General features: G+C 61.7%; 433 protein-coding genes, 7 tRNA genes, 15 pseudogenes and 1 riboswitch (2 of these 456 cut by a window edge). Of the genes and pseudogenes, 217 read left to right on the forward strand and 238 right to left on the reverse strand.

Translation table 11 applies throughout. From position 1 onward, the window contains the following. A protein-coding gene (groL, locus tag F2982_RS05585) for a chaperonin GroEL (protein ID WP_025555501.1) crosses the window boundary here: on the forward strand, positions 1-11 show its end. It extends 1630 nt beyond the left edge of the window; only the last 11 of its 1641 coding nucleotides appear in the window; its start codon lies off the left edge, out of view; the stop codon is at positions 9-11. 282 nt (positions 12-293) lie between these two features. On the opposite strand, the gene F2982_RS05590 is transcribed toward groL, so the two are convergent. Next, positions 294-536 (reverse strand): hypothetical protein, encoded by a 243-nt coding sequence (locus tag F2982_RS05590; protein WP_203429510.1) that lies wholly within the window; start codon positions 534-536, stop codon positions 294-296. 130 nt (positions 537-666) lie between these two features. Here F2982_RS05590 and F2982_RS05595 point away from each other — a divergent pair, with 130 nt between their 5' ends. Next, positions 667-1113 carry a hypothetical protein gene (locus F2982_RS05595; RefSeq protein WP_112713039.1) on the forward strand — a complete coding sequence of 149 codons (447 nt, stop codon included), beginning with the start codon at positions 667-669 and terminating at the stop codon, positions 1111-1113. A gap of 64 nt (positions 1114-1177) precedes the next feature. Here the strand turns inward: F2982_RS05595 and F2982_RS05600 are convergent, their stop codons facing one another. Then, on the reverse strand, positions 1178-1888 hold the full coding sequence (locus tag F2982_RS05600) for a glutathione binding-like protein (RefSeq protein WP_112713041.1): 711 nt from the start codon (positions 1886-1888) through the stop codon (positions 1178-1180). Positions 1889-2086: 198 nt separating this feature from the next. Between F2982_RS05600 and F2982_RS05605 the strand changes: the two genes are divergently transcribed. Continuing rightward, positions 2087-2512, forward strand: a complete 426-nt coding sequence (locus tag F2982_RS05605) for a DoxX family protein (protein WP_130278972.1) — start codon at positions 2087-2089, stop codon at positions 2510-2512. A 76-nt stretch (positions 2513-2588) separates the two neighbouring features. Here the strand turns inward: F2982_RS05605 and hisG are convergent, their stop codons facing one another. The 3 genes from hisG to hisS all read right to left on the reverse strand — a co-directional run bounded on the left by hisG (position 2589) and on the right by hisS (position 6067). Beyond that, positions 2589-3284 carry an ATP phosphoribosyltransferase gene (gene hisG / locus F2982_RS05610; RefSeq protein ID WP_203429511.1) on the reverse strand — a complete coding sequence of 232 codons (696 nt, stop codon included), beginning with the start codon at positions 3282-3284 and terminating at the stop codon, positions 2589-2591. Beyond that, positions 3281-4396, reverse strand: coding sequence for an ATP phosphoribosyltransferase regulatory subunit (locus F2982_RS05615; RefSeq protein ID WP_199626253.1), 1116 nt, complete (start codon positions 4394-4396; stop codon positions 3281-3283). Before F2982_RS05615 ends, hisG begins: the two co-directional genes overlap by 4 nt. A 150-nt stretch (positions 4397-4546) precedes the next feature. After that, positions 4547-6067 carry a histidine--tRNA ligase gene (hisS, locus tag F2982_RS05620; RefSeq protein WP_203429512.1) on the reverse strand — a complete coding sequence of 507 codons (1521 nt, stop codon included), beginning with the start codon at positions 6065-6067 and terminating at the stop codon, positions 4547-4549. Positions 6068-6201: 134 nt separating this feature from the next. Here hisS and F2982_RS05625 point away from each other — a divergent pair, with 134 nt between their 5' ends. The 9 genes from F2982_RS05625 to F2982_RS05665 all read left to right on the forward strand — a co-directional run bounded on the left by F2982_RS05625 (position 6202) and on the right by F2982_RS05665 (position 11228). Then, the gene (locus F2982_RS05625; RefSeq protein WP_025555534.1) at positions 6202-6435 is read left to right on the forward strand and encodes a hypothetical protein; all 234 of its coding nucleotides are present in this window, start codon (positions 6202-6204) and stop codon (positions 6433-6435) included. Positions 6436-6490: 55 nt separating this feature from the next. After that, positions 6491-7252 carry a hypothetical protein gene (locus F2982_RS05630; protein ID WP_203429513.1) on the forward strand — a complete coding sequence of 254 codons (762 nt, stop codon included), beginning with the start codon at positions 6491-6493 and terminating at the stop codon, positions 7250-7252. A 66-nt stretch (positions 7253-7318) separates the two neighbouring features. Then, positions 7319-7597, forward strand: a complete 279-nt coding sequence (locus tag F2982_RS05635; RefSeq protein WP_203429514.1) for a BrnT family toxin — start codon at positions 7319-7321, stop codon at positions 7595-7597. Then, positions 7560-7871: a BrnA antitoxin family protein gene (locus tag F2982_RS05640; RefSeq protein ID WP_203429515.1), complete on the forward strand. Its 312-nt coding sequence runs from the start codon at positions 7560-7562 to the stop codon at positions 7869-7871. Before F2982_RS05635 ends, F2982_RS05640 begins: the two co-directional genes overlap by 38 nt. Positions 7872-8001: 130 nt before the next feature. Further along, complete coding sequence (locus F2982_RS05645; RefSeq protein WP_348652515.1) at positions 8002-8277, forward strand: hypothetical protein; 276 nt, start codon at positions 8002-8004, stop codon at positions 8275-8277. Positions 8278-8344: 67 nt separating this feature from the next. Next, the gene (locus F2982_RS05650; RefSeq protein WP_203429517.1) at positions 8345-8701 is read left to right on the forward strand and encodes a DUF305 domain-containing protein; all 357 of its coding nucleotides are present in this window, start codon (positions 8345-8347) and stop codon (positions 8699-8701) included. A 183-nt stretch (positions 8702-8884) separates the two neighbouring features. Beyond that, a complete protein-coding gene (locus tag F2982_RS05655; protein WP_203429518.1) occupies positions 8885-10189 on the forward strand; it encodes a TadE/TadG family type IV pilus assembly protein in 1305 nt (434 codons plus the stop codon). Next, the gene (locus F2982_RS05660) at positions 10186-10704 is read left to right on the forward strand and encodes a TadE/TadG family type IV pilus assembly protein (protein WP_203429519.1); all 519 of its coding nucleotides are present in this window, start codon (positions 10186-10188) and stop codon (positions 10702-10704) included. Before F2982_RS05655 ends, F2982_RS05660 begins: the two co-directional genes overlap by 4 nt. Then, on the forward strand, positions 10704-11228 hold the full coding sequence (locus F2982_RS05665; RefSeq protein ID WP_203429520.1) for a hypothetical protein: 525 nt from the start codon (positions 10704-10706) through the stop codon (positions 11226-11228). Before F2982_RS05660 ends, F2982_RS05665 begins: the two co-directional genes overlap by 1 nt. Positions 11229-11259: 31 nt before the next feature. On the opposite strand, the gene F2982_RS05670 is transcribed toward F2982_RS05665, so the two are convergent. After that, positions 11260-12309, reverse strand: coding sequence for an aldo/keto reductase (locus F2982_RS05670; protein WP_203429521.1), 1050 nt, complete (start codon positions 12307-12309; stop codon positions 11260-11262). Between the two features lie 241 nt (positions 12310-12550). Between F2982_RS05670 and F2982_RS05675 the strand changes: the two genes are divergently transcribed. Beyond that, positions 12551-13255 (forward strand): HAD family hydrolase, encoded by a 705-nt coding sequence (locus F2982_RS05675; RefSeq protein WP_203429522.1) that lies wholly within the window; start codon positions 12551-12553, stop codon positions 13253-13255. A gap of 3 nt (positions 13256-13258) precedes the next feature. On the opposite strand, the gene F2982_RS05680 is transcribed toward F2982_RS05675, so the two are convergent. Both F2982_RS05680 and F2982_RS05685 read right to left on the reverse strand, forming a co-directional pair. Then, a complete protein-coding gene (locus tag F2982_RS05680) occupies positions 13259-13762 on the reverse strand; it encodes a hypothetical protein (RefSeq protein WP_112713067.1) in 504 nt (167 codons plus the stop codon). Continuing rightward, the gene (locus F2982_RS05685) at positions 13759-14388 is read right to left on the reverse strand and encodes a DNA-3-methyladenine glycosylase I (RefSeq protein WP_203429523.1); all 630 of its coding nucleotides are present in this window, start codon (positions 14386-14388) and stop codon (positions 13759-13761) included. The genes F2982_RS05680 and F2982_RS05685 overlap by 4 nt, the downstream gene beginning before the upstream one ends. A 211-nt stretch (positions 14389-14599) precedes the next feature. Here F2982_RS05685 and F2982_RS05690 point away from each other — a divergent pair, with 211 nt between their 5' ends. From F2982_RS05690 to F2982_RS05700, 3 genes are all read left to right on the forward strand, one after another. Then, a complete protein-coding gene (locus F2982_RS05690) occupies positions 14600-15355 on the forward strand; it encodes a L,D-transpeptidase (RefSeq protein ID WP_203429524.1) in 756 nt (251 codons plus the stop codon). A gap of 136 nt (positions 15356-15491) precedes the next feature. Further along, positions 15492-16163: a L,D-transpeptidase gene (locus F2982_RS05695; protein ID WP_112713073.1), complete on the forward strand. Its 672-nt coding sequence runs from the start codon at positions 15492-15494 to the stop codon at positions 16161-16163. Positions 16164-16453: 290 nt separating this feature from the next. Continuing rightward, positions 16454-17113 carry an outer membrane beta-barrel protein gene (locus F2982_RS05700; protein WP_203429525.1) on the forward strand — a complete coding sequence of 220 codons (660 nt, stop codon included), beginning with the start codon at positions 16454-16456 and terminating at the stop codon, positions 17111-17113. Between the two features lie 8 nt (positions 17114-17121). Here the strand turns inward: F2982_RS05700 and F2982_RS05705 are convergent, their stop codons facing one another. From F2982_RS05705 to F2982_RS05720, 4 genes are all read right to left on the reverse strand, one after another. Continuing rightward, positions 17122-17553 (reverse strand): hypothetical protein, encoded by a 432-nt coding sequence (locus tag F2982_RS05705; protein WP_112713077.1) that lies wholly within the window; start codon positions 17551-17553, stop codon positions 17122-17124. Positions 17554-17591: 38 nt separating this feature from the next. Continuing rightward, positions 17592-18902 carry a glycolate oxidase subunit GlcF gene (gene glcF, locus F2982_RS05710; protein WP_203429526.1) on the reverse strand — a complete coding sequence of 437 codons (1311 nt, stop codon included), beginning with the start codon at positions 18900-18902 and terminating at the stop codon, positions 17592-17594. Between the two features lie 94 nt (positions 18903-18996). Next, the gene (glcE, locus tag F2982_RS05715) at positions 18997-20199 is read right to left on the reverse strand and encodes a glycolate oxidase subunit GlcE (RefSeq protein ID WP_203429527.1); all 1203 of its coding nucleotides are present in this window, start codon (positions 20197-20199) and stop codon (positions 18997-18999) included. Next, positions 20196-21635: an FAD-linked oxidase C-terminal domain-containing protein gene (locus F2982_RS05720; protein ID WP_203429528.1), complete on the reverse strand. Its 1440-nt coding sequence runs from the start codon at positions 21633-21635 to the stop codon at positions 20196-20198. Before F2982_RS05720 ends, glcE begins: the two co-directional genes overlap by 4 nt. A 133-nt stretch (positions 21636-21768) precedes the next feature. Here F2982_RS05720 and F2982_RS05725 point away from each other — a divergent pair, with 133 nt between their 5' ends. Together F2982_RS05725 and F2982_RS05730 are read left to right on the forward strand one after the other, a co-directional pair. Further along, complete coding sequence (locus F2982_RS05725; RefSeq protein ID WP_203429529.1) at positions 21769-22665, forward strand: LysR family transcriptional regulator; 897 nt, start codon at positions 21769-21771, stop codon at positions 22663-22665. A gap of 45 nt (positions 22666-22710) precedes the next feature. Then, a complete protein-coding gene (locus F2982_RS05730; RefSeq protein ID WP_203429530.1) occupies positions 22711-23622 on the forward strand; it encodes an agmatinase in 912 nt (303 codons plus the stop codon). Between the two features lie 9 nt (positions 23623-23631). On the opposite strand, the gene F2982_RS05735 is transcribed toward F2982_RS05730, so the two are convergent. Together F2982_RS05735 and F2982_RS05740 are read right to left on the reverse strand one after the other, a co-directional pair. Beyond that, complete coding sequence (locus F2982_RS05735; protein WP_203429531.1) at positions 23632-24789, reverse strand: adenosylhomocysteinase; 1158 nt, start codon at positions 24787-24789, stop codon at positions 23632-23634. A gap of 89 nt (positions 24790-24878) precedes the next feature. Then, positions 24879-25760, reverse strand: a complete 882-nt coding sequence (locus F2982_RS05740; RefSeq protein ID WP_203429532.1) for a LysR substrate-binding domain-containing protein — start codon at positions 25758-25760, stop codon at positions 24879-24881. 260 nt (positions 25761-26020) lie between these two features. Between F2982_RS05740 and F2982_RS05745 the strand changes: the two genes are divergently transcribed. The 5 genes from F2982_RS05745 to F2982_RS05765 all read left to right on the forward strand — a co-directional run bounded on the left by F2982_RS05745 (position 26021) and on the right by F2982_RS05765 (position 31305). Continuing rightward, the gene (locus F2982_RS05745; RefSeq protein WP_112713094.1) at positions 26021-26533 is read left to right on the forward strand and encodes an NUDIX hydrolase; all 513 of its coding nucleotides are present in this window, start codon (positions 26021-26023) and stop codon (positions 26531-26533) included. 63 nt (positions 26534-26596) lie between these two features. Further along, the gene (locus F2982_RS05750; RefSeq protein ID WP_203429533.1) at positions 26597-28096 is read left to right on the forward strand and encodes an inorganic phosphate transporter; all 1500 of its coding nucleotides are present in this window, start codon (positions 26597-26599) and stop codon (positions 28094-28096) included. 14 nt (positions 28097-28110) lie between these two features. Beyond that, a complete protein-coding gene (locus tag F2982_RS05755) occupies positions 28111-28848 on the forward strand; it encodes a 16S rRNA (uracil(1498)-N(3))-methyltransferase (RefSeq protein ID WP_203429534.1) in 738 nt (245 codons plus the stop codon). Positions 28849-28999: 151 nt separating this feature from the next. Then, positions 29000-30373 (forward strand): glutamate--cysteine ligase, encoded by a 1374-nt coding sequence (locus F2982_RS05760; protein WP_203429535.1) that lies wholly within the window; start codon positions 29000-29002, stop codon positions 30371-30373. A gap of 71 nt (positions 30374-30444) precedes the next feature. After that, positions 30445-31305 (forward strand): DUF937 domain-containing protein, encoded by an 861-nt coding sequence (locus tag F2982_RS05765; protein WP_203429536.1) that lies wholly within the window; start codon positions 30445-30447, stop codon positions 31303-31305. Between the two features lie 86 nt (positions 31306-31391). Here F2982_RS05765 and F2982_RS05770 read toward each other — a convergent pair whose 3' ends face one another. Next, on the reverse strand, positions 31392-31688 hold the full coding sequence (locus F2982_RS05770) for a DUF1127 domain-containing protein (RefSeq protein WP_112713106.1): 297 nt from the start codon (positions 31686-31688) through the stop codon (positions 31392-31394). 203 nt (positions 31689-31891) lie between these two features. On the opposite strand from F2982_RS05770, the gene F2982_RS05775 reads away from it, so the two are divergent. After that, the gene (locus F2982_RS05775; protein WP_112713108.1) at positions 31892-32848 is read left to right on the forward strand and encodes a LysR substrate-binding domain-containing protein; all 957 of its coding nucleotides are present in this window, start codon (positions 31892-31894) and stop codon (positions 32846-32848) included. 3 nt (positions 32849-32851) lie between these two features. On the opposite strand, the gene F2982_RS05780 is transcribed toward F2982_RS05775, so the two are convergent. The 4 genes and pseudogenes from F2982_RS05780 to F2982_RS05795 form a co-directional block, all read right to left on the reverse strand. Then, positions 32852-33481 (reverse strand): TetR/AcrR family transcriptional regulator, encoded by a 630-nt coding sequence (locus F2982_RS05780; protein WP_203429537.1) that lies wholly within the window; start codon positions 33479-33481, stop codon positions 32852-32854. A 196-nt stretch (positions 33482-33677) separates the two neighbouring features. Then, a pseudogene (locus tag F2982_RS05785) lies at positions 33678-34551 on the reverse strand (dienelactone hydrolase family protein). An 81-nt stretch (positions 34552-34632) separates the two neighbouring features. After that, positions 34633-35052 carry an MAPEG family protein gene (locus F2982_RS05790; protein WP_112713114.1) on the reverse strand — a complete coding sequence of 140 codons (420 nt, stop codon included), beginning with the start codon at positions 35050-35052 and terminating at the stop codon, positions 34633-34635. A gap of 108 nt (positions 35053-35160) precedes the next feature. Further along, positions 35161-35916, reverse strand: a complete 756-nt coding sequence (locus F2982_RS05795; RefSeq protein WP_203429538.1) for an SDR family oxidoreductase — start codon at positions 35914-35916, stop codon at positions 35161-35163. 98 nt (positions 35917-36014) lie between these two features. On the opposite strand from F2982_RS05795, the gene F2982_RS05800 reads away from it, so the two are divergent. Then, entirely contained in the window at positions 36015-36929 is a 915-nt protein-coding gene (locus F2982_RS05800; RefSeq protein ID WP_112713118.1) for a LysR family transcriptional regulator, read from the forward strand. On the opposite strand, the gene F2982_RS05805 is transcribed toward F2982_RS05800, so the two are convergent. Both F2982_RS05805 and guaB read right to left on the reverse strand, forming a co-directional pair. Further along, positions 36930-37481 carry a hypothetical protein gene (locus F2982_RS05805; RefSeq protein WP_203429539.1) on the reverse strand — a complete coding sequence of 184 codons (552 nt, stop codon included), beginning with the start codon at positions 37479-37481 and terminating at the stop codon, positions 36930-36932. Positions 37482-37483: 2 nt separating this feature from the next. Further along, positions 37484-38968, reverse strand: a complete 1485-nt coding sequence (guaB, locus tag F2982_RS05810; protein WP_112713122.1) for an IMP dehydrogenase — start codon at positions 38966-38968, stop codon at positions 37484-37486. Between the two features lie 292 nt (positions 38969-39260). On the opposite strand from guaB, the gene F2982_RS05815 reads away from it, so the two are divergent. Then, entirely contained in the window at positions 39261-39872 is a 612-nt protein-coding gene (locus tag F2982_RS05815; RefSeq protein ID WP_203429540.1) for an SAM-dependent methyltransferase, read from the forward strand. 39 nt (positions 39873-39911) lie between these two features. On the opposite strand, the gene F2982_RS05820 is transcribed toward F2982_RS05815, so the two are convergent. Continuing rightward, a complete protein-coding gene (locus tag F2982_RS05820) occupies positions 39912-40901 on the reverse strand; it encodes an MBL fold metallo-hydrolase (protein ID WP_199626224.1) in 990 nt (329 codons plus the stop codon). Positions 40902-41137: 236 nt separating this feature from the next. Between F2982_RS05820 and F2982_RS05825 the strand changes: the two genes are divergently transcribed. Next, a complete protein-coding gene (locus F2982_RS05825; protein ID WP_203429541.1) occupies positions 41138-42562 on the forward strand; it encodes a DHA2 family efflux MFS transporter permease subunit in 1425 nt (474 codons plus the stop codon). Between the two features lies 1 nt (position 42563). Here F2982_RS05825 and F2982_RS05830 read toward each other — a convergent pair whose 3' ends face one another. Genes F2982_RS05830 through F2982_RS05840 form a run of 3 tightly spaced genes read right to left on the reverse strand, consistent with a single transcriptional unit; the run spans position 42564 to position 45276 of the window. Then, positions 42564-42947, reverse strand: coding sequence for a VOC family protein (locus F2982_RS05830; RefSeq protein WP_203429542.1), 384 nt, complete (start codon positions 42945-42947; stop codon positions 42564-42566). 57 nt (positions 42948-43004) lie between these two features. Then, positions 43005-43724: an RlmE family RNA methyltransferase gene (locus F2982_RS05835; protein WP_112713132.1), complete on the reverse strand. Its 720-nt coding sequence runs from the start codon at positions 43722-43724 to the stop codon at positions 43005-43007. 7 nt (positions 43725-43731) lie between these two features. Beyond that, entirely contained in the window at positions 43732-45276 is a 1545-nt protein-coding gene (locus tag F2982_RS05840) for a Ppx/GppA phosphatase family protein (protein ID WP_203429543.1), read from the reverse strand. 247 nt (positions 45277-45523) lie between these two features. Between F2982_RS05840 and F2982_RS05845 the strand changes: the two genes are divergently transcribed. The 4 genes from F2982_RS05845 to F2982_RS05860 all read left to right on the forward strand — a co-directional run bounded on the left by F2982_RS05845 (position 45524) and on the right by F2982_RS05860 (position 47736). Then, positions 45524-45597 (forward strand) — tRNA-Gln (locus F2982_RS05845). A 461-nt stretch (positions 45598-46058) separates the two neighbouring features. Next, positions 46059-46400 (forward strand): hypothetical protein, encoded by a 342-nt coding sequence (locus F2982_RS05850; protein WP_203429544.1) that lies wholly within the window; start codon positions 46059-46061, stop codon positions 46398-46400. Between the two features lie 109 nt (positions 46401-46509). Next, positions 46510-47004, forward strand: a complete 495-nt coding sequence (locus F2982_RS05855) for a hypothetical protein (protein WP_203429545.1) — start codon at positions 46510-46512, stop codon at positions 47002-47004. Between the two features lie 60 nt (positions 47005-47064). Further along, positions 47065-47736, forward strand: a complete 672-nt coding sequence (locus tag F2982_RS05860; RefSeq protein WP_203429546.1) for a DUF4852 domain-containing protein — start codon at positions 47065-47067, stop codon at positions 47734-47736. A gap of 168 nt (positions 47737-47904) precedes the next feature. On the opposite strand, the gene F2982_RS05865 is transcribed toward F2982_RS05860, so the two are convergent. The 6 genes from F2982_RS05865 to F2982_RS05890 form a co-directional block, all read right to left on the reverse strand. Beyond that, positions 47905-48957: a GH25 family lysozyme gene (locus tag F2982_RS05865; RefSeq protein ID WP_203429547.1), complete on the reverse strand. Its 1053-nt coding sequence runs from the start codon at positions 48955-48957 to the stop codon at positions 47905-47907. Positions 48958-49175: 218 nt separating this feature from the next. Continuing rightward, a complete protein-coding gene (locus tag F2982_RS05870) occupies positions 49176-49337 on the reverse strand; it encodes a DUF1328 domain-containing protein (RefSeq protein WP_112387679.1) in 162 nt (53 codons plus the stop codon). Positions 49338-49430: 93 nt separating this feature from the next. Continuing rightward, the gene (locus F2982_RS05875) at positions 49431-49970 is read right to left on the reverse strand and encodes a hypothetical protein (RefSeq protein ID WP_203429548.1); all 540 of its coding nucleotides are present in this window, start codon (positions 49968-49970) and stop codon (positions 49431-49433) included. A gap of 55 nt (positions 49971-50025) precedes the next feature. Beyond that, positions 50026-50823, reverse strand: coding sequence for an anti-sigma factor (locus F2982_RS05880; protein ID WP_203429549.1), 798 nt, complete (start codon positions 50821-50823; stop codon positions 50026-50028). Then, positions 50820-51425, reverse strand: a complete 606-nt coding sequence (locus F2982_RS05885) for an RNA polymerase sigma factor (protein WP_203429550.1) — start codon at positions 51423-51425, stop codon at positions 50820-50822. Before F2982_RS05885 ends, F2982_RS05880 begins: the two co-directional genes overlap by 4 nt. A gap of 42 nt (positions 51426-51467) precedes the next feature. Beyond that, positions 51468-52004, reverse strand: coding sequence for a tetratricopeptide repeat protein (locus tag F2982_RS05890; RefSeq protein ID WP_112713146.1), 537 nt, complete (start codon positions 52002-52004; stop codon positions 51468-51470). Between the two features lie 167 nt (positions 52005-52171). On the opposite strand from F2982_RS05890, the gene F2982_RS05895 reads away from it, so the two are divergent. The 4 genes from F2982_RS05895 to F2982_RS05910 all read left to right on the forward strand — a co-directional run bounded on the left by F2982_RS05895 (position 52172) and on the right by F2982_RS05910 (position 56393). Further along, complete coding sequence (locus tag F2982_RS05895) at positions 52172-53224, forward strand: type III polyketide synthase (protein WP_203429551.1); 1053 nt, start codon at positions 52172-52174, stop codon at positions 53222-53224. Beyond that, complete coding sequence (locus F2982_RS05900; protein WP_203429552.1) at positions 53221-53712, forward strand: isoprenylcysteine carboxylmethyltransferase family protein; 492 nt, start codon at positions 53221-53223, stop codon at positions 53710-53712. Before F2982_RS05895 ends, F2982_RS05900 begins: the two co-directional genes overlap by 4 nt. 88 nt (positions 53713-53800) lie before the next feature. Further along, the gene (locus F2982_RS05905) at positions 53801-55048 is read left to right on the forward strand and encodes an FAD-binding oxidoreductase (protein WP_203429553.1); all 1248 of its coding nucleotides are present in this window, start codon (positions 53801-53803) and stop codon (positions 55046-55048) included. Positions 55049-55172: 124 nt separating this feature from the next. Next, positions 55173-56393: a YeeE/YedE family protein gene (locus F2982_RS05910; RefSeq protein WP_203429554.1), complete on the forward strand. Its 1221-nt coding sequence runs from the start codon at positions 55173-55175 to the stop codon at positions 56391-56393. Here the strand turns inward: F2982_RS05910 and F2982_RS05915 are convergent. The 8 genes from F2982_RS05915 to F2982_RS05950 form a co-directional block, all read right to left on the reverse strand. Next, complete coding sequence (locus F2982_RS05915) at positions 56390-56923, reverse strand: gluconokinase (protein WP_203429555.1); 534 nt, start codon at positions 56921-56923, stop codon at positions 56390-56392. The genes F2982_RS05910 and F2982_RS05915 overlap by 4 nt on opposite strands. 30 nt (positions 56924-56953) lie before the next feature. Then, positions 56954-57787: a dipeptide ABC transporter ATP-binding protein gene (locus tag F2982_RS05920; RefSeq protein ID WP_112713156.1), complete on the reverse strand. Its 834-nt coding sequence runs from the start codon at positions 57785-57787 to the stop codon at positions 56954-56956. Beyond that, positions 57784-58623: an ABC transporter ATP-binding protein gene (locus F2982_RS05925; RefSeq protein WP_203429556.1), complete on the reverse strand. Its 840-nt coding sequence runs from the start codon at positions 58621-58623 to the stop codon at positions 57784-57786. Before F2982_RS05925 ends, F2982_RS05920 begins: the two co-directional genes overlap by 4 nt. A 1-nt stretch (position 58624) precedes the next feature. Further along, entirely contained in the window at positions 58625-59515 is an 891-nt protein-coding gene (locus tag F2982_RS05930; RefSeq protein WP_112713160.1) for an ABC transporter permease subunit, read from the reverse strand. A gap of 9 nt (positions 59516-59524) precedes the next feature. After that, entirely contained in the window at positions 59525-60529 is a 1005-nt protein-coding gene (locus F2982_RS05935; RefSeq protein ID WP_112713162.1) for an ABC transporter permease subunit, read from the reverse strand. Between the two features lie 87 nt (positions 60530-60616). Next, complete coding sequence (locus tag F2982_RS05940; protein ID WP_112713164.1) at positions 60617-62212, reverse strand: ABC transporter substrate-binding protein; 1596 nt, start codon at positions 62210-62212, stop codon at positions 60617-60619. Between the two features lie 347 nt (positions 62213-62559). Then, positions 62560-63039, reverse strand: coding sequence for an iron-responsive transcriptional regulator RirA (gene rirA, locus F2982_RS05945; protein WP_112713166.1), 480 nt, complete (start codon positions 63037-63039; stop codon positions 62560-62562). 173 nt (positions 63040-63212) lie between these two features. Continuing rightward, positions 63213-64709, reverse strand: coding sequence for a CoA-acylating methylmalonate-semialdehyde dehydrogenase (locus F2982_RS05950; protein WP_112713168.1), 1497 nt, complete (start codon positions 64707-64709; stop codon positions 63213-63215). 170 nt (positions 64710-64879) lie between these two features. Here F2982_RS05950 and F2982_RS05955 point away from each other — a divergent pair, with 170 nt between their 5' ends. Both F2982_RS05955 and F2982_RS05960 read left to right on the forward strand, forming a co-directional pair. Next, positions 64880-65194 carry an antibiotic biosynthesis monooxygenase gene (locus F2982_RS05955; protein WP_130279026.1) on the forward strand — a complete coding sequence of 105 codons (315 nt, stop codon included), beginning with the start codon at positions 64880-64882 and terminating at the stop codon, positions 65192-65194. Continuing rightward, positions 65191-66072, forward strand: a complete 882-nt coding sequence (locus F2982_RS05960; RefSeq protein WP_203429557.1) for a LysR family transcriptional regulator — start codon at positions 65191-65193, stop codon at positions 66070-66072. Before F2982_RS05955 ends, F2982_RS05960 begins: the two co-directional genes overlap by 4 nt. On the opposite strand, the gene F2982_RS05965 is transcribed toward F2982_RS05960, so the two are convergent. The 5 genes from F2982_RS05965 to F2982_RS05985 form a co-directional block, all read right to left on the reverse strand. Beyond that, positions 66067-66228, reverse strand: a complete 162-nt coding sequence (locus F2982_RS05965; RefSeq protein WP_165402627.1) for a hypothetical protein — start codon at positions 66226-66228, stop codon at positions 66067-66069. The two genes, F2982_RS05960 and F2982_RS05965, sit on opposite strands and share 6 nt — an antisense overlap. 29 nt (positions 66229-66257) lie before the next feature. Next, positions 66258-66695, reverse strand: coding sequence for a DUF4174 domain-containing protein (locus F2982_RS05970; RefSeq protein ID WP_203429558.1), 438 nt, complete (start codon positions 66693-66695; stop codon positions 66258-66260). 128 nt (positions 66696-66823) lie between these two features. Then, positions 66824-67069, reverse strand: a complete 246-nt coding sequence (locus tag F2982_RS05975) for a helix-turn-helix transcriptional regulator (protein ID WP_112713176.1) — start codon at positions 67067-67069, stop codon at positions 66824-66826. Between the two features lie 200 nt (positions 67070-67269). Continuing rightward, positions 67270-67345, reverse strand: a tRNA-His gene (locus F2982_RS05980). Between the two features lie 129 nt (positions 67346-67474). Then, complete coding sequence (locus F2982_RS05985) at positions 67475-67924, reverse strand: phasin (RefSeq protein ID WP_112713178.1); 450 nt, start codon at positions 67922-67924, stop codon at positions 67475-67477. A 212-nt stretch (positions 67925-68136) separates the two neighbouring features. Between F2982_RS05985 and F2982_RS05990 the strand changes: the two genes are divergently transcribed. After that, the gene (locus tag F2982_RS05990; RefSeq protein ID WP_203429559.1) at positions 68137-71742 is read left to right on the forward strand and encodes a PAS domain-containing sensor histidine kinase; all 3606 of its coding nucleotides are present in this window, start codon (positions 68137-68139) and stop codon (positions 71740-71742) included. 226 nt (positions 71743-71968) lie between these two features. Here the strand turns inward: F2982_RS05990 and F2982_RS05995 are convergent, their stop codons facing one another. Next, entirely contained in the window at positions 71969-73921 is a 1953-nt protein-coding gene (locus F2982_RS05995; protein ID WP_203429560.1) for an acetoacetate--CoA ligase, read from the reverse strand. Between the two features lie 163 nt (positions 73922-74084). On the opposite strand from F2982_RS05995, the gene F2982_RS06000 reads away from it, so the two are divergent. Further along, on the forward strand, positions 74085-75974 hold the full coding sequence (locus F2982_RS06000; protein WP_203429561.1) for an AsmA family protein: 1890 nt from the start codon (positions 74085-74087) through the stop codon (positions 75972-75974). Here the strand turns inward: F2982_RS06000 and F2982_RS06005 are convergent, their stop codons facing one another. The 5 genes from F2982_RS06005 to F2982_RS06025 all read right to left on the reverse strand — a co-directional run bounded on the left by F2982_RS06005 (position 75975) and on the right by F2982_RS06025 (position 81591). Continuing rightward, positions 75975-76793, reverse strand: coding sequence for an ABC transporter permease subunit (locus F2982_RS06005; protein ID WP_112713186.1), 819 nt, complete (start codon positions 76791-76793; stop codon positions 75975-75977). 3 nt (positions 76794-76796) lie between these two features. Beyond that, the gene (locus tag F2982_RS06010) at positions 76797-77708 is read right to left on the reverse strand and encodes an ABC transporter permease subunit (RefSeq protein ID WP_112713188.1); all 912 of its coding nucleotides are present in this window, start codon (positions 77706-77708) and stop codon (positions 76797-76799) included. Positions 77709-77710: 2 nt separating this feature from the next. After that, complete coding sequence (locus tag F2982_RS06015; RefSeq protein ID WP_199626206.1) at positions 77711-78853, reverse strand: ABC transporter ATP-binding protein; 1143 nt, start codon at positions 78851-78853, stop codon at positions 77711-77713. Positions 78854-78950: 97 nt separating this feature from the next. Further along, complete coding sequence (locus tag F2982_RS06020; RefSeq protein WP_112713192.1) at positions 78951-80048, reverse strand: polyamine ABC transporter substrate-binding protein; 1098 nt, start codon at positions 80046-80048, stop codon at positions 78951-78953. A 133-nt stretch (positions 80049-80181) separates the two neighbouring features. Next, complete coding sequence (locus F2982_RS06025; RefSeq protein ID WP_203429562.1) at positions 80182-81591, reverse strand: short-chain fatty acyl-CoA regulator family protein; 1410 nt, start codon at positions 81589-81591, stop codon at positions 80182-80184. Between the two features lie 159 nt (positions 81592-81750). Here F2982_RS06025 and aceA point away from each other — a divergent pair, with 159 nt between their 5' ends. The 3 genes from aceA (at position 81751) to F2982_RS06040 (ending at position 84483) form a co-directional block, all read left to right on the forward strand. Next, the gene (gene aceA, locus F2982_RS06030) at positions 81751-83040 is read left to right on the forward strand and encodes an isocitrate lyase (RefSeq protein ID WP_203429563.1); all 1290 of its coding nucleotides are present in this window, start codon (positions 81751-81753) and stop codon (positions 83038-83040) included. Positions 83041-83063: 23 nt separating this feature from the next. Further along, on the forward strand, positions 83064-83300 hold the full coding sequence (locus F2982_RS06035; protein ID WP_112713198.1) for a hypothetical protein: 237 nt from the start codon (positions 83064-83066) through the stop codon (positions 83298-83300). A 106-nt stretch (positions 83301-83406) separates the two neighbouring features. Then, positions 83407-84483 carry a helix-turn-helix transcriptional regulator gene (locus F2982_RS06040; RefSeq protein ID WP_203429564.1) on the forward strand — a complete coding sequence of 359 codons (1077 nt, stop codon included), beginning with the start codon at positions 83407-83409 and terminating at the stop codon, positions 84481-84483. Position 84484: 1 nt separating this feature from the next. On the opposite strand, the gene F2982_RS06045 is transcribed toward F2982_RS06040, so the two are convergent. Further along, on the reverse strand, positions 84485-85354 hold the full coding sequence (locus tag F2982_RS06045) for a LysR family transcriptional regulator (protein ID WP_203429565.1): 870 nt from the start codon (positions 85352-85354) through the stop codon (positions 84485-84487). Between the two features lie 89 nt (positions 85355-85443). Between F2982_RS06045 and F2982_RS06050 the strand changes: the two genes are divergently transcribed. After that, on the forward strand, positions 85444-85677 hold the full coding sequence (locus F2982_RS06050) for a hypothetical protein (RefSeq protein WP_203429566.1): 234 nt from the start codon (positions 85444-85446) through the stop codon (positions 85675-85677). Here F2982_RS06050 and F2982_RS06055 read toward each other — a convergent pair. The 4 genes from F2982_RS06055 to F2982_RS06070 all read right to left on the reverse strand — a co-directional run bounded on the left by F2982_RS06055 (position 85650) and on the right by F2982_RS06070 (position 91989). Next, the gene (locus F2982_RS06055; protein ID WP_203429567.1) at positions 85650-87494 is read right to left on the reverse strand and encodes a methyl-accepting chemotaxis protein; all 1845 of its coding nucleotides are present in this window, start codon (positions 87492-87494) and stop codon (positions 85650-85652) included. The genes F2982_RS06050 and F2982_RS06055 overlap by 28 nt on opposite strands. Positions 87495-87745: 251 nt before the next feature. Next, positions 87746-90274, reverse strand: coding sequence for a HAMP domain-containing methyl-accepting chemotaxis protein (locus F2982_RS06060; RefSeq protein ID WP_203429568.1), 2529 nt, complete (start codon positions 90272-90274; stop codon positions 87746-87748). A 285-nt stretch (positions 90275-90559) separates the two neighbouring features. Then, positions 90560-90703, reverse strand: coding sequence for a hypothetical protein (locus F2982_RS06065; protein WP_199626200.1), 144 nt, complete (start codon positions 90701-90703; stop codon positions 90560-90562). 152 nt (positions 90704-90855) lie between these two features. Continuing rightward, positions 90856-91989: an NAD(P)/FAD-dependent oxidoreductase gene (locus tag F2982_RS06070; RefSeq protein ID WP_246777542.1), complete on the reverse strand. Its 1134-nt coding sequence runs from the start codon at positions 91987-91989 to the stop codon at positions 90856-90858. A 174-nt stretch (positions 91990-92163) separates the two neighbouring features. Here F2982_RS06070 and F2982_RS06075 point away from each other — a divergent pair, with 174 nt between their 5' ends. The 5 genes from F2982_RS06075 (at position 92164) to edd (ending at position 99119) form a co-directional block, all read left to right on the forward strand. Further along, on the forward strand, positions 92164-93600 hold the full coding sequence (locus F2982_RS06075) for a glutamine synthetase family protein (RefSeq protein WP_112713212.1): 1437 nt from the start codon (positions 92164-92166) through the stop codon (positions 93598-93600). A gap of 13 nt (positions 93601-93613) precedes the next feature. Further along, positions 93614-94912, forward strand: coding sequence for an FAD-binding oxidoreductase (locus tag F2982_RS06080; protein ID WP_203429570.1), 1299 nt, complete (start codon positions 93614-93616; stop codon positions 94910-94912). 135 nt (positions 94913-95047) lie between these two features. After that, complete coding sequence (gene zwf, locus F2982_RS06085) at positions 95048-96523, forward strand: glucose-6-phosphate dehydrogenase (RefSeq protein ID WP_199626196.1); 1476 nt, start codon at positions 95048-95050, stop codon at positions 96521-96523. Between the two features lie 11 nt (positions 96524-96534). After that, positions 96535-97233 carry a 6-phosphogluconolactonase gene (gene pgl / locus F2982_RS06090; RefSeq protein WP_203429571.1) on the forward strand — a complete coding sequence of 233 codons (699 nt, stop codon included), beginning with the start codon at positions 96535-96537 and terminating at the stop codon, positions 97231-97233. Between the two features lie 65 nt (positions 97234-97298). Then, positions 97299-99119: a phosphogluconate dehydratase gene (gene edd / locus F2982_RS06095; RefSeq protein ID WP_203429572.1), complete on the forward strand. Its 1821-nt coding sequence runs from the start codon at positions 97299-97301 to the stop codon at positions 99117-99119. 56 nt (positions 99120-99175) lie between these two features. On the opposite strand, the gene F2982_RS06100 is transcribed toward edd, so the two are convergent. The 6 genes from F2982_RS06100 to F2982_RS06125 all read right to left on the reverse strand — a co-directional run bounded on the left by F2982_RS06100 (position 99176) and on the right by F2982_RS06125 (position 106205). After that, complete coding sequence (locus F2982_RS06100; protein ID WP_112713222.1) at positions 99176-99529, reverse strand: hypothetical protein; 354 nt, start codon at positions 99527-99529, stop codon at positions 99176-99178. A gap of 175 nt (positions 99530-99704) precedes the next feature. Continuing rightward, positions 99705-100793: a sn-glycerol-3-phosphate ABC transporter ATP-binding protein UgpC gene (ugpC, locus tag F2982_RS06105; RefSeq protein WP_112713224.1), complete on the reverse strand. Its 1089-nt coding sequence runs from the start codon at positions 100791-100793 to the stop codon at positions 99705-99707. A 20-nt stretch (positions 100794-100813) separates the two neighbouring features. Next, a complete protein-coding gene (locus F2982_RS06110) occupies positions 100814-102466 on the reverse strand; it encodes an alpha-glucosidase (protein ID WP_130279043.1) in 1653 nt (550 codons plus the stop codon). 35 nt (positions 102467-102501) lie between these two features. Then, positions 102502-103665, reverse strand: a complete 1164-nt coding sequence (locus F2982_RS06115; RefSeq protein ID WP_112713228.1) for a carbohydrate ABC transporter permease — start codon at positions 103663-103665, stop codon at positions 102502-102504. A 1-nt stretch (position 103666) separates the two neighbouring features. After that, a complete protein-coding gene (locus F2982_RS06120; RefSeq protein WP_130279045.1) occupies positions 103667-104680 on the reverse strand; it encodes a sugar ABC transporter permease in 1014 nt (337 codons plus the stop codon). A gap of 163 nt (positions 104681-104843) precedes the next feature. Next, the gene (locus F2982_RS06125; protein WP_112713232.1) at positions 104844-106205 is read right to left on the reverse strand and encodes an ABC transporter substrate-binding protein; all 1362 of its coding nucleotides are present in this window, start codon (positions 106203-106205) and stop codon (positions 104844-104846) included. Between the two features lie 284 nt (positions 106206-106489). On the opposite strand from F2982_RS06125, the gene F2982_RS06130 reads away from it, so the two are divergent. Next, positions 106490-107515: a substrate-binding domain-containing protein gene (locus F2982_RS06130; protein WP_203429573.1), complete on the forward strand. Its 1026-nt coding sequence runs from the start codon at positions 106490-106492 to the stop codon at positions 107513-107515. Here the strand turns inward: F2982_RS06130 and folD are convergent, their stop codons facing one another. From folD to F2982_RS06260, 26 genes are all read right to left on the reverse strand, one after another. Then, the gene (gene folD / locus F2982_RS06135) at positions 107516-108415 is read right to left on the reverse strand and encodes a bifunctional methylenetetrahydrofolate dehydrogenase/methenyltetrahydrofolate cyclohydrolase FolD (protein ID WP_203429574.1); all 900 of its coding nucleotides are present in this window, start codon (positions 108413-108415) and stop codon (positions 107516-107518) included. Positions 108416-108550: 135 nt separating this feature from the next. Next, positions 108551-110281 carry a succinoglycan biosynthesis protein exop gene (locus tag F2982_RS06140; protein WP_203429575.1) on the reverse strand — a complete coding sequence of 577 codons (1731 nt, stop codon included), beginning with the start codon at positions 110279-110281 and terminating at the stop codon, positions 108551-108553. Between the two features lie 114 nt (positions 110282-110395). Further along, a complete protein-coding gene (locus tag F2982_RS06145; RefSeq protein WP_199626193.1) occupies positions 110396-111235 on the reverse strand; it encodes a WecB/TagA/CpsF family glycosyltransferase in 840 nt (279 codons plus the stop codon). A 289-nt stretch (positions 111236-111524) separates the two neighbouring features. Further along, a complete protein-coding gene (locus F2982_RS06150; RefSeq protein WP_130279049.1) occupies positions 111525-112067 on the reverse strand; it encodes a hypothetical protein in 543 nt (180 codons plus the stop codon). Beyond that, on the reverse strand, positions 112067-112432 hold the full coding sequence (locus tag F2982_RS06155) for a hypothetical protein (protein ID WP_112713244.1): 366 nt from the start codon (positions 112430-112432) through the stop codon (positions 112067-112069). The genes F2982_RS06150 and F2982_RS06155 overlap by 1 nt, the downstream gene beginning before the upstream one ends. 12 nt (positions 112433-112444) lie before the next feature. Beyond that, positions 112445-113005 carry a rod-binding protein gene (locus F2982_RS06160; RefSeq protein WP_112713246.1) on the reverse strand — a complete coding sequence of 187 codons (561 nt, stop codon included), beginning with the start codon at positions 113003-113005 and terminating at the stop codon, positions 112445-112447. Positions 113006-113040: 35 nt separating this feature from the next. Then, a complete protein-coding gene (locus F2982_RS06165) occupies positions 113041-113451 on the reverse strand; it encodes a hypothetical protein (RefSeq protein ID WP_112713248.1) in 411 nt (136 codons plus the stop codon). 4 nt (positions 113452-113455) lie between these two features. After that, the gene (fliR, locus tag F2982_RS06170; protein ID WP_112713250.1) at positions 113456-114208 is read right to left on the reverse strand and encodes a flagellar biosynthetic protein FliR; all 753 of its coding nucleotides are present in this window, start codon (positions 114206-114208) and stop codon (positions 113456-113458) included. Continuing rightward, positions 114205-116292 carry a flagellar biosynthesis protein FlhA gene (flhA, locus tag F2982_RS06175; protein ID WP_112713252.1) on the reverse strand — a complete coding sequence of 696 codons (2088 nt, stop codon included), beginning with the start codon at positions 116290-116292 and terminating at the stop codon, positions 114205-114207. The genes fliR and flhA overlap by 4 nt, the downstream gene beginning before the upstream one ends. Before the next feature lie 92 nt (positions 116293-116384). Next, positions 116385-116651: a flagellar biosynthesis protein FliQ gene (gene fliQ, locus F2982_RS06180; protein WP_112713254.1), complete on the reverse strand. Its 267-nt coding sequence runs from the start codon at positions 116649-116651 to the stop codon at positions 116385-116387. Positions 116652-116699: 48 nt separating this feature from the next. Continuing rightward, entirely contained in the window at positions 116700-117167 is a 468-nt protein-coding gene (gene flgD / locus F2982_RS06185; protein WP_203429576.1) for a flagellar hook assembly protein FlgD, read from the reverse strand. Then, the gene (gene flbT, locus F2982_RS06190; RefSeq protein ID WP_112713258.1) at positions 117158-117607 is read right to left on the reverse strand and encodes a flagellar biosynthesis repressor FlbT; all 450 of its coding nucleotides are present in this window, start codon (positions 117605-117607) and stop codon (positions 117158-117160) included. The genes flgD and flbT overlap by 10 nt, the downstream gene beginning before the upstream one ends. Continuing rightward, the gene (gene flaF, locus F2982_RS06195) at positions 117604-117951 is read right to left on the reverse strand and encodes a flagellar biosynthesis regulator FlaF (protein WP_112713260.1); all 348 of its coding nucleotides are present in this window, start codon (positions 117949-117951) and stop codon (positions 117604-117606) included. Before flaF ends, flbT begins: the two co-directional genes overlap by 4 nt. A gap of 29 nt (positions 117952-117980) precedes the next feature. Continuing rightward, positions 117981-119105 (reverse strand): flagellar hook-associated family protein, encoded by a 1125-nt coding sequence (locus F2982_RS06200; RefSeq protein ID WP_199626190.1) that lies wholly within the window; start codon positions 119103-119105, stop codon positions 117981-117983. Positions 119106-119107: 2 nt separating this feature from the next. Next, positions 119108-120652: a flagellar hook-associated protein FlgK gene (gene flgK, locus F2982_RS06205; protein WP_203429577.1), complete on the reverse strand. Its 1545-nt coding sequence runs from the start codon at positions 120650-120652 to the stop codon at positions 119108-119110. Between the two features lie 20 nt (positions 120653-120672). Further along, on the reverse strand, positions 120673-121998 hold the full coding sequence (locus F2982_RS06210; protein WP_199626188.1) for a flagellar hook protein FlgE: 1326 nt from the start codon (positions 121996-121998) through the stop codon (positions 120673-120675). Between the two features lie 126 nt (positions 121999-122124). Continuing rightward, on the reverse strand, positions 122125-122796 hold the full coding sequence (locus F2982_RS06215) for a winged helix-turn-helix domain-containing protein (protein ID WP_112713268.1): 672 nt from the start codon (positions 122794-122796) through the stop codon (positions 122125-122127). Between the two features lie 281 nt (positions 122797-123077). Beyond that, positions 123078-123662 (reverse strand): transglycosylase SLT domain-containing protein, encoded by a 585-nt coding sequence (locus tag F2982_RS06220; RefSeq protein WP_203429578.1) that lies wholly within the window; start codon positions 123660-123662, stop codon positions 123078-123080. Then, positions 123583-124992 carry a flagellar hook-length control protein FliK gene (locus tag F2982_RS06225; protein WP_203430017.1) on the reverse strand — a complete coding sequence of 470 codons (1410 nt, stop codon included), beginning with the start codon at positions 124990-124992 and terminating at the stop codon, positions 123583-123585. The genes F2982_RS06220 and F2982_RS06225 overlap by 80 nt, the downstream gene beginning before the upstream one ends. Before the next feature lies 1 nt (position 124993). After that, positions 124994-126307, reverse strand: a complete 1314-nt coding sequence (gene motC, locus F2982_RS06230) for a chemotaxis protein MotC (RefSeq protein ID WP_112713272.1) — start codon at positions 126305-126307, stop codon at positions 124994-124996. Between the two features lie 3 nt (positions 126308-126310). After that, complete coding sequence (locus F2982_RS06235) at positions 126311-127609, reverse strand: MotB family protein (RefSeq protein WP_130279052.1); 1299 nt, start codon at positions 127607-127609, stop codon at positions 126311-126313. Further along, the gene (locus tag F2982_RS06240) at positions 127606-128244 is read right to left on the reverse strand and encodes a hypothetical protein (protein ID WP_130279053.1); all 639 of its coding nucleotides are present in this window, start codon (positions 128242-128244) and stop codon (positions 127606-127608) included. The genes F2982_RS06235 and F2982_RS06240 overlap by 4 nt, the downstream gene beginning before the upstream one ends. A 167-nt stretch (positions 128245-128411) precedes the next feature. Continuing rightward, complete coding sequence (locus F2982_RS06245) at positions 128412-129359, reverse strand: flagellin (RefSeq protein ID WP_112713278.1); 948 nt, start codon at positions 129357-129359, stop codon at positions 128412-128414. A 300-nt stretch (positions 129360-129659) separates the two neighbouring features. Then, entirely contained in the window at positions 129660-130565 is a 906-nt protein-coding gene (locus F2982_RS06250) for a flagellin (RefSeq protein ID WP_112713280.1), read from the reverse strand. A 246-nt stretch (positions 130566-130811) separates the two neighbouring features. Continuing rightward, positions 130812-131711, reverse strand: coding sequence for a flagellin (locus F2982_RS06255; RefSeq protein ID WP_203429579.1), 900 nt, complete (start codon positions 131709-131711; stop codon positions 130812-130814). Between the two features lie 269 nt (positions 131712-131980). Next, complete coding sequence (locus F2982_RS06260; protein ID WP_203429580.1) at positions 131981-132877, reverse strand: flagellin; 897 nt, start codon at positions 132875-132877, stop codon at positions 131981-131983. 392 nt (positions 132878-133269) lie between these two features. Here F2982_RS06260 and F2982_RS06265 point away from each other — a divergent pair, with 392 nt between their 5' ends. Continuing rightward, positions 133270-135186: a glycosyl transferase gene (locus F2982_RS06265; protein WP_112713286.1), complete on the forward strand. Its 1917-nt coding sequence runs from the start codon at positions 133270-133272 to the stop codon at positions 135184-135186. A 104-nt stretch (positions 135187-135290) separates the two neighbouring features. On the opposite strand, the gene fliP is transcribed toward F2982_RS06265, so the two are convergent. From fliP to flgF, 13 genes are all read right to left on the reverse strand, one after another. Then, a complete protein-coding gene (fliP, locus tag F2982_RS06270) occupies positions 135291-136028 on the reverse strand; it encodes a flagellar type III secretion system pore protein FliP (RefSeq protein ID WP_112713288.1) in 738 nt (245 codons plus the stop codon). Continuing rightward, entirely contained in the window at positions 136025-136543 is a 519-nt protein-coding gene (locus F2982_RS06275; RefSeq protein WP_112713290.1) for a flagellar basal body-associated FliL family protein, read from the reverse strand. The genes fliP and F2982_RS06275 overlap by 4 nt, the downstream gene beginning before the upstream one ends. Before the next feature lie 12 nt (positions 136544-136555). Next, positions 136556-137272 carry a flagellar basal body L-ring protein FlgH gene (gene flgH, locus F2982_RS06280; protein WP_203429581.1) on the reverse strand — a complete coding sequence of 239 codons (717 nt, stop codon included), beginning with the start codon at positions 137270-137272 and terminating at the stop codon, positions 136556-136558. Further along, positions 137269-137811, reverse strand: a complete 543-nt coding sequence (locus F2982_RS06285; RefSeq protein ID WP_203429582.1) for a MotE family protein — start codon at positions 137809-137811, stop codon at positions 137269-137271. The genes flgH and F2982_RS06285 overlap by 4 nt, the downstream gene beginning before the upstream one ends. Beyond that, positions 137808-138932 carry a flagellar basal body P-ring protein FlgI gene (locus F2982_RS06290; RefSeq protein ID WP_112713296.1) on the reverse strand — a complete coding sequence of 375 codons (1125 nt, stop codon included), beginning with the start codon at positions 138930-138932 and terminating at the stop codon, positions 137808-137810. The genes F2982_RS06285 and F2982_RS06290 overlap by 4 nt, the downstream gene beginning before the upstream one ends. After that, on the reverse strand, positions 138929-139411 hold the full coding sequence (flgA, locus tag F2982_RS06295) for a flagellar basal body P-ring formation chaperone FlgA (RefSeq protein ID WP_112713298.1): 483 nt from the start codon (positions 139409-139411) through the stop codon (positions 138929-138931). Before flgA ends, F2982_RS06290 begins: the two co-directional genes overlap by 4 nt. Before the next feature lie 18 nt (positions 139412-139429). Then, complete coding sequence (gene flgG, locus F2982_RS06300) at positions 139430-140218, reverse strand: flagellar basal-body rod protein FlgG (RefSeq protein WP_112713300.1); 789 nt, start codon at positions 140216-140218, stop codon at positions 139430-139432. 18 nt (positions 140219-140236) lie between these two features. Then, the gene (locus F2982_RS06305) at positions 140237-140569 is read right to left on the reverse strand and encodes a flagellar hook-basal body complex protein FliE (protein WP_112713302.1); all 333 of its coding nucleotides are present in this window, start codon (positions 140567-140569) and stop codon (positions 140237-140239) included. Beyond that, on the reverse strand, positions 140569-140985 hold the full coding sequence (gene flgC / locus F2982_RS06310; protein ID WP_112713304.1) for a flagellar basal body rod protein FlgC: 417 nt from the start codon (positions 140983-140985) through the stop codon (positions 140569-140571). The genes F2982_RS06305 and flgC overlap by 1 nt, the downstream gene beginning before the upstream one ends. A gap of 4 nt (positions 140986-140989) precedes the next feature. Then, positions 140990-141382 (reverse strand): flagellar basal body rod protein FlgB, encoded by a 393-nt coding sequence (gene flgB / locus F2982_RS06315; RefSeq protein WP_112713306.1) that lies wholly within the window; start codon positions 141380-141382, stop codon positions 140990-140992. 164 nt (positions 141383-141546) lie between these two features. Next, positions 141547-142098 (reverse strand): flagellar protein, encoded by a 552-nt coding sequence (locus F2982_RS06320; RefSeq protein ID WP_199626183.1) that lies wholly within the window; start codon positions 142096-142098, stop codon positions 141547-141549. Positions 142099-142100: 2 nt separating this feature from the next. After that, the gene (gene fliI / locus F2982_RS06325; protein WP_112713310.1) at positions 142101-143495 is read right to left on the reverse strand and encodes a flagellar protein export ATPase FliI; all 1395 of its coding nucleotides are present in this window, start codon (positions 143493-143495) and stop codon (positions 142101-142103) included. A 17-nt stretch (positions 143496-143512) separates the two neighbouring features. Next, positions 143513-144247, reverse strand: coding sequence for a flagellar basal-body rod protein FlgF (gene flgF / locus F2982_RS06330; protein ID WP_112714354.1), 735 nt, complete (start codon positions 144245-144247; stop codon positions 143513-143515). Between the two features lie 248 nt (positions 144248-144495). On the opposite strand from flgF, the gene motA reads away from it, so the two are divergent. The 6 genes from motA (at position 144496) to F2982_RS06360 (ending at position 149675) form a co-directional block, all read left to right on the forward strand. Continuing rightward, complete coding sequence (gene motA / locus F2982_RS06335; protein WP_112713312.1) at positions 144496-145368, forward strand: flagellar motor stator protein MotA; 873 nt, start codon at positions 144496-144498, stop codon at positions 145366-145368. 6 nt (positions 145369-145374) lie between these two features. Further along, entirely contained in the window at positions 145375-146316 is a 942-nt protein-coding gene (locus F2982_RS06340) for a FliM/FliN family flagellar motor switch protein (RefSeq protein WP_112713314.1), read from the forward strand. A gap of 63 nt (positions 146317-146379) precedes the next feature. Beyond that, complete coding sequence (gene fliN, locus F2982_RS06345) at positions 146380-146946, forward strand: flagellar motor switch protein FliN (RefSeq protein ID WP_112713316.1); 567 nt, start codon at positions 146380-146382, stop codon at positions 146944-146946. Positions 146947-146976: 30 nt separating this feature from the next. Then, a complete protein-coding gene (fliG, locus tag F2982_RS06350) occupies positions 146977-148017 on the forward strand; it encodes a flagellar motor switch protein FliG (protein ID WP_112713318.1) in 1041 nt (346 codons plus the stop codon). A 129-nt stretch (positions 148018-148146) separates the two neighbouring features. Continuing rightward, positions 148147-149226, forward strand: coding sequence for a flagellar biosynthesis protein FlhB (flhB, locus tag F2982_RS06355; protein WP_112713320.1), 1080 nt, complete (start codon positions 148147-148149; stop codon positions 149224-149226). Positions 149227-149231: 5 nt separating this feature from the next. Next, positions 149232-149675: a hypothetical protein gene (locus F2982_RS06360; protein WP_112713322.1), complete on the forward strand. Its 444-nt coding sequence runs from the start codon at positions 149232-149234 to the stop codon at positions 149673-149675. Between the two features lie 57 nt (positions 149676-149732). Here F2982_RS06360 and F2982_RS06365 read toward each other — a convergent pair whose 3' ends face one another. The 13 genes from F2982_RS06365 to F2982_RS06425 all read right to left on the reverse strand — a co-directional run bounded on the left by F2982_RS06365 (position 149733) and on the right by F2982_RS06425 (position 162057). Continuing rightward, positions 149733-150473, reverse strand: coding sequence for a helix-turn-helix transcriptional regulator (locus F2982_RS06365; protein ID WP_112713324.1), 741 nt, complete (start codon positions 150471-150473; stop codon positions 149733-149735). A gap of 10 nt (positions 150474-150483) precedes the next feature. Beyond that, positions 150484-151230, reverse strand: a complete 747-nt coding sequence (locus F2982_RS06370) for a helix-turn-helix transcriptional regulator (RefSeq protein WP_112713326.1) — start codon at positions 151228-151230, stop codon at positions 150484-150486. Positions 151231-151815: 585 nt separating this feature from the next. Continuing rightward, a complete protein-coding gene (gene fliF, locus F2982_RS06375) occupies positions 151816-153516 on the reverse strand; it encodes a flagellar basal-body MS-ring/collar protein FliF (RefSeq protein WP_112713328.1) in 1701 nt (566 codons plus the stop codon). Positions 153517-153625: 109 nt separating this feature from the next. Next, positions 153626-154015, reverse strand: coding sequence for a hypothetical protein (locus F2982_RS06380; protein WP_112713330.1), 390 nt, complete (start codon positions 154013-154015; stop codon positions 153626-153628). 16 nt (positions 154016-154031) lie between these two features. After that, a complete protein-coding gene (cheD, locus tag F2982_RS06385; protein WP_112713332.1) occupies positions 154032-154586 on the reverse strand; it encodes a chemoreceptor glutamine deamidase CheD in 555 nt (184 codons plus the stop codon). Then, positions 154583-154972 carry a response regulator gene (locus F2982_RS06390; RefSeq protein ID WP_112713334.1) on the reverse strand — a complete coding sequence of 130 codons (390 nt, stop codon included), beginning with the start codon at positions 154970-154972 and terminating at the stop codon, positions 154583-154585. The genes cheD and F2982_RS06390 overlap by 4 nt, the downstream gene beginning before the upstream one ends. Next, entirely contained in the window at positions 154972-156018 is a 1047-nt protein-coding gene (gene cheB / locus F2982_RS06395; RefSeq protein WP_112713336.1) for a protein-glutamate O-methylesterase CheB, read from the reverse strand. The genes F2982_RS06390 and cheB overlap by 1 nt, the downstream gene beginning before the upstream one ends. Beyond that, complete coding sequence (gene cheR / locus F2982_RS06400) at positions 156015-156926, reverse strand: protein-glutamate O-methyltransferase CheR (protein WP_112713338.1); 912 nt, start codon at positions 156924-156926, stop codon at positions 156015-156017. The genes cheB and cheR overlap by 4 nt, the downstream gene beginning before the upstream one ends. After that, a complete protein-coding gene (locus F2982_RS06405) occupies positions 156923-157390 on the reverse strand; it encodes a chemotaxis protein CheW (protein ID WP_112713340.1) in 468 nt (155 codons plus the stop codon). The genes cheR and F2982_RS06405 overlap by 4 nt, the downstream gene beginning before the upstream one ends. A 4-nt stretch (positions 157391-157394) precedes the next feature. Continuing rightward, complete coding sequence (locus F2982_RS06410) at positions 157395-159689, reverse strand: chemotaxis protein CheA (RefSeq protein ID WP_203429583.1); 2295 nt, start codon at positions 159687-159689, stop codon at positions 157395-157397. Positions 159690-159706: 17 nt separating this feature from the next. Continuing rightward, positions 159707-160072: a chemotaxis response regulator CheY1 gene (cheY1, locus tag F2982_RS06415; RefSeq protein ID WP_003570362.1), complete on the reverse strand. Its 366-nt coding sequence runs from the start codon at positions 160070-160072 to the stop codon at positions 159707-159709. Further along, the gene (locus F2982_RS06420) at positions 160069-160365 is read right to left on the reverse strand and encodes an STAS domain-containing protein (protein WP_112713344.1); all 297 of its coding nucleotides are present in this window, start codon (positions 160363-160365) and stop codon (positions 160069-160071) included. The genes cheY1 and F2982_RS06420 overlap by 4 nt, the downstream gene beginning before the upstream one ends. Before the next feature lie 63 nt (positions 160366-160428). Then, a complete protein-coding gene (locus F2982_RS06425) occupies positions 160429-162057 on the reverse strand; it encodes a globin-coupled sensor protein (RefSeq protein ID WP_203429584.1) in 1629 nt (542 codons plus the stop codon). A gap of 646 nt (positions 162058-162703) precedes the next feature. Here F2982_RS06425 and F2982_RS06430 point away from each other — a divergent pair. Then, positions 162704-164131: a glycosyltransferase family 39 protein gene (locus F2982_RS06430; protein ID WP_203429585.1), complete on the forward strand. Its 1428-nt coding sequence runs from the start codon at positions 162704-162706 to the stop codon at positions 164129-164131. Here F2982_RS06430 and F2982_RS06435 read toward each other — a convergent pair. After that, positions 164128-164391 carry a helix-turn-helix transcriptional regulator gene (locus F2982_RS06435; protein WP_112713350.1) on the reverse strand — a complete coding sequence of 88 codons (264 nt, stop codon included), beginning with the start codon at positions 164389-164391 and terminating at the stop codon, positions 164128-164130. The two genes, F2982_RS06430 and F2982_RS06435, sit on opposite strands and share 4 nt — an antisense overlap. A gap of 79 nt (positions 164392-164470) precedes the next feature. On the opposite strand from F2982_RS06435, the gene ybaL reads away from it, so the two are divergent. From ybaL to F2982_RS06455, 4 genes are all read left to right on the forward strand, one after another. Beyond that, positions 164471-166282, forward strand: coding sequence for a YbaL family putative K(+) efflux transporter (gene ybaL / locus F2982_RS06440; RefSeq protein ID WP_203429586.1), 1812 nt, complete (start codon positions 164471-164473; stop codon positions 166280-166282). 57 nt (positions 166283-166339) lie between these two features. Next, positions 166340-166717: a hypothetical protein gene (locus F2982_RS06445; protein WP_203429587.1), complete on the forward strand. Its 378-nt coding sequence runs from the start codon at positions 166340-166342 to the stop codon at positions 166715-166717. Positions 166718-166806: 89 nt separating this feature from the next. Beyond that, a complete protein-coding gene (secD, locus tag F2982_RS06450) occupies positions 166807-169362 on the forward strand; it encodes a protein translocase subunit SecD (RefSeq protein ID WP_130279064.1) in 2556 nt (851 codons plus the stop codon). Between the two features lie 94 nt (positions 169363-169456). After that, positions 169457-170158: an ATP-binding protein gene (locus F2982_RS06455; protein ID WP_203429588.1), complete on the forward strand. Its 702-nt coding sequence runs from the start codon at positions 169457-169459 to the stop codon at positions 170156-170158. A 5-nt stretch (positions 170159-170163) separates the two neighbouring features. Here the strand turns inward: F2982_RS06455 and F2982_RS06460 are convergent, their stop codons facing one another. From F2982_RS06460 to F2982_RS06470, 3 genes are all read right to left on the reverse strand, one after another. Continuing rightward, positions 170164-170601, reverse strand: coding sequence for a response regulator (locus F2982_RS06460; protein WP_112713360.1), 438 nt, complete (start codon positions 170599-170601; stop codon positions 170164-170166). Positions 170602-170615: 14 nt separating this feature from the next. Further along, the gene (locus tag F2982_RS06465) at positions 170616-171320 is read right to left on the reverse strand and encodes a helix-turn-helix transcriptional regulator (protein ID WP_203429589.1); all 705 of its coding nucleotides are present in this window, start codon (positions 171318-171320) and stop codon (positions 170616-170618) included. 468 nt (positions 171321-171788) lie between these two features. After that, positions 171789-172157, reverse strand: coding sequence for a response regulator (locus F2982_RS06470; RefSeq protein WP_203429590.1), 369 nt, complete (start codon positions 172155-172157; stop codon positions 171789-171791). Positions 172158-172344: 187 nt separating this feature from the next. Between F2982_RS06470 and F2982_RS06475 the strand changes: the two genes are divergently transcribed. The 8 genes from F2982_RS06475 (at position 172345) to F2982_RS06505 (ending at position 182200) form a co-directional block, all read left to right on the forward strand. Beyond that, entirely contained in the window at positions 172345-174492 is a 2148-nt protein-coding gene (locus F2982_RS06475) for a PAS domain S-box protein (RefSeq protein ID WP_246777516.1), read from the forward strand. Then, on the forward strand, positions 174479-174904 hold the full coding sequence (locus tag F2982_RS06480; RefSeq protein WP_112713368.1) for a response regulator: 426 nt from the start codon (positions 174479-174481) through the stop codon (positions 174902-174904). Before F2982_RS06475 ends, F2982_RS06480 begins: the two co-directional genes overlap by 14 nt. Positions 174905-174906: 2 nt before the next feature. Continuing rightward, positions 174907-176529, forward strand: a complete 1623-nt coding sequence (locus F2982_RS06485; protein WP_130279067.1) for a response regulator — start codon at positions 174907-174909, stop codon at positions 176527-176529. Between the two features lie 62 nt (positions 176530-176591). Further along, positions 176592-178151 carry a VOC family protein gene (locus F2982_RS06490; protein WP_246777517.1) on the forward strand — a complete coding sequence of 520 codons (1560 nt, stop codon included), beginning with the start codon at positions 176592-176594 and terminating at the stop codon, positions 178149-178151. Between the two features lie 577 nt (positions 178152-178728). After that, the gene (locus tag F2982_RS06495; RefSeq protein ID WP_246777518.1) at positions 178729-179595 is read left to right on the forward strand and encodes a glycosyltransferase family A protein; all 867 of its coding nucleotides are present in this window, start codon (positions 178729-178731) and stop codon (positions 179593-179595) included. A gap of 49 nt (positions 179596-179644) precedes the next feature. Next, positions 179645-181135, forward strand: coding sequence for a lipopolysaccharide biosynthesis protein (locus F2982_RS06500; protein WP_203429593.1), 1491 nt, complete (start codon positions 179645-179647; stop codon positions 181133-181135). 40 nt (positions 181136-181175) lie between these two features. Next, complete coding sequence (locus F2982_RS31505) at positions 181176-181367, forward strand: hypothetical protein (RefSeq protein WP_246777519.1); 192 nt, start codon at positions 181176-181178, stop codon at positions 181365-181367. Next, positions 181364-182200, forward strand: coding sequence for a polysaccharide pyruvyl transferase family protein (locus tag F2982_RS06505; protein ID WP_246777520.1), 837 nt, complete (start codon positions 181364-181366; stop codon positions 182198-182200). Before F2982_RS31505 ends, F2982_RS06505 begins: the two co-directional genes overlap by 4 nt. 3 nt (positions 182201-182203) lie before the next feature. On the opposite strand, the gene F2982_RS06510 is transcribed toward F2982_RS06505, so the two are convergent. Both F2982_RS06510 and F2982_RS06515 read right to left on the reverse strand, forming a co-directional pair. Continuing rightward, positions 182204-183097 (reverse strand): DMT family transporter, encoded by an 894-nt coding sequence (locus F2982_RS06510; protein WP_203429594.1) that lies wholly within the window; start codon positions 183095-183097, stop codon positions 182204-182206. 109 nt (positions 183098-183206) lie between these two features. Beyond that, complete coding sequence (locus F2982_RS06515; RefSeq protein WP_203429595.1) at positions 183207-183635, reverse strand: OsmC family protein; 429 nt, start codon at positions 183633-183635, stop codon at positions 183207-183209. A gap of 116 nt (positions 183636-183751) precedes the next feature. Between F2982_RS06515 and F2982_RS06520 the strand changes: the two are divergent. Beyond that, positions 183752-184965: pseudogene (locus F2982_RS06520) on the forward strand (TIGR03862 family flavoprotein). On the opposite strand, the gene F2982_RS06525 reads toward F2982_RS06520, so the two are convergent. The 11 genes from F2982_RS06525 to F2982_RS06575 all read right to left on the reverse strand — a co-directional run bounded on the left by F2982_RS06525 (position 184962) and on the right by F2982_RS06575 (position 191437). Next, positions 184962-185318 carry a VanZ family protein gene (locus F2982_RS06525; protein ID WP_310293019.1) on the reverse strand — a complete coding sequence of 119 codons (357 nt, stop codon included), beginning with the start codon at positions 185316-185318 and terminating at the stop codon, positions 184962-184964. The pseudogene F2982_RS06520 and the gene F2982_RS06525 sit on opposite strands and share 4 nt — an antisense overlap. 126 nt (positions 185319-185444) lie before the next feature. Beyond that, positions 185445-185520: transfer RNA gene (locus tag F2982_RS06530), tRNA-Phe, on the reverse strand. A gap of 183 nt (positions 185521-185703) precedes the next feature. Further along, positions 185704-185916 (reverse strand): DNA gyrase inhibitor YacG, encoded by a 213-nt coding sequence (gene yacG / locus F2982_RS06535; RefSeq protein WP_112713388.1) that lies wholly within the window; start codon positions 185914-185916, stop codon positions 185704-185706. A 19-nt stretch (positions 185917-185935) separates the two neighbouring features. Beyond that, complete coding sequence (locus F2982_RS06540) at positions 185936-186556, reverse strand: Maf-like protein (RefSeq protein WP_112713390.1); 621 nt, start codon at positions 186554-186556, stop codon at positions 185936-185938. A gap of 45 nt (positions 186557-186601) precedes the next feature. Next, entirely contained in the window at positions 186602-186820 is a 219-nt protein-coding gene (infA, locus tag F2982_RS06545) for a translation initiation factor IF-1 (RefSeq protein ID WP_112713392.1), read from the reverse strand. Positions 186821-186939: 119 nt separating this feature from the next. Beyond that, complete coding sequence (locus tag F2982_RS06550) at positions 186940-187416, reverse strand: low molecular weight phosphatase family protein (protein WP_203429596.1); 477 nt, start codon at positions 187414-187416, stop codon at positions 186940-186942. Between the two features lie 5 nt (positions 187417-187421). Then, positions 187422-187895 (reverse strand): UPF0262 family protein, encoded by a 474-nt coding sequence (locus tag F2982_RS06555; protein ID WP_203429597.1) that lies wholly within the window; start codon positions 187893-187895, stop codon positions 187422-187424. Positions 187896-187898: 3 nt separating this feature from the next. Continuing rightward, positions 187899-189197 (reverse strand): histidinol dehydrogenase, encoded by a 1299-nt coding sequence (gene hisD, locus F2982_RS06560; protein WP_203429598.1) that lies wholly within the window; start codon positions 189195-189197, stop codon positions 187899-187901. Between the two features lie 53 nt (positions 189198-189250). After that, positions 189251-189688 (reverse strand): DUF2948 family protein, encoded by a 438-nt coding sequence (locus F2982_RS06565; protein WP_203429599.1) that lies wholly within the window; start codon positions 189686-189688, stop codon positions 189251-189253. A gap of 155 nt (positions 189689-189843) precedes the next feature. Further along, on the reverse strand, positions 189844-191136 hold the full coding sequence (gene murA / locus F2982_RS06570) for a UDP-N-acetylglucosamine 1-carboxyvinyltransferase (RefSeq protein ID WP_130279079.1): 1293 nt from the start codon (positions 191134-191136) through the stop codon (positions 189844-189846). A 106-nt stretch (positions 191137-191242) separates the two neighbouring features. Then, the gene (locus F2982_RS06575) at positions 191243-191437 is read right to left on the reverse strand and encodes a hypothetical protein (protein WP_203429600.1); all 195 of its coding nucleotides are present in this window, start codon (positions 191435-191437) and stop codon (positions 191243-191245) included. A gap of 154 nt (positions 191438-191591) precedes the next feature. On the opposite strand from F2982_RS06575, the gene F2982_RS06580 reads away from it, so the two are divergent. Further along, positions 191592-191666: transfer RNA gene (locus F2982_RS06580), tRNA-Thr, on the forward strand. 88 nt (positions 191667-191754) lie between these two features. Here the strand turns inward: F2982_RS06580 and F2982_RS06585 are convergent. Then, a complete protein-coding gene (locus F2982_RS06585) occupies positions 191755-192369 on the reverse strand; it encodes a hypothetical protein (protein ID WP_203429601.1) in 615 nt (204 codons plus the stop codon). 270 nt (positions 192370-192639) lie between these two features. On the opposite strand from F2982_RS06585, the gene F2982_RS06590 reads away from it, so the two are divergent. Further along, a complete protein-coding gene (locus F2982_RS06590; protein WP_199626167.1) occupies positions 192640-192882 on the forward strand; it encodes a DUF982 domain-containing protein in 243 nt (80 codons plus the stop codon). Between the two features lie 319 nt (positions 192883-193201). Here the strand turns inward: F2982_RS06590 and F2982_RS06595 are convergent, their stop codons facing one another. Next, complete coding sequence (locus tag F2982_RS06595) at positions 193202-193468, reverse strand: hypothetical protein (protein WP_203429602.1); 267 nt, start codon at positions 193466-193468, stop codon at positions 193202-193204. A gap of 162 nt (positions 193469-193630) precedes the next feature. Between F2982_RS06595 and F2982_RS06600 the strand changes: the two genes are divergently transcribed. The 3 genes from F2982_RS06600 to F2982_RS06610 all read left to right on the forward strand — a co-directional run bounded on the left by F2982_RS06600 (position 193631) and on the right by F2982_RS06610 (position 196286). Next, positions 193631-193768 (forward strand): hypothetical protein, encoded by a 138-nt coding sequence (locus tag F2982_RS06600; protein WP_162708636.1) that lies wholly within the window; start codon positions 193631-193633, stop codon positions 193766-193768. 136 nt (positions 193769-193904) lie between these two features. Further along, positions 193905-194135 (forward strand): hypothetical protein, encoded by a 231-nt coding sequence (locus F2982_RS06605; protein WP_246777543.1) that lies wholly within the window; start codon positions 193905-193907, stop codon positions 194133-194135. Between the two features lie 90 nt (positions 194136-194225). After that, positions 194226-196286, forward strand: coding sequence for an ATP-dependent helicase (locus F2982_RS06610; protein WP_203429603.1), 2061 nt, complete (start codon positions 194226-194228; stop codon positions 196284-196286). A 6-nt stretch (positions 196287-196292) separates the two neighbouring features. Here F2982_RS06610 and F2982_RS06615 read toward each other — a convergent pair whose 3' ends face one another. The 5 genes from F2982_RS06615 to mscL form a co-directional block, all read right to left on the reverse strand. After that, a complete protein-coding gene (locus tag F2982_RS06615; protein ID WP_203429604.1) occupies positions 196293-197351 on the reverse strand; it encodes an enoyl-CoA hydratase/isomerase family protein in 1059 nt (352 codons plus the stop codon). 64 nt (positions 197352-197415) lie between these two features. Beyond that, positions 197416-199389 (reverse strand): EAL domain-containing protein, encoded by a 1974-nt coding sequence (locus tag F2982_RS06620; protein ID WP_203429605.1) that lies wholly within the window; start codon positions 199387-199389, stop codon positions 197416-197418. Between the two features lie 111 nt (positions 199390-199500). Beyond that, the gene (gene galE / locus F2982_RS06625; RefSeq protein WP_203429606.1) at positions 199501-200535 is read right to left on the reverse strand and encodes a UDP-glucose 4-epimerase GalE; all 1035 of its coding nucleotides are present in this window, start codon (positions 200533-200535) and stop codon (positions 199501-199503) included. 202 nt (positions 200536-200737) lie between these two features. Then, complete coding sequence (locus tag F2982_RS06630; protein ID WP_203429607.1) at positions 200738-201904, reverse strand: pyridoxal phosphate-dependent aminotransferase; 1167 nt, start codon at positions 201902-201904, stop codon at positions 200738-200740. 127 nt (positions 201905-202031) lie between these two features. Beyond that, entirely contained in the window at positions 202032-202463 is a 432-nt protein-coding gene (gene mscL / locus F2982_RS06635) for a large conductance mechanosensitive channel protein MscL (RefSeq protein ID WP_112713422.1), read from the reverse strand. Positions 202464-202677: 214 nt separating this feature from the next. On the opposite strand from mscL, the gene F2982_RS06640 reads away from it, so the two are divergent. Further along, positions 202678-206175 (forward strand): PAS domain-containing hybrid sensor histidine kinase/response regulator, encoded by a 3498-nt coding sequence (locus tag F2982_RS06640; RefSeq protein WP_203429608.1) that lies wholly within the window; start codon positions 202678-202680, stop codon positions 206173-206175. Between the two features lie 6 nt (positions 206176-206181). Here the strand turns inward: F2982_RS06640 and F2982_RS06645 are convergent, their stop codons facing one another. Continuing rightward, positions 206182-206721 carry a TetR/AcrR family transcriptional regulator gene (locus F2982_RS06645; protein ID WP_203429609.1) on the reverse strand — a complete coding sequence of 180 codons (540 nt, stop codon included), beginning with the start codon at positions 206719-206721 and terminating at the stop codon, positions 206182-206184. Between the two features lie 139 nt (positions 206722-206860). Here F2982_RS06645 and F2982_RS06650 point away from each other — a divergent pair, with 139 nt between their 5' ends. The 6 genes from F2982_RS06650 to greA all read left to right on the forward strand — a co-directional run bounded on the left by F2982_RS06650 (position 206861) and on the right by greA (position 214244). After that, positions 206861-208066, forward strand: coding sequence for an MFS transporter (locus tag F2982_RS06650; RefSeq protein ID WP_203429610.1), 1206 nt, complete (start codon positions 206861-206863; stop codon positions 208064-208066). 152 nt (positions 208067-208218) lie between these two features. Then, positions 208219-209430 carry a glycosyltransferase family 4 protein gene (locus F2982_RS06655; protein WP_203429611.1) on the forward strand — a complete coding sequence of 404 codons (1212 nt, stop codon included), beginning with the start codon at positions 208219-208221 and terminating at the stop codon, positions 209428-209430. An 8-nt stretch (positions 209431-209438) separates the two neighbouring features. Further along, positions 209439-210416 carry an NAD-dependent epimerase/dehydratase family protein gene (locus F2982_RS06660; RefSeq protein WP_203429612.1) on the forward strand — a complete coding sequence of 326 codons (978 nt, stop codon included), beginning with the start codon at positions 209439-209441 and terminating at the stop codon, positions 210414-210416. A 666-nt stretch (positions 210417-211082) separates the two neighbouring features. Next, complete coding sequence (locus F2982_RS06665) at positions 211083-212216, forward strand: hypothetical protein (protein WP_203429613.1); 1134 nt, start codon at positions 211083-211085, stop codon at positions 212214-212216. A 126-nt stretch (positions 212217-212342) separates the two neighbouring features. Beyond that, complete coding sequence (locus tag F2982_RS06670) at positions 212343-213692, forward strand: DUF882 domain-containing protein (RefSeq protein ID WP_203429614.1); 1350 nt, start codon at positions 212343-212345, stop codon at positions 213690-213692. Between the two features lie 69 nt (positions 213693-213761). Continuing rightward, the gene (gene greA / locus F2982_RS06675; protein ID WP_203429615.1) at positions 213762-214244 is read left to right on the forward strand and encodes a transcription elongation factor GreA; all 483 of its coding nucleotides are present in this window, start codon (positions 213762-213764) and stop codon (positions 214242-214244) included. 147 nt (positions 214245-214391) lie between these two features. Here the strand turns inward: greA and F2982_RS06680 are convergent, their stop codons facing one another. The 5 genes and pseudogenes from F2982_RS06680 to F2982_RS06700 all read right to left on the reverse strand — a co-directional run bounded on the left by F2982_RS06680 (position 214392) and on the right by F2982_RS06700 (position 220365). Then, complete coding sequence (locus F2982_RS06680) at positions 214392-216605, reverse strand: FAD-dependent oxidoreductase (protein ID WP_203429616.1); 2214 nt, start codon at positions 216603-216605, stop codon at positions 214392-214394. Positions 216606-216618: 13 nt separating this feature from the next. Continuing rightward, positions 216619-217825 (reverse strand): annotated as a pseudogene (locus tag F2982_RS06685) (acetyl-CoA C-acetyltransferase). 37 nt (positions 217826-217862) lie between these two features. Next, positions 217863-219658 (reverse strand): annotated as a pseudogene (locus tag F2982_RS06690) (acyl-CoA dehydrogenase C-terminal domain-containing protein). A gap of 155 nt (positions 219659-219813) precedes the next feature. Continuing rightward, positions 219814-220116, reverse strand: a complete 303-nt coding sequence (locus F2982_RS06695; RefSeq protein ID WP_112713450.1) for a hypothetical protein — start codon at positions 220114-220116, stop codon at positions 219814-219816. A 60-nt stretch (positions 220117-220176) separates the two neighbouring features. Next, complete coding sequence (locus F2982_RS06700; RefSeq protein WP_203429617.1) at positions 220177-220365, reverse strand: hypothetical protein; 189 nt, start codon at positions 220363-220365, stop codon at positions 220177-220179. A 189-nt stretch (positions 220366-220554) separates the two neighbouring features. On the opposite strand from F2982_RS06700, the gene F2982_RS06705 reads away from it, so the two are divergent. After that, on the forward strand, positions 220555-221031 hold the full coding sequence (locus F2982_RS06705) for a VOC family protein (RefSeq protein ID WP_203429618.1): 477 nt from the start codon (positions 220555-220557) through the stop codon (positions 221029-221031). On the opposite strand, the gene F2982_RS06710 is transcribed toward F2982_RS06705, so the two are convergent. Continuing rightward, a complete protein-coding gene (locus tag F2982_RS06710) occupies positions 221021-221920 on the reverse strand; it encodes a DMT family transporter (RefSeq protein WP_203429619.1) in 900 nt (299 codons plus the stop codon). The genes F2982_RS06705 and F2982_RS06710 overlap by 11 nt on opposite strands. Before the next feature lie 106 nt (positions 221921-222026). Between F2982_RS06710 and F2982_RS06715 the strand changes: the two genes are divergently transcribed. After that, the gene (locus F2982_RS06715; RefSeq protein WP_203429620.1) at positions 222027-223451 is read left to right on the forward strand and encodes a PLP-dependent aminotransferase family protein; all 1425 of its coding nucleotides are present in this window, start codon (positions 222027-222029) and stop codon (positions 223449-223451) included. Here F2982_RS06715 and F2982_RS06720 read toward each other — a convergent pair. Beyond that, positions 223430-224458: pseudogene (locus F2982_RS06720) on the reverse strand (sensor domain-containing diguanylate cyclase). The gene F2982_RS06715 and the pseudogene F2982_RS06720 overlap by 22 nt on opposite strands. A 171-nt stretch (positions 224459-224629) precedes the next feature. On the opposite strand from F2982_RS06720, the gene F2982_RS06725 reads away from it, so the two are divergent. Further along, positions 224630-225049, forward strand: a complete 420-nt coding sequence (locus F2982_RS06725) for a hypothetical protein (RefSeq protein WP_112713460.1) — start codon at positions 224630-224632, stop codon at positions 225047-225049. An 83-nt stretch (positions 225050-225132) separates the two neighbouring features. Beyond that, a complete protein-coding gene (locus F2982_RS06730) occupies positions 225133-225495 on the forward strand; it encodes a hypothetical protein (RefSeq protein ID WP_025555261.1) in 363 nt (120 codons plus the stop codon). A 12-nt stretch (positions 225496-225507) separates the two neighbouring features. Here the strand turns inward: F2982_RS06730 and F2982_RS06735 are convergent, their stop codons facing one another. Then, complete coding sequence (locus tag F2982_RS06735) at positions 225508-226791, reverse strand: cystathionine gamma-synthase family protein (protein ID WP_203429621.1); 1284 nt, start codon at positions 226789-226791, stop codon at positions 225508-225510. Positions 226792-226917: 126 nt separating this feature from the next. On the opposite strand from F2982_RS06735, the gene F2982_RS06740 reads away from it, so the two are divergent. The 6 genes from F2982_RS06740 (at position 226918) to F2982_RS06765 (ending at position 235181) form a co-directional block, all read left to right on the forward strand. Beyond that, positions 226918-227376: an Lrp/AsnC family transcriptional regulator gene (locus F2982_RS06740; protein WP_025555263.1), complete on the forward strand. Its 459-nt coding sequence runs from the start codon at positions 226918-226920 to the stop codon at positions 227374-227376. A 257-nt stretch (positions 227377-227633) separates the two neighbouring features. Then, positions 227634-231374 carry a peptidoglycan-binding protein gene (locus F2982_RS06745; protein WP_203429622.1) on the forward strand — a complete coding sequence of 1247 codons (3741 nt, stop codon included), beginning with the start codon at positions 227634-227636 and terminating at the stop codon, positions 231372-231374. A 121-nt stretch (positions 231375-231495) separates the two neighbouring features. Further along, on the forward strand, positions 231496-232110 hold the full coding sequence (locus F2982_RS06750) for a C39 family peptidase (protein WP_203430019.1): 615 nt from the start codon (positions 231496-231498) through the stop codon (positions 232108-232110). Positions 232111-232146: 36 nt separating this feature from the next. Further along, on the forward strand, positions 232147-233214 hold the full coding sequence (locus tag F2982_RS06755; protein ID WP_203429623.1) for a D-alanine--D-alanine ligase family protein: 1068 nt from the start codon (positions 232147-232149) through the stop codon (positions 233212-233214). Positions 233215-233454: 240 nt separating this feature from the next. Then, the gene (locus F2982_RS06760) at positions 233455-234375 is read left to right on the forward strand and encodes a sulfite exporter TauE/SafE family protein (RefSeq protein ID WP_203429624.1); all 921 of its coding nucleotides are present in this window, start codon (positions 233455-233457) and stop codon (positions 234373-234375) included. Further along, the gene (locus tag F2982_RS06765; RefSeq protein ID WP_203429625.1) at positions 234375-235181 is read left to right on the forward strand and encodes a TIGR02186 family protein; all 807 of its coding nucleotides are present in this window, start codon (positions 234375-234377) and stop codon (positions 235179-235181) included. Before F2982_RS06760 ends, F2982_RS06765 begins: the two co-directional genes overlap by 1 nt. Here the strand turns inward: F2982_RS06765 and F2982_RS06770 are convergent, their stop codons facing one another. Both F2982_RS06770 and F2982_RS06775 read right to left on the reverse strand, forming a co-directional pair. Beyond that, positions 235182-235685, reverse strand: coding sequence for a helix-turn-helix domain-containing protein (locus F2982_RS06770; RefSeq protein ID WP_203429626.1), 504 nt, complete (start codon positions 235683-235685; stop codon positions 235182-235184). It lies immediately after the preceding gene. 53 nt (positions 235686-235738) lie between these two features. Then, entirely contained in the window at positions 235739-236317 is a 579-nt protein-coding gene (locus F2982_RS06775) for a TetR/AcrR family transcriptional regulator (RefSeq protein WP_203429627.1), read from the reverse strand. Positions 236318-236404: 87 nt separating this feature from the next. Here F2982_RS06775 and F2982_RS06780 point away from each other — a divergent pair, with 87 nt between their 5' ends. Further along, on the forward strand, positions 236405-237328 hold the full coding sequence (locus F2982_RS06780) for an alpha/beta fold hydrolase (RefSeq protein WP_246777521.1): 924 nt from the start codon (positions 236405-236407) through the stop codon (positions 237326-237328). 80 nt (positions 237329-237408) lie between these two features. Then, positions 237409-237990, forward strand: coding sequence for a transglycosylase SLT domain-containing protein (locus F2982_RS06785; protein ID WP_112713478.1), 582 nt, complete (start codon positions 237409-237411; stop codon positions 237988-237990). Between the two features lie 28 nt (positions 237991-238018). Here the strand turns inward: F2982_RS06785 and pdeM are convergent, their stop codons facing one another. From pdeM to F2982_RS06800, 3 genes and pseudogenes are all read right to left on the reverse strand, one after another. Then, positions 238019-238744: a ligase-associated DNA damage response endonuclease PdeM gene (gene pdeM, locus F2982_RS06790; protein WP_203429628.1), complete on the reverse strand. Its 726-nt coding sequence runs from the start codon at positions 238742-238744 to the stop codon at positions 238019-238021. Positions 238745-238766: 22 nt separating this feature from the next. Next, positions 238767-241276 (reverse strand): annotated as a pseudogene (locus F2982_RS06795) (ligase-associated DNA damage response DEXH box helicase). Between the two features lie 44 nt (positions 241277-241320). Continuing rightward, on the reverse strand, positions 241321-241956 hold the full coding sequence (locus tag F2982_RS06800; RefSeq protein ID WP_025555275.1) for a YitT family protein: 636 nt from the start codon (positions 241954-241956) through the stop codon (positions 241321-241323). A gap of 162 nt (positions 241957-242118) precedes the next feature. On the opposite strand from F2982_RS06800, the gene F2982_RS06805 reads away from it, so the two are divergent. From F2982_RS06805 to F2982_RS06815, 3 genes are all read left to right on the forward strand, one after another. Further along, entirely contained in the window at positions 242119-243048 is a 930-nt protein-coding gene (locus tag F2982_RS06805; RefSeq protein WP_203429630.1) for an alpha/beta hydrolase, read from the forward strand. Positions 243049-243129: 81 nt separating this feature from the next. Then, positions 243130-243633 carry an Rrf2 family transcriptional regulator gene (locus F2982_RS06810; protein ID WP_112714362.1) on the forward strand — a complete coding sequence of 168 codons (504 nt, stop codon included), beginning with the start codon at positions 243130-243132 and terminating at the stop codon, positions 243631-243633. A 25-nt stretch (positions 243634-243658) separates the two neighbouring features. After that, complete coding sequence (locus tag F2982_RS06815) at positions 243659-244120, forward strand: carboxymuconolactone decarboxylase family protein (protein WP_203429631.1); 462 nt, start codon at positions 243659-243661, stop codon at positions 244118-244120. Positions 244121-244163: 43 nt separating this feature from the next. On the opposite strand, the gene F2982_RS06820 is transcribed toward F2982_RS06815, so the two are convergent. From F2982_RS06820 to F2982_RS06830, 3 genes are all read right to left on the reverse strand, one after another. After that, positions 244164-244319: a hypothetical protein gene (locus tag F2982_RS06820; RefSeq protein WP_165402628.1), complete on the reverse strand. Its 156-nt coding sequence runs from the start codon at positions 244317-244319 to the stop codon at positions 244164-244166. An 82-nt stretch (positions 244320-244401) separates the two neighbouring features. Next, positions 244402-245037, reverse strand: coding sequence for a YitT family protein (locus F2982_RS06825; protein ID WP_199626133.1), 636 nt, complete (start codon positions 245035-245037; stop codon positions 244402-244404). A gap of 205 nt (positions 245038-245242) precedes the next feature. Next, positions 245243-246175: a methyltransferase gene (locus F2982_RS06830; protein ID WP_203429632.1), complete on the reverse strand. Its 933-nt coding sequence runs from the start codon at positions 246173-246175 to the stop codon at positions 245243-245245. 142 nt (positions 246176-246317) lie between these two features. Between F2982_RS06830 and F2982_RS06835 the strand changes: the two genes are divergently transcribed. Genes F2982_RS06835 through F2982_RS06845 form a run of 3 tightly spaced genes read left to right on the forward strand, consistent with a single transcriptional unit; the run spans position 246318 to position 248461 of the window. Next, entirely contained in the window at positions 246318-246584 is a 267-nt protein-coding gene (locus F2982_RS06835) for a DUF6460 domain-containing protein (RefSeq protein ID WP_025555281.1), read from the forward strand. A gap of 2 nt (positions 246585-246586) precedes the next feature. Beyond that, on the forward strand, positions 246587-247084 hold the full coding sequence (locus F2982_RS06840; protein ID WP_130279118.1) for a CAP domain-containing protein: 498 nt from the start codon (positions 246587-246589) through the stop codon (positions 247082-247084). A gap of 30 nt (positions 247085-247114) precedes the next feature. After that, complete coding sequence (locus F2982_RS06845) at positions 247115-248461, forward strand: MATE family efflux transporter (protein WP_203429633.1); 1347 nt, start codon at positions 247115-247117, stop codon at positions 248459-248461. Here F2982_RS06845 and F2982_RS06850 read toward each other — a convergent pair. Together F2982_RS06850 and F2982_RS06855 are read right to left on the reverse strand one after the other, a co-directional pair. After that, positions 248437-249525 (reverse strand): quinone-dependent dihydroorotate dehydrogenase, encoded by a 1089-nt coding sequence (locus tag F2982_RS06850; RefSeq protein ID WP_203429634.1) that lies wholly within the window; start codon positions 249523-249525, stop codon positions 248437-248439. The two genes, F2982_RS06845 and F2982_RS06850, sit on opposite strands and share 25 nt — an antisense overlap. Continuing rightward, on the reverse strand, positions 249525-249875 hold the full coding sequence (locus F2982_RS06855) for a DUF952 domain-containing protein (protein ID WP_203429635.1): 351 nt from the start codon (positions 249873-249875) through the stop codon (positions 249525-249527). Before F2982_RS06855 ends, F2982_RS06850 begins: the two co-directional genes overlap by 1 nt. 116 nt (positions 249876-249991) lie before the next feature. Here F2982_RS06855 and F2982_RS06860 point away from each other — a divergent pair, with 116 nt between their 5' ends. The 5 genes from F2982_RS06860 to F2982_RS06880 all read left to right on the forward strand — a co-directional run bounded on the left by F2982_RS06860 (position 249992) and on the right by F2982_RS06880 (position 253120). Next, the gene (locus tag F2982_RS06860) at positions 249992-250390 is read left to right on the forward strand and encodes a hypothetical protein (protein ID WP_203429636.1); all 399 of its coding nucleotides are present in this window, start codon (positions 249992-249994) and stop codon (positions 250388-250390) included. A gap of 90 nt (positions 250391-250480) precedes the next feature. Further along, complete coding sequence (locus F2982_RS06865; RefSeq protein ID WP_203429637.1) at positions 250481-251128, forward strand: response regulator transcription factor; 648 nt, start codon at positions 250481-250483, stop codon at positions 251126-251128. A gap of 104 nt (positions 251129-251232) precedes the next feature. After that, the gene (locus F2982_RS06870; protein ID WP_112713502.1) at positions 251233-251898 is read left to right on the forward strand and encodes a helix-turn-helix transcriptional regulator; all 666 of its coding nucleotides are present in this window, start codon (positions 251233-251235) and stop codon (positions 251896-251898) included. Between the two features lie 11 nt (positions 251899-251909). After that, a complete protein-coding gene (locus F2982_RS06875; protein WP_203429638.1) occupies positions 251910-252644 on the forward strand; it encodes a thermonuclease family protein in 735 nt (244 codons plus the stop codon). 62 nt (positions 252645-252706) lie between these two features. Then, the gene (locus tag F2982_RS06880) at positions 252707-253120 is read left to right on the forward strand and encodes a tellurite resistance TerB family protein (RefSeq protein WP_112714368.1); all 414 of its coding nucleotides are present in this window, start codon (positions 252707-252709) and stop codon (positions 253118-253120) included. Here F2982_RS06880 and F2982_RS06885 read toward each other — a convergent pair. Beyond that, positions 253117-253989, reverse strand: a complete 873-nt coding sequence (locus tag F2982_RS06885) for a transporter substrate-binding domain-containing protein (RefSeq protein WP_112713506.1) — start codon at positions 253987-253989, stop codon at positions 253117-253119. The two genes, F2982_RS06880 and F2982_RS06885, sit on opposite strands and share 4 nt — an antisense overlap. A 61-nt stretch (positions 253990-254050) precedes the next feature. Between F2982_RS06885 and F2982_RS06890 the strand changes: the two genes are divergently transcribed. From F2982_RS06890 to F2982_RS06915, 6 genes are all read left to right on the forward strand, one after another. Then, positions 254051-255955: a glycosyltransferase family 2 protein gene (locus F2982_RS06890; protein ID WP_203429639.1), complete on the forward strand. Its 1905-nt coding sequence runs from the start codon at positions 254051-254053 to the stop codon at positions 255953-255955. A gap of 275 nt (positions 255956-256230) precedes the next feature. Beyond that, entirely contained in the window at positions 256231-258255 is a 2025-nt protein-coding gene (locus tag F2982_RS06895) for a methyl-accepting chemotaxis protein (RefSeq protein ID WP_203429640.1), read from the forward strand. A 167-nt stretch (positions 258256-258422) separates the two neighbouring features. Then, positions 258423-259211, forward strand: coding sequence for an ABC transporter permease (locus F2982_RS06900; RefSeq protein WP_246777522.1), 789 nt, complete (start codon positions 258423-258425; stop codon positions 259209-259211). A gap of 180 nt (positions 259212-259391) precedes the next feature. Beyond that, positions 259392-259868 carry a hypothetical protein gene (locus F2982_RS06905; RefSeq protein ID WP_203429641.1) on the forward strand — a complete coding sequence of 159 codons (477 nt, stop codon included), beginning with the start codon at positions 259392-259394 and terminating at the stop codon, positions 259866-259868. Positions 259869-259985: 117 nt separating this feature from the next. Continuing rightward, complete coding sequence (locus tag F2982_RS06910) at positions 259986-262193, forward strand: capsular biosynthesis protein (RefSeq protein ID WP_203429642.1); 2208 nt, start codon at positions 259986-259988, stop codon at positions 262191-262193. 129 nt (positions 262194-262322) lie between these two features. Beyond that, entirely contained in the window at positions 262323-263030 is a 708-nt protein-coding gene (locus tag F2982_RS06915) for a CatB-related O-acetyltransferase (protein ID WP_246777523.1), read from the forward strand. Between the two features lie 21 nt (positions 263031-263051). Here F2982_RS06915 and F2982_RS06920 read toward each other — a convergent pair. Then, a tRNA-Gly gene (locus tag F2982_RS06920) sits at positions 263052-263125 on the reverse strand. Positions 263126-263168: 43 nt separating this feature from the next. Then, positions 263169-264263: a 2'-deoxycytidine 5'-triphosphate deaminase gene (locus tag F2982_RS06925; RefSeq protein ID WP_162708642.1), complete on the reverse strand. Its 1095-nt coding sequence runs from the start codon at positions 264261-264263 to the stop codon at positions 263169-263171. Between the two features lie 73 nt (positions 264264-264336). Next, positions 264337-264415: riboswitch (SAM riboswitch) on the forward strand. A gap of 41 nt (positions 264416-264456) precedes the next feature. Here F2982_RS06925 and F2982_RS06930 point away from each other — a divergent pair. After that, on the forward strand, positions 264457-265641 hold the full coding sequence (locus F2982_RS06930; RefSeq protein ID WP_203429643.1) for an O-succinylhomoserine sulfhydrylase: 1185 nt from the start codon (positions 264457-264459) through the stop codon (positions 265639-265641). A gap of 10 nt (positions 265642-265651) precedes the next feature. Here the strand turns inward: F2982_RS06930 and F2982_RS32160 are convergent, their stop codons facing one another. After that, complete coding sequence (locus tag F2982_RS32160) at positions 265652-266029, reverse strand: GNAT family N-acetyltransferase (protein ID WP_348652516.1); 378 nt, start codon at positions 266027-266029, stop codon at positions 265652-265654. A gap of 406 nt (positions 266030-266435) precedes the next feature. On the opposite strand from F2982_RS32160, the gene apaG reads away from it, so the two are divergent. Continuing rightward, complete coding sequence (gene apaG, locus F2982_RS06940; RefSeq protein ID WP_199626117.1) at positions 266436-266828, forward strand: Co2+/Mg2+ efflux protein ApaG; 393 nt, start codon at positions 266436-266438, stop codon at positions 266826-266828. A gap of 3 nt (positions 266829-266831) precedes the next feature. Here apaG and F2982_RS06945 read toward each other — a convergent pair whose 3' ends face one another. From F2982_RS06945 to F2982_RS06955, 3 genes are all read right to left on the reverse strand, one after another. Continuing rightward, positions 266832-267824 carry an Hsp33 family molecular chaperone gene (locus F2982_RS06945; protein WP_112713526.1) on the reverse strand — a complete coding sequence of 331 codons (993 nt, stop codon included), beginning with the start codon at positions 267822-267824 and terminating at the stop codon, positions 266832-266834. 94 nt (positions 267825-267918) lie between these two features. Beyond that, the gene (argF, locus tag F2982_RS06950; protein ID WP_112713528.1) at positions 267919-268836 is read right to left on the reverse strand and encodes an ornithine carbamoyltransferase; all 918 of its coding nucleotides are present in this window, start codon (positions 268834-268836) and stop codon (positions 267919-267921) included. 39 nt (positions 268837-268875) lie between these two features. Next, positions 268876-270075: an aspartate aminotransferase family protein gene (locus F2982_RS06955; protein ID WP_203429645.1), complete on the reverse strand. Its 1200-nt coding sequence runs from the start codon at positions 270073-270075 to the stop codon at positions 268876-268878. 426 nt (positions 270076-270501) lie between these two features. On the opposite strand from F2982_RS06955, the gene F2982_RS06960 reads away from it, so the two are divergent. Further along, entirely contained in the window at positions 270502-271035 is a 534-nt protein-coding gene (locus F2982_RS06960) for a GcrA family cell cycle regulator (RefSeq protein ID WP_112713532.1), read from the forward strand. Between the two features lie 84 nt (positions 271036-271119). Here the strand turns inward: F2982_RS06960 and phoB are convergent, their stop codons facing one another. From phoB to phoR, 7 genes are all read right to left on the reverse strand, one after another. Next, entirely contained in the window at positions 271120-271803 is a 684-nt protein-coding gene (gene phoB, locus F2982_RS06965) for a phosphate regulon transcriptional regulator PhoB (RefSeq protein WP_112713534.1), read from the reverse strand. A 33-nt stretch (positions 271804-271836) separates the two neighbouring features. Continuing rightward, positions 271837-272550, reverse strand: a complete 714-nt coding sequence (phoU, locus tag F2982_RS06970; protein WP_112713536.1) for a phosphate signaling complex protein PhoU — start codon at positions 272548-272550, stop codon at positions 271837-271839. Between the two features lie 44 nt (positions 272551-272594). Next, positions 272595-273410 (reverse strand): phosphate ABC transporter ATP-binding protein PstB, encoded by an 816-nt coding sequence (gene pstB / locus F2982_RS06975; protein WP_112713538.1) that lies wholly within the window; start codon positions 273408-273410, stop codon positions 272595-272597. Between the two features lie 15 nt (positions 273411-273425). Then, a complete protein-coding gene (gene pstA, locus F2982_RS06980; RefSeq protein WP_203429646.1) occupies positions 273426-274748 on the reverse strand; it encodes a phosphate ABC transporter permease PstA in 1323 nt (440 codons plus the stop codon). Next, positions 274745-276226, reverse strand: a complete 1482-nt coding sequence (gene pstC / locus F2982_RS06985) for a phosphate ABC transporter permease subunit PstC (RefSeq protein WP_203429647.1) — start codon at positions 276224-276226, stop codon at positions 274745-274747. The genes pstA and pstC overlap by 4 nt, the downstream gene beginning before the upstream one ends. Before the next feature lie 159 nt (positions 276227-276385). Then, the gene (locus tag F2982_RS06990) at positions 276386-277420 is read right to left on the reverse strand and encodes a substrate-binding domain-containing protein (RefSeq protein WP_112713544.1); all 1035 of its coding nucleotides are present in this window, start codon (positions 277418-277420) and stop codon (positions 276386-276388) included. A 199-nt stretch (positions 277421-277619) separates the two neighbouring features. Beyond that, positions 277620-278840 carry a phosphate regulon sensor histidine kinase PhoR gene (gene phoR, locus F2982_RS06995; protein ID WP_203430022.1) on the reverse strand — a complete coding sequence of 407 codons (1221 nt, stop codon included), beginning with the start codon at positions 278838-278840 and terminating at the stop codon, positions 277620-277622. 238 nt (positions 278841-279078) lie between these two features. On the opposite strand from phoR, the gene ppk2 reads away from it, so the two are divergent. Further along, a complete protein-coding gene (gene ppk2, locus F2982_RS07000; RefSeq protein ID WP_203430023.1) occupies positions 279079-279960 on the forward strand; it encodes a polyphosphate kinase 2 in 882 nt (293 codons plus the stop codon). Between the two features lie 8 nt (positions 279961-279968). Then, positions 279969-280391, forward strand: coding sequence for a hypothetical protein (locus F2982_RS07005; RefSeq protein ID WP_148194478.1), 423 nt, complete (start codon positions 279969-279971; stop codon positions 280389-280391). Positions 280392-280400: 9 nt separating this feature from the next. On the opposite strand, the gene F2982_RS07010 is transcribed toward F2982_RS07005, so the two are convergent. Next, positions 280401-281609, reverse strand: a complete 1209-nt coding sequence (locus F2982_RS07010; protein ID WP_112713552.1) for a regulator — start codon at positions 281607-281609, stop codon at positions 280401-280403. A gap of 254 nt (positions 281610-281863) precedes the next feature. On the opposite strand from F2982_RS07010, the gene F2982_RS07015 reads away from it, so the two are divergent. The 4 genes from F2982_RS07015 to F2982_RS07030 all read left to right on the forward strand — a co-directional run bounded on the left by F2982_RS07015 (position 281864) and on the right by F2982_RS07030 (position 285719). Further along, positions 281864-282823 carry a nitronate monooxygenase family protein gene (locus tag F2982_RS07015; RefSeq protein WP_203429648.1) on the forward strand — a complete coding sequence of 320 codons (960 nt, stop codon included), beginning with the start codon at positions 281864-281866 and terminating at the stop codon, positions 282821-282823. A gap of 120 nt (positions 282824-282943) precedes the next feature. After that, positions 282944-283019, forward strand: a tRNA-Thr gene (locus F2982_RS07020). A 169-nt stretch (positions 283020-283188) separates the two neighbouring features. Continuing rightward, positions 283189-284034 carry a hypothetical protein gene (locus F2982_RS07025; protein ID WP_199626109.1) on the forward strand — a complete coding sequence of 282 codons (846 nt, stop codon included), beginning with the start codon at positions 283189-283191 and terminating at the stop codon, positions 284032-284034. A 194-nt stretch (positions 284035-284228) separates the two neighbouring features. Then, entirely contained in the window at positions 284229-285719 is a 1491-nt protein-coding gene (locus F2982_RS07030; RefSeq protein WP_203429649.1) for an MDR family MFS transporter, read from the forward strand. A 3-nt stretch (positions 285720-285722) separates the two neighbouring features. Here the strand turns inward: F2982_RS07030 and F2982_RS07035 are convergent, their stop codons facing one another. Further along, positions 285723-286619, reverse strand: a complete 897-nt coding sequence (locus F2982_RS07035; protein ID WP_199626107.1) for a GntR family transcriptional regulator — start codon at positions 286617-286619, stop codon at positions 285723-285725. 228 nt (positions 286620-286847) lie between these two features. Between F2982_RS07035 and F2982_RS07040 the strand changes: the two genes are divergently transcribed. The 7 genes and pseudogenes from F2982_RS07040 to F2982_RS07070 all read left to right on the forward strand — a co-directional run bounded on the left by F2982_RS07040 (position 286848) and on the right by F2982_RS07070 (position 294813). Next, entirely contained in the window at positions 286848-288350 is a 1503-nt protein-coding gene (locus F2982_RS07040; protein WP_203429650.1) for an altronate dehydratase family protein, read from the forward strand. Between the two features lie 33 nt (positions 288351-288383). After that, positions 288384-289403, forward strand: coding sequence for an aldo/keto reductase (locus tag F2982_RS07045; RefSeq protein ID WP_203429651.1), 1020 nt, complete (start codon positions 288384-288386; stop codon positions 289401-289403). 9 nt (positions 289404-289412) lie between these two features. Continuing rightward, a complete protein-coding gene (locus tag F2982_RS07050; protein ID WP_130279144.1) occupies positions 289413-289859 on the forward strand; it encodes an RbsD/FucU domain-containing protein in 447 nt (148 codons plus the stop codon). A gap of 210 nt (positions 289860-290069) precedes the next feature. Beyond that, complete coding sequence (locus F2982_RS07055) at positions 290070-291056, forward strand: ABC transporter substrate-binding protein (RefSeq protein ID WP_203429652.1); 987 nt, start codon at positions 290070-290072, stop codon at positions 291054-291056. 121 nt (positions 291057-291177) lie between these two features. Beyond that, positions 291178-292730: pseudogene (locus F2982_RS07060) on the forward strand (sugar ABC transporter ATP-binding protein). Positions 292731-292758: 28 nt separating this feature from the next. Next, positions 292759-293733: an ABC transporter permease gene (locus F2982_RS07065; protein ID WP_203429653.1), complete on the forward strand. Its 975-nt coding sequence runs from the start codon at positions 292759-292761 to the stop codon at positions 293731-293733. A gap of 60 nt (positions 293734-293793) precedes the next feature. Continuing rightward, entirely contained in the window at positions 293794-294813 is a 1020-nt protein-coding gene (locus F2982_RS07070) for a zinc-binding alcohol dehydrogenase family protein (protein WP_203429654.1), read from the forward strand. A 6-nt stretch (positions 294814-294819) separates the two neighbouring features. On the opposite strand, the gene F2982_RS07075 is transcribed toward F2982_RS07070, so the two are convergent. Together F2982_RS07075 and F2982_RS07080 are read right to left on the reverse strand one after the other, a co-directional pair. Further along, positions 294820-295542 (reverse strand): copper homeostasis protein CutC, encoded by a 723-nt coding sequence (locus F2982_RS07075; protein ID WP_203429655.1) that lies wholly within the window; start codon positions 295540-295542, stop codon positions 294820-294822. 34 nt (positions 295543-295576) lie between these two features. Next, positions 295577-296788 (reverse strand): LysR family transcriptional regulator, encoded by a 1212-nt coding sequence (locus F2982_RS07080; RefSeq protein WP_203429656.1) that lies wholly within the window; start codon positions 296786-296788, stop codon positions 295577-295579. 419 nt (positions 296789-297207) lie between these two features. Between F2982_RS07080 and F2982_RS07085 the strand changes: the two genes are divergently transcribed. The 6 genes and pseudogenes from F2982_RS07085 (at position 297208) to F2982_RS07110 (ending at position 303921) form a co-directional block, all read left to right on the forward strand. Then, on the forward strand, positions 297208-298116 hold the full coding sequence (locus F2982_RS07085) for an ABC transporter substrate-binding protein (RefSeq protein ID WP_203429657.1): 909 nt from the start codon (positions 297208-297210) through the stop codon (positions 298114-298116). Positions 298117-298174: 58 nt separating this feature from the next. Continuing rightward, the gene (locus F2982_RS07090; protein WP_203429658.1) at positions 298175-299341 is read left to right on the forward strand and encodes an ABC transporter permease; all 1167 of its coding nucleotides are present in this window, start codon (positions 298175-298177) and stop codon (positions 299339-299341) included. After that, positions 299338-300282, forward strand: coding sequence for an ABC transporter ATP-binding protein (locus F2982_RS07095; RefSeq protein WP_203429659.1), 945 nt, complete (start codon positions 299338-299340; stop codon positions 300280-300282). Before F2982_RS07090 ends, F2982_RS07095 begins: the two co-directional genes overlap by 4 nt. Continuing rightward, on the forward strand, positions 300279-301028 hold the full coding sequence (locus F2982_RS07100) for an ABC transporter permease (RefSeq protein WP_112713587.1): 750 nt from the start codon (positions 300279-300281) through the stop codon (positions 301026-301028). Before F2982_RS07095 ends, F2982_RS07100 begins: the two co-directional genes overlap by 4 nt. 46 nt (positions 301029-301074) lie before the next feature. Next, on the forward strand, positions 301075-301470 hold the full coding sequence (locus F2982_RS07105) for a VOC family protein (protein ID WP_203429660.1): 396 nt from the start codon (positions 301075-301077) through the stop codon (positions 301468-301470). A gap of 10 nt (positions 301471-301480) precedes the next feature. Next, a pseudogene (locus F2982_RS07110) lies at positions 301481-303921 on the forward strand (glycoside hydrolase family 2 protein). A 58-nt stretch (positions 303922-303979) separates the two neighbouring features. Here F2982_RS07110 and F2982_RS07115 read toward each other — a convergent pair. After that, on the reverse strand, positions 303980-304372 hold the full coding sequence (locus F2982_RS07115; protein ID WP_112714372.1) for a PRC-barrel domain-containing protein: 393 nt from the start codon (positions 304370-304372) through the stop codon (positions 303980-303982). A gap of 232 nt (positions 304373-304604) precedes the next feature. On the opposite strand from F2982_RS07115, the gene F2982_RS07120 reads away from it, so the two are divergent. From F2982_RS07120 to F2982_RS07130, 3 genes are all read left to right on the forward strand, one after another. Beyond that, the gene (locus tag F2982_RS07120; protein ID WP_203429661.1) at positions 304605-306305 is read left to right on the forward strand and encodes a long-chain fatty acid--CoA ligase; all 1701 of its coding nucleotides are present in this window, start codon (positions 304605-304607) and stop codon (positions 306303-306305) included. A gap of 422 nt (positions 306306-306727) precedes the next feature. After that, complete coding sequence (gene pgi / locus F2982_RS07125) at positions 306728-308353, forward strand: glucose-6-phosphate isomerase (RefSeq protein WP_203429662.1); 1626 nt, start codon at positions 306728-306730, stop codon at positions 308351-308353. Between the two features lie 118 nt (positions 308354-308471). Further along, positions 308472-309269 (forward strand): alpha/beta hydrolase, encoded by a 798-nt coding sequence (locus F2982_RS07130; RefSeq protein ID WP_203429663.1) that lies wholly within the window; start codon positions 308472-308474, stop codon positions 309267-309269. 8 nt (positions 309270-309277) lie between these two features. On the opposite strand, the gene F2982_RS07135 is transcribed toward F2982_RS07130, so the two are convergent. Both F2982_RS07135 and F2982_RS07140 read right to left on the reverse strand, forming a co-directional pair. Then, positions 309278-310204: a carbohydrate kinase gene (locus tag F2982_RS07135; protein WP_112713599.1), complete on the reverse strand. Its 927-nt coding sequence runs from the start codon at positions 310202-310204 to the stop codon at positions 309278-309280. Between the two features lie 61 nt (positions 310205-310265). Further along, the gene (locus tag F2982_RS07140; RefSeq protein ID WP_112713601.1) at positions 310266-310961 is read right to left on the reverse strand and encodes an orotate phosphoribosyltransferase; all 696 of its coding nucleotides are present in this window, start codon (positions 310959-310961) and stop codon (positions 310266-310268) included. A gap of 332 nt (positions 310962-311293) precedes the next feature. Here F2982_RS07140 and F2982_RS07145 point away from each other — a divergent pair, with 332 nt between their 5' ends. Beyond that, positions 311294-312196 carry a GGDEF domain-containing protein gene (locus tag F2982_RS07145; protein WP_203429664.1) on the forward strand — a complete coding sequence of 301 codons (903 nt, stop codon included), beginning with the start codon at positions 311294-311296 and terminating at the stop codon, positions 312194-312196. Here F2982_RS07145 and F2982_RS07150 read toward each other — a convergent pair. Beyond that, positions 312193-312843 carry a TetR/AcrR family transcriptional regulator gene (locus F2982_RS07150; RefSeq protein WP_203429665.1) on the reverse strand — a complete coding sequence of 217 codons (651 nt, stop codon included), beginning with the start codon at positions 312841-312843 and terminating at the stop codon, positions 312193-312195. The two genes, F2982_RS07145 and F2982_RS07150, sit on opposite strands and share 4 nt — an antisense overlap. Positions 312844-312935: 92 nt before the next feature. On the opposite strand from F2982_RS07150, the pseudogene F2982_RS07155 reads away from it, so the two are divergent. Further along, positions 312936-313417 (forward strand): annotated as a pseudogene (locus F2982_RS07155) (anthrone oxygenase family protein). 33 nt (positions 313418-313450) lie between these two features. Here the strand turns inward: F2982_RS07155 and F2982_RS07160 are convergent. From F2982_RS07160 to F2982_RS07195, 8 genes are all read right to left on the reverse strand, one after another. Then, a complete protein-coding gene (locus F2982_RS07160; protein WP_203429666.1) occupies positions 313451-313987 on the reverse strand; it encodes a glyoxalase superfamily protein in 537 nt (178 codons plus the stop codon). Between the two features lie 186 nt (positions 313988-314173). Beyond that, positions 314174-315355 (reverse strand): GGDEF domain-containing protein, encoded by a 1182-nt coding sequence (locus F2982_RS07165; protein WP_203429667.1) that lies wholly within the window; start codon positions 315353-315355, stop codon positions 314174-314176. Between the two features lie 188 nt (positions 315356-315543). Further along, positions 315544-316584 carry a dihydroorotase gene (pyrC, locus tag F2982_RS07170; RefSeq protein WP_112713613.1) on the reverse strand — a complete coding sequence of 347 codons (1041 nt, stop codon included), beginning with the start codon at positions 316582-316584 and terminating at the stop codon, positions 315544-315546. 80 nt (positions 316585-316664) lie between these two features. Continuing rightward, positions 316665-318005, reverse strand: coding sequence for an MFS transporter (locus F2982_RS07175; RefSeq protein WP_203429668.1), 1341 nt, complete (start codon positions 318003-318005; stop codon positions 316665-316667). A 9-nt stretch (positions 318006-318014) separates the two neighbouring features. Beyond that, the gene (locus tag F2982_RS07180) at positions 318015-318644 is read right to left on the reverse strand and encodes a nucleoside triphosphate hydrolase (protein WP_203429669.1); all 630 of its coding nucleotides are present in this window, start codon (positions 318642-318644) and stop codon (positions 318015-318017) included. Continuing rightward, positions 318641-319423, reverse strand: coding sequence for an ATP-binding cassette domain-containing protein (locus F2982_RS07185; protein ID WP_112713619.1), 783 nt, complete (start codon positions 319421-319423; stop codon positions 318641-318643). Before F2982_RS07185 ends, F2982_RS07180 begins: the two co-directional genes overlap by 4 nt. Then, positions 319423-320502 carry an ABC transporter permease gene (locus F2982_RS07190; protein WP_130279164.1) on the reverse strand — a complete coding sequence of 360 codons (1080 nt, stop codon included), beginning with the start codon at positions 320500-320502 and terminating at the stop codon, positions 319423-319425. Before F2982_RS07190 ends, F2982_RS07185 begins: the two co-directional genes overlap by 1 nt. Positions 320503-320659: 157 nt before the next feature. Next, positions 320660-321679: a sugar ABC transporter substrate-binding protein gene (locus tag F2982_RS07195; RefSeq protein WP_112713623.1), complete on the reverse strand. Its 1020-nt coding sequence runs from the start codon at positions 321677-321679 to the stop codon at positions 320660-320662. A gap of 239 nt (positions 321680-321918) precedes the next feature. On the opposite strand from F2982_RS07195, the gene F2982_RS07200 reads away from it, so the two are divergent. Genes F2982_RS07200 through F2982_RS07215 form a run of 4 tightly spaced genes read left to right on the forward strand, consistent with a single transcriptional unit; the run spans position 321919 to position 324251 of the window. Then, positions 321919-323166 (forward strand): ROK family transcriptional regulator, encoded by a 1248-nt coding sequence (locus F2982_RS07200; RefSeq protein ID WP_199626081.1) that lies wholly within the window; start codon positions 321919-321921, stop codon positions 323164-323166. Then, positions 323150-323632, forward strand: coding sequence for an RbsD/FucU domain-containing protein (locus F2982_RS07205; protein ID WP_025555520.1), 483 nt, complete (start codon positions 323150-323152; stop codon positions 323630-323632). The genes F2982_RS07200 and F2982_RS07205 overlap by 17 nt, the downstream gene beginning before the upstream one ends. Positions 323633-323682: 50 nt before the next feature. Next, complete coding sequence (locus tag F2982_RS07210; RefSeq protein ID WP_199626080.1) at positions 323683-323958, forward strand: BrnT family toxin; 276 nt, start codon at positions 323683-323685, stop codon at positions 323956-323958. Beyond that, positions 323943-324251, forward strand: coding sequence for a BrnA antitoxin family protein (locus F2982_RS07215; protein ID WP_025555372.1), 309 nt, complete (start codon positions 323943-323945; stop codon positions 324249-324251). The genes F2982_RS07210 and F2982_RS07215 overlap by 16 nt, the downstream gene beginning before the upstream one ends. A 15-nt stretch (positions 324252-324266) precedes the next feature. On the opposite strand, the gene F2982_RS07220 is transcribed toward F2982_RS07215, so the two are convergent. From F2982_RS07220 to F2982_RS07230, 3 genes are all read right to left on the reverse strand, one after another. After that, positions 324267-325304 carry a proline racemase family protein gene (locus F2982_RS07220; RefSeq protein ID WP_199626079.1) on the reverse strand — a complete coding sequence of 346 codons (1038 nt, stop codon included), beginning with the start codon at positions 325302-325304 and terminating at the stop codon, positions 324267-324269. A gap of 42 nt (positions 325305-325346) precedes the next feature. Further along, on the reverse strand, positions 325347-326597 hold the full coding sequence (locus F2982_RS07225) for an FAD-binding oxidoreductase (RefSeq protein WP_203429670.1): 1251 nt from the start codon (positions 326595-326597) through the stop codon (positions 325347-325349). An 85-nt stretch (positions 326598-326682) separates the two neighbouring features. After that, positions 326683-327957 carry an alpha/beta hydrolase gene (locus tag F2982_RS07230; protein WP_112713629.1) on the reverse strand — a complete coding sequence of 425 codons (1275 nt, stop codon included), beginning with the start codon at positions 327955-327957 and terminating at the stop codon, positions 326683-326685. A 156-nt stretch (positions 327958-328113) separates the two neighbouring features. Between F2982_RS07230 and F2982_RS07235 the strand changes: the two genes are divergently transcribed. Continuing rightward, positions 328114-328497, forward strand: coding sequence for a hypothetical protein (locus F2982_RS07235; protein ID WP_025555417.1), 384 nt, complete (start codon positions 328114-328116; stop codon positions 328495-328497). Between the two features lie 336 nt (positions 328498-328833). Here F2982_RS07235 and F2982_RS07240 read toward each other — a convergent pair. Beyond that, a pseudogene (locus tag F2982_RS07240) lies at positions 328834-329714 on the reverse strand (aldo/keto reductase). 218 nt (positions 329715-329932) lie between these two features. After that, positions 329933-330247: a hypothetical protein gene (locus F2982_RS07245; RefSeq protein WP_112713633.1), complete on the reverse strand. Its 315-nt coding sequence runs from the start codon at positions 330245-330247 to the stop codon at positions 329933-329935. 283 nt (positions 330248-330530) lie between these two features. Here F2982_RS07245 and F2982_RS07250 point away from each other — a divergent pair, with 283 nt between their 5' ends. Continuing rightward, positions 330531-330713: a Flp family type IVb pilin gene (locus F2982_RS07250; RefSeq protein ID WP_130279169.1), complete on the forward strand. Its 183-nt coding sequence runs from the start codon at positions 330531-330533 to the stop codon at positions 330711-330713. 167 nt (positions 330714-330880) lie between these two features. On the opposite strand, the gene F2982_RS07255 is transcribed toward F2982_RS07250, so the two are convergent. The 3 genes from F2982_RS07255 to F2982_RS07265 form a co-directional block, all read right to left on the reverse strand. Further along, positions 330881-330957: transfer RNA gene (locus tag F2982_RS07255), tRNA-Arg, on the reverse strand. A 120-nt stretch (positions 330958-331077) separates the two neighbouring features. Beyond that, complete coding sequence (locus tag F2982_RS07260; RefSeq protein ID WP_203429671.1) at positions 331078-332583, reverse strand: HAMP domain-containing sensor histidine kinase; 1506 nt, start codon at positions 332581-332583, stop codon at positions 331078-331080. Between the two features lie 153 nt (positions 332584-332736). Next, positions 332737-334734 carry a methyl-accepting chemotaxis protein gene (locus F2982_RS07265; RefSeq protein ID WP_203429672.1) on the reverse strand — a complete coding sequence of 666 codons (1998 nt, stop codon included), beginning with the start codon at positions 334732-334734 and terminating at the stop codon, positions 332737-332739. Positions 334735-335200: 466 nt separating this feature from the next. Between F2982_RS07265 and rpmH the strand changes: the two genes are divergently transcribed. From rpmH to yihA, 4 genes are all read left to right on the forward strand, one after another. Continuing rightward, a complete protein-coding gene (rpmH, locus tag F2982_RS07270) occupies positions 335201-335335 on the forward strand; it encodes a 50S ribosomal protein L34 (protein ID WP_025555461.1) in 135 nt (44 codons plus the stop codon). Positions 335336-335357: 22 nt separating this feature from the next. Further along, a complete protein-coding gene (gene rnpA / locus F2982_RS07275) occupies positions 335358-335765 on the forward strand; it encodes a ribonuclease P protein component (protein WP_130279171.1) in 408 nt (135 codons plus the stop codon). After that, positions 335765-337555: a membrane protein insertase YidC gene (gene yidC, locus F2982_RS07280; RefSeq protein WP_203430024.1), complete on the forward strand. Its 1791-nt coding sequence runs from the start codon at positions 335765-335767 to the stop codon at positions 337553-337555. The genes rnpA and yidC overlap by 1 nt, the downstream gene beginning before the upstream one ends. Before the next feature lie 130 nt (positions 337556-337685). Continuing rightward, complete coding sequence (gene yihA / locus F2982_RS07285; protein ID WP_025555361.1) at positions 337686-338342, forward strand: ribosome biogenesis GTP-binding protein YihA/YsxC; 657 nt, start codon at positions 337686-337688, stop codon at positions 338340-338342. 49 nt (positions 338343-338391) lie between these two features. Here yihA and F2982_RS07290 read toward each other — a convergent pair whose 3' ends face one another. The 3 genes from F2982_RS07290 to F2982_RS07300 all read right to left on the reverse strand — a co-directional run bounded on the left by F2982_RS07290 (position 338392) and on the right by F2982_RS07300 (position 340314). Next, positions 338392-338949, reverse strand: a complete 558-nt coding sequence (locus F2982_RS07290; RefSeq protein ID WP_112713641.1) for a fasciclin domain-containing protein — start codon at positions 338947-338949, stop codon at positions 338392-338394. A 109-nt stretch (positions 338950-339058) separates the two neighbouring features. Further along, a complete protein-coding gene (locus tag F2982_RS07295; protein ID WP_203429673.1) occupies positions 339059-339778 on the reverse strand; it encodes an anti-sigma factor in 720 nt (239 codons plus the stop codon). Next, positions 339775-340314 carry a sigma-70 family RNA polymerase sigma factor gene (locus F2982_RS07300; protein WP_130279461.1) on the reverse strand — a complete coding sequence of 180 codons (540 nt, stop codon included), beginning with the start codon at positions 340312-340314 and terminating at the stop codon, positions 339775-339777. The genes F2982_RS07295 and F2982_RS07300 overlap by 4 nt, the downstream gene beginning before the upstream one ends. Positions 340315-340458: 144 nt before the next feature. Here F2982_RS07300 and argB point away from each other — a divergent pair, with 144 nt between their 5' ends. Next, complete coding sequence (gene argB / locus F2982_RS07305) at positions 340459-341346, forward strand: acetylglutamate kinase (RefSeq protein ID WP_025555365.1); 888 nt, start codon at positions 340459-340461, stop codon at positions 341344-341346. A 7-nt stretch (positions 341347-341353) separates the two neighbouring features. Here the strand turns inward: argB and F2982_RS07310 are convergent, their stop codons facing one another. The 3 genes from F2982_RS07310 to bchE are packed head-to-tail and all read right to left on the reverse strand — an operon-like array spanning position 341354 to position 344782. After that, positions 341354-342127, reverse strand: a complete 774-nt coding sequence (locus tag F2982_RS07310; RefSeq protein ID WP_203429674.1) for an isocitrate lyase/phosphoenolpyruvate mutase family protein — start codon at positions 342125-342127, stop codon at positions 341354-341356. Continuing rightward, complete coding sequence (locus tag F2982_RS07315) at positions 342124-343203, reverse strand: trifunctional transcriptional activator/DNA repair protein Ada/methylated-DNA--[protein]-cysteine S-methyltransferase (protein WP_203429675.1); 1080 nt, start codon at positions 343201-343203, stop codon at positions 342124-342126. Before F2982_RS07315 ends, F2982_RS07310 begins: the two co-directional genes overlap by 4 nt. A 55-nt stretch (positions 343204-343258) precedes the next feature. Beyond that, entirely contained in the window at positions 343259-344782 is a 1524-nt protein-coding gene (gene bchE / locus F2982_RS07320) for a magnesium-protoporphyrin IX monomethyl ester anaerobic oxidative cyclase (protein WP_203429676.1), read from the reverse strand. A 174-nt stretch (positions 344783-344956) separates the two neighbouring features. Between bchE and F2982_RS07325 the strand changes: the two genes are divergently transcribed. Beyond that, entirely contained in the window at positions 344957-345664 is a 708-nt protein-coding gene (locus F2982_RS07325; protein ID WP_025555369.1) for a pyrimidine 5'-nucleotidase, read from the forward strand. A 101-nt stretch (positions 345665-345765) separates the two neighbouring features. Beyond that, positions 345766-346377, forward strand: a complete 612-nt coding sequence (locus F2982_RS07330) for a calcium-binding protein (protein ID WP_130279176.1) — start codon at positions 345766-345768, stop codon at positions 346375-346377. A 48-nt stretch (positions 346378-346425) separates the two neighbouring features. Here the strand turns inward: F2982_RS07330 and F2982_RS07335 are convergent, their stop codons facing one another. After that, complete coding sequence (locus tag F2982_RS07335; RefSeq protein WP_199626066.1) at positions 346426-347292, reverse strand: LOG family protein; 867 nt, start codon at positions 347290-347292, stop codon at positions 346426-346428. 181 nt (positions 347293-347473) lie between these two features. Between F2982_RS07335 and dapD the strand changes: the two genes are divergently transcribed. The 3 genes from dapD to F2982_RS07350 all read left to right on the forward strand — a co-directional run bounded on the left by dapD (position 347474) and on the right by F2982_RS07350 (position 350221). Then, positions 347474-348334 carry a 2,3,4,5-tetrahydropyridine-2,6-dicarboxylate N-succinyltransferase gene (gene dapD, locus F2982_RS07340; RefSeq protein WP_130279177.1) on the forward strand — a complete coding sequence of 287 codons (861 nt, stop codon included), beginning with the start codon at positions 347474-347476 and terminating at the stop codon, positions 348332-348334. Between the two features lie 110 nt (positions 348335-348444). Beyond that, a complete protein-coding gene (gene dapE, locus F2982_RS07345) occupies positions 348445-349638 on the forward strand; it encodes a succinyl-diaminopimelate desuccinylase (protein ID WP_203429677.1) in 1194 nt (397 codons plus the stop codon). After that, positions 349625-350221: a hypothetical protein gene (locus tag F2982_RS07350; RefSeq protein ID WP_025555447.1), complete on the forward strand. Its 597-nt coding sequence runs from the start codon at positions 349625-349627 to the stop codon at positions 350219-350221. Before dapE ends, F2982_RS07350 begins: the two co-directional genes overlap by 14 nt. Here F2982_RS07350 and arsC read toward each other — a convergent pair. The 7 genes and pseudogenes from arsC to F2982_RS07385 all read right to left on the reverse strand — a co-directional run bounded on the left by arsC (position 350209) and on the right by F2982_RS07385 (position 355238). Next, a complete protein-coding gene (arsC, locus tag F2982_RS07355) occupies positions 350209-350625 on the reverse strand; it encodes an arsenate reductase (glutaredoxin) (RefSeq protein WP_203429678.1) in 417 nt (138 codons plus the stop codon). The genes F2982_RS07350 and arsC overlap by 13 nt on opposite strands. Then, positions 350603-351409: a tRNA pseudouridine(38-40) synthase TruA gene (truA, locus tag F2982_RS07360; RefSeq protein WP_203429679.1), complete on the reverse strand. Its 807-nt coding sequence runs from the start codon at positions 351407-351409 to the stop codon at positions 350603-350605. The genes arsC and truA overlap by 23 nt, the downstream gene beginning before the upstream one ends. After that, positions 351409-352344: a methionyl-tRNA formyltransferase gene (gene fmt, locus F2982_RS07365; RefSeq protein ID WP_203429680.1), complete on the reverse strand. Its 936-nt coding sequence runs from the start codon at positions 352342-352344 to the stop codon at positions 351409-351411. Before fmt ends, truA begins: the two co-directional genes overlap by 1 nt. Before the next feature lie 19 nt (positions 352345-352363). Continuing rightward, positions 352364-352783 (reverse strand): type II toxin-antitoxin system VapC family toxin, encoded by a 420-nt coding sequence (locus F2982_RS07370; protein WP_203429681.1) that lies wholly within the window; start codon positions 352781-352783, stop codon positions 352364-352366. After that, entirely contained in the window at positions 352780-353067 is a 288-nt protein-coding gene (locus tag F2982_RS07375; RefSeq protein WP_203429682.1) for a plasmid stabilization protein, read from the reverse strand. Before F2982_RS07375 ends, F2982_RS07370 begins: the two co-directional genes overlap by 4 nt. A 65-nt stretch (positions 353068-353132) precedes the next feature. Further along, the gene (def, locus tag F2982_RS07380) at positions 353133-353648 is read right to left on the reverse strand and encodes a peptide deformylase (RefSeq protein ID WP_025555441.1); all 516 of its coding nucleotides are present in this window, start codon (positions 353646-353648) and stop codon (positions 353133-353135) included. Between the two features lie 97 nt (positions 353649-353745). Next, positions 353746-355238 (reverse strand): annotated as a pseudogene (locus F2982_RS07385) (globin-coupled sensor protein). A 204-nt stretch (positions 355239-355442) separates the two neighbouring features. Between F2982_RS07385 and F2982_RS07390 the strand changes: the two are divergent. From F2982_RS07390 to F2982_RS07400, 3 genes are all read left to right on the forward strand, one after another. Then, positions 355443-356669 carry a DNA recombination protein RmuC gene (locus tag F2982_RS07390; RefSeq protein WP_112713669.1) on the forward strand — a complete coding sequence of 409 codons (1227 nt, stop codon included), beginning with the start codon at positions 355443-355445 and terminating at the stop codon, positions 356667-356669. 46 nt (positions 356670-356715) lie between these two features. Continuing rightward, a complete protein-coding gene (locus tag F2982_RS07395) occupies positions 356716-357615 on the forward strand; it encodes a ribokinase (RefSeq protein WP_203429683.1) in 900 nt (299 codons plus the stop codon). 229 nt (positions 357616-357844) lie between these two features. After that, positions 357845-360172, forward strand: a complete 2328-nt coding sequence (locus F2982_RS07400) for a methyl-accepting chemotaxis protein (RefSeq protein WP_203429684.1) — start codon at positions 357845-357847, stop codon at positions 360170-360172. Positions 360173-360245: 73 nt separating this feature from the next. Here the strand turns inward: F2982_RS07400 and ptsN are convergent, their stop codons facing one another. From ptsN to lptC, 6 genes and pseudogenes are all read right to left on the reverse strand, one after another. Then, positions 360246-360710 (reverse strand): PTS IIA-like nitrogen regulatory protein PtsN, encoded by a 465-nt coding sequence (ptsN, locus tag F2982_RS07405; RefSeq protein WP_130279189.1) that lies wholly within the window; start codon positions 360708-360710, stop codon positions 360246-360248. A gap of 70 nt (positions 360711-360780) precedes the next feature. Continuing rightward, positions 360781-361356 carry a ribosome-associated translation inhibitor RaiA gene (gene raiA, locus F2982_RS07410; protein WP_112713677.1) on the reverse strand — a complete coding sequence of 192 codons (576 nt, stop codon included), beginning with the start codon at positions 361354-361356 and terminating at the stop codon, positions 360781-360783. A 215-nt stretch (positions 361357-361571) separates the two neighbouring features. Next, positions 361572-363107: an RNA polymerase factor sigma-54 gene (gene rpoN, locus F2982_RS07415; protein WP_203430025.1), complete on the reverse strand. Its 1536-nt coding sequence runs from the start codon at positions 363105-363107 to the stop codon at positions 361572-361574. A 157-nt stretch (positions 363108-363264) separates the two neighbouring features. Beyond that, positions 363265-364047: an LPS export ABC transporter ATP-binding protein gene (gene lptB / locus F2982_RS07420; protein WP_112713681.1), complete on the reverse strand. Its 783-nt coding sequence runs from the start codon at positions 364045-364047 to the stop codon at positions 363265-363267. 36 nt (positions 364048-364083) lie between these two features. Further along, a complete protein-coding gene (locus F2982_RS07425) occupies positions 364084-364698 on the reverse strand; it encodes an LptA/OstA family protein (protein ID WP_112713683.1) in 615 nt (204 codons plus the stop codon). Between the two features lie 15 nt (positions 364699-364713). Next, a pseudogene (gene lptC / locus F2982_RS07430) lies at positions 364714-365378 on the reverse strand (LPS export ABC transporter periplasmic protein LptC). A gap of 217 nt (positions 365379-365595) precedes the next feature. Between lptC and sppA the strand changes: the two are divergent. From sppA to F2982_RS07445, 3 genes are all read left to right on the forward strand, one after another. Then, positions 365596-366546: a signal peptide peptidase SppA gene (gene sppA / locus F2982_RS07435; RefSeq protein ID WP_203429685.1), complete on the forward strand. Its 951-nt coding sequence runs from the start codon at positions 365596-365598 to the stop codon at positions 366544-366546. A gap of 29 nt (positions 366547-366575) precedes the next feature. Then, positions 366576-366875, forward strand: a complete 300-nt coding sequence (locus tag F2982_RS07440) for an integration host factor subunit beta (protein WP_018898213.1) — start codon at positions 366576-366578, stop codon at positions 366873-366875. 112 nt (positions 366876-366987) lie between these two features. Further along, entirely contained in the window at positions 366988-367320 is a 333-nt protein-coding gene (locus F2982_RS07445) for a LapA family protein (RefSeq protein ID WP_112713689.1), read from the forward strand. On the opposite strand, the gene F2982_RS07450 is transcribed toward F2982_RS07445, so the two are convergent. Further along, positions 367312-367758 carry a GNAT family N-acetyltransferase gene (locus tag F2982_RS07450; RefSeq protein WP_203429686.1) on the reverse strand — a complete coding sequence of 149 codons (447 nt, stop codon included), beginning with the start codon at positions 367756-367758 and terminating at the stop codon, positions 367312-367314. The two genes, F2982_RS07445 and F2982_RS07450, sit on opposite strands and share 9 nt — an antisense overlap. Before the next feature lie 44 nt (positions 367759-367802). Next, positions 367803-368254 (reverse strand): annotated as a pseudogene (locus F2982_RS07455) (carbon monoxide dehydrogenase subunit G). Between the two features lie 116 nt (positions 368255-368370). Here F2982_RS07455 and F2982_RS07460 point away from each other — a divergent pair. The 5 genes from F2982_RS07460 (at position 368371) to F2982_RS07480 (ending at position 374095) form a co-directional block, all read left to right on the forward strand. Continuing rightward, positions 368371-369459: a class I SAM-dependent methyltransferase gene (locus F2982_RS07460; protein WP_203429687.1), complete on the forward strand. Its 1089-nt coding sequence runs from the start codon at positions 368371-368373 to the stop codon at positions 369457-369459. Beyond that, positions 369456-370313 (forward strand): RNA methyltransferase, encoded by an 858-nt coding sequence (locus F2982_RS07465; RefSeq protein ID WP_199626053.1) that lies wholly within the window; start codon positions 369456-369458, stop codon positions 370311-370313. Before F2982_RS07460 ends, F2982_RS07465 begins: the two co-directional genes overlap by 4 nt. Then, complete coding sequence (gene lspA, locus F2982_RS07470) at positions 370310-370813, forward strand: signal peptidase II (protein ID WP_130279197.1); 504 nt, start codon at positions 370310-370312, stop codon at positions 370811-370813. Before F2982_RS07465 ends, lspA begins: the two co-directional genes overlap by 4 nt. A gap of 55 nt (positions 370814-370868) precedes the next feature. Next, on the forward strand, positions 370869-373115 hold the full coding sequence (locus tag F2982_RS07475; RefSeq protein WP_203429688.1) for an ATP-binding protein: 2247 nt from the start codon (positions 370869-370871) through the stop codon (positions 373113-373115). A 104-nt stretch (positions 373116-373219) separates the two neighbouring features. Then, a complete protein-coding gene (locus F2982_RS07480) occupies positions 373220-374095 on the forward strand; it encodes a GNAT family N-acetyltransferase (RefSeq protein ID WP_112713703.1) in 876 nt (291 codons plus the stop codon). 58 nt (positions 374096-374153) lie between these two features. Here F2982_RS07480 and F2982_RS07485 read toward each other — a convergent pair. Continuing rightward, positions 374154-376438, reverse strand: a pseudogene (locus F2982_RS07485) (NADP-dependent malic enzyme). 293 nt (positions 376439-376731) lie between these two features. Here F2982_RS07485 and mutS point away from each other — a divergent pair. From mutS to murJ, 4 genes are all read left to right on the forward strand, one after another. Beyond that, positions 376732-379458, forward strand: a complete 2727-nt coding sequence (mutS, locus tag F2982_RS07490) for a DNA mismatch repair protein MutS (RefSeq protein ID WP_203429689.1) — start codon at positions 376732-376734, stop codon at positions 379456-379458. A gap of 10 nt (positions 379459-379468) precedes the next feature. Continuing rightward, positions 379469-379741, forward strand: coding sequence for a hypothetical protein (locus F2982_RS07495; RefSeq protein WP_112713713.1), 273 nt, complete (start codon positions 379469-379471; stop codon positions 379739-379741). A 127-nt stretch (positions 379742-379868) separates the two neighbouring features. After that, positions 379869-382763, forward strand: a complete 2895-nt coding sequence (locus F2982_RS07500) for a [protein-PII] uridylyltransferase (RefSeq protein ID WP_203429690.1) — start codon at positions 379869-379871, stop codon at positions 382761-382763. Further along, positions 382760-384340: a murein biosynthesis integral membrane protein MurJ gene (murJ, locus tag F2982_RS07505; RefSeq protein ID WP_112713717.1), complete on the forward strand. Its 1581-nt coding sequence runs from the start codon at positions 382760-382762 to the stop codon at positions 384338-384340. Before F2982_RS07500 ends, murJ begins: the two co-directional genes overlap by 4 nt. Before the next feature lie 3 nt (positions 384341-384343). On the opposite strand, the gene F2982_RS07510 is transcribed toward murJ, so the two are convergent. Continuing rightward, positions 384344-384772: a D-Ala-D-Ala carboxypeptidase family metallohydrolase gene (locus tag F2982_RS07510; RefSeq protein ID WP_203429691.1), complete on the reverse strand. Its 429-nt coding sequence runs from the start codon at positions 384770-384772 to the stop codon at positions 384344-384346. Between the two features lie 332 nt (positions 384773-385104). Between F2982_RS07510 and F2982_RS07515 the strand changes: the two genes are divergently transcribed. The 17 genes and pseudogenes from F2982_RS07515 to trmB all read left to right on the forward strand — a co-directional run bounded on the left by F2982_RS07515 (position 385105) and on the right by trmB (position 400092). Further along, complete coding sequence (locus tag F2982_RS07515) at positions 385105-385506, forward strand: VOC family protein (protein WP_203429692.1); 402 nt, start codon at positions 385105-385107, stop codon at positions 385504-385506. A 91-nt stretch (positions 385507-385597) separates the two neighbouring features. Further along, on the forward strand, positions 385598-386662 hold the full coding sequence (trpS, locus tag F2982_RS07520) for a tryptophan--tRNA ligase (protein ID WP_203429693.1): 1065 nt from the start codon (positions 385598-385600) through the stop codon (positions 386660-386662). 477 nt (positions 386663-387139) lie between these two features. Further along, the gene (locus F2982_RS07525; RefSeq protein ID WP_203429694.1) at positions 387140-387736 is read left to right on the forward strand and encodes a hypothetical protein; all 597 of its coding nucleotides are present in this window, start codon (positions 387140-387142) and stop codon (positions 387734-387736) included. A gap of 60 nt (positions 387737-387796) precedes the next feature. Then, positions 387797-388288 carry a universal stress protein gene (locus F2982_RS07530; protein WP_112713727.1) on the forward strand — a complete coding sequence of 164 codons (492 nt, stop codon included), beginning with the start codon at positions 387797-387799 and terminating at the stop codon, positions 388286-388288. A gap of 113 nt (positions 388289-388401) precedes the next feature. Beyond that, positions 388402-388967: pseudogene (locus F2982_RS07535) on the forward strand (NifU family protein). Positions 388968-389066: 99 nt separating this feature from the next. Continuing rightward, positions 389067-389726 carry a tRNA (adenosine(37)-N6)-threonylcarbamoyltransferase complex dimerization subunit type 1 TsaB gene (gene tsaB, locus F2982_RS07540; protein ID WP_112713731.1) on the forward strand — a complete coding sequence of 220 codons (660 nt, stop codon included), beginning with the start codon at positions 389067-389069 and terminating at the stop codon, positions 389724-389726. Further along, a complete protein-coding gene (locus F2982_RS07545; protein ID WP_246777525.1) occupies positions 389723-390223 on the forward strand; it encodes an N-acetyltransferase in 501 nt (166 codons plus the stop codon). The genes tsaB and F2982_RS07545 overlap by 4 nt, the downstream gene beginning before the upstream one ends. A gap of 38 nt (positions 390224-390261) precedes the next feature. Beyond that, positions 390262-390690 carry a Fur family transcriptional regulator gene (locus F2982_RS07550; protein ID WP_112713735.1) on the forward strand — a complete coding sequence of 143 codons (429 nt, stop codon included), beginning with the start codon at positions 390262-390264 and terminating at the stop codon, positions 390688-390690. 27 nt (positions 390691-390717) lie between these two features. After that, on the forward strand, positions 390718-391515 hold the full coding sequence (locus F2982_RS07555) for a lysophospholipid acyltransferase family protein (protein ID WP_203430026.1): 798 nt from the start codon (positions 390718-390720) through the stop codon (positions 391513-391515). Between the two features lie 49 nt (positions 391516-391564). After that, the gene (gene miaB / locus F2982_RS07560) at positions 391565-392980 is read left to right on the forward strand and encodes a tRNA (N6-isopentenyl adenosine(37)-C2)-methylthiotransferase MiaB (protein WP_199626045.1); all 1416 of its coding nucleotides are present in this window, start codon (positions 391565-391567) and stop codon (positions 392978-392980) included. Between the two features lie 23 nt (positions 392981-393003). After that, the gene (locus F2982_RS07565; protein ID WP_112713741.1) at positions 393004-394056 is read left to right on the forward strand and encodes a PhoH family protein; all 1053 of its coding nucleotides are present in this window, start codon (positions 393004-393006) and stop codon (positions 394054-394056) included. Next, positions 394056-394571 (forward strand): rRNA maturation RNase YbeY, encoded by a 516-nt coding sequence (ybeY, locus tag F2982_RS07570; RefSeq protein ID WP_203429695.1) that lies wholly within the window; start codon positions 394056-394058, stop codon positions 394569-394571. The genes F2982_RS07565 and ybeY overlap by 1 nt, the downstream gene beginning before the upstream one ends. Further along, on the forward strand, positions 394568-395707 hold the full coding sequence (locus tag F2982_RS07575) for a hemolysin family protein (protein WP_199626043.1): 1140 nt from the start codon (positions 394568-394570) through the stop codon (positions 395705-395707). Before ybeY ends, F2982_RS07575 begins: the two co-directional genes overlap by 4 nt. An 80-nt stretch (positions 395708-395787) precedes the next feature. Beyond that, on the forward strand, positions 395788-397389 hold the full coding sequence (gene lnt, locus F2982_RS07580; protein WP_203429696.1) for an apolipoprotein N-acyltransferase: 1602 nt from the start codon (positions 395788-395790) through the stop codon (positions 397387-397389). 150 nt (positions 397390-397539) lie between these two features. Further along, the gene (locus F2982_RS07585) at positions 397540-397959 is read left to right on the forward strand and encodes a helix-turn-helix domain-containing protein (RefSeq protein WP_112713749.1); all 420 of its coding nucleotides are present in this window, start codon (positions 397540-397542) and stop codon (positions 397957-397959) included. A 181-nt stretch (positions 397960-398140) separates the two neighbouring features. After that, the gene (gene metK / locus F2982_RS07590; RefSeq protein WP_112713751.1) at positions 398141-399394 is read left to right on the forward strand and encodes a methionine adenosyltransferase; all 1254 of its coding nucleotides are present in this window, start codon (positions 398141-398143) and stop codon (positions 399392-399394) included. Further along, on the forward strand, positions 399391-400092 hold the full coding sequence (trmB, locus tag F2982_RS07595) for a tRNA (guanosine(46)-N7)-methyltransferase TrmB (protein ID WP_130279211.1): 702 nt from the start codon (positions 399391-399393) through the stop codon (positions 400090-400092). The genes metK and trmB overlap by 4 nt, the downstream gene beginning before the upstream one ends. Before the next feature lie 31 nt (positions 400093-400123). Here the strand turns inward: trmB and F2982_RS07600 are convergent, their stop codons facing one another. After that, positions 400124-400381, reverse strand: coding sequence for a DUF1150 family protein (locus F2982_RS07600; protein ID WP_112713755.1), 258 nt, complete (start codon positions 400379-400381; stop codon positions 400124-400126). Between the two features lie 48 nt (positions 400382-400429). Further along, on the reverse strand, positions 400430-400855 hold the full coding sequence (locus tag F2982_RS07605) for an Hsp20 family protein (protein WP_203429697.1): 426 nt from the start codon (positions 400853-400855) through the stop codon (positions 400430-400432). Between the two features lie 274 nt (positions 400856-401129). Here F2982_RS07605 and F2982_RS07610 point away from each other — a divergent pair, with 274 nt between their 5' ends. Further along, positions 401130-402074 (forward strand): nucleoside hydrolase, encoded by a 945-nt coding sequence (locus F2982_RS07610; RefSeq protein ID WP_112713759.1) that lies wholly within the window; start codon positions 401130-401132, stop codon positions 402072-402074. 51 nt (positions 402075-402125) lie between these two features. Here the strand turns inward: F2982_RS07610 and grpE are convergent, their stop codons facing one another. Together grpE and hrcA are read right to left on the reverse strand one after the other, a co-directional pair. Then, the gene (gene grpE, locus F2982_RS07615; RefSeq protein ID WP_112713761.1) at positions 402126-402758 is read right to left on the reverse strand and encodes a nucleotide exchange factor GrpE; all 633 of its coding nucleotides are present in this window, start codon (positions 402756-402758) and stop codon (positions 402126-402128) included. A 101-nt stretch (positions 402759-402859) separates the two neighbouring features. After that, on the reverse strand, positions 402860-403951 hold the full coding sequence (gene hrcA, locus F2982_RS07620; protein ID WP_203429698.1) for a heat-inducible transcriptional repressor HrcA: 1092 nt from the start codon (positions 403949-403951) through the stop codon (positions 402860-402862). A gap of 180 nt (positions 403952-404131) precedes the next feature. Here hrcA and rph point away from each other — a divergent pair, with 180 nt between their 5' ends. Genes rph through hemW form a run of 4 tightly spaced genes read left to right on the forward strand, consistent with a single transcriptional unit; the run spans position 404132 to position 407130 of the window. Next, entirely contained in the window at positions 404132-404851 is a 720-nt protein-coding gene (gene rph / locus F2982_RS07625) for a ribonuclease PH (protein WP_112713765.1), read from the forward strand. Then, the gene (locus tag F2982_RS07630) at positions 404848-405264 is read left to right on the forward strand and encodes a VOC family protein (protein ID WP_203429699.1); all 417 of its coding nucleotides are present in this window, start codon (positions 404848-404850) and stop codon (positions 405262-405264) included. Before rph ends, F2982_RS07630 begins: the two co-directional genes overlap by 4 nt. Positions 405265-405273: 9 nt before the next feature. Continuing rightward, positions 405274-405918: an RdgB/HAM1 family non-canonical purine NTP pyrophosphatase gene (rdgB, locus tag F2982_RS07635; RefSeq protein ID WP_203429700.1), complete on the forward strand. Its 645-nt coding sequence runs from the start codon at positions 405274-405276 to the stop codon at positions 405916-405918. 9 nt (positions 405919-405927) lie between these two features. Further along, positions 405928-407130 (forward strand): radical SAM family heme chaperone HemW, encoded by a 1203-nt coding sequence (hemW, locus tag F2982_RS07640; protein ID WP_203429701.1) that lies wholly within the window; start codon positions 405928-405930, stop codon positions 407128-407130. A 3-nt stretch (positions 407131-407133) separates the two neighbouring features. Here hemW and F2982_RS07645 read toward each other — a convergent pair whose 3' ends face one another. Then, positions 407134-408054 (reverse strand): DMT family transporter, encoded by a 921-nt coding sequence (locus F2982_RS07645; RefSeq protein ID WP_199626039.1) that lies wholly within the window; start codon positions 408052-408054, stop codon positions 407134-407136. Between the two features lie 198 nt (positions 408055-408252). On the opposite strand from F2982_RS07645, the gene gcvA reads away from it, so the two are divergent. Together gcvA and fhuF are read left to right on the forward strand one after the other, a co-directional pair. Next, positions 408253-409140: a transcriptional regulator GcvA gene (gcvA, locus tag F2982_RS07650; protein WP_112713775.1), complete on the forward strand. Its 888-nt coding sequence runs from the start codon at positions 408253-408255 to the stop codon at positions 409138-409140. A gap of 193 nt (positions 409141-409333) precedes the next feature. Next, a complete protein-coding gene (fhuF, locus tag F2982_RS07655) occupies positions 409334-410092 on the forward strand; it encodes a siderophore-iron reductase FhuF (protein WP_246777545.1) in 759 nt (252 codons plus the stop codon). 101 nt (positions 410093-410193) lie between these two features. Here fhuF and dnaA read toward each other — a convergent pair whose 3' ends face one another. From dnaA to mutM, 4 genes are all read right to left on the reverse strand, one after another. After that, a complete protein-coding gene (dnaA, locus tag F2982_RS07660) occupies positions 410194-411750 on the reverse strand; it encodes a chromosomal replication initiator protein DnaA (protein ID WP_112714384.1) in 1557 nt (518 codons plus the stop codon). Positions 411751-412626: 876 nt separating this feature from the next. Beyond that, the gene (gene rpsT / locus F2982_RS07665) at positions 412627-412905 is read right to left on the reverse strand and encodes a 30S ribosomal protein S20 (protein ID WP_112713777.1); all 279 of its coding nucleotides are present in this window, start codon (positions 412903-412905) and stop codon (positions 412627-412629) included. Between the two features lie 193 nt (positions 412906-413098). Next, positions 413099-413872: an enoyl-CoA hydratase gene (locus F2982_RS07670; RefSeq protein ID WP_112713779.1), complete on the reverse strand. Its 774-nt coding sequence runs from the start codon at positions 413870-413872 to the stop codon at positions 413099-413101. Positions 413873-413882: 10 nt separating this feature from the next. Continuing rightward, complete coding sequence (gene mutM, locus F2982_RS07675; protein ID WP_203429702.1) at positions 413883-414773, reverse strand: bifunctional DNA-formamidopyrimidine glycosylase/DNA-(apurinic or apyrimidinic site) lyase; 891 nt, start codon at positions 414771-414773, stop codon at positions 413883-413885. Between the two features lie 152 nt (positions 414774-414925). Between mutM and ubiE the strand changes: the two genes are divergently transcribed. The 7 genes from ubiE (at position 414926) to F2982_RS07710 (ending at position 424568) form a co-directional block, all read left to right on the forward strand. Next, on the forward strand, positions 414926-415702 hold the full coding sequence (gene ubiE, locus F2982_RS07680) for a bifunctional demethylmenaquinone methyltransferase/2-methoxy-6-polyprenyl-1,4-benzoquinol methylase UbiE (protein WP_130279222.1): 777 nt from the start codon (positions 414926-414928) through the stop codon (positions 415700-415702). Between the two features lie 5 nt (positions 415703-415707). Beyond that, positions 415708-417282 carry a 2-polyprenylphenol 6-hydroxylase gene (gene ubiB, locus F2982_RS07685; RefSeq protein WP_203429703.1) on the forward strand — a complete coding sequence of 525 codons (1575 nt, stop codon included), beginning with the start codon at positions 415708-415710 and terminating at the stop codon, positions 417280-417282. Between the two features lie 92 nt (positions 417283-417374). Continuing rightward, on the forward strand, positions 417375-418958 hold the full coding sequence (locus F2982_RS07690) for an aromatic amino acid lyase (protein WP_203429704.1): 1584 nt from the start codon (positions 417375-417377) through the stop codon (positions 418956-418958). 25 nt (positions 418959-418983) lie between these two features. Beyond that, a complete protein-coding gene (locus F2982_RS07695) occupies positions 418984-420366 on the forward strand; it encodes an amidohydrolase family protein (RefSeq protein WP_203429705.1) in 1383 nt (460 codons plus the stop codon). Next, positions 420363-421625, forward strand: coding sequence for a Zn-dependent hydrolase (locus tag F2982_RS07700; protein ID WP_130279226.1), 1263 nt, complete (start codon positions 420363-420365; stop codon positions 421623-421625). The genes F2982_RS07695 and F2982_RS07700 overlap by 4 nt, the downstream gene beginning before the upstream one ends. Then, positions 421625-422722 carry a DUF917 family protein gene (locus tag F2982_RS07705; RefSeq protein ID WP_203429706.1) on the forward strand — a complete coding sequence of 366 codons (1098 nt, stop codon included), beginning with the start codon at positions 421625-421627 and terminating at the stop codon, positions 422720-422722. Before F2982_RS07700 ends, F2982_RS07705 begins: the two co-directional genes overlap by 1 nt. A gap of 184 nt (positions 422723-422906) precedes the next feature. Further along, positions 422907-424568 carry a urocanate hydratase gene (locus F2982_RS07710; RefSeq protein ID WP_203429707.1) on the forward strand — a complete coding sequence of 554 codons (1662 nt, stop codon included), beginning with the start codon at positions 422907-422909 and terminating at the stop codon, positions 424566-424568. 15 nt (positions 424569-424583) lie between these two features. Here the strand turns inward: F2982_RS07710 and F2982_RS07715 are convergent, their stop codons facing one another. From F2982_RS07715 to F2982_RS07730, 4 genes are all read right to left on the reverse strand, one after another. After that, complete coding sequence (locus F2982_RS07715; RefSeq protein WP_203429708.1) at positions 424584-424985, reverse strand: GFA family protein; 402 nt, start codon at positions 424983-424985, stop codon at positions 424584-424586. Next, the gene (locus F2982_RS07720; RefSeq protein WP_203429709.1) at positions 424982-425464 is read right to left on the reverse strand and encodes an SRPBCC domain-containing protein; all 483 of its coding nucleotides are present in this window, start codon (positions 425462-425464) and stop codon (positions 424982-424984) included. The genes F2982_RS07715 and F2982_RS07720 overlap by 4 nt, the downstream gene beginning before the upstream one ends. Then, entirely contained in the window at positions 425454-425789 is a 336-nt protein-coding gene (locus F2982_RS07725) for a metalloregulator ArsR/SmtB family transcription factor (protein WP_203429710.1), read from the reverse strand. Before F2982_RS07725 ends, F2982_RS07720 begins: the two co-directional genes overlap by 11 nt. A gap of 85 nt (positions 425790-425874) precedes the next feature. Continuing rightward, positions 425875-427116, reverse strand: coding sequence for an MFS transporter (locus F2982_RS07730; RefSeq protein WP_203429711.1), 1242 nt, complete (start codon positions 427114-427116; stop codon positions 425875-425877). Positions 427117-427230: 114 nt separating this feature from the next. On the opposite strand from F2982_RS07730, the gene F2982_RS07735 reads away from it, so the two are divergent. Then, positions 427231-428103 (forward strand): LysR family transcriptional regulator, encoded by an 873-nt coding sequence (locus F2982_RS07735; protein ID WP_130279233.1) that lies wholly within the window; start codon positions 427231-427233, stop codon positions 428101-428103. On the opposite strand, the gene F2982_RS07740 is transcribed toward F2982_RS07735, so the two are convergent. Then, positions 428100-429002, reverse strand: coding sequence for a LysR family transcriptional regulator (locus tag F2982_RS07740; protein ID WP_203429712.1), 903 nt, complete (start codon positions 429000-429002; stop codon positions 428100-428102). The two genes, F2982_RS07735 and F2982_RS07740, sit on opposite strands and share 4 nt — an antisense overlap. Positions 429003-429117: 115 nt before the next feature. Here F2982_RS07740 and F2982_RS07745 point away from each other — a divergent pair, with 115 nt between their 5' ends. Together F2982_RS07745 and F2982_RS07750 are read left to right on the forward strand one after the other, a co-directional pair. Next, entirely contained in the window at positions 429118-429882 is a 765-nt protein-coding gene (locus tag F2982_RS07745; RefSeq protein ID WP_203429713.1) for an SDR family oxidoreductase, read from the forward strand. 104 nt (positions 429883-429986) lie between these two features. Next, positions 429987-430736, forward strand: a complete 750-nt coding sequence (locus F2982_RS07750) for an SDR family oxidoreductase (RefSeq protein ID WP_203429714.1) — start codon at positions 429987-429989, stop codon at positions 430734-430736. A gap of 42 nt (positions 430737-430778) precedes the next feature. On the opposite strand, the gene F2982_RS07755 is transcribed toward F2982_RS07750, so the two are convergent. Next, positions 430779-431639, reverse strand: a complete 861-nt coding sequence (locus F2982_RS07755) for an NmrA family NAD(P)-binding protein (RefSeq protein WP_203429715.1) — start codon at positions 431637-431639, stop codon at positions 430779-430781. Between the two features lie 118 nt (positions 431640-431757). Here F2982_RS07755 and F2982_RS07760 point away from each other — a divergent pair, with 118 nt between their 5' ends. The 3 genes from F2982_RS07760 to coaBC all read left to right on the forward strand — a co-directional run bounded on the left by F2982_RS07760 (position 431758) and on the right by coaBC (position 434960). Then, complete coding sequence (locus F2982_RS07760) at positions 431758-432657, forward strand: LysR family transcriptional regulator (RefSeq protein WP_203430028.1); 900 nt, start codon at positions 431758-431760, stop codon at positions 432655-432657. A 94-nt stretch (positions 432658-432751) separates the two neighbouring features. Further along, on the forward strand, positions 432752-433675 hold the full coding sequence (locus tag F2982_RS07765) for a DMT family transporter (protein WP_203429716.1): 924 nt from the start codon (positions 432752-432754) through the stop codon (positions 433673-433675). Between the two features lie 73 nt (positions 433676-433748). Beyond that, complete coding sequence (coaBC, locus tag F2982_RS07770; protein WP_203429717.1) at positions 433749-434960, forward strand: bifunctional phosphopantothenoylcysteine decarboxylase/phosphopantothenate--cysteine ligase CoaBC; 1212 nt, start codon at positions 433749-433751, stop codon at positions 434958-434960. On the opposite strand, the gene F2982_RS07775 is transcribed toward coaBC, so the two are convergent. Then, entirely contained in the window at positions 434947-435756 is an 810-nt protein-coding gene (locus F2982_RS07775; RefSeq protein ID WP_203429718.1) for a class II glutamine amidotransferase, read from the reverse strand. The two genes, coaBC and F2982_RS07775, sit on opposite strands and share 14 nt — an antisense overlap. A 590-nt stretch (positions 435757-436346) precedes the next feature. Between F2982_RS07775 and F2982_RS07780 the strand changes: the two genes are divergently transcribed. The 5 genes from F2982_RS07780 to otsA all read left to right on the forward strand — a co-directional run bounded on the left by F2982_RS07780 (position 436347) and on the right by otsA (position 442214). Further along, positions 436347-437024 (forward strand): FadR/GntR family transcriptional regulator, encoded by a 678-nt coding sequence (locus tag F2982_RS07780; protein WP_203429719.1) that lies wholly within the window; start codon positions 436347-436349, stop codon positions 437022-437024. Between the two features lie 7 nt (positions 437025-437031). Continuing rightward, positions 437032-438309: an MFS transporter gene (locus F2982_RS07785; RefSeq protein WP_203430029.1), complete on the forward strand. Its 1278-nt coding sequence runs from the start codon at positions 437032-437034 to the stop codon at positions 438307-438309. Between the two features lie 139 nt (positions 438310-438448). Continuing rightward, positions 438449-439942, forward strand: coding sequence for a carboxypeptidase (locus F2982_RS07790; RefSeq protein WP_203429720.1), 1494 nt, complete (start codon positions 438449-438451; stop codon positions 439940-439942). Positions 439943-439999: 57 nt separating this feature from the next. Beyond that, complete coding sequence (otsB, locus tag F2982_RS07795; protein ID WP_203429721.1) at positions 440000-440797, forward strand: trehalose-phosphatase; 798 nt, start codon at positions 440000-440002, stop codon at positions 440795-440797. Between the two features lie 43 nt (positions 440798-440840). Beyond that, complete coding sequence (gene otsA / locus F2982_RS07800; RefSeq protein ID WP_203429722.1) at positions 440841-442214, forward strand: alpha,alpha-trehalose-phosphate synthase (UDP-forming); 1374 nt, start codon at positions 440841-440843, stop codon at positions 442212-442214. Between the two features lie 4 nt (positions 442215-442218). On the opposite strand, the gene F2982_RS07805 is transcribed toward otsA, so the two are convergent. Further along, positions 442219-443118: a LysR substrate-binding domain-containing protein gene (locus F2982_RS07805; RefSeq protein ID WP_203429723.1), complete on the reverse strand. Its 900-nt coding sequence runs from the start codon at positions 443116-443118 to the stop codon at positions 442219-442221. Positions 443119-443242: 124 nt separating this feature from the next. Here F2982_RS07805 and betC point away from each other — a divergent pair, with 124 nt between their 5' ends. Continuing rightward, positions 443243-444757: a choline-sulfatase gene (gene betC, locus F2982_RS07810; protein ID WP_203429724.1), complete on the forward strand. Its 1515-nt coding sequence runs from the start codon at positions 443243-443245 to the stop codon at positions 444755-444757. Between the two features lie 15 nt (positions 444758-444772). On the opposite strand, the gene F2982_RS07815 is transcribed toward betC, so the two are convergent. Next, a complete protein-coding gene (locus F2982_RS07815; RefSeq protein ID WP_203430030.1) occupies positions 444773-446356 on the reverse strand; it encodes a peptide chain release factor 3 in 1584 nt (527 codons plus the stop codon). Between the two features lie 91 nt (positions 446357-446447). On the opposite strand from F2982_RS07815, the gene dut reads away from it, so the two are divergent. Both dut and F2982_RS07825 read left to right on the forward strand, forming a co-directional pair. Further along, positions 446448-446918 carry a dUTP diphosphatase gene (dut, locus tag F2982_RS07820; RefSeq protein ID WP_203429725.1) on the forward strand — a complete coding sequence of 157 codons (471 nt, stop codon included), beginning with the start codon at positions 446448-446450 and terminating at the stop codon, positions 446916-446918. After that, positions 446915-447811, forward strand: a complete 897-nt coding sequence (locus F2982_RS07825) for a GNAT family N-acetyltransferase (protein WP_203429726.1) — start codon at positions 446915-446917, stop codon at positions 447809-447811. The genes dut and F2982_RS07825 overlap by 4 nt, the downstream gene beginning before the upstream one ends. Here the strand turns inward: F2982_RS07825 and F2982_RS07830 are convergent, their stop codons facing one another. Then, positions 447812-448261, reverse strand: a complete 450-nt coding sequence (locus F2982_RS07830; protein ID WP_203429727.1) for an Lrp/AsnC family transcriptional regulator — start codon at positions 448259-448261, stop codon at positions 447812-447814. 112 nt (positions 448262-448373) lie between these two features. Between F2982_RS07830 and F2982_RS07835 the strand changes: the two genes are divergently transcribed. Continuing rightward, positions 448374-449270, forward strand: a complete 897-nt coding sequence (locus tag F2982_RS07835) for a DMT family transporter (RefSeq protein ID WP_203429728.1) — start codon at positions 448374-448376, stop codon at positions 449268-449270. Here F2982_RS07835 and F2982_RS07840 read toward each other — a convergent pair. Next, positions 449260-449817, reverse strand: a complete 558-nt coding sequence (locus F2982_RS07840; RefSeq protein ID WP_203429729.1) for a cysteine hydrolase family protein — start codon at positions 449815-449817, stop codon at positions 449260-449262. The genes F2982_RS07835 and F2982_RS07840 overlap by 11 nt on opposite strands. Before the next feature lie 83 nt (positions 449818-449900). Here F2982_RS07840 and F2982_RS07845 point away from each other — a divergent pair, with 83 nt between their 5' ends. Both F2982_RS07845 and cysK read left to right on the forward strand, forming a co-directional pair. After that, on the forward strand, positions 449901-450518 hold the full coding sequence (locus F2982_RS07845; protein WP_203429730.1) for a LysE family translocator: 618 nt from the start codon (positions 449901-449903) through the stop codon (positions 450516-450518). Between the two features lie 132 nt (positions 450519-450650). Further along, positions 450651-450934 carry the 5' end (the start) of a cysteine synthase A gene (gene cysK, locus F2982_RS07850; RefSeq protein WP_112713846.1) on the forward strand. The gene runs 679 nt beyond the window's last position, so the window shows 284 of its 963 coding nt (coding positions 1-284); its start codon is at positions 450651-450653; its stop codon lies beyond the right edge, outside the window.

Here is a 450934-nt window from a genome sequence, read left to right on the forward strand (position 1 = left end):
ACATGATGTAAGACCTTCGGGTCTAACATCTGGGCCAACCGGTTCAGTTACGGAAGGGCGGTCTTCGGGCCGCCCTTTTTGTTTGCGGAGAACCGATTCGGCCTTACCAATTTTCGAGGCCACAGGAATCGAACTGGTAAAACGTTTAAGCGTCTATTTTGTGCGAAAATCGGACGCCGAAGCTTTCGCGAGACTTACCAAGCGGCGTTTTTTGTCATCAGGTGAAATACTCTCAGTGAAATTGGTTTCACCGCTGCAATGTGAAATTTTTGCGAAGCGTAACCGTTTACATCTCACAAAACGGGCAACTTTTTACTTTGATTTCTTCTACCTTTTATAGAAGCATGCAATATATCGCATCCTTCGCGTTGCGGATTACCCCCGAAAAAGCATTTGCCGCCTTTCAAAAACTGCCTATAAATCCGCGCTGCAAATTGCAGTGCATGACGATATTTTTCCGCCCGCCAGCGGAAGACCGTATTTTGCAAATGACGCCGGCTGCAGAGCATTCCGCGCCAGAATTTTGAAAAGAGCATGAGAAGGGTTCCGCATCGGCGGCGCCGTATTTTGCTCACGCCCGGACATGATGACCGGTGTCGCATGAAGATGTTTTCGTCACACCGCACGAGCGCTGCATAGAACTGCGCACGACACGGGGAACCCCATTTGTTCAAGATCGCCAAAGCCAATGTTGCAGCCCCTCTTACGCCTGGCTCCTTTGATCTGACCCATCACAACCAGGAAATGCTCGCGCAGTTTTCCGTCTCTGAAGCGTGGAACGGCGATTTCTCCAGCGGCGTCATCCAGCTTGGCGAATGGAGCTCGATGCTCCATGGTCTCGCCGGCCGGGAATGCGGGCTGCTCAGCCTGATGCGCTGTTACGACGTGAAGGATCGCGCCCATATCCTGGCGCTCTTCGAGCAGGCCGCGACGCTCTCCTCGTCCTTCTGCTTCTCCACGACCATCGTCATGCCGAACGGCTTCCGCCAGCCGCTGTTCTGCATGGGCGAGTCTGCCGGACTGGAAGAGAAGTATAGCGGCAGCATGGTCGGCGTCTTCATCTTCCCGCGCTTCAAGCTCGACAGCGCGAACCAGATGGCGAGCCGCCAGTAATCGTCACTGCGCAGGCACAGAATTGAAAAAAGGCCGGTCCTGCGACCGGCCTTTGCTGTTTGGCTTACACCGGCTTGACCGGGATGTTCAGCCCCTTGGCGCTTGCCGGGCGGGCGATGCAGCGCTCCAGCCAGGCCATCACGGCCGGGAACTTCGCGTATTCCAGCACCTCGCGGCCGCCATAGAAGATGTCGGCGCCACGGATCCACGGGAAGGTGGTGATGTCGGCGATGGTGTATTCGTCGCCCATGATCCACTGGCGGCCCTGCAGGCGGCTCTCCAGCACGCTCAGCAGGCGCTTGGCCTCATCGCGGTAGCGCTCCATCGGATAGCTGTTGTTGGCGACCTTATCGGCTGCCGCCTTGTAGAAATGGCCGAACTGCCCAAACATCGGGCCGATGCCGGCCATCTGGAAGAAGACCCACTGGATGGTCTCGTAGCGGCCGGCGGCATCGGCAGGGATCAGCTTGCCGGTCTTCTCCGCGAGATAGAGCAGGATGGCGCCGGATTCGAAGAGGCCGATGGGCTTGCCGTCCGGACCATTGGGATCGATGATCGAGGGTATGCGGCCGTTCGGATTGAGCGAGACGAATTCCGCGGATTTCTGGTCGTTCTGAGCGAAGCCGACATAATGCGGCTCATAGGGCAGACCGAGCTCTTCCAGCGCAATCGAGATCTTCACGCCATTCGGCGTCTGCAGCGAATAGAGCTGGATGACATCCGGGTTCTTTGCCGGCCAGCGCTCGGTGATCGGGAAGCTTGAAAGGTCTGCCATTGAAATCTCCGTGGGGGTTGGTGGCCGACCATAAGAGAGCGACCGCCGGGAAGACAAGCCGCCTTCAAGAGGCGATCGTTTCAAAATACTGAACGAACCGTCCCCGTTCGTTTATCTTTCCAGCTGCGACAAAATGCGCGACAAGTGTGGCCAACGAGATCAGCGGATCTCACAGTCATTCAAACGGAGATTACGTCCATGTCGAATACCTCTAGCCTTCTTCTCGTGCTTGCCCGCATCCTGCTGTCGTTCATGTTCATTCTCGCCGGCTTCGGCAAGATCACCGACCCGGCTGGCACTGCCGGCATGATCGCTGGCGCTGGCCTTCCGGCCGCAACCGCTCTGACCTATCTCGCAGGCCTCTTCGAACTGCTGACCGGCCTTGCCGTTCTCGTCGGCTTCCAGGTTCGCATCGTCGGCTGGCTGCTCGCTGCCTTCTGTGTGTTCACCGCCGTCGTCTTCCACCTGCCCTATGCAAGCGGTGCTGAACTCGTGAACATCCTGAACCAGATCATGGTCATGAAGAACTTCACGCTGGCTGGTGCCTACATCCTGCTCGCAACGGTCGGTGCCGGTGCCTACTCGATCGACGCCCGCCGCGGTGTATCGGCTCTTACGGCCTAAGCCGAAGCCTCCCAAGCATAAAGAAACCCGCCGTCGCGAGACGGCGGGTTTTTTCGTTTCCGGTATCGGAAGAGGATCAGAGTGCGCCGCGGACGGCGGTAACGATCTTCGCCACGACGGGTTCTGCGGCATGGCTTTCCTTGCGGGCGCGCACCAGGCAAGCCTCCGAGCGCAGGATGACGCCGTCGTTCAGGACGCGCAGGTGGTTTGCCCGCAGCGTCGAGCCGGTGGAGGTGATATCGACGATGATATCCGCCGAGCCGGATGCAGGCGCGCCCTCGGTGGCGCCCAGGCTCTCGACGATGCGATAGAGTTGGATGCCGTGCTGGCTGGAGAAGAACTGCTGCGTCAGGCGCCAGTATTTGGTGGCGATGGTCAGGCGGCGGCCGTGGCGGGCGCGGAAGTCGGCGGCGACATCGCCGAGATCGGCCATCGTATCAACATCGAGCCAGATTTCCGGAACGGCGACGACGACATCGGCATGGCCGAAGCCGAGGCGGGCGCAGAATTCGACACGCTTGTCAGTCTCTGCGAGGCCCTCGCGCACCAGATCCTCGCCGGTGACGCCGAAATCGATCGAGCCGTTGCCGAGCTCGCGGGAGATTTCCGAAGCCGACAGGAAGGCGACCTCGACATCATCCCAGCCTTCCACGCGGCCGCGATAGGAGCGGTCGTTGCCGACGGCAGTGATCCTCATGCCGGCGCGCTCGAAGATCGCCGAGGCATCGTCCTTCATCCGGCCCTTGGACGGCAGTGCGATGGTAACGGTCATGCCGCTGCCCTTTCCGTTTCGATGCGGTCAAGCCAGAGCGAGAAGCCGACGGCCGGGATGCGTTCGCGGGCGCCGAGGAAGTTCAACAGCCTGTCGAAGCGGCCGCCACCGGCGAGAACCGCCGACGAGCCCTCGACGCTGACCTCGAAGACGAGGCCGGTATAGTAATCCAGCGGGCGACCGAAGGCGGCGCGGTAATCCATCGATGACAGATCGAGACCGGCATTCGAGAGCGCAGCCAGGCGGCTGTCGAAATGCGAGAGCGCGGTGCCGATCTTCAGCCCGGCGGCATCGGCAAAGCCTGCGAGCGCCGAGGATGCATCGGCCAACGGCACGTTCAGCGACAGGAATTCCTCGAGCACGCGGAAGGCGTCGTCATCGAGCCGGGTTTCGGAGAGCACCAGCTTCTCCTTGAGGCGGCGGGCGATATCGGCGGGCGAACGGCTGGCATTGGTGGAATAGCCGGTCGCTTCCATCGTCTGGTCGATATGGGCGATCAGCGCCTGGTCGTCGCCTGCTGCCACGAGCCTGGCGATCTCATCGTCGAGACCGGTGACGAATTGCGGGCTGACGAGGCTCGCAAGCAGCGCCTCGATCTGCGTCATGTTGCCGAAGGCGTGGATCAGCCGCTTCTGCCAGCCGAGCGGCAGGCCGAGCGCCTGGACGACGGCTTCGAAGACCGCCTGATCGCCGAGAACGGTCGAGAAGGTCTTGCCGGGGATCAGCCGCTGCAGGATGGCGACGGCATCGCCGATGGCACGCGCATCGGCGCTCGCCGTATCGGTCTCGCCGAGATCTTCAATCCCCGCCTGATAGAACTCGTTGCCGCCATCACGGCGCTGACGGAAGACTTCACCGAGATAGGAATAGCGCTTCGGCGTGCCGGTCGCGGTCTCGATGTGGCGCAGGCAGACAGGAATGGTGAATTCCGGGCGCAGGCAGAGGCTGGCGCCAGTCTCGCTCTCCGTCATGAAGATACGGCGGCGGAGGTCCTCGCCGGCGATATCGAGAAAGGGTTCGGCCGGCTGGATGACCGGCGTATCGATGCGCTCGGTCTTGCGGGTGGCGAACTCGGTGAGGAGGTCGGTGGCGAAGTTGGGTAGATTGATCAAAGTCCCCTCCCCAACCCCTCCCCACGAGGGGGAGTGACTAACCCGCGGCACTCGCCGAGCGAGGCCGGAAATCTCTCAGTTGCGGCATTGCGCGAGACAGCGCCGCGTGAAGCCCCTCCCCCTTGTGGGGAGGGGTTGGGGAGGGGAAGGTCACGCATTCGACGCCCGCTTCCGGTCTTCCGCCTGCGCCGCCAGGATTTCCTTCACCTTGGCGACGAGGTCGGCTTCCGGCACGGTTTCCTGCGCGACGCGCGCTTCGCGCCAGCTGGCATTGTCCTCGATCTCGCCGGAGAGGCGCTTGCCCTCGATGAGGTCCTTGATCTGCACGACGCCCTGCGCCCGCTCGTCACCACCCTGGATGATGGCGACGGGGCAGCCGCGGCGGTCGGCATATTTCAGCTGGTTGCCGAACTTTTTCCAGTTGCCCTGGAACATCTCGGCGCGGATGCCGGCGGCGCGCAGCTCCTGCGTCAGGCGCTGGTAGCGGCCCATCGCCTCGACATCGCCATCCATGACGGTGACGAGAACGGGCTCGATGACTTCGCTCTGGCCGAGCTTGCCGAGGTTCTTCAGCGCCGTCATCAGGCGCGAGACGCCGATCGAGAAGCCGGTCGCGGGAACAGGCTGACCCATGAAACGGGAGACGAGACCATCGTAACGCCCACCGCCGCCGACCGAACCGAAGACGACCTTTTCGCCCTTCTCGTTGGTGACGTCGAAGAGGAGCTCGGCTTCGTAGACCGGGCCGGTGTAATATTCGAGGCCGCGGACGACCGAGGGGTCGATCTTGATGCGGGTGCTGTCATAGCCGGCGCTGGTGACGAGGCTGCCGATGAAATTCAGTTCCTCGACGCCTTCGCCGCCCTTGGACGTGCCGGCCACCAGCTCGGCGAGCTTATCAGCGCTTTCGGCATAGTCCTTGATGCCGACGAAGAAGAGGACCTTGTCGATCTGGCTCTGGTCGAGACCTGCACCCTTGGTGAAGTCGCCGGACTCATCCTTGCGGCCGGGGCCGAGCAGCAGGGCGACGCCCTCGGGGCCGAACTTGTCGAGCTTGTCGATGGCGCGCAGCACGTTGAGGCGCTGGGCGGCCTTGTCGTCACCGCCGAGGCCGATCGCTTCGAGAACGCCGTCGAGAACCTTGCGGTTATTGACGCGGATGACGTAATCGCCGCGCTTGATGCCGAGGGCTTCGAGCGTATCGGCCATCATCATGCACATTTCGGCATCGGCCTGGACGCCGGGCGCGCCGACCGTATCGGCATCGAACTGCATGAACTGGCGGAAGCGGCCGGGGCCTGGCTTCTCGTTGCGGAACACGTAGCCGGCGCGATAGGTGCGGTACGGCAGCTGGATATCGTTGAAATTCTCGGCGACATGACGGGCGAGCGGCGCCGTCAGGTCGTAGCGCAGGCTCATCCACTGCTCGTCATCATCCTGAAGCGAGAAGACGCCCTCGTTCGGACGGTCGGCATCCGGCAGGAACTTGCCGAGCGCATCCGTATATTCGAAGAGCGGCGTTTCGACAGGATCGAAACCATAATGCTCATAGACCTCGCGGATCTTCGCGGTCATTTCGTTGACGGCGCGGATATCGGCAGCCGAGCGATCAACGAAGCCACGCGGCAGGCGGGCCTTGAGCTTTTGCGGTTTCTTCTGCTTGTCGTTCATAGGGTTACTGGCCAGATTTTCCAAACTGCTGAATGAAGGGTTCTCTTAGAGGAACGAGCCGGGGGCGGCAAGGGCAACGGCTGGCGAACAGCGCCGCCCGCTGCTATAGATTTGCCGCGAAAAGGAGCCCGGCGATGACCAAGATCATGACCATCGAAATGCCCGATGAAATGCACGCAATCATCGCCGAGCACGCCGCCGAGGCTGAGATGTCTGTCGAGGATTATGTCTTCCAGGTCATCCAGCAATATGTCGAGGACGCGCAGGACCTTGAGGAGGCAGAAGCCGAGCTGGATAGTATCGAAAGCGGGGAATCGGCCGATACCATCGACGATTTCTTGCGGCGGCGCCTCGGCCTGACCGATTAGCCACTGTCAGCAACGCACACAGTTTATATTGCCGGGAATGTGCAAGTAGAATCCCATGATCGCCGAAATCCTCCAGTATGCCGCCACAGTTCCCGTGACGACCAGGGCCCACCGCGGCTATATCCGCTATTCCGTCAATCTCTGGTCGCGCGCCCGGCGCTGCAGCAGTTCATGGGCGGTGCATGAGGAGAAGAGCCGGGCGGCGATGCTAACGGCGGCTGCCGCTCTTCGGCAGAAGCGGACGGTTGTCGTGCTCGGGTCTGGACTGCTGCGTGACGTGCCGATCGAGGCGCTGGCGAAGACCTTCGATACGGTCGTGCTGGTCGATCTCGTGCATCTCGTCTCTGTGCGGCTGTGGCTGAGGGCGAAGGGGTACCGGAACGTCCGGCTGATCGAGCGTGATCTCTCCGGCTATGACGTTTTGCGACAGACGGGCAATGCGGAGCCGCTCGGCTTTCTGCGCGGCGTGCCCTATCTCGATCTGGTGATCTCGGCGAACCTGCTGTCGCAGATCGGCCGCGGGGTGAAGCGGCGTTTCGAGGCGGAGCAAGGCAGCGCAATGCCTGATGATACCGTGCAGCGATTGATCGCCGCACATATCGAGGGGCTGCGGGCGCTGCCCTGCGCCAACTGCCTCGTCACCGATATCTCCTATGCCGTCATCGACCGGACGGGAAAGACGCACGAGACGGCCGACCTGCTGCAGGGCGTGTCGGTGCCGCAGGACATAAAGGCATCCTGGAGCTGGCCGGTGGCGCCGCTCGGCGAGGAAAGCCGCGACTACCAGATCGTCCATCAGGTGATTGCCGACTATTGAGATGCATATTATTCTGGTTGCAATCCAGAATTTATTGTATCACTTTTAATATCGGATATCATTGCGGTGAAGATCGTTTGGGATGAGCCGAAGCGGTTTAGAAATCTGGCAAAGCACGGCCTCGACTTTCGCGAGCTCGATCTCGAATTCTTTGCGGATGCTGTGATCATCGACGCGCGGGACAGACGGCTGAAGGCGATCGGCTTTGCCATCGGAGATATTCTTGCCGTGGCCTTCGCGACCTTGGGGAGCGAGGGCATTTCGATCATCTCGATGCGGCCCGCGAGCCGGAAAGAGAGGAAACTCTATGAGCAAATCCAGGCGGATCATTCCCGCCCTCACTGACGAAGAAGAGGCGCGGATTCAGCGTGGCATCGCTGAAGACCCCGACAATCCCGAATGGACCGAGGAAGACTTCAAGAATGCCCGGCCCTTCGCAGAGGTCTTTCCGGAGCTGGCCGAGAGCATTCGCCGGGCGCGAGGCAGGCCGGCGGTCGAGAAGCCGAAGCGGCAGATTTCGCTGCGGCTCGATCCTGACGTAATCGATGCCTTCAAGGCGACCGGCAAGGGTTGGCAGGGGCGGATCAACGAAGTCCTGAGAAAAGCTGCCAAGCTCTGATCCGCCTCTTGGCGAACCAGGCGCCCTCACCTATCTTCGGCTCATGCGTCTCGTTGCGATCATGGCGATGATATTGGGGTGGCTGACGTTCAGCGCGTCCGCCTGGGCGGGCTGTCCGATGTGCGCGTCGATGAGCCAGCCGACCGCTTCCGTCATGCATGACATGCCCGGAATGGGCGCATCCGACCATATGGCGATGGATCATGGGCAGGACGCGGCGAAGGACCCGTGTTCGCCCGGCAATCCCGGCCATATGACGACCTGCTCCTATTGTCTGGTGACACCGGCTGCTGTGGTGATCGCCGATGGCGGAAAGCACGTCTTCGCCTATCCGGCACCGGCTGCCGGCAGGGTGCTTGCCGATCTGCGCCCGGCACCGCAGGCCCCTCCTCCCCGCCTCGTCTGACACCTCGATTACGCCTGCACGACACCGATCGTGCATTTTCTTTTGTCAGACAGAGGAAGGACCTCGCATGTCTATGAAAATCATCGTCCTCATTTCCACCCTCGCTTTCGCTGCCCCGGCATTTGCCGAGGACATGCAGATGGATATGAGCAAACCGATGGGCGACCACGGCCCGTCCAGCCATGCCTTTGCCGAAGCCAATGCCAAGATGCACAAGGACATGATGGTCAAGATGACCGGCAATGCCGATGTCGATTTCGTTCGCGGCATGATCCCGCATCACCAGGGCGCGATCGACATGGCGAAGATCGAGCTCAAATACGGCAAGGATCCCGAGATCCGCAAACTCGCCGAAGCCGTGATCAAGGCTCAGGAAGCGGAAATTGCCGAGATGAACGCATGGTTGAGTAAGAACGCCAAGTAATCAATCATGACTGGAGGCGCCGGTGAAAAGCTGGCGCTTCCTCATCTCAGATTGCTCGTATTTCGATACTTGATAAATTAGAGCTCTATTTTTGCGTTTTATTTACAACGACTTAGTAATGTTTTGATTACGAAATTCTAATTTCTCTAAAATACAAACGGTCTCATCAACTTAGGAAAAGCGATGAGACATCTTCTTTCGAAAGCGCGAATGCTTGCCGGCGAAACCAAGGGCAATGTCGCCATGGTTTTTGCGCTGCTGCTGGTGCCGCTGATTGCAGCGGGCGGCGCGGGGATCGATCTGGCGCGCTATGAGGCGATCCGTGTCGAACTGCAGGATGGTCTCGACCGCGGCGTGCTGGCTGCCGCGTCGCTTTCCCAGAAGGAGAAGCCCGAGGATACGCTCCGCAGCTTCATGAAGAACCTCTCCTATGCTCAGGATGTGGCCGTCAACTTCACCGAGACGAAGGGGCTGAATTCGAGGAAGATCAGCGCCAGCGCCGCCTATGTGATGGATACGACCTTCATCCATCTCGTCGGCGTGCGCCAGCTCAGCGTCGCCGCCGTCTCGACGGCGGAGGAAGCCAAGCAGAATATCGAGATGTCGCTGATGCTCGACATGTCGGGCTCGATGAACGGCAACCGCATCAAGAACCTGAAGAAGGCCGCCCAGCAGTTCATCGATCAGGTTCTGACCGACGAGACCAAGGATTACACGACAATCACCATCGTGCCCTATGCCGGCCATGTGAATGTCGGCTCGGCCATTTTCGACAGGCTCGGCGCCAAGCGCGATCACTCCAATTCGTCCTGCATCGAGCTCAGCACGTCGGGCTTCGGCGGCAGCGTGCCGAGTTTCAAGGATGCGGCGCAGGTTCCGCATTTCACGCAGTGGAACTATGGGCGCACCGATCTGAAGCCCTGGTGGTGCCCGGTGGAATCGACGGCGATCACCTATTTCTCCAACGATGCTACCTACCTGAAGAACCGCATCACGCAGCTCGAACTGCATGACGGCACCGGCACGCAGAATGCGATGCAATGGGGCTACATGCTGCTGAACCCGGCCGCGAAGACCATCGTCAACGCGGCGGTCGATGCCAAGCTGATGGATGCGAAATTCGCCAACCGTCCGGCGGCCTTCGGCGATCCCGATACGATGAAGGTCATCGTGCTCATGACCGACGGCGCGATCACCGAACAGTACCGGCCGAAGGATTACAGCCGCCCGGTCAGCCAAGCGCCTGACAACAAGCAGATCATCAACTCCACCGACACGGCCAAGATGCTCTCCTCGGTCTGCACGGCTGCCAAGTCGAGCGGCATCACCGTCTTCACCATCGGCTTCGAGGTGAGCGGCAATGCGACGACGCAGATGACCAACTGCGCAACCAGCCCCGGCCATTACTATCCGGCTTCGGGATCGGGCATCGGCGATGCCTTCAAGTCGATCTCGACATCCATCAAGAAGCTGAGGCTGACGCAATGACCGGCATTCTCAAGCGCCTCAGGCGAGACCGCGCCGGGGCTGCGGGTATCGAATTCGCCATCCTCGCGCCGATCGTCTTCTCGCTTGTCTTTTCCACCTTCGAGGCAGGGTGGATCATGACGCAATCGATCATGCTCGATCGCGCCGTTAGCCGCGGGTCGCGTGCGCTGCAGGTGGCCGGCTCGAACTTCACCTATGACGATTTCAAGAAGAAGGTTTGCGACGAGGCGATCATCCTGACGAACTGCATCAAGTCGATCCGCATCGAATTCACGCCGATCAGCAAGTCGACCGACTTTCCGACATCGGAAACCTCCTGTGTCGATCGCAGCGTCAATATCGATCCGGTGACGACCTATACCGGCGGCCAGCGCTCGCAGATCGTCTTTGCCCGCGCCTGCTATGTGGTCGATCCGCTGGTGCCGGGGCTGGGTTACGGGCTGGCGCTGCCCAAAGACAGTACCGGCGGCGTGCGCCTGACCTCACGCTTTGCCTTCGTGAACGAGCCAGGCTGATGATCCGCATTCTGAAAGAGTTTCTGAAAAGCCGCTCGGGCGCCTCGGCGATCGAGTTTTCCTTCGTCGCGCCCGTGATGATCTTCTTCTTCATCGCCAGCGTCGCCGTCTTCGACATGTTCCGCACCTACCAGAACATCGTCGAAGCCAATGGTGTGGTGGCGGATGTGATCTCCAGGCAGACGTCGATCGACGCCACCTTCGTTTCCAACATCTACGGCGTCTTCACCAATCTGCAGCAAAACAGCACCGCGCCGAGCGCGCTCAGGATCTCGAGCATCAAGAAAACTGGTGGGATCTACAAGCTCGACTGGAAAAAGGAGAGCGGCACGGTCAGCCTGCTGAAGGCGCAGGTGCTCGACAGTTCGACGCTGCCGCAAATCACCGATGGCGATTCCGTCATCTATGTCGAGGGCGCCACGACCTACACGATGCTCTCCAGCATCCTCGGCTTCGGCCAGATGACATTCGCCGAGCGCGCCTTCACGCGGCCGCGCTTCATCAGCGCGGTCGCGTTCAACTGAGGCGCCGGGCGGGCCGGCGCCTTGTCTGTTCTCAGGCCTTCGGTTCAAAGGGTTCCGGGCGGCGCGCGGCACCTTGGCGGGCAAGCATCCAGCCAGGATATTCCGGCGCCAAGGCGCTGACGTCATCCAGCTTCTTCATATCGTCGGCATCGAGCTTCAGCTGCGTGGCAGCGAGGTTCTGGTCGAGTTGCTCGATGCGCTTGGCGCCGATGATGACCGACGTGACGAAGGGCTTGGCGAGCACATAGGCGAGCGCCACGGTCGCGACACTCGATCCATGCTTTTCGGCGACTTCGCGCATCACCGCGACGCATTCCCATGCCTTGTCCTTGTCGACGGGCGGGAAGTCGAAATTGGCGCGGCGTCCCTCGCCATTGCCGGGTGCGCCCGGGCCATACTTGCCGGAGAGCAGACCGCCGGCCAGAGGCGACCAGACCATCAGGCCGAGCTTTTCCTCGTTCATCAGCGGCACGATCTCGCGCTCGAGATCACGCCCGGCGATCGAATAGTAAGCCTGGATGGTTTCGAAGCGGGCGAAGCCGCGGCGTTCGGAGACGCCGAGAGCCTTGGCGACGCGCCAGGCCTGCCAGTTGGAGACGCCGACGTAGCGCACCTTGCCCTGGGAAACGAGATCGTCGAAGGCGCGCAGCGTTTCGTCGATCGGCGTCACTGTATCGGTCGCATGGATCTGGTAGAGATCGATATGATCGGTCTGCAGACGCTTCAGGCTGGCTTCGACCGAATCCATGATGTGACCGCGCGAGGCGCCGCGATCATTCGGCTTGTCGCCCATGACGCTGTAGACCTTGGTGGCGATGACCACGTCCTTGCGGGGAACGTTGAGGTTCTTCAACGCCTGCCCGAGAAGCCTTTCGGATTCGCCGAAGGAATAGACGTCGGCCGTGTCGATGAAGTTGACACCGGCTGCCAGCGAGCGCTCGACGATCTTGTCGGCGGCGGCCTGATCGACATCGGCGATGGCGCCCCAGAAGTTGCCATCATGCGCTTCGCCGAAGGTCATCGTGCCCAGGCAGATCTCCGAGACGAAGAGGCCCGTATTTCCAAGCTGATTGTATTTCATGAGGAAATTTCCTTGTGACTGCCACAGGCGGGGGTGCCTGCGGGCTGCGGAATGCAATGTTTTTGATTATTGGCCTGCGGAACAGGCACAGCCGGGGCTGGCTGCTGATGAGGCATGATGTACGTAAGTGCGTGTTTCGGCTTTTCAACGGCATGCGGCAACCTGACCGGCAAAAAACAAAGCCCTTGTCTCGGCGGCCGGCGCCGATAGATTCGCCTTGAGGGAATTGCAGGAGCATCCGATGAGCAAGCACGCGCTGACGACGATCGGCTTCGATGCTGATGACACGCTCTGGCAGAACGAGCAATATTACCGGCTGACCGAAGCGCAGTTCACCGAGCTGCTCTCCGATTTCGCCGAGGGGCCGAAGATATCCGAGCGGCTGCTGGAGGCCGAGAAGCGCAACCTTGCGCATTACGGCTTCGGCATCAAAGGCTTCACGCTGTCGATGATCGAGACGGCAATCGAGATCACCGAGGGCAAGGTGCCGGCGAGCGTGATCGCGCAGATCCTCGATACCGGCCGCGATCTGCTCTCGCATCCGGTCGAGACCATGCCGCATGTGCAGGAAACGCTGGAGATGCTGGCCGGCAACTATCTGCTGGTGCTGATCACCAAGGGCGATCTCTTCGACCAGGAGCGCAAGCTGGCGCAATCGGGGCTCGGGGATTTCTTCGACGCCGTGGAAATCGTCTCCGACAAAACGGCGGTCACCTACCGGCGGATCTTTTCCAAGGTCGGCGATGGGCCGGAGCGGGCGATGATGGTCGGCAATTCGCTGAAATCGGATATCGTGCCGGCGATTGCCGCCGGCAGCTACGGCGTCTTCGTGCCGCACGAGCTCACCTGGGTGCTGGAGCATATTGACGAGCCATCCGATGCACCCCGTTTCCGCAAGATCCCGCATCTCGGCGAGTTGCGGGACCTGCTGGATGGGCTCGGCTAAGCCTTACTCTTCTTCGCCCGCGTCGGATTTCGGCGGGAACAGCGTCGGACGCTGCGGCGTCTCCGGCTTTGCGGCGGGCGGCGCCGTGCCCGGAGCCTGCGGCTCGATCATCAGCGTATAGGGGGCGCCGAGACCGCGGCGCGGCGAGACCTTGGAATAATAGGGCCTGAGCAGCCAGGTCGTATCGTCCTTGACGACGGTATCGAGCGCCGATCCATCCTCATCCGTGCCGAAGAAGGCCTCGTCATCGGCTTTCGACAGATCGAAGATGGCGAGAAAGGCGAATTGGCTGCGGGTCTCGAAGCTGATCTTCACGTGCTGGCCGGCCTTGACCGGCAGCGTGAAGACGTGGCTGTTGCCGAACTTCGTCCAGCCCTTGATCTGCATGGTCACGGCGGGGAACTGAAGCTTTTCCAGCTTCTCGCCGGGATCGAGCTGCGGCGCCTGCGCCAGGGCAGGCGCTGCGGCAAAGGCGATCAGAACGGCTGTCGCAAGCAATTTCCTCATGGACGTACCAGTGCTTTCCGCATGGATTCAACTTCGGAGCGGCAGAAGCAGCCCTCGACGTGATCATTAACAAGACCCATGGCCTGCATGAAGGCATAAACTGTCGTCGGGCCGACAAAGGTCCAGCCGCGCTTCTTCAAATCCTTGGAGATACGCACCGAAACCGGCGTCGTCGGATTGGCGGCGATATAGGCGCGGTTGACTGCGCCGGGGCGGTCGGCAGCACCCGGCTCGAAGCTCCAGAAATAGCGGGCGAGCGAGCCGAATTCCTTTTTGAGCTCGATGGCGCGTTTCGCATTGTTGATCGTTGAGACGATCTTGCCGCGATGGCGGATGATGCCGGCATCGGCGACGCAGTGCTCGATATCCGCATCGTCGAACAGCGCGACCTTTTCGAAATCGAAGCCGGCGAAGGCAGCGCGAAAATTCTCGCGCTTGCGCAGGATCGTCAGCCAGGACAGACCGGACTGGAAACCTTCGAGGCAGATCTTTTCGAAGAGGCGGATATCATCGGTGACGGGCCGCCCCCACTCCTCGTCGTGGTAGCGCATGTAGTCGGGAAGGTTGGCATGCCAGTGGCACCGGCTCTTTCCGTCATCGCCGGTAATCGTGCCCGTATCGCTCATGCTTCCCCACTGATTTTACGCTTCAATTGCGGCTTTACCATTTAGAAACCCCGTTTCCAAACCGGATAGTAACCCTGACGAAAAGTTTATCCGGTGCTTCGCAGTTTAATGAATCGATCTTTACCATTCGCTGGCCGGAGCGGTGGCAGCATCCCGGCAGGCGGAAATGCCCGCCCCAGCATTTTCGGTCATTTGTAGAGAGTTCCGTCCGATGATGAAATCCGTTTTGATTACAGCCGGCCTGATCGGCCTGCTGACCTCGCCCGCGCTTGGCGACGACCGCTATGCGAGCCGCCCGCCCGTCGTTCTCAGCCCCGACCTGACGGCGCCCTGGATCAACCAGCTCGGCGGCCCCAACGTGCGCCCGGTCGTCTATCAGCGCCCGGTCATCCGCCAGCAGCCGCGCGGGCTGTTCCAGTATCAGCCGCGCGTGATGCGCCAGGCTCCGGCCACCGTGCAGCAGGCTGCCGTCGTGCGCCCGGATGGAATTCCGGTGATCCGCGAGCGGTTCGACCCGCAGTTCCTGCCGCAGATGGTCGACTACGACACCAAGGAACGGCCGGGTACGATCGTCATCGATACCAACAACCGCTTCCTCTACCTCGTCATGGCAAACGGCAAGGCGCGCCGCTACGGCGTGGGCGTCGGCAAGCCCGGCTTCGAATGGGCCGGCGAGCACAAGATCACCCGCAAGGCCGAGTGGCCGGACTGGACGCCGCCTTCCGAAATGGTCAGCCGCGAAGCCGCCAAGGGCCATTACCTGCCCGCCCGCATGGATGGCGGCCCGGAAAATCCGCTCGGCGCCCGCGCCATGTATCTCGGCTCGACGCTTTACCGCATCCACGGCACCAATGCGCCCTGGACGATCGGCAGCGCCGTCTCCTCCGGCTGCATCCGGATGCGCAACGAGGACGTGACTGACCTTTACGAGCGCGTCAACGTCGGCACCCGCGTCATTGTGATCTGAAGCCCGCAAGGCTGCGGCGGGCCGTTGCAAGAACGGCGCGCCGCAGCACAAAAAACCGGCGCAAACCCCTCTCAAGCTTGAAATCCAGGGCAAATTGGCTAGCTTGGCCGTGATCCTGAATAGAGGGGAATAGAGAATGAAGCATATTGTCCGGCTTGCGGCTGCCTGTGCGATCGCATTCGCCAGCACGTTGAGCCTTGCCCATGCCGAGCCTCAGCTGACCGCAACCGACGCCGTGCGCGGCGTCAAGCAGGTTAAGACGGTCAAGCCGCAGTTCAAGAAGCGCGTCGTACGCCTCGTCACCGATGAAGCCCCCGGCACCGTCATCGTCGATACGACGAACAAGTATCTTTACCTCGTCGAAGGCAACAACCGCGCCACCCGCTACGGCATCGGCGTCGGCCGCGAAGGCTTCGGCTGGTCCGGCGTCGTGAAGGTCGGCCGCAAGGCTGAATGGCCGGGCTGGACCCCGCCTCCGGAGATGCGCGCTCGCGAAGCCAAGGCCGGCCACAAGCTGCCCGCCTTCCAGCCCGGCGGCCCGGACAATCCGCTCGGCGCCCGCGCCATGTATCTCTACCAGGGCGGCCGCGACACGGCTTTCCGCATCCACGGCACCAACCAGCCCTGGACGATCGGCCTGAACCTGTCTTCCGGCTGCATCCGCATGGTCAATAACGACGTGCAGGATCTTTACGAGCGCGTGCCCGTCGGCACCAAGGTCATCGTCGTCGGCCCCGGCAACAAGCAGGGCAACGTCGCCTTCCAGGACCGCGGCATCGACGTGCTCAGGACGCTGTTTGGCGGTTGAGATTTGTTAGGTCGATGGAATTGAAGAGGGCGCTTTCGGGGCGCCCTTTTTGTTTCGTTGGTGCTGCGGCGTGGAGCCCCCTCACCCTACCCTCTCCCCGAGGGGAGAGGGTATGTTTGCGCCAGAGGTTGCCGGAGTTCCCTTCTCCCCAGCGGGGAGAAGGTGCCTGAAGGGCGGATGAGGGGGCCGCTTGCGCAGACGCCCCAGAAATCTCACACCACACCACAACTGCAATAAGCCTGTTACACAACGCGGGATAGATGGGCGGCATTGCCATCCGGGGATCCCTCATGCATCGCGCCTTCCTGCCAGCCTTGGGGCTTGCCGCCCTTGCCTGTCTCGCCTCGCCTGCCCTTGCCGAAGACCTGCAGTTTTCCGTTTATGGCGGTTACCAGACGGCGCCGCATAGCGGGGTCGATGTCTCCGACGGGACGCATTTTACCGCGGGGTGGGAGGGCAAGTCCTTTGCTTCGCCGCCTTACTACGGCGCGCGCGTGACATGGTGGCTGGAGGATCTCGGGCATCCCAATCTCGGCCTGTCGATCGACTATACGCATGACAAGGTCTATGCCGACAGCAAGACGCTTGCGACTTCGGGCTGGTCGCATTTCGAGTTCACCGACGGGCTGAACCTCGTGACCGCCAATGCGCTCTACCGCTTTCCGCAGGATGGTGGGCGCTGGACGCCCTATCTCGGCGCCGGTGTCGGCGTCAACATTCCGCATGTCGAGGTGACCAGGCCATCCGGCAAGACCTTCGGCTACGAATTCGGCGGCGTGACGCTGCAGGCGCAGGCCGGTGTCGATTTCCGCATCACCGAGCGCTGGTCGACCTTTGTCGAATACAAGGGCACCTATTCGAAGGTGGATGTGCCGATCGACAGCGGCGACCGGCTGAAGACCGATATCTTCACCAATGCCGTCAATCTCGGCGTTTCATTTCACTGGTAGGAAGCGGCTCACTTGGAGCCGCAGCTGACCTTGCCGCTGGCGGTGAAGGGCTTGGCCCCGCCCGTCACGGTCATGCCGTAGGTGCCGCTGAAGGCCTTGCCCTTGGCTTCGGCCATGACCACCATGTTGAGCGCCTGGCCCGAGGTGTCGTCGCCGTTGTCGTCGTAGATTTCCATGCGCAGCTCGCCGCCGCTCGACCAGCGGTTGGTCAGGCGGCTGGAATCGAAGACGCGCTTCTTGAACTGGTCGGGAACCGAGGCATCCTTGATCATCAGGCCGCCGCGGAAATGGTTCAGCACATGGCCGCCGTCATCCTTGAAGCCGATCTCCACGGTGAAGCGGGCGGCGGCATCATCGGCGGAACAGAAGTAACGGCTATCGGCATGCGCAGTGCCTGCGGCACCGAAAAAGACAGAAAGCAAAACAAGTGTACGCCGCATAGCGCTCAATCCTGTGACCGGCCGACAACCGGCCGAATTCAGGCTATATGCAAATCTATTAATTTTTGAGGTACAGAACCACCGTAAGCCCAATCGAGCAATTCTACGGTATGGACAATTGGAATTGCCGTGCCTGAGGCGATCTGGGTGATGCAGCCGATATTGCCGGTTGCGATCACATCCGCCTTTGTCGCCTCGATATTCTTCACCTTACGGGCCTTCAGCGCCGCCGAGATATCCGGCTGCATGATGTTATAGGTGCCGGCCGAACCGCAGCAGAGGTGGCCTTCCGCTGGGTCGCGCACCGTGAAACCCGCCGCCTTCAGGAGCTGCTTTGGCGCCATGGTGATCTTCTGGCCATGCTGCATCGAGCAGGCTGAATGATAGGCGACGGTGATGCCCTTCGGCATATGCGAGGGGAGATCGAGGGTCGCCAGATATTCTGTGATGTCCTTCGCCAGGCCCGAGACGATTGCCGCCTTCTCGGCATAGGCGGGGTCGAGGCGGAGCATGTGGCCGTAGTCCTTGATCGTCGTGCCACAGCCGGAGGCGGTGATGATGATCGCATCGAGCCCGCCCTTTTCGATCTCGCGCATCCAGACATCGACATTGGCCCGGGCGCTGGCGAGCGCCTGTTCCTCGCGGCCCATATGATGCACCAGTGAACCGCAGCAGACCTCGCCTGATGGTGCCACGACCTCGACGCCGAGGCGGGTGAGCAGCCGGATCGTCGCCTCGTTGATGCCGGGGTCGAGGACGGGCTGGGCGCAGCCGGTGAGGATCGCGACACGCGCCTGTTTCTTGCCTTCAGCGGGATGGTTGCCGGGGCGGGAGTAGACGGAGGGTGCCGGGACCGAGCGCGGAGCGAGCGCCAGCATCGCGGCGAAGGGCTTGAGCGCCGGTGCACTCATCAGGCCGCGGAACGGGCGGCCGAGACGGGCGAGCTGCAGCACCATGCGAAAGCGGCCGGGATAGGGAAGCACGGCGGCGAGGATGCCGCGCGTCAGCCGGTTCATGAACGGGCGCTTGTAGGTCTTCTCGATATGGGCGCGGGCGTGATCGACCAGATGCATGTAATCGACGCCGGAAGGACAGGTGGTGACGCAGGCAAGGCAGGAGAGACAGCGGTCGATATGGGTGACCACCTCTGTGTCGGCCGGGCGGCCGTTTTCCAGCATGTCCTTGATCAGATAGATGCGCCCGCGCGGGCTATCGAGCTCGTTGCCGAGCGTCACGTAGGTCGGACAGGTGGCAGTGCAGAAGCCGCAATGCACGCATTTGCGCAGGATCTTCTCGGATTCGGCGACATGAGGATCGGCGAGCTGCTCGGCGGTGAAATTGGTTTGCATCAGTGGTGTCCCGTCGAGGCCTGGTGGGTGGGGTTACTCCCCTCTGCCCTGCCGGACAGAGGGGGGTGCGCCACATGTTCAAAGCGAACCATCATCACCACCCCATCTTCCCCGGATTGAATATCCCGGCCGGATCGAACTTTTCCTTCACCCGCGCCGACAACATCGCAACCGCTTCCGGCTGCGGCTGAAAGGCGGCGACGTCGGCACGCATCGTCTCCGAAGCACGGATCAGCGTCGCATGGCCGCCGCCGAGCGCCTTGATGAAGCGGCGCAGCAGGCTGGCTTCGTGATCGGCTTCCATGCGCATCCAGATGAGCCCGCCCTGCCAGTCGTAATAGGCATCGACCCCGGCTTCGAGGCGGAGTGCGGCAACGAGCTGGTGCCCGGCGGAGGGCGCGACCGAGACGCGCCAGACGGGGCGCATGGTGCCATCGGCATAGGGATGGACATCGCGGATTTCGCGCCAGAGGGTGCGGCTCATCTCCTCACCGATCCGGGCGACGGGGCCGAAGGCGGACATGGCCTTGGAGAGTTTTTCGGCGCGCGCCTCGACGGAGCCCGGCAGGCCCTCAAGGCGCAGGACCGTCGCCTCGCTCTCCGGCAGCTTGCCGCCCGCGAAACGCCAGGTGACCGTCATCGGCAGGTGCGCTGCGCCGGAGACCTCGACCGGCTGTGCCATCGCCGCGGCCATCGCATTGGCAGCCTCGGCATCGTTCAGGCCGGAGATGACGATTGTCTCCTCCGCCTTCGGGCGCGGGGGGACGCGGAAGGTGACTTCGGTGAGGAAGCCGAGCGTGCCGTGCGAACCCGCCAGCAGCTTCACCAGATCGAGGCCGGTGACATTCTTCATGACGCGACCGCCATTCCTGACGATCTCGCCGCGGCCGTTGACGAAGCGAATACCGAGCAGGCTGTCGCGCGCCGCACCGGAGATGAAGCGGCGGGGGCCGGAGACATTGGCGGCAAAGACGCCGCCGATCGTCGGCTCGCCCGAGGTGCCCATGACGCCGCGGTGGTCCATCGGCTCGAAAGCCATCATCTGGCCATTGGCGGCAAGGGCGGCTTCGATTTCGGCAACCGGTGTACCGGCGCGCGCCGTCATGACCATCTCGCCGGGATTATAGGCGACGATGCCGGAAAGGCGTGTGGAGCGGAGCGTATCTTCGGCCTCGACCATGTTGCCGAAACCAGCGCGCGTGCCGCCGCCCGATATGGCGAGTGGCCGGCCTGCGGCGGCGTGGTCGCGGATCAGCGCCGCGGCTTCATCTTCGCTTTCGGGAAGGAATTCGCTCATGCGGCCGGCCGTCCATCGAGCGGGAAGACTTTCGACGGGTTGAGGATCCAGCCGGGATCGAAGGCGGCGCGCGCGGACATCTGCTGTACCAGATCGGTCTCGGAATATTGATGGCGCATCAGGTCTCGCTTCTCGATGCCGACGCCGTGCTCGCCGGTCAGGCAGCCGCCAGCATCGACGCAGAGCTTGAGGATGTCGTTGCCTGCCGCCTCGGCGCGGGCAGCATCTTCCGGGTCGTTGGCATTGAAGAGGATCAGCGGATGCATGTTGCCATCGCCGGCATGGAAGACGTTGGCGACGCGCAGGCCGTAGTGATCGACGATCTCCGAGGTCTTCTTCAGCACGTAAGACAGCTGGCTGAGCGGCACGGTGCCATCCATGCAGATGTAATCGGCGATGCGGCCGGTGGCGCCGAAGGCCGACTTGCGGCCTTTCCAGATGAGCGCAGCTTCCGTTGCCGACTGGCATTCGCGCACCGTCTTGACCCGATGCTTGCGGGCGATCTCGACGATGCTCTTCAGCATGTCGTCCATCTCGGCTTCCGAACCCTCAACTTCGACGATCAGCAAGGCGCCGACATCCAGCGGATAACCGGCATGGGCGAAGGCTTCACAAATCTCGATCGCCGGCTTGTCCATGAACTCGATGGCGACGGGGATGATGCCGGATGCGATGACATCGGCAACGCAGGAACCGGCATCCTCAGACGTATCGAAGCCGAAGAGCACGGGGCGGGCGCCCTCCGGCTTGGCGATCAGGCGGACGGTCGCTTCGGTGACGATGCCGAGCTGGCCCTCGTGACCGCAGACGAGGCCGAGCAGGTCATAGCCGCCGGCATCCAGCGCCTTGCCGCCGAGCTCGATCACCGTTCCGTCGGTCAGCACCATCCTGACGCCGAGCAGGTTGTTGGTCGTCACGCCATATTTCAGACAGTGGGCGCCGCCGGAATTCATGCCGATATTGCCGCCGATGGTGCAGGCGAGCTGCGAGCTCGGATCAGGCGCATAGAAGAAACCGTCTGCAGAGACGGATTCAGAGATATTGAGATTGGTCACACCCGCCTGGACGACGGCGACGCGATTGGCGAGGTCGATCTCGAGGATGCTGTTCATCTTCGAGAGGCCGATGACGACGGCATCTTCCTGCGGAATGGCGCCGCCCGAGAGCGATGTGCCGGCGCCGCGCGGCACGACCGGGATGCCATAGCGATGGCAGTATTTCATCACGGCGGCGACTTCGTCCGTCGAGCGCGGCAGGGCGACGGCGAGCGGCAGGCGGCGGTAGGAGACGAAGGCGTCGGTCTCGAAAGGCACCAGTTCGCGCGGCTCATGCACCAGGCATTCCGGCGGCAGGAGATCGATCAGGTCGCCGACGATCTGGCTGCGGCGGGCGAGCACGTCGGCGCGCGGAGCAAGAAACGAAATGGCGTCGGACATGGCGCGCTTCCTCCCGATATGGCAGCGGGACCAGCCTGTCCTCCATGGCAGCCGGTTTAGCCCGGCTTAGCACTTTCCCGAAACCGGCGCAAATGCTAAGCACTTATGTCAAAAGGGGAAATAGTACCGCATAATGACCAATCTGGGTGATCTCGAGATTTTTGCCAAGGTCGTTTCGACCGGCAGCATGTCGCTGGCCGGACGGGCGCTCGGCTTTTCCCCGGCCGTCGTTTCCAAGCGCATCAAGCGGCTGGAAGACCGGCTCGGCACGCGGCTGCTGCAGCGCACGACGCGACAGATTTCGCTGACTGAGGCGGGCCAAGGTTTCTACGACCGGGTGCTCGGCATTCTCGCCGGGCTGGAAGAGGCCGAATATTACATTTCCGGCCGTTCGGCGCAGATGCATGGCACGCTGAAGATTTCGGCGCCGACCTCGTTCGGGCGCATGCATATCGCTCCGCATCTCAAGCGCTTCATGGAGGCGCATCCGGAGCTGGCGATCAATCTCGTGCTGACCGACGAGTTCAGCGACATCGTCGGTGCCGGCTTCGATCTGGCGATCCGCATTGCCGAACTGACCGATTCCAGCCTTGTCGCCCGGCGGCTGGCGCCGGTGCGGCGTCTGCTCTGCGCCGCCCCTTCCTATCTCGACAGCCATGGCATGCCCACTGGCATCGAGGACCTCAGGAACCATCGCTGCCTGCCTGCGCATAACAATGACGTCTGGCGGCTCGAAGGGCCTGATGGCGCGATGACGCTACGGCCGGAGGGCATGCTGATCACCAATTCCAGCGAGGTGATCCGCGAGACGGTGATATCAGGGCTCGGCATCGCGCTTCGCTCGACCTGGGATATCGGCGAGGAGCTGAAGAGCGGCAAGCTGGTGCAGGTGCTGCCCGCCTATGAGGGGTCGCGCAGCGTCGCGCTTTCGGCCGTCTATCCGAGCCGCCAGTTCCTGCCCGCCAAGGTGCGGCTGTTCATCGACTATCTGGCGGAGCTTTATGGGCCGGTTCCCTATTGGGAGCTGTAGTCGCCCTTCCGCCGGACCCCGTAGACCATTCTCTGGAGCCTCGACATGACTGCTTCGCCTTCCTTTCTCGGCCTTCCCGACCGCCTCGATGACGGCCGCGCGCCGCGCATGGTGATCTTCGGCGCCGGTCACGGCACCACCTATCCCGGCAAGGACAGCAGCGGCTATGCCGGTGCGGCAAACGCCATTCGTGCCGCAAGCCAGGAAGATGCAGGGCTTATCGAGCATTGGGATTTCGATCTCGGCGGGCCGCTCTTCAATGGAGGGCCGGTGTGCTGCATCGATAGCGGCGATCTGCCGACGGCGATGCATGACAATGCCGGGAACCGGGCACTGATCGAGGCGAAGACGCGCGACATCCTGGCGGGCGGGGTCGTGCCGATCCTGCTTGGCGGAGACGATTCCGTGCCGATTCCGTTTTTCGCTGGTTTTGCCGATCGCGGGCCGGTCTGGATCCTGCAGATCGACGCGCATATCGACTGGCGCGATGAACTGCATGGAGAGCGCTACGGCTATTCCAACCCGATGCGCCGGGCGAGCGAGATGAGCCACATTGCCGGGATGGTGCAGGTCGGCATGCGCGGCGTCGGCAGCGCCCGTATCTCGGAGATCGAGGCGGCGCGCTCCTATGGCAGCCATCTCGTGACGGCGCGCGAGGTTCATGCCCAGGGCGTCGAGGCAGCACTACGGCATATTCCGGAGGGCGCGCAGGTGGTGATCACGCTCGATTGCGACGGGCTCGATCCCGGCATCATGCCCGGCGTCGCGGCCCGCACGCCGGGCGGCCTCAGCTATACGCAGGTGATCGACCTGACTGCAGGCGCCGGCCGCCGCGGCAGGATCGCCGGCTTCGATCTCGTCGAGCTCTATCCGCCCGCCGATATCGACGGCATCTCGGCCCTGACGGCTGCTCGTCTCCTCGTCAACGCGATCGGGACGATCGTCCGGCAGGGCTGAGTTTTCAGGTTACCGCGCCAGGTCGAGATAGGCGCTTGCGACCATGGCGTCGATATCCGCGGGCACCGGCACGATGCAGGATTCGGCGCCGACGCCGCGCTTGGCAACGCGCTCCAGGCAGCGGGCCTGCAGGGTGAAGCCGAGATCCATGGATTCGACGGAATTGCCGAGCGGGCGCGGGCCGGCGAGGTTCGCCATGTGGCCGCCGCCGAGGATATGGATCGAGCGGCCATCCTTCAGATACAGCGTTTCCATGACATCGGCAGCATAGCGATCGATCGAGACGACATCGGGATGGGCACGGAAGCCTGATACGTCGATCTCCAGCGGGAAGTGGCCGCCATTCATCAGGATTGCGCCGTCCTTGATCAGCGGCAGATCGGCGACGGTGACGATGCCGGGGAAGCCGGTGACCGTGACGATGACGTCTGCGGCGCGGATCGCGTCTGCGCGCAGCGGCGTCACGAAGCCGTCGAGATGGGCTTCGAGCGCCGTGACCGGATCGATATCGACGACGCTGACGGTCGAGAAGGCGTTGCGGAAGCTCGCCGCCGTGCCCTTGCCGCAGGCGCCATAGCCGAAGACGGTGACGCGCTTGCCGTTGGTGGAGCGGTTGGTGAAGCGCATGTAGCTTTCGAAAAGGCTCTGGCCGACGGCATGCTTGTTTTCGGCGAATTGCTTGATCGGACTGTCGTTGATCACAAGGATCGGCATATTCAGTCTGTCGCGCATCGGCAGCAGACGGGTGCGGCCCGACGTCGTCTCCTCGGTGCCGCCGAGGAGACTGGCATAGGGACGTTCGGCCGCGATGGCGAAGAGGTCACCGCCGTTATCGAGCAGCAGGTCGGGCTTGGCATCGACCACGGCTTCGAGGCTGTGGTGATGCTCGGCGGGATCGGTCGTCTGCGTGGCGAAGACGGTGACGCCCTGGGAGCGCAGGTAATCGACCGTTGCGGGCTGGGTGCTATTCAGATTGCCGGTGCAGACGAGATCTGCGCCACCGGCGCGCAGCGTCGTCAGCAGGGCGACCGTCTTCGGCTCCAGGTGGATGCCGGTGCCGATCGTCAGTCCTTCAAAGGGACGGGTGCGCTCGAATTCAGCGGCGGTTGCCTTGAGCAGGCGGCAGCTGTTTCCGATCCAGTCGATGCGGGTGGCAGTGTTTTCCATGATGGTCTCCTGTCGCGATAGGTCGTCATAACGCTCATGAAGACTGCGCGGCATGGATATTCCGCTGCCAATACGGCAGAAAATCTGCCCTATTCGATCCCCTCGCCTGCCTTGACCAGCCAGTCGCGCAGCGCGGTGAAATTCGGCTTTCGGAGATCGGTGGTGCGGCAGCAGAGGCTGTAGCCTGCCGGGCGGCGGATGAAGCCGAAGGGAGCCGTTAGGATATTGCGCGCCAGGTCGTCCTCGATCGAGGCGCGGGGCGCGAGTGCGACGCCGAGGCCGGAACGGGCAGCGCCGAGCGCCAGCAAGAGGTCTTCGAACTCCTGACGGCGGCCGAAGCTGACGGGGGGCGTGCCGCTTTCGGCGAACCACTCGTCCCAGAGCTTCGGCACACTGCGGCTGACAAGCATGGCCGCCGAGGACAGGCCGGCGGGATCGGTGCCGAAAGTGGCGGCAAGCTGAGGAGCGGCCACCGGGCCGAACTCGTCTTCCATGAAGCGGATCGCGTCGACACCGGCCGAGGGGCGGTATTCGCCACCTATGATGACGGCATCGAGTTCCGGGTGCTGCAACAGCGGCTCGGCCACCGCCATCGGCACGATATCGATCTCGCTATCGCCAAGCGCCCGCTGCAGGCTGCGGATGCGCGGCATCAGCCACCAGATGCCGAAGGCAGAGGGAACGCCGAGGCGCAGCTTGCGGCTGTCGTCTTTCTGGAGGTCGCCGGCGGCATGCTGCAGCAAGGAGAAAGCGGCCGTCGCCGCTTCCGCAAAGGCCTTGGCCCGGTCAGTCGGCACGAGGCGTCGGCCCTCACGGGTGAAGAGCTTCTCGCCGAAGTAATTCTCCAGTGCCGCGATCTGCAGGCGCACCGCGCCGCGCACGACGCCGAGCTCCTGGGCAGCCCGCAGAACACTACCCTGGCGGCAGACGGCTTCGAAAGCTCTGATTGCATTGAGTGGCGGAAGGCGCATGGCGGTCATCAACAGGAAACGATACCCCCAGATTGATATGGGCATTGAACGAAAGGCAAGAAGGCCCCATATTGAACACCTGTGCAAAGACGGAAACGGAACAGGATTTGACGGAATTGCGACCCGCCGCGGCGTGATATTTCCGTATTAAAAACCAAAGCCGCGTTATGCACCGTTAAATGGCGCATGGATCGCGCAAGCTTTCCAGCACATGCTAATATTAGTGATTCCTTGGAACGACTCAAAAGGTGACCCGACCGTTGACGCTTCTCGCCCGTTTAGCCTCTGATGTGCAGCTGATGTTCCGGCGCCCGCCGCGACAGCAGTATGCAGCGCTCTGCTACCGGGTGAAGAAGAAGGGCAACGAGGTCGAGGTTCTCCTGATGACGAGCCGCGATACCGGCCGCTGGGTAATCCCCAAGGGCTGGCCGATGAACGGCAAGTGTTCCTATGAGGTCGCCGCCCGCGAGGCCTACGAGGAAGCGGGCGTGCGCGGCGCCGTCGAGCACGAGACGCTCGGCGCCTACAGCTATCCGAAGGTCCTGAAAGACGGGCTGAAGGTGACCTGCAAGGTGCAGGTCTACGCTCTCGAGGTCACCGATCTCGCCAAGAACTTCAAGGAAAAGGGCGAACGCACGATCGAGTGGGTTTCCTGCGACGAGGCCTGCAAGCGGGTTCGCGAGCCGGAGCTTCGCGATCTCTTCCTGCAGTTCAAGCGCCGTATCAACGAACATCTTCAGGCAAGCCGCGCCAAGCAGATTCCGGCTGAATGATTCCTGCCATCTTGCGCTGTTAGGAATGACAGCGTTAAAGCGGGATTCTTTCCAGGAAAGAGAATGGCCGAGAAGACACCCGTCCTTACAAAACGAACGCTCGACAAGGACCTCGACAAATATAGCCATGTCGAGGATGCCTCGAAGTTCGTCGCGCGAAAACTGATCGCACCCGGCATCGGCCTGGTGTTCCTCGGCCTCGCGATGCTGTTTGCAGGTGTCTACGTCTTCGACCGGCCGGGCGCCGTGCTCGTCATCGCGGCTGCCGCACTTGCCGCCTACATGGCGATGAACATCGGCGCGAACGACGTGACCAACAATGTCGGCGCTGCGGTCGGCGCGCGTGCGATGACGATGGCGCAGGCGCTGGTGATCGCCGCGATCTTCGAAGTGCTGGGGGCGACGATCGCCGGTGGCGAAGTGGTGAAGACCATCTCGTCGAGCATCGTCGATGCCGTGAGCGTTCCCGAGGGACTGCTGGCCTGGATCATGATGGCGGCGCTGATGGCAGCCGCTCTCTGGATCAATCTCGCGACATGGCTGAATGCGCCTGTTTCCACCACGCACGCGATCGTCGGCGCCGTGATCGGCGCGGGCATTGCTGCTGTCGGGCCGGAGCCGGTGAACTGGCGGGTGATGGTGGAGATCTCGTCGAGTTGGGTAACGTCGCCGCTGATCGGCGGGATAATCGCCGCCGGGCTGCTGTTTCTCGTCAAGACATTCGTCATCTACCGCGATGACAAGATTGCAGCCGCCAGGCGCTGGGTCCCGGTGCTGATCGCGATCATGACTGGTGGCTTTACCGCCTACATGATCCTGCAGCTGACGACACCCGATCGCTTCCCGGCCATGACGGTTCTCGCTTACGGCCTGGCGGCGACGGTGGTCTCCTGGCTGATCGCCCGCCCGATCGTCCGGCGTCAGGCGGAAGGGCTGGAAAACCGCAACAGTTCGCTGCGCATCCTCTTCAAATATCCGCTGATCGGCTCGGCCGCCCTGCTCTCCTTCGCCCACGGCGCCAACGATGTCTCGAATGCCGTCGGGCCGCTCTCGGCAATCGTCCGCTCGACGACGGTTCTGCCCGTGCATGGCGACATCGCGCCGCCGCTCTGGGTCATGCTGATCGGTGCCTTCGGCATTTCGATCGGTCTGCTGCTGTTCGGGCCGCGCCTGATCCGCCTCGTCGGCGAGCAGATCACCAAGCTCAATCCGATGCGCGCCTATTGCGTGGCGCTGTCGACGGCCTTCACCGTCATCGTCGCCTCCTGGTTCGGACTGCCGGTCAGCACGACGCATATCGCCGTCGGCTCCGTCTTCGGCGTCGGCTTCTTCCGCGAATGGTACACCCGCAACTCGAAGCGCCGCATCGCCTATATGCGCCACAAGGCCGAGAGCTGGGCGATCGACGAGCCCATCGATCCGAACGTCCATGAAACCCGCCGCCGCTATCTGGTGCGCCGCTCGCATTTCATGACGATCATTGCCGCCTGGGTGATCACCGTGCCGGCATCGGGCGCGCTTGCGGCGCTTCTCTATTGGGTTATGTTCGCCCTCTTCGTTTGACCGGGAAAGATCGAATGCGCGCCAATTTCCGCATGCAGCGGCTGTTCATCGATGCACCGCTTTCAGCCAATGCAGCCGTCGAAGCCGATTCCGACCAGTATAATTACCTGGCCAACGTGCTGCGCATGAGCGACGGCGCGGAGATCCTCGTTTTCAACGGCCGGGATGGCGAATGGAAAGCCACGCTCGCCTTTCCGACCCGCAAGCGCATCCTGCTGACACCGGTCGAACAGACGCGGCCGCAGCCTGCCCCCTCGGACCTTCACTATCTCTTCGCGCCGCTGAAAGTCGGACGGCTCGATTATCTGGTGCAGAAAGCGGTGGAGATGGGTGCCGGTCTTCTGCAGCCGGTCATGACCCAGCATGTGCAGGGCAAGATTACCAATCTCGACAAACTGAAGGCGAACGTCATCGAGGCGGCCGAGCAGTGCGGCATTCTCGGCATTCCCGATGTTGCCGAACCGGTGAAGCTTTTCGATCTCCTGGACGGCTGGTCCAGCGATCGGCGGATCATCTATTGCGACGAGGGCGATGCCGGGCAGAACCCGCTGCCGCTGCTTTCCGCGATTGGCGAGAAAAAGCTCGCGCTTCTGGTCGGCCCGGAAGGCGGCTTTTCGGAAGAAGAGCGCGCCCGGCTGCGCAGCCTCGATTTCGTCACCGCCATCCCGCTCGGCCCGAGAATCCTGCGTGCGGATACGGCTGCAGTCGCGGCGATGGCCGTGATCCAGGCGGCGATCGGCGACTGGAATTAACCTTCGCCATATCCACTCAAGAAACAGCATGCTATTTTTTTGAACCGGCGTTGAAAGAATTTCACTTGCAACATACCTGAGAGCGGTCCTAATCACCCTTCCAATTGCCGCGCCCCACAAGGCGTTCCCCCAGAATACAGGTTAGATTTGCATGGCTCGCGACACCACCGACCAGACCCCGCTCTCTTCGGTTCAGGAGCTGACCGATTATCTCGCTGCGGGGAACAAGCCGGCCGAGAAATTCCGTATCGGCACCGAGCATGAGAAGTTCGCCTTCTTCCGCGCCGACAACAGCCCCGTTCCCTACGCCGGCGACGCCAGCATTTCCGCGCTCCTGAAGGGGCTGCAGGAGCGTTCCGGCTGGGAGCCGATCATGGACGGTGAGAACATCATCGGCCTTGGCGAGCAGCATGGCATGGGCGCGATCTCCATCGAGCCGGGCGGCCAGTTCGAGCTGTCGGGCGCGCCGCTCGAGACGATCCACGAGACCTGCAAGGAATCCAACCAGCACCTCGCCGTTCTGCGCGAGATCGCCGAGCCGATGGGCATCCGCTTCCTCGGCATCGGCGGCAGCCCGAAATGGACGCTGGCGGAAACGCCGCGCATGCCGAAATCCCGCTACGACATCATGACCCGCTACATGCCGAAGGTCGGCTCCAAGGGGCTGGACATGATGTACCGCACCTGCACGATCCAGGTGAACCTCGACTTCTCCTCGGAAGCCGACATGCGCAAGAAGATGCGCGTCTCGATGAAGCTGCAGTCGCTGGCGACCGCGCTCTTTGCCTCCTCGCCCTTTACCGAAGGCAAGCCGAACGGCCTGCTCTCCTGGCGCGGCGACATCTGGACCGATACCGACAACCGCCGCTCCGGACCGCTCGACTTCAGCTTCCGCGACGATTTCGGCTTCAAGGACTATGCCGAATGGGCGCTCGACGTGCCGATGTACTTCATCGTGCGCGACGGCCGCTACAAGGACTGTACCCACGTCACCTTCCGCCAGTTCATGAACGGCGCGCTGAAGAGCGAGATCAAGGACTGGGAACCGACGATGGGCGACTGGACCAACCATCTCTCGACGCTCTTCCCGGACGTTCGCCTGAAGCGCTTCCTCGAAATGCGCGGCGCCGATGGCGGTCCGTGGCGCCGCATCTGCGCCCTGCCCGCCTTCTGGGTCGGCCTGCTCTATGATGAAGCCGCGCTCGAGGCTGCCGACCAGTTCACCAAGGACTGGAGCTTCGACGAGGTCGTCGCGCTGCGCAATGCCGTGCCGGCCGAGGGCCTGAAGGCCGATTTCCGCGGTCATCAGCTGTTCGACACGGCAAAGGACGTGCTCGCCATTTCCAAGGCGGGTCTCAAGTCGCGCAACCGGCTGAACAAGGAAGGCCAGGACGAGACGATCTTCCTGTCGCCGCTCGACGAAGTCATGGCCAAGAAGGCGACGCTTGCAGAAGATCTGCTTGCCCGCTTCAACGGTCGCTGGAACGGCTCCGTCGAACCTGTCTTCGAAGAATATCAGTACTAAAAGCCGTTTGCGCATTCCCATTTCCGTTTATAGTAGCGATTCAAACGCACTAGAGAGCGGAAGGACTGCCCATGCTGCCACTCTTCGACATGATGATGCAGGCGCAGAATGGCGCGGCGATGGATGCCATCGCCAAGCAGTTCAACCTCGCGCAGGAACAGGCGACCAAGGCGATGGCGGCGCTGATGCCCGCCTTCTCCGCCGGGCTGAAGCGCAGCACCGCCAATCCCTATGACTTCATGGGGCTGATGCAATCGGTGGCATCCGGCAATTACGGCAAGTATTTCGAGGATATGAGCAAGGCCTTCACGCCGCAGGGCATCAATGACGGCAATAATATCCTGTCCCAGCTCTTCGGCTCCAAGGAAGTCTCCCGCGCCGTTGCCGCGCAGGCCGCCCAGATGACCGGCATCGGCCAGGAAATCTACAAGCAGATGCTGCCCGTCATGGCCGGCACGCTGATGGGCGGGCTGTTCAAGCAGTCGACCGGGCAGATGTCGTCGCCGGTCAATCCCTTCGTCAACACGGCGATGGGCGAAACCATCCAGGCCTGGCTCGAAAGCACCGGCTTTGCGCCGAAGCAGAAGGCCGCGCCCGAGCCCAGCATCTTCGACAATCCCTTCACGCAGGCCATGCAGCTGATGTTCAGCGTGCCGAAGCCCGAGCCGGAAAAGACGGCGGCCAACCCGTTCCTCGACAATCCCTTCGCCAAGGCCTTCCAGGAAATGATGGCCGGCATGAGCCAGCCGCAGCAGGCCGCCAAGGCCCCGGAGCCACCTAAGGAAGAGGTCAAAGAGCCGTCCGAAAGTTACATGGACATGCTCAACACCATGTTCGACAGCGGCCTCGAAGTGCAGAAGAGTTATCAGAAGAGCCTGGAAACCATCTTCGACGCCTATCGTCCGAAGAGCCCGCCCTCCGCCAAGCCATAAAAAAACCCGGAGACGGCTGGGAAAGCCGGTCACCGGGTTAAGAGGCAGGGCTATTGGCTATCACCCTGCGGGGAAACGGTCCGCTCCTAGTCTATGTAGGAGCGGAAGATCGACAGGCGCCAGCGGCGGCGGGCCGAGGTCGTCAGGTGGGCCGACGGATCCTCGAAGAACGACGACGTCAGAAGGGCGGCGGCGATATCGGCGCGGGTGAGGCCGATATCCCTCAACTGATAATCGTCCAGTTCATGGAGACCGTTGATCGCTCTGCGATTGCGGTAGGCGCGAAAGAGAGCGGCCAGCGGAGCCATGATGCCCACGAGACGTGTGGACGTTGCCGGCTGCTTGGCACAGTCGAGTTCTAAAGTCTGGTCAATCATGCGCATCGAACTCTCCTTTCTTTCGGGCGCAACGATCCACCCGTCCCGCGAGGTCGAGCGGGACGGTGTGTGGATCGAAACTCAAGTCGGACAGAGCGGTCTCTGTCCTTCACTTTGCTTGATTTGCAGCCAGAAGATGCCAAAGCCCTATTGATCAGTCCAACGAATGTTTCTAATGGTTATTATCAGAGATCGTTATAGGTGAGCCCATGTCCGCGCCTCTTGATATTGACCAGTTGCAGACTTTCATCGCCATCGTCGACTCCGGCAGCTTCACCAAGGCCGCCGATCGCGTCTACAAGACGCAGTCTGCCGTCTCGATGCAGATGCGGCGTCTGGAAGAGCGGATCGGCAAGCAGCTTTTCATCAAGGACGGTCGCGGCAACCGCCTGACGGTCGAGGGCGAGAAGCTCCTGAACTACGCGCGCCGCATCATCCGCCTGAACAACGAAGCGATCGCGGCCTTCGACGACAACCGTCTCGAGGGCACGCTGCGCATCGGCACGCCCGACGACTATGCCGACCGCTACATGCCGGAGATCATCGGCCGCTTTGCCAAGACGCATCCGAATGTCGAGCTCTACATCGTCTGCGAACCCTCGGTGGATCTCGCCGAGCGGATGCACAAGGGCGAGCTCGATATCGCGCTGGTGACGCATAACCCGCGCGAGCGCATGTCGGATGTGGTCAGAACCGAGCCGCTCTGCTGGGTGGGCTCTGCCAACCATCCGATCCGCGACGATGCGCCGGTTCCGCTTGCTGTCGGCCGCCGTGATTGCCAGTGGCGCCAGCTTGCCTGCTCGGCGCTCGATGCCGTCGGCCGCGAGCATCAGATCCTGTTCACCAGCTGGTCCTGCACCGTGGTTGCGGCCGCCGTGCTTGCCGGCATGGCCGTCTCCGTCATGCCGGAATCGGCGCTACGCACGGGCATGAAGGTGCTGAGCCAGGCAGACGGCTTCCCCGCCCTGCCCCCGGTGCAGATCGGCATCATGAAGCGTCCCGGCGTTTCGATCTCGCTGATGAATGCGATCACGGCGCATATCACCGCCTGCCTCGACAACATCACGCCTGCCGTCGTCGACGACAATCTCGAGGCCGATGTGAAGAGTGCTTACGCGCGGAACTTCCCGCGCCTGAAGGCCGCCAACATGGTGCCGAGCTGGTAAGCCTCAGCTTAGCTCTACGAACAGGCAAGCGCGGATGACGCGCTTCCATTCTCCCAGCATGCGCTCGGCGAGCGCTTCCTCGCTCTTGACCGCGAGGCGGATCGAGGCGCCGATCAGGTGGCTGAAGAGATAGGTGCGCGCCTGCATGTCGATCTCATCCAGTTCGGGCGCGACGCGCCTGACGGCATCGAGAAAGATATCGGCGACGCGGTTGCTGTGTTCGATATTGAGGCGCAGCAGATCCTGGTCGGTTTCGGTGCCCATCCAGACACCGAGATAGGTCGGGTTGTTGCGATAGGCATGGTAATACCAGTCGATCATTCCCTCGATCAGGGTCAGCGACTCCTCGAGCGACTGGACGCCGGCAAACATCTTCGCGGTTTTGGCCTGCACCTCGCTCGCATGACGATCGAAGAGCGCTTTGACGATCGCCGCCTTTTCCGGGAAATACTGGTAGACCGAGCCGATCGGCACCTTGGCGGCGACCGCAAGCTCGGTCATGCGCATGGCGCTGACGCCCTTTTCGGCGATGATCTCGGCAGCGGCTGACAGGATGAGATCGAAACGCTGAATGCTGCGTTCCTGCTTGGGCTTTCGGCGAAGGCCGATGCGATCCACACTGTCTACGCTCATTTCACCCCCGCATTTTTATGAATGAGCGGCGGTGTCTGTTTCAAACCGGCGCATGCGAGCGATATGGCATGCAGCCCTTCATGCGCCGTAAATGGAAAGCATCGCATTTTAACGAACTGTCAAACTCCACAAAAATCGGGGCGCGCGGCCCCGATTTTCCATGTTTATCCCTGTGGATTTCCAGTCGATCGCAAGATTAGGCGAGGTTCTTCTTCAGGAATTCGACCGTACGACTCCAGGCCAGATCAGCGGCCTTCTTGTCATATCGCGCCGAGGACGTATCGTTGTTGAACGCGTGATTGACGCCGTCATAGACGAAGATCTGGAAATTCTTGCCGTTCGCCTCAAGCGCCTTCTTGTAGTCGTCGATGCCGGCATTGATGCGATCGTCGAGGCCGGCATAGTGCAGCATCAGTGCCGCCTTGATGGCGGGCACCTGATCGGCTTTCGGCTGGGCGCCGTAATAGGCGACACCGGCCTTGAGCTCCGGTGACTTGGTAGCGAAGTTGTTGACGGTGCCGCCGCCCCAGCAGAAGCCGATGGCGCCGACATTGCCGTTGGCGTCGGGCAGGCCCTGCAGATATTTGAGGCTGGCTTCGGCATTGGCCGCAGTGGCGGTTGCATCCAGCTTGCCGAACATCTCGCGGGCCTGATCCTCATTTTCCGGCGTGCCGCCGAGCGGCGAGAGGAAATCCGGGGCGAGCGCGATGAAGCCTTCCAGCGCCATGCGGCGGGCGACGTCGCGGATATGCGGATTGAGGCCACGGTTCTCGTGAATGACGATGACGCTGCCGAGCTTGCCGGAGGCGGCTGTGGGCTGGACGAGATAGCCCTTCATTTCCCGGCGCCGCCGGGATAGGTGACATCGGCGGCCTTCAGCCTGGCGTCATCGGCGGAGATAACTTCGGCGGCCGCCTTGTTGGCGGCCAGCATCGGAGCGATCACGGCTGCGGCCCCGCCGAGCCTGCGAGCTTCGACAGCTTGTCCATGAAGCCGCGCCGATCCAGCGTCAGATGCGTGTATTCGTCATAGGCGTTGATCATCGCCTGGGTGATTTCCGGCTTGTCCATGTGGTTCTCCTCTTCCCTACCCGGGGCTTTGCCCGCTGAGGAAGATAGGTCACCGCACAGCGCGCGGAGAACACATGTGCGTTACCCGCTGAAGGCCATCCAGCCGACCAGCCATCCCCACATGCCGATCAGCACGACGAAGCCGGCAGCGAACAGCGGGCTGCGGATGCGCAGGCGGTTGCTGGTGACGTGGACATAGGCATGCGCATAGCGCAGCGCGACGAAGACCCAGGCGGCGACATCCGCCGGGATGTTGTCGGCTTCGGTGATATAGAGAAGGATGCAGCAGACATAGAAGAGGATCGGCAGCTCGAACTGGTTGGCGATGCAGTTCTTGACGAACAGGCTTTCCTGCGGCTCGACCCGGTTTTCGCGGTATTCGGATATCCTGACCTTGCCCTGCTTCACCATCTGGCGGCGGCGATAGCCGAGCAAACCGTAGAGGATGAAGACCAGCGCGACATGGGCGACGATGGGCCAGAACATCTCGAAACCGGTCATGTGGGCATTTCCTTTCCGCTTCTTCCAAATTTTTCAAAGCAGTAAAGGAAAACATCCGGTGTTGCCAGACGAATGCCCGCCGCGAAAGGCCGCAGCGGGCAAACGACGTCAGACCTGGGCGATGCCGCCATCGGCGAAGAGTTCCGCGCCGGTGACGAAGCTGGAATCGTCGGAGGCGAGGAAGAGTGCTGCGGCGGCGATCTCATCCGCATGACCGACGCGGCCCATCGGGACCTGCGAGCTCAGGTAGTCGAGCAGGCCCTGCTGTTCGGCCTTGCCGGGACCGGCAAGCTCGACGAGGCCGGTGGTTTCGGTCGGGCCTGGGCTCAGCGTGTTGATGCGGATGCCGCGGCCCTTCAGATCGAGGATCCAGTTGCGCGAGAAGTTGCGGATTGCGGCCTTCGAGGCGGCATAGACGCTGAAGGCCGCAGTGCCCGTCGAGCCTGCAGTCGAGCCGGTGAGGATGACCGAGGATCCGTTGGCGAGCAGCGGCAGCGCCTTCTGCACGGTAAACAGCACGCCCTTCACGTTGCGGCCGAAGGTATCATCATACTGCTCCTCGGTGATCTCGCCGATTGGCGCGAAGGAACCGCCACCAGCATTGACGAAGAGTACGTCGATGCGGCCGGCCTTTTCCTTCACCTCGGCATAGAGGCGGTCGAGGTCGGCGAGCTTCGAGGAATCGGCCTGGATGCCGGCGACATCGCCGCCGATCTCGGCAACGGCCTTCTCCAGAACATCGGCGCGGCGGCCGGTGATGAAGAGGCGCGCGCCTTCCGCGGCAAACCGCTTGGCGGTGGCAAGGCCGATGCCCGAGGTGGCGCCGGTGATGACTGCGATCTTTCCATTCAGTCTCTGTGTCATGGTGTGTCGTCTCCTTTGTGCGACTGAACAGAAGATATGGACGGCAAGATCGTTTCGGAATAGAAAGAAAAGCAATCCATCATTGCAGAAATGAAACGATGAAACTGCCAGACTTTGAAGGCTTTGCGATGTTCGCCAAGGTGGCCGAGGAGCGCTCCTTTGCGCGGGCCGCCAAGGCGCTCGGCGTCTCCACGGCGACAGTGTCGCGCGGCGTCAGCCGGCTGGAGGAGCGGCTGGGAGCGCGGCTCTTCAACCGGACATCGCGGCAGCTGTCGCTGACCGAATTCGGCTCGCGCCTTGCCGACCGGGCGTCGCGGATCTTCTCCGAGGCAGAGGAGATCGAGAATGCGGCGCGCGAGCTCTCGAGCCGCCCGCGCGGGCTGATCCGGCTGGCGGCGCCGATGTCCTTCGGCGTGCGCTGGCTGGCGCCGATCCTGCCGGATTTCTTCGAGCAATATCCCGATATCAGCATCGATCTGCATATGAGCGATGCGAGCACGGATCTCGTCGGCGAAGGCTTCGATGCGGCGCTGCGGATTGCCGTGCTTCCGGATTCCTCGCTGGTGGCGCGGCGGCTGGCGCCGGTTGCGCCCTTCATCGTCGCCGCACCCTCCTATCTCGAGAGATACGGCTGCCCGCAGCATCCGCGCGATCTCGAGGCGCATCATCTGATGGGCTATGCCTATCGTCCGCGCCAGGACATCTGGCGGCTGAAGAGCCGGGAGGGAGAAGAGATTTCCATCACCCCGAACGGGCCGTTGCGGGCGACGAATTCCGAAGCGCTCATTCCGATGGCGCTGCGCGGTCTCGGCATCTGCGAGCTTCCCGAGTTCATGGTGAGCGAATATCTGGCGGACGGCCGGTTGAAGGCGATCCTGACCGACTGGACGCTGCCGAGCGGCGCGCTCTATTTCGTCACGCCCTCGGCGCGGTCGCGGCCGGCGAAGATCGAGGTACTGGCGGAATTCTGCGCGGCGCGGCTGACAAACCCGCCCTGGCGCTGGCCGCGCTGACTATTCGGCCTTCGGGCCGATGCGGATCAGCACGAAGCGGACAATGGCGATCAGCGTGACGGCGAGTGCCGCGAATTTGAGCTTGGTGAGCCAGGGAAGTGCTGCTGCGGCGATGGCGGCCGATGCGCTGTCGCTGAAGGCCGTCAGGCTTGCGAAGTTCTCGCTGTAGTCGGCCAGCGCATAGAGGATCGGCAAGGCGCAGACAGCCTTGACCAGGGCCGGATGAACCGGACGGCCGAAATAGCGGCTGCCGGTGTCGAGCTTGAGGATGACGGTGAGGAGCAGCATCGCGAGCAACGCCGGAAGCACCAGTTCCGGGCCGAGATACATGGCGCGAAGCATATCGTGCGCCACCGGATTGCCGTTGAGCAGAACCTGCATGGCGGCAACCGTCGCCTCGTCATAACCCGCGACATAGGTGTCGAGCATGGCGCGGCCGGTTTCATGCTGGAATGGCACCACGAAACCGAAGACAGCCCAGCCGAAGGCGGCAAGGCTGAGGATGGCGAGCAGCCAGATGATCCAGGCGGGTATCCGGCTGCCTGCTTCCATGATCAGACGCCGGAGCCCGGATAGTTCGGGCTTTCGCGGGTGATCGTCACGTCATGCGGATGGCTTTCGCGAAGACCGGCACCGGAGATGCGCACGAAGGTGGCACGCTCCTGGAACTCCTTGATGTCCTTGCCGCCGACATAGCCCATGGCTGCCTTCAGGCCGCCTGCGAGCTGGTGGACGACGCCGGAAACCGGGCCCTTGTAGGGAACCTGTCCCTCGATGCCTTCAGGAACGAGCTTCAGCGTGTCGCGCACTTCGGCCTGGAAGTAGCGGTCTGCCGAGCCGCGCGCCATGGCGCCGACGGAACCCATGCCGCGATAGGCTTTGAACGAACGGCCCTGGTAGAGATAGACTTCGCCCGGGCTTTCATCGGTACCTGCAAGCAGCGAGCCGATCATGACGGCGGAGGCGCCGGAGGCAATCGCCTTGGCAACGTCGCCGGAGAACTTGATGCCGCCATCGGCGATAACCGGGATGTTCTGCGCCTGCGCGGCTTCGACGGCCAGCATGATCGCCGCGAGCTGCGGAACGCCAACGCCGGCAACGACGCGCGTGGTGCAGATCGAGCCCGGGCCGATACCGACCTTGACGGCGTCCGCACCGGCATCGATCAGCGCCTTGGTGCCTTCCGATGTCGCGACGTTACCCGCCATGACGCGGACCGAATTGGAGAGCTTCTTGACGCGGCCGACGGCTTCGAGGACGCGGGCCGAGTGGCCGTGGGCGGTATCGACGACCAGCAGGTCGACACCGGCATCGATCAGGCGCTCGGCGCGCTCGAAACCATCTTCACCAACGCCGACGGCAGCGGCAGCACGAAGACGGCCCTGTGCATCCTTGGCGGCGTTCGGGTTGAGCTGTGCCTTTTCGATGTCCTTGACGGTGATCAGACCGACGCAGCGGCCTTCGCCGTCGACGACCAGCAGCTTCTCGATGCGGTGTGCGTGCAGCAGGCGCTTGGCTTCCTGCTGATCGACGCTTTCCTTGACCGTCACGAGGTTCTCGCGGGTCATCAGTTCGTAGATCTTCTGTGAGGGGTCGGAGGCGAAGCGGACGTCGCGGTTGGTGAGGATGCCAACAAGGCGGCCGGACTTTTCGACAACCGGGATGCCGGAGATCGAGTACATCTTCATCAACGCCAGCGCATCGGCCAGCGTCGCATCGGGGCCGATCGTCACCGGATTGACGACCATGCCGCTTTCGAACTTCTTGACCTGGCGGACCTGCTCGGCCTGCTCGGCCGGGGTCAGGTTCTTGTGGATGACGCCGAGACCGCCGGCCTGGGCCATGGCGATTGCCAGGCGGGCTTCGGTGACCGTATCCATGGCGGCGGAGATGATCGGGATGTTGAGTTCGAAGTCGGGAGCGAGGCGGGTGGCAACGCTGGTCTGGCCCGGCAGAACCTCGGAATGACCGGGCTGCAGCAGCACGTCATCGAAGGTGAGTGCGTCCAGTCCGGTTGGCGTTTCAATGATGCGAGCCATGGCCAATTTCCTTCAATTAAGAAAAAATGCGACCCCACCCGGAACGAATCGTCCGCACCGGCGGTGTGCAAGGGTTGCTTTGGAAGTTGGCGAGGGCTGGTAACACGTCTATGACAGGATGGGAATAGCAAAACGCGAATGCCAGCCGCGCGTCCAGGGAATAGGACGGGATGGCGCATTCTTGCGGCTGACGGCCTTGTTTGGCTCATTCACGGCTCCCATGTGTCCACGGGCTGGACTGCATTTTCTTCAAGACGTCATACTTCCCACCCTTCAACGGAGCCTGCACGCCGTGAACACCACCTGCACCTGCACATCGTCAGATACGTTCGTCTTCCTGCGCGCCTGGCTGCGCAATCCGCTGCGGGTTGCCTCCGCCATTCCCTCGGGACGCTCGCTCGGCCAGTTGATCACCCAGGAGATCGATCCGGCATGCGGCCGGGTGATCGAGCTCGGACCCGGCACCGGCGTCTTCACCCGCGCCCTCATCGGCCGCGGCGTTGCCGAGAGCGATCTGGTGCTGATCGAGAAAGGCCGGGAATTTACCGGCATGCTGGCAGAGCGGTTCCCGCAGGCAGCGATCGTGGAAAGCGATGCGGCGAAGATTGGCCAGCTTGAACTTGGCGGTCCGGCAGGCGCCGTCGTCAGCGGACTGCCGCTACTCTCGATGCCGCCGCGCCAGGTGATGAGCATTCTTGCCGGCGCCTTCAGGCATCTCAGCAATCAGGGCAAGTTCTACCAGTTCACCTATGGCCCGCGATGCCCAGTGCCGCGGCCGATCCTCGACCGTCTGGGCCTGAAGGCGGTGCTCGTCGGGCGAACGATCCAGAACTTTCCGCCGGCTGCGGTCTACCGCATCTCCCGGCGCAATCCCCTCGCCTTCTGGCAGCGCAACGCGGATTGAAGCGGGCGGGAGCGGTGAGAGCCGCTCCCGCTTTCGTCATCAGATATCGAACTGATAGCTCTTCGGCACGAAGCGGTAGCCCGCCCCCTGCTTCTCGACGAAACCGACAGCCGGGAAAGGCATGTGATAGCCGAGGAAGGCGATCTTGTCGGTGGCGATCAGGTCGAACACCTTCTTGCGCGATGCTGCGGCTTCCGCCTTGTTCATGTCGAAGCGCACTTCCCATTCCGGGTGCAGCAGCGACAGGATGTAGTGGTTTGCGGTATCGCCGGTGAAAACCATCTGCTTGTTGTCGGACTGCGCATGGAAGACCATGTGGCCGGGCGTGTGACCAGGCGCCAGCATGGCGGTGATGCCGCTGACGACGGAATCGCCTTCTTTGATGAAGGTGGTCTTTTCGGCAAACGGGACGACATTGGCGAGAACCGCCTTGTGGCCGCCTTCGGCCGGCGTGCCTTCGCGGGCCTTGTCCGTCCAGAAGTCGTATTCCGCCTGTCCCGCGACGTAGCGGGCATTCTTGAAGGCGGGAGCACCGTTCTCCATCATACCGCCGATATGGTCGCCGTGCATATGCGTGAGCGCCACGACGGTGACGTCATCGGCGGAGTAGCCGGCGGCCTTCAGGCCATCCTGCAGCTTGCCCATGCCGCGCTCGCGGGCGCCGGCGCCAAAGCCGGTATCGACGAGGATCACATCCGATCCGGTGTCGATGATGGCGGGCGAATAACTGTTTACGAACTTGTCGCCCGGAAGGAAATTGTCGGTCAGCAGCTTCTTGACCGTTTCCGGATCCTGATTGGTGCCGAAGGTCTCGAAGGGCTTTTCCAGCACGTTGCTGCCATCGCGGATGGCGGTGATCTTGAACGAGCCGAGCTTGAATTGATTGATCTCTGGCAATGCCGTCGTCATCTTACCTGTATCTCCAGTCGCGGCCGCCTGGGCCGTCGTTCTTAAAATGGCCGGCGCTGCCAGCAGGCCAAGGCCTGCGGCAAAAAGTGTGCGCCGCTTCATCCCCAATGAAACTGCCATATATGGATCCTCCGGCAATGTGCGATCTTTTCGCACCCATCCCTTGTGAATTCGCCGGGATTTCTAGCCCCGGCGGCGTAAGCATATGTCAATCTTGAAAGGAGAAGTTGCCGAACAAGCCGTCTCACGCAGACGTGAAGCAGATGTGTAAACTTCGGCGTTTCCGGGATTGGCAGAGACCTAGACCAGGACTAAACAGCACCCGCCCCCAAGACCACCATTCAAGGCTTTCGCCTATGAACCGCATTGTTCCGCTGATCCTCGCCGTCGCTCTGTTCATGGAGCAGATGGACTCGACCGTCATCGCCACCGCCCTCCCAGCGATCGCCAATGACCTCCACGTCAACCCCATTACCCTGAAGCTGGCGCTGACATCCTACATGGTGTCGCTCGCCGTCTTCATTCCGATCAGCGGCTGGATGGCCGACAGGTTCGGCGCCAAGAACATCTTCCGCCTGGCGATCTGCGTTTTCGTCGTCGGCTCGATCTTCTGCGCCTTCTCTTCGAACCTCGTCGAATTCGTCTTCGCCCGCTTCCTGCAGGGCATGGGCGGCTCGATGATGACGCCGGTCGGGCGCCTCGTTCTCGTCAGGACGACGCAGCGAAGCGATCTCGTATCGGCCATGGCGCTGCTGACGATCCCGGCGCTGGTGGGGCCGCTTGCCGGACCGCCACTCGGCGGCTTCATCACCACCTATTTCAGCTGGCACTGGATCTTCCTGATCAATGTTCCCGTCGGCGTTGTCGGCGTCTGGCTGGCGACGATCTTCCTGCCGCATGTGGAGGCGACGAGGCCACCGAAACTCGATTTCATAGGCTTCATCCTGACTTCGGTTTCGGCCGCCGGCGTGGTCTTCGGCCTGTCGGTCGTCAGCCTGCCGGCATTGCCGCCGATCATCGGCATTGCCGCCACCGTCGTCGGCCTCATCTGCGGCTGGCTCTACGTCCGCCATGCCAGGAGCCATCCGGCGCCGATCCTCAATCTCGATCTGTTCAAGAACGCAACGTTCCGCGCCTCGACGACGGGTGGCACGCTATTTCGCATCTGCGTCGGCGCCATGCCCTTCCTGACGCCGCTGATGCTGCAGCTCGGCTTCGGCCTGACGCCGTTCCAGTCCGGTCTCATCACCTTCTCGGGCGCGATCGGCGCGATCACCACCAAGTTCATGGCCCGGCGCGTCTTTGCCGCCGTCGGCTTCCGCTCGACGCTCCTGACTGCCGCCTGCGTCACCACGGTCGTGACCGCCGCCACCGGCTTCTTCACGCCCGAGACCCCACATCTGGCGATCGTCATGCTCCTGCTGATCGGCGGCTTCTCGCGCTCCTTCATCTTCACCGGCATAAATGCGCTGGCTTTCGCCGACATCAAAGACTCGGAAGCCAGCCAGGCGACCTCGATGAGCTCGGTGCTGCAGCAGATCAGCCTGGCGCTCGGCGTTTCCGTCGCCGCCATGATCCTGGAAACCTGCATCTATTTCCGCGGCGAGGCGCTGCAGGTGGCGGATTTCCATATGGCCTTCTACGTGATCGCCGCGCTGACGATCATCGCCATGATCCCGTTCATCCGCATGGACAAGAATGCTGGCGCGCTGGTCTCCGGCCATCGCGGCAAGCGCGTGGCACCCGCCGTCATGGAAGCCGAGCAGCCGGCGGTGAAATAGCTCACTCCGGCTGTTCGCAGACGGCGCTCAGCTTGTTGCCGTCCTGATCGCGGACATAGGCGGCGTAGAAATCGGCATGGAACGGGCGAAGGCCCGGCTTGCCCTCGTCGACACCGCCGGCGGCGATCGCCGCGGCATAGAAGGCATCGACATCGGCCCTCGATGCCGCAGACAACGCCACCATGGTGCCATTGCCTGCCGAGCCACGGCGGCGGTTGAAGGGCGTGACGATCCACAGGCGGCAGCGGATATCGCCATCCGCCGAATAGCCGATTTCTTCTTCCGAATAGCGCTGGCAGCGATAGCCGAGCAGCGGCAGCACGGCGTCATAGAAACGCCTGGCCCGCTCGACGTCATTGGTTCCGAGGGTCACATAGAGAAGCATAGGTCGATGGCAGTCCTGTCTTGGGACTGTCATAATCGCCCGAGATCCCTGGAAAGATCAAGCTTCCGTAACGTCAGTTTGCGCCTGGCGGCCCTTGAAGCTCTTGGCGAGCAGGAACATCTCGACGGATTCCGCCCGCGAGGAGGCCGGCTTGACGTGCACGACCTGCTTGAAATGCTGTTTCAGCATGGTCAGGAGTTCGCGCTCGGTGCCGCCCTGGAAGGTCTTGGCCAGGAAATGACCGCCCTCGCCCAGCACTTCGATCGCAAAATGCGCCGCGACCTCGCAGAGATGCATGGTGCGCAGGTGATCGGTGCGGTGATGGCCGGTCGTCGGCGCCGCCATATCGGAAATGACGAGATCGGGCGTGCCGCCGACGGCTTCGATCAGCCTGGCAGGCGCTTCCGGATCGAGGAAGTCGAGCTGCAGGATCTTGACGCCGGGGAGCGGCGCCATTTCCAGGAAGTCGATCGCGGCGACGCGGATATCCTCATCGGTGGAATCGGTCACCTTGGCGGCGATCTGCGACCAGCTGCCCGGGGCAGCGCCGAGATCGATGATGCGGCGCGCACCCTTGAGGATGCCGTGCTTCTCGTCGATCTCCAGCAGCTTGAAGGCGGCGCGGGCGCGATAGCCTTCCAGCTGCGCGCGCTGCACATAGGGATCGTTGATATGGCGGTTCAGCCACTGGCGCGAGGACGCCTTCATCTTCTTGTTCTTGACGCGCTGGCCGAGCTTGCGGCCGGTGCGGTTGCCCGCGATGGGTGCCTTGGTCATTCTTCCCCTACCTTCCACGCTGGCCGCGGCGATTGCGATGGCGGCGCCAGACGCCGTCATCCGCCATCATGTCCGTCAGCAGGCCTTCTCTCAAGCCGCGATCGGCAACGCGCATGCGCGGGCTCGGCCAGCGGCGTCGGATCGCCTCCAGAATGGCGCAGCCCGCCAGAACCAGATCGGCCCGATCAGGCCCGATGCACGGATTGGCGGCGCGGCTTGCAAAATCCCATGAGAGCAGCTTTGCCTGCATGGCCGAAACTTCGTCATCCGACAGCCAGATGCCATCCACCTTGCGGCGATCGTAACGCGGCAGGTCGAGATGCACGCCGGCCAGCGTCGTGACCGTACCCGAAGTGCCGATCAGATGGAAATCGGTCGATTCCACCACCTCGATCTCCGGGCAGATGAAACTCGACAGCATGCCGGCCACTTCGGAGACCATGCCCTCGAAAACATCAGGCGTCACATCGCGCCCGCCATGCCGCTCCGAGAGCGTGACCACGCCGACGGGCAGCGAGGTCCAGTGGGTGATGTGATTGGCAAGCCGGCTGAAGCGGTTTTCGCCGATGCGGATGACGGCGATTTCCGACGAGCCGCCGCCGATATCGAAGAGCACGACCGAGCGCGTCTCGCGCCCGACCAGCGACGAGCAGCCGGAGACGGCAAGGCGCGCTTCGGTTTCGCGGTCGATGATCTCGAGCTCGAGGCCGGTTTCGGCAACGACGCGCTTCAGGAAGTCTTCGCCATTCGACGCCTGGCGGCAGGCTTCGGTGGCGATCAGCCGCATGCGGCGGATCTCGCGGTTCTTCAACTTGCCGGCGCAGACGCGCAGCGCATCGACGGCGCGGTCCATCGCCTCGTCGGAGAGACGGCCGCTTGCCGCCAACCCCTCTCCAAGCCTGACAATGCGCGAAAAGGCATCGACGACGCGGAACTGGCCGGGACGGGTCGGCTGGGCGATCAGCAAACGGCAATTGTTGGTGCCGAGATCGAGCGCGGCATAGAGCTCGTCCGGCCAGGGATGCTCGTGGGCGTGATGTTCGCGCTCGGGAAGCCGCGGCGGACGCTGCAGCTCGTTGCCGCGCGGCTCGGCGGCACCATTGGCGCGCGCCGAAGCGGGTGTAGCAACTGCAGAGGGCTGGACGGCCGCCTTGCCCGGCGTCAGCGGACGGCCCTGCAGGCCGCGCTTGCCGCGATGCTTGCGCCGGTTGCGGCGCGAGGGATGCTCCGAATCCCCAGCGCTCGATGCTGCTGCTTCGGGCGCCTTTTGCGGATGATTGTGTGCGGGAGCCCCGGAATCGGCCTGTCCTGCGGCATGACCACCGCCACGGCGGCGGCGCTTGCGTTTGCGGGACGGATTCCCTGCTGCGTTTTCCGTCGGGCGCGCAGCGTCTCCGGGGGTGCCGGAGGCGGTCTGCGAAGCGGCCTGGGGCGCGTTGCGGGATTGCCCGCCACGTTTCCCCTTGCGGCGCCGGGACTTTTTACCGTCCTTGCGTCCTGCCGCTGGCGCCCCGTCAAATTGCGGCTTGGCGCCGCCTTCGGGGTCTTCCACGTTCTTGTTCCACGCGCCGCGCAAGGCCTGACCGGTATGCTGCTGGCGCTCATTAGATTTTTGCGTTGCCGCAAGAATACCAGCGCATGCGAAAATCACCAAATTCTTTTTGAAATCAGTTTTAGAAGGCCCTGAAACGCACCTTCCACAGCTCTCTCGATTTTTTTCAAAACAGGTATTTGCATTCCGCCGTCTTTTGGTTATAAGCCCCGCACGACAGCGAAGCGGCACACAGCGCCGCTCCTGCTGGGGAATAGTTCAATGGTAGAACGACGGACTCTGACTCCGTTAATCTTGGTTCGAGTCCAGGTTCCCCAGCCAATTCTCCCACAAGCTTAGAATAGTTTAATGTCGTCGACGGGATCGTGACTGTGATCGCCGCAGCATATCACAACGATCAATCGTCAGCATGTGATTTGGCATTCATTGCGGACGCTGCCGCCCGTGCGTCTTTTTTCGTTTAAGAATAAACGCCTTGCCGATTCTTGATTGCGGGGGCGTCGTCAAATTTTCGCGTTGAGATTCATTCTTTATTTGCGATGAACTTGATGTTTGGGCGCCTACCCTAGGTCGAGGGTAAAACTACCCTCGCGGTTTTGGGGTCGTTTAAATTTTTTGACCGAGTTTTGCTTCTGTGAGCAACCGATGGGTCGGGTCTCGCTGCCGCCGCAGACATTGCGACGGTAACGTGGGGGTTGGCAATGCCATGAAAAAGAACCTGCCGATGATGGGCGTACCACTTCGACCAAACGACACGTCTACTCTCAGAGGCAACGCCATAAATGACCGACGCATCCACCATGACCAGCGCTTCATCCGACAGCAAAGCCCTTGGCTATGCCGCCGGTATCTTGATGATCGCATTCGCGCCTGCCGGCCTTCTTCTCAGCTACATTGACCGTGGCAAGGCCAGTCCGCTTGTCGCCTCCCATTACAACTATCTCATTTCGACGTTTTGGAAGGGCTTGCTGTTCATGGTGATCAGCCTGGTGCTGACATTCGTCCTCATCGGTGTCTTCGCCTATGCGATTACATCCATCTGGTATTTGTTCCGGTGCATCAAGAGCATAGTTTACCTGCATCGCGGCGATGCCATCGCCAATCCGTCGACGTGGCTTGTGTGATGCAACGCCGCTGAGCCCCAAGCCCGTACGGTCTTTGAATAGACGCGCCGCGCCCGCTGCCGCGCGGCAGATCGCGCACGACAAACACTCCCTTCGTAGAGATATCGACATGAATAATGAAACCACTCCGTCCACACAGCAAATTCTGCCCGCAACCTTTGCCACCGCGAAGATCCGGATCGCTCTCGCCGCGCTCGGATTTGCCAGCGTCCTATTTCCGGCTGTTACGGTGACCGCAATGGGCGCCTTCAGCCAAGGCGTCGGTCTGGCCGCATTGGCCGGCGGCACTGCCTATCTGATCCCGCTCGTGTTCGTTCTCGCGCTCGCAGCACCCTTCAATGCTCAATTGCAGCCTTACTCACGTTTGATTGACATTGCGGCTGCAGCGACCTGCGTGCTGTTCGTGGCCTGGGGGCTTTGGTCTCTGTTTGACCTGCACAACACGATGGCCCAGCAAGACAATGCTCTCGCAGCGCTGGCCGGTGGTGCACCAGGATTTCGCGCCCCGCGTGTCAGCGATTTCGGCTCCGTCACGCCTTCGATCGGCGCCGTCGCGCTCCTCGCCACAACAGCCCTCTCTGTCTGGAAAGCCGCCAAGGCTTAAGCTCTCAAGATCGAAATTTCGTCGAACTCCACGACATCAAAATCAGGAAACAACTAGACCATGATCAAGACCGTTCGCACTGCCATCGCTGCCGCATGCCTGTTCGCTGCTTCTGCGGCAGGATCTGTTGCCGCAGATTTCAGCTACAATGCGCTGTTACCAGTTTATCTCAAGCTCGACAAAACACTGATGCCTGAAGACATCGTCGACGGGTATATGGAGACCTATAGGCCGGAAGTATGGTCGCGCTATCGCAACGATGAGTTCGAACTCGAAGAAAAGCGGGCGGAAACGCTTCAGATCATGAAGGACGCTATCGCTGCGGCCGATGCGAACGAAGTCTTCACGATCCAGACCCGCTTTGAATTTGGCGACTATAACTTTGGCAGCCAGAAATTCGATTTTCGTCCTCTGACCGACGATATCTATTTCAATGTCAACTACTGCTGCAACTCACTACCGCGAGATCTCAAGGTATTCTTCAGCAATGCAACCACGATCGATGGCATCCCGATGGAAAAGGCAAAAGCGAAGGAATTCCTCAACGCCCGCAAGTCTTCATATGGCAGTGTCGATCGGGAAGTGCTTGCAAAGATGAGCATCCGCATCAAGGAAGTGCGTTCGCGCGGCGAGCTGGTGGCCGAAATTCAGGAGATGAAACTCTATGACAGGGAGGGGCGCAATCTGATCACGACCATCAATGGCGGCCAGCCTGTTGCGGCCTCCCAATAACTCTCTCGGCTCCCGGTTCTCCGGGAGCCACCACTCAAGGAAATCGAGCCTTCCACAGCCGCTAGCGATCTCGATGTCTAGCGCAGTAGATTTCAAGTTCGACCTTACCGACACGGCCAGATTCAGTATTAACTTCCCAATTGAACAGCACGTTTACCGGCGCCCCCCTCACCCCGCCGTTGGCGAGGCAAACTCATGCCATTCCGCTTCCGACCCATGGAACACGTTCAGATCGATCTTTCCTTCCACGCCCTGGGAAAGCCCCGAGCCCGAATATTGCCAGAGCATCCAGCGGCGGCCGGGATAGACCGTGGCGGGGTGGGCGGCGACGGAGCGGAGCCAGAAGGGGTGATTCTGGAACTGGCCGCGCAGGTTGTCGCGGTAGAAATCGGGCGCGGTGTAGATGATCGGGCGCTTGCCGTAGTGGCGCTCCAGCTTGTCCATGAAGACCTGCATCTTTTCGACGACGCGCTCGGGTGACGGGCGGCGCTTGCAGCTGGATTCGCCGTTCCACTCGACGTCGATCACCGGCGGCAGGGCGTCCGGGTCGCGCGGGACGTTGCGGATGAACCAGTCGGCCTGTTCGCCGGCGGTGCGGCACCAGTAGAAGAAGTGATAGGCGCCGCGCTTCATGCCGGCGGCCTTGGCGCGCTGCCAGTTGGTGCGGAACATCGGGTCGAGATGGTCGCCGCCGTCGGTCGACTTGATATAGGCGAAGTTGGCGCCCTGGCTGCGCAGCGTCACCCAATCGATATCGCCCTGCCAGCGCGAGACGTCGACGCCGTGGACGGCGAGCTTGCGCGGCGAGGCGCGGCCGAAATTGATCGGCTTGGCATCGCGGAAGCGGTGGGCATAGATGCGCGAGCGGGTGCGCGGGGAGAAGGCGGGTTCGGCAACGGGCGGCGGCGCTGCCATCAGCGCTTCGGGGCGCTCGGCAGGAACGGGGGCGCCGACCATGCGATCAACCGGCTCGAAGGCCTGCGGCTGAGGCACGCGGCCTGCCCAGGCGAGCTCTTCCTGATGCGGAACGGCGGCGGGCGGAGCGACTTCGGCCATGACGGGGGCTGCCGGAACGGCGGCAGGCGGCGGTGAAGCGGAAACCGAGCTCGTCGTTTCCTTCGACACGACGCCTGATACCAGGCCCTCCGGGGTCGTGCTGGATGCGCAGCCCGAAATGGTCAGGCAGGCAAGAAAGATCGCGGGTACAGCCGAAAAACGCATGGAACTCGTACACAACACAGAAAACGACACTGACGCATCCAGCCTGAACGAGGCCGGACGAATGGCTAACGGCAGTTTACTGGGAAATGTTGAATCCAATCTTTACGCCGGAATTTTCCGGACGAGCGTGTCATTTCCGCACGAGATCGGCTGATCCAGACACAGAAAACCCGGCGTTTCACCGCCGGGTCCGGATGCGATCCTGTTCATTCGTGCCGTCAGCGGCGCATCAAGCGCATGACAAGCGATACGACGAAGAGAACCAGGAATATGAAGAAAAGAACCTGCGCTATGGACGCCGAAGCGCCTGCAATGCCGCCGAAGCCGAGCACGCCGGCAATCAGTGCCACGACGAGGAATACCAGAGCGTAATACAGCATGGCGATCTCCTATGCGTTGGACTGACATAATAACGGCCGCCCAAGGACTTAGTTCCATGGGCGGCCGGATCCGGCACAGATTGGCGGTAAAGCTCAGCCGAAGTTGAAAACGGCGCGCTCGGCGCGGTCGCCCTGATCGGGTGCGGGCGGCTCGGCGGCATCCAAATAGAACTTCACGGGTGCGGTCAGCACGAACCAGACGCAGGCGCCCGCCATGAAGGCGTGACCGACGGGATCGTCGCTGCCGGCCAGAAACGGCAGGCCGCCCGAGACCGAAAGCACCGTCATGCGCAGCGACCATTCGGCCTCACGCTTGGAGACGGCGCGGGCGCGGGCCGACTTGTATTGGCGGGCATCGTAGGCATTGGATTTCTTCAGCCGCAGCAGCTTGCGCAGCGACGGCAGAGCGAGCGCCACAAGAGCGGCGATGCTGAGCGCCAGCGGCATGCCCGCGAGACCATACCAGCAGCCTGCCGTCAGCAGCGAGATGACGGTGAGATTCCAGACCGGCTCCAGCCGCTCCGGAGCCTGGCCGGTGCGGATATGCCATGCCTTGAGCACGCTCGCCGCGCCGTCAAGCAACGGCTCGTCGATATAACGATTGATCCAGTTCACGCTGATGCGCCCCTTCATTAGGAGAGGCTCAGGCAAAACCACGCAAAATCGGCATGAAGATGGCGAGAGCGCCTCAAGCCGTCAGTTTTGGCCTGACGGCATCGGCAATTTCGCGCATGCGATCGACCGGCGCATGGCCGATCAGCATGAAGGCATGGGTGGCTGTCGACCAGTAGATGACGTTCATGCCCTTGCGCCCCTCGATGTCGGGCTCCTTGGCGCCCTTCTCCGAGCGGACGATGCAGAGCGCCATCGGCCCGGTCTCGGGATCGAGATAGGCGATCTGCGCCAGGGGGTGGTCGTCATATTCGAGCAGCTGGGCGCGCTTGAAATCGACGCCCGGCAGGGCGACGGCTTCCGGCGAAAGGTTGAGGCCGAGCTTGCTATCGACGCGGGCGAGCTGGGCGGTCTGGACATCGGCGGGGGGAACCGGGCCTGCCAGCGTATCCGGCGTATAGAGCGCGATATATTCGGCAACGACGCTGCGCCATTCGCTGCCCTCGTCGCGGCCGAGATTGCGGCCAATCCCGAGATAGGCGCGGTCCGCGATGATGCCGACGGCAAGCGATGCGGCGAGCGCGCCGAAGAGGCCGCGGCGGGTGATGGCGGAGCGCTCCGTTTTGGCAGCGGCAGCGGGCGCCGGGATCGCGGCGAGCATGGCCTCGAGCTTCTGCTGCGGCGCTTCATCGAGAAGCGGCGCGAAAGCCTCGCGGAACGGCATGCTGCCATTTGCCAGAAACTCGATACGGGCGGCGACTTCCTCGTCTTCATTGGCAAGCGCTTCGATGCGCGCCATCTCCTGCTGCGGCAGTTCGCCGTCGAGGAAGGCGGTTAGCTGTTCGTCGGAAGGCATGCGGATATCGCTGGTCATGGGCGCCCTCCTTCGGCTGTTTCGGCGGAGAGCCTGGCGCGGGCGGCGGCAAGGCGGCTCATCACGGTTCCGATCGGTATGTTCAAGATTTCTGCGACCTCACGATAGGCGAGCCCTTCGACATAGGCCAGGAATACGGCGCTGCGCTGGGCCTCCGGCAGGGCATCGACCTTGCGCAGCAGCTGGGTGGCGGCGACATGCGTTTCGGTCGCCCCTGCCCCATCGAAAACCAGGGCTTCCTCGGCATCGGCGAAGCCTTGGCCCTGCCGCACCTTGCTGGCCCTGATCTCGTTCAGCCAGATGGAATGGAGAATGGAAAACAGCCAGCGGTCCAGCCGGGTGCCCGGCTCGAACTGCGCGGCGCGTTCCAGCGCCCGCACGCAAGTCTGCTGCACGAGATCTTCGGCGACATCCCGCTTGCGCGACAGCACGAGGCCGTAGCGCCAGAGCCGGGAGAGGTGCTCCGTCAGGCCCGTCCTGATATCCGCTTCGCTCGCGATGGCCGCCTCCGCGCCTGCTGTTTTCGGCAGTGCCGCCGGTTTGACCGGCGACTCCGATTTCGCGCGACTATAGGCAAGAAACGGGGCGTGTGCGACCGCCATCAGAGCAATCCTTTGCAGCCGGCTTCGCCCATTTCCTGGCCCTCAGATCTTCGAGGGATCGATGATCGCGGCGTTCAGATCCTGATATTCCTCGCAGCCGGTGCCGCAGATCGTCTTGATCGTTGCCAGCTGGTCCTTGGCCATGTCGAGCTGGCCCTTGATGACATAGGCTTCGCCGAGATATTCGCGAACCTTGGCATATTGCGGATCGAGCTTCACGGACTGCAGGTAGTAGGAAATGCCTTCATCGGTGCGGCCGAGCTTGCGGGTGGCATAGCCGCGGTAGTTCAGCACCTCGGCGTTGTTCTGGTCCTTCACCGTGTCGAGCATGGCGAGCGCTTCGTCATAGCGGGCGGCCTTTGCCAGCGAATAGGCATAGTCAGTGCGGTTCTCGTCGGTGATGTTGGCGCTGCTCTGCTTCACGCACTTCTTGGCCTTCTTGTCGTAGACCTCGCCCTTCTTGCAGACCGGCATGGTCTCGCTGTCGTCGCCTGCGGCGAATACCGGGACGGAGAATGCCGATGCGGCAATCAGGCCGCCGAGGACGAGAGAAGCGATACGGACAGTCGTGGTCGTCATGGGAAAATCTCCAGGGAAAATGACGTTGCACGCCGAGAACACCGCTCGCCGGGATTTTATTCGGCGGGGCTGACGATTTTCTCCGATCACCTTTTTGTGAGGGGCGCGCGCCGAATAAAGCCGGTGCCCGGGTGTTCTCCGCCCGCCGGCAGAACAAGGAGAACTCCGTGAACCCAACGGTGAAATTGCTCAGTCTCGCGACCGCCGTTCCGACTGATATCATTACGCAGGAGGAGGCCGCAGCTGCCTCCGCGCGGCTGTTTGCGCATCGCTTCAAGGATTTCCGGCATCTTGCCGGCGTGTTCGAGAATGCCGGGATCAGCAAGCGGCATGCAGCACGGCCGCTCGAATGGTTCGAGGCGCATCACGGCTGGCAGGACCGGATGGAGGCCTATGCTGAGGTCGCCAGCCAGCTCTTTGCCGAGGCGGCGGAAAAGGCGCTGGCGCAGGCCGGTATCTCCGGAAGCGATATCGACTGCGTGGTGACGGTCTCCTCGACAGGGATCGTGACGCCGAGCCTCGACGCGCGCCTTTCCCGGCAGCTGGGGTTCAGGGCGGATATCGAACGTGTGCCCGTTTTCGGGCTCGGCTGTGCGGCCGGTGTTTCCGGTCTCGGCATCGCGTCTCGGATGGCGGCGGTGCGGCCGGGCAAGACGGTGCTTTTCGTGGCGCTTGAGCTCTGCACGCTCGCCTTCCGGCTGGACGAGCTGACGCGGCCGAACATTATCGCGACCGCGCTGTTTGCCGATGGCGCGGCGGCCTGTGTGCTGCAGAATGGCGAGCGCGGGATCGCCGAGGTGGAGTCCTCGGGCGAGCATCTCTTTCCGGATACGCTCGATATCATGGGCTGGAAGATCGACGATACCGGCTTCGGCATCCTCCTGGCGCAATCGTTGCCGCCCTTTGCCGAGCGTGAACTCGGACCGGCGATCGATGGCATTCTTTCGCGCAGCGGGCTCGCCCGCCGGGATATCGGCCGCTTCATCTGCCATCCGGGTGGCGCGAAGGTGATCGGCGCCATGGAGACGACGCTCGGGCTGGAGCCGCAAAGTCTCGATCACGAGCGCGCCGTGCTCGCCGAATTCGGCAACATGTCTTCGCCGACAGTGCTCTTCGTGCTGGAGCGCGCCATCCGCGCGGGCCTGCCGGAGCGCGCCGCCGTCATCGCCATGGGACCCGGCTTTTCGGCAAGCTGCGTGACGCTGAAGAGGATCGGATGATGATGCCTTCCCTCCTTCTTCTCGGCTTCGTGACACTGCAGCGGCTGGCCGAATTGCTGATTGCGAGACGCAACACGCGGGCGCTCATGGCCCGCGGTGCACGAGAGGCGGGGGCGGCGCATTATCCTGTCATGGTCGCGCTGCACGCGGCCTGGCTCGGCGGTCTGTGGCTGCTGGCGCTTGGGCATCAGGTGCAGGTTGGCTGGCTGGCGGTGTTTCTGCTGCTGCAGGCGCTGCGGGTCTGGGTGCTGATGACATTGAAAGGGCGATGGACGACGCGGGTGATCGTGCTGCCCGGCGAGCAGCTGGTGACAGCGGGCCCCTACAGGCTCTTCAGGCATCCGAACTATGTGATCGTGGCAGGCGAGATCGCGGCGCTGCCACTTGCCTTTGGCCTGCCCCTCTACGCCCTGCTTTTCTCCATTCTCAACGCGGCGATGCTGTGGGTGCGCATCCGCGTTGAAAATGCCGCACTGAGCGGGCAATGAAATTGAAATGAAAGGCGATTTTTCGTTTGCACCGCGGCCAGCCTAAGGGCATTTTCGGGTCTTGGAACTCAGTGGGCTGCAAGAAAAAATGACCAAGACTGCGATCGTTCTCGGTGCCGGCATCATCGGCGTTTCGACTGCCATTCATCTGCAACGCCGCGGGCGGCAGGTGGTGCTGGTCGATCGCAAGGCACCGGGCAACGAAACGTCGTTCGGCAATGCCGGCCTCATCCAGCGCGAGGGCGTGGTGCCCTACGGCTTCCCTCAGCAGCTCGGCCTGTTGCTGCGTTATGCGCTGAACAACCGCATCGACGCCCATTATCACCTGAAGACGCTGCCGAAGCAGGTGGCGTTCCTCGCCCGCTACTGGTGGAACTCCAATGCGCGCCGCCACGAGGCGATCACCCGCGCCTATGCGCCGCTGATCGAGAACTCGGTTTCCGAACACCGCGACCTGATCGAATCCTCAAATGCCGAGGCGCTGATCCGCAAGGACGGCTGGATGCGGGTGTTCCGCACCCAGGAGAAGTTCGACGAGGCGATTGCCGAAGCCGCACTCTGGGAGCGCGAATTCGGCGTCACCTATGACAAGCTCGGTTCCGCCGATGTTGCCGGCATCGAGCCGGGGCTGACGCAGACCTTCAAGGGCGGCCTGCGCTGGCGCGATCCGTGGTCCGTGCTGGATCCGCATGCGCTGACGGCGGCCTATTGCGCCTATTTCGAAAGCATCGGCGGCCGCTTCGTCAGCGGCGATGCGAACTCGCTGGGACAGGCCGGTTCCGGCTGGCGGATCGCGACCGTCGAAGGGCCGGTCGATGCCGATGACGCGGTGCTGGCGCTCGGCCCCTGGGCGGCGGTGGCGACGAAGCGGCTCGGCTACTCCTTCCCGCTCGGCGTCAAGCGCGGCTATCACATGCATTACGCCGCGCAGGGCAATACCGTGCTCAACAACTGGACGCTCGATGCCGAGCGCGGCTATTTCCTGGCACCGATGAACAAGGGCATCCGCCTGACGACCGGAGCGGAATTCGCAACGCTCGATGCGCCGAAGACCCCGGTGCAGCTCGATCGCGCCGAGAAGGTGGCCCGCACCATCTTCCCTCTCGGCGAGCGCCTCGACCCCGAACCGTGGATGGGCGCCCGCCCCTGCACGCCGGATATGATGCCCATCATCGGAAAGGCGCCGCGCCATAACGGCCTGTGGTTCGCCTTCGGCCATGCCCATCACGGGCTGACGCTCGGGCCGGTGACCGGCCGGGTGCTGGCGGAGCTGATCACCGGCGAGACGCCGTTCATCGATATCTCGGCCTATTCGCCGCAGCGCTTCAATGCCTAAGCGCTTGCGTAATTTAGCTTTTCGGCGCCAGATGAATCCGCATCGCGCCGCTTCAAGGAAATAGGATTCCTCCAAATGTGGAGACTGAAGTTCTAGTATTGCGCTAGAATTTCAGGAGAATCCCATGTCCATCGCTTCACCCAGCCTTCCCGGGCTGAAAGAACCATCGCTCGGAACGCCGGGCCTCGGCTCGCTTGCCGTCCTCGTTCTCGGCACGCTGCTGCTCGGCTATTACTACGGACCGGCGCAGGGCGCGCTCTTCCTCGTCGGCGGGGCGCTCGGTATGGCGCTCTATCATGCCGCCTTCGGCTTCACTTCTGCCTGGCGCGTTCTCATTCTCGACGGCCGCGGCCGCGGCTTGCGGGTGCAGATGATCCTGCTTGCGATCGCCGTGGTGCTGTTCTTCCCGTTCCTCGCAAGCGGCACGCTGTTCGGCCATGAGGTGAAGGGCTCGGTTTCGCCTGCGGGCCTCGGCGTCATCGCCGGATCCTTCATGTTCGGCATCGGCATGCAGCTTGGCGGCGGGTGCGCTTCGGGCACGCTGTTTACCGCCGGTGGCGGCAATGCGCGCATGCTGATCACGCTCTTGTTCTTCGTCATCGGCTCTGTGCTCGGCACCGTGAATTTCGACTGGTGGGTGAGCCTGCCGTCGCTGCCGCCGACCTCGCTCGTGCAGAGCTTCGGCGCCGTGGGCGGTATCGCGGTTTCGCTTCTGATCTTCGCCGCCGTCGCCTGGATCAGCGTCATCGTCGAAAAGCGCTGGCATGGCTCGCTTGAGCAGCCGGCCCCCTCGCCGCGCCAGGGCCTCTCGCGCTTCCTGCGCGGTCCCTGGCCGCTGGTGCTCGGTGCCGTGGCGCTTGCGCTTCTCAACTTCGTGACGCTCGCGATCGCCGGCCGCCCCTGGGGCATCACTTCGGCCTTCGCGCTCTGGGGTGCGAAGGGCGCGCTGCTGCTCGGCATCGACCCGACCGCCTGGGCCTACTGGCAGACGCCGGCCAATGCCAAGGCGCTTTCCGATAGCGTCTTTGCCGATATCACCTCGGTCATGGATTTCGGCATCATTGCCGGTGCGATGCTCGCATCGTCGCTTGCCGGACGTTTCTCGCCGAGCTGGGATATTCCGCTGCGCTCGGTCGTTGCTGCCGTCGTCGGCGGCCTGCTGCTCGGCTATGGCGCGCGCATCGCCTATGGCTGCAATATCGGCGCCTATTTCTCCGGCATCGCATCAGGCAGCCTGCATGGCTACCTCTGGGCGCTCTCGGCCTTTGCGGGGAATATCGTCGGCGTGAAGTTCCGTCCGTTCTTCTTCCTGGAGAAGAAGAACCTCCGCCGGATCGACGGCTAGGAAATACCGAGCGGCGCGAGCTTCTTTCGCGCCGCTTCCGCAATTCCCTCGATCGTATCGTCGATATCGACGGTAACGACGCCGGGTTCGCCGGTCGGAACTTCGAGGGTTGCGAGCTGGCTTTCGAGCAGCGAGGCCGGCATGAAATGGCCGGTGCGGTGACCCATGCGGTCGGTCAGCAGCTCCTTCGAGCCGTCAAGATAGACAAAGAAGAGATTGCCGCCGGCGGCACTGCGCAGCCGCTCGCGGTAGATGCGCTTCAGCGCGGAGCAGGAGACGATGACGCCCTCGCCCCTGGCGAGCGCGGCCTTGATCGTCTCGCCGATGAGATCGAGCCAAGGCATCCGGTCGTCGTCTGTCAAAGGGATACCCTTGGACATCTTCTCGACATTGGCGCGTGGATGAAGCTGGTCGCCTTCGACGAAGCGGAGGCTGAGCGCCTCCGCCAGTTTCTCGCCGATCGAGGATTTGCCGGAGCCGCTGACGCCCATGACGATGATGGCATGGGGCTTGCGGTTGATCTCCGGCATTTCTGATCCTCGTTCTCGGGCTATCGTCCCTTAGGAAGCAACAGCCGCCTTGCGGGCCAGACGTGCCCGGATGGTATCGACATCGGCCCGCGGCGTGGCCGCAAACAGCGTCTTGGTATAGCTGTGCTGCGGATCGCTGAAAACCTGATCGCGGCTACCGTATTCGACTGCTTCGCCGAAATACATCACCATGACGTCGTCTGCCATGTAGCGAACGACCGAGAGGTCGTGGCTGATGAAGACGTAGGTGAGGTTCAGCTCGTCCTGCAGGTCGGCGAGCAGGTTCAGCACCTGTGCCTGCACCGAGAGGTCGAGCGCCGAGACCGGCTCGTCGAGGACGAGAAGGCGCGGCTTCAGCATCAGGGCGCGCGCAATGGCGATGCGCTGGCGCTGACCGCCGGAGAACATGTGCGGATAGCGATTGAAGTGGATCTCCTGGAGACCAACCTTCTTGAGCATCGCCATCGCCAGTTCGCGCCGTTCGGCAGCGGGCGTATTGGTGTTGATGATCAGCGGCTCCATCAGGATATCGCCGATCTTCTTGCGCGGGTTCAGCGAACCATAGGGGTTCTGGAAGACGATCTGCACCTTGCGGCGGATCTCCGGCGTCAGGTCGCCGGCGGCGATATCCACCTTCTTGCCGTCGATCATCAGTTCGCCCGCCGTGGCAGGGTCGATCATGGTGACGATACGGGCAAGCGTGGACTTGCCGCAGCCGCTTTCGCCGACGATTGCCAGCGTCTTGCCCTGCTCGACCTTGAAGCTCACGCCCTTGACGGCGTGAACGGTCTTTGCCTGCTTGAACAGGCCGCCCGGCAGATAGTAGTCGCGGACGATATTCTTGGCTTCGAGGACTGGCGTCATTGAGCCGCTCCCTGATTGAAAAGCTCGCCGATGGTCGGCAGGCGATCACCGGTGGCGTTGTCGGGAAGAGCGGCGAGCAGAGCGCGCGTGTAATCGCTCTTCGGCGCTTCGAAGAGCGACAGGACGTCGGCCTCTTCCATCTTCTTGCCCTTGTACTGAACGATCACGCGATCGGCGGTTTCCGCGACCACGCCCATGTTGTGGGTGATCATGATCAGGCCCATGCGATGTTCCGTCTGCAAGCGCATCAGCAGATCGAGGATCTGCTTCTGGATCGTCACATCAAGCGCGGTGGTCGGCTCGTCGGCGATCAGCAGCTTCGGATTGCAGGCAATCGCGATGGCGATCATCACGCGCTGGCACTGACCGCCCGACATCTGGTGCGGGAAGTGGTTGAGCCGCTCGGCCGGGTTCGGAATACCGACCGCCTCGAAGAGTTCGATCGCACGCTTGCGGCGCGCGGCCTTGTCGAGGCCGAGATGGATCTTCAAGACTTCCTCGATCTGGAAGCCGACCGTGAAGCACGGATTGAGGCTGGCGATCGGTTCCTGGAAGATCATCGACATGTCCTTGCCGATGATCTGGCGGCGCTGAGCACCGGACATGCCGAGCAGGTTCTGGCCGTCGAAGACCATCTTGTCGGCGGTGACCTTGGCGGTCCAGGGCAGAAGGCCCATGGCGGCCAGCATCGAGACCGACTTGCCGGAACCGGATTCACCGACGATGGCGAGAACTTCGCCCGGATCGACCTTCAGGGAGACGCCGTCCACGGCACGGAAGGCACCGGTCGACGTCTGAAACTCGACGACGAGATTTTCGATTTCGAGAAGTGCCATATCAGGACCTCTTCAGCTTGGGATCGAGCGCATCACGCAGGCCGTCACCCATCAGGTTGATGGCAACGACGGTGATGAGGATCGCGAGACCCGGGAAAGTGACCACCCACCAGGCGCGCTGGATGAACTCGCGCGCTTCGGCAAGCATCGTGCCCCATTCGGGTGTCGGCGGCTGTGCGCCCATGCCGAGGAAGCCGAGGGCGGCTGCATCGAGGATCGCCGCCGAGAAGGCGAGCGTTGCCTGAACGATCAGCGAGGCCAGGCAGTTCGGCAGGATGGTCTTGAACATCAGCCGCAGCGTGCCGGCACCGGCAACGCGGGAAGCGACGACATATTCCTTCTCGCGTTCGCTCATGACGGCAGCGCGCGTCAGGCGGACGAAGTGCGGCTGGTTGACGATCGAGATGGCGATCATCGCGTTGGTCAGGCCCGGGCCGAGAACCGCGACCAGCACCAGGGCGAGCAGCAGCGACGGGAAGGCCAGGATGATGTCCATCAGGCGCATGATGACGATGTCGACGCGGCCGCGGAAATAACCGGCAACGAGACCGATCAAAACGCCGGCAACGACCGAGAGCGTGACGACGACGACGCCGATGAACAGCGAGAAGCGCGCGCCATAGATCAGACGCGACAGGATATCGCGGCCGACGGCATCGGTGCCGAGCGGATAGGAGAAGCTGCCGCCGTCCATCCAGAACGGCACCGACAGCAGAAGCTGGCGGTTCTGCTCGTCAGGCGCATGCGGGGCGACAATTGGCGCGCCGATGGCGATGACGAGGATCAGCAGGAAGATGAAGAGGCCGATGACGGCGCCCTTGTTTCGCGAGAAATAGTACCAGAACTCCGCGAGGGCGGATGGCTGGCCGGTTTTGGTAGATACCGTGCTCATGGGCCGCTCCTAGTGACGAATACGCGGGTTGATAAGGCCATAGGTGACGTCGACAAGCAGATTGACCAGCATGATGATGCCGGCGATCAGCAGAAGACCACCCTGGACGACCGCATAGTCACGCTTGAAGACCGCATCGACCATCCACTTGCCGATACCCGGCCAGGAGAAGATCGTCTCGGTCAGGATCGCGCCTGCGAGCAGCACGCCGACCTGAAGACCGATGGTCGTGATGACCGGGATCATGGCATTGCGCAGCGCGTGGACGCCGACGACACGCAGGGGCTTCAGACCCTTGGAGCGGGCGGTGCGCACATAGTCCTCACCCAGCACTTCGAGCATCGCCGAGCGCGTCTGGCGCGCGATGACGGCCAGCGGAATGGTGGCGAGAACGATGGTCGGCAGGATGAGATAGCTGACGGCGGACTTGAAGGCGCCGGCCTGGCCGGACAGCAGACTGTCGATCAGCATGAAGCCGGTGACCGGCTTGAAGAAATACATCAGCGAGATGCGGCCCGAAACGGGCGTCCAGCCGAGATAGCCGGAGAAGAAGATGACGAGCAGCAGGCCCCACCAGAAGATCGGCATCGAATAGCCGATAAGGGCAACGCCCATCACACTCTGGTCGAACCAGGTCCCTCGCTTGACCGCTGCAAAGACGCCGGCGGGAATGCCGAGCAGAGCCGCCAGGATGATGGCGCAGAGCGACAGTTCCAGCGTAGCCGGGAAGAGCGTGAAGAATTCGCCGAGAACCGGGCGCTTGGTGACGATCGAGGTTCCGAGATCGCCGTGCAAGACCTTACCCAGGTAATCGAAATACTGCACATACATCGGCCTGTCGAAGCCGAGATCATGCATGATCTGGGCGTGACGTTCAGGCGCCATGACTCGTTCGCCCGACAACAACATGACGGGGTCGCCCGGAAGCAGGCGGATGAACGAAAAGGCGATGAGCGAAACGCCGAGGAACGTTGGGATCAGCACCGCGAGGCGGCCGATGAAAAAACGTAACATGGCAGGTGTCCAATAGTTTCCGGCGGTCAGGATGATCCTGACCGCCGGCCAAGCCCGGCTCTCGCCGGACAGTTTACAGATTTTCTATTATTCGGAAATGTCCACGCCGTCGAAGCGGTGGATACCGAGCGGGTCCATGTGGAAGCCCGTGACCTTCTTGCTCATCGGAACGAAGACGACCGAGTGGTCGATCGTTGCCCAAGGAGCTTCCTTCTTGAAGATCAGCTGAGCCTGCTCATAGAGCTTGGTGCGTTCTGCGACGTCGGCCGTCTGCTTGGCCTTCTTCATCAGATCGTCATAGTCCTTGTTGCACCACTGAGCGCGGTTGTTACCGCCAACAGCCGTGCAGCCGAGCAGCGTGTCCATGAAGTTATCCGGGTCGCCGTTGTCGCCGGTCCAGCCGAGGATGACGGCGCCATCGCGCTTCACGTCGGAGGAGAGCTTCAGGTATTCGGCCCATTCATGGGTAACGATTTCGACCTTGACGCCAACCTTGGCGAAGTCGGCCTGCATCAGTTCAGCTGCGCGGCGTGCGTTCAGCATGTACGGACGCGAAACCGGCATTGCCCAGATCTTCATCGAAAGATCCTTGATGCCTGCAGCTTCAAGAGCCTTCTTCGAGCCTTCCGGATCGTACTTGTCGTCAACGACGGCATCATTGTACGACCACATTGTCGGCGGGATCGGGTTCTTGGCAACGGTGGCGGCGCCCTGGAAGACGGCGTCAACGATAGCCTGCTTGTTGATCGCCATGTTCAGCGCGCGGCGGACTTCCGGCTTGTCGAAGGGAGCCATCTGCGTGTTGTAGGCGAGGAAGCCGATGTTGAGGCCCGGCTGTTCGGCAACGGTGAGATTCTCGTCCTTCTTCAGCTCGGAAACGTCAGCAGCGTTCGGATAAGGAACGATGTGGCATTCGCCAGCCTTCAGCTTCTGGGCGCGGACCGAAGCGTCCGTGGTGATCGCGAATACGAGATCGTCGATCTTTTCCTTGCCCTTGAAGTAGGTTTCGTTGGCCTTGTAGCGGATGACGGCATCCGGCTGGTAGGCAACGAAGGTGAACGGACCGGTGCCGAGCGGCTGCTGGTTAAGCTGAGCCATCTTGCCGTCAGCTGCGAGCTTGTCGGCATATTCCTTGGAAACGATCGATGCAAAGTCCATGGCGAGGTCGGCCAGGAACGGAGCTTCCGGACGGTTCAGCGTGAACTTGACCGTCAGGTCGTCAACCTTTTCGATCGACTTGACGAGATCCGGGAAGCCCATGCCGGCAGCGTATTCGTAAGAACCGCCTTCAACATACTTGTTCCACGGATTGTCGGCGCGCAGCTGGCGCTCGAACGAGAAAACGACGTCATCGGCCGTCAGGTCACGCGTCGGCGTGAAGAAGTCGGTCGTCTGGAACTTTACGCCCGGATGCAGCTTGAAAGTGTATTCCTTGCCGTCGTCCGAAACGGTCCAGCTGTCGGCAACGCCGGGCTCGATCTCCGTACCGCCGTGCTTGAATTCGACGAGGCGGCTGTAAACCGTACGCGAGGAAGCGTCAAAGGTCGTGCCTGCGGTGTAGAGGCTCGGATCGAAGCCTTCCGGCGATCCCTCAGAGCAGTAGACAAGCGTCTTGGAGTAGGCGGCGGTGGCCATGACCGAAGCCAGGGCTGTCGCTGCCAGCAGGACAGAGAACTTTTTCATGATGTTGTTTCCCAGGTTTGTTCTTTTTGATCTTTGGAGATCGGCGCTAGTTATCCCGATCGGCGGGCCGATGGAACGACATTTATTTGCTGAAAGCAACGCCATCCGCAGAAAATTTTTCCGTAAAAGCAACTTTAGAAATTTTCGGTCAAAAATAGGCCCAAATTTGCAAGATTGAGGCACATTCGCCCGCGATTCTGTCGCATTTGGTATAATTTCGCGTCTCTCGACGGCATTGAAAGCGGTTTCAAGAGGCTGTGATATATCAACAAGACGTGACCGGAAACGAGAAACCGCAGCTACCGGGAGTAGCTGCGGTTTCATGACGATTTTCGACTATTCCAATATTAGGCAGCCGGAGCGGGTATCGCAGGCTTGCGAAAAGCCTGGTCGCCGGTGAGGCCGAGCAGGAAGTTGATCTGCGGGCGGGCCTTCACGAGGTCGTCGATGGAATATTCGGTCAGCACATCGAAGAAGGCGTTCAGCGCCTTGCGCAGTGCCGAGTTCAGACCGCAGCTATCGACGAGCGGGCACTCGACCGCGCCATCTTCAAAGCACTCGGCCATTGCGAAGCTGTCTTCGGTAACGCGCACGACATCGAACAGGCTGATATCGGTTGCCGGCTTGCCAAGGCGCACGCCGCCATTGCGGCCACGAACGGTTTCGACGAGACCCGCCTTGTTCAGCGGCTGCAGGATCTTGAAAAGGAAAAGCTCGGAAACACCATATGCCTTGGCGATTTCGGGGATCCGGCTCAGATGTCCTTCATTGGCAGCGCAATACATCAACATGCGAACCGCATAGTTGGTCTGCTTCGTCAATCGCATGCCGTTCTCCTGACTCGATAGGGGCTGAAGCCTATATAGTGGCTTTGATAGTTTTGAACAATTCCAAAATATGAAAATCGGAGTCACGTTTATGCGGCCCCTCGCCGCATAGCGTCAAACGAAAAACGGGCCCCGCCGGGAGCCCGTTTTCCTGATCCTATAATGAAGATCGCTTACTTCATCGTCGGCATGACGAACTCGGCGCCATCCTTGATGCCCGACGGCCAGCGGCTGGTCACGGTCTTGGTGCGGGTCCAGAACTTGATCGAGTCGGTGCCGTGCTGGTTGAGATCGCCGAAGGACGAAGACTTCCAGCCGCCGAAGGAGTGGTAGGCGAGCGGAACCGGGATCGGAACGTTGACGCCGACCATGCCGATATTGATGCGCGAGGCGAAGTCGCGGGCCGCATCGCCGTCACGGGTATAGATCGCGACGCCGTTGCCATATTCATGCTTCATCGGCAGTTCGAGGGCTTCCTCGTAGTTCTTGGCACGGACGACCGAAAGGACCGGTCCGAAGATTTCGGTCTTGTAGATGTCCATATCGGGCGTGACGTTGTCGAACAGGCAGCCGCCGACGAAATAGCCGTCTTCATAGCCCTGGAGCTTGAAGTCGCGACCGTCGACGACGAGCTTTGCGCCTTCATCGACACCCTTGTTGATCAGGCCCATGATGCGCGCCTGGGCTTCCTTGGTGACAACCGGGCCCATGTCCGCCTTGTCGTCGGTATAGGGACCGATGCGCAGCGACTCGACCATCGGGGTCAGCTTGGCGATCAGGCGGTTGGCGGTTTCCTCGCCGACCGGAACGGCAACCGAGATCGCCATGCAGCGCTCGCCGGCAGAGCCGTAGCCCGCGCCCATCAGCGCGTTGGCAGCCTGATCGAGATCGGCATCCGGCATGATGATCATGTGGTTCTTGGCGCCGCCGAAGCACTGGGCGCGCTTGCCGTTCTGGGCAGCTGTACCATAGACGTAACGGGCGATCGGCGTGGAGCCGACGAAGGAGACGGCCGAGATATCCGGATGCGTCAGGATCGCGTCGACCGCGCCCTTGTCGCCGTTGACGACGTTCAGGATGCCGGCAGGCAGGCCTGCTTCGATCATCAGTTCGGCAAGACGGATCGGAACGGACGGATCGCGCTCGGAGGGCTTCAGGATGAAGGCGTTGCCGCAGGCGATCGCCGGGGCGAACATCCACATCGGGATCATGGCCGGGAAGTTGAAGGGCGTGATGCCGGCGCCGATGCCGACGGCCTGGCGGATCGAATACATGTCGATATTCGGACCTGCGCCTTCGGTGAATTCGCTCTTGGCGAGATGCGGAATGCCGATGACGAATTCGCAGACTTCGAGGCCGCGAATGATATCGCCCTTGGAGTCTTCGATGGTCTTGCCATGTTCCTTGGAGAGCAGTTCGGCAAGCTCGTTCATGTTGTCATTGAGCAGCTGAACGAACTTCATGAACACGCGGGCGCGGCGCTGCGGGTTGGTGGCAGCCCACTTCGGCTGAGCAGCCTTGGCGCTCTGTACCGCTGCATCCATCTCGGCATCGCTGGCGAGCGCGACCGTTGCCTGAACTTCGCCGGTTGCCGGGTTATAGACGTTGCTCGTGCGGCCGCTGGTGCCTGCGACCTGCTTGCCGCCGATGAAATGTCCGATCTGACGCATGAGAAGTGCTCCTCCTATTTTTTGGATGGCGAACAATCGCACTTCAATTTGCACAAATCAATGAGCTAAGATAAGCAACCGTTGTGCATAAATTATAGCGCGATGCGAAATACGGCCGAAGCGCCCGATGATCGGGCAAGCGGGCAAACTCAAGATAAGGCGATCCATCGATGAGTGAAGACCGTGTCGTCAGAATGGCGGAAATCGAGATCGATATCAGGCATCTCGACGCCTACCGCGCGCTGCTTGCCGAGGAGATTTCGGCATCGGTCGCCTTCGAAGACGGCGTGCTGTCACTCAGTGCGGTCGCCGTCGTCGGTTCTCCGGAGAAGATCCGCATTCTGGAGGTCTATGCCAACCGGGAGGCCTATGAAGCGCATCTGCAGACGCCGCACTTCCTGAAATACAAGACCGGCACGGCCGGCATGGTCACATCGCTGACGCTTCTCGATGTCGAACCGATCATCATGTGCAGCAAGCCATGAACTGGGACGACGTTCGCATCTTCCTCGCCGTTGCCCGCACCGGGCAGATCCTTGCCGCCTCGAAGCGGCTGGGGCTGAACCATGCGACGCTGTCGCGGCGGTTGACTTCGCTGGAGGAAGCGCTGAAGACGCGCCTCTTCGTGCGCCGGACGAATGGCTGCGAGCTGACCGCCGAGGGCGAGATCTTCCTGGCTTCGGCGGAGCGGATGGAAACGGAGATGCTGGCGGCACAGGCCAACCTCGGCCGCACCGACACGGCGATCGCTGGCACGGTGCGGATCGGCGCTCCCGATGGTTTCGGCGTCTCGTTCCTGGCGCCGCGCATGGGACGGCTGATCGAGCGCCATCCCGAACTGAAGATCCAGCTGGTGCCGGTGCCCCGCTCCTTCTCGCTGTCGCAACGCGAGGCGGATATCGCCATCACACTGGAGCGGCCGGAACAAGGGCGGCTGGTTTCCGCCAAGCTCACCGATTACACGCTCGGTCTTTACGCCTCTCAGAGCTATGCCGACGCCAACGGCCTTCCTGCCGATGCCGAAGCGCTGAAGCAGCACCGCCGCATCGGCTATGTCGAAGACCTGCTCTTTTCGCAATCGCTGAACTTCACCGGCGAAGTGATGCGCAACTGGGATGCCGCCTTCGAGATTTCATCCGCCACCGGGCAGACGGAAGCCGTGCTTTCCGGCGCCGGCATCGGCATCCTGCATGATTACATCGCGCGCCAGCACGACAAGCTGATCCGCATCCTGCCGGAAATCTCGATCCGGCGGGCCTACTGGACGACGTTCCACGAGAGTGCGCGCGAACTGGTGCGCGTGCGCACCGTTTCCGATTTCCTGCAGGAGCTCGTCGCCGCCGACCGGCACATCTTTCTATAGAAGGTGCTTGGGCGGCTCCTCGTTTTCATCGGGATTGGGGTTCGGAGCCTCATCCGGAAGCCTGTCGGGCTCCGGCTCCTTGATCGGCGGCTCCGGCTTCCAGCCGGGTCCCGGCATCGGCGGCTGATCGGGGATAGGTTCGTTCGGTACGGACATATCCTGCTCCTTCCGTCTTGTTGGATTGTTCAGTTGTCCGGCTTCAGGGCCTCGGCGGCGCGCATCGGCATGCTGTCGATGATGGCGAACAGCTCGCCATTGCTGACGGGTTCGCTGACTTTCAGCTTCACCGTGCCGTCCTTGCCGATCAGCACGGCATGGAAATCTCCGGCATCGGGTGCGTCGAGTTCGGTGCGCAGTGCCTCCGCCGCGATCGGTTCGGCGGAACCGAAGACCGGCTTGACGCTGTTGCCCGCGACTTTCAGGACGATCATGTCGCGCTCGTCGAGTGCCGGCCGGTCGGCCAGCAACTGGTTCTCCTGACGCGCGGCGCGACTGTTATCCCTGTCGGAGAAAATCACGAAGACGCGGTTCTTCCACTGGAACTGCTCGAGGCTGGCGATTGCCGCATAGGCGACATTCGTCTCGTCCACCTTGGTCGCACCGTATAGAAGCGTCTTCGACATTCCCGTTCTCCTGTCCACGGATAGAACGGCTGGAGGGAACCGGGAGTTCCATGATTACCGGGAACGAGGTCCTGAAACGAAAAAAGCCGGTCAGATCGACCGGCTCTTTTGGTTCGCCCTGAAGGCAATTACATCGGGACGAAAGCAGAAACCGGAACCTGCAAGGCAGCGGCGATGCGCTTCAGCTTTGCCGGGTCGGCATGTTCCCCATTTTCAATTTCAGTAATTTCCGCAGCCACCAGGCCACAGGTTACCGCCAGATCATCAACACTGTACCCAACAGCTTCGCGGGCCTTCTTGACCTCAGCGGCGACATTGATGGCTGAAATGGCGGTGGCTTTGGATTGATCCAGATTCTTGAGAGAAATGGACATTAAAGTCTCCTTCTAAAAGCACTCAAGTAACCCCCGGCACAAAATGGCACTCCCGCTCACATTTTGCAACGCAATATAAGAGAAAGTTTACTTGTGCCGCAGCCGGTAGATAGGCGGGCGGCGCCACAGGGCAATAGCCGGGGGATTCGTCATGCGGATCGGGCGATCACGCACCATTCACTTCGATGTTTTGAGAGGAATGGTACGGTTGGGGGTCTCGAACCTCCGACCTCAGGTGCCACAAACCTGCGCTCTAACCAACTGAGCTACAACCGCACAATGCCGCGCTCGGCGCGACGGGGGTCACATACGAGGACTTGAAAATTAATTCAAGCCCTATCTCCCCTCAATATACAAAAAGGCTGGACGAGGGGGCCAGCCTTTCTTTGATTTTCGATCAGCGGATCAGGCGACCTTGAAGGAGGCCATGACCTTTTCAGCGGCTTCCTTGGAAGGCTTTGCCAGCTTTTCGGCAACCTGCTTGGAGGTTTCCTGCATCGACTTTGCCTGCTCGACGGTCAGCTCGGCCTGCTTGCGGACGAACGCCGTCTGCAGCTCGACGAATTCGGCAATGGACTTGACGCCGAGCAGCGCTTCCATGTGCGACAGGGAGTTTTCTGCGTTGGTGCGCAGGGCGTCGATCGCCTTGAGGCCGATCTCGACAGAACCGGCCTGAGCCGTCTGAACGGTGGCTTCCAGGGTCTTGCCAGCTTCTTCGCCGGCAGACTTCATCTTGGAATAGGCATCACGGGACTGCTGTGCGCCCTTTTCAGCAAAATCGCGGAAGGATTCTGCGAACTTGGACGGATCGAATGCAGCCATTGAAAAAACGTCGTCTGTCTTTATGGTAGCCATGGATGCGAGCTCCTTGAGTCCGGGCGTTTGACGCCCTTTAGTTTGGATATAGCTTATATAGACGATCTTATTGTGCATTGCAACATAATTGTGCGACGCACAACGCATTAACCTTTCCGCCCGAAAAGGCGGCCTCAAGCTGGACCCCTTTCCGGCGCATCGTTATTAATAGACCGTTAATTTAAATGAGGCCGAAGGTAGCAAGGTTTCCCATGCCCGCTGTCCAGTACCCGTTCATCGATATTGCCGTGCATCAGCGGGTGCGGGAGCGCTTTTCGCGCGGGGAAGCCATGGTGCTGTTCTCCGCCGATCTGACCCGCCTGCTCTGGGCAAACGGCACCGGCGCCGAGCTTTTCGGCCACTCAGCCGTCTATGACCTGCTCGATCAGGGCGTCGGCAATGGCGACATCACCTTCCGCCAGCTGGAGACGACGGCGCGGCAGCTGACATCGACCGGCGACAGCCGCAATCTGATGATCCGCATCGTCAAGGGCTTTCAGCGCGTGCCCGTTCAGGCCGTGGTCGAGCGTATCGCGCTTTCGACCGGCGAGCGGGCGATCCTGTTTTCGGTTCCCGTTGCGGGCAAGGCCTTGCCGGCCAGCGCTTCGGCAGCGCAGATGATCCAGGGTCTCGACGATCCCGATACGCATATGGCGGTGATCGGCGCAGAGGGCGAAGTGATCGCCTCCTCGCCCGGCTATGCCTCGCTTGGAATCACCCAGCAGACTGCAAAGAGCCTGACGGGCCTTGCCGCCGCCCATCCGGACCGGCTGGTGAAGCGCCCTGTTGCGACCGGCAAGGGCTACCTGCCGGCCGCCGTCGGCAAGCTCAGCGACGAACCGGTCCTCAACCTGCTTTTCGCCGTCGAAACCGTGCTCGGCCACCTCGACCCGATCGATGCTGCGGTGCCGGAACCAGCCTTATCCACAGCCGCCGTTAACCATATCGAGCCACCGAAGTTCGACGAGGCGCTCAATGCGGTCGCCGGCATCGAGGATGTCGAAGAGGTTCTGGAGAGCGTCGCCGAGGCTGAGGAGCCTGTTGCCGAAGAGCCCGAAGTCGAAGAACTCGTTGCCGACGTAGAGGCGCAGGCGGATCTGGCGGAAGGCGCTGTCGAGGAAGAAGAGACGCTTCCCGAGGCTGCCGAGCTGGAGGCAACCGCCGCCGAAGACGACGGCCCCATCGCGATCGAGCCGGAACCGAATGTCGTGCTGGATGCGGAGCCTCTGGACGCCCCTGCCGAGGATGTTGCGGAAGAAGAGCCGGTAAGCGCGGTTTCGGAAGAGCCCGAACAAGAGAGCGTTCCCGAAGTTGCTCCGGTTGAAGCCGTTGCTGCAGAGCCCTCCTCCGGCTTCAAGTTCCAGCCGAACAGCCGCGCCACGCGCTTTGTCTGGAAGATCGATTCGGCTGGCTGTTTCAGCGAAGTGTCGAACGAGTTTGCCGAGGCGGTCGGCCCGAATGCGGCGAATGTCATCGGCGTTGCCTTCAGCGATATTTCCGCCCTCTTCAATCTCGACCCCGAAGGCAAGATCGCCGAGGCGCTGGAGCGCCGCGACACCTGGTCGGGCAAGACCATCCATTGGCCGATCGAAGGCACCAGCCTCGTCGTGCCCGTCGATCTCGCGGCCCTGCCAACCTATACGCGCCAGCGCGAATTCGACGGCTTCCGCGGCTTCGGCGTCGTGCGCCTGTCGGATGCGGCGGAAGATCCGCTCGCCCTTGGCCTGACGCTCGGCCCTGATGGCATCGGCCGGGATGCTGCCAGCCTTGACCAGCCGGTCGACGTGCCGGAGGAACCGATTGCCGAAGAGCCGGCGACTGTAGAAGCCGAAGCTCCCGCACCTGTCGAAATCCCGTTGCCGCGCGAAGAGCCGCCGGTGCTGCGCATGGCGGAAACGCCGAGCCGCCGCCTGACCGACAAGATCGTGCAGCTGCACAATGCCGGACCGGGGCTCAGCGCTGCCGAGCAGGCAAATTTCCGCGAGATCGCCAAGCGCCTCGAGGCTTTTGGCGTACGCGATACCGAAGATGAAGCCGGCGAACCGGTACAGCCGGAAACGCCGGCTGCTGCCAACGATGCGGCTCCGGTGGAGATCGAGACGGCTGCTCCTGCTGAGGAGATTTCAGGCACCGAAGACGTTGCGAGCTTCGAGGCTGCCAACGAAAACGATGATGTTTCTGCAGAAGCCGCAGAAGACGAGGCCGTTGCCGACGATAGCGATGACGATGCCACCGAGGGATTGCCGGAAACGTCGGTGAGCCCGCTCGACATGCTGAGCAGCGTCATCCCGCCCCGCGTGAAGATGACGGACGGGCTGTCTTCCGCCACCGTCGATCAGCTGCCGGTCGCGGTGCTGATCCATGCCGGTGACGAGCTGATGCATGCCAATCCGGAATTCATGCGCCTGACCGGCTATGCCTCGCTCGAGGCGCTCGACGAGGTCGGCGGTCTCGATGCGCTGCTACAGCGCCGGGAGCTGGAAGAAAATACCGGCCGTCCGGGCGCGATGATGCTTGTTACCGCCGATGACAGCCTGGTGCCGGTGACGGCACGGCTGCAGTCGGTTCGTTGGGAAGATGCGAGCGCGCTGATGCTGGCGCTGATGCCGGTCGAGGCAAAGGACGTGCCGCCCGCGAAGGTGGAAGAAGAGCCGCGCCAGGAAAACCGCTCCGACCGCATGGTCGAGAAGGTCGCTAAGCTGCAGGTCGAAGTCGAGGAACTGCGCTCGATCCTGGAGACGGCCACCGATGGCGTCGTGGTGATCGGCGCCGAGGGCGATATCCGCTCGATGAACCGCTCGGCAAGCGCGCTCTTCAACTACGACGAAGAGGAAACGCGCGGCAAACCCTTCGTCATGCTCTTCGCTCATGAAAGCCAGAAGGCGGTGCTCGACTATCTGAACGGCCTCTCGGGCCACGGCGTTGCCAGCGTGCTGAACGATGGGCGCGAAGTGATCGGCCGCGAAGCGTCCGGCGGTTTCGTGCCGCTGTTCATGACGATGGGCCGCCTCACCTCCTCCAGCGGCTATTGCGCCGTCATCCGCGACATTACCCAGTGGAAGCGAACGGAAGACGAGCTGCGCAGCGCCAAGGGCGCGGCCGAAACCGCCAATGCCCACAAGACCGATTTCCTGGCGCGCATCAGCCACGAAATCCGCACGCCGCTGAATGCCATCATCGGCTTCTCCGACATGATGGCGAGCGAGCGTTTCGGACCGATCGGCCACCCGCGCTATATCGAATATGCCAACGACATCGGCCGCTCCGGGCGCCATGTGCTGGATATCGTCAACGACTTGCTCGACATCTCGAAGATCGAGGCGGGCGAGATGGATCTCGATTTCGCGTCGGTCGGTCTGAACGATGCTGTCTCGGAAGCCGTTGCGCTGGTGCAGCCGCAGGCGAACGGCCAGCGGGTGATCATCCGCACGGCGCTGTCGCAATCGGTTCCGAATGTCGTTGCCGACCTGCGCTCCGTCAAACAGATCGCGCTCAACATCCTGTCGAATGCGATCCGCTTCACGCCGTCGGGCGGCCAGATCGTCGTCTCGACCTCTTATGAGAGCAATGGCAGCGTCGTGCTTCGCGTCCGCGATACCGGCATCGGCATGACGCGCAGCGAGCTCGACCAGGCGATGAAGCCGTTCCGGCAAGTCTCGGCGCAATCGCGCCACCGCGGTGACGGCACCGGTCTCGGCCTGCCGCTGACCAAGGCGATGGTCGATGCCAACCGGGCGATCTTCGCGATCAACTCGGCGCCGAACGAAGGCACGCTTGTGGAGATCACCTTCCCGTCGCAGCGGGTTCTGGCCGGCTGAAACGAAAAAAGGCAGCCTGGGGTTTAGGCTGCCTGGAGTTTGGTGCTGTTCAACAAGGGGCTCAGTCGCTCAACGTCATGTCACGGGAGCCAAGTGCTCCTAGCTGCCTATCATTCACAGCTCCAAGTGCCATCACCTTTGACGGACCTCCGTTAACGAATGGTTGCCGGAACCGGGAAGCTCTGAAGGGTGGAAGCTTGTAGTTTCGGGCGCATTTTACGCGACTTTAAACGTTTAACTCGGCCAATCCCGCAAATAGCTCAAGCGCTTCGGGATTTGCGAGCGCCTCCTTGTTCTTAACGGGACGGCCGTGAACCACCTCGCGGACGGCGAGTTCGACGATCTTTCCCGACTTGGTACGCGGGATATCTGCGACGGCGATGATCTTTGCCGGAACGTGGCGCGGCGAGGCGCCGGTGCGGATGCGGTTCTTGATCGCCTTCGAAAGATCCTCACTGAGCGTGACGCCGGGCGCCAGGCGGACGAAGAGCACAACGCGGACGTCGTCATCCCAGTCCTGGCCGATGCAGAGCGCCTCGGCGACCTCTTCCATCTGCTCCACCTGATTGTAGATCTCCGCGGTGCCAATGCGGACACCGCCCGGGTTCAGTGTCGCATCCGAGCGGCCGTGGATGACGAGGCCACCATGCTCCGTCCATTCGGCGAAATCGCCGTGGCACCAGATATTGTCGAAGCGCTCGAAATAGGCGGCGCGATACTTGGCGCCATCGGCATCGTTCCAGAAGCCGACGGGCATGGAGGGAAATGCCTTGGTGCAGACGAGCTCGCCCTTTTCCTGGCGCACCGGCTTTGCGTCATCGTTCCAGACATCGACCGCAAGGCCGAGACCGGCGCCCTGGATCTCGCCGCGCCAGACCGGCTGCAGCGGATTGCCGAGCACGAAGCAGGAGACGATATCCGTGCCGCCGGAAATCGAGGCGAGCTGGATGTCCTCTTTGATACCCTCATAGACGAAGGTGAAGCCTTCCGGCGAGAGCGGCGATCCAGTCGAGGTCATCAGACGCAGGCTCGAAAGGTCATGGCTGCTGCGCGGCGTCAGGCCGCTCTTGCGGACGGCGTCGATATATTTGGCCGAGGTGCCGAAGACCGCGAATTTTTCCGCCTCGGCATAGTCGAACAGCACATTGCCATCAGGCGCGAAGGGCGAGCCATCGAACAGGCAGAGCGTGGCGCCCGCGGCAAGGCCGCTCGCCAGCCAGTTCCACATCATCCAGCCGCAGGTGGTGAAGTAGAAAAGCTTGTCGCCCGGCTCGATGCCGCAATGCAGGCGGTGTTCCTTGAGGTGCTGCAGCAGCGTGCCGCCGGCCGAATGGACAATGCATTTCGGCACGCCTGTCGTGCCGGAGGAAAAGAGGATGTAGAGCGGGTGCGCGAAAGGCAGCTGGGCGAATTCGACCGACTTTGCCTGATAGGCCGCGATCATTGCCGCGAAGGTCTTGGCGCCCGGTGTAGCGGCGGCCACGGCATCGGCATCGCCGGCATAATGGACGATCATCGCCGGCGCCTGCAATTTTCCGGCGACGGTCGCGACCTTGGCGGAGACATCCTGCAGCTTGCCGTTATACCAATAGGCATCGCAGGCGATGAACAGCTTCGGGCCGATCTGGCCGAAGCGGTCGAGCACGCCCTGTTCGCCGAAATCAGGAGAACAGGAGGACCAGATCGCGCCGATCGAGGCCGCGGCCAGCATGCAGGCGATGGTCTCCGGCATATTCGGCATCATCGCGGCGATACGATCGCCCTCGCCGATGCCGAGCGCCCGGTAGGCCTGCTGCAGCTTCGAGACCGTTTCGTGCAGGCGGTTCCAGGACCAGCGATCCTGCACCTTGTCCTCGTTGCGGAAGATCAGCGCATCGCCCTCGCCGCTATTGCGCAGCAGGTTTTCGGCGAAGTTCAGCCGGGCATCGGGGAAAAAACGCGCCTTCAGCATGAGATCGCCATCGGCCAGCACCCGCTCGCCGCGTTCGCCGCGCACGCCGCAGAAATCCCAGAGGGTGGACCAGAAATGCTCGCGCTCGGCGATCGACCAGGCATGCAGGCCGGCATAGTCTTGAAGCGACAGGCCGAACGCCTCGTTGCAGCGCTGCATGAAGGCATGCATCGGGCTCTTCTCGATGAACTCCCGCGACGGCGTCCAGAGCGGCACTGTGTCGTTCATTCCCATTTCCTCCCGTTTATTCGCTATATAACATGCTGCACTGCATTATAAAGTGTGCATGGCGCTCTGCGATCGGCCGTCCGAATTGCATATGGCGCGTATTTCATATATCCGGCAAGATCAGCGCCTAACGGGTAAGCGACTGAAAATACTGGCAGAGCTCATGAGTACGTCAAGACAACCGAAGTGGCGTAAAAAGATGGCCCCCGTTTCCCGCTGGCTTCCGGGTATTACACGTCTCGCAACCCTGCTCTTGCTTATTTCCGCCGTGATCTTTGTCGCCCTGCGCGTTGCCGCACCTTTCGTGGTTTCGACTGGCATGGTGCGCTCCGGCATCGAGGATGCGCTGTCGCGCTGGACGGGCTACAAGGCCGAGATCAAGGGCAGCCCGGAACTCGAATTCTGGCCGACGCCGCGCATCACGCTGCACCAGATCGCCATCCGCCAGCCGCCGAATGCCGGCAACAAGCTGCTCGGCACGATCGACAGCCTCTCGGCCGATTTCAGCCTGATCGAGGCGCTGCGCGGCCATGCCAGCTTCCATGAATTCCATCTGCTGCGGCCCAACCTGTCGCTCACGCGTGATCAGCAGGGCCTGATCGACTGGACCTATGCCGGCCAGCTCGCCAAGGCGATCGACGGCGCGCACCAGGATGGCAATGCGCAGGTACTCGACCGCAAGCTTGATGCCGAAGTCGGCGCCATTACCGTCGAGGACGGGACGCTCAATGTTACCGATCTCGCGACATCCAAGACCTATCACTTCGAGGGTGTGACGGCCGATATCAACTGGCCGCGGCTTTCGAGCGGCATGTCGGCCGTGCTGATTGCGCGGACCGCCGGTCAGGACCTGAAGCTCGACTTCTCCTCGCGCAATCCGCTGCTGGTCTTCGGCGGCAAGACCACCGAGCTGAAGGCATCGCTTGCCTCGAACCTCGTCACCGCCTCTTTCTCGGGGCTCGGCAGCATCACCAACCTGACCGGTCTCTCCGGCAATATCAGCGCCACGATCGGCGACATGCCGGCCCTGCTTGCATGGTCGGGCAAGTCGATCCCGGGGATCGAGAGCCTCAAGTCGTTCTCGATCAGTAGCGACGTGCTCTCGGCCGCCAATGGCCTGCGCTTCAACAATGTGACACTCGGGCTGAACGGCGCGACGGCAACCGGCGTGATGGACATTTCCAGCGTGCGCAACAACCGGGCAAAGCTCGGCGGGACGCTCGCCTTCGACACCATGAACCTCAAGCCGTTCTTCGACGCCTTCGCACTGCGCCTTGCGGCCGGTGAAGAAACGGCAACGCCGGACGGTGGGCCGTTGCAGCGTCTCGATCTCGATCTGCGCTTCTCCGCCAAGGAGATGCAGCTTGCGCCCTTCAACCTCTCGGATGTCGGCGCCAGTGTCATTGTCTCCAGCAACGAGGCCAAGTTCGATATCGGCGACAGCCAGTTCGAGGGCGGCACGATGCTGGCGCATCTGGAAGCAACGCGCGGCGATTTCGATGGTGGCGGCAAGTTGCAGATGTCGATCCGCGGTGCGGATTTCGGTGCTCTGGTCGAACGGCTGCAGCTCAAAGGGCCCTTGCCGCTGACGACCGGCTCACTCGACCTGAACCTGAAGACGGCAAAGCCGCTTTGGACGGCTGGACTCGGCGACGTGACCGGTCAGCTCACCTTCCATGCGGGAACCGGTTCGATCGCCAATCTCGATGTCGAGGCGATCCGCAATCAGTCGGCGCAGCAGAAGTTCTTCCCGCTGAGTGCCGCGGGCGATCATTCGTTCCCGTTCACCGAGGCGCAGCTGACGGCGAATTTCTCGGCTGGTTCGGCAGAGCTTGAAGACGTCAGCATCAAGGGCGCCGTTGAGACGCTGACGCTCTCCGGCATCATCCCCTACGAATCCAACGGGCTGGCACTTTCCGGCTCACTGCAGGCTACCGACGATACGCGGGCGGCCGAACTGCCGCTCCTGCCCTTCTTCATCGGCGGCTCCTGGCCCAATCCGGTGATATCGCCGGTGCCGGTGCTGACGCAGCCGGCACCCAGCGCTCAGTAATCAGGGCGCGTTGGCGGCAGCGCGTTCATCGCGTTCACGCTGGACTTCGCGGCGCTTGGTGATCACCGATGCCGCGATGACGCCGACGGCAACGACGGCGATCAGGATGGTGCAGACCGCATTGATCTCCGGCGTCACGCCCAATCGCACCTGGCTATAGATCCTCATCGGCAGCGTCGTGGCGCCCGGTCCGGAGGTGAAGCTCGCAATAACCAGATCGTCCAGCGACAGAGTGAAGGCCAGGATCCAGCCGGAGAAGACGGCCGGTGCGATGATCGGCAGCGTCACCTCGAAGAAGGTGCGCACCGGCGGCGCGCCGAGATCCTGCGCCGCTTCCTCGATCGACTGATCGAAGCTCATCAGGCGCGACTGCACGACGACGGCGACGAAGCACATGGTCAGCGTCGTATGCGCCAGCGTGATCGTCCAGAAACCGCGGTCGAGGCCGATCGCTACGAAGAGCAGCAGCAGCGACAGGCCGGTGATGACTTCAGGCATGACGAGCGGTGCATAGACCATGCCAGAAAACAGCATGCGGCCGCGGAAGCGCGTGTGGCGCACTAGCGTGATCGCCGCCAGCGTGCCGAGAATGGTTGCCGCCGTTGCCGACAGGACGCCAACGCGGACCGTGACCCAGGCCGCATCCAGCAGGGCGTCATTGTGCATCAACGACACGTACCACTTGGTCGAGAAGCCACCCCAGACGGTGACGAGTTTCGACTCGTTGAAGGAGAAGATCACCAGGAGCACGATCGGCAGATAGAGAAAGGCGAAGCCGAGCGTGACCGAGATGATGTTGAAGCGTGTCCAGCGTAGCATCGCTTATCTCCCCTGCTCGTCGGCTTTGGCCTGGGCGTTCTGGAAGAACACGATCGGCACTACGAGGATCAAGAGAAGGATGGTCGCCACGGCCGAAGACACCGGCCAGTCGCGGTTGGAATTGAACTCGTTCCACAGCGTCTTGCCAATCATCAGCGTCTGCGACCCGCCGAGCAGGTCGGGGATGACGAATTCGCCGACGGCGGGGATGAAGACCAGCATGCAGCCGGCGACGACGCCGGGCAGCGACAGCGGGAACGTCACCCGCCAGAAGGCACGGATCGGCGTGCAGCCGAGATCCTGCGCCGCCTCGATCAGCGTGCCGTCCATCTTCTCGAGCGAGGAATAGAGCGGCAGCACCATGAACGGCAGGTAGGAATAGACGATGCCGATATAGACCGCGACATTGGTGTTCAGGATGATCAGCGGCGTATCGATGATACCCGTTCCGATCAGCAGCTGGTTCAGCAGTCCTTCCGGCTTGAGGATCGCGATCCAGGCATAGACGCGGATGAGGAAGCTCGTCCAGAACGGCAGGATGACCAGCATAAGCAGTGTCGGGCGGATGCTGCGCGGCGCCTGCGCCATGCCATAGGCGATCGGATAGGCGATCAGCAGCGTCAGGAAGGTCGAGACACCGGCGATGACGAGGCTCGAGATATAGGCGTTGAAATAGAGCGGGTCGTCGATCAGGTAGCTGTAATTGTCGAAGGAGAAGGTCGAAATCTTCTCCATGAAACCGGCCCAGCCATCGCTGAACGAGAAGGCCGGTTCATAGGGCGGCATGGCGATCGCGGTCGTCGACAGCGAGATGCGGAAGACGATGAAGAACGGCGCCAGGAAGAAGATCAGCAGCCAGGCATAGGGAACGATAATGACCAGGCGGCTGTAGATGGCTGAACCGAGCTTGCCCATGATCAATCCTTCAAGAGCACGCCGGCGTCTTCGGCGAAGGTGACCCAGACTTCCTGGTCGTAGGTGAAGGGATCGTCGACGGCGCGCTGGGCATTGAGCAGCGAGGCCTTGACCACCTGGCCGCTCTTCAGCTTGACGTGGAAGACGGTCATGTCGCCGAGATAGGCGATGTCCCAGAGCTCGCCCGAGGAGGCGTTGACATTGGGATTGGCCGGTGGCTGGCGGGTGACCTTCAGCTTTTCCGGGCGGATCGCGAAACCGGCAGTGCTGCCCTTGGCGGGCATGTCTGATGTCGCGACCTTGACGCTGAAGCCGGCATCGATGGCGAGCTCGACACTCGTGCCATCGGCGGAGACCACCTTGCCGTCGAAAATGTTCACGTCACCGATGAAGTCGGCGACGAAGCGGCAGTTCGGTGCTTCGTAGATTTCGGCGGGCGTTGCGACCTGCACAACCTTGCCATGGCTCATGACGGCGATGCGGTCTGCCATCGTCATCGCTTCTTCCTGGTCGTGGGTGACGACGACGAAGGTGAGGCCGAGATTCTGCTGCAGGTCCATCAGTTCGAACTGGGTTTCCTCGCGCAGCTTCTTGTCGAGCGCACCGAGCGGCTCGTCGAGCAGCAGCACCTTCGGGCGCTTGGCAAGCGAGCGGGCGAGTGCGACGCGTTGGCGCTGGCCACCGGAAAGCTGGTTGGGCTTGCGCGAGGCGAACTGCTCGAGCTTGACCATCTTCAGCATCTGCGACACGCGCTCGGCGATCTCGTCCTTGCCCATGCCATCCTGGCGCAGGCCGAAGGCGATGTTCTTCTCGACGGTCATATGCGGGAAGAGCGCGTAGCTCTGGAACATCATGTTGACGGGACGCTTGTAGGGCGGCGTGCCGGCCATGTCGGTGCCGTCGAGGATGACCTCGCCCGCGGTCGGCTGCTCGAAGCCGGCCAGCATGCGCAGCAGCGTGGACTTGCCGCAGCCGGAAGCGCCGAGAAGGGCGAAGAATTCGCGGTGGTAAATGTTGAGGCTGAGATCGTTGACGGCGGTGAAATCGCCGAAGCGCTTCGTGACGTTCTTGAATGAGATAAAAGGCTTGGAGGCAGGATCGGCCCAGGGCGCGAAGGAGCGGCGAATATTGCCAAGAGACTTCATGGTTTTCCCCGAAATTATGAATTTGAAACCGGCGCTCCCCCGACGGCCGGCACGTCAATAAAAGGCCCGGGCGTTGCCGTCCGGGCCGAAGTCTCGATTACTGGCCGGTGACGACCTTTGTCCAGATTCGTGTCACGAGGCGCTGCGTTTTTGGATCGAGCGGCGGCACCGTGAAGAGCTTGGCCATGACCTCGGGCGTCGGATAGATCGCCGTATCGCCGATGACTTCCTTGTCCAGGAACTCCTGCGAGGCCTTGTTGCCGTTGGCGTAGAAGACGAAGTTCGATGCCTTGGCGGCGACTTCGGGCTTCATCATGTAATTGATGAATTCATGCGCTTCCTCGACATGCGGAGCATCCTTCGGGATACCGAAGACATCGAAGAAGATCTGCGCGCCCTGGCTCGGAACCGAGTAGTCGATCGTCACGCCGGCCTTGGCTTCGGCAGCGCGGTCGCGGGCCTGGAACATGTCGCCGGAATAGCCGAGCGCGATGCAGATATCGCCGTTGGCGAGCGCGCTGATATATTCGGACGAGTGGAACTTGCGCACGAAGGGACGAACCTTGAGCAGGACTTCCTGCGCCTTGTCGAGATCGGCCTGCTTCTTGCTGTTCGGGTCGAGGCCGAGATAGGCGAGAACCGACGGGATGACGTCGGTCGGCGAATCCAGCATGTAGATGCCGCAATCCTTGAGCTTCTCGGCCTTTGCCGGGTCGAATAGCGCATCCCAGTTGGGCTTCTCGTCGGTGCCGAGCGCGGCCTTGACCTTGTCGACATTGTAGCCAATGCCGGTGGTGCCCCACATGTAGTCGACGCTGTATTCATTGCCGGGGTCGAAGGTCGCGACGCCCTTCATGACGACGTCCCACATGTTCTTCAGGTTCGGCAGCTTCGACTTGTCGAGCTTCTGATAGACACCGGCAGCGATCTGGCGCTGCATGAAGGAAACGGTCGGAACAACGACGTCATAGCCGGTGCCGCCCGCGAGCAGCTTGGTCTCCAGCGTCTCGTTGGAATCGAAGGTGTCGTAGACGACCTTGATGCCGGTTTCCTTGGTGAAGTCCTCAAGGATCGAGCTGTCGATATAATCGGACCAGTTGTAGACATTGACGACGCGTTCCTGGGCGTAGGACGGCGCGGCGGCAAGAATGGCCACGGCAACAGTTGCCGCGAGCTTTGCAATGACTGACCTCATAATCTCTCCTGTGGCTTATAATTATTAGGTATCACGCCCCCGGACACCCATTCCCTCTGGATTTTTAGCTAGACTAAGAAGGATTTTGAGAGCCGACAAGCGCAAAATCCTGCGCTCTCAATGATTTCAACTATCACTGAAAATCAAAGGCGCTGAGACCGGCCACCATCTCGTCTAGCCCAAGCGGGCGAGTGACCGGCGGCTCGGCACGGGCAAGACAGCCCTTTCGCTCACAAAGGCGGCAGACAGGGCCAATTGCAACTGCATGTGGCGAAGATGACGCCGCCTGAGCGTAGACGGTCGCATCCCTGAACTGGGCGTCGCAGGCAATGAGCAGCGCAGTGCGCCTGACCCTCTCGCCGAAGGGGGCTGCCGGGCCTTCCAGCGTTCGTGCGATCGTCAGAAAGGCGCTGCCATCCGGCGTCTCTACGGTTTCCGCCAGGATCTGGCCGGGCTGCAGGAAGGCGGCGTGAATATTGAGCTTGGGACAGCCGCCGCCGAAGCGGGCCTGCGGGAAGCCCGACGCCCCTGCCCGGCGCAGACGGTTTCCGGCCGCATCGATCTCCATCAGGAAGAATGGCACGGCGCTGTTCGACGGCCGCTGCAGCATGGTGAGCCGGGCCGCCGCCTGGCCGAAGGAACAGCCGAAGCGACTGCGCAGGAGATCGATGTCGTAGCGCACGGATTTCGCCGCCGTCAGGAAGGCCTCGTAAGGCATCATCAGCGCCAGTGCGGCAGCGCGGGCGAGCTCGAAGCGGGCGATGCGCTGGGCTTCCGGCGTCGACAGAGCGAGCCCTTCCAGCTCCTTGCCGATCGCCGCCTTCAGGGCGAGCGTTGCGGCCTCGATGGCGATCTCCTGCAGCTGGTCCTGCGGCGACAGGCGCTCGGAGAGGAAAAGCCGCATGGAGTGGCGATCGAAGCGGCGTCGCAGATCCGGCATGACATGGACAGGCAGGACGCGCACGGTAATGCCGCGCTCCTTCTGTAGCCAATCCCTCAACACCTGTTGCAGATCGCCAGAGGGAAGCGTCATGAAGAACTGTTCGGCGGCATCCTCGATGACGGCGAAATAGGCCGGGCGCCGCTCCAGCGCGTCGCGCACCTCGTCGGCCGGAAGGCGCGCACCGGCAGCGGGGACTTGCGCACCGTCAGCCATCAGCGCGCCGAGATCCGAAAGCCGGGCAGCCTGTTCGCGGTAGGCGCGGTAGAGCTTCACCATGCCGCTCGCCGCATTGGGCGCAGCGTCCGATATCTCCACCAGCTCCTGATCGCCGGGAAGCTCACCCGACAGCAGCGGGTCGGCAAAGACTTCGCGCAGTTCGGCGAGATTATTGCCCGGCTCGCTCTGGAGCTCATCGAGGTCGACCTTGTAGACCGAGGCGAGCTTCAACAGCAGCTGAACGGTAAGCGGCCGTTGGTTGCGTTCGATCAGGTTCAGATAGGACGGCGAGATGCCGAGGGCTTCGGCCATCGCCGTCTGCGTGACGCCGAGGCCATTGCGGATGCGCCTGACTTTCGGTCCGGCAAAGATCTTCCGTTCCATATCGATGCCTTTTACAAAATTTTACAAATTGACAAAGCCAGCTTGTAAATCTTGCGCCAATATAACCTCTTTCTCAGGCACTTAAGCAAGTCTTTTCTGGCTTTTGACGGCGATCTTGTAAATTCTGTCACACAAGCAATCGAGCTGAAGGAGGATATTGTGACTGAGTTTGACAAGCTGATCCGCAACGCACCGGCTGGCCGTTTCGACGGCATCGAGCGCCCCTATTCCGCCGAGGACGTCAGGCGGCTGCGCGGTTCCGTGGAGATCAGCCACTCGCTGGCGGAAATGGGTGCTGCGAGGCTCTGGGAACTCTTGCGCCGGGACGATTTCGTCAATGCGCTCGGCGCTCTCTCCGGCAATCAGGCCATGCAGATGGTCCGCGCCGGCCTGAAGGCGATCTATCTCTCCGGCTGGCAGGTCGCGGCAGACGCCAATACCGCCTCGGCGATGTATCCGGACCAGTCGCTCTATCCCGCCAATGCCGGGCCGGAGCTTGCCAAGCGCATCAACCGCACACTGCAGCGCGCCGACCAGATCGAGACGTCGGAAGGCAAGGGCCTTTCGGTCGAGAACTGGTTTGCGCCAATCGTTGCCGATGCCGAGGCCGGTTTCGGCGGGCCGCTCAACGCCTTCGAGATCATGAAGGCCTATATCGAGGCGGGCGTTGCCGGCGTCCACTTCGAGGACCAACTGGCATCGGAAAAGAAATGCGGCCATCTCGGCGGCAAGGTCCTGATCCCGACGGCGGCGCATATCCGCAACCTCAACGCCGCGCGTCTGGCAGCCGATGTCATGGGTGTCTCGACGCTGGTGATTGCGCGCACGGATGCCGAGGCGGCAAAGCTTCTGACTTCCGATATCGACGAGCGCGACCAGCCCTTCGTCGATTACGATGCCGGGCGCACCGTCGAGGGCTTCTATCAGGTCCGCAACGGGCTAGAGCCCTGCATTGCCCGCGCGGTCGCCTATGCGCCCTATTGCGATCTGATCTGGTGCGAGACGTCGAAGCCCGATCTCGATCAGGCGCGGCGCTTTGCCGAAGGCGTGCACAAGGTGCATCCGGGCAAGCTGCTGGCCTATAACTGCTCGCCGTCCTTCAACTGGCGCAAGAACCTGGACGAGGCGACGATCGCCAGGTTCCAGCGCGAACTCGGCGCCATGGGCTACAAGTTCCAGTTCATCACGCTTGCCGGCTTCCATCAGCTGAACTTCGGCATGTTCGAGCTGGCGCGCGGCTACAAGAGCCGGCAGATGGCCGCCTATTCCGAGCTGCAACAGGCGGAGTTTGCCGCCGAGGTCAACGGCTACACCGCGACCAAGCACCAGCGCGAAGTCGGCACCGGCTATTTCGATGCCGTATCGCTTGCCATCACCGGCGGCCTGTCCTCGACGACCGCGATGAGGGAATCGACCGAACACACACAGTTCAAACCCGCAGCGGAATGACCGCGCAACAGGAGGAGAAGACCATGGCTTCCATCTCACGTGTCCGCGAACGCGCGGAAGAGCAGTCATCGACGATGACGCCGGACCAGCAGAGCATGATCCGCATGCTCGCCAACGATCTGCACCGGCTCAATCAGTCTGTCATGAAGGCGGTTGAATCCGGTATTTCGGTAGAGCTTGTCCGGTCCGCCCGCCATCACGGCGGCGACGGCAACTGGGGCGATCTGATGATCCCGGTTGTCGTTGCCAACCGCACCTAAAGAGTGAGAAGGCGCCGGGAAAACCGGCGCCTTCTGCGTCATTTGACGCAATTGTCAGTCCCCGCAAAGGCGAGCATAATATGATCAAGACCTAATGGGACATCATATGCCTGCAACAATACGCGCGGACGTGCACTCCCTGACCGATATGGTCTATGGGGCACTGCTCGGGGAAACCAGCTGGCAGGATTTTCTGGATACGCTGAACACGCGCATGCCGGATGGCAAGTCGACGCTCTTTTTTCATGATGCGGTTCTCGGCTCCGGCGGGCTGTCGCTTTCATCCGGCCTCGAAGACGCTGCCGCGAAAGCCTACAACACCCATTTCAGCACCGTGAACCCATGGATGGCGAAAGCTGCCGTCCGACCCGTCGGGCTCGGCGTCATCGCCGATCAGATGCTGCCACACGAAGAGCTGCTGAAAACCGAATTCTATCACGACTACCTGCGCAGCATCGGCTGCCGCAGCAGCATCGGTGTGACGATCATGCGGGAGAAGGGGCGGTCCTTCAATCTCTCGACGCTGACATCGAGCACCGACGCCGGCTATAACCGCGCCAACGCCCAGGTGCTGACCGAACTCGCCCCGCATCTGCGGCGTGCCTTCGATTACCTGCGCCGCGAGCGAAGCAACGAGGCCGGCGGCAAGCCGCTGCTCGATGCGATCGGCGTCGGGCTGATCTATCTCGGCGAGGAGCGCAAGGTCCGGTCGATGAACACCGCGGCGCAGATGATGCTGACGGAGGGATGCGGCATCAGCGTGACCCCGACCGGGCGGCTGAACGTCAACGACGCCAATGTCAACGAGCAGCTGCGCGCCACCGGCCGCTCCGGCGAGCCGCTGCAGCCGGTTTGCAGCGGGCGCATCGGCAACATCAAATACACGCTGGTACGGCTGCAGTCCGATTTCATGAGCGAGTTCCTGCAGGAGCCGACCTCGGCGCTGATCATCGAGCGCTCCGGCGGCATCTGCGCCCATCTGAACGACAGGCTGAGCGGCAACGAGCACCTGACCGCCGCCGAACTGCGCATCGCCTCGTCGATCGCCAGCGGCCTGTCGCTGCGCGATACCGCCAAGCTGAACGACATCAGCTACGAGACGGCGCGCTCGCACCTGAAGAACATCTTCTCCAAGCTCGGCGTCAACAGCCAGGTGGCCTTGGTACGAAGACTGATACCGTGAGCTAGCTGCGGCTGGCGCGCTTGCCGGCGAAAAGATCGGAATAGCTTTTCAGCAATTTGGTCATCCGATCGGCAACGGCGCGGATTTCCGGCCGGTGGCGGTCTTCGTTGTTCATGACGATCCACTGGCGATGCTTGAGCTCGGGAATTTCGCCGCCGAGACGCTGAAGCTCCGGATCGAGATCGCCGACGAAGCAGGGGAGCACCGCCCTGCCCGCCCCAGCGCGCACCAGATCCGGCAGCGACCGCGGCCGGTTGACGGTGGCGGCGATCGGGCCGGATGCGTTGCGATAGGGCCAGCGCAGATAGCCGGAGATCGCCTCGTCCTCGGCAACGGCCACCCATTGCTCCGCAGCCTCGGCAGCATTGCGCCTGACATAGACGGCATAGGCGACCTCGCCGAGCAGACGCGCGGCAAGGTTTGCCTCGTCGGGTTCGAAGGCGCGGATGCCGATATCGCTCTCCCGGTAGGAAAGATTGGCGCGGGTTTCGCCGATCGTCAGTGAGAGGGCAAAGCCATCGCCGGGCATGCGGATCGCCGAGAAGTTCTCGGTCAGCAGCCAGGCAACCCAGGTTCCCGCCGCAACCCTTACCGTCACTCCGCCCTCGCCCGACTGGCGCCAGGCATCGACCTTGCGGGCAGCGGCCTCCATCTCCTGCAGGTGGTCGAGGAGAGCCTGACCATCCGGCGTCAGGCGGTAACCGGTCTGGCTGCGGACGAAGAGCGTGCGGCCGGTGTCCTGCTCCAGCTCCAGCATGCGGCGACCGACTGTCGCCGGGCTGAGGCCACTGGTGCCGCTCGCGCCGGTGAGGCCGCCGAGACGGGCGACCTGCAGGAAAAGCTGATAGGAATCCCAAGCGGTGTTTTTCATCGGTGAAAATCGTATGCCGATTTCAGCTGTTTAAGAAGCGATTTTTGATGTGTATCTGAGGTGATGTCTTTGAAACGGAGGACATCATCATGATCGATCAGATCGCCATTGCCAGCATGCTCGGCCTCTCACGGGGCGGCCGGATTGGCCGCCGGACATCCGAAGACGAATTCTATGAGCAATATGGCGGCTCGCGCATCATCCGCGCCGTCGCCTGGCTGACCGACATAGGCCTGAAAAGCAAAGGCCGCGCTGTCGAGGCGCGGCCCAAGGATACTCGTGTAAAGCGCTTGGATCAGGCAGCCTGCCTTGCCGGGCGGTGAGCGGCCGCACCGTTGCCGATGCGGAACTGCTGAAGCAGGCCCATCAAGGCATCGGCCTCGTCGGCAAGCTGGCGGCTTGCCTGCGTCGTCTCCTCGACCATCGAGGCATTCTTCTGGGTCATCTGGTCCATCGCGTTGACGGAGCCGTTGACTTCCTGAAGAGCCGCCGACTGATCCTGGCTTGCCGTCGCGATCGTATCGACATGCTTGCTAATGACGATGATTTCCTGGCTGATCGAGGCGAGAACATTGCCGGTTTTCTGCACCAGCTCGGAACCGGCGGTGACTTCTCGGCTCGACTTTTCGATCAGGCCCTTGATCTCGCGGGCGGCATCGGCGGAGCGCTGGGCCAGTTCGCGGACTTCCTGCGCGACGACGGCAAAGCCCTTGCCGGCTTCACCGGCGCGCGCCGCTTCGATGCCGGCATTCAGTGCCAGAAGGTTGGTCTGGAAGGCGATGTCGTCGATGACCTCGATGATCTGCTCGATCTGCTGCGAGGCTTCCTCGATGCGGCCCATGGCGGCAACAGCATCGCCGACGACGGCGCCGGAGCTGTCGGCGGTCTTCTTGGTCAGTGCCACCGTATTGTTGGCTTCGCGGGCGCGATCGGCGGATGAGCGCACGGTGACCGTGATCTCCTCGACGGCGGCGGCGGTTTCTTCAAGGCTGGCGGCCTGTGCTTCCGTGCGCTTCGAGAGCTCACCGGCAGAAGCCAACATTGCACCACTGTTGCGCTGGATGGCGTTGGCATTGTCACGGATGCGGGTCAGCGTGTCCTGCAGGCGCAGCAGCGAACTGTTGAAATCGACGCGCAGCTGTTCGAGGCGGCCGACGAAGGGCGTCTCGATGGTTTCGGACACATCGCCCTGTGCCAGACGGCCGAGACCGGCGGCGAGCTGGTTGACGGCAAAATCGATCTGGCCGTCGAGCGTGCGCTTTTCGGCATCGTTGCGGGTGCGTTCAGCCTCTGTCAGAGCACGCTGCTCTGCGGCCTGCGTTTCGAGATCCAGGCGCGCCTTGGCGCTATCGCGGAATGCCGACAGCGCCCGGCCGATCTCGCCGAATTCGTTCGGCTTGTCGACGCAGGGGATCGCGCCGGAGAGATTGCCGGCAGAGATCGAATGCACCGTCTTGGTCAGCGCCTGGAGCGGGCTGACGGTACGGCGGATCGCGAAGAAGGCGAGCAGGCTGACGACCAGCATGACGGCGGCACCGGCGCCGATCACGAGGATCTGCAGATGCTGGAGACGGGCAAAATAGACTTCCATCGGAATGCCGATGAAGAGGATGCCCGTATTGGCGCCAGCGGCATTCTTCACCGGGAAATAGCCGGTCATGTAGTTCTTTCCGAACAGCACTGCAGGGCCGTAATAGGCGTCGCCCTTGGCGAGCGCGGTCTGCGCCGGATGATCAGCGGCGAGGTTGGTGCCGACGGCGCGGCTACCGTCTTCCTTCTTCACATTGGTGGAGACGCGGACGTAATCGCTGCCCTGCTTGTCGAAGATCGTCGCGACACCGGCAATGGATTCGGCCGTGCGATCGACCAGCGAGTGATCGGTGAATGCGGGGATCTTTTCTTCGGTGACCGTAGAGAGCTGCGCATCCTTGACGGCGATCTTCGCGCTGTCATCGGCCGCGCCGTAGAGGATCGCCATCGTGCGGCTGGCATCCTTGGCGTCGGCCACCGCATTGTCCATGACATAGCGGCTCAGATCATAATAGGTCACGGCAACGATCGCGCCGGTGCTGACCACAAGCAAACCGAGTGTGATGGCAACCGCCTGGCGGACGATGGATGTCGAGAAAAAGCGCAGCATAGCAATCCTCTGCAATACGAATTGCAGCTATTCTATGCGTTAAACGTTAAGGAAAATTATCCGCTAATTATCTGAAAACACTGTAATAACTTGTATAAATATGACTATTCGTCAGCATCTTTTCGAACATCGGTAGAAAATCAGTGGCGTCGCGATCGAAACACAACCTTTGCGTCCATATTTCAGGCATTCCGCACAAACAAAAACGGCGCCTTGCGGCGCCGTTCTCATAGTCTGAATTTTCGCTGATCTCAGGCGGCGCGATAGTAGGTCGCGTGCGTTTCGCCGTCGATCTTGAACTGCTGTACGAGGGCCAACAGGCTGTCTGCCTGCGAGGCAAGCTCGCGGCTGGCGGCGGTCGTTTCTTCCACCATCGCGGCGTTCTGCTGGGTCATCTGGTCCATCGAGTTGACAGTTGAGTTGACTTCCTGCAGGGCGCCCGACTGATCGTGGCTGGCGCGGGCGATCATCTCGACATGCTGGCTGATGGTGACGATCTGGGCGCTGATCTTCGCGAGCACCGTGCCGGTTTCCTGGACGGACTGCGAACCGGAGCTGACTTCGGTGGTCGACTTGTTGATCAGGCCCTTGATCTCCTGCGCGGCAGCGGCGGAGCGCTGGGCGAGTTCACGGACTTCCATGGCGACGACGGCAAAGCCCTTGCCCGCTTCACCGGCACGCGCGGCTTCGATACCGGCGTTGAGGGCGAGCAGGTTGGTCTGGAAGGCGATCTCGTCGATCACGCCGATGATCTGCTCGATCTGGCGCGACGCATCCTCGATGCGGCCCATGGCGTCGATCGCCTTGCCGACGACGGTCGCCGAGTCATCGGCGCTGCGCTTGGCCTGGCGAACGATCTGGTCGGCATCCTTGGCGCGTTCGGCAGACGAACGGACGGTGACGGTGATCTCGTCGACGGCCGCAGCGGTTTCTTCGAGCGAAGCGGCCTGCTGTTCCGTACGCTTGGCGAGATCCTCGGCCGACTGGGCCATCTGGTTGCCGTTGCCCTGGATCATCTGCACGTTATCGCGGATCTGGCTCATGGTCGCCTGGAGGCGGAGCATCGAGCCGTTGAAGTCTTCACGCAGCTGCTCGAGGCGGCCGATGAACGGCGTGTCGATAGTCGTGGAGATATCGCCCTGCGACATGCGCTCAAGACCGGCAGCGAGCTCGTTGACCGCGAATTCGATCTGGCGGTCCATCTCGCGCTTTTCGGCATCGTTGCGCTGGCGCTCGTGTTCGGCGGCCTGACGCTCCTCGTCGCTCTGCTCCTCGATACGGATCTTGGAGATTGCGTTTTCCTTGAAGATGCCCAGTGCACGGGCCATGTCGCCGATTTCGTCGAAGCGCTGCTCACCGGAAATGCTGGTGTCGAGCGCGCCGTCTGCGATGCGGCGCATTGCGGCGGTGATCTGGCCGATCGGGCGCTGCAGGGTCAGAACCAGGGCGATACCGCCGATGATCGAGACCAGGATGCCGAGGCCGGTGGTGCCGACGGAGATGCTGTTGGCCTGATCGCGCTCGGCGCCGGCCGTCTGCTTCTGCAGTTCGGCGAAGCTCGTCAGCTGACCCCAGACACTATCGAGCTCCTGGCGGGCAGCGGCATAGTCGGCAACGCGCTGGTTGATGACGTCAACGAGGCTCTGTGCGTCCTTGTCCATCGAGACCAGTGCCGGATTGATTGCAGCGATGATGTCGCTGGCGAAATCCATGCCCTTGGCGCTGGCCTGCAGGGTGTTCAGCATGGTGTTGAGGGTCGCGATTTCCTGGTTCAGGCGAACGCGGTTTTCCTTGCTCGGCTTGGCGCTGAAATCGGCCAGAACGAGCTGGAGCGAATAGATCGAGGTCTCGAGACGGCGGGTGTCTTCCAGAACCGAATTGGTCTGGGCGATGCGGCTGTCGAGCTGGACGAAGGTGGTCGTGGCTTCGCGCATCATCTGCGTTGCCGTCAGCTGCGTGTAGGTGGACATCTGGCGGAATCGGGAAACGAGACGGCCGAGATTGGCGACGCCATCATCGGTGCCAGCATCGAGTGCGGCGGCCTGCGTCTTCAGATCGCTGATGGTCTGGGCCATCGACTGCGTCATGCTCTTCTGATTCTGCGGAACCGAGATTTCGATCATCCGCTGCGCCTTGATGATCGTCGGCAGCGCCGTCGTCACGACCTTCAGCTTGTCGGCAGGAAGCTGCGCCTTGTTGAAATCGTTCATCGCGGTCGCCAGCGTGTCGCCGCCCTTGAGCAGACGGTCGGCGGCGCGCAGCGTCGCAGTCGCATTGCCCTCGTCGGTGCGCACGCTCTCTTCGAGCTGGCGCGCATCATAGCTGACATTGAAGCGGTTGGTGATCATCACCTTCTGGGCGTCGTCGATCTGCTTGCGCAGCGCGACTTCCTGGTCATGCAGCGTCCACAGCTTGCCGACGGTGCCTGAAATGGCGCTGGTGCCGTCTATCGCAGCCTGCAGATTGTCGCGGCCGCCATTCTCGCCGATCTGAGACAGGGTGGCGTTCAGAGTTTCGCCCTGCGTCTTGATATCCGCGTAGAGCTTATCGCGAGCCTGCTCGTTGGTGTTCTGCAGGAAGTCATCCATGGAGCCGTAGAGATCCTTGAAGCCGCTCAGCGACTGCAGGATGCTGTTCGAAATTTCCATGCGCCCTTGCAGCATGCCGGAGGCATAAAGGCCGGTGAGGCCGACCGCCGAAATAGCGACGACGAAAGGCAGAACGAAGATCAGGACCTTCGTCTTGATCTTGAAGCGCGACAGGATCTTATCAATGAACATGGCTATACCGGCCTTCCATACACCACTCCTCCCACCGGCTGCTGTTGCGGCGCCGGCCGAGTGCATCGAGCTGACTTTTCTGGATAATGGGAAACCCGAGGGCTCAGGCGGCAGTCATTGCCAAGTCATCGCCGCGCGAACGGGATGCCCATAGTTTCAGCAAGTGTGACAGAAGAGATATTAATATTCGGATAAGCCAAATCGTTTGAAATCGTACTTATGGCCGCCCGTAAGCGGCTGGCACGAAAGGGCTAACCGCTATTTATATGACAATTGCGGGAATGGTCAGATCGTGTGGGCGATCAGAAGTGCGATAATCGCGGCAGTTGCACCGGTGGCCAACATGAGAAAGCGGAGCGTCGCAAGCTTGGTGTCAGGCTTTGCCTGGGCGATTGCGATGGCGCGGGCGCGGCGTGTGTTCCTATTCATGTAAAGGACCTCACTTTTCTCAATACTGTAACAATCCATCAAAATGGCTGTGCGGTAAAGCTTTAAATGGGAAGCTTGTTCCATCGTTGCCATTGGGACACGATGGCGCACCCGGCTTAAGAAGTCTTGAATCTATTTGCCCGGATTCGACCCTATAAGGATTCACCTGCCGCAAAGCCCGAGGCCCAAGCCCACTGGAAGTTATAGCCGCCGAGCCAGCCTGTGACATCGACGCATTCGCCGATGAAATAGAGGCCCGCAACCGTCTTGGCTTCCATCGTCTTCGAGTCCAGCGCTGATGTATCGATGCCGCCGAGCGTGACTTCCGCCGTGCGGTATCCTTCGGAGCCGGACGGCTTGACGGACCAGTTCTGCGCGGCATCGGCAAGCCTTGAGAGCGCCTTGTCGGAGAGGTCGGCCATGTTGCCGGAGATGCCTTCGCGCTCGGTCAGATACTGCGCCAGCCGCTTCGGCAGGATTTCCGCCAGCGCCGTCTGCGCCGACTGGCGGCCGTTCGTCTGTTTGGCTCTCTTCAGATGCTGGAGCAGATCGACATCGGGTTCGATATCGACGGTAATCCCCTCGCCTTCGCGCCAGTAAGACGAAATCTGCAGGATGGCCGGACCGCTGAGGCCGCGATGGGTGAAAAGCAGCGCTTCCCGGAATGCCGTCTTGCCGTGACGGATTTCTGCCGGGGCGGCGATACCCGAGAGCGGTGCGATCGCTTCAAGCAGGACGGGATCGAGCGTCAGCGGCACGAGGCCCGGGCGGGTTTCGGTCATGGCGAGACCGAACTGCTCGGCGATGCGATAGGCAAAGCCGGTGGCGCCCATCTTCGGGATCGACTTGCCGCCGGTGGCGATGACAAGCGAGGCGCAATCGTAGGCGCCTTCCGATGTGCTGACGCGAAAGCCGCCATCGGTCTTCTCGATGCCGGCAATCTCGGTGCGCAGCTGCCATTCGGCACCGGCCGACCGCATCTCGTCGAGCAGCATATGGATGATGTCCTTGGCGCTGTCGTCACAGAACAGCTGACCGAGGGTCTTCTCGTGCCAGGCGATCTTGTGGCGATCGACCATGGCAACGAAATCGGCGGGGGTGAAGCGGGCGAGCGCCGACTTGCAGAAATGCGGATTGGCAGAGAGGAAATTCTTCGGGCCGGCATGGATATTGGTGAAGTTGCAGCGGCCGCCGCCGGAGATGCGGATCTTCTCGCCAGGGCTTTTGGCGTGATCGAGGACGAGCACGGAGCGGCCGCGCTGACCGGCGCGAATGGCGCACATCATGCCGGCGGCGCCCGCGCCGATGACGATCACATCGCTTTTTTCTGCCACGCCCCGATCCTTCTCTGAACGGCGTCTTCTTTTTCTATCAAATGGCGAAAGTCAACGTCTCTACCCCCCTCGCCAATTGCCAAACTCTGGTTATGATGGCCTTCCGATCAACGTAACCGGTGTGTCATGTCTCCAAAAAAGACGACGCTTAAGCCTGCCAAGAACGTCCGCCCCACCATCAAGACTCCCCCTGACCCTGGGTCGTCGCGCGGCGTAGCGAATTGGAAGGAAGCGGCACAGTGGCTACGGGCACGCGGCATCGAAGACATCGAATGCATCACCCCCGACCTTGCCGGTGTTCCGCGCGGCAAGATGATGCCGACATCGAAATTCACCTCCAACACCTCGCTCGCGCTGCCTTCGGCGATCTACCGCCACACGATCTCCGGCGCCTATCCCGAGGAGACCGAAAGCTTCCGCTACGAGCCGCGCGACAGCGACCTGAAGCTGGTGCCCGACCTTTCGACACTATCGGTGGTGCCGTGGGAAACCGATCCGACGGCGCAGGTGATCTGCGATATCGTCAATTCCGACGGCGCCGAGGTATCCTATACTCCGCGCAACGTGCTGAAGCGCATCATGGGGCTCTACAGCGCCCGCGGCTGGAAGCCGGTCGTCGCGCCTGAAATCGAGTTCTATCTGGTCGCCACCAATGACGACCCGGACTATCCGCTGCATCCGCCGAAAGGCCGCTCCGGCCGTTCGATCCTCGGTGGTCAGGGCTATTCGATCGCCGGGATCAACGAGTTCGACGAACTGATCGACGACATCTATCACTTCTCGGAAAAGCAGGGTCTCGAGATCGACACGCTGATCCATGAAGAGGGCCCGGCGCAGCTGGAAATCAACCTGCGCCACGGCAATCCGATCGAACTTGCCGACCAGGTTTTCATGTTCAAGCGCACGATCCGCGAGGCAGCGCTGAAGCACGGCATCTACGCCACCTTCATGGCCAAGCCGATGCAGGGCCAGCCGGGTTCGGCGATGCATATCCACCAGTCGGTGGTGCATGAAGGCACGGGCAAGAACATCTTCTCCAATCCGGACGGTTCGCCCTCCAAGGAGTTCTTCCACTTCATCGGCGGCATGCAAAAATACGTGCCGAGCGCGCTGGCGATGCTGGCGCCTTACGTGAATTCCTACCGCCGCCTGGCACCTAACATGTCCTGCCCTGTCAACAACGCCTGGGGCTACGACAACCGCACGACCGCCTTCCGCGTTCCGGTTTCGGATCCGCAGGCGCGGCGCGTCGAGAACCGGTTGCCGAGCTCGGATGCCAATCCGTATCTGGCGCTCGCCGCATCGCTGGCATCTGGCCTGCTCGGGATCACCAAGCAGATCGAGCCGACCGCGCCGACCGAGGATTCTGCCAACGAGGGGTCGATCGACCTGCCGCGCGGCCTGCTGGAAGCGATCGCGCTGATGGAAGACGAGCCGGCCTTCGAAGAAGTGTTCGGCGAGGAGTTCATCGGCCTCTATGCCGGCGTCAAGCGCGGCGAGTTCGAGACCTTCATGGAAGTGATTAGCCCTTGGGAGCGTGAGTTCCTGTTGCTCAACGTGTGAGGAGGCGTTCCTCATGGCTGTGAAGCAAGACTGGCAGAGCCCCATCGCGCCCGGCGTTTCCTGGTATCAGGCGACGGCGGGCGAGCGGGCGACCTATCCGGAACTTGACGGATCGAAGACATGTGACGTCGCCGTTGTCGGCGGCGGCTATACAGGGCTGCAGGCGGCGTACAATCTCGCCAAGGCGGGCGTCTCGGTCGTATTGATCGACGCCAACCGCTTCGGCGACGGCGCATCCGGCCGCAATGGCGGCCAGCTCGGTACCGGCCAGCGCTGGTGGCCGGAAGAACTCGAAGAGAAGATCGGCTACGAGCGCTCCAGGGCGCTGTTCGATCTGGCGGAAGGGGCAAAGAAGCACCTCCTCGATTTCGCCAGCGAACACCAGATCGACATCGAGTTCATGCCCGGACAGATCAACGTCGCTCACAAGGAGAGCTACAAGCGCTCCTATATCGAAAACGCCGAGATCGCTGCCTCACGCTACGGCTATCCGCATGTCCAGTTCATGGACAGGCAGGAGACGCAGGAACGGCTGGGTTCGAAGCGTTATCACTGCGGCGTGCGCGACACCGGCACCGGGCATATCCACCCGCTGAAGCTGCTGATCGGGCTTGCCCGGGTAGCGGCCAACGCGGGCGCCCAGATCTTCGAGATGACGCCGGCAACTGCTGTTCGCAACGACGGCGGCAAGGTGAGGATCGATACGCCGAAAGGGACGATCACCGCGGACAAGGCGCTGATTGCCTGCAACGGCTATATCGGCAACCTGGAACCGGTGACGGCGAGCCACGTGATGCCGATCCGCTCCTTCATCGGCGCCACCGCGCCGCTGAAGGATTTCCCGGCCGTGCTGCCGGGCGGGGAGGCTGTGGCCGACTCCCGCTTCGTGGTGCGCTACTTCCGCAAGTCGAAAGACGGGCGGCTGCTGTTTGGCGGACGCGAGGCCTATACGTCGGACAATCCGCGCGACATCACCGAGCATATCCGCAGGCAGATCACCGAGATCTATCCGGCTCTCAAGGATGTCGAGATCACCCATGCCTGGGGCGGCTCCGTCGGGATCACGATGCCGCGGCAGCCGTTCGTGCGCGAAGTGATGCCAAATGTCACATCGATCGGCGGTTATTCCGGCCACGGCGTCATGCTGTCAAATTACTGCGGCAAACTTTATGCAGAAACAGTGCTTGGAAAATCCGCCGATCTCGATCTCTTCAAGGCGCTCGATATCCCGGCTTTTCCAGGCGGTGCGGCCATGCGTGCCCCACTGCTGTTTCTAGCCTTGTCCTGGTTCGCGCTGCGCGACAAGTTTTAGGGCGATTGCGGGATTTCCTCTCGGGTCAATTCGCTTTAAAACCGGGACCCGAGAGATTCATTGCATCGCACACTGGCTTTTTTAAATCGATTAGATTAAAACGGCCGCCAACCAGACTGATTGAGAGAAAAGCTCATGAGCAGCCAAATCATTCCCGTTGAACCCTTTGACTATGTCGTCTTCGGCGGCAGTGGCGATCTCGCCGAGCGCAAGCTTTTGCCGGCGCTCTATCACCGCCAGATCGAGGGCCAGTTCACCGAGCCGACCCGCATCATCGGCGCTTCGCGCAGCCCGCTGACCGACGAGGAATACCGCAAATTCGCCCAGGAAGCTCTCAAGGAGCACCTGAAGAAGGGCGAGTATGACGAGGCCGAAGTCGAGAAGTTCTGCAAGCGCCTGCACTATGTATCGGTCGACGCCCGCTCCGACGGCGGCTGGGACAAGCTGAAGAAGCTGCTCGACGACGGCAAGGATCGCGTTCGCGCCTTCTATCTCGCCGTTGCCCCGGGCATTTTCGGCGACATCTCGCAGAAGATCCACGAGCACAAGCTGATCACCAAGTCGACGCGCATCGTCGTCGAGAAGCCGATCGGCCGCGACCTCGCTTCCGCCCTGCAGCTGAACGACACGATCGGCAAGGTCTTCAAGGAAGAGCAGATCTTCCGCATCGACCACTATCTCGGCAAGGAAACCGTGCAGAACCTGATGGCGCTGCGCTTTGCCAACGCCCTCTACGAGCCGCTGTGGAACGCCAACTATATCGACCACGTGCAGATCACCGTCGCTGAAGCCGTCGGCCTCGAAGGCCGTGCCGGCTACTACGACACGGCTGGCGCGCTGCGCGACATGGTGCAGAACCACATCCTGCAGCTGCTCTGCCTGACGGCGATGGAAGTTCCCTCCTCGATGGATTCCGAAGCCGTCCGCGACGAAAAGCTCAAGGTGCTGCGCGCCCTGAAGCCGATCGACGCATCGAATGTCGAGCAGTTCACCGTTCGCGGCCAGTACCGCGCCGGCGCTTCCGGCACCGGTCCGGTCAAGGGCTATCTCGAAGAGCTCGAAGGCGGCGTTTCCAATACCGAAACCTTCGTCGCCATCAAGGCCGAGATCAACAACTGGCGTTGGGCAGGCGTTCCCTTCTTCATCCGCACCGGCAAGCGTCTTGCCGGCCGCATGTCGGAAATCGTCATCACCTTCAAGTCGATCCCGCACTCGGTCTTCGACCAGTCTGCCGGCCGCATCAGCCAGAACCAGCTGATCATCCGCCTGCAGCCGGACGAAGGCGTCAAGCAGTCGCTGATGATCAAGGACCCGGGTCCGGGCGGCATGCGCCTGCGCAACGTTTCGCTCGACATGAGCTTTGCGGAAGCGTTCCATGTCCGTAACCCGGATGCCTACGAGCGCCTGCTGATGGACGTCATCCGCTCCAACCAGACGCTGTTCATGCGCCGCGACGAAGTCGAGGCGGCATGGGACTGGGTTGACCCGATCCTGAAGGGCTGGGAATCCACCGGCCAGCTGGTTCAAGGTTACACCGCAGGCACCTGGGGCCCGAGCCAGGCTATCGCGCTGATCGAGCGCGACGGCCGCACCTGGCACGACAACATCTAGGATCAACAGCGATGGCAGCGACCATGCATGCTTTTGCCAATGCCGCGGAACTGGCCGCCAACCTTGCAGACAAGGTAGCGGACACGCTTTCCAAGGCGATCGCAGCGAAGGGAACGGCCACTATCGCCGTTTCCGGCGGCTCCACGCCGAAGGCCTTCTTCCAGGCGCTTTCGACGCGGGACCTCGACTGGCCGAAGGTGACGATCACGCTCGTCGACGAGCGTTTCGTGCCTGCGACCAGCGACCGCTCCAACCATCTGCTGGTTGCCAGCAACCTGCTGCAGAACAAGGCAAAAGCGGCGCGGTTTCTGCCGCTCTTCCACGACACGGGCTCCGCGGAAACGGCCGCGAAGCTTGCCGCCGCGGAGACGGCATCGATCGGCAACCCGTTCGATATCGTTATCCTCGGCATGGGCGGCGACGGTCATACCGCCTCGTTCTTCCCGGGCGGCAACAACCTGGCCGTTGCGCTGGATCCGAAGACGCCGCGCGGCATCATCACCATGGAAGCGCAGGATGCGGGCGAACCGCGCCTGACCTTCACTTTCTCCAGCCTTCAGGACGCCAAGCTCCTGGTGCTTCATATCGAAGGCCAGGGCAAGAAGGACGTGCTGACGAAGGCTGAAGGCGCCGGAGACGAGGCAGACATGCCGATCCGGGCCGTGCTGCGGCGGGCGGCAACGCCTGTCGATATCTACTGGGCTCCGTAACACCAAGCCTTCGGGCCGAGCCGCGAACATACAATTTGAACAGCAACCAAGGCAGGATAACTCCCATGTCCGCTAACGCACGCATTTCTGCGATCACGTCCCGCATTGTCGAGAGATCAAAACCGACGCGCGAGCGATATCTGGAGCGCCTGCGCGGCGCGGCATCGAAGGGTGCCGTCCGGTCCATCCTCGGCTGCGCCAACCTTGCGCATGGCTTTGCGGTCTGTTCCCCCGCCGAAAAGGATGCGCTCGCCGGCGACCGCGTTCCGAACCTCGGCATCATCACCGCCTATAACGACATGCTCTCGGCCCACCAGCCGTTCGAGACCTATCCGGCGATCATTCGCGAAGCAGCGGCCGAAGCCGGCGGTATCGCCCAGGTCGCGGGCGGCGTGCCTGCCATGTGCGATGGTGTTACCCAGGGACAGCCGGGCATGGAGCTCTCGCTCTTCTCGCGCGACCTGATCGCCATGTCGGCGGGCGTCGGCCTGTCGCACAACATGTTCGATGCGGCGCTGTTCCTCGGCGTTTGCGACAAGATCGTTCCGGGCCTGGTCATCGCCGCCCTCTCCTTCGGTCACCTGCCGTCGATCTTCGTGCCCGCAGGCCCGATGACGACGGGCTTGCCGAACGACGAGAAGTCGCGCGTGCGCCAGCTCTATGCCGAAGGCAAGGTCGGCCGCGCCGAGCTGCTGGAAGCTGAATCCAAGTCCTATCATGGCCCAGGCACCTGCACCTTCTACGGCACCGCCAATTCCAACCAGATGCTGATGGAAATCATGGGCTTCCATCTGCCGGGTTCGTCCTTCATCAATCCCGGCACGCCGCTGCGCGAAGCGCTGACCCGCGAGGCCGCCAAGCGGGCGTTGGCGATCACCGCGCTCGGCAACGAGTTCACGCCAGCCGGCGAGATGATCGACGAACGCTCTGTCGTCAACGGCGTCGTCGGCCTGCATGCGACGGGTGGCTCGACGAACCATACGCTGCATCTCGTGGCGATGGCGCGTGCGGCTGGTATCCAGCTGACCTGGCAGGATATCGCCGAGCTGTCCGAAGAGATCCCGCTGCTGGCCCGCGTCTATCCGAATGGTCTTGCCGACGTGAACCACTTCCATGCGGCAGGTGGCATGGGCTTCCTGATCAAGGAGCTGCTGAAGCAGGGCATGCTGCATGACGACGTGCGCACCGTCGCCGGTCAGGGTCTCGAGGCCTATACGATCGACGCCCGGCTCGGCGAGAACAACACTGTCGTGCGCGAGCCCTCCCCCGAGAAGAGCCACGATCCGAAGGTGCTCGCCAGCATCGAGACGCCGTTCCAGGCGAATGGCGGCCTGAAGATGCTGCGCGGCAATCTCGGCAAGGCGGTCATCAAGATCTCCGCCGTCAAGCCGGAGCGCCACATCATCGAGGCACCGGCGATCGTCTTCCACAGCCAGCAGGAACTGCAAGACGCCTTCAAGGAAGGCAAGCTCAACCGCGATTTCGTCGCCGTCGTGCGCTTCCAGGGTCCGAAGGCAAACGGCATGCCTGAGCTGCACAAGCTGACGCCGCCGCTCGGCGTGCTGCAGGACCGCGGCTTCCGCGTGGCGCTGCTGACCGACGGGCGCATGTCCGGCGCGTCGGGCAAGGTTCCGGCCGCCATCCACGTCACCCCCGAGGCTGTCGAGGGCGGCCCGATCGCGCGCATCAAGGATGGCGACATCATCCGCCTCGACGCGATCCGCGGCACGCTGGAAGTGCTCGTCGACGCCGCGACCATGGCCGAGCGCGAGCCGGTGACGGCCGATCTCTCCGAAAACGAATACGGCATGGGCCGCGAGCTCTTCGCGCCCTTCCGCCGGGCGGTCGGTGCTTCCGACCACGGGGCGAGCGTCCTCTTCCACTGAAACGAAAAAAGCCCGCGAGACGATCGCGGGCTTTTTCTTTCGTGCCTTGCAGCCGATCAGCCGCGAACGTCGAGGACGTAGTCGCGATGAGCGGGATGCGTGCTGTAGACGAAGATCTTGTTCAGCTCCTTCTGCGTCAGCAGGCGCAGGAAGCGGACTTCGACCGTGTTGTTGGCATTCACCCGCATCAGCATGCAGCCGACCTTGGTGATGCGCGCATCCGGAATGTCGAGATAGAACTGCTTCGGCAGATTGAACTGCGTCAGGATAGCAAGAACAGCCGAGCTCATCGAGATGCGGATGATATCGCAACGGCGCGAGGCCATGTGCATGACGCCCTTCTCGGTATATTCGAGACGCGCCGCGTTCATCGTGTCCTCCATTTTGAACCGCTGTTCGCGGTCGTACATGAAGGATTCTTCCTTATTCAAAAAATGCCCAGATGGCGATGGATTGGCAATACCCAAGACCGTAACCCCACTCAATACAATGGGGGAATGCTAGCAGCCGGGACTTAACAGAAGGTATTGCAGAGACACGTTTGGGGGCTTGTTTTCAAAGCCCCCAAATTTGGCCGCGACATCCTCAGCGGCGATAGGTGCGGCCTTCGGCATCGAAGAGATGCAGCTTCTGGCGATCGGCTGAGAACCGCATCTTCTGACCCTTCTTGATGTCGATGGTGCCGGGCAGCTTGACGATGATCGGTTCGCCCTGAACGAGGCCTTCGATATAAAGCAGCGTCACTTCGCCGAGCGCTTCGACGATCGAGACTTCGCCCTCGAACAGGTAGTCGTCGCCCGAGGCGATAATCAAATCCTCGGGGCGCACGCCGAAGCTTGCCGACTTGCCCTTCTCCGATGCCGCCGTTGCGATATCGAGCGTGACCGACTTGCCGCCGGTGAGCGTCACCGTCGTGGCGCTACCGGCCTCGGCAACGACAGCCGGGATAATATTCATGGCCGGCGAGCCGATGAACTTGGCGACGAAGAGGTTTGCCGGACGCTCGTAGAGTTCGAGCGGGGCGCCGACCTGTTCGATATGGCCAGCTGAGAGAACGACGATGCGGTCCGCCAGCGTCATCGCCTCGACCTGGTCGTGGGTGACGTAGATCATCGTCGTATCGGCCATCTGCTCGTTCAGACGGGCGATCTCGATACGGGTTGCGACGCGAAGGGCCGCGTCGAGGTTCGACAGCGGTTCGTCGAAGAGGAAGACCTTCGGGTTGCGGCAGATGGCACGGCCGATGGCGACGCGCTGGCGCTGACCGCCGGAGAGCGCCTTCGGGAGGCGGTCGAGATATTTGGTGAGCTGCAGGCTTTCGGCGGCGGCACGTACGCGGCGGTCGATCTCCTGCTTGCTCTCACCGGCGATCTTCATGCCAAAGGCCATATTATCGAAGACAGTCATGTGCGGGTAGAGCGCGTAGGACTGGAAGACCATGGCAATGCCGCGCTTCGACGGCGGCACGTCATTGACGTGCTGGCCGTCGATATACATGTCGCCGCCGGTGATATTTTCGAGGCCGGCAATCATGCGCAGCAGCGTAGACTTGCCGCAGCCGGAAGGACCGACGAAAACGATGAACTCGCCCTGATTGATCTCAAGGTCGATGCCGTGGAGCACGTCCACGGAACCGTATGACTTGCGAATTTCCTTAAGCGACAGTCCTGTCATCAGTGCCTCCCTCTGATTTCTTAGGCGAGCCGGGCGAAATATGCGCCCCACGCCGGAATATCGATCTTCCCACCGTAGTTATTGCTGGTGAAGCCGTGACCCGTCAACGCCTGCCAGTTGCCCTCGGGCAGCGCCACGGCGGTTTCGGCAGCGCCCATATTGAAAACGCAAAGCAGCTTCTCGTTTCCATACTCGCGCATAAAGATCAGCGCGTCACCCTGCGGATCGGCAAAGGCGATCTCGCCCTTGGCAAAGGCCGGGAACTGCTTGCGGAAGGCGAGGAAGCGGCGGTAGTGCTCCAGCACCGAGTTCTCGTCGCCCTGCTGAACGCTGACGGCGCGCAGGATGTGCTCGACCGGAACCGGCAGCCACGGCTTGACCGTGGAGAAACCGCCCTGAGCGACCTGGCTATCCCAGACCATCGGCGTCCGGCAGCCGTCGCGACCCTTGAATTCCGGCCAGAACTGGATGCCGTAGGGATCCTGCAGATCCTGATAGGCGAGGTCGGCTTCGGTCAGCCCGAGTTCTTCGCCCTGATAGAGGCAGACAGAACCGCGCAGCGTCATCAACAGCGAGGCATATTGCTTGGCGAAGGCATCGTGATCGGATACCAGCGAGCCCCAGCGGCTGACATGGCGCATGACGTCATGGTTGGAGAAGGCCCAGCAGGCCCAGCCATCGGGCGCCGCACGGCCGAAATCCTTCATCACCTCTTCGACGCGGTCGGGCGACAGCGGATCGGGCGCCAGGAACTCGAAGGCATAGCACATATGCATCTTGTCGTTTCCGGACGTATATTCGCCGACGATCTCCAGGCCGCGCTGGCTGTCGCCGACTTCGCCGACGGCGGCGATCGCCGGAAACTCTTCGAGCACGGCGCGGAAGCGCTTCAGGAACTCGAGATTTTCAGGGCGGTTCTTGTCGTAGATATGCTCCTGGAAATTATAGGGGTTCACGGCCGGCGCAGTGGAAGCGTTGCGGCGCTCAGGCGCCAGCGCCGGGTTGTCGCGCAACTGCTTGTCGTGGAAGTAGAAGTTGATCGTATCCAGGCGGAAGCCATCGACGCCGCGCTTCAGCCAGAAGCGCACGACATCGAGCAGGCGGTTCTGCACCTCCGGATTATGAAGGTTCATGTCCGGCTGCGAGGTCAGGAAGTTGTGCATGTAATACTGCATGCGCGTCGGATCCCACGCCCATGCGGAGCCGCCGAAGATCGACAGCCAGTTGTTCGGCGGCGTGCCATCCGGCTTCGCATCCGCCCAGACATACCAGTCGGCCTTGGCATTGGTGCGGCTCGATCTGCTCTCGACGAACCAGGGATGCTGGTCCGACGAGTGCGAGATGACCAGATCGATCATGACCTTGATGCCGAGGCGATGGGCCTCGGCGATCAGCGTGTCGAAATCGACGAGCGTGCCGAAGATCGCATCGACATTCTCGTAATCCGACACGTCGTAACCGAAGTCGCGCATCGGCGATGTGAAGAAGGGCGAGATCCAGATGGCGTCGGCGCCGAGGCTTGCGACATGCGGCAACCGGGCGGTGATGCCCTTGAGGTCGCCGATGCCGTCGCCGTTGGAGTCCTGGTAGGAGCGCGGATAGATCTGATAGATCACCGCGCCACGCCACCAGTCCTTGTCGTCAGCCAGTTGGGGTTGAGATGCCACGCTCATGTGCTTTCCTATGCGAAGTCAGGTCTTGGGATTGATCAACCGCCCTTGACCGAGCCCGCCAGCAGGCCGCGCACCAGATACCGTTGCAGCGCGAAGAAGACGCAGAGCGGCACGATGATGGTGACGAAGGCCGAGGCCGTCAGGATTTCCCAGTTGCCGCCGCGCGAACCGAGGAGCGCATTGAGCGCACCTGTAAGCACGAGGTGTTGCCTGTCGGTGCCGAGGAAGACCATGGCGACGAGCAGGTCGTTCCACACCCACAGGAACTGGAAGATCGCGAAGGACGCGAGCGCGGGGAAGGACAAGGGCAAAACGATTTTCACGAAAATCTCGAAATCGCTGGCGCCATCGACGCGGGCGGACTCGATGATCTCCTTCGGCAGCCCCGCGATATAGGCGCGGAGCAGATAGATGGCGAGCGGCATACCGAAGGCGGTATGCGCCAGCCAGATGCCGGGATAGGTCTTGGACGGCGCGTCGAGCAGCATGCCGACCTGATTGTAGAGCCGCAGAAGCGGGATCAGCGACATCTGCAGCGGCACGACGATGAGGCCGACGACGAGCGCGATCAGCAGCGCGCGGCCGGGGAATTCCATCCAGCTCAGCGCATAGGCCGCGAAAGCCGCAATCAGGATCGGGATGATCGTTGCCGGGATGGTCACCGTCAGCGAGTTGATGAAGGACTGGCCGATCCCCTCGCCCGTCAAAACGGTGCGGTAATTGTCGAGGGTGAATTCCGGCGGCGTCGAGACCGCGACATAGACGCGGCGGCCGGCATCATCATCGGTAAAGGCAGCCGGCTTGGAATAGCGGTAGCTACCATCGGCATTGACCTGCAGCGACAGGCCCTCGCCGAGATCGGCGGTTTCGCCGGCCTTGTAGGCGGAGGGCTGCTGGACGCGGGTGCCGAAGGCGGTCAGCGAATGACCTTCCTGGCCCTGCAACAGGTTGCCCGCGATCACATAGGTCGCGCCTTCCTGTTTCTGCTGGTCGACGCCGCCGACGCGGGCGGCGACCGTGCGGGTCGAGCCGGCAAAGGAGGTCCACCAGCCGGAGACGACGATCTGGTCCTTGTCGCGCAGCGCGCTGACGAAGATGCCGAGCGTCGGGATCAGCCAGATGATTACGATCAGGAGAACGCAGGCGTGAACGAACAGACGGGCGGGGCCGATCTTGAAGAAGCTTGCAGTCGCAGTCATCTCAGTGGCCTCCGAGTTCGCGGTTGGCGCGGCGGACGTTCCAGACCATGATCGGCGTCACGGCCAGCATGATGATCAGCGCGATGACGGCGCTTCGGCCGGAATCCCCGCCTCCGCGGAACATCCAGTCGAACATCAGGTTGGCGAGCACCATGGTCTGCCACTGGCCGTTGGTCATCGTCAGAACGATGTCGAAGACCTTGAGGACGAGAATGGTGATGGTCGTCCAGACGACGGCGATCGTGCCCCAGACCTGCGGCACCATGATGCGCCAGAAGATCTGCCAGCCATTGGCACCGTCGATAACGGCGGCCTCGATCGTCTCCTCGGGAATGCCGCGAAGGGCAGCCGAGAGGATGACCATGGCGAAGCCGGTCTGGATCCAGATGAGGATGACCATCAGGAAGAAATTGTTCCAGAAGGGAACCGAGATCCAGACTTCGGGCGTGCCGCCGAAGAGCTGGACGATAGCGTTCAGCAGGCCGATCTGGACGTCGTTGCCGCCGCGATATTCGTAGATGAACTTCCAGATGACGGAGGCGCCGACGAAGGAAATCGCCATCGGCATGAAGACGATGCTCTTGGCGATATTGCCCCACCAGATGCGGTCGGTCATCACGGCGATGACGAGCCCGAAGAAGGTGCAGGCGGCGGGTACGACGGCAAGCCAGAGGATGTTGTTGAAGATCGACTGGCGGAATTCGCGATCGCCCAGCGCCCACTGATAGTTGGCGAAGCCGACGAAATTGACGCCCGAGCGATCATAGAACGACAGGATCAGCGTCGCGACGACGGGATAGACGAGATAGACGACGAGCAGAAGCAGCGCCGGGCCGATGAACAGCCAGGGGCGGATCAAGCCGCGGCGATTGAGATTGCGCGATGCGGCGCGGATGTCGCCATCCTTCACCGGCAGCGCCAGATCCAAGATCTTGTTCGAGAAATAAAAGTAGGCCGAGCAGGCGAAAACCGCCACGACCACCACGCCCAAAGCGGAAACTATCTGCGATAGCATTCGTCCCTCCCCTGCTACCCCTGTCTATCTGAAGGGCTTACGCCGGCCTGCGTCAACTTCTCTACGCGTTTGACCACAGTGCTGGCGCCGGCCGAACCCCTTTGAGGATCCGGCCCTGCATGCAGCGATGCCGCGGCCGAGCCGCGGCATCTGACAACGATGATTACTTGATGGCGTCCCAGGCAGCCTGGATTTCCTTGCCGGTATCTTCGGCAGACTTGCCGCCGACGAAATCGACCATGCCGGTCCAGAAGGCGCCGGCGCCGATCTTGCCCGGCATCAGGTCCGAACCGTCGAAGCGGAAGGTCGTGGCAGTGGTCAGGATTTCGCCTTCGCGCTTCATCTGCTCGTTGGCGTAAGCCGCGGTGCTGACACCCTTGTAAGGCGTCAGGAAGCTCGACTGAGCCATCCAGACTTCATGAGCGATCGGGGTCTTCAGGAAGTCGACGAAGGCGCGGGCCGTCTTCGAGTCCTTGGCGATAGAGACCAGCGTGCCTGCACCGAGAACCGGCTTGCCGAGATCGGCATGCGAGGCATAGGTCGGCATGTAGAAGAAGTCGGCGTCCTGGCCGAGCTTCGTGCCTTCCGGGAAGAAGGACGGGATGAACGAGGCCTGATGATGCAGGTAGCACTTCGGCGGAACGGCGAAGAGGCCCTTCGGGCTGTCGCGGAAGTCGGTCGAAGCCACGGCTGCAACGCCGCCATCGACATACTTCTCGTTCTTGGCGAACTTGCCGAATTCCTCGATCGCAGCAACGACGGCCGGATCGGTGAACTTCACTTCGTTCGTCGTCCACTTGTCGTAGACGTCAGGCTTCTGCGTGCGCAGCATGATGTCTTCGATCCAGTCGGTCGCCGGCCAGCCGGTCGCGCCGCCAGAACCGAGACCGATGCACCACGGAACGCCGCCGTCCTTGACGATCTGATCGGTGAGCGCGAAGAGCTCTTCCATGGTCGTCGGGACCTTGTAGCCCGCTTCCTTGAAGTTTTCAGGCACATACCAGACCAGCGACTTCACGTCGGCCTTGTAAGGGAATGCGTAGAAGCCTTCCTTGCCGTCCTTGCCCTTGTAGGTGCCGTAGCCGACCCAGCTGTCGCCGGCGCCGTAGTTGTCCTTGACCCACTTCGAGGTATCGTCGCCGAGCGGCGTCAGGAAGCCCTTGCTGGCGAGGTCAGCAAGAAGGCCCGGTTGCGGCAGGATCGCGACGTTCGGCGGCGAACCGGCCTGGGTGTCGATGACGATCTGCTGCTCGTAGTTTTCCGAGGACGAGTAGGTGGCTTCGATGCCGGTCGCTTCGGTGAAATAAGCAAGAATGCTGCGGAAGAAGGCTTCATCTTCGCCGCGCCACGGTCCGAAGATCGTCAGCGGCTGACCCTTGAGGTCGGCATGCGATGCCTTGAATTCGTCGTAGCTCTTCCAGTTGAACTTGGCGTCCTGCCCCGGAGGAAACTTGAGATCGGCAGCAGAGACGCTACCTGCAAAAAGCGCCGCCGCAGCGACGCCCATCAGAAAAATCTTTTTCATGTGATCAACCTCCCATCACAATCCCAACCGCACTTTCAGCCTCTCACCGGAGCCTTTCAAAGCGCTTTGACAACAAAGTCATTCCACTTTCCTCCGAACGGAGTCAAGCTAATTCGCGAATACCGCGCAAACACTGGCAAATTTCGCGTTGCAGCAACGCTTACACGGGAATATGGAGCGATTTTTCTTGAGTCAAGCGGACCAAATGCTACATAATTTAAAAGCGCTTTGAACGGTCCGGGAGAAACCGTTGCGTGCAGAAACCGGCGGAGGAAGCATAGCACGTGAATCTCAAACAGCTATCGGAATTGCTCGGTCTTTCCCAAACGACCATCAGCCGCGCCCTCAATGGCTACCCCGAAGTCAATGAGGCGACGCGCGAGCGTGTGCTCCAGGCTGTCAAGGAAACCGGCTATCGCCCGAACAAGGCGGCCCAGCGTCTGGCGACCGGCAAGGCCGGCTCGATCGGCCTCGTCATGCCGACCGCTCCCGGCCATCAGTCCGACGTGCATTTCGGCGAATTCCTGGCGGGGCTAGGCGAGGAAGCGCTGCGTCACGACTTTCATTTCGTGATCATGCCATCGGACCCCGATGACGAGGTCGGCGCGCTGCGGCGGCTGGCGATCAGCGGCAATGTGGATGCGCTGTTCGTCGCCTATATGCGCGGCCACGATCCCCGGCTTGCGATGCTGAAATCGCTTTCGACGCCCTTTGTCGTCCATGGCCGGTCGCATGGAACGGAGCCCGACTATCCCTATCTCGACATCGACAACGAAGCCGCCTTCTACGATGCGACGAAGCTCCTGCTGCAGCTCGGGCATACGCGCTTCGGGCTGATGAACGGCCCGGCGCATCTGGATTTCGCGATCCGGCGGAGAGAAGGCGTCGAGGCGGCACTTGGCGAGCGCGGGCTGCATCTCAGCGAGGACTGCATGAGCCATTCGCTGATGACGGACGAACAGGGGATGGTGGCGATGGAACAGTTCCTGCAGTTGCCGGAGCGGCCGACGGCGATCCTCTGTTCAAGTACGGTGCTGGCGCTCGGCGCCATCCGCGCCGTAAACCAGGCGGGACTGAAGCTCGGCGAAGACATCTCGCTGATCGCCCATGACGACGTGCTGCCGCTTCTGAAGCCTGAGAATTTCTCGGTGCCGCTGACGACGACGCGCTCGTCGCTGCGCGCCGCGGGCGCCCGCATCGCGCAGCGCCTGATCGGAACGGTCAAGCAGACTGCCGCCTTCCCCGAGCAGGAGCTCTGGAAGGCGGAACTGATCGTCAGGGGATCGACAGGCCCTGCCCCGCGCAGCTGATCAGAACTGCGGCGGCTTCTGGCCGGCGGTGCGGTGAGCGGCAATCACGGTATTGGCCATCAGCATGGCGATCGTCATCGGGCCGACGCCACCCGGAACCGGGGTGATGACCGAGGCGACCTGTTCAGCTTCCGCAAAGGCGACGTCGCCGACGAGGCGGGTCTTGCCCTCACCCTTTTCCGGTGCCGGGACGCGGTTGATGCCGACATCGATGACGGTTGCGCCGGGCTTCACCCAATCGGCCTTGACCATCTCGGGACGGCCGACGGCTGCAACCAGAATATCGGCATTGCGGCAGACGGCCGGCAGATCCTTGGTGCGCGAGTGCGCGATGGTGACGGTTGCATTGGCGTTCAGCAGCAGCTGCGCCATCGGCTTTCCGAAGAGGTTCGAGCGGCCGATCACGACGGCGTTCAGACCGGAGAGGTCTTCACCATGCGTGCGGCGAACGAAGACCATGGCGCCGGCCGGCGTGCAGGAGACGAGACCGGTTTCGAGATCGCCGGTGGCGAGCTTGCCGGCGTTGACAACGTGCAGGCCGTCGACATCCTTTTCCGGCAGGATCGACTGGATGATCGGCTCGCTGTTCAGCGGCTTCGGCAGCGGCAGCTGCACGAGAATGCCGTGGATCGAGGCGTCATCGTTCAGCGATGCGACGAGAGCGGCAAGCTCTTCCTGCTTCGTTGCGGCCGGCAGCGTGTACTGCACAGACTTGAAGCCGCATTCCTTCGCCATCTTGCTCTTGGAATTGACATAGGCATGGCTTGCCGGATCATCGCCGACGATCACCACTGCAAGACCCGCCTTCACGCCGCTCTGCTTTTCGAGCGATGCCGTCGCCGCCTTCACGGTTTCGATCACCGAAGCGGCTACCTGCTTGCCATCGATCACTGTCGTCACGCGTCTCTCCCGCCTGTGCCATCGCGTGCGAAGCTAGGCCTTCGCCCGCCACGCCGTTTGCCTCAGAACGCCCTATCCTGTTTAAAAGCGGCAAATGCAAGGGCAATGATGCCGCCGCGTGAGGAGAAATCGCGGTTAGCGGCCAGTTGCCGCATAGCTCTGGAAGCGGCTGCGCAACTCTGCCAGTTCGGCCCGCAGCGCCGTGAGATCGTCCGGCTGCTCCGGCTCGGGCTCCGGCTGCTGGACGGCGGGCGGCTCGACGATCACCGGGATATCCAGGAGATCGAGCGGGTCTTCCTGTCGCTTGCGAAACAGGCCTGACAGCATCGAGGCGGCAAGACCGAGGATCAGGCCGATGCCGCCGCCGATCGCGGAGCGAAGGGGCGTGCTGTAGCCGGTCGCGATCGCGAAGACCTGCGGAGCAGCCTGCATGGAGATATTGCCGTCGCCCATGCCAGCCTGAGGCAGGGTCGTATCGAGCCGCGACTTGGCTGCATCCGCCTTGTCGCGCAATTCGGTCAGCTTGGCGAGATCGACGCCGGTATCGCGGCTCTGGGCGATCAGGCCGTTGCGTTCGTCGCTGAGCTTGCGGCGTGCGTCGACGGCGGATTTGGCGTCGACGGCGGCGTCTTTCGCCTGCACCGAGAGTTCGCGGGAGAGCTTGTCGCGGAGACCATCGACGATCCCCTGCTGGGCAAGAAGCTTCGGGTGACGCGGGCCGAGATCGATCGAGAGCTGCGAAAGCGTTGCCTTCTCGGCGGCATATCTGTCACGCGCGTCCAGCAGCACTGGCGACATCATATCGGTGGGCAGCACGCCATCGACGACATCGGCCGGTTTGGCCGCCTTCAGGCGATCGGCGCGCTCCTTCGAGAGGGTAATACGCTGTTCGGCAACCTTGAGATCGGCATCCAGCTGGTTGATCCGCTGCTGAAGGTCGATGGCAACCTTGACGTTGCCTTCACCGGTCTTGGCCGTGAAGGCGTCAAGTTCGGCGCGGGCCTGCTCATAGGCCTTCTTCAACGTGCCGTCCGATCCGGCAGCGCTGCCTGCCGGCGACGCGAGCAGCATGCCTGACAGGCGCGCGGCGATCTGGCGGGATTTCTCGGCGCTTGCGGTGGAGACATTGAGCCTGACGAGCCCGGTGCCGCCATCCGGCACGGCTTCGACGGCTGCTGCCAGAGACGCCTCGGCGCGGGACGCGGCGTCTGCTGCCGCCCCGTTGCCGGACAAAAGATCGAGGGCGATACCGACGGCGTTGGGCTTCTCGCCAGCGAATTCAGGATCGCGGTCGAGCTTCAGCGACGCCACGGCCGTGGCGATCATCGGGGCGGAGACCAGCTTCTTCGCGGCCGCCTGCGTCAGCGCCGGACGGGTCGCCGTATCGCCGCCGACATGCAGCACGGTGGCGGCGGCATAGCGGACGGGCGCCTGCGGCATCATGAGCGGAAAGGCCGCGCCGAGCATCAGGCCAACAAGCGCAAACGCAATCGGCTTCAAGGGAAGATGGAGCGGCTCGTCATCGACGGCTGCGGGGATGTCATTGGTATTGGCGGGGACGAATACCGGTTCCGGCAGCTGCGGGACGGCGGCAGGCTGGACCGGGGGCTTTTCTGCTTTCGCCGGCTGCGATGGCGCGTCATTGGCGGGCACGAACTGCGGAGCGAGAATGGCTTCGATACGGCTTGCCAGCGGAGCCTCTGCCCTCGCCCGCGCCTGGCGTTGCTCTTCGAGCGCCTTTTCGATGACACGCAGCAATTCGGCTTCGGAGGGACGAACCGCAGGCGCATGATCGCCGCGCGATGCTTCCCGCGCGCCGAGCGGGGCGCCTGTCCGTCTGCCGTTCAATGCCTTATTGTCATACATGGATGCCACTTCTCACGCACGTGATGGTCCGGCCATTACCCGCGGCTCAGCGAGTATTAATCAAGCCTAAACAATCATGGCAAAGAAATGGTTAATGAACGGTTCAGGAGGCCGCTATTGATGCGTGCCGCTGCGCTTCTGCGGCGGCAGAGAATTGCCGCGATCACCATCGAGTTTCAACATCCGCTCGCGCCGGCTGAACCGGTATTGCAGAACATGAAACAGGAAGACCGGAATGCCGACGACATAACGGCGCCAGAGGCGGGACGGCTCCTGGACCAATCGGTAGGCCCATTCGAGCCGCATCATGCGCACCGTTTCCGGCGCGCGCGGGATCTCGCCCGAGACGAAATCGAAGAGCGCGCCGACCGTCAGCACGAGACGGGCATGCTCCGGGCGGACATGGCGATGCGCCCACTTTTCCTGCAGCGGCGTGCCCATGCCGATGATCAGCATGTCGACCTTCTGGGCGTCGAGCTCGGCGATGACATCGACGGGATTGTCCTTGTCGAAATAACCATCGGAAATGACGACGAATTCGTGCCACGGCGCATGCTTGGCGAAATTCGCCGCAGCGCGCTCGACGACGGCGCGCTTGCCGCCGATCAGGCCGACGCGGCGCGGCGTTTCCATGAAGGTCAGAAGTGCGGGGACGAAATCCGTGCCGTTGAGGTTGGCCGGGAACGGACCGCCATGCGACACCTGCGAGGCGATGTTGAGGCCGATACCATCGGGCAGGACCAGGTTCTGTTCGAGGATGTCGCGATACTCCGGATCGCGCAGCGTCATCAGCATGTTGTGGGCATTGACGAAGGAGATGACCGTCTGGCCGACCGGCAGTGACGCCAGCTCATTGATGAAGACGAGCGCGTCGTCCCATCCGAGATCGCAGACCGGCACGTCGAAAATCGTGCGGCGCGAGGCCATAACCGCGAAATTCGCGATCAGATTCATCCCAACCTCCTGCAGGGGGTGCTTCATGCGCCGAGCATCCCGGAAAACAAGCGACAGACGGCACTCCTGCCGGTGATGGCGGGGAGCGTGGCTGGCAGAGCCTGCAGCCGCTATCCCGGATGCAGAGCCATGACTGGCCTGAACCAAGGGTATATCAGCTCAATTTCAAACAACCTTTAGGAAAACCCGTCGCATTGCGGGAACCGGGGAAAGGAACGGTTAACCATCGCCGCCCCAAAAACGCGGATGGCGCCCGTGGGCGCCATCTCGATCTGGACCATGAATACGATCAGTGCGCGGCCGGCGCCGCTGCCGCATCCTCTGCAGGTGCCGCTTCGACGATCTTGACCGGCTTGCCCATCTTCGGCTGCTGGCCGGAGGTGGCGGCCTTCTGATCTTCCTTCGAGAGATAATCGAGCTGCTGCAGCATGACGTCGGCGATGTAGTCGCCGCCCAGCCGCTCGTTCATGCCCTTCTTGACCGCATCGCGGAATGCCTGCGGATCGAAGGATTTCACCTTGCTGATATCGACCATCTTGTTGCCGACGAGCAGCGTGAACAGCTGATCCGTCGTCATTTCCGTCAGCGGCAGCGTGGCGCCCTTCACGACATCCTTGTTCATCATGAAGTTCAGCTGGCCGATGAAATAGCCGGTTACCGCGCCATCGCCGATGATCGGAATGGTGACGGTCTCGCCTTTGACAAGCTCGAGCTGCGCCTGCTTGGAATCGTCCGGCGGCGGCGCTGGCGCGGTGGCCATCTTCACCGAGAAATAGACCGAAGCCAGCGTGATCACGCAGACCCAGATGCCTGTAAAGACGAGTTTAAGCATCAGTTATCACGCGCGACGAATTGTTCCTGGGAATAGGTACCGTCGGCATCCGCATCCTGCACGGCGCTCTTCAGGAGATCGGCCACGGCACGGACGGCTTCGAGGTGAGCCTCGACGCGGCGCGCGTTGAGCGTCAGCTTCTTCTTCAGACCATGCAGCTGGTCGAGATGCGAAGCGGCAAGTTCAGCCGGATCGGTATCGCGGAACAGCATCGACAGCTCATACAGGCAACGGCTCTTGTGCGCGTTCGATACCTTGAGGTCGAACTGCGGATCGGCACCGATACGCGTATTCTCGTTATCGATGATCATTTCCAGGCGGCCGAGGACCGATTTGATACGATATTCGTTCGAGATTATTTCCATTTTTATCCTCGGCTATGCTTCTTTACTGGACTTGGTCTCCGCCGTCGGCGTGCCAAATGTCTTGCGCTGGAATTCGTCGATCATGCTGAAGGCGACCTTGCGGTCATCCTGGTCGGCAGTGGCGTTGACGATGCCGCCTTCCTTCTTGCGAAGGGCATCGTGATAGAGCTGCTTGGCGATGCCGATGCCGTCACCCTTGGAGATGACGTTACCGAGCTGCTCGGCCATCATGCCCTTCCAGATGTCGCCGGTGGCGCCCTTGCCGTAGACCTGCTCGCTATCGCTCGGCAGCATGTTCTTGATGAAGTTCTGCAGAACCATCGATTCGAACTTCCGGTAGGTTTCCGGAATCTGCTCGGTCTTTTCGCGGTTCTTGACGTCGTCGAGGCCGGTTTTCGCCGTGCTTTCGAGACCTTCGATCTTCGAGGAGAAGCCATTGCCGTTCTCGGCAAGGCTGGTTGCCCGGAACGCAGCACGGGCTGCCTTCAGTTTCTCCTGGGCGGCCGCGACCTCTGTCGGGTCGGCAGCTTTGACAACGTCCAGGACAAGATCACTGGGGGGCGAGATAGCCAACGTCACAATCCTCTAATGTAAGGTTGTGGCGATTATTATTTTTGAAGCTTGCTGGAGGCTGGCGTTGCAAATTTCTGGTCGATGATATCGTAGACCGCATTGTCATCGGCCTCGCGGCGCTCGGATTCCAGGGCTTCTTTCATCCCCTCCTCCAGCCTGTCGCCCTTTGCACGCTCGCGCTGCAGGCGCATTTCGTGCAGCTGCTGGATGCCCGTCAGCTGTTTGTCCTTGGTGCTGAGTCGCTCGAAGCGGTCGGCATAGCTCTGCGAGAAGGCGCGGTGAATCGGATCGACGGAGCCCAACGCGTCGATGACATTGTCCATCGACTGGTTGACCTCAACGCGCTGGCGCGCCGTTTCGGCCAGGTCGTATTCGGCCATCTGCTCGAGATGACGCTGCACCGCGACCAGGCGCTTCAGCTTCTGAGACCGGGTCTGTTCCGCCATTGCTCTAGAGCCCTATGAAGACGGTGGGGAAGGATTGCGCAAACTGGCTGATCAGCGCCGCGACCGAGAAATAGAACAGGAAAAGCCCGCCGAGCAGCAGATATGGCGTCGAGATGAAGTAGACCGGGATCTGCGGCGCCAGCTTATTGATGAAGCCGATCGAGACATTGAACATCATACTGTAGATCAGGAACGGGCTCGAGAGCCGGAGCATGATGTAGGTGGTCGAGACCAGCGTATCGGTGAGCGAGATCAGGTTGGCGCGCATGTCGCCGGGGCCGCCGAAGGGCATGGTCGTGTAGGAATCGACCAGCGCCTTGAAGACGATGTGATGGAAATCCATCAGGAAGAGAACCATGATGCCGGCGAAGGTGATGAAACCGGACAGGCTGGTTTCCTGCGAATCTTCGACGACGTCGTTGCCGGCCGGCGAGGTGTAGCCGACCATCATGGCGATGATCGTCGCCGCGAACTGGAAGCCCATCGTGTAGACGCGGGCGAGCAGGCCGTACATGACGCCGATCAGCGATTCGGTGAAGATCAGGCCGATATAGGTGGCGCTGGTGCCGCTGACGGAGGGATAGACCGTATCCCACATCATCGGCAGCAGGGCGAGAGAGAGGCCGGCGGCAACGAAAACCCGCAGGATTTCAGGCACGCGTGCCGAGGAAAACCCCGGCATCGCCAAGACGCAACCACCAACCCTGCAAAAGATCAGAAAGAGCGCAAGGATGGTGCCCTGCGGGTCTGTTATCATGAAACCGAGCCCAAAATCTTTATCTCGATGCCCTTCGCCAACTCGACGTGGGACAGAACCGGAAGCGTCGCGAACAAGCGTTCGATGATCATGCGCACATAGGAGCGCGTTTCCGGCGACGTGACAAGGCAGAAAGGCAGGCCGCGATCCATGAATTCACGGATAACCTTCGTCGCCTGCTCGCTGAACTCTTCGAGAGCACGCGGATCGATGTCGAATTCGACAACTTCGCCCTTGTTGTCGCGCTTCAGAGCCTGGTGGAAGGCGAGATCCCACTTGCTGCCGAGTCGCAGGACGCGGAGCACACCGTTATCGGCAAGGTCGCCGCAGATCTGCTGCGCCATGCGGATGCGGACGTGTTCGACGATCTGCTCGGTCTTGCGAACATGCGGCGCGAGTTCGGCGACGGCTTCGAGTATCAGATGCAGGTTGCGGATCGAGACGCGCTCGGCGAGCAGCAGCTTCAGCACCGCCTGCAGGCCCGAATAGGACATGTGCGAGGTGCAGATTTCGTCCGCCAGCTTCTTGTATTCCGGATCGAGCCGGTCGATCAGCACCTTGACGTCCTTATAGGACAGGAGCTGCGGCAAGTTGTTGCGGATGACTTCGCTCATATGCGTCAGGACGACGGAGACGTTGTCGATCGGCTGGAAGCCTTCGCGCTTCAGATCTTCGGTAAAGGCTTCGAGAACCGAAACCGCAGGCATGCCGAAAGCGGGTTCGCGGATTTCGTCTCCCGGAATACGCGGCTTGCGGCCCGAGCCGGTGACGACCAGCACTTCGCCGACACGCAGCTGGTTCGAGGCGACGGTCGTGCCATGGATGCGGATCTGGTAGGACTTTTCGGCGATCGCGATATCGTCGGTGACCTTGATCTCGGGAACGACGAAACCGTATTGCGTCGCGAACTTCTTACGCATCTTGCCGACGCGGAAGGCGAGTTCCTGATGCGCGCCGAGCAGGCGGGTCGAGACCATCTTGCCCAGTGCGAGCTCGATTTCCGAGGTGCGCAGGACAGACTTGACCGAGTCCTTCTCGAGCTCCTTGCTCTGGACGACCTTCTTTTCTTCCTGTTCGCGGCGGATCTTGTTCTCAGCCTCGATCTGGCGCGGGATGAACCAGGCGCCGAAAGCCATCAGGCCGCCGAGCAGCATGAAGGGGACGGTCGGCAGACCGGGCATCAGGCCGAGGATCGCCATGAGGGCGGCCGAGACCGAGAGCGCGCGCGGATAGCCGGAGAGCTGACCGATAACCGCTTCGTCGGTGGAGCCGACATTGCCGCCGCGCGAAACCAGGAGGCCTGCAGCGAGCGAAACGATAAGAGCCGGCATCTGCGACACAAGACCGTCGCCGACCGACAGCTTGACGAAGACGTCGGCCGCTTCGCCGATCGGCATGCCGTGGCGGAAATAGCCGATGATGATGCCGCCGAAGACGTTGATGCCGGTGATCAGAAGGCCGGCGACAGCATCACCGCGCACGAACTTGGACGCACCGTCCATGGCACCGAAGAAGGAGCTTTCTTCTTCGAGTTCCTTACGGCGGCGCTGTGCTTCCTTCTCGTCGATGATGCCGGCAGAAAGGTCGGCGTCGATCGACATCTGCTTACCGGGAATGGCGTCCAAGGTGAAACGCGCGCCGACTTCCGCGATACGCGTCGCACCCTTGGTGATGACGATGAAGTTGATGGTGATCAGGATCAAGAAGACGATCAGACCGATCACGAAGTCGCCGGACATGACGAGGCTTGCGAAGCCGGCGATAACGCCACCGGCCGCATCATGACCTTCGTTGCCGTGCGAAAGGATGACGCGCGTCGTGGCGATGTTCAGCGCCAGTCGCGTCATGGTCGCGATCAGCAGAATGGTCGGGAAGGACGAGAATTCCAGCGGCTTCTTGATCCACAGCGCGACCATGAGGATCAGCACCGAGAAAGCGATCGAGAATGCCAGGCCGAGGTCGATCAGAAATGGCGGAATCGGCAGGAAGAGAATGCAGATGATAACGATGATGCCGAAGGCAAAGCCGATATCGCGCAAACTCGGTGCGGATTTGGGAAGCGGTAGTGCAGGTGGTTGCGCCATAACTGGTTCCGTCTCTTCATGAGAGGGGGCGGATACCGGGACCCGCCCTATTCGGATCGACAGTTAAATGGCGAAGCTTGCGCGAAGATGGCTCAGAAGCCGGACTGGATGCGCGAAAAAACCATGTCCGTGAAGATCGAAATCTGCGAGCCGACGAAGGGCGCCGAGATGCCGACGGTGATCAGGACGGCGACGATCTTCGGAACGAAGGTCAGCGTCGCTTCCTGGATCTGCGTGAGGGCCTGAATGAGCGCGATGATCAGACCGACGACCATGGCCGCAGCAACCGCGGGGCCCGCCGCGACAAGCACGGTCCAGATGGCTGCCTGGAACAGATCGAGTGCATCAGCTTCATTCATCAGGCAACCTCATATCGCCTTGGGAGAAAAGTCCGGCGCGAGCCGGACTTAGGTGTTGGACGAGCTGCCAGAGCTGCCGCTATCGCCTGTCGGGGTCGTTGCCGGCGCCGAATCAGAGATCGTGACGCCAGTCTGGACGAGAATTTTACCGCCATCCTTCGTCGTTGCAATGATGCCGTCGGAATAAACCTTGACCGAGGAGATGACGCCTTTGACGCTACCGTCCGCGCTTTCCATGTACTTGCCGATATAGCTGCCGGCCTGAGTGAGGCTGGAGCTGGAAAGCAGCGTGTCGAGCTTGGTATTCGTCTGGATCGTCTGTTCGACCTGCGAGAAGCTGGCGAGCTGAGACATCTGCTCGCTAGCGTCCACGGGATCGGTCGGATCCTGGTTCTTCATCTGCGCGATCAGCAGCTGAAGGAAGTTATCGTAGTTCAGCGTCGCCTTCTGCTGCGCAGAAGACGTGCTGCTCGACGAGGACGAAGTGTCCGTCGCTCCGACGCCGCTTACCGCCATGGTGCGATCTCCTTGCGGATCTGTTCGACCATCGCCGGCGCCATTTCCTGCGTGTTGAGGATGTTGTCCTCAATGGCGTAGAGCGAGCGGATCGCCTTGAGAGCATCAAAGGCGCGGCCGGTCGAAACCAGACCGTCGATGCGCTTCAGTTCGGCCAGAACTTCCTCGTTGCGGAAGCAGGTCAGCAGCATGGTGATCGACTTGCGGAACATCGCCGTCGACTGTTCCTTGCCTTCCGGGTTGATGAGGATCATCTGCGCGATGAAGTAAAGCTGGCGCAAAGGCGTCGTGGCATCTTCCGGCTGCAAGACGTGATTTTCGAGAAGGAAGGTCACATCATTCAGGAATTCCAGCGCGACCTTGCGGTCAACGCGCAAAACCGCGCCGTTGATGAAGATTCTTTCCCCGGCTTTAAGCGAAATGCGAAGTGTACTTTTCATTTAAGTCCATCCCTGATGATGGTGGTAATGTCGATAATGCCCTGGTAGTTGTCCGATTGCCGCCGTCTGATCCTGTCGCATTCCTTCAAAATCCAGATTGCGATCGAAATCAGATTGGCGCGGAGCTCAATCTCAAGCTGATTGTCCGGGTGCTTCAAGTCCTCCACGAAGCTGACCCAAACGCGGCGGGTGTAAAACAGCGCCTCGATGGCTTCCCGGCCGTATTTTCCCTTGTCGCGCGCCGCGGCAAGCATTTCGATAGACCGATCGAGAACTTGTCGTTCCCTTTCTTTTGCATCGGCCACCGAGTCTTGCATGACCTCGGCATAAGAGAACTGATACATTCATGCATCCTTCTAGGTACCTTTGATCATCAAAGGTAGTTTACGAGGCTCAACTGCTGGATCTTCGAGATGATCGTGTAAGAGGTCTGAAGCTGGGTTTCCATGTTCTTGACGATCGTGGTCGCCTCGACCGGATCCACGCCCGTGAGATCGATGAGTTTGCCCTGCAGAATAGTCGACTGCGCATCCAGTGCGTCGTTGGACTTCGTCACACGCTCCTGCGAGAGACCGAGCTGGCTCTGCTGGCCCGTCAGACCGTCAACGGCCCGGCCTGCATAGTCAATTGCACCATCCGACAGACCTGCCATGCCGGCCGTTCCGAGACCCTGGCCAGCCAGGGCCTGCGTCATGATCGTCGCCATGGCGAAATAGCGCATGCCGTCCGAATTGGCATTGGTCGAAGACGTGACGACTTCCGAATTGCTGATGCGGCTGGTCATGTTCTGGTTTGATGCAGAAGACCAATCGCCCCAGGCCGGCGGGTTCGTGACGTAAGCGCCTGACGTCGGCACCGGTGCGCCGACCGGATAGCCTGCCGGCAACGTGTCACCGGTAAACATCGGCTCGACGAACGTCGTCATGAAATTCTTCATGTCGGTTTCATCGAGATCGGCAACCGTCTTGGGATTGCCGGTGACGGGATTGGTCAGGCCGCTGGCATAGGCCTGCAGATTGGTCTGCATGGCGCTGATTGCTGCGGAGCTCTGATCTGTCAGCGGCGGCACATCGGTGTTGACGCCGGAGAAGAGGTATTCGCCGTTGGCAGACGAGTTCGCAGTCCCCATCAGCGTCGAGAACGCGCTGGATGCCTGCTGCAGTGTAACGCTGATCGTCGTCGCGCTTTCGCTGCCCTTAAGCGCCGTCAGCTTGGCCATCAGATCGTCGGCAGAGCTGTTCAGGTCACCGAGACCGTTCTGCGACATTTCCAGGCGAAGGTTGACGACGGAATTGCTGTCCTTGATCGACTTGATACGATCGATTTCGCGATTGAAGTCGATGCTCTTTGCCGTGTTCACACCGAGCGCTACGCCGACGTCGGCGTACATCTTGGTGCTGGCCTCGACTGCCGACTGAACCATCTGGTTCTGCGACTGACGGATCGTCAACCGCATGGCGTTCTGAATGGCTGAACTAGAAATGAATGAGCTTTTCATCGTTAACTCGCAATATCCAGCAATGACTTCAGCATTTCATCGACGGCGTTCAAAATCTTCGTCGCCGCCTTGTAGGACTGCTCGATATCGAGCATCAGCGTCAGCTCCTCGTCGAGGTTGACGCCAGTCTCATTTGAATAGGCCTGGTCCGAGCGCGACAGAGCAGCCGACGTGTTCTCAGAGGCATCGCTGGCGCTGCTGCGGTACTGTTCGAGCCAACCGACAGAGTTGGCGGCAAAGTCCATGATGCTGACGTTGGAATCGATGCCGGAGCCGGTGTTGAAACCGACTACGCCGGTACCCGGGTCGAAATCGACCTTCGCGCTCATGGCATTGTAGTATTTGTCGAGCTGCGCCGTGTAACCGCCATTGCCCGTAGGATTCGTATTGAAATAGGGCGGCGTCGTCGGGGCAGGTACCGGATCGTTGATCGAACCGTCACGAAGCTTCATGGGGTCACCACCTTGCGAGGTGATGACCGCGGAGCTTACCTTGATCGAACCTGCCAAGCCTGAGATGATCGGGCTGGTTGCCGGGTTCGTGCTCGTATCGATCGGCGGCATTCCTCCGACAGCGCCGGTCGAATCCGTCCATGTGAACAAGCCTGGCTTCGTCGAACTGCCATCGGAGTTGGTCTCCGCGAACATGTTGATGAGGCCCTTGGCGATTTCGTCCAGCTGGTTCTGGAACTTCGGCGCGACATCATCGCGAATCTGCAGAAGCGCCTGAAGGCTTCCCTGGCCGGAGGTCGTGCCGCCCTGCCCCATGGCGAGAGCCACGCCGTCAATATAGACACCGTTGCCCTTGTCGCTCGCCTGGTAGGTCGGCGTCGGCGTGAATTGAACCGAGCGCGGAACGGTGTCGAAGAGTACGACGCCATCGGCGGTGTAAAGCGCCATGTCGTTGCCGCTGCGCGACACCGGATTGACGCTGACGATGCTGGAGATCTGCTTCAGCAGCTTGTCGCGCTGATCCAATGCATCCGACGGGTCGGAGTTGGTGTTGACTGCGTTCTTGACAGCGTTGTTGGCCGTCTCGAACTGCGAGAGCAACGAGTTCAGCGTGTCAACCTGGGTCGCGATCGACTTGTCTGCGGCCGCTCGGGTATTCTGAACCGATGCCGTAGCGTTGTTCAGCGAGTTTGCAAGGTCTTGCGCTGCGCTGATCGCGCCCTGTGCGGCGACGGCGTTGTTCGGGGACGTCTGGAATGCGCCGAGCTTTTGCTGGAAGGCGGCGAGGTATGAGGACGGGGACGTCTCATAATCGTTGCCGCCGAGAACGCTCTTTACATCTTCCAGACCGTTCAACAGCGTCTGCTGTGCACTGTCCTGCGAGTTGCTTGCAAGGTACTGGCGCAGGAGAGCATCCTCCTGCGCACGGTCGATCTTGACTACCGATGCGCCATCCAGCGACGTGCTGATCATCGCCTGCCGGCGCACATAGTCCTTGTTGCCGGCATTGGCGATATTCCCCGACACGATCGCGCTCTGCGTGCCCGTGTTGTTGAAGATGCTTTGAGCCGTATTAAGTGCTGACGTGAGCGACATGGCTTACCGGTTACCCTAGATTATCGCTTGAGGTTGACGAGGACGTCCATGATGTCCGAACCCGTCTGGAAGACCTTGGAATTGGCGGTGTAGCTGCGCTGAGATTCGATCATCTCGGTCAGCTCACCTGCGAGGTCGACGTTCGAGCCTTCGAGGGCGCCGGCCTGGATGGAGCCGAAACCATTGGTCTGCGGGTAGCCGGTGACCGTAACGCCCGATCGGCCGTTTGCCTGATAGACGTTGCCGCTGAGAAGCGTCAGCTCGTCCGGGCTGGCAACAGTCGCCAGAGGAATGCGGAAGACCGGCTTCGGATCGCCTTCCTTGTAGTTGGCGTAAACCGTGCCATCCTTGTCGATGGTGACGCCGGTAACTTCGCTGGCCGGCTGACCGTTCGGCGAACCCGTACCGCTGTTTGCAGAGGCTTTCTGCGTGTACTTCGAAAGATCGAGATCGATGCTGAGATCGCTCGTCGTATCTGCAATGGTGACGTTTCCGGTAATCGAACCGGCGTCCGCATCGGCCGGGTCGGTAATCAGATTGCCGCTCTTGTCGAAGACCATCGTGCCGCTGGCAACCGGAGTAGCCGGGGTATACGGGAACGAGCTCGTGCCTGACGTTGCCGCCGCGTCCTTGCGGTAGATCGCCACGTCCCATTCACCGGACGTCGTCGCAGTGGCTGCGGCTGACTTCGTGAAGTAGAAATCGTACTGAACCTTGCCACCAAGCTTGTCGAAGACAACCATCGACGTCTTGTAGGTGTTGGGCGTACCGGCCGCGCTGACGCCCGGGTCGACGTTTGCGCTCGGCAAGTCGGCAGCCGGCACAACGGGCATGTCGGAGTTCAAGTTGCCGGAGAAGGTGGCGCTCGTCGATTCGATCGCGGTCAGGCCGGACTGGTTGACGTTGACGGGAACGAGGCCATCGAAACCGTTGACGACGACTGCCGGCGGGCCTGCCGTGTAGGGATAGCCCATGAGCGTGAAGCCGGCGGCGTTGACCAGGTTGCCGTTCTTGTCCTTGGTGAAATCGCCGGCGCGGGTCAGAACCGAGGTTCCGTCCGGGCTCTGGACGATGAAGAAGCCATCGCCCGAAATGGCGAGGTCGGTGCCCGAGGTCGTGTAGGAGAGATCACCCTGGGAAGTCACGGACTGGCGGACGGACGTCTGAACACCACCGGAGTTGTAGTTGCCGGCCGAGGACGGCAGGACGAGCGACGAAAATGCCGTCGATACCGACTTGTAGCCCGTGGTGTTTGCGTTCGCGATGTTGTCGGCGACGGTGCTCAGGCGGTTTGCCTGGGCATTCATGCCGGACACTGCCGTCTTCATGCTGCCAAAAATGCTCATCTGAAAACCTCGTTTTCCTTGATAGCTTGGAGAGTATTTGGCGGGCCTTGCGTGAAGCTGTCTGGTGGCGAGCGGACCGTTCGAAATGTTGAACGGGCGCCCGCGCAGCAGGGCCCAACACTGAAATCAGTTCCAGTCGATGCAGTAGCCAAGGAAACGCTTCGAATCGACCGGGTCGAAACCGAGCTTCTTGCGCAGCTTCTTGCGCAGCTTGGAGATATGGCTTTCGACGACGTTCTCTTCGACTTCCTCGTCGAAGATGCCGTAGATGGCGTTGAAGATCTGGGTCTTCGTGACGCGGCGTCCACGGTTGGCAATCAAATATTCGAGGATGCGGCGCTCGCGGCGCGGCAGCGCGAAAACTTCGCCGTGGATCTCGGGATCGCGGCCGTCCGAGAAGACGCGGATGGCGCCGATATCGGTGTGGCTTGCAATCGCTTTCAGGCGGCGGCGGATCGCCGCAGCGCGAGCGAGGATTTCACGGGGGTGGACCGGCTTGCGGACCACGTCGTCGACACCGCAATCAAAAAGTGCAAGCGTCGTTTCGAGCGAGGGCTGATCGCTGACCGCGATAACAGGTGCCTGGGAGCGATCGCGGATTGCCCGCGGCAGCTCGAAGGTCTGCTGGCCCTGGCCGATCAGGAATGCTTCAACAGCAGCGATATCCGAGTCCGCCGCCGTCTGCACCCATTCGCCAAATTCGTTTGGATCAAAGCCTGTCGAAGGAATGCCTTCCCGGCCAAATAGAGATGTATATCCATCCTTAACGAGCTCGCGCTCATCAACCACGACGATCATTCGTCCGCCTCCGAATCAGTGTGGCACTTCGATGATCTATGGGTACGAATCGTACGAATCTGGAACAAGGTGTTGGAAGTTAATGGCAGGAATTAATAGTTGCTTAACCTTTGCGTCCCGATTTGCTCTACATATAGTAGGTCTCCGGACTTATGCACACAAAAATTTCGTGGAAAAGTTAACACCTGGTAAATTAGGCCTTGCGTGGCCAGATTCTGGCGGATTCCTGCCACATTTCGACACGATTCCGCTTTGTTCTCTTTTTGCCATCTTTGATTGCATCAATTCTGACAGAAGTTACTCGCATTAGGAGTCCACTTGCCGTAGCCGGTGGCGACCAGATTGGCGATCACCCGGCAGACATACTGCTTCTGCGCGGGGTCGTTGTTGGGTCCTGCGTGGTATCTCGCTACCGCCATCGTCCAGGTTTCGTGACGGTCGTGGAGGTTGCGCAGGAACTTCGCCGCATATTCCACATTGGTGTGCGGGTCAAACATCTCCTCGGCGGAGCGGAAGTTCTCGCCATGAAAGTAATGGTTGATCTGCATGCAGCCGATGTCGATCAGTTTCGCGCCGGCGCGGGTCGCCGTATCGAACTGGCGCATCGCATCTGCTTCGGAGGGTGGAAAGACCGCCTTTCCCTCGATGTTGAGCGCGAAGGGATATAACGATCCCTTGCGTCCCGTCTCCGTCAAACCGACCGAATAGAGGATACCTTCGGGGATGCCGTACTTGGCAGCGGCCGACTGGATTTCCTTCTCGCAGGCACCGTTGGAGGCGGCTGCCTCAGAGGTAAACGCCGCCAGAACCGCTGCTGCGATCGGAGCCAGAAGCAGCGCCTTCCACGCCGGTCTCAGCTGCGCCATCAAAGCCTCCATTCCCTCGCTGTGCGGTCTGCGACTGGCGCTCACGCGCCTCCCCGCCCTGTCCCTGCTGCAGGGATTGCTGGCCGGACTGGCCCTGTGCGTTCGCCTGCGCGCTGGTGTCGGTCTTTTCGACCGGCGCCATGCTGATGGTGACGTTGTCGACCGTGTAGCCCTGGCTGCGCAGCGATTCGAGGATCTTGCTGTGATCTTCCTTGAGCTGACGGTAGGCCGCGCCCGTCTCGACCTTCAGATCGACGTTGAGGGCATCGCCGGACAGGCGCATCGTCGCCGTGACGAGACCGAGATCGATCGGCGTCATCTGGATCTTCAGCGTATTGACGACCTTGCCGGTGCTCGTCCACTCGGCGGCGTTCGACAGCGCCGAGCCAGGCTGCATGGCCTGCGCCCATTCCTTGTCGCCGCTGATGGCAGCGGTGACCGAAGCGGAGTTCTGAGCGAGGCCGATATAGCGGCGCGATTCGAGCACGGTGACGTTCTCGATATCCGTCTTGGCCTTGGCGCCGGTCTCTCCGGCATTTTCGGTGCCGATATGAATATCCATCGATTCACCGCGGCCATCGGCGCGGCTCAAACGGAAGATCTTGCCATCGGCAGCCTCGGAGCCCTCAGCGCCGGGCACGGGAACCTCGGCAGCCTTCGGGCCGCTGATCGCCGCCAGCGCGTCCGTGGCATGCGTTTCCGCCTTGCCGGTTGCCTCGACCTTATCGTCCTTCTTGTCCTTGCCAGGCGCGGTGTCGTCCTTCGCCTTCACGGCGGTGCCCTGCATGACCGTGGTGATCACGGCAGGCTGCTGCGGGACGTCTTTCTTCAGGAGATCGAGCGCATCGCTTGCGGCATCCTCGGTCTCGCCCTTGGAAGACTTCTTGGTTTCTTCGCCCTTTGCCGGCTTGGCGCCCTTGGCCGCCTGCGGCAGGGTGTCTTCGTCGAGCTTGTCGGACTTGTCCTTGGTATTCTTTTCCTTCGGCAGCGCAGCGGCTTCCTGCAACTGTTCCTTCAGCGTCTTGCCGACCGAGACCGTTTCCGGCTTGGTTTCGGCCTGCTGCTTCAGCGAGGTGTCGCTGAGATCAATGATCGGCTTCGGATGCTGGCGCGACCGGGCGATGACGCTGGCATCGGCCTGGGTGTCAGCGGGCTGCGAGCCGTCAGCGGTCTGAGCGTCGTTGGCGCCCTGGCCGTTATCGCCGGCTTTCTGCAGGACGTCCGAAAAGCCGCCCTTGCCGCCATCATCGTCCTTGCCGACAGGGCGATTGGATTTCGCTGACGGCGCCTCAACCGGTGCCGTTCCCCCCGAAACGCTGATATCCATGATCTCAATTGCCCTCTTCGCCCAGCAGCTTGTCGATATCGTCAAGCTTGGACCGGTTCGCAGCCATAAAGGATTTGTAGGCAGGATCAGCATTCTGCTGGTCCTGGCTGCTGTCTGCCGGGAGCGCCGGTGCCGCTCCGTCGTCAACCGGTTCCGATGGGGGAGCGGTGGGCGATTGCGATTCGGCGTCCGTAGTAACAGCGGCCTGTTCTGAAGTATTCTCTTCATTAGAAGAAGTAGAATCGCTTGCTTGCGTCAAGCTTGCAGGGTCAGGCGCTTTCAATACTTGTTCTGCCACGGAGCGGGCAGCGGCCCGCAGCGCCTTGTCGCGATCCGAGAGATCGCCATCGGCGACCTTGCCGATATGCTGGGCCGCCGAATCGACGTCCGGCGTCGAGACCGAGGCCATATTGCCATAGAAGCTCGCCAGCGCGCCGAGCGGATCGGTTTCGCCGCCCGACAGGGCCTGGGCGTGTTCCGCGGCCGTCTTGGAGAGCTCGACCTTGCCGGCAATGCCTGCCGCGCGCGCGATGCGGAGATAGACTTCGCGCTGACGCGCATCATCCATGAAACTCAGGATGCTGACGACGTCCTCGGTCTTCACGTCATGCTCATGATCGACGATCAGCTTGACGAAGAGATCGGCGAACTGGCTGGCATAGGGGGAGTGCAGGAAGCGGCGAACATAGCGCTGCGAATAGGCCATGCCCTTGTCGACAAGCCCGGCCTCGACGCTGATCGCCACGGAGCGGCGCAGCGCCGCTTCCTCGACGATGGTGCCGGGCGCCGACAGGCGCGCTTGATCGTAGAGCTTCAGCGCCTCGAGCGGGCTGCGGGCAACCATGACGTTGCCGCCGACCAGCGAGAGATAGGGGCCGATCTTCTTGTCGCGATATTCGTTTGCGGTCTCGACAAGCGTCTTGGCGACGAGCAGGCCCTTGCCGCTCAGATACTTGCGCAGCACATCGGTGACGCGATTGTCGAAATAGCCGTTGACGTCGCGGGAGACGAGATATTCGAGCGTGGCGGGGTTACCGCCGCTCATCGCATAGACAAGCGCCGCATCGACGTTGCGATCGTCATCAAAGACGGCTGGATCGACGGTGCGTAGGCGCTGATCGATCGTGCCCAGCATGAAGCGCTGCATTTCCGCGGCGGAGTGATCGCCTGAGACAACGGAATCCTGCACGAACTGCAGCGAGCGCAGCATCTTGTAAGGCGCCAGATCTTCCTGCTCGTCGGCGCGCGCGGCCGCGGGCGCTGCAAGCGCCAGCCCGAGTGCGATCGACAGAAGACGATGGTGCTTGCGGCGCGCCATGGCTTACCCCTGATCCCCCTGGACGAGGATTTCGATACGGCGGTTTGCGGCATTGAGCGGATCATCGGGCAGCTTCAGCTTGCGATCGGCAAAGCCGGAGACCTGCGAGACACGCCCCTCTCCGAGACCGCCGCGAACCAGCATGTAGTAGGCAGCCTGGGCGCGGTCCATGGACAGGCGCCAGTTCTCGTTATCGGCGCCCTTGTACTGGCGCGCGTCGGTATGGCCGCGGATGACGACCGCACCCTGGCGGGCCTTCAGCACTTCGCCGATCTTCTCCATCGCCAGAACCATTTCCTTGCGGGGAACGGCCGAGCCGACATTGAACATGGAGTCGTTCGCCTGGTCCGACAGACTGACCAGCAACCCGCCTTCCGCCGGAACGACGGTGAGACCCTCGGCAAGCTTGCCGGCGACGCCGGTGATTTGCTTGGCGATCTCCTGCTTCAGTTCGTCGGCCTTCTTCTCTTCCTCGGCCTGCTTGACCGGATCGGACTTTTCTTCTTCGGTCTTTGCGGCATCGTCAGGCTTCTGATCGTCCGCCTTGCCGTCTGCGGTCTTGTCGTGCTGCTTGTCGGCCGGCTTTGCGTGCTGGTCGGCAGGCTTGACGTCCGCGGTGTCGGTGTCCGGCTTCTCGGCTTCGAGCTTTGCCAGCTCGGTCGCGTCAGGCTGTTCCTTGGCGTCCTTGGTCGCCGGCGTCTTGCCAGGATTGTCGGCGCGCGTCACCTCGACCTGCTTCGTCCAGAAATCCGGATCGAAGGGATCGCGATAGGCTTGACCGCCGTCGGCGCCGGTCGCGGGGCCGGAATCGGCTGCACCGCCCTCGCCCTTGGCACTGACATTGGCCTGCTGCCCGACTTCCTGGGCGATCTCGGCCAGAACGGAGTATGGGTTCTCGAAGAAGTCGGCTTCGGAATAGTTGGTCTGGTCGCCAGAGGTCGATGTCTGGTCGTCGCCGCTTGCAGCCGATGCGCCCTGCGTCTGCTGCTCTTCCTTCTGCTTGGACTTGTCCTTAGTCTCCTCGCCGTCAGCCGTATCGACAGGCTTCTTCAGGCCCTTTTCGGTCGGCTTTTCATCGGCGAGCTTGATCGGATTGAAGTAGGTCGCGACCGAGGCCTTGGTTTCCTCGTTGGCGGCATTGACCAGCCACATGACGAGAAAGAAGGCCATCAGTGCCGTCATGAAGTCGGCATAGGCAATCTTCCAGGCGCCACCATGGGCGCCATCGTGGTCGCCACCGCCATGTTTCTTGACGATGATGACTTCGTTCTTGCCGTGGTGGTGATTTTCGCTCTCGCTCATTCCAGAACTTTCTTCAGGCTGGCCGACCAGGCCGAGATGCGCGTCACGAGAACGGAACCATCAACCTCAACTGCAAGATCCACGTCATCCGTTTCGAGATGACGCAGCAGACCGGGCTTTTCGCCGAGTGCCTTTTCCAGCAGGGCAAAGAGTTTCGCCGGTCCCTTGACGACAACAGGGCCGGCAGCGCCATCCAGGATCGCCTCGCGCAACAGGGCAGCGAGACTTTTGACGGCATCCTCGGCGACTGCCTCAGTCACGACAGGCGCAACGGCCTTGACGGCTGCGGCGCTGACGAGATCGGCGACATCGAATGCGATATTGGAAAGACGTGCGGCAATCAGCGCCGCCAGCTCTTCCTCATACTTGGCCTTCAACTCCTCGAATTCACGCTGGTGAATGAGTTCGAGGGTCTGCATTTCGACGGCATGCTTTTCGCTGAGCTCCGCCGTCGCGGCCGCATGGCCCTCGGCATAGGCGCCGCGCTTCTCGGCTTCCAGATCGACAACCGGCTCTTCGGCGATATCGGCGAAGCCGCCAAAGGTGTCGTCGGCAAACTCCATCGGCTCCGGAGCCGGGGCGACGGGCTTGATGTCACTGAAATCCTTGAGATAGCGGGAAAGCATCGCGCTCATCGTGTCGACCCGTTATCTGCGAAAAGATGCGGCATGCCTGCGCCCCGTTCAAACCAACTCCGACGGCCGCCCAAAACCTGATGCGCCATCCTTGCCTGAAACCTAGAAAGCCAAACTTGCGCGAGGATGAATGGCGGGCGCAAACGCCCGCCATCTAGACGGGAATGCTACTCGAGAAGGATCAGGATGTTGCCGGCCGACGTGTTGAGGATGTTCATCGCTTCCGTGGCAACGTTGAGCTGCGTCCCGATCGCCGTCTGGCGCGTGGAGGCTTCGTCCATGTCGGTGTCGACGAGCGCACCAACCGTGGTGTCCAGCGAATCCATCATCTTGCTGATGTAATCGGAGCGCGCGTCGATCTGGTTCTGCATGATGCCGAGACCGGATGCCGTCGTGTTCAGACTCGAGAGGATCTTCTCGACCGCGGACTGCATGTCGGCAAGGTCCTGGCTCGACGTGCTGTCCGAAAGCGCAATCTCGGTGCCGCCTGCCGGCGTGCTGGAGTTGGCGTTGAGCAGGTAAAACTGGCTACCGGTGCCGTTGCCGGGATCGATCGCCTTCGTCAGCAGGCCCTTCGACGCGTCGCGGGAATCGATCATCACCAGGTTCGACGAGGGAATGCTGATGTTCTCGGGGTAGAACTGGCCGTTCGGACCGCGCGTATAGCCACCGATCACCGAGCGGGTGTCGGGCATGGCGGAGCTGTTGTTGTAGAGCCAGTTTTCGCCGGAGAAGCTGGTGCCGGTGACGGCGGACTGAAGCTGGCCCTTCAGCTGCTGAAGCGTCGTGTTCAGCTTGTCGCGATCGTTTGCCGGGTCGGCAGCCGAGACGAGCGTCGACTTGATGTTGGTGACGAGGTCGATCAGCGAGTTCATCGACGTGTAGGTCGTATCGACCTTGGCGGCGCCGAGGCCGAGAGCGTCGTCGATGGTCTTCAGCGAATTGCCGTCGGTGCGCAGCGTCTGGGCGTAGGACCAGTAGGTGGCGTCATCGGCCGCGGACTGGATGCGCAGCTCGGACGAGATCTGCTGCTGGATCTTGTCGTTGTCCTTGCCGAGGCCGCGCATAACGTTCAGTGCGGTCAGCGCAGCAGGGTCCTGAATGGAATAAGCCATCTGTCGATCTCTTGTATGAATGGAAAGGGACAGACCGGAAACCGGTAGCGACAGATTATGGCCTCATGCCCCCGGCAATCGGCCGGTGCGTCGCTGTAAAACAAATCAACTCGCCGGTGAAATTAACCCGAACTTAAGCATGCTTTCAAGGCTTGGAGCGGTCCGGCGGGCGGAAACTTCACGATCGCTGTAACAAATTGTTTTTAAATGAGAAATCGCGCCTTTTGAGCGCGATTTCGAGATCTTTTCTGCTGGTTGAAAATCGCGACGCAAGATTCGATCCAGCTTCAATTTTCCGGCTTAGCGCTGGAAGAGCGTGAGAACGTTCTGTGCGCTCGAATTTGCGATCGACAGCGACTGGATGGCGAGCTGCTGCTGTGTCTGCAACGCCGTCAGTTTGGACGATTCTTCTTCCATGTTCGCGTCGACGAGACGGCCAACACCGGAGTCGATCGAGTCGCTCAATGACGAGACGAAATTCTCCTGCAGCTGAATTCGCGTCGAGATCGAGCCGAGCTGCGAGGCAGCCTTGGTCATCGATTCCAGACCCTGCTCGACGACGTTCAATGCGAGTGTGATATCGCCGTCCGACATGTTGGAGATGTCGAGCGAGAAGATCGAGCCGACGGTGCCGTTGGTTGAGCCGATGATACCGGTGGAAGTATCGATCGCGCCATTGCTGGTGCCGAACAGGACGTTGCCGTTAGAGGCCGAATTGAGGACGTATTCGGTGGTCGTAACCGAGGTCTCGCCGTTGCCGTCGCGGACGAAGGAGGAGACGACGCTCTTCGTTTCGTTGCCTGCGACCCAGTTTTCGCCGGAGAAGGATGCCGATTGGGCAATGCTGAGGAGCTGCGACTGCAGCTGCTTCACTTCTTCCTGGATCTTGGTGCGATCGACACCCTTTTCGGTTGCGGCGACGATCTTGGCCTTGATTTCGGTGACGACGTCGATGGCGTTGTCCATCGCAGAATAGGCGGTGTCTACCTTTGCGGCGCCAAGACCCAGTGCGTCGGAGACTGCGGACAGGGCCTTGTTGTCGGAGCGCATCGTGGTCGCAATCGACCAGTAGGCTGCGTTATCTGCAGCCTTGGAGACACGGTAACCCGAGGAAACATGGTTCTGTGTCGTTTCAAGATTATTATTAATGCTACGAAGTGTCTGAAGTGCAGCCATGGCTGCGACGTTCGTCAAAATGCTCGTCATGAAAAATGTGCCCCTTATTGGCAAAAACGTCGAGAAGGGACATTCCGGCCTACCGGGAACGGGAAGCAGCGCTCATGCCTGTTAACCTGCGATTAATCTCGGTTAACTCACCGTTACGTTGAGCGCAGAAGACGGCAAAATGGTTAACAAATCGTTAACGCCAACGACAAAAAGCCGCACCTGTTAAGGCGCGGCTTCTTTTCAGTGCCCGCCGGACTAAGCCGGCGGGTATGTTTTCTGGACTTATTAGCCGCGGAAGAGCGACAGGATGTTCTGCGAAGAGGAGTTAGCGATCGAGAGCGACTGGATCGCGAGCTGCTGCTGCGTCTGCAGAGCGGTCAGCTTGGAGGACTCTTCTTCCATGTCGGCGTCAACGAGGCGGCCAACACCCGAGTCGATTGCGTCGCTGAGCGACGAAACGAAGTTGGACTGCATGTCGATGCGCGAGGAGATCGAACCGAACTTCGAACCGAGCGAAGTCATGTCCTTCAGAGCGGTTTCAACGTCGGTCAGCAGGTTGTCGATGTCGCCCTTGGTCGTGGAAGCGCCGATCGTGAACGAGGTGATCGAGAAGCCCGACGAAGCGCCGGTCGTGCCGAGGATACCGCCGGTGCCAGCCGTTGCGTCGGTGTAGAGCAGGTCGGTTTCGGCAGCCGTGTATTCGGTCGTGGTGACCGAAACGCCGCCGGAGCTGCTGCGGACGAAGGACGAGACAACGCTCATCGTTTCGCCGGCGGTGTTGGCAACCCAGTTTTCGCCGTTGAACGAAGCGGAAGAAGCAATGCTCTTCAGCTGAGCCTGGAGCTGGGTGATTTCGTCCTGAACCTTGGACTTGTCAACGCCGTCTTCAGTTGCAGCAACCAGCTTCGACTTGATTTCGGAAACGACGTCGATCGAGCTTTCAACGGCGGTGTAAGCCGTGTCGACCTTGGCAGCGCCCATGCCGAGAGCGTCAGAAACAGCGCCGAGGGCCTTGTTGTCCGACTTCATCGTCGTGGCAATCGACCAGTAAGCTGCGTTGTCGGCAGCCTTGCCAACGCGCAGGCCCGACGAAACGTGGTTCTGGGTGTCGGACAGGTTCTGGTTGACGTTGCGCAGCGTCTGCAGTGCGGACATTGCGGAATTGTTGGTAAGAATGCTGGTCATTTTAAATGTGCCCCTAATTGGCTACGTGATGAAGGGCATTCCGGTCTCACCGGGAACGGCGCTCAGCGTCATGCCTGCCGATCGTCTGTTGATCGACCGCCGTTTCGATGTCCCTAGGAAACAGCATCATAGTTAAAACAACCTAAACACGACCAAAAAAAATCGTTAAAAATCGGTAACTTATGCCATTTTAACATTAAGGGCTTGTTAACGAAAAATGGCCGGTGAAACACCGGCCATTTCCATTTTTGCGATGCGCTGTTCCGGTCTTAGCGGAAGAGCGACAGAATGTTCTGCGAAGAGGAGTTAGCGATCGAGAGCGACTGGATCGCGAGCTGCTGCTGCGTCTGCAGAGCGGTCAGCTTGGAGGACTCTTCTTCCATGTCCGCGTCAACGAGGCGGCCAACACCCGATTCGATCGAGTCGCTGAGCGACGAGACGAAGTTCGACTGCATGTCGATGCGCGAGGAGATCGAGCCGAACTTGGAGCCGAGCGAGGTCATGCTCTTCAGTGCGGTTTCAACGTCCGAAAGCAGGTTGTCGATGCCGCCCTTGGTCGTGGAGGAGTCGATCGTGAACTCGGTGATCGACTTGCCCGACGAAGCGCCAGCCGTGCCGAGGATACCGCCGGTGCCGGCAGTTGCGTCGGTGTAGAGCAGGTCGGTATCGGCAGCCGTGTATTCCGAAGTCGTGACCGAAACGGCACCCGAGCTGCTGCGGACGAAGGACGAGACAACGCTCATCGTTTCGCCGGCGGTGTTGGCAACCCAGTTTTCGCCGTTGAACGAAGCGGAAGAAGCAATGCTCTTCAGCTGAGCCTGGAGCTGGGTGATTTCGTCCTGAACCTTGGACTTGTCAACGCCGTCTTCAGTTGCAGCAACCAGCTTCGACTTGATTTCGGAAACGACGTCGATCGAGCTTTCAACGGCGGTGTAAGCCGTGTCGACCTTGGCAGCGCCCATGCCGAGAGCGTCAGAAACAGCGCCGAGGGCCTTGTTGTCCGACTTCATCGTCGTGGCAATCGACCAGTAAGCTGCGTTGTCGGCAGCCTTGCCAACGCGCAGGCCCGACGAAACGTGGCTCTGCGTGGAGGAGAGGTTCTGGTTGACGTTACGCAGCGTCTGGAGAGCTGCCATTGCGGAAGTGTTGGTGTTAATGCTTGTCATAATCTGTCCCCTAGAAAACTAGATACAAAAAGGAGGACATTACCGGACTGCTATTACCGGCGATGACGGACCTGCTTCATGCAACTCGGCGCCTTCTTTTTTGGCCCCAAACCCGTCATGTCCAGGGCAATCTCGCAGCCAATACTTGCCAACTTCTTAAAAGTGGCAGGGGGCGCCAAACCCCTGCAGTCTATAGTTAAACAATCCGGAACAGGGGGTCGGAGACAGTTAAATTCCGCCCGTTCCAAAGCAATACACCGGCTTCGTGCAAGCTTCGGATGCAAATGTGCCATGGCCAGAAACAGCACAGCTCGCCTCGTCCAGACGCGGCGGCTCGCTGCGTGCGGCAGCATCGATGTTTTGATCAGCGCATTTCCTAACGGAGTTCGGTTTTGAACAGCAAAGTTTCGTTTTCGGTGGCATCCCGGGAATTTCAGGCAGGCCGCTATACGCAGTCCCTCGCAACACTGAATCAGCTGATTGACACCCAGAAGGATGCCAAGACCTACGCCCTGCTCGCAAAGAATCTGCTGCAGCTCGGCTTCAAGTCCGACGCGGCGAAGTCCTACGGGCTTGCGGCCAAGGCCGGCGGTGCGAACGCCTACGAATATTACAAGCTTGCCGCGCGCCTGCACTACGATTGCGGCGAACACGATGAAGCGCTGGTCATCTGCATGCGCAACTTCGAGAAGGCGCAGAAGGATCCCGACCTGGCATTCATCCTGGTCTCGGTCTTCTACGCGCGCCAGCAGCGCGATCTGATCCAGCCGCTGAAGAACGTGCTGTCCAAGAGCAGCAACCGCGAACATCTCCAGGCCGCCGCGACGCTGGTCTCCAACGATCTCAGCGATCCGTCCAACGAGCAGCTCGCCCGCAACATCTTCAAGCGCTTCCCGAAGGATTTCTCGGCGCGCTTCCTGTATCTGATCTTCCTGCGCGAATTCAACGACTACGAGGAAAGCCTCAGGCACCAGAAGGTCGTGGACGACGCGGTCCTCGACGGCCGGCCGGAAGTGCTGCGCAAGGACCATCCTTTCTATCACCTGCACTGGTGCGGCAACGAAGATCTCAACCGCCTGCCGATGGTCGGCGTGCCGAAGCTCGATCCCGACAAGGTCGCGGCGCGCCGGGCGCAGCCGCATGCATGGTCGGACAAGATCCGCATCGGCTACATGTCCGCCGACTTCTGGGACAACCACGCAACCATGAAGCTGATGCAGCGGGTTCTCGAACTCCACGATCGCGACAAGTTCGAGATCGTGCTGTTCGACCACAGTGGCCCCTATGCCCTGCTGAACAACAAGACCGACCGCAGCAAGTGGGGCACGATCGTCGACATCCACGGCGTCTCCGACCAGGAAGTGCTGCGCCTGGTGCGCGAGCACAATATCGACATCATGGTCGACCTGAAGGGTCATACCGCAGATAGCCGCGCCAACAGCTTCAACATCCCGCTGGCGCCCGTGCACGTCGCATGGCTCGGCTTCCCGGGCAGCACGCTGGGGATCGACCTCGACTACGTCATCGGCGACCAGTTCGTCCTGCCTGACGTCGCCAAGCCGTTCTACCACGAGAAGTTCTGCCGCATGCCGGAGAGCTACCAGCCGAACGACCCGTCGAACCGTCCCCAGCCGAAGCCGGTGACGCGCGAGCAGTACGGCCTGGCGGACGATGCCTTCGTATTCGCCTCGTTCAACGGTAACCGCAAGATCACGCCGGAAGCCATTGCGAGCTGGACGCGGATCCTGAAGCGGGCGCCGAACAGCGTCCTGTGGCTGATGAGCAATTCTCCGCGCAACGAGGAGAACCTGCGCAAGGCGTTCCGGGCATCCGGTATCGCGGCGAACAGGATCATCTTCTGCGCCCGTACCGGCTACCAGGAGCATATCGACCGTATCCAGGCCGCCGATCTCGGTATCGACACTTTCCCGGTCAACGGTCACACGACCACATCGGAACAGCTGTGGGGCGGTCTGCCGGTTCTGACGATGAAGGGCACCAACTTCGCCTCGCGCGTCAGCGAGAGCCTGCTGAACGCCATCGGCCTGCCGGAGCTGGTCGGCAAGGATCTGCAGGATTACGAGGATATGGCTGTCGAGCTCGCCAACAATCGCGAGAAGGTCACGGCCTACAAGGCGCATCTCGCCGAGCAGCGCTATATCGCTCCGCTCTTCGATGCCGAGCGCTTCTGCAAGCATCTCGAGCAGGCCTTCGTGACGATGGCCGACCGCGCCAAGCGCGGCGAGGCTCCCGACCACTTCGACGTCCCTGCCCTGCCGGCCCGCACGCAGCCGTTCTGGACCGCATAAGGTTCGAGAGACCGACAAACACAAAACCCGCCGGAGAGATCCAGGCGGGTTTTTTGTTGTCTGCTGTGGCGGCCGAAGACCCGGCCAGGGAAAACTGCCGTGGCTTAGCTGAACGAGCGAACCAGGCTGCCGACCAGGAGGTTCCAGCCGTCGATGAGCACGAAGAAGAGGATCTTGAAGGGCAGCGAGATCGACGTCGGCGGCAGCATCATCATACCCATGGCCATGGTGATGGTGGCGACGATCAGGTCGATGACGAGGAACGGCAAAACCACGAGGAAGCCGATTTCGAAGCCGCGGCGGATTTCCGAGATCATGAAGGCCGGGATCAGCACGCGGTAATCGATCTGGGCGCCGGTCTGGACGTTCTGGCCACGCTCACGCGCAAGATCGACGAACAGCGCCAGATCCTTGTCGCGGGTATTGGCGGCCATGAAGGTGCGGAACGGCTCGGCGATGCGCTGGATGGCTTCCTGTTCCTGGATCTGGTTGGAAAGCAGCGGCTGCACCCCATCCTGCCACGCTTTGTCGAAGGTCGGCGTCATGACGTAGAAGGTCATGAACAGCGACAGCGACAAGAGGATCATGTTGGATGGCGTAGAGGAGAGGCCGAGGCCGGTGCGCAGGATCGAGAAGGCGATGATGAAGCGCGGAAAGCTCGTCACCATGATCAGGATGCCCGGCGCGACCGAAAGAACGGTCAGAAGGCCGAATGTACGGATGATCCAGGCAGCGACCGAACCATCGACAGGGATATTCAACAGATTTGTCGGCAGCTGCTGAGCCACCGCCAATTCCGGTACCGCCATCATGGCGGCCAAGAAAATTATGAATCGAATCATTCGACGACAAAGGTCCTGAACATGACCTTGGATACGCGCCCCTGAGAGCGCAGGTCAACACGTTCCTGGATGTCATCCCGTAGATATTGGAAGCCGCGCGGACCTTCGATCTGCTGCAGCGAAACAGTGCGGATGTAAGCCATTATATCCTGATGGATATCCTCCGCGACCTTCACGTCGGGGGGGCCATTGAAGAGAAGTGCGACCTCTAGCCTCACCCAGTTTTCGGAGGGGTAAGCGAGGTTCGAGGTGATCGGCTCGAGCTGGACGACGTTGTTGGCCTCGGTCGAGATATGCGGAAGGCCGGTTTCGCCTTCCTTCTTCTCGCCACCGGCGGCCTTCGGGTCGGCCGGCTTTTCGGCCTGCTCAGCGCTCTTGACGTTCGGGGCGAGCATCGAGCCGACAGCCCAGCCACCGCCGGCGCCGAGAAGGGTCAATACCGCGACGCCGACGATCGTCATCATCGCCCCGGATTTCTTCTTCGGTTTGGCTTCGCCTGTTTCTTCGTCTGCCATGGTTTCCTGGCCTTAGAGCGGTGAGAAGAGATCGACGGCCTGCTGGCCGCGCGGCGGCTGCTGCACTTCCATCAGGCGGCCGCGGCCACCGTAGGAGATGCGGGCTTCGGCGATCTTTTCATACGAGATCTGGTTTTCGGCGTTGACGTCCTGCGGGCGAACGATACCGGCGACATTCAGGATACGGATTTCCTGGTTGACGCGGACTTCCTGCGAGCCGCTGATGACCAGGTTGCCATTTTCCAGGATGCCGGTGACCACCGCGGCGACGAGCAGCGTCAGCTTTTCGGAGCGGTCGATCTTGCCCTTGCCGTCTGTGCTCGTGTCGGAACCGTAGGTCAGGTCGGTCTTCGAGGCCGGGTTCCAGCCGAGGATATTGGCCTGAACGTCCCAGTTCATGCCGCTGGAATTGGTGCGGCTGCGGCTGGTATCGTTCTCGAACGACGCCTTGTCGTTGATCTGGATGTTGACCGTCAGGATATCGCCGACGTTCAGAGCGCGGGCATCCTTGAAGAGCGCGGCCTGGCTATCGCTCCAGAGCGAATAGCCCTGTGCGACCTGGCGCGGCTGCTTCGGATAAAGCGCCATCTGCGGCGTCTGGCCATAGGCCAGGCCGCTGCCGATCGGGCTCATGGCGGGCGCCCTGCCGATCTCTCTCACGGACTGCGGCGACTGGCAGCCGGCGAGAAGGGCAACGGCGGCGATGGCAGCCGGGAAACGCTTATTCATGAGGGATCCTTCGACGTATTGGGATCGGATGCACTTGCAATGATGTTGGCGATGACGGCTGCCTTTTCAGGATCCATCTCGGCAAGGATCAGGCTCGACTGACGCGCACCGAGCCGCATGATCACGGCCGCCGCGATCCCGGTATTGGCCTTCTCAAGCTGCAGCGCCGCCGCGTCCGGCTTCATGTTCTTGTAGATGTCGGTGAGGCCCGCTTCCGCCTGCTTTAGGAAATCGTTGCGGCGCTTCAGCCAATCCTGATACTCGGCCTTGCGCTTGTCCATCTCGGCCATGCGGGTATCGATATCGGCGCGGAGCTTTTCCAGATCCTGCTTCTGCAGCAGATAGCGCTGGTCGCGAGCGGGATCGGCAATGTTGGTGCAGAACTGCTTGATCTCGTCCTCGGAGGTGATGTCGCCCTCAGGCTTCGGTGCTTCCTGGGCAAAGGCGCCCGGGATCGTCAGCAGCATGACGGCGGCGGCCGGCAATGCCAGGCGCCGCACGAGTTCCGAGACGGTCATGTTCTTGTTGAGCTTGATCATTGCAGTACGAGCTCCGCCTGCAGAGCGCCTGCAGATTTGATGCCCTGAAGGATGGCGATGATGCCGTCAGGCTTGACGCCGATATTGTTCAGGCCGGCGACGAGCGTTCTGAGATCGGGCCCCTGCAATATCGCGACACGGCCACCGGTTTTCTGCGCGGCGATATCCGTCTGCGGCTGGACCGCCGTCTGCCCCTTGGAGAAGGGCAATGGCTGGATGACCTGCGGCGTCTCGGTGACCTGCACGGTCAGCGTTCCGTAGCTGACGGCCACAGGCGAGACGCGGACATCCGCGCCGATGACGATGGTGCCGGTGCGCTCGTTGACGACGACCTTGGCCGGCGTGTCGGTCTCGACGATGAGATTTTCGATATCGGCCATCAGGCGCGTGAGATCGGCTTCGCGCGGCTTCTGGACGATGACTTCCTGGGCGTCCTTGGCTTCGGCAACCGGGCCGCCGAACCGCGAGGATGCATAGCCGTTGACGACGTCGGCGATGCGCACGGCCGTCGAGAAGTCGGGGTTGCGCAGCTGCAGCACGAGATTGACGGAATCCTTGAAGCGCGAGGGAAGCTCGCGCTCGATGATCGCGCCGCCGGGCACGCGGCCGGCGGTGGTCACACCTTCGGTCACGCTTGCGGCCGCACCCTGCGCCTGGAAGCCCGATACGACGACCGAGCCCTGAGCGACGGCGTAGATCTGGCCATCGGCGCCGGACAGCGAGGTCATGACCAGCGTACCGCCACGGAGCGACGTGGCATCGCCAAGCGAGCTGACATTGACGTCGATGCGGCTGCCGGGGCTGGCGAACGGCGGCAGGTTGGCGGTGACCATGACGGCCGCCGTGTTCTTGGCGTTCGATTCACCGCCCTGCGTCGAGATGCCGAGGTTCTGCAGCATGGCGCGCATTGACTGCTCGGTGAAGGGCGAGGCGCGGAAACCGTCACCGCTTCCCTGCAGACCGACGATCAAGCCGTAGCCGATCAGCTGGTTGTCGCGGCCGGCCTGCAGCGAGGCGATATCCTTGATGCGCGAGGCCATCTGCGCCGAGGCGGGCGTCACGCTTCCCATGCACATGGAAAGAGCCGCAAACGCGGCGATGATGCGAGAGACGATCTTCATTTTGCCGCCACGTGAATGGTGCCGTCAGCGAGGACTGTACCGCTGATGATGACGCCCGAATCCATGTTGCGGGCGCGGATGACCTGACCGGTCGAGCCGTCTTCCAGCGGCGAACCGGCCGCCGAGATGGTCATGTTACCGATGTTGAAGACCAGCCGGATCTGCGAGCCGCGCGTCACCGTGTAGGGTTCGCGCAGCGCCGAGACGCTGATCGTGCGGCCTGGAAGCAGGGTGCGCTTCGAAATCATCCCCTGCACCTCGTCGATCGACTTTGCATAGCCGCCGGAGAGGTTCGGGTTGGTGACTTCGACTTCCTGGAGCTGGCCGGCAGCGATGGTTTCGCCGGGATAGATGATCGCGGTCGGAACGACTGCGTAACCCATGCTGGCGTTCGCCGCCGGGGTCACGAGGATCCCGGCATAAGCGATCGCAGCGAATGCCGTCAGAGCGACGGTATTTCTCGCCCGGCGAAACATCATGTTCGGCCCTTTCCTAGATTACTTCAGGTTCTTGCTGACGATGGAGGCCATTTCGTCGGCAGTGGTGATGACCTTCGAGTTCATTTCATAGGCGCGCTGGGCAGAGATCAGGTCGGTGATTTCCTTCACCGGGTCGACGTTCGACGATTCCAGGTAGCCCTGCTTCATGTAGCCATAGCCCTGCTCGTCGGGCGTGCCGACGACAGCTTCGCCGGATGCCGGCGTCTGCTGGAACAGGTTGTCGCCGATCGGCTGGAGACCGGCTTCGTTGACGAAGTCTGCGAGCGTCAGCTGGCCGAGCGTGGTCGGATCGGTCTGGCCGGCGAGAACGGCGGTCACTTCGCCGGAGCGGCTGACCGTCAGCTGCGTCGAGCCGGTCGGGATGGTGATGCCGGGAACGACGGTGTAGCCGTCGGCGGTAACCAGCTGGCCGGTCTCGTTCTTGTTGAAGGCGCCGGCGCGGGAATAGAGCGTCGTGCCGTCGGGCGCCTGGACCTGGAAGAAGCCGCGGCCGACGAGCGCGACGTCGAGGTCGTTGCCGGTCTGGCTGAGTTCGCCCTGGATGTGCAGGTTACGCACGGCCGAGGTCTGAACGCCGAGACCGATATTCGCGCCTTCCGGCACGATCGCCTGGTTGGCGCGGTTGGCAACGCCCTTGGCGCGCTCGGTCTGGTACAGAAGGTCGGTGAACTCGGCGCGGGCGCGCTTGAAACCGGTGGTGTTGATGTTCGCGATGTTGTTCGCGATGACTTCGAGGTTGGTCTGCTGGGCATCCATGCCCGTGGCCGCAATGGCAAGCGCTCTCATCGGTCCGTCCTTATCCGGTTACATCTGCATCTTGGTGACGTCGAGGAAGGCCGAAACGACCTTGTCACGGATGGCAATTGCGGTTTGCAGCGTCTGTTCCGCCTGCAGCATGGAGTCGACGACCTCGCGGGTCGTCGCGGTGCCCTTGAGGCCGGCGAAGGACATGGATTCCGCGCCCTTTACCGAGTCTATGGCCTGGGTGGCCATGTTGCCCATAACGGAGGCGAAGCTCTGGTCTGCCTTTGCACTTTCGGCCGCCGAAGTGACCGAAGAGGAAGAATTCTCGCCAACGACGCTGCCGAGGCCGCGTGTGGAGGAAAGAGAACCGATGTTCTGTACGTTGCTGATCATTACTGGCTCTTCAGGAGGTCGATGGTGGAGGAGATCAAGTCGCGGGTCTGCTTGATGGTCTGCAGATTGGCGTCATAGGATCGGTTGGCTTCGCGCATGTCGGCCATTTCGACCAGCATGTTGACGTTCGGCAGCTTCACCACGCCGCGCTCATCCGCTGCCGGATTGCTGGGGTCGTATTCAGTGGTGAATTCCGATTCGTCGACGCCGAGCTTCTTGACGTTGACGGTGGTCAAGCCGGCTGCACGGTCAACCTGTTCGCCGAAGGTAACGGTCTTGCGGCGGTAGGGATCGGCACCAGGCGTGTCGCCGGTCGAACGGGCGTTCGCGATGTTTTCCGAGACAATGCGCAGGCGAGTCGATTGAGCCTCAAGCCCCGACCCAGCAATCTTCATGGCTGCTGATAAAGGATCCACGATTTTACTTCCTTACGGTCATCAACATCATTCGATTAAAGGAGCCGACCAGCGAGGTGTTCAGCTCGTATTGGCGTTTGATTTCGCCGGACTTGGAGAGTTCCTCGGCGAGACCGACGGTGTTGCCGGATTCCTGCACGCCGATCTCCTGATCGAGTGCGGCTTCCTTGACGTCGATGTCGCCGCTGGTGCTGAAGTCATTGCCGCTGAAATGCGCAGGATTGGTGCGCGCCATGGCAACATCAGACTTGTCGAGAACCGATTGAAAGGGCGTGATGTCCTTCGCACGGTACTTCGGCGTGTTCGCATTCGCGATGTTGCCGGCCACAACCTCCTGACGGATCGTCAGCCATTCCGCCTGCCGCGAGGCCAAGTCGAAAAGTTGAATCGGTTGCATGGGAACTCTCCGTTTTTACTGAGACGACCCTAGGGCGGTAATCTTGCGTCAGACTTACGGAGAATTCGGCTTTTGCGGCCTGTTGCCGATCAGGCGCAGCACAAACGGAAAGGCCCGGAAAACCGGGGCCGTGAAGCATTCCATTCAGCTCGAGAGGCTGGCGTTTACTGGTAGATGTCGCCCTTGGAGGTGACGATCACCCATTTGCCGTCGCGCTGCTCGATCGTCGCCAGGCGGCTTTCGTCGGGAAGCACCGAACCGACGCGCACGACATACATGCCCGAGGGGTCTTCGATCAGCGCCCGGCCGTTTGCGACATGCAGGAGCTTGAAGCCGGAGCTCGCCGGGAATGGCTGGTCTTCCGGGACCAGGCCCTTGTCGATTTCCTTGCCGACGCTCGAGACCGTTGCTGTCGTCAGCGGGTCGATCGGCGGTTCCGGCTTGTTCTTGACTTCGTTCTTGTTGACCATCGCCAGCGGCGACACGCTGAAGACATTGCGGGCCGGCCAGTCCGGCAGGTCGCGGGTGCGGTCGCCCTGGGCGATATTGAGGCTGAACTTGTCCTCGTTGAAGAAGACGTACCAAGGGAAGATCGCGGCAGCGCCGGCGAGCGCGAGACCGGTCACGGTCAGCACGCGGTCGAGCATCAGCGACTTGCGCTTCTCATCGGATTTCAGCGGAGCAATGCGCTCGTCGTCGTCTTCAAACCCGGTCACGTCTAACCTCTTTTGGGTGCAGGCTGGTTGGGCGGGGCTGCCCCAGCCTTGAGCGCAGCCGCGAGATCAGCAAAGGCATCTGCCGACGCCGATTCGCCCGGCGACTGTTTCAAAACATCGTAAATAATTGGTACCTGCTTGACCGCCATGTCCAAATCCGGGTCAGCACCCGGGCGGTAACCGCCGATCAGGCGAAGGTCGCGCGTCTCTTCAAAACGGTGGATCAGCGACTTCAGGCGCGAGACCAGCTTCTCCTGATCCGGCGTCCAGGCCTTGCGGGCGAGACGCGAGATCGAGGCCAGCGGATCGATCGGCGGATAGCGCCCCTCTTCCGCCAGGCTGCGCTGCAGAACGAGGTGGCCGTCGAGAATACCGCGGGTGGAGTCGGCGATCGGATCGTTGTGATTGTCGCCATCGACGAGGATGGAGATGATCGCGGTGATCGTGCCCGTGCCTTCGGGGCCCGGACCGGCGCGCTCCAGAAGACGCGGCAATTCGGTGAAGACCGAGGCCGGATAGCCGCGGGCGATCGGCGGCTCACCGGACGCCGTCGCGACCTCGCGGATGGCGTGGGCGAAGCGGGTGACGCTGTCGACGATCAGCAGGACGTTCTGGCCCTGGTCGCGGAAATATTCGGCGATCGTTACCGCCGTCAGCGGCGCCATCTTGCGCAGCATCGGGCTTTCATCGCTGGTGGCGACGACGGCGATCGACTTTTTCATGTTTTCACCGAGCGTATCCTCGATGAATTCGCGCACTTCACGGCCGCGTTCGCCGACCAGCGCAATCACCACCTTGTCGAAGGCATCGGCCATGGCGAGCATCGACAAGAGCGTCGACTTGCCGACGCCGGAGCCGGCGAAGATGCCGAGGCGCTGGCCGTGGCAGAGCGGCGAGAAGATATCGACGGCGCGAACGCCCGTCTTGAAGCCCTTGTCGACGCGGCGGCGTGTCATCGACGGCGGGGCGGTATTGGAGATCGAACGGCGATCGAGACCTTCGACAACCGGGCCTAGGCCATCGATCGGCTCGCAGAGCGAGTTGATCGTGCGGCCGCACCAGCTTTCGGAGGGCGAAATGCGGAAGGCGCCCTTGCGAATAACCGTGTCGTGGATGCCGATCGGCTCACCGGGCTCGATGGGGCAGACATAGGCGAGATCCGGCTCGACGCGAACGACTTCGCCGAGATGGATACCTGTTGCCGACTTGTGGGCGACGAATTCGCCGAGGCGGACATGCCGGGAAAGGCCTGTCACGGTGTAGTGGCCCGCCGCGATCGTCTGCACATGACCGCCATGGGCGACGGAGAATTCCGGCTTGCTGTAGCGGTCGACGAGCGATGCGAGGTGGCCAAGCTTCGGCGAAAGCGCGCCTTCGGTGAGCGGTGTCTGGCTCATGTCTCAGACCCTTCCGCTTAGCGGCTGCCGCCCAGCGTCTTGATCGCTTCGCCGAAGGAGTTTTCGCTATCCGTCGTCAGCGAGGCGATGCTTTCGAAGGCGCGGTTGACTTCGATCAGCTGGGTGATTTCGCGCATGGCGTTGACGTTGGAGTTTTCGAGATAACCCTGCTCGACGCCGATATTGAAGCGGTCGGTGACGGTGCGCGGCGTTTCCGTGGTCATGACGCCGCTGTTTTCGTAGCGGAGATAGCCCTTGGAGATATCGGCTTCGAAGAGGCCGATGGAGCCAACCTGGCGACCGCCCTGATAGATATTGCCGTCAGCGCCGACCTTCGGCTCGCCGCCAGCCGTGTTGAGAATGATCGGCGCGCCGCCGGCGTCGAGGACCGGATAGCCGCGAACCGACACGAGCTCGCCCGTATCCTTCATAGTGAAGCGGCCGTCCTTGGTGAGGACCTGACCGGCCGGAGTATCGAGCGAGAACCAGGCGTCGCCCTTGATCGCGAAATCCAGCATGTTGCCGGTGTGCTGCAGTTCGCCCGTCTCGTTGGAGAGATAGTCGTTGCCCTGCGAAACGAAGGCGACCTTGGCGTTCAGCTTGTTGTCGGTATTGCTGAGGATCTGGTTGAACTTCACTTCCGTGCCGCGGAAGCCCGTCGTGTTCACGTTTGCCATGTTGTCCGCGATGGTCGTCAAACGCTTTTCAAGTGCCATCTGTGACGACAGAGAAACATAAAGACCGGACTGCATCGGGGTAAGCTCCTGGCATTGGCGATGAACGGGACGAAAGCCGGGTTCCTTGTCGTTCGACGACGGCTTCCGCTGAGGCGGCATCTCAGAAACGGGCGAGATTCGCCCATTCGTCATCTCCAATTTGACGGCAATTCCTTGTGCGAAGCTGGCACGCAGAAAACCGGTTTCTGCGGCCTGCCGTCAGCCTGACGCAAGCCAGCAACCCTATCCCTTCCGGTGAAAATAACGATCAGGTGTGACTGACGATGAATATCATTATCGGATTTGTGATTACGCTCGGCTGCATCATCGGCAGCTTCATGGCCATGGGTGGCCATCTCGAGGCACTATTTCAGCCGTTCGAGCTCGTTATCATCGGCGGCGCCGGTCTCGGCAGCTTCATCATGGGTAACCCGATGAAGGTGGTGAAGGACTCGGGCAAGGCGCTCGGCGAAGCCTTCAAGCACACCGTTCCGAAGGAGCGCAACTATCTCGACACGCTCGGCGTTCTCTATTCGCTGATGCGCGACCTGCGCACCAAGTCGCGCAACGAGATCGAAGCGCATATCGACAATCCGGCCGAATCCTCGATCTTCCAGACCGCTCCGACGGTTCTGAAGAACAAGGAACTGACGGCCTTCATCTGCGACTACGTTCGCCTGATCATCATCGGCAATGCCCGCTCCCACGAGATCGAGGCGCTGATGGACGAAGAAATCAACACCATCCTGCACGACAAGCTGAAGCCCTACCACGCCATCCAGACCATGGGTGACGCCTTCCCGGCTATCGGTATCGTCGCGGCCGTTCTCGGCGTTATCAAGGCCATGGCGCACATCAACGACTCGCCTGAAGTCCTCGGTCACCTGATCGGCTCGGCTCTCGTCGGCACCTTCCTCGGTATTCTTCTCTCTTACTGCGTCTGCTCGCCGATCTGCTCGCAGATCAAGATCGTTCGCTCCAAGCAGCACCGCCTCTACGTCATCGTGAAGCAGACGCTGCTGGCCTACATGAACGGCTCGGTACCGCAGGTTGCTCTCGAATACGGCCGCAAGACGATCTCCGCTTACGAGCGTCCGTCGATCGACGCGGTCGAACAGGAAATGATGAACCCGGGTGGCGAGAACAAGGCGGCCTAAGCGACCATGAACAACGTTGCACTAGAGAATCCGGCAATGAATGCCGCACTGCTGGCCAAGCTTACTGGCCGTCTCGGCGACAAGGCTACAATCGAAAAACTCTGTGCCGCATTCGCGGACGTCTACATCGAATTCATGCCGGACATGTTCAAGAGCGAGACCGGCCTCGACGTGACGATCGCCTATCTCGGCTGCGATTCCGGATACAAGAACGACCTGATTGCCGATCTCGGCGCCAACTCGACGCTGGTCGATGCGACGCTGCGCAACTGGTCCCAGGATATCACGCTTGCCTGCGGCAACGGCTTCGTCATCACGCTGATGGAAAGCCTGCTGGGTGCGGCACCCGAAACGATCGAGCCGCCGGCCGACCGCCTGCTTTCGGCGATCGAACTCGAACTTGCGGTCATGGTGTTCGACAAGATTGCCGGCGTGCTGCGCTCTGCGGTCAACGCGCCTGGTGGCTTCGAGCCTGCACTCGAACTGCCGCACGCGCTGGAGAACCGCCCGAAGCCTGCCGACGACAAGGCGGATGAATTTGGCGCGGCGATCAACATGTCGATCACGCTTGCCGGCATCACCTCGGAATTCTCGCTGATCGTGCTGCAGCAGGCCCTGCTGAAGACGCAGATTTCGGCGCCGAAGGCGAAGAGCCAGGCCTCGAAGTCGGCCGCCTGGACGGAGCAGATCAGCGAGCAGGTTCGCCGCTCGCAGGTGACGCTCGAAGCCAAGATCCGCCTGCAGGACCTGACGCTGCGCACGATCTCCAAGCTTGCCGCCGGCGATGTCATCCCTTTCCGCGATTCCGGCGATGTCCGGGTCGAGGTCAGCGCCAACAGCAAGGAATTGTATGTGTGCGAGTTTGGGCGTTCCGGCGAGAATTACACGGTCCGGGTCAAGGATACGATGAGCTCGGACGACGAGCTGATCCGCCACTTAATGAATTAATCGGTTCCCGCCATTTCGCTGCCACGGCAGCTTGAGGCAAGTTTCAACTGGAATAGTGATTTCATGGCTACGAAGAAAACACAGCAGAACGACGATCTGTCATTGGAGCTTCCGGGCAACGAGGCTGACCTCGATCAGGCGATCGATGATCTTCGCGGTGTCCTGAAGCAGGATTCCGAAGGCGGTCTCCCGGAATTCGGCGGCGACGCCGATGCATTCAGCACCGGTACCGACCTTTCGACCTTCGGCGACTTCGGTGGTGACGACGATGCCGGTGCGGCCTTTGGCGGCGGTGACTTCGGCGGCAGCTCGGATTTCGGTGATACCGGTTTCCAGGCAGGCTCCGGCGAACCTGCTCCGCTCGGCAGCGCGCTGTCTTCGAATTTCGAACTGATCATGGACATTCCGATCGACGTCCAGATCATGCTCGGCAGCAGCCGCATGCAGGTTTCCGGCCTGATGAACCTCAACGAGGGCGCCACGATCGCGCTCGACAAGAGGATCGGCGAGCCGGTAGATATCATGGTGAATGGCCGCAAGATTGCACGCGGCGAAATCACCGTTCTGGAAAATGACGACACGCGTTTCGGCGTAAAACTGATAGAAGTTTTAAGTACCAAAAAAGCCTGATCCCGGTTTTAGGGACGGAGAGGTTAGACCATGATGGACTTTGACGATTTCAGCGGCGCTATTGCCGGGAAACCGTTGACCCAGGCTGAAAAGGCAGCGGCTGTACTCCTCGCTATGGGGAAGGGAGTCGCTGGCCGGCTGTTGAAATATTTTACGCAGGCTGAGTTGCAGACGATCATCTCTTCGGCACAGGCCCTTCGTGCTATTCCGCCGGATGAATTGCTTGGCCTCGTCGCTGAATTTGAAGACCTGTTTACCGAAGGCGCTGGCCTTATGGACAACGCCAAAGCCATCGAGAGCATTCTCGAGGAAGGCCTGACGCCTGACGAAGTTGATAGCCTGCTCGGCCGCCGTACGGCCTTCCAGGCCTATGAGACGTCGATCTGGGATCGCCTCGGCGAAGGCGACCCGGCCTTCATCGGTAAGTTCCTGCTGCGCGAACATCCGCAGACCATCGCCTACATCCTGTCCATGATGCCGTCGTCCTTCGGCGCCAAGGTGCTGATGCAGCTGCCCGACAGCCGCCGTGCCGACATCATGAACCGTACGGTCAACCTGAAGTCCGTCAGCCCGAAGGCGGCGCAGATCATCGAGAAGCAGGTCATGACGCTGCTTGCCGAGATCGATGCCGAGAAGAATTCGAGCGGCTCGAACAAGGTCGCCGAACTGATGAACGAGATGGACAAGCCGCAAGTCGATACGCTGCTCACCTCGCTCGAATCGATCAGCCGCGAAGCGGTCAACAAGGTTCGCCCGAAGATCTTCCTCTTCGAAGATCTGCTCCTCATGCCGCAGCGCAGCCGCGTCATGTTGCTCAACGACATTTCGGCAGACATTCTCACGATGGCGCTGCGTGGCGCCTCTGCCGAAATTCGCGAATCGGTTCTCGCTTCGATCAGCCCGCGCCAGCGCCGCATGATCGAATCGGATCTGCAGAGCGGTACGACGGGTATCAACCCGCGCGAGATCGCTATTGCCCGCCGCGCCGTCGCTCAGGAAGCGATTCGCCTGGCAAATTCGGGCCAGATCCAGCTCAAGGAGACCGAGGGCGAGCCAGCGGCGGCGGCATAAGCCACCGCAGCTGTTGACAATTATCTCCTCCCGGCGCCGCGCGGTTGATCGCCATGCGCCGGGAGACTACCCTTTCCCTGTCGGGCCGCGCTCTGTCGCGGCCTTTTCCGTTCAGGGAGTGCCGTTCACTTGGCTGATGAAGACAAGGACAGCAAAACAGAAGACCCGACAGGCAAAAAACTGTCGGATGCCGCCGAGAAAGGTAATACCCCCTTCTCGCGAGAGGTGCCGATCTTTGCCACGGTTCTCGCCACCTACGTCTATCTGACCTTCTACCTGCCCGACGGCATCAGCACCGTCAGCGAGCAGCTGCGCGACATTTTCGAGCAGCCGGACCAGTGGAAGATCGAGACCGGCCCGGATGCCATGTCTCTCTTCGTGCATCTCGGCTGGGTCAGCGCGGTATTGCTGACGCCCGCCATGCTGCTGTTCATGTGCTTCGGGCTGATCGCCTCGCTCAGCCAGAACCTTCCGAGCGTCGTCTTGGAGCGTATCCGCCCGCAGTTTTCACGGCTGTCGCCGGCCAAGGGTTTCGCGCGCATGTTCAGCGTGCCCGGCCTGATCGAATTCGGCAAATCGCTGTTCAAGGTCGTCGTCGTGGGCCTCATCATGTTCTTCGTGCTGAAGAGCGAATATTTCAGCTCGATCGATTCGATGTTCTCCGACCCGCAGACCTTCTTCGAGCGGGCGATGACGATCATGCGCAAGATCGTGCTGATCGTGCTGTTTGCCACCGCCTTCGTGGCGATCGCCGACTTCTTCTGGACCCGCCATCACTGGTTCAGCGAGTTGAAGATGACGCGCCACGAAGTGAAGGAAGAAAACAAGCAGTCGCAGGGTGACCCCTTCGTCAAGGGCCGCCAGCGCTCGCTGATGCGCGACCGCGCCCGCCGCCGCATGATCGCCAATGTCGAGCGCGCAACGCTAGTCATCGCCAACCCGACGCACTTTGCCGTGGCGCTGCGCTACGTGCGCGAGGAAAACGACGCGCCGATCGTCATTGCCAAGGGCCAGGACCTCATTGCGTTGAAAATCAGAGAGATAGCCGAGAAGCAAGGAATCCCCGTTTTCGAAGATCCGCCGCTTGCACGCTCCATGTTTGCGCAAGTCTCGATAGATAGTGTCATCCCGTCAGTCTTCTACAAGGCCGTCGCGGAGCTCATCCACCGGGTGTACGCCGCACAAGCCAAGAACAAGCGGGTCAGATAAACAGCATGAAGAAGTGCCCCTACTCCTCGCAGCGTGAAAGAATTCTAGCTGAGGCGATCAGCCCGGTTGCGACGGAGCTTCGGCTTCTGGACGCATCCGACCTGATTTCGCTGCTGCGATTCGAGTATTACGGCAATCTCGCCGATCTGGTGGCTTCCGCTGCCGAGCTTTTCTTCCATCCGGGCACCGTCAATTTCGGCCTGGGCGGCAATTATACGCTGGAATGGGGCGGCAAGCCGGAAGTAGTGCTCGATCTCGAGATCAAGCCGCGCGGCGTCACCGTCTATGCGCAGCTGACGCTCGCCGAAGACGTCGCCGGCATCGAGATCAATCACATCGCTTTCCAGGATCCGTCTGCGGATCCGGACGAGAACACCGCTTTCCTCGAGAACGCGCTGCGCGAAGCACGCTACAACGTGCGTCCGTCCTACCCGGCCTTCGCCGGCTGATCATTTTCGAAATTCAGTGCTGAAGCCCGGCTGGTTCTCCCGCCGGGCTTTCTGCTCTCAGCTGATGTAGCCGAGGCGGATCGCCTTGGCGATCGCCTGGATGCGGTTGACCGAATCCAGCTTGATGGTCGCCGAGCCGAGATAGGCATTGACCGTGTGAACCGAGAGGCCGAGCTTGTCGGCGATCTCTTCGCTGATACGGCCGTCGCCGGCGAGCTGCAGGCAGGCGATCTCGCGCTCGCTCAGCGCTTCCGATGCGGCCGCGCGGCGCTCGTCGAGCGACAGCAGGTCCATCATGATATGGCTGCTGCGGCCGTGGAGCTCGATGATCGTATCGCTGCCGGGTTCCATGTAGTCGCCGGTAAAGACGACGTAGCCGTTGCCGTTGGCGCCGAGGCGCACCGGGAAGGCCATGCCCGAGAACGGCAGCACGCCGTCCTTCAGGCGCGTCAGGAAGGGCGCGAATGCTGCCGGGCCAGGAGCGGCCCTGTCGTGGCCTCCAGCCCATGTCAGCGGTAACAGAGACTTGTCGATATGTTCGAGCAGGAACTCGCCGTAAGCGTCGACAAAGGCCTTTGCGGCGTTGCTGGACGGTCCCCAATTCTCGAGCTCGCAGACGAGGCGCTGCTTGGCCGGAACGCCGGAGCCGCTGACCCGGAAGACACCGAAATTCTGCGCGTCAGCCAGCTTCTGCATGGCGACGAGGCGCGGGAAGAGATCGGAGCGGCTGGAAACCCTGCTGACCCGCATCGACCGTATGTCGGTATTTCCCATCGTTCTGGTTGACGGCTGCCCCATGTAACCCCTCTCAGACCAGACTGTTCCTGACCGCAAATGCAATCGCTTCAGACCGCGTCTTGGTAGCAGTCTTACGCATCACGCTTGTGATGTAGTTGTTGATTGTGTTGCGCGAGATGCCGAGGATCATGGCGATCTCGTCGCTGGTCTTGCCCTCGGCAATCCAGAACAGGCACTCGAGCTCGCGCTCGGTCAGTTCGAAGTCGCGGTCGGCCTTGGTGCCGCCGCAGCGCAGGAAGCTGGCGAAATAGCCGGCCAGCAGACCGACGTCGCGCAGGCGCTCCGGAGAAAGAATGAAGCCGTCGTCGAAGAGGAACATCAGCGATAGGCGCGAACGGCCGACGTTGAACGACAGCGTGCAATACTGGCGGCTCGCGCCATCCGGCACATCGGCATTGTCGGGCAGCAGCGAGAAGCTCGGCTGGAAGAGCTGCATGCACTTCTCAAGCTCGGTCGTGCGCGAATAACCGCTGACGAGCGCACCGGCCAGATCCTTGACCAGATCGAAGGGCCAGTCGGAGGAAACGATGAAATCCAGGCCGTCTTCCTGAACCAGGTCGGAACGGGCGAGCAGGTAATGGGAGGCGCCGACGTAATCTGTCAGGGTGCGCATCGCAGGTTGCAAACGGCCGGTATCCGCGATCTCGCCGAGCTGCTTGATCAACTCGTCCCGCGAACACAGACTAGACGCCTGAAGGCCAATAAAATTCGCCGTTTGATTTTCGCCCTTAAGCGACTGCAATATATGCATATCCATAGGCAGCGTCCTGCGGCTCAAAACCAATCTTTGCAAAAGCACTAACTGCGCAGGTTCAACTCCGGCCCGCGGCAACCCTTACACGAATCACCAAAGCCTAGGCGAAGCGCTCCAAATCGCCATCTCCGAGTTCTGGGGATTTACTGTTGCCGCATTCCGTGCGCTGATTCGCACGCAGAGGTCGCTCGATTAATTTCTAGTAAAGCTAAATTGATTCTCTCTGTTCCGCAACACAATTCGCGCCATGCGCGAGGCAAGAACAGTCAATATTGCATCAGCATATCTAATGTATATCGCCAAGTGTCGATATTGATCAGCAATATTACGATGATTATCGGAAAATGTACTTAATGAACAACTAGATAATCGTTTAAGCAATTCCTGTGTATTTCCTTTTTTCGTTCAATCGAGAGTATATGTTTCGCCTGGGGATTAAGGCCATTTTGCCACAATCGGACAAAATGCGTTTTCTTTGTGCCAGCTAATCATTCCCCCAAAAAAGGTCAGTCAAGTTGACGGATCGCCGGGCCGCTCCAGAGGCCTATTCCAGGCAAAGAAAAAGGCCGGTTGCCCGGCCTTTGTTCGTTACGCGGCGTGATCGACCGCCCATTTTCTGAGGATTTTCGCAGCGCGCTCCTCGTTGATTTCGACCATTCGAGACAGCTTGCGTTCCGGGCCTTCCTTGACGCGGCGATTGAAGTTGCCGTCGTCGTCGCCGAGGCTGAGAAGGTCCTCGGTGCTGTCGAAGCCGAAGTCCGAGCCGAAGCCGTCCATGAGCGCTCCGCCTGCCCCGCCGCCTGCTGCTGCCGGAGCGAAGTCGGGCAGTTCGAGGCCGGCCGATTCCGACGAGCTGTCGCCGAGGATGCCTGCGCCGGCACCACCGCCACCGATCGAGCGCACCAGAGGACGCATGCCCATCCAGACCACGATGAAGGCAACACCCAGGAAGGCGAGCGAGTTGATGATGGTCGCAAGGTTGCGGCTCAGCATGTCGAGAACGCGGGGGCCGCTGGTGGTATCGTCGAGAAGCTGGTTCTCGAGGAAGTCCATGGCGGTGACCGTCACGACGTCGCCGCGGCTGGCGTCGATGCCGGCGGCCGAGGAGACGATGCTCTTCATCTCGGCAAGGTAGGCGTCGATCTTAGCCTGGTCTGCGGGCTCGCCGACCATCTTGGCGATACGGCCCTTGTTGACGACAACGGCGATGGAGAGCTTTTCCATCTTGTAGCTGTTGCGCGTCGTGGCCGTCGTCTTGCTGTTGATTTCGTAGTTGGTCTGCTCTTCCTTCTTGTCGGACTTGTCTTCCGACTGAGGACCGGCAGCGCCACCAGCTTCAGGAGCGGCCTGGGGAACGTTCTGCTCGACGGTCGTGGCGTTGTCAGACTGCTTCTGCGACGACTGGTTGGCTTCCTTGGTAGTGCGAACCGAACGCTCGACCTTGGATTCCGGATCGTAGGTGGTTTCCTGGATCTGCTGAGCGTCGGTGTTGAGGCTCGCCGTCACGCTGGAGCGGAAGTTATCCATACCGAGGAAGGGTGCGAGAGCCTTGTCGATATTGGATTCAACTTCCTGCTGGACGTTCTGCACGATGCCGAGAGAACGATTAAGCGTGTTGTTGCCGGCTTCGTCGCCGGAAGCGAGCAGCTGGCCGGTCGAATCGAGAATCGTGACGTCATCGACATCGAGCCCCGGCACAGCCGAGGCGACCAGGTGGCGGATGGAGCTTGCAGCGCTTCGCCCCGTGGCGGCGCTCGCTCTGATCATGACCGATGCTGTCGGCTTCTGCTCTGCTTTGCGGAAGTTGCCGACTTCGGGCATGACGATGTGAACGCGGGCGGCGTTGATGCCCGAGATCGACTGGATGGTGCGACCGATTTCACCTTCAAGCGCGCGAACGCGAGTGACTTCCTGCATGAACGACGTCAAGCCGAGGGAGCCGACCTTGTCGAAAAGCTCGTAACCGGCATTAGCGCTGTTCGGCAGGCCGCGTTCTGCAAGAAGCAGACGGGCCTTGCCGGTCATGCCAGCCGGTACGGTGATGCTGGAACCGTCGGTACCAACCTCGAATGCCATGTTGTTTTCGGCAAGCGCCATGCTGATCTGGTTGAGGTCAGGGCTGTCGAGGCCGACGTAAAGGGTTTCCTGGGCAGGCTTATTAACAAAAAGGGCCGCAGCCAAAACAATTGCTATTGAAAGAACACCCACACCCGCAAGCGCCAGCAGGCGGGTCCGGCCTAGCGAACCGAGGTTCTTCATGACCTGAACTAATTGATTTAACAGATTCATTCTGTTCTCGCACGATCCGTCAAAGACAAAACAGGCTTATTGCCTCATTCCTTGATAGAGACCGAAACTTGTGCGAGCGTTTCGTCAGGGCATGCTTGAAAAGCAGGGATCAGAAAAAGTCGAAGTCGCCTGCTGCCTTGCTGAGAGGCTGGGAATGACCATGCCGCGTGGCTCCGCCAAGGGCCTTCTGCATTTCTGCAAGCTTGACCAGGCTCAGGGCCGTTGCGACGTCGACTGTCCAGTTCTGCGGGATTTCGCCGGTGATCGTGTCGATGAATTCGGCGAGGCCGCGGGTCTTCTGGACGGCAAGGTCGATGCCCTGCATGACCTTCATGCTGTCGGGCGCATTGAGGATATCGGCACCGCCGATTTCGAGAAGCTGGGGTTCGATGCGTTCGATCAAGTAGGCAACGTCATGCAGCTCGGAAACGATGCGCATCAGGAGGTCGGGCAGAGCCTCCAACGGCGAGGGCGGTTCGATGGGGGCATTAAAAGTCATATAAAAATCCTCAAACTCAGAAAAATTCGATACTATTTTCAACAGGTTTGGCAGGCGCGACCGGACGCTGCTCGAGGGCAACGGTCTTCTGCGTCTCGGCGCCGGTAAGCGGATATTGACGGGCCCGGCCGGAGACCGGCCAGAATTCCAGCTTGCGGCCGTGATCCCCGCCGGTGCTGGAGCCGACAACGGGGATCCCTTCATCCCTCAGGAACTGCGCGGCGAAAGCGGCGTTCTGTTCGCCGACATTGGAGAAGGTCGAGATCGTCTTCGCCCCGCCAAAGATCTTGGCCTCGAGGCGGTCGCGGCGCGCGCCCTGCTTCAGAAGGCCGTTGATCAGCAGTTCCATCAGATGCACGCCGTAGCGCGTGGCATCCCCGCCGGTCATCGGCGTATTGCCGGTTCCCGGCAGAAGGAAATGGTTCATGCCGCCCACTCCTGCCACGGGATCCCGCAGGCAAGCAGCCACGCACGAGCCAAGAATGGTCGTCAGAACCGCATTCGGATCATTCAGGACTTTCCATTCTCCCTGGATGATGTGGACACGGCGGGCTGCTGCCTCGATTGTCATTTCAGTGCTCCGAACACGGCTTCGATAGCCGCTTTCATCTTTTCGATGGTGAAGGGCTTGGCAAGCACGTTGTTGGCGCCGAGTTGAGCGGCCTTCGTAACCAGCGCGCGGTCGCCCTGCGCGGTCAGGATGATGAAGGCGGCCTTCTTCGTTGCCGGGTTGGTGCGCACGGCCTGGAGCAGACCGAGGCCGTCCATCTTCGGCATGTTGAAGTCCGAGATGACCAGGTGGTGGGGCTGCTGGGCCATGATCTTCATGCCCTGTTCGCCGTCACCCGCAGAGGTGATCTGCTTGAAACCGAGCTGGGTCAGCGCATCGCTGAGCAGCAGGCGGCTGGTGACCTGATCGTCAACAATCAGAACCTTAATTTTCTCCGCTATCGACATTATTCTGTCCCTTCCTTTCGGGCGGCTGTCATTTTCAAGATTTCCTCGCCGATGGCATTCAGTGGCAGCTGATGCTCAACGGCTCCAAGCTCGTAGGCAACACGGGGCATGCCGTAGACCACGCAGGTCTTCTCGTTCTGTCCGATGGTGCGTGCGCCCGCATGGCGCATCTTCAGCAGGCCAGCCGCGCCATCGCGGCCCATCCCTGTGAGTATCACGCCGACCGAGTTGCGGCCGGCAAGTTCCGCGACGGAATCAAACAGCACATCGACCGAAGGACGGTGGCCATTGACGGGGTCACGCTCGACAAGCCTGCAGTGCGGCGCCGAGACATTGGCGACCTGCAGGTGTCGTTCACCTCCTGGTGCCAGATAAATCTTGCCAATTTCCAAACGAGCCCCGTCCCTCGCCTCTTCGACCACAGGGGCGCAGAGGCGATTCAGCCGTTCGGCGAAGCTTTTGGTGAAGGTCGGCGGCATATGCTGGGTGATAACCGTCGGCGGGCAATTGGCCGGAAACTTCTGCAGAACCGCGATCAGAGCCTCGACACCGCCGGTCGACGAACCGATCGCGACGATCTTGCGGCCGACCCGGAAATCGGCGACCGCGGGCGGCGCAACAGGCGCTGCGGCCGGGCGCTGGGTGAACTGGCGCTGCGTGCGGGCGGCAGCCTTGACCTTTTCGGCGAGATCGCCGAACGGGCGGAGATCGCCCGGAGCCGGTTTGCCGATGCAATCGAAGGCACCGATTTCGAGGGCTGCGAGGCTTGCCTCGGCGCCGCGATGGGTCAGCGTCGACACCATGATCACGGGCATCGGGCGCAGGCGCATGATCTTCTCGAGGAAATCGAGGCCGTTCATGTTCGGCATCTCGATATCGAGGGTCACGACGTCAGGGTTCAGCTTCTTGATCGCTTCGCGCGCTTCGAGCGCGTCGCCAGCCTGGCCGATGACGGTTACGTCGGGATCGGCGCTCAGAACTGCGGTGATCAGGCCGCGCATGGTCGGCGAGTCATCGACGACGAGTACCCTTGCAGGTGCGCTCATGCCTTCCTCCCGACGCCCTTGGTCGTATAGCGGTAGGTGGTGATGCCGATATTGTCGAAGACGTTCTTGGCATCGCCCGAGACGCGCTCGGAATGACCGATATAGAGGTGCCCGCCTTCCGGCAGCAGCTCGGCGAAGCGCGACCAGATCTTCATCTGTGTCGGCTCGTCGAAATAGATGACGACGTTGCGGCAGAAGATCACGTCGAACTTGCCCTTGAACGGCCACTGCGCCATCAGGTTCAGTTCGTTGTAGGTGATCAGGCGCTTGACGCGATCGTCGACCTGGAACTTGCGGCGCCCCTGGATCTCGACTTCCGAGAACCACTGCTTGCGCATCTGCGGCGACACGGTTTCCAGAGCGCTCTCGTCATAGGCGCCCTGCCGGGCGATCGCCAGGATCTTCGGGTCGATGTCGGTCGCCAGAATCTTGAAATCGTAATCGGCGACATTCGGCATCTGCGACAGCACGGTCAATGCGATCGAATAGGGCTCCTGGCCATCCGACGAAGCGGCCGACCAAATGCGCACGCGGCCGCCCATCTTGGCGCGGTGCAGAAGTTCCGGCAGCACCTGATCGCGCAGGTGATCGAAGTGATGGTTTTCGCGGAAGAAGCGCGTGAAGTTGGTCGTCAGGTGCGACAGCATCTCGCGGCGCGGTGCGGCACCGGCCGGCGAAGCCACCAGCGAACAGTATTCGCGGAAGCCGGACAAACCGAGATTGCGGATGTGCTTCGACAGACGCGAATAGACCAGCGAGGCCTTCGTCTCGTTGAGGAAAATCCCCGCGTCCGAATAGATCATGGCGGCGATCTCCGAGAGGTCGCGGCGGGTCAGCGGATATTCGCCGCTCGCCAGAACCTCGTCGGGGCTTCCCTGCCGCACATCTTTTGCACTCATGACACTCATGCAGCTTCGCTTTCAGCTTCCGGGAAGAGGGCTTCGAGTTCGATCAGGCAGATCATCCGCTTGTCGATCGACAGGATGCCGCGGGCAAACTGACGCTGGATATCGGATGCGATTTCCGGGGTCGGCTGGATATGCTGCTCGGTCACCGTGAGGATATCCGAGACAGCATCGACCAGCAGACCGACGACCTTCCGCTTGACCTGCGCCACGATGATGACGTGGCGCGGGGTCGGTTCGGCCGCCTTCATTCCAAGGCGGGCCGACAGATCGATGATCGGCAGGACCGCGCCGCGGAGGTTGATGACGCCGATGACATAGGCAGGCGCATGCGGCATGGGCGTTGCAGGCGTCCAGCCGCGAATTTCGCGCACCGCCATGATATTCACGCAAAATTCCTGGTCACCGATGCGGAAAGCGATGAGCTCGCTATCCCCATGGTTCAGATTTTTTACGCCGTACGACATCGTCTTATCCTACCGCTGCCAGGGAGATTTCCTGCTTCAAGGCCTGGCCGCGCGAGGCGCCGACCACCGCATCGACGTCGAGGATGAGCGCCACGCGCCCGTCGCCGAGGATCGTTGCAGCCGCGATACCCGGAACGTGGGTATAGTTGGCTTCGAGGCTCTTGATGACGACCTGACGCTGACCCTGGATGGCATCGACCATCAGAGCGCGCTGACCGCCGCCTTCGGATTCCACCAGCAGGGCAACGCCTTCGACCGGGTTTGCCTGGGTTGCGCGGAAGTTCAGGATCCGCCCGACATCCACCAGCGGGCAGAAGGAGTTACGGATCGAGATCAGGCGATGGCTCGCACCGAAGGAGTGGATCGCGGAGGCTTCCGGCTGGAGCGTCTCGACGATCGCCGTCAGCGGCACGACCAGCGTCTGGCCGGCAACCGTGACGACCATGCCGTCGAGGACGGCGAGCGTCAGCGGCAGGCTCATCGTGAAGACCGAACCCTGGCCCGGCTTCGAGGTGATGTTGATACGGCCGCCGAGTGCCTGGATCGAGCGCTTGACGACGTCCATGCCGACGCCGCGGCCCGAGATGTCGGAGATCTTGTCGGCCGTGGAGAAGCCCGGCAGGAAGATCAGGTTGTCGATTTCTTCATCCGACAGGTTGGCATCGGCCGGGATCAGCTCGTTGGCGATTGCCTTCTGCTTGACCTTTTCGCGGTTGATGCCGGCGCCGTCGTCGGCGAGTTCGATCAGGATGCGGCCCGAACGATGCTTTGCAGTGAGGCGGACGGTGCCTTCGGCGCTCTTGCCGGCGGCTGCGCGTCTTTCCGGCGATTCGATGCCGTGGTCGACGGCGTTTCGGATCATATGCGTCAGCGGTTCGGCGATCTTGTCGATAACCGTCTTGTCGACTTCGGTGTTCTCACCTTCGGTGATCAGGCGGATCGACTTGCCGGTCATGTCGGCGATTTCGCGAACGATACGCGACATACGCTGGAAGACCGGCTTTACCGGCTGCGCGCGGATCGCCATGACCGAGTCCTGGATCTCGCGGGTGAGCTGCTGCAGCTCTTCGAGGCCCATGTTGATCGAGGACGTACCGGTCGTGTCGTTTTCGATGACGCTCTGCGAGAGCATCGCCTGGTTGATGACAAGCTCGCCGACGAGGTTGATCAGGCGGTCGACGCGATCGAGATCGACGCGGATCGTCTGGCCTGCGCTGTTGGCAGCAGCATTGTTCTGGGCTGCTGCGGCAGCAGCGGCACTGGCGGCAGCAGCCGATTCCTTCTTCTCGACACGGGCAGCGGCAGCGGCCATCTGCGTGACGTTGGAAGCGGTCTCAGCGGCAGCAACGGCTGCGGCAACATCCGACTTTGCGGGCTCGACCGGTGCTTCAGGCGCATCGTCGAGGGCCGAGAGATCGAACGGAACCGGGATCATCGGCAGCTCTTCGTTCGAAGCTTCCGCGGACTTGGCGTCCTCGACCGGCGTCACGGTCAGTTCGCAATCCCATTCGGCAAATTCGAAGACGGTGCGGATGGCGTCTTCACCCTTGTCCGTCTTGAGCGTGACATTCCAGAAGAAATAGGCAGCTTCCGGATCGATCTCGTCGAGGCCGACGAGCGCGTCCATGTTGCAGTAGATGCTCATCTCGCCGAGGCGGGAGAGATCGCGCAGCAGCAGCGTTGCGTCGTTACCCTTGGAATAGAGGTCCGAGCGCGGCTTGAAGGTGATCTCGTAGGCCGGCAGATCGGAACCGGCTTCTTCTTCATCGCCGAAATCGCCGAAGGAGAAGGGGATCGGCTGGAAACCGCTATCATCGGTCGGAGCCGGGGCTGCGGCAACGGGTGCCGCGGCCGGAGCAGGCTTTGCAGCCGCTTTCGGTGCGGGCGCTTCGGCGGCAGCCGACGACGACGGCATTTCGCCGTGTGCCAGAGCCTCGAGCTCCTTCACCAGGCCGCGGCTGCGGCTTTCATCGATGCTGCCGCCATCGCGGGCAGCATTCGTCAAGTCGGCCAGAACGTCGGCCGACTTCAGCATGACCTTCAGGACGTCCTGATTAGGCTCAAGCTTGTTGGAACGAACGCAATCAAGTGTGGTCTCGAATACATGGGCGAAAGCGACGAGATCATCCAGACCGAAGGCGCCAGCGCCGCCCTTGATCGAATGGACGGCACGGAACACCGCGTTGACGGTTTCCGGATCACGATCGCCATCATTCATTTTCATGAGACCGGATTCCAGTTCGGCGAGCTGCTCCTCGCACTCCTGGAAAAAGATCTCTTTGATTTCGTTCATATCCATAGGAGAAATTCCTGGGTTTAAGCGGTTACACGCTCAATGGCATCTATCAGCTTGGCAGGGTCGAAAGGCTTTACGATCCAGCCCGTCGCACCGGCCTGGCGGGCACGGTTCTTCTTTTCGGCATCGCTCTCGGTGGTCAGCACCAGGATCGGGATCGCGCGGTACTTTTCGTTGCGGCGAACACCTTCGATGAAGCCGAAACCGTCGAGACGCGGCATGTTGATGTCGGTCACGATGACGTCAGGGTTCGACTCTTCGAGAACTTCGAGGCCCTCGACACCATCTTCCGCCTGGATCGTCTCGAAGCCCGCATTGTTGAGCGTCACGAGAAGCATGTTTCGGATCGTCCGTGAATCATCCACGGTAAGCACTTTTTTCTTCATTGCCGGATCTCCTTGGCAAGCAGGTGGTCTATATCGACGCCGACCAGCTGCATGGTTTTTTCGAATGCATCAGACACTTTCGAGAACTTGAAAGACTGCTTGTCCTGATCCCAGGTCTTTTCCGCAGCCATCAGCACCTGTGCGCAGAGGCCACCAACACGCTCGACGCCCGATGCATCGATGACGATGTCGCTGCCGCGCATGGAAAGAAGCTTGTCGCGGAGTGCTGTCGCTTCATTGAGATCGAGTACCGCTGCAAGATTAAGCGTCTTGCCGCTCTTCTTCGCTGCCATCAGCCTGTCCTTGTCCCCTTGTGTCCAACCCGCAAAAGCGAGCGGACCTCATATTCCGATAGGTTAGTAAACATTCCGTCCTCCGAAGCTTGCTGCGGGGCGGGAAAAGTCGAAATCTTCGTTGTCGAACTGCTCGTCGAGTGTCACCGGCTGGGCGGCGATCTCGACGCGCGGCGCTGCTGCGCGAACCGGTTCGCGGCGCGCCGGCTGGGCGTTTTCGCGGGCGATGCGGAATTCGCGGATCGTCTGGCCGAGTTCGAGAATGACGGTGTGCAGATGATCGGCACCATCGGCCGAATGGCGGGCTGCATTGGCATTGGCTGCGACACCGGCGCTCAGGCTCTTCACCTCGCCGGTGACTGCATCGAGGCTTGCGGCATGCTCGCCGGTATTGACGGCAATCGCGGCGATCGCCTCGTTGATGCCGGTGACCTGGCGGACGATGCTGCCGATCGAATCCTGGGTGCGGCCGACCATCTGGACGCCGGCATCGACCTGCGCCTTGGTGGTCGTCACCAGCGTCTTGATCTCGCGGGCGGCATCTGCCGAGCGCTGCGCCAGAGCGCGGACTTCCTGAGCGACGACGGCAAAGCCGCGGCCGGATTCACCGGCGCGGGCAGCCTCGATACCGGCGTTCAGCGCCAGAAGGTTGGTCTGGAAGGCGATCTCGTCGATGGCGCCGATGATCTGGCCGATCTTCTCCGCCGACTGCTCGATATCGGCCATGGCGGTGATCGCCCGGCCGACGACGGCGCCGCTCTCTTCGGCCGCAACGCGCGTCGAAGCGGCGGCCTGTTCGGCGGCGCGGCTTCCCGTCGCCCCCTGACGAACGCTTTCGGCGATCGCCTGCAGCGCAGCAGCCGAGGACTGCAGCTCGCCGGCATGACCGGCGGCGTGACCCGCAAAGTTCTTCGACGCCTCGGAAAGCGAGCGCGTCGACTGCTCTGCCTTCTGGGTGCGATCGGAGATCCCTACGAATTCTGCCTGGACGGCGTCGAGCGCGGCGTTGAGGGCCGCGGCAAGTTCCGCATGGGCGCCATCGGCCTCGACGGGAGCGCGAACCGTAAGGTCGCGGGCGGCAAGACCATCGATGACGTCGCCGAAGATGCAGGCGATATCTGCCTTGTCCTTCTCGCGCTGCTCGGAGAGCACGCGGCCCTGCGATGCGCGCAGGGCATTGAAGCGGAGCGAAACAGCGATTTCGACATCGACCATCACGAGGCGGATGATCGCCGTCATCATCTCGCTGATTTCCTTGGCGCGCCGCTTGGCGCCCGGAAGCAGCGGCTTGCCGGCGAGATCACTCGCGAGACCGGAGATGATATGCTCGAGCATGACGCCGTGGCCGGCGACGTGCCAGCGCGGGTCGAGGCCCATCTTGCTCTGCGTATCGGAGAGAACCTTGACGCGCTCGGCATAGAGGCTGTCGAAGCGCGCATCCGTCAGCACATCCCAGTGCGAGGATTGCAGATCGTGCAGCCGGTCGAGCTGGCGGTCGTTCTGGAAATTGCTGGCAGCGTCCGGAAATGCCTGGAAACGCTGGAAAAGATCGCGGAGACCGCTCTTCAGCTCGGTTTCGAGCAGCGGGCGGTGGCGGCGAACAAGCTCGCATTGCGCGGCATCTAGGCCGGCAAAACGCAGGCGATCACGGAGGCTGCCTGCCTGCGCGCCCTTGGCCTGATCTGATGGCATATCCTGCCGCAATGCCTATCCCCAACCACATCCGGACCTGGTCCGGTGAAAAACCGTTTTGCTCCATCCGACGAGCACAATGCAGGGAAGCGGCCTTCAGCCTCCGGCAGTATGGCCGGAAGACAGGCGTCTCCCATCAACAGAAATCTGTTTCGGAAAAGAGTGGATACCGGATCGAGCCGGTACGGCGGGACGGCGTCATGCCTGGTGGGAACGAGCAACATTTCCCATTCCGACGTGTAACGCCATGTTTATGGTTAATTCCTTGCTTGAAGGTTAATGCGCTTTTTAATCAACGCAGCCGCCGAAAGCATTTTTGGAGCAACAAATGAAATAGTCCCAAGGAGTTGCAGGCGCGCTACAAGTCCTGCGCAAGCTTTGTGTTATATCGCACCCTTAAGACATGACATGATGTCGTTAAGGATAGAGCAATGATTGTTCTCGGATTGGGATCCTGCCTCATCGCAATTGCCACTTTGGCAGCCGTCGCCCTGCTCGACCAGATCGAAGCACGCCGCGGCAGCATCGACCTTCGGGTTCTCTGAAAAGCCTTTGACTGCGGCATAGTGCGGCTTTGTGAGCCGCCCTTGTTGGCAGCCTTGCTTCGCTGATGTATGGCAGGCGCCTTAACCAGCGGAAGTTCTATATGTCTGCCAGAACCGGCCTTTTCATCATTCTTGCCGTCACCTTGTGGCGCATCGTGACGCTGCATTTCGACACGACGGATTTCTTTGTCGACGAGGCGCAATACTGGTTCTGGTCGCAAAATCTCGACTTCGGCTACTATTCCAAGCCGCCGATGATCGCCTGGTTCATCCGGGCGATGACCGATATTGCCGGTTCGACCGATATTTTCTGGGTGCGCCTCTGCGGACCGATCGTTCACGCCGCGACCGCTTTCCTGCTGATGAAGCTCGCCAAGCGCGTTGTCGGACCCGAGGTCGAGGGATGGACGGGCGCCATCTATGTGACGATGCCCGCGGTTGCCCTTTCGTCGGTGTTCTTCTCGACCGATGTCGTGCTGCTGTTCTTCATGACGATCGGACTCTGGGCCTATGCCGGCCTGACGAAGAAGTCCTCGATCGGGCTCGCGCTGCTGATGGGTGCCGCCTTCGGCTGCTCGTTCCTGTCGAAATACGCGATCCTCTTCGTCGTGCCCGGCGGATTGATTGCGCTGCTCTTCGTGCCTGCAGCGCGCATTGCCTGGCGCGATTTCTTCATTTCCGTCGTCACGGCGCTGATCTTCGCTTCGCCGAACCTCTGGTGGAACTTCACGCATGACGCGACCACGGTTCGCCACACCGAGGACATCGCCAAGTGGGACCAGATGAAACTGGATTTCGCCGGCGCTGCGGAATTCTTCGCTGCGCAGTTCGGCGTCGTCGGCCCGATCATCTTCTTCGCAATGCTCTGGGCCGGATGGCGGATGATCCGGGGCCGGAGTGGAGAAACGGAAAAGCTGCTTGTCTGGTTCTCGCTGCCGGTGGTGTTCCTGATCACCCTTCAGGCATTCGTCGCCAAGGCAGAGGCCAACTGGGGCGTGACGGCCTATGTGGCCGGGACCGTGCTTGCCGTGACCGTTCTTTCGCGCCTCTGGCCGAAGGGCCTCAACATCTCGCTGATCATCGGCGCTGTCGCCAGCATCCTCTTCCCGCTGGCTACGATCTTCGCGCATGAACTCGTGTTACCCGGCGGCAACGAGATCATGAAGCGCTATCTCGGCCGGGCCGAAATCAGCCGCGAAGCCGCCGTGCTTGCCAAGCAGGCCGGGACCGCGACGATCGTCACCGACAACCGCGATTTCGTTGCCGACATGTTCCACACGCTGCGCAACGAGCCGGTAAAGATCTATGCCCGGGCGCCGGTCGATCTGCCGAACAGCTATTACGAGCAGAACTTCGCCCTGCCCGCGGGTTCGCAGGAGCCGGTGCTTTTCGTCAGCCGCAACGAATTTACCTGCACCACCGGCACGGCCGAGCTGGTGAAGAGCTGGCAGCCGGCCGACGGTTACTATCGCGGCAAGGACGTCTACGCCTACAAGATGCCGGGTAGCTGCCTCGACCGGCAGCGCTAGGCAGGCGCTTGCGGGGGCAGGCAGAGACCGGTCCCCGCGCCTTCCACATCGACGAATCTCACGCCGCCTTCCTCGAAGGCGAGGCGCAGCTGTGCCTCGGTCGCACGGTGGATTTCGTGGTGCCGGCCTTCATAGTCGCGTATCGTACTGCGTGAGACGGCGGCCTTGTCGGCAAGGTCGCTCTGCGTCCAATCGAGCAAACCTCGGGCAGCGCGGCATAAAGCAGGCGTCAGAATTGTTTCTTTAGCGCCTTGACCCATGATTTCAAGTCACCCATATTGGTCAACATAAGCCATATATGTCATGTTTTGAACGGGAATACCAGATCGGGAGATTGCGATGCCGCACGACACACCTTTGATTTCGACAATCGTCGGAGGTCTCGTGCTGGCGTTTATCTTCGGCGCCATCGCCAATAGGCTGAAGCTGCCGCCGCTGGTGGGCTATCTGCTCGCCGGTATTCTCGTCGGGCCACATACGCCCGGCTACGTCGCTGACCAGAATCTCGCTCCCGAACTCGCCGAAATCGGCGTCATCCTGCTGATGTTCGGCGTCGGCCTGCATTTTTCTCTCAAGGATCTCCTTTCCGTCCGCGGCATCGCGGTGCCCGGCGCGATCGTGCAGATCGGCTTTGCGACGTTGCTTGGCTGGGGTCTCGGCTGGCTGATGGGCTGGCCGACGGGCGGCAGCCTGGTCTTCGGCCTTGCGCTGTCGGTCGCCTCGACCGTCGTGCTTCTGAAGGCCTTGCAGGAGCGGCGCCTCGTCGAGACGGAGCGCGGCAAGATCGCCGTCGGCTGGCTGATCGTCGAAGACCTTGCCATGGTTCTGGCACTCGTTCTGATCCCGGCGGCTGCCAGCATCGGCGGTGGCGAGCATGCGACGGTCGAGCCGCTCTCGGCTGGTCTGAACCGCCTGCTCGGCCTCGACCTCGGCATCGGCGGCATCATCGGCATGACGCTGGTCAAGGTGGCGCTGTTCGTGGCGCTGATGCTGATCTTCGGCCGCAAGTTGATCCCCTGGACGATGCATCGCATCGCCCATACCGGTTCTCGCGAACTCTTCCGCCTCGGCGTCCTCGCCATCGCGCTCGGCGTTGCCTTCGGCGCCTCGAAGATGTTCGGCGTCTCGCTGGCGCTCGGTGCCTTCTTCGCCGGCATGGTTCTCGCCGAAAGCGAGCTCAGCCACCGCGCCGCGCAGGAAAGCCTGCCGCTGCGCGATGCCTTCGCGGTTCTCTTCTTCGTTTCGGTCGGCATGCTGTTCGACCCGAACATTCTGATCGAGAAGCCGCTGCCGGTTCTCGCCACCGTCTTCATCATCGTCATCGGCAAGTCGGTCGCCGCCTTGCTGATCGTGCTGCTGTTCAGGAAATCGGTGGGCACGGCGCTGACGATTTCGGCGAGCCTTGGTCAGATCGGCGAATTCTCCTTCATCCTCGCGGCGCTTGGCGTCGATCTCGGCCTGTTGCCGGAAGAAGGACGCGATCTCATCCTCGCCGGTGCGATCATCTCGATCATTCTCAACCCGGCGCTGTTTTATCTCTGCGATCGCATCAAGCCCCTCCTGGAGCGCCCGAAGCGCGAGGAGCCAGCGGCAGAGGAGTCCCAGGAGTCCGCCCCCGTCGAGCCTATCCAGCCGGAGGAGGACGACATCCAGCCGACGTCCCTGTCCGGCCATGTGATCCTCGTCGGCCATGGCCGCGTGGGCAGCATCGTCGGACAGAACCTGAAATCGTCTGGCACCCCGTTCCTGGTCATCGAAGATTCCGAAAAGCGCATCGAAGAGCTCTCGGCCCAGGGCGTCGAGACGGTGCTCGGCAACGCAGCAGCGCGAGAGGTGCTGGATCTCGCCAATCTCAACGGCGCCCGCAGCCTGGTCATCGCCATTCCGAATGCCTTTGAGGCGTGCCACGTGGCGGAGCTCGGCCGTACGGTCAACCCCTCGATTCTGATCGTCGCGCGGGCGCATTCGGATGCCGAGGTGGAAGAACTCAAGCAATATGGCGCCGATACCGTGATCATGGGCGAGCGAGAAATCGCCATGGGGATGGTTGACCGGCTCGCTCAAGTGCATCATGACAGACCAGCCTATGAAGATGGGCCGGAGACTGATACAATTCCGCCCGCGGCCACAGAGCCGCCGGAGAAAGAATGACGGGTTTTTGCGCTTTTGAGCCGGTTTGAGAGCGAGATCGCAGGACATGACGAGGGAATGCCGGATGCGCGCCGCCTGAGCGCTCGCATCGCCGTTTCCCTCTTGCTTGCCGTCTTCGCTTATCTCGGCCTGCTTTTCGGCGGCAACCTGGTTATTGGCCCCGACTCCCAGAGCAATAATGCGCTGAGCGCGCCCGGCAAGGAAAGCCAGCCGCTGCAGCTGACGGCGCGTGAAGCCGTGCGCGGGCTGCTTGCCACCGAGCGCAAGATCGCGCCGAAACAGACACTGCACGATTCCGATGCCGCGGCCCTGCCGCTGCTTGCGCATCTCGCATTCGCCGAATGGCCAGCACCTGCGCCTGCAGGCATCGCCGATACGGTCATCCGGCCTGCCGCCCCGGCGGCCCATCAGCCCCGCGCACCGCCGGTCGCCTGATTTTCCGCGCCCCTGACGGGCGCCTCCAGAACTGCAGAGACACAGCCAGCGCCTTGCGCCGGCCTCCATTTATTCAAGGAACTGAAAGAATGCGCAATTCACCATGGCTGGTGTTCACCTATTCGGTGATCATCGTGCTCGGCATTATCATCGCGCTGCCGAACATGCTCTCGCAGAGCACCCTCGACAAACTGCCCGCCTGGCTGCCGCACAGCCAGGTTTCCCTCGGTCTCGACCTTCGCGGCGGCTCACACCTCGTGCTCGAAGTCGATGAAGCGGACCTGACCAAGGAACGTCTCCAGACGCTGCTGCAGGACGCCCGCCGTGTTCTGCGCGAGAAGAACATCCAGACCAAGTCGATCGTTCTCAACAACAACCAGATCGTCGTGACCCCGGTTGATCCGGCGCAGAGCAGCGAAGCGATCACCCAGCTGCAGACGCTCGGCAACCCGATCAGCACCGGTCTCAGCGCCGGCCAGTCGGATCTCTCGGTCACGGCAAATGGCGGCAACGTCATCGTCGCCTTCTCGCCGGCCGGTCTTGCGAGCCACGTCGACTCCGCCGTTCAGCAGAGCCTTGAAGTCATCCGTCAGCGCGTCGACCAGGTCGGCGTTGCCGAACCGACGATCCAGCGCATCGGCGCCAACCGCGTTCTCGTGCAGCTGCCGGGCGCCCAGGATCCGTCGCGCCTTCGCCAGCTGCTCGGTTCGACCGCCAAGATGTCGTTCCATATGCTCGCCCCGAACAACCAGCCGGGCCCTGGCGTCACCATGCTGAAGGACGATCAGGGCAACAGCTATCCGGTTCTCGACCGCGTCGAAATCTCCGGCGACCGCCTCTCGGATGCCCGCGTCGGCTTCGACCCGAACACGCATGAGCCGATCGTCAGCTTCCGCTTCGACAGCGCCGGTGCGACCCGCTTCGCGGACATCACCCGCCAGAATGTCGGCAACCCCTTCGCCATCGTTCTCGACGACAAGGTGCTGAGCGCACCTGTCATCCGCGAGCCGATCACCGGTGGTTCGGGCCAGATCTCCGGCAGCTTCTCGCCGGATACGGCAACGACGCTCGCCGCCATGCTGCGCGCCGGCGCCCTGCCTGCCAAGCTGACGGTCATCGAAGAACGCACCGTCGGCGCCGACCTCGGCGCGGACGCGATCCGCATGGGTATCTATTCGGGTATCGTCGGCTTCGTTCTCGTCGCCCTCTTCATCTTCGTGCTCTACGGCACCTGGGGCTTCCTCGCGAACTTCGCCCTGCTGATCCACACGATCCTGACCTTCTCGGCCCTGACCCTTGTCGGCGCGACGCTGACGCTGCCGGGTATCGCGGGTGTCGTTCTCGGTATCGGCCTTGCGGTCGACGCGAACGTTCTTATCAACGAGCGCATCCGTGAAGAAACACGCAAGGGCAAGAGCGCCTTTGCCGCCATCGACACCGGCTTCCGCCGCGCCTACTCGACGATTATCGACGGCAACATGACGGCGCTTATCGCTGCCGCCATCCTGTTCTGGTTCGGCTCCGGCCCGGTCCGCGGCTTCGCGGTCACCATGGCACTCGGCCTGATCATCTCGATGTTCACCTCGGTCGCCTTCGTTCGCGTCACGATGATCGAGATCACCCGCCGCCGTAAGCTCAAGGTGCTGAACATCAAGCCGCTGCTGCCGATGATGTTCAACCCCTATGGCCGCCACATCCAGTTCATGAAGGCACGCTTCTTCGGCGTCACGGTCTCGGCCCTGCTGTCGATCGCATCGGTCGTGCTCTTCATCCATCCGGGCCTCAACTACGGCGTCGACTTCCGTGGTGGTATCCAGATGTCGGTCAAGACGACCGAAGCTGCTGATCTCGGCAAGTTCCGTGAAGGCCTGAACAGCCTCGGCCTCGGCGAAGTCTCGCTGCAGTCCTACGGCGACAACAACACCATGGCGGTGCGTGCGCAGCGCCAGGAAGGTGGCGAAGAGGCACAGACGGCAGCCGTCGAAAAGCTGAAGGCGGAGATCGTCAAGATCGATCCTTCGGCGACCGTCACCGGCACCGACGTCATCGGCCCGAAAGTCAGTGGCGAGCTTGCATGGGCGGGTATCCTGTCCGTCGTCATCGCCAGCCTTGCGATGCTTGCCTACATCTGGGCACGCTTCGAATGGCCATTCGCTGTCGGCGCCATCGTGACGCTCGTCCTCGACGTCACCAAGGCAATCGGCTTCTTCGCGCTGACCGGCCTCGACTTCAACCTGACGGCCATCGCGGCGATCCTGACGCTGGTCGGCTACTCGGTGAACGACAAGGTCGTCGTCTATGACCGCATGCGTGAAAACATGCGCCTCTACAAGTCGATGCCGCTGCGCGAAATCATCGACCGCTCGATCAACGAGACGCTGGCACGAAGCCTCTACACCAACGCCACCGCATTCCTCGCCCTGCTTCCTATGGCGATCTGGGGCGGTAGCGCGGTCGAGAGCTTCGCGATCCCGATGGTCTTCGGCATCCTCGTTGCCGGTGCTTCGTCGATCTTCATCGCAGCGCCGATCCTGCTCTTCCTCGGCGACTGGCGCCGCCGCCATGCCAAGCCGGCAGCGGATGCGAAGCCCGAAGCAGAGATCATTCCGCCGGACGCTGTGGAGCCGCGCAAATCGATCGGCTAAAAACCGGTTGTTAACAAAAGCTTGAGGCGGGCGCCGGTTGCAGAACCGGCGCCCTCTTTTTATGGTAGCCCTGAGGTCGAGGGGAGATACCGCCATGTCATCCAGCACGACGCCGCAGGAGACGAACACTACCGAGGAGCGCATCCGCCGCTTCCTCGCAGTCGCATCGCACGACCTGCAGTCGCCGCTCCGTCATATCGCCATGTATTCGGAAATCCTGCTTGAGGATCTCGAAGGCAGGATCAGCGCCGACGAAAAGCAGAGCCTGACGACCATTCTCGACAAGGTGCAGACGGCACAGCGGCTGACGAAGGCGCTGATGACCTTTGCCGCGGGTACGCCGCAGGTGGCGCGCGAGAGCGTCAATCTCAACGCCGCTGCACAAACGGCATGGGATGAGGCGATTGCCGAGGTTCCCGGTACCGATGCGACCCTCGTTCACGGCGAGTTGCCGGAACTGCGCACCGACGGCGCGCTGCTGACCGCGGTGCTGAGGCAGCTATTCGCGAATGCGATTTTTCATGGCGAGCGGGATGCCCTGCGGGTGGAGGTGACGGCAGCGCGGGATGGGTCCACGCTGGTCATCGCCGTTGCGGACAATGGACACGGCATCGATCCTGATCATCAGGGGCGCATCTTCGAAGCCTTCTGGAAGCTGCCGAAGCCGGGCCGCATTGCGGGTCCGGGGCTCGGGCTGTCTATCTCGCGCGAGCTGATCACTGCTATGGACGGAACACTCGATCTCGCAAGCTCATCCGAGAATGGCAGCCGGTTCGAAATCCGCCTGCCCGCCTGAGATTGTTAGATGTTGTAGTCGTCCTTCCAGAAGTCGGGGACGTCGTAGGTCACGTATTCGCGGATGATGTATTGCAGCGTGCGTGCATCCATCTCGTCTTTGCCGATGCGGAAATCGACGCCGTAATCCGGAAACTGCTGGAAATAGCCGTCGGAAATATCCGTCGAGATCACGCCGATCGGGCCGGTATAGCCGATGCCGCGCAATTCCGGCACCGTCTCGCGGAAATCGGCATTCGGCAGCAGGCGGTTGTCGAGCAGGATCAGGTCGAACTTGACGCTCTTCATCTTGTCGACGGCATCGCCCACCGACTGGGCATATTCGACATCGACCGCCGGCTCCGACAGGCTGCCGATCTTCTTTTTCAGCGAGCGGAACTCGATGAACTCGTCGTCCACGAACAGGACCTTGACGGTCCCCGCGGCTCTGGCCTCGGCTGTCATCTGATCTCCCCCGGTCACGAAACGAGCCCGTTTCTCAGCGCTATCGCAACCATATGAACGCGATTGACCGCATCGAGTTTCCGCACCGCAGCGGTGATATGCGAATTCACCGTATGCTCGGAGAGGCCAAGAATGATGGCGATCTCGGCAGAGGTCTTGCCTTCGCTCGTCCACTTGACGATCTCGGCCTCGCGCTGCGTCAGACGTCCAGTCATTTCCTGGGTCAAGATTTCCTCGTACAGCTTGTCGAAGATGCGCATGACATCGAGGAGGACATCGGCGATCTCGCTCTGGTCCGGCTCCTGGCGAATGCCGCTGAGCACCAGACAGTAGCGGCGGCCCTCGGGCGTGAAGAGCGGGATGAAGAGGAAAGTGTTGCCGTTGAACTCGTTGAACACCAGATCGGCCGGATAGCCTTCCAGCTGGGCGCTCTTGCCGAAGACCGGCGTCGTCAGGAACTGCGCGGACTTGGCCTTGATCGTTCCCAGCGCTTCCTTAAGCGTCTGGATGAACAGGCTGGCGCGGCGCTCGGCGATATTGGTGATGACGATTTCGCGCTCACCGAACGGGGCGGCGGCTTCAGAAATCTTCGCCAATGCGAAATTGTCGAAGTGATAATGGTGCGACGCCGCCTTGAACAGGCGGAAGAAATCGGTGCGGTTGATGGCCCGGTTCAGCTCGGGCCCAGTATGAAAAGGAACAGCCGCTGCGTTGGTCATTCCGGCAACCTTACCTCGAAGCCTTCACAAGTCACCCCACCTCATCCCGAAATCTTGGGATATACGTCCTAAACGCGAACAGTTAGAAAAATTTCCGAGACAGTTGATGAGGATAAAGGAACAGGGACCTCCAATATCCTGAGGCATAAACGCTCATCGATTTCTCAACCGCAAGTGATGCAAAGGCCAGATGTACTGAAATCGTAGTCTTACCTAGGTATCGCATTTTTCGTTATTCTTGATCTCTCGAATAGCGGAAAAAGTGCCGGAAGTAAGCGCGGGAGGGCCGATAGATCCGTTCAGCTAAGGGGTTGGCTGAAGTTCGTGGCGGCGAACAAGGGTCGGTCGGCTCTCTCAGCGCTCAAATCACTCCTCTTCCCATTGGTTGTATCTTGAGACGCTGAAACGGCCTTGTCAATCGGCCTTTCCGTGCGCGCCAGAGCGTTCCGAGCGTCGGTTCCATGCTGCTCAACCGAGCGGAATATCTTCAGGATTCAAAGGCTTCAGGAAAAACACATGAGCGCCGGCTGCCAGCGAACGCTGGCGGTCTTCTTCCGCATCCGAGCCGCTGCAGACACCCAGCCTGATGCCTGCGAATCGCGGATCCTGACTGATCTGCCGGATCAAAAGCAGCCCGCCATCGAGCGGCATGTAGAGATCGGCGATCAGCAGATCAGGTATCGGCTCGCCTTTTCCATGGCGCGCTTGCAGCATTTCCCACGCCTCCTGCGGCTGGGAAAAGGTGACGAGATCCGCCTTCAGCACGTTCTTGCGGCGCATGTAGTCGAGATAGAAAAGATCATCCTTGCTATCATCGATGTAGAATATCAAAGGCATAGCTGCTCGATCCGATCATCGGCGGGCCTCGCTTCACTGACCCGAAACATGACACTAGATATGTTTCGCTAACAATCGCTATCAATCCTGTGAAAATCGTCAGTAGAACACGATCGCAACCCTGCGTTTCCTATTGAGTATTTGCTGAATTCGGAAAAGATGGCACGAACTCAGGAGGACAGGGCGCGTGTGGGCTGAAGCCGCTGGCAAATCGCGGGACGACGAGCGGAAGAAGAAGCGCTATCGGGCGACAGCACTGACCGTCAGCAGCTTGATCGGGCTGCTCGGTATCGCCGCGATTGCCGGCTGGTTGCTCGAGGTCGAGGTGATCGTCTCGGTGGTGCCGGACTTTCCGGCGATGGCCTTCAACACGGCGCTCTGCTTCATCCTCTCCGGCTTCGCGCTCGCCGGCTCGGTCTCGACCAGGCGGCGCTTCAATATCGCGGCCTCGGTGTTTGCCGCCGGCGTCATTGCGATCACGCTGATCCGCTTCAGCGAAATCATCGCACTCGGACGAACCTCACATCTCGTCGATCGGTTGCTCACCAATCTTCTGGTTTCCCAGGAATTCTCCGACCTGATCGGCGGCGGCATGGGGCCAAATACGGCGCTGATCTTCCTGATCGGCAATGTCGCGCTGTTTGCGACGCTGAACTGGAAGGACGAGCGGGCGCCGCTCGTCCAGGAACTGACGAGCTATGTGGCGATCACGCTCGGGATGATCGCCTTTGCCGCCTATATCACCAGCGCCGAGCATGGCTACCGGTGGGGCCCCTATGCGGCGATGGCGCTGCACACGTCGATCGGCATGATGGTGTTCGGCGGCGGGTTGCTGGCGAGCGCCTGGTGGCGGCAGCCGCAGGGTGGCGCCAGCGTGCCGCTCTGGATCCCCGGCGTCATCTGCTTCACCGGCCTGCTCGCCGACCTCTATACGCCGCTCGGCGTTGCCAACGGCATTCTCTATGTCCCCCTGGTGCTGACGGCGCTCTGGTTCGGCAATCGCAAGGCACCGCTGTTCTTCGCCTTCGTCTGCACCATCCTGATCCTGCTCGGCTTCTTTGCCGTCAGCCACCCGGACGACATTCTCTGGCAGGAAATCGCCAATCGCACGGTCACCATCGCGATGCTGTGGCTGATCGCCTATCTGGTGCATCACTATATGCGCAACAGCGCGAGCCTGGAGACCGAGCGCATCCGCTTCAGCTCGCTGGTGCGCAACACGCCGGATGCCGTCATCACCATGGACGAGCGCGGGGTGATCTCGAGCTTCAATCCGGCCGCGGAACAGATGTTCGGCTATACGCCGGCCGAAGCGCTGGGCAAGAATATCAAGATGCTCATGCCGGAGCCCTATCACTCCGAGCATGACGGTTATCTCAGCCGTTACCGGCAGACCGGCGAGGAACGGATCATCGGCACGACCCGCATGGTCTCCGGCCGGCGCAAGAATGGCGCTGCCTTTCCGCTCGATCTCTCCGTCAGCGTCGTGCCGACCGGTGGTTCGCGCACCTTTGTCGGCATCGTGCGCGATATCAGCGAGCGCATTCGCCAGGAGGAGCGGCTGAAGACCATGGTCGGCCAGCTTGAGGCCTATACGGCCGATCTGGAGCGCAGCAACCAGGATCTCGACGAATTCGCCTATATCGCCTCGCATGACCTGAAGGAGCCGCTGCGCGGGCTGCACAATCACTCCCGCTTCCTGCTCGAAGATTACGAGCAGCAGCTGGACGAGGATGGCGTGCGGCGTCTGAACCGCCTCGTTCGCCTCAGCCAGCGGATGGAGAAGCTCGTCAACGACCTGCTCTATTTCTCCCGCATCGGCCGGCAGCAGCTGGCGGTGAAACGCACCGACATCAACCTCGTGGTCAAGGATGTCGTCGGCACGCTCGAAGTGTTCCTGGAGGAGCGCAATGCGCAGGTGACGACGGATGGGGAGCTTCCCGAGGTGGTCTGCGACGCGACGCGGCTGACCGAGGTGTTCCGCAACCTCGTGACCAACGCCGTCAAATACAACGACAAGGCCGAGCCGCTGGTAACGATCGGCTATCTCGATCATTACCGTGGCAAGGACGGCTCGGGGGCAAGCGACGTGTTCTTCGTGCGGGACAATGGCAAGGGCATCGCACCGGAATTCTACGAAGACATTTTCCGCATTTTCAAACGCCTGGAAAAATCGCGGGATTCGGATGATGGGACCGGAGCCGGTCTGACCTTCGTGCGCAAGATCATCGCCCGCCACAATGGCGAGATCTGGCTCGAGTCCGAGCTCGGGACAGGCACGACATTCTATTTTACGCTGGGAAGCAAACGAGAGGACCAGAATGCAGCCGCGTGACATGCAGCCGATCCTGATTGTCGAGGACAGCGAGGACGACTTCGAGGCGACGATGCGCGCCTTCAAGCGCACCAACCTGCGAAACCCCATCCGCTGGGCGGCATCCGGCCAGGAAGCGCTCGACGCGCTGGCGGAGATGAACCCGCGTCCCGGCCTGGTTTTACTCGACCTGAACATGCCAGGCCTCGATGGGCGCAAGACGCTTGAAGCCATCAAGTCCAATGCGCATTGGCGCAAGATCCCGGTCGTGATCCTGACGACATCCGACGACGAGCGCGATATCGAGGGCTGCTATGCGCTCGGCGCCAATACCTATGTGCAGAAGCCCGTGGATCTGGACGGGCTGTTCGCCGCCATCCAGCGGCTGAAGGAATACTGGTTCGAGATTGCCATCCTGCCGCACGAGGACTGACATTGGCGGAAGACTGCCCGGTACTGATCATCGACGACAATATCGACGACCGCGAGGTCTACCGGCGGATGCTCTCGCGCGTCGCCGGCATGAACTATATCGTCTCGGAAGCCGAAACCGGCGACCAGGGGATCAAGCTCGCCGAGAGCAAGAGGCCGAGCTGCATCCTGCTCGACTATTCGCTGCCAGGCCGCGACGGCCTCGGCGTGCTGGCGGAAATCCTCAAGCGCGACCCGACAGCCAATGTCATCATGCTGACCGGCCAGGGCAACGAGACCGTTGCCGTCGAGGTGATGAAAAACGGCGCGCGCGATTATCTGACGAAGGATTCGCTTTCGCCTGAATCCCTGCATCGCTGCATCCAGAGCGCCGTCATGCATGGCGCGCTGGAGATGAAGCTGGAGCAGAAGCGCCAGTCGCTGGAGATCTTCACCCGTGCCATGGCGCATGACCTGAAGGAGCCGCTGAGGACCATCAAGTCGTTCAGCAAGATCCTGCATGGCTCGGCAGCGCTTCCGACGGAAGACCGCGAGCTGCTCGACTACATCCTGAGCGCCGCCGACCACATGGAAGACCTGATCGTCAAGGTTTCCGGCTTCACCAAGCTGGAGGTCTCCGGCGATCTGGAGATGAAGCCGGTGTCGATCGCCGCCGTGCTCGACCAGGTCGAGGACAACCTGCATCAACAGATGGAAAGCCGCCAGGCAACGATCGTGCGCGGCGAGCTGCCGGAGGTGATGGGTGACGGGACGCTGCTGATCCAGGTGATGCAGAACCTGATCTCCAACGCCATCCGCTATTGCGAGGATCAGCGGCCCGAAGTGCGGGTGACCGCCGAGGCGGCCGACGGCGGGCTCTGCCGCCTGCTCGTCAGCGACAATGGCCCCGGCATCGATCCCGAGCATCGCGAACTGATTTTCCAGCCTTTCAAGCGGCTGGTCGGACGCGGTATCGAGGGAACCGGGCTTGGCCTTGCGATCTGCCGGCGTATCGCCCAGCTGCATGGCGGGGCGATCTGGTGCGAGGCAAAGACCGGGCGTGGGGCGACCTTCGTGCTCGAACTGCCGCTGGCGCGGAGCATGCCTGCCACCGCTGCCCGCGGTGCCGAGGCACAGGCGGCACGCGTCTCCGAGCAGAGCGCCGATACGGGTGGCCGCCTTGCCGAGGTGCTGCTCGTCGAGGACAGCCCGGCCGATATCCAGCTTCTCAAACTGAAGCTGATGCGGCGTGAAAAGGTGAGCTTCAACCTGCATGTGGCGACGAACGGGCGCGAGGCGATGCGGCTTCTGGAGGATCGGGCGGGCAACGTTTCGCAGCCGCCGATGGACCTGATGCTGCTCGATATCAACATGCCGATCATGGACGGTTTCGAGGTGCTGAACGCGCTTTCGGCGGACGCGCGCTTCAAGGAAATACCGGTTTGCATCCTGAGCACATCGAGCGACGAAGGCGACATGCAGAGGGCCAAAGACCTCGGCGCTCTCGCCTATATGATCAAGCCGCCGACGCTCCAGCAGTTGGAGCAGGCGCTCGAAGGCGTCGACAGTTTGGAATTGCAGCCGCGCGGTGATGCCCTAGTTCTTTGTGCAGAACAATCGAGGCAATCTCCAACGGCACTGGTATGACTTTAGTATCCGCATTAGTTCTGGCGCTTCTCGCCACTCCCCAACAATACGGACTGCTTTCGATGATTTCTGGCATACATCACATCACCGCCATCACCCGCAAAGTGCAGGCGAATGTCGATTTCTATGCCGGTTTCCTCGGTATCCGGCTCGTCAAGCAGACCGCAGGTTTCGAGGACGAAACCCAGCTGCATCTCTTCTATGGCGATGGCGAGGGCACGCCCGGCTCGCTGCTGACCTTCCTTGCCTGGGAAGACGGCTCACAGGGACGCGCCGGCTTCGGCCAGATCAGCGAGATCGCGCTGGCGATCGACCCGACGAGCATCGGCTACTGGCTGACGCGGGCCATGAGCTTCGGCATCCGCATGGAAGGGCCGGCCGATGAATTCGGCGAGCCGGTACTGCGCTTCAAGGACCCCGACAACATCATCCTCAAGCTTGCCGGCAACAAGGATCTGAAGACGGCGGCGGCCTGGACGGACGGACCTGTTCCCATCGAGCACGCCGTGCAGCGCGTGCGCGGCGCGACCATGCTGACCGAGACGCCGGCCGAAAGCCGCGCTTTCATCGAGAGCCATTTCGGCTATCGCTTCCAGGAAAACAAGGGCGCCATCGACCGGCTGGTTTCGGATTCCGGCGATGTCATCGATGTTCGCAACGCGAAGGGTTTCTGGTCGGGGGCGCCGGGCACCGGTGCGATCGATCACGTGGCTTTCCGCGCCGCGGATGAGGCCGAACTGAAAGCCGTTCATGACGCGCTTGCCAGTTCGACGGACTCGGCGACCAACATGCATGACCGGAAGTATTTCAAATCGCTCTATGTGCGCGAACCCGGTGGCACGCTGATCGAGCTTGCGACCGACAAGCCCGGGATGACGATCGATGAGCCGGCACCGACACTCGGCACCAAGCTGTTCCTGCCGCCGAAGGATTCGATCAAGGACCTGAAGGACCTCAAGGTCATCCTGCCGCAATTCTCGATGCCGGGCGAACCGCGCGTGAATTACCGCGAACTGCCCTTCGTGCACCGCTTCTACACGCCGCCGGATCCGGATGGCAGCGTCTTCGTGCTGCTGCACGGGTCGGGCGGTAACGAGACGACGTTGATGCCGCTGTTGCACAAGGTTGCCCCGCGAGCGACGCTGCTTGGCGTGCGCGGCCGCGCCACCGAGGAAGGCTTCCCGCGCTGGTACAAGCGCATCACACCCTTCTCCTTCGATCAGGACGACATCAAGAACGAGGCGGAAGCCTTCGCGGCGTTCATCGATGGCGCCGTCAAATCCTACGGGCTCGACCCGAAGAAGATCGTCTATGTCGGCTATTCCAACGGCGCGAACCTTCTGAACTCGCTGATCTACCTGCACCCCTCGCTCATTCACAAAGCGGTGCTGCTGCGCTCCATGCCCGTCTTGACCAACTATCCGCATGCCGACCTGAAGGGCACCGACCTGCTCGTCATCAGCGGCAAGACAGACGCCTATGGCAAATATGCGAGCGAGCTGGAAGGGCGGCTGAAGACCTCGGGCGCGACGGTCGATTCGGACGTTATCCCCGGCGGGCACGATCTCGGCGACGCCGACGTGCCGATTATCCAGCAATGGCTGCTCAGAGAAAACCAGTAACGGCACCGCGCGGAAAGACTGTCCGCGCCGCCGCTTGTTCTTGGTTTTGAACTTGCGCTTGAAGTTAATCCGGCAGCAACCGGTGTTTTAGAACTTTGCGGCAGGCAGGATGCAAATAGCTGAAGTCACCGGTTTCAGCGCACAACCTTCTATTGTGCAGCGCAAATCAGCCAGTGAGCATCGGAAAAACAATCATCAAAGAAAAATAAATATATCTCTATCGGATTCACATATATTTTTGCGACATAAAACCGATATTACAGAGATTATATCGATGCTGAGATTACCTTAAATACCAATCGACTTATAAATTTCACGTTGATCACGAATTATTACAAATATTCGGAAGATCAATTTACATAATTCACGAATAAAATTCATTCGCCTATAAATTACCTCATTCTTTCCGTTTCTTCTGCGCTTGTTCTATTTTGCTGCATTGCAAAAATTTCTTGCCGAACCTCTGTGTCCGACCTATCTTGCCCCGGACATCGATCGCAGAAGGGGAAATTGAATGCCTCCTCGGCCCGTTGACATCAGCCTGATTATCTCATCGAGAAATCGGGCGAGTGGCCTGTTGAACTGCCTGGATGCGATTGCAAATGCCGCCCGTCTGTCGGGCGATTTGCAGTTGGAGCTCGTCTTCGTCGATAACGGATCGACAGACGATACGTCGGAAGTATTCCGCCGCTGGGCCGCGGTCGCGCCCCTGCATACCAATCTCATCTATGAGACATTGCCGGGGCTTGCCAATGCCCGCAATAGCGGGATCGCCGCGGCCGTCGGACGGCTTCTTGCGTTTACCGACGACGATTGCGAAGTGCTGCCCGACTATTTCACCGTGATCGCCGGTCTGTTTGCGGCTGACCAGGGCATCGTCATGCGCGGCGGCCGGGTGGAGCTCGGCGATGTCCGCGATCTGCCTGTCACGATCAAGACCGAGCGCGAACCGGCAGTGCTAACGAACGAACTCCATGCCGGTGGCTTCATCCATGGCTGTAACATGGTGTTTCCGCGCGCCCTCGTCGATCAGGTCGGCCAGTTCGATCCGCGCTTCGGCGCCGGAGCGACGTTCCGCTCGGGCGAGGACACCGATTACATCCACCGCGCCTTCAATGCCGGCATTCGCGTCGAATATGTTCCAGAGCTCGAGGTGAAGCATTTCCACGGCCGCCGCAAGGTCGAGGATATCCATCGCCTGCATGCCGGATACGCCTTCGGCAACGGCGCGCTCTACGCCAAATATCTGTTCGACAAGCGCTCGAACATGCGCGGAATGCTGCGCTGGGATATTCGCCAGGCGGTTCGCGAGGCGCTCGGCGGCCAGCCGATGAGCAAGGAGATGGGGCTGACCTATCGCCGCCAGCTCAGGGACAATCTGACCGGCATGCTCGCCTATTGGCGCAGCACGCGCGGCAAGACCCCGGTCGCAGCCCGCACCTGAAACAGATCCAAAGGCCGCCCGCGAGCGGCTGCAATCGATAGGACGCCGAATGGCAGAACATGCAGTTGCGCACGCCGACCTGAAAAAGAAGACGGCCCTTTCCGTCCTCTGGTCGGTGGTCCGCGTGGCCTGGAGCACGATCGCGACCTTCGTGATCTTCGTGATCCTGGCGCGCATTCTCGGCCCCGGCGATTTCGGTACCTTTGCGCTTGCCAGCCTCTTCGTCGAGATCGGTCGCGTGCTTGCCTATGCCGGGCTTGGCGATGCCATCACCCGGCAGCTCGACCTCGATGAGGAACTGGCCGACACCTGCTTCTGGGCGACCGTCGCCTTCAGCGCCATCGTGGCGGCGATCGTCTTCGTCTTCGCGCCCTATTACGGCGAGCTGGTTCGCGACGAATCCGTGTCCGGCATCCTGCGCTGGCTGGCGCCGCTGCTGCCGGTCTCCTCGCTTGCCGTCATCCACAATGCGCGCCTCGCCCGGGAGTTCGGTCACAAGAACCTTGCGGCGCAGAGTATTGCCGCCAGCCTTCTCTCCGGCATCACCGCCGTCGTCTGCGCCTATCTCGGCTGGGGCATCTGGGCGCTGGTGGCGCAGACCGCCGTCAATGCCGCGGTAACAGTCGTTCTCGGCTGGGTCGCCTATCCCTGGATGCCGCGCCTGCGCTTCAACGTCGAGAAGTTCCGCTCGGTCTTCCTGTTCAGCGTCAGCCTTGTCGTCACGCAGCTGATGTGGATGCTGCTGGCCCGCGTCCAGGACATTTTCATCTCGCGCTGGTACGGCGCCGTCGAAGTCGGCCGTTATCGTATCGCCTGGCGGCTGATTGAACTGATCGGCCAGGCCGTTCTGGCGCCGATCGGCAGCGTTTCGCTGGTAACGCTCTCGCGCCTGCAGAATGACCGCGTCGCCTTCCGCAATGCCTATAACAAGATCGTCGGCGCCGCGGCACTTGGCACCATTCCGCTGCTCTTCGGCTTCGGCGCCCTGTCGAACGACATGATCGCCCTGCTCTTCGGCGACAAATGGGGCAATGCCGGCGATATCGCCACCGTGCTGGTGCTGATGTCGGTGCCGTTCGTGACGAACTTCTTCGCCTCCTCGGCGCTCTCAGCCGTCAACCGCGCAGAGTCGATCCTTTCGGTCGCCGCCCTGCAGTTTGCCGCGACGCTGCTGCTGACGTGGCTGCTGGTGCCATACGGCATTCTCGCCGTTGCGGCCGGTTACGTCCTGCGCGCCTGGCTGACGATGCCCTATCAGCAATATGTGCTGCATCGCTGTGCCGGCATCGACTCGCTCGGCACCTTCAAGGCCGTGGCGCTGCCTTTCTGCGGTGCCGCCGTGATGGCCGTCTGCGTCTGGTTCGCGCACCCCGTCATTGCCGCTCATATCCAGAGCCGCTGGCTGGTGCTCGGGTTCAGCATCGGCCTTGGCGCCGTCATCTATCTCGCCTTCCTGCCGGTCTTCGGCAGATCCGCAATCCGCCCCTATATCGCGCTCGGCAAGTCATTGCTGCCGTTCGGGAAGCGGGCAGAGGCCTAGCCGCCGGGGCTGGGCCAGACTCTTCAACAGGAGCCACTGTATGCAGGAAACCAACATTACGATCATCAACCGCCTTCAGGGTTTGATCGCAAATTGCCTTTCCGATCTTGTCGATCCGGCCGAGCGCTTCGCGCTGCTCGATTTCCCGAACCACTACAATATCGGCGACAGCGCCATCTGGCTGGGGAACTTGCCTATTTCGACCGCCGCAAGACGCGGCCGGCCTATGTGACGGAAATCCCGACCTACAATGACGAGCGCATGCTGGCGGCGATCGGCGATGGCCGCATCTTCCTGCATGGCGGCGGCAATTTCGGCGACATCTGGGCCGGCTACCGGCAGTTCCGCGAGGACATGCTGACGAAGTACAAGGGCCGGCCGATCGTGCAGATGCCGCAGACGATCCACTTCAGGGAGCAGGCCGGTATCGACAGCACGGCCCGCGCCATCGAGAAGCACGGCAATTTCACGCTTCTGGTGCGCGACCACAAGAGCTTCGAATTCGCCAAGCGCTGGTTCCAGTGCGATGTACGGCTTTGCCCCGACATGGCCTTCTGCATCGGTCCGGTCAGCCGCCCGGCGCCGCAGCACGAGCTGCTGCTCAACCTGCGCGAAGACCAGGAAGTCGGCGCGCCGCAGGATCTGACTGCCGCCACCAGCCGCCCGGGCACGGTGAAATCCGACTGGCCTGATGAGCCTGCCGATTTCCAGCGTCATACCAAGCATACGGCGATCCTGAAGGGGCTGATGTCCGGCCGCATCGGCGGACGCGCGAAGATGACCGAGCTTGCCTATCGCGAGCGGGCGCAGCAGCGCTTCGACCGCGGCGTTGCCCTGCTCGGCTCCGCGCGGCAGGTCATCACCGACCGCATGCACGGCCATATCATGTGCGTGCTTCTCGGTGCCGACCATTGCGTGCTCGACAACAGCTACGGCAAGACCAGCAGCTTCATCGAGGCCTGGGGCACCTGCAACAATCCTGAGAAGGCAGCGATCGCTGCAACGGTCGACGAAGCGCTCGGCATCCTCGATGCCCGGCGCATGCAGCCGGCAGCCGTCGCCTGACGATCAGCCTCGCCGGGCGATCATGATCCCGGCGAGCACCACCAGACCGCCGAGCGCCTGCATCGGGCCGATCGCCTCGTTGAGCAGCACCCAGGCGAGAACGGCCGCCACGACGGGCTGCAGCAGCAGCGTCAGCGACGAGAAGGCGGCCGGCAGATAGGCGAGCGCGAAGGCGATCGCCACCTGGCCGCTGGCATGGCTGACGAAGGCGAGACCGAAGACGATCGCCCAGCCATAGGCCGTTGGCGGCAGCATCTGCGGCTCGAAGAAGAAGCCGAGCGGGAAGACGCAGACGGCGGCCGATGCAGTGCTCCAGAGCATGATGCGAACCGTATCGAAGCGGCTGCGCAGCTGGCCGATCGCCAGGATATAACCGGCATAGAAAACCGCCGCGATGATCGCGACGCCATCGCCGCGCAGATCGCCATTGCCGAAGGCCGAGGGACCGCCCTTCAGGACGATGACGCCGACAAGCGCCAGCGCGAGACCCATCACGAAGATGCGGGAGACCGGCGCGCGGAAGAAGATGAAGCCGATGACGGTGACGAAGACAGGCGCCAGGTTTGCGAGCAGCGTCGCATTGGCGACCGAGGTCATGGTGATCGACAGGTGCCAGGCAGCAAGATCGGCCGCCAGGATCACGCCCGGCAGGATCAGCATTGCGTAATCGGAAAGCTTTTCCGGCTTCGGGCCGCTGTCCTTCTTGATCAGCGAGAAGATGAAGATCGGGATCAGCGCCAGCGCCACGCGCCAGAAGGCCGTCGCCATCGGCCCGACTTCCGAGAGCCGCACAAAGATCGGCGAGCCGCCGATCGCGGCACCGCCGAGGATGAGCGCGGTCAGGGCAAAACGCTGGGAGGGAGCGGTTTCAACGGAGGGGGCTGCGGCCTGCGACATGATTTTCTATGCTCTCAGGGCGGCGAAGATTGAGGTGCCAGCCCTGAGGCGGATTATCAGATCGCCATGCCGAGGGATAGCGCAGGAACGACACCCCCGAAACAAAAGCTCAGCCGGTGACCACGGAGGAGAATTCCGGGTTGCCGCGGATCGTATTGCTGACGGTGCAGATTTCGTCTTCGGCGAGATGGGCGATCTTCTGGCGGGTCTCGTCGTCGATATCACCCTTGATCGAGAAGGCGATGTTGAACTTCTGCACGCGTGACAGGCCTTCGGGCGCCTTCTCGCCGGTCACGTCAGCGGTGATCTCGGTGATCTTGTCGAGAATGCCGAGATTGCTGGCGGTGATGCGGGCGCTGAGCACCAGGCAGGCCGAGAGCGAGGAATAGAGAAGATCGAGCGGGTTGAAGCCCGGCTGCGAGGGGCCGGTGACGATATTGATCTCACCCTTCGTCGCCGATGTGACATGCGGGAAACCGGTGCGGCCGAGAACGGCCTTGGCGCCTGTGGGTCTGGGTCTTGCTTTGAGATCGGCCATGCCGCGACACTCCATTTGATATGAGATTGAGATAGTGAGTTTAGCAGCGGGAAGCAACGAAACGGCTTCTCTCAAATCCGGAGACGCGCGCATTTGAATGCTGTATCAGGCAGCACATGAAGAAAAAACAGATCGCGATCATCGGGGGTGGCCCGGCGGGCCTGATGGCGGCGGAAACGCTGGCCCTTTCCGGGCATGCGATCACCATCTACGATGCGATGCCGACGCTGGCGCGCAAGTTTCTGCTGGCGGGAAAATCCGGGCTCAACATCACGCATTCCGAGGACTACGAGCGGTTTGCGGAGCGCTTCGCCGGTGCGTCCGCTCGGCTTCGCCCGGCGCTCGATCAGTTGACGCCTGCCGATATTCGCGACTGGGCAGCGGGGCTCGGGACGGAAACATTCGTCGGTTCCTCCGGCCGCGTCTTCCCCACGGTGATGAAGGCATCGCCGCTGCTCCGCGCCTGGATCGCCCGGCTGGAAAGCCAAGGCGTTGCGATCGCCAAACGCCACCGGTGGACCGGCTTCGACGGCGGCGCCTATGTGTTCGAGACGCCCGATGGCCGCAAGACAATAGAGGCCGATGCCGCGCTACTGGCCCTTGGTGGCGCCAGCTGGCCAAAGCTAGGCTCCGACGCCGCCTGGGTGCCCTGGCTGCGCGACAGGGGTGTCGAGATCGCCCCCTTCCGCCCGGCCAATTGCGGCTTCGATGTCGACTGGAGCGCGATCTTCCGGGAGCGCTTCGCCGGTGCGCCACTGAAGGCAGTGACTGCGACATCCGCGGCTGGCACCCTCCCCGGCGAATTCGTGATCTCGCGTCACGGCGTCGAGGGCAGCCTCGTCTATGCGCATGCGGCAGCGCTTCGGGACGAGCTTGACGGCAAGGGAACAGCATCCCTCATCGTCGACCTGGCACCGGACGGCCGTTCGAGCGCATCGCGACCGATCTCGCCCGGCAGGACAGGAAGGTCAGTCTCTCGAACCGCCTGCGCAAAGGTGCGGGTCTCGATGCGGTCAAGGCTGCGCTGGTTCGCGAACTTGCGCCGCAGGACGCCTTGCAGGATCCGCAGCGGCTTGCCGGGCAGATCAAGGCGCTGCCCATCCCGCTGACGGCAACCCGCCCGATCGCCGAAGCCATCTCGTCGGCCGGCGGCATTTCGTTCGATGCGATCGACGACAGTTATATGCTGAAGGCCCTGCCCGGCCTGTTTGCCGCGGGCGAGATGCTGGACTGGGAAGCGCCGACCGGCGGCTACCTGCTCACCGCCTGCATGCCGACCGGAAAAGCCGCCGCTGTTGGCATGCGGGCCTGGCTTGAGAAAACCACCTAGCCGGCCTTGTGCCGTATGCCCCTGATACGGTTGACGACTTCGGCCAGGAAGACACCGAACAGCGCCCCCATGCTCTTCGTCGCCGCATCCTCGAAATGCGCGTGGCGCGTCGGGGACAGGAACTGCAGCGTCTCCAACGCAAATGCCCCGATCACCAGCAGCACGGCGCAAAGCACGACACGGCGCGGATAACCGGTTACAAAGAGAATGCCCATCACCATGAAGGCCATCGCCCTGTCGACATCGACATCGATGATGTCGTGCGGCCGGTATTCGATGGGGCAGACGGTAACGAAGATGACGGCCGCCAGCGACAGCCAGGCGGCCACTCTTACCAGAAGCATCTTGTTCATGGCCCGAAGCCTAGACCCATGGCGGGCCGGCGCAATTCAGCCAAAAGTACAAAATGGGCTAATCCGCGCGCTGTTAGGCGGTGCGATCAAACAGTCGGCGTTTGTTGATTTGATGAGAAAGAAGAGTGGTGCCCAGACGCGGATTTGAACCACGGACACGCGGATTTTCAATCCGCTGCTCTACCAACTGAGCTATCTGGGCATTCCTGCTTCGGCCTGCATTCCTTCTGAGAAGGAACCGGAGGGTTTGGTGTGCCCCGGAAGCGAGCGGGGTTATAGCATCTTGTCGGGACATGGCAAGCGTCAAATGACAGTTTTTTGCCAGTTGTCGAATTTTTACAAATTAGCGAGCAAAATGAATGGGTTCGCTCGCAAAAATCTGTGGCTATTCCTCGTCCTCGTAACCGGCCTTCTTCTCATCCTCGGCAACGGGGATGGCATAGGAGCCCGTCAGCCAGCGCGAGAGATCAACCTCGCGGCAGCGGTTCGAGCAGAACGGGTAGTGTTCGCGATGCGATGGCTTGCCGCATTCCGGGCAGGGACGCGTCTTGCGTAGCGGTTCGACCTTGGCGGTCGGCTTCTTTTCGTCTTCAGACATGAGGATGTCTCCTCCGGGCTTAGCCCTCGGGCCACCGGCTGTGCACGTCGAAGCCTTCGCCAGTCAGCAAGAGGATGGTTTCATAGAGCGGCAGGCCCACGACATTGGTGTAGGAGCCAACCATTTTCTGCACGAAGCTACCCGCCAGGCCCTGGATGCCGTAGGCACCGGCCTTGCCGCGCCATTGGCCGGAGGCGAGATAGCTTTCGATCTCGAAACCGGAGAGGCGCTTGAAGCGCACCTTGGTCTCGACGATCTTCTGACGGACCTTGCGATCCGGAGTTACAAGGCAGACACCGGTATAGACCCAGTGGCTGCGGCCGGAAAGCAGATGCAGTGAGGCAGAGGCCTCGTCCGCGAATTCGGCCTTGCCGAGGATGCGGCGGCCGACAGCCACGACCGTATCGGCCGCCAGAATGTAGCTGCCCTTCCAGGCCATGTCGCCCTTGATCGCAGCGAGAGCGGCTTCCGCCTTTTCAGTGGAAAGCCGGCGCGCCAGCGAGCGGGGATGTTCCGATTTCTTCGGCGTCTCGTCGATATCCATCGGCATCAGCCGCGACGGTTCGATCCCTGCCTGATTGAGCAGGTCGACGCGGCGCGGCGAACCGGAAGCCAGGATGAGCTTGTATGTGAGCGCCATGGAACCTCGACCGGAAAGGAAGCCTCGAGGGCTTGCGGCCCAAGCTTACTTGAAACGGTAGGTAATACGGCCCTTGGTGAGGTCGTACGGGGTCATTTCCACAAGAACCTTGTCACCAGCCAGAACGCGAATGCGGTTCTTGCGCATGCGGCCGGCGGTGTGGGCGATGATTTCGTGATCGTTCTCAAGCTTCACACGGAAGGTCGCGTTCGGCAGAAGTTCGGTCACGATACCCGGAAATTCAAGGACTTCTTCTTTAGGCATATAAGGCTTTTCTTCCTGTCGGTTGAGATGGCGGACCTGGGCCGCCTCAAAATTTGCGCGGAAACTACACAATCAAGGGTCATTTGTGAACCTAATTGATTGGGCTTTCTTCCTTTTGTTCACGCCGACTGCGCGGCGATGCCACTTCGCCTGAGTAGCCGGCTCTCGATCAGCGCCGATATGTGATCCCGCACCTCTCTATAGGCATCGAGAATCTGCTCGCGGCTGCCGGTTTCGCCGGTCGGATCCATGGTCGGCCAATACACCACCTCAACGGCGTTGGCGCGCGTCAGTTCCAGGGCGGCGTGATGGGCCTGCGGCGACAGCGTGATGATGAGATCGAAATAATCGTCTTCGAGCTCGTCCAGCGTCTTCGGCAGGTGGCGGCCAAGCGACAGACCGATCTCCTCGAGCACCGTATCGACGAAGGGATCGCGCTCGCCGGCGCGAACGCCTGCAGAGCGTATATAGGTATTCGATGACAGCACACTGCGGGCGATGGCTTCGGCCATCGGCGAGCGGATGGCGTTCATGCCGCACATGAAGAGGATCGCGCCCGGGGCCTTGCCTTCTGCGGTGAGCGGAGCGGGCTCCATCCCGGTCATCCGCGCCAGTAGAGCACGCAGACCAGCGTGAAGATGCGGCGCGCCGTGTCGAAATCGACGTCGATCTTGCCCTTCAGCCTGTCCTTCAGCGTCTGCGAGCCCTCATTATGGATGCCGCGGCGGCCCATGTCGATCGCTTCGATGCGGCTGGGAGAGGCAGAACGGATCGCCTCGTAATAGCTCTCGCAGATCATGAAGTAGTCCTTCACGATGCGGCGGAAGGGCGTCAGCGAGAGGATATGAGTCGCGACATCGCCGCCCTCCTCCGTCCTGATGACGAAGACCAGCTTGCTATCGACCAGCGAGATGTTGAGCCTGTAGGGCCCACCCGGATGACCGGCCGGCTCGAAGGTGTTTTCCTCGATCAGATCGAAGATCGCGACGGCGCGCTCGTGTTCGACATCGGGCGTCGAACGGCCGATCGTGTCGTCGAGGACGACATCAGAAAGCCGGAAGTCGCCCTTCGCCATGCCTCACCTTTCGAGATTGAGGCGGATCGCGACCGATCGCGCGTGGGCATCGAGGCCTTCGGAAACCGCAAGCGCGATCGCCGCCGGGCCGAGTTCGCGCAGCTGCTGCGGGCCGAGGCGCAGGATCGAGGTGCGCTTGACGAAATCGAGCACTCCAAGGCCGGACGAAAAGCGCGCCGACCGCGCCGTCGGCAGAACGTGGTTCGAGCCGCCGACATAGTCACCGATCACTTCAGGCGTATGCGCGCCGATAAAAATCGCGCCGGCATTGCGGATGCCATCGAGCAGCGCGTCCGGATCGGCGGCGGCAAGCTCCAGATGTTCCGGCGCGATGCGGTTTGCGAGCGGGATGGCGTCCTTCAGGTCCTTGACGAGGATGATCGCGCCGAAATCGCGCCAGCTGGCGGCGGCTGTATCGGCACGGTTCAGTGTTTTCAGCTGGCTCTCGACGGCGGCTTCGACAGCCTTGGCGAATTCCGCGTCATCGGTGGCGAGGATCGCCTGCGAGCTTGCGTCATGTTCGGCCTGGGCCAGCAGATCGGCGGCGATCCAGTCCGGATTGTTGTCCTTGTCGGCGATGACGAGCACTTCCGAGGGACCGGCGATCATGTCGATGCCGACGGTACCGAAGACATGGCGCTTGGCGGCGGCGACATAGGCATTGCCGGGGCCGGTGATCTTGGCGACCGGCGCGATCGTTTCCGTGCCATAGGCGAGCGCCGCAATCGCCTGCGCGCCGCCGACACGGTAGATTTCCGAAACGCCTGCCAGCTTGGCGGCAGCAAGAACCGCCGGGTTGACGACGCCGCCGGTTGCCGGCACGGCAATGACGATGCGATCGACACCCGCAACCTTGGCCGGAACGGCATTCATCAGCACTGAGCTCGGATAGCTCGCCGTGCCGCCGGGCACATAGAGACCGACGGCTTCGATCGCCGTCCAGCGCGAGCCGAGGCCGACACCCATCGTATCCTCGTAGATATCGTCCTTCGGCAGCTGGCGGCGGTGGTGGGATTCGATGCGGACGGCGGCGACCTTCAGCGCACCCAGCACTTCGGCCGGCACGGCTTCGACGGCCGCATCGATCTCGGCCTCGGTGACGCGCATCGGCACCTTGGCGAAATCGATGCTGTCGAATTTCTTGGAATATTCGGCAAGTGCGACGTCGCCGCGGGCGCGGACATCATCGATGATGGCGCGGACGGCGATGTTGACGTCTTCGGAGACCTCGCGCTTGGTCGTCAGGAAAGCGGCAAAACGCTGCTCGAAACCTTCGGATGCCTGATCAAGCCAGATTGCCACGCTCAATTCCCTTCCAAACCAACGCTAAACGCCAAACAGCGCAGAAAAGATCGTTACGCGCCGGGATGGCGCGGCTTGGAGGCGGTTTCCCATGCTCCACCGATATCTGCAAGCTGAACTTCGATGCATTCGACATCAAGAACGATCTCTGCAGCGCCCGACAGCGTGATTTCGATCGTGCCTTCCGGACCTTCGCCCTTCGGCTCGAAGACGACAGAGAGAAGCGACAGCACTTCGTCGCGGCGCTTGCGGTCGATGCCGGTCGAGCGGACGGCGAGAACGCGCTTGAAAACGAGGGCGGCGCGGCGGCGCTCGAAGCCCTTGCGCTTGCCATTCGCCTCTTCCCAGACGAAGCGGTTTGCCGCGAAGGCGAACTGCGCATCCTTGGGCGACCAGGCGATGTCGCCGATCTTGAAAACGGCGTCCTGCAGATGCGCGGAGACCACGGCGAGGTCTTCACTGTCGAGTGCAAGAAGCTTCAGGTCGGTCATGCAGGCTGTACCCCCGGTCGATGATGCCGCATCGCCAGTATGACGATGCGTTAGACAAGGGAAATAGGACGCCGCGCGGCAATGCGCAACTCCCAAGCGGCAATGCGGCGCGGCCGCATTGCCGGGGGATAAAAGGGCGGAAACCGCCCTTTCCCTTATTCGCTGACGCGCTCGACGATCGCGCCGCAGCGCGTGAGCTTTTCTTCGAGACGCTCGAAGCCGCGATCAAGGTGATAGACACGCGACACCATGGTCTCGCCTTCGGCCGCAAGACCGGCGATGACGAGCGACACGGAGGCGCGCAGGTCGGTTGCCATGACCGGTGCACCCTTCAGGCGCGGAACGCCTTCGATCTTTGCCGTCTGGCCGGACAGCGAGATCTTGGCGCCGAGACGGGCAAGCTCCTGCACGTGCATGAAGCGGTTTTCGAAGATGGTTTCGGTGACATGGGAGACGCCCGACGAGCGGGTCATCAGCGCCATGAACTGCGCCTGCAGGTCGGTCGGGAAGCCCGGGAAGGGATCGGTGACGACGTCGACGGGCTTGATGCCGGCGCCATTGCGCTTGATGCGCACGCCGCTATTGGTGGCCGAGACGTCGGCGCCGGCGCGGCGCAGGGTTTCGAAAGCGGTTTCGAGCAGCGCCATGTCGGTGTTTTCGAGCACGACGTCACCGCCGGTCATGGCAACGGCCATGGCATAGGTGCCGGTTTCGATACGGTCCGGCAGAACGCGGTGGCGGGCGCCGGAGAGCGACTGCACGCCTTCGATGGTGATGGTGGATGTGCCGGCACCGGTGATCTTGGCGCCCATGGCGATCAGGCAGTTGGCGAGATCGACGACTTCCGGCTCGCGGGCGGCATTGCCGATCACCGTCGTGCCGCGGGCAAGCGTTGCCGCCATCATCATGACGTGGGTGGCGCCGACGGAAACCTTCGGGAAGGTGTACTTCGCGCCGATGAGACCGCCCTTGGGGGCCGTGGCATTGATATAGCCGCTGTCGATCTCGAGATTGGCGCCGAGCGCCGTCAGGCCTTCGAGGAAGAGATCGACCGGGCGCGTGCCGATGGCGCAACCGCCCGGCAGCGAGACGCGGCACTGTCCCTCGCGCGCCAAAAGCGGACCGATGACCCAGAAGGATGCGCGCATCTTCGAGACCAGCTCATAGGGGGCGGTCGTATCGACGATGGTGCGGCAGGTGAAATGGATCGTGCGCGAATAGGCATCGTCCTGGCGCTCGCGGCGGCCGTTGACGGCAACGTCGACGCCATGATTGCCGAGAATACGCATGAGCAACTCGACATCGGCCAGATGCGGCACGTTTTCCAGCGTCAGCGTGTCGCTGGTCAGCAACGATGCGATCATCAGCGGCAGTGCGGCATTTTTGGCGCCGGAAATCGGGATGATGCCATTCAGCTCATTCCCGCCGACAATTCTGATACGATCCATGGGGGCTTACGGGCTGCGCCCGCCTTTCCTGAAAGTTCTGCCTTTAAAAGGGATGGGGGTCTTTAGACGAATTCCCGCGACGCTTCAATTCGCCGCGGAGCCAACATTACGATTCGTCCATTTTTGCGGCAGGCAGGCCGATCGTCTGATCTGCCTCGCCGGAACGGCGCGCCCGGGTCTGCTGTTTGCGCCGGGAAAGATTTTCCCGAAGTTTTTCTGCAGCCCGCTCACGCCGGAGCCGGGCCTGCTCTTCGATCGCCGCCTTGCGGCCGTTTACAGGCTTTTTGCTATTGTCTTCCATGTGTTCTGCTTACCGGATTCCCGCCCTTGTCAAAAGAGCTTCGTCGTTAATCCACGCGAAGTTGGAAATTGCGGCTTGCGCTTGTCAAGAACCTGTGGCAATAGGCGCCCCGTCCACGCAACACAGCCCAACGGCTCGAAGCGTTCCTGGTCCTGCTGCCGTAGCTCAGTGGTAGAGCACACCCTTGGTAAGGGTGAGGTCGGTGGTTCAATCCCACTCGGCAGCACCAGTTTTCTTTGGAAAAAATAATTCAGAAATTCGCATGAGTTCGCGTCGGACGGTCCTCGCTGCGCCGAAAATACTTTGGCGTCCAGCAGCTACTCTTCGAGCTCGATTACCAACCCGGACGTTAGGTGAACTGGTGCCTTAAGCACATTAATCCGGTCTTCGCCGACCAGTTCATAACGCACGGCTAACGTACACCTGTCCCAAGCACTGCTATTCATGACATCAGCGGCGCTAGCCCGCTGGATTTTAATGCGCATGGTAACAGGCCGATGCTCGCGATCGACCCATCCTTCAAGAATTAGAGGAACATGAAATCCCAAATCTAAAGCGCGGTTTTTTTGAGTATTGTCAGAAGTCCCATACCAAAGTGCCTCAATCGGCTTGTCATCTTCGGCCCAAATGCCCCGTATGAGCATTCCGCGCCTATTCCAGTTCGTGATACGGATTAAGACTGCTTGCTCTGATTCCGTATGCTGAACGGCATCAAAAGTCGGAGGTGCGTCGCCAAGCTGAAACGCTGTTTGTTCCCGCTGGAGTCTCACTTGATTGTAAAGTGGGATCAAAGTGAAAAGCGCCACGAACGCGGCGACCCACCCGCTTAGCGCAGAAACCCACTCCCTAAAGCAGTTGCTATCTTCCTGTGAGCAAAAGATCGACCTCGCGGGCGGAAAGCAGGAGATCGTCCAAATTAATACGGCGATCATGACTACGCCTGCGATGGGAGCAGACCATCTATCCAAGAACTTAGACAAACCTCTAGCCTCAACTTTTTCGAGCATATTCGGATTCAATAGCTGCAGAATTTCCAAAGTAAACCACACTTGCATTCTATCGGGCGGCAAGAGTTGATTTGCGGCAGTGAGCCCATTGCCCCGCCAAAATAACCCGCTAAAATACCCTCATGCAGCGCCCTTCCGGGAGGAACGCGAGGGGCTGACTGCGCGTTTTGGCGTACACACTGGAGGAATACGCCTATGGCAACTGAAAGATGGGATAGTCCGGTCAAGGTGGGTTTCGAAGATACCGATGCCCGTACCGTGAACGGTCCGTTCGATGCATTGAAGTGCCTTGCCGACCTGTGGCCCGCAGCGCGCGGCCTCCGTTACCTCAAGGCCCGCAGCACCTGCCGCGCCGCTCTCGATGGCCGCAAGACCGCCGAGGAAGCGCGGATGGAGTTCGTGGCAGCTGCGGAAGAGGCGAAGCTCAAGCTTCACTAAACGTCTCGCCGGGCGAGCCGGGCTTGCCCGCAATCGGGCATGGCTCACTCGCCGGGAACGGTGGCAACGTCATGCGGACTGATATCGCTGAATGCGGTTTTGCCGGCGCCGTACCGGAACGGGATGGCCGTTAATTTTCGCTTAACCGTGGGGGAATCTGGCGCGGGATAGCCCAAGTATTGCCGTTGCGCCCTCGCGTTGTGCATCAATAGAACATCTGCAGCCATCATGATGATGGTCAGAGGCTCGTCACCCTCTGCACTATGCAGACGAGCCTCGAACAACCGATATTCTGGCAATACTTCAAGAATTTCATGCCTTAACAGGCGGCGTCGCTCTGGCTGTCCATTTCCAGATAGCCGACACCGATGATCGTTCCGTCGGGAGCGCGGATGAAGGACGGCACGTAGTGGGATTCGGGCTGCGGGCAGGCGACGGTACCGCTATATTCGTTCAGCGCCATCTGGTCCTGTGGCAGGGCCGAGTAATAATCGACATCGGTTTCGAGAGCGGCGGATGCGGGAATGGCGAAAGCAGCACTTGCAATAAAAAGGGCTGGAACCCCCAGACGGATGCAGGTCCTCATGACTATCTCCAGCGTTGAAATCCGCCCAATCAACCCGTGAAGGGCAGCTTTGGTTCCCCGCTTTTCTTCGCACGTTTTCGTGCGCATTTGCCGGAACTTTTCGGGCAGCGGCGCTGTTCAATAAGGTTGAGAACAGCATGGCCGGACGAAGTAGAATTAATCATGAAAACACTGATGCTGATCATCATCGCGCTCATGGTCGCTTCCATTTTGAGTATCCTCGTCATCAAGCCCTTCGAACAGGGCGGCAGCCAGGACGACACGCCGCAAAAGACCATCCAGCAGCCGGAGCCTAAGTAGCGCCCCGCTCTTGCCCCCGCAAATTTCAGCGCGCTCTACTTGGCGAAGCGGATTTTTGGCGCCATATCAATGATGGGTCGAAATGGGGGCAGCTTTCATGTTCAAGGTCATCGTTCCGGTTTTCACCGCCGCCGCCATGCTGGTGGCCTGCAGCGCTGCCGATAGCGCCGGGCCGACGCCGATCCCGGGAAGCCTCACCTATGGCGGGCCGGCGCGCTCGAAGCTGACGAAGTCGCCGCCCGGCAGCTATGTCTACAACAGCTTCTACAATTCGAGCGGCCAGAAGGTGCAGGAGACCTATATCCTGCAACCGGACCGGACGCTGAAGCTGACGCGCCAGGAAGTGGTTTCAGACTTCGTTTACTGACCGCGCTTGACAGGAATCACTATCAAGAACATTCAAGGAACGTCTCATAGTCCGTGACGCCAAGCGCGCGGGCGCCAACCGGACGGCTGGATGTATCTCGAAAAGCTCAACCCGCAACAGCGCATGGCCGTGGAACACGGAACCCTTACCGAGGGCAGCCATGTCGCAGGCCCGCTGCTCGTCATTGCGGGCGCCGGTTCCGGCAAGACCAATACGCTGGCCCATCGCGTCGCGCATCTGATCGTCAAGGGCGCCGATCCGCGCCGCATCCTGCTGATGACCTTTTCGCGCCGGGCTGCCTCCGAGATGGCGCGGCGCGTCGAGCGCATCTGCGCCGAAGTGCTCGGCGCCAATTCCGGCATCATGGCGGATGCGCTTGCCTGGAGCGGCACCTTCCACGGCATCGGCGCGCGGTTGCTGCGCGATTATGCCGAGCAGATCGGTGTCGATCCGGCCTTCACGATCCACGACCGGGAAGACAGCGCCGACCTGATGAATATCGTGCGCCACGATCTCGGCTTCTCGAAGACCGAGAACCGCTTTCCGACCAAGGGCACATGCCTGGCGATCTATTCGCGGGTCGTCAATTCCGAAGGCGAGCTGCCGCTCGTCTTGCGCGATGCGTTTCCGTGGTGTGCGACCTGGGAGAACCAGCTGCGCGAGCTCTTCGGCGCCTATGTCGAAGCCAAGCAGGCGCAGAACGTTCTCGATTACGACGACCTGCTGCTCTACTGGGCGCAGATGGTGGCCGAGCCGATGATTGCCGAGGATATCGGCAGCCGCTTCGACCATGTGCTCGTCGACGAATATCAGGATACCAACCGGCTGCAGTCCTCGATCCTGCTGGCGCTGAAGCCGGATGGGCAGGGGCTGACCGTCGTCGGCGACGATGCGCAGTCGATCTATTCCTTCCGCGCCGCGACGGTGCGCAACATTCTCGACTTTCCGGCCTCGTTCACGCCAGCCGCCAATATCGTCACGCTCGACCGCAATTACCGCTCGACGCAGCCGATCCTCGCCGCCGCCAATGCGGTCATCGATCTCGCCTCGGAACGCTTCACCAAGAACCTCTGGACAGAACGGCAGTCTGCCGAGCGGCCGCGCCTCGTCACCGTGCGCGACGAGGCGGATCAGGCGCGCTTCGTTGCCGACAAGGTGCTGGAGAACCGTGAGGAAGGCGTGAAGCTGAAGGGCCAGGCGGTGCTGTTTCGCGCCTCGCATCACAGCGGCGCGCTGGAGGTGGAGCTCACACGGCGCAACATTCCCTTCGTCAAATTCGGCGGGCTGAAGTTTCTGGACAGCGCGCATGTGAAGGACATGCTGGCCGCACTGCGCTTTGCGCTCAATCCGCGCGATCGCGTCGCCGGCTTCCGGCTGATGCAGATCCTGCCCGGTGTCGGGCCCTCGACGGCGCAGAAGACGCTGGATCATATGGCGGCCGATCCGAGCCCGATTCAAGCGCTTGCCGAACTGGCCGCACCGCCGCGTTCCGGCGATGACTGGACGGCCTTCGTGTCCGTGATGCAGGAGCTGAAGACCGGCAAGGCCGGTTGGCCGGCCGAGATCGGGCTCGTGCGGGAATGGTACCAGCCGCATCTGGAACGGCTGCATGAAGACGCCTCGACGCGCCAGGCCGACCTGCTGCAGCTCGAGCAGATCGCCGCGGGCTATCCTTCCCGCGAACGCTTCCTGACGGAGCTGACGCTCGATCCGCCGGATGCGACAAGCGATCAGGCCGGCGTGCCGCTGCTCGACGAGGATTACCTGATCCTCTCCACCATCCATTCGGCCAAGGGGCAGGAATGGACCAAGGTCTTCATGCTGAACGTCGTGGACGGCTGCATTCCCTCCGACCTCGCTGTCGGCACCAGCGCCGAGATCGAGGAGGAGCGGCGGCTCCTCTATGTCGCGATGACGCGGGCGAAGGACAATCTCGATCTCGTCGTGCCGCAGCGCTTCTTCACCCATGGGCAGAATGCGCAGGGCGACCGTCACGTCTATGCCGCCCGCACCCGCTTCATCCCGGCAACGCTCCTGCAGTTCTTCGAAGTCTGCGGCTGGCAACAGGCCAAGGCCGAGACGGCGGCCAGCCAGCACGCGCGTCAGGTGCGGATCGATGTGGGCGCGCGCATGCGCGGCATGTGGCGCTAGGACCGCCTAAAGCGACAGAGGTTTGACGCTGCCGAAAAACGGTTCGATCGCCTCCGGGCTGACGGCGGCAAGCTCTGCCGGTTTCCATTTCGGATTGCGGTCCTTGTCGATGACGGCGGCACGCACGCCTTCGTAGAAATCCGGTGTCTTCAAGATCTGCATGCAGGCTGCGAGCTCGCGGTTCAGGCATTCGGCGAGATCGGCGCTTGCCCTGCCCTGGCGCAACAGCCGGAGCGTCACCTTGAGGCTGGTCGGCGAGCGCTTGAGGATGGTGGCGCGGGTCTCGGCGGCAAACTCGCCCTCCTCTGCCTCAAGGGCTGCGATAATCTGCTCGACGCTGTCGAAGCGGAAGGCGCGGTCGATCACCTCGCGGTTATGCTGCAGGTGGCCGGCATGCGGGTGGATGGCGATATGTTTCAGCAGCGCATCGACCGCGGTCGAAGACGATCCGAGCGGCATGCGGGCCAGTGCATCGATCATCTCTGGCAAGCGGCCGGAGGCGATCTTGACGTCGGCGAGACCGGCATAGAGCGCGTCGGTGGCGTTCATTTCAAGACCTGTGAGGCCAGCCCATGTGCCGGTTTCGCCCGGCATGCGCGGCAGCAGCCAGGTGGCGCCGACATCCGGGAAATAGCCGATGCCGGTTTCCGGCATGGCAAGCCGGGTGCGCTCGGTCACGACCCGGTGGCGGCCATGCGCCGAGAGGCCGACGCCGCCGCCCATGGTGATGCCATCCATGACCGCGACATAGGGTTTCGGGAAGTGGGCGATGCGATGATTGAGCGCAAATTCCTCACGCCAGAAGGCTTCAGCATCCTCGGATCCGGAAAGACCGCTCTGATGCAGCGCGCGGATATCGCCGCCGGCGCAGAAGCCGCGCTCGCCCTCGCCTGTCACGACCACGGTTGCGACGTCAGAGTCATCCTCGAATTCGTCAAATGCAGCATCCAGCATGCGCACCATCGGCAGCGTCAAGCTGTTCAGGGCCTTGGGGCGATTGAGGCGGACAATGCCGGCGCTGCCGCGCTTTTCGATGAAGACTTCCCGGTCGCTGTTCTTGTGCATGGTGTGCCGCGCCTCCTTGATCAGCTAATCAATAGACAGGCAGGGCACTTCGTTCCAGTGGGGATCAATACGGAAGCAGCGCGTGGAGCGGTTCGTGAGCCATCGTCATGGCGTCGCGCTGGAGCGCATAGTCGATCGCGGCGTTGAGTTTCAGCGGCCTGGAGAAGTGGTAACCCTGGGCCAGCCGGACGCCCATGGCGCGCAGGCCGTCGGCGATTTCCTCGCTCTCGACGCCTTCGGCGACCGAGGCGATGCCGAGGTTCTGGCAGAGATTGGCGACCGAGCGGGTGATGTTCATCGAGCGGACATCGCGATCGAAATTCATCACGAAGGTCTTGTCGATCTTCAGCTTGTCGAAGGCCAGGCGGTGGATATGGCTGAGGCTCGAGAAGCCGGTGCCGAAATCATCGAGCGCGATCGAAATGCCGGCGGCGCGCAGCAGGCCGATTACCTGGTCGGCGGTATCGAAGTCGGAAAGCAGCGCCGTCTCGGTGATTTCGAACTCGATGCGTTTCGGATCGACGCCGGAGCGGTGGATCATCGCGAGCAGGTTCATCGAGGTCTCGTGGTCGCAGATGTCGCGGGCCGAGAGATTGAACGACAGGCAGAGATGATCGGGGATCTGCTTCAGCGCATCAAGCGCCTGGCCGAACAGCACGCGGGTCATCCGGCCGATGACGGCGGTGCGCTCGGCGGCGGGAATGAAGGCATCCGGGCTGATGCGGCCGAAGCGGGCGCTATCCCAGCGCGCCAGCGCCTCGTAGCCGACAACACGGCCGCTCTTCAGCTCGATGATCGGCTGGTATTCCAACGACAGTTCGCTGGAGAAATCGTTGGCCTGCAGCTCCAGCTCGATCTGATAGCGCTGGTTGAGGATCTTCTCGTGCTCCGAAGAGAAAAACTCGACGCCGCCGCGGCGCTTGCTCTTGACCTGATAGAGGGCAAAGTCGGCCTTCTCATAGAGGTCTTCGGCGGTGGAATCACGATCCTCGGGATAGACGATGCCGCAGGAGGCCGAGACCCGGACCGAGCCATCGGGGATTTCGAAGGCTTCGTGCACGGAGGCACAGAGGGCGTGGCCGAGATCGGCGACATCCTTGCGGCTGATGCCCTGCGGGAAGATCAGGCCGAATTCGTCGCCGCCGAGACGCGAGACAACAGCTTCGCTGCCGGCAAGTGCGGCAAAGCGGCGGGCGGTTTCCTTCAGCACGAGATCGCCTGCCGAATGGCCGAAGACGTCGTTGACCGGCTTGAAGCCGTCGAGATCGATGATGCCGATGACGGGCGGCTCGTTGGGATTCTGCTGCAGCAGGCGCTCCAGCGACAGGAAGAAGCTGCGACGGTTGGCAAGGCCGGTCAGCTGGTCCTGTAGCGCGTTGCGGCTGTTGACAAGATTGAGCTCCTCGGCTTCGGCCTGCTTCTTTTCCAGCTCCTCGGTCATCTGCACGAGACCGGCGAAGTTCTGGAAGTAGCTGTTGATCACCCTGAGGAACGGCAGGATCAGGAAGAGGCCGCTAACGGCAGTGGCGATGAAAACCGGATTGCCCGAGGACAGGAAGGTCAGCGCCATCGCGGTGAAGGTGATGACGGTGGTGATTGCAGCCGCGATCGGCAGATGCATGAGACAGAAGATGCAGGAAATGCCGGTCACGACGAGGAAATAGGCGATCTGGCCCTGCTGGAAGGCATTGCCATAGCTATAAAGCGCCACCGCCCAGAAGCCGAAGGCAACCGTCAGGATGCAGGAGCCAACGATCGTGAAGCGCATGAGCTTGTAGGCGCGCTCGGGGGTGACGTTTTCCTTGCCGTTGATTTCCCACCAACAGAGACGGAAGAGGCAGACGACGCTGAGGCCGGTCGGAATATAGAGCGCCAGCCAGAGCGGCGCGGTCTTGATATGGGTGATCGCGACGGAGAGCGCGTTGATGATCAGCAGGACATAGAGAATCGGGATCTGTGTCGACAGAGCCTGAAACTGTGCCATCAAGAACTTCGGGTTGTCTTTTTGCAGCCGTAGCGAAGCGATGAAGCTTTTCATTGTCCCTTTTCCCTTGGCCACAGAACAGCCAGAGAAAGCTTGATTTTTTCTTAGTTTCGCTGTTTTCGCACGGCTATCCCGCCGCGGATGGTAAATGCCGTGTTAGCGCGATCAGAACGACGCGGCAGCCAGTTCGCGGTAGATGCCCTGCAGATCGCCGACGCGGCGCTGCATCAGCTCCAGTTCCCAGTCGAGCGCGCTGCGCACGATGGTTTCGAGCGCATCATGCTGCGGGACCCAACCGAGCACGCGGCGCGCCAAGGTTGCGTCGGCGACGACACTCGCGGAATCGCCGGGGCGGCGTGGTGCCATGTGGATCTTGAAGGAGTGGCCATGAACACGGGTCACCATGTTCAGGACGTCGAGGACCGAATAGCCGAAACCATAGCCGCAATTGGCGACCAGAGAGCCTTTGCCCTGGCGCAGGTGCTGCAGCGCCTTCAGGTGCGCATCGGCGAGATCGGTAACGTGGATATAGTCGCGCACGCCGGTGCCGTCATGGGTCGGGTAATCGACGCCGTAGACGCTGACGCCGTCGCGCTTGCCGAGAGCGGCTTCGCAGGCGACCTTGATCAGATGCGTGGCGCCATTGGTGGACTGGCCGGCGCGGCCCTGCGGGTCGGCTCCGGCTACGTTGAAATAGCGCAGTGCCACATAGTTGAAGTCATAGGCTGCAGCGGCATCGCGCAGCATGAACTCGGTCATCAGCTTCGACTGGCCGTAGGGATTTTCAGGATTGAGGGTCGCGGTTTCCTTGACCGGATCCGACGTCTTCTGCGGACCATAGACGGCCGCGGTCGATGAGAAGACGAAATGGCGCACACCGGCTTCGATAGAGGCGCTGAGCAGCGCGCGAGTCTTGCCGGAATTGTTGTCGTAATAGGAAAGCGGGTCGGCGACCGATACCGGCACGACGGCCGAACCGGCGAAATGGATGATCGCCTCGATATCGTTTTCGATGAAGATGGTCCGCAGGATTTCGGGGTCGGCGACATCGCCGAGATAGAAGCGGGCCGCCGGCGCCACCGCCCAGCGGAAGCCCGTCGACAGGCGGTCGAGAACGACGACGTCCTCACCTGCCTCCAGTAGTGTCCAGACCATATGGCTGCCGATATAGCCAGCGCCGCCCGTCACCAAGATTGCCATGTCCCGCATTCCCTGTTTTGTCGCACAGGGGCATCAGACGGATTTTCCCTTTCGGATTTTCTTATCAAAGGCCCGTTTTGGACCGTTCCGGCGGGTAAGTTTGCGGGTGTGGTTAGAGGCCGATTTCGGCTTTCGCTACAATTTTATCGAACCGGCCGAATCCGGGGCAGATGCCCGGCTGAAGGAGCCGGGCACGCGGTATTCAGCGGCTCATGATGTAGTCGCAAAGACGCTCGGCGGCGATGCGCACCTGAGCCGGATCGCGCAGGAAGCAGGCGCGCAGGAAGAGCCCGCCGCCAGCGCCGAAGGCCGCACCGGGCGCCAGGCCGACGCCGGTCTTGTCGACGATATCGAGCGCCGCCTTGCGGCTGTCGGTGACGCCGTCGATCTTCAGGAACGCATAGAGCGCGCCATCCGGCTTCAGGGTCTCTACACGATTGGTGGCAATCAGGGCGTCGCAGAGGATATCGCGGGCTTCGGTGGCCTTGCGGACGTTGGCGGCGACGAAATCGTCACCGTGGTTGAGCGCCGCGACGGCGCCCTTCTGCAGGAACTGCGCGACACCCGAGGTCGAATACTGGATCAGGTTTTCGAGCACCTGGCCGGTTTCCGGCGGGCCGACGATCCAGCCGACGCGCCAGCCGGTCATCGACCAGTTCTTCGAGAAGGAATTGACGAAGAAGATCTTGTCGCCGGGCTCCATGACATCGAAGAACGACGGCGCGCGGCCGCCGGCATAGAAGTAGCGGGCGTAGATCTCATCGGCCATGATCCAGAGGCCGTGCTTGCGGGCGATCTCAAGGATCTGTTTCAGATCCTGCTTCGTCGCTGTCCAGCCCGTCGGGTTCGACGGCGTGTTGACGAAGAGGCCTTTGGTCTTCGGGGTGATGGCCGCTTCGATGCGGTCGAGATCGACAGCCCATGTGCCGCCTTCGAACTGCAGCTCGACACCGACAGAGCGGGCGCCGGCGATTTCTAGAGCTGCCGCGATATTCGGCCAGGCGGGCGTCAGGTAGACGATTTCGTCGCCGGGCGAGGTCATCGCCTGCACGGCGATCTGGATCGCCTGCATGCCCGAGCCGGTGACATAGAAATGTTCAGGAGACAGCGTCACGCCGAAGTGGCGGGCATAGTAATCCGAGAGCGCCTGGCGAAGCTCCGGGATGCCGCGCTGCCAGGTATAGAAGGTCTCGCCCGCCGCCAGCGCATCCATCGCCGCCTTGCTGATGAAATCGGGCGTCGGCAGATCGCCTTCGCCGACCCAAAGCGGCAGAAGGCCTTCGCGGCCGCGTGCATAATTGACGACTTCGACGATCCCGCTTTCGGGTGCCGTGATGGCGCGCGGGCTGAGGCTATTGACGATCGACATGAAGGACTCCGGTTTTGGCCTTCATAGAACAAAACCCGGCGCAAATCCCAATGAGAATGCGTGATGTTACATCGATTTTCGTGATGGATGGAGCCCTGCCCGAAAGCAGGGCTCAAATGCCCGCGGATCAGGCCGGGCGCTTGGCCAGGAGATCGCGGATTTCGGTGAGAAGCGCGACGTCGGCCGGCGGCGGCGCAGCTTCCGCAGCCTTCTCCTCGTTGCGCTCGACCTGCTTGCGCAGCGTGTTTACGCCCTTGACCATCAGGAAGATGATCCAGGCGAGGATCATGAAGTTGATGACCACCGTGATGAAGTTACCGTAGGCGAAGACGGCGCCCTGGGCACGGGCAGCAGCCAGCGTCGGTGCATTGACCGCCGACGACAGGCCGATGAAGTAGTTGGAGAAGTCGAAGCCACCGAAGATGGCGCCAACGATAGGCATGATGATATCGTCGACAAGCGACTTGACGATACCGCCGAAAGCGCCACCGATAATGACACCGACCGCCAGGTCCATGACGTTACCGCGGGCAATAAACGCTTTGAATTCGTTGAGCATCCGATCTGTCTCCCTCTGAAGTGCTCTCACTGACAGTCCGTGCGTTAATTAGCTACATCTCCGCCACAATTATTCAATTGTTAATTTTGAATAATCACCGCTTCCTACGTCTTGGACTTAATGCCTAGATCACCCCAATTTCCAAAGTGGGGGATTTCACCTAATCTCGCTTGCATCAGGGAGAACCGGCGCATGACACGCCGGTGGAGGATCGATGCTTCCGGGTTGGGTGATCATTGCTTCTGCCTTCGGCTACATGCTTCTGCTGTTTGCCGTCGCAAGCTATGGCGACCGCAAGAGCCGCCGGCTCGGCACTCTTGAGGGCGGCTGGCCTGTTGTCTATGCGCTGAGCCTGGCGATCTACTGCACCTCCTGGACCTATTTCGGCGGCGTCGGCCTCGCCTCCCAGCACGGGCTCGAGTTCGCGGGGATTTATATCGGCCCGATCCTCGTCTTCACGCTCGGCATGCCGGTATTGAGGCGGATCATCGAACTCGCCAAGGCCGAGAAGCTCACTTCCGTCGCCGACTTCATCGCGGCGCGCTATGGGAAAAATTCAACTGTCGCGACGATCGTGGCGTTGATATCGCTGGTCGGCGTCATCCCCTATATCGCGCTGCAGCTGAAGGCGATTTCGAGCACGGTATCGGTCGTCGTCAACCCGCAGGATTACGGCATCGGCAGCGGCAACCTCTATTTCCTCGACCTGCCGCTGATCGTGACTCTGGTGCTTGCCTGCTTCGCCGTGATGTTCGGCACCCGCCACACGGATGCGACCGAACATCAGGACGGGCTGATTCTTGCGGTTTCCATGGAATCCGTCGTCAAGCTGATCGCCTTTCTGACGGCCGGGGTCTGTGTCATCTGGTTCCTGTTCGACGGGCCGATGGATCTCTGGGAGAAAAGTGCGGCGAACCCGCTGGTGACGGCGGCGCTGGAGTACCAGACGCCGATCAGCCGCTGGATCGTGCTGACGCTGCTCTCGGCCTTCGCGATCATCATGCTGCCGCGGCAATTCCATGTGACGGTCGTCGAAAACCGGACGGCGAAGCAGCTGAAGCTCGCGGGCTACCTGTTCCCGCTCTATCTCATCGCTATCAATCTCTTCGTGCTGCCTGTGGCAATCGGCGGGCTGCTGACCTTTGGCGGCGCCGGCAATGCCGACCTCTATGTGCTGTCGCTACCTCTCGCAGGCCAGATGCCGGTCGTCTCGCTGATCACCTTCATCGGCGGCTTCTCGGCGGCAACGGCGATGGTGATCGTCGATTCCGTGGCGCTGTCGATCATGGTGTCGAACGACATCATCATGCCGATCTTCCTGCGGCGGAAGCTTGCCGGGCGCGCCAGCCAGCGTGACGATTTCGCCAAGACGCTCCTCAATATCCGCCGCAGCGCGATCTTCGCCGTGCTGCTGCTTGGCTATGCCTATTACCGCTCGACCGACAGCACGGCAGGGCTCGCCTCGATCGGCCTGCTCTCCTTTGCGGCGATCGGGCAGATCGCGCCGGCACTGTTCGGCGGTCTCATCTGGCGGCGGGCGAATGCACGAGGCGCGATCCTCGGCCTGACTTCCGGCTTCGTCATCTGGTTCTATCTGCTGTTCCTGCCCTCGCTCGGCGGGCCTGACTATTCCTATATCGCCAGCGGCTTCCTGGGCTTCCTGTTTCCCGGCACGACGGTTTTCACCGCTCCGGATGCCGATCCTCTCGTCAATGCCACGGCGATGAGCCTGCTCGTCAACACCGCCTTCTTCATCGTCGGGTCGATGACGCGCAATGCGCGGCCGCTGGAGCGCATCCAGGCGGGCATCTTCGTCAAGCGCCAGTCGCGCTCGCAGTTTGCGACGCGCGGCTGGAAGACGCGGATCAGCGTCGGCGACCTGAAGGCGGCGATTGCCCGCTATCTCGGCGAGGAGCGGATGCAGCGTTCGCTCGCGACCTATGAGCAGAGCTCCGGCCGCAAGCTCGAAGACGACCAGCCGGCCGACATGGCGCTGATCCACTTCACCGAACAGCTGCTCGGCAGCGCCATCGGCTCGTCCTCGGCACGGTTGGTGCTCTCGCTGATCCTGCAGAAGATTGAGGATGCCTCTTCTGACACCGCCTGGCTGCTCGACCAGGCGAGCGAGGCGCTGCAATATAACCAGGACATGCTGCAGACGGCGCTCTCGCAGATGGACCAGGGCATCGCCGTTTTCGACAGCTCCAACCAGCTGACGATCTGGAACCGGCGCTTCCGCCAGCTGCTGGACCTGCCCGAAGATGCCGGACGTGTCGGCTTTCCGCTGTCGGAGATCGTCGCCATTCTCGGCCAGCGCGGCGATATCGCGCCCGCCGATCTCGTGCAGACCGTTCGCCACTTCCAGACGCTCGACAAGCCCTTCTCGCTGGTGCTTGGCGGCGGCGAGCGGATCATCGAAGTGCGTTCCAATGCCATGCCCGACAAGGGCATCGTTGCGACCTTCACCGACATCACCCAGCGCGTTGCCGCAGACCAGGCCCTGAAGCAGGCGAACGAGACGCTGGAGCAGCGTGTTGCCGAGCGCACCGTAGAACTGACGCGAGTGAACCACGAGCTTGGCGAAGCGCGGGCCGCCGCCGACGAGGCCAACATCGGCAAGACGCGCTTTTTCGCCGCCGCCGGCCACGACATTCTGCAGCCGTTGAATGCGGCGCGGCTCTATTCCTCGGCGCTGGTGGAGCGGATGGCGCAGTCGGACAACGGGCCGATCGTGCGCAACATCGATTCGGCGCTGGAATCGGTCGAGACTATTCTCGGCGCCGTACTGGATATCTCCCGGCTCGATACCGGCGCCATGCGGCCGCGGCTGACGACGGTGCCGCTCTCCGACCTGCTTCAACGCATCGAGACCGACTTTGCGCCGATTGCGCGTGAGAAGAAGCTCAAGCTTACGGTCATGCCGACGACGCTGCGGGTGCGCTCCGACCCCAATCTTCTGCGCCGTCTCGTGCAGAACCTCGTCTCGAACGCGATCAAATACACCCTGACGGGCAAGGTGCTGGTCGGGGTCAGGCGGCGTGGCGACAAGGTGGTGATCCAGGTGATGGATTCCGGCATCGGCATTCCGCCCTCAAAATTCCGCACCGTCTTCAAGGAATTCGCGCGTCTCGACGAAGGTGCCAAGACGGCGACCGGGCTTGGGCTTGGCCTGTCGATCGTCGATCGCATCGCCCGTGTTCTGAACCATCCGGTCGAGCTGCATTCGACGCATGGCAAGGGCACGGATTTCCGCATCGTCATGCCGCTCGACGTGACGAAGGCAGGGAGCGCGCCTGTCGCCGCCGTTACGGCTGAACGTCAGACGCAGACGCTGCGCGGTCTCAACATCCTCTGCATCGACAACGAGCCGAAGATCCTCGAGGGGATGCGGCTCCTGATATCCGGATGGGGTTGCGAGGTGCAATCGCTGGCCTCGCTTGCGGAGGTCGCCGATTTCCGCTCGGCGGCGCCCGATCTGGTTATCGCCGATTACCATCTCGACGATGGAACCGGCATTGCCGCCATTCTCGATCTCCGGCAGCGTTTCGGAGCCGAGCTCCCGGCCCTGCTGCTGACTGCCGACCGGACGCTCGAAATCCGCGCCGAGGCGGAGCGCTACGGCATTGCCGTGCAGCACAAGCCGGTGCGCCCGGCAGCGCTGCGCGCCTTCATCACGCAGATTTCAGGGCAGAAGCGGGCTGCAGCGGAATAGATTTCATCATGTCTTCCACCAGTGCCGAGACGCGCTCCGGCCCAAGGCCGTGTCGAAGAGGATGCGGTAGATGATCGGCGCGACGACCCGATCCAGCACATGCTCGATATCCGGGAAGGCCTCGCCGCGGCGGGCGGCGCGGGCGGCGATCACGCCGATCTGCTGGCGGGTGAAATCGCAGCATTGCTGCGCGCCTGCGGCCTCGATTGAAGCGAGCGTATCGCGGATCACCTGCCGTCCGGGGCCGGAGGCCATTTCCTCGGCATATTGCTCCGCCCATTGCTGCAGGTCGCGCTGGGCATTGCCGGTATCTACCGGCTGCATGTCCGGCCGCAGGCGCTCGACGGCGACGTCTGCCAACAACTCGCGCAGATCGCCCCAGCGGCGATAGATCGTCGAGGGCGTGACGCCGGCTTCGGTGGCAATCAGCGGCACGGTGATCTCGGCGCGATCCATCTTTGCCAGGAGATCCTGCACGGCCTTGTGCACCGATGCCTGAACCCTTGCGCTTCTGCCGCCCGGACGCGGGCCTTCCCTGCCTGCCATCTCTCTTACCCTGCCTTTCCTGCCCCGGCGCCGATGGTTCAACGATTCTCATAGAACCATAAACGCAAATTATTTGCTTTTAGAATCGCGCCGCCGTACATGAGGCAAACGCAACGATTTAGCTTTAAGAGGTATATAGATGGTCTCGGATCGCAAATCCAGTGAAGCGGACGCCGCAGCCCGCAATCCGATCGCCTTTCATGCCGTGACGCTCGCCACCTTCTTCGGCGCGTCAGCGGCGCCGACACCGCTCTATCGCATCTATCAGGAGAGCTTCTCCGTCTCGCCTGTGATGATCACCGTCGTCTTCGCCGTCTATGCCTTCGCGCTGCTGACGGCACTGTTGATCGCCGGCTCGATTTCCGATCATCTCGGCCGCAAGCCGGTGATCTTTACGGCGCTGATGCTGGAGATCGCGGCCATGGCGTTGTTCACCGTCGCCAGCGGCCCCGGCTGGCTGATCGCCGCCCGCATCGTCCAGGGCCTTGCCACAGGCATTGCCGGCGCCTCGATCGGCGCGGCGCTCGTCGATGTCGATCGCGCCCGCGGGCAGCTCGTCAATTCGCTGGCGCCGCTTTCGGGCATGGCGGTCGGCGCGATCGGCACCAGCGCGCTGATCCAATACGGCCCCTTCCCGCTGCACCTCGTCTACGCGCTGCTGCTGATCGGCTTCGCGATCCAGGCTGTCGCGATCTGGCTGACGCCGGAGACCGGCGGCAAGCGGCCGGGCATGCTCGCCTCGCTGAAACCGCGGATCGCAGTGCCGCCGCAGGTGAAGCGGACGCTGGCGCTGGTGACGCCGATCAACATCGCCAACTGGACGCTCGGCGGCTTCTATCTGTCGCTCGTACCCTCGCTCGTCGTCTCCACCACGGGCAGCCATGCGCCGCTGACGGGTGGCGCTGTCGTCACCGCGCTGATGATCTCCGGCGCAATCGCCGTCTATCTGCGCCGTGCGCAGGCGCCGAGGACCAATCTTCGCTTCGGTGTTTCGGCAACGACTGCGGGTATTCTGACCGTCGTCGCGGGTGTGCATCTCGCCAATGTTCCGGTGCTGCTCGCCGGCACGCTGCTGACCGGCATCGGCTTCGGCGTCAATTTCATGGGTTCGGTCGGCTCTATCATGCCGCTTGCCAAGGCTGACGAGCGGGCGGGCCTGCTGTCTGCCTTCTACATCCAGAGCTATCTCGCCTTCAGCCTGCCCGCCATTCTGGCCGGTTTCCTGGCGAAATCGATCGGCTATGCGCTGACGACGGATATCTATGGCACGGCGATTGTACTCGTCAGCCTTGCCGGGCTGCTGGCGGTGATAAGGGCGGGAAAGCCAAGCGCGGCGGTTGCATAAAACGCAGCCGCCTATGCGCGCATTGGTAGGCTAATGCAAAAGGCTGAATTGCAATAGCGTGCGATCCATCGCCTCATTGAGCCGGGCAACAATCTTCTATCCTCATCGACACGGGTCCGCCCTGGGCCCCTGCCAACGCTTTGGTTTCACACATGCGCCTGATTGTCGTCAATGACGTGTCCGTTGTCCGGGGTGGCGCCACCAAGGTTGCGATCCAGTGCCTGGAGGCATGCGTCGATGCCGGGGTCAACTGCACCTTCTTCGTCGGCGACGACGGGGCGGGGCTCAAGGAATACGGGCTTGATGTGCGCACCATTGCGCTCGGCGAAAAGCCGCTGCGCGACGGCCCTGCGATCGCCAATATCTTCGACCGGCATTTCAACAAGCGGGCCTATGAGGCGCTTTCCGGCCTGCTCGCCGAATCCGCCGACGAGACTGTCGTGCACGTGCATGGCTGGAACCAGATCCTCTCGCCTTCGATCTTCCACGCGCTGTCGCAGAGCAAGGCGCGCGTCATCATCACCGCCCACGACTTCTTCCTCAATTGCCCGAATGGCGGCCTGTTGAACTACAAGAGCGGCGAGATCTGCTCGGTGACGCCGATGTCGATGAGCTGCCTGACCACCAATTGCGACAAGCGCAACTATCTCCACAAGCTCTGGCGCTTCCGCCGGACCTTGGCGCAGGCGGGTGTCGGCGATGCCTTCTGGGAGCGGATCGAGGTGATCCTCGCCCATGAGAACATGGAGGCCTATCTGACGCCGGGACCGCTCAAACATTTCCAGACGCTGCGCACGCCGACCGAACCGCTGACCCGCCAGCCGACCGAACCCTGGCTGCGCGACCGCATCATGTTTCTCGGCCGCATGACCTGGGAAAAGGGTGTGCGGACGCTCGGCGAAGCGCTGCGGATGACCGGCCAGGCGGCGACGCTGATCGGCCGCGGGCCGCTGCTCGAGGAAATGCAGAAGACCCTGCCGCATTGCTGGGTGCCGGGCTGGCTGGATGATGCCACCGTTGCCAAGCTCGCCGGCGAGGCGCGCGTCTTCATCATGCCGTCGCGGATGCCCGAGCCCTATGGCCTGGTCGCGGCAGAGGCGATCATGAGCGGCATTCCGCTGATCGTCAGCAGCAATGCGCTGATCTCGGAAGAGATCGCGGCGAATGGCGCCGGATTGGTGTTCAAGAGCGGCGATGCCGCCTCGCTCGCCGATGCGCTCAACAAGGTCAAGAGCGACAGCCTTGTCCAGAAGCTCACCGAGGGCGCCCGCGCCTTCGGACAAAAGATCGCGCCCTCCCGCCAGGAATGGGACCAGCGGATGATCGCGATCTACACGGGGGAAAATGCCTTTCTTGCGGCCTAGGAGGGATCATGGCGCGTGCATTGGTGACTGGGGGATGCGGCTTCGTCGGCCGGCATCTATGCGAGCGGCTGCTTGCCGAAGGAATCGGCGTCGTCTCGGTGGACTTGATCAAGCCGGGCACCGGCGCGCTGCCGCCGTCGCCCAGGCTGCTTTCCAACCGCCGTTTCACCTTCCTGCAGGAGGATTGCCGCAGCTATTTCGAACGCACGGACGAGCATTTCGACTATGTCTTCCATCTCGCGGCACTCGTCGGCGGACGGATGACGCTGGAGAACCAGACGCTTCTCGTTGCCGAGGATCTCGCCGTCGATGCCGCGCTCTGGCGCTGGGCGGGCGAGAGACGCCCGGGCAATGTGGTCTATTTCAGTTCGAGTGCCGCCTATCCCGTTTCGCTGCAGACCTTCGAGGCGCAGACGATCCTCTCCGAAGACATGATCTCCTTCGACCGGCCGATCGGCGTGCCCGACCTCAGCTACGGCTGGACGAAGCTGACCGGCGAATATCTGATGAAGCTCTATGTCGAGCGCTACGGCGGCCGCGCCGTCGCCTACCGCCCGTTCAGCGGCTATGGCGAAGACCAGGACCTAGCCTACCCCTTCCCCGCCATCTGCCGCCGCCTGATCCGCGAACGCGGGGCGCCGAACGTATCCGTCTGGGGTAGCGGCCACCAGTGCCGCGACTTCATCCACATCTCCGACTGCATCGGCTTCGTCATCGATACGATGGACGCCATGACCTCAGGCACCAGCCTCAACCTCTCGACCGGAAAAGCCACCTCCTTCATCGAACTCGCCAGACTGATCGCCCGCGAACTCGGCTGGTCACCGGAGGTAAACGGCACCGCCAGCCGCCCGGAAGGCGTGTTCTACCGCTGCGGGGATACGGCGCTGCAGCGGGAATTCGGGCTCGCCCCGAAGGTGAGCCTTGAGGAGGGGATCAGGCGGTCGCTGGCGTTTCATCGGGAAATGGAAGTGATGGCTTACTAACGATCCTGCGGCGACAGCATTCGCCAACCCTAGCAGCCTCAGCCGCTTCGAATCGGTGCATAGCGGTGTAGCACGTATGTTGACGTGAGTTATAAACTCGAGTCATCGCAATTTTGTGAAAGGTCAAAACAACTCAGACTAGATCAAAGCTTCCGAATATATATTATTCGACGATCATTATCGGTGTCGAATCAGGCGGCTAGAATGCTGAGTGTTGACAAAGTCCAAAGGTCCCGGCTGATTTTGGCTACCAGTGGGGCTATACCATGTGAGGGCGAAACCGAGTCACTAGTCTCGAAGGTCAAGCGTCGCATAGTATCTTACGCCGCTCAAAAAATAGGTGACCTTCCTCAAAACCTCGCAGATCTTCCCGAGTACGATAGTATTGAAGGACATCTTTCGACAATTTCATTCTCGGTCGGGGATCACTCGATTTAGATTTTACGCCTATCGGAGCCTGATGAGACCACAGCTGGGAGATTCTGGATTGTTGAACTGTCAATCGGAGTCTTTACATCCGAGATTCTTTTTGGCTGTCGACTATACTGTTACTCGCGCAACTACGATTTTGATTTTATCCCGGCCTCACCTCGAATTTTCAAATCCATTGTCGAGGAGTTCGGCCTAGCTGAATACGGAACCCGCCTAGTTAAGAAGGCGACAAAAATGGATAGCGCCGAGGAGGTAGACCTCCTTGTCGATCTCATCAAAAACGAAAAGCGCTGGCGTAACGTTATCGTCTTGGCAAGTGACGACAATTTCGATTGCTCAATTGATCAAAACAGACTTGCGCACAAGCTTGGCGGCATAGCTCACGTCTATTTCGTTACCCCAAAAGCGTCGTTCGCGCTCTCGAATAAACTCGGTAACGTTCTTTCAGTATTCGACAAAGGTGTCCGTATGTATCGTCCCAAATTTGGCGACGACGACGACAAGACCAGCCATCCGTTAATGATTAGGCGACGACTCGATAACATATCGATTGAAGATCGCCTACGATACGAAGAGTACCTTATATCAGAATGCTTTCGAGCATCGATAGAGCGCGAAAATCTGCCGAAGATTGTCCCGAGCTTTGTCGACGTCAAATTTGCAGCCTCAAAGGCCAATCTCACACAGCTTGGCGAAAGCGACGCGCCATCAGCGGGGCAGAAGATTGAGGCAGAAGTTGCCGCGCGGATAGCGGCGGAGTCCCAAGTCGGCGAAGCTCTGGCAATGGCGTTGCAAGAAGAGGATATGAGAAAAACAGCTGAGCAGGAACGCGATACCTATCGTTCTCAGCTTTTCGCAATTAAGGATAGAATTTCGACCCTGGAAGCTCGGCTCGCGCAGGCTGGGGAAAGCATAGAAATCGGCGACCGCCCGACAACCTATGATGCGATTGCCAACTGGGTAGTTACAAATTTTTCCGGAAAGCTTGTGCTCCATCCCAGAGCACAAAAGGCGCTTAAATCTGCGACCTATCAAAACGCAGAGGAAGTAGCTGCAATCCTTTCCATCTTAGCCAACGAATATCGAAACGTATTGTTGGGCGAATTGAGACGGGAAGATTTCGAACAGATTTTGAACGAGAAACACATCGAAATCAGCGGATCGATAAGCGAGGAAAAAGCAAAGAACTTCGGCGATGAGTATTATGTAGTTTGGGCAGGCAAGAAGAATTTCCTGCATGGCCACGTGCAGAAAGGAAACTCTCGTGACGACCGGTTTTGCCTTCGCATTTATTTTTTCTGGGATGCTATCGACAGCATCATCGTCGTGGGTTGGCTGCCATCGCACCTTAAGAACCGCCTGTCCTAGATCAATGGAATCCCCCATCAACCCCTTGTTAAACCTTTATTGACCATAATCGCCGCCTCAGGCGCGGTATTGTAGGCGTTCACCGGACCTCTGCTGCCTTTACTCGCGTAAGACGGAGATGGTCATATGGAATGTGCGGCGAAGACGCGGGCGGGTCAGGATGGGAAGGGGTTTGGCCTCTTTTCGGCGCTGGCGCGGCAGGCTGTGCGGGCTGTCGTAGCGTCGTTTCTGGCGGTGCCGGCCTTTCTCGGGTCCGAGGTTGCGGCTGCTGCCGAAGACCGGGCGCTGAAGCTTTATTTCACCCATACCGGCGAAAAGGCGACGATCACCTTCAAGCGTGACGGCAGGTTCGATCCGCGCGGCTTGAAGCAGATCAACCGCTTCCTGCGCGACTGGCGCCGCAACGAGCCGGCGCGCATGGATCCGCGGCTGCTCGATCTCGTCTGGGAGGTCTATCAGAAGGCCGGCGGGCGCGATTACATCCATGTCGTCTCGGCCTACCGCTCGCCTGCCACCAACAACATGCTGCGCACCCGCTCGCGCGTGACGGGCGTTGCCAAGAACAGCCAGCACATGCTCGGCAAGGCGATGGATTTCTATATTCCGGGCGTGCAGCTCGCCAAGCTGCGCGGCATCGCCATGCAGATGCAGGGCGGCGGCGTCGGCTACTACCCGAAATCCGGCTCGCCCTTCGTGCATCTCGACGTCGGCCGGGTGCGCGCCTGGCCGCGCATGTCGCGCCAGGAGCTGGCGCGGATCTTCCCAAGCGGCAAGACCATGCATGTTCCGGCCGACGGACGGCCGCTGCCGGGCTACAACCAGGCGGTCGCCGAATATAGGAAGCGCGGCAGCGTGAAGACCGTCGAAGTCGCCTCCGTCGAGGACGACGAGGATACGGGCAACAGTGCTGCACTTCCGAGCAAGCTCGCGACGGCGCTGGTGCCGACGCCGCGCAGCAGCGTGAAGCGCGACATTCCGATGCTTTCGGCCGTGCCGGTTCCTGAAAAACCCGCACCCGAGAGCTATACCAATCTCGCCTCGCTCAGCGTGCCGCTGCCGGTTCTGCGGCCTGGCAGCGAGAAGGCGAATGCGCCTGTCGATCCGGTGCAGACGGCCTCGATCGATCCGGTCGCCATCCGCCCGGAAATCCGCCCCGCCGGCCCCTCCTTCGGCACCAGCGCGCTTGCCTCTCTGAAGCCGAGCTCGATGCCCGGCGCGCAGGCCGAGCTGATGGCGGCGCTGCCGCTAGCCAAGTCGCCGGAGCTCGATGGCGGCGTTTCCAGCATTTCCGACGAGGCACTGATGGGCTGGGCGCTGCATGGCAACGGCCGCGAGCTCGGCATGAGCGCGCCGCGCATCATCCGCCGGGCGATCCTTGCCGATCACAGCATGGCCTACGAGATCCTCGACGACGAAGAGGAAGCCGACGACGCCGAGTTCGATGTTGACCGCTTCGGGTCCGATCAGGCAGGCTGAGGGGATGGGCGCCGCCTGAGCGCCCCTCTGCGCCTCGCGATGGCGCGTGCCTGAATGGAGTCTTGAGAATTGAGTACCGCTTTCGTCAAGGAAGAGAGCGCCGAAACCGCGGCAGAAACCCACCTGCCCGACCGGCCGATCTCGCCGCATCCGAACCTCGTCACCGAAGCCGGGCTGAAGGCGCTGGAAGCACAGCTTCAGCAGGCGCGAGAGGGCGTGGAAGCCGCAGCCGGGATCGACGACGTCAACGAGAAGCGCCGCCAGACGGCCATTCCGCTGCGCGATTTCCGCTATTTCGCCGAGCGCGTGCGCACCGCGCAAGTGATGCCGGCACCTACCTCCAACGACATCGTCGCTTTCGGCAGCACGGTGACCTTCAGCCGCGACGACGGCCGCGTGCAGACCTACCGCATCGTCGGCGAGGACGAGGCCGACCCCAAGGCGGGGTCGATTTCGTTTGTTTCGCCGGTGGCGCGGGGGCTGATGGGCAAAGGTGTGGGTGATGTCGTGATGGTGGGCGACCAGGAGCTGGAGATTACGGCGATCGGGTAGTCTTCACGGGTCGTCATCCTCGGCCCTGTGCTGAGGATCTAAGGAGTCCCTTCGGCTGCCGTTACACACCAGTCAGCCGTTGCAGATGCTCGGGACAGGCCCGAGCATGACGGCGTGGTGGTGGGTCGCAGGCCAACCAGAGGCGGCTTACGCCGCCTCCTTCTGCCCGCGGTAGGGATCGAAGCGGCCGTAGAAGGTTTCGCCCTTGGCGGCCATGTCCTTCAGGAGCGGCGTCGGCTTGAAGTGCGGGCCGTAGGAGGCCGCGAGCTTTTCCGCCAGTTCGACGAAGGCCTTGGCGCCCATGCCGTCGATATAGCTGAGTGCCCCGCCGGTGTACGGCGCAAAGCCGAAGCCGAGGATGGAGCCGACATCGGCCTCGCGCGGATCGGTAACAATGCCTTCCTCGACGGTGCGGGCCGCTTCCAGCGCGATGGTGACGAGGAAGCGCTGCTTCAGCACCTCGATATCCACCTCATCGGCCTTCTTCTGCGGATAGAAGGTCTTCAGTTCAGGCCAGAGCGATTTCTTGGCGGGCTTCGGCGGGTAGTCGTAGAAGCCCTTGGTGTTCTTGCGGCCGAAGCGGCCTTCCTTCTCGACCATGCGGGCGACGAGCTCCATATGGCGCGGGTCGATCGCCTTGTCGCCCAGATCGGCGACGGTGGCCTTGAGGATCTTCAGCGACAGGTCAATCGCCACCTCGTCGTTCAGCGCCAGAGGTCCAACAGGCATGCCGGCCATCTTGGCGGCATTCTCGATCATGACGGGCGGCACGCCTTCGATCAGCATGTCATAGCTCTCGGCCATGTAGCGCAGGACGCAGCGGTTGACGAAGAAGCCGCGGGTGTCGTTGACGACGATCGGCGTCTTCTTGATCGCGGCAACATAGTCAAGCGCCACGGCAAGCGCCTTGTCACCGGTTTCCTTGCCGAGGATCACTTCGGTCAGCATCATCTTCTCGACCGGCGAGAAGAAGTGGATGCCGATGAAATCCGCCGGGCGCTTCGAGCTCTTGGCAAGGCCGGTGATCGGCAGGGTCGAGGTGTTGGAGGCGAAGATCGCACCCTCGGGCAGCACTTCCTCGACAGCCTCTATCACGGCCTTCTTGACGTCGCGGTCCTCGAAGACGGCTTCGATGACGAGGCCGGCATCCTTGAGATCGGCGTAATCGGCAGACGGGGTGATGCGGGCGAGGATCGCGGCTGCCTCATCCTGCGTCAGCCGGCCCTTGCCGACGGAATCCTTCGCCAGCCCCTCGCCTGTCGCCTTGCCCTTGCTGGCTGCGTCGATATCGCGGTCGATGAGCGTGACTTCGAGACCGGCAGCGGCCGAGACATAGGCGATCGAGGCGCCCATGAAGCCGGCGCCGACGACACCGATCTTCTTCAGCTCGGTCTTCGGCTGACCGGCCGGGCGGCGCGCACCCTTGCCGAGTTCCTGCATCGAGATGAACAGCGAGCGGATCATCGAGAAGGCTTCGGTGGTCTGCAGCACCTGGGTGAAATAGCGCTGCTCGATCTTCAGCGCCGTATCGAAGGGCACCTGCAGGCCTTCATAGACGCATTTCAGGATGGCGAGCGCGCCCGGATAGTTACCTGCCGTCTCGCGGCGCAGGATCGCCGGTGCGGCCGGCCAGAGCTGCGCGGAAGCCGGCGTCCAGATGCCGCCGCCCGGAACCTTGAAGCCCTTTTCATCCCAGGGAGCGACCGGTTTCAGGCCATCCTTGATCATCTGTTTGGCAGCCGGGATCAGCTGATCCGGCTCGACAACCTGATGCACGAGGTTCATCGCCTTGGCGCGCGAAGCGGAGAGCGACTGGCCCGTCGTCATCATCTGCAGCGCGGACTGCGCATCGGCGAGGCGCGAGACACGCTGCGTGCCGCCGGCGCCCGGGAAGATGCCGACCTTGACTTCGGGGAGCGCGATCTTGACCGACTTGGCATTCGAGGCGATGCGGCCATGGCAGGCGAGCGACATTTCGAGCGCGCCGCCCATGCAGGTGCCGTTGATCGCCGAGACCCACGGCTTGCCGCAGGTTTCAAGCTTGCGGAACAGGCCGGTCATGCGACCGACGAGATCGAACAGCTTCTGGGCGGCCGTATCCGGATTGGCGGCTTTCTCGGTCTGGTACAGCGTGAACATCGACTTGATCATCGACAGATCGGCACCGCCGGAGAAGGACGACTTGCCCGAGGTGATCACCACGCCCTTCACGGCGCTGTCGGCGACGGTGGCGTCAACGATGGCGTTGAGCTCCTCCATCACCTCTTCGGTGAAGACGTTCATCGACTTACCGGGCATGTCCCAGGTGACGAGCGCAATGCCGTCTGCGTCGGTCGCGAGGGTGAAATTCTTGTAGGTCATGGTCTTTCCTCCCTCAGACGCGTTCGATGACGGTTGCCGTGCCCATGCCGGCGCCGATGCAGAGCGTGACCAGCGCGGTGTTCAGATCGCGGCGCTCCAGTTCGTCCAGCACTGTGCCGAGGATCATGGCACCGGTGGCGCCGAGCGGGTGACCCATGGCGATCGCGCCACCGTTGACGTTGATCTTGTCGTGGTCGATGTCGAAGGCCTGCATGTAGCGCAGCACGACGGCGGCGAAGGCCTCGTTGAGCTCGAAGAGATCGATATCGGCGAGCGACATGCCGGTGCGCTTCAGGAGCTTTTCGGTGACGTCGACGGGGCCGGTCAGCATCAGCGCCGGGTCGGAGCCGATATTGGCGAAGGCCTTGATGCGGCCGCGGGCTTCTTGCCGAGGCTTTCGCCACCGGCCTTGGAGCCGAGCAGCACGGCGGCTGCGCCATCGACGATGCCGGAGGAATTGCCGGCGTGGTGGACGTAATTGATACGCTCGACCTCAGGGTGGGCCTGGATGCCGACAGCTTCGAAGCCGCCCATCTCGCCCGGCATCTGGAAGGACGGGTTCAGCGAAGCCAGCGCCTGCATGTCGGTGCCGGGGCGCATGTGCTCGTCGTGGGCCAGGATCGTGAGGCCATTCTGGTCCTTCACCGGGATGACGGAGTTCTTGAAGTAGCCTTTCTCCCAGGCGGTGGCGGCGCGCTTCTGGCTTTCGACGGCATAGGCATCGACGTCGTCGCGGGAGAAGCCGTATTTCGTGGCGATCAGATCGGCCGATACGCCCTGCGGCATGAAATAGGCCGGGAAGTTGACGGAGGGGTCCATGAACCAGGCGCCGCCGGACATGCCGAGGCCGACGCGCGACATGCTTTCGACGCCACCGGCAATCACGATGTCATCTGCACCCTGGGCGATCTTGCCGGCGGCGAAATTCACGGCGTCGAGGCCCGAAGCGCAGAAACGGGAGATCTGCATACCGGGCGCACGGGTAGAATAGCCTGCTTCGAAGGCAGCCGCCTTGGGATCACCGCACCGGCATCCATGACCGGATCGACGCAACCCATGATAATGTCATCGACGGTGTTGGTGTCCAGCCCGTTGCGATCGCGGATCGCTTCCAGCGTCTTGGCGGCAAGGCGCACGGACGGCACTTCATGCAACGAGCCATCCTTCTTGCCGCGGCCGCGCGGCGTGCGCACGTGGTCGTAAATGAATACGTCGGTCATCGTCTTTTCTCCCTCGCGGCGTATGGCGCCGTTCAACTCAGAATGCTTCGGCGGCCAGTTCCATCATCGTGTCGGCGCCGGTTTCGATGCGGGCCTTGCGCAATGCCGTCTCCGGCATGATGCGCTCCATGTAGAACTTGCCGGTGACGAGCTTGGTCTTGAGGTAGTCGGCACGGGCGCTATCGCCATTCGCAAGCGCGTCTTCGGCAGCCTTCGCCATCTTCGCCCACATATAGCCGAGAACGACGAGGCCGAAGAGGTGCATGTAGTCGGTCGAGCCGGCGCCGGCATTGTCGGGCTTGGCCATGGCGTTCTGCATGAACCACATGGTCGCCGCCTGCACGTCGTTCAAGCCCTTCTTCAGATGCTTGGTGAAGAAGGCGAGCTTTTCGTCGTTGCGGTTTTCCTCGCAGAAATCGCCGATCTCCTTGAAGAGCGCCATGACGGCGCGGCCGCCGTTGAGGCCGAGCTTGCGGCCGACGAGGTCGAGTGCCTGGATGCCGTTGGCGCCTTCGTAGATCATGGCGATACGGGCATCGCGGACATACTGGCTCATGCCGTGTTCTTCGATATAGCCGTGGCCGCCGAAGACCTGCTGGGCCATGACGGCGTGGTCGAAGCCCTTGTCGGTCATCACGCCCTTCAGGATCGGGTGACAAGGCCGAGGATATCGTCGGCCGTCTGGCGTTCCTTGTCATCGGCAGAGCGGTGGGCGATATCGGATTTCAGCGCGGTCCACAGCAGGAAGGCGCGGCCGGCCTCGTTGAAGGCGCGGATGGTCATCAGCGAGCGGCGGATATCCGGATGGACGATGATCGGGTCGGCCTTCTTGTCCGGCGCCTTCGGGCCGGAGAGAGAACGGCCCTGGATGCGCTCGCGGGCATAGTTGACGGCGTTCTGATAGGCGATCTCGGAGATCGACAGGCCCTGCAGGCCGACACCGAGGCGGGCTTCGTTCATCATCACGAACATGGCGTTGAGGCCGCGGTTTTCGGCACCGATCAGGTAACCGGTCGCCTCGTCATAATTCATGACGCAGGTGGCGTTGCCGTGGATGCCCATCTTGTGCTCGATCGCGCCGCAGGAGACGGCATTGCGGTCGCCCGGCATGCCGTCTTCCTTGACCATGAACTTCGGCACGATGAAGAGAGAGATGCCCTTGGTACCCTCCGGCGCGCCCTCGATGCGGGCGAGCACCAGATGGACGATATTGCCGGTCATGTCGTGTTCGCCGGCGGAGATGAAGATCTTCTGGCCGGAGATCTTGTAGCTGCCATCGCCCTGAGGCACGGCCTTGGTTCGCAGCAGGCCTAGATCGGTGCCGCAATGTGGCTCGGTCAGGTTCATGGTGCCGGACCATTCGCCGGAAACCATCTTCGGCAGGTAGGTCTGCTTCTGCTCGTCGGAACCGTGGACGAGGATCGCGGCGATCGCGCCCTGCGTCAGGCCCGGATACATCATCAGCGACATGTTGGCGGCAGAGGTATATTCGCCGACGGCAGCGTGCAGCGTGTAGGGAAGGCCCTGCCCGCCGAATTCTTCCGGCACGGCGAGCCCGGTCCAGCCACCCTGGCAATAGGCATCATAGGCGGCCTTGAAGCCCTTCGGCGTGGTGACCGAGCCGTCGTCGCCGCGCTTGCAGCCTTCCTGATCGCCTGAATAGTTGAGCGGGAAAAGCACCTCTTCGGCCACCTTCGCAGCCTCGCCGAGGATCGCCTCGATCATGTCAGGTGTCGCGTCCGCAAAGCCCGGGAGATTGTTGTAGCGCTCCAGACCCAGCACGTCGTTCAGGACGAAGAGCGTGTCATTAACCGGGGCCTTATAGACTGGCATCGTTCGAATTCCTCCAATTCGCAGACCGGACCGAGACCGGCACATGGGAGTGTCTTACAAAATATTGACGTTTGCGTAAACGTCAAATTCTGCATTTGCTCGAATTTGTGATGAGGATCACGGACAGCGGATCGACGGAGATTTCCGCCTGGAGGTCAGTGAAGTTCGGCCGACAGCGCGGCGCTTCTGCGAACGACGTCGCTCATGGTTTTCAACAGTGAGGAAAACTCCTCGAGGACGAGGCCGAAATAGGCGTCGTCGGTCTCGGCGAGTGCCGTAACCGAGGCGCAGGCATTGAAGATCAGCTTGTCTAGATTGTCGCTCTGATCGAAGAGGCCCTCGGAAAGCTCGTCATCGCGCAGTGTGTGAAGCTCGTCGACAATCTTGCGGATGAGCGAGCGCCGCTGCCAGCGATGCATGCCGGAGATGTTCTTCTGCGCATGCCGGATTTCGGACATCAGATTTCTATGCAAGAATCAGCCCTCGTGAGCCGCCCACTCTAGCTGCGCTTTGTAACGCTATCGTGTGAGCCTCGGGCGCAGGCAATTTGCCATCAGTTCCTGTTTGGTGGCGAAGTGGCCGAAGAGCTGGACAAGCTCGCGCTCCTGCTTGCGATCCAGGCCTTGTTTGCGGGCGAAATCGCTGACACTCCAGACTTTTCTGGAATCCTGTAGCGATGTGACTTTGGGGTCGACGTGCGAGCTCATGGGACCGCCCTCCTTCAAGGCGTCAAATCAACGCCGAGGACTACCCCTCAGTTCCTGCCGATCACGGCTTTTTGCTCTCTGTACGAAAGAAGACAAAGGGCGGGAAAACGCGCTGGAATTGTCGGGAAGCGCTCCGCTCAACCGTCCTCGGATTGTTCAACCCCAAAAGGCAACAGAGGAGGACTTCTCATGACCCGGATCTCGAACAATCTCTGGTTCGAAAAGGACGCCCAGCAGGCAGTGGATTTCTATGTCTCCGTAATCCCGGACTCGACCTTCATCCGCTCGACCGTCATTCCCGCTGATACGCCGAGCGGGCCGGAAGGCAGCTGCAAGGTGATCGAATTCCGGCTCGGCGACCAGAACTATCTGGCGCTTGAGGCAGGACCGCTCGATGCCTTCAACCATGCCTTCTCGATCATCGTCGAATGCGACAGCCAGGCCGAGATCGACCGCATATGGGATGCGTTTCTGAGCAATGGCGGAACGACGGAAGCCTGCGGCTGGCTGAAAGATCGCTGGGGCCTCTCCTGGCAGATCACCCCGCGCGTGCTCGGCGAGATGATGGCCGATCCGGATCGTGCCAAGGCGCGGCGGATGACGGCAGCGATGCTGCAGATGGTGAAGCTCGACATGGCCGAGCTGCAGGCAGCCTTCAGCGGCTGAGTGCGGCGCCAGTCACAGGTGGAGCGGCCTTGGCGAATTTCTTCGCGCCGGCGACGCAGGCAACCACGGCCAGCGTTGCCGCCAGCATGCTCCAGCTGACGCTCTCCTTGAGCAGTGTTGCCGCCAGCACCAGACTGAAGAACGGCTGCAGCAGCTGCAACTGGCCGACACCGGCGATGCCGCCAAGCGCCAGGCCGCGATACCAGAAGATGAAGCCGATCAGCATGCTGAACAGCGACACATAGCCAAGGCCAAGCCAGGCGGGATTGCTCATTTCAGGCAAGGTCTGCGGCATCGCAACGACCGACAGGACCAGCATCAGCGGCAGCGACAGGACGAGCGCCCAGGAGATCACCTGCCAGCCGCCGAGCTTGCGGGAAAGGCGCGCTCCCTCGGCGTAGCCCAAGCCGCAGACGACGATCGCCGCGAGCATAAGGAGATCGCCGACCGATGTCGCGCCATCGCCCTGCGCCAGCGCGAAGCCGGCGACGATGGCGCTGCCGAGGCAGGAGAACAGCCAGAAGACCGGCTGCGGCCGTTCTCCGCCGCGAAGCACCCCGAAGATCGCCGTAGACAGCGGCAGGAGACCGATGAAGACGGTCGAATGGGCCGAGGTGATATGCTTCAGCGCGATTGCGGTCAGCAGCGGAAAGCCGATGACGACGCCGAAAGAAACGACCGCGAGCGAGACGAGATCGCTGCGCAGCGGGCGCTTCTCGCGAAAGAGTATCAGCAGGCCACCTGCCAGAATGCCGGCGATCACCGCCCGCGCGACGGTGAGGAACAGCGGGTCGAACCCGGCAACGGCAACACGGGTCGCGGGAAGCGAACCGCTGAAGATGAGAATCCCCATAAAGCCACTGAGCCAACCGGCTGCCGTCTTGTCCATGTGCGCATGCTCCTGTTCTCGCCCGCTATGAACCCGAAGGCATGGCATTGCCAGCAACAGTACGGTACAGTTTGCGCAAACTGTTATGGACACGGATACAGTACAGATGGATCAAGCGGTCAAAAACCTGGACAGTGGCAAGCGCATCGGTGCCGTAATGACGGAAATCCGCCGGCGGATTGCCGGGCGGGAACTGGTACCGGGGTCGCGCCTGCCATCGGTGCGCGCTTTCGCGAAGATCATGCACGTCTCGGCCTCCACCGTCGTCGAGGCCTATGAGCGACTGGCAGCGGAGGGGCTGATCCGCTCTCGCCCAGGCTCCGGTTTCTATGTCTCGAGCTCGCCGCAGCCGCTGACGCTTTCGGAGATCGGGCCGAAGCTCGACCGGGCGATCGATCCGCTCTGGGTCTACCGGCAATCGCTGGAGGACAGCCCCGATCTCCTGAAGCCCGGATGCGGATGGCTTCCGGAAAGCTGGATGCCGGTCGATGCGATCCGAAAGGCATTGCGCACCATTGCCCGGGGAGAGGATGCCGTTCTTGCCAATTACGGCACGCCGCTCGGCCAGCTTCCATTGCGGCAACTGCTTTCCCGGCGGATGAACGAGCGTGGCATTCCCGCCTCCCCCGACCACATCATCCTGACGGAATCCGGCACGCAGGCGATCGATCTGGTCTGCCGGTTGCTGATAGAGCCCGGCGATACGGTCATCGTCGACGATCCCTGCTATTTCAACTTCCATGCATTGCTGCGCGCCAATCGCGCCAAGGCCATCGCCGTGCCGATGACGCCGCAGGGGCCGGATATCGAGGCCTTTGCGCAGGCGATCGAGCAGCACAAGCCGCGGCTATACATCACCAATTCCGCCATTCACAATCCGACCGGGGCCACCTGCTCCGCCGTCGTCGCGCACAAGCTGCTGAAGCTCGCGGAACGGGCCAATCTGACGATCATCGAGGACGACATCTTCGCCGATCTGGAACATGAGCCCTCCCCGCGCCTTGCCGCCTTCGACGGCCTGGAACGGGTCGTGCATGTCGGCAGCTTCTCGAAGACACTTTCCACCTCAGTGCGCTGCGGCTTCATCGCGGCCAAGCCGGAATGGGTCGAGCCGCTGATCGATCTCAAGCTGGTGACGAGCATCGGCGGCGGCCGGCTGAATGCCGAGCTGATCCTCCTGCTTCTGACCGACGGCAGCTACCGCAAGCATCTCGATACGCTGAAGGTGCGGCTTTCGAAGGCGATGGACGAGACGATCGGGCGGCTGGCGCCGCTCGGCATCACGCCCTGGATCAGGCCGCAATCCGGGATCTTCCTGTGGTGCCAATTGCCTGACGGGATCAATGCGGGCGATATCGCTCAGTCCTGCCTTGCCGACAATGTCGTGCTGGCGCCCGGCAATGCCTTCAGCACGGCGCCGGAGGGGAGCCGGTTCCTGCGCTTCAATGCCGCGCAATCCGGCGATCCGCGCATTTACCGCGCGCTTGAGAAGGCCCTGAAGGCGGCGCGTCACATGCCGGCGATCAGGTAGCGGTCGCGGCCCGCGGCCTTTGCCTGATAGAGCGCGGCATCGACGACCTTGAGGAGATCGATGCGATTGCTCCCTGCCTGTGGCGCCAGCGCTCCGCCGATGCTGAGACGGGCACCGACCGATATGCCGTCGACCTCGAAAGGTTCGCGGAAAGCGGCGACAAGGCGCTCGGCCACGGATGAAAGTGCAGCAGCATTCGGCGGATTGGGGATGAAGACGGCAAACTCGTCGCCGCCCATGCGCACGGCAATATCACCGGCCCGGATGACGGCGCGGATGCGGTTTGCCGCCTCGCGCAACACTTCGTCGCCGGCATGGTGGCCGAGGCGGTCATTGATGCCCTTGAACCCGTCCATGTCGAGATAGAGGGCGCCGAAGGTCTGGCTCGCCGCAAGCGACCGCTCGAGCTCGCCATCGACGAGGCTCGCGAGCGCCGTGCGATTGTAGAAGCCGGTCAGCGGATCGGTCATTGCCGCGGCGCGCAGGCTGGTTTCGGCAAGGCCCATGACCATGTTGGCCTTCTGCAGGCGCAGCAACGCACCCGCGACCAGCGCGAAGCGGCTGAGATTGCCGATCTCGGCATCGGACAAATCCCGCGGTTCCACATCGAGAATGCAGAAGGCGCCGACGGCCAGGCTGCCCTCCATCTCGATCGGCGCGCCGGCATAGAAGCGGAAATGCGGGTCGCCGGTCACATAAGGCATATCCGACAATTCGGGATGGCGCTGCAGATCGGGAACGATGACGAGATCGTTGGCGTAGACGACACGGGTGCAGATCGAGAGATCGCGCGAGCACTCGGCGAGCTTCATCCCCGCCTAGCCGGCAACGCGCTGCCAATCCTCATCAATGATATTGATGGCCGCGAAGGGTGTTTCGAAGACGCCACGCGCCAGCTCGGCGAGAGCCGCAAGCTCCGGCGTCGAACTGCGGCTTACGGCATTCAAGGCGCGGACCGCCAGCAGCCGTTCTGCTTCATTGGCGGGGAGCCGGACGACCTGTCCCATTCATACCTCCGTCAGTTCGCAACCCGTTGCTAAAACATGATGTCATGATTTGTCAGGGCAAGGGCAAAGTTTGACGAATGTTAACAAGGCGTTGCCAGCAGCAATGTCTGGCAGCGGACATTGGCGCGGAAAGCTGGTAAACTGATTTCGGGCTTGCAACCGGAGGAGCGCATGGACGACCGTCAAGCCATTTCAGATCTGATCGAGCGGCAGTTTGCCAGTCTTAGCTGGGCGCATGGCACTGGGCCCGATGCCGAGGGCTTCATGGAGGATTTCCATCCGGATGCCCTGCTATTTGCCTCGGCGCGTCCCGCAAGAGCACAGACGCCGCGGAAATTCCTGGAGCGCATGGAGGGGCTGTCGCAGACGTCGCTGCGCGCCTTTGCCGAACATTGTCCGGCGCGAGAAATCCGCATCTTCGGCAATGTTGCCGTTGCGGTTGCCGCCTGTGAGAACGTCGAGAACAATCGCGAGCGCAGCCGCAATGTCGAGATGATGCTGCTGGTGAAGGACAGCAGCGGCTGGAAGATCGCCGCGCAGGCATGGGACAAGATGACGCCGGGCCAGAGCTTTCCGGACTGGCTTTCGTAAGGCGGTTGCTTCCCGCGACAGGTGCGTTACATTTCGTTGGCTAACCGAAGAACGAGCTTGGGAGGAGCGACTTCATGAGACGGATGTGGCCTGAGGAGTTCAATTTCATCCTGAACGGCGCGGAGGAAGTGACGCTGGATATTCCGGCGACCGTGCACGAAGACGGCTCGCATGGCGAGGCGACCCATCGCCAGGCGCTGCGGGTGCGGATTTCGCAGCAGGATTACGAGCGCATCTGGCCGCTCGCCGAGGCGCGCTACCGCCTCGACGGCAAATTCGCCGGCAAGGCGATCACGCTGATCGCCAACAATCCACATTACCATACCTGGCATCCTGCCGATGGCGGCACCGCGGACGAGACATCGGACAGCGGCAGGCACTACACGACGAAATATGTCGTCGTGCATTTCCTGCTGGATGACGTGCGGGAGGCAGCGGCGGCCTGAGGCCGCCCGCCCTTACGCCTCATCAAGCGCCAGCGTGAGATCGGCAATCAGGTCGTCGGGATGCTCTATCCCGATCGACAGGCGGATCGTTGATTCCAGCACGCCGATGCGCTGGCGCACATCTGCCGGCACGCCCGAATGCGTCATCGTCGCCGGATGGGAGGCGAGCGATTCCGTTCCGCCGAGGCTGACGGCCAGCTTGAAGATCTTCAGCGCGTTCAGGAATTTGAACGAGGCCGGCTGGCCACCCCTGATATCGAAGGAGAAGGTCGAGCCAGCACCGCTGCACTGGGCCGTGAACGTGCGGCCGACCGGGGACTGCGGATCGTTGTAGGGCAGATAGTGAATCTTCTCGACCTTCGGATGCTCGCGCAGGAAACCGGCGACGGCTTCGGCATTGCTGTTGGCGCGCTCCATGCGGATCTGCAGCGTTTCCAGTGAACGGCCAAGCATCCAGCAGGAATGCGGATCAAGCTGCGTGCCGATCGCCCCACGCAGTGCCTTGACCTGCTTCATCACGGCCTTGCGGCCGAGTGCGGCGCCGGCGATCAGGTCCGAATGGCCGCCGACATATTTGGTCAGCGAATAGAGCGAAATGTCGGCGCCATGCTCGATCGGGCGCTGGAAGACCGGGCCGAGCAACGTGTTGTCGCAGGCGATGATTGGCGTATGGCCCTGCTTTTCGCCGATCGCATCGGCGACACGGCGGATCATCGCGACATCGACGAGGCTATTGGTCGGATTGGCCGGCGTTTCGATGAGGATGACGGAGACGCGGCCCTTGGCCATCGCCTGTTCGGCCGCGGCGTTTACCGAGCTCTCGCTGACACCATCGGCAAAGCCGACGGCGGAGACGCCGAGATTGAGGAAGGTCCTAGCAAGCAGCGTTTCCGTGCCGCCATAGAGCGGCTGCGAATGCAGGACGGCATCGCCGGGACGGACGAAGGCGAGCAGCGTGGTGGCGATCGCCGACATGCCCGACGAGAAGAGCGCGCAGCTTTCGGTGCGCTCATAGACGGCAAGGCGGTCTTCGACGATCTCGCTGTTCGGATGGTTGAAGCGGGAATAGACGAGACCCGCACCCTTGCCCTCCGGCGGCTCCTTGCGGCCGGAGACATAGTCGAAGAAATCCCGGCCATCCTCGGCGGACTTGAAGACGAAGGTCGAGGTCAGGAAGACCGGCGGCTTGACGGCGCCTTCCGACAATTCCGGATCATAGCCGTAGTTCAGCATCTGGGTTTCCGGATGCAGGGCGTGATTACCGATATGGGTTCTCGACGGGTGCGGCGCGGTCATGAAACGTCTCCTCAAACAATGTCACGGACTTCGCCCGGCAAATTATATCAGATGCAGCGGCGGGTTCTTGCTATTTGGCGCGGCCTGATATTGTTGGAAGCAACTTCTTGCGGAGATCAGCGAAAAGTGACGCAGAAAATTGCCGATACCATCGACCGCCGTATCCTCAAGGAATTGGCGGCCGACGCGCGCATCACCAACAACGAATTGGCGGAGCGCGTGGGGCTTTCGGCATCGGCTTGTTTGCGGCGGCTGCGGCGCCTGGAAGAGACCGGCGTCATCCAGGGTTACACCGCGATGATCGACCCGGCCGTCGAGGGCTGGACGATGACGGCGATCGCCTCGGTGCGGCTCAGCCGCCAGCACGAAGACGAGATCCGGATGTTCGAGGATGCCGTGCGCGGCTGGGACGAAGTGCTGGAATGCCACCTCGTCACCGGCTCGAAGGACTATGTGCTGAAGGTGATGAGCGCCGGGCTCGAACAATACGAGCGGTTCATCAAGGACAAGATCGCCAAGCTGAAGTGCGTCGACACGATCGAGACCAGCTTCGTGATGAACACCATCAAGGCGCGGCGCTCCTGAGCGTCAAAAATGCCCACAAAGCCTCAAGTGTTAAAAAATTCTCACACAAATTAACGGGTTGTTTACCACGTTTCGTGAAAGGTGCGCGGTGAGCAGTGGTGATCCGCATTCCTTTTCCTAGTCTCGCGTTTTTCGTTGGAATGCCGCTACGCCGTCCAGTTTGAGGAAAGTCTAAAAAACTAAACTCGGATGAAACGGTCTCTCAAGCCAATAGCCGAACCCTGACGAGGGACGCGGCAGACGAAGCGAGCAAGAAGATGAACGGATCGCGATCAAATTCTCCCCGGAGCGCCGACAGGTCCTCCCTCGACGCGCTGAACCGCACGATCGAAGGGCTCGAGGCGCGTATCGAAGGGCTGATGGGCACCAATGGTCCGCGGGATCCGGCGCCACGGGCTGCTGCTCCCGAACGCGATAGCTACGCACGTTCCTACGAGCCGCGGCCGGCCTACGCCGCCGCCGAGCCCCGTCCAGACCCGCTCGCCGAAATCCGCCAGCGCCAGCGCATTCTCGAAGCCGGCCGCGAACGCGCAGCCGCCGAACGTGCCGCCTACCGCGAACCCGTTCCTGCGCCGCGCGCACCGGCTACGGCCGCCGCTCCCGTCTACGGCGCCTCGAACGACACGATGACCGAAATCGCCCAGGCGCTCGTCAACCTGCGCCAGGATCTGAAGCGCGACATCTCCGAAGGCGTGACGCGGGAGATGAATGCACTGCGCGGTGAGCTCCGCGAGATCAAGTCGAGCGCTCAGGACAACCGTTTCGCCGACGACATCCGCGCCGATATGGGCCGGCTTGCGCACAGCATCGACCAGCTCTCGCACCGCTCCGCGAGCCCGGAAGCCGCTGGCCTGCGCAGCGAATTCGACGAACTGCGCTCGCTGATGGATGGCTTGGCCCGCGAAGATTCCGTCCGCCACATGGAGCGCCGCTGGGACAGCTTCGAAAATCAGCTGCACACGATCGACACCGCCGGCCTTCAGGAAGAACTGGTTTCGCTCGCCTACCGGCTCGACGACATCAAGCGCCATATCGGCGGCATGGGCGAGAGCCCGGCTGTCCGCGCTCTCGAAGACAAGCTGATCTCCATTGCCAGCGCGATGGAACAGTTCGGCAGCATGATCCAGCCGCATGACCGGGCGATGTCCGAGCAGTTCGCGGCGATGGATACGCGCCTCGACGAAATCAGCCGCGCCATTGCCGCCAGCAGCCGCAATGCCTCCAACGGCGACCCGGCGCTGATGCACCGCCTCGAAGGCCGTCTCAATGCGCTCGGCGAGCAGATCGACCTGATGGGCCGCAGCGTTGCCAACCGCACGGCACCGGCCGATGGCCTGACCGACCGGCTGGAAATGCTGACGCGCCGCGTCGAGGAGCTGGCCAATACCAAGGCGACGGCCCATCTCGACGAGCGGCTTGAGCAGCTGTCCTACATGCTGGAGCGCGCCCAGAAGGCCGCACCGCAGCCCGACCTCAACCGCACGCTGGCCGATATCTCCAGCAAGATCGACGCGCTGGAAACCGGCGCCGTCAACGACGTTCTTGCCGAGCGGCTCGACTATCTCGCCCGCCGCATCGACCAGATGGAAATCCAGCCGGCTCCCGTCATGGCGGCACCTGCCATCGACGACAGCGCTTTCCGCCGGATCGAGGGACGTCTTAGCGACATCGCCGCCCGTCTCGAAGAGAGCACCGCGGCACCGGCAACCGACTCGCGGGCGCTGAAGAGCCTCGAAGACCAGATCGCCAATCTCTCCACGCTGCTCCACGAGCCGCGTGCAGATGCCGGCATCTCCGCCGATCTCGACCGCCGCATGGGCGCCATCGAAGATTACATGGCGACCAGCGACGAATATATCATCGAGGCTGCCCGCCAGGCGGCTGAAGCGGTCGTCGAAGCCTATTCGCGCAATGGCGGCCTGCAGGCCGGCAGCGTTCCGGCCGCCGACATGTCGGCTCTGAATGCGCTGGCCGCCGATCTTCGCCACCTCGAAGACCTGAGCCGCAGCGGCGAGGAACGGACCCACAAGACGTTCCAGGCGCTGCATGAAACGCTCGTCCATATTGCCGACCGCCTCGACGACATGGAAACGCGCAACCGGCCTGCCGCCCGCATGCCGGCCGCCAATGTCGATTTCGAAGTCGACCCCTATTCGCTGATCCCTGCCGGCGCAGAGGCGGAAAAGCCTGCGGTGTTCGGCACCAAGGGCGTGGCGGCACCGCGCGCAGCCGTGGCTGAAGCCGTTGCGCCGCAGCCGGCCCCGGCTCCCGCCGTCAGCGAAACCAGCGCCATCGCCATCGAAGCCGCCACCAAGCCTGCGGCCGAAGCCAAGCAGAGCAAAAGCCTGTTCCTGGCGATCGGCAAGAAGCTGATGCCCGGCAAGAAGGCGCCGAAGGCCGATGCCGCCGAGCGCACGATCATCGATCCGGCTCCGTCCATCGACCCTGTCGATGTCGTGCCCGGCGAAGAGGCCAACGAGCTTCTCGAGCCCGGCTCCGGCGCGCCTGACGTGAAGAAGATCCTGGAACGGGTTCGCGCCAGCCAGAGTGCGGCGCGCGCCAACCCGAAACCTGCCTCGGAAAACGACCGCGCCGACTATATCGCCGCTGCGCGCCGCGCCGCCCAGGCCGCCGCTATCGAATCCGACCCGAAAGCCCAGCCGCTGAAGGCCGACAAGAAGAGCAAGGCGCCGAAGCCTGCCGGTGGCGGCAGCGCCTTCTCGCGCTTCCGCCGTCCGCTGCTTCTGGCAGCCGGCGCCGTGCTTCTGGCGATCATGGCATTCCCGCTTGCCCGCACGCTGACCACAGGCCAGAGCGCACCGCCCGCCGAAGTCGCGGTCATGAGCGATGCGAACCAGGCTCCGGCAACGGCAGACACAGCGGCCGTACCGCAGATCGACAACCAGGCGACAGCCAATCTCGAAGCACCGGCGGCACCAGAGGCCGTTCCCCCGGCCGCCGATCCGGCACCGGCATCACCGGCCGATCACCTGACCGATGCCGCACCGCTCGATGGCGAAGGTGCTGCGACGCTGACGCCGGGCGCTCCGGCTCAGGATGCCACGGCCTTTGCTCCGAAGGATGCTCCGGCCACCACCAATGCGGCACCGGCACAGCCTGAAATCGCTGTTCCCGATGTAATCCAGCCGACGGCACTTGCCGATGCGGCACGCGGCGGCGATGCGCTGGCCCTGTTCGAAATTGCCGCCCGCTACAGCGAAGGCCGCAATGGCGTCACCGCCAGCGAAGCCGATGCGGTCAAGTGGTACCAGATGGCCGCCGACAAGGGCTTTGCCCCGGCGCAGTACCGTCTCGGCAGCATCTACGAGAAGGGCACCGGTGTCGCCCGCGACATCAACAAGGCCAAGGGCTACTACGAGCAGGCTGCCGATCAGGGCAATGCGAGCGCGATGCACAATCTCGCAGTGCTCTATGCCTCCGGCGCGCTCGGCCAGCAGGACTATGCGACGGCTGCCAACTGGTTCACCAAGGCCGCCAATCTCGGCATCACCGACAGCCAGTTCAACCTCGCCATCCTCTGCGCCCGCGGCAATGGCGTGACGCAGGATCTCGGCGAGAGCTACAAGTGGTTTGCGATCGCTGCCAAGGGTGGCGACAAGGACGCCGGCGCCAAGCGCGACGAAGTCGCCAAGGCGATGAAGCCTGCCGACCTCGACAAGGCGAAGGCGACAACCGAGGCCTGGAAGCCGCAGCAGCTCGACAACAAGGCCAACGGCATCGACGTGCCCGACGCCTGGACCGGCAAGGGCACCAGCACCTCAAGCGTCGACATGAAGAAGGCGATCCGCAACATTCAGGCGATCCTGAACAATAACGGTTTCGACGCCGGCACGCCTGACGGCGAGATGGGCGCCAAGACCGTTTCGGCGATCAAGAGCTTCCAGAAGTCGATCGGTCAGGATCCGTCCGGCAAGATCAACGACGATACGGTCAAGGCCCTGCTGGAGCGCAACGCCAAGAACGCCACCAAGGCATAAGGCGCCAATCAGGCCCTCGCCTCGAAGAATCACGACGACCCTTTTGCCTTCGCCGCAAAAGGGTCGTTTTGCTTTCAGAGTTTCGCGGCGGGATTGATTGCCGGTCGGGGGATTCGTGAGCATTCAGCGGGACAGGGTTCCCTATTTCAGCCAGTGGGAAACGCCGGAGATGACGTTATCGGTGCTTGCCGAGGGGTCGGCGGCGCTGCTGCGGGATCCGCTCTGGCGGCAGTCAGGCGCCGAGACGGTCGAGGACTATGCGCGCTGGGCGGTCAATGTCTGCGGCATGGCCTGCCTGAAGATGATCCTGGCAGCGCGCGGCGAGCTGCATCCAACGCTTGCCCTCGCCCGCACCTGCACCGCCTATGGCGGCTATGTCGTCAACGAGCTCGATGCCTCGATCAAGGGGCTGATCTACGCGCCCTTCGTCACCTATGTGCGCGAACGCTTCGGGCTCTTGGCGGAGACGATGACGGGTGTCGCGACAGAGAGCATTCCCACGCTGCTGGCCGATCGCCCGTTCCTCATCGCCTCGGTCAATAGCGGCATCCGCTGGCCGGAGAAGATACCGCCGTCGAAAGGCGGGCATCTCGTTCTGGTGACGGCGGCGTCGGCTGAGACGATCCGTTTCCACAATCCATCCGGCCATGACGCCGCGAGCCAGGCAGACGTGACGCTGCCGCTTTCCGTCTTCGACCGCTTCTTCGCCAATCGCGGCATCGCGATCGGCTTCTGAAACCTATTTCGACACCAGATCATTTTGGAGGTTTTCATGACATCTTCCCGCGGCAAGCTGCGCATCGCCGTACTTTTCGGCGGCCGCTCGGCCGAACACGACGTCTCCGTGATGTCGGCGACCAACGTGATGGGGGCGCTGGAGCCTTCGAAATACGAGGCGGTGCCGATCTTCGTGACGCGGGAAGGCGAATGGCTGCTGAGCCGCTTCGAGAATGGCACCCTCGCCAAGCCGGCAAGCGGCACCGAAATCGCGCTGGTGCCAGGCGGGCGCGGCCGGATGATCGCGATCGATGGCGGCCGGATGAGCGATGCCGGGACGATCGATATTCTCTTTCCGGTGCTGCACGGCATTTTCGGCGAGGACGGCTCGGTGCAGGGGCTGGCCGAAGTGGCCCGCGTGCCGCTGGTCGGCTGCGGCATCCTGGGTTCGGCAACGGCGCTCGACAAAGATATCGCCAAGCAGCTTCTGCGGGCCGCGGGGCTGCCGGTGGCGCGGGCGGTGACCGTGCATGCGGACCAGGCGCCGTCCTTCGATACGCTCGAGAGCGCCCTCGGATTGCCGCTGTTCATCAAGCCGGCGCGTCAGGGCTCTTCGGTCGGCGTGCGCAAGGTTTCCGGCAGCCAGGAATTTGCACCGGCGCTTGCGGAAGCCTTCAAGCATGACCGCAAGCTGCTTGCCGAAGAGTTCATCCGCGGCCGCGAGATCGAGTGCAGCGTGCTGGAGGACACCAAGGGCGGATTGTTCGTCTCCCGCCCGGGCGAGATCATCCCGGCCGAGAGCCACGGCTTCTATAGCTACGATGCGAAATATATCGACGAGGACGGCGCGGCGCTGAAGGTTCCGGCGGAACTTCCGGCCGAGGTCGAGGCGAAGATCCGCGAGACGGCAGCGCTTGCCTTCCGGGCGCTCGGCTGCGACGGCATGGCGCGCGTCGACTTCTTCCTGACCGAGGACATGAGTTTTCTGATCAACGAGGTGAACACCATTCCTGGATTCACCAATATCAGCATGTATGCGAAAGCGATGGCGGCAAGCGGCGTCAGCTACCCTGATGTCATCGACCGGCTCGTCGAGCATGGTCTCGCGCGCGCCGGTCTCTGAGCCGAAAATGCCCCTTCCCGGTGTGGCAGGCACGCACCGGGAAGAAAAACGCCGCGACTTCGCCCCGCCTTGTCACAAAACCTGAAAAAAGCCGGATTATTCGGGAGTTATCGCTCGCGGAATGTGCGGCCTGGATGTCGTTTCTCGAAAGCCTCTGGCAACGATTTCCCATTATGATGCGCCATTCGAACGGGACAAGCGCGCCTGCCCGGCGGGGGCAGTGAGTAATCGGGGTCGGTTGTGGCAATCTATCTGCCCATCGCAGAATTGTCGGTGAACATCTTCATCATTCTCGGCATGGGCGCCGCTGTCGGCTTCCTGTCGGGCATGTTCGGCGTCGGCGGCGGCTTCCTGATCACCCCGCTCTTGATCTTCTACAATATCCCGCCCGTCGTCGCCGTCGCCACCGGCGCCAACCAGGTCGTCGCTTCCTCGATCTCGGGCGCGATTACCCATTTCCGGCGCGGCACGCTCGATGTGAAGCTGGGATCGGTGCTGCTGGTCGGCGGTCTGTCGGGCGCCACAGTCGGCATCTGGATCTTCTCGCTGCTGCGCCGCCTCGGCCAGCTCGATCTCTTCATTTCGCTGCTCTACGTCGTCTTCCTCGGCACCGTCGGCGGGCTGATGTTGCTCGAGAGCGTCAACGCCATGCGCCGCGCAGCCAAGAACGTGCCGCCGACGCCACGCAAGCCCGGCCATCACCACTGGGTCCACCGCCTGCCCTTCAAGGTGCGGTTCAAGAAATCGAAGATCTATCTCAGCGTCATCCCGGTCATCGCGCTCGGCTTTGCGATCGGCATCCTGACCTCGGTCATGGGTGTCGGCGGCGGTTTCATCATGGTTCCCGCCATGATCTATCTGCTGCGCATCCCGACCAACGTCGTCGTCGGCACCTCGCTGTTTCAGATCATTTTCGTGACCGCCTATACGACGATCGTGCAGGCGGCGACCAACTTTTCCGTCGATATCGTGCTCGCCTTCATCCTGATGGTCGCCGGCGTGATCGGTGCGCAATACGGCGTGCGTGTCGGCCAGAAACTGCGCGGCGAGCAGCTGCGCGCGCTGCTCGGCCTGCTCGTTCTCGCCGTCGGCATCCGTCTGGCGATCTCGCTGGTGGTAACGCCGGCCGATATCTACTCGATCGTGATGGGAGGCAATTGATGCGTTGCCTTCCGGCCCTCGCCCTTTCGCTCTTCCTTGCCCTGCCGGGTCTCGCCGCGGCGCAGACGCTGCTGCCGGGGCAGAATGCCGAGAGCGTGCGCGAGGGACTGGAGATCGGCACCTCGACCAGCGAAATCGCCATCACCTCCGACTTCAAGGGCGCCGATCTGACGATCTTCGGCGCGGTGACCGAAACCGACCAGCTGCTGCTCGCCGTCGGCCAGTATGACGTTGTCGTGGTGCTCGAGGGGCCGCGTGAGAACGCGACGGTGCGCAAGAAGCAGCGGGTCTTCGGCATCTGGATCAATACCAGCTCGATGACCTTCGAGGCCGTGCCGCACTCCTATTCGATGTCGAGCTCACGGGCGATCGACGACGTCACGACGCCGCTCGACCTTACCGACGAGGGCATCGGCATCGACCATATTCCGCTGACACCTGTCGGCTATGTCGGCGATGGCAGCAGTCTAGGGGAGTTCCGCGAAGCGTTCCGGCGGCTGCAGCAGAGCGGTGGCCTTTACGAGCGCGATCCATCCGGCGTGCGCTTCGTCAGCTCCAACCTGTTCAAGGCGAGTCTCCGCCTGCCCGCCAATATTCCGAACGGCGTGCATACCGTTCGCGCCTATCTCTTCAAGAGCGGCAAGCTGGTGAACCAGAAATCCGTGCCGCTACGCGTCATCAAGACCGGCATCGAGCAGATGATCACCGATGCTGCGCATGAGCGGCCGATCGAGTACGGTGCATTCGCCGTATTCCTGGCGCTGGTGACGGGCTGGGCCGCCAGCATCGTGTTCCGCAAGGATTGATCAGGCGCTCTTTTCGCGCGCTGCAACCTCGTTGCGGGCCTGCGTCAGGCGGGCAAGCACGGATGGCGTATCCGTCGGCAATGGCGTGCCGAGATGCCTGGCGCGCAGCTCGTCCATGAAATCCGACCACAGCTGTGGGCCGCCCTCCTCCAGGATTTCGGCGCGGATTGCCAGCTCGTCGGAAACCGGCAGATGCTTGCGGCCCCAGGCGCCCATATGCGCGAGAAGCGGCACGAGCTCGATGGCCATTTCGGTCAGGCTATAGACCGACTTCTGCTTGTGGCTCGGGTCGTCTTCCTTGGTCAGCAAGCCGTTCTCGACAAGGCGGCGCAGGCGGTCGGCGAGGATGTTGGTGGCGATGCCCTCGCTGGAGCCCTGCAGCAGTTCGCGGAAATGGCGCCGGTTGCCGAACATGATGTCGCGGATGACGATCAGGCTCCAGCGGTCGCCGAGAACCTCCAGCGTCAGGTTGATGGGGCAGCCGGAACGGTGCTCTTCACTCATGCTCATTCTCCAAAAGCCGCTTGCATTTTGCCATCAGAATACCGGCGGTTCAATCAGGTGCGAGCGGCAGCGGCGACCAGTGCCGCAGCGGCTTTTCCGGCGGTCTCGATATAGGATGGATCGCGGCGCAGAAGCACGGTGGCGAAGCCGCCATCGAGCAGCAGCATGACCTGCCGCGCCAAGGTTCTACTGTCGCTTACTCCATCGGCTTCGAAGGTCTCCGCGAGCCAGTCCTCCACGCGCTGCTTATGGGCGATACCGGCCTTCACCGCGGGATGGCCGGGCATATCGGCAAGCTCGGCGGCGGTGCGCAGGAAGCCGCAGCCCTTCCATTTCGGATGGCGCGCGGCTTTCGCCAGCTCGTCGAAGATCGCCTTGACCTTCTCCTCAACGCCGCCCTCTGCCGCAGCATACCATTTCTGGAACAGCGCGAGGTTCGGCTGATCGCGGCCTTCGAGATAGGCGGTGATCAGGTCGTCCTTGCTGTCGAAGTGGTAATAGAGCGTCCGTTTTGTGACACCGGCCTTCTCGGCGACAGCGTCGACGCTGACGGCGCGGATACCCTGCCCGTAGAAGAGCTTGGCGGCGGCATTGACGATACGGTCACGGGTGCTTTCTGTCGGCTGTTTCATGAGGGCAAAGTATACCGACTAGTGAGTGTTACCAAGAGCGCTGTGAGCCTATGGATCAGCTCCTCGGAGATGGTGGAGCGAGCGGCGATGGATAGCGGGAGCGAGACAGGCATTGCAGGGCAGCGTATCGATATCGGATGCCGCGATGGCATCAACCTCGGCGGCCACCTCTGGCCAGCCGTTGGCCGTTGCGATGGCGCCGTGATCATCAACCCGGCAACCGGCGTGCTCACCAGCTACTATCACCGCTATGCCCGGTTTCTCTCCGCTCATGGCTTTCAGGTGCTGACCTATGATTATCGCGGCATCGGTCTGTCGCGCCCGGATCGCTTGCGCGGCTGCGGCTATCGCTGGCGCGATTGGGGAGCTCTCGATTTCGAGGCCGCGCTCACCTTCGCGCGGGAACACGATCCGCTGCTGCCGGTTGCTGTCGTCGGCCACAGCATCGGCGGCTTCCTGCCGGGGTTTGCAGAGAGTGCTCCCGGCATTGAGCGCATGCTGACAGTCGGCGCGCAATATGGCTATTGGGGCGATTACGCCAGATCGCAGCGCCGCTCGCTGTTCTGGAAATGGCATGCCGCCATGCCCGTTCTTACGGCGGTGCTTGGCTACTTTCCGGGAAGGCGGCTCGGATGGCTGGAGGATCTTCCGGCCGGTGTTGCCAATGAATGGAGTTTTCGCCGGGCGCGGATGGAGCATAGCTATCCGGCTCCTGAGCGGAAGGAAATCATTGCACGCTTTGCTGCGGTACAAGCACCCATTCTGGCGATCGGCATGTCCGACGATCCGATCGGCACGCCGGCCGCGATCAGCCGCGGGCTCAGCTATTTCAGGAATGCGGATGCGAAACAGGTGACGATCACGCCGGGCGATCTCGGGCTTGAGGCTGTCGGCCATTTCAGCCTGTTCCATCAGCGGCATGCGAACGGCTTCTGGCTGGATACGCTTCTGTGGCTGCGCGACGGGATCAACCCCTGGCCGCAGCGGCTCTGCCCCGCTCCCGCCTTTTGAGGGACACAACTTCGCCTTTGAATAAAAACCGGTCTTTAAGATTTACCAGTTAGCAATCTCTCGAAACGAGAGGTTCTGTTTTGCGTATCCGTACACTTCTCGCCCTGGTGCTGCTGGCGCTCGTTGCCGGCTGCGCAACGGCACCCCGTCAGACCCGGAATATCTGCGCGGTCTTCGACCAGCGCGACGGCATTTTCACCAGCTGGCAGCGTTCCGCCGAGAAGGCTGAAGCCAAGTATGGTATCCCGGTGCCGATCCTGATGGCGACGATGTATGTCGAATCCGGCTTCCAGCCCTATGCCCGCCCGCCGCGCACGAAACTCTTCGGCTTCATTCCCTGGACGCGCCAGTCGACCGCCTATGGCTATTCGCAGGCGCTGAACGGCACCTGGGATCACTACCAGTCCGCCACAGGCAACTGGGCCAGCCGCCGCACCAACTTTGCCGATGCCATCGACTTCATCGGCTGGTATCACTCCGAAAACAGCAAGGCGACCGGCATTGCGCCCAACGACGCCTACAGCCTCTACCTCGCCTATTATTCCGGCCCGACCGGCTACCGCCGCGGCGACTGGCGCTCGAACGGTCAGCTGCAGAAGACGGCACAAAAATTCGCGACCATGGCGGCGAACTATCAGCAGCAGTTGCAGGGATGTAATTGAGACTTCCTTCTCCCCTCGGGGAGAGGAGTTACCCGCGCAGGTTTCCGAACCTGACGGAGTAGATGCGGTCGCGACCCAGGAGATGGGCGACAAGTGATGCGTGATCGAAGAGCCCCTTCATCGCCTTGTGGCCAAGGTCGAGCCCACCGCTCATGACGCCGAAGGCGGGCATCAGCAGCCGGGCGCCGTCGGTGGCGAAGCAGGGGCGGCGGATCGATTTTTCGCGGCGACGGACGGTGGCGGCCGGATGAAGATGGCCGGCGATTTCGCCCTGCTGCAATCCACCCTTCGGCTCATGCCGGAAGGTGAGGCCGGCATAGTGGATCTCGTCGGCGCAGATGCCGGGCAGATCCACGGTCCCGTCAGGGTCATGATTGCCGTTGATCCAGATCCATTCGCGGCCACGCGCCATGTCGGCGATCAGCGTCCGGAAAATATCCGGCAGGTGCTCGGAACCGACGCGATCATGGAAATTATCGCCGAGCGAGACGACGATCTTCGGGTCGTAGCGGGTGATGACGGCGGAGAGGACCGTGAGCGTCGCCAGCGTATCGTAGGGCGGCAGCATCATGCCGCGGCGGGCGAAGGCGGCGCCTTTCTCCAGGTGGAGATCGGAGACGACGAGCGCGCCTGTGTCGGGCAGGTAGAGAGCGCCGAGCGGATCGCAAACGGCGGCGACGCCACTGACCGACGTTTCCACGCCGGGCATCGGGACCAGTCCGTTGAGTTCGCGCGCCAGCGCCAGGCGGTTCATTGCGGTCTTCTATCCTAAATCTTCAGCTCATCGCCTCGGCGATCAGGTCGTCTGCGGCTTCGGCCAGCAGTGCATCATGGGCTTCGCCCGGCACCGCCTCCTTGCCGATCTCGAGCATGACAGGCACGGCGAGCGGCGAAATATGGTCCAGCGCGCGATGCGTGATGTGACCCTTGATTCGTCTCAGCATATCGCCAAGGCGTGAAATATCCAAAAGCCCGGTGCCCGCGTCCTGCCGCGTCGCCTGCAGCAGGATGTGATCCGGCTCGTGGCTGCGCAGCACGTCGTAGATCAGATCGGCCGAGACGGTGACCTGCCGCCCGCTCTTTTCCTTGCCGGGATGACGGCGCTCGATCAAGCCTGCAATCACGGCGCAATTGCGGAAGGTGCGCTTCAAAAGGAAGGATTCGTCGAGCCAGGCTTCGAGATCGTCGCCGAGCATGTCCTCGTCGAAAAGGTCGGCGAGACTGAGCCGGCCGCTGCGGATCATCTCGCCCAGATCCTCCAGACCCCAGATGCCGAGCGAATAATCGGTGCAGACGAAGCCGAGCGGTTTGGCGCCTGCGCGCTCCAAGCGCCGGGTCAAGAGCATGCCGAGCGTCTGGTGTGCCAGCCGGCCCTCGAAGGGATAGGCGACCATGTAGCAGCGGCTGCCGCGCGGGAAAGTCTCGATCAGGAGCTCGTCGCGCTTTGGCAGCATCGACTTGTCCTTCTGGATCGAGAGCCAGTCGCGCACCTGATCCGGCAGATCATCCCAACGATCGGGATCGGCGATCATCGAGCGGACCTGATCGGCGAGATAGGTCGAGAGCGGAAACTTGCCTCCGGCGTAGGAGGGGATCTTGGGATCGAGCGAGAAGGCTTGCGATGCCAGCGCCTCGTTCTCGCGGATACCCTCGAAACGCAGCACCTTGCCGGAGAAGATGAAGGTGTCGCCGGGAGAGAGCTGCTCGAAGAAATACTCCTCCATCTTGCCGAGCACTGCGCCGCCACGGCCGATCCGTCCACCCTCCCCACGCTTGACCATCTTGAGATTCAGCATCGGGCTTTCGACGATAGTGCCGAGATTGAGCCGGTATTGCTGGGCGACCTGCGGATTGGAGACGCGCCAGAGACCGTCCTTGTTCCTGCGGATACGGGCATAGCGCTCATAGGTGCGCAGCGCGTAGCCGCCGGTGGCGACGAAATCGACGATGCGCTCGAAGGTCTCCCAAGAGAGTGAGGCGTAGGGCGAGGCGCTGACGATCTCGTCATAGAGCTGCAGCATGTCGAAGGGGGCGGCGCAGGCCATGCCGAGAACATGCTGGGCGAGCACATCCAGCGCCCCCTGCCCGACCGGCGGCGTGTCCTGCGCGCCGATATAATTGGCGTCGAGCGCCGCCTGACACTCCATCACCTCGAAGCGGTTGGCGGGGACAAGGATCGCCTTGGAGGGTTCGTCCATGCGGTGATTGGCGCGGCCGATGCGCTGGGCAAGGCGCGAGGCGCCCTTGGGGGCGCCGACATGGATGACAAGATCGACGTCGCCCCAGTCGATACCGAGATCGAGCGTCGAGGTGGCGACGACGGCGCGCAGCTTGTTGGCAGCCATCGCCGCCTCCACCTTGCGCCGCTGGCTGACATCGAGCGAGCCGTGATGCAGGGCGATCGGCAGGTTATCCTCGTTGATCGTCCAGAGCTCCTGGAAGAGCATTTCGGCCTGTGAGCGGGTATTGACGAAGAGTAGCGTTGTCTGGTGGTCGAGGAGCTGTCTGTAGACATCGGGGATCGCATATTTGGCGGAATGGCCGGACCAGGGGATGCGCTCTTCCGTTCTCAGGATCGAGATCTCCGGCTTGGCGCCGCCTTCGACGGTAACCAGACCGGCATGCCGCTCCTCACCCTCCTGCTGTGCTACCAGCCATTTCTGCAGGTCCATTGGATCGGCGACGGTGGCCGAGAGGCCAATCGTCTGCAGCTTCGGAGCCAACCGGCGCAGCCGTGCGATGCCGAGCGACAGCATGTGGCCACGCTTCGAGGTGACGAGCGAGTGAAGCTCGTCGAGCACCACGTATTTCAGGTCCTTGAAGAAGCGCTCCGCCTCGCCATTGGCGAGCAGCAGCGCCACCTGCTCCGGCGTCGTCAGCAGGATATCGGGCGGATTGAGTTTCTGGCGCTGACGCTTGGCATTCGGCGTGTCGCCGGTGCGGTTCTCGATGGTGACGGGCAGGCCCATCTCCTCGACGGGTTTCGTCAGGTTGCGCTCGATATCGACGGCGAGTGCCTTCAGCGGCGAAACGTAGAGCGTGTGGATGCCGGTGAAGGCCGAGCCGGGCGGGATCTTGCCGCGACGGGTGAGATCAGTGAGCGCCGGGAGAAAGCCGGCGAGCGTCTTGCCGGCCCCGGTCGGCGCAATCAGCAGCGTGCTCTCACCGGCTTCGGCGCGGGCCAGCAATTCCAGCTGATGGGCACGCGGCCGCCAGCCCTTTTCCGCAAACCAGCGGATGAAGGGGCAGGCAGGGTGATGCTGGTTTCGGCGTCGACGTGATCCACGCCATAAAGGTAGTGAAATCAGACCGAAAGAGAAGGGCATCGCCTCACATGGCGATGTAGCGGTCCTTGCGGTGATTGATGGCCAGCGTGAGGTTCAGAACTACCGCGCCAAGCACCGAGCAGGCGATGATGAAGGGGCTCGCGACAAAGAACGACAGCGCAAGAATGACGCCATCGAAGCCGAGCTGCACCAGACCGGCGCGCCAGCCGAAGCGCTCCTGGATATAGAGCGCCAGAATGCCGACACCGCCGAGGCTGGCGCGATGGCGGAAGAGCGCCAGCATGCCAGCGCCGATGACCAACCCGCCGAAAAGCGCACCGACGATCGGATCGACATGCGAGAGGCTGATGAAACGCGGCACGATTTCCGACAGTGCGGAAGTGAGCGCTATGGCGGCAAAAGTCTTGACGGTGAAAGCCGGGCCCAGGCGACGGAAGGCGAGATAGTAGAAAGGCAGATTGACCGCAAAGAAGCAGAGGCCGAAGCTCCAGCCGGTGGCGTAGTGCAACAGAAATGCCATGCCTGCCGTGCCGCCCGTCAGAAGGCCTGCGCCCGAGAGCAGCGAGACGCCGAGCACCGCCAGCATGCTGCCGGCGACCAGTCCCTGGGCATCATCGAAGAGCGAGTGGCGATCCGCCGAAGAGTTCAGGGCGCCTGCGAAAGCAGTCCGTGCGGCCATTATTTTCCCCTCTGATTTTTCGTTCTTTCTATCCTGACGCAGCTGCTTGGCAAGATGATTTAGGGGGGTGGGATCACATGCGGCCTTTTATCCATTCCAGCGGCCTGCATTTTCGCCGCATTCCGGGCGCGGCCTGACGGTCAACGCAGATGAGAGACATCGATGCCGACACGCCGCGCGATCCTGGCCACGATGGGCGCCCTCGCCCTTTTTCCCCGGACCTCGAATGCAGCGCCCGCTGCTGCTAGCCTGACGCTCTGGCCGGGCACTCCGCCTGAGGGCGGCGGCCCCTCCGGTGATGTCGAGGAAAATGCCAAGGGCGCGATCAGCAACATCGCGGTGCCCAAGATCGACATCTACCAGCCGGCCTCGCCGAACGGCATGGCGGTTCTGATTGCTGCCGGTGGCGGCTACAAGCGCATCGAGATGCGCAACGAGGCGCTGCCAGCCGCCCGCTGGCTGAATGCGCGTGGCATCACCGCCTTCGTGCTGTCCTACCGGCTGCCGGACGAGGGCTGGGAGGCCGGTCCGCTGGCGCCATTGCAGGATGCGCAGCGGGCGCTGCGGCTGATCCGGGCCAATGCCGGAAAGTTCAAGATCGATCCCGACCGGCTGGGCGTCCTGGGCTTTTCGGCGGGTGGGCATCTTCTGGGCATGGCGGCGGCGCGGTCGGCCTTCGCTTCCTATCCGGCGATCGGCGATGCCGATGCGCTGTCGGCGCGGCCCGCCTTCGCGGCCCTCGTCTACCCCGTCATCACCCTGAAGCCGCCCTATGACCATACGTCGACGCGCAAGGTGCTGATCGGCAGTCATCCGAGCCCTGCCCTGAGTTCCGAATGGTCGGTCGAAGACCATGTCAGAGCCCGATGCTCGCCGGTGTTTCTGGCGCAGGCAGAAGATGATCCGGTTTCCGATCCGCAGAACACGCTGATCATGCAGGCGGCGTGCGAGCAGGCGCATGTACCCGTCGAGCTGCACCGGCTGGCCGATGGCGGACATGGGTTCGGCATGGGCAAGCCCGGCACCGCCTCGATGCAATGGCCCGGCTATTTCGCCAACTGGCTCGACAAGCAACCACTGTCTCCCGGCTGAAAATCGACACGTTTCACAAGCCGCTTGACTCCGACGTCAATCGTGGATACTTTTTATCCACGATTTGAGGAGATGGTTTCGATGAAACTCAGCGACGGTGTCGAGCAGGCTATTCACTGTGTGGCAGTTCTCGCCGGCTTGTCCGCCGATGGCGTGCTTTCGGCCGCCGCCCTTGCGGAATTTCACGGTGTCTCGACCAGCTATCTCCTGAAGCACATGCAGGCGCTGTCGGGCGCCGGTCTGGTCAAGACCGTGCCCGGGCCGAAGGGCGGATACCGGCTGGCGAAGGAACCGGGCGAGATTTCGCTGCTCGATATCGTGCTCGCCGTCGAAGGCCCTGCACCCGCCTTCCGCTGCAGCGAAATCCGCCAGCGCGGGCCGAACCCGTTGCCGCAGCGCTATTTCACCAAGCCGTGCCAGGTGACGGCGGCGATGCTGAAGGCCGAGCGCGCCTACAGGGCCGAGCTCGCCAAGACGAAGATTGCAGACATTCTGGCGGATCTTTCCGCCGATGACGACGGAGGCATCGCCGCCCGCGGCTGCGCCTTCATGGAATTGCACGAACGCAAATCAGCGGCTCGCTGAGCCTCAACCCCCAAGGAGAATGACGATGCAACCCCGTTTCAATTTCGCCAAAGCCTCGCAGGATGCCTACAAGGCCGTCGTTGCCCTCGAGCAGTATGTGCAAACATCGGGCCTTGAGCGCCGCTTCATCCACCTGATCAAGCTGCGGGCATCGCAGATCAACGGCTGCGCCTATTGCGTCGACATGCATGTGAAGGAAGCGCGTCACGACGGTCTCTCCGAACAGTGGATCAACCTGATGTGTGTCTGGCGTGAATCGCCGGTCTACGACGCGCGGGAACGGGCGCTGCTGGGCTGGGTCGATACTGTCACGAACATCGCTTCGACGGGCGCTCCGGATGCGGATTTCGAAACGCTGAAGGCGCATTTCAACGAAGAAGAGATGACCAAGATCACGGTTGCGATCGGCACGATCAACGTCTGGAACCGTCTTGCCGTGAGCTTCCGGGCACAGCACCCGATCGACCAGCCGGCAAAGGCCGCCTGAGCCTGCAAGCCCCTCTCTCCGGATGGAAAGAGGGGTTCATTCATCAATTCGTCTTGGGTGCGGTCTGGACCGGCCGTTCGGCGGAAGGATCGACGCCATTGAAGAGCTGGCGGAGGGTCTGGGAGATTTCCTCGGCTGAGGCACCCTTCGCGTATTCTTCCTTCATGCGGCGTCTGACAAGCTTTTCCAGTTCTGACATATCGTCACCTCATCATTTCCGGCGCGAGATGAGTTTCGCGCTGCAGCATTGATGAGGCAAGTTACGATTTGTTCACGCGCGCTCACAGAGCGATGTAGCGATCGGCGCGATGGTTGATCGTCAGAAAGAGATTGAGCACGACGGCGCCCAGCACCGAGTAGAAGACAACCGGCGGCGTGGTGACGAAGAAGGCCGCGGCAAGCACGCACATATCGACGGCGAGCTGCACGAGGCCGGCGCGAATGCCGAAGCGCTCCTGCATGTAGATGCCGAGAATGCCGACGCCGCCGAGGCTGGCGCGGTGGCGATAGAGCGCCAGAAGACCGAAGCCGAGCAGCAGACCACCGAGAAGAGCGGCCCAGGCCGGATGGATCGTGGCGATCGCCATGACCTTCGGCTGCAGGCTGGTCAGCGCCGAGGTGAGGCCGATGGCGATGAAGGTCTTGATCGTGAAGGCGACGCCGAGCCGCTTCCAGGAGAGATAGAAGAACGGCAGGTTCAGGAAGAAGAAGGCCAGGCCGAAATTGATGCCGAAGGCATAGTGCAGCAGGAAGGCGATACCGGCGGTGCTGCCGGTGAGCAGGCCGGCGCTGGCGAGCACATAGAGGCCGAGAGCCGAAATGAGCGCGCCGGAGAAGATGCCCTGGACGTCCTCGACCGGGGTATGCCGGGTGGCGGTGGTGTTCCAGAAACCGAGGGCACTGATGAGCTGGGTCATGTCGCTAATCTCCAAACGGCAGACGAGTTCAAGAGCGCCGGAGACAATCCCGCGCGACGGATTTTCAATGATGAGAGGGCCGAGGCGTTCATGCTGATCGCGGCGCTTGTCGGCTATGGGCTGAATTATCAGGCTTTTCGCAGGTGCGAGCAAGCGAAATATGTAAGCAATGCTGACCTATTTCAAAATCGCAACAAAGATGCGTTCAGCCATTTCGCCGCGTAAGGAAAAGAATGCCGGAAACCGGTTTGCCGCCATCTTTGCGAATGGTGGTTTTCTCGATTTTCAGGACATCAAAGCCGTAGCGGGCGCAGAGACCGCGCACATAGGCTTCGGAGTGGGCGTAGCGCAGCGACGGCGCCAGATGGAAGCCATCGCCCTCGCCGGCATCCTCGACCGACAAGGCAAAGTCCGCGCCTGAGGCTGCAAGCCGGGCGGTGATCAGGAAGACGCTTTCGAGATTGCCGAGATACATCAGCACATCGGCAGCAGTGACGAGATCGGCACGGTTCTCGGGCTCGCCCGAGAAGATGCCGGAAGCTTCCGGCTCCAGCGACAGGTCGGCTTGCGCCAGAAGCGCATAGACGTGTTTCTCCTCGGCCTTGGCCAGCATGTTCTGCGACAGGTCGTAGCCTTCCAGCCGCGCCACTTGGCCTGCGATTTCGGGCCCGAGCAGGCCGGTGCCGCAGCCGAGATCGACAGCGAGCGTGTAATGCCTGCCGGTGGAAGTGACGAGGGCGGCAAGCTTCTGCGGCACGGAATAGTCGAGCTTCTCGACGAGCGAGGTCTCGAAGCGGCCGGCATAATCATCGAAGAGCCGCTCGACATAGCGGCTCGGTGGCTGGTCCGGGGTTTCGGTTTCGCCGAGCAGCGCGAGCTTCAGCGTTGCGCCGAATATATCGTCAGGGTCGAGGGCCAGGGTTTTCCGGTAGGCATCGGCAGCCTGAGTGCGATGGCCGGCCTTCTCGCGGTAGGTCGCCAGCCGGTACCAGCCGGCAGCCCAGCCGGGTGTGAGCTCCAGCGCCTGCTCCATCAGCTCGGCAGCCGCATCCGGCTCGCCGCCTTCATCGAGCATCTTGGCGTAATCGGCGCGGCGGTCGGCGATGACGTCGCCTGAAGTGAGCTGGCTCTGCTGCATGATGAGACCCGTTGAATGCCCGCGCATTTGGCTGCGGCCACAAAAAAACTCAAGTCCTATTTCAGAGGCGGAGCCGTCGGCTCTGGAAAAGGCTTGCGGGCAGCGATTCGCGACCGTATCTCAGAGCAAACAGGAGATGTGAATGTCCGATCAGGTGAACAAGTTTCTCGGCGACTCGCTCGGCCGCACGTTGGTGAAGCTCTTGGTGGTTTCGCTGATCGTCGGCTTCGTGATGACGATCTTCGGCTGGACGCCCTATGAGATCGTTTACGGCATTCGCGATTTCATCCGGGAAATCTGGTACCGCGGCTTCTCGGCTCTCGGCCGCGTCGGCGATTACCTGCTGCTGGGCGCCACGATCGTCATCCCGATCTTCGTCATCATCCGTCTCTTCAATTATCGCCGCTGAACATGACCTTCACAATCGTTTCCCGGCGCGGGCTGCTGCGTCTTTCCGGTCTGGCGCTCGTCGCGGGCGTTGCAAGCTGCACCACAACACCGAAAATGTCGTCGACCCCATCTGACGGCCAGGACGAGACGGCGGCGGCCCTGCCCCTCGTCAACCAGCTGCGTGCCAAGAACGGCCTGCCGCCGCTCAGCATCGATCCGGCAGCGAGCGCGGCTGCGATCTTTCAGGCAAAGCGCATGGCAAGCGCCGGCAAGATGGCGCATCTGATGGGCATGACAGACAGCTTTGGCGCCCGTGTGAAGGCGAGCGGCGTGCAGCTGCCCGCAGCCGAGAATATCGGCGTCGGCCAGAAGTCGGTCGACGGTATCGTCCAGGCCTGGATCAACTCGCCGCATCATCTGGAAAACATGCTCGGCCGCTATAGCGGCGTCGGCGTTGCCGTCGCGCATAATCCATCTTCCAACAACTGGCCCTATTGGGCCATGGTGCTCTCGAACTGAGGCGATTCTGCCTCCTGATCCGAGGCAGGCATGAGCGCTACCAGCGAACGCAATCTACTGGCATTTGACGTCACTCACCGGCTGGTGCTGTCGATCGCCATTCCGATGACGCTCGGCTTCATGACGACGCCGCTGCTCGGCCTTGTCGATACCGGCGTCGTCGGCCATATGGGCCAGCCGGATGCGCTGGCGGGTCTGGCGATCGGCGCCATGCTGTTCGACCTGATCCTCGGCAGCTTCAACTTTCTCCGCGCCTCGACAACAGGCCTGACCGCGCAGGCGCTCGGGCGCCATGATCTCCGCGAGCAGCAGGGCGTCTTCTGGCGGGCCTTCATCTCGGCGATCGCCTGCGGTCTCGCGCTGCTCTGTCTTTCGCCGCTGCTTCTCATTGCCGGGCTGAAGCTGATGGGGCCGGAAGCGGGCGTGGCGCAGGCGACCAGCACCTATTTCTCGATCCGCATTCTCGCCGCACCCGCAGCCCTTGCCAATTACGCCATTCTCGGCTTCGTGCTGGGCCGTGGCCAGGGCACGATCGGCCTGGCGCTGCAGATCCTGATCAACGGTATCAATATCGTGCTCGCCATCTATCTCGGCCTCGAGCTCGACTGGGGCGTGGCGGGCGTTGCCTGGGGCACGATGGTCGGCGAAAGCGTCGGTGCGCTGGCCGGTCTCGCGATCGTGCTGCGCAGTTTCAAGGCGGGCGACCGGCCGCAGCGCGCCGAGATCTTCTCGCGCCACCGTCTCTCAGAGCTCTTTGCGCTCAACCGCGACATCCTGATCCGCACCTTCGTGCTAATCGGTTCCTTTGCCATCATGACCCGGATCGGCACCAGCTTCGGCGCCGTGACGCTTGCCGCCAATGCGGTGCTGATGAACTTCTTCCTGCTGTCCGGCTATTATCTGGATGGCCTCGCCAATGCCGCCGAGCAGATCACCGGGCGGGCGATCGGTGCCGCACACCGCCCCGCTTTCGACCGTGGGCTGAAGCTGACGGCGATCTGGTCCTTCGGCCTTGCCGCCGCCGTCTCGGCCTTTTTCTTTGCCGCGGGTCCCTGGCTGATCTCGGTGCTGACGACCTCGGAAGACGTTCGCGCCGCCGCCAATACCTACATGCCCTGGGCGGCGATCACCGGCCTGACCGGGGCGCTCGCCTTCCTGATGGACGGCGTCTTCATCGGCGCCACGTGGTCGTCGGACATGCGCAACCGGATGCTGATGTCCTTTGCCGGATATCTGGCAGCGCTCGCGGTCTTCGTGCCGCTCTTTGGAAATCACGGCCTGTGGCTGGCGATGAACGCCTTCCTGCTGTTTCGCGGCATCTTCCTGGCGATGCTGGTGAAGCCGCGGGCCGATCAGACCTTCGCAGCCGCCCAGTAATCCATCCTGGTGTCGCGGAGTTCGCGGATCGACGAGACTTTCTCGCGGTCGAGGAGCTTTGAAAGGCCGCGGACGATATCGCCGGGCAGGCCCGGTCCCTCATAGACCATGCAGGAATAGAGCTGGACGAGATCGGCGCCAGCCTTGATCTTCTCCAGCGCTGTTTCGGCCGATGAGACGCCGCCGACGCCGATGATCGGCAATTCCTGACCGACGCGCTTGCGCATGCGGGCGAGAACCGCCGTCGACTTGGCAAAGAGCGGCGCGCCGGAAAGGCCGCCCGCTTCCTTCGCCTGCCGCTGATCCTTCAGACCGTCGCGCGCCAGCGTGGTGTTGGAGACGATCAGACCGTCGAGCGCATGAGACAGCACTTCGGCAGCGATATCATCCATGCCCTCCTCCGTCAGATCGGGCGCGATCTTCAGGAACACCGGGATCTTGCGCCCGGCCTTGGTGGCCTCTTCATCGCGAGCGGCGAGAACTGCCGACAGCAGCGCGGCGAGGCTTTCACGCGCCTGCAGGTCGCGCAGGCCAGGCGTGTTCGGCGAGGAGATATTGGCGGTGAAATAGCGGGCGACGGAATAGAAGCGACGGATGCCGGTGACGTAGTCGCCGATGCGGTCCTCGCTATCCTTGTTGGCACCGATATTGACGCCGATGATGCCATCGCCGCGGATCGGCGCGAGGCGCTGGAATGCGGCCTCATGGCCCTCGTTGTTGAAGCCCAGGCGGTTGATGACGGCGTTGTCCTCGACGAGGCGGAAGATGCGCGGGTGCGGATTGCCGGATTGCGGCTTGGGAGTGACCGTGCCGATTTCCGTGAAGCCGAAGCCGAGCCGCAGCAGCGCTTCCGGCACTTCGGCATTCTTGTCGTAGCCAGCGGCCATGCCGAGCGGATTGGCGAAGGTGAGGCCGGCGACGGTCTGCGCCAGACGCGGATCGGCAGGGATGCGGCAGGCTGGAACCAAGCCGGATTTCAGACCGGCGATCGACATGCCATGCGCGGTTTCCGGATCGAAAAGGAAGAGGCCTTTGCGCGTTGCCTGCTTGAAAAGGTCCATCATCAGATAAGCTCCGGAAAGATATGATTGCCTGCCTCGTCGAGCAGCAGCGGCTTTTCCCAGATGACGGCAGAAAGCGGCAGCTCGCCATAGAGATGCGGGAAGAGATCGCCGCCACGCGAGGGTTCGAAGATCAGCTTGTCGCCGAGTTTTGCCGTCTCGGCGGCGACGAGCATCAGGCCCGCCTGTCCGGCGAAATAGAGCGCTGCCGTCTGGCGCGCCTGAGCTGCCGTCGAGAGGTGAATGAAGCCGTCGTTGAGATCGATCCCGGCGCCGCGGAAGACGCCGTCCTGGCGTGCCTGCTGCCAAAGGGTTTCCGTCACGATCTTGTAAACCGCCGGTGTCACGGTCATGATGGCCTCACGAATGGCTGATCCTGGTTGCCAGCGCTTTGCCGCAAAGAGACGGCGATGTCCACGGCCCGCAGGCGAAAAACGACAGCCGCACCGAAAATCCGGAGGATGATCAGATGAAGACGATCGCAATCGGACTTGCCACCCTGCTTTTCCCCGCCACGCTGCTTGCCGCCGAACCCGATACGGCGCGTTTCCAGCTCGAACGCAGCGGCGATCATTTCGTGCGCCTCGACAAGCAGACGGGCGCCATGTCGCTCTGCGAGGAGAAGGACGGATCGCTGGTCTGCCGCATGGCAGCCGACGAACGCGCTGCCTACGAGGACGAACTCGACCGTCTCTCGGACCGGGTCAGCGCGCTCGAAAACAAGAGCATCGTCAACAAGGCGCTGCCCTCTGATGCCGAAATCGACCGCTCGATCAGCATCATGGAGAAGATGATGAAGAGCTTCATGGGCGTGGCGAAGCAATTCCAGGAGGATGAAAAGACGGCGCCTCTTCCGCAGAAGACCTGATTTGATATAGTCATATAAGGATGGAGACATGTGTGGCGGGCGCCGCCGCGCATGGGAGGACAGGATCGAGCTCTTGGGAGGGAGTGATCGATGCAGGAACAGACGATCATCATTGCCGATGACCACCCGCTTTTCCGGGATGCGCTTCGCCAGGCCGTGTCAGGTATGGAGGGCGAGCAGAGCATCATCGAAGCCGGTGATTTCAGCGCGGCCCGGGCCGCAGCCAGCGATCATTCCGATGCCGATCTAATGCTGCTCGACCTCGCCATGCCGGGTGTCAGCGGTTTCTCCGGGCTGATGTCATTGCGCTCGGAATATGCCAGCCTGCCGATCGTCATCATCTCTGCCACCGACGACGCGACGACCATCCGCCGGGCGCTGGAACTCGGCGCCTCGGGCTTCATCTCGAAATCATCGGGGATCGATGATATCCGCCGCAGCATCCAGACGGTGCTGGCCGGTGATATCGCGACGCCCGAGAATTACCGGGACGGCCAGGAACAGGATCCTGACGTCGCCGACCTGATCCACCGCCTGCACACGCTGACGCCGCAGCAGAGCCGCGTACTGACCATGCTCGGCGAAGGGCTGCTCAACAAGCAGATCGCCTATGAACTCGGCGTATCAGAAGCGACGATCAAGGCGCATGTCTCTGCCATCCTGTTGAAGCTCAATGTCGACAGCCGCACACAGGCGGTGATCCAGCTCGGCAAGATCAACATGGCGATGGTCGCCTGATCCAAAACAGGATTTTATTCCTCTATCCTCTTTACTATGCGTGAGCTTGGCGTTAATCTTTGCGCCGACTGGAGAGTAGCGCTCAGCGCGCAGGATCACGCACGATGCTGTCACACGAGCAGATTTGGGGAGCGATCGACAGGCTTGCCGAGCGGCACGACCTGACGCCGTCAGGTCTTGCGCGGCGCGCCGGCCTCGACCCCACCTCCTTCAACAAATCCAAACGTCTTTCGGCTGATGGCAGGCTGCGTTGGCCATCGACGGAGTCGATCGCCAAAGTGCTCGATGCGACCGGCGCGACGATGGAGCAGTTCCTGACCTTCATGCGCCCGGCAACGAGCTTTTCCGGACTTCCGGATGGATCGTTCCCGGCGCAGGGCAGCTCCATTCCCCTTCTCGGCTTTGCGCAGGCGGGCGCCGGCGGCTTTTTCGACGATGGCGGCTTTCCGGCTGGCCAGGGCTGGGATGTCGTCGAGTTTCCCGCCGCGCCCTCGCAAAAGGCTGGCGTCTATGCGCTTGAGGTCCAGGGGGACAGCATGATGCCGCTCTATCGGGACGGCGACGTGCTGATCGTCGAGCCCGGCGCGCAGGTTCGCCGTAACGACCGCGTCGTCGTCAAGACACGCGAGGGCGAGGTGATGGCGAAGGTGCTCTTACGCCAGAGCCCGCGCTCCATCGAATTGATGTCGCTCAATCCCGAGCATCCGAACCGGACGATCGAGCTTTCCGATGTCGACTGGATAGCCCGCATCATCTGGGCCAGCCAATAGGAAAATCTTCCATGAGGCCTGCGGCACTTCTGACAGCTGTTGCGGGTATCGCCATCGTCATGGGCATGCTGATGGCAGGACGCGAGCGGTTTTCCGGGCCGGATGCATCGGCTGTCGCCAGCGAAGCGGCCGCGCCTGACGCGGGCGGCGGCGACGCTCCTCCACCACCAACCACCGATCCGCAGGCCAGCATGAACGCCCGGCCGGTCGATGATGCAAGCCAGTTCTATCCGGCACAGGTGGAAGGCAAGCCGCTGGAGCGTGTCGCAGCGCCCGAGCCCGAGAAGCCGAAGCCGGAACCGAAGAAAGATGCTGTCCTGCCGCGGCCGGTTGCCGAGAATGCGGGCGTGCTTGCCTTCGGCGACCGCAAGCTTGCGCTATCAGGCGTTATCGCCACGCCCGACGACAAGACCTGCAAGGATGCGGATGGCAGCGAATGGCCATGCGGCATGCTGGCCAAGACGAATTTCCGGCTGTTCCTGCGGCTGCGCTCGGTCACCTGTGATCTCGACGACGCCAACTGGTCGGGCACGGCAACGGCGAGCTGCAAGATCGGCACGCAGGATCTGTCCGCATGGCTGGTCGAAAACGGCTGGGCCGAGGCTTCTGCCGGCTCGCCGCTGATGGAAGCCGGCGAGAAAGCCAAGACGGAGAAAAAAGGTATCTTCGGCGACGATCCGCGCAAGGGCGCGCCGGTGGCGCCGCCGCCCGATCCGCCTGCAGACAATCCTCTCGATCCGATTTGACAATCCCTTGTAATGCCTGAGGGCAATTCCTAAACTTCGGAAGAACAGAGGAAATGACCGAAATGAACAAGCCGCTTTCCGCCCATGATGCCCTGATCTACGTGATGGTGATGGCCTCGGCCGTCGACAGCACGATGAACGACCGCGAGATGGAGCGTATCGGCCAGCTGATCGGCTTCCTGCCTGTGTTCCGCGATTTCGACGATGAGAAACTGATCCCGATCGCCCGCGATTGCGCCTCGCTGCTCTCCGGGCCGGAAGGGCTGGATGTGGTGCTGGAGACCGTCAAGGATACGCTTCCGGCGAAGCTTTACGACACCGCTTATGCGCTCGCCGTGGAAGTGGCCTCGGCCGATCTTTCGGTCAAGGCGGAAGAACTGCGCCTGCTCAGCCTGCTCCGCGACCGGCTCGGGCTCGACAAGCTGACCTGCGCCGCAATCGAGCGCAGCGCCATCGCCCGCTTCCGCAAGGGCTAATACAAACCGTTCGGGAAATAGCGCAGGTAGATCTCCTGCAGGCGGCCGTTGCGTGACAACGCTGCCAGCGCATGGTCGAGCGCCGCCGTCAGGATCGCATCATTCCGGCGCAGCATGATGGTCATCCCCTCGCCCAGGAACTGTTCCGACGGGTACGGTCCATCGAAGAGCGAGCAGCATTTCGCAGAGGCCTGGGACGATACCCAGAAGGATAGCTGCAGCGCATCGGCAAAGGCGGCATCGGTCTTGCCATCCTTCAGAGCCGTCAACAGCGCTTCCTTGTTATCAAAGGGGACAGACTTGATCGCCGGGAAGTAGGCGGCGAGCATGGCTTCGTGCACCGTTCCCTTGACGACGCCGACCTGCTTTCCAGCGAGCGCCGCGGCGCTATTGCCCTTGATATCGGCCTTGTCATTGCGGGCGAAACGGGCGGGAAGCATCAGATAGGGACGCGAGAAGGTAAACCGGCTGCGCAGCTCTGGCGAGACGGCGAGCCCGGCAATGACGGCGTCGCCCTGCGAGGCTGCCAGCGCTTCCGTCATATCGGCGAAAGGCAGCGCCTGGATCTCGCATTTCGCGGCAATCTCCAGCTCATTGCAGATCTCGCGGGCCAGATCGACATTGAAGCCGGCAAGCTTGCCGTTCTGATCGGTAAAGTTGAACGGCGGAAAATCGACCGAGGTCAAAAAGCGCAGCCGCACCAGAGCCGAGAGATCCGGCTTGGCAAGGCGTTCGCGCGAGTCGAACAGCAGAGGCAACGCGGCAGACGGCTGCTGCGCACCGGCACTCAACGGCGAAAGCACAACCAGCGACAGCAGAAAGGTGAAGAATCCCTTAAAAGCTAGGGATGCAATTGAGGATTGTGCCATTACTATCCAGCCTCGGGTTAGGGGCAGGGCGTCGCCGCTTCGGTGACGGTGTATCAGAGTCATGCGTATCGGGGAATATGCGCCCGGCGGTGCCATCAATGGCGCACGGGAAAACCATGGCAGCAATACCCAGACTATCTCCGCCGCGGCGGAGGACGATGACCTGTTCCGCACGGAAGCGCGCGTTCTTCTGGAGCTCGGTATCGGCAAGCCGATGATCGCCGAGGCAGTGGCGCTTGCACGCGCCAACGGCACCTCGATCGAGGAACAGCTGCTGGCATCCGGCTGGCTTCTGCCGGAAAACTACTATGCCGGACTGGCGCGCATGCTCCGCCTGGACTTCGTCGAGACGCTGGATCCCGATCTGATCTACGATATCGACAATCTGGACAGCCAGCTGCTCGATCCCAGGATGCTCAAGCTCCATCACATGCCGCAAAGCATGAACGTGATCGTGCCGCAGGCGCGGCAGATCCCGGCGTTACAGGCGCGGCTCGCGGCGCGGCCGGACCTTCGCCCGCACATGCAGGTGACGACGCCTTCGGAAATGCGCCGGGCGGTCTGGGAGCGCGGTGCGCAACGGCGGGTCAGGCAGAGCGTCAATACGCTGTTTGATCGCGAGCCTGATATGAGCGCGCGCATCGTGCTGCTCGGCAAGCAGGGTTTTGTCGCAGGCGTTGCGGTGACCGCGCTTGCTGCCGGCATATTGGCAAGCGCTGACGTTCTGCTTCTTCTCCACCTCTTCGTCTCGCTATTCTATCTCGCGGCCATGGCGATCCGGTTTCTGGCGCTGGCAAAGCCCGCCCCGCGCTTCAATCTGCGCGCGGAAGAGAATGGACCGCTACCGATCTACACCGTGATGGTCGGGCTCTATCGAGAGGCGGCGGTCGCGGAACAGCTCGCCGCCTGTCTCAAGAGGTTGAACTGGCCGGTCTCGAAACTCGACATCAAGCTCGTCTGCGAGGCCGACGACCGCGAGACCATCGCGGCCCTCAAGGCGCAGGATCTCGGCCCGCATTTCGAAATCGTCGAGGTGCCCGCCGCCCGGCCGCGCACCAAGCCGAAGGCGCTGAACTACGCCCTGACATCCGCCCGCGGGAAATACCTGGCGGTCTACGACGCCGAGGACAGGCCGCATCCGGATCAGCTGCGCGAGGCCCATGCCACCTTTCTCAGGTCGCCCGATGACATCGTCTGCCTGCAGGCGCCGCTGGTCATCGCCAATGCGCGCGACTCCTGGATCTCAGCCGCCTTCGCGCTCGAATATTCGGCGCTGTTTCGCATGCTTCTGCCGGTGCTTGCCATGCTACGGCTGCCGATGCCGCTTGGCGGCACCTCGAACCATTTCAAGACCAAGATCCTAAAAGACGCCGGGGGCTGGGATCCGCACAATGTTACCGAGGATGCCGATCTCGGTATGCGTCTCTACCGTCGGGGTTATCGCTGCGGCGTTCTTAGCAGCCATACGCTGGAGGATGCGCCCTCCACCGCCAAAACCTGGCTTCACCAGCGGACCCGTTGGTTTAAAGGCTGGCTGCAAACGTGGCTGGTGCTGATGCGCGATCCGGCCCAACTGTTGCGCGAGATGGGAATATCCGGGTTTGTCGTCTTCCAGCTTTTGATCGCCGGGATGCTGCTATCGGCTCTTGCCCATCCCTGGATGCTGTTCTTCATCGGCAGCTCGATCATCGATCTCTTCCAGCAAGACGCGGTCATGGATCCGGCGCATAGGGTGTTGCTTGTGATGGACAGCTGCAACGTGATCGCCAGCTACATTCTTTTCATCCTGCTCGGCCGGAAGCGCATGACGCCATGGGAAAAGCGTGCGCTTCGTCTGCGCTGGCTGGCATTGCCGCTCTACTGGATGATGCTGTCGATCGCCGCCTGGCGGGCCGTCTGGCAGCTCCGCAGCAATCCGTTCTTCTGGGAAAAGACGCCACACGCGCCAAGCCGCAAAGCGGCATAGATTTCGATCCCGCGATTTTCGATTTCGTAGCGGCAAGCATCTCTTTTCTGTGGTTTGCCGCGCGCCGTTAGGGGCGCATTAAGCAATCTGGATTCTTATCAGCCGCGACGACACCGGCCCCCACACCGTCTGCATGATGCGCGCTCGTCTGACCTTTCCAGGGTATTTCGGAATGCCGCAAGAACGCAGCAGATTACAGCTGAGTTTCAAACATTGATTTCAATCTCTCGCCGCGCGCCAGCAACAAGCCGCGGCGAATGCAACGGGCTTTTTCCATGCTCAAACATCTGAAAATCCGGACAAAAATCCTCTCCGTCATCGCGCTTCTCGGGGTGATCACGATTGCCGGCGTGGGTTACATCATCACCGAATTCCGCCGGGCGGACGCCAATTACAGCGCCTTCATCGACCATGAAGCACTCGCCGCCATGCAGGGCTCGCGCGCCAGCGCCTCGCTGGTATCCTCCGTGCTGCAGACCTCGACGCTTGCCAATATGAAGCCCGATACGCCGGCCTTCAAATCGGCGCTCTCCAGCCCGAGCAAGATCCCGCAGGCGCGTGATCGCCTGCAGCAGGCGGCGGACCTCGTTCCCGCTCGCAAGGAAGCGATCGGTGAGCTCTTGAAAAGCATCGACGAGATGGAAGCGCTTTCGGCAAAGGTCGTCGAGGCGGGCAAGGCCGGTGACATGGGTGCCGCACAGCTGGCCTCCGCCATGATGGTCGCCAAGCTCAATGCGCTGACGCCGAAGATGACGGCCAATAACGATGCGATGATGTCGATGCTGAACGATGGCGGCGACGCGCTCTCGGTCACCGTCAACCAGCGCATCAATATCTGCCTTGCGATCATCGCCGCCGCGATCGCCGCAGCCATCGCGCTCGGCGTGTACATGGCGCAGATCGGCATCACTGCGCCGATGATGCGGCTGCGCGAACGGATGACCTCGCTTGCCGAGGGCCAGACCGATGCCGATGTACCCGGTCTCGACCGCAGCGACGAAGTTGGCCAGATGGCGGCAGCCGTCGCCGTCTTCCGCGACAATGCCGTCGAACGCCGCCAGATCGAGGCGCGCGCAGAGAGCGAACGCAATCTCAGCGACAGCGAACGCCGCCAGCGCGAAGCGGAAAAGATCCGCGAAGCCAACGAGCTTGCCCGCACCGTCGACGAACTGGCAAACGGCCTGAAGCGCCTCGCCTCCGGCGACCTCGTCTCGCAGATCGATCAGGCCTTCCCTGAGCACCTCGAAGGTCTGCGCGCCGACTTCAACAATTCCGTCGGCCGCCTGAACCAGACGATGAATGCCGTTGGCGCCAATGCCCGCGCGATCGGCGCCGGTGCCAACGAGATCCGCTCTTCGGCCGACGAGCTGTCGCGCCGCACCGAGCAGCAGGCGGCCTCCGTCGAGGAGACCGCTGCCGCCCTCGAGCAGATCACCACGACGGTCAGGGACGCGGCCCGCCGCGCTCAGGAGGCGAGCCAGCTCGTCACCCGCATGCGAGGCGGCGCCGAAAAATCCGGTGAGATCGTCCAGAAGGCGGTCAATGCCATGCAGCAGATCGAGCAGTCGTCGGTCGAGATCGGCAACATCATCGGCGTCATCGACGACATCGCCTTCCAGACCAACCTTCTCGCCCTGAACGCCGGCGTCGAAGCCGCGCGTGCGGGTGAGGCCGGCAAGGGCTTCGCGGTCGTCGCCCAGGAAGTGCGTGAACTCGCCCAGCGCTCGGCCAATGCCGCCAAGGAGATCAAGTCGCTGATCACCAATTCCGGCACGCATGTGCAGACGGGCGTGGCGCTCGTCGGCGAGACCGGCAAGGCGCTCGATGCGATCGTTCACGAGGTGCAGGAGATCAACCAGCACGTCCACGCGATCGCCGAAGCCGCCCGCGAACAGTCGACCGGCCTGCAGGAGATCAACACGGCTGTCAACACGATGGACCAGGGCACGCAGCAGAATGCCGCCATGGTCGAGGAAAGCACGGCGGCCAGCCACAGCCTGGCAACCGAGGCGGCCTCGCTCAACAACCTGCTCTCCGAGTTCCGCCTGACCGGCACCGGCGGCTTCGCCGCGGCAGCCCCGGCATCGGTAACCACCCGTCCGATCGCCTCGCGCCCCGCGCCGATCCAGCCGGCGACACCTGCCGCCAAACCCCGCCCGGCCTCAATCCGCGTCGCCAACTCTGCCACCGCAAGACCGGCGGCCTCGCCTGCCCGCGCGCTCGGCCAAAAGCTGATGAGCGCCTTCAGCGGCGGCAGCACCGCCAGCGAGAGCAAGGAAGCGGACTGGACGGAGTTCTGATCGGCTGAGCCTTAATAGACGATGGGCGGCTCCGGCCGCCCATCGCAATTTCAGAGCTACTTTTCGGCGATCGCTCAAGCCCCATCAGCAACCGGAAAGCGTGCCGAGACACTCAGGCGAACTTGCCCTCCGCACGGCTTTCGGCTACTTCCTAAGCCGATCTGATCGTGGAAGCAGCAGCCGTTGAGCCTCATCAAACTTCATTTCCGGGTCGTTGCCAGCCTTATCATCCGCGAGATGAACACGCGCTATGGCAACAAGATTGGCGGCTATATCTGGGCGATCGTCGATCCGCTCGCCTATATCGTCTTCCTGAGTTTCATCCGCCGCTCGCTCAGCGCCACGCCCCCCTCGGCGGCAGCGTCGCGCTGTTCATCTCGACCGGCTATCTCGGCTTCCTGTTTTACGTAAACCTGTCATCCTACGTTTCGTCGGCCGTCAAATCCAACAAGGCGCTGATGAACTACCCGCGCGTCGCGCCCTTCGACGCGATCGTCTCACGCGTCGTGTTGCAGTTTTCGACCACGGCGGTGGTGACGGCGCTGACACTGTTCACACTGGCGGAGGGCCTCGGCGGCCTGCCCAGCGTCGATTGGCCGACGATCATCGAAGCGGCAGTCTCGACCTCGATGATCGCGATCGGCATCGGCCTGATCAATGCCGGCCTGTTCGTTCGCTGGCCCTGGTACGAAGAGGTCTTCAGCATCGTCAACCGTCCCCTCTTCATCCTGTCAGGCGTCTTCATGCTGCCCGACGAGTTGCCGCATCCCTATTCGGATTACTTTCTGATGAACCCGCTGGTGCATTGCGTGATCTGGTTCAGGACGGGGTTTTATCCGGAATACCGGGCTTATGGGCTTGATAAGGGGTATGTTCTGGAGACGGGGATTTTGCTGATGCTTGTTGGGATGGCGTTGTTTACCATTCATAAAAAAATGATCAAAAACAGCGACTAAGTCTTAGCCTCCGGAGGATGTTTTGAGAATCACAGAATTGGCCGACTACGTTGATGACGAGGAAATCGCTTGTCCGTAGGCGAAAACTTACGTTTTGCTGCAAGCAGCATAATCTTCAATGAAAGAAACTCTGTCGCAAATATAATAAGTAACGCGAATACTACCCAATGCACGATAACGATGAGCCGCAATTCCGAGTTAAGTATTGCTGAAGGCTACTCAATAAGCGGCAAAATAACCGTCGGACTGAACAGCAAAATCATCATAGGTATAGATTTCACCGTAACAAGCAATATAACTTTTCGCACCGTCGAATCTACAAAAATCGATATTGGTGACGACTACCTCTTTGGGTCGGACATAATTATACGTACGACCGACGGTCACCCGATTTATAACGCACACACTAAAAAACGGATTAACCTTTCTCAAAGCATTACTATTGGCAAGCATGTTTGGATAGCCGACCGCGCGGTGGTTTTAAAGGGCGCGTCTCTCGGCAATGCGTCAGTACTAGGCGTTGGTAGCGTACCTACCAACAAGATAGGTGCCCACAGCGTAGCTGTACGAAATCCGGCAAAAGTCGTCAAAAGCGACATCACATGGGAACGGAGTCCGAACATTAGAAGTGAAGAATTTTACTTTAATGAAGAGTAGATAGCTCTCAAGGCCGGAAACGCCGTTGGCAATTTTACGTTGCACCACCTTAGTTGGCGACATATAGGCGTACAGAGGACCGATTGGTCCGATGGTAGTAATAGCCGGGGGGTTACAATGCCAGAAAATACTGAACCGCTAATTACAGCGATCATTCCAGTTCGCCTGTCAAAAGATAGCCTTTATGATGAAGTCGAGCGCATTGAGCGAATTGCAAAAACGTTGCCGGCTGGCTATGAGCTTGTCATTGTTGACTACGGTACATCCGTCCAGCGCGCTCATGAATTAGCAACTGTCTCACAAAAGCATGGAGCTCGGTTAGTCAGAGTTGAGACCGAGGGACAACCGTTTAGCATCGGCGCAGCCAGAGATATAGGTACGCAACAAGCCCGAACACCATTGGTGGTGTATCACGACATCGACTTCCTTATGTCCACGGACGGATACAAGCGAGTCTTGATGGAATGCCGATTGCGAGGAATGCCAGAGAACGCCTACGCTTTTTTCGCGTTACCGGGCATATACTTAACTCAATCTTTCACCAGGCGATATCTTGAGCTTCATTCCGCTGGCGAAGGAAACTTCGCTGACCTTATGGCGCATGATGGCGTCATAAAGCACGATAGATCAGTCTACGACAGCCACACCTACGCCATCTCAGCAATTGTCGCTAATCGCTATCACTTGCTGGCGATTGGAGGGCATGACAAGAGTTTCACCGGACATGGTGCGGAAGACTTTGAGTTGATGCATCGCCTCAGCTCATATTACCGACGCGGACCAAGACCAAGAGACTACTATCTAAATACTCGGAACAATTCCATTCTGAAGTATGAGGGGTTTCGGGCCTTCTACGCGCTCTACGGGATAGACGTCTTCCAACGAGGTGTTGCAATCGTTCACTTATGGCATCCTCGCAGGGAAGAGGCTGATTACGTAGGCACAAACAACCAAACGCGCGTATCGAAGAGCATGGCCGACTACGATCGAGGGCTGACCTCTATATCTCCGCTGGAGGATATGAACTCGACGGAGATGACACTTGTGCTCGTCGATCCGAGCTCCATGCCATCGCGCGCACTTCGCCACATATATCCGGCTCTGGGTCGGTTTCGCTCGATACCGGAAAGATCGTTCGCAGACGCGCTTTCGCTTAGCGACTTTGTAAAGGCAGAGGGATTCACCCGTGTCTTCTTCCTAAATCCATATGGCAATGCCCACCGTCTTTCACTCTACCAGGGCGTCAAGGCAGCCGGGATTAGATTTATAGCCTACGATCGCGGCGCACTGCCGGACAGTTGGTTTTTTGATACCAAAGGTTTCTTGGGGGAGAGCGACTCATATGCCCGCACCGCTTGGGATCACCCGCTATCTGATCGCGACCGAGAGGCTATTCTTGACTGGTTCCAGGCGTTCAATCGTGAAGAGCAAACTCTTGAGATCAACGGTCCGCGAACCGGCGCGGATCATCTTCGCCGGAGTTTGCCGCTAGGGGATCGCAAGGTGATATTCGTTGCTTTGCAAAGACCTTCAGATACCGCAACGGTTTACTTTTCGGGCGCATGCAAGGATGCCGCAACATTTAACGACTGGGTAGCGCAACTTGCAGCAACGTTGGATCCAAGAAAGTACGTGGTCGTTGTAAAAAAGCATCCGCTTGAGACGGTCAAGCCTGCGATCAACGGCGTCGTCTTCGCTGACGACAATGCCCATATCCGAGATCTGATCGACTTGGCGGACAAAGTTGTGCTGATAAATTCAGGAAGCGGGCTCATCGCGGCTGCCTTAGGAAAGCCAGTCATTTGCTGCGGTCAAGCCTTTTACCAGCATAGCGGATTTGCTTTCGCGGCAACTTCGCCAGCTGAACTGATCGAGCTGTCCACAGCCAGCCTTTCTGTTGACGACGAAGTAAAGCTGCGATTTATGAAATATCTTGTTTTCGACTATTATTCTTTTGGTAAAACAGAATACTCAAGCAAAGTCGAACCCGATGGATCCTTGCGACGCCTAGCGACCAGAACGGCTTTCTCTGAGATTCGAGGTTTGACACCGACCCCCCTGCGACTGGGGGCGATCCCGAAAGGCCACAGTCTAAACTCGCCGATCTTTCATTCATTTGGCGGCGCAAACGGCGTAAAAGCAAGACCGAAGCTTATGCCATTCTCTAGAAGAGCTCTGATGCCGATCGTGAGGCCTTTCGTCAGGGCTATCGGCAATCAGAAAGACCTACAGAAATTCAACGCAGATCCCGTGGCTTTCTTTGCTAGTCTTAGGAACCCGCTACACCGTAATGTTGGAGCGCTGTTATTTGGGACCGGAAAATGATCGTGCGGTGGCGCCTGCGGCAGTCAGAGAGCCGAATTCGGATATTCGATTTAGTAGCTATCAGCTGCCATAGACAGGCCCCTATTCTAAAAACTCATTCAAGCACTCGATCTTACTGGATGCGAAAAGATGGACGATGACGTAGACCCAAAATTCACCGCGAGCGCTACATCGACCATTCCTAAATCAGTCAATATTACATCACAAACTACTATCGAGCACCCCATTCACGTTGGTCCCGGCTGCGTGGTGATGGCCGACAGCATCGGTCGGTATTGCTTTATCAACGCAAACACGTGCATCTTTGACAGCGTCACAATTGGCAAATTCGTCACATTCGCGCGCAACTGTCAGATTGGCGGTGTCGAACATCCAATACACTATGTTTCAACGAGCTTCTTTCGGATATCTAAGAAGTGGTTTCCAGATGACCCGGTAGTTCAAGGCGCCGAAACTATCCCCAATAAAACACCAAAGAACAGAAAACGCTCGAATAAAATAGTTGTCGGTAGCGATGTTTGGTTTGGTGCGTCAAGCTTAGTATTGAAAGGCATCACGATCGGCGATGGTGCCGTAGTTGGAGCCGGGGCAGTCGTAACCAAAGATGTGCCGCCATACGCGATTGTTGCAGGAAACCCTGCCAAGATTATACGATACCGCTTTGATCATCAGACCATCAGAGACCTTCTTCGCCTCAGATGGTGGGACCGAGATATAGATATTATTCTGAAACTGCCGCTCGATAATGTTGAAAAGACCATTGCGCTTCTCTCGGAGATAGACGCCGAGAAGACCAAGCCAACGTCCATATTTTCAGTAAAGCGATGGCTTTCGTAGTTATTGGCGCAAAACGCCAACTGGAGCGGGTGAAGGGAATCGAACCCTCGTATTCAGCTTGGGAAGCTGCTGCTCTACCATTGAGCTACACCCGCGCGGCACCAGCCTTCCAACAGATGGGAGGCGGTGTCAAGGCGGTCAGATGCGGAAGTGTTTCGAGAGCTTTAGGCCCTGGGCTTGGTAGTTGGAGCCGAGGCCGGAGCCGTAGAGGCTGACGGGCTTTTCCAGCATGTGCTCGTAGATGAGGCGGCCGACGATCTGGCCGTCTTCGAGGATGAAGGGGACTTCGTGGCTGCGGACCTCGAGGACGGCACGGCTGCCGCGGCCGCCGGCGGGTGCATGGCCGAAGCCCGGATCGAAGAAGCCGGCGTAGTGGACGCGGAATTCGCCGACCAGCGGGTCGAAGGGGGTCATCTCGGCCGCATAATGCGGCGGGACGTGGACGGCTTCGCGGGAGACGAGGATGTAGAATTCGTCCGGATCGAGGATCAGCTCGTTGCGGCCGCGACTATAGAGCGGCTCCCAGAAATCGAAGATATCGTGCTGGGCCTTCTTGTCGACATCGACGACAGCCGTGTGGTGCTTGCCGCGGTAGCCGATCAGGCCTTCCTTGTCGCCGGTGAGATCGATCGACAGCGCAATGCCACCGCCCGAGACGTTCGGCTTGCTGCTGGCGACCAGCGTTTCGGCGTCGTGCAGGGCCTGCAGCTCCGGCTCACCCAAGATGGAGTGGCCGACGCGGAAGCGGATCTGCGACAGGCGCGAGCCGCGGCGCACGACGATCGGGAAAGTGCGCGGCGATATCTCGAGATAGAGCGGCCCGGAATAGCCGGCCGGGATCTTGTCGAATTCCTGGGCGTAATCGGTGATGACTCGGGTGAAGATATCGAGACGGCCGGTCGAGCTCTTCGGATTGGCCGAGGCCGACATATCCGATGGCAGGTCGAGGCGCTCCATCAGCGGAACGATGTAGACGCAGCCGGTTTCGAGAACCGCGCCTTCCGAGAGATCGATGACGTGCAGACTGAGGCGATCGAGCTTGTCGGCCACCAGATGCGAGGGACCCGGCATGAAGCTGGCGCGGACCCGGAAAGCCTTGGCGCCGAGACGCAGATCCAGGCTCGCCGGCTGGATCTGATCGCGATCAAGCTCCCGCTCCGACACGAGGCGGCCGGCTTCAAACAACGCAGCAATGGCACGATCGGCCAAAATTCCAGTTTCGCGAGCCATCATGCTCCATCCATAGTTCGTGGCCGACAAAACCAAATACAGGGAATTGACGCAAGAAGCTAACGGCAGTATTGCAGCTTTATCCCGTGGTGATTTGGCCGGTCGGCTTGCAGCCACGTTAAACAAGTGGCTAAAAAGACCGGGTGTGAAACCGGTCTGCATTTGCGGCCGGTTTTTTTGTTTTTGAGGTGATGGCATGAGCAAGTCCTGGCGCCCTGCAACCCAACTCGTTCACGGAGGCACTCTGCGCTCGCAATATGGCGAGATGTCGGAAGCGATCTACCTGACGCAAGGCTTCGTCTATGACACGTCCGAGGCGGCGGAAGCGCGCTTCAAGGGCGAGACCGACGGCTTCATCTATGCCCGCTACGGCAGCCCCACCAACGACATGTTCGAAAAGCGCATGTGCGCGCTCGAGGGCGCTGAAGATGCGCGCGCCACGGCCTCCGGCATGGCTGCCGTTACCGCGGCGATCCTCTGCCAGCTGAAGGCCGGCGATCATATCGTTGCGGCCCGCGCCCTGTTCGGCTCCTGCCGCTGGGTGGTCGAGACGCTGGCACCGAAATACGGCATCGAATGCACGCTGGTCGACGGCCGCCACCTGGAAAACTGGGAAAAGGCGATCACCCCGAAGACCAAGGTGTTCTTCCTGGAGAGCCCGACGAACCCGACGCTCGAGATCGTCGATATCGCCGGCGTTGCCAAGCTCGCCAACCAGATCGGCGCCAAGGTTGTTGTCGACAACGTCTTTGCGACGCCGCTCTTCCAGAAGCCGCTGGAGCTCGGCGCCCATATCGTCATCTATTCGGCGACCAAGCATATCGATGGTCAGGGCCGCTGCCTCGGCGGCGTCGTTCTCTCCGACAAGCAGTGGATCGACGAGAACCTGCACGATTATTTCCGCCACACCGGCCCGGCAATGTCGCCGTTCAATGCCTGGACGCTGCTGAAGGGCATCGAGACCCTGCCGCTGCGCGTCGCCCAGCAGACGAAGAACGCCTCGAAGATCGCCGACTTCCTGGCGGAGCAGAAGCAGGTCGCCCGCGTGATCTATCCGGGCCGCAAGGACCATCCGCAGGCCGATATCATCGCCAAGCAGATGACCGGTGGCTCGACGCTGGTCTGCTTCGAGCTGAAGGGCGGCAAGGAAGCCGCCTTCAAGCTGCAGAACGCGCTCGACGTCGTGACGATCTCCAACAATCTCGGCGACACCCGCAGCCTGATCACCCATCCGGCAACGACGACGCACAAGAACCTGTCGGACGAGGCGCGCGCCGAACTCGGCATTTCGGCAGGCACCGTTCGCCTCTCGGCTGGCATCGAAGACACGGACGACCTGCTGGAAGACTTCGCGCAGGCTCTGTCGAAAGTGAAGGCGTGAGCGGTCCTGCCTAGCGCAGGACGCGCTTCATCGTCAGCACATCCGCAAACGGGAAAAGCAGGCGCAGCGGCCCCAGCCTGAGGCGCCTGCTGACGACAAAGCCGTTTCGGCGATATGTCGAAACGGCCGGATTATGCCCGGCGACCTGGAGTGTGACGGTATCGCAACCGCTTTCCGCGGCTGCCGCAGCGACAGCTTCCAGGAGCATTGTTCCGCCGCCTTGGCCGCGAAGCTTGGCATCAACCTTCAGCGTGTAGAGATAGAGTTCGCCAGCGGCCAGACGGGGCTCCGTGAGGCAAAAGGCGAGGAAGCGCAGCAATCCCTGCAGCGATCCATATTCTGCCTGGAAATCCCGCGCCGTCGGCGAAAAGGGCCCCTTGCCCGCCACGGAAAAAGTTGCGTGTCCAACGATGCGGCCCTTGCACTGGATGGCAATCAAGCGATCCAGATTGATTGACCGCTTGAAAAGTGCGGTACGCCGCTCGGCCGGTCCAAGGAAAAAACCCAGCGAGTCCCGCCCGCGGGCGACGCGCCTGCGAACCGCTTCGGCGAGCGGGTGTTCAGGGAAAGATCGCAACAAAGTAAAACTGGCGCGATTGGTTTGCTTGCCTGAAGTGCTATCCATAAAGCGCGCCAGACCAGGTTGACGGCAGTGTCAAATTTGCCCCCGAATTAATGATTAATGTAAAAACACCGTTTTCAATAGCGTTGAAAGCTCGACTTCCCGCCTCATTTCTTGACGGACAAGGCCGGGTATAAGATACGAGTAACATATCCTGACTAAGGTGTAAGGCATGTATCGCGCCCTCACACGAGATATAGAAGTTGTCGTCGAGCCGTTTTATCTGGAGGAGCAATCCGATCCGGACGATGACCGCTATGTCTGGGGATATCGCATCGTCATCAGCAACAATTCCGAGCTCTCTGTAAAACTCGTCAACCGTTACTGGAACATAACGGATCAGAACGGCGTGGTTGACGAAGTGACGGGACCGGGCGTGGTTGGCGAGCAGCCGCGGCTGGAGCCCGGCGATACCTATGAATACTCATCGGGATGCCCGCTCGATACGCCATCGGGGCTGATGTTCGGCCATTACCAGATGGAGACGGATGAAGGCGAGCTCTTCGATGTCGAGATACCCGCCTTCTCCCTGGATTCACCCGGCCTGCTCAGAGTGCTGAACTGACCGTTATTCGGCTGGCTGAAGTTCGGCAGGCTCGAAGCGGTAGGTCGTCGAGCAGAACTCGCAGGTGACCGCGATTTCGCCATTCTCCTGGCTCGCCTTGATCTCGTCTGCCGAGAAGCCCTTCAGCACGCCCTTGATCTTGTCGCGCGAACAGCTGCAGCGGTCGAAGACCTCCTTGGCGTCATAGACGCGCACGCCGCGCTCGTGGAAGAGGCGGAAGAGCAGACGCTCGGTTCCGACCTGCGGGTCGGTCAGCTCGTCGGCATCGATGGTTTCCACCATCGTGCGTGCCTCGGTCCAGGAATCGTCTTCCTTCAGCGGCTGGCCGCTCTCGTCGCCATCGCCACCGTGCAGATCCTGCTGGCGCATGCGCTCCGGCGCTTCCGGCAGGAACTGGGCGACGAGGCCGCCTGCCCGCCAGCGATGGCGCGGCTTGCCGCTGTCGTCACGGTCGAGCAGTTCGGCTGCAGCGAGACGAACCCGGGTCGGGATCTGCTCGGACTGGCGGAAATAGGTGCCGGCAATCTCTTCCAGCGAGGCGCCGTCGAGCGCGACGATGCCCTGATAGGGCTGGCTGAACTTGCCCTGGTCGATCGTGAAGGCGAGCACGCCCCTGCCGAGCAGCTGTTCGGGCTCGGTCTGGCCGGCGGCGATCGCTTCGTCGAGCAGCGCCTGATCGAAGCGCGCATAGGCGCGCACATTCTCAGGCGTCGAGAAATCGGCGACCAGCAGATCGACGGGGCCATCGCCCTTCGTCTGGACAGTGAACTTGCCGTCGAATTTCAGCGACGTGCCGAGCAGCACCGTCAGCACGATCACTTCGGCGAGAAGGCGGGCAACGGGTGCGGGATAGTGGTGGCGCTCCAGGATGGCGTCCAGCATCGGGCCGAGCTGGACGGCGCGGCCGCGCACATCCAGACCTTCAACCTGAAACGGGACAACATGATCATCACCGGCGAAATCGAACTCGCCAAGAGCGGCTGCAGCTTCTGCCATGGTCTTACTCCTAGTATTCAGAGCGGCAGACCAAGGCGTCTCTCCGCTCGCGCGGCCACGAGGCCGTCAGGCCGGATGTGGCGTCCAGTATGGTTCAGATCGCGCCCAGGCACCATGCAAGAATCGACTTCTGCGCATGAAGACGGTTTTCCGCTTCATCGAAGACCACGGATTGCGGGCCATCGATCACTTCGTCCGTGACTTCCTCACCACGATGGGCGGGCAGGCAATGCATGAACAATGCATCCTTGCCGGCCTTTGCCATCAAAGCCTGATTGACCTGATAGGGCTGGAAGACGTTGTGACCGCGAGCCCGATGTTCCTGATTCATGGAGACCCAGGTATCGGTTACCACGCAATCGGCGCCTTCGACCGCACGGTCGGCATCATGGCTGAGCAGGATTTCGGCGCCCTCATTGCGGGCCCAGTTCAGATAGTGATCCTTCGGCTCGGAACCAAGGGGTACGGCCATGTTCATGCGATAGCCGAAACGGGCAGCGCCTTCGACCAGCGAATGCAGCACGTTGTTGCCGTCGCCCGTCCAGGCGATCGTCTTGCCCTTGATCGGGCCGCGATGCTCTTCGAAGGTCATGATATCGGCCATGATCTGGCACGGATGGGTATCGTCGGTCAGCGCGTTGATGACCGGCACGGTGGCATGCTCGGCAAGCTCGAGCATGCGGTGATGCTCGGTGGTGCGGATCATGATCGCATCGACATAACGCGACAGGACCTTGGCGGTGTCGCCGATCGTCTCGGCGCGGCCGAGCTGCATTTCAGTGCCCGAGAGGAACAGTGTCTCGCCGCCGAGCTGGCGCATGCCGACATCGAAGGAGACGCGGGTACGTGTGGACGGCTTTTCGAAGATCATCGCCAGCATCTTGCCGGCGAGCGGCTTGTCGCCGGCGCCTGCCTTGAAAGCCTGCTTGCGCGAGATCGCATCATTCATGATGACGCGCAGATCGGCGGAGCTGACCGCCGAGAGATCGAGGAAGTGTTTGGGGGAAGCCATGTCGTCCTTACCTGTTTGCCTCGTAAGGCATCTATCCGTTCAAGCCGTCTTCTTGGCCTTGGCTGCGCGAATGCTCTCGGCGGCCTGCTCGATGCGTGCGAGGCCTTCGCGGGCTTCTTCCGCAGTCACCACCAGAGGCGGCAGGAGACGGATGACGTTATCGCCCGCCGGGACACCCAGCAGATGCGCGCTACGGATCGCAGCCAGGAGTTCGCTCGAGGGAACGACGGCCTTGATGCCGAGCAGCAGGCCTTCGCCGCGGATATCCTCGATCACGTCAGGATAGCGATCCTTCAGCGACGCCAGGCCCTGGCGGAAGACCAGCGACACGTCGCGGACGTGCTGCAGGAAGCCATCGGCGAGCACGATATCGAGAACGGCACTGCCAACGGCCATGGCGAGCGGATTGCCGCCATAGGTCGAGCCATGTGTGCCGGCCTTCATGCCGGAGGCCGCGTCAGCCGTTGCAAGGCAGGCTCCGAGCGGGAAACCGCCGCCGATGCCCTTGGCAACAGCCATGATGTCGGGGCTAACGCCGGACCATTCATAGGCGAAGAACTTGCCGGTACGGCCAACGCCGGTCTGGACTTCGTCGAGGATCAGCAGCAGGCCATGCTCATCGCAAAGCTGGCGCAGCGCCTTCATGAACTCGACGGTCGCTGGGCGGATACCGCCCTCGCCCTGTACGGGCTCGATCAGAATGGCTGCCGTCGCGTCGGTGATCGCCGCGCGGACGGCTTCGACATCGCCGAAAGGCACCTGGTCGAAACCGGGGGTCTTCGGACCGAAGCCTTCGAGATACTTCTCCTGGCCGCCGGCGGCGATCGTCGCCAGCGTACGGCCATGGAAGGCGCCTTCGAAGGTGATGATATGGAAGCGCTCCGGATGGCCCTTCGAATACTGGTAGCGGCGCGCGGTCTTGATCGCGCATTCCAGGGCTTCCGCACCCGAATTGGTGAAGAACACCTTGTCGGCGAAAGTCGCTTCCGTCAGCCGCCTGGCGAGCTTTTCCTGACCGGGGATCTCATAGATATTGGAGAGGTGCCAGACCTTCTCGGCCTGCGCCTTCAGCGCATCGACAACGTGAGGATGGCTGTGGCCAACGGAGGTCACGGCAACGCCCGCGCCAAAATCCAGATATCGCTCGCCGGTCTCGGTAATCAGCCAGACGCCCTCACCTCGCTCGAACCGCAGAGGGGCACGAGAATAGGTATCATATAGCGGCGCGGCTTCAGCCATGGCGCGGTCTCCTGTCAGCGTTATGGGCAACCGGACTCCGGCTAAAAAACCAGGTCCGAAAAATTAAAAATGCCGCCTCTCGGCGGCGCTGTGCACTATTTACTTTTCGCACTGCAATGTCAACAAAACTACGGCTTTCGTGGCTTCTGGGTGACGCTCAAGCGATGTCGCGTTTCATCAACAGCTAATGTTGCAGAAATGACTCTGTGGGGAAGCAAGTTGGGGAAAACTTGAAATTCGATTCATCCGGATTCCCGCGACTCTTGTCACGGAGTCAGCCTCACACTAGGTTAAAACTCAATTACTAGACTGCATGCGGCGGAACTAGTCACCAAAATTAGTCAAGCGTTTCTTGTGTCGGATTCATCCGGGGCAAACGGTGAAGGATTCTGCCTTCACAACGCTTAAACGGCGGAGACACAGGGCATGAACTGGACAGACGAGCGGGTCGAGAAACTCAAGAAACTGTGGTCCGAAGGGTTGAGCGCGAGCCAGATCGCGGCGCAACTTGGAGGCGTGAGCCGGAATGCCGTTATCGGCAAGGTTCACCGTCTGGCACTGCCGGGCCGTGCCAAGGCCGGCGGCAATGCGACGGCGGCACGAGCTCCGAAGCGCACGACTTCGGCACCGCGCGCTCCGAACTATGCATCGCGCATGACGACCCGCACCGTTGCCCGCCCGCAGGGCGCAACGATGCTGAAGGAAGAGATCGAAATCGACGTCATGGAGGAGATGGAATATCGTCCGGCTTCCAACGTTGTCGTGCCGATCTCGCGCCGTCTCGGCCTGACGGAACTGACCGAGCGTACCTGCAAGTGGCCGGTCGGCGATCCGCTGAAGGACGATTTCCATTTCTGCGGCTGCGAAAGCCCGGATTCTTCGCCCTACTGCACCTATCACCAGCGCCTGGCTTACCAGCCGGTCAATGATCGCCGCAGGGCCGCAGCCCGGGCAAACTGAGCCGGGTAAAGACAAACGAAAAACGGGCCTTTCGGCCCGTTTTTTTGTATCTGCTTGTCAGGAGGCCGTAGCCTCCTTGATCACTCAGGCTTCCATGGAATAACCGGCACCGCGGACGGTGCGGATGACATCCTGCATGTTCGAGAAGTTGAGCGCCTTGCGCAGGCGGCCGACATGGACGTCGACGGTACGCTCGTCGACATAGATGTCGTGACCCCAGACGCCGTCGAGCAGTTGCGAGCGCGAGAAGACGCGGCCCGGCGACGACATCAGAAACTCCAGGAGGCGGAACTCGGTCGGTCCGAGACGGACTTCGCGGGTCTTGCGGTGAACGCGGTGCGTTTCGCGGTCGAGTTCGATATCGCCGCACTTCAGCACGGTCGAGAGAACTTCCGGCTTGGCGCGGCGCAGCATCGCCTTGACGCGGGCAACGAGCTCGGGCGTCGAGAACGGCTTGACGACATAGTCGTCGGCGCCGGTCGACAGGCCGCGGACGCGCTCACTCTCTTCACCGCGCGCCGTCAGCATGATGATCGGCAAGCGCTCGGTTTCCGGGCGCATGCGCAGCCGGCGGCAGAGCTCGATGCCTGATACGCCAGGCAGCATCCAATCGAGGATAAGAAGGTCCGGCGTGCGCTCCTGAAGGCGGATTTCCGCCTCGTCGCCGCGCAGGATGGTATCGACTTCGAAACCTTCGGCTTCGAGATTGTAGCGAAGAAGCACGCTCAGTGCTTCTTCGTCTTCAACGACTGCAACTCTCGGGATCATTCTATTCTGTCTCCTGAGGCCCGGTCCGGATGATTATTCCGTTACCGCGCCGACGGTGTTGGCGGTGTCGTCCTTCGGACGCTCGCCTTCCGGCTGAGCGCCGGTCGCCATGTAGTAGATGGTTTCAGCAATGTTCGTGGCGTGGTCGCCGATGCGCTCGATGTTCTTGGCGCAGAAGAGCAGATGCGTGCAGCTGGTGATGTTGCGCGGATCTTCCATCATGTAGGTCAGGAGCTCGCGGAACAGCGACGTGTACATCGCGTCGATTTCCTCGTCGCGCTCGCGGATCGACTTCGCCTTGTCGGCAGCGCGCGTCGTGTAGACGTCGAGCACCTCCTTCAGCTGGACGAGCGCGAGCTCGGAGAGATGCTCCAGGCCACGGGCGAGCTTGCGCGGAACGCCGGTGCTCTGCACGGCGATGACGCGCTTTGCGGTGTTCTTGCCGAGGTCGCCGACGCGCTCGAGGTCTGCGGCGATGCGGATCGAACCCATGATCTCGCGCAGGTCCGACGCCATCGGCTGGCGGCGGGCGATGGTGACGATCGCCTTGTCGTTGATCTCGCGCTCGGCGTGATCGAGGATCACGTCGTCGGAGATGACCTTCTGCGCCAGCGCCGCGTCGCCGTTGACGAGGGCGCGGACAGCGTCGGAAACCATCTGCTCGGCCAGGCCGCCCATTTCGGAAATGCGGCGCGAGAGGAACTTCAGGTCTTCGTCATACGCAGAAAAAATATGTGTCGATGCCATGGGGAAAGTCCTTGAGTGTCTATCGGGGGTCGTGACGCCAAAGATCAGCCGAAGCGGCCCATGATATAATCCTGGGTGCGCGGATCGTCCGGATTGGTGAACATCTTGTCGGTGTCGTTCTCCTCGACGAGGTTGCCGAGGTGGAACATGGCCGTGCGCTGCGAAACGCGGGCGGCCTGCTGCATGGAGTGCGTGACGATGACGATCGTGTAGGCTTCGCGCAGCTCGTGGATCAGTTCCTCGACCTTTGCGGTGGCGATCGGGTCGAGTGCCGAGCACGGCTCGTCCATCAGGATGACTTCTGGCGAGACTGCAACAGCGCGGGCGATGCAGAGGCGCTGCTGCTGACCACCGGAGAGGCCGGTGCCGGATTCATGAACGCGGTCCTTGACCTCGTTCCAGAGGCCGGCGCGCTGCAGGCTGGTCTCGACGATCTGGTCCATGTCGGCCTTGGTCTTGGCGAGACCATGGATGCGCGGGCCGTAAGCGACGTTCTCATAGATCGACTTTGGGAACGGGTTCGGCTTCTGGAACACCATGCCGACGCGGGCGCGCAGTTCGACCACGTCGATATCCGGATCGTAGATATCGTCGCCATCGAGCGTGATCTTGCCGGTGACGCGGCAATTGTCGATCGTGTCGTTCATGCGGTTCAGGCTGCGCAGGAAGGTGGACTTGCCGCAGCCGGACGGGCCGATGAGCGCCGTAACGGTGTTTTCGCGGATGTTCAGCTTGACGTCGAAGAGGGCGCGCTTTTCGCCGTAATAGACGGAAACGTCCTGGCCGATCATCTTGTAGGGAATGCTGTTCATCTTCTGGTCCAGAGCCTTTTCAACTGCTGCTTCTGTCAACATGTTCATTGGGTTTTACTCCGTTTACCAGCGGCGCTCAAAGCGACGGCGCAAGAGGATGGCTCCTAGGTTCATGACGATCAGGAACAGGAGAAGGACGATGATGGCACCCGACGTACGTTCGACGAAGGCGCGTTCGGCTTCGTTGGCCCACATGTAGACCTGGACGGGGAGCGCCGTGGACGGGTCGAGAGGCGTGGCCGGTGCATTGGCGACGAAGGCGACCATGCCGATCAGCAAGAGCGGCGCGGTTTCGCCGAGCGCGTGCGCCAGGCCGATGATGGTGCCGGTCAGGATGCCCGGCATGGCGAGCGGCAGCACATGGTGGAACACCATCTGCATCTTCGAGGCGCCGAGACCGAGAGCGGCCGCGCGGATCGACGGCGGGACGGCGCGAAGAGCCGCACGCGTCGCGATGATGATCGTCGGCAGCGTCATCAGCGTGAGCACCAGACCGCCGACCAGCGAGGCCGAGCGCGGCATGCCCATGAAGTTGATGAACACTGAGAGACCGAGCAGACCGTAGACGATCGAGGGAACCGCAGCCAGGTTGTTGATGTTGACCTCGATGAGATCCGTCAGCCGGTTCTTCGGTGCGAATTCCTCGAGATAGATCGAGGCGGCGACACCGATCGGCAGCGACAGCACAAGAACGATCGCCATCAGATAGAGCGAGCCGATGAGGGCAACGCCGAGGCCGGCGGCTTCAGGACGGCTGGAATTGCCGTTGACGAAGAGGCCCGTGTTGAACTGCTTGAAGAGAGCGCCGCTCGACTTCAGTTCGTTCATCCAGCCAACCTGCTTGTCGTTGACCTTGCGGTTCTTCTCATCGACGCTCAGATCGATCTGGCCCTTGTTGGCGCTGTCGACATTGGCGTCGGCCAGAACCGTGACGTTGATCGTCTTGCCGATGATCGACGGGTCGGCGACGACCATGTCGCGCAGCTGGATCGGAGCGCCCTTGGAGAGCATCGCCGAGGCATCGCGCACGTCGGGACGGCTCGATGCGTTGATGTTGAGCTGCTTGACGATGGCGTCACGCAGCAGGGCGCCGTAATTGGCGGCGATCAGGACGGACGGATCGGTCGCGCGCTTGTTGCTCGGATCGATCGTCTTTTCGGTGAACTCGATCGGCAGCGAGATCGCGGTCTGCTGGAAGGCCGTGTAGCCCTGACGGATGACCGTCGACAGCAGGATGACCAGGAAGATCAAGCCGAAGGAGATTGCGGCAATGCCATAGGCCTGGAAGCGGCGTTCGGCGGCATAGCGGCGCTTGATGCCGATGTCCCGGCGCGCAGGCGCCTTGGATACGAGAGTGCCGGAAACCGGAGAAGCGATATTCGTCATTCGTACTGCTCCCGGTATTTGCGCACGATGTAGAGCGCGTAGATATTGAGGCAAAGCGTGATCAGGAAGAGCGTGATGCCGAGCGCGAAGGCGACGAGCGTCTGCGGCGAGGTGAATTCAAGGTCACCCGTCAGCTGGTTGACGATCTTGACGGTCACAGTGGTCATCGGCTCGAACGGATTGATCTGCATGCGGGCGGCAACACCGGCTGCAAGCACGACGATCATGGTTTCGCCGATGGCGCGCGAGGCGGTCATCAGCAGTGCGCCGACGATGCCCGGGAGAGCAGCGGGAAGCACTACCTTCTTGATGGTTTCGGAGCGCGTGGCACCGAGGCCGAGCGAACCGTCACGCAGGGCACGTGGCACGGCGGTGATGATGTCGTCCGACAGCGAGGAGACGTATGGGATCAGCATGATGCCCATGACGATACCGGCGGTCAGAACGCTCTGTGCCTGGATGAAGTTCGTGTAGTTGCCCGTCAGGAGGCCGCTGACCTGCGAGGAAAGATCGCGCAGGAACGGGCCGACGGTGACGAGGGCGAAGAAGCCGTAGACGATGGTCGGGATACCGGCCAGAACTTCGAGCAGCGGCTTTGCCAGCGAGCGAAGCTTCGGCGAGGCATATTCGGCCATGTAGATCGCCGCAAACAGGCCGACCGGAACGGCGACCAGCATGGCGACGAAGCCGATATAGAGCGTGCCGAGCAGCAGCGGGATGAGACCGAACTGGCCTTCCGACGAGCTGCCGGCGCCGGCAAAGCGCGGATCCCAGACGGTGCCGAAGAAGAATTCGAGCGGTGGGACGCTGGCGAAGAAGCGCAGGGCTTCCGACAGCATCGACAGAACGATGCCGATCGTCGTCAGAATGGCGATCGAGGATGCCAGGAGCAGACCCCAGAGCATGACGCGCTCGACGCGGTTACGGGCGCGGAAGCGGGGCGTGATGCCGCGCAGCGCATAGAGCGCACCGGCAACGGCAAGCACCAGCACGATGGCGCTCATGATCAGGCGGCTGCCAGCGCTTTCGGCGTTCAGCAGCTTGGCGGCGTCCAGCATGTAGGGCTGCGGCTCGCCGGCGAGCGGAACGCCCTTTTCGTTGAGCTTGGCCTGGACGGCCTTGGTGTCGGCACCGAGCGCGGTGAGCTCGTCAGCCGTCAGCAGATTGAACCCGCGGCCGATAGTGGCGACCATGCTGTAGCTCAAGTCCTGCTCGGCAGCACTCTTGGCCTTCACATCTTCAGGGAAGGCGTTGCGGACGGTGGATTCGATGATGCCCGGGCTGGCGGCGAGCCAGACACAGAGAACGACGAGGGCCGGAAGGACGGCCCAGATGGCGGCATAGGCGCCGTAGTAACCCGGCCGCGAATGCAGCGCGGAAGACTTGCCCCCGGCAAGCGCCGTGGCACGGCTGCGGGCGGCCACATAGGCCAGCGCGCCGAACACCACGAGACACAAGAGTATAATGGATGTGCTCATTCTTTACGTCCCCAGGCGCTCAGCCCCAAGAGCATATGCGGCGATGTCCCCGCACAGCTTCCCAATCATGGACAAACTCAAAACCTTGCCATGCAGCGGCAAGGGTACTGTCATTAGAAAACCGGCGCGGCACCCCCTGATGCCGCGCCGGCTTATGCATTACATGGTCTTTTCGGCTTCGACGGCCTTGCGGATTTCTTCGCGCTCGGCGTCCGGAGCAGCAACCAGGCCGTATTCGACGAGCGGGCTGTCAGGGCCGATCATCTGGTCGGATACGAAGAAGTTGACGTATTCCTTCAGGCCCGGGACGGCGCCGAGATGTGCCTTCTTGACGTAGAAGAACAGCGGGCGGGAAACCGGGTAGGTGCCGTTCGAGATGGTCTCGGTCGACGGAACGATGCCGCTCATGGTCGCGACCTTGAGCTTGTCAGCGTTGTTTTCGTAGAAGGAGAGACCGAAGACGCCAACGCCGGTCTTGTTGGCAGCGATGCGTGCCAGCGTTTCCGGATAGTCGCCGTCGATGTCGACTGCAGCGCCGTCCTTACGGACTGCAACACAAGCCTTGGCCTGAGCAGCCTTGTCGGTGATTTCCTTGGCGATAACTTCCTGAGCGCCCGAAGCCTTGCAGCCTGCAGCGAGAACGTTCAGTTCGAAGACTTCGCGGGTGCCGTGCTTTTCGCCCGGGATGTAGGCAGCGATATCAACAGCCGGGAGCTTCGGGTTGACTTCCGACCACTTCTTGTAGGGGTTGGCAACGAGCTTGCCGTCAACGACGACCTGAGCGGCCAGAGCCTTGTAGAGGTCTTCCGGAACGTAAGCGACGTCGGGGTTGGAAGCGTCGGTTGCGAAGACGATACCATCATAACCGATCTTGACTTCCTGGATGTCCGTTACGCCCGCAGCCTTGCAGGCTTCCATTTCGTTCTTGTTGATCGGACGCGAAGCGTTGGCAACGTCGATCGTGTCTTCGCCGACGCCCTTGCAGAATTCCTTGAGGCCAGCGCCCGTGCCGCCGGATTCAACAACCGGCGTCTTGAAGTTGGTGAAGGTTTCGCCGAAGGACTCGGCAACGATCTTGGCGTAAGGCAGAACGGTGGACGAGCCGGCAACCTGGATCTGGTCGCGAGCGGCTGCAGCGCCTGCAAAAGCAACGGTTGCGGCGAGAGCGGCAACGGTGAGTTTAAGCGTGTTCATCAGAAAAATCTCCCGGCATTGGGCTTTGTGTGGGCAGGCCCCCCAGGGCCCTCGCATTGCCTTTTTTCATCGGCAGCCACTCTTTAGCCCCTGATGCACAGAGCTTTTATGTCACTTTGATGAAACATTTGTGACAGTCTAAAATACTGAAATTCATAGATAAAATTTTTCGATGTAATGGGTGTGTTGCGGCTTTATGTCAAAACCGCACGGTAAAGGCCGTTCCCTTGCCAACCTCGGACTTAACGATCAGCCGTGCACGATGGCGGGTTAGGATATGCTTGACGATGGCAAGCCCCAGACCGGTGCCCTTTTTCGAGCGGCTGTCCTCGATATTGACGCGGTAGAAGCGCTCGGTAAGGCGCGGCACATGCTCGGCGGGGATGCCGGGTCCGCGGTCCGCGACGGTGACTTCGACAGGCTGGCCCTGGCCGTTCTTGATCGAGACGTCGACCGTCTTGCCTTCCTGGCCGTATTTGCAGGCGTTCTCGATCAGGTTTTCGAAGACCTGCACCAGTTCGTCGCGGTCACCCAACACCTCCGCCCGGCCTTCCGGCAGATTGAGATTGATCTCGACGCCGACATCCTTCGCCAGCGGCTGCAGGGAATCCCGGACATGGCCGAGCAGCGGCACGAGATCGACCTTTTCATCGGGCGCGATATGCGACTTCAACTCAAGCCGCGACAGCGACAGCAAATCGTCCACGAGACGGCTCATGCGGGTCGTCTGGTCGAACATGATGCCAAGGAAGCGTTCCTGCGCCTTGGCATCGTTCTTGGCCGGACCTTGGATAGTCTCGATGAAGCCGCGCAGCGAGGCGAGCGGCGTGCGCAGCTCGTGGCTGGCATTGGCGACGAAATCCGAGCGCATACGGTCGATGCGGCGGACTTCCGAGATATCGCGGAAGGAGAGCATGAAGAAACGCTCGCCACCCTCCCCCTCGCCGAGATCGATCGGGGCGCTGCGGACGATATAGACCCGTTCGGAAGGAAGCCGCTCGGAATGCTCGATCTGGTTCGGCGCATTGGTGGCGATCGTTTCGCGCACCATGTCGAGAATGCCGGGCGAGCGCAGGCGCGCCGAAAGATGCGCACCGATGATCATCTCGCCGAAGGCCTTTTCGGCCGCGCGGTTCTGGAACAGCACCGAGGCATCGCCGGAGAGAACCATGACGGGGATATCGAGCCCGGCAAGCGTGGCGGCCACTTCAGGCAAGCGGCTCTTCGGCGCTTCCGGCTCAGGCTCAGGAATTTCGGCAAGCTTGGCCTGCACTGCCGGTTCGGCATTCATGACGACGACCAGCAGCATCAGGATGACAAGCGCCAGCACGCCCCATTTGTTCATCCCCGAGACCAGCGCCACCAGCCCGATGACCAGAGCGGCGAGAAGCACGGGGCGTTCCTGCCTGATGCGGGCCATCAGCCCCGATGTCCACGGCATTTCCTCTTCCACTTGCCCCTCGCCCGGCTTTCAGTCGCAATCATTGCTTCAAACTTTGCCTGATAGCCGTGATTCATGACAGAAGTTTTCGACTGCTTCCACCAAGCGAAAAAGCCGCAGTGGAAACACACAACTATTTTCATACCGCGGCGAGCAATTTGATTTTTAACGCGAAATATGATCGCCTGCTCAGAAGCCGAAGCGCCGGGAGGAAATGATGGCCGAAGATGTCGAGAGCCGCGCAGTCGAACTGGATATCAGAGGCAAGAAGCGCGTCTTCGATGTGGACGATCCGGTGCTGCCTGCCTGGATCGACGAAAAGGCACTCGAATCCGGCGACTTTCCCTACAAGAAGAAGCTGAAGGAAGAAGAGTATCTCGAAGACCTCGATAAGCTTCAGGTGGAGCTCGTCAAGGTGCAGTTCTGGCTGCAGGCGACCGGCAAGCGCGTCATGGCGGTGTTCGAGGGACGCGATGCGGCCGGCAAGGGCGGCGCGATCTCGGCCTCCTCCGGCAAGATGAACCCCCGCCTTGCGCGTGTCGTCGCGCTCGCCAAGCCGAACGACCGCGAGCTCGGGCAGTGGTATTTCCAGCGCTATATCGCGCAGTTTCCAACGGCCGGTGAATTCGTGCTCTTCGACCGTTCCTGGTATAACCGCGCCGGCGTCGAGCCGGTCATGGGCTTCTGCACACCGAAGCAATACGAGGATTTTCTCGAGCAGGCGCCGCTGCTCGAAAAGGTCATCGCCCATGAGGGCATCTATCTCTTCAAGTTCTACCTCGATATCGGCCGCGAAATGCAGCTGAAGCGCTTTCATGACCGGCGGCACGATCCGCTCAAGGTTTGGAAGCTATCTTCCATGGATATCGCGGCACTGACGAAATGGGGCGACTACAGCGACAAGCGCGACCGGATGCTGAAGGCAACGCATACGGACGCAGCGCCCTGGACCGTCATCCGCGCCAACGACAAGCGGCGCGCCCGTCTCAATCTCATCCGTCACATGCTGAAGACGATGGATTATGACGGCAAGGACGAGAAGGCGATCGGCGAGCTGGATGAGAAGATCATCGGCTGGGGTCCGGGCTTTCTGAAATAGGAGTGAAGATGCGGCCTGCGGCTGTAATCGGCGGACTACTCGTGATGATGGGGCTGGCGGCTGAGGCGCAGGCCTGCGTGCTGCTGCAGGATGTCGATTACAGCGTGCTCTACCGCTCGGATGCGATCGTCCGCGCCAAGGTCGTCGGCTATCAGGCGCGTCCCGAGCAGAAGGATGCGCTGTTCCGCCTGGAAATCGAGCAGGTACTATCAGGCAAGCCGCTTGCGGCACCCGTGATCGAAGCGCGCTGGGAACGGCGCTACAAACCGGCGCCGCAAATCTGGGATGGCTACAACAACGTCATCGTCGGCCTGAAACTGACCAATGGCGCTCCAGCATTGATCGTGCGCGAAAGCTGCGGTTTCGACGGCATCGTCGAGGATACGCCGCAGGACCTCTCGATTCTGCTCAGCCAGGCACCCGGCACCTGACGCGTCGGCTTATTGGCCCGGCAGGATGCGGACGGCGTAGAGGTTGATGCCGCGAGCCTTGCCGTCGACATCGCTGTTGATCAGCAGCTTGCCGGCAGAGCTCGGCGCCAGCGAACGGTCGAAATTCACCTGAACCAGCACATCCGACTTCTCACGCGTGACACTGAAGCGATGGCGGGCGCAATTGCCGAGCGTCTGGAAATTGCACTCGACGGTGATCTGCGTCGGCTCATCGCTCGTCGACTGTAGGGTAATGGCGATGGTCGAGGACTTGCCCGCCAGCTGCTGTAGTACATCGGCGGCGACAGGAATGGCGATATTGCCATCGGCGCCGTTGCTCTGCGAGATCAGGCGGACGGCCGCCTCGTCATTTTCGGTGATGTTTTCGGTGCGCGCCTGGGCACCGTTCTCGATCTTGCCGGCATCCGAGGCCTTGAAGACTTCGATCCAGGCAGCCGAGAAGCTGTTCTGCGGGTCGATCGTCACCGGCTGATCGGTGTGCGTACCGGCATTATTGTTATTGTCGGCGGTTTGGCTGTCGCTGCCGTCGAAATCTTCGGGCTGGGTGCTCGCCGGCGGATTGGCGACGCTGGTGTCACGCTCCTGCGCCGTCAAGAGCAGGCCGGACTTGTGCGCCCACCAGGCGCCGGTGCCGACGAAGGCGATCAGCACGCACCAGACGAGCAGGCGCGAGAAGATCTTGCGCGGCTTGCGGCGCTTGGCCGCTCCTTCCGGGCGGAAATCCATATTGGCGGCGGCAGACGGCGCCCGGCGCTCGGCGGCGAAGCTCTCTTCGGCAGCGGGCGCTGCACCCAGATGATCGGCCTCGCCGGCATGCACGCCATCGAGGCTGGCCTCGTCATAGGCGCGGCGCGGCTCTTCGGCATAGCGGGTCTCGCCAGCGAGTTCCGGCGCCGGGGCTTCCGGCTCAACCTGGTGATGGACGGGCTCGGGAACATCGACGACCGGCGGAACCGGCACTTCCGGCGGCCCCTGGCGCGGATGCATGCGCTCGCGCTCCTCGGCCTCGATCATGTGGATCGTGGTTTCCAGGCGGTGGCGGTGATGGGCGATCGCCTCGCGGTCGGTGATGTCCTGCTTGCGCAGCCCCGCTTCCAGCGCCTGGCGGGCAGACTGATAGATTCTGGCGCGGATCTCGGGATTGTCGCGATCGGAATTGCCAAGCGCAGTTCTGATGGCCGTTTCTAATCCGCTCACGTGCGATCCTTCACTCTTGAAACCGGCATTCCGCTCAAATCTTTACAAATGCCTAACAAAATCCGGTAGCGGCAACAGCGCCAAACCGCAAGCCTCCGGCGCGCCGCCCGGCCGATCGGCAGGGGAAAACGCTGCCTTTCAGAATATCCGAAAATCGCGAAATCGGTAGCCTGCCCAGTTGGGTGGCCTTTTCGGCGCGATGGAACTCTGTTATCAAATTGACGCTTCCGTAAACGTCAATTGATGGTGATCTCATGGCCCTGCCCGAAATCCTGACGAAGAACCTGCGCCTGCCGGTCGTGGCCTCGCCGCTGTTCATCATCTCGCATCCGGCGCTGACGCTGGCGCAGTGCAAGGCAGGAGTGATCGGCGCCTTTCCGGCGCTCAACGCCCGCCCCGAAAGCCAACTCGACGAGTGGCTGGCAATGATCACCGAGGATCTCGCCGCCCATAATGCCGCCAATCCCGACAGACCAGCAGCCCCCTTCGCCGTCAACCAGATCGTCCATATGTCGAACAAGCGCCTTGAGCACGATCTCAGGCTCTGCGTGAAATACAAGGTGCCGGTCGTCATCTCCTCGCTCGGCGCCGTTCCCGAGGTCAATGCCGCCGTGCATTCCTATGGCGGCATCGTGCTCCACGATGTCATCAACAACCGCCATGCCAACTCGGCGATCCGCAAGGGCGCAGACGGGCTGATCGCTGTGGCAGCGGGCGCCGGCGGCCACGCGGGCACGCTTTCACCTTTCGCGCTTGTCCAGGAAATCCGTGAATGGTTCGACGGGCCCCTGCTGCTGGCCGGCGCGATCGCCAATGGCGGTGCGGTCCTGGCGGCGCAGGCGATGGGCGCCGACATGGCCTATATCGGCACCCCCTTCATCGCCACCGAAGAAGCTCGCGCCAGCGACGCTTACAAGAACGCCATCGTAGAGGGCGCCGCCAACGATATCGTCTATTCCAACTATTTCACCGGCGTGCACGGAAATTACCTGAAGCCTTCGGTGAAGGCCGTCGGCCTCGATCCCGACAATCTGCCGGTTGCCGATCCCTCGAAAATGGACTTCGAACAGGCCGTCGGCGGCGCCAAGGCCTGGAAGGATATCTGGGGCAGCGGCCAGGGCATCGGCGCCATCAAGGCCGTCGAGCCAGTCGCCAAGCTGGTCGGCCGCCTCGAGAGCGAGTACCACGGCGCCCGCACCCGCCTCTCGCTTTGAACGGATTTCCACAGCGCCGTTCTTTTTTACCAAAGCGATCAGACGGCGCTTGAAATCTTCAAACAATGCCTGTATCAGCGCCATGCAAATCGCGGGCCGAACGCTTCGCCCGCCTGGATTGCCGCTTTAGCTCAGTCGGTAGAGCACATCATTCGTAATGATGGGGTCACGTGTTCGAGTCACGTAAGCGGCACCATTCTCCCTCCCGACGCACCCTTGCCCTTCGCAAAAACTACAGCCTATGGCTTTGTTCAGTTTTTGTTTGATTACGCAATGATTGAAATACATGGTTAACCCTTGGTTGATACGGTCTTGCCAGTTTTGATTACTGGGGGACTGCTTCGATGAAGGTTTTGGCGGCTTGGATGTTGGGTCCGGGCATTTCGTTGCTTGCGGCGCAGGGCGCTTTGGCTGCTGATCTGGCGCCCAACGACGTGATGGTGCCGAAGTTTTTGCTAGATGAACCGGCAACGACGCCGGCGACGGCGAGCCGCTTTACCGGCTATGTCGAGGGCGGTTTCGAGGCTGGGTCTTCGCGGGATACGGATCTCGACAGCCACTCGTGGCGGTTGCGCGGATCGATGAATGCGAGCTCCGACACCGGGCTTAACCTGCAGGCGGATGCCGACTATGCGCATTCCTATCTCCAGGAATTCGGCTGGAACGACAATATCGGCGGCACGCTGCATGTCTATTACCGGCCGGACAGCAACTATGCGGTCGGCGTCTTCGGCCAGACGGGACGGTTTGAATCCCGTTTCCTGCCTGATACGACAGCCCGCGACTATCTCGGCGGCCTGGAAGCCGCATGGCTCGGCACCGACATGACCATCTATGGCCAGGCCGGCCTTGGCACGACCGATATCGGCGGGTTCGACTACGATCACTATGCCGGCCGCGCCGGCATGCGTTACTTCTTCACCGACAATATCCGTGCCGATGCCGAAGTTGCGTTCGACCGCTATCAGGACGATGTCGAGACGGCCGATGTCTGGAAGATCTCGGCGATCGGCAATTACCGGCCGGATGGCACGCCGGTTTCCTTCTATGCCGGTTATCGCTTCGAGCATGCCAAGCTCTCTGTCGACGGCTTCGGCAGCGACAGCGACATCGCCAACAACTTCCTCGTCGGCATGCGCTATCACTTCGGCTCGAGCAGCCTGAAGGACGAAGAGGGCAACGGCCCGATCTGGCGCGGCTCGTCGTTCTAAGCTTGAAACCATTCCCGGCCGCCGCAGCGAGACCAACGCTGCGGCGGCCGGGCTTTTGTAACTGTACGGATAATTACCTTTACAGCAGCAGCAGCTAGGGCCTAAAAACCAAAGCAGCACTTCGCGCCGGCACTGCCCCCTTCTGCCGAGCCGCCCTCTGACGGCCTGCCGCGAAGCATCCTGAAAGGTAAGTCATGTCTGATACGGCCCAGCGCTCGAACCGCGTTCTCGTTGTCGCGACCATCATGTTTGCCACCTTCATGGTGGCGATCGAAGCCACGATCGTCGCGACCGCCATGCCGCGCATCGTCGGACAGCTCGGCGGCTTTACCTATTACAGCTGGGTCTTTTCGGCCTTCCTGCTGGCGCAATCGACGACGACTGTCATCTACGGCAAGCTTTCCGATATCTTCGGCCGCAAGCCGGTGCTGATCGCCGGCATCGTCGTGTTCCTGATCGGCTCGTTGCTGTGCGGCCTCGCCTGGTCGATGACCTCGCTCATCCTGTTTCGCCTGCTGCAGGGGCTCGGCGCCGGCGCCATTCAACCGGTGACGATGACGATCATCGGCGACCTCTTCAAGCTGGAGGAGCGCGGCCGCGTTCAGGGCATCATGGCCACCGTCTGGGCGACATCGGCGGTCGTCGGGCCGCTCGCCGGCGGCATCATCGTCGACAATATCTCCTGGGCCTGGATTTTCTGGATCAACCTGCCGATCGGCATCTTCTCGATCATCGCCTTCTCGCTGTTCCTCAAGGAAACCGTGGCGCACAAGCAGGCGAGCATCGATTATCTCGGCTCCATCCTCTTCTCGATCGCAATCATCGCGCTGCTGGTCATCCTTACCGAGACGGATGCCGAAGCGTGGATCCTGCTGTCGCTTGCGGCCGTCTTCATCGTCTCGGGCGCCCTGTTCTTCTGGCAGGAAAAGCGCGCGCCGGAACCGATCATCTCGATCGCGCTCTGGAGCCGCCGCCTCGTGGCGACCAGCAATATCTGCATGCTGCTCGCCGGCATGGCGCTGATCGGCCTCTCCACCATTCTGCCGGTCTATATCCAGGGCGTACTCGGCCGTTCGCCGATCGTTGCCGGGTTCACGCTGACGATGCTCGTCGTCGGCTGGCCGCTGTCGGTGATGATGTCGAGCAAGCTGTTCAAGGCTTTCGGCATCCGCAACACGCTGCGCTTCGGCAGCCTGCTCTTCCCGTTCGGCGCGCTCTTCCTCCTGTTTCTGACACCGGACAGTTCGCCCATCGTCGCCGGCGCCGGTTCCTTCTTCATGGGCTTCGGCATGGGGCTCATCAATCTCACCAGCATCGCGCTGGTGCAGGACAGCGTCGAATGGTCGATGCGCGGCAGCGCCACAGCGTCGATCATCTTTGCCCGCAGCCTCGGCAATACGCTCGGCGCCACGGTTCTCGGCGCGATCCTGAATGCCGGTATCAATCACTATGCGAGCGGCGATACCGCCGATAACCTGCACAATGTCCTGAACCAGCCGACGGGGCTGACGGAGCTTGCGGGCGATTCTGTCGTCCGCGGCATCTTCGATGCGTCGCTGCACTGGAGCTTCTGGGGCATCGTTGTCGTCGCCGTCATGACGCTGATTTCGACCTGGCTGATCCCGGTCGGCCACCATGGCCGCAAGACCACCAGCGTTCCCGCCAGCGAGGCGGCCTCACATTAACAGTCAGGCTTCGGCCGGATTCTGCGGCAGCGATTGCAGCAGGGTCTGGCGGGCCGAGCGCAGATGCAGACGCGCGGAGAAATCGATCTGGGCCTGATCGCCTGATTCAAGGGCGGCGATATAATCGAGATGCTCGTGAATGGCGCGCTCGTTGCGCTGGCGGGCGGCTGCCTTGTTCCACTGGTAGTGATAGTGGAAGATGATGGCGATCGCGTCGTAGAAATCGGCGATGAAGCGGTTCTTTGAGGCGCGGTGGATCAGCAGGTGGAAGCGCTCGTCGAGGGCGGAGAATTCCTTGTAGCGCTGGTCCATGTCGGAGAGCACGTCGAGGTGATCCTGCTTGATCGCCGCAAGATCGGTCCAGGCCGCGTGATCCTTAGGCAGCCTGCCGAAATCGGCGGCGGAATGCAGCTCGAACATCTCACGCACGTCGGCGAGCTCCAGAGCGAATTCGCGGGTGAAGCCCTTCAGGATCCAGTGACTGTTCGGGCGCTTTTCGATCAGGCCGAAGCGGGAGAAGCGGATCAGGAATTCGCGGACGCTGGTCGTGCCGGTGCCGATCTCGCGGGCAAGCTCGAGCTCGTTGATCTGCATGCCCGGCGCCGCATCATCCGAGAGAATGCGCTGCATGAAGCTGCGCTCGATGATGTCGTGCAGTGAATCCGTTTCCTCGGAGGGGAAGAGATCCTTGGCGGTCGGGGCGCGGAGCACCACTTTCTGGCGCTTGTTCCAGCGGATGATGCCCTCGTCGCTCAGCCTCGTGAGGATGGCGCGGGCGGTGCTGCGGCTGATCCCGAGCTGGGCCGCGATTTCAGGCTCCGACGGAAGTGCGGCCTCCGGACGCAATGCGGCGGCATAGCGATTGTATGCTTCCTTGAAGACTGTATTCTGTCTTGCCATGCGACCCCGCTCCTGCCCGTCCGCTATCGGCGCACGCGATGGTGCGGCCGGTGCGCCGGGAGCTTATCTATTGCAATCCTTATATTATTCTGGATCGCTTGCGGCTGTTTGCCTCCCTCGTCCACAGGAACAATATTCCCGTTGACTTGAAAATGTTTATTGTAGATAAAAAACAAAATCAATGCGCATTTCGCCGATGCAGCGAGCGTTTCCTCAGGGAGAAGTAAATTGGATAAACTGCCTTGGCTCATCCTTTCGGCCGGAGATAACGTTGCCGTCGCAACGGCGGCGATCGAGCCCGGAGCCATCGTCGCCGGCGTTGCCGCGCGCCAGAAGATCGACCCCGGCCACAAGGTCGCCATCGCCGATATCCCGTCCGGCGGCGCCGTGGTCAAGTACGGACAGGCGATCGGCCGCACGACCGCCGACGTGAAGGCTGGCGATCACGTTCACAGCCACAATCTGCATTTCGAGAACGACCGCCTGGCGGCCACCGCCAATTCCGCGCCGGAAGCGGCGACCGCCGAAGACAAGGCGCGCACCTTCATGGGCTATAAGCGCGCCGACGGCCGCTCCGCCACCCGCAACTATATCGGCATCATCGCCAGCGTGAACTGTTCCACCACCGTCTGCCGCGCGATCGCAGACGAGGCGAACCGGACCATCCTGCCGCATTACGAAGGCATCGACGGTTTCGTGCCGATCGTTCACGATCAGGGCTGCGGCATGAGCTCGACCGGCGACGGCATGGCCGTTCTGCACCGGACGCTTGCCGGCTATACGCGCCACGTCAATTTCGGCGGCGTGCTGATGATCGGCCTCGGCTGCGAGGTCAACCAGCTGACGCTATACGGCCAGAGCGGCGCCGGTGACACCAAGCGCCATTTCAACATTCAAGATGCCGGTGGCTCGCGCCGCGCCGTCGAACGCGCCATGGGCATGCTGCGCGAGATCGCTGCCGATGTCGGCAAGGAGCGGCGCGTGGCGCTGCCGATCAGCGACATCATCATCGGCCTGCAGTGCGGCGGTTCGGATGGCTTTTCGGGCATCACCGCCAATCCGGCGCTCGGCGTTGCTGCCGATCTGCTGGCGGCGGCGGGCGGCACGTCCATTCTTTCCGAGACCTCCGAAATCTATGGCGCCGAACACCTGCTGCGCAGCCGCGCCGTCAGCGATGATGTGGCCAGAAAGCTCGACGAAAAGATCGTCTGGTGGGAGAAATATGTCGGCCTGCATGGCGCATCGCTCGACAACAACCCCTCGCCCGGCAACAAGCGTGGCGGTCTGACGACCATTCTCGAGAAGTCGCTCGGCGCAGTCGCCAAGGGCGGTCGCTCGCCGCTGACGGCCGTCTATGGATATGCCGAGCGCGTCACCGCATCCGGCCTGGTCTTCATGGATACGCCCGGCTACGACCCGGTTTCGGCAACCGGCCAGGTGGCCGGCGGCGCCAACATGATCGCCTTCACCACCGGCCGCGGCAGCTGCTTCGGCTGTCGTCCGGCCCCGTCGCTGAAGCTGTCGAGCAACTCGGCGCTCTATGCGGCGATGGAAGAGGACATGGATATCGACTGCGGCACGATCGCATCGGGTGACGCGACGATCTCCGGCAAGGGCCGCGAGATTTTCGAACTGATCATCGACACCGCATCGGGCAAGAAGACCAAGAGCGAAGAGTTCGGCTACGGCGATAACGAATTCGTGCCGTGGCATCTCGGAGCAACGCTCTGATATAAAGCTGCACAAGTCTTCAGAGGAGGAATGATGAAGACGAGGAGAATCGGCAAGACGGATCTGCAGGTGACCGAAATCAGTTTCGGCGCCGCAGCTCTCGGCGGCCTTTACCGCGCCTGCCCGCGCGACCAGGCCATGGAAACGCTGGAAGCCGCCTGGTCGGCTGATATCCGCTATTTCGACGTCGCGCCCTGGTATGGCCTCGGCCTCGGCGAGCGCTATGTCGGCGATTTCCTGCGGGCGAAGCCGGAGAATGACTATGTGCTGTCGAGCAAGGTCGGGCGCCTGTTGCGCCCGGTTCCGACGGGCACCGTGCCTGATTACAGCTATGTCGACCCGCTCTCCTTCGATGCCGACTACGACTATTCCTATGACGGAATCATGCGTTCCGTCGATTTCAGCTATGCGCGCCTCGGCCTCAACCGCATCGACATTCTCTATGTCCACGACATCGGCGGCTATACGCATGGGGCGGCGAAGAATGCCGTCTACATGAAGCAATTCCTCGACAGCGGCATCAAGGCGCTGGAGCAGCTGAAATCCAGCGGCGCAATCAAGGCTTTCGGCCTCGGAGTCAACGAGGTGCCCGTCTGCCTCGATGTGATGCGCAACGCCGATATCGACGTCATCCTGATGGCCGGGCGCTACACCCTGCTGGACCGCTCTGCCGTTGCCGAACTGATCCCGCTTTGCCGCGAGAAGGGCACCAGCCTCGTGGTCGGCGGCGTCTTCAATTCCGGAATCCTGGCGACAGGGGCGGTGCCTGGCGCGCATTTCGACTATATGGCGCCGACGCCTGACGTTGCCGCCAAGGTGAACGCCATGGAAGAGATCGCCAAGCGCCACGGCGTTCCGCTTGCTGCGCCTGCCCTGCAGTTTCCGCTGCGCGACCCGATCGTCTCGTCGGTGCTGATCGGCACCGCCAAGGCATCGAGCGTTGACCGCAACATGCAGCTCTTCGAGCCGCGCCTGCCGGACAGCATCTATCCAGAATTCGAAAGCCAGACGCTGGTCGCCAAGCCCTTGGGCAGCGACGCCGTCCGCGTTTAGGAGTGAAGCATGCTCAAGGGTATCCATCCCGTCCTCAGCCCCGATCTGCTTCTGGCGATCGCCAGGATGGGGCATGGCGACGAGATCGTCATCGCCGACGCCAACTTTCCGTCGGCCAGCATGGGGCCGGAAATGATCCGCGCCGATGGCGTTTCGGCGACCGATATGGCCGAGGCGATCCTGACGCATTTCCCTCTCGATACCTTTGTGCCGGAAAGCGCCTGGCGCATGGAAGTGGTCGGTGATGCCGCCGCCGTGCCGGAGGTCTGCAAGGAGTTCCAGGCGATCGTCGACCGCAAGGCCGGCGACTTCCGCATCGCCACGCTGGAGCGCTTCGCCTTCTACGAGCGTTCGCGCAAGGCCGCCTATATCGTCGCGACAACGGAATTCCGGCTCTACGGCAATCTGATCCTGAAGAAAGGCGTCGTCCTTCCGGAAGAGGTCTATCGCGGCTAGCGGTAACTTTAGACAAGCTTTGAATTGATGTAAAAACAGAACCTTATGGAGGATTCAAAGAAGCAGAAAGGCGGAATTGCCCCACTTGCAATTTCAAAAAGCCTCAGCTAGCTTCATCGGGCAAATGTTTTTTATCGATAAAAATCGTCCGCCTGCGTTCAGCGGTCTGGTTTCCTGGAGGAGAACGCAACTTGGGAGGAGAACCCACAAATGAGCATGAAGTCCATCCTGTCGCGCCGGGCATTTAGCGCTCTCGCAGGCGCAGCCTTTATCGCCACCGCAATGCCGATGCCGTCCTTCGCTGCCGAAGTGACGATCCCGATCATCGTCAAGGACACCACGTCCTTCTACTGGCAGATCGTTCTGGCCGGCGCCCGCAAGGCCGGCACCGATCTCGGCGTCAAGGTACCGGAACTCGGCGCACAGTCTGAATCCGACGTCAACGGCCAGATCAGCATCCTCGAAAACGCCGTTGCCGGCAAGCCGGCCGCTGTCGTCATCTCGCCGACCGAATTCAAAGCGCTCGGCAAGCCGATCGACGAAGCTGCAAAGTCCGTTCCGATCATCGGTATCGACTCCGGCGCTGACTCCAAGGCCTTCAAGTCGTTCCTGACCACCGACAACGTCCAGGGCGGCCGCATCGCCGCAGACGGTCTGGCCGCTGCCATCAAGGGCGCCACCGGCAAGGAAGAAGGCGAAATCGCCATCATCACCAGCATCGCCGGCGCCGGCTCGCTGGAACAGCGCCGCGAAGGCTTCCTCGATCAGGTCAAGACCAAGTATCCGGGCCTCAAGGTCATCGCCGACAAGTATGCTGACGGTCAGGCAACCACCGGCCTCAACATGATGACCGACCTGATCACTGCCAACCCGAACATCGTTGGCGTCTTCGCGTCCAACCTGATCATGGCACAGGGCGTCGGTCAGGCGATTGCTGAAAACAAGCTCGGCGACAAGGTCAAGGTCATCGGCTTCGACAGCGACGACAAGACGGTCGGCTTCCTGAAGGACGGCGCACTTGCCGGTCTCGTGGTGCAGGACCCCTATCGCATGGGTTACGACGGCATCAAGACCGCGCTGGCCGTCTCCAAGGGCGAGAAGGTCGAGCAGAACGTCGATACCGGCGCCAATCTGGTGACCAAGGCCAACATGGCTGAACCGAAGATCGACGCTCTTCTGAACCCGAAGATCAAGTAATCTTCAGTCGAGGCCGCGCGCAAGAAATTCCGCGCGGCCTTTTCTTCACCTGTGTTATCGTCCGCACATGGAGAGCGGGCGACGGTGGAGGACCGGAATTCGCATATGGGAGGAGAGGTCCATGGACGGACTGGAAGAGGTCAGTCATCGCCACGATGACAGTGCCACGCTGAAAGAGGCAAGCCGTATTCCGGCAGGTTCGCCCATTCTGGAACTCAAGGGATTGCAGAAGAATTACGGCTACGTCCAGGCGCTGAAGCCAGCGACAGTGACGTTTCTGGCCGGCGAGATTCATGCGATCGTCGGCGAAAACGGCGCCGGAAAATCCACCCTCATCAAGCTTCTGACCGGCGTCATCACCAGAACCGCCGGTGAAATTCTCTGGTGCGGCCATCCGGTCGGCCTGTCGTCGCCGAATGAGGCGATCGCCCGCGGCATCAACGCCGTTCACCAGGAAGTGGTGCTCTGCCCGCACCTGACTGTTGCGGCCAACCTCTTTCTGGGCGACGAGGTCAACAAATTCGGCCTGATGCGCAAGCGGCAGATGGTCAACATGGCGCAGACCGTGCTCGACGACCTTGGCTTTGGCCTGCCTGCTGGTGCGCTGCTCAGCGATCTGACAATCGGCCAGCAGCAGCTGGTCGCGACAGCGCGTGCGGCAATGCGCGGCACGCAGTTCCTGATCTTCGACGAACCGACCGCCTATCTGACGCGCCAGGAATCGGCACAGCTCTTCAAGCTGATCCGCCGTCTGCAGGCCGAAGGCGTGACGATCGTCTATATCAGCCATCGCATGGAAGAAGTGTTCGAGCTCGCCGACCGGGTTTCGGTGCTGCGCGACGGAACGCATGTCGGCACCCGGCTGATCGGCGAGACCAACGAGAATGAACTGATCGCCCTGATGATCAACCGCTCGATCGAGCAGATCTATCACAAGGAGCAAGTGCCGATCGGCGAGACGATCGTCGAAGTGCGCGGTCTCTCGGGACCGGGTTTCGAGGACGTGTCGCTGAGCGTCAAGGCAGGGCAGATCGTCGGCCTCTATGGCCTGATCGGCGCCGGACGCAGCGAATTCGCGCTCGGGCTCTACGGCCGGAGAAGACGACTGCAGGTGAAATCCACTGGATGGGCAAGAAGGTCGACATCAAGAACGAGCGCGCCGCCATGGACCTCGGCATCGCCCTGGCGCCAGAAAGCCGCCGTGACCAGGGTCTCTGCCTCAACCTGCCGATCGGTCTCAACATCAATCTGCCGGTCTTCAAGCGGCTGAGCAGCGGTCCGGTGATCAACCACAGTGTCGAAACGGCCAACGCCGAAAAGCAGATCCGCGATCTCAGCATCAAGACGCCGAGCCGCCGCGTCAATGCCTCCAGCATGTCCGGCGGCAACCAGCAGAAGATCGTCATCGGCAAGTGGCTGAGCCATGGCGCGCGGCTGTTCATCTTCGACGAGCCGACCGTCGGTGTCGACGTCGGTACCAAGGCGGAGATCTACCGGCTGTTTTCCAAACTTCTGAAGGAAGGCGCGGGCATCATCCTGATCTCCTCCTACCTGCCTGAGGTTTACGAGCTCGCTGACCGGCTGCACGTGTTCCGCGCCGGCAAGCTTGTCGCCAGCCATGATTTCCACGCGGCGTCGCACGAAGAAGTGCTTGGCGAAGCGATCGGCGTCTGAGCAAGAAGAATAAGAGGGAGAGAGAACAGTGACTGCAACCCCCACCGAAATTGCACCGCCGCCACCACGCCGCAAGGTCAACATCCTCTTCGGCCTGACGCTGATCGGCCTGCTGCTCTTCCTCTGGCTAATGCTCGGAATTTTCACCGCCAGCTTCTGGACGCCGCTGAACATCAGCAACCTGCTGCGGCAGGGCTCGATGACAGCAATTCTGGCGCTCGGGCAAACCTTCGTAATCATTACCGCCGGTATCGACCTCTCGGTCGGCGCCATCGTCGGCTTTGCCGGCGTCATCATCGCCTGGCTGCTGCAGGCAGGGGTGCCGGTGTGGGCAGCGATCCTGATCACGCTGCTGTTCGGCGTCCTGATCGGCACGTTCCACGGCTTCGGCATCGTCAAGATGGGCCTGCCGCCCTTCATCATCACGCTGGCGACGCTTACGTCGCTGCGCGGCGTCGGGTTGCTGATCACCAACGGCTCGTCGATCAACATCGTCAACGAAGACTTCTCGAATTTCGCCCGCGCCGACTTACTGGGTATTCCGAGCCTGTTCTGGATGGTTATCCTTGTTGCGGTGCCGAGCTTCGTGTTTCTGCATCTCAGCCGCTGGGGACGCTACCTCTTCGCCGTCGGCTCGAATGCGGAAGCCGCTCGCCTCTCCGGCGTCAACGTCAACCGGATGATCTTCCTCGCCTACATCCTCTCGGCCACCTTCGCCGCCTTCGTCGGCGTGCTGCTCGCCTCGCGTATCGCCATTGGTAACGCGACACAGGCTGATGGCTGGGAGCTGCAGGCGATCGCCTCGTCGGTTATCGGCGGCACGTCGCTCTTTGGTGCTGTCGGCTCGGTTCACGGCCCGCTGATCGGCGCCTTCATTCTGGCGACCATCAACAACGGCGCCAACCTCTTGAACGTCAACTCCTTCTGGCAGCGCATCATAACCGGTCTGCTGATCATCGTGATCGTCTATTTCGACCAGCTGCGCCGCCGCCGGAGCGTCTAAGACAACGACATGAAGCCGGTCGCGAGGCCGGCTTCTTCATTTCAGAATGCGAGAACCAAGATGAAAGCAGTGCTTTGCCAGAAGCCCGGCGTGCTCGAAACCGTCGAGCGCCCTTCCCCCGGCACGCCCGCTCCCGGCTGGGTGCGGCTGGCGGTCAGCCATGTCGGCATCTGCGGCACGGACTACCACATCTTCGAAGGCAAGCATCCCTTCCTCGAGTATCCGCGCATCATGGGCCACGAGATTTCGGCAACCGTCATCGAAGCCGGCGACGGCGTGGCGATGGCGGTGGGCACGCCTGTCATCGTCAATCCCTATCTCTCCTGCGGAAGCTGCGTTGCCTGCCGCAAGGACAAGCCGAACTGCTGCACCAACATCAAGGTTCTCGGCGTCCACACCGATGGCGCCTTCTGCGAAGAGATCACGGTCCCGGCCGGCAATCTCTACGCCGCCAAGGGGCTGAGCCTCGAGGCAGCCGCGACGGTCGAATTCCTGGCGATCGGCGCCCATGCCGTGCGCCGGTCAATGGCGCCTGCGGGCTCTCGCTCCCTGGTCATCGGTGCCGGGCCGATTGGGCTCGGTGCCGCAATCTTCTCGCGAATTGCAGGTCATGAGGTGACGCTGCTCGACACCAGCGCCGAACGGCTGCAGATGGCGGCCGAGCGTTTCGACTTCCAGTCGGGCATCGTTGCGAATGAGGCGGTTGCCGATGCGGTCAAGGCCGTGACGGATGGCGATGGTTTCGACGTGGTGTTCGATGCGACCGGCTACGGGCCATCGATGGAGAAGGCCTTCGGTTTCGTTGCCCATGGCGGCGCACTGGTGCTCGTCAGCGTCGTCAAGGACGACATCCGCTTCTCCGATCCCGAATTTCACAAGCGGGAAATGATGGTGATCGGTAGCCGCAATGCGACGCGCGTCGATTTCGAGCATGTGGCAGATTCGATCGCCAAGGGTCTCGTCCCGGTCGAGAAGCTGATCACCCACCGCACGACGCTTGCCGATGCGCCGCAGGATCTTGCCCGCTGGGCGCATGAGAAGAGCGGCCTGATCAAGGCCGTCATCAAGGTCGCAGGCTGATCCGGCTCAGATCGCGTCGATGACCTGGCGCATCTGCCTGACAACTGCAGTATCCGTCTGATTGGCGCTCGGCGCTTCGAAGCCGAAGGCAACGGCGCGCGGGTCCACGCGCGCGACCGGCGAGCTGCAGGAACCATGGATTTCCCGGGCGCCCGTGGCACGCAGGATTTCGGCGGCATTCGACGGGCGCACGCCGCTTCCCGGCATGATCGAGATGCGGCCGGCCGCTCTGGCGGAAAGACGCTTCAGGGTTTCCAGACCATCCATCGCCTTCGGCACGCAGCCCGAGGTGAGGATGCGTTCGCAGCCGAGCTCGACCGCCTGCTCCAGCGCCGCGTCGGCATCCGGAACGAGATCGAAGGCGCGATGCAGCGTCGAGCCGAGGCCCGCGGCATGCGCCTTGAGACGATGGATGAGCGGCATGTCGAGCGTGCCATCGGGCCGGTTGGCGCCGATGACGACGCCGGCGAGGCCGAAAGCCCTGACGGCATCGATATCCGCCATCATCGCCGCTTCGTCGGCGGCATCGAAGATGAACGGGCCGGCATGCGGGCGGATCATCGCATAGACGGGAATTGGTGCTGCCGCTGCGGCCTTCATCATGCCCGCGACCGGGGTCAGGCCGCCGACTTCGAGAGCAGAGCAGAGCTCGATGCGGTTGGCGCCGCCTTCGACTGCGGCGGCAAGGCCTTTGGCACTGTCGACGCATACTTCAAGCAAAACCGGCATCTCTCATCTCCCTCGTATTGGCGCGCCGAACGCTCTACGCCATGGCCGGCGATTTTGCGATGGGCTGGCCGACGATTTTGCGGACGGCCTCGATGATCATCGTGCAGGCATCGGCCGAGGCTTTCCGGTGATTGAAAGCAACATGATAGGAAATCGGGATCGGCTCGGCGAGATCGACGATCCGGACGCGATCAGCAATCGGCAACGCGCTGACGCGGCCGAGGAACGAGACGTAACCGTGATTGGCGACGAGATCGACGATCACGGGCAGGGAATCCGCCGCCCGGATATCCTGATTGCGGAAGCGGCGGCTTACCATGCCGCCGCGGCTCAGTTCCGTCGCAGCATCGCCCAAGCCGGTGCGCTCGCTCGGCGTGCAGATCGGGTGAGCGGCGACCAGCGCTGCGACATCCGTCTCCGTGCTACCGGGCGGCGCTATTGCGACGAGATCTGTGCGCAGCAGTTCGCGGTTCTGGAAGCTTTCGAGGCCAAAGACGGAATCGAGGATGGCGACGTCGATGCGGCCGGATTTCAGCGCTTCACGCAGATCGTCGGCGGTCATCGAAATCAGCGAGATGGCATTCTTGTTGCGGCCGCTATTCCAGTCGGCGACGAGCGCGCCAAGGCAGCGGGCCACCCAGCTTTCCGCACCGGTCGGGATGATCGAGCCGATGCGCAGCGAGCGCGCCGTGCGCTGATAGCGTTCGTCTGCCGCCGATTTCAGGTCGTTCCAGGCCTGGCTGATTGCCGAGAAGATCGCGTAGGCGCGCCTGCCATCCTCCGTCAATGCCGAGCCCTGAGCCTGCCGCTCGAAAAGCTTCTGGCCGGTGAACTTCTCCAGATTGGCGATCTGCAGCGAAAGCTGCGGCTGACCGAGGCGGAGGCGGCGGGCGGCGCGATTGATGCTGCCCTGATCAGCGACTTCAAGGAAGCGCTCCATCGTGGCGATCTTTACCGGGATGCGCGCGGCCCAGCCTTCGAGCTCCTCCGGCGCCTCTCCGGATAGCTCGGCGAGATGCGCGATCGCCTCCAGTATCGGCGTCAATCCCTGGCGCACCTGGCTGCTTGCGATCAGCGTCACCAACTCTCCGGCGCTACGTTCCGTCAGCTTCAGCGCCAGCTCGCTTTCGAGGTTCGAGACGGCCGCGGAGACCGTCGACGCAGCAAGCGAGAAGCGCCGTGCCGTCTCCCTGACGGAGCCCGACGAGAGGACGTTGCTGGCGATGAAAAGAGCGCCGAGATGCAAAGCGCCGACCTCCGGAAGTGACTGAAAAGCGGACACTATTGTGTGTTCACGAAAAAAGATATCCCTTTTCAAAATCCGCAGGCTATCGTCACCGGACAAGAAAGCGGGGCCAGTGGCTGATGAGGCGATTGAGCACTCGATGATCGTGGAAACACGCAAGGGGACAAAAACAAATCGCTGCGGCGTTGCAGAACGAAATGCAATTGCGCGCATGGCGTTGCTTTCACGGCGATAATCGCGCCGCGATCGCAAATACTGGAGAGGGGTTGCATCGATTTTTCGAGAGCGCACACTATTTCCATGATGCTCGTAGGTCCGGCATTCCGGCGGGTTGTCCGTCTGGGCCGGGGGATTTCACGCGTGGAGCTTTCCGCCAGGGTCTCCGCGTTCGTAAACGGTGTTAACCAAGGGGACACTCCATGCTGAAGAAACTCGCGCTTGCCGTTTCTATTTCCGCCTTCGCGGCGGGTGCGGCCCATGCTGCCGACGTCGTCGTTTCGTCGAAGATCGATACCGAAGGCACGCTGCTCGGCAACGTCATCGCGCTCGCCCTCGAAGCCAACGGCATCAAGACGCAGGACCGCATCGCGCTCGGCGCAACGCCTGTCGTTCGCAAGGCGATCACCGCCGGCGAAATCGACATCTATCCTGAATACACGGGCAATGCCGGCTTCTTCTTCAACAAGGCCGATGACGCAGCCTGGAAGAATATCGACCAGGGCTACGAGATGGCCAAGAAGCTGGACTATGACGCCAACAAGATCGTCTGGCTGACGCCCTCGCCCGCCAACAACACCTGGGCTCTCGCTGTGCGCAGCGATGTCGCCGGTCCGAACAATCTCAAGACCATGTCCGATTTCGGCAAATGGGTTGCCGGTGGCGGCGCTGCCAAGCTCGCGGCTTCCGCCGAGTTCGTGAACTCCGCCGGCGCGCTGCCCGCCTTCCAGACGACCTACGGCTTCAAGCTGACGGCTGATCAGGAAGTCGTTCTCTCCGGCGGCGATACCGCAGCGACGATCAAGGCTGCGGCCGACCAGACCAACGGCGTCAACACCGCCATGGTCTACGGAACCGACGGTGCCATCGCGGCGGCCGAACTCGTCGTTCTCGAAGACGACAAGAGCGTGCAGCAGGTCTATGCGCCGACCCCGATCATTCGCGAGGAAGTGCTGAAGGCCAATCCGAAGATCGAGGAAGTTCTCGCACCGATCTTCAAGAGCCTGACGGCTGACGAGCTCCGGAAGCTCAACGCCAAGATCCAGGTCGATGGCGAACCGGCAAAGTCCGTTGCCGAAGGCTACCTGAAGGAAAAAGGTTTCCTGAAGTAATTCGCAGTGCTCCGCCCTCCGGGGCGGAGCATCCTTCTTTCCGGACAGGGATGGATCGATGGAAGAAACCTTAGCGGTCCGCAAACTGGACCGGCTCGGCGTGGTTCTGGTGATTGCTGGCGTTCTTGCCACTGCACTTCTGCCCTTCATCTATGTGAAGGCAAACCGCATTGCCTCAGGCAAGCCGATGCTTCTCACGCAGCTTCTCGACCAGCCCGCCGCCATCATTCTCACCCTCCTGCTCGTCGCCACCGCCTTTGCAGCACTCTTCCTGCAGAATGCAGTGCTGCGGCTTGCGATCGGCACGCTTGCGCTTGCGGCGCTGATCGCCGCGATCGGCTTCGCCGCCACCGCCTTTACGCCGCCGAACAGCAATGCCGCGCGCATGACGCCCGGGGGCAGTTTCTGGATCCTGCTCGGCGTCGTCGGCCTGATCATCTCCGATGCGCTGGTCAAGATCCGGCTGACGCCCTGGATGCGGGTCGGCGCGCTCATTGCCTACAGTGCGCTGCTGGCCGTGTGCCTGACATCCGGGCTGCTCGACAGCCTGTCGATCATGAAGGAATTCGCCACGCGTTCGGCGCAGTTCTGGACGGAAGCCAAGTCGCATCTTCTCCTGGCTTTCGGCTCGCTGGCGATCGCCATCGTCATCGGCCTGCCGCTCGGCATCTTCTGCTTCTGGGTGCCCAAACTTCGTTCAGCCGTGCTGCAGGGCCTCAGCCTCATCCAGACGATCCCGAGCCTGGCGCTCTTCGGCATCCTGATGCTGCCGCTCGGCTACATCGCGGCGCATGTGCCGCTGGCCGCCGAGCTCGGTATCCGCGGCATCGGCACGGCGCCGGCGCTGATCGCGCTCGTGCTCTATTCGCTGCTGCCGATCGTCGCCAATACCGTGGTCGGCCTCGAAGGCGTCGATCCCTCGGTGCGCGATGCGGCAGCCGGCATGGGGCTGACGCGCCGCCAGATCCTGACCGGGATCGACCTGCCGCTGGCCCTGCCCGTCATCGTCACCGGCATCCGCATCGTGCTCGTCCAGGCCATCGGCCTCGTGACCATTGCCGCGCTCATCGGCGGCGGCGGCTTCGGCATCTTCATCTTCCAGGGCATCGGCCAGACAGCGATGGATCTGGTGATGCTCGGCGCCGTACCGACAGTCTTTTTCGCCTTCTCATCGGCCGTCATCCTCGATGCGGTCATCGACAGCATACGGGGATCCACCGCATGACCATGATCGAGATCAGGAACGTCACCAAGCGCTATGGCGCCGCCACCGTCGTCGACAATGTCTCGATGAGCGTCGAAAAGGGATCGGTCACCGTCATCGTCGGCACGTCCGGTTCCGGCAAGTCGACGCTGATGCGGATGATCAACCGGCTGGTGCCAATCACTGAAGGCGCGATTTTCGTTGCCGGCCAGAATGTCATGGACGCGCCGGTGACCGAGCTTCGCCGCAAGATCGGTTATGCGATCCAGGGCCACGGCCTTTTCCCGCATCGCACCGTTGCGCAGAATATCGCGACCGTGCCGCAGCTTCTTGGCTGGGATGGCGCGCGGATCGCCAAGCGCGTCGATGAGTTGCTCGGCCTCTTCAATCTCGACCCGGCCACCTTCGCCGAGAAATACCCGCATCAGCTTTCCGGCGGCCAACAGCAGCGTGTCGGCGTCGCACGCGCGCTTGCGGCAGAGCCGGAAGTGTTGCTCATGGACGAGCCCTTCGGCGCGCTCGACCCCGTCATCCGCGGCAAGGCGCAGGACGATCTGCTGGCGATCCAGAAGCAGTTCGGCACGACCGTCATTCTCGTCACCCACGACATGGACGAGGCCTTCCACCTCGGCAACCAGATCGCGGTGATGAGCGGCGGCAAGCTGCTGCAATGTTCGACGCCGGAGAAGATCCTCACCGAACCTGCCGATCCCTTCGTGCAGCAGCTAACCGGTACGTCGGACCGGGCGTTGAAGCTGATGTCGCTTTCGCCGCTGAAGGAAAGCATGGCGCCGGCGAAGAGCGGCCTCGGCTTCACGCTGCCGCAATCGCTCAGCCTGCGCGATGCGCTGGCCGAGATGATCTGGCAGGGTGCCGATGAAGCTGCGGTAACCGATGGCGCGAAGGCGCCTGTCGGCTCGATCTCGATGGCAAAGCTTCTCGAACTGGGCCGCAAGGCATGAAGTTTGTCGTCGCCAATATCTTCCGTGTGGCGGCTTTCGTGCTGCTCCTGATCCTGCTCTTCAGGACGGAGTGGCTCTCCTTCATGCTCGTGCCGCTGACCAGCAACAACGCCCCACCCGTCTACACGCAGAACAGCCTGCCCTCGCTGGCGCTGGCGCATCTCGAACTCGTCATCGGCTCGATCATCTGCACCGCGATCCTGGCGATCCTCGCCGGTGTCTTCGTCACCCGCAAAAGCGGCGCCGACTTCCTGCCGCTGTCGCGCGCCATCGCCAATGCCGGTCAGACCTTTCCGCCGGTCGCCGTGCTGGCGCTCGCGGTGCCCGCGACCGGTTTCGGCGCCGGGCCGACGCTGATCGCGCTGTTTCTCTATGGCTTGCTGCCGATCTTCGAGAACACCGTTTCCGGTATCCGTCAGGTCAATCCGGCCGTGCTCGATGCAGCCGACGGAATGGGGATGAACCCGACGCAGCGGCTCTTCAAGGTGGAACTACCGCTCGCGCTACCGCTGATCCTCGAAGGGCTGAAGGTGGCGACCGTCATCAATATCGGCACGGCGACGATCGGCTCGACGGTTGCCGCCAAGGGGCTTGGCGAAGTGATCATTGCCGGACTGATTTCCGACAATACCGCCTTCATCCTGCAGGGCGGTCTGATCGTCGGCCTGATGGCGGTGCTGATCTATGACGCGATGGGTGTCGTCGAAAGCGCGATTACCCGTAGAATTGGCTTGCGCCCCGCCTGATCCGGCAGCTACCAAGGCTGCCGTGATACGGCAATAGGAGGCCGCCTTGGCAAAGATGATCCACTCCATGATCCGCGTTCTCGACGAGGCGCGATCCGTCGAGTTCTACGGCAAGGTCTTCGGCCTCAAGGTTGCCGATCGCATCGACTTCGAGACCTTCACGCTCATCTACATGAGCAATCCCGAGACCGGCTTCGAGTTGGAATTGACGGTCAACAAGGGCCGCATCGAGCCCTACAATCTCGGTGACGGATATGGCCATCTCGCCGTCTCCGTCGATGAAGTGGCTGTCGAACACGCGCGGCTGGAGAACGCCGGGCTCAACCCGGGCAAGCTGGTCGAGCTCAATCGCGACGGCAAGCTCTTCGCCCTGTTCTTCTTCATCACCGATCCCGACGGCTATAAGATCGAAGTCCTGCAGCGCCACGGCCGTTTCCAGTAAGAGCATCCGCATGATCGAGAACACAGAGCTTCACACCGGCTGGACCCTTTCCTGCAACGATACAGCCCGGCCCGGACTGCCCGAAACCATCCCCGCCACCGTGCCCGGCTGCGTCCATACCGATCTGCTGGCGGCCCGCCTCATTCCGGACCCCTATCTCGATGTCAACGAGATCACCAACGACTGGATCGGCCGCTGCGAATGGGTCTATCGGCTGAGCTTCGATACGGCGCCTGAAACTGGCAAGGTGCAGGAACTGGTCTTCGACGGGCTTGATACGATCGCGACGGTCCGGCTGAACGGCGAAGAGATCGGCCGAACCTTCAATCAGCATCGCACCTATCGCTTCGACGTCTCGAGCCGCCTCAAAGCCGGGGGTAACGAGCTGACCGTCACCTTCCATTCCGCCTATGCTTATGGCGCGGAGATGGAAAAGCAGTACGGCTACCGGCCGAACAACTATCCCGGCCCCGGCAACCTGATGCGCAAGATGGCCTGCAACTTCGGCTGGGACTGGGGTCCGACGCTGGTGACGGCGGGTATCTGGAAGCCGGTGCGGCTTGAAAGCTGGGATCGCGCCCGCTTGGCGCAAACGCGTGTTTCCGCGACGCTTGCCGGGGGTGATGGCGTCGTGACGATCAACGCGAAGATCGCTGCCGAGCAGGACGGTCCGGGCTGCTCGATCGTTGCCCAGATCGGCGGCGTTTCGCGAACGATCGAGGTCGATGCTTCAGGCGAGGCAAGCTTCCAGGTGACGGTTCCCTCACCGCAAATCTGGTGGCCACATCATCTCGGCGGGCAACCGCTCTATCCGCTCTTGATCGAACTTCGCGATAGCGACGGCCATATGCTGGACAGCTATTCGAAAGAAGTCGGCTTCCGCTCCGTTCGCCTCGATACCGCGCCGGATGAGCACGGCTCCGCCTTCACTTTCGTCGTCAACGACGTTCCGCTCTTTGCCTGCGGCGCCAACTGGATCCCCGACGATTGCTTCCCGTCGCGCGTCACCGCCGAGCGCTATGCGGCGCGGATTGACGAGGCGAAGGCGGCCAATATCAATCTGCTGCGCGTCTGGGGCGGGGCATTTTCGAGCGGGACGAATTTTACGAGGCCTGCGACCGGGCCGGCATGATGGTCTGGCAGGATTTCCTCTTCGCCTGCGCCTCCTATCCTGAGGAGGAGCCGCTGCGCAGCGAAGTGGAGGCCGAGGTTCGCGACAATGTTGTCCGCCTGATGCCGCATGCATCGCTGATCGTCTGGAACGGCAATAACGAGAATATCTGGGGCTTCGACGAATGGGGCTGGCGCCCGATCATCAAGGACGGCGTCAGCTGGGGTCTCGGCTACTATCTCGATGTCATGCCTAAGCTTTGCGCCGAACTCGACCCAGACAGGCCCTATTATCCCGGCAGCCCCTATTCCGGCACGATGGAGATCGAGCCGAACGACGATCGTCACGGATGCAAGCATATCTGGGATGTCTGGAACGATGTCGGCTGGGAGGTCTACCGCAACTATATCCCGCGCTTCTGCTCGGAGTTCGGCTGGCAGGCGCCACCGAACTGGGCGACGCTGGAGGAGAGCGTGCATGATGCGCCGCTGACACCGCAATCGCATGGGGTCTTCCATCATCAGAAGGCGACGCAGGGCAATGAGAAGCTGATCCGCGGCCTTGCTGGACACCTGCCGGTGCCCGAGACCATGGATGACTGGCATTTCGCGACGCAGCTCAATCAGGCACGCGCCATCCGCTTCGCGATCGAGCACATGCGCTCGCACCGGGCGATCTGCAAGGGCGCGATCGTTTGGCAGTTCAACGATTGCTGGCCGGTGACCTCATGGGCAGCGCTCGATTCCGCCGGGCGGCGCAAGCCGCTCTGGTATGCGATGCAGCAGGCTTTCGATCCGCGCCTGCTGACCATCCAGCCGCGCGGCGACAAGCTTGCAGCCGTTGCCGTCAACGAGCGAACGCTGTTCTGGCGAGCGAAAATCTCGGGCAAGCGCCTTCGGCTCGATGGCACCGTGCTGGCGGAGTTCGAATTCTGGCGGCTGCTCTGCGACCGGTTCGAAGCCAAGGAATTCGAGCTTGCGGACGATATCGCGACGCCTGACAACGCGGCGAACGAGGTCGTGGTGGTGCAGATGCTCGACAAGCGCGCCTTCCACTATTTCGTCGAGGATATCGATCTGAAATTGCCGAAGCCGGAGATGAAGGTTTCGGTCAGTGCCACTGCCGATGGCGTCGACGTGACGGTGACGGCGGGGGCTTTCCTGAAGGATCTCTGCCTGGTGATCGACCGGCTGGATCCCGCGGCCGTCGTCGACAGCATGCTGATCACGCTGCTGCCGGGCGAAAGCCATACGTTCTCGATCAGGACCAAGCGGACGTTCAAGGCTGAGGACATCACGCAAGGCATCGTCCTGCGCTGCGCCAACGATCTCCTGCCCTAAAACGCCAAAAGGGCCCCGCAAGCAGCGGGGCCCTTTCCGGCTCGTCCTAGCGAACGACTTACATCCAGTACGGCGGCACGCCGTAATAGTCGTAAACACGGCGGCCATTATCGTTGTACCAGGTGTCGTCATCGTCCGCATAGCTCGGCGCGCCTTCGATCTGCTCCTTGGTGAGATCGATGCGATAGCCGTCGAGTTGGGTATCGTAGTTCAGCTTTTCCCACGGCAGCGGATAGTGATCGTGACCGATCCCCAGGAAGCCGCCGAAGCTCAGCACGGCATAGGCGACACGGCCATCGCGCTTGCCTATGATCAAGCGCTCGATCGAGCCGATATGCTTGCCATCTGCACCATAAACGCGGGTGCCTTCCACGCGGTCGCTGGCAATCAGCGAATGCGTGTCCTTGACGTTGGGATCGCGGCGGCTGGCGTCTGTACCCTGATTAAGCATTTTCAGCTCCTTTGCTGTTTGCATGATTGGAAAACGCCAGGCCGGAATCATTGTTCCCGCGTCCGTTTCAAATGTACGGAGGCGAATTGTTGACGTTTACGTCAAAGTTAGTGTAACGCTTATAGCGGCTTGAACCGTTCGGCCATTGGCATAAGCTGCCCGCAAGGATGATGGAGGATTGTCCGCCGGCAGCCGCAAACCGGCACCGTGGCCGGATAGGGAGAGAGACACGATGAACAGCATTTCCGTGCATCCAGGTGGCGAAAAGCGGCAGAAGCCCTGGCTCGCGACCTATCCGGATATCGTACCGGCCGAAATTCCGCCGCTGGAATACGAATCGGTTGCCGAACTGCTGGAAAAGTCCTGTGAGCGCTATGCCGATCGCGTCGCCTTCTCCAGCATGGGGAAGGCACTGACCTATCGCGATCTCGAAGTGCAGACACGCAAGGTCGCCGCCTGGCTGCAGAGCCTCGGCCTGCAGAAGGGCGACCGCGTCGCCGTGATGATGCCGAACGTGCTGCAGAACCCGGTTGCCGTCTATGGCATCCTGCGCGCCGGCCTCACCGTCGTGAATGTCAATCCGCTCTATACGCCGCGCGAGCTCGAACATCAGCTGCGCGATGCCGGCGCGAAAGCGATCTTTGTGCTGGAGAATTTCGCCCGCACGGTGGAGCAGGTCCTGGTCAAGACCGACGTTCGCCATGTCGTCGTCACCTCGCTCGGCGAGATGCTCGGCGCCAAGGGACTGATCGTCAATCTGGTGGTGCGCAAGGTCAAGAAACTCGTGCCGTCCTGGTCGATCCCGCAGCACAAGACCTTCAAGCAGGTCCTTTCAGAAGGTGCAGGCCGCTCGCTGCAGCGCCCGACGCTCAGCGGCGATGATATCGCCTTCCTGCAATATACCGGCGGCACGACGGGTGTCGCCAAGGGCGCGATCCTGACGCATCGCAACCTGCTCGCCAACAAGCTGCAGCTGCAGCTCTGGCTGAAATCGGCCTTCGACAAGAAGAAGCAGCCGGATGTGCTGAACTTCCTCTGCGCCCTGCCGCTCTACCATATCTTCGCGCTGACGGTGAATTCACTAATGGGCATGTCGCTCGGCGCCCATAACATCCTGATCGCCAACCCGCGCGACATTCCGGGCTTCGTAAAGGAATTCAGCAAGGCCAATGTCCATATCTTCCCCGGCCTCAATACGCTCTTCAACGCGTTGATGAACAATGCCGAGTTCGCCAAGCTCGACTTCTCGTCGCTCGTCATGTCGCTCGGCGGCGGCATGGCTGTGCAGCGGCCGGTGGCGGAACGCTGGCTGAAGATGACCGGCTCGCACATCACCGAAGGCTATGGTCTTTCGGAGACGTCGCCTGTTGCCACCGCCAACCGCTTCGATTCCCCGGAATTCACCGGCTCGATCGGCCTGCCCATACCCTCGACCGAACTTGATATCCGCGACGAGGACGGCAATTCGCTGCCGCTCGGCGAAATCGGCGAGATCTGCATTCGCGGACCACAGGTGATGGCCGGCTACTGGAACAAGCCGGATGAGACGGCGCGAGTGATGACCCCGGACGGCTATTTCCGCACCGGCGACATGGGCTTCATGGACGAGCGTGGCTATACCAAGATCGTCGACCGCAAGAAGGACATGATCCTCGTCTCCGGCTTCAACGTCTATCCGAACGAAATCGAGGAAGTGGCGGCCATGCACCCGGGCGTTCTGGAATCGGCAGCCGTCGGCGTGCCGGACGGCCATTCGGGCGAGACGGTCAAGCTCTTTGTCGTGCGCAAGGACGCGAACCTGACCGAGGCCGACGTGAAGGCGCATTGCGCCGCCAACCTCACGAACTACAAGCGACCGCGGATCATCGAATTCCGCGACGAACTGCCGAAGAGCCCGGTCGGGAAGATCCTGCGCAAGGATCTGCGCGGTTGATCTTCACGCACAATTGAAAGCAACCATAAGGTGTGATTTGATCGCGCCGTTTCTGGGCAGAAGCAGCAGGGTCGAGACCAGCCGACCCACCGGTGAGGATGGGCCACACCGGCTTCGGCAAGAGCCTTGCCACTAGAAACGGAGGTGGTGTGATGTGGTGTAAACTGCTGAGCGTCACGCTTATGGTAAGGAAAACCCGGACGAGCTGGTCAGTGTCCGTCCGGGTAACCTACAGAAAATAAGCCCAGGCAGGCGGAGCTACAACTCCGCCTGCCACTCCATAAATATACCCGCACTCTCCCTTTTCATCAAGCGCGGCACAACTTGTGTCATTTTTTGCAGGCAGCTTGTGGCTGAACTTGATTTGCGCCCTACAAAGCGAATAGTTTCCGCAACCCTCTCCGCCTCCAAAGGAGCCTCCCATGAATGCCATCGTCGAAAAGCTGAAGAGCACTGCGGCCGCCACCAAAGCCACCGATATCCGCGCTGCCTTCGCCGCCGATCCCAAGCGCTTCTCGCGCTTTACCGCCTCCCTCGACGATCTCCTGATGGACTATTCGAAGACCGCGGTGAATGACGAGATCCTGGCGCTGCTCGTCAAGCTCGCCGAAGAAGGCGGCGTCGCGAAGAAGCGTGACGAGATGTTCTCCGGCAAGGCGATCAACTTCACCGAAGATCGCGCCGTGCTGCACACCGCGCTGCGCAACCGCTCCAACACGCCGGTGCTCGTCGATGGCAAGGATGTCATGCCTGACGTCAACTCGGTGCTCGCCGCCATGGGCAAATTTGCCGATGGCATCCGCTCGGGCGCGCTGAAGGGCGCGACTGGCAAGAAGATCACCGATGTTGTCAATATCGGTATCGGCGGCTCGGATCTCGGCCCGGTGATGGCGACGCTGGCGCTGGCGCCTTTCCATGACGGTCCGCGTGCGCATTTCGTGTCCAACATCGACGGCGCGCACATTGCCGACACGCTGAAGCTCGTTCAGCCTGAAACCACGCTGTTCATCATCGCTTCGAAGACCTTTACGACAGTCGAGACGATGACCAACGCACAGACGGCGCGCAACTTCATCGCCAAGGCTCTTGGCGACGCCGCCGTTCAGCACCATTTCGCCGCCGTTTCCACGGCGCTCGACAAGGTGGCCGCTTTCGGCATCGGCAGCGAGCGGGTCTTCGGCTTCTGGGATTGGGTTGGCGGCCGCTACTCGCTGTGGTCTGCAATCGGCCTGCCGATCATGATCGCCATCGGCCCCGAGAATTTCGGCAAGTTCCTCGATGGCGCCCATGCCGTCGACAATCACTTCCGTCAGGCGCCGGTTACCGAAAACCTGCCGATGCTGCTCGGCCTGATCGGCTTCTACCATCGCAATGTTCTTGGCTATCCGACGCGCGCCGTGCTGCCCTATGACCAGCGCCTGTCGCGCTTTCCGGCTTATCTGCAGCAGCTCGACATGGAATCGAACGGCAAGGGCGTGACGATCGACGGTACGCCGGTCGAAGGCAATTCCGGTCCGGTGGTATGGGGCGAGCCCGGCACCAACGGCCAGCACGCCTTCTACCAGCTGATTCATCAGGGCACGAGCATCATCCCCGCCGAGTTCATGATCGCCGCCAATGCCTTCGAGCCCGAGCTGCGCCACCAGCACCAGCTGCTGATGTCAAACGTTCTGGCGCAGTCGGAAGCGCTGATGAAGGGCCGCACCTTTGAGGAAGCCAAGAAGCAGCTGACCGACAAGGGCATGGACGACAAGAAGGCCGATTTCATCGCGCCGCATCGTGTCTTCACAGGCAACCGCCCGTCGATCACCTTCGTCTATGACAAGCTGACGCCCTACGCGCTCGGCCGGCTGATCGCGCTTTACGAGCATCGCGTCTTCGTCGAAGGCGTGCTCTTCCGCATCAACTCCTTCGACCAGTGGGGCGTCGAGCTCGGGAAGGAACTGGCGACCGGCCTGCTGCCTGTCGTCGAAGGCAAGGAAAGCGCTGCCGGCCACGACTCCTCGACGCAGGGTCTCGTCGCCGCTCTGGCAAAGCTTGCCAAGTAAGGCTGCGCTTCAATCGCTTATCGAGCCCATCCGCCAGCGCGGGTGGGCTTTTTTGTTTGATGCTGTCGAATGACGGGACATCTATTCGTCCTATGGGAAATGCACGAGGAGATTGCCCATGGAATTCGCCGACGACGAGCTCTTCAAGTTCGATGAAGACGGCGCCGAACCGCTCCCCGCCTCCGGCGCCGAAGGCCGGGTATCGAGTGACGGTGCTGAGATCTGGTGCGCCAGCTATGGCGCCGGTCCGGCGGTGATCCTGCTGCATGGCGGGCTCGGGAATGCCGGGAATTGGGGCTATCAGGTGCCGGCGCTCGTCGATGCCGGATATCGCGTCATCGTCATAGACAGCCGTGGCCATGGCCGCAGCACGCGCGACGACCGGCCGTTCAGCTATGTGCTGATGTCCGACGACGTGCTTGCCGTGATGGATCGCCTGGAGATTGAGGAGGCATCGGTCATCGGCTGGAGCGACGGCGCGTGCACGGCGCTGATCCTTGCCGACCGGCATCCGGAGCGCGTCTCGGGCGTGTTCTTCTTCGCCTGCAACATGGATGCGACTGGAACGCTCGAGTTCCACCCTACGCCCGTCATAGACCGCTGCTTCAGCCGTCACCGGAAGGATTACCAAGCGCTTTCGGCAACGCCCGATGGTTTCGAGGCTTTCGTTGCCGATGTCGGGAAGATGATGCAGAGCGAGCCGAATTATACGGCGGGAGAGCTAGCGGCGATCAAGGTGCCGGTCACTGTTGCGATCGGCGAGAGCGACGAGTTCATCCGCCGCGAACATATGAATTATCTCGCGAAGACAATCCCTGACGCTGAGCTCATTCTCATGCCCAGCGTCAGCCATTTTGCGCCGCTGCAGCGGCCAGCACTCTTCAATCGCGAGGTGCTGGCCTTTCTCGGCAGCTGAACCTGATCTCAGAGGCCGATTTCGCGCGCCCATGGCGGATTTGCGCCAGCACGGGAGACGGTGACGGCCGCAGCCTTGGCGCCGAGCGCCAGGGCATTGCCCAGCGCCTTCTCGTCGAGCGAGGCGACCTGCGCCTTGGTCAGCAGGTTGTCCATCTTGAGCGACGCCAGGACGCCGGCATCGAACGTATCGCCGGCACCGACCGTATCGACCACGGTCACGCGCTCGCTCGGCACGGTGACCTTGCGCTCATTGGTGTAGCCGGATGCGCCTTCGGCGCCCTTGGTGATGACTACGAGCTTGGCGCCCTGCTTCAGCCAGTAGGCAGCGAGATCGTCATGGCTGCCTTCGAGGCCGAACCATTCGAGGTCCTCGTCGGAGAACTTCAGGATATCCGACTTGGCGGCCATGCGCTTGATGCGCGCCATGTGGGCTTCCTTGTTCTTGATGAAGCCCGGGCGGATGTTCGGATCGAGCGAGATGACGCGCTTGGCGGCTTCGCGATCGAGCAGCGCCTCATAGGTCTCGCCGCAGGGGCTCGGGATCAGGCTGATGGCGCCGAAATGCAGCGCTTCGCAATCGTCACCGAGAACAGGAAGGTCATCGGTGGTGATCATCCGCCCTGCGGTGCCCTCGTCGTAGAAGGCGTAGGTCGCCTGGCCGTTGACGAGCTTTACGAAGGCGATGGTCGAGGGCCGCGGCGTGATTGCGCAGGGGCTATAATCGACATTGCTGGCCTTCAGCGTGCCAAGCAGGATCTCGCCCATCATGTCATCGGCAATGCCGGTGAAAAAGGCAGTCGGCACGCCCAGGCGGCCGAGCGCAATCGCGGTATTGAAGATCGCGCCGCCGGCATAGGGCGCAAAGCCCTTTTCACCCAGCGTCGTCTCACGCGGCAGCATATCGATCAGCGCTTCGCCACAGCACAAAATCATCGCAATTCCTCCCAGAAGGCTCTTGTTGCCTCAATCCAATAAGTGAGCTTTTGTCAAAAGGCTAGAGCGAAAGCTCACTTACGCCACCGTTCCGGCCGGACCAGGCGAGCGGCGCGTCCAGGAAGGCTTCGACTTCGCTCAGCGTCTTCTCATCGAACAGCTTCTGCTCCTTGGCGACGGCCAGAACGTTGCGCCAGGTAGCGATATGGTGGAGCTTCACCTTGCCGTCGGCAAAGCGCAAGGCGCCTTCATTAAAGATGCCGTAATAGAAGAGCGCCATGCCGTGATCGACGATGCCGCCGGCTGCGCGGATCGCATCGATGAAGGTGAACATGCTGCCGCCGGCAGTCGTCAGATCCTCGATGACGAGAACGCGCGACCCCTCGGGCATATGACCCTCGATCTGGGCATTACGGCCGTGACCCTTCGGCTTCTTGCGAACATAGATCATCGGCAGGCTGAGGCGATCTGCCAAGAGCGCTGCGAAAGGGATACCGGCCGTCTCGCCGCCGGCGATGCAATCGAAGCGCTCGAAGCCGGCGTCGCGGGTGATGACGCTGGCGGCGAAATCCATCACCGCCGAGCGGACGCGCGGATAGGAGAGCAGCTTGCGGCAATCGATATAGACGGGGCTCGCCATGCCGGAGGCGAGCTTATAGGGCTGCTCGGCATTGAAGTGGACCGCCTTGATTTCCCAGAGCATCTTGGCAAGGAGTTCTGCCATAATGGCGCGGTCGGGAAATGTCGTCTTGGTCATGGCTCTCTCCTTCGGCTTACGGTGCCATGCGGCAATAGCAGCAACGAAAAAATCTTTCCAGTGCCGGAACTTTTTGCACGTTCGACGCGGGCGCGAGCGCCATCCGGAGCGGCAAAACCATAGCGCGTTCACAGCGTAGTGCCCTCGATTTTTTCCACAAATCCGCGCAAATTTAAGGACCTACTGATAAATATTGGGAACCAAGGCTTTTGGCCTTACCGGACCGGCAAACCACCGGTATTCGCTAAAATTCTAATGGATGCCTTAGGATTTGAAAAACACCTGACGGGCCAATTTCTGCGCGGTTCTGAAAGCCGTGCAAGGAGTCCGGAATGAATCTGGCGATGTCCGAAATCACTCAGAAGTTCAACGCGTCGCTCACTTTCAAGATTTTCTCAATATGCTTTGCATCGACGCATATCCCCCTACTCGCCCTCATCACCTACCTCGTCACCGGCTTTCGCAGCGAAGCCATCCCGGTGCTTGGAACGGTGTTGGGCGCCACGCTCATCGGCACGGCGTTCTGCCTGGCATCCGTCTGGATGCTGATCAAGCCGTTGCATGAGATCGCAAAGACTGTGGAAACCTATCGCGCCACCGGCGCGGTCAAGCCGGTGCGCAGCAAGCGCACGGACGAGGTCGGTGTCGTCACCAACGGCATTTCGGTTCTCATTGTCGAGCTGGACGCCACCCTCTCGCAGCTGCGCCGTCAGGCAACGACAGATGTTCTCACCGGCCTCGGCAATCGCCGCTGGCTGAAGGATATCGGCTCGATGGAGATCGCCCGGGCGGCACGCGAGAGCACGGCAATCAGCGTCGTCGTCTTCGACCTCGACCATTTCAAATCGATCAACGACGAATTCGGCCACGATGTCGGCGACCAGGTGCTGATGGCGGCGGGCGCGACGATCCAGCACAATCTTCGGCCCTACGATATCGCCGCCCGCATCGGCGGCGAGGAATTCTGCCTTGTTCTGCCTCGGACGGGCACCACGGCAGCGATCGCCATTGCCGACCGGCTGCGCAAGGAACTGGCCGCCAAGGCGATCGGGCCGCTTCCGGCCGGACGCGTGACCGCAAGCTTCGGCGTCTATCGTGGTGACCCCAAAAGCGAGAGCTTGAAGGTGATGCTGACGGCGGCAGACCGGAAGCTCTATTCGGCAAAGAACAATGGCCGCAACGCCGTGCACTGGGCGGCAGCCCGGTCGGTCTCCGGCGAAAGCGTCGCCAGCTAGACCAAGCGCTCGAGATCGGCGGGCAGCATCTTCTTGTAGAGCGCGATCGCCGTCTCCCCCTCCTCATCATCCAGCGAGATCGCATAGCGCACGGCCGCCGCCAGCAGCTGCATCAGCAGCCGCGCGGCCGGCAGCAGGTCACTTTCCCTCCGTTCAGGCCAGAGGCGCTTCAGCACCGAGAACAGTGCCTGCGCATGAAACTCCATATCTTCGGCATCGACGGCTCGCAGCAGACGGTCTGCCTGCGTCGCATGCCAGATATCGCGCATGACGGGCTCGCGGCGGAAGAAGCGGTAGTATTCGTCGGTGATCGTGCCGAGCGCCCGGTGCAGCGAGGCGGCATCCGTAACCTTCGACAGCTCCTCCTCGACGCACCGCCTGCCCTCTTCGTTGAAGCGTTCGGCAAGGGTGCGGATGATCGAGGTCTTGTCTGGGAAATATTGATAGAGGGCGCCGAAGGAGAGCTCCGCCTTCTCGACGATCTCGCTCATCTTCAGGGCATCGCTGCCGTTCTTCTCGATCAGTTCGGCAGCCACAGCCAGAATCTTCTCAAAGCGATCACGGCCGCGCTGCTGGCTCGGGATGCGTCGGGGTTGCCCCCCAGGCACGGCTTGCCGCCTGCGCCGCACCGGCGTCTTATCGTCCATGCGCATCCCTCCTCGGTTGACAACGAAAATAAGAGAGTTTATCTCATTTTGCAAATGAGAGATTTTCTCTTATTTTATGGAGGGGTTTCGCCATGGCATTCATTCTTCCCATCCTGCTCGTCACCGCGGCGATCGGCAGCGGCCTGATCGCCGGCATATTCTTCGCCTTCTCAACTTTCATCATGGCGGCTTTCGCGCGTATCCCGCCCGAGCAGGGCATCGCGGCGATGAACTCGATCAACGTGACGATCGTGCGCTCGCCCTTCATGCTGCTGTTCGTCCCGGTTGCGATCCTCTGCATCACGATTGCGGTCATGGCGTTCATGGATTGGCGGGGAGTGCCAGCATCTGGATGATCGGCGGCGCGGCCGCCTATGTCGTCGCCTCCTTCATCTCAACCATTGCCTTTAACGTGCCGATGAACGACGCATTGGCGAATGTCAGCGGCAGCGGCAGCGAAGCCGTGACGCTCTGGAACCGCTATCTCAGCGACTGGACCTGGTGGAACCATGTGCGCACGGTGGCGTCGCTGGCTTCCGCCATCGCCTTTGTCCGTGCGCTGATGATCCTTTGAATGAGGCGGGAGGCGTTCCTCCCGCCGGAACCGTCACTTCTTTTCGCAGAAGGCGATCCGGTTGCTGAACGGATCGATGACGGTCACTTCCCATCCCCAGGGGGCGTCCTCGATCCCCGGCTTCATGTAGCGATAGTCCTTGGCCGACAGTTCCGCTTGGAAGGCGCGCACGCCTGTCATCCACACGAATGCCTTGGCGCCGGGGCTCGCATCGCCGGAATGCTCGCTGAGATGCATGATCAGCTTGCCGCGCGAAACCTGGCAATAGAGCGGGAAGTTCTCGCCGAAGCGGTGTTCCCAATCGAGCGTGAAGCCCAGGAAGCCGCAATAGAACTCCATGGCCTTTGCCACATCGAAGATGCGGAAGATCGGGATCGGCAGCTCCAGCGCAATCGCTGAACTCGAGCCTTCCGCCTCGTCCAGCTTGGCGGCGAGGATATTCCATTGATCGAAGCCGAATTGCCGGGCCACGATCTCCAATGTCTCGCTGTGGGTGAGGAAAATATCGCGGCTCGCAAGAGCTTGCCGCAGTGCTTTTGCCATGATCTTGGCATCGCGAAAATCGCGCATGGTTCATCCTTCCATCGGCAGCGAACAGGAAGATCAGTGCCCGCGTCTGCTGACCCGTTCGCCATCGTTTGCCATTGGCAAGGATGTGAAGGATTTCATCTGGATGCATTCACCTTAGCGCTTGCGCGCCGCGGGACGGCTGGCTGCATCCGGCCAGTCCCGACATTAGCAACTCATGCCGGATGATCAAGAGGCGCTGCGCACCGAGGGCGCAGCCGGCACCGCCTGCAGGTGGTTTGCGAGCTCGACGCGGTTGCGCCCGGCGCGCTTGGCGGCATAGAGCGCCTTGTCGGCCTCGCTGAGCATGGTATCGAAATCCATCGGCGCGGCACGGCCGGGCGCGACACCGATCGAGACGGTGCACTTCAGCACTTCGTCATCGATATAGATTTCACGTTCCTCGAAGGTACGGCGGATGCGCTCGGCGATCATCTCGGCGCGGCCGGGCATGATCTCCTTGAGAACGAGCGCGAATTCTTCACCGCCGAGACGGGCAGCGGTATCGCCCGAGCGGCAATGGGCGGCGAGTTCGCCGGCAAAGATCTTCAGAACGCGGTCACCGGCGGCATGACCATGGCGGTCGTTGATCGACTTGAAATGGTCGAGATCGAAGATGATGACGGCGGTCGACGAACCCATCTGGCGCTCGCCATGACGATCGAAGAGCGCGCGGCGATTGAGAAGGCCGGTCAGAGAATCGGTGATCGCCTCCTGGCGGTGCCTGGCGGCAAGCCGCCACTGGTGCAGCGCCAGAGACAGGGCGCCGATGCCGGTCATGCTGGCGATGCAGACGGCGAGGCTGAGATCCTCGGCCCAGTTGTTGGGCGCCGCCCCCAGCACCAGCTTGCCATCCCAGATCAAGACGGCGGCGCAGAGCGCAAAGGATATGCCCGTCAGCGTATAGAGCACCGTGATGCCCATGATCGGCGCCGGCGCTTCGGCCTTCGCCTGCCAGTATTGAAGAGCGGTCGCCAGCAGCAGGAGGGTGATCGAGGTGTTGTCGGCGATGAAGCCGAGGCCGTCATACCCGGCGGCCATCGCGCCCACCGGCAGCAGCATGGCCGACAATGCACGGATCAGGATTCCTGCGAGCGGCAGACGGTTGGTGCGAAACTGATAGCCGGCGCCCCAGATGGCCGCAAAGCCCGCCTGAAAGAGCACGAAACTCGCAACGCCCATGACAATGCCGGGCGACGAAACATAGATGCTGTAGACGAAGATGCCGCTGACGACGAGCACGAGGCCGCAGGTGCATGTGAGCAGGAAGGTCTCGGCACGGCGTGCGAACCAGCTGCCCATCAGGGTCACAGCCAGGCACGTTGCTGAAACGCCGAGCGCCAGCAGAAGGGAATTATAATCCAGCATCATGCTTTGGTAACTCCGCGGCTCCTGCCGCGCCCAATAATCCGTCCACAGGCTATCGTGCCACTGGTGACGAATGTCTTACGCATTCTGTTAAAAAATCATGGACCGCGAACACGAATGTTAGAGCGGTAACAATTACACAGTAAAAGCGGCGGGAATACCCGCCGAAATTGACAGTTTTCGCGCTTTATTCAGCGCTTTACGTCCCAATGAAGCGGGAACATCGGGTCGAAGACCGTGACCGGGCCTGCACCCGTCTCGATTTTTGACGGAAACGTGATCGCGTCTTCGCGCTTGACCAGCGTGATCTTCTCTTCATTCGGCTGCAGGCCGTACCAGGCCGGACCATTCAGCGAGACGAAGGCTTCGAGCTTGTCGAGCGCGTTCTCCTGCTCGAAGACATGGGCCACGCAGCTCATCGTGTTGATCGAGGTATAGATGCCGGCGCAGCCGCAGGCGCATTCCTTCAGCGGATCGACATGCGGCGCGGAATCCGTACCGAGGAAGAAGCGCGGATCGCCGCTGACGGCCGCTGCACGCAGCGCCAGGCGATGGTTCTCGCGCTTGGCGACCGGCAGGCAATAATAGTGCGGGCGGATGCCGCCGACGAGGATGGCATTGCGATTGATGATCAGGTGATGCGTGGTGATCGAGCCGGCCAGATTGGCCTTCGACGACTTGATATAGTCAATGCCATCGGCCGTCGTCACATGCTCCATCGTCACCTTCAGTTCCGGCAAACGCTTGCGCAACGGATCGAGCACGGTTTCGATAAACACGGCTTCGCGGTCGAAGATATCGATTTCAGGCGTCGTGACTTCGCCGTGGACACAAAGCGGCAGGCCGATCTTCGCCATGCGCTCCAGAACGGGCATCGCCTTGTCCATATCGCGCACGCCGCCATGCGAATTGGTCGTGGCGCCGGCCGGGTAGAGCTTCACCGCGGTGATCAGCCCGCTCTTCTTTCCCTCTTCGACATCATCGGCGCTGGTATGCTCCGTGAGATAAAGGGTCATCAGCGGCTCGAACCGGTCGCCTGCAGGCAGGGCCTTCATGATCCGCTCGCGATAAGCGCGCGCATCCGTGGTGGTGACGACGGGAGGCACGAGGTTCGGCATGATGATGGCACGCGCGAAATCACGGCTGGTGTCGCCGATCACCCCCTCCAGCATGGCGCCATCGCGCAGATGCAGATGCCAGTCATCGGGACGGCGGATGGTGATCGATTGCATGGGAGCCTCCGGAGCGCTGCGGGTGGCGCTTCGATAGCATCAACAGGCCGATGGAAACAACCGTTTAGACAGCGCGGCAATCACTTGTGGGCGACGGCCGCAAACCGGCCGACGATAACGGCCAAAGCGGAGGCGCAGACGGCATAGCATGCGTAGGCGGCGGCCTGGCTCGCGAGCGGAATGCCGGCATCCAGAAGCTTTCCGGCCACCAGTGGAGCGCTGCCGGTAACGACTATCCGGATCGCCTCGAAACGCGAGCGGACATAGCCGAACTGCCCGGCGCCGAAGAGCTCGGCCCAGAGGATGGTGCCGAGCTTCAGGTCGATCGCGGCGGACATGCCGAGAAGGCCCATATAGACGGGCGCCGCCCAAAAGCCGTCAAAGAGCGCGATGAGGCTCAGCCCTAGTGCGAGCGGCAAGAGGAAGACAGGCAGGATGCGGACGGCGCGGATCCTGTCGATGACGGGTGCCACGAGAACCGATGTCGCCGCCTGGGCGATGGCGAAGACGGAAAAGCAGGCCGCCAGCCATTCGAGCGGCCAGCCCTTTTCAGCTGCAAGGACGGCCTGATGGAAGATCATTGCCGTCAGGATGAAGGAGACCGCCAGCATCGTCGGGCACAGGAGCAGCATCAATGCGAGCTTCGGCCGGGCTGCTTGCGGCGTCGCCGCCTGAACACTGGTCTTCGCCGCATTGCCGGACGCATCATCCCGCGGTAGCAGCAGGCATGCTGCGCAGACACCGAGAGCGACCGCTACGCCCGTCAGCAGCCACGTCCCCCGCCAACCGGCGACGCCTATGACGGCAACCGCAACGGCCGGAATGAAGACCAACGCGGCCGAATAGGCGAGGCTGACGACGGCCATCGCCTTTCCGCTGTCGGCCGGGAAGAACCGGACCATCGACGTCATTGCCGTGTGCACCATCAAGCCCTGACCGGCCAGCCGAAGCAGGAAGAGGCAGACGGCAAAGAAGAGAACCGATGCGGGCGAGAGGGCAATCATCGCGCAGGCTGTACCGAGCAACAGGCCGGCACCGAGCGTGAAGCTGCGAAGGCTTACCCTGTCGATTTTCTGGCCGAGATAGGGCAGCGCCAGGGCCGACGTGAAAGTCGCAATGGCAAACACTGTTCCGAGACTGCCGTCACTGAGCGCGTAGTGGCCGCGGAACGCCTTAGAAAACAGCGAGAAGAAGAATGTCTGTCCGGCGCTCGACAGGACCTCAGGATGACCGCGTAGCCGAGGAGCCGAGGGTTCTGGCGTGCAAAGGCAAGATAGGATCGGAGCATTGGCAAAGGCAGACTTGAAAAATCGCGTGAGGCTTGAAAACAGATGCCCGCCGCTGAAAATGAAAAACCTCCGGCCGGATAAGCCAGAGGTTGAATGGATGTCGCGATTCTCGCCGGTCGGCAAGTGCCGCAATGATGAGCCCTAGAGCGCGATCTCGAGGGTGACATCGGACGGACGGCGGTTCTCCAAAATGAGGCGGCCGTTTGGAAGGTCGTTGCCGTAGACCTTGGCGCTGGCTTCTTCTTCGCTGAGCTTGTAGCCGCGCCAGCGCTCCCAGAGGCGCTCTTCGAGAACCTCGATCGGCGGGGCGAGCATGATGGTGAAATCGAAGATGCCGTCGAGATCGGCCCATTTACCCTGCGTGAAGAGCAGGTAGTTGCCCTCGATGATGATGAAGCGATCGTGGGGCGAGATCGGGCGGGCGGAGGCGATGGCGAGTTCGCGGGAGCGGTCGAAGACCGGGACCAGCACTTCCTGATCGGCCGGGCGTACGGCGCGGACGATGTCGAGGAAACCGCGGACGTCGAAGGTCTCGGGGATGCCCTTGCGGGCGAGTAGGCCGCGCTCGATCAGCACGGCATTGTCCATGTGGAAGCCATCCATCGGCAGCACGGCCGCGGTCTCTCCGCGGGCCTTGAGGCCATTGGCGAGATTATCGGCCATTGTCGACTTGCCGGCACCGGGCGGACCGGCGATGGCGATCAGGAAGCGCTTCGCACTCCCGGCGCGGCCGAGCACCGCGCCGGTAATCTCGTCTATCCTCAGGTTCATGCGGCGACCGTCTCCTGGGGAGCGGCCTTGGCGCCCGTCATGAAGGCGACGGCATCCGACATCGTGTATTCCTTCGGATTGATCACCGTGAGACGGCGTCCGAGACGGTGGATGTGGATGCGGTCGGCGACTTCGAAGACATGCGGCATGTTGTGCGAGATGAGCACGATCGGGATACCGCGCGAACGGACGTCGAGAATGAGCTCCAGAACGCGGCGGCTTTCCTTGACGCCGAGGGCGGCCGTCGGTTCATCGAGGATGATGACCTTCGAGCCGAAGGCTGCGGCGCGGGCAACGGCGACACCCTGGCGCTGACCGCCGGAGAGCGTCTCCACCGCCTGGTTGATGTTCTGGATGGTCATCAGGCCGAGCTCGGAAAGCTTGGCACGCGCCTGCTTTTCCATCGCCGAATGATCGAGCTTTCGGAAAAACTGGCCCATGAAGCCGGGTTTGCGGAGCTCGCGTCCGAGGAACATGTTGTCGGCAATCGACAGCGCCGGCGACAGGGCGAGGTTCTGGTAGACCGTTTCGATGCCGGCCTTGCGAGCCTCGATCGGCGACGAGAAGTGGATCGGCTGGCCTTCCAGCCGGATCTCCCCCTCGTCGGGACGGATGGCACCCGAGATCGCCTTGATGAGCGAGGACTTGCCCGCGCCGTTGTCGCCGATCACGGCGAGGATTTCGCCGGGATAGAGGTCGAAATCGGCATGATCGAGGGCAGTGACGCGACCGTAACGTTTGACCAGGCCGCGCGCCGTGAGAAGAGGTTCGAGTGCCATCAGCCTGCTGCCTTTCTGATCCACTGATCGATTCCAACTGCGGCGATGATGAGCACGCCGATCAGCAGGTAAGTCCATTGCACGTCGGTGCCGAGAAGGCGCAGGCCGAGCGAGAAGACGCCGACGATGAGCGCCCCGAACATCATGCCGAGAATGGAGCCGCGGCCACCGAAGAGCGAGATGCCGCCGATCACCACAGCGGTGATGGATTCGATGTTGGCGAACTGCCCGGCAGTTGGGGACACCGAACCGATGCGGCCGATGAGAGCCCAGCCGGCAAGCGCACAGATCAGACCCGAGAGTACATAGGTCGAGACCAGCATGCGCTTGACGTTGACGCCGGAAAGACCGGCGGCCTCAGGATCGTCGCCGACGGCATAGAGATGCCGGCCCCATGCGGTGTGGTTCAAGATGTACCAGAGAACCGCCACGAGCAGGACCATGGCGATGACGCCATAGGTAAAGACCGCGCCGCCGATGCGGAACGTATTGCCGAAGAGCTGCAACAATGGCGCCTGGGTTTCGATATCCTGCGCGCGGATCGTCTCGTTGGCCGAATAGAGGAAGTTCGTGGCAAGCACGATCTGCCACATGCCGAGCGTGACGATGAAAGGCGGCAGCTTCATTCGGGCGATCAGCAGGCCGTTTATGTAGCCGCAAAGGGCACCGACGGCGAAGCCGCAGAGAACGGCGAGTTCGACCGGAAGGCCGTAGCGGAACACGAACTGTCCCATGACCACCGACGAGAGCACCATGATGGCGCCGACGGAAAGATCGATGCCGGCCGTCATGATGACAAGCGTCTGCGCGGCGCCGACAATACCAGTGATCGCCACCTGCTGCAGGATCAGCGTCAGCGAAAATGCCGAGAAGAACTTGGTCCCCAGAAGGGCGCCGAAGATGATCAGCGACAGCACAAGGACGATCAGCGATACGGCCGATGGCGACGAGTGCAGGAAATGCCTGAATTTCTGGAGGACCGAATTGTCGTCCGTATCGAAGGAAGCAACGTCCTTCGAACTGTCCTTGAGGACTTTTTCATAATCGTGATGCGGTGCGGCTGTTGTCGGCTCGCTCATGGAAATCCTCCGCGTGACCCCACTCCCTAAGGGGCATCCCGCCACTTTCAGGCAGGACGTGGGATAAGCTGCACCCAATTCGGCGCGCTGTCAAAGATGAGCAGGGAGCGGAGATGCCGCTGGGCATCTCCGCGTTTTGGTTCAGGCTAGGCGAGGATCAACCCCAGCACTTGCCCAGGCCTTCCTTGGTGTCGATCGACTTGACGCCGGAGACCGGCTTGTCGGTGACCAGGGTAACGCCGGTGTCGAAGAAGTTCTTGCCTTCGGTCGGCTTCGGCTTCTCACCGGAGTCGGCGAACTTCTTGATCGCCTCGATGCCGAGAGCGGCCATCTGCAGCGGATACTGCTGCGAGGTGGCGCCGATGACGCCATCGGCAACGTTCTTGACGCCCGGGCAACCGCCGTCGACGGAAACGATCAGCACGTCCTTCTCACGGCCGACAGCCTTCAGCGCTTCATAGGCGCCGGCAGCAGCCGGTTCGTTGATGGTATGGACGACGTTGATGGTCGGGTCCTTCTGGAGAAGGTTTTCCATCGCGGTACGGCCGCCTTCTTCGTTGCCGTTGGTGATGTCGTGGCCGACGATGCGCTTGTCGTCTTCGTCACCGATCTTGTTCGGATCCTTCGGGTCGATACCGAAGCCCATCATGAAGCCCTGGTCGCGCAGAACGTCGACCGACGGCTGGGACGGGGTGAGGTCGAGGAAGGCAACCTTGGCATCGGCAGCCTTGTCGCCGAGCGTTTCCTTGGCCCACTGGCCGATCAGCTTGCCGGCGAGCAGGTTGTCGGTTGCGAAGGTCATGTCGGCAGCGTCGATCGGCTCAAGCGGGGTGTCGAGAGCGATGACGAGCAGGCCGGCGTCGCGCGCCTTCTTGATGTTCGGAACGATGCCCTTGGTGTCCGAAGCGGCAATCAGGATACCCTTGGCGCCGTCAGCGATGCAGGTTTCGATAGCGGCGACCTGGCTTTCGCTGTCACCGTCGATCTTGCCGGCATAGGACTTCAGGTTGACGCCGAGTTCCTTGGCCTTGGCCGTCGCGCCTTCCTTCATCTTGACGAAGAAGGGATTGGTATCGGTCTTGGTGATCAGGCAGGCCGAAACGTCGGCGGCCATTGCCGGAGCCGAGAAGGCGACGCCGAGTGCGAGCGCGCCGAAAGCGAGAACTGATTTCTTCATGAGAACTCCTCCCAGAGATTAACCGGATCGCCACGATGGCCGAACCCGTATTTTCAAGCACGAACGCGGCCGCGGATTTCGCGTTTAGCCTCCTCCCAGGCCGCTCGATGCCGTTCACGTTGGCGATTAAAAGCGAAAAGAAAATCGCTTGTCAATAAATAAATCCAATTGAATTATTAATTCGCTATGGCATGCTGGTTGAAAATCAGGCATAGGCCGATGGTCGGGAGGAGTGGCCAATGGCATCCCTGGAAGGCCCGGTGCACGCACCGGCCCAACCGCCAATATTGAACCCCGCCGGGGGCGCGAACCAGATCCGGGTGCGCGCCTACAACGAGCGGCTCGTGCTTTCGCTGGTGCGCCTCTACGGCGCGCTGTCGAAGGCCGATATCGCGCGCCGCAGCGGTCTATCGGCGCAGACGGTTTCCGTCATCATGCGGGAGCTTGAGAGGGAAGGTCTGCTTTCGCGTGGCGCCCCGGTACGCGGCCGTGTGGGGCAGCCTTCGATCCCGATGCATCTCAATCCGGATGCCGTCTATTCCTTCGGCGTGAAGATGGGCCGGCGAAGCGCCGACCTGGTGCTGATGGATTTCGTCGGCAATATCCGCATGCAGCTGCACAAGACCTACGCCTATCCCCTGCCCGGCGATTTTCTCGATTTCATCGTATCAGGCATTGCCGAGCTCGAGGGACGGCTGGATGCGCAGCAGCGCGGACGCATTGCCGGTATCGGCATCGCCGCCCCCTTCGAGCTCTGGAACTGGGCCGAGGAAGTCGGTTCGCCGCCCGGCGCCATGGATGTCTGGCGCGGCTTCGACCTGCAGGGCGAAGTAACGAAGCGGGTTTCCTATCCCGTCTTCCTGCAGAACGACGCAACGAGCGCCTGCGGCGCCGAGCTCGTTTTCGGCGTCGGCCCCTCCTATCCCGATTTCGTCTATTTCTTCATCGGCTCGTTCATCGGCGGCGGCATCGTCTTGAACTCGGCGATCTTTTCCGGCCGCACCGGAACGGCGGGCGCCATCGGCCCCCTCCCCGTGCGCGGCAAGAACGGAGAGACACTGCAGCTGCTTGAAATCGCTTCGATCTTCGTCCTCGAAAACATGTTGCGCGAGCGTGGCATCGATCCCGAGCCGCTCTGGTATTCCGCCGACGACTGGGTCGATTTCGGCGAGGCCATGGAGCTCTGGATCCAGGATTCAGCCAAAGCGCTAGCGCAGGCGATCGTTGCGGCCGCCTCGATCATCGACTTCAGCGCCGCCGTCATCGACGGGGGCTTTCCGGGCTGGGTGCGCGAGCGGATCGTTCGGGCGACGATGCGTGAAGCCGAAAAGCTCGACCTCCAGGGCGTCGTCATGCCGGAGATCATCGAGGGCGCTGTTGGGTCGCAGGCACGCGCGATCGGCGGGGCGAGCCTTCCGATCTTTGCGCGCTATCTGACCGATCAGAACGTGCTGTTCAAGGAGATTGAAAATGCTGAAGGGGCTTGATCCGCTCTTGAGTCCGGAACTGCTTTCGACGCTGCGCGCCATGGGCCACGGCGACGAAATCGCCATCGTCGACGGCAACTATCCGGGCGTCGAACACGCCCGCCGGCTGATCCGGCTCGACGGCCATGGCCTGATCCCCGTCCTGGACGCCGTGCTCAGCGTGCTGCCGATCGACGATTTCGTGCCCGAAGCAATCTTCCGCTCGACGGTCAAGGCAGAGCGCGACAAGCTCGATCCCGTGCATGAGGAAATGATCGACTGCTGCGCCCGCCACGAACCACACCGCGCCGTCACGCCACTGATCGGCCAGGATTTCTACGGCCGCGTCCGTGCCGCCCACGCGATTATCCAGACGAGCGAGCCACGGCTCTACGCCAATATCATTCTGCGCAAGGGCGTAATTTATCCGCAGACTGCGGACCAGCATGGCAACGCCAAAGGCAAGAGCGATCCTTTCGAGTATTGAGGTCATTTGCGATGCGTTGCAAACTTCAATAAAGTAGCTACATTAAATTCATGAAGATCGTCTGGGACGAGCCGAAGCGGCAGTCAAATCTTGATAAGCATGGATTTGACTTTGCCGATGTCGATGAGCTCGACTGGCGCCGCGCTGTTATCGAGGTGACCAAGCCTGACGCCGAGGGCAAACAGCGGATGAAGGCAATTGGCTACTATCGTGATGGGACAGCCGTTGTGATTTTCGCGACGCTCGGAAATGAAGCCATATCCGTCATCAGCTTTCGAAAGGCTAACGCGAAGGAAAGGAGCAAGCTTGAATGGCCAAAACCCTAAAGACATTTCAGCCCGGCCGTGGCTACTCCAAGGATGATTGGGACGCCGTCGATTCACCACCACTGACGGACGAAGAACTTGCCGCCATGCGTCCCGCGCAAGACGTTTTGCCCAAAGCATTTTTCGATGCAATGGACGAGCACCGGCGCGCACGCGGCCGGCCACCGATCGAACATCCCAAGAAGCAGATCACACTGCGCATTGACGAGGATGTCGTCGCGAAATTCCGTGAGAGCGGCAAAGGCTGGCAAGGACGAATGAACGCCGCCCTGCGGAAAGCTGCCGGGCTCTGAGCCCGGCATTATTCCTTAGATCTCACCCGCCTGCGGACCCCAGACATCGGTCAGGGCGAAGCCGCCCGGGTGCGGGTCGAAGGGGTCGAGGGCGACCTGTGAGAGGCCGAAGGTGAAGCCGCGGCCGGTGATGGTCGGGATGATTGCCGGGCGGCCCGCGACTTCGGTGACGGACTGCAGGCCGACTTCGAATTCCGAGCCGATGATCGAGCGCGACGTGAAGATGTCGCCGGGCTTTGCCTTGCCGCGCGCATGCAGGGTGGTGAGGTTTGCCGAGCTGCCGGTGCCGCAGGGTGAGCGGTCGGCGCGGCCGGGCCACATGGTCGTGCAGGTGCGCACGGCACCATCCGGCTCGATATCGCGGAACATGACGTAGGCGACGCCCGAGATCGCCGGGATTTCAGGATGGACGACCTGAATGTCGCGGTTGATGATGTCCTTTAGAACCATGCCGGCGCGGACCAGCTCGGCGGCATTGGACTTCTCGATCTTCGAGCCGATCTGGCCGACATCGACGAGCGCATAGAAGATGCCGCCGTAGCAGAGATCGACTTTGATCTTGCCCCATTCTGGCGTTTCGACCTCGACATCGAGCTCGTGAACGAAGGCGGGAACCATCGTCAGGCGCACCTTCTCGCAGCGGCCGTCGCGGCAGGTGGCGACGGCCTTGACGAGGCCGGCGGCCGTTTCGAGCGTGACGACCGTTTCCGGTTCCTTCATCTCGACGATACCGGATTCAAGCAGCGCGGTCGTGACGCAGATCGAATTCGAGCCGGAGCTCGCATGCGCCTGATCGGGCTGCAGGATGATGAAGGCCGCATCGGCATCCGGATGCTTGGCGGGCAACAGGAGATTGACGGAGCCGATCGGCGCGCCGCGTGGCTCGAGGCAGAGGAAGCGGCGAAGCTCGGTGCCCTTGGGATCGGTATTCAGCCAGTGCAGCTGGGCAGCCACGGTTTCGCCGGGGATCTTCGGCACACCGCCAATCGCGACCTTGCCGATTTCGCCTTCGCAATGAACGTCCAGAAGCTGGATCGTGCGCTTCCATCTCATCTGCCTAGTCCTTCCAATGCGAGCTCAGGCTCGTCATGCAAATCAATATCTATCGATGCGGAACGGCTTCATGTCGATCGCCGGCTTCTCTCCGGAGACCATATCGCCGATCAGCTGCGCCGTCGTCGCTGCCAGCGTCAGGCCGAGATGGCCGTGGCCCGTCGCATAGAACACGCCGGGGACCTTCGACGAGGCAGAGATAACAGGGATCGTGTCCGGCAAGGCCGGGCGATGGCCCATCCACTCGCTGGTGTCCTCGACCGTAAGGCCGGGAAGCACGCGCTGTGCATGGCGTACCAGAACACGCGGGCGACGGAAATCGGGCGCGGCATCAAGACCGGCGAGTTCGACATTCCCGCCGATGCGGATGCCACCTGCAGTCGGCGTGACCATGAAGGCGCGGTGCGGCCAGATCACCGAATAGCGCATGGAAATGCCGGGCTGCATGATCTGCGTGTGGTAGCCGCGCTCGGTTTCGAGCGGGATCGGCTCGCCTAGTTTTTCGGCGAAATCACGAGTGCGTACGCCGGCTGCCAGGATGACGGAGCCCGCTTCAATGCGCCCGCCGTTTTCGAGAACGACCACCGAGGCGCCGTCGCCCTTGCGCTCAACCGTCCGAACAGCGCCGGAGACAAACTGCGCACCGGCCGCCTCAGCCGCGGCTGCAAGCTTGACGACCAGCTGATAGGGATCGCGGATCGACTTGTTGTCGGGCAGCAGCACCGCCTTGGCAACCTTGGACGACAGCGTCGGCTCGTAGTGCTGGATCGCGCCGCCGTTCAGCACTTCGAACTCGAAGCCGTAGCGCTGCATCATCTCGATATGACCGCGGTCGCCGGCAAATTCGGCTTCCGTCTCGTAGATCGCCAGGCAACCTTCATCGGTCATCAGGTCAGGCGCGCCGATCGCCGAGAGCATGGTGCGGAAATCGCCGAGCGCGCGGCCGGTCAGCAGCATGCCGGCATCCTCGATCTCGCGCAGGCGCGATGGGCGGCCCGCCGCGATGAAGCGCAGGAACCAGGGCAGCATCTTCGGCGCATAGGACGGGCGCAGCCAGACCGGGCCTTCCGGATCGAGCAGCCAGCGCGGGATCTTCTTCCAGGTCGTGGGGCCGGAACCGGCCGCAAAATCGAGCGCGATGCTGGCCATATTGCCGTAGGAAGTGCCGCGACCCGGCTCGCCCTTGTCAATCAGCGTTACCTGGAAGCCGCGCCGCTGGAGCTCGAATGCAATCGAGGCGCCGATCACACCCGCGCCGACCACGGCAACCGTTTGCTTCACATTATCCGTCATCGCGCCATCCATTCCCATCGGCGCCCTGGAGATCGCCGTCAAAGGACGTGATATATCAGATCAATCCACTTGCCTATGGGAATTTTTACTGGCTCGGCAGCCCGGCGCCGACGCTGTCTCCAACGGAGCCGGCGGTATTTTCGACAGACTGGCCGAGCCGCTTCAGCTGCGCATCGTAATTGCGCCGGGTGCGCGGATCGAAGATGGCGATCGGCGTGCTGACGGCGACGCTCGCGGCACTGCCGACAGTCTGTGCAGCACCGATGGCGACGGCACCGACGGCTTCGCCCAGGCCGACATTCGAATCCGTAATTGTCTGTCCCGCAATTAACCGATCACCGATCAGCTTCACCACTTCGGGGCTCTCAGCGAACTTGCCGTGGTTCAGGCGGTCGCCGCCCTTGAGCTTGGTAAGATCGAGCACTGTGATGCCCGCCGCTTCGAGTTTGCTGCGGTAAGGCTCGACCGAGGGATCGATCTGGCCGAGGCGATCGACATTGCCCGAGATGCGGCGCGACAGGGCAAGCGCCCGGTCATCCCGTGAGACGAAGATGGTGAAATGCGGCTTGTCCTTGCCGAGGCTGACAAACTGGCGGCCGAAGACATCGACATCGAGATCCGGCGACGCCAGGATGACATTGTTGATCTTCGGGGCCACGCGTCCATCGCGGATCGCCATCTGCCGCAGCGCCTCGACGGTCAGCCAGGTGCCCATCGAGTGCGCCATGATCGTTACGTCGCTGACGGCAGGGTTCTCGGCGGTACGGCGCAGCAGCTCTTCCAGCGCATCGCGGGAATAGTTGGTGCTTTCCTTGTCGTAATTATAGTCGAAGATCGAGCCGCGCGACGGCCAGGTGAAGACGACGGGCGCGACGTCGGCATGCGAGTCGTGAACGATCTGCGCGAAGCGGTAGACCGCATCCTCATAGAGATTGTTGAAGCCGTGAACGAAAATCAGCACCCGGCGGCTCTTCGGCATATGGCCCTTCAGCCAGCCCTCGCCCGCCTTCTCGCCCTGCAGCGGATCGACAGAGACGGTGACGAAATCACGCAAGGGATCGGCGGGCAACCGCTTCGGCCACTGGACTTGGCCGACCTTGCGATTGGCATCCGGCGGGATCGAGACATCGACGGCATTGACCATCAGACCGGTGCCGCGCTCGCCGGAGAACAGAACGCCCGGATCGGTATCCGGTGCACGGGTGGTCGCGACCAGCAGATTGACCTGAGAGGTGCCCGGCTGCGTCGCGCCTACGGGGGTCATGACGCCGACGGCGCGGCCACCGCAGCCGGTCAGCAGAAAGGCTGCAAGCGTCATCGCAGCAAGCGTCTTTTGCATCGCCCCTGATCCGCCGAGCATGCCATCTCCCCGTTACTGCCGGCAGTCCGGCCGCCCGCCAAATAAGACGGCCAATGCAGCGGAGTCAAATAAGGCAGGCCGATCGCGTCCGGGTGAAACTTTATCTTCGTCTTGTCCGTTCTTCACCCAATACTCATGGATAGATGGACGGATGCAATGAAGGCTATTCTGATCGCCCTCGCCTCGGCGGCATTGCTGATGCCGTCGCTCGCGCATGCGGAGCGGCTGGCGGAAGACGACATCCGCCGCGATATTATCGGCAAGACGATCTATCTCGCCACACCGCTCGGCGGCGAGCTGCCGCTCAACTATCACACATCGGGCGCCGTCGACGGCAGCGGCAAGGCGATCGGTCTCGGCCGCTACTTCAAGCCAAGCGATACCGGCAAATGGTGGATCCAATCGGACCAGCTCTGCCAGAAATTTCAGACCTGGTACAAGGGCGCACCGATGTGCTTCCAGCTGGAGCGCGCCGGCCCCGGCAAGGTGAAGTGGACGCGCGACAACGGCGAGACCGGCGTGGCGCGGATCGGCGACTGATTTTCAAGGACTGAAATAGAAAAGAGCTCGGTGCGGGAGGAGGTGCACCGAGCTCTTGATCTTGACTGGCAACTGGGAGGAGGAGTGTTACCAGTCTTCGTAAGAGCGCTGGGAGGAGGAGTGCGCTGCTTACGGAGATATAGATACCCCATTCATTTGGTCGGGAATAGGGTTATTACCGCAACGCAGCAATGCATCATTCGCATAGCTATCTGTCGCATATTTGCGAAGTCGCCTCATTTTGCAGCAATTTTAATCAACCGGTCAAATTCCTGACCGATTTTCGGCCGGATGCGGGGCATGGCGACGGTTGCCGCCACACCTTTCGTCACAATATCAGGCGGCCTTGAAAAGCTTCTTGCCCTCGGCATCGAGAGCAGCGAACTCGTCATCCGACAGCGTGATGCCGACAGCGGCAACGTTTTCTTCCAGATGCTTGACCTTCGAAGTGCCGGGGATCGGCAGCATCACGGGGCTGCGCTTCAGCACCCAGGCAAGGGCGATCTGGCTCGGCGCCGCATTGTGCCTCCTGGCGATCGTATCGAGCAGCGAGCCCGGCTTGGCGAGGTCGCCGGCGGCGAGCGGATACCAGGGGATAAAGCCGATATTGTGCTTTGCCGAATAGTCGAGCACATCCTCGCTGGTGCGATCGACCAGATTATAACGGTTCTGGACGGTGGCGACCTTGAAGTATTTCGATGCCGCTTCGATGTCGGCGACGGAGACTTCGCTCAAACCCGCATGGCGGATCAGACCAGAGGCCTGCAGCGACTTGATGGCATCGAACTGCTCGCCGGCCGGGACCTTCGGGTCTATGCGGTGGAGCTGCCAGAGATCGATCCTGTCGACGCCGAGATTGCGCAGGCTCTTGTGCACCTGCTGGATCAGATATTCCGGACGGCCGACCGGAAGCCAGATATTCGGGCCATGCCGGGTCAGGCCGCCCTTGGTGGCGATGATGGACCCCTTGCTGTAGGGATGAAGCGCTTCCTTGATCAGCCATTCGGAAATGTCGGGGCCATAGGAATCGGCAGTGTCGATGAAATTGACGCCGAGTTCCGGAAGGCGCTTCAGTGTACGAATGGATTCGGCATGATCGGCGGGCTGGCCCAGATACCGTCGCCGGTGACGCGCATGGCGCCGAAGCCGAGGCGGTTGACCTCAAGATCGCCGCCGATCTTGAAGGTGCCGGATTGTGCAGCATTCAAAGCGGACATGGTCTTTCCTCTCTTATCGATGCGTGAAAACAATCAAAACGGACGAGAGGCAGCAGCCGGAGCTGGCCGGACATCCAAATGCGCACGACTCGGCAATTCCGTTTCCGGCGGCAAGGCAGAGCAGTGCTGACGATAGATGGGCAGCGACCATGTGCGGGGCAATATGCTGCCCTCGTCAGCCGGCACGTTTTTGAGAGGTGTTGGGGCGCCTACACGGTCTATTGATCGTAGACGGCCCGATAGCCTTCCGACGAGGCGCAGGCGGTGTAGGCACGGCGCGCGGCACTCCGCGAGACCGCCTTGCCTTCATCCTCATCATACTGACCGCTGATCTGCGAGCGTTCCTTGTAGAGCCGCATCGATTCGTCATAGGCCGCATTGCCCTCCCCCATGCACATCGCATGCGCGACAAAGGAGGGATTCGTAGGCGTACCAACAGGATAGAGAACCGGAGAATTGGCACGATCGACGCAACCGGCAAGCAAAGCCGCCATACCGGCGACCGAAACCACAACCAACCCACTTGCCTTCATTGCATTCTCTCCTGCGCGCGAAGATCTCGCAGATACCGCCTGAAGATTGCGCGAAGCTAGGCTGGAGCGCAGACACATCACAAATCAATAAAATTCAAATCGCGGCCACTGGCGCAATAAAAATCGACAGTCTCGGCACGCTTTACTTTGTCATACAGATTTTTCTTTATCTGAATTTAGATAACTCGAATTTTAATCAAATCTAAACGACAAATACCCTAAAATCTTGGGGCCATGATATTTGGAAAATCTTTCATTTGAACAGCCCCCATATGAGGAACCAATGATCAAGTTTGTAAAGCGTCTATTCAGAGACGATTCTGGCGCCACCGCAATTGAATATGGTCTTATTGCAGCGCTCATTTCCGTCGCACTGATCGCAGGCGCCTCAAGCCTCGGCAACTCGATCAACGCCACCTTCGGCGGCGTATCTACCAAAATGGCGAATGCGACGAGCGGTCAATAAACACTGCGACAGCCCCCACGAACGACTCGCCCGCTGTCATGCGCGGCGAGTTATCTCGAAGACCACCTGATCCGAATGATCCGCCAGACGCGAGGATGTCATTTTCCACGGCGCAGCGTCAAACGTGCGCTTCTAGCTTCGGTCTAAATTTAGATGAGAAGAGAGAGTGGCGCACCCGAAGAGATTCGAACTCCTGACCCCCAGATTCGTAGTCTGGTGCTCTATCCAGCTGAGCTACGGGTGCGTCTCGAAGCGGCTGAACCGCTTGCGTGGCGATCCTCTAAAGGGTCCTCCGGGGGAATGCAATAGGGTTTGTGAAAAAATCGCGACTTTCGTTCCGCAGAGCTGATCTGCGGAATTTGCATTACTTTTCAGCGTGGCTGCGGGAGCGGTAATCGTCCAGGGAAACCGGGCGATCCGGGATCTCGATGCGGAATTGCGTGCCGGCCGCGGGTTTTTCCACAAGCGCGATGGTGCCGCCGTGGGCGAGCACCAGCTCGCGGGCGATCGTCAGGCCGAGACCTGTGCCGCCGGAGCGGGCAGAGCCGCGGAAGGCCGTAAAAAGGTTCTGACGCGCCTTCAGCGGCATGCCGGGACCGGTATCGTCAACGATAATACTCACGACGCTGCCGACACGCTGGCCGGAGACAGTGATTCGCTTGATCCCATCCATTCCAAGCTCGCCCGGCATCATCAGCGCCTGCAGCGCATTGCGGCAGAGGTTGTGGATGACACGGAAGAGCTGCTCGCTGTCGCCATCGATTTCGAGATCAGTCGACATCTGCTCGACGAACTCGACGCCGCTTGCCGGATCGATCGCCAGCATGTCGCGAACATCCTGGGTGAGCTCATAGAGCCGGATGCGGCGGCGGCGCGGCGCCGATTCGCTCGCCTGGCCGTAAGAGAGCACTTCGGTCGTGTAGCCGACGGCGCGGTCGATGGTTCTGAGCAGCTTCGGCGCGAAACTCTTGACCATGGGGTCATCGACATCGACGAGGCGGTCGGACATCAGCTGAGCCGAGGCCAGGATGTTACGCATGTCATGATTGATCTTCGAGACGGCAAGGCCGAGTGCGGCAAGGTTCTTCTGCTGCTTCAACGTCTTCTGCAGTTCCACCTGCATCGCGGTCAGATGGCGCCCGGCAACGGCCAGTTCGTCGCGGCCACCCTCGCCGACGAAGACGTTCTGCGGATTTTCGGGATCGGCGGAGAAGTCCTGCATGCTGCCGGTCAGATTGCGGATCGGCCGGATGAGAATGCGGTTGATGACAAAGAAGACCAGCGTTGCCGTGAACAGCGAGATCAGGATCGACAGCAGGAGAACGTTGCGGGCATAGACGAACATCGCATTGCGCAGCGCCCGGTCCTTCATGACCACTTCAACCCCGGTCGCGGTATCGCCGACAGGGCCATAGACGCGGATCATCCGGTTACCGCCGAAGATCAGCGTATCCAGGGCATCGCAAATGGCGCTGACGGGCGTCACCTTGGTCAGATCATATTGCTCGTCGACGGATGTCGGCATCTCGCTCATCGCCAGCAGGCGGGAGGTGCCTTCCTTGCGCAGAACGATCGCCTTGGTGCCGGTCGCTTCCAGCGTTTCCTTCTGGACGGAGCGCGGCAGCTCCACCGGCTGCAGGCCATCGATGACGATCGCGGCGGCGGCAGCTGTGTTCAGCTTGTCGTCCAGCCAGCGGATACGCATGCTGGCGATCGAGGGGAAGAAGATCAGCACTTCGGCGAGCATGATGAACAGCACGATCATCCAGAGCAGCTTGCCCGAGAGACCACTGAGCCACCCTGCCGGGCGTTCACCGCCAGCAGCCATCGTTACATTTGCTGAAATTCCGCTTTGATCTTGCACCGGCATCGCTGTTTCCGTTCGGCGCAAGCGCCTGCGAGGCAGAGACTTATATTAGACGGATTATTTTGCACTTTCAAATCTTCGCGAGGCGCGGCAGTTCGTCACAAAAGAAAACGCCGCCCGGAGGCGGCGTTTCCTGAATTCGAGCGCGTCTGGCGATCAAAACTCTTCCCAGCTCTGCTCGGCGACCGCAGCATTGCCGTTGAAGGCACGGGCGACCGTGTTCATGGCACGGCGGGCCGGCGAAGCGACCGGGCGATGCTCTTCGCGGCGGGCAACAGCGACCGGAGCCGCAGCATGGTTCGACACCTTGAAGCGCGAGATTAGGCGCACCAGGCCGTCGGCCTCTGCCGAGAGCTTGTGGGTCGCAGCCGAGGTTTCCTCGACCATCGCGGCGTTCTGCTGGGTCACCTGGTCCATCTGGTTGACGGCGGTGTTGACTTCCTTGAGGCCGGTCGACTGTTCTTTCGCCGCAGTTGCGATCGAATGGATATGGTCGTTGATGGCGATGACGCGGGTCTCGATTTCGGAGAGCGCCTCGCCCGTTGCCTGCACCAGCTTGACGCCGACATTGACTTCATCGCCCGACTTGGTGATCAGCGCCTTGATGTCCTTGGCGGCGGTTGCGGAGCGCTGCGCCAGTTCGCGGACTTCCTGTGCGACGACCGCGAAGCCCTTGCCGGCTTCACCGGCACGCGCTGCCTCGACGCCTGCGTTCAGAGCAAGCAGGTTGGTCTGGAAGGCAATTTCATCGATCACGTTGATGATCTGGCTGATTTCGCGGGATGCCTGCTCGATACGGCCCATGGCGTCGACAGCATTGCGGACGACGACACCGGAGGCGCCGGACTTGTCCTTGGCTTCGGAGACCATGACGCTGGCTTCCTGGGCGCGTTCCGTCGAGTTCTGGACGACCGCGGTGATCTCATCGAGTGCGGCAGACGTCTCTTCGAGTGCGGCAGCCTGCTGTTCTGTACGCTTCGACAGGTCGTCGGTCGCAACGCGCAGTTCGTTGGTGTTGCCGTTGATCGCTTCGGTGGTTTCGCGAACTTCGCGCATCGTCGTCTGCAGGGTGACGAAGGTGCTGTTGACGTTCTGCTGCAGTTCGGCAAAGGCGCCCTGGAACTCGCCGCGCATGGTCTGCGTCAGGTCGCCCTCAGCAAGGCTTGCAATAACGCGGCGGGTTTCGTTGACACCGCTATCAACGCTCGAAAGCAGCGAGTTGATGTTGCCGGCAAAGTGGTTGAGGCTGTCGTCCTCGTAGTCCTTCTCGATGCGGCGGCTGAAATCGCCCGCAGCAGCGGCGGCGACGACGACGGACATGCTGGACTGCAGGTCGTCGCTCTTGGCACGCATCGCGGCTTCCTGAGCGTTCATGCGCTTTACCGCGAGACCGTTCTGCTTGAAGACAGCGACAGCAGCGGCCATGTCGCCGATTTCGTCCTGGCGGCCGGCATAAGGCACTTCGGCGTCGAAATTGCCATCGGCAACTTCCTTGATCGCGGTCGTGACCTTCTTGATCGGATGGCTGAGGTGGCTGGTGCCAATGTAGAAGCCGAGGCCGACGCCAGCGGCAATGCCGAAGGTGGTGATGGCAAGCACGAGCCAGAAGATGGACTCACGGAACGCCTCGATCTCGTCGTCAACGGCATCGAGTTCGGCCCGGTCGGTCTTGACGATGGCGTCGATCTCGGCCTGGAAGGCCTTGCGGTTGGCGCGGTTGGCGTCGTTGTTGCCCTGATCGTTTGCGGCAGCCGGGCTCACTTCAGTACCAAGACGAGCGGTCTCGGTTCGGAAGGTGCGGAATTCCTTGGAGCGATCGACGAGCTTGCTGAAGGTATCCTTCTGGCTATCGGGCACGAGCGGCGCCCAGCTGGCGATAACCTTGTCGATCTCGTCGAGATCGGTTGCAATGCCCTTGGCGAAGGGTGCGACGTCCTTGACGTCCTTGGCGGCGTAGATGCCGCGGGCTTCCATGACGACAGCCGTCACGAAACGGTTCAGGCGCTCACCGGCATAGGCGCGGCTGGAAGCGCTTTCATATGCGGTCAGCTTATTGTTGTATTCGTTCATAGCGAACAATGCCGTGGCGCCGATAACGAGCGCAACGCCGGCCATCACGCTGACCAGCAAATTGATCTTTCCACGAATTTTCAAAGTATAGTCTCCCTGGGGGTGAAGAGAGCCTGGAAAGCAATTTCCCAGCCGATGAACAAAATATCGGCGAAATTTCTTAAAGTTATGTTTCGGATTTTAGTTGTTCCGACTACAAGAAATGATCCCTATTATTCCGGAACGCAGCACGATTTTCGCAAAAATTGCAGGCGTTGCGGCCGAGACACCGGAAAATCGTAACGGCAGCCACACATCTTCCGCAAAATTCAACCTTTCCGGGCCTTGCCGTAGTCGTTAACACCAATGTGCGACTTTTTGCATTGTGCAACTTTGATGGGCAGCGCCGGCAAGATCATTTGCGCTGGTATAATTGACTTCCGGGGTCACCATCCGTATAAGCCGCCGCACGTCCGGTCATTCAAGGTCTCTGACCTCGTCCGTTCGCAAAACAACGCTCCTTGCACTTTGCAAAACTTAAGAAGGGCCGCACTCCGCGGTGTTTAAATAAATGAAGCGTACCTACCAACCATCCAAGCTTGTCCGCAAGCGCCGCCACGGCTTCCGTGCGCGTATGGCCACCAAGGGCGGTCAGAAGGTTCTGTCTGCTCGCCGCGCCCGCGGCCGCAAGCGTCTTTCGGCCTAAGGCCGGAATTGCCCGATAAGAGATGGCGGGCGAATTGACGACCAAAAAAGAACAAGAAAAATCGACTGTCGGGCGGCTGAAAAGCCGCCCGCAGTTTCTTGCTGCGCGCAATGGCGAAAAACGCCGCGGCGGCTTCTTCCTTCTCGAGGTCCTTGACCGGAAGGAACCCGACACCGAAGCCCGTGTCGGCTTCACAGTCACCAAGAAACATGGCAACGCAGTCGAGAGAAACCGCATGCGGCGGCGTCTTAAAGAGGCCGTGCGGCTTCATGCAGGGTTTGCAATGCAAGCCGGACACGACTATGTGGTTGTCGCAAGAAGGGATGTCTTGAAGGCATCTTTCCAACAGTTGACTGCGGAGCTCAAAGCCCGCGTTGAAAACAAGCCGAAACAAAAGCGGTCGAATGAAGGCCGCTCCAGGAACGTATGATGCAAAACAACCGCAATTATTTCATTGCGATCGCTCTTTCCGTGCTGATCGTTCTTGGCTGGCAGTTCCTTTATATGAATCCGCGCATCGAAGCGCAGCGCAAGGCGCAGGAAGCCCAGAAGGCGCAGCAGACCACCGAACAGACGCAGACGCCCGCCGCTGGCGGCGCTCAGCCGCAGACGAATGGTGCCGCACCGGCCGGCCAGGCGGCAGTGACGACCACGCGTGAAGAAGCGCTTGCCAAGTCGCCGCGCGTCGTCATCGACACCGCCGCTCTCTCGGGCACCATCAACCTGACGGGCGCACGCCTCGACGACCTGAAGCTCAAGGGCTATCACGAGACCGTCGACAAGAGCAGCCCGATCATCACGCTGTTCTCGCCGGCTGAATCGAAGGACGGCTACTTCGCCGAGCTCGGTTATGTCGGCAACGACCAGACGGGCACGGTTCCCGGCGCATCGACGGTATGGACGGCACCCGAGGGCGCCAAGCTGACGGAAAAGACCCCGGTCACGCTGACCTATACCAACGACAAGGGCCTGACCTTTGCCCGTACGATCTCGGTCGACGAGCGCTACATGTTCACGATCACCGACAAGGTGACGAACAGCGGCGCCGGCGCGGCATCGATCTCTTCCTATGGCCGCGTCACGCGCAACAACAAGCCGACGACGCCTTCCGTCTACGTCCTGCACGAAGGCTTCATCGGCGTCATCGGTGACGATGGCCTGGTCGAAACCAAGTATAGCGCCGCCGAAAAGGAAGCCGTTACGCCCGCCAAGTCCACCGGCGGCTGGCTCGGCATCACCGACAAGTATTGGGCTGCGACGATCGTTCCGCCGCAGAAGTCGGCCTATGAAGCCCGCTTCGCCTACTATGCCGGCGAGCGGCCGACCTACCAGGCAGACTACAAGGAAGACGCCGTCAGCATTCCGGCCGGCCAGTCTGTCGAGCTGAAGAGCCTCGTCTTCGCCGGCGCCAAGGAAGTTCCGGTCATCGACGGCTACGAAACCTCCTACGAGATCCCGCGCTTCGACCGTCTGATCGACTGGGGCTGGTTCTACTTCCTGACGAAGCCAATGTTCAAACTGATGGACTTCTTCTTCCGTTACTTCGGCAATTTCGGCGTGGCGATCCTGCTGACGACGATCGTCGTCAAGGCGCTGTTCTTCCCGCTCGCCAGCAAGCAGTACGCTTCGATGGCGAACATGAAGCGCATGCAGCCGAAGATGGAAGAGCTGAAGGCGAAGTTCGGCGACGACCGCATGGGCCTGCAACAGGCAATGATGCAGCTCTACAAGGAAGAGAAGATCAATCCGGTTGCCGGTTGCTGGCCGATCGCGCTGCAGATCCCGATCTTCTTCTCGCTCTACAAGGTGATCTACATCACCATCGAAATGCGCCACGCGCCGTTCTTCGGCTGGATCAAGGACCTTTCGGCTCCGGATCCGACCTCGATCGTCAACCTCTTCGGCCTGCTGCCGTTTGAGGCACCGACCCTGCTGCATCTCGGCGTCTGGCCGCTGATCATGGGCGTCACGATGTTCCTGCAGATGCGCATGAACCCGACGCCTCCGGATCCGACCCAGGCAATGATCTTCAACTGGATGCCGCTGGTATTCATGTTCATGCTGGCAAGCTTCCCGGCCGGTCTGGTCATCTACTGGGCCTGGAACAACACGCTCTCCGTCATCCAGCAGTCGGTCATCATGAAGCGCCACGGCGTGAAGATCGAGCTCTTCGACAATCTGAAGGGCCTCTTCAAGCGAAAACCGGCACCATCGAAATGACGTTGAAAGCCCCGCTCCGGCGGGGCTTTTTCGTTTCAGGGCGCCGTTACCGCGCAGCCGCAAGGTTGACATTCAGCCGCAAAAGCTGAATGCGGTAGCTGACAGACCTCTGATACTGGATAAGGGCCGGATGACGGACAAGAACGACAAGCCACTCTTCGGACGCCCGTGGATCTTTATCCGCGGCGTGCCGTCCATGAAATTCCTGCCGCCGGAAGGACCTTTCGAGGTTGCCTTTGCCGGGCGCTCGAATGTCGGCAAGTCGTCGCTGATCAATGCGCTTGTCGGCCACAAAGGTCTGGCGCGCACATCGAACACGCCGGGCCGCACCCAGGAGCTCAATTACTTTGTGCCCGACGGCTATACCGGCGAAGGCGGCGACCTGCCGCCGATGGCGCTGGTCGACATGCCGGGCTACGGCTATGCCCAGGCGCCGAAGGATCAGGTCGACACCTGGACGAAACTGGTCTTCGATTACCTGCGCGGCCGCGCGACGCTGAAGCGCGTCTATGTGCTGATCGACAGCCGCCACGGCATCAAGAAGAACGACGAAGATGTGCTGACGCTGCTCGACAAGGCCGCCGTCTCCTACCAGATCGTGCTTACCAAGACTGACAAGATCAAGCCGCCGGCTGTCGTCAAGCTGCTCGCGGAGACCGCCGAGAAGATCAAGAAGCGCCCGGCCGCCTATCCTTTCGTGATTGCTACCTCTTCTGAGAAGAGCGACGGACTGGACGATTTGCGCCAGGCGATCGCCGAAACAGTCGAAATCAGCAACTGGAAATGAAAGAGGCGCCCCGAAAGGCGCCTCCCCACATTCTCCTGCCTGCAATCATTTACATCTTCGGCAGAAGCACCTTGTCGATGACGTGGATGACACCGTTCGACTGTTTTACGTCGGCGATCGTCACATGAGCAACGCCGCCGTTTTCATCGGTGAGCGTGATCTTGCCCATGCTTTCCTTGGCCTTGATGATGCAGCCGCCGACCGTCTTGATGTCGTGCTCGCCGCCATCGTCCTTGATCATCTTGGCAACCGTCTTCGACATCGCGTCGGCGGCAACGACGTGGCAGGTCAGCACCTTGGTGAGCTTGGCCTTGTTCTCCGGCTTGAGCAGCGTATCGACGGTACCGGCCGGAAGGGCCGCGAAAGCCTCGTTGGTGGGCGCAAATACCGTGAACGGCCCTTTGCCTTCGAGCGTGGAAACCAGGCCCGCCGCCTTCACGGCTGCAACGAGCGTGGTGTGATCCTTGGAGTGAACGGCGTTTTCGACGATATTTTTCGTCGGGTACATGGGTGCACCGCCGACCATCGGGTTCTTCGCCTGGGCCGCAAAGGCGATCCCGGATACGGCGGCGGCAAGCGCGATGGTGCGCATAGCGGACTTGAGCATGATCTTCTCCTCCAAACCGGCCGCGTAACGCTGGCCTGATGCCTCGCGCCGCCCGGTCAGGAGAGCTACGGAGGCTTTTGGAAAAGAGTTTCAGACGGGACTGAAGTTTTTACGGATGGTGTGCCGCGCCGCTGGCGATCACGGGTCCGGTCGGCAAGCCCGTGGTCGAGCCGCCGAAGGGTTCGAGGCTGACCGCGAGCGTAGCGCCTTCGCCGATCTGGCTGCGCATATTGGCCGGGATCAGGAGATCGCCGCCCTCACCCGGCTGGAAGACGCCGAGAGACTGCGGCGCACCGCTGCCCGGGACGAGCCACAGCTGCAGCGATTTCTCTTCGGGTTTACCGGCCGCGACAGGGACGATACGAAGACGGCCGGTATCTGCCTGATAGGAGGCCAGCAGATTGACCTGGCTGCCTGCGGCCGACAATTCCGCCACCAGCGGCACTGCCCCCTGCGGCGGCGGCACGATGCCGGAGGCGAAGATGATCGCACCGGCGGCAACGACCAGCGAGGCGAAGGTCAGCGAGCGCCAGAAGACCGCCGAATTCCAGAGGCCGCGCGAGAAGGACGGCGAATGCGCCGCATCGCCGAAAAGCCGGGCCTCGACCTGCTTGAAGGTCTCGCGGCTCGGGGCGACGCTTTCATATTCATCGTTGAAGGCGGAGAGGTTGGTTTCCCATCGGCTGACGATGGCGGCAAACTGCCGGTCGCGGCGCATGCGTTCTTCGACGACCCGCCGATCCTGGTAAGAGAGAACGCCAAGAACATACTCGCCTGCGAGCACTTCGTCGCGAGAGCGGCCTCCCTTGCTTTGATCAGGCGATGTCATCGTTCCATGCACTCTCTCAGCTTCAAAAGGCTGCGCCGCAGCCATGTCCGCATGGTGTTGAGCGGAACGCCGAACTGATCGGCAAGTTCCTGGTAGCTCAGTCCTTCGACATAGGCCCGCCTAACCGATGTCGCCCTGTCAGCTTCCAACTCTTCCATGCAGGTGTCAATCCGCCTTCCTTCATCGGATATCATAGCTTGCTTTTCCGGATCCAATCCGGAGTCGGCAAGATCGTAGGCGGTGTCCAATTCATCGGCGACCGGCTTTCGTGCCCGCATCGTGTCGATTGCCTGATTGCGCGCAATTGCCGCAAGCCAGGAATTGGGAGCGCCCTGCGATGAGGCGAAGGCCTTGGCGCGCTGCCAGATCTTCACATAGATCTCCTGCAACGCCTCCTCGGCTTCCGCCCGATCCTTCAAGATACGCAGGCAGATCGCAAAAAGTTTCGGGCTTGTTTCCCGATAAAGTGCGACGAACGCCTGGCGGTCGGACATCGCCACGCGGCCAATCAGTCTTGCGAGTTCGTCGCCTGTCATGCCGCTGCCGCTCTCCCTGTGCTCCCCTAGATAAAAGGCAGGGCGCAAAATTGACAAGAGCGCAGCCAACTAATGACCTGCACATTATTCCATCTGTCAAAAACTTGAGATAAAAGGCCCGCGATCCATTCTGCGGGGTAAGCCATGAACCAGTCCGAAAGCGAAATGCAGGCCCATCTTCTCGCGCAGGCGCTGCCTTACATGCAGCGCTACGAGAACAAGACGATCGTCGTGAAATACGGCGGCCATGCCATGGGCAACCCCGAACTCGGCAAGGCTTTCGCCAGCGACATCGCGCTTCTGAAGCAGTCGGGCGTCAATCCGATCGTCGTCCACGGCGGCGGTCCTCAGATCGGCGCGATGCTGACGAAGATGGGCATCGAATCCAAGTTCGAAGGCGGCCTGCGCGTTACCGACGCCAAGACGGTCGAGATCGTCGAGATGGTTCTCGCCGGCTCGATCAACAAGGAAATCGTCGCGCTGATCAACCAGACCGGCGAATGGGCGATCGGCCTCTGCGGCAAAGACGGCAACATGGTCTTCGCCGAAAAGGCGCAGAAGAAGATCAAGGATCCGGATTCCAACATCGAGCGCGTTCTCGATCTCGGCTTCGTCGGCGAAGTGGTCGAAGTCGACCGCACGCTGCTCGACCTGCTCGCCCGCTCCGAGATGATCCCGGTTATCGCACCGGTCGCTCCCGGCCGCGACGGCGCGACCTACAACATCAATGCCGATACGTTCGCAGGCGCGATCGCCGGTGCGCTGAACGCCACCCGACTGCTGTTCCTCACCGACGTTCCCGGCGTTCTCGACAAGCAGGGCAACCTGATCAAGGAACTGTCCGTCGCCCAGGCGCATGCACTGATCGCCGACGGCACGATCTCGGGCGGCATGATCCCGAAGGTCGAGACCTGCATCGACGCCATCAAGGCGGGCGTCCAGGGCGTCGTTATCCTGAACGGCAAGACGGCCCATTCCGTCCTGCTCGAAATCTTCACGGAACATGGTGCGGGCACGCTGATCGTGCCCTGATCACCCTTCAAGGCGCGGCGGCGTAAACCGCTGCCGCGGCCTCCTTCAGCTTTTCCATCATCATCCGATAAGGTCCCGGGCCGTAGCTGATACGGCCGGCGCCGAGGCTTGCCAGGATTTTCGCGTCAGGGACGCCCGAACGCATAATGATGTTGACCGGCAGCGTGGAAGCCGCGCAGATTTTCTCGATGAGCGCAGGATTGGCGAGGCCGGGTACGAAGAGCCCATTGGCACCGGCCGCCGCATAGGCCTTGCCGCGCGCGATCGCCTCGTCGGCTAGACCTGCGTGCTTGGACTCATCGCGTTCTGCAAGGAAGAGATCGGTTCTGGCATTGATGAAGAACGCGATGCCGCGGGCATCCGCCATCGCCCGGATCGCCTTGATCTTGGCCGCCTGCTTTTCCACCGGATGCAGGCCACTCCCGCCGACGATCTGATCCTCGAAATTAATGCCGATCGCACCGGCATCCATCACCTTGGCTACATTGGCCGCAGCGCCATCCGGCTCCTCGGAATAGGCGCCTTCGAAATCGACGGACAATGGCAGATCGGTCGATGCGGCGATTGCTCTCGCCGTATCGATAAGTGCCGCCATCGGCAGCGCCTGGCCATCGGCATAGCCCTGCGCAGCGGCAACCGACCAGCTGCCCGTCGCCAAAGCCTTGGCGCCGCCCTCGGCAACCGCCTTTGCCGTTCCGGCATCCCAGATATTGTAGAGAACGACCGGCTTGCCCTTCTGGTGCAGCGCTGCGAATGCCTTTGCCTTGTCCGCCTGGTTCATGATGCATCCTCCATTTCGGGCCTTGCCGCCCGCATCTTTGCTTCGTGTTTCAAAAGCCACTGCTTGCGCCAGAGGCCACCGCCGTATCCGGTCAACGACCCATCCGCGCCGATCAGCCGGTGGCAGGGGATGACGACGGCGATCTGGTTGGCGCCGTTCGCTCTCCCGACAGCCCGAACGACCTGCGGATTGTCCATGTCACGGGCGAGATCGCCATAGGCGCGCGTCTCGCCGGCGGGAATACGGATTAGCCGCGCCCAGATTTCCCGCTCGAAGTCCGTGGCAAAACTCAGCGCCAAAGGCGTCTCAAATTCCGTCAACCGGCCGTCGAAATAGGCTTTCATCTCCGCTTCTATCCGCTCGATCGCCGGCGTCCTTCCCGCTGCGACGGTCGAGCGCGTCTTGCGCTGCAGCTTCTCGAGTTCGCCCGGCAACGCCTTGCGGTCGTGAAACTCGAGGAGATGTAGATGCGTCCGGTCGGCAACCGCGATCATCGGCCCGAGCGGCGTATCGAAGATATCGGCAAAGAGCAGTTCGCGGTTCTGCACGATCACGGGCGCCTTGCCGATCATCCGGTGGAAGGCGGCGCGAAAGCTGCTGGCGGATTCATAGCCGGCATCCAGCTGCGCATCGATGACGCGGGCTCCATCGGCCAGCTGCCTGGCGGCCTGACCGAGACGGCGGTAACGGGCGATATCGAGAAAGGTGATGCCGAGCGCACGCTTGAAGGCACGGCGAACGGTCGAGGGATCGTAGCCGAGATCGACGAGATCATCCTCCCTCCAGCGCACCGAGGGATCGCGATCCAGCGCCTTCAGGAGATCATCGACGATCGCTTCACGTCCCGCCTGCTCCAGCGGCCTGCAGCGCTGGCAGGGACGGAAGCCCGACTGCATGCAGATGGCGATGGAATCATAGAACAGCGTATTCTCCCGCTTCGGCTTGCGCGCCGGGCAGGTCAGCCGGCAGAAGACACCCGTCGTCTTGACGCAGGCATAAGCGAGCCCCTCGTAGTCGGCGCTCCGGGCAATCAGCGCACCATAGAGCGCATCGTCATCTGGCAGATCAAACAGCATGGCGTCTTTCTACCACCCCACCGACCCGCCGTCCGCCCGAAAACGGGCGTCTATTTTATTCGGCGGCGTCAAGGCTTTTTGCACGCCTTGCAGGACGCAGCATGGATTCCTCCTCGGCATCCTGCGGCGCGCCCCAGAATGCTTCAAGGCTGGGACCAGCCTTAAGATGCCGCCGCCGAAAGAGAAATTCGAATATCTCATGCACCCAGACGCGGCGCCCCATCTGCGTATACCACCGCATGGAATGGCGCTGCTGCCTGTCGCGATGGAAGAGGACGCGCATCAGCGCCTTTGGGCGGGCCTGGATTGCGACCTCGATCAGCTTGACCGCAGCGAGCAGGACGGCCGGGTGCAGGTGGCGCATCTGCAGGACCTGATGTTTGTAGTCCCACTTGCGAATATCGGCCTCGATCACTTGTCTGCTGCGCGCGATGCGGAAGAACGGCGTCCAGCGATGCGGCGTCACATAGAGCGCCTGGATCTGGTCGGGATCATAGGCGAGCAACTGGCGGAAGCCGCGCCAGAGATCGCTCAGCTTCTCCTCCTCGAACCCGACGACCCATGTCGCCATCGAAAGAATGTCGTGCTGGCGCAGGAGGCGGATCGCCTCGCGGTCCTTCGCCTTGCCGCCACCCTTCTTGATCAGCGCCAGCGTTGCCTCGTCGGTATTCTCCATGCCGAGAAGCCATCGGACGACCCCGGCCTTGCGATAGAGATGAAGGATGTCGGCATCGCGCACGATGTCGTCGGCCCGCGTCGAACCGACGATCTGGACCGGGACGTTCTCGGCGATCATCGCTTCCAGAAAAGCGAGCCATGCTTTTGGCGAGGAGGTCGGGTTCTCGTCGGCGAGATTGATCAGCTCGACGCCTTCTTCGCGATAAAGGCGCGCGATCTCGCGGGCGAAGAGTACGGGCGACCGGTGGCGCCACCGCGTCCAGAAACCGCGCTGGCCGCAGTAGTTGCAAAGATGGGGACAGCCCCGCGAGAACTGCAGGACGACCGCGCGCTTTCCACCCCAATAGCTGTAGCGGCGATGATCGATGAGCTCCCAGCCGATGCGATAGTCATCGAGGTCGGAAATCGCCTGCATCGGCGGCGTCGCCACGATCTCGCCGGCCTCGCTTCGGAACGCGATGCCCGGCACTGAGCCGAGCGCACCGCCATTGTCCAGCGCAGCAGCCAGGCGCCGCATCGTCTCCTCGCCCTCCCCGCGCACCAAGACATCGAAGGCCTCTGTTTCCGCCAGCACCTCGCGCCAGTGATAGGTCGGGAAGACCCCGCCATAGACGATGCGTATCCCTGGCTTGACGGCCTTGATGGCCTGCGCGATCGCACAGGCCGTCGGATGCGCTGATGTCGAGCCCGAGTGGCCGATCAAGACAAGATCGGGATCGCCGACGTGACTGACGATGTCAGGGATCGCCATCGGCCCGAACTCGGCATCGACAAGCCGGACGGCGTGACCGTCATCGATTAGGGGACCACCAACCGCGAGAAGTCCGAGCGGCGGTAGATGGTCGTCGGGAATGCGGCTGCCGATCGCGGTATGAGGTGGGTTTATCAGAACGATTTTCATGCACTGCCCCCGGTGCGCCTGCCTCTATGCATAAATCAACAGCGATACATGGCGGCATCAGGTCAAAATCTCTTTAAAGTTGTGAAGACTTGGAGGCATTTTCGCGAAGCGCTTGGCCGCCTAGAACACGCGAAAGATTTTGGCTTCCTGCGCGAGGCATGCCATAAGGCGCGCATGACAAAGATCGACCGCACTCCGACGACTTCCGATTTTGCGCATGTGAGCGAATGGGTCTTCGACCTCGACAACACGCTCTACCCGCATCACATCAATCTCTTCGCGCAGATCGACAAGAACATGACGGCCTATGTGTCGGCGCTGTTGCAGTTGGAACGGGACGAGGCGCGGAAGCTCCAGAAGCAGTATTATTACGATCACGGCACGACGCTTCAGGGGCTGATGATCCATCATGGGGTCGATCCCAACGATTTCCTCGAGAAGGCGCATGCGATCGATTACTCCTCGCTGCTGCCGCAACCGGAGCTTGGCGAGGCGATCAAGGCGCTGCCGGGCCGGAAGTTCATCTTCACCAACGGCAGCGTGAAGCACGCCGAGATGGCAGCGGGCGCGCTCGGCATTCTCGATCATTTCGACGATATCTTCGACATCGTCGCTGCCGATTTCGTGCCGAAGCCGGCGCAGGTGACCTATGACAAGTTCATGGCCCTGAAGCGCGTCGAGACCAGGAAGGCCGCGATGTTCGAGGACCTGCCGCGCAATCTCGTGGTGCCCAAAGCACTCGGAATGGCGACGGTTCTTCTGGTGCCGAACAACCTCGAAGACACCGTCGTCGAGTGGTGGGAGAAGACCAGCGGCGACGAGGATCACATCGATTTCGTCACCGATGACCTCACCGCATTCCTGGCGAAGATTACCGGCTGACTTACGAAAGTTTCATCCAGCTTACCTAGGTTTAATTGGGTTTTCCGGCATCGCAGCCTTACCTTTTGGTCGTGAAGGGATACGAACCGAAAGGAATTCTCATGTATCGCAACAAGCTTATCCTGGCAGGTCTCTCCGCCGCTCTGATCGCCGGAGCCGCCGGCGCGAGCTTTGCTGCCAACGGCAAACATCCCGACCGGCCGCGCCACCACCACGAAATGATGGGCGGGCCGCGCGGCGCCGCCTTCCGTGAAATCGCCTTCGTGCGCATGCTGAAGCAGTTCGACGAGAACAAGGACGGCAAGATTTCCAAGCAGGAAGCGATCGATGGTGTCGACAAGATCTTCGCGGCCGCCGACAAGAACAACGACGGCAGCCTGACGCCCGGCGAAATCCGCGAATACCACCAGGCGCAGATCAAGGCCTGGCGCGATGCGCACAAGGACGCCAAGAAGGACGGCGGCGACGATCAGCAGATGGCGCAGAACGACGGCAAGGGGCCGCACGGCGGCCCCGATGGCCACCGTTGGGGCAAGCGCCATGGTGGCGACATGATGTTCGCCGCGATGATGCGCCGCGTCGACAAGGACGAGAACGGCCAGATCTCCAAGCAGGAAGCAGAAGATGCGATGAGCCGCTTCTTCGACCGCCTGGACACCAACAAGGACGGCTTCATCTCGATCGACGATATGCCCGACAGGCCGTTCCTCTGAGAGAGGCTGGAAAGATTGGAACCCGCCACGTCTCGCGGCGGGTTTTTCCTATTCCTGGTGCTCGTAGAAATCCTGGATGATCTTCCAGGCAGCGTCGGCCGTGTCGACGAAACTGATGAGATTGACGTCATCAGGGGCGATGGTGCCGAACTCGGCAAGCGCCTCGAAATTGACGATGCTGCGCCAGAACTTTTCACCGAACAGGATCAGCGGCATCTTTTCCATGCGGCCGGTCTGGATCAGCGTCAGGCACTCGAAGAACTCGTCGAGCGTGCCGAAGCCGCCGGGAAATACCGCGATCGCCTTTGCGCGCACCATGAAGTGCATCTTGCGGATGGCGAAATAGTGGAAATTGAAGCTGAGCTCCGGCGTCACATAGACGTTCGGCGCCTGCTCGTGCGGCAGCACGATGTTGAGGCCGATCGAAGGGGCGCCTTCATCCGCAGCGCCGCGATTGCCGGCTTCCATCACGCCCGGGCCGCCGCCGGTGACGATCACATATTCATGGAAATCGTGAGCTGCCGAATAGCGCGAGCAGAGACGGGCGAATTTGCGGGCCTCGTCGTAATAGACCGAGGCGGCCTCGAGATTGGCGCGCTGGATATCGTTGCGGGCCGCCCAGGCGCTCTGGCCGGGGGCCGGAATGCGGGCGCCGCCGAACATGACGACCGTCGATTTGATGCCGCGTTCGGCCAGCAGCATTTCCGGCTTAAGCAATTCGAGCTGAAGGCGGATCGGGCGCAGTTCTTCGCGGCAGAGGAAGTCTTCGTCGACATAGGCCAGGCGATAGGACGGCGATAGTGTCTGAGGCGTTTTCGGTACGGCGCGGGCGCGATCCTTGTCGGTTTCGCTCGTCTTCAGCGGATCCCAGACCCCATCCTTGCGCCGGAGCCTGCCATTCTTACCCTTTGCCATTCTCAAATGCCTTTCAGTCCTTACCAAGCGACGTCTTTAACGCCTTGAATCCAGAACGATCTGGTTCGAAAAATCATTCCATTTTGGGCGTCCATGCGATAGAGCAGATCGCATCTTGCCGATCACAATTCCCGGAGGCGCTGTAGCCTTCAGGATAAAGTTCGAAGTTTAAGGAATCCTCATGAGCGCTACCGATCTCGCATCCCTCGAAAAGACCATCGAAGCGGCCTTCGACAACCGCGACAGCGTCAGCACGTCGACCAAGGGCGAAGTTCGCGATGCGGTGGAAGCTGCGCTCGAACTGCTCGATGGCGGCAAGGCTCGTGTGGCCGAGCGTGGTGCCGATGGCGCCTGGACGGTCAACCAGTGGCTCAAGAAAGCCGTGCTGCTCTCCTTCCGCCTGAACGACATGGAAGTCGTCAAGGGCGGTTCGGGCAACTCGACCTGGTGGGACAAGGTTCCCTCGAAGTTCGAAGGCTGGGGCGAGAACCAGTATCGTGACGCCGGCTTCCGTGCCGTTCCGAACTGCGTCGTACGCCGCTCGGCCTTCATCGCCAAGAACGTCGTGCTGATGCCCTCCTTCGTGAACCTCGGCGCCCATGTTGGCGAAGGCACGATGGTCGATACCTGGGCGACCGTCGGTTCCTGCGCACAGATCGGCAAGCATGTGCATCTTTCGGGCGGCGTCGGCATCGGCGGCGTTCTGGAACCGATGCAGGCCGGCCCGACGATCATCGAAGACAACTGCTTCATCGGCGCCCGCTCGGAAGTCGTCGAAGGCTGCATCATCCGCGAGGGCTCGGTCCTCGGCATGGGCGTCTATATCGGCAAGTCGACCAAGATCGTCGACCGCGCCACCGGCGAAGTGATGTATGGCGAAGTACCGCCCTATTCCGTCGTCGTCGCCGGCTCGATGCCATCAGGCAACAAGACCATGGCGAACGGCCTGCCGGCACCGCATCTCTACTGCGCCGTCATCGTCAAGCGCGTCGATGAGCAGACCCGCTCGAAGACCGGCATCAACGAGCTGCTGCGCGACTAAGCTGCAGTGACAGCCGGACCGCGATCCGGTAAACAGACGGCACCCTCTTAACGCGAGGCGGTCTCCGCCTCGCCATGCCTTTGCCATTCCTGCCGGATAATTCGACCGTCATGACCGCTACCGATCCCGTCGCCAATCTCCAGACCCTCATCCGCTGCCCGTCCGTTACGCCCGCCGAAGGTGGCGCGCTCTCGGCGCTCGATGCAATGCTTTCGCCGCTCGGCTTCAAGGTCGACAAGGTGATGGCCACAGAGCCGGGCACGCCCGATGTCGAGAACCTTTATGCGCGGATCGGCAATGACGGCCCGCATCTGATGTTTGCGGGACATACGGATGTCGTGCCTGTCGGTGACGAGGCGGCGTGGACGCACCCGCCTTTTGCGGCGGAAATCGCCGGCGGCGAGATGTTCGGCCGCGGCGCCGTCGACATGAAGGGCGGCATCGCCTGCTTCGTGGCTGCCGTTGCCCGCCATGTCGAAAAGCATGGCGCACCGAAGGGTTCGATCTCCTTCCTGATCACCGGCGACGAAGAGGGACCCTCGATCAACGGTACGATCAAGCTGCTGCAATGGGCGGCCGAACGCGGCGAGCGCTGGGATGCCTGCGTCGTCGGCGAACCGACCAATCCCGATGCGCTCGGCGACATGATCAAGATCGGCCGCCGCGGTTCGCTTTCGGGCAAGATCACCGTTCACGGCGTCCAGGGCCATGCCGCCTATCCGCATCTTGCCGATAATCCGGTGCGCGGATTGCTGCAACTGACGACGGCGCTGATGGATCCGCCCTTCGATGGCGGTACCGAGAGCTTCCAGGCCTCCAACCTAGAAGTGACGACTGTCGATGTCGGCAACCCGGCGACCAACGTCATTCCGGCGAAGGCGACGGCGAGCTTCAACATCCGCTTCAACGACACCTGGACCGCCGATACGCTGCGGGCGGAAATCATCCGCCGTCTCGATGACGCTGCGGCAGAGGGCGCACTGCGTCCGGGCCGTGAGCCGGTTCGCTATGAGATCATCTGGGCCGATCGGCCCAGCCATGTCTTCCTGACGCGCAACAATGCGCTGATCGCCTCGCTCTCCTCGGCCGTCGAGAACATTACGGGCAAGGCACCGAAGCTCTCGACGACGGGCGGCACCTCGGATGCGCGGTTCATCAAGGATTACTGCCCGGTCGTCGAATTCGGCCTCGTCGGGCAGACAATGCATATGGTGGACGAGCGCGTTTCGGTCGCTGACCTGGAGACGCTGACGCAAATCTATCAGACCTTCATCGAGCGCTGGTTCGAGAATGCCGGGGCTTAGGGAAGTCCAATATTATCTGGCGGGACTCTGGCTGCTGATCCGCATGGATCCGCGCGGCTTCCGCTTTCTCGACGTCTCGGATCGCGGCGTCAACCGATCCTTCTGGGCGATGGTCTGGTGCCTGCCGCCCATGGGGATTTCGTGGCTCTGGTGGCGACAGGCCTTCCTGCAGACGATGCCGCCGCATTACGATGTCGGCCTGCCCTTCTATTTCCGGCTGGGCATGGTCGAGATCGCCAACTGGTTCGTGCCACTGGTTCTCACCGGCATCCTGCTGCTGATCTTCAAGATGGGCAACCGCTTCGCCGCCGTCGTCGTCAGCGTCAACTGGCTGGGCGTGCCCCTTTCCTACATCAACGGGCTGTTGCTGGCGCTGGTGTTCTTCATTCCGGGCACGGTCAGCATCGTTTCCATCCTGCTGCTGATCCTGATGATCGCGCAGGTTTTCATCCTGGCGCGCATCCTGCGGATGATCTTTCACGGCCACGGGCTGATGGTCGGGGCGCTGACGCTGGCACTTCTGGTGCCGACGATGATGCTTGCCGAATATCTGCAGAAGTTTCTCGGAATCTATCCGGCCTGATTTCGGCCGGGAACGACTTCGCCGCCTTCCTTGGTGAAGGTTCCGATATCGGCATTGGCAAGGATGTCGAGCACCAGTTCCGACGGGCGGCAGAGGCGCGCGCCCTTTTCCGTCACTACGATCGGCCGGTTGATCAGGATCGGATGGGCCATCATCGCATCGACCAGTTCATCGTCTGAAAGCGAGGGATTATCGAGGCCGAGCTCGTGATAGGGCGTGCCCTTCTCGCGCAGCAGGTCGCGTGCTGAAATCGCCATACTTGCGATCAGGGCGATCAGCTCCTCGCGCGATGGCGGCGTCTTCAGATACTCGATGACATCGGGCTCCTCGCCTGACTGGCGGATCATCGCCAGGGTGTTGCGCGAGGTGCCGCAGGCCGGGTTATGATAGATCTTCACCGTCATCGGTGCTCTCCGCCGTTGCGCGCCTATCCGTGATTACATCGGGGTAGTCGACCTGCATGAAATAGAGACCATCGGGCGGCGCGACCGGGCCGCAGGCCTTGCGGTCACGCGCTTCGAGCGCTGCCTGCACATCGTCAGGCGTCCATTTCCCTTCGCCGGCGAGCCTCAGCGTTCCGGCGAAGGAGCGGATTTGATTGTGCAGGAAGCTCTGCGCCGTGGCACGAATTTCGATGAGCTCGCCAGTGCGTGTTACATCCAGTCTGTCCAGCGTGCGCACCGGGCTGTTTGCCTGGCAATGAGCCGAGCGGAATGTCGAGAAATCATGGTTGCCGACGAGGCGCTGGGCGGCCGCATGCATGGCTTCGTGATCGAGAACCTTCGGCACCCACCAGGCCTTTCCGGCCTCGATCGCCAGCGGCGCGCGGCGGGTGATGATGCGATAGAGATAGTGGCGGCGCAGCGCCGAGAAGCGGGCGTCGAAGAGATCGCTGACGGCCTCGACATCGAGGATGGAAACCCGCTCGCTGGCGAGCTTCAGATGGGCGTTCAGTGCATTCTGCAGCTTGAAGGGTGACCATGCCCTAGCGAGATCGGCGTGGATGACCTGGCCGAGCCCATGAACGCCGGAATCGGTGCGCCCTGCGCCGCGGATCGAAACGGTCTCGCCGCTGAGCGACAGGATCGCTGCCTCGATCGCGCCCTGGACGGACGGGCCGTTGTCCTGGCGCTGCCAGCCGACATAGGGCGCGCCGTCATATTCGACGGTCATCCGGTAGCGCGGCATCAGCTGATCCTTGCGCCGCGAGTAAGCGGCGTGCCGCGCAGGAAGTCTGCGGCAGGCAGTGGCTTGCCGCCGGCTTTCTGCAATCGGGTCAGCCGGATAGCGCCGGTCGCGCAGGCAACGACCAGATCGTCGCTCAGCAACTCGCCCGCCGGGCCATTGCCTTCGGCGAGTTCGGATCCGAGAACCTTGACGCGCTCCGGCTTGCCGCCGATTTCGAGTTCAAACCACGCACCCGGGAACGGCGCCAGACCGCGGATGTGATTGTGAACGTCAGCAGCCGCCTTTGCGAAGTCGATCCGCGTTTCGCCCTTGTCGATCTTGCTCGCATAGAGCACGCCTTCGTCCGGCTGAGTCGTCAGCGGCAGGTTGCCGCTTTCGAGCGCAACCATCGCCTCGCCGATCGCCTTGGCGCCGACATGCATCAGCTTGTCGTGCAGTTCGCCGGCCGTCATGTTCGGGCCGATCTCGACCTCACGGGTGAGCGCGACAGGGCCGGTATCCAGCCCCTTTTCCATCTTCATCACCATCATGCCGGTCTTTGCGTCACCGGCCATGATCGCCCGCTGGATCGGTGCGGCACCCCGCCAGCGCGGCAGCAGCGAGGCATGACCGTTGTAGCAGCCGTCGCGCGTTCCGGTGAGAATCGCTTCGGGAAGCAGAAGGCCATAGGCAACGACGACGGCGACATCGGCATCGAGGGCGCGGAATTTCTCGCGCTCTTCCTGATCCTTGAAATTAACAGGCGTGAAGACCGGCAGGCCGAGCATTTCGGCGGCCTGATGCACCGGCGACTTCTGCAGATCGAGCCCGCGGCGGCCACCCGGACGCGGCGGCTGCGAATAGACGGCAACGATCTGATGCCCGGCATCGACAAGCGTGCGCAGCGTCGGAACCGAGAATTCGGGCGTGCCCATGAAGATGATGCGAAGTGACATTCTGTCCGCCGTTTACCGATCAGCCGTCTTCAAACGGGTTTACGAGCTTGAGATCAAGCCCCTCGAAATCTTTTATGTTGCGGGTCGCCAGCGTCGCGCCGTGCGAAAGGCAGATGGCGGCGATCATGGCGTCCTGCAGAGAGACCGGCCTTCCGATCGCTTCGCGACGGGCACGAAGCCTGCCCGTTTCAACTGCCGTATGTCTGTCGAATGCCAGTATTCGACCGCCGTAAACCACCAGTAGCCGATCTAGCACCTCGCGGTAACGGGGAGACTTATCTCGAAGCCAAATTCGCTCAGCCCCATACGATTGCTCCATGAGGACAACGTCGCAAAGGTAGAGGTGGTCTTCAGACTGTGCGGCTGCCCATGCGAGGACCTTGGCATTCGAAGCGGGTCTGGCAATCTCCGATATCACATTGGTGTCGAGAACGATCAATCGAAGCCCTCAAGAGGCCGGCCGAAATCCTTTTTGCGCTCGGCCTCAAGCTCATCCATGACACGCGCGAATTCTTCCTGCTCTTTTTCGGTCAGCGGCGAGAATATTTCACGAAAGCCATCGAGCGCAGACCGTGTCGGCTTGTCCGCGCCCGAGGTGCCGACCATCGCCTTCTGCAGCAGGCTTTTCGCCTCGTCGGAAAGGCTATTGCCGTTTTTCTCGGCGCGCGAAGCGATGTCTCGCTTCATCGCGTCGGGAATATTGCGGATCAGAAGATCGCCCATGCGGCACCTCTCTCATGATATCGCTGATATCATAATATGTCGGCAGAGCGCGTTCAATGCACAGATCAGATCGCCTTCGACTTCGCAGCCTTGGTGAACTTCTTGATCACCATCTCGCGCTTCAGCCGCGAGATATGGTCGATGAACAGCACGCCGTTCAGGTGGTCGATTTCGTGCTGCAGGCAGGTCGCCAGCAGGCCGTCGGCTTCGGCGGTCAGTTCCTTGCCGTCGCGGTCGAGATATTTGACGGTGATCGTGGCGGGACGTTCGACCTCGGCATAGTAATCCGGGATAGAAAGGCAGCCCTCTTCATAGACAGAGCGGTCGTCCGAAGACTTCAGGATTTCGGGATTGATGAAAACCTGGGGCTGCTTGTCTTCGCCTTCGCGCGAGACGTCGATGACGAGCATGCGGCGCGGTACGCCGATCTGGATCGCGGCAAGGCCGATGCCCGGCGCGTCATACATGGTTTCCAGCATGTCGTCGGCGAGACGCTTCAGTTCATCGTCGACGCGCTCGATCGGCTTGGAAGCCTGACGGAGAATGGGATCGGGAAGAATGATGAGTGGCTTGATGGTCATGGCGTTCCCATAACCTATCTTTTCGGGCGTGGGAATTATCCCGAAACTTCCGAAGGCGGTTTTTTGCTGCCGCCTCCGGAAAATCGCCGTATTCGTCTTACGCAGCGCGGCGGCTGATGGTGCCGCGGATATCGGCCTGGGTGCGGAAGCGCTGCAGCAGATCCATGAGATTGCTGACCTCGCCGCGCAGGCGGCGGGTTTCGGCCGAGGTGTGCTCGACCATGCCGGAATTCTGCTGGGTGATCGCATCCATGTTGCGGATGGCGACGCTGACTTCGTTGACACCAGTCGCCTGATCGCGGGCGGCAGCGGCGATCTCGGCGACGACATGGTTGATCATGTCGATGCGGCTGATCATGTCGTTCAGAGCTTCACCGGTGCTGCTGACGATGCCGACACCCTCGTCCACCTGGGCGGAGCTTTCCGAAATCAGGTTCTTGATCTCCTTGGCAGCTTCCGCCGTGCGCTGAGCAAGCTGGCGAACTTCCTGCGCCACGACGGCAAAGCCCTTGCCCGCCTCACCGGCACGGGCGGCCTCGACGCCGGCATTCAGTGCCAGAAGGTTCGTCTGGAAGGCGATCTCGTCGATGACGCCGATGATCTTGGCGATCTCGTCGGATGACTTCTCGATGCCTGCCATGGCCGAGACGGCGCTGCTGACGAGCTCGCCGGAGCTCTTCGCACGCTGCTGCGTCTCGCGAACCGCGTCCGAAGCCTTCTCGGCATTGGCCGCGGTGAGGCCGACGCTGACGGACAGCTGCTGAAGGGCGGCCGAGCTCTCCTCGACGCCGGCTGCCTGCTGAGCGGTGCGCAGTGCGAGATCGTCGGTTGCCTTGGAGATGGTGTTGGTGCCGCTCAGGATTTCGGCAGACGTGCTGCGGACCGAACCGAAGGAGCTGCGCAGAGCCGCAACGGCGCGGTTATAGTCTTCGGCCATGTGCTTGAAATTGCCGGGCAGATCGGCCGGGAGGGAGGCTTCCAGATCGCCGTTCGACAGCGCTTCGAGGCCGCGGCGCAAATGATCGAGCGCCATCGCCTGATCCGCCTCGGCCTTGGCGCGCTCCTCTTCCAGCTTGTGGCGCCGTTCTTCGAGCGCTTCGAGATAGACGGAGATCGAGTAATCCATGTCGAGCATCCCTGCCTTGATGACGGCGGAGAGCTTTTCGGCGAGCGCCTTGCCCTGCTGGCGGCCGAACATCGATGGCCACTGCTTTTCCATGATGCCCTTGACTAGTTCGGACATGACGATCGCGTAGCCGCCGATATACCAGCGGGGCTCCAGACCGATGCGCGCATGCGTGCGGCCGACGGCGGTGACGCCCTTCACATAGGTCTCGTCGAAATTGCCGCCCGCGAGGTTCGCCCAGTGATTTTCCTGCGCCTTCTTGGCGCGGCCCATATGCGACTCGTCGGAGAAGAAACCGGCGACGGCGGGGTCTTGGCTATCTTGGCGTAGAACTTGTCCAGTGCACCGCCGACCAGCGAGCTGATCACCGGCCGCATCTCGCTCATCGTCTTTCGCGCGGTATCATCGAGCTCGATGAAATCAAGGCGCTGCTTGAGGGAGGACTGCGAATGCTGGCTGGTCATGATGATCTCTGTCTGCCGGGGGCGATGTAAGGAATTGTTTCCGCTGCGACATTTCTAAAATATGGTTGAGCAATCGTTAAACCCCGCTACGATTTATCGTTGCAGCAACTTGGCAGGCTGCGACCTTTTGGCGGCATCTCCTGCAGCTGTTGATATGTTCACGTTTTGATCTAGTCAGGGCGCTGAAGTTTGCTATGGTGGGGCATGAACAATTCTGCCGACTCGCTCGCCATTTCGCTCGCCGCCATCAATCCGGCCATTCTTGCTCTCGTCGGCGGCGCCATCGCCGCGATGATCGTCCTGCTGGTTTTCCTGCTTTTCAGGAGCGGTAATCTCAGACGGGAGCAGAATGAGGAAGCGGCCATTCGCTCCGCCGAAGCGGATGCGCGCATGGCCGAACTGCTGAAGATCCAGGCCGAGATGCAGGGCCGAATCTCGACGATGGCCGAGGTCTTCGGCACTCGTCAGGCCGAGCTCAACCAGGCGATCAACCAGCGGCTGGACGGCATGTCGCAGCGCGTCAGCCATACGATCACCGAACAGACGAAATCGACGCACGAGAACTTGCAGCGGCTTCAGGAGCGGCTGGCCGTCATCGATGCGGCGCAGAACAACATCCAGACGCTTGCCAAGGATGTCGTCGGCCTGCAGGCGATCCTTTCCAACAAGCAGACGCGCGGTGCCTTCGGCCAGTCGCGCATGGAAACGATCGTCGCCGATGGCCTGCCGATGGGCGCCTATGCATTTCAGCAGACGCTGTCGAACGGCTCGCGCCCGGACTGCACGGTGAAGATGCCGAATGGCGCGCCGCCGCTGGTCATCGACGCCAAGTTTCCGCTGGAGGCCTGGAACGCGATCCGCGATGCCGGCGGTTCGGATGCAGGCAAGGCGGCGTCCCAGCAGTTTCGCCGCGACATGGAAATTCATATCCGCGATATTTCCGAGAAATACCTGATTCAGGGCGAGACGCAGGACACGGCCTTCATGTTCGTGCCGTCGGAATCGATCTTTGCCGAGATCCACGAGAATTTCGAGCCGATCGTTCAGAAGGCGCACCGGTCGCGGATCGTCATCGTCTCGCCGTCGCTGCTGATGCTGTCGATCCAGGTGATCCAGGCCGTCCTCAAGGATCAGCGCATGCGCGCGCAGGCGCATGTGATCCAGGGCGAGGTCGCCAACCTGATGGACGATCTCGGACGTCTGGACGAGCGTGTGCGCAAGCTGCAGGGTCATTTCGCCATGGCGCAGAAGGATGTCGACATGATCGTCACCTCTGCCGACAAGCTGACCAAGCGCGGCTCCAAGATCGAAGCGCTGGAATTCGAGGCGACCGCTGACGGCGCCAAGCCGGAGCGCGACGCGCAGCCGGCCGCGAAATCCGTCGAGAGCCGCACCGGCCTTCTCAAGCTCAGGGTAGTTGACGAAGAGTGAGGCCTTCGGGCAGTGTCGCGCCAAAATCAAAGGACGGGACATTCACATGATCACTGTGTTCGGCTCCATCAATATGGACCTCATCGCCACCACCGCACGCCTGCCGAAGCCCGGTGAAACGGTCGCCGGAAACGGCTTTGCGACTGCGGCGGGCGGCAAGGGCGCCAATCAGGCGCTGGCGGCCCGGCGCGCTGGACGCACGGTGCGGATGGCGGGCGCCGTCGGCAAGGACGAATTTGCGGCGCCGGCGCTGGCGCTGCTCGATGACGCCGGAACCGACCTCGCAACCGTCAAGCGCGTCGAAGGGCCGACCGGCACTGCGCTGATCCTCGTGGGCGGCGATGGTGAGAACATGATCGCCGTTGTGCCCGGCGCCAATGGTACGATCAACGCGGCGGATGCCGATGCTGCGATCGCAGCGATGGATGCCAGTGATATCCTGATGCTGCAGCTTGAGGTTCCCGCGCCTGCGGTGGAGCGTGCGCTCGAAGCCGCCCGCAAGAAGGGCGTTCGCACCGTGCTCAATCTCGCGCCACTGATTGCCGATGCCGCACGCCTCGGGCGCCTCGCCGATATCGTCATCGCCAACGAGACGGAATTCGAGCTGCTTGCCGGCCAGGAGAACATGACAGCGGGCGACCGCGAGGCCGCGCTTCAGCGCCTGCATGGCGAGACCGGCCAGACGCTGATCGTGACGCTCGGAGCCGATGGCGTGATCGCCATTCGCGACGGCCAGCTGGTGCGCGCAAAGGGTCTGAAGATCGAGCCGGTCGATACGGTCGGCGCCGGCGATACCTTCTGCGGATACCTCGCCGCCAGCCTCGATGAAGGGCTCGATTTCGAGGCCGCGCTGCGCCGAGCAGCCGTTGCCGGATCGCTTGCCTGCCTCAAGGCCGGAGCCCAGCCGTCGATCCCGCTGAGTGCCGAAGTCGCAAACAAGCTATAGACTTTTCTGTTTCCGATAGACGCAAGCAAAAAGTGAAGGCGTTCAGACTACTAACGGTCCGCTTTCATACAATTTCACTCAAATTTAAGAGATTTCTGGCGATCTTTTCGGCGATCGCCAGGCCTCCTCAGAGGGTGCCCGGTTTAGCCCCACGGCCGCTCCATGACGAAGCGGCTCACCTCGCCTTTGCCGGAAATGTTCGTCCGGCAAGTCGCCCCGCCGAGGCACCATGTTCATCTTTCGCATGAAGTCGCTTGCCGCAAAGCTTATTGTCATCACGGGCGTTGCAATCGCGCTCGTTCTTTTCGTTTCTAACTTTTTCCTGATCGATCAGACGCGCAACCGCGTGCAGACCCTGACGATGGATCAGGCCAATCTTGAAGCCAAAGCCATTGCCAACGAAATCGCCGCCAATGTCGGCGAACTCGCCAGCGCAGCGCGCTCCATGTCCGGTGTCGTCGGCCGCGGCCACGAGGGCGGCAATTTCGACCGCAAGGGCATCATCAACGTCCTGAAGGCCAATCTCGAAAAGAACCCCTTCGCCTTCGGCAGCTGGTTCTGCGAGCAGCTCGGCGCCTTCGACGGCAAGACAACCGAGATTGCCGACAAGCTCGATCAGGGCACCAACAAGGCTGGCGCCTTCACGCCCTACTGGTCGAAGACCAAGGATGGCGCCATCCAGTTCTCGACCTTCGATAACGATTATACCGCCGAGTGGTGGAAGCTTGCTGCCGAGAGCGGCAAGGGCGCGATCACGTCGCCCTATCTCGCCGAAGGCACCGACGTTCCGACCCTCCTGACCTCGATCGCCTACCCGGTTGTCTCGGGTGGCAAGATGATCGGCGTCGAAGGCGTCGACATCTCTCTGAAGTCGCTGACCGACAAGCTGCAGGCTCTGCATCCGTTCGGCTCCGGCCGCGTCACGCTCGTTGCCCAGAACGGCAACTGGATCGTCGCGCCGACCAAGGAACTGATGTCGAAGCCCTATGAAGGCGACGGCTCGACCGAGATCAAGAACGCCCGCGCGTCGATGGCGCCGACCGTTGTCCGCAACCTGACCTTCGATGGTTACGAGCCCTTCGACCGCGTCGTCTATCCGTTCGCCGTCCCGGATCTCAACGCGACATGGGTCGTCCTCGTCGACGTACCGCACACCGCGATCAATGCCCCGGTTCAGGATCAGACCGTCATGATGATCGTCGGCGGCATTCTCGTCCTCGGCGCGGTCATGCTGGCCCTCTACTTCGCCGTCCGTTCCTTCGTGCAGAAGCCGCTCGGCCAGCTGGTCGCCGGCGTCAAGAAGCTGAGCGACGGCGCCTACGATCAGCCGGTTGCCGGTCAGGATCGTGCCGACGAAATCGGCTCGGTCGCCAAGGCTCTGGAAGGCTTCCGTTTCGCTCTTGCCGATACGCGCCGCCTTGAAGCCGAAGCAAACAACCAGCGCAGCGCAGCTGAATCCGAGCGCAGCCGCTCGGAGAGCGAGCGCCAGCAGTCGGTCGCCCTGCAGCGCCAGATCGTCTCGATCGTCGGTGCCGGTCTTTCCGAACTGTCGCAAGGCAATCTCGGCCACCGCATCAACGAGGATTTCCCGGGCGAATACGCGAAGCTGAAGCAGGACTTCAACGCCGCGCTCGCCAGCCTCGAAGAGACCGTCCATACGATGAACACGAGCGTCGTGAACATCGGCTCCGGCACCAGCGAGATCAGCAACAGCGCCTCCGACCTTGCCAAGCGCACGGAACAGCAGGCTGCAAGCCTCGAGGAGACCGCTGCAGCGCTGAACGAGCTGACCGCCCAGGTCAATTCGAGCGCCGAGAACGCCCGCACCGCGGCTGACAACGTCAACCTCGCCTGCGAGGATGCCGAGAAATCCGGCGAAGTCGTGCAGAAGGCGATCGCTTCGATGCACGGCATCGAGCAGTCGTCCACGGAAGTGTCGCGCATCATCGGCGTCATCGACGAGATCGCATTCCAGACCAACCTGCTCGCCCTCAACGCCGGTGTCGAAGCCGCGCGTGCCGGTGAGGCAGGCAAGGGCTTCGCAGTCGTCGCACAGGAAGTCCGTGAGCTCGCACAGCGCTCTGCAAGTGCCGCAAAGGAGATCAAGACGCTGATCAACACCTCAGCCGTCCAGGTCAAGGAAGGCGTCGATCTCGTCGGCCGCGCCGGCGGTACGCTGCACAAGATCGCCGAGCAGGTCATGGGCATCAACGGCCTGATCCGTCAGATCTCAGCGTCTGCCAGCGAGCAGGCGATCGGGCTGAAGGAAATCAACCAGGCCATGAACCAGATGGACCAGGTGACGCAGCAGAACGCCGCGATGGTGGAAGAGGCAACGGCGGCCAGTGTGACGCTGAACGACGAGGCGCAGACGCTGAAGGCCCTCGTGCTGCGCTTCCGGGTTTCCGGCCAGGCAAACAGTGCGGCGCTGCGGGCAACCGCCGAGCATATGCGTGCGCCCGTCGCAGTACCCGCATACCGGGCTCCGGCACCGCGCCGGGCGGCTGTCTCCCACGGCTCGGCCGCAGTCGCGCAGGACAATTGGGAAGAGTTCTGAGAACTAACCATCTCAAACGAAAAGAGGCGCCCGGGATGACCGGGCGCCTCTTTCATTTCTGCGATTGAAAATCTCAGGCGGCGTTCGAAGTCTGCTCTTCGTTGAGGAAGGCATAGATCGCCGAGGCGGAGTCGGTGGCGCGCAGCTTGGCGACCAAATCCTGGTCGCGCAGCACGCGCGCGATGCGCGACAGGGCCTTGAGATGATCGGCGCCCGCCCCTTCGGGAGCGAGCAGCAGGAAAACGAGATCGACGGGCTGATCGTCCAGGGCCTCGAAATCGACCGGGCTCTCGAGACGTGCGAAGACGCCGACGATCGAGCGGACGCTGGCGAGCTTGCCATGCGGAATTGCGATGCCATTGCCGACGCCGGTCGAACCCAGACGTTCACGCTGCAGCACGACGTCGAAGATTTCCCGCTCAGACAGGCCAGTGATTTTCGAGGCCTTTGCCGCCAATTCCTGAAGCAGCTGTTTCTTGGAATTTACCTTGAGGGCGGGGATAATCGCATCTTGATGCAGCAGATCTGCCAATGCCATTTCTTTTTCCTTCTGTGGCCGAAGCCGGGTGATTGGAAGAGCGGCGCTTGGCGCCGCTCATCGCCCGATTTCAGCTCTTGATATTGGCTGCGTCGATCCAGCCAATATTACCGTCATGCCTGCGGTAAACGATGTTCAAATGTTCCTTGCCCGGGCTGCGGAACAGGAGCAGCGGCTCGTCCGTCATGTCGAGCGCCATCACGGCGGTTGCGACGGACATTGTCTTCAGCTGCTTCGTGCTCTCGGCCACGATGGCCGGGGCGAAATCGTCGGGAACCTCTTCTTCGTGGTCAGGCACAGCGTCCATGACCGTATAGGCGACTTCCGCAAAACCGTTCAGATGATTTCCGGCATGATGATCTTTGAGCTTCCGCTTGTAGCGGCGCAGACGCTTCTCGATACGCTCCGAAGCGGCATCGAAAGCCACCTGCGGATCCATCGCCTCACCAGCCGCATGCAGCACGACCCCGCTATCGAGGTGGAGCTTGCAATCGGCCGAGAAGCGCGAGCTCGACTTCTCAACGATCACTTGACCAGAATATCCCCCGTCGAAGTATTTCGTGACGGCCATGGCCACTTGGTCCTCGATCTTTTGACGGAACGAGTCACCAATTTCCATATGTTTACCGGATACACGCACACTCATGGAGTTTCCCTTCTTATAGTGGTTTGCGGTACCAGTTTACGCCAAGCCTACTTCTCATCCAAGCACTTCACGCAAACTCAAGCAAGATCGGCTTAAGTCTCGTGCTTCAAGCGCCCTGAGGATGATGGGGATAAGTCTGAACGCTGTTCACAGCGCCAATTGCGGCGGGCTAATAAACGGAGGTTACCAAAAAGTCAACGCCCGGCCGTCAGGCCTCAGAAGCCCGCGACCTTGGCGAGCGCCCGCTTTTCGCGGCGGCGCTGCACCGAAGAGGCGATGTTCATCGCTTCCCGGTATTTGGCGACGGTGCGGCGGGCGAGATCGATCCCGCCCTTTTTCAGCATGTCGACGATATCGTCGTCCGACAGCACGGCTTCCGGGCTTTCCTGCATGATCAGCATGCGGATCTTGTGGCGGACGGCCTCCGCAGAGTGCCCATCGCCGCCTTCGACGGCGCTGATCGAGACGGTGAAGAAGTATTTGAGCTCGAAGAGCCCGCGCGGCGTCAGCATGTATTTGTTCGAGGTGACGCGGCTGACGGTCGATTCATGCATCTTGATGGCGTCGGCAACGGTCTTCAGATTGAGCGGGCGCAGATGATCGACACCATGGAGCAGGAACGCATCCTGCTGGCGGACGATCTCGGTCGCCACCTTCATGATCGTCTTGGCGCGCTGGTCGAGGCTGCGCGTCAGCCAGTTGGCATTCTGCAGGCATTCGGAGAGGAAGGCGTGCTCCTCGCCATTCTTCGTGACATTGGCGAAATAGGACTGATTGACCAGCACGCGGGGCAGCGTGTCGGGATTGAGCTCCACCAGCCAGCTGCCGTCGCTCGACGGCCGTACGACGACATCCGGCATGATCGCTTCGGAGACGCCGGTCTCGAAACCGCTGCCCGGCTTCGGATTGAGCTGGCGAAGCTCCGTCAGCATGTCGAGGAGATCTTCCTCGTCGACACCACAGAGGCGCTTCAGCGTCGAGAAATCACGGCGCGCCAAGAGTTCGAGATTGGCGACAAAGGCCTGCATCGCCGGATCGAAGCGATCCTTCTGGCGTAGCTGGATCGCCAGACATTCCGCCAGATTACGGGCAAAGACGCCCGGCGGATCGAGGGTCTGCAGCGCGCTGAGCACACGCTCCACATCGACCGTGGTGGCGCCGAGACGTTCGGCGGCTTCGGCGATATCCCCCTGGAAATAGCCGGCCTCATCGAGCTGATCGAGCAGGTGCTGGCCGATCAGCCGGTCGGCCATGTCAGGCAGGACGAAGGGCACCTGCTGGACGATATGGTCGCGCAGCGAAACCTGGCCGGCGACGAAATCATCGAGATCATAGGCCTCGCCCTCGGCGCTGCCGGGCATCGACTTCCACTGGCTCATCAGCTCCGGCGCATCGGCCCGCTGCGGCGCGCCGTCGTCCTGGAAGACATTCGAATAGTTTGAATCGAGCTCTTCGCTCAGGTGGCTGACGCTGCCTTCGCTGCCATTGTCGTACCAGTCGCCGGAGAGCGCATCGGTGCGCTCGTCGTCATCCTGCTGGTGGGCGTGGGGTTCATCTTCGCCGTCACGCTCGCTGCCCGTTTCCGCGTCATTTGACGGAAATTCCAGCAGCGGGTTCTTTTCGACTTCCTGGGAGATGAATTGAACGAGTTCGAAATGCGTCATCTGCAGCAGCTGGATGGACTGCATCAGCTGCGGCGTCATGACGAGGGATTGGTTCTGTCGCAGGAAAAGATTGGCTGACAGGGCCATGGCGGACGCAAAACTCCCGTTCATTTCCTCCGGGAAGCCGCGTCCGAACAAGTATTTCAGGCCACGGAAATCCAGTTGGCCCAAAAATTGCTTTTTTATTCTATTTGGTCAAGCTCAAGTGTGACGGGAAGGTGAATTTCCGTCGCCTTCGACCGTATCAAAGGCTGAAATTGTCGCCAAGATAGAGGCGGCGAACCTCAGGGTTGTTGACGATATCGTTGGCCCGGCCATGCGTCAGAACTTCACCGGCATGGATGATGTAGGCGCGGTCGATCAGACCCAGGGTCTCGCGGACATTGTGGTCGGTGATCAGAACGCCGATGCCGCGTGCCGTCAGATGGTGCACGAGGTTCTGGATATCGGAGACCGAAATCGGATCGACGCCGGCGAAGGGTTCGTCGAGCAGCATGAAGGTCGGGTCGGTCGCCAGCGCGCGAGCGATTTCCAGACGGCGGCGCTCACCGCCCGACAGCGATACGGCTGCCGCCTTGCGGAGCTTTGAGATGTGGAACTCTTCGAGCAACTCGTCGAGCTTCTTCTCGCGTGCCGCCTTGTCCTTCTCGTGAACTTCGAGAACGGCGCGAATGTTTTCTTCGACCGTCAGACCGCGAAAGATCGAGGCTTCCTGCGGCAGGTAACCGACGCCGAGGCGCGAGCGGCGATACATCGGCATGGTCGTGACGTCGTTGCCGTCGATCTCGATCGTGCCTTCATCGACCGGCACGAGACCGGTGATCATGTAGAAACAGGTGGTCTTGCCTGCGCCGTTCGGCCCGAGAAGCCCTACCGCTTCGCCGCGCCGGACGACCAGCGACACGCCATTGACGACACGCCGGGTGCTGTAGGTCTTCGTCAGACCGCGCGCAATCAGCGTGCCCTGGTAACGGCTTTTGTCTCCGGCAGATGCGTCCGCGGCCTGCGGCGCGGACTTGCCGAACATTTTGGGAAGCGAGAGAAGTTTCACGAGAGGGCCGGGTCAGTTCTTCTTCTGGGATTTCGGATCGAGCTGAATCTGGACGCGGCCCCCGCAGCTGTCCAGTTGTGCCTGTCCGGTTTGCATGTGGACCGTGAGCTGGCAGCCGGTGAAGACATTCGGGCCATCCGAGAGCACAACCTTGTCGCCCTTCAGGATGAATGTCTGCGCCGCCATGTCGAAGGCGCCGTTATCGGCGGTTGCCGTCTGTGTGCCAGAGCTCAGGAAAACCTTGTCGGTGACCACGATGTGGTCGATATCGGCGTTGCCGGACGAGATCGATGCAGCGCCGGCATCCGGCTTGGCATTCGCATCCGTCGCCTGACCGTCGGCATTTGCCTTCGGCTTGTAAAAGACCGTCATGTGGCCAGCCTGCAGCGTCGTCTTGCCCTGAACGACCTTCACGTTGCCGGTAAAGTCGGCCTTGTGTTCCTGGTCGTGGATTTCGAGCTTGTCGCTCTCGATCTGGATCGGCTCGTTCTTGTCGAGCTTGAGGCCGTCCATCTGGCTGGTCGTTGCCTGCGCGAATGCAGCTCCTGCAATCATCAGAAGCGCCAGAGCGCCGCCGGTTGCTGCCGCGCCAAGCTTACGAATTGGAGAGTGACAATCTTTTGTCATTAAAGAACCCGGCTGTTAGGTGCCCTGTTTGCGGATGGCGGATGGATCGACGTTCATACGAACTTTCCCCTCGAACGTGATCACGCGACCCTTATCCGTCATCTTGAGGGAGTTCGCAACAACCGAAGTTCCCTCTTTGGTAATGGTTACGGGGTCGTCCGTGCTCATGCTGCCACCCTTGATATCGAGCTTGGCAGATTTGAAATCGGCGGTCAGACCGTTGCTCAGGAGAACGGTGAATGGCGAGGTGAGCGCGAGCTTGTCGGTCGAGCGGTCGTAATCGGCCGATTGCGCCTCGACGCGAGCGATCAGATCGTCGTTGACGGGGACGGCCGCCTTGATCGTCTCCAGCGTGATGAGGCTCGGGTTCTTGATGTCCTGCAGCGCGCGCTCGGCGAGCATCGAATAGTTGATGCCATCGGAATTGCGGCCGGCGATCGCGGGCTTGGCCATGACGACCTTGCCGTTCTCGATCTTGGCGCCCTCGATCTTCAGGTTTTCCGGCAGATAGGCGCGGACCATGGAGACGGCGATGAAGGCCAGCGACACGACGACGGCGGCGACCGGAAGCAGCACCTTCAGACGGCGCACGCGCCCGAATGACTGAGCGCAGCGCCATAGGCAGTGCGCGCGGGTCGGGCAAAGGCAGCCTTCCCGCCGCTGTTGATCGTATCGAGCATTAAGTCTGTCCGTGTCTGTCGATCGGCATTCCTATATAGGAACTACTTCGCCCGATCACAGATCGTTTCGCATTATTACATTACCTTGCCAATATGGATTTTTTTCTGCAACAAGCAACAAAGGCAAGAAAACGCGGCAAACCGGCATTTTCACAACAGCATGCCGCCTTATCTGATATCGCTGTGAATTGTGGCCGTCTCAGGCCCTGGAGGACTTATGGACAGCTCGACGATCGCCGACCGCCGCAGACTTCGCCGGCGACTGGGCTTCTGGCGGGTCGCAGCAGCGGTGCTTCTGGTGGCGCTCGGCCTCTCGCTCTACCTGTTTTTCCGCAGCGATATCGAGCAGAGCCGTCCGCAGATTGCCCATGTGACGATCTCCGGCCTGATCACCGATGACGACGAGCTGCTCGAGCGGCTGAAGAAGATCGAAGAGAACAATCAGGTGAAGGCCGTGATCGTCTCGATCTCCTCGCCGGGCGGCACGACCTACGGCGGCGAGAAGATCTTCAAGGCGATCCGGGCGATCTCGGCCAAGAAGCCCGTCGTCTCGGACGTGCGTACGCTCGCCGCTTCCGCCGGCTACATGATCGCCACCGCCGGTGACACGATCATTGCCGGAGACAGCTCGATCACCGGTTCGATCGGTGTCATCTTCCAGTATCCGCAGATCCAGCCGCTGCTCGAAAAGCTCGGCGTGTCGCTGCAGGAGATCAAGTCCTCTCCGCTGAAGGCCGAGCCCTCGCCCTTCCACAATACCAGCGAAGAGGCCAAAGCGATGATCAATAACATGGTCCAGGACAGCTATGCCTGGTTCGTGGATCTCGTCGCCGATCGCCGAAAACTGCCGCGCGATGAAGTACTTAAGCTCGCTGACGGGACGATCTATACCGGCCGCCAGGCGCTGAAAGTGAAGCTGATCGACCAGCTCGGCGGCGACCCTGAAATCCGCGACTATCTGGCCAAGCGGGACATCAGCAAGGACCTGCCGGTGGTCGATTGGGACAAGAAGAGCAACACGCCCTTCCTGCTCGCCGGCGCGGTTTCGAAGGTCGCCACACTTCTCGGCTACGGCGACCTCTTCAAAGCCCAGGACCTTGAGGGCATTCTGCCACAAAAGTTGCTCCTTGACGGGCTCGTTTCAGTTTGGCAGTTTGGCCGCGATTGATAAGAAATCAATAATTTAAGGGGGCGACCGTGATCAAGTCGGAACTGGTGCAGATAGTTGCCGCGCGCAACCCGCATCTCTATCACCGCGACGTCGAGAATATCGTCAATGCCGTCCTCGACGAGATCACCGATGCACTGGCGGCGGGCAACCGCGTCGAGCTGCGCGGCTTCGGCGCCTTTTCCGTCAAGAACCGCCCATCGCGCTCCGGCCGCAACCCCCGCACCGGCGATACCGTTTTCGTCGAGGAGAAGTGGGTTCCCTTCTTCAAGACCGGCAAGGAACTGCGCGAACGGCTGAACCCCGGCCAGGCCGATCAGGACGATTGAGCCTTTCACCTGCGGCGAAACCGCGCTTGAAGTTCGCCACCGGATTCCTATTCTGCTCTTAGCTTGAGAAGCGCCGTTTCAACGACGGCGCCATAATGCGCGGAGGCCATACATGGCGAAGAAGATCACCAACCTTTTGATTTTGCTGCCGCTCGGCATCATCCTGATCATCTTCTGCGTGGCCAACCGGCAGAGCGTGACGCTTGCTTTCAACCCGTTCCGCCCGGAAGATCAGGTTCTGTCGCTCTCCGCGCCGTTCTTCGTCTTCCTGTTCATCGCGCTGATCATCGGCATGCTCGCCGGCTCTGCCGTCACCTGGTTCAGCCAGGGCAAGCACCGCAAGCGGGCGCGCGTCGAAGCCAAGGAGGCGATCCGCTGGCAGGGCGAAGCCGGTCGCCACAAGGCGCGTGCGGAAGAGATCGCCGGGCAGCTGCCCTCACGCTGATTGGCGCGACGGATCGAAGGTCAGCTCTTCGTATTCGCCTTCGGCCGAACTTCCGGTGCCGGTCACGGCAAAGCCCTTCGCGAGATAGAAGGCCTTGGCTCCCACATTGTTGACCAGGCATTTCAGCCGGTATCTGTGGCGCGGCCAATCGGGGAGTGTGGCCAACAGCGCCGTTCCGACGCCCCTGCCCTGCCATTCCTTGCGGATATAGAGCATGTGAATGAAATCGTCGGCCGCCCAGAGCGTCATGAAGCCGGCAATGGCGCCATCCGCCGCCTCGGCGAGCCAGACGAGCTCGCCTTGCGTATGGGAAAAGAAATCCTCGTGCTTGAAGCGCGACGGATCGACCCAGGTGAAAGTCTGGCGGCGAACCGCGAGATAGATATCGGCAAGCTCCTCGCGGTCCGACGGCCGCGGCGTCCTGATCAGCAAATCCATGATCAAGAATTAGCCGATGAACGGACAGCCGCCAATGGCCGGGATCACGTACCCGGCTTTTCCGAAACGACGGCGTTGAAATCGGCGAAGAATTGCTGCGCCAGCTTCTGCGAGGTGGAATCGACCAGGCGGGCGCCGAGCTGAGCGATCTTGCCGCCGACCTGGGCCTTGGCGCTATATTGCAGCACGGTCTCCGCGCCGTCTTCTTTCAACACGACATCGGCGCCGCCCTTGGCAAAGCCGGCGATGCCCCCTTGCCCTCGCCCGAGATCGTGTAGCTTTCCGGCGCATTGATGTTGGAGAGGGTCACCTCGCCGTTGAAGGTTGCCGAGACGGGGCCGATCTTGATCTTGACGGAGGCGGCGAGTTCGGTGGGCGACTTCATCTCCAGGGTCTGACAGCCCGGAATACAGCGTTTGAGGACTTCGGGATCGTTGAGCGCCGCCCATACGGCATCGCGCGGTGCGGTGATGCGTTCTTCGCCGGTCATATCCATTCGAAATCCTCCCATTTCGGATTGCTAAACTTATCACAGCGGGAAAGCGCTTTGCCAAGGTGAAACGGAATGCTATTTGCACGGGCTCCATCGAATTGAAGACGCGGAAAACCACGTTGAGACAAAAAGACCGCCGGCCGGGCGCAAAGACGCCTTCCGGCCCTCGCCGCAGCGACGACCGTCCTAACCGCCCGGCCAAGCCGGTTGCCAAACCCGCAGCGCCCCGCGAGGCGGTGCGTGAGGCCGCCGTGCCTGTTGCCGTCGAGCGACCGCTGAAGACCCGCACCGGCGACCGCCCGATCGAGCGCGTGCCCGTCATCCTGGAATCGCTTGGCGCCGGTGACTTCCACCTGATCGACAGCGGCAACGGCCAGAAGCTCGAGCAATACGGCCCCTACCGCATCGTGCGGCCTGAGGGACAGGCGCTGTGGCAGCCGACCCTTTCCCAGCCGGTCTGGGACAAGGTCGATGCCGTCTTTACCGGCGATGTCGACGAAGAGGGTACCGGCCGCTGGCGCTTCCCGAAGGAAGCGCTCGGCGAAACCTGGCCGCTGCACCTGCTCGGCGTCGATTTCTTCGGCCGCTTCACCTCGTTCCGTCACGTCGGTGTCTTCCCTGAGCAGATCGTCCACTGGAGCTGGATGAAGGAGCAGGTGGAGAAGGCAGGCAGGCCGCTGAAGGTGCTCAATCTCTTCGGCTATACCGGTGTCGCCTCGCTGGTGGCCGCCGCTGCCGGCGCTGAGGTCACCCATGTCGATGCATCCAAAAAGGCGATCGGCTGGGCGCGCGAAAACCAGGCGCTCGGCCGCATGGAAAAGCTGCCGATCCGCTGGATCTGCGAAGACGCGATGAAGTTCATCCTGCGCGAAGAACGCCGCGGCAACACCTATGACATCATCCTGACCGATCCGCCGAAATTCGGCCGTGGCCCGAACGGCGAGGTCTGGCATCTGTTCGAACATCTGCCGCTGATGCTCGATATCTGCCGGGAAATCCTCTCGCCGAAGGCCGTCGGCCTGGTGCTGACCGCCTATTCGATCCGGGCGAGCTTCTATTCGATCCACGAGCTGATGCGCGAAATCATGCGTGGCGCCGGTGGCGCCGTCGAGTCGGGCGAGCTGGTCATCCGCGAAGGCGGGCTTGACGGCAAGACGCCGGGCCGCGCCCTCTCCACATCCCTCTTTTCGCGCTGGGTGCCGAAATGAACGAATTCCACGACCGCGGACCGCGCCGGGTCGGCCAGGTGAAGGAAGTCACCTCGCTTGCCAACCCGATCATCAAGGACATCAAGGCGCTCAGCGACAAGAAGTCCCGCGAGCAGAGCGGCACCTTCATGGCCGAAGGGCTGAAGCTCGTCATCGACGCGATCGAGCTCGGCTGGACGATCCGCACGCTTGTCTATGCCAAGGCCGCCAAGGGCAAGCCGCTGGTCGAGCAGATGGCGGCGAAAACCGTCGCCTCCGGCGGGCTGGTGCTTGAAGTCAGTGAGAAGGTGCTCTCCTCGGTCACGCGGCGCGATAATCCGCAGATGGTGGTCGGCATTTTCGAGACCCGCTGGAAGCCGCTGCGCGATATCCGCCCGCAGCAGGGCGAGACCTGGATTGCGCTCGATCGCGTTCGTGACCCCGGCAATCTCGGCACCATCATCCGCACCGCCGACGCAGCCGGCGCCTCCGGCGTCATCCTCGTCGGCGAGGCGACCGATCCGTTTTCGCTCGAGACCGTGCGGGCAACGATGGGTTCGGTCTTCGCCGTACCGGTCGCCCGGGCATCGATGGACGAGTTCATCGCCTGGAAGAAGACGGCCGGTGTGCAAGTCGTTGCCACGCATTTGGCCGGTTCGGTCGATTACCGCACCATCGACTACAAGAAGAAGCCTGTCGTTCTCCTGATGGGCAACGAGCAATCCGGCATTCCGGAGCAGCTCGCCAGGGAGGCCGATGCGCTTGCCCGCATTCCGCAGCAGGGCCGCGCCGACTCGCTCAATCTTGCCGTTGCGAGCGCCGTCATGCTCTTCGAGGCACGCCGCCACCTTCTCTCACTGTCAGAGGCAAAATGACCGAACAGACGCTTCCGCGCCCGGCCCTCTTTTCGCGCCCGCTGCCGATCCTGCTCTTCATCATCGTGGCGGTGATCCTCGACCAGATAGTCAAGATCGCCGTCGATCATTACCTGCCGCTGCAGGAAGCCGTTCCCGTCATTCCGATGCTGGCGCTCTACCGCACCTACAACCTCGGCGTTGCCTTCTCGATGCTGTCAGGGATGGACGGCTGGTTCATCGTCGGCATGCGCCTTGTGATCGTCGCCTTCGTCATCTGGATGTGGCACCGCACCGCCAAGGACCGCTGGATCGCCCATACCGGCTTTGCGCTGATCATCGCGGGCGCGCTCGGCAACCTTATCGACCGGTTTCTCTACGGGCACGTGATCGACTATATCCTGTTTCATACGGAGACATGGTCGTTCGCAGTTTTCAATCTTGCCGATAGTTTCATCACGATCGGCGCGGGATGCGTGATTCTTGACGAGTTGCTGCAACCCAAAAAGAGCGAAAGCTAAAATCTTAGTCTTTTCCTGAAGGCATTCGGAAGAGCGCCTATGTTAGCCAGCAGTCATGCAAAGCTTGGCTCAACTGCAGGAAAGACTGGCCGCTGCTTTCGGCCCCGCCAAACCGCAGGACGTGCGGACGGCCGAGGATTCCCTGCAACCGGTGGCTGGTCCGAGAACGATACAGCGCAAGAAGTCACTGGTCTCGCTTTGGCTCGGCGGCGCCGGCATTCTTGCCGCGGCCCTACTCCTCATCCTCGGTCAGGCCGGCGGCCCGCTGCTCTTTTCGATCGGGCTTGCGGCAATTGCCATTGCCCTCATTGCCTATGCCGCGGTTTCCAGACGCAAGGCGAAGGCACTGCCGAAGAAACAGACAGGCAGCGCTGCAACGAGCGAAGCTGCCGAGCTCTTCGCCAATGTGCATGACGTTCTCGGCGACATCACCGTTACCCGCAGCATCGACCGGCGCATCATCGGCGCCAATGCCACGTTCCGGCGCCTGACCGGCCGCCTGAAGCCCGAGGGTCAGACATGCGAGGAGATCGGCATCGCCTTTCGCCCGGGTGCCGAGCCGCACCGCTTCGATGTCGAGATTTCGACGCTGGAGGGGCAGCGCATTTTCGTCTGGCACGATGTCGTCACCCGCGATCCGGCAAACGGCAATCTGCTGATCCAGAGCATTGCCCGCGACGTGACCAACGAGCGGCTGACCGCGCAGGCGCGCGAAGAGGCACGCCAGAAAGCCGAATACAACAGCGCCGCCAAGTCGCGGCTGCTTGCGACCGTCAGTCATGAAATCCGCACGCCGCTCTCCGGCATTCTCGGCATGACTCATTTGCTTGCCCAGGCGCAGATGACACAGGAGCAGCAGAACTATCTCGGCGGCATCCGCCAATCCGGTCACGCCCTGACCCAGCTGGTCGAAGACCTTCTCGACTTCTCGACCATCGAGGTCGGCCGCTTCCAGCTGCGCCCACGATCGGAATCGCTGCGGCAGCTTCTCGAAAGCGTCGTGGAAATGCTGGCGCACCGGGCACACGAGAAGGACATCGAGATTGGCGCCACGGTCTCTTCCGATGTGCCTGAGTTCATGAGCTTCGACCCGGCGCGGCTGCGCCAGGTGCTTTTCAACGTGATCGGCAATGCGGTGAAGTTCACGCAGGCAGGCGGCGTCTTCATTCGCGCCGCGCTGTCTGATGAAGACCTCGTCATTACCGTCACCGACACCGGCCCGGGCATGACTGCGGAGGAGCAGTCCCGGATCTTCGGTGAATTCGAACAGGGAGGAACCATGGTCGAAAAGAGCGGCGGCACCGGTCTCGGCCTGACCATCTCGGCGCGCATCATGCGCGAATTCGGCGGCTCGCTGACGGTTGCCAGCGAGAAGGGCAAGGGCAGTGAATTCACCATCTGCTTTCCGGCGGGCATCACCGAAGAGGGCCGCGGCCGGCGCAAGGGTCTGCTGGCCGGCAATACCGTCGTCCTGCTTGCGCCTGCGGGCGCTGCGCGGGCGGCGATTGCCGAAACGGTCACCGCGCTCGGCGGCGCCTGCCATCTCGTCGAGGATGGCGAGACCGCCCGCGAGACGCTGCTCTATATGGCCGGCCGCGGCCAGCGCCCGACCGATATCATCATCGACCATCGTCTCTCGGCCGAGTTCTCCAGCCATCTCGCCGACCGCACTGACATTGCGGCGCTTGGCCTGCGCAAGATCCTGCTCGTCAACCCGGAAGAGCGGAACGCCCATGCACTCGATCTTTTCGATGCCTGGCTGATCCGGCCGCTGCGCGAACAGTCGCTGATCGACGTGTTGCGCGGACGGATGCGTGGCATGGAGAAGCGGGATGCGCTGAACGACAATCAGCCGGGCTTCAGCGCTTCCATTCCCGAAGCCAGCCTGCAGCGCGGTCTCAACATCCTGCTTGGCGAGGACGACCCGATCAATGCCATGCTGGTGCGCGCCATGCTGGAGAAGGGTGGCCATACTGTTCGCCATGTCGACGACTTCGAGAGCCTGCTCGACGGCGCGCTTTCCGAGAACGGCAGCCGCCCCGATATCGTCATCAGCGATCTCACGATGCCGGGCGGCGAAGGCGTCGACATGATCGGCCGCCTGCGCGGTCACGAGCGGCGTCTCGATCTGGTGCCGGTGCCTGTCATCGTGCTGACGGCGGACAAGCGCGACGAGTCCCGTCGCGCCGTTCTGCTGGCCGGTGCCAACCGGGTGATGATCAAGCCGGTCGATCCGATCCGGCTACTGACCGAGGTCCAGGCCGTGGCCGCGCTCTCCGCCCGTAGGGCAGAAGCCCTTTAAAGCGGGGTGACATTGCCCCAAATTCCCCGTAACGTTCATGTCACTTTCCTGTCGCACATAAGTGTTTTATGGCAGCTCATGAGCCGGCAACGGGAGAATCTTCAATGGATATCGACACCTTGAAACGCGAGACGATTGCGGAGACCAGCCGGTCTTCGGCGACTGTTGCGCCGAAGGAAGGCGACGTTCTCGGCCGTATCGGCAATCTCGAGACCCGGCTGGCCCGCAGCGCCAGCGAAATCGATGCCGCCCAGCATGTGCGCTACCGCGTCTTCGTCGAGGAGATGAAGGCACAGCTTCCGGCCGAAGCCATGCGCCGCGAGCGCGATTTCGATGCCTATGACGCTTTCTGCGATCACCTGCTGGTGCTCGACCGCTCGCTGGAAGGCGACAGCGAAGACCAGATCGTCGGCACCTACCGCCTGTTGCGTCAGGATGTCGCGATGGCGAATGGCGGCTTTTACTCGGCTTCCGAATTCGCGATCGGCGAACTCCTCGCCCGCCATCCCGACAAGAAATTCATGGAGCTCGGCCGCTCCTGCGTGCTGCCGGAATATCGTACGAAGCGTACCGTCGAACTGCTCTGGCAGGGCAATTGGGCCTATGCTCTGAAGCACGGCATGAGCGCCATGTTTGGCTGCGCCTCCTTCCCGGGCATCCACCCGGAAAGCCATGCACTGGCCCTCTCTTTCCTGCACCACACGGTCCAGGCCAAGAACGAATGGGCAGTCAACGCCCTGCCGCATCTGGCCCGTCCGATGGACCTGATGCCGCCCGAAGCCGTCAACCCGAAGAAGGCGCTGATGGCACTGCCGCCGCTGATCAAGGGCTACCTGCGCTTGGGCGCCATGGTCGGCTCCACCGCCGTGGTCGACCACGCCTTCAACACGACCGACGTACTGATCGTTCTGCCGATCTCCAGCATCTCAGACCGTTACCTGAACTACTACGGCGCCGACGCCGGCCGGTTCTCGAGCTGAATTTTAGATAGATGGAAAAAGAAGGCCCGCTGCGATCTCCGCGGCGGGCCTTTTCTTTTTACGACCCCGCCGCGTAAGCCGCGATTGCAGCCATGTTGACGATGTCGCTGTCCTTGGCGCCCATCGAGGTGATCTGGACGGCCTTGTCGAGGCCGACGAGAATCGGGCCGATGACGGTGGAGCCGCCGAGTTCCTGGAGCATCTTGGTGCTGATCGAGGCCGAGTGGAAGGCGGGCATGACAAGCACGTTTGCCGGACCCGAGAGGCGGCAGAACGGATATTGCTCCATCGCCTTGCGGTTCAGCGCCACATCTGCCGACATTTCACCGTCGTATTCGAAATCGACACGGCGCTTGTCGAGGATCTTCACCGCTTCGCGGACGCGCTCGGAGCGCTCGCCGGAGGGGTGGCCGAAGGTGGAATAGGCGAGCATCGCGACGCGGGGCTGGTAACCCATGCGGCGCGCGAGGCCCGCGGCCTCCTCGGCAATATCCGCCAACTCTTCCGCCGTCGGCATGTCGTGGACGGCGGTATCTGCGACGAAGACGGTGCGGCCGCGGGCGAGCACCAGCGATACGCCGATGACCCGGTGGCCGGGCTTTTCATCGATGCAGCGGCGGACGTCTTCCAGCGCCGTCGAGTAATTGCGGGTGATGCCCGTGACCATGCCGTCGGCGTCGCCGAGCGCCACCATGGTTGCCGCGAAATGGTTGCGGTCGTTATGGATCAGGCGCTGCGCATCGCGGTGAAGGTATCCCTTCCGCTGCAGGCGGGCGTAGAGATAGTCAATATAGGCTTCGACGCGGGTCGAGATGCGGGCGTTGACGATTTCCAGACCCGGGCGGTTGAGATCGATACCAGCGCGCTCAGCCGTTGCCTTGATCAGATCTTCGCGGCCGAGAAGGATCGCGGTGCCGAGCTGCTGGTTGGCATAGGACATGGCGGCGCGCATGACCTGCTCTTCTTCAGCCTCGGCAAAGACGATGCGCTTCGGGCGGCGGCGCACGCGCTCGTAGAGGCTTGCGAGCGTCGAGGCGATCGGATCACGGCGGGCGGAGAGCTCGCGGCGATAACCTTCCATATCGGTGATGACCTTGCGGGCAACGCCGCTCTCGATCGCAGCCTCCGCGACGGCAGCCGGAATGGCCGAGATCAGACGCGGATCGAAGGGAACCGGGATGATGTACTGCGCACCGAAGCGCGGACGATTGCCCTGATAGGCGGCAACGACATCATCAGGAACGTCTTCGCGGGCGAGGCTCGCGAGCGCCTTGACGGCAGCGATCTTCATGTCGTCATTGATGGTCGTGGCGCGGACATCGAGCGCGCCGCGGAAGATATAGGGGAAGCCGAGGACGTTGTTGACCTGGTTCGGATAGTCCGAGCGGCCGGTCGCCATGATCGCATCGTCGCGGATGCGGGCGACTTCTTCCGGCGTGATTTCCGGGTCCGGATTGGCCATCGCGAAGATGATCGGCCGGTCGGCCATCGAGCGGATCATGTCCTCGGAGAAGGCGCCCTTCTGTGACAGGCCGAAGACGACGTCCGCACCCTTCATGGCCTCTTCCAGCGTACGTGCCTTGGTCTTCACCGCATGCGCCGACTTCCACTGGTTCATGCCCTCGGTGCGGCCCTGGTAGATGACGCCCTTGGTGTCGCAGAGAACAATATTCTCGGGCGCGAAACCCATGGCCTTGATGAGCTCAACGCAGGCGATCGCCGCCGCACCTGCGCCGTTGCAGACGAGCTTGGTCGTCTTCAAGTCGCGGCCCGTCAGCTCCAGCGCATTGATCAGGCCGGCGGCGGCGATGATTGCCGTGCCGTGCTGGTCGTCGTGGAAGACAGGGATATCCATGAGCTCGCGCAGGCGCTGCTCGATGATGAAACAGTCGGGCGCCTTGATATCTTCGAGATTGATGCCACCGAAGGAGGGGCGAGGAAGCGGACGCAATTGATGAACTCGTCGACATTTTCCGTATCGACTTCCAGGTCGATGGAATCGACATCGGCGAAACGCTTGAAGAGAACGGACTTGCCTTCCATGACCGGCTTCGACGCCAAGGCACCGAGATTGCCGAGGCCGAGAATGGCCGTGCCGTTGGAGATGACGGCCACCATGTTGCCGCGCGAGGTATAATCATAGGCGGTGGCGGGATCGGCGGCGATGGCCTTGACGGGAACGGCGACGCCCGGCGAATAGGCAAGCGAGAGATCGCGCTGCGTCGCCATCGGCTTGGTCGGGTTGACCTCGAGCTTGCCCGGCCGCCCCATTGAGTGGAAGTCGAGTGCTTCCTTGTCGGTGATGCCGTTGGCGGGGCGCTGCTTGCTGTTCATGTCGGGCATATCTCCTCCAAATCTCCTGGCAATCGGTCTTCGATTGCGCCGTTTCCCCAATCTATAGACAGGGCTATAGGGGCTGACACGACGCCTTGCGAAAAAGCCGTACGGCTACAATCGATTAAAATATCCGTTGGAACTGGCAGGCGCCCCTCAAGGGCTTCCTGACCGCGCGGTTCAGCGAATACCTCCCTCAATCCTCCTGTGGGCTAACGGCTCCCATTTCCCGATAGCTGTTGTCTTCTATAGCCGCGCTTCGATAGGGTGGCACCTGATTTTTTAGGGAAAAGCCTACCGACGTGAACGACAGAATGGATCCTCGACACGAAGCCTTTTCGGCTGCCGAACTCGCAACGGAGGAAAGCCGCGCTTCGGCGACGCCGATGATGGAGCAGTTCATCGAGATCAAGGCGAACAATCCGGATTCGCTGCTCTTCTATCGCATGGGCGATTTCTACGAGCTGTTCTTCGAGGACGCGCTCGATGCGTCGCGCGCGCTCGGCATCACGTTGACGAAGCGCGGCCAGCACATGGGCCAGGATATCCCGATGTGCGGTGTGCCGGTTCATGCGGCCGACGACTATCTGCAGCGGCTGATCGGTCTCGGTTTCCGCGTCGCTGTCTGCGAGCAGGTGGAAGACCCGGCGGAAGCGAAGAAGCGCGGCTCGAAGTCGGTCGTCAAGCGTGACGTCATCCGTCTCGTCACGCCCGGCACGATCACCGAAGAAAAGCTGCTTTCGCCGTCCGAATCCAACTACCTGATGGCGCTCACCCGTATCCGCGGCGCCTCCGAACCGCTGATGGCGCTTGCCTGGATCGACATTTCGACCGGTGTTTTCCGTGTTGCCGAGACTGAGAGTTCACGCCTGCTGGCCGATATCCTGCGCATCGAGCCCCGGGAGCTGATCGTTCCCGATACGATGTTCTACGATCCGGAACTGAAGCCCGTCTTCGACGTGCTGGGCCGGGTGGCCGTGCCGCAACCGGGCGTCCTGTTCGACAGCGCCACCGCCGAAGGCCGGATCACGCGCTATTTCGGCGTCTCGACGCTCGATGGCTTCGGGACATTTTCTCGTGCCGAACTCGCCGCAGCGGCAGCGGCGATCGCCTATGTCGAGAAGACCCAGATCGCCGAGCGCCCGCCGCTTGGAAAGCCAGAGCGGGAAAGCGGTGCCTCGACACTGTTTATCGATCCGGCGACACGCGCCAATCTCGAACTGGCAAAGACGCTGTCAGGCGACCGGAACGGCGCGCTGCTGAAGGCGATTGACCGTACCATCACCGGTGGCGGCGCCCGTCTACTTGCCGAGCGGCTGATGTCGCCGCTGACAGATCCGGCGAGGATCAACGAACGTCTCGATTCCATCGGTTTCCTGATCGAGGAGCCGTCGCTCTGTGGCGACCTGCGGGATGCCCTGAAGCATGTGCCCGATATGCCGCGCGCCCTTTCGCGGCTGGCGCTCGATCGTGGCGGACCGCGCGATCTCTGGGCGATCCGCCAGGGCCTTGGCGCTGCGGCCGAGCTAGCGCGCCGGCTTTCGGATGCCCTGCTGCCGGGGGAGCTGGATGCTGCAGCAGCCGAGCTTCAAGCGCTCCCGCCCACGCTGGAGCGCATGCTTGGCGAAACGCTGGCCGACGAGCTACCGCTGCTGAAGCGCGACGGCGGGTTTCTACGCGACGGCGCCAATCCCGAACTGGACGAGGTCCGGGCGCTGCGCGATCAGTCGCGCCGGGTGATTGCCGGCCTGCAGCTGCAATATGCCGACGAAACCGGCATCAAGTCGCTGAAGATCAAGCATAACAACGTTCTCGGCTATTTCATCGAGGTCACCGCCGGCAATGCCGGTCCGATGACCGACACCGCGGAAGCCAAGGCACGCTTCATCCATCGCCAGACGATGGCCAACGCCATGCGCTTCACGACGACCGAGCTTGCCGATCTCGAAAGCCGCATTGCCAATGCCGCCGACCGGGCGCTGCAGATCGAGCTTGCCGCCTTCGACCGGATGACGGCTGCTGTCGTTGCCGAAGCCGAGGCGATCAAGGCCGGCGCCCGGGCACTTGCCGTGATCGACGTTGCCGCAGCACTGGCGCTTCTGGCGGAAGAGCAGGCTTATTGCCGCCCGCTCGTCGACGGCTCGAAGATGTTTGCGATCGAGGGTGGGCGTCACCCTGTCGTCGAGCAGGCGCTGCGCCGCCAGTCCTCCGGCCCCTTCGTTGCCAATAATTGCGACCTGTCGCCGGTCGCCGACGGCAAGGACGGCGCGATCTGGCTGCTGACCGGCCCGAACATGGGCGGTAAATCGACCTTCCTGCGGCAGAACGCGCTGATCGCGATCCTAGCGCAGATGGGCTGCTTCGTTCCGGCGACGTCGGCGCATATCGGCATCGTCGACCGTCTCTTCTCCCGCGTCGGCGCATCGGACGATCTGGCGCGCGGCCGTTCGACCTTCATGGTCGAGATGGTCGAGACCGCGGCGATCCTCAATCAGGCGACCGACCGCTCGCTCGTCATCCTCGACGAAATCGGCCGCGGCACTGCGACTTTCGATGGCCTCTCGATCGCCTGGGCCGCCGTCGAGCATCTGCATGAAGCGAACCGCTGCCGCGGGCTTTTTGCGACGCACTTTCACGAATTGACCGTGCTTTCGGAAAAGCTTGCCCGGCTATCGAACGCGACGATGCGTGTGAAGGAATGGGACGGCGACGTCATTTTCCTGCATGAAGTCGGCCCGGGCGCTGCCGATCGCTCCTATGGTATTCAAGTTGCCCGGCTGGCCGGTCTGCCGGCTTCCGTCGTTGCCCGTGCACGCGATGTGTTGACGCGGCTTGAAGATGCCGACAGAAAGAACCCGGCGAGCCAGCTGATCGACGACCTGCCGCTCTTCCAGGTGGCGGTGCGCCGCGAGGATACAAATCGCGGTCCGTCCAAGGTCGAGGAAACGCTGAAGGGCATGAGCCTCGACGACATGACGCCGCGTGAGGCGCTGGATGCGCTTTACGCATTGAAGAAACAAGTGAAGTAGGAGCCGTCCGATGTTCATGCGCAGCCTCGTTCGTGAGACACAGCGGCTCTCCGATATGTTCACGATCCTCGAAGCGCTTCGCCGCGCCGACGAGCACGGCAATCCCCGCGGCTGGAAATCGCCCTACGGCCTGCTTGAGGTTACCCGCTGCTGCACGCTGATCTGCGAGCTCGCCTCGATGATCGCCAAGGCGGGTTACCGCGAATGCGACCGGCCGACGCTGGAGGCGATTACTCAGGAAGCCCGCCAGGTGCTCTACTCGGTTCAGGCCCAGACGGTCTGACCGCCGGCAATCTGCCAACTTGCGGCAAAGCGCCCCGCCCCGGCGGCTCGCAACACCTTTTCGCCAAAATTAAAGGTTCTTGAGGTATGAAGCCGGTGTCATCAGCCGGGTAGAGAGGCTATATCGCATGCAGACGAAACGAGAGGCGCAGACCGAGCAAGCCGCGCCGCGCGAACACAGCATGGCGAAGCAAGACATCGACTTTTCCGGCATCCTCGATACGGCCTATCTGCAGAGCCAGTGCGATGCCGTGGCCGAAGCCAACAAGAACCGCCCGGACCTTCTGCGCTCGGATCTGCTTGCACTCCTGAAAAAGGCCAGCAACGAAGGCCGCCAGAAGGCCCGCGAGCTGCTCTCGGAAGATGGCGGCGGCCTGCATTGCGCCTACCGTATCTCCTGGCTTCAGGACCAGATCATCACGGTCCTCTATCATTTCACCGTCACGCATATTTTCCCGAAGCAGAAGGACAAGTTCTCGGTCACAGCCGTCGGCGGCTACGGGCGCGACACGCTAGCGCCGGGTTCGGATATCGACCTGCTGTTCCTCTTCCTGCCGAAGCCCGGTGAAGAGACGCACAAGGCCGTCGAGTTCATGCTCTACATCCTGTGGGACATGGGCTTCAAGGTCGGCCATGCGACGCGCACCGTCGAGGAATGCATCGCGCTTTCGAAGTCGGACATGACGATCCGCACGGCGATCCTCGAGATGCGCTATATCTGCGGCTTGCAGTCATTGGAAACCGATCTCGAAGCCCGCTTTGACAAGGAAATCGTCACTGGCACCGGCCCGGAATTCATCGCCGCCAAGCTTGCCGAACGCGACGAGCGCCACCGCAAGGCGGGCGACACGCGCTATCTGGTCGAGCCGAACGTCAAGGAAGGCAAAGGCGGCCTGCGCGACTTGCACACGCTCTTCTGGATCTCGAAATATTATTATCACGTCCGCGATCCTGCCGAGCTGATCAAGCTCGGGGTTCTTTCTAAGCAGGAATACCGGCTCTTGATGCGCGCCGAGGACTTCCTCTGGGCGGTGCGTTGCCACATGCACTTCCTGACCAACAAGGCAGAAGAGCGGCTTTCCTTCGACATCCAGCGCGAGATCGCTGAGGCGCTCGGCTACCACGCCCGCCCCGGCCTATCGGCCGTCGAGCGTTTCATGAAGCACTACTTCCTCGTTGCAAAGGACGTCGGCGACCTGACGCGCATTCTCTGCGCGGCGCTTGAAGACCAGCAGGCGAAGTCGATCCCCGGCCTGACAGGCGTGCTCAGCCGCTTTACCCACCGCACCCGCAAGATCGCCGGCAGCGTCGAGTTCGTGGAGGATCGCGGCCGCATCACGCTTGCCGACCCCGATGTCTTCAAGCGCGATCCGGTTGCCATCATCCGGCTCTTTCATGTCGCCGATCTGAACGGGCTTGAGTTCCACCCCGATGCCTTGAAGCGCGTCAGCCGCTCGCTCGGGCTGATCGACAATGACTTGCGCGACAACGAGGAAGCCAACCGCCTCTTCCTGTCGATCCTCACTTCGCATCGCGACCCCGCCCTGATCCTGCGGCGGATGAACGAGGCGGGCGTGCTCGGACGCTTCATTCCCGAATTCGGCAAGATCGTCGCGATGATGCAGTTCAACATGTACCACCACTATACGGTGGACGAGCATCTGATCCGCAGCGTCGACGTGCTCTCGGAGATCGACAAGGGCAAGGCGGAAGAGCTGCATCCGCTCTCCAACAAGTTGATGCCGCATATCGAGGATCGCGACTCGCTCTATGTCGCGGTGCTGCTGCACGACATTGCCAAGGGCCGCCAGGAAGATCACTCGATCGCCGGTGCCCGCGTCGCCCGCAAGCTCTGCGCCCGCTTCGGCCTGTCACAGAAGCAGACGGAGATGGTCGTCTGGCTGATCGAGGAACATCTGACGATGTCGATGGTCGCCCAGACCCGCGACCTGACCGACCGCAAGACGATCACCGACTTTGCCGATCGCGTGCAGTCGCTCGACCGGCTGAAGATGCTGCTGATCCTGACGATCTGCGATATCCGTGCCGTCGGCCCGGGGGTCTGGAACGGCTGGAAGGGCCAGCTGCTGCGCACGCTCTACTATGAAACCGAGCTTCTGCTGGCCGGTGGCTTCTCGGAAGTGTCGCGCAAGGAGCGCGCCAGCTTTGCCGCCGAGGCGCTGTTCAACGCGCTCTCCGAATGGACGCAGAAGGACCGCAAGACCTATACGAAGCTGCACTACCAGCCCTACCTGCTCTCAGTACCGCTGGAAGACCAGGTGCGCCATGCGCATTTCATCCGCCAGGCCGACAAAGCGGGCCAGGCGCTGGCGACGACCGTTCGGACCGACAGCTTCCACGCGATCACCGAAATCACCGTGCTCTCGCCCGACCATCCGCGCCTGCTCGCCGTCATCGCCGGTGCCTGCGCGGCAGCGGGTGCCAACATCGTCGATGCGCAGATCTTCACGACCTCGGACGGACGCGCGCTGGACACGATCCATGTCAGCCGCGAATTTCCCAATGACGAGGACGAGCTTCGCCGTGCCGCAACCATCGGCCGCATGATCGAGGACGTGCTTTCCGGCCGCAAGCGGCTGCCCGAAGTCATCGCCACGCGGACGAAGAACCGCAAGAAGAGCAAGGCCTTCGTCATCCCGCCGTCGGTCAACATCACCAACAACCTGTCGAACAAGTTCACCGTCATCGAGGTCGAGTGCCTCGATCGCGCCGGTCTCCTGTCGGAAATCACCGCGGTGCTTTCCGATCTCTCGCTCGACATTCAATCCGCCCGCATCACCACCTTCGGCGAGAAGGTGATCGACACCTTCTACGTCACCGACCTCGTCGGCCAGAAGATCACCAGCGACAGCAAGCGCTCCAACATCACCGCCCGGCTGAAGGCCGTCATGGCCGGTGAAGAGGATGAGCTGCGCGAACGCATGCCATCCGGCATCATCGCGCCCGCTGCCACGGCACGGTCTTCGCAGCCGAGCGACAAGAAAGCCGGTTCCCCCGCATGAGCCTCGTCAAGAAATTTGCCACCGTCGGCGGCGCCACGCTCGGCAGCCGCATCTTCGGTTTTGCCCGTGAAACGCTGATGGCCGCAGCCCTCGGCACCGGCCCGATGGCCGACGTGTTCTACGCCGCCTTCCGCTTTCCGAACCTCTTCCGGCGCCTGTTTGCCGAGGGCGCGTTCAACGCCGCCTTCGTGCCGCTGTTTGCCAAGGAGATCGAGGCGAACGGCACCGACGGCGCCAAGCGCTTCTCCGAAGAAGTCTTCGGCGTGCTCTTCTCGGTACTGCTGCTCATCACCATCGTGATGGAGCTCTGTATGCCGCTTCTGGTGCGCTTCATCATCGCGCCGGGCTTTACCGACGATCCGGACAAGTTCTCGATCACGGTGCGCATGGCGGCCGTGATGTTCCCCTATCTCATGTGCATGTCGCTGACGGCGATGATGAGCGGGATGCTGAACTCGCTGCATCACTTCTTTGCCGCCGCGGTCGCGCCCGTCTTCCTGAACGTCGTGATGATCGGTGCGCTGTTCTATGCGCTCTACACCGGCTCGGAGCCGCTGCAGACGGCCTGGTATCTCTCCTGGGGCGTGTTGGCCGCAGGTATCCTGCAGCTCGCTGTCGTCTATCTCGGCGTCATCCATGCCGGCATGAGCATCGGCCTTCGCCGCCCGCGCATGACGCCCAACGTCAAGCGGCTGCTGATCCTCGCGGTGCCCGCAGCCGTCACCGGCGGCATCACACAGATCAACCAGATGATCGGCCAGGCGATCGCCTCGTCTCGCGAAGGCGCAATCGCGGCGCTTCAGTATGCCGACCGCATCTACCAGCTTCCTCTCGGCGTCGTCGGCGTCGCGGTTGGCGTGGTGCTGCTGCCGGAACTGGCGCGTGCGCTGAAGGGCGGCAATCTGCGCGAGGCGGGCAACCTGCAGAACCGGTCGATCGAATTCGTGCTGTTCCTGACGATCCCGGCTGCCTTCGCGCTCTGGATCCTCTCGGACGAGATCATCCGCGTGCTCTACGAGCGTGGCGCCTTCCATCAGGAGAACACCCTGATCGTCGGCTCCATCCTGGCGATCTACGGCATCGGGCTTCCGGCCTTCGTGCTGATCAAGGCGCTGCAACCCGGCTTCTACGCCCGCGAGGACACCAAGACGCCGATGCGCTTCTCGGCGATCGCGGTCGGCGTCAACTGCGCGACCGCGCTGACGCTGTTTCCCTATCTCGGCGCCCCCGGCATCGCGGTCGCCGAGGCGACCGCAGGGTGGATCAGCACGGTCCTGCTCTTCGTGACGCTGCTGCGCCGCGGGCATCTGGCCTGGGAATGGGCGCTGGCGCGGCGGGCCGCTCTGCTCGTCGTCTCGGCCGCCGTCATGGGTGCCGTCATCATCTATCTGCAGCATCGCTGGGCGCCGTCGCTCGCATCGGACGCGCATCTGACGACCAAGGTCGGCACACTCGGCCTGCTGATCGGCATTTCCATGATCGTCTATTTCGCGACAGCATTCCTAATCGGCGGCGCCGATCTCGGCATGATCCGCCGCAACCTCAACCGCAAGCCCGCACCCTCGACCGAAGGCTGAGGCTCAACAATAGGTCCAGCGCCGCTTCGGCCCGGTATCGACGTGAACGATGCCGTTGCAATAGCGGCCGATGCCGCCAATACCCGGTGCGCTCTGAGCGGCGGCAATGACCACGCGCTCGGAGACGCCGGGCACTCGGATATCGGCGGCATTGCAATGCCGGTGCTGCGAGTGCGAGCGGCCGGAATGCGGCCGGAAGCCCGATGTCACCATCGGCCGGCGTCCGGTTTTTGCGGCGATATGCGCGAGAATTCCTCTCAGCCGCGGCGGAAAGCAGCCGACACGAACGCTGACGGTCTGCACCGTATAGGCGGAATTGACGCTGTTCTTCAGCAGCCTGACGGATGGCTTCTTGGCTGTCTGGGCATTGGCGTTGAGGCAACAGGACACGGCGAACAGGCCGGCGAGCGCCAGGGATAGAATGGTATGCATCGACGTCCCTCCGGAAAGGGCCGGGCTGAAGGGGCGCTGCCCGGCCGGATGGCGGGAGGAACGTTGGTTTCAATTGTGACCATTTTGTGAAATTTTCTACTAATTCAAAATGTGAAAATCCCTCATTTATAGGATATCACCGTTTTCAACATAGCTATTTATGAGTATAAAATACTCCCGACACCCAAAACGGAATCAATACGTTGAAGGCGGCGTGCATAGCCCGTTCGAAATCGCGGAAGACGCGCGAAAAATGCGGTTTGGCGGCTCAAAAAAGTTTAAGAGAGTGATCTTCAACCCGTTGAAATGCCTCGAACCAGGAGCCCGGACCGATGCAATCGCTGTTTCTCGTCACGCTTGTCGTCGATGATTACGATCGCGCCAAAGCTTTCTATTGCGGTGCGCTCGGCTTCGACTGCCAGCAGGACGAGGCAATGCCGGATGGCAAGCGATGGGTGGTGGTGAAGCCGCGTGACGGTGATGGCGCTGCGTTCCTGCTGGCACAGGCAGCGGACGACAGGCAGAAGGCTGCGATCGGCAACCAGACCGGCGGACGCGTCGACTTCTTCCTGAAGACCGATGATTTCGCGCGCGACCACGCGGCAATGACCAGCGCCGGTGTCCGCTTTCTGGAGGAGCCGCGGCACGAGGTTTACGGCACCGTCGCGGTGTTTTCGGATCCTTACGGCAACACCTTCGACCTCATCCAACACGCCGCACCCGCTGCCTCTTGATTGCCGCCCTTGGCGCGTGCATAAGCGCGCGCGTTAGCAACATGGGCCATTGGCCCTGGGGCCCTCCACCAGCCTAATCGAGGACATCATCATGGGCGAATTCAAGAAGCTCGTTTTCTCCGGCGTTCAGCCGACCGGCAATCTCCATCTCGGCAATTACCTCGGCGCGATCCGCAAGTTCGTGGCGCTGCAGGACGGCAATGACTGCATCTATTGCGTCGTCGATCTGCACTCGATCACCGCACAGCTCGTGCATGAAGATCTTCGCGGCCAGATCCGCTCGATCGCCGCCGCGTTCATCGCATCCGGCATCGACCCCGAGAAGCACATCGTTTTCAACCAGTCCGCCGTGCCGCAGCATGCCGAGCTCGCCTGGATCTTCAATTGCGTCGCCCGCATCGGCTGGATGAACCGCATGACGCAGTTCAAGGACAAGGCCGGCAAGGACCGCGAGAATGCCTCGCTCGGTCTTCTCGCTTATCCGAGCCTGATGGCTGCCGACATTCTCGTCTATCGCGGCACGCATGTTCCCGTCGGCGACGACCAGAAGCAGCATCTTGAGCTGGCGCGCGACATCGCCATGAAGTTCAACCTCGACTACCAGGATCATATCCGGCGCGCCGGTCACGGCACCGACATCACCGTCGGCGACGAGCCCGTGCACGCCTATTTCCCGATGGTCGAGCCGCTGATCGATGGCCCCGCGCCGCGCGTCATGTCGCTGCGCGACGGTACCAAGAAGATGTCGAAGTCCGATCCGTCGGATCTGTCGCGCATCAACCTGATGGACGACGAGGACGCGATCTTGAAGAAGATCCGCAAGGCCAAGACCGATCCGGATGGTTTGCCGAGCGAACTCGAAGGCCTGAAGGGCCGCCCTGAAGCCGACAATCTCGTCGGCATCTATGCGGCACTTGCCGACAAGACGAAGGCGCAGGTTCTTGCCGAATTCGGCGGCCAGCAGTTCTCCGTCTTCAAGCCGGCGCTGATCGATCTCTCGGTTCAGGTGCTTTCGCCGATCACGGCCGAAATGCGCCGCCTGATGGACGATACGAGCCATATCGACGCGATCCTGCGCAATGGCGGCGAACGCGCCCGCGCCCGCGCCGAGGCAACGATGAAGGACGTCCGCGACATCATCGGCTTCCTCTACTAGCAGATAGCGAGCCGGGCTTTGCAAGCCCGGCTCAAGCTCTCCCTCATATGGTATGAGACAGGCCGCTGCGGTGCCGCAGCCGCAGTCCAGCAATCACATGCCATAGGGAATATCGATGACCCCGTTTGCCGCTATGCAGGCCGCTACGTATCTGCCCGATGCCGCGACGGTTGCCGCAAAGGCGTCGCAGAGCGGATGCCTGGTCTACCAGCCCTACCTCAACAGCGACCAGCGGGCGTCTCTCCATCCTGACGCGATCGCCTTCGATATCTCGTTCAATACGGATGCCAATACCCGCGAGTACGAGCTTTTCCGCACCCTCTACGACCACCACAAGGCTATCGGTCTTGATCGGGAGGCGTTCTGGGTCTGGTCTCAAGCAAATTCGAACTTAAGGCTGCGACGTCATTTTCGCATTTCGCATCGGAAGCAGCGAAGGCCAAAGACGCCGGGTTCGACTGCTATATCTACAATCCCATGCTGGCGAATGCCGCGATCTACATCAATGTATGGGAGCAAGGCATAGCGACTGGCCATACCGGCCTGGACAGGATCTGCGAATATCTCGGCAACAAAGGCTACCCTGTCGTTCAGCCTCAGGGGCAGGATACGTTCTTTCTGTGCAACTACGTCTGCGGCAACGAGCGCTTCTGGCGTGGTTACTTCTCGTATTGCGAAGCCGTTCTCTACGGCCTTGACCAGGAAGCAGGCATGGGCCGTCCGGCAGGCCTCGCCTATCGCGGCGTCGCCAACTATGCCCGTGACAGAGGCGCCGGAATGCGGCCGTTCGTGATCGAGCGCCTGCTCGGTCTCTATGTGCAGACCGCGAGCGCCGAGGGACTGAAAGTCGCGACGTTCAAACCTCAGCCTGAGGATTTCGACCGCAAGTTCGGCTATCGGCTGGGACCAGTGCTTTCCAAGCTTTTCCATGAAAAGAACGAGGCGCTCGCCAGCAACCATCCTGTTCGCATCGAGGCCTGGAAGCAGGCGCGGCTCGCGATCACCTCGCGATCGGTGCTCGCGCTCCACGCCGACGATCCGCCGAACTGGCTGCCCAATGTCACAGGACCCTGAACATTGAGTTCACAGGCCGGGGCTTGCAAATTTTCGGGTTAGGGTGTCAGAGTCCGCGCCATGGTATCAAAGCGACTCTCACGTCTCGAAGGTCATCGCCGCAAATTCATGGCGGTCATTGACGGTACACCCGAATGCCAGCGTGCCGTCCACTATGCCGGCCGGCGCGCCAAGAACTCGAATGGCGGTCTCGTTCTCGTCTATGTGATCCCGGAAGGCGATTTCCAGCAGTGGCTGGGGGTCGAGGAGATCATGCGTGCCGAGGCGCGCGAAGAGGCGGAAGCCGTGGTCGCCAAATCGGCGCAGGTCGTGCGCGAGACGATCGGTATCGAACCGGAAATCGTCATTCGCGAAGGCAGCGCTGCCGAGCAGATCAACATGGTGATCGAGGAAGACCGGGACATCGCGATCCTGGTGCTTGCGGCAAGCTCCGCGAAAGAGGGACCGGGACCGCTCGTATCCTCCGTCGCCGGCAAGGGCGCGGCCTTTCCGATCCCGGTAACGGTGCTGCCCGATACATTGACCAATGAAGAGTTGGACGCGCTGGCCTAAACCAGCAATTCTGGAGTCATTATCTCTTGAATGGCGCGTCCAAACGGCCTATTTTCTTTTGAAGAATTCTAAAGACGGCACCGAGCGACGGCTTGGCCCGCATGGAGAGCGAAATGTTCATTCAGACCGAAGCCACCCCGAACCCCGCCACGCAGAAGTTTCTGCCGGCAAGGTGGTGATGGAGAACGGCACGGCCGAATTCCGCAGCGCGGAAGAAGCCCAGGCTTCGCCGCTCGCCGCGCGCCTCTTCGAAATCCCGGGCGTAACCGGCGTCTATTTCGGCTATGATTTCATCTCCGTCTCCAAGGACAATGCCGAGTGGCAGCACCTGAAGCCGGCGATCCTCGGCTCGATCATGGAACATTTCATGTCCGGCAAGCCGGTCATGGGCGACGCCTCCGTTCTCTCCGAAGATGTCGATGCCGGCGACGAGTTCTTCGATGCCGGCGACGAGTCGATCGTCCTGACGATCAAGGAACTGCTCGATACCCGCGTGCGTCCGGCCGTTGCACAGGATGGCGGCGACATCACCTTCCGCGGCTTCAAGGACGGCAAGGTCTATCTCAACATGAAGGGCTCCTGCTCGGGTTGCCCTTCCTCCACCGCGACGCTGAAGCATGGCGTTCAGAACCTGCTTCGCCACTTCGTTCCCGAAGTGCAGGAAGTGGTCGCGGCCTAAACAACAGTATTTGCGCATGAATTCACCCGGCCGGGCTATTGCAGCACGGCCGGATGAATTTATTCTGCGCGCGGAAGAATTTATTCGGAAATTGATGGCATGATTGTTCTGGCGCTCGACACGGCAGGTGTGGATTGCGCTGCCGCTGTTTATGACAGCGGTAGTGATACGATGCTGGGGGAGGCATCGGACATGATTGGAAAGGGGCATGCAGAACATCTGATGGGCATCGTCGACCGCGTGCTGGCGCAGGCGGGAAAGAAGCTCGCGATGGTCGAACGCATTGCCGTCACGATCGGCCCAGGCTCGTTTACCGGTATCCGTGTCGGTGTTGCCGCAGCGCGCGGCTTTGCCCTCGCCCTGAATATCCCGACCGTTGGCATCACCACGCTCGAAACCATGGCCGCAGCCCAGCGCGTGAAAACGCCCGGTCGCGCCGTACTCGCAGCGATGGATGCCAAGCGCGGTGAAATCTATCTGCAGAGCTTTTCGGCCGAGGGCGAACCTCTCGACGATCCCCGCGCCGTCACCATCGAGGAAGCGCAAGCCTTCGCCTCGACCTTCGATGGCGAGATCACCGGTTCCGCAGCACCATTGCTGCGCCCCGAACTGACTGGCGACTACGCCAATTCCTTCCCCATCTCGTTCGTGGCGCGCCTCGGCGCTGCCGCCGACCCTTCTTCCGGAAAGCCGAAGCCCCTTTATCTGCGTGGACCTGACGCCAAGCCACAGGCGGGGTTTGCGATTGCGCGAGTATGACAATGCTGGAAGCCTATCTGACGCTTAAGCCGGAATTCGAGATTGTCCCCATGGACGGCGACGACTGCCACGCCGTTGCCGTGCTGCATGGCGAACGCTTTGCCCGCCCTTGGGGCGATGGCGAATTTCACAGCCTGCTCAGCCAGGACAACGTCTTCGGCTTTGTGGCGCGCCAGACCAATGCCTTCCTCAAGAAGCCACTGCCCGGTTTCGTGCTCGCCCGCCAGGTTGCCGGAGAGGCCGAAATCCTGACGGTCGCCGTGCAGGCCAAGGCCGCGCGCTCCGGTCTCGGCTGGCGGCTGATGCAGGCTGCGATGCGAGAAGCCCATGCGCGCGGCGGCGAAAGCCTGTTCCTCGAAGTCGATGCGGGCAACGCACCGGCGCTCGGTCTCTACCGCAAGCTCGGCTTCGAGAAGGTCGGCGAGCGCCGCGGCTATTACAAGGACGACAAGGGTGCTGTTTCCACGGCGCTTGTCATGAAGCGCGTTCTTCGCTAGTTCCCTTGCGGAACTGGAATCTGTTGTGAAGGCCGCCAATGACCGACGTAGCCAAGACCCTTGAGGAGCTATGCGCCGAACGCGGCATGCGGATGACCGAGCAGCGCCGCGTCATTGCCCGCATTCTCGAAGAATCTGCGGATCATCCCGACGTCGAAGAGCTCTACCGCCGCTCCGTGAAAGTCGATGCCAAGATCTCGATCTCGACGGTCTACCGCACCGTCAAGCTGTTCGAGGATGCCGGCATCATTGCGCGTCACGACTTCCGCGACGGCCGCTCGCGCTATGAGACGGTGCCGGAAGAGCATCACGATCACCTGATCGACCTGAAGAACGGCGTCGTCATCGAGTTCCGCTCACCGGAGATCGAGGCGCTGCAGGAACGGATCGCCCGCGAGCATGGCTTCAAACTAGTCGATCACCGGCTGGAGCTCTATGGCATCCCGCTGAAGAAAGACGAACGCTGATCCGATGACCACAGCAGAAGGCCTCCGCTGATGGTGTGGGTGCGTATGATCTATGCCGCCGTCGTCATTGCGCTGGCGAGCATCCTGCTGATGCCTTTCCAGCTGCTCGCGCTCAAATTCGACTGGAAGCTCCGCCGCACCCTGCCGCGCATCTGGCACAAATTCGCCTGCCACGCTCTCGGGATCCGGGTCAGGGTCAAGGGTAACCTTGAAACCCGCCGTCCGCTGATGCTCTGCGTCAACCACGCCTCCTGGATGGACATCATGGTGATGTCGTCGGTGGCCGACGTCGCCTTCATCGCCAAAATCGAGGTCAGCGGCTGGCCGGTATTCGGCCATCTCGCCAAGCTGCAGAAGAGCGTCTTCATCGTCCGCGAGGAAAAGCGCAACACCGGCAACCAGGCGAATGAGATCGCCGGGCGCATGGCCGATGGCGAGATCATCGTGCTCTTCCCTGAAGGCACGACCTCCGACGGCAACCGCCTGCTCGAGGTGAAGTCCTCTCTCTTCGGCGCCGCCGCGATGGCCGTGCCGCATTCGCCGAATGGTTCGGTTTTCGTCCAGCCTGTAGCGATCGCCTATACCGGCGTGCACGGTATCGCGATGGGGCGCTATCACCGCCCGCTGGCGGGCTGGCCGGGTGATGTCGAACTGATGCCGCATCTCCTCGATGTTCTCAGAATGGGGGCGCTCGATGCCGAAGTGAGCTTCGGCGAGCCGGTCGATTACCGTGCGGATTCGAAGCGCAAGGATGTCAGCGCGACGATCGCGCAGCGCATCCGCGCGATGCTGAACAGCAGCCTGCGCGGCCGCGACATCGCCTGAGACAAGATTTCGATTTTCTAGCGGGCAAAAAACCACTAAATAGCCCGCCATGACCCAAGACAGCGCCCTTCTTCAGGCCCCGGAGCAGCTCCCGAGCGAGAGCCTCCGCGATGGCAGCAACAGCCGCAAGGTCTTCATCAAGACCTATGGCTGCCAGATGAACGTTTATGACTCGACGCGCATGAGCGACGCTCTGGCCCGCGACGGCTATGAACCGACAGAGGATATGGAAGAGGCCGACCTCGTCCTGCTCAATACCTGTCATATCCGTGAGAAGGCGGCGGAGAAGGTCTATTCCGCCCTCGGCCGCCTGCGGGAAATGAAAAAGAAGAAGGCTGCGGCCGGCAAGGAGATGATGATCGGCGTTGCCGGTTGCGTCGCCCAGGCCGAAGGTGAAGAGATCCTGCGCCGCGCGCCGGCCGTCGATGTCGTCATTGGCCCGCAGACCTACCATCGCCTGCCGGAAGCGCTACGCAAGGCCAAGGAAGGCCAGCGGATCGTCGATACGGAATATGCGCTCGAGGACAAGTTCGAGCATCTGCCGATCGCCGAAACGAAGAAGATCCGCTCGCGCGGCGTCACCTCGTTCCTGACTGTGCAGGAAGGCTGCGACAAGTTCTGCACCTTCTGTGTGGTGCCCTATACCCGCGGCTCTGAGGTCTCGCGTTCGGTGGCGCAGATCGTCGAAGAGGCGCAGCAGCTCGTCGAAGGTGGCGTGCGCGAGATCACGCTGCTTGGCCAGAACGTCAATGCCTGGCATGGCGTCGGCCCAAACGGCGAAGAATGGAGCCTCGGCGACCTTCTTTACCGCCTCGCCGACATCCCCGGCCTGGCGCGCCTGCGCTACACGACCAGCCATCCGCGCGACATGGACGACCGGCTGATCGAGGCGCATCGCGATCTGCGGGCGCTGATGCCTTATCTGCATCTGCCGGTTCAGGCCGGATCGGACCGCATTCTTAAAGCCATGAACCGCCGCCATACGGCTGCCGAGTATCTGGCGCTGATCGAGCGTATCCGTGCCGCGCGGCCCGATATAGCTCTTTCGGGTGACTTCATCGTCGGATTCCCGGGGGAGACAGAGGCCGATTTTGAGGATACACTCAAGCTTGTCGAGGAAGTGCGCTATGCGCAGGCTTTCTCGTTCAAATATTCGACACGTCCGGGTACGCCCGGCGCTGACTTGAAGGACCAGGTGCCCGAAGAGATCAAGGCAGAAAGGCTCGAACGCCTGCAGGCGCTTCTCTTGAAGCAGCAGCAGGAATTTGCCGAATCCTGCGTCGGTAAAACGATTGATCTGTTGCTCGAAAAGCCCGGTCGCATGGAAGGACAGCTTATTGGACGTTCTCCCTGGCTTCAGTCTGTGAATGTTGATGCAAAAGCATCGCAAATCGGTGACATTATTAAAGTGCGAATCACCGGAACCGGAACCAACAGCCTGTTTGCCGAATTTGCAGAGGGCTGAGGTTCAACAAGGAGCTCGACCGCTTGAACGGACAAGAATTGGTTTCTTCTTCACCGCGCCACCCACGCATTGCGAGCGACGCCAATCACTTTGTCCTGACGTTCGAGAACAACCGGTTCGCCAGCGAACTTTTTGGTCAGTTCGATCAGAACCTGAAGCTGCTTGAAGAGCGGCTTCACATCGACGCCCGCGCCCGCGGCAATTCCGTCGTCATCACCGGAGACGTGATCGCTACCAACCAGGCGCGGCGCACGCTCGATTATCTCTATGAAAAGCTTCAGAAAGGTGGCAGCGTGGAACGATCTGACGTCGAAGGTGCGATCCGTATGGCCGTTGCCGCCGACGACCAGCTGAGCCTGCCGACGATGGAAAAGAAAGCCAAGCTGACCATGGCGCAGATTTCGACGCGCAAGAAGACGATCATCGCCCGCACGCCGACGCAGGACGCTTATATGCGCGCGCTGGAGCGCAACGAGCTCGTCTTCGGCGTCGGCCCGGCCGGTACCGGCAAGACTTATCTGGCGGTCGCCCAGGCCGCCCAGCTTCTGGAGCGCGGCGCCGTCGAGAAGATCATCCTGACGCGCCCGGCCGTCGAAGCCGGCGAACGCCTCGGCTTCCTGCCCGGCGACATGAAGGAAAAGGTCGACCCTTATCTGCGTCCGCTCTATGATGCGCTCTACGACATGATCCCGGGCGACAAGGTGGAGCGGGCCATCACTGCCGGCGTCATCGAAATCGCCCCGCTCGCCTTCATGCGCGGCCGCACGCTCTCCAACGCCGCGATCATTCTCGACGAAGCGCAGAACACGACATCCATGCAGATGAAGATGTTCCTGACGCGTCTCGGCGAGAACTCGCGGATGATGATTACCGGCGACCCGAGTCAGATCGATCTGCCGCGCGGCGTCAAGTCGGGCCTTGTCGAAGCTCTGCGTCTCCTGAACGAAGTCGAGGGCATCTCGACCGTCCGCTTCAAGGATGCAGACGTCGTGCGCCATCCGCTGGTCGGCCGCATCGTGCGCGCCTATGACGCGACCTATACGGCGCGCGAAGAAGACGCGGTCAATCAGGACTGATGACACTGCTCGATATTCAGATCAGTGTGGAGGAAGGCGGCTGGCCTTCCGAGGATGAGCTGCAGCCTCTGGCCGAACGCGTGCTGGAGGCGGCCGCCGGTCACCTGAAGACGCATGCCAAGCAGAAGTTTCCGAAGATGGCGACCGAGCTGTCTCTGGTCTTCACCGACGACGAATCCATCCGGGCGATCAATGCCGAGTGGCGCCAGAAGGACAAGGCGACCAATGTCCTGTCTTTCCCGGCCTATCCGATCACGCCGGGCAAGATGCCGGGGCCGATGCTTGGGGATATCATCATCGCCAAGGAAACCGTCGAACGGGAGGCTGCCGAGCTCGAAAAGCCCTTCGATAACCATCTGACGCATCTGATGGTGCATGGTTTCTTGCATCTGTTCGGCTACGACCATATGAATAATGCAGAAGCCGAAATTATGGAGGGGTTGGAGACTCGCATTTTGGCAGATCTCGGCCTATCTGACCCATACGAGGGTCAAGACCTTAAATTGGAACCATGAGCGACTTTACAGCAAAACCCGCGGCAGACACCAAGGATGCCGACCAATCTTCCTCCTCAGACGAAGGCGGAAGTAGTAGACACTCCGGACGATCTTTCTGGGCACGCGCAGCCCGCATCCTCCGGCCACAGCAAGGCTCGCGCCTGCGCGAAGACATTGCCGACGCGCTGATGACCAGCGACACCGGCGATGACGCCTTTTCGCCCGACGAGCGGGCGATGCTTCACAACATCCTGCGCTTCCGCGAAGTCCGTGTCGCCGACGTCATGGTGCCACGCGCCGATATCGAGGCCGTCGACCAGACGATCACGATCGGCGAGCTGATGATCCTCTTCGAAGAGTCCGGCCGCTCGCGCATGCCCGTCTATGCCGATACGCTCGACGATCCGCGCGGCATGGTCCATATCCGCGACCTTCTCTCCTATGTCGCCAAGCAGGCGCGCAACAAGCGCCGCGCCGGCGCCAAGACCAAGGCTGCCGAGCCGCTGGTCGAGATCGCGCCCGAAAACATCCAGAAGCCGAGCCGCGCCGCGAAGCCGAATTTCGATCTAGCGCGCGTCGACCTGCAGAAGACGCTCTCCGAGGCCGGCATCATCCGCAAGATCCTGTTCGTGCCCCCGTCGATGCTGGCATCGGACCTGCTGCGCCGCATGCAGGTCAACCGCACGCAGATGGCGCTTGTCATCGACGAGTACGGCGGCACCGATGGTCTCGCCTCGCATGAGGACATCGTCGAAATGGTCGTCGGCGACATCGACGACGAGCATGACGACGACGAAGTGATGTTCAAGCGCGTCTCCGAAGACATGTTCGTTGCCGACGCGCGCGTCGAGCTGGAAGAGATCGCTGCGGCGATCGGCCCGGATTTCGACATTGCCGAACAGGTGGACGAGGTCGATACGCTGGGCGGCCTGATCTTCTCGGCGCTCGGACGTATCCCGGTGCGTGGCGAAGTCGTTCAGGCACTGCCGGATTTCGAGTTTCACATCCTCGATGCCGATCCGCGGCGCATCAAGCGCGTGCGCATCACCCGCAAGCGTCAGGCAATCCGCCGCCGCGTCAAGGCGGATGGTGACGGCGTTGGTGGCTCGGAGCAGGGCGACGACAGGCCCGCAGAATCTTCTGCGGCAAACTGAGTGCCCGTAAAGCACGACAAACAGCTGCTTTTTTGAAAGACTGCGAGCCGGGTTGATTCGCGGCTTGATGGGGACTGCGCATGGAGCGGCTTGCGGACAGGGTTATCCTGGTCTGGGGTTTCAAAAGGGCACTGCTGGCGATCCTGGCCGGCGCCATCGGCGTTATAGCGCTTCCCCCGATCGGCTTCTTTGCCGCGATGTTCATTTCCTTCACGCTGCTCGTCTGGCTGATCGACGGGGCGGCTGCGTCACCCGAGGCAAGCTTCATCGGCCGTCTCTGGCCTGCGTTCCTCACCGGCTGGCTTTTCGGCTTTGGCTATTTCGTTGCCGGCCTCTGGTGGCTGGGGCATGCACTGCTGATCGATTCCGACGCCTTTGCCTGGGCTCTGCCGCTTGCCATTCTCGGCCTGCCAGCGGTGCTGGCAATTTTCTACGGGCTGGCGGCGGCGACCGCGCGGATCTTCTGGTCGGAGGGACTGGGGCGGATTGCCGCACTGGCGGCAAGCTTCGGCCTGTTCGAGTGGCTGCGAAGCGTGGTCTTTACCGGCTTTCCCTGGAATGCCATCGGCTACGGGATGATGCCCGTTCCGCTGATGATGCAGTCCGTGCACATCCTGGGTGTCATGGGGATTACCGCCCTCTCCGTCTTTGTCTTCGCTGCCCCTGCCCTTCTCGGCACGCGTCAGGGCGCGAAGATCGGCGTGACGCTCGCCACCCTGCTCTTTGCGGCGCATGTCGGCTATGGCGCCTACGTTCTCTATTACCTGCCGAAGCCTGAGGCTGCGCCTGCCGACAAGCAGCCGGTCGTGCGCCTGGTCCAGCCGATGATCGACCAGGCCGCCAAGCTCGACAGTGACGCCGACCGCTCGGCGATCTTCGAGAAACATCTCAAGCTCTCGGCTGAAGCGCCGAAGGATGGCGGCAAGAAGCCCGATATCATCGTTTGGCCTGAAACCTCTATCCCCTTCATTCTAACGGATAATCAGGATGCTCTGACGCGGATTGCCGATACGCTCGACGACAACCAGATCCTGATCGCCGGCGCCGTTCGCGTCGAGGAAACCGGCCCCGGTAACGCACCGCGCTATTACAACTCGATCTACGTCATCGATGGCCGCGGGCAGATCATTGCAGCATCCGACAAGGTGCATCTCGTTCCCTTCGGCGAATATGTGCCGTTCGAGAATTTCCTCGATGATTTCGGCATCCAGAACGTCGTGGAAATGCCGGGCGGCTTCACCGCCGCCGCGAGCCGCGAGATGCTCAATCTCCCGAGCGGCCTCTCGCTCTATCCGCTGATCTGCTACGAGATCATTTTCCCCGGAGAGATGGCCGGCATCAATCAGGCCAACGCTATTCTCAACATTACTAACGATGCTTGGTTTGGATCTACGCCTGGACCTTATCAGCACTTTCAGCAGGCCAGAATCCGCGCAGTTGAGACAGGATTACCGCTGATTCGCGACGCCAACAGCGGCATTTCAGCGCTGGTGAATTCACGCGGAGAGATTATTAGTGGACTTAGCCTCAATGAGAGCGGTTTCATAGATGCAACCCTTGAGGGCTTTAAGGCCGATTCAACAGCAGGCTATCCACAGCAAACCTACTTTTGGTTGACTGAAACGTTGCTGTTTATGATTGCGCTGATTTCTCGCATGGGTTTTATTTTCAAGCAGAATTGACCGAAAACCCCTAAAATTGCATAGTAGTTCAGATCGGCGTTGTTAACGTATGCTTGAGGGTGGGTTAACGCCTCATGCAACGTGGCGTTACGGATGGGTTCAGGGAATGCCGGTTTCACTCGTTGAAATATCTTTTGTTAGGGCACGACCATGATTGAGAACAAGAAGAAGCCGAACCCGATCGACATCCATGTTGGCAGTCGCATTCGTCTTCGCCGCACTATGCTTGGCATGAGCCAGGAAAAACTTGGCGAAAGCCTTGGCATTACATTCCAGCAGATTCAGAAGTACGAGAAGGGCACGAACCGCGTCGGCGCCAGCCGTCTGCAGAACATCTCGAGCATCCTGAACGTCCCGGTTTCCTTCTTCTTCGAAGACGCACCCGGCGAGCACGCCGGCGCAATGAGCGGCATGGCTGAGGCCTCCAGCTCCAACTACGTCGTCGACTTCCTCTCCTCCTCCGAAGGCCTGCAGCTGAACCGCGCCTTCGTGAAGATTTCCGACCCGAAGGTACGCCGCAAGGTCGTCGAGCTCGTCAAGGCGCTGGCCGCCGAAGCCGACTCCGACTAAGCGCTCCCAACAGCGTCCAATGACAGAAGGCGGTCGAAAGGCCGCCTTTTTCGCGTTTTTAAGGCAAAATTTGTCATTTAGCCGTAGATATAAAGATATATTTATGTCCTTCTGCGCTTGTTTTTCGAGCGTGAACTGAGTACCAATTCGTCGAACTTTATTCTTTGAGGGGAATCCCGGAATGCGCGCTAATTACCTCTTCACCAGTGAGTCTGTTGCCGAAGGTCACCCGGACAAGGTGTGTGACCGTATCTCGGACGAGATCGTGGACCTGGTCTACCGCGAAGCGGCAAAGACCGGCGTAAACCCCTGGGGCGTGCGCATTGCCTGCGAAACGCTGGCCACTACGAACCGCGTCGTGATCGCTGGTGAAGTACGCCTGCCGCCGAGCCTGATGAAGAAGGACAAGGACGGCAAGGACGTCATCAACCCGTCGAAGTTCAAGGCTGCCGCACGCCGCGCCATCAAGGACATCGGCTACGAGCAGGACGGCTTCCACTGGAAGAAGGCGAAGATCGACGTTCTCCTGCACTCGCAGTCCGCTGACATCGCCCAGGGCGTCGACAACGCTGCCGACCAGCAGGGTGACGAAGGTGCCGGCGACCAGGGCATCATGTTCGGCTACGCCTGCAAGGAAACGCCGGACCTCATGCCGGCGCCGATCTACTACTCGCACAAGATCCTGCAGCTGCTCGCCACCGCCCGCAAGAAGGGCGACGGCGACGTTGCCAAGCTTGGCCCTGATGCCAAGAGCCAGGTGACCGTTCGCTACGTCGACGGCAAGCCGGCAGAAGTCACCTCGATCGTTCTTTCGACCCAGCATCTCGACGAGAAGTGGGATTCGAAGAAGGTTCGCGCCGTCGTCGAGCCCTATATCCGCGAAGCTCTCGGCGACCTGCCGATCGCCAGCGATTGCAAGTGGTACATCAACCCGACCGGCAAGTTCGTCATCGGCGGTCCGGATGGTGACGCTGGCCTGACCGGCCGCAAGATCATCGTCGACACCTACGGCGGTGCGGCTCCGCATGGCGGCGGCGCATTCTCCGGCAAGGACACGACCAAGGTCGACCGTTCGGCTGCTTACGCTGCCCGCTACCTCGCCAAGAACGTCGTTGCCGCCGGTCTCGCCGACCGCTGCACGATCCAGCTGTCCTACGCCATCGGCGTCGCACAGCCGCTGTCGATCTATGTCGACCTGCACCAGACCGGCAAGGGCGTGACCGAAGACCAGGTCGAAGCCGCGATCCGCAAGAACATGGACCTGTCGCCGACGGGTATCCGCCGCCACCTCGACCTCAACAAGCCGATCTACGCAAAGACCTCGGCTTACGGTCACTTCGGCCGCAAGGCCGGGCGTGACGGCTCGTTCTCCTGGGAGCGCACCGACCTCGTGAAGGGCCTCAAGGAAGCCATCAAGCTCAAGGCCGCAGCATGACGGATATGGAACGCCGCGGCCGCGCGACCGAAGCCTTCTTCGGTCGCCGCAAGGGAAAGGCTCTACGCGGACAGCAAGCGGAAAAGCTGAGTACTCTGCTCCCGGCATTCCTCATCGATATTTCAGCGGCTCCCCCCGAGCCGCTGAAAGACCTTTGGCCGGTCCCGGTCGAAAAGTTGCGGCTGGAGATCGGCTTCGGTGGCGGCGAGCATTTGATCCACCGCGCCCAGGAACTGCCCTCCACCGGCTTTATCGGCGTCGAGCCCTTCATCAATTCCATGCAGAAGCTGCTTGCCAGCGTCGAGGACAAGGGCGCCAGAAACGTCCGCGTCTATAACGACGATGCGACGCAGCTGCTCGACTGGCTGCCTGATGGCTGCCTCGACCAGATCGACCTGCTCTATCCCGATCCCTGGCCCAAGCGGAAGCACTGGAAGCGCCGCTTCGTCTCGCAGACGAACCTCAAGCGTTTCCATCGCGTGCTGAAGCCGGGCGGACTGTTCTGCTTCGCTTCAGATATCGATACCTATGTGAACTGGACGCTGCTGAAATGCCGCGACCACGGCGGCTTCGACTGGCTGGCGAGCAATGCTGCGGATTGGCTGACGCCCTACGAGGGCTGGCCGAGCACACGCTACGAGGCCAAGGCACGGCGCGAAGGCCGTTCGTCCGCCTATCTGACTTTCAAGAAGATCTAAGCCAGCAGGCAAGTGACATAAGCCCGCACGTTTAGTGCAGGCTTACCGTCTTGAGCTCGTCTTCAGCGGCCTTGAAAAAGGTGCTGGAGCGGTTATCCGTGAGCAGGATCGGCGTGCCATCAGCGCCGAAAAGGGCCCAGAGGTCGACGCCAGGGTCGATATCGGGCGCTTCGGGGAAGCACTTCGATACTTCTTCAGTACGCATTTTGCGGATATAGGCGACCTCGCCGTTGCCGATGCCGGCAAGTTCGGATTTGGTCAGGTGAGAATTCGCTTCTTTCATCAACATTCCTGTACCTCCAAGAGAAGGGACCAACGGCGCAATCGAACCGTTGTCCTACTGTGAGACCGAAATGTTAATTTTCTTGACCATGCGTGCGGGCTCCGGGCGAATTAGATCGACGGAGAGAAGACCGTTCTTGAGGCCGGCGCCGAGAACCTGCATGCCATCGGCAAGCACGAAAGTGCGCTGGAACTGACGCGCGGCGATACCGCGATAGAGATATTCGCGCTCGTCCTGCTCGACCTGCCGGCCGCGGATGAGAAGCTGGTTTTCCTCGGTGGTGACATCGAGCTCATCCTCGCCGAAACCGGCGACGGCAAGGGTAATCCGCAGACGCTCGGGCTGACCGTGATCGGCGGCAATACGCTCGATGTTGTAGGGAGGATAACCGTCGCTCGCCTTGGAAATCCGCTCAAGCGTCTTTTCCATGGCGTCGAAGCCCAGGAGCAACGGGCTGGCGAAAGGGGTTATACGGCTCATGTTTTCAAGTCCTTGATGCAAGCGACCTTTCCGGACCTAAGCTAGCATCCGGGTCTTGCTAATATGGGAATTGGCGCGCGGTCGCGCAAGGTTTTGCGGCCGCCGGGCAAGGACCCGGAAATTTTAGGGTAAACGCCGGCTTTGTCCTTGCTTGACAAAGCGCATGCAGGCTCGCATCAAATCGTCACCCGCAAGGGCTGCGCCGATTTGCGACGCAATCATAAACAAATGGTGCCTGCCAAAACGACGTGCACCTGAGGAGGGACCGACGTACATGGCAAACCCCAGAAAGATCATCATCGATACCGATCCCGGCCAGGACGATGCAGCAGCGATCATGCTCGCCTTCGGCAGCCCGGAAGAGCTCGAAGTGCTCGGTATCACCACGGTCGCCGGCAACGTGCCGCTGTCCTATACCAGCCGCAACGCGCGCATCATCTGCGAGCTCTGCAAGCGCATCGACATCAAGGTCTTTGCCGGCGCAGACAAGCCGATCGCCCGCAAGCTGGTCACCGCCGAGCACGTGCATGGCAAGACCGGCCTCGACGGCCCGACGCTGGCCGAGCCGACCATGCCGCTGCAGCCGCAGCATTCCGTCGACTTCATCATCGAGACGCTGCGCCGCGAGCCTGAAGGCAGCGTGACGCTCTGCACGCTCGGGCCGCTCACCAATATCGGCCTCGCCTTCCAGAAGGCGCCAGATATCGTCGCACGCGTCCGCGAACTGGTGATGATGGGCGGTGGCTTCTTCGAAGGCGGGAACATCACGCCGGCTGCCGAATTCAACATCTATGTCGACCCTGAAGCAGCCGACATCGTCTTCCGTTCGGGTGTGCCGATCGTGATGATGCCGCTCGACGTGACCCATCAGCTGCTGACCCGCAAGGACCGCGTCAAGCGCATGGCCGACCTGGGCACGGCGCCCGCCCAGGCAATGGTGGAGATGCTGGAATTCTTCGAGCGCTTCGATATCGAGAAATACGGTTCCGACGGCGGCCCGCTGCATGACCCGACGGTTGTCGCCTATCTCCTGAAGCCGGAGCTTTTCAAGGGCCGCGAGTGCAATGTCGAGATCGAAGTGAAGTCGGAGCTGACGGTCGGCATGACCGTCGTCGACTGGTGGCATGTGACCGACCGCAAGCGCAATGCCCAGGTGATGCGCTTCGTCGATGCCGACGGTTTCTTCGATCTGCTGATCGAGCGCTTTGCCCGCATCTGAGCGACGGCAGACCGGAAAAGAAAAGGGCCGCTCCTCAGCGGCCCTTTTTCATTATGCGTCCTTCTGATCCAGATAGGAATTGGCAGCCTCCGCCTCAGGCTTCGGACCACCCTTGGCGACACCGACCATGGCCGGGCGCAGAACGCGCTCGCCGATCGTGAAGCCTGCCTGCACCACCTGGACGACTGTGTTGTTCGGGACTTCCGTGTTCGGAATTTCGAACATCGCCTGATGGAAATTCGGGTCGAACTTCTGGCCGACGGGATCGAGCTGGCGAACGCCATGGCGCTCGAGCGTCGAGAGCATGGAGCGCTCGGTCATCTCGACGCCTTCGATCAGCGTCGTCAGGCCGGCTTCGCCCGCAGCCTTGGCTTCGGCCGGGATCGAGTCCAGTGCGCGGCGCAGGTTGTCGGATACAGCCAGCATGTCGCGCGCGAAGGAGGCGACCGAGTAGGACTTGGCATCCTTCACATCACGCTCGGTGCGGCGGCGCAGGTTGTCCATCTCTGCAGCGAGACGCAGATAGCGATCGCGCAGCTCGGCATTTTCGGCCTTCACGAGTTCCATCGGATCCGGCTGGGACGATGCCTCAGCGGCCGCTTCATTCTCGACGTTTGCGGCTGCGTCCGCAGCAGCGTCGGCCGCGGCAGCCTCAGGTCCGTTTTTCGTCGTTTCGTCAGTCATGACGGTCTCCGGGTAAAGGGTTCTTTCGGGATGCGCCCGATATCGAGCTTTGACCGCAAAAAATCAAGTCTGCGTGACAAAGAAGCGGAAAATCGGGCTTTTCAGAGGGCGCCACCGCGCGACAGGCGGGAAATCAGCTGCGCGGTGTAATCGACCATCGGCACGATGCGCGAATAGTTGAGCCGCGTCGGGCCGATGACGCCGACCGCGCCGACGATCCGGTCGTCATCATCGCGGTATGGCGCGACGATGAGCGAGGAGCCGGAAAGCGAGAAGAGCTTGTTTTCCGAGCCGATGAAGATGCGCACCCCCGGTCCGCTCTCGGCTAGGTTCAGGAGCTCGATCAGGCTGTCTTTCTTTTCGAGATCGTCGAAAAGCATCCGCAAGCGATCGAGATCGTCGGCACCGGCGAGCCCTTCCAGCAGGTTTGCCCGGCCGCGGATGATGAGCTGCGCCGGCTTGCCCTCGTCAGGGCTGCCGGACCAGACGGCGATGCCGCGCTCGACGAGGTCCTGCGAGAGAGCATCGAGTTCATGGCGAACATCGATCTTCAGCTTGTCGAGTTGCTTGCGCAATTCCGGCAAAGTCTGGCCAGTCATATGGGCATTCAGGAAGTTCGCAGCTTCCGTCAGCTGCGAGGAGGTCACGCCAGCCGGTAGCTCGATGATGCGGTTTTCGACCTGATCATGCTCGCCGACCAGCACCGCCAGAGCCTTGGTCGGCTCAAGGCGGATGAACTCGACATGCTTGAGGATGGGATCGCTCTTGGCGGTGATGACAAGCCCGGCGCCGCGCGAAATGCCCGACAGCATCCGGCTCGCCTCGTTCATCATCGCTTCCACCGGGTTGTCGCGGCTTTCGGCGCGTACCTGGCGATCGATGCTGGCGCGGTCCTCGGCAGAGAGATCACCGACCTGCATGAAGGCGTCGACGAAGAACCGCAAGCCCACCTGGGTCGGCAGGCGCCCGGCGCTGACATGCGGCGAATAGATGAGGCCGAGCTCTTCGAGATCGCTCATGACATTGCGGACGGAGGCCGGCGAGAGCGACATCGGCAGGATGCGCGACAGATTGCGCGAGCCGAGCGGCTCGCCATTCTCGAGATAGCCCTCGACGATCCTGCGGAAGATTTCCTTGGAACGCTCATCCAGCGCAGCAATGGCATCCGAAACCGGCGACGACCTGAAGGCCATGAATCCTAAAACACCCACGCTGATGAAACTCCAGAAAATATAGTCAATCTCGCGGGCGTGGCAAAAGGGAATTTGCAAATGGCCGCAGCCAATCGTAGAAGCGGGGCAGCATCAGAAACACGCATGACTACGCCCTGCCGCCGCCGCGGCCACGAGGCCTCATGCAGCAGGAGACAGAGAATGCGGCCGTCAGGCAGAAAAACCGACCAGATGCGCAAGGTCAGCTTCGAGCGCAACTTTTCCAAGCACGCCGAGGGCTCCTGTCTGGTGAAGTTTGGCGACACGCATGTGCTCTGCACCGCGAGCCTGGAAGAGAAGACGCCGCCGTGGCTGCGCAACACCGGCAAGGGCTGGGTCACCGCCGAATACGGCATGCTGCCGCGCGCCACCGGCGAGCGCATGAAGCGTGAGGCGGCTGCCGGCAAGCAGGGCGGACGCACGCAGGAAATCCAGCGCCTGATCGGCCGCTCGCTGCGCGCCGTCGTCGATCTGACCGCACTCGGCGAGCGCCAGATCACCATCGACTGCGATGTCATCCAGGCGGATGGCGGCACGCGCACGGCCTCGATCACCGGCGGCTGGATCGCGCTTTATGACTGCCTGAAGTGGATGGAAAGCCGCAACATGATCAAGGTCGACCGCGTCCTCAAGGACCATGTCGCCGCGATCTCTTGCGGTATCTTCGCAAATCAGCCGGTCATCGATCTCGATTACCTGGAAGATTCCTCGGCCGAGACCGACGCCAACTTCGTCATGACCGGCGCCGGCGGCATCGTCGAGATCCAGGGAACGGCTGAAGGCACGCCCTTCTCCGAAGCCGAATTCGCATCGCTGATGGGCCTTGCCAAGAACGGTATCGCCGAACTCGTGGACCTGCAGAAGCAGGCGATCGCCGGGTGAACGACATGCTGGAAGGCATGCTGGAAACGGCGCTCTACGCAAAGGACCTCGATAAAGCCGAGGCTTTCTATGAAGGTGTTCTCGGCCTTGCGAAGATCACGCGTGCGGCGAACCGGCATGTCTTCTTTCGCTGCGGCCCGGGCGTGCTGCTGATCTTCAATCCGGAAGAGACGGTAAAGCCACCGGCAGCCGATTCCCTGCAGGTTCCGCCGCATGGTACCGAGGGAGCCGGGCATGCCTGCTTCCGGGTCTCGGCTGCGAATATCGACGCCATGGCTGCCAAGCTGCAGGCCGCCGGCATCGCCATCGAATCCGAAGTTCACTGGCCGAATGGCGGCCGCTCGATCTACTTCCGCGACCCTGCCGGCAACAGCCTGGAATGTGCGGAAGCTCGGACCTGGGGCATCGAATAGGAAAACGGAATGCGCAAACTCGATACCAAGACGATCGTTGTCGCCAGCCATAATGCCGGCAAGATCCGCGAAATCCAGGACCTGATCGGCCCGCTCGGCTTCACCGCCAAGTCGGCTGCCGAGCTCAATTTCATCGAACCGGATGAAACCGGCACGACCTTCGAAGAGAACGCCAGAATCAAGGCACTCGCCTCTGCCAGCGCCGCCAACATGCCGGCGCTCTCTGACGATTCCGGTCTGGTGGTCGATGCGCTCGGTGGCGATCCCGGTGTCTATACGGCCAACTGGGCCGAGACCGCCGATGGCACGCGCGACTTTGCGATGGCGATGGAGAAGGTCGAGAAGGCTCTCGAAAAGGCTGGAGCCGCCAAGCCCGAGCAGCGCACGGCCCGCTTCGTCAGCGTTCTCTGCCTGGCCTGGCCCGATGGTCATACGGAGCTCTTCCGCGGCGAAGTGGAAGGCACGGTCGTCTGGCCGCCGCGCGGCACGCAGGGTTTCGGCTATGACCCGGTATTCCAGCCGCAGGGCTATGACACCACCTTCGGCGAGATGAGCGCCGAACAGAAACACGGCTGGAAGCCCGGCGACGAGCAGGCGCTGTCGCATCGTGCGCGCGCCTTCAAAGTCTTTGTCGAAGCCTGCCTGGAAGCGTAAGATCCGCCAGTGGATGATTTGAACAACCTGACTTCGCTGCGTGATGCCAAGCTTCTGCCGGATACGGGGGAGCCCGGTTTCGGCGTCTATGTGCACTGGCCCTTCTGCGCCGCGAAATGCCCCTATTGTGACTTCAACAGCCATGTCCGGCACCAGCCTGTCGATCAGGAGCGCTATGTTGCGGCCTTCCTGAAGGAGATGGCGACGATCCGGCAGTTGAGCGGACCGAAGACCGTCACCAGCGTCTTCCTCGGCGGCGGCACGCCGTCGCTGATGAAGCCTGAGACCGTCGATGCGATCCTGAACGGCATTGCCAAGGAATGGCACGTGCCTGCCGGCATCGAAATCACCATGGAGGCCAATCCCTCCAGCGTCGAGGCCGAGCGCTTCCGCGGCTACCGGGTGGCCGGCGTCAATCGCGTCTCACTCGGCGTCCAGGCGCTGAACGATCGCGATCTGAAATTCCTTGGCCGCCTGCACGACGTTGCGGATGCGCTGAAGGCGATCAAGCTTGCCCGCGACATCTTTCCGCGCATGTCGTTCGATCTCATCTATGCCCGTCCCGACCAGACCGTCGACGAGTGGGAGCGTGAGCTGAAGCAGGCCATCTCCTACGCTGTCGATCACCTGTCGCTCTACCAGCTGACGATCGAGGAAGGCACGCCCTTCTTCGGCCTGCACAAGGCTGGCAAACTGATCGTTCCCGATGGTGACCAGTCTGCGGCCCTCTACGAGGCGACGCAGGAGATCACGGCGCGCGAAGGCATGCCCGCCTACGAGGTTTCGAACCATGCCCGCCCCGGCGCCGAGAGCCGTCATAACCTGACCTACTGGCGCTATGGCGACTATGCAGGCATCGGCCCCGGCGCCCATGGCCGCCTCAGCCGCGGTCTGGAGAAGATCGCGACGGCGACCGAGCGCAAGCCGGAAGCCTGGCTTGAGATGGTCGAGCGCGACGGGCACGGTATTCTCGACGAGGAACGGCTCGGCTACGAGGAGCAGTCGGACGAATTGCTGCTGATGGGCCTGAGGCTCAAGGAAGGCGTCGATCTCGCCCGCTGGCAGCAGCTTTCCGGCCGCGATCCCGATCCTGCGCGCGAAGAGTTTTTACTGGAACACGGCTTCATCGAGCGGATCGGCAATTCGAGGCTGCGCTGCACGCCTGCGGGCATGCTGATCCTCGATTCCGTCGTTGCCGATCTCGCCTGCTGAGCTTCAGACCGCCCGCTTCCGCCCGATCGACATCAGCCGCCCATCGATAGCCGCAAGGCCGATGGCGATCATTGCCATGCCGATCAGATGCTTGGTCTGCAGCTGCTCGCCGAGCACCAGCGCGCCGAGCAGGATGGCGCTGACCGGGATCAGGAAGGTGACAAGCATCAGATTGGTCGCGCCGGCCGTTGCCAGAATGCGAAAGAACAGCACGTAGGCGACCGCCGTCGACAGGATGGCGAGACCGGCGAGAGCGAGCCAGGTTTCCATGCCGGGCATGGGAAGCGTCCAGGGCTGGTCGGCGATCAGCGCAATCGGAATCATCAGAATGGTTGAAGCTGTGACCTGGCCTGCCGCCGGCAACAGCGGCGGCATGCCCATGGCGCGGAAGCGGCGGCCCCAGATCCCGGCGAAGGAATAGGAAATCGCCGCTCCCAGCACCGCAAGCTGCGCCAGCACATTCGAGCCGAGATCGTGCAGGGCATCGAAGCCGATCATATAGGCGACGCCAGCAAAGCCGACGACGACGCCGATCAGCCTGTTGGCGGTCATCTTCTCATCTGCGGTCAGCAGATGGGCGACGACGACCGCGAACAGCGGCGTCGTGGCATTGAGGATCGAGGCGAGGCCGCTGGCGATATGCGTCTGGCCCCAGACGATCAGGCAGAAGGGGATCATGTTGTTCAGGACGCCCATGCCGAAGAAGGCGACCCAGCTCTTGCCGTCGCGCGGCATGGCATGGCCCATCACCCGGACGATCAGATTGAGCGCAATCGCCGCCAGCAACACGCGGCCGGTGACGATCGTGAAGGGCGGCAGCGCCTTCACCAGGATGCCGTTGAACAGGAAGGAACCGCCCCACAGCAGCGACAGCACCAGCATCATGCCCCATTCGGCCAAACCCATCTGCTTCTGCATCGTCATCCTCCGTTCGATCCTGTCTGCATAGGACACCACTGGAGGCGCCGCCACCCGCTTCCTGCGCAGTGAATTGTTCGATTTATTCTCGCAACAAACCGGCATTGGATCGGTGTTGCGATACATATTGATGCTGATATTATTTCGCTAATTAAGATGGATCAAACGAGTCTTTCTCGCGCGACACTTTAGCTGAGCTAAATCATGAGCGATTATCTGCCCTCCCTTTCCGCACTTCGGGCCTTCGAAGCGGCAGCACGTCATCTCAGCATGACGCTGGCGGCGAAGGAGCTGAACGTGACGCCCGGCGCCGTCAGTCTGCAGATTCGCGATCTTGAGGCGGCACTCGGCGTTCAGCTTTTCGAGCGCAAGCCGCGGGCGCTAGCCTTGACCGTCGAGGGTGCCGATTACTTCACGACGCTGCGGGCCGCCTTCCGGCTGGTGCGGGAAGCGACGGCGGCGATCACGGCGCGCAGCCGCGGTGCGATCCTCAACGTGACCTGCACGGCCGGGTTCGCCACCTATTGGCTGGTGCCACGGCTCGGCCGGTTCGAGGTGCTGCATCCCGATATCGACGTGCGCATCAGCGCCTCGCATCGCGTGCTGGATTTCCAGCGCGACGGTATTGACCTTGCCATCCGCCACGGGCTCGGCGGTTATGAAGGCCTTGTCAGCGAGCGGCTGGTGGATGACGAACTCGTGCCGGTCTGCATCCCCAAGCTCGCAGCAGAACTCGGCGACCATCCCTCGCCTGCCGCACTGGCGCCCTTCACGCTGATCCACGACGTCTACAGGCACGACTGGCAGCTCTGGCTGGAGGCCGCAGGGGTGGCCACTGCCGTCGACGCCTCCCGTGGCCCGATCTTCATGCATGGCAACGGCGCCTATGACGCAATGAAGGCGGGTCTCGGCATCGCGTTGATGCGCCGCTCCTTCGTCGAAGGCGAGCTGAAGGAAGGCACCGTGGCGGCCCCCTTCCCCCTCGGCGTCGCGAGCCGCCTCGCCTTCCACCTCGTCTATCCCGGCGCCTCCCTGGAACGCCCGGCGGCTGCCGCTTTCCGCCGCTGGCTGCTCAGCGAGTCGAAAGCATGACGGTCCAAAAAGATGACTTCAATAGTCATCTTTTTCTTTCCTTTTCCGTTCAGGCGTGATTATCAGGTTAGCGACTGCCGATATTCGAGCTGACCGGTGCCATGAGAAACCAGCGCCTTCGACCATACCCGCTCGTTCAACCGAGCAATGCTGCTGCCCGCCTTGGCCGACTGCAGGCGGTGGCGCTTTGACGATGACCGAAACGCTCGAACGCTCCATCAAGGACATCACGCAGCCAGAGCCGCTGGCGGCCCTGTTTGCCGGCGAGCATTCCTGGTGGGCTCAAAAGCTGATGCTCTCCAGTGATCTTGATGACGGGACGCCGTTGCGGAGCTTCTTCGCCGATGGCAGCTTCAACGCGGCGATCGATCGCTATACCGCCGCCTCGGGCGGCGCAGACCGCCGCGCGGTCGTCTCCATGTGGTCGCTCTACTATTTCTCCGGCCTGACGATCCCCTATCTGATCGCCCGGCAGCTGCGGCGTCGGTTGCTGCCGGTTTCCTTCGACGAGATGACGATTGCTGTCGGCGAGGATGGCCTGCCGCGGGCCTTCGGGGTGCCGCATGCGGGATGGGAGGATCGCAATCCTTCTACCGACTCCTTCGAGGCAGTGGATCCGCTCTTGGAGACCCATCTCTTCAAGGCTGTCGACCTCCTGAAGCAGAACGGCATTTCCGCAAAACTCTGCTGGAACAATGCGGCCGTCTACATCGACTACGCGCTGCGCCTGACCGAGGCGGAAGGCGCCGAGCCCTGCCGGTCCGACCTGCCGCTATTCGTGCGCGGCTGCCTGCCGAATGGCGGGGTCAATCCGTTTTCAGGCTGTGTGCGCCAAGTCGAGGACGAAGGTGAATATATCGCCCGCCGCAAGCTCTGCTGCCTGCGCTACATGCTGCCCGGCATCCCGAGCTGCGGCAAGTTCTGCGCGCTCCCAGAAAAGCGCAAGCAATAGGCCTTAGGCGGCAGCCCAAGCGCCATCTTCACCCCAAAATACCGATAAAAGAAAACGGCCGGGATCGCTCCCGGCCGTGGATTTCAGCACCAAGTGGCGCACTATTCGTTGATCAGGCGCTTCAGCAGCTCGATCTCGTGGGACAGCTTGGTGTCCTCGGAAATCAGCTCTTCGATCTTGCGCACGGCGTGCAACACGGTGGTGTGATCGCGCCCGCCGAAGCGGCGGCCGATTTCCGGGAAGGAGCGCGGCGTCAGCGTCTTCGAGAGATACATGGCGATCTGGCGCGGCTTGACGATGACGCGCGTGCGGCGGTTCGAGACCAGCTCCTGACGCGAGACATTGTAGTGGCGCGCGACGATGCGCTGGATGTCCTCGATGCGAACGCGGCGGGGCTCGCCGGAGCCGACGAGATGGGCCAGAAGCTCATCCACGCGCTCGATCGACAGGTTCGGCTCGAAGGAGCGGCGGAAGATCAGCTGGTTGAATGCGCCTTCCAGTTCGCGGCCGCTGGCCGTGACATTACGGGCGACATGCGACATCAGCTCGGCCGGAATTTCCAGCGACGGATCTTCGACACGGGCAACGGCCAGACGGCGCTTGAGGATTTCGAGACGCATCTCGTAATCCGGGCCGTCGAGTTCGATTGCCACACCGCCCTGCAGACGCGAGCGAACGCGCGGGTCGAGCGATTCCAGCTCCCAGGGAGCGCGGTCGGCAGCGACCACGACCTGCTTGGCGCTGTCGAGCAGCATGTTGAGCAGGTGGCAGAACTCGTGCTGGATCATCTTGCCCTGCAGGAACTGCATGTCGTCGATGATCAGGAGGTCGATGTTGCGCAGCGAGTCCTTCAGCGTCAGGGCATCATTGTCGCGGATCGCGGTTGCGAAACGCCACATGAAGTATTCAGCCGTCAGATAGACGACGCGCAGCGAGCGCGGGTTCTGCACGGCGGCATTGGCGATCGCCTGCAGCAGGTGCGTCTTGCCGAGGCCGACCGTCGAGTGAACGAAGAGCGGGTTGAAGCGCACAGCGCCCTGGCCAGCTTCTGCGATCGTCTTGGCAGCTGCGAGAGCAACGCGGTTGGAGCTGCCTTCGACGAAGGTGTCGAAGGTGAAGCGGGAGTCGAGCGGCGAGCCGAAGAGCGGCTGGCCGGTACCGGTCGTCGCCGGGCGGGCTGCGGCTGCAGCGGCGACCGTCTGCTGAACCGACTGACCTGCCGGCTGCATGCTGGTCGAGCGGCGCATCGGCGCCACCTGGGTCACGGGCTCTTGGGTAGCCGCATTGTCCATAGGCTTGGCGCCAGGACGAGCCGCCGTCCGGACGAGGATTTCGACCTTCAGGATATCAGCGTTTTCCTGCTGGAAGAGGCTGGTGATCAGATCGATGTAACGGTTGTTGATCCAGGACTTCAGAAAGGTCGTCGGCACCGTGAGGCGAACGACGCTCTTGGAAACCGAATGAAGCTTCAGGCCCTGGAACCAGCTTGCAAAAACGTCGGGGCCAACCTGGGCCTTCAGACGGGCGCTAACGCGATCAAAAAGTACGCCATGTTTCATGTCTCCCTTTTCCCCCGCCGCATCAAGGCAAGTAGAGTCAAACGCCGGTGCCTTGTCCCCATTCTCAAGAGCACCCGCCGCCATAGAATTCATCTGCATCATGCCGCCTTCCAATTTCATTTCACCGGGCGGTCATCCGAAAAACGGCCGCCCGATTAATTTTCCCCGTTAGGCAGGCTGGCGTCCCCTCATGAGCCGCAGGCTTGCCGGTTCACTCAATACAGATGTCCCAGCCCAAAAAGACCGGCGCAAAAACCCGTGGCGGAAACCGCCATCATGGGGCCTCCGTCATGCTGTTTCCTCGCCGTGCTGGCTGGCGGCCCTCGTTTGCCCGCTAACCAACCGGAACACAAAAGTAGTTTCCCCATCCCCTTCGGTTTCGCCTCAGGCGTGTAACCGTCGAGAGCACAAAAGATACCCGTTCCGAGACCAGCCACGGCCGCGGTGCAAATAGCTCAAGTGCTTGAAAAAACGGAGAGATAGACTGCTCCGCGACAAAAGGCACAAAAACCCATCGCCCTGCCGGTGTGGCAGTTTAGACTGTACCCTTGCAGGTGATGTCCGCGCCCTTTGCTGGAAGTCATTTAGGCAGGATCGATGGCGCCTTGCAACGATGAATTTTACGCAAAATTAAGAGGGAGCCATTGACTCCGGGCGCCGGTTTAGGGCGTCACGCCGATGTCAAAAAAGAATCGCAGAAGAATCAATGAGATTCCCAAAGTGGGTATTTTCGACACGCTATGAAAGAAAAAAAATAAAAATCCGCTTGACTCATTTCGCCCCCCTTCCGGGAGGGCGAGAGTCGCGCATTCTGGAAAGAACCTTGCGCAACTATTTGATTTTCAATGCATATTAGTGTCATTCCCCTGACACGAAATCGTCGCCGAATTAACCATTCAAGGGGCAGATCGCGGAATCGAAAAAGCCCGGTAAAATTACCGGGCTAATCATAACGAGCAGTTCGTTAATGAAATGTTATGCGCTTGCCGAAGCCGACAGCGTCTTCACACGGGCAGCAAGACGCGAGATCTTGCGGGATGCCGTGTTGGCGTGCAGGACGCCCTTGCTTGCTGCGCGGGCCAGTTCCGGCTGCGCTGCGATGAAGGCTGCCTTAGCCTTGGCCGCATCACCAGATGCGAGTGCCTCTTCGACCTGGCGAACGAAAGTACGAACGCGCGAGCGACGAGCCTTATTGACGTCGGTACGGCGGGCGATCTTGCGGGTCGCTTTTTTCGCCGAAGTTGTATTGGCCATGGATGCCTCTCTCAAGAATTCGAACAAACTCCGTCATTACCGCGGGCCCTGCGGCCACAAATTCAGCAATGCGGGAGCATTATCGGGAAAGACCAGAATGGCTTCCCGAACCGTGGACGGGCGTATAACCCTAAAGCCGGGCCGCGTCAACGCGCATTTTCAAGGAAAAGCCGCCTTTCTCCATGAATCCGGCTCAGCGGTGTTTGAAGTCCGGTTTGCGCTTTTCGATGAACGCAGACATGCCTTCCTTCTGGTCTTCCGTGGCAAACAGGCTGTGGAACAGACGGCGCTCGAAACGCAGCCCTTCCTCCAGCGTTCCCTCGAAAGCGCGGTTGACGGCTTCCTTGGCCATCAGCACCGAGGGGCGCGACAGCGAGGCAATTTTGGCCGCCGCTTCCAGCGCCTCGTCGAGCAGCCGCTCAGGCGCCACCACACGCGAAACGAGTCCCGCGCGCTCGGCTTCGGCCGCATCCATCATGCGGCCGGTCAGCACCATGTCCATCGCCTTCGACTTGCCGACGGCACGCGTCAGCCGCTGCGAGCCGCCCATGCCGGGGATGACGCCGAGGGTGATCTCGGGCTGGCCGAACTTGGCGGTCTCGGAAGCAATGATGAAATCGCACATCATGGCGAGCTCGCAGCCGCCGCCGAGCGCAAAGCCGCTGACGGCGGCGATGACGGGCTTGCGGGCGCGCCAGATCTCTTCCCAGCCGCTGATGAACTCCGACTTATAGATATCGGCGAAATTCAGCGGCTGCATTTCCTTGATATCAGCACCGGCGGCAAAGGCGCGCTCGGAGCCGGTGAGAACGATGGCGCCGATCGCCTCGTCGGCGTGAAAGTCCGCATAGGCCCGCTTCAGATCGGCCAGAACGGTGGAATTCAGCGCGTTCAGCGCCTGCGGCCGGTTCAGCGTGATGAGGCCGACATTGCCACGGGTTTCAACGATCAGGGTTTCATAGGCCATGCGTTCCTCCTCACTTCTGGCAGACGGGGCAATAGAATGTCGAGCGGCCCGCCTGCACGATGCGCGAAACCGTACCGCTACAGCCGGGCGTGCGGCAAGGGTCACCTTCACGGTCATAGACGGAGAAGGAATGCTGGAAATAGCCGAGCGAGCCATCCGTCTGGATATGGTCGCGCAATGAGGAACCGCCGGCCTTGATGGCGTCGGCAATCACATCGCGGATCGATGACACGAGGAGGTTCAGCGCTTCCTTCGGCTTTCCGGTTTTCGTCACCAGCGTGCCGGCAGCATTGGTCGGCATCAAATGCGAGCGCCAGAGGGCCTCGCACACATAGATATTGCCGAGGCCGGCGATATTCTTCTGATCGAGAAGCGCGCCCTTCAGCGGCTGGGCCTTGCCGGCGAAGCGCTCCGCCAGATAGGCGGCGCTGAGCTCATTGCCGGTCGGTTCCGGGCCGAGGCCGAAGAGGAACGGATTATTCTGCAGCTCGGTGCGTTCGGCAATATCCATGAACCCGAAACGGCGCGGGTCATTATAAATGACGCGCCGCGGCCCTTCGCTGCCTTCCAGGTGAAAGATCGCGTGGTCGTGCTTCTCATCCTTGGACCGCTCGTGATGAAATTCTCCGGGCGTCGTCTTCTGCCTGCCTTCCTCTATGCGGAAGGAGCCGGACATGCCGAGGTGCGAGATGATGGTCTTGCCGCTGTCGAGATCGATCAGCAGGTATTTGGCCCGCCGACCAAGGCCGACGATCGTACGGCCGCTGACATCTTCCGCGAGATTTTCAGGAAAGGGGAAGCGCAGATTGCCGCGGCGAAGCTCCAGCCGCTCGATGCGCGTGCCCTCCATCGCGGGGGTCAGGCCGCGCCTGACGGTTTCGACTTCTGGCAATTCCGGCATCGTTACCCATCTGTAGCTAAACGTGTTTCAACCGCGGATGATGTGCGCTATAGCGCCAGAAGGCCGCGGCTTTTGATCCGCGCATACAGATAGCGTCCAAAGCATCGCTTCGCTATGGTCGCCGCACCGATTTCGAGTAACGGAGTTGTCCGATGTCAGATAGCCGCACTTCCGCCGATGGCGGCATGGAAACGTCCTACGGTTTCCGCGAGGTGCAGAACGGCGAAAAGCAGGGCCTCGTCAACGAGGTCTTCCATAAGGTCGCCAAGCGTTACGACATCATGAACGACGTCATGTCGGCAGGCATGCACCGGGTCTGGAAGGACGCGATGATCGCGTCGCTGAACCCGCGCAAGGAAGCGGGATACAAGGTGCTCGACGTTGCCGGCGGCACGGGCGATATCGCCTTCCGCATCGTCGAAGCCTCGAACCGTCTCGCCCATGCCACGGTGCTCGACATCAACGGCTCGATGCTCGGCGTCGGCGCCGAGCGGGCCGCCAAGAAGAAGCTTTCGGACAATCTGACCTTCGTCGAGGCCAATGCCGAGGACCTGCCTTTCGAGGCGAACAGCTTCGACGCCTACACGATCGCCTTCGGCATCCGCAACGTGCCGCGCATCGATGTGGCGCTTTCGGAAGCCTATCGCGTGCTGAAGCGCGGCGGGCGTCTTCTGGTGCTTGAGTTCTCAGAGGTCGAGCTGCCGGTTCTCGACAAGGTCTATGACGCCTGGTCGTTCAACGCGATCCCGAAATTCGGCAAGGCGATCACCGGCGATGCCGAGCCCTATCAGTATCTCGTGGAGTCGATCCGTAAATTCCCGAACCAGGAGAATTTCGCGGCGATGATCCGCGAGGCGGGTTTCTCGCGGGTTTCCTACACCAATTATACCGGCGGTATCGCCGCGCTGCATTCCGGCTGGAAATTATAGAATAGATGAGTGCTTTCGGCGCATATTTCCGGCTTTGGCGCGTCGGCTGGGTGCTCGTGCGCGAGGGGGTCGTCTCCGCCCTCCCGTCCGAAGGGCTTCCGCCCGTGGTGGCGCTCGCCAAATCCTCCGTGACGATTTTCGAGCGCAGCAAGGCAAAGCGCCAGAAGCGCAGCGACCGTCTGGCGCGCGCGGTCGAGCGTCTCGGTCCGTCCTATGTGAAGATCGGCCAGTTCCTGGCGACGCGTCCTGACGTCGTCGGCGTCGATTTCGCCAACGACCTGTCGCAGCTGCAGGACCGGATGACCTTTTTCCCGATTGCGGCGGCAAAGGCCAATATCGAGGGCTCGCTTGGGCGTCCCGTCGAAGAGCTCTACGCGAGCTTCGGCGATCCGATCGCGGCAGCTTCGATCGCCCAGGTTCATCCGGCTGAGGTCGATGGCAGCGAAGGCCGCAAGAAGGTGGCCGTCAAGGTCGTACGCCCCGGCGTGCGCCAGCGCTTCGGTCATGACATCGAGGCGATGTATCTCGTCGCCCATCTGCAGGAGCGCTTCATGCCCTCCAGCCGCCGGCTGCAGCCGGTGGAGGTGACGAAGACGCTGGAACAGACCACCAAGGTGGAGATGGATCTCCGTCTCGAGGCCGCAGCCCTTTCCGAGATCGCCGAGAATACCGAGAAGGATCCGGGTTTCCGCGTCCCCAAGGTGGACTGGGAGCGCACCGGGCGCGACGTCATCACCATGGAGTGGATCGACGGCGTGAAGATGTCGGATGTCGAGGGCCTGCTCGCCGCCGGCCACGACCTCAACGCGCTTGCCGACACGCTGATCCAGTCCTTCCTGCGCCATACGCTGCGCGACGGCTTCTTCCATGCCGACATGCACCCCGGCAATCTCTTCGTTGATGCCGACGGCATGATCGTCGCCGTCGACATGGGCATCGTCGGACGGCTCGGAAAGAAGGAACGGCGCTTCCTCGCCGAGATTCTCTACGGCTTCATCACCCGCGATTACATCCGGGTGGCCGAGGTGCATTTCGAGGCCGGCTACGTGCCCGGACATCACAATGTCGAGAGCTTCGCCCAAGCAATCCGGGCGATCGGCGAGCCGATCCACGGCCAGCCGGCCGAGACGATCTCGATGGGCAAGCTGCTGACACTGCTCTTCGAGGTGACCGAACTCTTCGACATGCAGACGCGGCCTGAGCTCGTCATGCTGCAGAAGACGATGGTCGTCGTCGAAGGCGTATCGCGCATGCTCAATCCGCGCTTCAACATGTGGAAGGCGTCCGAACCTGTCGTCGGCGAATGGATCCGCAACAATCTCGGCCCGAAACGCATCGTCACCGACCTGAAGGACGGGCTGAAAGCCGCGGTGAAGCTGGCCGAAGCGGCGCCCGAAATCGCCGCGCAGACGGAAAAATTCCATCACCAGCTCCTGCATATGAGCGAGCATGGACTGCGTTTCGACGAGCAGACGGCAGAGGCGATCGGCAAGTCCGAGGCGCGTCATAACCGTTCTGCGCGCATCGCCCTCTGGATTATTGCGCTGACGCTTCTCTATATTGCCTGGACGCTGAGCTGACCTCAGGCATAAAGCAACATGCTGTGTTCGGCATTTGGGATATCCCATGATGCGAGACGCTCGCTTAGTCTCGCCTTCAAGGAGACCAGCAGATGAAGCATGAACGCCCCGGCATCGAACTATCCGGCCAACCCCTCGGCTTTGCCGAGATGGTAAGGATCGGGTCGGGCAAGGTGGCGCTTTCAGCTTCGGCCGCGGGCATGGCGCGCGTCGAGCACGCACGCTCGATCGTCGAGGATGCGATTGCTTCTGGCGTTCCCGTCTACGGCTCGACGACAGGTGTCGGCGCCATGAAGGATGTCGAGTGGTCGAATGACGAGCTCGAAGCCTTCAATCTCGGCCTCGTGCGCGCCCACCATTTCGGCACCGGCACACCCTTTTCCTGCGCCGTTGTGCGCAATGCGATGGCGATCCGCATCAACACGGCGCTGACCGGACAGGTCGGCTGCACGCCCGAGCTTATCGAAGCCTATATGCGGCTGCTGGATGCCGATCTTATCCCGCTGGTGCGCCGCACGGGATCGATCGGCTGCGCCGATATCGGCCTGATGGGCCAGATCGGCGCCGTGCTGACCGGCGTCGGCGAGGCTGTCTATCGCGGCAAGCGCATGCAGGCGGCCGAGGCCTTCCAGGCCGCCGGTCTCGAACCTATCAAGATGGCGCCACGCGACAGCCTGGCATCGCTCAGCGTCAATGCCGTGAGCTTCGCGGCCGCCGGTGAGGCGACGCGCAATGCCGCCGCCTCGATCCGCGTGCTGCTGGCGACCGGTATGATGGCCTCTGGCGCGCTCGGCGCTTCCCGCGATCCGTGGAAGGCCGTGCGTCATGTCGGAACGGCAAGGGAAGCGCTGATCGGCTCGTGGCTCTGCAATGCCTCGGAAGCCTGGAACTGGCCGGTTGCCACGCATGTTCAGGATCCGCTCAGCCTGCGCATGGTTGCCCAGGTCTTCGGCGCCGTGATCGAGAACCTGCTGTCAACGGGCCACAAGATCCTCGCCGCCACCGGCCGCTCGGATGACAACCCTGTCGTCGTTGAGGGCCGCGTCATGACCTCTGGTGGTTCTCTGCCGCTCGACGTGACGATCCTGCTGGAATCCGCCGCACTCTGCATGGCGCATGCGGCGCGCAATGCCTTCAATCGTTGCGTCATTCTCGGCAACGGCCAGCGCCGCGATCTGCCGGTCAATCTCGTGCCGCCCGGCCGCATCGCAACCGGTTTCGGCCCGATCATCAAGCTTGCCGGCGAAATCTTCTCGCGCGTGCTGTCGATGTCGAACCCCGTTTCGGCGCAGTCGCTGGTGGTCGCCGCTGGACTCGAGGACGAGGCGGCCTTCCTGCCGCTGGTCATCGAGCGTTTCGAGCGCCAGATGCGGGCGCTCAGGCGCCTTGCCGCTCTGGAAGCCCTGCTCTCGGCGCAGGCAATCGATATTCTCGGCGACGAGCCGCAGGGCGTTGCAAAGATGATCTACGATCTCGTGCGCAGCCACGCCGCCTTCTACACTATCGACCGGCCGCTTTCGGCTGAAGTCGAGGCGATCGAGGAAGAGCTCGGCTCGGACGCCTTCATCTCGAAGCTGATCGGCGAAGTGCCGATCGCATCCTTCGACGATTTCTTCGCCCTCGGCTCGCTGGAGCGTATCGAGGAACGGCTCGCAAGCGAACCGATGGTTCTCTGACAACAACAGCATCTGGAGGCGCCGCATGGCTGATTTCGATCTCGTTCTGCAGGGGACTGTCGTCCTGCCCGAGCGCATTCTGGAACAGGGCTATGTCGCCGTGCGCGACGGCAAGATCGCCGAAGTCGGTGTCGGCGTGCCGCCCGCGGCCAAAGAGCGCCACCTGCTTGGCAAGGCGCTGATCCTGCCCGGCGCGATCGACGCCCAGACGCATTCGCTCTCACAGAAGGACCAGGAAGATTTCCTCTGGTCGACCCGTTCGGCGGCGGCCGGCGGTGTCACGACGATCGTCGACATGCCCTATGACGAAGGCAATCTCGTTTGCTCCGCCGCGGCGGTAAAGAAGAAGGTGGATCACGCGAGCCCGCAGGCCCGCGTCGATTTCGCGCTCTACGGCACTGTTGATCCCGAGGAAGGCGCCGCCCGTATCCGCGAGATGGTGGATGCCGGTGTTGCCGCCTTCAAATTCTCGACCTTCGGCACGGATGCCAAGCGCTTCCCGCGTATTCCCCCGGCCCTGCTCGACGAATGCTTCGCCGCGATCGCGCCGACCGGCCTGACGGCTGGCGTGCACAACGAGGATGACGAGGCGGTCCGGACCTATATGGAGAAGGTCAAGGCGAGCGGCATTACCGACTGGCGCGCCCATGGCCTGTCGCGCCCGCCGATCACCGAGCTGCTTGCCATGCACACGATCTTCGAGACCGGCGCCAATACCGGCTGCCCCTCGCATGTCGTGCACTGCTCGCTCGGCCGCGGCTATGACATCGCGCATGCCTACCGCCGCGATGGCTTCGAGGCGACCGTCGAATGCTGCATCCACTATCTGACACTGGACGAGGAAAACGACGTCAAGCGCCTGGGCGGCAAGGCCAAGATCAATCCGCCGATCCGTCCGCGCGCCGAAGTCGAGACGCTGTGGCGGAAGGTCGCCGAAGGCAATGTCTGGCTGGTCTCGACCGATCACGTCAGCTGGTCGGAGAACCGCAAGACCAATCCCGATATGCTCGCCAACTCCTCCGGCGTGCCCGGCCTGGAAGCCATGGTCCCGCTGTTCGTGAAAGGCGCGCTGGAGCGCGGCGTTTCGCTGACCTGGGCCGCCAAGCTGATGGCCGAGAACCCCGCGAAGCATTTCCGCCTCAACCATATCAAGGGCGCGCTGACACCCGGTAAGGATGCCGATATCGTCGTGCTGGAACCGCGCGAGATGGTCTATGATGCGGCCGCGAGCGGCAACAACATCGTCGGCTGGAGCCCCTATAACGGCATTCGCTTGCCCTGGACCGTTTCTGCGGCCTATCTGCGCGGCGAGAAGATAACCGATGGCGCCAAGGTGCTTTCCGAGCCCGGCAACGGCAAGTTCGTCCGGCCCCTGCCCCGTCATGTCATTGCTGGAGAAGCCGCATGAGCCGCAACCTGCCTGTCAACGCCGGACGTATCGCCGAAGATATCGATGCGCTGGCAAAGATCACCGAGCCCGATCATCCCTGGACGCGCCGCGCCTTCTCGCCGCTCTTTCTGGAGGGACGCGCCTATATCGAGGCGCGGATGAAGGCCGCCGGGCTTGAGACGCGGATGGACGCCGCCGGCAACCTGATCGGCCGCCGTGCGGGCGCAAAGCCCGGCCTCGGCACGATCATGGTCGGCTCGCATTCCGATACCGTGCCTGACGGCGGCCGCTTCGACGGCATCGCCGGCACGATCACGGCGCTCGAAGTGGCCCGCTCGCTGAAGGACCAGGACATCCAGCTCGATCATGATCTCGAGATCATTGACTTCCTGGCAGAGGAAGTTAGCATCTTCGGCGTTTCCTGCATCGGCAGCCGCGGCATGACCGGCCAGATCCCCGAAGCATGGCTTTCGCGCACCAACGGCGACCGCACGCTTGCCGACGGCATCACCGAAGTCGGCGGCAATCCCTCGACGTTGCTCTCCCAGAGCCGTCCTGATCTGAAAGGCTTTCTCGAACTTCACATCGAGCAGGGGCCGATCCTCGAGAACGAGAAGAAGGATGTCGGCATCGTCACCGCGATTGCCGGGATCACCCGCATCGAAATCACCGTCGAGGGCCGCGCCGACCACGCCGGAACGACGCCGATGGATGGCCGCGCCGATGCGCTGGTGGCCGCCTCGCAGCTGGTGCTCGACATTCGCGAAGCCGCGGCCCAGCGGGCCAAGACACCGGGCCATTTTGCCGCGACCGTCGGTGAATTCCGTATCGAGCCGAATGCCGCCAATGTCGTTCCGTCGAAGGTCGTGCTGCTGATCGACGGCCGCGCCGAAATCCGCGGCGACATGGAAGCCTTCTGCGAATGGCTGGATGCCCATGTCATCAAGCTGGCGATCGCCCAGGGCGTGACGATCAAGTCGCCGAACCGCGTTTCCGACAATTATCCGACGCCCGGCGATCCGCGTCTCCTGAAGATCCTGGAGCAGGCCTGCGACACCGTCGGCGCCAAGCATCGCCGCATGGCCTCGGGCGCCGGCCACGATACCGCCTGGGTCGCCAAAGTGGCACCTGCGGCGATGATCTTCGTGCCCTGCAAGGAAGGCCGCAGCCACTGCGCCGACGAATGGGCCGAGAATGACGACATCGCGCTTGGCGCCGCCGTGCTGTTCGAGGCGGTGCGCGACATGGACAAGAGCTTGAATGAGGAGAAGGCCTGATGGGACGCATACTCGTTGAGAAAGACGTCGAGGCTGCCGTCAAGGGCGGGTCCGTCTATGCGGCAGGCGGTGGCGGCTGGGCCGACCACGGCCGGATGCTTGGCTATGCGGCCGTCAATGTCGGCAAGCCGGAACTGGTCTCGATCGACGAATTGAAGGACGACGACTGGATCGCGACCGCTGCGGCGATCGGCGCGCCGGCCTCGACCACGCCCTGGGAAATGCAGGGGATCGATTACGTCAAGGCCGTGCAGCTTCTGCAGGACGAGCTTGGCGAGAAGCTTTCCGGCCTGATCATCGGCCAGAACGGCAAGTCCTCGACCCTGAACGGCTGGCTGCCCTCCGCCATTCTCGGCACCAAGGTCGTGGATGCAGTCGGCGATATCCGCGCGCATCCAACCGGCGACATGGGCTCGATCGGCATGGCGGGATCGCCGGAGCAGATGATCCAGACGGCAGTCGGCGGCAACCGCGCCGAAAACCGCTATATCGAGCTCGTCGTGAAGGGTGCGACGGCGAAGATTTCGCCGATCCTGCGGGCTGCGTCGGATCAGTCCGGCGGCTTCATTGCAAGCTGCCGCAATCCGCTGCGGGCTTCCTATGTGCGCAAGAATGCGGCGCTCGGCGGCATCTCGATGGCCCTGGCGCTCGGCGAGGCGATCATCGCGGCCGAGAAGAAGGGCGGCTCCGCTGTCATCGACGCGATCTGCAAGACAACCGGCGGCCATATCCTGACCGAGGGCATCATCACCAAAAAGGATGTCGTCTACACGAAGGAAGCCTTCGATATCGGCACCGTCTCCGTCGGCGCCGGCGACAATGCGGTGACGCTGCATGTGATGAACGAATACATGGCGGTGGACGATGCCGACGGCAAGCGCGTCGCGACCTTCCCGTCGGTCATCACCACGCTGTCGCCCGAGGGAGAACCGCTCTCCGTCGGCCAGCTGCAGACGGGCATGCATATCTTCATCCTGCATGTGCCGATGGATATCATTCCGCTCTCGGCAAGCGTTCTCGACCCGACCGTCTACCCACCGGTGGAAAAGGCCATGGGCATCGAGATCGCCCGGTATGCGCTGGGGGCGCGGGCTTGAGCTGAGCATCCCTTCTCCCCAGCGGGGAGAAGATGTCCGTCAGGACAGATGAGGGGGCGAGCGCCGGAAGCGCGAGCGGCCGAGCGAAAGTGAGGCCGAGGACTTGGCCCTCTCATCCGACCCCTTCGGGGCCACCTTCTCCCCGCGGGGAAGGGAAAGTCGAAATCAAACGAGGAACACCGAGATGCCGAAGCCGAACCCACGCCATCCGAAATTTCCGATCCCGGGCGGGCCGGAGCTGCGCGCCAAGGGCTGGCGGCAGGAGGCGCTGCTGCGGCTTCTCGAAAACGTGCTCTCGGTCGGTGAGGATCCCGACAATCTCATCGTCTATGCCGCGCTCGGCAAGGCGGCGCGCAACTGGGCGGCCCACAAGGGCATCGTCAAGGCACTGACCGAGATGGACGAGGACCAGACGCTGCTGATCCAATCCGGCAAGCCGATCGGTCTCGTCAAGACCCATGCCAAGGCGCCGTTGGTCATCATGGCGAACTGCAATATCGTCGGGCAATGGGCGAAGGCTGAGGTGTTCTACGAGCTGCAGCGCAAGGGCCTGATCTGCTGGGGCGGCCTGACGGCCGGCGCCTGGCAGTATATCGGCAGCCAGGGCGTCATCCAGGGCACCTATGAGATCTTCATGCGGATTGCCGAGCGGCGCTTCGGCGGCGACCTTTCCGGCCGCTTCGTGCTGACGGCTGGCCTCGGCGGTATGGGCGGCGCACAGCCGCTCGCCGGCCGCATGGCAGGCGCTGCGATCCTCTGCGTCGATATCGATGCCGAGCGGGCAAAGAAGCGCCAGGAGATCGGCTACCTGCAGGAGATCGCACCCGACCTCGACACGGCGCTGAAGATGATCGACGATGCCGTGAAGGAAAAGCGCGCGCTGTCCGTCGGCCTCGTCGGAAACGCAGCGGAAATCTACCCGGAGATCGCGCGCCGCGGCATCGTGCCTGATGTCGTTACCGACCAGACCTCGGCGCATGACCTCGTCTACGGCTACGTGCCCAAGGGCATGAGCATTGCCCAGGTGAAGGAACTGCGCGACGACGGCCAGGGCCAGCTGATGGCGGCAAGCCGCGCCTCGATCGTCCAGCATGTGACGGCGATGCTCGACTTCCAGAAGAAGGGCTCCGAGGTCTTCGACAATGGCAACCTGATCCGCACGCAGGCGAAGGAAGGCGGCGTTCAGAACGCATTCGACATCCCGATCTTCACCGAAGCCTATCTGCGCCCGCTCTTTGCCCGTGCCATCGGCCCGTTCCGCTGGATGGCGCTTTCGGGCGAGGAAAGCGACATCGTCCGGATCGACGATCTGCTGCTCGAGATGTTCCCGGACAACAAGATCATTACCAACTGGATCCGGCTGGCGCGCCAGCATGTGCCCTTCGAGGGCCTGCCGGCACGCATCGCCTGGCTCGGCCACGGCGAACGCACGGCACTGGCGCGGCGCGTCAACGAACTGGTGGCAAGCGGCGAGCTCAAGGGACCGGTCGCCTTCTCCCGCGACCACCTCGATGCCGGTGCGATGGCGCATCCCAATATCATGACCGAGCGCATGAAGGACGGTTCCGACGCTATCGCCGACTGGCCGCTGATCGATGCGATGATGCTCTGCTCCTCGATGGCCGACCTCGTCGTCGTCCATTCCGGCGGCGGCGGCTATGCGGGCTACATGACGAGCTGCGGGGTCACGGTCGTTGCCGACGGTACCGGCGATGCCGACGAGCGGCTTGATCATGCGCTGACCAACGACACGGCACTCGGCGTCATGCGCTATGCGGATGCGGGGTACGAGGAAGCGCTGGATGAGGTCGCCAAGAAGGACGTGCCGTATATCCGGCTTGGTTGACCTCCTGATGCGGCATCAGAGATGCCGCGTCTCCTCCGGCGGCGCATCATAGCGCTCATGCAGCCCATCGACATAGGCGACGGGGGCGTTGACGAGCTCATCAGCCGTGGCGTCATCGAGGCAATTGACGGCGACGGCGAAGAAGGTGCCGAGGGCTTCGTTTTCGCCCCAGGCATAGGAGCTGACGCCGCAATTCCTGCAGAAGAGATGATGCAGCTTACGAGTCGCGAACTGATATTCGCCGAGCGCTTCCCTGCCTGCGACCAAGCGGAAGTCTTCGGGCGATGCCACCGCGAGCCAACTGCGCTTCTTCCTGCAGACGGAGCAGTTGCAGCGAAACGTGCCCGCCTGGAGGTCGAGCTGGGTTTCGTAGCTGACTTCGCCGCAGTGGCAGCTGCCATGATAGGTCTTCTTCATGATGCTCTCCTCCCTGCTTGCTCCTCAGCATAGGCCGCCACCTTATCGAGCGCTTCCGCCCAGCCGCTGCTCTGAAGCTTGAATTCCGTGTCGCTTGGCAGTTGATGTTTGCGGAAGGTGAGCTTCGTCCTGCCGCCCTTATCTTCCAACTCCACAATCGCCTGCATCTCGTGTTCCGGCTGACCGGCCGAATTCTCCCAGGCGAAAGTGAAGACCAGCCGCTCGGGCGGGGTGATCTCGATGTAGCGGCCGCGGCTCCAATATTCCTTGCCGTCGGGCGCGAGGATGCAGTGACGCCAGGCACCGCCTTCGCGTAGATCGACGGAGACGGATGGCGCCGAGCAATTGTTCGGACCCCACCATTTCAGCAGATGCTTCGGCTCCGTCCAGAGACGGAAGACGAGTTCGCGCGGGGCATCGATCTCGCGCACCAGCACGATTTCGCGGCTGCGCACAGCCGGGCTGACATCACTTCCCATTCCCTTCCTCCTTTTTCAGGCTCGCGGCATAGGCTTCGAGCTTGTCCAGGCTTTCGCTCCAGAAAACGCGGTAGTTCTCAAGCCAGTCGTCGACGACACGCAGCGATGCCGGCTCCAGCCGGCAGGGCCGCCATTGAGCTTCCCGGCCCTTCGATATGAGCCCGGCATTCTCCAGCACCTTGAGATGCTTGGAGACGGCGACCAGCGACATGTCGAAGGGTTCGGCGAGCTCCGATACGGATGCCTCTCCCGAGGCGAGCCGGGCGAGGATTGCCCGCCGTGTCGGATCGGCCAGTGCCGAAAAGGTCGCGCTCAAGCGGTCCATTATTTATCCATTAAGTTAATTAACTTATGTGTTAAGTAATGGACGATGCGGTGCCAGTCAAGGCCTCTGTGTCAGATGGCGATTGCTAGACGCGCGCTGCCTTTGAAAGACGCCTTGCGCCATAGGCGCAAGCGAAGGCGCAGAGCAGCATGGCGAGGGTGAAGAACACCACGGCCGACCAACCCTCAGCGGAGAAGAACCAGCCGCCCGCCGAGCCCAGGACGCTGGAGCCGACATAGTAGGCAAGCATGTAGAGCGAGGAGGCGTGGCCCTTGGTGCCTTTGGCCAGCTTGCCGACGAGGCCGCTGGCGATCGAATGGCTCATGAAGAAGCCGCTTGTCAGTACGATGATGCCGATGATGATGATGGGCAGCGACGATGAGAGCGTCAGCGCGCTTCCGGCAGCGGTGACGGCAAGGCCGGTCAGGAGCACGGCGAAGTGGCCGAAGCGATCACCAAGGATTCCGCCGATCGACGAGGCGCCGATGCCGAACATGTAGACGGTGAAGATCAGGCCGAGTTCGGTCTGTGTCAGTTCATAGGGTGACGCAACGAGCCGGAAGCCGGCGTAATTGTAGATCGTCACGAATGAGCCCATCGCCAGGAAGGCGATCCAAAAGACGAAGGGCAGCGCCGGATTTTTGAGATGGCCGGCCCAGGCTTTCATATGAAAGCGCGGATCGAAGCCGGGGCGGCGGATGAAATTACGCGACGCCGGCAAAAGGACGATGAAGCCGATGGCGGCAGCGAGACCGATAACGCCCATCAGCGCCATGGCGGGACGCCAGGTGAGGTATTCGGCGAAGATGCCCGTCAGCACGCGGCCGGACATGCCGCCGAAGGCCGTTCCCCCGACATAGAGGCCCATCGTGGCGCCGAGGCCCTTTGGATCGATCTCTTCGGCGAGATAGGCCATGGCGACGGCGGGCACACCGCCGAGCGCGAAGCCGAGCAGCGCCCGCAGCACCAGCAGCATATGCCAGTTCGGCGCGAAGGCCGCGGCGATCGTCAGCAGTGCGGCACCGACCAACGAGATCGACATCAGGCTGCGGCGGCCGAGACCTTCCGACACGGCGGCGGCACAGATGATGGCGACGGCCAGGAAGCCGGTGGACAACGAGAGCGCCAGCGAGCTCTGGGCCGGGCTCACCGCATAGTCGGAAGCGAAGACCGGCAGCAGCGGCTGGACGCAGTATAGCAGCGAGAAGGTGGAGAAACCGGAGAGAAACAGCGCCAGGCTGGCCCGCCGGTAGGGCAGCGTGCCGCGCGTCAGATATTGCTTGGCGGGCGGCGCTTCCGTCACCTCGATCGGGGAAATATCGCTCATTCTTGCTGCTGTCTTTGGCATGTCAGGCGCCTTTCATCCCTGATCTAGCCAGCGGGGTTCAATTTGTCCAATATATGGAACTATCATTCTCGATAGGTTTTGGAGATACCGGGCATGGAGCTTAGGCACATCCGCTACTTTCTCGCTGTTGCCGAAGAGGCGAATTTCACGCGGGCGGCGGCGAAGCTCGGCATCGGGCAGCCACCGCTCAGCCAGCAGATCCGCGATCTGGAGGCGGAGATCGGCGCGGCTCTGTTCCATCGCGTGCCGCATGGCGCGGAACTGACGGCGGCCGGTGAGGCATTCCTCAGCGAAGCCAAGGCGTCGCTCGCCTCGGCGGAAAAGGCGAAGCTTGCGGCACAGCGCGCCAATCGCGGCGAGACGGGGCGCCTGGCGCTCGGCTTCACGGCGTCCTCGGCTTTCAACCCTGTTGTCAGCGCCACGATCCGGCGCTTTCAGGCGCGGTGGCCGGATGTGCGGTTGTCGCTCACGGAGCTCAATACGCTGTCGCTGATGGAAAAACTGCATCGCGGCGAGCTCGACGCCACCTTCATGCGGCCGAGCCTCGACGATCCGCCCGGCGTGCGGCTGAAGCGGCTGGCCGACGAGCCGATGGTCGTTGCGCTGCCCGCAAGCCACCCGCTGGCGAAGCGCGAGACTTTGCCGCTGGCGCTGCTGGCGACGGAGCCGTTCATCCTCTTCCCGCGGCTGGTCGGTCTCAGTCTTTTCGACGACGTCGTGCTGGCGTGCCGCAAGGCCGGATTCGAGCTCACGGTCGCACAGGAAGCGCCGCAGATTTCGTCGGTGGTCAATCTCGTTGCTGCCGAATTGGGTGTCTCGATCGTTCCGGAGTCGATCGCGCAGATCAAGCTCGATGGCGTTGCCTACCGGCCGATCGAAGGGCCGCCTGCCGTGGCGCGGCTGGCACTTGCTGTGCTGAAGACGCAGCGGTCGCCGGTGACCGAGAACCTCATGAGCCTTCTCTAGCGGCGCTCCCAATAGGGCGGATCGCCAAAAGCCTTGCGGAGGTGATCGGCAATGGCGCGCAGTTTTGCCGAGGGGTTCCGACCCTCGGGATGCGCCATGTAGATGAATTCCGGCTCCGGCTTGTCGCCGACATCGATCTCCGCAAGGCTGCCTTCGCGGATCGCCGGTCCGGCGATGAAGGCCGGAAGCAGCGCGATGCCGAGGCCGGCGATTGTCGCATCGCGCAGCATGTCGCCATTGTTCATGCCCATGGAAAGATGCGCGCGAACGACCTCCGTGCCATCGGCCGTCTGGAAGCGCCAGTCGGCGACGCCGCGGTTGGTATAGAAAAGGCCGCGATGCTCCTGCAGGTCTGCAAGCGTGCGCGGAGTGCCGGCCTTTGCGAGATAGGCAGGCGAGGCGACGAGCATCCGGCGGCTCGGCGCCAGCTTCCAGGCGATCAGGCGGGAATCGGCTATCGGCCCGTTGCGGATGATCGCGTCATAGCCTTCCGATGCGGCATCGACACGCCGGTCGTTGATATCGAGCGTCAGCGATATTTCCGGATGTTCCGCCAGGAAGGGATAGAGGGCGGGGCCGAGATGCATGCGCCCGAAGGTGACCGGGGCGGCAATCCGCAGCGGCCCGGCAAGTGTGCCACGGCGTTCGGCCATGGAAGCCGAGGCTTCATCGATCTCGTGGATGATGCGAAGCGCCCGCTCCAGAAAGGCCGTCCCATCCTCCGTCAGTGTCAGTTTGCGGGTCGTGCGGTGGAGCAGCGTGCCGCCGAGGGTTTTCTCCAGCTCGGCAAGCCTTTCGCTGACCACCGACTTCGACAATCGCAGGCGCCTGGCCGCCTCGCTGACCGACCCTGCCTCCACCACCGCGACGAAGGCCGCGATCCCCTCAATCCTGATCATCGTTCGGTATTTCCGAATTCGAGTTCCACTACTTGGAGACTAATCCGAACGAAAAGAAAATGCCATCTTCCACTCATCGAAGGGGCACAACACCCCGCAACAAGGAGATGGAACAATGAACCGCCTGAACAACAAAGTCGCAATCGTCACTGGCGCAAGCTCTGGTATCGGCCGCTCTACGGCCAAGCTCTTTGCCGCCGAAGGCGCGAAGGTCGTGGTCGGCGCCCGCCGCCAGGCTGAACTTGAAAGCCTCGTCGCCGAGATCAAGGCTGCCGGTGGCGAAGCCGTCGCCGTTGCCGGTGACGTGCGCTCGGAAGACTATCACAAGGCGCTGGTCGCTGCCGCCGTTGCCAATTACGGCAAGCTGGACATCGCCTTCAACAATGCCGGTACGCTCGGCGAGGCCGGCCCCAGCACCGAGGTTTCCGAAGCCGGCTTTGCCGACACGCTGACGATCAACCTGACGGCATCGTTCCTGGCAGCCAAGCACCAGATCGCCGAAATGACAAAGCATGGCGGCGGCTCGGTGATCTTCACCTCGACCTTCGTCGGCTACAGTTTCGCCTTCCCGGGTGTTGCCGCTTACGCCGCCAGCAAGTCCGGCCTGATCGGCCTGACCCAGGCGCTTGCCGCCGAATACGGCCCGCAGAATGTGCGCGTCAACTCTGTGCTGCCGGGCGCGGTCGATACCGACATGTATCGCGAAATGAACGACACGCCTGACAAGAAGGGCTTCGTCACCAACCTGCACGCCCTGAAGCGTGTCGCCACCCCGGAAGAGCTTGCCCGCTCGGTTCTCTACCTCGCTTCCGACGATTCGAGCTTCGTGACCGGTACTGCCTCGCTGGTCGATGGCGGCGCATCGATCACCCGCACCTGACGAACGGGCGCGATCATCCGCATTCTTCGAAAGAAGGGATGGTCGCGCCTTCCATTTTCGTATGAATATCCGGCGCGTCAGCCCCCACCCAAAGGACCATCATCATGTCACGCCTTGCAAATAAGACCGCCCTCATCACCGGCGGCACCAGCGGTATCGGCCTTGAGACCGCTCGCCAGTTCATCGCTGAAGGCGCCCGCGTCGCCATCACCGGCAGCAGCGCCGCGAGCATCGAAAACGCCCGCAAGGAATTGGGTGAGAAGGCGCTGGTCATCCAGGCCGATGCAGGCAACGCCGATGGCCAGAAGGCTGTCGCCGATGCCATCAAGAATGCCTTCGGCCATCTCGACATTCTCTTCGTCAATGCCGGTATTGCCGAATTCAATCCGCTCGAGCAGTGGACGGAAGCGGCTTTCGACAAGTCGATTGCCATCAATGTGAAGGGACCGTTCTTCCTGATCCAGGCGCTGCTGCCGCTCTTTGCGAAGGGCGCGGCGATCGTTCTGAACACCTCGATCAACGCCCATATCGGCATGCCGAACTCCAGCGTCTATTCGCTGACCAAGGGCGCTTTGCTGACATTGGCGAAAACGCTGTCCGGCGAACTCATCGGCCGCGGCATCCGCGTCAACGCCGTCAGCCCCGGCCCGATTGCCACGCCTCTCTACAGCAAGCTCGGCAGCTCGGAAGCCGAGTCCAAGGCGATGACCTCGCATATCCAGAGCCAGATCCCCACCGGACGCTTCGGCGAGCCCTCCGAGGTCGCCAAGACCATCATCTTCCTGGCATCCGATGAAGCCGCCTATATCGTGGGTAGCGAACTGATCATCGATGGCGGGATGAGCAATCTCTAAGACCAAGAAGGCCGCGGCACTGATCTGCCGCGGCCTTTTTCATCAACCGCGTTCTACCAGCGCGCGGATGGCGGTTTCGAAGGTGGTCCCGCCCTTGCGCGATCCGGCCTCGCCGCCCTCGAACTCGATCCAGCCTTCATTGAAGCCATCGAGCATGCGCATGCGGGGTCCGGGGTTTTGCATGCCCTGGCTGCGGAACAGGGCCTCCCACGCATCCCGCTCGATCGTCTCGGCTTGCACCGGACGGCCAAGCACGGTGGCAAAGGCTTCAGCCATCTGCAGCGGCGTGATGCGGTAGGGCCCTTCGAGTTCGACGATGCGCTTACCGGTCCAGTCCTCCTGCAGCATTTCGGCAGCGACGGCGCCGACATCGCGAACACCGACCATCGGAACGGGCTTATCCAGCGGCTGCAGGAAGCTCGGTATCACGCCGTCCCGCGCCGGGGCGATATCCCACACCGAGTTTTCCATGAACCAGCCGGCGCGCAGAAAGGCGACCGGCATGGGCAGCTCGGACAGCGCCTGCTCGACAAGGCCGAGTTGCGTCAGCAGATTTTCTTCCTTTGCTTGAGCGCCGATCGTGGACAGGCAGACGACCTTCTTTGGCGCCGCCTTCACCAGAGCTGTCTTCAAGGCTTCGATGACGATCTTTGCCTGCGGAAAGCCCGGTGCCGGATCGAAGGCCGGCGGGATCAACAGGAAAACGGCTTCCGCTCCGGCAAAGGCATCAGCAAGCGCCGCTGCATCCGTCATCTCGGCGATGGCTATTTCGGCACTGCGTTCGCGCCAGCTTCCTGCCTTCTCCTCATTGCGCATGACGGCGCGAACGGGCAATCCGCGCTCCAGCAATTTCGCGCCGACGACGGCACCGACCTGGCCTGTTATTCCGGTTACAGCAAACATGTTCGAACTCCTTCTGACAGCGGCCTGTGCCGCGATGACCAAAAGATGCGCCAAAGCCGCCTTTGACTGAACTGCGCTTTTGTCAGATAACTCATGACTGAAAATCAGGAATGAAATGATGTTCGACGGGCGATTGCTGAATGGAGTCAGCGTGCTGGCTGCCGTGGTCGAGAGCGGCAGCTTTGCGCGGGCGGCCGAGGCACTGGGGCTGACGGCATCGGGGGTCAGCCGGGCGGTGGCGCGGCTCGAGAGCCGGATCGGCGTACGCCTGCTCGACCGGACGACGCGGTCATTGCGGTTGACCGATGACGGCGCGCGTTTCTACGAGCAGGTGGTGCCGCTGCTTGGCGGCATCGAGGAAGCAGCCGCCTATGCTGCGGGAACGACGCAGACAGTGCGCGGGCGGCTGCGGATCAATGTCGATCCGTATTTCTCCAGACTGATCCTCGCGCCGAAGCTCGGCCTCTTTCTCGACCGCTATCCCGACCTGCAGATCGAGGTGGTGACGCGCAACGAGATCGGTGATCTCGTGGCCGACGGCATGGACGTGGCGGTGCGCTTCGGCGAGATCCCGGCGAAGAGTTCGCTGATTGCCCGGCAGCTTTTCCGCACACGGGTGATCACGGTCGCGGCGCCCTCCTATCTCGCGAAACATGGCACGCCGAAGCTTCCGACTGATCTCGCCGTTCACACCTGCATCCAGTATCAGGATCCGCTGACCGGCAGGCCTTTCGAATGGGAGCTGCGGCGTGGAAGCAAGGTGGTGCCGATCGAGACGCGCGGCCGCGTCCTCGTCAACGATGCCGGCACGACGCTCGCGACTTGCCTTGCCGGGATCGGCATTGCCCAGGTCTTCTCGCTCGGCATGAAGCCCTATCTCGACAGCGGGCAGCTGGTCGATCTCTATCCGGATTGGCCGGACGAGACCTTCCCGCTGCATTGCTTCTATCCGTCCCGTCATCATGTGCCGGCCAAGGTTCGCGCCTTCATCGATTTCTGTGTCGAAATCATCGGCTAGATGTCGCGCCTGAGACTTGTTTGGCAGGTGCCCGCGGCCTATCAAGAAGGCATCCAGTCACTTCATCGTCCGGCGGTTTCGCCTCAGGTGTCCCATGCTTCTCGGTATTCTCTGCGGCCTCGCCACGTGTGCGTTGTGGGGACTGACCTTCGTCGTGCCGCGCGCCATCGCGCCTTTCAGCACCATGGATCTGACGGTGACGCGCTACGGTTTGTTTGCGCTGGCGAGCATCGTGCTGATGGTCAGCCCGCGCTTCCGTCCCAGGAATATCAGGCCGCGCATGGCGATCACCGCGCTGCTGCTCGGCGGCATCGGCTATGTCGGCTATTTCGTCAGCGTCGCCTATGCGGTGCGGCTGGCGGGCGCTGCGATCCCGCCGCTCGTCATCGGCACCATGCCGGTGCTGCTCGCCGTCATCGCCAATCTGCGTGACCGCTCGGTGCCGTGGCGGCTGCTGGCGCTGCCTTTGATCCTGATCGCGATCGGCATCGGCTGGGTCAATCTCTCGATCTTCGCGGCAACGCCATCGGGCGACCAGGGCGCCATCCTGCTCGGCATCGGCTCGGCAACGATCGGGCTGATCCTGTGGGTGATCTACGGCCTCGCCAGCACCGCCGCGATGCAATCGCCCGACGCGCCCGACATTCTTCAATGGACCGGATTGCAGGGCATCGGCGCCGGGATCGGCTGCCTCGTGCTGATCCCCTTCACCTCCGCCGGCACCGATATCGTCTTCACCACGGCCGAGCTCTGGCGCTTCATTCTCTGGTCGCTGATCATGGGACTTGCCGGGGCATGGCTTGCGACATTGCTCTGGATGATCGCCTCGAAGCGGCTGCCGCTTGCGCTTGCGGCACAGCTGATCGTTGCCGAGACGGTGTTCGGCCTGATCTTCGGCTTCCTCTTCGAGCAGCGGCTGCCGACGCTCGCCGAGGCCGGCGGCTCGATCCTGCAGCTCGCGGGCGTCGGGCTGGCGATCGCCATCTTCACACCGGCGCGGGGGCGGCGGGCGCACTGAGCGCTGCACGCATTGCATGTTATTCGCCAAAGGCTTAGGCTCACCGCAACAACAAAACGACGGGTAGAAGGCCATGGCTCTCAGCGGCAAACGCATCCTGCTTATCATCTCGGGCGGTATCGCAGCCTATAAGAACCTCGATCTGATCCGCAGATTGCGCGAGCGCGGCGCTTCGGTGCGTCCCGTCATGACATCGGGTGCGCAGGAATTTGTGACGCCGCTTGCTGTCGGCGCGCTGGCGGCCGATCATGTCTTCACCGATCTCTTCTCCCGGCAGGACGAGCAGGATGTCGGCCATATCCGGCTGGCGCGCGATTGCGATCTGGTGCTGATCGCGCCTGCGACCGCCGATCTTCTGGCAAAAATGGCGAACGGCCTTGCCGACGATCTTGCCTCCACCATTCTGCTCGCGACCGACAAGCCTGTGCTCGCCGCACCGGCGATGAACCCGCGCATGTGGGCGCATCCGGCGACGAAGCGCAATGTCGCGACGCTCGCTGCCGACGGCATCCGGATGATCGGACCGATGGCGGGAGAGATGGCGGAGAGCCGCGAGGCCGGCACCGGCCGCATGGCGGAGCCGCTGGAAATCGTCGCTGCCGCCGAAGCGCTGCTGGACGATGGCCCGAAGCCGCTGGCCGGACGCAAGGCCGTCGTAACGTCAGGGCCGACCCATGAGCCGATCGACCCGGTGCGCTACATCGCCAACCGCTCCTCGGGACGTCAGGGCCATGCGATTGCTGCAGCACTCGCGAAGCTCGGCGCAGATGTGACGCTTGTTTCCGGACCGGTGACCATTGCCGATCCGGTGGGCGTGAAGACCATCCATGTCGAGCGCGCCGAGGAGATGCGCGACGCGGTTCTGGCGGCACTGCCTGCGGACATCGCGGTGATGGTCGCCGCTGTCGCCGACTGGCGCGTGGCCTCGGCCGCCGACCAGAAGATCAAGAAGCAACCCGGCGAATCCATTCCGACGCTGGCGCTGACCGAAAACCCGGACATCCTGAAGACCGTCGGCCATCACACGATGCGGCCGAAGCTCGTCGTCGGCTTTGCAGCCGAGACGCAGGATGTGGAGAGCAATGCCAAGACCAAACTTGAGCGCAAGGGCGCCGACATGATCGTCGCCAACGACGTCTCTCCGGCAACCGGCATCATGGGCGGAACGCGCAACAGCGTGAAGCTGATCAGCCGCGGCGGCATCGAGCAATGGCCCGATATGGCGAAGGAAGAGGTGGCTGATAGGCTGGCGGCGGTGATCGCCGAGCGGCTCAGGCAGGGGTAGCGATATCGGCCTTGTTCGTGGCGCGCTGTTCCGGCCGGAACGGCACGACATGAATGCCTGTTTCGTTGATCGTCACGGCGCTGCCATCCGGGATTTCGGCCCAGGCATCGACATCGTCATTCAGCGGTTCGGAGACGAGGCAGTGCCCGTCGCGCATCGGCGAGGCATAGAGCGTCGGCGCCTTGCGATCCGTGGCGTAGCGGATGCCGTAGAGCGACTTGCCGTCGGAGAAAGCCGCGGTGAAGCGCAGGTGGACGCTGCCGAGCACGTTTTGCGAGAGGCCTTCGACGAAGCTCACCATTTCCGACATGGCAGCGACCGGCGCCTGACGCATACCGAACTGGAGCGCGAGCAGGAACATCAGTTCGGAGTCGGTCGTGCCGCTACGGGCATTGAAAAGCTCGTCGTCGAGCATGGCTTCCATTGCGCGGCGCAGGCGCTCGAAACCGCCGATCTGGCCGTTATGCATGAAGGACCAGTTTTCGTGCGTAAAGGGATGGCAATTGTCGCGGCGGGTGCCGCCGCCGGTGGCGGCGCGCACATGCGCGAGAAAAAGCGGCGAGCGGATCTGCCGCGCAAGGCTCTTCAGATTGCAATCGGACCAGGCGGGAAGGATATCGCGATATCTGCCCGGCTCCGGCCGGTCGCCATACCAGGCGATGCCGAAGCCATCGCCATTGGTGGCGGTCTTGGCGCGGGTGGCGCAATGGGATTGCTCGATCAGCGAATGCGCGGGCGAGGATACCAGCTCCTCCAGATAGAGGGGGTCTCCGCGATAGGCTGCCCAGCGACACATGCTCTTTGCTCCAGCCTGCCGTCTTGGCGGCAGAAAATGCCCGAAAACACGAGATCCGATTGTCGGGCGCGGTGGTAAATAAGGCCTTAAGGGCTACCGGAGTCGCAAGCCTTTATGACGGATTGTTGACGTTTCCCGCGATCGTCTGGCGCTGCTCACAACTTTTCTCGGCGCATGAGGTCGGTCTGCCACAGGGTGTCATCACTTTGATTTTTCTTAAATCTGCGTCGCAACGCTGCTCGAAGTCTTGGTGCGTCAGGCGGCACGGCACGGCTGCGGCCGGGTTTTTTCTTGCATCGCGGCCGAATCGGCCTACCTTTAAGTCATGTTCAACGAAACGAAAGGAAGGTGATCCAATGTCTAATGAGATTTCGGTCTTTGTAGCAGGCTTGGAAGTGGTGATGAAAGCGGGGCAGCCCTCGCTCTAAAGCCAGCCTTCCTAGGACCGCCTGACGGTCCGGCCAGTTCAAGGCCAAACTCATGGAAAGGGTCGCGAAAGCGGCCCTTTTTCCATTTCTGCAGAAAGCATTTGACGGCATGAGCCCATGGTCATATTCATAAAGTCATCTGATGACTTTATGAATATGACCATGCAACCGCTCAGCAAGACCAATCTGGCCGAGACCGCGATCGAGGCGATCCGCAGCGAGATCCTCGCCAAGCGCTGGGCCGTCGGCGACAAACTGCCGAACGAAACGGCACTCTGCGGCATGCTCTCCGTCAGCCGCGGCACGGTGCGCGAGGCCGTGCGCGTTCTGGTGTCGCAGGGCTATCTCGAGACCCGACAGGGTTCGGGCACCTACGTTCTCTCGACGACCGACAGCAGCATGCCGCTGACCATGGCGCGGCGGGCGGGCCTTCGCGACCAGTTCGAGGCGCGCTGCGCGCTCGATGTCGAGGCCGCCCGGCTTGCCAGCATCCGGCAGACACCTGCCGTCATCGCCGGGTTGCGAGCCCTGCTCGAAGAGCGCGGCAACTACGATGGCGGCGACAAGGCCGCCTTCATCGCTCGCGATCTCGCCTTCCACAAGGCGGTCATCGCCGCCGCGCAGAACCGCGCGATGATCGAGATCTACGACTTCTTCTCGGCGTCGATTGCCGAAACCATCGAAGCGACGCTCGGGCAGGATGTGCCCGAGCCTGACATGCCGGCGCATGCCGCCATTATCGATGCCATCGAAACTGGCGATCCCGAAAAGGCCGATGCGGCGGTGCGCCGCTTCATGGCCCCGGTGATCGCCGCACTGGACCGGATGCTCCTGTCATGACCACTCCCTGAATGATGCCACGCACGCCTTCGATGCGGCGAGCGAACAGCTGATCGATGCCGAAACTGATAGCGTGCCGCCGGTGCAGCCACCCGCGGCGATGTCTTCGACCGCGCGTATCCTGCTCGGTGTCAGCCTCGTATTGATCGCCTTCAACCTGCGGCCGGTGTTCTCCAGCGCCTCGGCGCTGCTGCCGGAAATCCGCTCCGGGCTTGGCCTTTCGCCGCTCGGCGCCAGCCTGCTGACCACGCTTCCTGTCGTCTGCCTTGGCGCCTTTTCGCCGTTGGCACCGCGGCTGGCGCAGCGCGTCGGTTCCGAACGGACGCTGCTCGGCGTCATCTTCCTTCTGGCGCTCGGAACGGCGATGCGCGGACTCGATTCGATCCCGCTGCTGTTTCTCGGCACGGCGATCGCCGGTGGCTGCATCGCCGTCGGCAACGTGTTGCTGCCAGGTCTGGTGAAGCGCGACTTTGCCGATCGTGCAGCGCTGATGACCGGCTGCTACACGATGGCGCTTTGCGCCGGCGCGGCGAGTGCCGCCGGGCTGACCTTGCCGATCGAGCATGCGCTCGGCGGTTCGCTTTCGGGCGCATTGGCCGCTTGGGCTGTTCCGGCCGTCGTCGTCGGACTGATCTGGCTGCCGCAGGTTATCAGCACCAAGAATGTCGTGAAGCGCAGCGGCTTCCGCGTCGAGGGTCTGTGGCGCGACAGGCTTGCCTGGCAGGTGACGCTGTTCATGGGCCTGCAATCGGCCCTCGCCTATTGCGTTTTTGGCTGGCTGGTTCCGATCCTGCGTGAGCGCGGCCTCGACGGCGTCACGGCCGGTGCGATCGTCTCCATGTCGGTCATGGTACAGGCCGCCGCATGCCTGGTGGCGCCGCAGATCGCCGTGCGCGGCAGGGATCAGCGGATGATCAATGCTTCGCTCTGCGTTATCGCCGTCATTGCGCTCCTCGGCCTGCTCTTTGCGCCGCTGTCCACCGTCTGGCTCTGGGCAGCGCTGCAGGGCGTCGGCCAGGGCGGCCTGATTGCGGTGGCGATGACGGCGATCGTGTTGCGCTCGAAGGACTCGCATGTTGCGGCCCATCTTTCCGGCATGGCGCAATGCGTCGGCTATCTGCTGGCGGCGATCGGCCCGCTGATCGTCGGCATGATCCGCAGCTGGACGGGGAGCTTTGCCTGGTGCGCGGTCCTGTTCATCGCCCTCGGCCTCGGCGCTGCCATCAACGGCTGGTATGCCGGGCGCGCGCTGCAGGTCAATGCGAGGACGATCGAGACGCCTTGATCGCGGTTGCTGCGGGGATGAGCTATGCTCACCTCGGGGGGATGAGCTATGCTCACCCGGGATCACCATGTCTTGATGAGTCTCCACGGCGGGGGATGATACCCTATCTCAGGCTCTACCTACCGCCGGAGGAGATCATTTGCTGTTGCGCTCGCTGACGCTGACCATCGCCCTTACACTCTCGCTTGCCGCCGCACCGGCCTTTTCTGAGGAGCGGCCGGGTGTTCTGAAGTTGCTTCCGCAGGATGCCGTCACCGAACACGAGGCGACGATCGGCGGCCGGAAACTGGATTATACGGCAACGGCCGGGACGCTCGATCTGTTCGGCCAGGACGGCAACCAGACCGGAGCGATCTTCTACACAGCCTATACCGCAAAGAATGCCGGTGCGAACCGGCCGCTTACCTTTGCCTTCAATGGCGGGCCGGGCGCCGCGTCCGCCTTTCTGCATCTCGGCCTCGTCGGTCCGCGTATCCTCGATTTCGGACCGCAGGCGCGCGATGGCGCCCACGCGAAGCTCACCGACAATCCCGAGAGTTGGCTGGATTTCACCGATCTCGTGTTGATCGATCCCATCGGCACCGGCTGGAGCCGGACGGCAAAGGCCGATGACGCCAAGGACTATTATAGCGTCGGCTCGGATGCGCAGAGCATTGCCAAGGCGATCTCCCTTTACGTCGCCCACAACAACCGTGCGGCCTCGCCGAAGTACCTGCTCGGCGAGAGCTATGGCGGCTTCCGCGCCGCAAAGGTGGCCGGAGCGCTACAGGAGAGCCAGGGTATTATCGTTGCCGGGGCGATCATGCTGTCGCCGCTGCTCGAGGCGCAGCTGATGTTCAATGCGGACGAGTTCGCTCTCGGCGCTGCTCTCGAACTTCCCTCGCTCGCCGCAGCAGAGATGGACCGGCGCGGCGCTTTCTCAGCGGAGAAACAGACCGAGGCCGAGCGCTTTGCGCTGGGAGACTATCTGACGACCCTCGTGGGGCCTGAGCCTTCCGGCGATGCGGCCAAGGCATTCTATGCCAAGGTTTCCGGACTGACCGGAATTCCGGAAGACGTCGTGACCCGCAGCCGCGGTTTCCTCGGCAACGCCTTTGCGAAGAATTCCGGCAAGGAAAAGGGTGAGGTGATGAGCCCTTACGATGCCGGGTTTGCCTCGCCCGATCCCTATCCTGAATCCGATTACGATCGCGGCGACGACGCCATTCTCGACGGATTCACGCGCGCCTATGGCGGCGCCTTTAGCGACTACGCCCGCAACGAACTGGGCTTCAAGACCGAGATGACCTATTCGCTGCTCGACAACGATGTGAACCGGCAATGGGAATGGGGCGGACGCGGCGGCGGATCGCGCCTGCAGGCGAGCGTCACCGGCGATATCCGGCAGCTCCTGGCATCGAACCCGAGCTTTCATCTGCTGATAGCCCATGGCTACAGCGATCTCGTGACGCCCTATGGCGTCAGCCGCTATGTCGTCGATCACCTGCCGCAGAGCCTTGCCAAGGATCGCGTGCAGCTCGACGTCTATCGCGGCGGCCACATGTTCTACACCAATGCGGACCAACGGGCGGCTTTCACGGCAGATGCGAAGGCATTCTACGCCAAGAACGGCGGCATCCAGCCAAGCGACTAGGGTTCGAGACCGGACAAATAGGGTTGCCGCTTGGGAGCGCTGACATAGATAGACCTCATGTCCTATCAAAAGCAGCCGCTTGTCATCGCGGAGCCGGATGCGGCTTCAGGCGAGGACTCCATCTTTGCCGCGCTGACCAATGCTCCAGATTCCTGGGCCCTGTTTCTCGACATCGACGGCACGCTGCTCGACCTTGCGGAGACGCCTGACGGCATCGTCGTGCCGCCGGAGCTTCCCGGCCAGCTCGAAACCCTTTCCGCAAGGCTTGGCGGCGCATTGGCGCTGGTAACCGGACGGGGCCTTTCCTATGCCGACCGGCTGTTTGCACCGCTTCGCTTCCCGATCGCCGGGCTTCATGGCGCCGAACGCCGCGCCGCCGACGGGTCGGTGACGACAGCCAAGGCGACGGCGGAATTCGAGGCGCTGAAAGCCGATCTCGTACGCCAGACACAGGGCTGGCCTGGCGTCCTCATCGAAAACAAGGGAGCGGCTGTTGCCGCGCATTACCGGCTGGCGCCGGATCGGGAAATCGATCTCGAACCGCTGATGCAGCAGGCGCTCGACCGCGCCGGGCCTGATTGGCACATGCAGTATGGCAAGATGGTGATCGAGATCCGCCCTTCCAGCGCCGACAAGGGACATGCCGTCGAAGCTTTCCTGGCGCAGCCCCCCTTTAAGGGCCGCCGCGCCATCGCGATCGGCGACGATGTGACCGACGAGGCGATGTTCCGCGCGGTCAACCCTCTCGGTGGCCTGTCGATCCGTGTCGGGCCGCTCTCGCCCGCAAGCGAAGCGAAAGCATCGATCGCCTCCGCGGCAGCCCTTCGCGGCGTCATCGCCCGGCTGGCGGCGTGAACCATTTGAGCATCAAAACCATTTCCATGAAAAGGACTGAACCATGAGCCGTCTCGTCGTCGTTTCCAATCGCGTTCCCGTTCCCGACAAGGGCGGAATTGCGCCGGCCGGCGGCCTTGCCGTTGCGCTGAAAGCAGCGCTCGAAGAGCGCGGCGGCATCTGGATGGGCTGGTCGGGGAAATCGAGCGGCGAGCAGGAACCGGAGAAGCTCGCGGAAATTCAGCAGGGTAACATCACCTATGCGCTGACCGACCTGACCGACACCGATGTCGAGGAATATTATCACGGCTTTGCCAACCGCGTGCTCTGGCCAATCTGCCATTACCGGCTGGATCTGGCCGAATACGGGCGCAAGGAAATGGCCGGATATTTCCGCGTCAACCGCTTCTTCGCGCATCGGCTGGCGCCGCTGATCAAGCCTGATGATGTCATCTGGGTGCACGACTATCACCTGATCCCGCTTGCCGCCGAGCTGCGGCAGATGGGACTGAAGAACAAGATCGGCTTCTTCCTGCACATTCCCTGGCCGCCAGCCGATGTGCTCTTCACCATGCCGGTCCACGAGGAGATCATGCGCGGCCTCTCGCATTACGATCTCGTCGGCTTCCAGACCGATCATGATCTCGAAAACTTTGCCGGCTGTCTGCGCCGCGAAGGGATCGGCGACGAGCTTGGTGGCGGGCGCTTCAGCTCGCACGGCAGGACATTCAAGGGCGGCGCCTATTCGATCGGTATCGAGACCGCTGCCTTCGCCGAATTCGCCCGCAAGTCCTCGACGCACAGCATGGTGCGCAAGGCGCGCGAGAGCGTCGAGGGCCGCAGCCTGATCATCGGCGTTGACCGGCTCGACTATTCCAAGGGTCTGACGCAGCGCATCGACGCCTTCGAGAGCTTCATCAAGGCCAATCCGGCGCAGCAGGGGCATGTGACCTATCTGCAGATCACTCCGAAATCCCGCTCCGAAGTGCCGGAATACGAGGCGATGCAGCGCACCGTCGCCGAACAGGCCGGACGGGTGAACGGCGCGCTCGGATCGGTGGATTGGGTGCCTATCCGCTACATCAACCGCTCCGTCGGCCGCCATATCCTTGCCGGGCTCTACCGTCTTGGCCGTGTCGGGCTGGTGACGCCGCTGCGCGACGGGATGAACCTTGTCGCCAAGGAATATGTGGCGGCGCAGGACCCCGGCGATCCTGGCGTTCTCGTGCTGTCGCGCTTTGCGGGTGCGGCTCGCGAATTGAAGGGGGCGCTGCTCGTCAATCCCTACGATGTCGAAGGAACCGCCAATGCCCTAGCGCGTGCGCTGAGCATGCCGCTCGACGAGCGGAAGGAGCGCTGGAAGAAGATGATGGATCATCTCCTGGAATTCGACGTCTCCCGCTGGTGCAAGGATTTCCTGAAAGATCTCGGCGCCTGACTTTTCAGTGTGCCGCCTCGGCCTGCAGCCATTCCACCAGGCTTTCCGTCTCCGCGGTCTTCTCGCGCGGCGGGATCAGCCAGTAGCCGCGATCAGCCGCCTCCAGAGCCGGTCCGGCGGCGACCAGCATGCCGGAGGCCAGAAGCGAATCCACTAAGCCCATCCAGCCAATGGCAATCCCCTGCTCGCCGACGGCCGCCTGGACGACGAGCGAGTAGGTGTTGAAGCTCATTTCACCCGGCGCCGCCGAGCCGTCACGGCGCAGACCGAGCTCGGCAAAATAGCTCGGCCAGTCGAACCAGGGTGAAGCGCCGGGCACGTCGAGATGCAGCAGGCGTGCTCCCGGCAGCTCGTGTGCCGCGCCGAACGGCCCGTGTCTTGTCATGAACCCCGGCGAGCAGACCGGGACGACCTTTTCCGGCATCAGCAGGATGCCGTGCGCGCCGAAATCGCGCCCGCTGCCGAAGACGATCGCCGCATCATGGCGGTCCGGCATCGGCCGCTCGACGAACTGGGTGGCGACGATCTGGATATCGAGGCCGGGGTGGCGCTGGCCGAAAGCATGCATGCGCGGGATCAGCCAGAGCGAGGAGAAGGCATAATCGGTATGCAGGCGGAGCGTCAGGCGCTCGGCCTCGTTGCGGAAGCTGCGCACCAGCGTGTCGACATCCGCAACCGTGCGCGAGGCGATATCGAAGAGACGGCGGCCCTCCGCCGTCAATTCGACGCCGCGATGACGGCGCTCCAGCAGGCTGACCCGCATCTGCTCTTCGAGACGGCGGATCTGATAGCTGACGGCAGGCTGCGTGAGCCCTAGCGCCTCGGCCGCCGACGACAGGTTTCCGAGCCTGCCGGCTTCAGCCAGAATGCGCAGCCATCCGAGATCAACCGGCCGATCAGCCATAAAAATTCCTTTTGTCACGCATCGAAAGAATTCAGCTTCACAAGGATGCACAGCCGTTGTTCAATAAAATGATCGAATAGCAGGCGAAGCGCAACGGCCTTCGAAACACAGGCAGGACAACAGCATGACGCGCCCGAATATCCTCATCCTCATGGTGGACCAGTTCAACGGCACCTTCTTCCCTGACGGTCCCGCGGACTTCCTGCATGCGCCGCATCTGAAGGCGCTCGCCAAGCGCTCGGTGCGTTTTGCCAACAGCTATACGGCGAGCCCGCTCTGCGCGCCCGCCCGCGCCTCCTTCATGTCCGGCCAGCTGCCGAGCCGGACGCGCGTCTACGACAACGCCGCCGAATTCGCCTCCGATATCCCGACCTATGCGCATCATCTGCGGGCGGCCGGCTATCACACGGCGCTTTCGGGCAAGATGCATTTCGTCGGGCCGGACCAGTTGCACGGCTTCGAGGAGCGGCTGACAACCGATATCTATCCGGCCGATTTCGGCTGGACGCCCGACTATACGAAGCCCGGCGAGCGGATCGACTGGTGGTACCACAATCTCGGCTCGGTGACCGGCGCCGGCGTGGCCGAGATCACCAACCAGATGGAATATGACGACGAGGTTGCCTACAACGCGACCCGCAAGCTCTACGACCTCTCACGCCGCCAGGACGACCGTCCCTGGTGCCTGACGGTGAGCTTCACGCATCCGCACGACCCCTATGTGGCGCGGCGGAAATTCTGGGACCTCTACGAGGATTGCCCGGCACTCGACCCCGAAGTGCCCGCCCTACCCTTCGACGAACTCGATCCGCATTCGCAGCGCCTGCTCGAAGCCTGCGACTACAAGGCTTTCGACATCACGCCTGAGCAGATCCGCCGCGCGCGGCGCGGCTATTTCGCCAATACCTCCTATGTCGACGAGAAGGTCGGAGAGATCCTCGACGTGCTCGAGCGCAGCCGGATGGCCGAGGATACGATCATTCTCTTCGTTTCGGACCATGGCGACATGCTCGGCGAGCGTGGGCTCTGGTTCAAGATGTGCTTCTTCGACGGCTCGTCGCGGGTGCCGCTGATGATCAGCGCTCCGGGCTGGGACCCGGCGCTGATCACGCAGCCGGTCTCGACACTCGACGTGACGCCGACGCTCGCCGGCCTTGCCGGTCTCGATATCACCTCCTTGAAGAAATGGACCGATGGCGAGGATCTGGCGCCGCTCGCCAAGGGCACCGGCAGCCGCAACCCGGTTCCGATGGAATATGCCGCGGAAGGCTCGATCACGCCGCTCGTCGCCATCCGCGACGGCCGCTACAAGCTGTCGCTTTGCGACGCCGACCCGGCAATGCTTTTCGACCTTGATGCTGATCCGCACGAGCTGACCAACCTCGCAGAAGACCCTAGGCATGCGGAAGCGTTGAGCCGGCTAAAGGCACAGGCGGACGCGCGCTGGAGCCTGCCAACCTATGATGCCGCAGTGCGCGAGAGCCAGGCGCGGCGCTGGGTGGTTTACGAGGCGCTGCGCAACGGCGCCTATTATCCCTGGGACTACCAGCCGCTGCAGAAGGCCTCGGAGCGCTACATGCGCAACCACATGGACCTCAACGTGCTGGAAGAAAGCAAGCGCTATCCGCGCGGGGAGTGACCCGCGCGGCTGGTATCACGCCGCCTTGGCGACGTGATATTCCTTGATGGCGTCCATCTTGATGTCGGGGTAGCGCTCGGACTCGTAACGGAGCGAGAAGCTGTCCTGCGCCAGGAAGACCGGGTCGCCATCGAGATCGCGGGCGATATCGCCGCGCTTGACAGTGAGGAACTTATCGAGCTCCGCCGGCTTTTCCGACGAGACCCAACGGCACACAGAGAAGCGCGACATTTCGAAGGAGACCGGCAGGCCATATTCCTGCTGCAGGCGCTCCTTGAGAACGTCGAGCTGCAGGGCGCCGACGACGCCGACGATTGCCGGTGAGCCATCCTCCGGCGAGAACAGCTGGACGACGCCTTCTTCGGCCATCTGCTGCAGCGCTTCCTTCAGCTTCTTCGCCTTCATCGCATCTTCCAGGCGCACGCGGCGCAGGATTTCCGGCGAGAAGTTCGGAACGCCCTGGAAGACCAGCGCTTCGCCTTCGGTCAGCGTATCGCCGATGCGTAGCGTGCCGTGGTTCGGAATGCCGACGACATCGCCGGCATAGGCGGTATCGGCCAGCTGGCGCTGCGAGGCGAAGAAGAACTGCGGTGCCGTGAGGCCGAGCTGCTTGCCGGTGCGCGCCAGGCGCGCCTTCATGCCGCGCTCCAGCTTGCCGGAGCAGATGCGGGCAAACGCGATACGGTCGCGATGGTTCGGGTCCATGTTCGCCTGGATCTTGAAGACGAAGGCGGTCATCTTGTCTTCATTGGCATGGACGGTGCGGATGTCCGCAACCTGATCGCGCGGCGGCGGAGCGAACTCGCCGAGCGCGTTGATGAGATCGCGAACGCCGAAATTGCGCAACGCCGAGCCGAAGAAGACGGGCGTCATATGGCCTTCGAGGAAAGCCTGACGGTCGAACGGGCGGCAGGCTTCGATCGCCAGCTCCGTCTCGTCGATGAAGGCCTGGCGCTCGTTTTCCGGTAGGCGGTTGGCGACGCTCTGCGGCCCGTTGACCGGCGTGCCCTCGACTTCGGTATCGGAGCCGCGGACGGTGTTAGCGGCGATGTTGTAAGAGCCGCAGAATGTCTTCGAACGGCCGATCGGCCAGGTGATTGGGGCGGTATCCAGCGCCAGCTTCTCTTCGACCTCATCGAGGATCTCGAAGGGATCGCGGCTTTCGCGGTCCATCTTGTTAATGAAGGTGATGATCGGGATGTCGCGCATGCGGCAGACTTCGAACAGCTTCAGCGTCCGCGGCTCGATACCCTTGGCGGCATCGATGACCATGACGGCAGCATCCACCGCCGTCAGCGTGCGGTAGGTGTCGTCGGCGAAGTCTTCGTGACCGGGCGTGTCGAGGATGTTGAAGACGTTGTCGTCATATTCGAAGGTCATGACCGAGGTGACGACCGAGATGCCGCGCTCGCGCTCGATCTTCATCCAGTCGGAGCGCGTCTGGATGCGGTCCTTCTTCGCCTTGACTTCACCGGCGAGCTGAATGGCGCCGCCGAACAGCAGCAGCTTTTCGGTGAGCGTCGTCTTGCCCGCGTCCGGGTGCGCGATAATAGCGAATGTGCGGCGGCGGGAGACCGCCTCGGCGAGTGTTTCGGCCATCATGTGAATCCTGTGGAATTGCGGGCTATCTAGCGATTTAGGCCGGGCTTTGCAATTGACCTTCGGCGGCCGGACGCAAAGTAATGCCCCCATGAACATCCAAAGCGACCTCCGCCCGAAGCTCAACCTCGTCCGCCTGGCAAATGGCGAAGGATTGGACCTGCCCTCCTACGAAACATCGGGGGCAGCCGGTATGGACCTGCGCGCGGCCGTCGATGAGGGCGCACCGATGACGCTGGCGCCGGGCAAGCGCGCGCTTGTGCCGACCGGATTCATCTTCGAAGTGCCCGACGGTTTCGAGGCGCAGATCCGCCCGCGTTCCGGGCTTGCCTTCAAGAACGGTATCACCTGCCTCAACACGCCCGGCACCATCGACAGCGATTACCGCGGCGAAGTGAAGGTTCTGCTGATCAATCTCGGCGAAGAGCCTTTCGAGATCAGCCGTGGCATGCGCATTGCCCAGATGGTGATTGCGCCCGTTACCCAGGTGCGCGTTGGAGAGATTACCGAGACGAGCGCCACGGCGCGCGGCGCGGGTGGCTTCGGCTCCACCGGCGTATGAGCGCCGCGGCGGACACGACGGGCCTCACTTTCCGGCAGGATTATTTTGCGGACCACGCTGCGTGGCGGGCGCTGGTCTCGCTTCTCCATGACACGTTCGGCATCGACATCGGGCCGCTGATGCAGCTCGGCGGACCGGATGCGACAAGTATGCCGTTCGGCTGGTTTGCGGGGGACGGGACGCTGGCCGCCAATCTCTCTGCCTTCGCCGTGCCTCTCTTGATCAACGGCCGCCGGATCAATGCGGCCGGCCTGCAATCCGGCGCGGTGCGGCCGCCCTGGCGCGGGCGCGGCCTTTATCGCGATGTGACGACGAAGGCGCTCGACTGGTGCGCAACGCAAGGCTTCGAGGCCATCGTGCTCTATACCGACAAGGCGGCGCTCTATGAGCCCTATGGCTTCCGGACCCTGCCGATGCATAGCTTCAGCGGCGATGCGCCAGTGCCTCTTGGCGCCGCGGAATGCCGATCGATCGATCCGGGCAATCCGGATGATTTCGCCTTGCTGCAGGACCTGTTGGCACGACGCGAGCCGGTCTCCGATGCGCTTGCCGTCGCCTCAAGCCCGGCGATGTTCCTGATCAATACACAGCTCGACCCCGATGTGAGGCTCACCTTCATAGAGCAGCTGCCGGCCGTTATCGCCTGGAAGCTCGATGGCGGGACATTGATCCTACTCGACGTGCTCGCCGCGTCGATTCCGCCGCTGGCCGCCATTCTGGGCGGACTCGGCGTTCGGCCTGACCGGATCGAGGCACTGTTCCGCCCTGACAAGCTTGGCTGGAATGGCGAGCCCACGCCGGTTTCGGCGCATGGGACACATTTCATGATCCGCGGCCTGGACGGTCTGGCGCTGGATGCGCCGGCCATGCTTTCGCCGATGGCGGATTTCTGATCAGACCGGCGGCAGGCGGCGCTTGACCGGCGATGACTTGATCATCGACGTGTTGGTCTCCGCGCGTTCCGCGATCTTGTCGAGGATGCGGTCCAGCTCCCCCATCGAGCGTACGACCAGCCGGGCGATAAAGCAATCGTCGCCCGTCACCTTGTCGCATTCGATGAATTCGGGAATCTCCTGGATGAGCTTCTCGACGATGTGCAGCTGGCCTGGAAGCGGGCGGACGCGGACGATCGCCTGCAGGGGGTAGCCAACTGCGGCCGGATCGATGTCGATGGTGAAGGCCCGGATGATGCCGCGCTCCTCCAGGCGCCGCAGACGCTCGGCCGCGCTCGGCGAGGACATGCCGGCCGCCTGGGCGAGTTCTTTCAGGGACAGGCGGGAATTGACGGCGAGCGCATCCAGCAGCTTCTGGTCCGTTTCGTCTATTCTATCAGAATTAGCCATATCGCCTCCTTCGCCTAAATTTATTAGGCCAGATGCTTCCCTTTTGCGTCGCACGATATAGAGACGGCTCTGGTTGCGCAATAATCTGCGTTTCCATCAAGGGAGAGTTTCGATGCAGAGCGAGATCAAACGCGGAAGTGCGGAAATGACAGCGGCGATGCTGATTTCGGGCAGCATCGCCTGGTTCGTCGTGATGTCGGGCCAGCCGGTCGGCAATGTCGTGTTCTGGCGCTGCCTGTTCGGGGCAATCACCCTGCTCGTGATCTGTGCTGTGCTCGGGCTTCTCAATCCGCGGCTTCTGTCGCTGAAAAGCTTCGGTATCGCTGTCTTTGGCGGCGTCGCCATCGTGCTGAACTGGCTGCTGCTGTTTGCCTCCTATTCGCATGCGTCGATCTCGATCTCCACGACGGTCTACAACACCCAGCCTTTCATGCTGCTGGCGCTGGGCGCCGCCTTTCTCGGCGAAAAGATCACTGGCACCAAGCTTTTCTGGCTGGGGCTTGCCTTCGCGGGCATGATGGCGATCGTCGAGGCTAAGCCGGATAGCGGTGTTGTTACCGGCAGCTACGGCCTGGGGATCGCCTTGGCACTTGGTGCCGCCTTCTTCTATGCGCTGGCAGCGCTGGCGGCCAAATGGCTGAAGGGCACGCCGCCGCATCTGATCGCGCTCATCCAGGTTTCGACCGGCATTCTGATGTTGGCGCCTTTTGTAGACTTCTCGGCCCTGCCGGCGACATCAGGAACCTGGTCGCAGCTGGTCACTATGGGCGTCGTTCATACGGGGCTGATGTATGTGCTGCTCTACGGCGCGATCCAGAAGCTGCCGACGCATCTGACGGGCGCGCTGTCCTTCATCTATCCGATCGCGGCGATCGCCGTCGATCGCATTGCCTTCGGCCACGCGCTGCAGCCGCTGCAGGTGATCGGTGCCGCGATCATCCTTCTCGCAGCCGCCGGTATGAATCTCGGCTGGACGCCGGGGCAGCTTCTGCGTGCGGTCAGAAGCTGATATCGGCGGCTTTCGACAACTTGACGCCATGCGCGCCGGCGCCGACGCCGCCGAGTACCGCATTGTGATGCGCGATGATCTGTTCGAAGCCGAGCACGCCGTTATCGCCGCTCATGTGGCCGTCGGATATCAGCGTGACATCGAAGCCGAGCGAGACGGCGCGGCGCACCGATGTATCGATACAGAAGGGCGTGACGCAGCCGCCGATGACGAGATGGGTGATGCCACGGCTGCGCAGTTCCGCCTCAAGCGGCGTTTCGAAGAAGGCGTCGCAGGCTTCCTTGTTGATCAGCAGTTCGCCCGGCAAGGGCGCCACTTCCGCCCTGATTTCCCAGCCCTTGCTGCCCCTGGCGATCGGGTCGCCCTCGGCCTCGTCATGCTGGACGATAATGACTGGGACGGTTTCCGACCGGGCTTTGCCGAGCACCGCTGCCAGCCGCCTGGTCACGCCGTCATAGGCTTGCTGGATCACCGGCACGCGGTCGTCAGCACCCATGCCTTCGAGCACGGCATTCTGGATATCGATCAGCAGCAAGGCCTTCGTCATGTCATCCCCCATGAGTTCATTTTCGAAGTTACTTGAAAGCGATTTCGCACAGTCGTAAATAGGCGGCAATCAGGGAGAGACAAATGACGATCGCAGCGCTCATTGCCTATAGCGGCGCATTGTTCATCGCAGCCGCCATTCCGGGGCCGGGTATCACGGCGATCCTCGCGCGGGCACTCGGCTCGAATTTTCGCGAGACCTTCTTCATGGGTCTCGGCCTGGTGCTGGGCGACATGACCTATCTGACGGCGGTCATTCTCGGCCTCGCATTCGTGGCGCAGACCTTCACCGAGATCTTTCTCGTCATCAAGTTCGCGGGCGTGATCTATCTCTGCTACATCGCCTACAAGCTTTGGACATCGGGGCTGCTGCCGCAGGATATCGCGGCGCGCAAATCGAGCAGCGTCGGCATGTCGTTTCTTTCGGGCCTGCTGGTAACGCTCGGGAATCCGAAGACAATGCTGTTCTACGTGGCGCTGGTGCCGACGCTGATCGACATCCATGCGATCGGCCTGCGCGAATATGGATTGCTGCTGACAGCCACCTTTGTCGTGCTGCTCAGCGTGCTGATCCCCTATATGCTGCTTGCAACCCGCGCCCGCAGCATGCTGAAGCAGCCGCGCGCATTGCAGGCGCTGAACCGGACGGCGGCCGGCATTCTGGCGGGCACGGCAGCCTTTATCGCCACTCGCGCAGCCTGAAAAATTCGTTCGTCAAACGGCGGTTTTAAAAGGATTTTTTCTCCTTGATGCCGCCGTGGCGGAGGGCTCAGTCTGGCGTCCATCCGCCTTTGACCCTATTCTCTCGGCAACACACTTAAAGGGAGAGCACGCATGTCGAAGAAACCGGGCCGCGGCCGCATCTATTCGTCCATCACCGAGACCATCGGCGATACGCCGATCGTGCGCCTCGACAAGCTCGCCAAGGAAAAGGGCGTCAAGGCCAACCTGCTGGCCAAGCTCGAGTTCTTCAACCCGATCGCTTCCGTCAAGGACCGTATCGGCGTGGCGATGATCGAGAGCCTGGAAGCGCAGGGCAAGATTTCGCCCGGCAAGACGACGCTGGTCGAGCCGACCTCCGGTAATACCGGTATCGCGCTTGCCTTCGCGGCAGCCGC

Origin of the sequence: Rhizobium sp. BG4 (assembly GCF_016864575.1) — a bacterium.
GTDB lineage: Bacteria > Pseudomonadota > Alphaproteobacteria > Rhizobiales > Rhizobiaceae > Rhizobium.

Excerpts from the sequence above, each read along its gene's own strand:
- F2982_RS06060 (WP_203429568.1), bottom strand. The coding sequence starts at position 90,274 with ATGTTCATTGATAAGATCCTGTCGCGCTTCAAGATCAAGACGAAGGTC.
- F2982_RS06590 (WP_199626167.1), top strand. The coding sequence starts at position 192,640 with ATGGCAACTGAAAGATGGGATAGTCCGGTCAAGGTGGGTTTCGAAGAT.
- F2982_RS06510 (WP_203429594.1), bottom strand. The coding sequence starts at position 183,097 with ATGTCGCAGGCCGCAGCCCCCTCCGTTGAAACCGCTCCCTCCCAGCGT.
- F2982_RS05885 (WP_203429550.1), bottom strand. The coding sequence starts at position 51,425 with ATGGCGGTCGCACACGCCCCGTTTCTTGCCTATAGTCGCGCGAAATCG.
- F2982_RS06895 (WP_203429640.1), top strand. The coding sequence starts at position 256,231 with ATGCTCAAACATCTGAAAATCCGGACAAAAATCCTCTCCGTCATCGCG.
- F2982_RS05795 (WP_203429538.1), bottom strand. The coding sequence starts at position 35,916 with ATGACACAGAGACTGAATGGAAAGATCGCAGTCATCACCGGCGCCACC.
- F2982_RS06600 (WP_162708636.1), top strand. The coding sequence starts at position 193,631 with ATGAAAACACTGATGCTGATCATCATCGCGCTCATGGTCGCTTCCATT.
- F2982_RS05765 (WP_203429536.1), top strand. The coding sequence starts at position 30,445 with ATGCTGCCACTCTTCGACATGATGATGCAGGCGCAGAATGGCGCGGCG.
- F2982_RS07500 (WP_203429690.1), top strand. The coding sequence starts at position 379,869 with ATGCAGACGAAACGAGAGGCGCAGACCGAGCAAGCCGCGCCGCGCGAA.
- glcE (WP_203429527.1), bottom strand. The coding sequence starts at position 20,199 with ATGAGCGAATTCCTTCCCGAAAGCGAAGATGAAGCCGCGGCGCTGATC.
- F2982_RS06575 (WP_203429600.1), bottom strand. The coding sequence starts at position 191,437 with ATGGAAGACAATAGCAAAAAGCCTGTAAACGGCCGCAAGGCGGCGATC.
- F2982_RS07325 (WP_025555369.1), top strand. The coding sequence starts at position 344,957 with ATGACAAAGATCGACCGCACTCCGACGACTTCCGATTTTGCGCATGTG.
- def (WP_025555441.1), bottom strand. The coding sequence starts at position 353,648 with ATGACCATCAAGCCACTCATCATTCTTCCCGATCCCATTCTCCGTCAG.
- F2982_RS06465 (WP_203429589.1), bottom strand. The coding sequence starts at position 171,320 with ATGACCAACGCAGCGGCTGTTCCTTTTCATACTGGGCCCGAGCTGAAC.
- F2982_RS06925 (WP_162708642.1), bottom strand. The coding sequence starts at position 264,263 with ATGATGGCTCGCGAAACTGGAATTTTGGCCGATCGTGCCATTGCTGCG.
- F2982_RS06285 (WP_203429582.1), bottom strand. The coding sequence starts at position 137,811 with ATGATCAAGCTCAACAAGAACATGACCGTCTCGGAACTCGTGCGGCGC.
- F2982_RS06290 (WP_112713296.1), bottom strand. The coding sequence starts at position 138,932 with ATGAAGATCGTCTCTCGCATCATCGCCGCGTTTGCGGCTCTTTCCATG.
- F2982_RS07450 (WP_203429686.1), bottom strand. The coding sequence starts at position 367,758 with ATGGATTTGCTGATCAGGACGCCGCGGCCGTCGGACCGCGAGGAGCTT.
- bchE (WP_203429676.1), bottom strand. The coding sequence starts at position 344,782 with ATGAAAATCGTTCTGATAAACCCACCTCATACCGCGATCGGCAGCCGC.
- trpS (WP_203429693.1), top strand. The coding sequence starts at position 385,598 with ATGGGCGAATTCAAGAAGCTCGTTTTCTCCGGCGTTCAGCCGACCGGC.
- F2982_RS07085 (WP_203429657.1), top strand. The coding sequence starts at position 297,208 with ATGCTGAAGAAACTCGCGCTTGCCGTTTCTATTTCCGCCTTCGCGGCG.
- F2982_RS06865 (WP_203429637.1), top strand. The coding sequence starts at position 250,481 with ATGCAGGAACAGACGATCATCATTGCCGATGACCACCCGCTTTTCCGG.
- F2982_RS07150 (WP_203429665.1), bottom strand. The coding sequence starts at position 312,843 with ATGGACGATAAGACGCCGGTGCGGCGCAGGCGGCAAGCCGTGCCTGGG.
- F2982_RS06125 (WP_112713232.1), bottom strand. The coding sequence starts at position 106,205 with ATGAAAAAGATTTTTCTGATGGGCGTCGCTGCGGCGGCGCTTTTTGCA.
- F2982_RS07765 (WP_203429716.1), top strand. The coding sequence starts at position 432,752 with ATGCTTCTCGGTATTCTCTGCGGCCTCGCCACGTGTGCGTTGTGGGGA.
- pyrC (WP_112713613.1), bottom strand. The coding sequence starts at position 316,584 with ATGCAATCGATCACCATCCGCCGTCCCGATGACTGGCATCTGCATCTG.
- F2982_RS06805 (WP_203429630.1), top strand. The coding sequence starts at position 242,119 with ATGCCGACACGCCGCGCGATCCTGGCCACGATGGGCGCCCTCGCCCTT.
- F2982_RS07545 (WP_246777525.1), top strand. The coding sequence starts at position 389,723 with ATGACAATGCTGGAAGCCTATCTGACGCTTAAGCCGGAATTCGAGATT.
- F2982_RS06500 (WP_203429593.1), top strand. The coding sequence starts at position 179,645 with ATGGCAGAACATGCAGTTGCGCACGCCGACCTGAAAAAGAAGACGGCC.
- F2982_RS07715 (WP_203429708.1), bottom strand. The coding sequence starts at position 424,985 with ATGAAGAAGACCTATCATGGCAGCTGCCACTGCGGCGAAGTCAGCTAC.
- F2982_RS05960 (WP_203429557.1), top strand. The coding sequence starts at position 65,191 with ATGAACTGGGACGACGTTCGCATCTTCCTCGCCGTTGCCCGCACCGGG.
- F2982_RS07300 (WP_130279461.1), bottom strand. The coding sequence starts at position 340,314 with ATGACAGGCGACGAACTCGCAAGACTGATTGGCCGCGTGGCGATGTCC.
- F2982_RS06540 (WP_112713390.1), bottom strand. The coding sequence starts at position 186,556 with ATGGCGCTCACATACAAGCTCATCCTGGCTTCCGGTTCGCCGCGCCGC.
- F2982_RS06955 (WP_203429645.1), bottom strand. The coding sequence starts at position 270,075 with ATGGCTGAAGCCGCGCCGCTATATGATACCTATTCTCGTGCCCCTCTG.
- F2982_RS06100 (WP_112713222.1), bottom strand. The coding sequence starts at position 99,529 with ATGTACGACCGCGAACAGCGGTTCAAAATGGAGGACACGATGAACGCG.
- F2982_RS07100 (WP_112713587.1), top strand. The coding sequence starts at position 300,279 with ATGAAGTTTGTCGTCGCCAATATCTTCCGTGTGGCGGCTTTCGTGCTG.
- F2982_RS06645 (WP_203429609.1), bottom strand. The coding sequence starts at position 206,721 with ATGGCAGGCAGGGAAGGCCCGCGTCCGGGCGGCAGAAGCGCAAGGGTT.
- F2982_RS05705 (WP_112713077.1), bottom strand. The coding sequence starts at position 17,553 with ATGCGGCGTACACTTGTTTTGCTTTCTGTCTTTTTCGGTGCCGCAGGC.
- F2982_RS07205 (WP_025555520.1), top strand. The coding sequence starts at position 323,150 with ATGCTGAAGGGGCTTGATCCGCTCTTGAGTCCGGAACTGCTTTCGACG.
- F2982_RS06040 (WP_203429564.1), top strand. The coding sequence starts at position 83,407 with ATGCCTGCAACAATACGCGCGGACGTGCACTCCCTGACCGATATGGTC.
- F2982_RS05925 (WP_203429556.1), bottom strand. The coding sequence starts at position 58,623 with ATGGCACTTCTCGAAATCGAAAATCTCGTCGTCGAGTTTCAGACGTCG.
- F2982_RS07710 (WP_203429707.1), top strand. The coding sequence starts at position 422,907 with ATGCCGAAGCCGAACCCACGCCATCCGAAATTTCCGATCCCGGGCGGG.
- F2982_RS05670 (WP_203429521.1), bottom strand. The coding sequence starts at position 12,309 with ATGAAATACAATCAGCTTGGAAATACGGGCCTCTTCGTCTCGGAGATC.
- F2982_RS07330 (WP_130279176.1), top strand. The coding sequence starts at position 345,766 with ATGTATCGCAACAAGCTTATCCTGGCAGGTCTCTCCGCCGCTCTGATC.
- F2982_RS07510 (WP_203429691.1), bottom strand. The coding sequence starts at position 384,772 with ATGCATACCATTCTATCCCTGGCGCTCGCCGGCCTGTTCGCCGTGTCC.
- F2982_RS07830 (WP_203429727.1), bottom strand. The coding sequence starts at position 448,261 with ATGGCTAATTCTGATAGAATAGACGAAACGGACCAGAAGCTGCTGGAT.
- lptB (WP_112713681.1), bottom strand. The coding sequence starts at position 364,047 with ATGTTCGGCAAGTCCGCGCCGCAGGCCGCGGACGCATCTGCCGGAGAC.
- ubiE (WP_130279222.1), top strand. The coding sequence starts at position 414,926 with ATGTCAGATAGCCGCACTTCCGCCGATGGCGGCATGGAAACGTCCTAC.
- F2982_RS06700 (WP_203429617.1), bottom strand. The coding sequence starts at position 220,365 with ATGAGCTCGCACGTCGACCCCAAAGTCACATCGCTACAGGATTCCAGA.
- F2982_RS07185 (WP_112713619.1), bottom strand. The coding sequence starts at position 319,423 with ATGGCACTCGAACCTCTTCTCACGGCGCGCGGCCTGGTCAAACGTTAC.
- F2982_RS05990 (WP_203429559.1), top strand. The coding sequence starts at position 68,137 with ATGCCCGCTGTCCAGTACCCGTTCATCGATATTGCCGTGCATCAGCGG.
- F2982_RS05910 (WP_203429554.1), top strand. The coding sequence starts at position 55,173 with ATGTCCATCGCTTCACCCAGCCTTCCCGGGCTGAAAGAACCATCGCTC.
- F2982_RS07530 (WP_112713727.1), top strand. The coding sequence starts at position 387,797 with ATGGTATCAAAGCGACTCTCACGTCTCGAAGGTCATCGCCGCAAATTC.
- betC (WP_203429724.1), top strand. The coding sequence starts at position 443,243 with ATGACGCGCCCGAATATCCTCATCCTCATGGTGGACCAGTTCAACGGC.
- F2982_RS06250 (WP_112713280.1), bottom strand. The coding sequence starts at position 130,565 with ATGACGAGCATTTTGACGAACGTCGCAGCCATGGCTGCACTTCAGACA.
- F2982_RS06915 (WP_246777523.1), top strand. The coding sequence starts at position 262,323 with ATGGACGATGACGTAGACCCAAAATTCACCGCGAGCGCTACATCGACC.
- F2982_RS05600 (WP_112713041.1), bottom strand. The coding sequence starts at position 1,888 with ATGGCAGACCTTTCAAGCTTCCCGATCACCGAGCGCTGGCCGGCAAAG.
- F2982_RS07840 (WP_203429729.1), bottom strand. The coding sequence starts at position 449,817 with ATGACGAAGGCCTTGCTGCTGATCGATATCCAGAATGCCGTGCTCGAA.
- F2982_RS06825 (WP_199626133.1), bottom strand. The coding sequence starts at position 245,037 with ATGACCCAGCTCATCAGTGCCCTCGGTTTCTGGAACACCACCGCCACC.
- F2982_RS06360 (WP_112713322.1), top strand. The coding sequence starts at position 149,232 with ATGAAGAAGTGCCCCTACTCCTCGCAGCGTGAAAGAATTCTAGCTGAG.
- F2982_RS07845 (WP_203429730.1), top strand. The coding sequence starts at position 449,901 with ATGACGATCGCAGCGCTCATTGCCTATAGCGGCGCATTGTTCATCGCA.
- F2982_RS31505 (WP_246777519.1), top strand. The coding sequence starts at position 181,176 with ATGCAGGAAACCAACATTACGATCATCAACCGCCTTCAGGGTTTGATC.
- F2982_RS06490 (WP_246777517.1), top strand. The coding sequence starts at position 176,592 with ATGATTTCTGGCATACATCACATCACCGCCATCACCCGCAAAGTGCAG.
- F2982_RS06845 (WP_203429633.1), top strand. The coding sequence starts at position 247,115 with ATGAGCGCTACCAGCGAACGCAATCTACTGGCATTTGACGTCACTCAC.
- secD (WP_130279064.1), top strand. The coding sequence starts at position 166,807 with ATGCGCAATTCACCATGGCTGGTGTTCACCTATTCGGTGATCATCGTG.
- otsB (WP_203429721.1), top strand. The coding sequence starts at position 440,000 with ATGTCCTATCAAAAGCAGCCGCTTGTCATCGCGGAGCCGGATGCGGCT.
- F2982_RS07515 (WP_203429692.1), top strand. The coding sequence starts at position 385,105 with ATGCAATCGCTGTTTCTCGTCACGCTTGTCGTCGATGATTACGATCGC.
- F2982_RS06305 (WP_112713302.1), bottom strand. The coding sequence starts at position 140,569 with ATGATCAGCAACGTACAGAACATCGGTTCTCTTTCCTCCACACGCGGC.
- F2982_RS06365 (WP_112713324.1), bottom strand. The coding sequence starts at position 150,473 with ATGGGGCAGCCGTCAACCAGAACGATGGGAAATACCGACATACGGTCG.
- F2982_RS07720 (WP_203429709.1), bottom strand. The coding sequence starts at position 425,464 with ATGGGAAGTGATGTCAGCCCGGCTGTGCGCAGCCGCGAAATCGTGCTG.
- F2982_RS05830 (WP_203429542.1), bottom strand. The coding sequence starts at position 42,947 with ATGCTTCTCTATGTGACCCTCGGAACCAATGACGTCGAGCGGGCCAGG.
- F2982_RS07395 (WP_203429683.1), top strand. The coding sequence starts at position 356,716 with ATGATCACTGTGTTCGGCTCCATCAATATGGACCTCATCGCCACCACC.
- pstA (WP_203429646.1), bottom strand. The coding sequence starts at position 274,748 with ATGACGAATATCGCTTCTCCGGTTTCCGGCACTCTCGTATCCAAGGCG.
- ubiB (WP_203429703.1), top strand. The coding sequence starts at position 415,708 with ATGAGTGCTTTCGGCGCATATTTCCGGCTTTGGCGCGTCGGCTGGGTG.
- infA (WP_112713392.1), bottom strand. The coding sequence starts at position 186,820 with ATGCCTAAAGAAGAAGTCCTTGAATTTCCGGGTATCGTGACCGAACTT.
- F2982_RS06000 (WP_203429561.1), top strand. The coding sequence starts at position 74,085 with ATGAGTACGTCAAGACAACCGAAGTGGCGTAAAAAGATGGCCCCCGTT.
- F2982_RS06880 (WP_112714368.1), top strand. The coding sequence starts at position 252,707 with ATGAACAAGCCGCTTTCCGCCCATGATGCCCTGATCTACGTGATGGTG.
- apaG (WP_199626117.1), top strand. The coding sequence starts at position 266,436 with ATGTATCGCGCCCTCACACGAGATATAGAAGTTGTCGTCGAGCCGTTT.
- F2982_RS07195 (WP_112713623.1), bottom strand. The coding sequence starts at position 321,679 with ATGAAGAAATCAGTTCTCGCTTTCGGCGCGCTCGCACTCGGCGTCGCC.
- cheD (WP_112713332.1), bottom strand. The coding sequence starts at position 154,586 with ATGACAATCGAGGCAGCAGCCCGCCGTGTCCACATCATCCAGGGAGAA.
- F2982_RS06650 (WP_203429610.1), top strand. The coding sequence starts at position 206,861 with ATGGTCTCGGATCGCAAATCCAGTGAAGCGGACGCCGCAGCCCGCAAT.
- F2982_RS05940 (WP_112713164.1), bottom strand. The coding sequence starts at position 62,212 with ATGAAAAAGTTCTCTGTCCTGCTGGCAGCGACAGCCCTGGCTTCGGTC.
- F2982_RS05890 (WP_112713146.1), bottom strand. The coding sequence starts at position 52,004 with ATGACGACCACGACTGTCCGTATCGCTTCTCTCGTCCTCGGCGGCCTG.
- gcvA (WP_112713775.1), top strand. The coding sequence starts at position 408,253 with ATGAGCGATTATCTGCCCTCCCTTTCCGCACTTCGGGCCTTCGAAGCG.
- F2982_RS05655 (WP_203429518.1), top strand. The coding sequence starts at position 8,885 with ATGAGACATCTTCTTTCGAAAGCGCGAATGCTTGCCGGCGAAACCAAG.
- F2982_RS07135 (WP_112713599.1), bottom strand. The coding sequence starts at position 310,204 with ATGATTTTGTGCTGTGGCGAAGCGCTGATCGATATGCTGCCGCGTGAG.
- dut (WP_203429725.1), top strand. The coding sequence starts at position 446,448 with ATGAACATCCAAAGCGACCTCCGCCCGAAGCTCAACCTCGTCCGCCTG.
- F2982_RS06110 (WP_130279043.1), bottom strand. The coding sequence starts at position 102,466 with ATGAGCGTGGCATCTCAACCCCAACTGGCTGACGACAAGGACTGGTGG.
- hrcA (WP_203429698.1), bottom strand. The coding sequence starts at position 403,951 with ATGGCCTTCAGGTCGTCGCCGGTTTCGGATGCCATTGCTGCGCTGGAT.
- F2982_RS07095 (WP_203429659.1), top strand. The coding sequence starts at position 299,338 with ATGACCATGATCGAGATCAGGAACGTCACCAAGCGCTATGGCGCCGCC.
- murA (WP_130279079.1), bottom strand. The coding sequence starts at position 191,136 with ATGGATCGTATCAGAATTGTCGGCGGGAATGAGCTGAATGGCATCATC.
- F2982_RS06885 (WP_112713506.1), bottom strand. The coding sequence starts at position 253,989 with ATGGCACAATCCTCAATTGCATCCCTAGCTTTTAAGGGATTCTTCACC.
- F2982_RS05975 (WP_112713176.1), bottom strand. The coding sequence starts at position 67,069 with ATGTCCATTTCTCTCAAGAATCTGGATCAATCCAAAGCCACCGCCATT.
- lnt (WP_203429696.1), top strand. The coding sequence starts at position 395,788 with ATGGAGCGGCTTGCGGACAGGGTTATCCTGGTCTGGGGTTTCAAAAGG.
- F2982_RS06145 (WP_199626193.1), bottom strand. The coding sequence starts at position 111,235 with ATGAATCTGATCGCGAATTTCGCGGTTATGGCCTCGCGCCGCACGATT.
- F2982_RS05835 (WP_112713132.1), bottom strand. The coding sequence starts at position 43,724 with ATGACCAAGGCACCCATCGCGGGCAACCGCACCGGCCGCAAGCTCGGC.
- F2982_RS07375 (WP_203429682.1), bottom strand. The coding sequence starts at position 353,067 with ATGGGCGATCTTCTGATCCGCAATATTCCCGACGCGATGAAGCGAGAC.
- F2982_RS07050 (WP_130279144.1), top strand. The coding sequence starts at position 289,413 with ATGCTCAAGGGTATCCATCCCGTCCTCAGCCCCGATCTGCTTCTGGCG.
- fliG (WP_112713318.1), top strand. The coding sequence starts at position 146,977 with ATGATGGACTTTGACGATTTCAGCGGCGCTATTGCCGGGAAACCGTTG.
- F2982_RS06025 (WP_203429562.1), bottom strand. The coding sequence starts at position 81,591 with ATGGAACGGAAGATCTTTGCCGGACCGAAAGTCAGGCGCATCCGCAAT.
- F2982_RS07480 (WP_112713703.1), top strand. The coding sequence starts at position 373,220 with ATGGATATCGACACCTTGAAACGCGAGACGATTGCGGAGACCAGCCGG.
- F2982_RS06815 (WP_203429631.1), top strand. The coding sequence starts at position 243,659 with ATGCAACCCCGTTTCAATTTCGCCAAAGCCTCGCAGGATGCCTACAAG.
- F2982_RS05665 (WP_203429520.1), top strand. The coding sequence starts at position 10,704 with ATGATCCGCATTCTGAAAGAGTTTCTGAAAAGCCGCTCGGGCGCCTCG.
- arsC (WP_203429678.1), bottom strand. The coding sequence starts at position 350,625 with ATGACGGTGAAGATCTATCATAACCCGGCCTGCGGCACCTCGCGCAAC.
- F2982_RS05695 (WP_112713073.1), top strand. The coding sequence starts at position 15,492 with ATGAAGCATATTGTCCGGCTTGCGGCTGCCTGTGCGATCGCATTCGCC.
- F2982_RS06755 (WP_203429623.1), top strand. The coding sequence starts at position 232,147 with ATGACATCTTCCCGCGGCAAGCTGCGCATCGCCGTACTTTTCGGCGGC.
- F2982_RS05680 (WP_112713067.1), bottom strand. The coding sequence starts at position 13,762 with ATGAGGAAATTGCTTGCGACAGCCGTTCTGATCGCCTTTGCCGCAGCG.
- F2982_RS05755 (WP_203429534.1), top strand. The coding sequence starts at position 28,111 with ATGCGCGCCAATTTCCGCATGCAGCGGCTGTTCATCGATGCACCGCTT.
- F2982_RS06420 (WP_112713344.1), bottom strand. The coding sequence starts at position 160,365 with ATGGCAGCGAAGAAGAGCGGCAAGACGCTTAATCTTGCAGCGGTACTC.
- phoB (WP_112713534.1), bottom strand. The coding sequence starts at position 271,803 with ATGATCCCGAGAGTTGCAGTCGTTGAAGACGAAGAAGCACTGAGCGTG.
- F2982_RS06120 (WP_130279045.1), bottom strand. The coding sequence starts at position 104,680 with ATGCTATCGCAGATAGTTTCCGCTTTGGGCGTGGTGGTCGTGGCGGTT.
- F2982_RS06515 (WP_203429595.1), bottom strand. The coding sequence starts at position 183,635 with ATGGCCGATCTCAAAGCAAGACCCAGACCCACAGGCGCCAAGGCCGTT.
- F2982_RS06065 (WP_199626200.1), bottom strand. The coding sequence starts at position 90,703 with ATGAATAGGAACACACGCCGCGCCCGCGCCATCGCAATCGCCCAGGCA.
- F2982_RS06745 (WP_203429622.1), top strand. The coding sequence starts at position 227,634 with ATGAACGGATCGCGATCAAATTCTCCCCGGAGCGCCGACAGGTCCTCC.
- F2982_RS06680 (WP_203429616.1), bottom strand. The coding sequence starts at position 216,605 with ATGACCTACAAGAATTTCACCCTCGCGACCGACGCAGACGGCATTGCG.
- pstC (WP_203429647.1), bottom strand. The coding sequence starts at position 276,226 with ATGAGCACATCCATTATACTCTTGTGTCTCGTGGTGTTCGGCGCGCTG.
- F2982_RS07165 (WP_203429667.1), bottom strand. The coding sequence starts at position 315,355 with ATGATGCTGGATTATAATTCCCTTCTGCTGGCGCTCGGCGTTTCAGCA.
- rpoN (WP_203430025.1), bottom strand. The coding sequence starts at position 363,107 with ATGGCCCTGTCAGCCAATCTTTTCCTGCGACAGAACCAATCCCTCGTC.
- sppA (WP_203429685.1), top strand. The coding sequence starts at position 365,596 with ATGGACAGCTCGACGATCGCCGACCGCCGCAGACTTCGCCGGCGACTG.
- F2982_RS06455 (WP_203429588.1), top strand. The coding sequence starts at position 169,457 with ATGTCATCCAGCACGACGCCGCAGGAGACGAACACTACCGAGGAGCGC.
- cheR (WP_112713338.1), bottom strand. The coding sequence starts at position 156,926 with ATGAGTGTCATGAGTGCAAAAGATGTGCGGCAGGGAAGCCCCGACGAG.
- F2982_RS06730 (WP_025555261.1), top strand. The coding sequence starts at position 225,133 with ATGTGGCCTGAGGAGTTCAATTTCATCCTGAACGGCGCGGAGGAAGTG.
- F2982_RS05875 (WP_203429548.1), bottom strand. The coding sequence starts at position 49,970 with ATGAAGGGGCGCATCAGCGTGAACTGGATCAATCGTTATATCGACGAG.
- rpsT (WP_112713777.1), bottom strand. The coding sequence starts at position 412,905 with ATGGCCAATACAACTTCGGCGAAAAAAGCGACCCGCAAGATCGCCCGC.
- ppk2 (WP_203430023.1), top strand. The coding sequence starts at position 279,079 with ATGGCCGAAGATGTCGAGAGCCGCGCAGTCGAACTGGATATCAGAGGC.
- F2982_RS06050 (WP_203429566.1), top strand. The coding sequence starts at position 85,444 with ATGATCGATCAGATCGCCATTGCCAGCATGCTCGGCCTCTCACGGGGC.
- F2982_RS06200 (WP_199626190.1), bottom strand. The coding sequence starts at position 119,105 with ATGAAAAGCTCATTCATTTCTAGTTCAGCCATTCAGAACGCCATGCGG.
- F2982_RS06235 (WP_130279052.1), bottom strand. The coding sequence starts at position 127,609 with ATGAGCGAGAGCGAAAATCACCACCACGGCAAGAACGAAGTCATCATC.
- F2982_RS07755 (WP_203429715.1), bottom strand. The coding sequence starts at position 431,639 with ATGTTTGCTGTAACCGGAATAACAGGCCAGGTCGGTGCCGTCGTCGGC.
- F2982_RS07245 (WP_112713633.1), bottom strand. The coding sequence starts at position 330,247 with ATGAAGGCAAGTGGGTTGGTTGTGGTTTCGGTCGCCGGTATGGCGGCT.
- F2982_RS06405 (WP_112713340.1), bottom strand. The coding sequence starts at position 157,390 with ATGTCGTACGGCGTAAAAAATCTGAACCATGGGGATAGCGAGCTCATC.
- F2982_RS07315 (WP_203429675.1), bottom strand. The coding sequence starts at position 343,203 with ATGCTGTTTGATCTGCCAGATGACGATGCGCTCTATGGTGCGCTGATT.
- F2982_RS05850 (WP_203429544.1), top strand. The coding sequence starts at position 46,059 with ATGACCGACGCATCCACCATGACCAGCGCTTCATCCGACAGCAAAGCC.
- fliI (WP_112713310.1), bottom strand. The coding sequence starts at position 143,495 with ATGAGCCAGACACCGCTCACCGAAGGCGCGCTTTCGCCGAAGCTTGGC.
- F2982_RS06140 (WP_203429575.1), bottom strand. The coding sequence starts at position 110,281 with ATGTATGACAATAAGGCATTGAACGGCAGACGGACAGGCGCCCCGCTC.
- lspA (WP_130279197.1), top strand. The coding sequence starts at position 370,310 with ATGACCGAACAGACGCTTCCGCGCCCGGCCCTCTTTTCGCGCCCGCTG.
- F2982_RS06615 (WP_203429604.1), bottom strand. The coding sequence starts at position 197,351 with ATGCACAAGAACAGCGACCGGGAAGTCTTCATCGAAAAGCGCGGCAGC.
- F2982_RS06480 (WP_112713368.1), top strand. The coding sequence starts at position 174,479 with ATGCAGCCGCGTGACATGCAGCCGATCCTGATTGTCGAGGACAGCGAG.
- F2982_RS06735 (WP_203429621.1), bottom strand. The coding sequence starts at position 226,791 with ATGACCGCGCCGCACCCGTCGAGAACCCATATCGGTAATCACGCCCTG.
- F2982_RS06470 (WP_203429590.1), bottom strand. The coding sequence starts at position 172,157 with ATGCCTTTGATATTCTACATCGATGATAGCAAGGATGATCTTTTCTAT.
- F2982_RS06945 (WP_112713526.1), bottom strand. The coding sequence starts at position 267,824 with ATGGCAGAAGCTGCAGCCGCTCTTGGCGAGTTCGATTTCGCCGGTGAT.
- dapD (WP_130279177.1), top strand. The coding sequence starts at position 347,474 with ATGAGCGCTACCGATCTCGCATCCCTCGAAAAGACCATCGAAGCGGCC.
- F2982_RS05740 (WP_203429532.1), bottom strand. The coding sequence starts at position 25,760 with ATGCGCCTTCCGCCACTCAATGCAATCAGAGCTTTCGAAGCCGTCTGC.
- phoU (WP_112713536.1), bottom strand. The coding sequence starts at position 272,550 with ATGGCATCGACACATATTTTTTCTGCGTATGACGAAGACCTGAAGTTC.
- F2982_RS07465 (WP_199626053.1), top strand. The coding sequence starts at position 369,456 with ATGAACGAATTCCACGACCGCGGACCGCGCCGGGTCGGCCAGGTGAAG.
- flaF (WP_112713260.1), bottom strand. The coding sequence starts at position 117,951 with ATGTATCAGTTCTCTTATGCCGAGGTCATGCAAGACTCGGTGGCCGAT.
- F2982_RS07835 (WP_203429728.1), top strand. The coding sequence starts at position 448,374 with ATGCAGAGCGAGATCAAACGCGGAAGTGCGGAAATGACAGCGGCGATG.
- F2982_RS06835 (WP_025555281.1), top strand. The coding sequence starts at position 246,318 with ATGTCCGATCAGGTGAACAAGTTTCTCGGCGACTCGCTCGGCCGCACG.
- F2982_RS07425 (WP_112713683.1), bottom strand. The coding sequence starts at position 364,698 with ATGACAAAAGATTGTCACTCTCCAATTCGTAAGCTTGGCGCGGCAGCA.
- F2982_RS07190 (WP_130279164.1), bottom strand. The coding sequence starts at position 320,502 with ATGAGCGAGCCGACAACAGCCGCACCGCATCACGATTATGAAAAAGTC.
- F2982_RS06780 (WP_246777521.1), top strand. The coding sequence starts at position 236,405 with ATGGATAGCGGGAGCGAGACAGGCATTGCAGGGCAGCGTATCGATATC.
- F2982_RS06605 (WP_246777543.1), top strand. The coding sequence starts at position 193,905 with ATGCTGGTGGCCTGCAGCGCTGCCGATAGCGCCGGGCCGACGCCGATC.
- F2982_RS06425 (WP_203429584.1), bottom strand. The coding sequence starts at position 162,057 with ATGCCATCAGATCAGGCCAAGGGCGCGCAGGCAGGCAGCCTCCGTGAT.
- hisS (WP_203429512.1), bottom strand. The coding sequence starts at position 6,067 with ATGAACGACAAGCAGAAGAAACCGCAAAAGCTCAAGGCCCGCCTGCCG.
- F2982_RS06275 (WP_112713290.1), bottom strand. The coding sequence starts at position 136,543 with ATGGCAGACGAAGAAACAGGCGAAGCCAAACCGAAGAAGAAATCCGGG.
- cheY1 (WP_003570362.1), bottom strand. The coding sequence starts at position 160,072 with ATGAAGAAAAAAGTGCTTACCGTGGATGATTCACGGACGATCCGAAAC.
- F2982_RS06460 (WP_112713360.1), bottom strand. The coding sequence starts at position 170,601 with ATGACAGCCGAGGCCAGAGCCGCGGGGACCGTCAAGGTCCTGTTCGTG.
- F2982_RS05630 (WP_203429513.1), top strand. The coding sequence starts at position 6,491 with ATGATCGCCGAAATCCTCCAGTATGCCGCCACAGTTCCCGTGACGACC.
- trmB (WP_130279211.1), top strand. The coding sequence starts at position 399,391 with ATGACGGATATGGAACGCCGCGGCCGCGCGACCGAAGCCTTCTTCGGT.
- F2982_RS07705 (WP_203429706.1), top strand. The coding sequence starts at position 421,625 with ATGGGACGCATACTCGTTGAGAAAGACGTCGAGGCTGCCGTCAAGGGC.
- F2982_RS07115 (WP_112714372.1), bottom strand. The coding sequence starts at position 304,372 with ATGCTTAATCAGGGTACAGACGCCAGCCGCCGCGATCCCAACGTCAAG.
- F2982_RS06840 (WP_130279118.1), top strand. The coding sequence starts at position 246,587 with ATGACCTTCACAATCGTTTCCCGGCGCGGGCTGCTGCGTCTTTCCGGT.
- F2982_RS06555 (WP_203429597.1), bottom strand. The coding sequence starts at position 187,895 with ATGGCGAAGGGCGACTTCCGGCTTTCTGATGTCGTCCTCGACGACACG.
- F2982_RS06775 (WP_203429627.1), bottom strand. The coding sequence starts at position 236,317 with ATGAAACAGCCGACAGAAAGCACCCGTGACCGTATCGTCAATGCCGCC.
- F2982_RS05590 (WP_203429510.1), bottom strand. The coding sequence starts at position 536 with ATGCTCTTTTCAAAATTCTGGCGCGGAATGCTCTGCAGCCGGCGTCAT.
- F2982_RS06245 (WP_112713278.1), bottom strand. The coding sequence starts at position 129,359 with ATGGCTTATTCCATTCAGGACCCTGCTGCGCTGACCGCACTGAACGTT.
- rnpA (WP_130279171.1), top strand. The coding sequence starts at position 335,358 with ATGGCGGGCGAATTGACGACCAAAAAAGAACAAGAAAAATCGACTGTC.
- F2982_RS05720 (WP_203429528.1), bottom strand. The coding sequence starts at position 21,635 with ATGTCCGACGCCATTTCGTTTCTTGCTCCGCGCGCCGACGTGCTCGCC.
- F2982_RS05790 (WP_112713114.1), bottom strand. The coding sequence starts at position 35,052 with ATGACCGGTTTCGAGATGTTCTGGCCCATCGTCGCCCATGTCGCGCTG.
- tsaB (WP_112713731.1), top strand. The coding sequence starts at position 389,067 with ATGATTGTTCTGGCGCTCGACACGGCAGGTGTGGATTGCGCTGCCGCT.
- F2982_RS06800 (WP_025555275.1), bottom strand. The coding sequence starts at position 241,956 with ATGGCCGCACGGACTGCTTTCGCAGGCGCCCTGAACTCTTCGGCGGAT.
- F2982_RS06725 (WP_112713460.1), top strand. The coding sequence starts at position 224,630 with ATGGACGACCGTCAAGCCATTTCAGATCTGATCGAGCGGCAGTTTGCC.
- F2982_RS07200 (WP_199626081.1), top strand. The coding sequence starts at position 321,919 with ATGGCATCCCTGGAAGGCCCGGTGCACGCACCGGCCCAACCGCCAATA.
- F2982_RS06870 (WP_112713502.1), top strand. The coding sequence starts at position 251,233 with ATGCTGTCACACGAGCAGATTTGGGGAGCGATCGACAGGCTTGCCGAG.
- F2982_RS06810 (WP_112714362.1), top strand. The coding sequence starts at position 243,130 with ATGAAACTCAGCGACGGTGTCGAGCAGGCTATTCACTGTGTGGCAGTT.
- F2982_RS06620 (WP_203429605.1), bottom strand. The coding sequence starts at position 199,389 with ATGAAAAGCTTCATCGCTTCGCTACGGCTGCAAAAAGACAACCCGAAG.
- F2982_RS05750 (WP_203429533.1), top strand. The coding sequence starts at position 26,597 with ATGGCCGAGAAGACACCCGTCCTTACAAAACGAACGCTCGACAAGGAC.
- F2982_RS05730 (WP_203429530.1), top strand. The coding sequence starts at position 22,711 with ATGACTGCTTCGCCTTCCTTTCTCGGCCTTCCCGACCGCCTCGATGAC.
- F2982_RS06020 (WP_112713192.1), bottom strand. The coding sequence starts at position 80,048 with ATGAGGTCAGTCATTGCAAAGCTCGCGGCAACTGTTGCCGTGGCCATT.
- F2982_RS06640 (WP_203429608.1), top strand. The coding sequence starts at position 202,678 with ATGCTTCCGGGTTGGGTGATCATTGCTTCTGCCTTCGGCTACATGCTT.
- F2982_RS05865 (WP_203429547.1), bottom strand. The coding sequence starts at position 48,957 with ATGCGTTTTTCGGCTGTACCCGCGATCTTTCTTGCCTGCCTGACCATT.
- F2982_RS07250 (WP_130279169.1), top strand. The coding sequence starts at position 330,531 with ATGATCAAGTTTGTAAAGCGTCTATTCAGAGACGATTCTGGCGCCACC.
- F2982_RS07015 (WP_203429648.1), top strand. The coding sequence starts at position 281,864 with ATGGCCCTGCCCGAAATCCTGACGAAGAACCTGCGCCTGCCGGTCGTG.
- rirA (WP_112713166.1), bottom strand. The coding sequence starts at position 63,039 with ATGCGATTGACGAAGCAGACCAACTATGCGGTTCGCATGTTGATGTAT.
- F2982_RS06585 (WP_203429601.1), bottom strand. The coding sequence starts at position 192,369 with ATGATCGCCGTATTAATTTGGACGATCTCCTGCTTTCCGCCCGCGAGG.
- F2982_RS07605 (WP_203429697.1), bottom strand. The coding sequence starts at position 400,855 with ATGAGCCGTATAACCCCTTTCGCCAGCCCGTTGCTCCTGGGCTTCGAC.
- motA (WP_112713312.1), top strand. The coding sequence starts at position 144,496 with ATGAATATCATTATCGGATTTGTGATTACGCTCGGCTGCATCATCGGC.
- F2982_RS07035 (WP_199626107.1), bottom strand. The coding sequence starts at position 286,619 with ATGGCAAGACAGAATACAGTCTTCAAGGAAGCATACAATCGCTATGCC.
- raiA (WP_112713677.1), bottom strand. The coding sequence starts at position 361,356 with ATGAGTGTGCGTGTATCCGGTAAACATATGGAAATTGGTGACTCGTTC.
- guaB (WP_112713122.1), bottom strand. The coding sequence starts at position 38,968 with ATGGCTCGCATCATTGAAACGCCAACCGGACTGGACGCACTCACCTTC.
- F2982_RS06340 (WP_112713314.1), top strand. The coding sequence starts at position 145,375 with ATGAACAACGTTGCACTAGAGAATCCGGCAATGAATGCCGCACTGCTG.
- coaBC (WP_203429717.1), top strand. The coding sequence starts at position 433,749 with ATGGCTCTCAGCGGCAAACGCATCCTGCTTATCATCTCGGGCGGTATC.
- F2982_RS06115 (WP_112713228.1), bottom strand. The coding sequence starts at position 103,665 with ATGACTGCGACTGCAAGCTTCTTCAAGATCGGCCCCGCCCGTCTGTTC.
- flgF (WP_112714354.1), bottom strand. The coding sequence starts at position 144,247 with ATGCAGTCCGGTCTTTATGTTTCTCTGTCGTCACAGATGGCACTTGAA.
- F2982_RS06220 (WP_203429578.1), bottom strand. The coding sequence starts at position 123,662 with ATGGCGCAGCTGAGACCGGCGTGGAAGGCGCTGCTTCTGGCTCCGATC.
- F2982_RS06820 (WP_165402628.1), bottom strand. The coding sequence starts at position 244,319 with ATGTCAGAACTGGAAAAGCTTGTCAGACGCCGCATGAAGGAAGAATAC.
- fliP (WP_112713288.1), bottom strand. The coding sequence starts at position 136,028 with ATGATTCGATTCATAATTTTCTTGGCCGCCATGATGGCGGTACCGGAA.
- F2982_RS06075 (WP_112713212.1), top strand. The coding sequence starts at position 92,164 with ATGTCTCCAAAAAAGACGACGCTTAAGCCTGCCAAGAACGTCCGCCCC.
- hisG (WP_203429511.1), bottom strand. The coding sequence starts at position 3,284 with ATGACCGTTACCATCGCACTGCCGTCCAAGGGCCGGATGAAGGACGAT.
- F2982_RS06910 (WP_203429642.1), top strand. The coding sequence starts at position 259,986 with ATGCCAGAAAATACTGAACCGCTAATTACAGCGATCATTCCAGTTCGC.
- F2982_RS06630 (WP_203429607.1), bottom strand. The coding sequence starts at position 201,904 with ATGTCGATCGTCAATAGCCTCAGCCCGCGCGCCATCACGGCACCCGAA.
- F2982_RS07700 (WP_130279226.1), top strand. The coding sequence starts at position 420,363 with ATGAGCCGCAACCTGCCTGTCAACGCCGGACGTATCGCCGAAGATATC.
- F2982_RS07670 (WP_112713779.1), bottom strand. The coding sequence starts at position 413,872 with ATGGCCTATGAAACCCTGATCGTTGAAACCCGTGGCAATGTCGGCCTC.
- F2982_RS05780 (WP_203429537.1), bottom strand. The coding sequence starts at position 33,481 with ATGAGCGTAGACAGTGTGGATCGCATCGGCCTTCGCCGAAAGCCCAAG.
- F2982_RS05605 (WP_130278972.1), top strand. The coding sequence starts at position 2,087 with ATGTCGAATACCTCTAGCCTTCTTCTCGTGCTTGCCCGCATCCTGCTG.
- pgl (WP_203429571.1), top strand. The coding sequence starts at position 96,535 with ATGGCAGCGACCATGCATGCTTTTGCCAATGCCGCGGAACTGGCCGCC.
- F2982_RS06695 (WP_112713450.1), bottom strand. The coding sequence starts at position 220,116 with ATGTCCGAAATCCGGCATGCGCAGAAGAACATCTCCGGCATGCATCGC.
- F2982_RS06550 (WP_203429596.1), bottom strand. The coding sequence starts at position 187,416 with ATGGAGCCCGCTCCGCTCACCGCAGAAGGCAAGGCCCCGGGCGCGATC.
- F2982_RS06875 (WP_203429638.1), top strand. The coding sequence starts at position 251,910 with ATGAGGCCTGCGGCACTTCTGACAGCTGTTGCGGGTATCGCCATCGTC.
- F2982_RS06240 (WP_130279053.1), bottom strand. The coding sequence starts at position 128,244 with ATGAGCGCGATGCTTTCCCGCTATCTCAAGGATTTCAGTGACATCAAG.
- F2982_RS05640 (WP_203429515.1), top strand. The coding sequence starts at position 7,560 with ATGAGCAAATCCAGGCGGATCATTCCCGCCCTCACTGACGAAGAAGAG.
- F2982_RS07730 (WP_203429711.1), bottom strand. The coding sequence starts at position 427,116 with ATGAGCGATATTTCCCCGATCGAGGTGACGGAAGCGCCGCCCGCCAAG.
- F2982_RS05800 (WP_112713118.1), top strand. The coding sequence starts at position 36,015 with ATGAAACTGCCAGACTTTGAAGGCTTTGCGATGTTCGCCAAGGTGGCC.
- rpmH (WP_025555461.1), top strand. The coding sequence starts at position 335,201 with ATGAAGCGTACCTACCAACCATCCAAGCTTGTCCGCAAGCGCCGCCAC.
- pdeM (WP_203429628.1), bottom strand. The coding sequence starts at position 238,744 with ATGAACCGCCTGGCGCTGGCGCGCGAACTCAACGGACTGGTCCCGATG.
- F2982_RS07055 (WP_203429652.1), top strand. The coding sequence starts at position 290,070 with ATGAGCATGAAGTCCATCCTGTCGCGCCGGGCATTTAGCGCTCTCGCA.
- F2982_RS06765 (WP_203429625.1), top strand. The coding sequence starts at position 234,375 with ATGCGTTGCCTTCCGGCCCTCGCCCTTTCGCTCTTCCTTGCCCTGCCG.
- F2982_RS06010 (WP_112713188.1), bottom strand. The coding sequence starts at position 77,708 with ATGGGCAAGCTCGGTTCAGCCATCTACAGCCGCCTGGTCATTATCGTT.
- fliN (WP_112713316.1), top strand. The coding sequence starts at position 146,380 with ATGGCTACGAAGAAAACACAGCAGAACGACGATCTGTCATTGGAGCTT.
- F2982_RS07295 (WP_203429673.1), bottom strand. The coding sequence starts at position 339,778 with ATGACATCGCCTGATCAAAGCAAGGGAGGCCGCTCTCGCGACGAAGTG.
- F2982_RS06855 (WP_203429635.1), bottom strand. The coding sequence starts at position 249,875 with ATGACCGTGACACCGGCGGTTTACAAGATCGTGACGGAAACCCTTTGG.
- rph (WP_112713765.1), top strand. The coding sequence starts at position 404,132 with ATGCGGCCGTCAGGCAGAAAAACCGACCAGATGCGCAAGGTCAGCTTC.
- F2982_RS06435 (WP_112713350.1), bottom strand. The coding sequence starts at position 164,391 with ATGGGTCAAGGCGCTAAAGAAACAATTCTGACGCCTGCTTTATGCCGC.
- F2982_RS07045 (WP_203429651.1), top strand. The coding sequence starts at position 288,384 with ATGAAGACGAGGAGAATCGGCAAGACGGATCTGCAGGTGACCGAAATC.
- flgK (WP_203429577.1), bottom strand. The coding sequence starts at position 120,652 with ATGTCGCTCACGTCAGCACTTAATACGGCTCAAAGCATCTTCAACAAC.
- F2982_RS07075 (WP_203429655.1), bottom strand. The coding sequence starts at position 295,542 with ATGCCGGTTTTGCTTGAAGTATGCGTCGACAGTGCCAAAGGCCTTGCC.
- F2982_RS07815 (WP_203430030.1), bottom strand. The coding sequence starts at position 446,356 with ATGGCCGAAACACTCGCCGAGGCGGTCTCCCGCCGCCGCACATTCGCT.
- F2982_RS05625 (WP_025555534.1), top strand. The coding sequence starts at position 6,202 with ATGACCAAGATCATGACCATCGAAATGCCCGATGAAATGCACGCAATC.
- F2982_RS06705 (WP_203429618.1), top strand. The coding sequence starts at position 220,555 with ATGACCCGGATCTCGAACAATCTCTGGTTCGAAAAGGACGCCCAGCAG.
- F2982_RS06710 (WP_203429619.1), bottom strand. The coding sequence starts at position 221,920 with ATGGACAAGACGGCAGCCGGTTGGCTCAGTGGCTTTATGGGGATTCTC.
- F2982_RS05760 (WP_203429535.1), top strand. The coding sequence starts at position 29,000 with ATGGCTCGCGACACCACCGACCAGACCCCGCTCTCTTCGGTTCAGGAG.
- F2982_RS05675 (WP_203429522.1), top strand. The coding sequence starts at position 12,551 with ATGAGCAAGCACGCGCTGACGACGATCGGCTTCGATGCTGATGACACG.
- F2982_RS07445 (WP_112713689.1), top strand. The coding sequence starts at position 366,988 with ATGGCGAAGAAGATCACCAACCTTTTGATTTTGCTGCCGCTCGGCATC.
- F2982_RS07645 (WP_199626039.1), bottom strand. The coding sequence starts at position 408,054 with ATGACGATGCAGAAGCAGATGGGTTTGGCCGAATGGGGCATGATGCTG.
- F2982_RS07030 (WP_203429649.1), top strand. The coding sequence starts at position 284,229 with ATGTCTGATACGGCCCAGCGCTCGAACCGCGTTCTCGTTGTCGCGACC.
- F2982_RS06860 (WP_203429636.1), top strand. The coding sequence starts at position 249,992 with ATGAAGACGATCGCAATCGGACTTGCCACCCTGCTTTTCCCCGCCACG.
- F2982_RS05860 (WP_203429546.1), top strand. The coding sequence starts at position 47,065 with ATGATCAAGACCGTTCGCACTGCCATCGCTGCCGCATGCCTGTTCGCT.
- F2982_RS06210 (WP_199626188.1), bottom strand. The coding sequence starts at position 121,998 with ATGAGCATTTTTGGCAGCATGAAGACGGCAGTGTCCGGCATGAATGCC.
- F2982_RS05880 (WP_203429549.1), bottom strand. The coding sequence starts at position 50,823 with ATGACCAGCGATATCCGCATGCCTTCCGACGAACAGCTAACCGCCTTC.
- F2982_RS06015 (WP_199626206.1), bottom strand. The coding sequence starts at position 78,853 with ATGAAGTCTCTTGGCAATATTCGCCGCTCCTTCGCGCCCTGGGCCGAT.
- F2982_RS06080 (WP_203429570.1), top strand. The coding sequence starts at position 93,614 with ATGGCTGTGAAGCAAGACTGGCAGAGCCCCATCGCGCCCGGCGTTTCC.
- F2982_RS07390 (WP_112713669.1), top strand. The coding sequence starts at position 355,443 with ATGAACAATTCTGCCGACTCGCTCGCCATTTCGCTCGCCGCCATCAAT.
- pgi (WP_203429662.1), top strand. The coding sequence starts at position 306,728 with ATGAATGCCATCGTCGAAAAGCTGAAGAGCACTGCGGCCGCCACCAAA.
- yidC (WP_203430024.1), top strand. The coding sequence starts at position 335,765 with ATGCAAAACAACCGCAATTATTTCATTGCGATCGCTCTTTCCGTGCTG.
- F2982_RS05770 (WP_112713106.1), bottom strand. The coding sequence starts at position 31,688 with ATGCGCATGATTGACCAGACTTTAGAACTCGACTGTGCCAAGCAGCCG.
- F2982_RS07140 (WP_112713601.1), bottom strand. The coding sequence starts at position 310,961 with ATGACCAAGACGACATTTCCCGACCGCGCCATTATGGCAGAACTCCTT.
- F2982_RS05855 (WP_203429545.1), top strand. The coding sequence starts at position 46,510 with ATGAATAATGAAACCACTCCGTCCACACAGCAAATTCTGCCCGCAACC.
- F2982_RS07745 (WP_203429713.1), top strand. The coding sequence starts at position 429,118 with ATGAACCGCCTGAACAACAAAGTCGCAATCGTCACTGGCGCAAGCTCT.
- F2982_RS07310 (WP_203429674.1), bottom strand. The coding sequence starts at position 342,127 with ATGAACCAGGCGGACAAGGCAAAGGCATTCGCAGCGCTGCACCAGAAG.
- miaB (WP_199626045.1), top strand. The coding sequence starts at position 391,565 with ATGACCCAAGACAGCGCCCTTCTTCAGGCCCCGGAGCAGCTCCCGAGC.
- F2982_RS07725 (WP_203429710.1), bottom strand. The coding sequence starts at position 425,789 with ATGGACCGCTTGAGCGCGACCTTTTCGGCACTGGCCGATCCGACACGG.
- F2982_RS07025 (WP_199626109.1), top strand. The coding sequence starts at position 283,189 with ATGTTGGGTCCGGGCATTTCGTTGCTTGCGGCGCAGGGCGCTTTGGCT.
- F2982_RS07760 (WP_203430028.1), top strand. The coding sequence starts at position 431,758 with ATGTTCGACGGGCGATTGCTGAATGGAGTCAGCGTGCTGGCTGCCGTG.
- F2982_RS06655 (WP_203429611.1), top strand. The coding sequence starts at position 208,219 with ATGCGCCTGATTGTCGTCAATGACGTGTCCGTTGTCCGGGGTGGCGCC.
- F2982_RS06215 (WP_112713268.1), bottom strand. The coding sequence starts at position 122,796 with ATGATCGTCGTGGTTGATGAGCGCGAGCTCGTTAAGGATGGATATACA.
- F2982_RS07780 (WP_203429719.1), top strand. The coding sequence starts at position 436,347 with ATGCAACCGCTCAGCAAGACCAATCTGGCCGAGACCGCGATCGAGGCG.
- mutM (WP_203429702.1), bottom strand. The coding sequence starts at position 414,773 with ATGCCGGAATTGCCAGAAGTCGAAACCGTCAGGCGCGGCCTGACCCCC.
- F2982_RS06990 (WP_112713544.1), bottom strand. The coding sequence starts at position 277,420 with ATGAACACGCTTAAACTCACCGTTGCCGCTCTCGCCGCAACCGTTGCT.
- F2982_RS06525 (WP_310293019.1), bottom strand. The coding sequence starts at position 185,318 with ATGAACAAGATGCTTCTGGTAAGAGTGGCCGCCTGGCTGTCGCTGGCG.
- F2982_RS05995 (WP_203429560.1), bottom strand. The coding sequence starts at position 73,921 with ATGAACGACACAGTGCCGCTCTGGACGCCGTCGCGGGAGTTCATCGAG.
- F2982_RS06890 (WP_203429639.1), top strand. The coding sequence starts at position 254,051 with ATGCGTATCGGGGAATATGCGCCCGGCGGTGCCATCAATGGCGCACGG.
- F2982_RS06070 (WP_246777542.1), bottom strand. The coding sequence starts at position 91,989 with ATGATGTGCGCCATTCGCGCCGGTCAGCGCGGCCGCTCCGTGCTCGTC.
- F2982_RS07335 (WP_199626066.1), bottom strand. The coding sequence starts at position 347,292 with ATGGCAAAGGGTAAGAATGGCAGGCTCCGGCGCAAGGATGGGGTCTGG.
- F2982_RS06595 (WP_203429602.1), bottom strand. The coding sequence starts at position 193,468 with ATGAGGACCTGCATCCGTCTGGGGGTTCCAGCCCTTTTTATTGCAAGT.
- argB (WP_025555365.1), top strand. The coding sequence starts at position 340,459 with ATGAACCAGTCCGAAAGCGAAATGCAGGCCCATCTTCTCGCGCAGGCG.
- F2982_RS07775 (WP_203429718.1), bottom strand. The coding sequence starts at position 435,756 with ATGTGTCGCTGGGCAGCCTATCGCGGAGACCCCCTCTATCTGGAGGAG.
- F2982_RS06930 (WP_203429643.1), top strand. The coding sequence starts at position 264,457 with ATGAGCAAGTCCTGGCGCCCTGCAACCCAACTCGTTCACGGAGGCACT.
- F2982_RS05935 (WP_112713162.1), bottom strand. The coding sequence starts at position 60,529 with ATGTTACGTTTTTTCATCGGCCGCCTCGCGGTGCTGATCCCAACGTTC.
- phoR (WP_203430022.1), bottom strand. The coding sequence starts at position 278,840 with ATGGCCCGCATCAGGCAGGAACGCCCCGTGCTTCTCGCCGCTCTGGTC.
- F2982_RS07600 (WP_112713755.1), bottom strand. The coding sequence starts at position 400,381 with ATGTTGATGAAAGAAGCGAATTCTCACCTGACCAAATCCGAACTTGCC.
- F2982_RS07230 (WP_112713629.1), bottom strand. The coding sequence starts at position 327,957 with ATGCTCGGCGGATCAGGGGCGATGCAAAAGACGCTTGCTGCGATGACG.
- F2982_RS06905 (WP_203429641.1), top strand. The coding sequence starts at position 259,392 with ATGAGCCGCAATTCCGAGTTAAGTATTGCTGAAGGCTACTCAATAAGC.
- F2982_RS07215 (WP_025555372.1), top strand. The coding sequence starts at position 323,943 with ATGGCCAAAACCCTAAAGACATTTCAGCCCGGCCGTGGCTACTCCAAG.
- F2982_RS06155 (WP_112713244.1), bottom strand. The coding sequence starts at position 112,432 with ATGGAAATAATCTCGAACGAATATCGTATCAAATCGGTCCTCGGCCGC.
- F2982_RS07350 (WP_025555447.1), top strand. The coding sequence starts at position 349,625 with ATGCCGGGGCTTAGGGAAGTCCAATATTATCTGGCGGGACTCTGGCTG.
- ptsN (WP_130279189.1), bottom strand. The coding sequence starts at position 360,710 with ATGGCATTGGCAGATCTGCTGCATCAAGATGCGATTATCCCCGCCCTC.
- F2982_RS05970 (WP_203429558.1), bottom strand. The coding sequence starts at position 66,695 with ATGTCGAAGACGCTTCTATACGGTGCGACCAAGGTGGACGAGACGAAT.
- F2982_RS06445 (WP_203429587.1), top strand. The coding sequence starts at position 166,340 with ATGCCGGATGCGCGCCGCCTGAGCGCTCGCATCGCCGTTTCCCTCTTG.
- metK (WP_112713751.1), top strand. The coding sequence starts at position 398,141 with ATGCGCGCTAATTACCTCTTCACCAGTGAGTCTGTTGCCGAAGGTCAC.
- F2982_RS07220 (WP_199626079.1), bottom strand. The coding sequence starts at position 325,304 with ATGAGATGGAAGCGCACGATCCAGCTTCTGGACGTTCATTGCGAAGGC.
- F2982_RS05685 (WP_203429523.1), bottom strand. The coding sequence starts at position 14,388 with ATGAGCGATACGGGCACGATTACCGGCGATGACGGAAAGAGCCGGTGC.
- F2982_RS06715 (WP_203429620.1), top strand. The coding sequence starts at position 222,027 with ATGGATCAAGCGGTCAAAAACCTGGACAGTGGCAAGCGCATCGGTGCC.
- F2982_RS06055 (WP_203429567.1), bottom strand. The coding sequence starts at position 87,494 with ATGCTGCGCTTTTTCTCGACATCCATCGTCCGCCAGGCGGTTGCCATC.
- F2982_RS05805 (WP_203429539.1), bottom strand. The coding sequence starts at position 37,481 with ATGGAAGCAGGCAGCCGGATACCCGCCTGGATCATCTGGCTGCTCGCC.
- dapE (WP_203429677.1), top strand. The coding sequence starts at position 348,445 with ATGACCGCTACCGATCCCGTCGCCAATCTCCAGACCCTCATCCGCTGC.
- fliR (WP_112713250.1), bottom strand. The coding sequence starts at position 114,208 with ATGATAACAGACCCGCAGGGCACCATCCTTGCGCTCTTTCTGATCTTT.
- F2982_RS07210 (WP_199626080.1), top strand. The coding sequence starts at position 323,683 with ATGAAGATCGTCTGGGACGAGCCGAAGCGGCAGTCAAATCTTGATAAG.
- cheB (WP_112713336.1), bottom strand. The coding sequence starts at position 156,018 with ATGAGCGCACCTGCAAGGGTACTCGTCGTCGATGACTCGCCGACCATG.
- F2982_RS05950 (WP_112713168.1), bottom strand. The coding sequence starts at position 64,709 with ATGCGTCAGATCGGACATTTCATCGGCGGCAAGCAGGTCGCAGGCACC.
- F2982_RS05905 (WP_203429553.1), top strand. The coding sequence starts at position 53,801 with ATGACCAAGACTGCGATCGTTCTCGGTGCCGGCATCATCGGCGTTTCG.
- F2982_RS05775 (WP_112713108.1), top strand. The coding sequence starts at position 31,892 with ATGTCCGCGCCTCTTGATATTGACCAGTTGCAGACTTTCATCGCCATC.
- flbT (WP_112713258.1), bottom strand. The coding sequence starts at position 117,607 with ATGAAAAGTACACTTCGCATTTCGCTTAAAGCCGGGGAAAGAATCTTC.
- F2982_RS07750 (WP_203429714.1), top strand. The coding sequence starts at position 429,987 with ATGTCACGCCTTGCAAATAAGACCGCCCTCATCACCGGCGGCACCAGC.
- F2982_RS07550 (WP_112713735.1), top strand. The coding sequence starts at position 390,262 with ATGACCGACGTAGCCAAGACCCTTGAGGAGCTATGCGCCGAACGCGGC.
- F2982_RS06565 (WP_203429599.1), bottom strand. The coding sequence starts at position 189,688 with ATGACCGACCTGAAGCTTCTTGCACTCGACAGTGAAGACCTCGCCGTG.
- pstB (WP_112713538.1), bottom strand. The coding sequence starts at position 273,410 with ATGAACATGTTGACAGAAGCAGCAGTTGAAAAGGCTCTGGACCAGAAG.
- F2982_RS06380 (WP_112713330.1), bottom strand. The coding sequence starts at position 154,015 with ATGACTTTTAATGCCCCCATCGAACCGCCCTCGCCGTTGGAGGCTCTG.
- F2982_RS07160 (WP_203429666.1), bottom strand. The coding sequence starts at position 313,987 with ATGCGCGATTTTCGCGATGCCAAGATCATGGCAAAAGCACTGCGGCAA.
- F2982_RS06005 (WP_112713186.1), bottom strand. The coding sequence starts at position 76,793 with ATGCTACGCTGGACACGCTTCAACATCATCTCGGTCACGCTCGGCTTC.
- rdgB (WP_203429700.1), top strand. The coding sequence starts at position 405,274 with ATGCGCAAACTCGATACCAAGACGATCGTTGTCGCCAGCCATAATGCC.
- yacG (WP_112713388.1), bottom strand. The coding sequence starts at position 185,916 with ATGTCTGAAGACGAAAAGAAGCCGACCGCCAAGGTCGAACCGCTACGC.
- F2982_RS07005 (WP_148194478.1), top strand. The coding sequence starts at position 279,969 with ATGCGGCCTGCGGCTGTAATCGGCGGACTACTCGTGATGATGGGGCTG.
- F2982_RS07070 (WP_203429654.1), top strand. The coding sequence starts at position 293,794 with ATGAAAGCAGTGCTTTGCCAGAAGCCCGGCGTGCTCGAAACCGTCGAG.
- F2982_RS05900 (WP_203429552.1), top strand. The coding sequence starts at position 53,221 with ATGATGATGCCTTCCCTCCTTCTTCTCGGCTTCGTGACACTGCAGCGG.
- mscL (WP_112713422.1), bottom strand. The coding sequence starts at position 202,463 with ATGCTCAACGAATTCAAAGCGTTTATTGCCCGCGGTAACGTCATGGAC.
- F2982_RS06670 (WP_203429614.1), top strand. The coding sequence starts at position 212,343 with ATGGAATGTGCGGCGAAGACGCGGGCGGGTCAGGATGGGAAGGGGTTT.
- motC (WP_112713272.1), bottom strand. The coding sequence starts at position 126,307 with ATGGCGCGCCGCAAGCACCATCGTCTTCTGTCGATCGCACTCGGGCTG.
- F2982_RS06830 (WP_203429632.1), bottom strand. The coding sequence starts at position 246,175 with ATGCAGCAGAGCCAGCTCACTTCAGGCGACGTCATCGCCGACCGCCGC.
- flgB (WP_112713306.1), bottom strand. The coding sequence starts at position 141,382 with ATGCAACCGATTCAACTTTTCGACTTGGCCTCGCGGCAGGCGGAATGG.
- F2982_RS07235 (WP_025555417.1), top strand. The coding sequence starts at position 328,114 with ATGAAGGCTATTCTGATCGCCCTCGCCTCGGCGGCATTGCTGATGCCG.
- F2982_RS06255 (WP_203429579.1), bottom strand. The coding sequence starts at position 131,711 with ATGACCAGCATTCTTACCAACAATTCCGCAATGTCCGCACTGCAGACG.
- F2982_RS05660 (WP_203429519.1), top strand. The coding sequence starts at position 10,186 with ATGACCGGCATTCTCAAGCGCCTCAGGCGAGACCGCGCCGGGGCTGCG.
- F2982_RS06370 (WP_112713326.1), bottom strand. The coding sequence starts at position 151,230 with ATGGATATGCATATATTGCAGTCGCTTAAGGGCGAAAATCAAACGGCG.
- fmt (WP_203429680.1), bottom strand. The coding sequence starts at position 352,344 with ATGTCACTTCGCATCATCTTCATGGGCACGCCCGAATTCTCGGTTCCG.
- F2982_RS07690 (WP_203429704.1), top strand. The coding sequence starts at position 417,375 with ATGAAGCATGAACGCCCCGGCATCGAACTATCCGGCCAACCCCTCGGC.
- F2982_RS06410 (WP_203429583.1), bottom strand. The coding sequence starts at position 159,689 with ATGGATATGAACGAAATCAAAGAGATCTTTTTCCAGGAGTGCGAGGAG.
- dnaA (WP_112714384.1), bottom strand. The coding sequence starts at position 411,750 with ATGCAGATGAATTCTATGGCGGCGGGTGCTCTTGAGAATGGGGACAAG.
- flhA (WP_112713252.1), bottom strand. The coding sequence starts at position 116,292 with ATGGCGCAACCACCTGCACTACCGCTTCCCAAATCCGCACCGAGTTTG.
- F2982_RS05965 (WP_165402627.1), bottom strand. The coding sequence starts at position 66,228 with ATGTCCGTACCGAACGAACCTATCCCCGATCAGCCGCCGATGCCGGGA.
- F2982_RS07585 (WP_112713749.1), top strand. The coding sequence starts at position 397,540 with ATGATTGAGAACAAGAAGAAGCCGAACCCGATCGACATCCATGTTGGC.
- F2982_RS07290 (WP_112713641.1), bottom strand. The coding sequence starts at position 338,949 with ATGCTCAAGTCCGCTATGCGCACCATCGCGCTTGCCGCCGCCGTATCC.
- F2982_RS07740 (WP_203429712.1), bottom strand. The coding sequence starts at position 429,002 with ATGATCAGGATTGAGGGGATCGCGGCCTTCGTCGCGGTGGTGGAGGCA.
- F2982_RS07120 (WP_203429661.1), top strand. The coding sequence starts at position 304,605 with ATGAACAGCATTTCCGTGCATCCAGGTGGCGAAAAGCGGCAGAAGCCC.
- F2982_RS05725 (WP_203429529.1), top strand. The coding sequence starts at position 21,769 with ATGACCAATCTGGGTGATCTCGAGATTTTTGCCAAGGTCGTTTCGACC.
- flgD (WP_203429576.1), bottom strand. The coding sequence starts at position 117,167 with ATGGCGGTAAGCGGCGTCGGAGCGACGGACACTTCGTCCTCGTCGAGC.
- F2982_RS07735 (WP_130279233.1), top strand. The coding sequence starts at position 427,231 with ATGGAGCTTAGGCACATCCGCTACTTTCTCGCTGTTGCCGAAGAGGCG.
- F2982_RS07130 (WP_203429663.1), top strand. The coding sequence starts at position 308,472 with ATGGAATTCGCCGACGACGAGCTCTTCAAGTTCGATGAAGACGGCGCC.
- F2982_RS07090 (WP_203429658.1), top strand. The coding sequence starts at position 298,175 with ATGGAAGAAACCTTAGCGGTCCGCAAACTGGACCGGCTCGGCGTGGTT.
- flgH (WP_203429581.1), bottom strand. The coding sequence starts at position 137,272 with ATGAATAAGCGTTTCCCGGCTGCCATCGCCGCCGTTGCCCTTCTCGCC.
- F2982_RS05645 (WP_348652515.1), top strand. The coding sequence starts at position 8,002 with ATGAGCCAGCCGACCGCTTCCGTCATGCATGACATGCCCGGAATGGGC.
- F2982_RS07260 (WP_203429671.1), bottom strand. The coding sequence starts at position 332,583 with ATGCCGGTGCAAGATCAAAGCGGAATTTCAGCAAATGTAACGATGGCT.
- grpE (WP_112713761.1), bottom strand. The coding sequence starts at position 402,758 with ATGACTGACGAAACGACGAAAAACGGACCTGAGGCTGCCGCGGCCGAC.
- ugpC (WP_112713224.1), bottom strand. The coding sequence starts at position 100,793 with ATGACAGGACTGTCGCTTAAGGAAATTCGCAAGTCATACGGTTCCGTG.
- zwf (WP_199626196.1), top strand. The coding sequence starts at position 95,048 with ATGAGCAGCCAAATCATTCCCGTTGAACCCTTTGACTATGTCGTCTTC.
- ybeY (WP_203429695.1), top strand. The coding sequence starts at position 394,056 with ATGACACTGCTCGATATTCAGATCAGTGTGGAGGAAGGCGGCTGGCCT.
- otsA (WP_203429722.1), top strand. The coding sequence starts at position 440,841 with ATGAGCCGTCTCGTCGTCGTTTCCAATCGCGTTCCCGTTCCCGACAAG.
- F2982_RS06430 (WP_203429585.1), top strand. The coding sequence starts at position 162,704 with ATGTCTGCCAGAACCGGCCTTTTCATCATTCTTGCCGTCACCTTGTGG.
- F2982_RS05735 (WP_203429531.1), bottom strand. The coding sequence starts at position 24,789 with ATGGAAAACACTGCCACCCGCATCGACTGGATCGGAAACAGCTGCCGC.
- truA (WP_203429679.1), bottom strand. The coding sequence starts at position 351,409 with ATGCCGCGCTACCGGATGACCGTCGAATATGACGGCGCGCCCTATGTC.
- F2982_RS06150 (WP_130279049.1), bottom strand. The coding sequence starts at position 112,067 with ATGCTTAAACTCGTCTTTACAGGCATCTGGGTCTGCGTGATCACGCTG.
- F2982_RS07575 (WP_199626043.1), top strand. The coding sequence starts at position 394,568 with ATGAGCGACTTTACAGCAAAACCCGCGGCAGACACCAAGGATGCCGAC.
- F2982_RS05690 (WP_203429524.1), top strand. The coding sequence starts at position 14,600 with ATGATGAAATCCGTTTTGATTACAGCCGGCCTGATCGGCCTGCTGACC.
- F2982_RS05650 (WP_203429517.1), top strand. The coding sequence starts at position 8,345 with ATGTCTATGAAAATCATCGTCCTCATTTCCACCCTCGCTTTCGCTGCC.
- glcF (WP_203429526.1), bottom strand. The coding sequence starts at position 18,902 with ATGCAAACCAATTTCACCGCCGAGCAGCTCGCCGATCCTCATGTCGCC.
- F2982_RS07525 (WP_203429694.1), top strand. The coding sequence starts at position 387,140 with ATGCTGGCGAATGCCGCGATCTACATCAATGTATGGGAGCAAGGCATA.
- F2982_RS06850 (WP_203429634.1), bottom strand. The coding sequence starts at position 249,525 with ATGATGGACCTTTTCAAGCAGGCAACGCGCAAAGGCCTCTTCCTTTTC.
- F2982_RS05820 (WP_199626224.1), bottom strand. The coding sequence starts at position 40,901 with ATGGCAGTTTCATTGGGGATGAAGCGGCGCACACTTTTTGCCGCAGGC.
- F2982_RS06610 (WP_203429603.1), top strand. The coding sequence starts at position 194,226 with ATGTATCTCGAAAAGCTCAACCCGCAACAGCGCATGGCCGTGGAACAC.
- F2982_RS07145 (WP_203429664.1), top strand. The coding sequence starts at position 311,294 with ATGAATCTGGCGATGTCCGAAATCACTCAGAAGTTCAACGCGTCGCTC.
- F2982_RS06960 (WP_112713532.1), top strand. The coding sequence starts at position 270,502 with ATGAACTGGACAGACGAGCGGGTCGAGAAACTCAAGAAACTGTGGTCC.
- F2982_RS07400 (WP_203429684.1), top strand. The coding sequence starts at position 357,845 with ATGTTCATCTTTCGCATGAAGTCGCTTGCCGCAAAGCTTATTGTCATC.
- F2982_RS07475 (WP_203429688.1), top strand. The coding sequence starts at position 370,869 with ATGCAAAGCTTGGCTCAACTGCAGGAAAGACTGGCCGCTGCTTTCGGC.
- F2982_RS07805 (WP_203429723.1), bottom strand. The coding sequence starts at position 443,118 with ATGGCTGATCGGCCGGTTGATCTCGGATGGCTGCGCATTCTGGCTGAA.
- F2982_RS07695 (WP_203429705.1), top strand. The coding sequence starts at position 418,984 with ATGGCTGATTTCGATCTCGTTCTGCAGGGGACTGTCGTCCTGCCCGAG.
- F2982_RS06770 (WP_203429626.1), bottom strand. The coding sequence starts at position 235,685 with ATGAGTGAAGAGCACCGTTCCGGCTGCCCCATCAACCTGACGCTGGAG.
- edd (WP_203429572.1), top strand. The coding sequence starts at position 97,299 with ATGTCCGCTAACGCACGCATTTCTGCGATCACGTCCCGCATTGTCGAG.
- flgG (WP_112713300.1), bottom strand. The coding sequence starts at position 140,218 with ATGAGAGCGCTTGCCATTGCGGCCACGGGCATGGATGCCCAGCAGACC.
- fliF (WP_112713328.1), bottom strand. The coding sequence starts at position 153,516 with ATGAATCTGTTAAATCAATTAGTTCAGGTCATGAAGAACCTCGGTTCG.
- murJ (WP_112713717.1), top strand. The coding sequence starts at position 382,760 with ATGAGCCTCGTCAAGAAATTTGCCACCGTCGGCGGCGCCACGCTCGGC.
- argF (WP_112713528.1), bottom strand. The coding sequence starts at position 268,836 with ATGGCTTCCCCCAAACACTTCCTCGATCTCTCGGCGGTCAGCTCCGCC.
- F2982_RS05985 (WP_112713178.1), bottom strand. The coding sequence starts at position 67,924 with ATGGCTACCATAAAGACAGACGACGTTTTTTCAATGGCTGCATTCGAT.
- F2982_RS06260 (WP_203429580.1), bottom strand. The coding sequence starts at position 132,877 with ATGACAAGCATTAACACCAACACTTCCGCAATGGCAGCTCTCCAGACG.
- F2982_RS07180 (WP_203429669.1), bottom strand. The coding sequence starts at position 318,644 with ATGAACCTGAGGATAGACGAGATTACCGGCGCGGTGCTCGGCCGCGCC.
- F2982_RS06165 (WP_112713248.1), bottom strand. The coding sequence starts at position 113,451 with ATGGCGGAACAGACCCGGTCTCAGAAGCTGAAGCGCCTGGTCGCGGTG.
- F2982_RS07495 (WP_112713713.1), top strand. The coding sequence starts at position 379,469 with ATGTTCATGCGCAGCCTCGTTCGTGAGACACAGCGGCTCTCCGATATG.
- flgA (WP_112713298.1), bottom strand. The coding sequence starts at position 139,411 with ATGATGTTTCGCCGGGCGAGAAATACCGTCGCTCTGACGGCATTCGCT.
- F2982_RS07225 (WP_203429670.1), bottom strand. The coding sequence starts at position 326,597 with ATGACGGATAATGTGAAGCAAACGGTTGCCGTGGTCGGCGCGGGTGTG.
- F2982_RS06045 (WP_203429565.1), bottom strand. The coding sequence starts at position 85,354 with ATGAAAAACACCGCTTGGGATTCCTATCAGCTTTTCCTGCAGGTCGCC.
- F2982_RS07610 (WP_112713759.1), top strand. The coding sequence starts at position 401,130 with ATGGCAAACCCCAGAAAGATCATCATCGATACCGATCCCGGCCAGGAC.
- F2982_RS05700 (WP_203429525.1), top strand. The coding sequence starts at position 16,454 with ATGCATCGCGCCTTCCTGCCAGCCTTGGGGCTTGCCGCCCTTGCCTGT.
- fhuF (WP_246777545.1), top strand. The coding sequence starts at position 409,334 with ATGACCGAAACGCTCGAACGCTCCATCAAGGACATCACGCAGCCAGAG.
- F2982_RS05825 (WP_203429541.1), top strand. The coding sequence starts at position 41,138 with ATGAACCGCATTGTTCCGCTGATCCTCGCCGTCGCTCTGTTCATGGAG.
- F2982_RS06660 (WP_203429612.1), top strand. The coding sequence starts at position 209,439 with ATGGCGCGTGCATTGGTGACTGGGGGATGCGGCTTCGTCGGCCGGCAT.
- F2982_RS05955 (WP_130279026.1), top strand. The coding sequence starts at position 64,880 with ATGAGTGAAGACCGTGTCGTCAGAATGGCGGAAATCGAGATCGATATC.
- F2982_RS06390 (WP_112713334.1), bottom strand. The coding sequence starts at position 154,972 with ATGTCGATAGCGGAGAAAATTAAGGTTCTGATTGTTGACGATCAGGTC.
- yihA (WP_025555361.1), top strand. The coding sequence starts at position 337,686 with ATGACGGACAAGAACGACAAGCCACTCTTCGGACGCCCGTGGATCTTT.
- F2982_RS05870 (WP_112387679.1), bottom strand. The coding sequence starts at position 49,337 with ATGCTGTATTACGCTCTGGTATTCCTCGTCGTGGCACTGATTGCCGGC.
- F2982_RS07825 (WP_203429726.1), top strand. The coding sequence starts at position 446,915 with ATGAGCGCCGCGGCGGACACGACGGGCCTCACTTTCCGGCAGGATTAT.
- ybaL (WP_203429586.1), top strand. The coding sequence starts at position 164,471 with ATGCCGCACGACACACCTTTGATTTCGACAATCGTCGGAGGTCTCGTG.
- F2982_RS05930 (WP_112713160.1), bottom strand. The coding sequence starts at position 59,515 with ATGAGCACGGTATCTACCAAAACCGGCCAGCCATCCGCCCTCGCGGAG.
- F2982_RS06665 (WP_203429613.1), top strand. The coding sequence starts at position 211,083 with ATGGATAGCGCCGAGGAGGTAGACCTCCTTGTCGATCTCATCAAAAAC.
- F2982_RS05915 (WP_203429555.1), bottom strand. The coding sequence starts at position 56,923 with ATGCCGGAGATCAACCGCAAGCCCCATGCCATCATCGTCATGGGCGTC.
- galE (WP_203429606.1), bottom strand. The coding sequence starts at position 200,535 with ATGGCAATCTTGGTGACGGGCGGCGCTGGCTATATCGGCAGCCATATG.
- F2982_RS06035 (WP_112713198.1), top strand. The coding sequence starts at position 83,064 with ATGGCTTCCATCTCACGTGTCCGCGAACGCGCGGAAGAGCAGTCATCG.
- fliQ (WP_112713254.1), bottom strand. The coding sequence starts at position 116,651 with ATGAATGAAGCTGATGCACTCGATCTGTTCCAGGCAGCCATCTGGACC.
- F2982_RS05920 (WP_112713156.1), bottom strand. The coding sequence starts at position 57,787 with ATGACGCCAGTCCTCGAAGCCAAGAATATCGTCCGCGACTACTATCTG.